Origin of the sequence: Vibrio sp. SNU_ST1 (assembly GCF_030563405.1) — a bacterium.
Lineage (GTDB): Bacteria > Pseudomonadota > Gammaproteobacteria > Enterobacterales > Vibrionaceae > Vibrio.
This window is the reverse complement of the sequence record NZ_CP130748.1, coordinates 922,744-1,384,116: the sequence shown is the minus strand read 5'-3', so window position 1 is coordinate 1,384,116 and position 461,373 is coordinate 922,744. Positions and strand designations below refer to the sequence as shown.

Here is a 461,373-nt window from a genome sequence, read left to right as displayed (position 1 = left end):
ACCATCATTAACGCGCAACCATGCTTGCTGCGATAACCACCAACAGTACTGAGAAGATCTTCTTAATCGTTGGAACCGGTAAATGATTAGTTGCTTTTGCGCCTAGCGGAGCTGTAAACCAAGACGTGCACACAATACCCAGCAGCGCAGGCAAATAAACAAAACCAGCAAAACCGTCGGTTAAAGCAAAGTGGCTGCTGCCTGAACTGATGTAACCTATCGAGCCAAACAACGCGATAACAATGCCACAAGCCGACGCACAACCAATGGCCTTTTTCATATCGACAGAGAAGAACGTCAATAGTGGAACCAGCAATGCTCCACCACCAATGCCTATCATGGCTGACAAACCACCCGTAATGGTTGTAAGAACCGTTAGTACGCCCTTGTTCGGCAGTTTTCGTTCTTTAGGCGTATCGCTTTTGCTGCTTAAGAACATCTTGATCGCAATAAGAACCACACTCACGGCAAACACAATACGAACGACTTTTTCCGGTAAAAGAGCCGCTATAAAGCCACTAATCAATGCACCCAGAGCAACACCCAACATGATCCAAGGTGCCAAATCCCAAGGCACGTTTCCATTTTTGTGGTGAGCAAGCGCAGAAGAAGTCGAGGTAAACAAGATTGATGCCAAGGAGGTCGCAATCGCTGCAACGACCACTTGGTCAGCAGGTAAAACTTCTAAGTGAAGTAAAATACTGCTTAACACAGGTACAATGATAAGCCCCCCGCCAATCCCCAAAAGCCCGGCAAGAAAACCAACACCACTGCCTAATAATGCACAGTATAAAATCAACAACAGCAACTCACTCATTTCGTCCATCTCTTAATTAAATTAATTGTCTTAAATAACGCACTATTAATGTGGTTATATTTCCATCAAGCCAATTAATATAACTGACACCACCTAATATTTTCAAACATAATAGATCATGAATATTCCTCATGTTGAATGTGAAGGAATACCATTGTTAATCATTTGTCGAACCAAGTATAAAAATACCAAGCGATTAACTTAATACCGTATTAATTTTTCATACAGTATTGCCTTCAACTATTAATCCGGTCACAAGCAAAAATAAAAGCAATTTTAATTCTAAAGACCGAGAAAGTCAGACAACAGATTGGGATATCAGATCAACATGAATACAGAATTTAATTTTACAATTAAGAGCATTAGCCTCGACGAGAACTATCAACCTGCGGACAGCACACGTATCACCACCAACTTCGCTAACTTGGCGCGTGGTGACAGCCGCCAAGCAAACTTGCGCAATGCACTGCAGATGATAGACAACAGTTTCAACGCATTAGCACACTGGGACAACCCAAAGGGCGACCGTTACTCTGTAGAGCTTGAAATCATTTCTGTTGATATGGACATTGAAAGCAACGGCGAAGCATTCCCTTCCATTGAAGTGCTGAAAACCAATATTCTAGACCGTAAAACCAACGAGCGTATTGAAGGTATTATCGGAAATAACTTTTCTTCCTATGTTCGAGATTACGACTTTAGCGTACTTCTGTTGGATCATAATAAAGGCCAAGATAAATTCACTATTCCAGAAGGTTTTGGTGATTTACACGGCAAGCTTTTTAAATATTTCGTTAACTCTGAAGCTTACAAAAAGAACTTTAATAAACCACCTGTTATTTGTTTAAGTGTTTCAGATAATAAAACCTATTACCGAACCGAGAACCAACATCCTGTGTTAGGTTTTGAATACCAACCGAATGAGTCTTCTTTGACTGAACAATACTTCAAGAAGATGGGGTTACAAGTTCGTTACTTCATGCCGCCAAACAGTGTTGCACCTCTAGCTTTCTATTTCTTTGGTGATCTACTGAACGATTACTCAAACCTAGAGCTTATCAGCACCATCAGCACCATGGGTACATTCCAAAAAATCTACCGTCCTGAGATTTACAACGCGAATGCGGTTGCAGGTAACTGCTACCAACCAAACTTGAAAAACTTGGACCACTCGCTAACTCAAATCGTGTATGACCGAGAAGAACGAAGCAAATTAGCTATCGAACAAGGTAAATTCGCAGAAGAGACTTTCATTAAGCCATACCAGTCAGTTCTAGAGAACTGGTCTGCCAACTACGCGCTTTAATCGAGCAATTACGCTCTTAAATCACCAAGGATAGGCAGTATTAATTATGAAAACATTATTACCGACTTCAACAGCAGGCAGCTTACCTAAGCCATCTTGGCTAGCACAGCCAGAGACACTTTGGTCTCCATGGAAACTAGAAGGCGACGAATTAACCGACGGCAAACAAGATGCGCTACGTGTCTCTCTTCAAGACCAGCAACAAGCCGGTATTGATATTGTGAGTGACGGCGAACAGACACGTCAGCACTTTGTAACAACCTTCATTGAACACCTGAATGGCGTGGATTTTGAAAAGCGTGAAACAGTTAAAATTCGCGACCGTTACGATGCTAGTGTACCAACAGTTGTTGGCCCTGTTTCTCGTCAAAAATCGGTTTTTGTCGAAGATGCTAAGTTCTTACGCCAGCAAACGGATCAACCAATTAAGTGGGCTCTACCGGGGCCAATGACCATGATAGATACGCTTTACGACGCGCATTACCAAAGCCGTGAAAAGCTAGCATGGGAGTTCGCAAAAATCCTTAACGAAGAAGCAAAAGAGTTAGAAGCTGCTGGTGTTGATATTATTCAGTTCGATGAGCCTGCGTTTAACGTATTTTTTGATGACGTGAATGATTGGGGTATTGCTTGTTTAGAAAGAGCCATTGAAGGGCTTAAGTGTGAAACTGCAGTTCATATTTGTTATGGCTACGGCATCAAAGCGAATACCGATTGGAAAAAGACACTAGGTACCGAGTGGCGCCAGTACGAAGAGGTATTTCCTAAGCTTCAGCAATCGAATATCGATATCATCTCATTAGAGTGTCATAACTCTCATGTACCGGTTGAATTACTTGAGCTCGTTCGAGGCAAGAAAGTCATGGTCGGTGCTATCGATGTCGCAACCAATGCGATTGAAACGCCGGAAGAAGTTGCCGACACTCTACGAGAAACACTGAAGTATGTTGATGCCGATAAGCTCTACCCGTGCACCAACTGCGGCATGGCTCCCCTTCCTCGTGAAATTGCCTCAGCTAAGCTCAATGCGCTAAGCGCTGGCGCAGAGATCGTTCGTAAAGAACTTTCAGAGTAACGGTTTATCTGGTCATCAAAACTAGCTCTCAAAGCCTAAGTCGCACATCAGCGCTTAGGCTTCAATTCAAAGCCCCATAGGGCATGCCTCGACAACGCCAAGCCACTTAAAAATACTTACTCGAAATGTGTTCCTAAAATCAGTTCCATTTCAACGAGTCCTTTCACTTCAGACAACTGAGTAAAACCTTTTGATTGATAAAGCTTAATGGCGGGATTCTCACTGAACACGCGCAACACTAACTGAGCCGATGATTGATTGTTCGCATGTTCAATAACTAGATCCAGACACTTCGAACCAAAGCCTCTACCTTGATATTCAGCTAATATCTGCAAGTCCCTAAGAAACGTTGTATCACTAGTGTAACTGAAGCGGATAACACCAATACGGCTATCCCCTACATAAACTTCATAGTTATCCAGTTCATCCCAGCTGCGTAAAAACTGACGATGACCCCAAGCGATGCCACGAGCCTGATAGTAACTCGCCATATTCGTTTTGGTGATTGATTCAGCGAACTTAGGGTCTGAGGCTTTGACTAACCTTACTTCCATACTCTGTCCTTGTTTTAAATCACACCTGAGTACTGCATTGAAAAATGCCACATATGTTGAATCATTTTAGAAAGGTTAGTTATGTACATTCATGCCAACTGTACTCCATTTGACGCGCTACTTTCGAGGAAAATTGCAGACCGTAATGTACTGATACTAAATGTAAGCTCATATCTATACCTGCAGAAATCCCTCCAGAAGTTGTGAATTTACCTGATGTCACCCATCGTTTATCACTGATCACATTTAAACATGGAAACTGTAACGCTAAGTCAGAAATATCTTCCCAATGAGTAGTGACTGCTAATCCCTCAAGTAAACCAGCTTTAGCCAAAAGAAACGCACCAGTACAAACAGACGCTACTTGCGAGGCTGAACCTGAAACAGAAGCTAACCAATCGAGTACATTTCGTTTGTTCATTTCGTCAGTGTGCACACCACCAACGACCATTAATAAATCGATCTTTGGATGATTGTTTAATGAATAGTCAGCCAATACCTTGAAACCGCCACGAGCTATAACGGGTCCCGCATTTTCGGAGATTAAGAATACATTTAGATCTTCAGCACCTAAACGCTTTGCAGTGCTAAAAACTTCAAATGGGCCAGAGAAGTCGAGAACTTCTATAGATTCCGATGTTCATTGCACCTCCATGTACAACTTCATTGATAGCTAGAATTTACCATAAACATCTTGTTCGGCTAATTCATACAACCCATTAAGGGTTCTTAACTTTACCTATTTTAGTCAGGATGCCTTTGCCCTTCTCATAAACAAGAGATAAACCAAAGTAGACTGAAACCCACAAGACAAAATCAAGAGCGGCTAACTTGATATCAAGTGGATCTGAAAATATGTTATAGGTGTGCCCAAACTTTGCTTCAATTGATTTAACTAAAATCACTGTAGCGATAAAAATCACAATCCTCATGGGTTTCCCTATCTATACGTTTAAACTAAATCGTACACATGCGTGTGGATATTGTTTAAGTTATTCCAAGTATATAATGCGTTTATGGCCCTACATGTCATTGGCTTTTTCTATAAACCAAGTGCCTTTACACGGGCCATTGGTTAAATGCCAACGACCATCAAATCTATTGCTACTGCCATGTGCTGAAAATCGATAATCCCACTGGCGATGCTTGGCATATAAACGTAAGTCTCCACTTTCAGAAACCCAACCTTGTAACGGAGTTCCGTTGTAAGTAAGCCTGAGCGTGGCTTTACCGTCACGAATAGATCCTGTGATGGTGGTACGTTCACACATATTATTACCCGTAGTATTAATACGTCGACCTAGCCACTCACCGTCGAAATCGGTAGAAGGAACAAATTGGGGACCATCAGGAAGTTTAGGAAACGACTCGGAATTATTGGCCCCGAACCATTGCTGTTCACGCCCAACGAGACAGAACACGATAAAGCCAATCGATATTGCTATCACATATCCTTTTTTCATATCGCCTCATCTGATACGAATGGCAACACCACTCTAAAATTAAAAATTAACACAATGAAAAATTGCAGTTTCTAACACCTATCATTGTGCTCCACTCGTTATGATAGGTGTTCTATACCCAACTCTCGTTGTTTACGTTTACTTAAACCACTAGCAACAATACGATAAGACTCAGACAAGTAATACTTTAGGTCATCGTCTAATTGACCGGAAGTCTCAACTTGCTGTATCCATTTCATCCCACGGTTAGCAAAGTACGGAGCCGGTTTATAACCCTCACAATCACTGAGGAAGTCGTAATTTAAGTTGGATGTCTTAAAAGTGAATGCCGCTTTTTTGTCATCACTCCAACCACCAATGGCAAAGACTTTACCACCCACCTTCCAGACATCTGAATTACCCCATTGAACGACATGACTCGTCCCAGTAAATGTCCCGCAAAAATGGTTAAACTCATCGTAATTCATACTCATTTCCTTATGCACACAACATCAAATTAAGTGGCTAACGTCAGTTCTTGTATGTCAATTAGATCGACTTCCCTACCTAATATTCGCTTGTACTCTACTAAATGATGAACTGGGATAACTGGCAACTCGATACCGAGATAGCTTTTAATGACTGACTCTGAAAAATCGATTTCGAGTTGATGCCAAGATCCATCTAGAGCCGACTGTATCTTCGTATTATGAGATAAACCAATTTCAATTTTTTGATCTTGGTAAATCAACTGGAAATACTCGAGATCCCAACCGTATTCTGCATAGTGAATTAACGGCTTAGATATGAATTGCGATACGTGAGCCAAAACCTTATTTGCGTCGAAGTTGTGGATATAAAGGTCTATGTCTGCGATTTCACGACTGCCACCATGTATCGTTGCAGCTAGCCCTCCGACGATTTGATACTCAACACCATCAGCATCCAAGAGTTCTTTGAGCCACTTCAGTGCTACTTTCACTTTTTCACTCATCTAATTCCCTTAGCTGAATTTTCCCTATACCAAAACATCTAATTGAGCAGCAATCATCAGTTATAGATGCCGTGTACGTTTGTTATGCCTCTATTTCAACTTAAATGGCTCTTTGAATATTCAAACAATTTGAAATCGTCTGATTGGTCTGGCTGAACTTCACCGACTTTGATATATCCTAATTTTTCGTAGAAATGGTGGTTTCTGTAGGACTGATAAGGGGTGAACAAAGTCCAGTTTGCGATATGCGAATACTGGTGTTCAATAAGGCTCATGGCTTGAGAGCCAATATGTTTATTTTGATACTGAACATCAATGTAGAAATATCGGATCTCAATACTGCTCTGCTCACCACATTCTACGCAAATTGCCCCAGCATAGTCGCTGTTGTACAGCACTTTATAAAAGTTGCCTTTACTAACCTCAGTTTGGAACCACTCTGTTGATTCTATGTTTGGCGGGAACGCACCATATTTTTCCACATCGTCTGCAAATGCGCTGAGTGCGGACCTCTGCAACTGTTGGATATCGGCAGTGCTGGCAAGTTCAAGTTGGAGGGAGATATCCGGCATAATTATCCTTAATTCATATACTTTCGACCGAGTGCCCATTTATGTAACGCATTGTACCAGCGCAACATTTTCCTTTAGCACATAGATATTATGGAAATATAAACCATTCACACTGCCAATAAAATCGCCAACTTACCAAGATCAAGCATAGCTCTCATGCTTCAGCCTTTGTGCTAGCGAACCAATAAGCTCATTAGCTTTAGACTTAAATACTTCTGGCCAAATAACACTATTCTCGTTTTCAGATTTTAAAGTAAGCGGGACAACCCATAACGTAAGCTTAGGTGGCGATTATTTATCAAAGTCAAAGCTGCACTCAACCGCCTTATCAGAACCATCATGAGCAGGATAAATCAAAAACAGATCCCCTTCTCCCCCTAGGTATTTATTGTCGTAGGCAAACATTTGATACATGTCAGACTGCGATATACCGTAATTAGAAGCGGTTAGGTTAATAAGCTTCCATTTGGTATCTAAAATCACTGTGGTATCTATCATTTCTGGCGTTTCTGGCGACTTAGGAGACTTAGTGAGCATTAAATCAGGGCGAAGTTGGAACTGGCGTTCACCATTTGGTGAACTAAATATTCAGACTTAACTTGCGTGCTAAGAGTAACGCCATCAGCTAAGTTCCTGCGTAATATCGACGCAACATAGCTTTCAAACACAGACTCCATAGGGAAAAGTAAAGACTGCGCATTCGCCGTACTTTTCATGCTAAGAGGTGAAAAGCCTAGTCCTTTACGTTGTAAGTACCGATCTGACTTAGAACTTCACATACCACGCGTTAGGAATCACTTTTGAATAATCTCGACTTACTTTTCTAACAAACGACACTGGTACTCTGCGACACATTTTAGTTCTGCAGAATGTTCAGGGAATCGTTCGTGAAGAAGACACAATGCATCCGTTGGTCTTGGTCTTGGTCTTGGTCTGGCGTAGCGTATGAGTTTTCAACTTAAGTCAGCAACCCGTGTGTTAATCACTGAGTACTAAAGCCTGAACGACTAAAAGAGATAGGTAATATATGCACCGAAAGATTACAGCTTTCAAAGAAAAAATCCTTCAGAAAGCGTCCTTCGGTGCATACAATTTCAAGCGACTGACATAAATGACTAACGTAAATGGCTAACGCAAGAGCCTAACGTAAGCGTCTCAACACAACCTGCTGGTCGAGCTCATTCTGATAGTCCGTGTAATCAAGCCCTTGATCAAATATGTACTCAGTGACAAGAGTACGAATGCATTCAACTAACGTGCTTGCTTGCCAAGGCTTTTCAAAGTAACGGTCGATGCCTGCTGCATTAATCGCATTGATGGTATCGGTATGAGTGGCCTGCCCCGTAAGAAGAATTTTCTTTGTATTCGGAAAGCGGCGGTCATGGAACACTTCAGTGAGTAACTCGACACCCGTTTTCCCTGGCATCACATGATCAGACACGATGACGGTAATGTGTTCGCCTTCTGCGTCAAGTTCATCAATGAGATCAAGCACTTCTTGTGCTGATTCACAATCTTCAATATTCAGCCAGCTCGCCAGCGGCTCTAAATCTTGTACCACTGCGCTCAGTACTTCTCTCTGGTCATCGACACAGATTAAATTAAGCTTCTCCATGTTCACCCTCTATTGGTAACTTGATTCTAAATACAGTTTTAGAAGCATCACTTTTCACAACGATACTTCCGCCATAACCCGCCACAATCCGCTTAACTATTGATAAACCCAAGCCCAATCCAAACGATAAACCACCTTTTTTAGTGGTGAAGTTGGGCTGAAATACCTTTCTACGAGTCACCTCGTCTATCTCAGGGCCGTTATTCGTGATCGTAACTAATATTCTTTTCTTACTTAATCTGGTTTGAATTTCTATTGCAGCATCGTCTGAATTCGACATTGCATCACAAGCATTTTTTACAATATTGACCCAAATCTGAACAAGCTCTGTTTTCGAGCCTTTAAAAGTCGGCAAATCTGCAGGGCTCAATCGCACAGACACTCTACGTAACTCACTTTGTAACAACGATAAGGCATGGTTAATGGAGTCATTAATATCAACCGCTTCTTCGGTGTCAATATCAACTCTGCCAAGTTGTTTAACCGATTTTACGATGCCGACGGTGTGTCTAGATGCCAAACGTAAATCATGTAAATCACAGCCCATCTGCCAAAAACGAATCGCTTCTTCTGGGTTTTTCAGCCAATGCTTTGAAATAACGTCTGTTGCAGATAAAGCGTCAATTGGAATCGCCTTTGCAAGAGAGCGAGCAATGTTTTTGTCTAAACCATATTTTCTTTCAAATTGTCGCCCACGTGTTCGTGCTTCTAACGACGACGTTTTCTGACCATGCATTAACCCAAAATCGAAAAATTGACTGGCTTCTGGATGCACTTCTTCGAGCAGATCCATGATGACCGTTTCAAGTCGGCCAGACTTACTATTTACTACACCAATAGCGTTGTTAAGCTCATGGGCAATCCCTGCAGCCAATTGACCCAAGGTCGTCATTTGCTCAGCAGTATGTAACTTCTCTAGCGCTTTTTGTTTCGCTATCGCTTCTTGTGTTGCACGGCGTTGACGACGCGACAACTCATTGACAATCACAGGTGTGAACTGTGCGGTAAGAGGACCAAACTTACGTTCATCTTCTGCAGGCGTGTCTTTATCGATCCACGCTAACTCAACATCGGTTTTAGCGACAACCGTTGAAGATGCTGTCCAATTACCTGAAAAGAAGCTATGAACGCCTATAAAAGCCCCACTACCCGCGCTAAATACTCGCACTTGCGGTGTATTCGCTTCAGAATAAAACCCTTCCAGTTCTCCACTAAACACATAATACAAACGAGTGTTTAACGCTGATTGTTCAATAATGGTGTTACCGGCACGGCACGTCACCCGACGTTCTGTCTGATTAAAATAACGATCGATAAGTGCTTCTACCTTTTGTTGATACACGTATCGTTATCCTATGTGACCAATTGAATGTAGCACCCACACCATAACAAAACTCAGTAGCACACCAACCACACCCAAAATAATACCGATTCTGGCCATTTGATTACTTTGCACATGACCAGTGGCATGAGCCAACGCATTCGGTGGCGTACTGATTGGCAGCGACATACCTAATGAAGCGGCAAAAGTCACAACCAGAATTAACGTTAACTCACCGCCTAGTGGCGTGAGTGAAGCCATAGACGAACCTAAAGCAGCCATAATTGGCATTAACAAGTTAGCCGTTGCGGTATGGGACATAAAGTTTGCCATTACCAAGCACAAGAACGCCGCTCCGAACAACACCACATAGGGTGAGTAGGTATCAAACGGAATACTGTGTACCACAAGCTTTGCTAAGCCAGTTTTATCGAGAGCTAAACCAAGCGCAATACCTCCTGATACAAGCCACAGTACGTCCCAAGAAATCTTTTTCAGGTCTTCTTTATTGATGATCCCTGTGAGTGAGAACACAGCGACAGGAATCAGGGCGACGGTATAAGAGTTCATGCCATGGCTTGAGCCCATTAACCAAAGAATGATGGTCAGCGCAAAAGTAACGTATACCGCAATGGCTTTGGGCGTTTTAAGGAATTTACCTTTGATGCTTAGCTCGATTTTCTTTTGGTCAGCTTTGTACATAAAGCCTATTAAAAACCACGCTAACGCCATCATAATAACGACAAACGGCACACCAAATGCCATCCATTCACCAAACGTAATTAGGTTGTCGCCAACTAAATATTTAAGTGCGATAGCGTTCGGAGGGGTTCCTATCGGGGTGCCAATGCCACCGATGTTAGCAGCAACAGGAATACAAAGCGCAAACGCTACACGACCGGGGTCTTTCGGACCAAACACAGCCAGTACCGGAGTTAAAATAGATAGCATCATTGCCGTTGTTGCCGTGTTAGACATAAACATCGAAAAGATGCCAGTGATCAACATTAAGCCGAGCATCACAAACTTTGGATCTTGTCCAAATGGCTTCAACAACACGCGAGCTAAGTTTACGTCTAATCGATATTTAGTGGCAGCCATCGCTAAGAAGAAACCACCCAAAAACAGCATGATGATTGGGCTGGCGAATGTCGCCATGATATCGCTGTATTTTAACAGCTCACCAAAATGTTCTTCCCCATGCTCAAACCTTAAAAAGATCAGCCCTTTATCCGACAACATCAACAGTTGCAGAACGATAATAACAACAGACGTCGCGTAAATCGGGATAGGCTCGAACACCCAGCACAATGCCGCTAATAAAAAGATCGCGATAACGCGTTGTTGAATAATCGTAAGGCCTTCAAATGGAAACGCTGATAGCGGCATTACGAGGATAATGAAAGGAATTAAAATAGGGATAATGTATTTAATATAGGGGCGCATAGCACAAAAACTCTTCCCGAGATAACAATTACTTAGAAATTAGATTTACAGTTCTAATTTGGATCCGACAACGAATTATCGAACTCTTATCACTACCTCACTATCGGCTAGATCAATGATTACGTGATCACGATATCCCCTTTTTCGATTCTGTGCGCTACCTCTACGTTTGTATGTCATTTATTGTTGCAATTAAATTCAGGTGAGTGGTTTCTACGTTCCTAGTCATAATCCGTTCCAGTTATTCTAGATACTGTCAGAACAGGTCAGTCACTTAAAGTCACGTCCATAAATTAAGGACCACTTCTGATAAAAGCGCTGAACAAGCTCGTTGGGGGTTGATGGATGCTGGCACTGCTATAAAGTGCCTTTTCCAATAATTGGTCGCTTGTCATGCTTCCTCCGTGAAACTAACGATGAATAGAGATGGTGGTTATGAAACTAGCATCTTTGAGAGATATATCGACTCAAATGGTTCTCTATAAACTCGATATCTGCACGATAAAAGTCATCAAGAGGAATCGCTGAGCGCTCTAGCCAATAGAAAGTTTGCTGTCTTTCTGCGTCGACCACTTTAGGCTCATCATTCTGATCCAAGCGCAAAACTACATAATGAATCTCACCGCCGAAGTTATTGATAGCTTGATGAGTGCCGAGAAGTTGTAAATCTTTAAGACCTGTTTCTTCCCACAACTCTCTAATTGCAGCTTGGCTACCCGACTCACCGGGATCAACTGAACCTCCAGGGAACTCAAATACCATACCTTGGCGAGGTCTAAAACGGTTTTGGATTAAGACTTTCCCTTCTCTTACAACCACGGCCATAGCTATGTTTTTCATGTGGCTTTCCTTGTTACTCTGCAAGCAAAAAATGCCAAGCATTGTGAATCAAGCTAAACTAGCTAAACTACTTGTTAGTGTATTTTAGTAATACCATTTTGGTGTGCTTTTATACTGATTGCCTATACTTATCAAAGCCTCTGCATCTTTGATACTTGTAGTATCCGTAAGACACTTTACGGCTAAAATTACGCAAATAAGGCTAGCTAACGAACAAAGTGCCCAAAGTACCCCATTGATAAGTACGTAATTGGTGTGAAAAATTGTATCTATGTTAAACGAACGATATACATACAACCCAATAAAACCAGCAATCATTGCGAAGAACCAATATAAAATAAGATTTCGAATTGGTCTTATGTACTTTTCCAAACGCCTTTTCTTCAAGCATTGATATTTATCTTCGTAAACCAGTCGACCTTTAGCCGTTTTCAAATACTTGTTTGAGTTTCGGTATAGGTTTATAGCTTTTGTCGGTGCTTCAAAAGCAAGTAAAGCTATTATGGTTTCATAATCAACACGCACCTTGAATTGATTAATAAATAGCTGCTCAGCGATGAGTCTGTTACTAATGTTCTCAGTTCCACTTAACACTTTAGAAAGAGCTTCTAAACTTTGGACTTTGTAAGAACGATTAGAATGCAGTATGTGGTGAAAAAGTTTTATAAGCGGTAAGAAAGCCAGAATTGTATACATGCTAACCACCCACAAAGGAGTCTCCTGCACACCATCAATCATTATCTATATCCCTAGTTAACATAGCTAATTCCCAATTAAGGTATGAGGGAAGCAATACCGATGCCTCCACATATCACCTTAATCACTAAAATCAACGCATAGTAAAAATACCACGCGTGCCGAATCACTCTTAAGTTGTTTGTTAAGTAACATTCAAATTGCGTGCACTGACTAACGTAAGCAAAATTATCTTGTTGACCATAGGCACCATTAGCATAGACTACCCACAATATGAAACTTGGCTCTATATAACATAATGAATACATGCATTGAAGTGCTCTCCTCCGAGCAACTATCGGCAATTTATGCACAGCAAACTTCTGGTTTGATGGCTCAAACTTATTCTTGTGGCATCAACTGGAACGATGGAAAAAACTCTAAAGCATTTGTTAAACGTTTTAGCAAAACACGTACATTAGCTTTAGTAAACGAAATAACAGGTTATATCATCGCCAAACACTGTGGTTTACCTGTCCCGCAACATGCTGGATTAATTAATACTACTCCACAACAATTTGATGATGATACAAACCAGTATGAAAACTGGGCGTTCGTTGTCAGTAGCCTTGATGGTACAACCCCAGGTAGCTTCTACGAAGTTGAAGATATTAAAGAATGTACGACCTTGATGAATTTGGTTGCTGGCTGGGATAAAGTTTCTGATGCAATTGCATTTGATGACTGGGTTGCCAATGAAGACAGACACCTAGGCAATATTATGGTTGCGGGGAAAAACCGAATTTATCTTTTTGACCATAGTAATTTACCTATTACGTTAAATTGGCAAGCTAGCCAATTAGCTCCTAACCACGTAGCAAAAAATGTTTTAACTAACAACCTCTTCGCTTTAAACTGCACACCATTACCAGTAAAGTCGATGGTTGCTCATGCAACGAACGCTCATGAAGAGGTCTACAATAACATTAGGCAAGAACTATGTTATTGGTGGGATGTTTTACTTGCTAAAGACCTTGAAAGACGTGAAGCCCTTGAAACATTTATTGAAACAAGAGCAACTTTAGGTAATGAACGTGTTTGCGAAAGCTTGAGAATGTTGGCATAAATGATGGATACCTTAAACGATATTTTAAATTCCACCACCCGTTTTACAAATGTTTCTGGTAACTGGTACCAGTTTCAGTGGACACCAGATATTTCAACGGGTGAAACACTAAACATAGGTGTAGGATTCAAAGAGCAATCTGGTGAGTTCAGTGTACAAATGCTTGACTATTACGAGCGCATAAATTGTTTTTACGGTAAAGAAATGCAATTTCAGCTTGAGTTAGCATGTAACGTTGCGCGAGAACTGGTTTTTAGAAAAGAACTAAATGACTCACAAAACCTAACCCCACAAATAACATTAAAACGGATTGGTTTTGCCCAAGGAAAAGACGTTGCTGACGTACTGAGCAATTTATACAAGAACACTATCCCATTGGGTAAGAAAGTGCGAAAAGTCGCTACCAATCGATTTTCGTCAACCTCAAGAGATAATGTTTACAATAGCTTAAAGGAAAAGCTCAAAGCTAATTTGGACGTTACATATTCAATGCATGTACCTGAAAACCCATATCAAACGGTTAGTGAAGGAAACGTAATACATAACCTGTTTTTGCCTTATAAGAAAGCAAACGGTACAGCAACGCTTGTATCTACAGCCTATTCAGACGTTCAACGAGTGAAGTGCAATTTGTTTGATGGTTATAGAGACATAGATATTGCCTCTAACCACCTAAAAACCAATGCAAATGCTGTGTTTTTAATGTTACCTGACGACTCACTAAAAAGAGAAACACAGATCGAAATTGAGAACGAATTAGACAAATTCATCTGGCTTCTGAAACCACATAATTTTCATGTCGGTTCGCATGTGGAGATAGATTCGTTAGCTGATGAAATTTCGGAGTGGTGTAACGCCGACGTAGCTTAACACTTTCTGTGCAGCTTGTATCGAGGTACTCTTTACGAGCTGCTACTTAACGCACTACCACGAACCTAAACCATTACTCATATATACAAACCCAACGATGATATTAAGATACCAAGCGTTGGGAATCATTCCTAAATGCTTTGTTATAGCTAAATCGCACCGTGATAAATTTTATTGTCAAATGAAGCTTTATCAAAACGTCTAATGTAATCAATTAATTTAATTATATACTCATCAAACTGCTCAAAGTCTTCACGAACACTAATATCAAGCATGGCTGATTTTTTGATGTAGTAAACTATACGCGCCCATGACTTGAAGTGTTCTTCAGATAAATCAGCAGCCACTGGCAAAAGCGCAGTTAAAGCATCTACATCAACTTGGCAATGATAGATAAAACTATGGCGAAATGAGCTTGGAGTACTTTTCTCACTTGTAAATTCTGACTTTAATCGATTTAGAACAGTTTGATTTTCAGTATGAGAAAGACCATAAAAACTAAACGATTCTGGCATTGATTTAAAATTGGAGAATTCATTTATTATGAAGATTAAAAACTCTCTAAGGCGCTTTTCTTTGGCTATTTTTTGTTTTGATGCTTCCCGCTCTTGCCATTTATTGAAAACCAGTAAAACGACAAAAAGCTCAAAAAACACGCCTGTAAACTCTGGTAATAGGTTATCGGTATAGTGCTCTAGCCCATATTTAACAAAGCCATGAGTCACAAAATACACTAGTACTAACAAACAACACCACATGATGTTTGTTTTGTTTAAATGTTTAGAAACGTTCAAATTGTCTCCGAAATTAATATTTAGCTATAACGAATGACATGGATTCCCCCTACCGAGGGTCTGCCACACTTATGTGGTACTTAATTGCACCGGAGGCACCATGTCTGATTATTCTTATTTCTGCGGTATCGACCTAGCTAAAAACCACTTTAGCCTTCATGCCGTAGACCAAAATGGTAAAGTCTTACTTCATAAGTCAGTAACCCGCTCTAAACTACTGACTACAATAGCAAATATGCCACTCATGCGTATAGGCGTTGAAGCGTGTGGTGGCGCACATTATTGGGCAAGAACACTCAATAAACTCGGTCACGACACCCGCATTATGGCTGTTAAATACGTGGTTCCTTATCGAACTAAAGGGAAGAACGACCTTAATGATGCAGTCGCTATCTGCGAAGCTGTTCAGCGTCCATCGACTCGCTTTGTGCCCATAAAATCCCCCGAGCAACAAGCCATCCTATCGGTACATAGAATAAGAGAGCATTGGGTTCGTGAACGCACCGCGCTTATGAATCGCATGCGTGCCCTGCTTTCTGAATTCGGATTAATCATTCCTGTTGGTCGCTCTTCATTGATGAAACAGGTTCCCTTAATGCTCGAAGACGTAGAAAATGAACTGCCACACCTCGCAAGAACGGTGATAGCCGATGCTTATCACCACCTTGGAGAATTGAATCAACGTATCGCCGATACTGAACAAGTCTTCGACTCTTTTGCTAAGGTCAGCACTAATGTTCAACGAGTGATGAAAGTTCGGGGCATTGGACCGCAAACCGCTACTGCGATACTTGCTTCGATAGGTAACGGCTCTCAATTTGATAAAAGCCGTGATTTCTCTGCTTGGCTAGGACTCGTACCAAAACAATATTCGACGGGAGGAAAGCCACGCTTAGGTCGGATAACCAAACATGGCGATAAATACTTACGAACACTATTAGTTCATGGCGCAAGGACCGTAATTGCCAACCTTGGCGACAAGCAAGATAAGTTAAGTCAGTGGTGCAGAGGCGTTCTGGGACGAAGAGGAATGAACCGAGCAATAGTGGCACTTGCCGCGAAGAACGCACGAATTATATGGTCGCTTTTACACAATCAAACAGAATACGAAAACTATGCTGCTTAAGTAAAAAACTAAGCAGCATAAAGAGTTAAACCCACCGGGTCATTGCAGACGCTAATGATGGAGATAGGTTAAGACCACTTGCGGAGAGCCTGTTAATGCGGCGGACACACTAGATGTCATCTAACGAATAAGGCACCGCAGTCGCGCAAGTCATCAGGGCCACGACGTATGCGAATCGTCGATAAGTAGGCCGAATGTAGAGCGGCAGTCCAAAACCCATCAAAATAAGTTTAGCGGATGTTTGACAACCGGGGGAATCCATGTAGCCGCGTTAAGTAGTGAGCAACGCCGCCACCCTACCAAAAACCTTGCCACCTTAAACACCAAAGCTAACCCAAACTCAAAATGCCGAGCGTTGGGAATCTGTCTTAAACGCTTTGTTATATTTTTGTTTTCAGATAGTCATTAATGACTGAGTTATCACCAAATGCACTTTCATTCTCGCTGATATAGGAATCCAATGCAGTTAATGGAACAAAGATTAGATGTGTCGAAACTGTCATATCGTCAGAATAAGGAGAGATGCTAACAGTAATGTGCTCTAACATCTTGTACTTAATAACATATTTTCTAAACTGACCACTATCAACTTTGGAGGAGAGGCAGTTGAAAAATAAAACCGCTATTTCGTCAGATGAGAGTTGCCCTCGAAGTATTCGCGCATATTTTACTTTATCAACATCAGATAAAGTTGCCTCATCAACAAACTTAAGGATTTGGTATAGGTTTCGGAAATAATGTCCAACAACTTGATTTTCGTTAACCTGAAAGTCATCGTAATTATCAAATGGGTTACTTTCATCAACACTACCATCGATCCAGCGAAGTATAGATCCAAACACATACCTTGAACGTGTAGAGTCTTCATTAGGATTTTTAGATGAGCTTAAGTTTTCAGTCTTAAACTCTAACTCATTCAGAATGTCATTCTGCAGTGAGAGCATATTGAAGAATGTGTTCTCAAACCGCTGAAAATTAAACTGCTCGACTTGCCCCTTTAAAGCCTCAACTGATTTTGAGTGCTCAATACGGCTAAGTTTGAGTTCTTCATTACTTGCATGTAATGCGTCTTTATTTTGCTCAATAGCTGTCTTATTTTGGAATAATGTGTAAGCAATTAGTATCAAGCTGAAGAATGCGAATATTGGGTTTAATATTCCGCCAAAAAAGTCCCCTGTTTGCGCCCATTCTTCTACCGTTTCCCAGTATCCAATACCAAATTTATGTACAAAAGTGGATAAAACAACCGCAGCCAGAAGAGCTGCGATGAACAAAATTAACCTTACAACTTTCATAAGATCTCCATAAAAATATAACAGCTATTAGACAGAGAAATTCTGTACTTAAATGCAGAATTTTTCTATCTAGTTTCTTATACTGCCTATTTTAAGCGACTTACTCCATCCATAACAATGACTTATCGTTCTTAGTTTGTGATTGAGCAAGAAAATGTAGATCTTTTTCTGTCTAACAAGCTCAAATGTAGAAAAGATGAGATCTGTGCTTAGTGGTATTGTTAAAACAAGTTTACTATTGATAATAAAGACAATATTTCACTTCAAAAAACCCGGTTATTTACTAATTTGTAGTTAAGATAAAAAGCAAAAAATATCGAATTTAACTTAGATATTTTTATTATATAAATTAAAACAAAGCGGGTTTTAATAACTTCCGTCGCTTCATACGTTTACGATAAATAATAAAATTAGATTTTATAAAAACAATTTGATCAATAAGCGCTTTTGTAAACTTTGAATTACATACTCTAAAATTTAATCTCTAATAAAAACTTGCCATAAGCCGAAATGCTCTTCCAATCTTGATTCGCAACACATGGCATTAGTGTGTTGCATATAGGCTTCCTATAAAGCCGTTGGGAAGAAGGAGTTTATATTAAAATCAGGAACGACAAATGAACCAACAACGTCAACTAAGCTGGAAAATAGCAGCCATTCTAGGTACGTCTTTCGGCTTTACTGCACACGCTGCAGAAATGGTCAGAATCGATAATGATACACTGCTACAACAAAGCCTCGTCGCGCAGTCGAAGAGTGTTGCCCCACTAGAATTAGGTTTTTCTGAAGTTAAACGGGTGGTATTGCCCAATGGGAAAACAAAAGTCCGCTATCAACAAACTCACCTAGGTTTACCCGTCTTTAATACCTCCGTTGTCGCCACCCTTTCCAAGAACCAACCCACTCAGGTATTTGGCTCAATGGCACAAGGGATCAGTGGTGACCTATCTAGCATCGCGCCAAAACTGAATCAGGAACAAGCGATTGAAGCCGCGATTTCCTCTCACCGTTCGTTTACTGTCGGCAAAAAGTCGATTGAAAATAAAAACGCGAAACTCATGGTGAGATTGGATGAGAACCAAGTCGCCCAAGTGGTGTATCTGGTCGATTTCTTTATCGCGTCCGCAATGCCAGAGCGCCCTTTCTACTTTATTGATGCCACGACTGGCGATGTGCTCCAAAAATGGAATGGGCTAAACCACGCTAAAGCATTAGGTTCTGGCCCAGGAGGCAACCTCAAAACCACTCGATATGAATATGGCAGTGACTTCCCTAGCTTTCCCATCGACAAAACAGGCACGACTTGTACGTTAGAAAATGAATCAGTTAAGACAGTCGATTTGAGGAACGGAACCTCTGGCAGCACAGCCTACAGTTACAACTGTGCCGACGGCACCAACTACACCGATCATAAATACATCAACGGGGCATACTCGCCTCTTAACGATGCGCACTATTTTGGTAATGTCGTATTCGATATGTACAAAGAGTGGATGAACACGTCGCCTTTAACTTTCCAGCTGACGATGCGCGTTCATTACGGTACCGATTATGAAAACGCCTTTTGGAATGGCTCATCCATGACATTTGGGGATGGCAAAAACACCTTTTACCCATTGGTCGATATCAACGTGAGTGCTCACGAGGTTAGCCACGGGTTCACAGAGCAGAACTCCGGCCTTGTGTACCAAAACATGTCGGGCGGTATCAATGAAGCCTTCTCCGATATTGCGGGCGAAGCGGCTGAATACTACTTACGTGGCAGTGTGGATTGGGTGGTCGGTAGCGATATATTTAAATCGGAAGGTGGTTTGCGCTACTTTGATCAACCTTCAAAAGATGGCCGCTCGATTGATCATGCCTCTCAATACTACGACGGTTTGAATGTTCACTTGTCTAGCGGTGTTTATAACCGCGCCTTTTACCTTTTAGCAAACAAATCGGGGTGGAATGTACGTAAGGGCTTTGAAATATTCACGGTCGCAAACCAACTGTATTGGACGGCAAACAGTACCTTTGATGCCGGAGCTTGTGGCGTAGCGAAAGCCGCAGCAGACATGGGCTATATGGTTGCCGATGTTGAAGATGCTTTCAATACCGTCGGCGTAAATGCGAGTTGTGGTGTCACGCCTCCAACTGGCAATATACTGACGAAAGGCACACCGATTGCGAACCTAAGCGGGAATCAATCTTCGGAGAGCTTCTACACGTTCACCGTTGATTCTGCATCCAGCGTGACGGTTTCAATGTCTGGTGGTTCAGGCGATGCCGATCTTTACGTGAAATCAGGCAGCAAGCCAACGACATCGAGTTACGATTGTCGCCCTTATCGTACTGGAAACAACGAACAGTGCAGTGTGAGCGCGCAACCGGGCGTGACTTATCATGTGTTACTGCGCGGATACTCGAACTACTCTGGCCTAACATTGCGTTTAGATTGAGTTAGAGCGAGCCTCTCAAACAAGTTGTAAATCGAGAACTAGCGGTTAACCGCGAAATAAAAACCTACTCACTTTGAGTAGGTTTTTTTATGACACACCTTAGTAGCTAATAATATTGTAAGTTATTTACTGATACGTTTATTAATTTATAAATATCAAGGTTGTCTATGCATTATTTTATAAAAACAGTTTAAATTGAGATCCTGTGCTGCACAACGAAACAAAAATAACTGACTAACTCTTGAACACATTCACGTTACTGATAGGTTAATCCTTATAGGGCAAAAGCTCTATTAATGATAAAAATTAAAATAAGGATTATTTATGAGACCATCTTTTCCTATCAGTATGGTGCTTGCAACGACGGTGGTTGGCTTCCAGTCTTTTGCGCAAAATATTGAGACAACTGAGTCATTAGGTATTGCAGAAAGTAGCGCAGCGCAAAAGCAATCTTTGGCTTTGCAAATCAGCGAGCGTTATTCCAACCTTGAGCTTTCCTTAAAAGAGCAAATCTCAGAAAAGAGTTTGTCCGCGCCAATAGATAAACTGAATTCTTCTCAGCCCTACTCCGCATTCTCAAGCAAGATGCAAAGAGCGGATCTTGGCTATCGTAAGATGAAAGGGATCAACGACTTCAGCGACTCTATATTAGAGATTCGCATGGCTGATGAAGCGATGATCGAAGCTTGGAAGAATGGTGAAAACCCGCTGTTTGCATTTGAACCATCAGGCGATGATTCGAATTGGCAATATATTGAAGCGTATGACGTGTACGGACAGGTTCATGAACTAGATGTGTACCAAATGCCAGACGTTCCTGTATTTGTCATTGATAGTAACGGCGCAGAAGAGCTCAAAGCAGGCCTAATGGCGATGCAGGCAGAGATGCAAAAGCTGGGTACTACAACGCAAATCAATGCCGATAGCGATACCAATGCCGCCGAGAGTAAACCTCAAAAACCGTCTTTGATGAACAGGGCACGTCGCTCGGTGGCCTTGTCGGAACCTGAGCCGTTGAATACCACACAATTAACCAAAATCCGTTTAGCCGTCGACCAAGAACCTTGGATCTCTGGTAAAGCGGAAATCTACGCCATTGTAACGGGCGTCGATTCAAGTCGTTTAGAACCACAAATCGATCTCGTTGATATGCCTTATCTGGACTACGACAAACAGACGTACTACCCAAACCAGACCGTCATCTTCTGGCCTCGCTACCGCTGGGGTGCTGCGGACATGATTTTGATGGAGCAGGATGATGGTACTGACTATAAAGCGTTAGCAAAGCTCTTGGTTCAAGCTGCTGAAGAGATACTCAAGATGATTCCTGATCCAGAAGTTCAGGGGTATGCGATTATCCCTCAGATCACAGGCAAGATTATCGATGTGATTCCTGATGGCGTATTAGTGAATGACGATGACTTCGTAGACGTGTACTACAACTTAATGCAAAACACTCCTTATGTTGATCGCCCGGGTGCTGGCGGTAATGCTGTTGCATCGTTTGCCCCTGTGACTATCTCGCCGACAGAGTAAGTCGTTTCTTATTTAGTTAGGGCTTAATCGCTAGGCCCTAACTCTTCATTATCGAAGGTAAGTCAAACACAAGAAATCTACTCAGAACCTAATTACAGGGAGTAATCAAACACAATGATGTCATCTAACATTTGATGAAACCTTGCCACAGTCGATTTCCCAAATGGAATTCGGCAAAGGCAAAGCGGTGTTCTTCGTGAGATATGTTTGGCGGGAACGCACCGTATTTTTCCACATCGTCTGCAAATGCGCTGAGGGCTCTAGCCAATAGAAAGTTTTCTGTCTTTCTACCTCGACCATTTTAGGCTCATCAATCTGATCCGCACACAAAACTACATAGTGAATCTCTCCACCGAAGTCGTTTAGATCTTGATGAGTGACGAGAAGTTGTAAACCTTTAAGGCCTGTTTCTTCCCACAACTCTCTAGCTGATATTGCACCCCGACTCTCCGGGATAAACTGAACCTCTAGGGAATTCAAAGGCCATACCTAAAGCGTTTTTGGCGAGAACTTTTCCGCCCCTTACAACCACGCCCATTGCAGTATTTTTCAAGTCAGCTTTCCAAAACTTAAACTGCTCCTCTTCAAGCAAGAATGACTTTCGCGGTTGGTTACTTTCAATATTCATCGACCATATCATTCACGAATCCCCCAACAGTGATTAAGAGTTATTTTCAGTACTCATCAGAAATAGTTGTATTACCTCCAATTATCACCCCAATTCATCATTCTGATTTCTATTTTGATTCTCATTTTACCAAACGCCTTCCCCCACAATAAAAACGAAACATAAGCCATTGATTTAAAGTCACATATTGTAAAATCTATAGTTGGTGCAAACCTTGCTGTTGTCTCTATATCAATATGAATGTTTTGTCTTATTAATACGGTAAATTATAAGAATAAGGAGACACCATGAAACAGGTCATACGAATTCCTGAGGGCGGAAAGTTAGCGTTAAACCAACAGGGTGAATGGCGAGCTCTAGCTCAAGGTATTGAACCTGAGATTGGCGATATCGTTTATTCAGAGCAAGACTTTGGGCTACTTTCAAACGTTGAAATTATAACTACAGATAATATTAGAAATCGTCCAAATGACGTTGAAGAAGTGATCAATCTAATTGAACAAGGGTTGGATCCAACTCAACAAAACTCATATGAACCATCTGCCGGTGTAGACGATGCCTCAGCGCCAATGCTGTTAACAACGGTAGATAGAGATAATTTAGAAAGCATTGCTGCAACGCACTTTGAAACCTCTGCTTACGACCGTGATACCACCTCTCAATTGTTTTTTAATCAAAAGGACGACTCCGGTAAAAGCATTAATCTGAGTGCCGTGATTAGTGGTGATGATATCGGTTCAGCAATAGAGGATACGACCACACCTACGCTTACGGATTCCGGGATTCTAGAAATTTCAGATAACAACCCGCGTGACACTAACTTCAACCCAAACAGTGTTGTTACCCCTGCAGGAGCGCTCGGCGCACTCACTATTGATGCTGATGGTAACTGGGTGTACAACGTCGATAATGCCGATGTGCAATATCTCGCGCAAAACGAAACCAAAGTAGAAACCTTCACCGTCGCATCAATCGATGGCACCACCCACGACATCGTGATCACCATTACGGGTGTCAACGACAGTGCCGTCATTTCTGGCGATGCGGGGGGGGCAGTCACTGAAGATAATACCGATCCGGTACTGACGGATTCGGGCGTGCTAACGCTGACGGATGCTGATACAGACGAAGCCAAATTCGACCCTGCTAGTGTTGTTACCCCTGAAGGTGCTCTTGGCTCACTCACTATTGATGCTGATGGCAACTGGGTTTACAGCGTTGATAACGCGGACGTGCAATATCTGGCGCAAGATGAAACTAAGGTGGAAACCTTCACCGTCGCATCAATCGATGGCACCACCCACGACATCGTGATCACCATTACGGGTGTCAACGACAGTGCCGTCATTTCTGGCGATGCGGGGGGTGCAGTCACTGAAGATAATACCGATCCGGTACTGACGGATTCGGGCGTGCTAACGCTGACGGATGCTGATACAGACGAAGCCAAATTCGATCCTGCTAGTGTTGTTCCCCCTGCTGGAGCTCTGGGCGCGCTCACCATCGATGCCGATGGTAACTGGGTTTACAACGTCGATAATGCCGATGTGCAATACCTCGCGCAAAACGAAACCAAAGTAGAAACCTTCACCGTCGCATCAATCGATGGCACCACCCACGACATCGTGATCACCATTACGGGTGTCAACGACAGTGCCGTCATTTCTGGCGATGCGGGGGGTGCAGTCACTGAAGATAATACCGATCCGGTACTGACGGATTCGGGCGTGCTAACGCTGACGGATGCTGATACAGACGAAGCCAAATTCGACCCTGCTAGTGTTGTTACCCCTGAAGGTGCTCTTGGCTCACTCACTATTGATGCTGATGGCAACTGGGTTTACAGCGTTGATAACGCGGACGTGCAATATCTGGCGCAAGATGAAACTAAGGTGGAAACCTTCACCGTCGCATCAATCGATGGCACCACGCACGACATCGTGATCACCATTACGGGTGTCAACGACAGTGCCGTCATTTCTGGCGATGCGGGGGGTGCAGTCACTGAAGATAATACCGATCCGGTACTGACGGATTCGGGCGTGCTAACGCTGACGGATGCTGATACAGACGAAGCCAAATTCGATCCTGCTAGTGTTGTTCCCCCTGCTGGAGCTCTGGGCGCGCTCACCATCGATGCCGATGGTAACTGGGTTTACAACGTCGATAATGCCGATGTGCAATACCTCGCGCAAGACGAAACCAAAATCGAAACCTTCACCGTTGCCTCGGTGGACGGTACGACGCACGACATCGTGATCACCATTACCGGCGTGAACGACAGTGCGGTGATTTCTGGCGATGCAATTGGCGCTGTGACCGAAGATGAGACCGATCCGGTACTGACTGACTCGGGCGTGTTAACCCTCACCGATGCCGATGTCGGTGAAGCCAAGTTCGACCCGACTAGCGTGATGACGCCAGCTGGTGCATTAGGAGCTCTCACCATCGATGCCGATGGCAACTGGGTCTACAACGTCGATAACGCTGACGTGCAATATCTGGCGCAAGACGAAACCAAAATCGAAACCTTCACGGTTGCCTCAGTGGATGGTACGGCGCACGACATCGTGATCACCATTACTGGCGTGAACGACAGTGCAGTGATTTCTGGCGATGCCATTGGCGCTGTGACTGAAGATGAAAGCGATCCAGTACTAACGGATTCAGGCGTGTTAACCCTGACGGATGCCGATACGGGTGAAGCCAAATTCGATCCTGCTAGTGTTGTTACCCCTGCAGGAGCTCTGGGCGCGCTCACCATTGATGCCGATGGTAACTGGGTCTACAACGTCGATAATGCCGATGTGCAGTATCTGGCGCAAGACGAAACCAAAATCGAAACCTTCACGGTTGCCTCAGTGGATGGTACGACGCACGACATCGTGATCACCATTACCGGCGTGAACGACAGTGCAGTGATTTCTGGCGATGCAATTGGTGCAGTCACTGAAGATAATACCGATCCGGTACTGACGGATTCGGGCGTGCTAACCCTCACCGATGCCGACACCGGTGAAGCCAAATTTGACCCGACCAGCGTGGTCACTCCGGCTGGCGCATTGGGCGCTCTTACCATCGATGCGGATGGTAACTGGGTGTACAACGTCGATAACGCGGACGTGCAGTATCTGGCTCAAGACGAAACCAAAATCGAAACCTTCACCGTCGCCTCCGTTGATGGCACGACTCACGACATCGTGATCACCATTACTGGGGTTAACGACAGTGCTGTGATTTCGGGTGATGCAGTGGGCGTAGTCACTGAAGATGATACCGATCCGGTACTGACGGATTCAGGCGTGTTAACGCTGACGGATGCCGACACCGGTGAAGCCAAGTTCGATCCTGCTAGTGTTGTTACCCCTGCAGGAGCACTCGGTGCGCTCACCATCGATGCTGATGGTAACTGGGTTTACAACGTCGATAATGCGGATGTGCAATACCTGGCGCAAGATGAAACCAAAGTCGAAACCTTCACCGTCGCATCAATCGATGGCACGACTCACGATATCGTGATCACCATTACCGGGGTTAACGACAGCGCGGTCATTTCTGGTGATGCCATTGGTGCAGTGACCGAAGATAATACCGACCCGGTACTGACAGACTCTGGCGTGCTAACGCTTACGGATGCCGATACCGGTGAAGCGAAATTCGATCCTGCTAGTGTTATTACCCCTGCAGGAGCGCTCGGCGCGCTCACCATTGATGCCGATGGTAACTGGGTCTACAACGTCGATAACGCTGACGTGCAATATCTGGCGCAAGACGAAACCAAAGTCGAAACCTTTACCGTCGCCTCCGTTGATGGCACGACTCACGATATTGTTATTACCATTACTGGGGTTAACGACAGCGCGGTGATTTCTGGCGATGCAGTCGGTGCCGTAACCGAAGATGAGAGCAATCCCGTGCTCACCGATTCGGGCGAGCTAACGCTGACGGATGCCGACACCGGTGAAGCCAAATTCGACCCTGCTAGTGTTGTTACCCCTGAAGGTGCTCTTGGCTCACTCACTATTGATGCTGATGGCAACTGGGTTTACAGCGTTGATAACGCGGACGTGCAATATCTGGCGCAAGACGAAACCAAAGTAGAAACCTTCACCGTCGCATCAATCGATGGCACCACCCACGACATCGTGATCACCATTACGGGTGTCAACGACAGTGCCGTCATTTCTGGCGATGCGGTGGGTGCAGTCACTGAAGATAATACCGATCCGGTACTGACGGATTCGGGCGTGCTAACGCTGACGGATGCTGATACAGACGAAGCCAAATTCGACCCTGCTAGTGTTGTTACCCCTGCAGGAGCGCTCGGCGCACTCACTATTGATGCCGATGGTAACTGGGTTTACAGCGTCGATAACGCGGACGTGCAGTATCTGGCTCAAGACGAAACCAAAATCGAAACCTTCACCGTCGCATCAATCGATGGCACCACCCACGACATCGTGATCACCATTACCGGCGTGAACGACAGTGCGGTGATTTCTGGCGATGCAATTGGTGCAGTAACTGAAGATGAGAGTGATCCGGTACTGACTGATTCGGGCGTATTAACCCTCACAGATGCCGATACTGACGAAGCCAAGTTAGACCCGACTAGCGTGGTCACTCCGGCTGGCGCATTGGGCGCTCTTACCATCGATGCCGATGGTAACTGGGTGTACAACGTCGATAATGCCGATGTGCAGTACCTTGCTCAAGATGAAACCAAGGTCGAAACCTTCACTGTTGCCTCAGTGGATGGCACGACGCACGACATCGTGATCACCATTACCGGCGTGAACGACAGTGCGGTGATTTCTGGCGATGCGGTGGGCGCCGTGACCGAAGATGAGACCGATCCGGTACTGACTGACTCGGGCGTGTTAACCCTGACTGATGCTGATACTGGTGAAGCCAAATTTGACCCGACCAGCGTGGTCACTCCGGCTGGCGCATTGGGCGCTCTTACCATCGATGCGGATGGTAACTGGGACTACCAAGTCGATAATGCGGACGTGCAATATCTGGCGCAAGACGAAACCAAAGTAGAAACCTTCACCGTTGCCTCGGTGGACGGCACCACTCACGACATCGTTGTTACCATTACTGGTATTAACGACAGTGCGGTGATTTCTGGCGATGCAGTGGGCGCAGTGACCGAAGATGAGACCGATCCGGTACTGACGGATTCGGGCGTATTAACCCTCACCGATGCTGATACCGGTGAAGCCAAATTTGACCCGACCAGCGTGGTCACTCCGGCTGGCGCATTGGGCGCTCTTACCATCGATGCTGATGGTAACTGGGTGTACAACGTCGATAATGCCAATGTGCAATATCTGGCGAAAGACGAAACCAAAGTAGAAACCTTCACCGTTGCATCAATCGATGGCACCACCCACGACATCGTGATCACCATTACCGGCGTGAACGACAGTGCAGTGATTTCTGGCGATGCGGTGGGCGCAGTGACCGAAGATGAGACCGATCCGGTACTGACGGATTCAGGCGTATTAACGCTTACGGATGCCGACACCGGTGAAGCCAACTTCGACCCTGCTAGTGTTGTTACCCCTGCAGGAGCGCTCGGCGCACTCACTATTGATGCTGATGGCAACTGGGTTTACAGCGTTGATAATGCCGATGTGCAATATCTGGCGCAAGACGAAACCAAAGTAGAAACCTTCACCGTCGCCTCCGTTGATGGCACCACGCACGATATCGTGATCACCATTACCGGCGTCAACGACAGTGCAGTGATTTCTGGTGATGCAATTGGTGCAGTCACTGAAGATGAGAGCGATCCGGTACTAACGGATTCGGGCGTGTTAACGCTTACGGATGCCGACACCGGTGAAGCCAAATTCGACCCGGCTAGTGTGATGACCCCTGCGGGTGCTTTGGGCAGTTTAACTATCGACGCCGATGGCAACTGGGTTTACAACGTCGACAATGCCGATGTGCAATATCTGGCGCAAGATGAAACCAAAGTCGAAACCTTCACTGTTGCATCAATCGATGGCACCACCCACGACATCGTGATCACCATTACCGGTATCAACGACAGTGCAGTCATTTCTGGCGATGCCATTGGTGCAGTCACTGAAGATGAGACCGATCCGGTACTGACGGATTCAGGCGTATTAACCCTCACCGATGCTGATACCGGTGAAGCCAAATTTGACCCGGCTAGCGTAGTGACGCCAGCAGGAGCACTCGGTGCGCTCACCATCGATGCCGATGGCAACTGGGATTACCAAGTCGATAATGCCGACGTGCAATATCTGACACAAGACGAAACCAAAGTAGAAACCTTCACCGTCGCATCAATCGATGGCACCACCCACGACATCGTGATCACCATTACCGGCGTGAACGACAGTGCCGTCATTTCTGGCGATGCGGTGGGTGCAGTCACTGAAGATAATACCGATCCGGTACTGACAGACTCTGGCGTGCTAACGCTGACGGATGCTGATACAGGCGAAGCCAAATTCGATCCTGCTAGCGTTGTTACCCCTGCGGGTGCACTGGGCGCGCTCACCATCGACGCCGATGGTAACTGGGTCTACAACGTTGATAACGCGGATGTGCAGTACCTTGCTCAAGACGAAACCAAGGTCGAAAACTTCACCGTCGCCTCCGTTGATGGCACGACTCACGACATCGTGATCACCATTACTGGGGTTAACGACAGTGCAGTCATTTCTGGTGACGCAATCGGCGCAGTCACTGAAGATAATACCGATCCGGTACTGACGGATTCGGGCGTGCTAACGCTAACGGATGCTGATACAGGCGAAGCCAAATTCGACCCTGCTAGTGTTGTTACCCCTGCAGGAGCACTCGGTGCGCTCACCATCGATGCTGATGGTAACTGGGTGTACAACGTCGATAATGCCAATGTGCAATATCTGGCGAAAGACGAAACCAAAGTAGAAACCTTCACCGTTGCATCAATCGATGGCACCACCCACGACATCGTGATCACCATTACCGGCGTGAACGACAGTGCAGTGATTTCTGGCGATGCAATTGGTGCAGTCACTGAAGATGAGACCGATCCGGTACTGACTGACTCGGGCGTGTTAACGCTTACGGATGCCGACACCGGTGAAGCCAAATTCGACCCTGCTAGTGTTGTTACCCCTTCGGGTGCTCTTGGCGTACTCACCATCGATGCCGATGGTAACTGGGTTTACAACGTCGATAACGCTGACGTGCAATACCTTGCTCAAGACGAAACCAAAGTAGAAACCTTCACCGTCGCATCAATCGATGGCACGACGCACGACATCGTGATCACCATTACCGGCGTGAACGACAGTGCGGTGATTTCTGGCGATGCGGTGGGCGCAGTGACCGAAGATGAGACCGATCCGGTACTGACTGATTCGGGCGTATTAACCCTGACTGATGCTGATACTGGTGAAGCCAAATTCGATCCTGCTAGTGTTGTTACCCCTACAGGTGCTCTGGGCGCGCTCACCATTGATGCCGATGGTAACTGGGTTTACAACGTCGATAATGCCGATGTGCAATATCTCGCGCAAGACGAAACCAAGGTCGAAACCTTCACTGTTGCCTCAGTGGATGGCACCACGCACGACATCGTGATCACCATTACCGGCGTGAACGACAGTGCGGTGATTTCTGGCGATGCAATTGGTGCAGTCACTGAAGATGAGACCGATCCGGTACTGACTGACTCGGGCGTGTTAACGCTTACGGATGCCGACACCGGTGAAGCCAAATTCGACCCTGCTAGCGTAGTGACGCCAGCAGGAGCACTCGGTGCGCTCACCATCGATGCCGATGGCAACTGGGATTACCAAGTCGATAATGCCGACGTGCAATATCTCAAAGCCGGAGAAACCAAACAAGAAGTCTTCTCTGTCGCCTCGATTGACGGAACAACTCACGATATTACTGTCACTATTAACGGTATCAATGAAATCCCTGATGCTATGAATGACTCAAAAGTGACGCAAGATCCTCGAATTAGACTCGACGAAGCTCCAGATTACGGAACGATGCAATACAACGTGGATAACCAAGGTTGGCAAGACATGGTGGTGGGTGAAGAATATGATGCCAATGCCCAAGTTCGCTTCGTACCTGATGAAGCAACCATTCAAACCATGACCCGTGATATCAAAGTCGGCAGCTTTGATGCAAATCCCAATACGCCCGAGTTCAACGGCCCGATTTCGACGAGCCACTGGGGTACTGTCTCGGGGAAAACTGCAGTCTTTGAAGAAAATGGCACTACGATCACCACTAAAAGCTCAAGCGGCCCACTTACCGCCTACAACACTTATGGTCACTTAGGCTCTGGGATTGGGGATAATGATAATAGTGGTTTGAGCCAGGGTGAAAAACTATCTATTACTATTGATGGGGAAGATATTAACGAAGTTACCTTCCGTCTCAGTGGCTTAGGTAGTTATTTTGATGAAACCTCGCCAAACGCGACCAAAGTAAAAATTACCGCCTTTGATGAAAATGGCGATCTGATTGATACCCAATCCGGCTATCGCCAGTCTGGTTCTTACGAAGATTACTATTCCTTTACCACCGATCGCCCAGTAAAAACATTTGAGTTAACGACTTCAGGCAGTAACGGTACATATGTGGTGCAAAACATGGTTATTTCGAAAACCTTAGCTGATGCCTTTATACTCACCACCATACAAGCCGATAACTCGGAAACACCCAATCATGTTGCGCTTGATTTAAACTACGACGACGCAAACGTAACGCTTGATATGAGCGACAAAAAACTGATCGATAACGACATTACCAAAGGTGAACTTTACGTCGAAGAGAGCGAGACCCTGATAATTGCAGCATCTGCATTACTTGAAAATGATAGCGATATAGATGGTGGAACACTCTCCATTACATCCGTACAAAATGCAATTGGTGGGACCGTCGTTATTAATGGCTCCGGAGATATCGAGTTTACTGCAAGCTCGGGTTATGTAGGCAAAGCGACCTTTGAGTACACAATTTCAGACACGCAAGGTGGCAGTGATACCGCTACGGTCAATATCAATGTTGGTGCGACAGACAACACTTATTCGTGGTCGAGTGATACGGTGGGAACAGACGATGATCCTGGTAGTGCTGTCATCGATACGTTCGACAGTAGCCAAGACATCATAGATTTGCGTGGTTTTGTCGCTGCAAGCTCAGTTTGGAGCTCAACCGATATCGCTCAGAATGTGCAATTCACCGAAGTGGATGGCAATACGCAAATATCCCTGTTAGACAATAACGATGAGTTAGTTCAATCCATCACTCTAGACGGCATTGCTATCAATGACTTAACAGGAACCAATACGGCGGGAATGTCCGATGCCGAAGTGCTCAGTCATCTTGTTTCGGAAGAGAAGCTCCTTATTTCTGATACCTACGGTCATGAAGGTGATGATGTTCTTAGTGGTACACCCGGTGACGATGTATTTAGAAGCGGCATGGGCAACGACACCTTCCGCATTCTTGATGAAAATGCAGGCAGTAGTGCCAACCCAACAACTGATACCATCATGAATTTCAATGTAAATAATGATGTAATTGATCTATCGGATTTACTTCCTGACTCGCCCACAACACAAGATCTGCTCGACCATATTGATGTAACCATTACCGATGACACCAGCGACCTCACTGACAACCCAAACACTACCCTATCGGTTACAGATGAAAATGGTGGCGTAAGCGAAGTAATACTTAACGATGTGGGGTGGAATAAACTGGGTATTAGTAATACTTCCGCGAGTGAAGAAACAATCATTTTGAAAATGATCGATCAGCTGAGTATTATGAATGTCGATGGCTAACTCAAACTCAACCAATACTCTCGCCATAAAGCGTAGAGATTAGCCATAAAGCCTGTAGAGGAACTGAACTGCCTCCAATAGTTGGACACCAATTATTGGGGGCTTTTGATGTCCAAATATAGCCGAGAGCCAAATTGTATCATTGCTAAACAATGCTTAGGTGGCAAGTGATCTCACTATTTAGCAAAACGATATTCAATTCCTTCGAGACAAATACGATACTGGGTTCACGTCTTTGCCATCCATGGTACTGGTTTATGTTTACCAACTAAACATGTAAACGTGCTTAACAATTCAGAATTCAGATCAGCTTTTCTAACAATATGTCATAGTTGTAAGCCGCTTCGCTGTTAGATATAGCGTTGTTATCGACTTCAAATCGACCGCTACCGACTCAAGTCCTTTACTCCAAACCTTTTCTACTTGGTTGGTGTTAAACTGAATCTGTCTTGCTCAGATTTATGAAGTCTTTTATTTGATCAAGCATGGTTAGACTAACGCTCACTTGATGTTGGGATTCGGGTTGGTGACAAAGCAATACTGACTTATATAATCTCAAATCATATTTAACTTATACCCACTCAGTTGCTCTGGTTAACAACGCCTAAGCGCTTATTTTTATTTACGCGTTCATTTTTTATAGACGCTTTTTTATACGTGCGGGTATCATCGTATGAATTCACGAACATAACAAACACGAAGAGCTCAAAGAGAAATATGGAACAAATTTATTTAGCTGGTGGCTGCTTGTGGGGCGTACAAGAGTTCATCAAATATGTACCCGGAGTCATCAGCACAGAAGCAGGCCGTGCCAATGGCAGCGGCCAGCTAACAGAAAACGGAACAACACAAAGTAATGGCACACAAAGCGATTACGATGGTTACGCAGAGTGTGTGCAAATTGAGTTTGATCCGAGCATCACATCAGTCACGGTTTTGATGGAGCATCTGTTTGAGATCATCGACCCATACAGCGTAAACAAACAAGGGGTTGATGTCGGCGAGAAATACCGCACGGGTGTATACAGCACTAGCGCCCTGCACTTATCAGAAGCTGCGAACTACATTGCATCTCGTGACGACGCAGACCGTATCGCACTCGAGATATTGCCGTTAACTCACTATGTCGCGAGTGATGAGATCCACCAGCATCACCTAAGCCAATATCCTGAGGATCACCACTTGTGCAATATCCCTTGGGATCTGCTGCATAAATATAAATCTTAAGTTGAGTTCTATCGCCAATTTCGCACCGTATTATCGTAGGAACCGTGACTCAGCATCCAAGTACAATTATTCCTATAGTAGCCGCGCTTGATCAGACTCTATAATTACGCACTTTAACTAGTAATCAAGGGTTTGCTGAATTGATAACAAGCCCACCATTAACTTGGGAGAGAATTCATGGCTACATTAAATGAACAATTAGCAAAATTAAAAATCATCCCTGTAATCGCCATCAACCGTGCTGAAGATGCTATTCCTCTAGGAAAAATTCTGGTTGAAAACGGCATGCCATGTGCCGAAATCACACTACGTACTGAATGTGCAATCGAAGCAATTCACATCATGCGCAAAGCGTACCCAAACATGCTTATCGGCTCAGGTACTGTGCTGACTAACGAGCAAGTTGACGCGTCGATCGAAGCGGGCGTTGATTTCATTGTAAGCCCAGGTTTTAACCCACGTACTGTCCAATACTGTATCGACAAAGGTGTCGCTATCGTTCCGGGAGTAAACAACCCGAGCCTAGTTGAACAAGCCATGGAAATGGGGCTTCGCACATTGAAATTCTTCCCTGCCGAACCTTCGGGCGGGACTGCTATGCTTAAAGCACTAACAGCGGTGTACCCTGTCAAATTCATGCCCACTGGCGGTGTAAGTTTGAACAATGTCGATGATTACCTGTCAATCTCATCGGTGCTTGCGTGTGGCGGTACTTGGATGGTTCCAACGAGTCTTATTGATGACGGTAAGTGGGAAGAACTCGGAAAGCTTATTCGTGATGCCGTTGAGTCAGTTACTAACTAATACCAATCGTAAACTAGTACCAATCGTAGTAACTAATTCCAATCATAGTAACTAACTGGTCAACCTCGCTGGTTAAAGCTCATGTTGTTAGACAGCATGGGCTTTTTGTTGTTTTATCGAGGCTGTTAGTTTATCGAGGCTATTGGTTTATCGGGCTCATTCAGCAAGATTTAATAAAAAATAGGCCAGCATTGCTGGCCTATTTCGTTATGGTTTAATTATTCACTTCTAATCACTAGCGCTTATCAATTGAGCGTTAACCGTGAGTCATGACATTTTGCTGCACTAGCGCATCCAGAATATCAGAAGGCATGGTGCCATTTAACGTCAGCTGTGGTGCAAGATCTTCAACCACAATCACTTGCTCTGTAGTGCCTAAGCCATCAGGGTTAATCGTAAGTTCAATATCATCCCCGTCGACCTTCGCGTCAATGTGTTGCAGCAGTGTTGTTATATCTGGTGAGGCACTTTTGAGCTCAGGTAACACTTCTCTTAGATCGAGTTGGTCTCCTTCAGATAGGCTAAAGTCGGTAATCGTATCTTCAACACCATCTTCGATGTTGAACCATACAAACGAATCCATACCGTCGCCACCAGTCAGAATATCGGAACCGCCACCACCAATGAGCGTGTCGTTACCATCGCCGCCAACTAACGTATCGTCACCCGAACCACCTTCCAGACGATCATTTCCAGATCCCGCTGTCAGGTCGATATTGCCAGCCCCTGCCAATAACTGAACATCGTCGGTTTCTGTAGCTAAATCGATATCAACACCGTTAGACACAATGTTCAAGTTGAGGTCTATCGAAGCCGATGTTGCGGTATCGCTGTTATCTAGCTCTTCTGAAACCGCCTCCACTTTGAGTGTGTAGCTTCCCGGCGTTTCAGAAAGCCCGACCACTTTCACAGTGTCAATCGCATCCGCCGTAGCAATCCAAACACCACCACCGACATCAGTCACTGAACCCACATCACTCGTAATTTGAGCACCAACAGGCACATCACTGATGCGTAGCGTTAGCTCTTCCGTAATATCGGTCAAGGCAGCAATAATACCAACCAAAGGAACGCCGCTAGCGCTTACTGACTGGTTAGCGGTGATGTTTCTAACGTAGTTAGACGCAGTATCAATCGACAAGGTCGGCGAATTCGCCACAGATGTCACTGCGATATCATAGATAACAGGTGTGGTTTCTATGACGATACCTGAAGGGTTTCCGCTATCTTTCGCGATGACTTCCAAACCAATGTTATTGGTTGGAGACAAGCTCGCATCCAGATAAACACCCGCAGGGCTAGTCGGTGTGTCAATCAGTGCATTTAGGTCGCTCAAAGTACCTACTAAGATGACCGAACCTGTGTTGTTGCCATTAACCATCACCGTCGTCACTGCCGGAAGTAAAACATTCAATGTACCGTAATCCACTGTCAGCGTGACGGTCATGAGGTCATTAGAAAATGACTCAACATAATCAGGATCACTGACATTGATGCCACTCAGCAGCTGACCCGCGTCTTCATCAATAAGATCAGTGACGCCGTCACCATTGACAACAGGTGTATCGTTAACACCTTGTACCACAACGCTAATTTCCGCGGTATCCGTTAAAAAATCATTTGAGCCATTGGTTGTACCGTTATCTTCTACGGTATAGGTGAATGTAACATCGCCATTGTAATCATCGGCTGCCGTGAATACCCAGTATGGGCCATTAATCGAGTTGTCATCTGCCCCACCAACGTTCTCAAATTTCTGAATTTGCCCCTGACCTTGGTCGATAGCGACCTGAGTAACCGTAATGGCATGTCCCTCAGGGTCTGTCGTCGCTGTAATCAGGTCTTCAGCTTTGATGATTAGCTGACCTTCTTCAAGCATGGTGCCCAAATCAATATCGGTTGCCACGGGTTGGTCGTTCACTTCCGTCACTTTAATAGTGAAGGTAGCTTGATTCGTTTGAGCGGTATTCGGATCACCTGCATCAATCAAACCGTTATTACCACCGTCATCGATCGTAGCATTAATGGTCACTAACCCACCCTGATTGAGATAGTTCTGATCCGGGTCCGGTTTGAACGTAACCTCGCCATTAGTTAGAGCCGCATTTATGTCAGCTTCTTTACCTGTCATGACAAGTGAGCCATCAGCCTGCAATATAAATGTCACACCGTTGGATTGAGAGCTTGGAAGTACAAACTCGCCCTGCGCACCCGGCAGTGTTTGGTCCACTTTCAGCGTCAGTACATACGGGGCATCTGGATTATCAAAGTTAGCGTCGATATCGTAGATACTAAAGTTGTTAATCGCGACCCCATTAGAGTCTTCTGTCGTTTCAAGGTTAGTGACATTGACAAAGGTCGGTTGATCGTTGATAGGATCAATCACTAAATCAACATTGAAACTCGTTGGTGTGCCTAAATACTCCGTGTTATCAGCATCTGTATCCACAGAACGAACGGTAATCTGCAGTGGACCATTAATACCCAAAGCATTACCTGTATCACTATTATGTTCGCCAGAGTTAAATACGATCTTATCTAGCAACTGAGCTGGAACATCTAGAGTCCAAAGCTGTGTAGTTGGATCATAACTACCCAAGGACGTTCCGTCAGGATAGAAGATAGAAGCATCTTGAGGAACACCTGCCACTTCGACTCGAAGGGTTTCGGGTGCATTTTCGGTATACGTTCCGCTTCCTGTGGCCGACAACTCTTTATCTAAAATAGTCGCATTGATTTCTATATCAATATTCTGCCCTTCGTTGCCAGTGACAGTATCCGTCGGGTTAGTATCAACATCGTCACCAACTGGCACCACATGCAGTTTGAAGCTTGGTAAGTTTGCAGCCGCAGTCGGTACGCCAAGTAGCGACTCTTGAGTGAACACTTCAACACCAAACTCAGCAGTACCACTGAAGTTTTTAGGCGGTAAAATAGAAATTTCACTTAAGTCGAATGAAAGCCCAGAAGCTTGAGGCAATTGAACACTCCACTCACCGCCACCGTTGTTTTTCACAGTGTAAGCTGAGCCAGCATCTACACGCATCTGGAAGCCATCAGGTACATCGGTGAACTTAATCGATACAAACTGTTCTGATCCATCAAGGTCAGTCAGTGCAATCGATACAGGTCCTGTACCTGACAAGGAAATAAGTTGGTCTTCGTTACCAGTAATCTCGATTACATCAGGATCACTACCCGGCCCAGAGACAAGTACATCATCGACAACCGGAACAACATCAAAACGAACACTTGTATTAAAGATATCGGAGTCACTTGCCGTGCCTACCGGAGAGGCTGAATCATTGTAGGTTGCGGTATCTGTGACGATACCACTAACATTAACCTGAACTTGGTTAATATCATTTCCAGTTGGGTAGTTTTCTATCGCCCTAAAGAGTACATTATCGAGCGCCCCCGCCGCGATTTCAGCTTGGTTAAACGTTACTGAAGTACCGAGTGATGTGCCCGTATTGTCATAGAATGCCCCTATTGAGGGGTCATCCAATGTCAAGGTAATAGACGAAAACGCTTCTTGACCGCCTTCAACGCCTGAGACTTGATCCGAAATAGTCGAATTGAAGTCGAGTTGAATGTAGGTGTCTTCGTAACCCACCGGATCTTGTCCAGCCTGACCATCGTTATCGACTGGGTTAAAGGCATCATCAAGAGAACCCACGACATTCACCTCAATCGTAGGGTCCGTCTCCGCATCTGGCGCTACTTTGATGACGACTTCGGTAACTAAAGTTTTCTCATCACCAGAGAGCGTATCTTTGGTCACGATTGTTAGTGGTAATCTAAAGTCACCAGAGTAGTCTGCCGGCAAGTTAAGTAACAGCCCTGAGAAATCAGTTGGAACGCCCTGTTCAACGGTTGTTTCGAATACATACTTCCCATTAACAAAATCGACTTCACTGCTTCCCGCTAAACTAATTGGGAAAGTGACTCCTGGGTTAATGGTCACGGAGTCATCAATGATAATGGTCACTTGGTCTACCGAAGCATCTTCTCCAGAGAAAGTGATCAAACTATCTAGAGCAGACCCCAAATCTAGTTGTGTGTCCTCGATAGCGTCGACAACACTGTTTGGTGTCATCGCAATGTCTGCAGCAACCTGTGTACTCCCAGAAACGACTTGAGGGAATGTTAGGGTTACTTGCCCGTCTCTACGAGCCGCTGCAGATGCTTCAACCTCAACACCATCACCTCGGTCAATTACTGTGCTAAAGATGTCCATATTGATATCATTAAGCCCGTTGGCCCCGTTACTTCCTGAAGGAAAAACAAGACCATTCGGAGCACTGATGCTAAACAAGTCCTCATTCGTCACAACCCAACGACCATCGCCTTCATAAGCCGCGCCAATAACGAGTAATTGATTCAATACGTCATCTGACAATGGAGTCTTATTCATGTCATTATTCGTTAATTGAATAACCAGTTGGTCAACTTCCTCAATAGCAGACGATGCATCGGTTTCTTGATATCGAATAACAAATTCATCCGTGGCGGATGGATTGTCGCTGTTGGTTGTAAACTTAAGTACACCAGTAAGAGGATCGGCGGCCACGGTTGCCAAAGAGCCAGTTCCCGCCACGTCGTCGACGATAAGCTGATTATCGATACCGTCATGAGGCTCAACAACGGGCCTTACGATAACATCGATCGTACCTGTAACCGTCGCAGTCACAATACCCTCACCAGGGTTAGAAGAGTCCACATATTCGTGATCACGCTCCTCAACGTCTACCTCTGTAGTCAATGTAAAATCAACGCTAGAGTCAGTTGGCGGAGTCATTTGAATAAAGTTATTCGACAATGCAATTTGGGTAAATTGTTCCGGCGTTTGATTCGCGTCTTTAGGGGTAATAGTTAACGTACCCACACCATCATTCACAACAGTCACATCGCCATTTACGGTGGGTGTGACACCCGGTGGAATACCGGAAATCTTAATTGAAGTGAAGTGCTCATCAGAGTCGATATAGTCAACGCCTTCAGGATGCCAATCGATGTTGATAGCAGTATCTTCGTTCCCGTTTGTGACGTTGTTGTAGATTGCAGAGGTGTCGATGATAGGCTCAACCAATACTCGAATTTCCTGATCAAAAGTCAGAGTGTGGCCGTCGTTTTCAGTTACGATGACTTTACCTTGAATGTGGATATTCTCAGTTGAAGAGTCGACGGGTCTAATTCGAATACCTGAGATTCTACCCACCTCTGTAATATTGGCTTCATATATCGGTTTAGATAAATCAGGGCTTCCACCCGGCCCGGTTTCGTAACCCACAAAGTTAAGATCAATAACCGTACCGTCACCATCCTCGATTATAACGCCATCAGGAATACCCGATAAGATGACCGTTATTGATTCAGAACCATCGTCCGGTAATGGTGTAGTGCCTGTATCAGGCTTTCTCTCACCCGACAATACCGTGAAGTCAAGCAGAGCAAAGCTGTCGCCGTTTTGACTCTCTTGAATCGTAGTTTGAACGCCGCTTGCAGTACCATCTGTAATTGCGGTCCAATCGGTACCATTCGTCCCACCATACGGTGTGTCAGCAACCCCTTTCACTTCAACGTTAACCGTTTTAGTACCGAGTATTTCTACATCGACTTGTTGTGGGTTGGTTGACAGGTTTGCAGTGTCCTTCACTACACCTGTAACATCAAAAGTGAAATCCACATTGCTGTGTTTAGTTGGAACCACCTCAACATTAGCCAAATCGGAATACGCTATTTCGTGGTAATTGGTACCACTGACAATAGGAACTACCGTGGTTGTACCTACAAAGTAAAGCACTGCGCCTTCTGTAATATTACTGATACGAACAAACAGTTCTTCAGAGCCATCCGTATCTACCGATCCTGTCATGGTGATGACTTCATCTAACGTGAATGCATCTTTGTTAGCTAGCGAACCCATGTAATCAGGATCATCTATATTGTCTTCGTTAATCTGAATACGATTAACACTGAACTTTCCAGCATCCGCGTCAGCAGTGACATCAATAATGATGTTTTGCTCTACAGAACGGGCCTCAGTTTTATCATTTGCTCCGCCGTTGGTAGTATCTTCATAAGGATTCAGTGTTTCTTCTGTAACCGCTGTTGCTTTAAATTTAATCTGACCCGAGAAATTATCAATAGGGTTAACCACGGTGGTGTTAATGTCTTCTGCTGCTATTTTATATACACCATCCGCCGTCAGAGTAAGCACATTGCCGTCTTTATCAAGAAGCTCAAACTTCCCGTCGCCTTCGATAACTTCTAACTCATAGGTGATCGTTTCAGTTTGAGTGTTATCTTGTGATTCTGCATTCAGCTGTAATGTGACATTGTCTTCATCTTCATTGACTTGATACTGATAAGTGCTATTGCCATCATCCCAAGTAGCAATATCCGCTACCGCTTCAATCTCGATTTTGAAGCTTGAGTTTACTTTGTGGTCAAGAGTGCCTCCATTATCGATCTCCAATTGATAGCGGATCTCAACGCCATTACTATCTGAACCATAGTTTTGGTCAGGAACGAAATAAAGGTTTTCGATGGTTGCAATGGTTTGTCTTACTTCACTTGGGTTTAAAGCATAGCTTTGTTGCATTTGAGGCGGTCCAAATAATATTTGACCGTTAGTTTCAGGCGTTAACTTGTGATACTCACCACCCTCAAAGTAATAGAACGTGCCTCTATGGTTACTGTTTTTTATAATCAGTTGACCGATAGACTCGCTGTTATCCCTGTCATTCAGGTTAACCTGAAGCGCAACTTGAGCTGGTGCATTAGGCAAGCCACTTTGGTTATCTTGTATGTTCTCAAGAATCGGAGCATCACCTGGGGCGTATGGTATCGTTGAATCTCTACCCGCATCCTCGAAGGTGGTCACTGTCAGTGCGATTCTTGACGAGTTTCGATCTGTGATGGTGATATCTAACGGTGTTTCAGAGGTATCTAAATCGCTATCGGTCGCAATCACGTTAATAGAGAATTTGATTTCATCGCCAACGTGCTCTAAGTAATTATTGGCTCTAAACTCTATCTCACCATTTGAGTTTATTTTCAGTCGACCCAGCTCTCGAGGATCAACAGCGCCATTGATCTGCTCATATACTCGTACCTCTTGAGTACCACTATTTAAATCGAAGTCACTACTGTAAGGCCCACTGTTCCCAGAACGGAAAACAATTCCACTTCCATCAAAGGCCTGAATTTTGCTCAGTTCAGCGCCATCAGCGCCTACATCAGTGGCATCAGCAAACATATCGACTATAGAACCGCGGTAGCCCTGACCTTCAACACGAGCAATCGATTGTGTTGTCACTAATGGAACATCATCAGTAACCGTGATTTTGAGATCAATCGCATTCGATTGGTCTTGGTCAAAATCTTCAGCAACGATTGAGAAATCAAGATCTATCGCGTTCTCGTTTGCACCGTCAGGATGCTTCAGTGGCTTAAATAATTCGAATTGATAGCTGTTATCAGAGGTATCGAAAATAATCTCGAACACCGCTTCATTACTCGTCACCGTTTGAGCAACGTATGTGAATTTTGTGCCGTTTTGTGAAACAGCTAGCCACTCTAAGCTTTCTCCATCGGAGGTTAAACCGGTCAAGACTAAATCTTCATCAACCAGTTCATACTTCACAACGCCATCGGCACCTTCATCGACGGTGAACAGTCCATTGATGATAGTGTCGTCAAATTGATCCGAACCTATACCAGAAAGATCGTCTTCATCGACAACCGTTTCGCCCGTCGGCGGCGTCATTACCGGAACATCATCAATGACTTGAATTGGTAATTGATACTGGTTGGAATCATCGCCATCACCGTCTACCGCCACAACATCAAATGGTATGGTTAGGTTATTTGATCCAGTAGCGTGATTTAGAGGGCCAAGTAAAGTGAATGTGTATGACCCATCGTTACCCAGCGCAAGAGTAAAAATCGGAGTCCCGCTTGTGGTCGCACCTTGGTAGGTGGTTGTGTTCGCAGCCCCTGTGACCTCAGTGATCGAAATCGCTTCGTTGCCTGATGTCAGAGTAGTTTCTAGAGTGGCTACGTTACGCAGTTCGTAAACCTCGACTTGGTCTGCACCTTCTGTGGTCACAAGCGAACCTGTCGCTTGAGCCACAACAGAGCCTAAATCATCTTCATCAACAACAAACGTACTCGCGACTGTTGTATCCGTAATGACGGGTACATCATCAGTAATAGTCACCGTAAGAGCCTTAATTACTGAATCAGTATTGTCTTTGTCAACCGCAATAACTGGCAAGGTAAAGATTTGATCGTTATTGCCCTGTCCTGGCAGGTGCTCTAACTCTTCTAACAATGTGAAGGTATATTGACCAAGCACCAAACTATCAAAAGTGATGGTGAAAATGTCCGTTTGGACACCACCGTTTTCTACGAAGCCAATATAATTGTCGCTGTTTAGAGGATCTTCTTTTAGCTTAACAACCAGACCATCCGATTTTAGGTCCCCAGTTGTGTTGAACTGCGCAGTATCAATACGGAAGTGGTTCACATCATCACTACCAGATGTAAACGTCATTGTTCCGGTTTGAGTGACCGTTATGCTCGGAGAGGTGCCATCAAGCAAGTTTGCTTCAGCCAAGGCGACTGGTGGTATGTTATCAATAACAGGTGGAGCACCATCTGAAATGGTAAGCGTAACGGTCGACGTGACTTCGTCACCATCTTTATCTTCAGACGTGACCGTAATAGTCTTAACAATATCGCCCCCTGAATGGTTGAGGTTGCGATTAGGTTCGAAACGGACATCACCTTCTAGAGTGATATACAGTTTACCTTCAGCAACAGGGAAAACCTGCTCTCCGGTTGTCCCCTGAACTAACGTGTACACGTTGTTATCGTAAGTAAACTGGGTAATCGTTGCCCCATCGGCACTTTGGTTTGGCATCACATCGACAGTACCTGTCGTAACAACACCAGCAGCCAAATCAGCCACCGTTGGTTCAGTAATAGTCAGCGTTTGATTTTGCATGCCTTGAACATCATCGCTGACCGTCACTTTCAATGGCGACATTAATGAATCATCACCATCCCGGTCTACCGCATAAACGGGCAGTTCAAAGCTCAGATCGTTCTTTGCTTGGCCATCAGCATGATCTAATGCTTCAAGTAAAGTAAAGGTGTACTCACCAACCGTGCTAGTAGAGAAGCTAATCGTAAAGACAGGAACTTCAGGGTTGGCTCCATCTTTCACAAAGCCGATGTACGCACCAACCGTGTTTGGATCAGCTTTAAGCTCAACGACCAACCCATTCGATTTGAGTGTGTCGTTGGTATTAAATAAGCTTGGCTCAATGCGGAAACTAGTTACATTGTCGCTTTGATTGGTAAACGAGATCGTCTCGGTTTGACTCACAGGCACGGAGCTTGCTGCCGAGCCATCTATAAGGTTAGATTCGGATAAAGTGACGCTTGGAATGGTGTTGATGATTGGAATATCACCATCGGTGATGGTCAAAGTAACGGTGGATGTCACCGGATCTTTATCAAAGTCACTTGACGTCACTACGATTGTTTTAACGATGTCTTCGTTGTTTGTATGATCTAAATTTCGATTGGGCTCAAAGCGCACTTGACCTTGCAGGGTGATGACTAACGTCCCTTCAGTGAAACCGAACCGCTGCTCACCAGTATCTGTTTGAACCAATGTTCTAAGTTGTCCGTCATAAACGAACTGAGTGATTGTTGCACCATCTGCACTTTGCACTGGCATCACATCGACAGTGCCTGTCGTAACAACACCGGCAGCTAAATCAGCCACCGTTGGCTCTGTAATACTCAGCGTTTGATTTTGCATGCCTTGAACATCATCGCTGACCGTCACTTTCAATGGCGACATCAATGAGTCGTCACCATCACGGTCGACAGCAAACACCGGCAGTTCAAAGCTTAGGTCGTTTTTATTGCCTGCATCAGGATGGTCTAATGCTTCAAGTAGCGTAAAGGTATACTCACCAACCGTGCTAGTAGAGAAGCTAATAGTAAAGACCGGAACTTCTGGGTTGGCTCCATCTTTCACAAAGCCGATGTACGCACCAGTCGTGTTTGGATCAGCCTTAAGCTCAACGACCAACCCATTCGACGTAAGTGTGTCGTTGGTATTAAATAAGCTTGGCTCAATGCGGAAACTAGTCACATTGTCGCTTTGATTGGTAAACGAGATCGTCTCGGTTTGACTCACTGGCACGGAGCTTGCTGCCGAGCCATCTATAAGGTTAGATTCGGATAAAGTGACGCTTGGAATGATGTTGATGATTGGAATATCACCATCGGTGATGGTCAAAGTAACGGTGGATGTCACCGGATCTTTATCAAAGTCACTTGAAGTCACTAATATCGTCTTAACAATATTTTCGTTGTTCGTGTGGTCTAAATTTCGATTGGGTTCAAAGCGTATTTCACCTTCAAGGGTAACGAACAGTTTGCCCTCTGGTACAGTAATAAGCTGCTCTCCCGTTAAGCTCTGATCCAAGGTGTAAACGGTATTATCATACGTGATCTGGGTAATGGTCGCGCCATCTGCACTTTGCACTGGCATCACATCAACCGTGCCTGTCGTAACAACACCGGCAGCTAAATCTGCAACCGTTGGCTCTGTAATACTCAGCGTTTGATTTTGCATGCCTTGAACATCATCGCTGACCGTCACTTTCAATGGAGACATCAGTGAATCGTCACCATCACGATCGACAGCAAACACCGGCAGTTCAAAGCTTAGGTCGTTTTTATTGCCTGCATCAGGATGGTCTAATGCTTCAAGTAGCGTAAAGGTATACTCACCAACCGTGCTAGTAGAGAAGCTAATAGTAAAGACCGGAACCTCTGGGTTGGCTCCATCTTTCACAAAACCTATGTACTGGTTGCTGTTTTGTGGATCGATTCGTAAATCGACGGCTAACCCACCCGATTTAAGCGTGTCGTTGGTGTTGAATTGAGCAGGATCGATACGGAATTTGACTACATCATCACTTTGATTGGTGAACTGAATCGTCTCCGTTTGACTCACAGGGGCGTTGCTTGCTGTTGAGCCATCTGCAAGATTAGATTCAGATAGAGACACGCTTGGAATGGCATTTATGATTGGAATATCGCCATCGGTGATGGTCAAAGTGACGGTGGATGTCACCGGATCTTTATCAAAGTCACTTGAAGTTACTACTATCGTCTTAACGATGTCTTCGTTGTTTGTATGATCTAAATTACGATTGGGCTCAAAGCGTATTTCACCTTCAAGGGTAACGAACAGTTTACCCTCAGGTGCAGTAATAAGCTGCTCTCCCGTTAAGCCCTGATTCAAGGTGTAAACGGTATTATCATACGTGATCTGGGTAATGGTCGCGCCATCTGCACTTTGCACTGGCATCACATCGACAGTGCCTGTCGTAACAACACCGGCAGCTAAGTCTGCAACCGTTGGCTCTGTAATACTCAGCGTTTGATTTTGCATGCCTTGAACATCATCGCTGACCGTCACTTTCAATGGAGACATCAGTGAATCGTCACCGTCACGATCGACAGCAAACACCGGCAGTTCAAAACTTAGGTCGTTTTTATTGCCTGCATCAGGATGGTCTAATGCTTCAAGTAGCGTAAAGGTATACCCACCAACCGTGCTAGTAGAGAAGCTAATAGTAAAGACCGGAATCTCTGGGTTGGCTCCATCTTTCACAAAACCTATGTACTGGTTGCTGTTTTGTGGATCGATTCGTAAGTCGACGGCTAACCCACCCGATTTAAGCGTGTCGTTGGTGTTGAATTGAGCAGGATCGATACGGAATTTGACTACATCATCACTTTGATTGGTGAACTGAATCGTCTCCGTTTGACTCACAGGGGCGTTGCTTGCTGCTGAGCCATCTGCAAGCTTAGATTCTGATAGAGACACGCTTGGAATGGCATTTATGATTGGAATATCGCCATCGGTGATGGTCAAAGTGACGGTGGATGTCACCGGATCTTTATCAAAGTCACTTGAAGTTACTACTATCGTCTTAACGATGTCTTCGTTGTTTGTATGATCTAAATTACGATTGGGCTCAAAGCGTATTTCACCTTCAAGGGTAACGAACAGTTTACCCTCAGGTACAGTAATAAGCTGCTCTCCCGTTAAGCCCTGATTCAAGGTGTAAACGGTATTATCATACGTGATCTGGGTAATGGTCGCGCCATCAGCACTCTGATCAGGCATCACATCAATGGTGGCAGTCGTCACCTTACCAGCAGCCAAATCCGCAACCGTCGGTTCAATAATATTGAGCACACCATCTTTCATGATTTGCACATCATCACCGATGATCATTGTAAGCGGGGAAATTTGCGAACTATCGCCATCGCTATCAACGGCATACACTGGTAGTTCAAAGCTCAGATCGTTATTGTCTAAACCATCCACATGGTCCAGAGCTTCAAACAAAGTAAAGGTATATTCACCTAGTGTGCTTGTAGAGAAGCTAATCGTGAATACTGGGACATCAGGGTTTACCCCGTCGTTAACAAAACCTATATAAGTACCTAAGTTCTGAGGATCTTCCTTGAGTTCAACGACAAGCCCATTCGATTTGAGCGTATCATTAGTATTAAACAAGTTTGGATCAATTCGAAAACTCGCGACATCATCACTACCGGCTGTAAACGTAATCGTTTCAGTGGCGCTAACCGCATTTCCGCTTGGCGAAGATCCATCACCAAGATTCGTTTCAGATAACGTCACTGGTGGAACTAAGTTAATTACCGGATCTTGGCCATCAGTAATACTAAGATCAAGCGTAGAGAAACTCTCGTCTCCATCAGCATCTTCAGCTAAAAAGGCAAATTGTTTTACTATGGTTTCGCTGCTTGAGTGGTTGATATCACGAGCGACTTCAAAACTAAAATCACCATTGAGTGAAATCGTTGCAACCCCTTCTGTAAATGGGAAAGTTTGTCCCGCATCTGGAAGTAAACTTTGGTCTAACTTATATTCAACCCCATCGTAAGACAATGATTGGATTGTCGAACCATCCGCGCCCTCGAAGTTGAATAGATTATAAGAAACAACAGTATCACCCGCCAAAGTCGGTTCATCGACGGAAATGACATTATCGATGAGTTCGACCACATCATCTTTTACACTGATTAAGATCTCAGCAGCTTCTGGTGTATTTGACCCACCAGATAGTGCAGAGCGGTCACCATCCGCGTCAACCGCATAAATGGGCAATACAAAGGTTAGTAACTCACCTTCAGCACCTTGGTGTGAAAGCGATTCGTACAGAGTAAATTCATAATTTCCCAATGATGGACTATCGACTTTAACGTCAAAGACCGTAATTCGAGATCCATTGACCTCAACATAACCTTCATACGTTCTCACACCATTGGTTTGACTAACTAACTCTAATTGAACGGCAGCACCATTAGAAACCAAGGAGCCCGTTGTATTAAATTCAGTCGGTTCAAGTTCATAATGGTCAATAATGTCACTTTCAAAAACACTTGCTGTGATACTGCCAACACCACCTACTGGGGCTGTCTCTTCTTGTGAGCCGCCAACAATGCCTGACTCATCAACATCAATGCCATCAACATTAATAATGAACGGGCTATCGCCATCAGAGATATCTACCTTAATCGTATTCGTTACGACATCCTGGTCAAAATCGGTAACCGTGATCGGTAGAGAGAATGAAAGCGTGTCGGAGCTCACTTCTTCTATTGGTTTAAACTGTTGGAAATTATAGGTGCCATCGGTATCGAGGGAGATTGTGAGAACAACCTCACCTCTCCCTTGAATAGACAGAGTGATCGTTGTTCCGTCATCAGACAGTCTTGCAACCGTATTTTGGTTATCACTGAGCAACCCATCAAACTCTTCTAACGCGCTTGCATCAAAGACTGCAGATTGAAGTTTATCACTTCCAATATTAGAAAAAGTGCCTTCAATAGGTGCACTACTCGTTTCTACATTATTGATATTAACGCTTTCAGCAGACGGATTCGCCCCGTCAAATAAAGTAACCAGCGCATTAATGGGTGATGCTATTGGATTTCCTGCGGAGTCTTCACCTTGAATATCAAAAGCAAAGTTAATTTGATCGCCAGTATAAGAGACCTGCCCACCACCGATAGACGGAACATGATCAATAGATTGAGAAATCGTGGTGGTTAACGAGATATCGATATTATTGCCAACACTAGTAGCATCAATATCGATACGTAATACTTCGTCAGTACCTTGGACACCAACAATGGAATTCGTCACCGAGTCGTAAGTAAACGTGACAACTTGGCCGCTTGATGTAATGTCGTTATTAAGCTCACTTAGGAGTGAAGCAAGGGAGAGTGTGTCTGGGACAAAAGAGTCTGGGTCTAGAGCTAAGCTGCCCGCAATAATCGTTTCTGTGGTCGTAATAGATTGGGGGTAGGTATTGCCAGAAATGGAACCTTCAGTGACTGATTCGCTGATCGATTGACCACCAGCCGAACGGGTGATCGTTCTAAATTCCTCTCGAGTTTCCTCTACCTCTTCTTTCGCAAGCCCTGATGTCTCAAAGAATGTCGAGGGCTGAGTTTGAATATTATTGTATTCAATCGTAACAAAGCCAGCATTTGCAGACCCTAGCCCTTCACCAGCAGCCGTTGCTTCCAAAATTTCAGTCGGATCGGCGCCGCCTAAAATAGCTTCTTGGATTGCCGCAATATCATCGTCAGTAAAGGCTCCGTCGTCAGACTGCTCTAGATCGAAATTGACCTCTCCGGCGATAGGGGCATCAACCCAAGACAATTCCTGATCAATACATCCAACACAATTATCGCCAACCAGAACCTCACCATTTGGAGCACCTAATACAAGTTCTGCATTATTTGCGGTAATGACTATCTCATTTTCACGGATGATATCGCCAACTAGAACTTTTGTTGGGTTGCCGTCAGGTGTTACTACAACCACATCCCCACTTACTGCTTCAACAACCGCAGCTTGGCGCGAAACCTCAATATCCATATATCCCCCGTTATCACAAGCACTCTTATCTAGAGCTGTATAAATTATTTTTGCTAATCATTACAGGCTTTAATCAAATTCATACTTACCCCTCATCAATGGCCAATCTTTTGTTGTGCCTCTTCGAGTTGAAAAGAGATAAGTATTTAACCTGTTTTTTTATAGTTTACTTACTGTTAAGCCTAGTCTTCCCCATAAAAAATGCCATGTCTGTGCTAAGAGACTCCTTTTCACAAATTCACTTATTCTCTATGAGTTTCTAAAACACAAATTAAACGTTAGTAGTGCATTGATTTATATGCACATAAACTCACAGCGATATTGCATCTCTTTAATCCTATAAAGATATACAGGAATAAAGTAGATAAATCATGAGCGAATATAAGACATTGCTTGAGGCAAACGATGCGATGGTAATAAAGCAGAGAGCAGTCCCAAATTTGAGACAGTGTTCAGCACAAAGCGGATGAGAAACCATTTATTAAGCGTATATTTCGCCAGTTTTATATATACCCATCAACATATTAAGGTGCTATGGAGGAACAATAGCCATGACTTATCATTGGATATACACATGTCAAATGGAATACGTTTTAGGACAAAACAATAGATACCAAAAAGCCGCCCGAGTTGAACTCGGGCGGCTTTTAGAAGGTAATGTACCGCAAGATGGTGTTTATCCGTAAAACGAGATTGTCACGTTCAATATGGCTCGCTAACTATTTTATTTTGTTAAGCGATTTGCAGTCCAAACATAAAGCAGCTCAAGTGCGATAGTTGCACCAGCTAGAGCCGTAATTTCGCTTTGGTCATAGGCTGGGGACACTTCTACCACATCCATACCAACCATGTTGATACCCTGCAAACCACGGATGATTTTCAGCACTTTATCTGAATTCAAACCACCACATACTGGCGTGCCAGTACCCGGTGCAAAAGCAGGATCAAGACAGTCGATATCAAACGTCAGATACACTGGCTTATCACCAACAATATCTTTCACTTGAGCAATGATCTCGTCCACACTCATGTCATTGGCTTGCATCGCATTGATGACGTTGAAGCCATGACCTTCTTGTTTGTACTCGGTACGAATGCCGATCTGCACCGAATGTCCTGGCGAGATAAGACCTTCGTTTGGTGCATGGTAGAACATAGTGCCGTGGTCGTAACGGCTGCCTTGGTTGTAGGTGTCAGTATGTGCGTCGAAGTGAATTAACGCCATCTCACCGTACTTCTTACCATACGCTCGTAGTAGAGGCAGTGTAATGAAGTGGTCGCCACCTAAACCTAACAGCGTTTTACCACTGCTTAAAATCGCATCAGCCGCCGCTTCTAAACGTTGAGTCAGATCTTCAGCATCACCGCAATCAAATACAAGGTCGCCAGCATCAATCACCGAGGTATGTTCAAATACATTGAAGTCCCACGGGAATTTCTTACCTTCCCACGCCAAATTTACCGATGCACGACGAATAGCATCAGGTCCCATGCGAGCACCCGGGCGGCCAGATGTCGCCATATCTAGCGGCGCACCTAACACAACCACATCAGCATCGTTATCAATAGGGTTTTGCACCAATGGACGACGCATAAACGTCATCGCATTGGAGTACAGCGAATAATCTGGCTTGGTAAATAGATCGTTCATTAAAAATCCTCAAGATAGGTGTAACCCATCAAGCCTTGCTCTAACTCTTCAAGTACACTTTGCTGCTCTTGCGCTGGTACTTTAGCCGTTACCAATTCTTTGTAGTTCTGACGAATTAGGTCCATATCAATGTGAACGTAACGCATCATGTCTTCTACTGTGTCACCTTCGTTGATGTAGTCAATGTTCGCCTCTCCGCTCTCATCAACATTCACCACGACACTGTGCGTGTCACCAAATAGGTTATGCATATCACCCAAGATTTCTTGGTAAGCCCCTACTAGGAAGAAGCCCATCAAGTATGGTTCATCTGGATTCCACGCAGGCACTGGCAAGGTTGTTTCAATACCTTGACCATCAACATACTGGTCAATCGTACCGTCAGAGTCACAAGTGATGTCCAGCACCACAGCACGACGCTCATCCGCATTGTCTAAACCGCTCAGTGGTAATACAGGGAACACCTGATCAATACCCCAAGCGTCTGGCAATGACTGGAACAGTGAGAAGTTCACAAAGAACTTGTCCGCTAGTCGCTCGCTCAACTCATCCAAGATAGGACGGTGGTAACGGTTCTTAGTGCTCATACGAGTGCTAAGCTCGTAGTTGATACGCAAAGACATCTGCTCTGCCCAAGCACGGTGTTGAAGATTCAGCATACCGGTGGCAAATTGGTTGTGCGCTTCTGCAATATCACTCTGCGTGTCGTTGTAGATCTCGATCAACGCTCGGTCATCATTGCCTGCGTCTAGCTCTAAGAAGTTCTTCCACATGTTGTTTAGCAACATTGGTGCGTCAGCTTCAGGCGCAGCCATATCTTCCGGAGAATAGCTTTCTGTACCAATCACGTTAGTAACAAGCACAGCGTGATGCGCAGTCAACGAACGACCAGATTCAGAAATGATCACAGGTTGTGGCTGATTGTAGAGCTTACAAATATCCCCTACTGTCATCACAATATTACGAGCGTACTCAAGCAAGCCGTAGTTCATTGAGTTTGAAGACTGGCTGCGTGTACCATCGTAATCAACCGCCAAACCACCACCAACATCTAAGTACTTCAATTGAGCACCGATATCGCGCAGTTCACAATAGAAACGAGCCGCTTCGCTTACACCATTTCGCACATCACGAATATTGGCCATTTGTGAGCCAAGATGGAAATGCACTAACTCAAGAGCATCTAGCTGATTTTCTGCTTTTAAACGTTCAATAACGGTAAGCACTTGTGATGCAGACAAACCGAACTTCGACTTCTCGCCACCACTTGCTTGCCATTTACCAGCACCTTGAGAAGCAAGACGAATACGCAAACCTAAACGAGGTTCCACGCCAAGTGCTTTCGCTTCAGAAAGAACAAGATCAAGCTCTGATAGCTTCTCTAGAACGATAAATACTTTATGACCCAGCTTTTCACCAATCAGCGCAAGACGGATGTATTCTCTGTCTTTGTAACCGTTACACACGATCACTGAGCTTGCTTTTTGAGCCAACGCCAATACTGCTAATAGCTCAGGTTTGCTGCCCGCTTCTAAACCCAATTGCTTCTGCTCTAATTGAGCTTGGCTCGCTAAGATCTCATCAACCACTTCTTTCTGTTGGTTAACTTTAATCGGATAAACAAGCAGGTAACGGTTGTCGTACTGATATTCGTCGATCGCTTGGTTAAATGCGTTACAGATATTGTGCACACGTTGATGCACTATTTGAGGAAAACGCACAAGAGCAGGCAAACCAATATTTCTTTGCTCTAACTGTTTTACGATCTTACTTAGTGGGACTTGATGATCCGTTTCGCTCGGCGATACATACACTTCGCCGTTGTCATCAATGCCATAAAAACCTTGGCTCCAGTGCTTTACATTATACTCAGCACGGATGCGTTCCAAATTAACCGAATTTTCCAATTCTAGCGACCTCACACTATAGGGCCATCGACAGAAGATACCTCTTGGGAATAGCGAGGTATAACCCAACAAAAAACGTTCAAAAACGATTTGTTGGCTGCATTAACCGATATAATGAAGAGTGAGTCCAACCATTGATATTTGTTGTTACGATTACGTTTATTTATCGACGATGCGACTTAAAGTGACAGGTAAGGTATTACAAGGTTTTAGGCAAAAAAACAGGCTGAAGCGCATTAGATTTAAAGCACTTTCTAACAAAAAATAAGATGAATAAAATACCAAAGGCACACAAAATTCTTAGCCAACTGGGTGAGATTAAGTCAACGTTGTGACAAATATGAGCACTTCCCAATCTGAATTTTCGCTATCACAAACACTACTTGTATCCCGCGATTCGATACCTACTAATACTTCATTCTTCCTACTAAAACTCGCCCAGTTCAATGTTGTCGCCGCTCAACTATTGAACTTTTCTTGCACATATCTTGTATTCGGTTCGATCTTCTTGTAATTCTAACCGACCAACCAATCGGTCAGCTTCCGAATTTAGGGGATACTATGAGCCATAATCTAGACCTTGAACCAACCACGTCGAACACCAACGACATGGAGCAAATATTCAACCGACAAAAAGATCACTACCGCAGTAATGTTAATCCGGTGCTTGAGCAGAGAAGAAAAGACCTATCGGAATTGAAAGCGTTGCTAATACGCTACCAAGGGCAATTGATTGATGCGGTGTCTGAAGATTATGGCCATCGAGCAAAACACGACAGCTTGATTGCTGATATCACCCCTTCTCTTCACCAGATCAATTACAGCCTGAAGAACCTTAAGAAGTGGTTGAAGCCATCTCGAAGAAAAGCAGGCTTAATGCTGACACCAGCGAAGATCACGGTTCATTATCAGCCAGTGGGTGTTGTCGGTATCATTGTTCCTTGGAATTTCCCGGTGATGCTCTCTTTAGGTCCTCTCATCACGGCGTTTGCGGCCGGTAATACTGCAATGCTCAAGATGTCTGAGTTCACTCCAGCGACTAACCGGGTTTTAAAGGCAATGTTGGCTGAAGGCTTTAGTGAAGATCAAGTCGCGATTATCGAAGGCGAAGCTGACGTTTCCGCGAAATTTAGCCAGCTCCCGTTTGACCATATTCTATTCACAGGGTCGACCTCTGTGGGTAAGCACGTAATGAGAGCAGCAGCCGACAACTTAACACCCGTAACCTTGGAATTAGGCGGCAAATCTCCAACGATTATTGCCCCTGACTTTGATGTGGCTGACGCCGTTGAACGCATCCTATTTGCAAAAAGCCTAAACGCTGGCCAGATTTGTGTCGCGCCCGATTACATCTTATTACCACGAGATAAAGTCGACATCTTCATCACAGCCTATAAGCGTTACTTCAAAAAACTGTATAAAGCAGGTATTGAGAGCAAGGACTTAACCTCTGTAATCAACATGCGCCAGTACAATCGCTTGAAAGGTGTAATTGAAGACGCACAATCGAAAGGTGCGGTTATTCACACCGTGACAGAACAAGCACAAGATGATGTGAACCACAGAATGACGCCGCACCTTCTTACCGAAGTGAATGACGACATGGTCGCAATGCAAGAAGAGTTGTTTGGCCCGGTACTGCCAATCTTACCTTATGATTCAATCGAAGAAGCGATCAACTACATCACAGCAAGAGAACGTCCGCTTGCTCTGTATCTGATGAGTCATGATAAACAGACCCAAGAACAGTTCTTATCGAGTACGCATTCTGGCGGTGTTTGTATTAACGACTCGCTAGTACATGTGGCAGCAGAAGATGCGCCGTTCGGTGGCATCGGCCCTTCAGGCATGGGACACTATCATGGCATTGAAGGCTTCAAGACCTTTAGTCATGCCAAAACCGTTCTAAGTCGAGGAAAAATTAATTTCACCAAGTTAATGCATCCTCCTTACAACAACCCAATCAAAAAACTGATGTTCAAAGTACTCAATAGATGATCACAAAAAGGCAAAAAATCCTAGATGCTGCACTCCTGCTTTTCTCTCAACAAGGGCTAGAGGGCACATCTACAGGACAAATAGCGAAAACAGCAGGCGTAGCAAAAGCGACACTGTTTCATCACTTTGAGAACAAATCTCTACTGATTGATGAACTGTTTCGTGAACTGAAAATAGAGTTATTTTCTACGCTTGACCAGCACACAGAAATCGCTGAACAAGATCGCTACCAAGCCTTTAAGTTCATGTGGTTCACAGGGCTTGAATGGGCGTTAGAAAATCCAGTTGCGATGAAGTTCTTCACCAATGTTCATTTCGATCCAACGACTCAAACTCGAGAAGTGATTGTTTCAAAAATGTTCGCATCGTTAGACGAGATCATTTTGAAAGGACAAGAAACTGGTGAGCTGATGGTGTTAGACATCAACCTTGTTAGGCACTTCATCCACAGCCACTTTTTGATTTGTGCAAACTGGTTAATTGAACAGAATGAGTTACCACCAGAGCAGTCAGCCGAGTACATCAATGATAGCTTTGATATGTGTTGGCGAGCCGTTGGTGGGCAAGCAAAGTAGCTGCCACAGCTTGATAAAGCAGACAAACACCCAGGTAAGTAAGTTAAATTCATTAGGCGAGCACTCTTCTAGAGGCTCGCCTTTCTTGATTGAGACAAGTAAACTACACGCCTCGAACATCTATTCATAAGGCTAAGGTTTGCATACTCTAGAACAACTTAAATCAGGGCAACTTAAAGGGATTAAGCACTTAAAACTGTCAGCAGATCTCACCGATTTTCCATTAGAGATCTTAGAGCTTGCCGATTCTCTAGAGGTTCTAGACCTTTATGGAAACCAGCTATCAAGCTTACCAGACGAGCTATCACAGCTGACTAACCTGCGTATCATCTTCGCGTCGAATAACCTGTTCACGCACCTTCCTGATGTTCTCGGTACTCTTCCTAAGCTCGAAATGGTTGGCTTCAAATCTAACCAAATTAAAACCGTCAGCGAGCAATCTTTACCTGCTCAATTACGTTGGTTGATCCTAACAGACAATGCAATCGAGGTTCTCCCTCACTCACTAGGTGAAAGACCACGCCTGCAAAAGCTCGCATTGGCAGGTAACAAGATTCGTGTTTTACCAGAAAGTATGGAAAACCTATCGAACCTTGAACTGGTTCGTCTGTCTGCAAACCAACTTACTGAATTCCCAGAGTTCCTTATCAAGCTACCAAAACTGGCTTGGTTAGCGTTTGCGGGTAACCCATTTTGCAAACATCCAAGCAGCTTAGATAGCGTGCCTGCCGTAAGCTCGCAATGCTACTCACTCAATCAAGTGCTGGGCCAAGGTGCGTCTGGTGTGATTTCTCATGCTAACTGGTTGAACCGTGACTTTGATTTCCCACAAGAAGTGGCCGTTAAAGTATTCAAAGGTGAAGTGACAAGCGACGGTTACCCACACGATGAACTAGAAGCTTGCTTGCAGGCTGGTTATCATAGCAACCTAGTGAAGTCTATCGCTCAAGTCGATGAGTCAGACTACCTAGCGTTAGTCATGGAACTGATTCCGAGCAACTATTACAACCTAGGTTTGCCCCCTACTCTTGAAAGCTGCACTCGCGATACGTTCAACGAAGGCTTTAAGCTTTCAATTGCTCAGATCAATAGCATTACCGAACAGATGATTGATGTGTTTGAACACCTTCATGCCAATAAGGTTTGTCATGGTGATCTATACGCACACAACACTTTAGTTAACGAGCAAGGTCAGATGATCTTTGGTGACTTCGGAGCGGCGACTATCTACGGTTATCTGACTGAAGAGCAGCAACAAGGCATTCGTAGAATTGAAGCGCGTGCACTGAAGTACTTTATTGAAGACCTATTGACCGTATGTGCAAAACAAGATCAAGGCAGCGAGCTCTATACTCGATTGGCGAACTTCGAAGCTTAATAGCTTAAACTACTCAATCGAATTGAAAACAACAAAGCCAACATCACTGTTGGCTTTTTGCTTTTTGCTTTTTGCTTTTTGCTTTTTGCTTTTTGGAAAGTCGCTAGCTTAATCAAGCTCGATGAAAAGAGTTAGTGCTCAGCTTGCACCAACTTCAGGTACGAATGCAGCTCGCCGTTCTTATACTCAACCGCAGAGTGAATGTTATTATGACTTCCCTTTCTTATTGCTCAAGCGTTATGCACTGTATTGATCAACAAATTCAATTAAAAGCCGGCTACACAAGCTCGTAAGAAACCACATACAGCTGAGAGATACCCGGATAGATATCTTGAATCACGTCTTTGAGTACTTGCAGCGTCATGTTCTCTTGCTGAGCATGGAATTCACCTAAGTCATCAAACAGGATTGGTTCAACACTGATGATCTTAAGGTTACAAAACACACGGCCTTGTTCTAGCGTCGATACTTCCACAACGCTACCTGGCTGGTAGTCGCGTTCAGACTCATCGCGAATAGTAATCGTCTTTTTGCCAGAAAGGATGTCAGTCTCAAAACGTTCGAAGAACGTCATAGTGGTAGGTGTAGTCATTTATCTCAGTCGCTTAACATTAGAGGTTAGGTAGATGTTTATATACCAGAATGCCTGTTCAAGCGAATAAAAATTAGATACTGAATTTTATCTCGTCACTCCCTAGACTGACGAAGGAAGGAATAGGGGATCTCTATCAAGAACCAAATTACAGGCAATAAAAAAGGAGAACCGAAGTTCTCCTTTTCTTAAACCTTTAAGCTAACTCTAAATTATAGAGATGCTTTCGCTTTTTCAACTAGAACAGCAAATGCTGCTTTGTCGAATACTGCGATGTCAGCAAGAATCTTACGGTCGATCTCGATAGATGCTTTCTTAAGGCCATTGATGAAACGGCTGTAAGATAGACCATTTTGACGAGATGCCGCGTTGATACGTGCAATCCAAAGTTGACGGAATTGACGTTTCTTGTTGCGACGGTCACGGTAAGCGTATTGACCAGCTTTGGTAACTGCTTGGAAAGCTACGCGGTAAACACGTGAACGTGCTCCGTAGTAACCTTTAGCTTGTTTTAGAACTTTCTTATGACGTGCACGAGCTTGTACACCACGTTTTACGCGAGGCATTATGCTTCTCCTAAACTAAACGAATTTATAAACTAAAAAGAATTAAGCGTATGGCATCATACGTAGAACTTGAGCAACTTCACATTTAGGAAGGATCGAGTTCGGACGAAGCTGACGCTTGTTCTTAGTAGTACGCTTAGTCAGGATGTGACGTTTACCAGCGTGCTTAAACTTAATACCACCAGCAGTTTTCTGGAAACGCTTAGCAGCACCTTTGTTGGTTTTCATCTTAGGCATGATGAATAACTCCGCATTGTTGAGTTGTTAATAACATAGTAATTAGGGCGAATAAAACCCTACAGCCTAGGACTGCAAGGTTTAATTACTTGTAAAGCCGTTAATTACTTCTTTTTAGGGGCCAACACCATGATCATCTGGCGACCTTCAATTCTCGTTGGGAAAGATTCGACAACTGCAAATTCTTCAGTATCTACTTTCAAACGATTAAGAACGTCAACACCGATTTCTTGGTGAGCCATTTCGCGGCCACGGAAGCGAATTGTTACCTTCACTTTGTTGCCGTCTTCAAGGAAACCAGTCAGGTTGCGTAGTTTTACCTGATAGTCTCCAATATCAGTTCCAGGTCGGAATTTAATTTCCTTGATCTGAACCTGCTTTTGCTTTTTCTTCTGCTCTTTCGCAGCTTTGCTCTTCTCGAAGAGGAACTTACCGTAGTCCATCACACGACAAACTGGCGGCTCGGCGTTAGGGCTGATCTCTACAAGATCCATACCAGCTTCATTTGCAGCTTCCATCGCTTCTGCGATTGTTACTACACCAACAGCTTCGCCGTCTGCGCCAGTTAGACGCACTTCACGAACGCCACGAATGTCACCGTTTAAACGGTGCTGGTTTTGTTTGGCCGGTTGTTGGCCACGTCTTCCGCCTTTAATAGCTATTCCTCCAGATTGAGCTTACGGTTTGAAACCTCGGCTTGGATGTATGAAATAAAGTCATCCACTTTAAATTTACCAAGGTCCTTACCTTTACGTGTACGTACTGCAATTTCGCCGGCTTCCATTTCTTGGTCACCACACACAAGCATGAACGGTACACGTTTCAAAGTATGTTCGCGGATTTTAAAGCCAATCTTCTCATTTCTCAAGTCTGCTTTGACTCTAAATCCACTTTTTTGCAGTTTTTTCGCAATTTCTTGTACATATTCAGACTGTTTGTCTGTAATGCCCATAACAATTGCTTGTTCTGGCGCCAACCACGTCGGGAAGAAGCCAGCGTATTCTTCAATAAGAATACCGATGAAGCGTTCTAGTGAACCTAAAATCGCGCGGTGGATCATAACTGGCGTATGACGCTCGTTATCTTCACCAACGTAAGTTGCACCTAAACGTTCTGGTAATGCAAAATCGAGCTGCACTGTACCACATTGCCATGCACGGTCCAAACAATCATGCAAAGTAAATTCAATCTTAGGTCCGTAGAACGCACCCTCGCCTTCTTGAATCTCGTATGCAATCTCCATCGCCTCAAGCGCTTGCTTAAGATCGGCCTCTGCACGGTCCCACATTTCGTCTGAACCTACACGTTGTTCTGGACGAGTAGATAGCTTAACAACAATGTTTTCGAAACCGAAAGTTGTGTAAGTATCGTAAACCATTTCAATACAAGCTTTCACTTCTTGCTGAACTTGGTCTTCAGTACAGAATACGTGAGCATCATCTTGAGTGAAGCCACGAACACGCATAATGCCGTGAAGTGCGCCAGACGGCTCGTTACGGTGACATGAGCCGAACTCAGCCATACGTAGCGGTAGATCACGGTAAGATTTCAAACCTTGGTTGAAGATTTGAACGTGACCAGGACAGTTCATTGGCTTAATCGCGTATTCACGGTTCTCTGAAGAAGTCGTAAACATCGCTTCAGCGTACTTATCCCAGTGACCAGAACGTTCCCAAAGAACACGGTCCATCATTAATGGGCCTTTTACTTCTTGGTAATCGTACTCAGTCAGCTTCTGACGAATAAATACTTCTAGCTCACGGAAGATAGTCCAACCGTTGTGATGCCAGAACACCATGCCTGGTGCTTCTTGCTGCATGTGGAATAGATCTAAGTGCTTACCGATTTTACGGTGGTCACGCTTAGCCGCTTCTTCTAGGCGCACAAGGTGGGCTTTAAGCGCCTTCTTGTCGTGGAATGCAGTGCCGTAGATACGTTGAAGCATCTTGTTGTCACTGTTACCACGCCAGTAAGCACCCGCTACGTTAAGTAGAGTGAAGTGCTGGCAGAAGCTCATGTTAGGCACGTGTGGACCACGACACATATCGATGTATTCTTCGTGATGGTACAGGCCTGGACGATCGTCTTTAGAAACGTTCTCGTCCAAGATTTCAATCTTGTAAGTCTCGCCGCGAGCTTCGAATGCGTCACGCGCTTCCTGCCAGCTAACTTTCTTCTTAACAACCTGGTACTTGGTCTTCGCTAGCTCTTTCATACGCTTTTCAATCTTTTCAAGATCTTCTTGCGTCAGAGAGTGCTCAAGGTCGATATCGTAGTAAAAGCCGTTATCGATAGTAGGACCGATCGCCATTTTCGCTTCTGGAAAAAGCTGCTTAACCGCATGGCCTAAAAGGTGAGCACAAGAGTGACGAACGATCTCAAGGCCATCAACTTCATCTTTAGCAGTGATGATTTCTAGGCTTGCATCGTTTTCGATAAGATCACAAGCATCAACACGCTCGCCGTCTACACGACCAGCAATAGTTGCTTTCGCAAGACCAGGACCGATTGATAGGGCAACATCTAGAGTTGATACAGGTTTGTCAAATTGACGCTGACTACCGTCAGGAAGAGTAATAATTGGCATTATTTGTCCTTTACAGTGGTGTTGCACACCAAGCAACACATGAAAATGTTTAATATATGTTTTTCAACCAACAAGTATGTTGATCGGAGATATATGCATAATAAAGATACCCACATAGAAGCAAATACAGATGCCCCATTTGTGAGTAGCCGAACATTGTAACGAAATTATATGAAATGACAATGTTAGTCCCACAGCGCCACAAAAACTACATAACCGAAAAGCTTTGTTGCGCAATTTAATGCGCCTTAATGCATAACCTACAATCAGATCAACTACCTCCCGTAGTCTTATGACTAAGCCTCATTACAAGACAATTAACTGGAAGCAATATAACCAATCACTTATTAACCGTGGCTCTCTAACCTTTTGGATTGTTCTAAAAGCGGTAAGTAGTTTGCCGCAAAGTAAACAAAGTGAGTACGGGAGGCCTTAAGTTTTATTGTGAAGGTGAATGAAAAGTCAAAAAACACCGGATGAATGGTAAACGTAGAGTATGGGGGAGGCTGCACATTGCCATCGATAAAATCACCAGTAATTGTTCCTTTGGAATATCAATCTACTAGAATACTTTATTTCGTCCTTGATTTTTTGCTAGATATAGCCGTTCATCTGCTTTTTTGATTATCTGATTAGCAGACAATCTAGCTTTAACAGCAGATACTCCAATACTGACTGTGGCAGAACCATTAAACATACCAAAAGAAATACGATGTTCTTCAATAGATTTCCGTATTAATTCTGCTTTTTTATAACTTTTATTGATGTTAAGATCGCGTAAAATGACTAGGAATTCTTCACCCCCCCAACGGGAGACAATATCAGCATCCCGAGTGTGCTTTTTTAATATAGATGAGACTTGACGAAGGACTTCATCTCCAACATCATGCCCATATTTATCATTAATTGATTTAAAGCAATCAATATCGATTAATAAAACAACGCTATTATCTGATAATAAATCATCAAATCGATCATTTAAAATAATATTCTTATATAAAAAAGTCCTATTAAACAGTTTAGTTAAGGCGTCTACATTCGCTATTTCATCTAAATCTTTATTTGATTTTTTTAAATTTAATATCAACGACTCATTGATATAACAAACAACTAAGCAAACTACACATGTGGCAATTAGTGAAACAATAAATCTTATTGAGAAGTGAAAAGTGTAATCATAATATCTATAAGGAGAAAATAAAAACAAACTGACAAGAACAACAAACAAAAAAGAAAAACATCCCCCCTTCTTTACTGGATTTATAAATATCAAAACAGATAAAAGAGGGTAAACCCAAAACATTCCACTCCCCTTAACCCCACCAGAAATAACTAGTAATAAACAAAGAATTGTAATATTAACACCTAAATAAAAACAAGACTTTTCAATATCATCAGATAATAAATAATAGAAATAGTTAAATAACGTTGAAGCCAACATAGAGAGAACTATTATTGATATTAGTTTATAGTCATTTAAAATAGCATTAACACCCGTAACTAACAAAAATATAGATCCTATAAAGATAAGACTTTTAAATATAATTCTCAACCTGTTGTTATATAGCTCCATCGAACCACCTTCGTAACCATTTCACTTGTAACACCAACGCTATTGTGACTCATTATCAACAAGAATGTAACAAATGATTACAAACGATTACATTTATGTTGATATTGCTTAAATTAGAAAATGTAGATGAGTTAAAAATGCAGGGCGTTATTGATCAAAACAATCTGGATACAAAGCTACTCCGCATATGGCTAATCATTATCTTCTAACTGGCATACTTATGAGGCCTATAACTTTGTGTACGTGAGTGACATTATTTAATCCTATATGTATATACTCAGATCAAACACTAGGATGAGATATGGAGTCTTAATTACACGATGTTTATACATAGATAGGGGGCCCCTACCCTCTTGATTCCTCAATAAGTGGGTGTGGTAATACCATAAATACCAACCATAGTGTTACACATAGAATGATCATAGATCTCTTCATTATTGGGTAAGAGAAATGAAAACTGATGGTTTCCCTTTTGTCCTCGCATCTGTATTGTCGATAGATACCTTCGGATGCTGGAGGGTTTGATCAAGTTGGAGCTTTTATTAGAAATCGATAGGTCGAGTGGAAAGGTAAATTTCGGGATGATGTAAGATCATTTGGGTGTGGTATCAGCATTAGCTCAACATTTTATTGACTCCCCAGATATATATTCTCAAATCAACCACAATGAATATAGGTCGATTAACTTTATCTGCGCTCATGAGAGCTTTACGCTCAATGATCTAGTAAGTTACAGCGATAAACGGCGTTGTTGATCAAATCAGCTTGAAGATCAACGACGCTATATATGACTAGCCGTTAGCTTCTAACAGGCATACCTAGGCCTATGACTTTGTTCATTGCTTTGACATTTGCCAGTGCCTCACCAACTTGAGCGTTATAACATCTCAAGCTCAATTTGCCGCTTGTTAGTCCTTTATATCGGGACATTGCCGTCTCAGATATTGAGCGATAGTGATAACCAGACTCGACTTGCCAATCCACTATAGTCCCATTTCTCAGAGCTGTTACTGCTTCGTTTCTGGGATGGCCGTCTTCCCAAAGTGCTGCATTTTTTCGAGGCGGTATCAACGGCGTACAGCCTTTGTTTCTCAGAGTCTCGTGGCAATTTTTTGTGTCATATGCTCCATCGGCAGATACGGCAGTGACCTCTCTGCGTAGTGGGTCAAGCAACGTCGGTAGCACTTCACCATCGCCTACATTTACAAGGCTGACTTCCGCACTAATAGCTTCGTGAGTATCCACAGCTACAGCTACAGCTAAATGCAGTTTGCGCCATGTTCTGCGTTTTTCTACACCATGCTTTTTCACTTTCCATTCACCCTTACCAAAGACTTTGAGGCCAGTCGAATCAATGGCTATATGGCGAATAGCCCCTATAGACTTATTGCGATATTTGACCTGAACCGTCTTCGAGCGTTTACTAATGCAGGTGTAGTCAGCGGAACATCCAATAGCTCAAAGATGGAGTCGATAAAGCCTTGAAGAGCACGTAATGGCAGAGAGAAGATCCCCTTAATCATTAAGGCAGTTTCAATCGCTGTATCAGAGTACTGGAAGCCTCTCCCCCGCTTGCCATGATGGGTTTTGCATCGCCATACATCAATGGCTAAATCGTCTATCCAGAACGTAACTGAACCACGATTGCAAAGAGCTTTGTTGTACTCCGCCCAGTTAGTTATCTTCTTTTTCGCTTTACCCATATCACCACCGTTCTAACCATCACAAAGGATCAGATCGCAGGACTTGAAAAAGGTTCAACTAATTTAGGCAACAACGCCTAACCGAAATGTCTCTTCTATATAGGTCCTTCTATCGCCCAGACCTAATTTTCAATGATTGATCCTTTTTCTTTATTTATAAAAAAGCCGAACGGTTAAGTTCGGCTTTAGAAATCGCACTATCTTGTCTCTATTAATAGAAAAAGCGGCTACTAACAGAAAGGGAACTACGCACTCATGATTCTTGATACTGCGTTGCGAATGTCTGAGTCAGCCGCATTGGCAGGCAAGCTGAATGAGATGTATTGGTCGCCGCGGAAGCTCATTGAGCGGTCAATTTCTGCTAGACAGTGAACCATTGAACCTTCAACGATGAATGACAGCTCTATCTCTTTATTATTCATGAAACCGCCGCTGCGAAATTCAATCTCTTGGTAACAGCCTGAGCGAGAAGCAAAGCTATTGCCTTTCAAGAAGCCCTTCTCTACATCAGCTTTCACCATTGCCATTCCCGATGCTTCCACACCTTGGATGATTTTAGCGACTGTTGGCAATGGGTGTACGGAGATGAAGTCGCGGTCTTTAGGATCAATCGCGAAGCCGATATCTAGGTTGGTTTCAACCCACACATGACATTGGTTCATTTGTGCATTCAATGCTGTGACCGGCGTTTCATCATTTAGCTTAAGACGAAATGGGACTTGCTTGGTTTCACCCGGTTGAATAACGAAAGGCTCTACAGCTTGAATACGACCCAGTGAAAAGGTTTCGTAACTGGTGCTGTCTTCCGTTTCTACTTTTACTTCTGTATTGAGAACCAAGTTAATCAGGTCGATTTGTTGCTCAACGTCGCCGCCAATAATGTGAACATTGCCAGACAACTCTCCACCTTGGAAAACTTCAATATTATCTAAGACGGTATCAACTTTTGCTGCACCGATGCCCAACGAGGCCTTTAATTTCTTAAACATATTATTTCCCTTTCTAATTATCTGATTTACGAATAGTTATTGCATGACAATTTGCGACACTTGCCTCACAGAATCAAGTAATTTGCCCCATCTATGTTGAATAAGGTCACATTGCCCGAGGAAATGTTGAAATCATGAAAAAATCCGTTACTCTATTTGTATAGTCAAATAAGGTTTCATTATGTCGAAAGCGCCGCTCTACCTTCAGATAAAACAGTTCATAGACGACAATATCACCAGTGGTCACTGGCCAGTGGGTTACCAGATAACCACAGAGCTCGAACTCACCGAGCAGTTCAAAGTGAGTCGAATGACAGTGAATAAAGCCATTCGAGATCTGGTGTCTGAAGGCAAGCTCATTAGGAAGCCAAGACTGGGCACTTTTGTTTGTGAACTAGACGAAAAAGCGCAATCTCCCCTGCTTGATATCAATAACATCGCCCAAGAGATCAAAGACCGTGGCCAAACGTATACTAGCCAAGTTATCAAACACGATAGTATCAAGGCTGATGAAAGCACGGCTACACGGTTAGGTGTGATGATTAACGCAGAAGTGTTCTATAGTGAAATCATACACTTTGCCGACAATACACCGATACAATTGGAAGCGCGTTGGGTGAACTCGCTAGCTGCTCCCAAATACCTAGAGCAAGACTTTTCAACCTCTACACCCAACGAATACCTTTCAAAAAGTTGCCCGTTGAGTGCTATCGAACACACGGTTGAAGCCATTATTCCTGACTCTCAAATAAGAACGTCACTAAAGCTTTCTGAATCAGAGCCTTGCCTACTTTTGAATAGAAGAACATGGAGCAAAGAACGCCTAATCAGCTTTGCATTGCTCTACCATCCTGGCTCTAAGTACAAATTAAGCTCCAAGATACTTCTAGATTAAAGAACATCATCCTGATCGCCGATCACATTTTTGCAACATCAACTTGATTCGGGTCAGCGTTTAGCCTATTTATTTGTATATACATTTAATGTTTAGCAAAGATCTAGGTGATTATGAATTTGATCCTCAAAAACGCACGAGTGGTCTCGATGAGCTCGGGAGCCAATGGTTATCAGCCTTCTTCCCCGCAAGATATCGTTATAGAAAACGGTAAGATCGTGTCCATCTCTTGTTCAAACCACGAGGCACTTGCTTCTGAGTTAGGGCAACCAAGCATTGATGATTCTTTGGATTACGTCACCTATGACTGCAAGAACAAGCTAGTAACACCTGGGTTAATTGATTGCCACACTCACCTCGTATTTGCGGGTAATCGGGCCAATGAATTTGAACAGCGTTTGAATGGTGTGTCTTACACCGACATCGCCAAGCAAGGCGGCGGTATTCTAGCGACAGTCACCGCAACACGTGCAGCGCAAGAGTCTGAACTGGTTGAAATGGCTTTGCCTAGACTCGATGGCCTGCTAAGAAGTGGCGTAACCAGCATCGAAGTAAAATCTGGCTATGGTTTAACGCTTGATGATGAACTCAAGATGTTACGCGCGGCGAAAGCGTTGGAGAATCACCGCCGTATTAAGATCACCACCACTCTCCTTGCTGCCCATGCTGTGCCGCCCGAATACCAAGAGCAGCCGGACAGCTATATTGATCTGGTTTGCCAAGAGATCATCCCTAAAGCGGCTGAACAAGGCCTAGCCGATGCGGTTGACGTGTTCTGCGAATCTATCGGCTTCAACCTTGAACAAACCGAACGTGTATTTTCAGCAGCCAAAGAACATGGGCTCGCGATTAAAGGCCACACCGAACAGCTTTCTAATATGGGTGGCAGCGCGCTTGCAGCAAAATACGGCGCACTCTCTGTTGACCATGTTGAGTACCTTGATGAAACTGGAGTCAAGGCACTGGCGGAATCAGGCACAGTTGCCACCTTATTACCGGGTGCTTTCTATTTCTTGAAAGAGACTCAACAGCCGCCCGTCGCCCTACTTCGTGAACACAACATTCCAATGGCGATAGCGACCGACTTAAACCCCGGCACTTCTCCTTTTGCTGACTTAACACTAATGATGAACATGAGCTGCACTCTGTTTGGTACGACGCCTGAAGAAGCGCTACGCGGTGTAACTTGTCATGCTGCGGCAGCCATTGGCGAGTCACAAACCAAAGGTAAAATTGAAGTGGGTTATGCCGCTGATTTGGCTATCTGGAATATCGAGCACCCTGCCGATCTAAGCTATCAAGTCGGTGTTCCTCATCTGCATAAACGCATTGTTAATGGCGAGGTGTGTCATGACTCAATCTAAATCCAACGGTATTCAAGAGAACGTAAAAACCGTGCATAACTTTATGTGGGCTGGGCGCAATGATCTTGAAGATGGCTCACTCGGCACACGCGTACATCACATTACCAAACAAGTGCAAAGTAGTGATTTAAGCAACGAACTTACTGATGGCGCTATCGCTTTAGTAGGCTTTGCCAGCGATGCAGGTGTGGCAAGAAATAAAGGACGAGTGGGCGCGAAGCAAGCACCCAACCTGATTCGTCAAGCGTTGGCTAATATGGCTTGGCACAGTGACGCTCACATCGCGGACCTTGGTGATATCGAGTGCAATGATGGCCAGCTCGAAGTCAGCCAAAAACAGTGTGCTTCTGTGATTGCCAATGCTCTATCAACTAACAAAGTGATTACCCTTGGCGGTGGTCATGAAGTGGCTTGGGCATCGTTCCAAGGCCTCGCTGAGCACCTAAATAAAATTCAACCAGAGCGCAAACCTAAAATAGGCATCGTTAACTTTGATGCTCACTTTGATCTTCGTGAATTTGAAAGCGACGTCGCCGACGTTAAACCGAGCTCAGGCACGCCTTTTAACCAGATCAGCGATTACTGCCAAACGCATCAATGGCCGTTTCATTACGCTTGTCTTGGCGTTAGCGCGGCCAGTAATACCAAAGCACTGTTCAACAAAGCCGACCAACTGGGCGTTTGGTATGAACACGACCGCAACATGACCCAAGTGAACCAAGTCGCTCAACTGGTTAAGTTGCAAAAATTCATCGCCGAGTGTGATTACCTCTATCTCACCATTGATCTTGATGTTTTCCCCGCAGCCACCGCGCCGGGCGTAAGTGCACCAGCAGCAAGAGGCGTGAGCTATGAAACACTCGCTCCTTTTCTAGAACAGATTTTCAAACACAGTGAAAAACTCATTATCGCGGACATTGCGGAATACAACCCAGACTACGACATCGATGGCCAAACGGCTCGATTAGCGGCACGTTTGTGTTGGGACATAGCCAGTGCAATGGCCAGCGACTAATCCAGCTATACCGATAACTACAACTACAACTACAACTACAACTACAACTACAACTACAACTACAACTACAACGATATAACGTGAAACAGAAGGAATTCCAAAATGACGGAACACCACAACAGTGACCCTCGTCTCGACACGACTCGCGAAATTCGCGCACCTCATGGCACCACTTTGCGCGCTAAATCTTGGTTAACAGAAGCACCACTGCGTATGTTGATGAATAACCTAGACCCTGATGTGGCAGAACATCCACATGCACTGGTTGTGTATGGCGGTATCGGTCGTGCGGCACGTGATTGGAAATGTTATGACAAGATTGTTGAAGTATTAGAACGTTTAGAAGACGACCAAACATTACTTGTTCAATCTGGTAAACCTGTGGGCGTGTTCCCGACTCATAAGAACGCACCTCGCGTACTGATCGCTAACTCTAACCTTGTTCCTCATTGGGCGAACTGGGAGCACTTCAACGAACTCGATAAAGAAGGCTTGATGATGTACGGCCAAATGACAGCAGGCAGCTGGATTTACATTGGCTCTCAAGGCATAGTTCAAGGTACTTACGAAACCTTTGTCGCTATCGCGAAGAAGCACTTCCAAGGTGAAGCGAATGGCAAGTGGGTTCTAACTGGCGGCCTTGGCGGTATGGGCGGCGCTCAGCCTCTTGCTGCAACTATGGCTGGCTTCTCAATGATCGCGGTTGAATGTGACGAATCACGAATCGACTACCGCTTGCGTACTGGCTATGTCGACAAAAAAGCCACCAGCATTGATGAAGCGATGGCAATGATTAAAGAATCAGACACGCCAATTTCTGTTGGCTTACTTGGTAACGCAGCAGACGTATACCCAGAGCTTGTTGAACGTAATATCACGCCAGACGTAGTGACTGACCAAACTTCTGCACACGATCCACTGAACGGCTACTTGCCACAAGGTTGGACGATGGAGAAAGCGGCTCAAGAACGTTTAGTTGATGAAGCTAAGGTGGTGAAAGCCGCTAAGCAATCAATGGCTATTCAAGTACAAGCGATGCTAGATCTACAATACCGTGGTGCTGCGACCGTAGATTACGGTAACAACATTCGCCAAATGGCACTGGAAGAAGGCGTGGAAAACGCATTTGATTTCCCAGGATTTGTTCCTGCTTATATTCGTCCTCTGTTCTGTGAAGGCATCGGTCCATTCCGTTGGGCTGCCCTATCTGGCGACCCAGAAGACATCTACAAAACAGACCAAAAAGTAAAAGAGCTGATTCCAGACAACCCACACCTGCACAACTGGTTAGATATGGCACGTGAACGCATTCAGTTCCAGGGCCTACCAGCTCGTATTTGTTGGGTTGGTTTGAAAGGTCGTGAACGTTTGGGCCAAGCATTCAATGAAATGGTTAAGAATGGCGAACTTAAAGCACCCGTTGTTATCGGTCGTGACCACCTAGATTCAGGCTCAGTAGCAAGCCCGAACCGTGAAACGGAAGGCATGATGGATGGATCAGATGCTGTATCAGATTGGCCTCTATTGAACGCCCTTCTAAATACTGCAGGCGGCGCAACATGGGTTTCTCTGCACCACGGTGGTGGTGTTGGCATGGGCTTCTCACAACACTCAGGTATGGTGATTTGTTGTGACGGCAGTGACGATGCATCACAACGTATTGCTCGCGTACTTCACAACGACCCAGCAACCGGCGTTATGCGTCATGCTGATGCGGGTTACGATATTGCCAAGCAGTGTGCTAAAGAGCAGAAGCTTGATTTACCAATGCTAAACGAAGAACTTCGTCGCCTTTAATGTCTGGAGAAAACATGTTGAATTTATTACTTAAACCAGGACTTCTAGGCCTGCCTGAACTTCGCAAAATTAGCCGTAGCCCTGTGAACTTATCACTCGATCCAGCAGCGATTCCTGATATTGAAGCGAGCATGCACGTTGTCGAACAAGTGATTGCTGAAGATCGCACTGTGTATGGGATCAATACGGGTTTTGGCTTGTTAGCAAATACCAAAATCGCCCCTGAGGATTTAGAAGTACTACAGAAAAGTATCGTGCTTTCTCACGCAGCGGGCATCGGCAAATTCATGTCGGATGAGACTGTACGTTTGATGATGGTGCTGAAGATTAACAGCTTGTCTCGTGGTTACTCGGGTATCCGACTCAAGGTAATCAACGCTCTTATCGATCTAGTAAACGCGCAGGTTTACCCGTGTGTACCACAAAAAGGATCAGTTGGCGCTTCTGGAGACCTCGCTCCTCTTGCACATATGAGTACAGTTCTACTAGGTGAAGGCCAAGCACGCCACAACGGCAAAATCATCACAGGTTTAGAAGCTATGCAGATCGCAGGCTTAGAGCCTATAACGCTAGCACCTAAAGAAGGCTTAGCTCTGTTAAACGGCACACAAGCATCGACAGCATTCGCGTTAGAAGGTCTGTTCGCAGCTGAAGACTTGTTTGCGTCTGCAACCGTGTGTGGTGCGATGTCTGTAGAAGCGGCTCTAGGTAGCCGTCGTCCGTTTGACCCTCGTATACACCGCGTTCGTGGTCACCGAGGCCAGATGGATGCAGCACTTGCTTACCGCCATATGCTTGATCAAAAAAGTGAGATTGGTGAATCACACACTTGCTGTGAAAAGGTTCAAGATCCTTACTCACTGCGTTGTCAGCCTCAAGTAATGGGAGCATGTTTACAGCAAATTCGTAACTCAGCAGAAACTTTAAACATTGAAGCAAATGCTGTATCCGACAACCCACTTGTTTTCGCTGACGATGGCGACATCATTTCAGGTGGTAACTTCCACGCAGAACCTGTCGCAATGGCAGCCGATAACCTTGCATTAGCCATTGCCGAGATCGGTAGCTTGTCAGAGCGTAGAATGGCGTTGTTGATTGATAGCGCGCTAAGCAAACTACCGCCTTTCTTAGTCGATAACGGCGGCGTGAACTCGGGCTTTATGATTGCTCAAGTAACATCAGCAGCATTAGCAAGTGAGAATAAAACCCTGGCTCACCCGGCATCAATAGACAGCCTTCCGACATCAGCAAACCAAGAAGATCACGTATCAATGGCTACCTTTGCCGCTCGTAGACTTAGATACATGGCTGAAAATACCCGTGGGATATTGGCAGTCGAATATTTGGCAGCAGCACAAGGGCTAGACTTCCGCGCTCCGAATCTATCTTCTCCTCGTGTGGAAGAAGCAAAGCAGATTCTGCGTGAGAACGTGAGCTTCTACGATAAAGACCGATATTTTGCACCGGATATTGAACAAGCTAACCTATTACTCAAGTTATCCGTTCATAACCACCTAATGCCAGAAGGTACATTGTCAAGTTTTTAGTACTTTCCGTATACTGGGCTGTACTCTCGTTACAGCCCACTTATCTATAAAAATGAATACACTTATTGATAGGAGTGATACTATCCGAAAAATCATCACTCACCGTCGGAAAGTTCATTACCAATGATAACAAAAAAATCCCCAATCCTACTTACAACAGCCCTTATCAGCACCTTATTCTTAGCCGGCTGTGGATCAGACTCAAGCAATAAAGCACCAACAAAACCAACGACTCCAACGACTCCAACGACTCCAACGACTCCAACGACTCCAACGCTAACGAAAGTCGCGACCTATACCAGCATTAAAAACTGTTCAACAGCAGCTGAAGTGCCAAACTGTGCTTTTGAAGAAGGTATTTACATTCTGCCGATTGGTCCAAACATTACTCAAGTTCAGCAAGATGCCGTAAAACTGCAAGTCGAAAATTTGCTTAAATGGGCTCATGATGATGTGAGAAAACAGTTTAGCCAGAAAAAAATACTCATTGGTATTTCCGAAGAAGAGCCAAATCCATCAACAGCCCACGGTAAGTTCATTATTGCACTTGCACAAAACATCTATGCGAGCAGCCCTAATATCAATGGCTTAGAATTGATTTACACTACAAGATCGGGGATAGATGAAACGCAAAGTACCACGACATATCAAAAACTGCTGCAAATCTTCGATTACTACGTTGATGGTGATAACAATACAGCCGTGGGTGCTGAATTAACCAAAAGCTACGAAGGCTTCAAAACTCTTGTTAATAAGAAGATAGGAACCGGTACACAAGCTCTAGGTTACCTAAAATATAACGAATGTAATTACGGTAACGGACAATTAGGTTCAGATCGTATTGATGGCACTCCAAGTAAATGCCTAGCAAATAATGGTACGAGCATTAACGACGAAGGCGATGATATTTCAAACGGCAAGTTAGACTATACCCACACTATCAAAAAGAACCTCAACCCAGGTGCATTTTTAGGATTAGTGTATGAATACAAAGTAAACCCTGCTAACGGTAAATACCCGAACGAGCTCAAAGACGCAAACCAGCCAAAAGGCTTTACTGCGGTCGGTAAAATTGCAAGTGGTGAAACAACAACAGCTAATTACCCATTTAACTATGCGAACCTTGCTTTTACACCAATGAGTGATTATTTAGATAAGTGGTTCTTCCCTAATAAAAAATAAGCTTATATAAATGAAGGTCTAGATTTTCTAGACCTTAATTATTTCCATCACCAATCCCCCTCTTCACCAGTCTTCCCTTTTTTTAGCCTCCGTAAACTGGATAGACCATTAAAACCAAGTTAGTTAGCTATAATCCCCGCCAGATTTGATGACTAATAGCGATACTATGTTTCTGACACCTTACTTTTCTACTGAAGACAATCAATTTCAATTCACTCGTGAACAAGCTAGCCACTTTGCAAAAAAAGTAGCCGCTGACTTCAACCCAATTCACGATGAAGACAACAAGCGCTTCTGCGTGCCTGGCGATCTTTTGTTTGCAGTACTTCTGCAAAAAGAAGGCATCAGCCAAAAAATGCGTTTTGATTTTTCAGGTATGGTGGGTAACGGTATTGCGCTAAGCGTTGACAACAAATGTGAAAAAGAAAGCTCATTGGTTGACGAGAAAGGCAAAGAGTACCTACACATGTCTTGTGAAGGTGAAAAGAGCCACGATCAAGCGTTCATCGAACACGTAGTAACAAACTACGTTAAGTTCTCTGGTATGAACTTCCCGCACATAATGGTTCCTCTTATGGAAGAACAGCAAATGATGATCAACTGCCAACGTCCTCTTGTGATTTACGAGAGCATGGAAGTTGAATTTACTCGCCTAGACCTATCTCACCCAGAAGTTGAGTTCTCTAGTGCGACTTTTGATGTTGAAGGCAAGCGCGGTATCGTGACACTAAACTTTGATTTCAAAGAAGACGGAGAAGTAGTCGGTAAAGGCGTAAAGCGCATGGTAGCAAGTGGCCTTAAGCCATACGACCAAGCTTCTGTAGACGACCTAGTAAACCGCTTCAACGAACGTAAAGAGATGTTTCTAGCTCAGTTCGCAGCTGCCGCTTAATCAGCATCCTTATTTACACATCTCAATGTAAATAAGCTCTCAAAAGAGATCAATAAAGCCCAGCTTGGTATCACAAGCTGGGCTTTTTTATTTCGATGACTAATTACCCTAAGCTCTAAGCCTGCACTCAAGTCAATACTAAATCCAGCGCCTAACCTTTTGTTTATAGTCAACATACTCTGCACCAAATAGCTGTTCTAGTGCTCGCTCTTCTGGCTTAATTTGGAACTGATTCATGTACATTACGAATACAAAACTGAGTAAAACACTGAACAGGTTTTGGAAAAAGTAACCAAAGCAAAACAATAGTATGAATAGCCCTAGATACATTGGGTTTCGCGTGTAGCCAAAGATTCCACTGTCCACAACTGCAGAAGCGGTGTCGACTTTGATCGGGTTAACGGTGGTTTTCTGTTTTCGAAATTCCAATATACCGGATATTCCAATCACACCACTCAATGCAACTCCGATACCTAACACAACTACTCCATAAGGTAATGCCAGTGTCCCTTGGCTCAACTGCTGAGCGCAGAAGTATGATGCTACGAATACAATAATGAACAGTGCAACGGGTGGTACTTTTAATTCTAGAAATTTCATACTTTTCCTTATTAACATTCCTTTGTTAGTTTAGAAAAAAGCCCAGCAATTGCTGGGCTAAATGTATTAAAGAATTTTTGCTAGCGCTTGTAATGGGTGAGCAAGCTTCTCACCTTCAAAACGCTTCACTTGGCTACGGCAAGAATAACCCGTCACCAAGCAACGATCTTTTGGTAAGTCCTGCATTTGAGGCTTCCAGCTTAAACCGTATATGTCTTTCGACATTTGCAATTTATCAACTTCATGGCCAAAGGTACCCGCCATACCACAACAGCCGACAGGAACGCTGGTAAGTGCAGCGCCAAAGTGTTTGAAGATAGTGCCCCACTCTTTTTCAGCGTTTGGCATCTTGGTCTTCTCGGTACAGTGAGCGAACAAGTACCACATCTCTTCGCTTGCTGAACGCGCTTCAAAGTCACCGAGCGACGGCATTAACCATTCATGTACGGTGAGCACATCAAAGTCGCCACGCTTATCCGCTAAGATCTCGACATACTCATCGCGGTAACAAAGCACTAGTGCAGGGTCGACGCCCACTAAAGGAATACCGATATCAGCGACCATCGACAAGAAATCAGACGTCGATTTAGCCTCACGTGCAAAACGATTTAAGAAACCCTTGATGTGCAGCGCTTTACCATTAGGCTTAAACGGCAACAACACCGGAGTTTTACCAAGCTTTTGAGCCAGAGTGACGAAGTCTTCAACCACCTCGGCATCATAGAAGCTAGTAAACGGATCTTGGACGATCAATACATGCTGTTTCTTCTCTTCAGAAGACAAGCCTTCTAAGTACTGTAAGTCGAAGAGTTGCAGTTCTTTGCTCGCTAGACGATTTTTTAGCGTAGGCACCGACATCAAAGGTGCATCAACATATCCGACCGTTTTAGCCGTTGCGGTTTGTATCCACTTTTGACCCAAGGCAGCGTTCACTACTTTTGGCGCTTTCGCCATCAGCGGCAGCATGGTTTCAATGTTAGCGACTAAATAGTCTTTTGCTGGGCGCTGGTAACGCGAATAGTAGATGTTTAAGAATCGAGAACGGAAACTTGGTACATCAACTTTGATCGGACACTGGCTCGCACACGCTTTACACGCTAAACAACCGTTCATCGCTTCATGAACTTCATGCGAGAAATCGTACTCATGGCGTTTGTTCATCGTGTTACGAACACGTTCCACCATGGTTTTAATCGGAGTATTGTCCTTCAGCGCTTCTTGCTCTAAATCGAGAATATCGACGCCTTGCTCAGTCAATTGACGCAACCATTCTCGAACCAAGCCTGCACGGCCTTTTGGTGAATGACGACGGTCAGCCGTGACTTTCATCGAAGGACACATTGGCGAACTCGTATCGTAGTTGAAACACAAGCCGTTACCATTACATTCCATCGCTTGCTTGAAGCTATCACGGACTTGTACGTCGATCTGGCGATCGTAAAAACCACGCTTGGTATCAGTGACTTTCACCAACTCAGCATCGCTTTCTAACGGCGTACAAATCTTGCCTGGGTTCATCTTGTTGTGCGGGTCGAATGCCGCTTTAACTCGTCTTAATTCGGTAAACAGCTCTTCACCAAAGAAGTCAGGACCATACTCAGAGCGGAAGCCTTTACCGTGTTCACCCCACATCAAGCCGCCGTATTTCGCCACCAGCTTAACCACTTCATCAGAGACTTCATGCATCAATGCTTCTTGCATCGGGTCACACAAATCTAAAGCAGGACGAACGTGTAGTACGCCTGCATCAACGTGACCAAACATGCCGTAGTTCAACTCTTTTGAATCGAGCAGTACTCTAAATTCAGAGATGAAGTCGGCCAAGTTTTCTGGAGGTACACAAGTATCTTCAGCAAAAGCGACCGGCTTAGCTCGGCCTTTCGCCGCACCTAATAGACCCACAGCTTTCTTACGCATGTTGTAGATTCGGCCAATGCTCGCCAAATCACTGCACACTTGGAAGCCAATCACACCCGCTTCTTCAGTTGCTACCATGCTTTCAAGCTGTGCGGTCAGCGCTTGAACTTGTTGTTCAACTTCCGCTTCATCTTGGCCTGCAAACTCAACCATGTTGATGCCAAGCATCTCTTTATTTGGAACATCCATCAGCAAGTCGCTCACGGTGTGCCAAACAATGTCTTGTTTCGCTAGGTTCAATACTCTTGAGTCAACGGTTTCAACAGACAGCGCTTTCGCTTCTACCATAAACGGCGCATTGCGCAGTGCAGAATCGAACGTGTTGTATTTCACGTTAACCAACGTTCGTGCTTTTGGAATCGGCGTTAGGTTGAGCTTTGCTTCAGTGATAAACGCTAATGAGCCTTCCGCACCACATAGAACACGAGTCAGGTCAAAGCTATCGTCTTCTTCGTTTATTGCATTCTTCAGGTCGTAGCCCGTAAGGAATCGATTTAACGGAGGAAATTTGTTGAGGATTTGAGCGCGCTTATCTCGACAAACGGCTTCAGTTACTGCAAGTGCATGGTGAGCAAATTCACCTTCAGCAGGTAAGCCGTGTGATAAATCGGATTCGAGACATGAACCATCTGCGAAGACCACTTGCAGCGACAACACATGATCAGACGTTTTACCGTACTTCAATGACCCTTGGCCCGAAGCATCGGTATTGATCATGCCGCCTAAGGTTGCTCGGTTACTGGTAGAAAGGTCTGGAGAGAAAAAGTAACCATACGGACGCACAGCATCGTTCAATTGGTCTTTAACGATACCTGACTGAACTCTTACCCAGCCTTCTTGCTCGTTTATCTCAAGAACCTTGTTCATATAACGAGACAAGTCAACCACGACACCTTTTGTTAAAGACTGTCCGTTAGTCCCGGTACCACCGCCACGAGGGGAAAAGGTCACGCGTTCGTAAGCAGATTTTGCACCCACTTTACCTATCAACACAACGTCTTGAGTTGTTTTAGGAAGAATGACTGCCTGCGGCAATTGCTGATAGACACTGTTATCAGTCGCCACAGCCAAACGGCTAGAATATTGAGATTCGATGTCGCCAGTAAAGCCCGCTGTTTTTAGTTCATCTAAAAAGCGTACGACAACTGGATCGACATCAGCATTGAGTTGAAGTCTTGGTAACATTTGCTTCCTGCCCCTACTTCGCTGATCCTATCAGCATTGGGTTATCTGAGGTTTTTAATATTTTTCTTTGAATTTCGTCACTTTACTACTATTAAGATCATATAAAAAGGTGATCAAATAAGAATCTCGGTGCAAGAATGGAGAAATAGTCACTTTCGTCTTAATTCAGTAGTAAGATAGTAGATAACTTTTTTACGACATCTCCACGAGCAAATCACAATGAAAAAAAGCAAAACAGTCACAACTGAAGATATTCTTCTTAAGCTATGCCAATCAGTTTCAAGCGTACTCACTTCAGCGACGGCTTCACAGGTGTCCTACTCAGCGATGGTTCAAAAGATCAACAAGACAAGCCTTAAGCCTGATTTTGGTTGTTTCGTCTTGTTCGACGGCGGTTTTTCAGGTCTTGTTGTTATCAATTTTACGTCGAAAGCCGCACTAGAGATCTACACAAATTACATGCGTAACATGGGCATGCCTGAAGACGAGCTCGCTGTACTTCATACTTCAGACGAAGTGGGTGATGTATTGGGTGAGTTGATGAACCAGTTGGTTGGAGATTTCACAAATAAGATCCGTAAAGAACTGCAAACTAACATCACCCAAAACCAACCGAAAATGCTGGCACTAAACAAGCAAGTAAACCTCTCTGTTGATACTAACTTAGATCGCCCACAAGCTCGTCGTGTTACTTTCTCTACTGCCGACAACAACATTTTCTACCTTGAGCTTGCAATGGACAAAACAGAATTCATCCAATTGGAAGAATTTGAAGTTGCTGAAGACGAATGTCCAGATAGCATTCTTGAAGCGACTCAGAAAAAAATGCAAGAACCAAAACAGTCAGAGCAAAGTTCAGTCAACGATTCTGCAGCCGATCTACTCGATGAACTTGGAATCTAGTTTGCGAAAGCTCTAGCACTTCCTAAAAATCGTGCCACTAACGCCATCAATCCTCTTGATGGCGTTTTGTTTTGTCAGTGAGCCGCCGCTTCCTTCCTATATCCTTATCCTTATCCTTATCCTTATCCTTATCCTTATCCTTATCCTTATCCTTATCCTTCACAATAGTTCACCACATTCCTACAAATGACTTTTGACTTTGCTGTTACTCGCCAAAACATGTAAAATGTTGGACTTTTAAAAATTTGCGGTAATGATTAAGTTGTCGATGGATAAGAAAAAAGCCCTAAAGAAAATTGCCAAGTGTCTTGAACTTGGAAATTCTGCGAACGTCAATGAAGCTGCCAATGCGATAAAAATGGCGCATAACTTGATGCTGAAATATGGTCTCGAAAAGGACGATATTGAATTTATCAAGATGGGAAAAACTCAATCCAGTCACCTGTTACCTGCAAATATCAGCTCTACACTGCTGCGTGTTATTCGTGGTATTAACACCAAGTTTGGCGTAGAAGCCGTGTTACTGAATCACAAAGGCCTTAAACGCGTTGAATTCATTGGTGAAGCCGATCGCGCTATCTTCGCGGCTTTTGCGTTCGATATTATTTATCGCGAACTGAATGAGCACACTGGCCAATTCAGAAACAGTTTCGCGGGCTCGGGAACAGGGACACTAGAAGTAACACGTCGCGTAAACTCTTACGTTTCGGGTTGGGTAGAAGGTGCGCTTGAAAAACTACCTGTTATCACCCCAGACGACGAGTCAAACAACAAGATCAATAACTACATTGATAAAGAGTTCCAAAACATCGACCGCGAAACGTTCAAACAACAACTCAGAGAAGCGATGAAAAACCTCACCGCAGACTATGAAGTTGGTTTGAAGAAAGGTCGAAAACTGTCTGTAAATCGACCAGTTGGCGGAACTCAAGCCGTTAAAAAGATAACTAAATCATAGAGCCACTTTACATTACTTCAGCGTATTGATAAAAACCACCGATAGGACTTATTGTTGTCTTTCGTAATTTATGCGTTTGACAAAAGTACATGATGGAGAAATACGTTGAAAAAAATCACACTAGCCCTAGCACTCACTGTTGCTCTAACGGGCTGTCAAGCGACACAACGCCAAAACGCTACAACTGGCGAATCTGAGACTAATTCCGCAACTCAAGGCGCTTTAATTGGTGCAATTGCCGGTGCTGTTGCTGGTGCTGCTACGGGTGACGACTCTAAAGACCGCCGCAAGCGTGCACTCATCGGTGCAGCAGGTGGTGCCGCAGTTGGCGGTGGTATCGGTTACTACTTTGACCAGCAAGAAGCTGCACTTCGTGAAGAACTCATGAACTCTGGCGTTCAAGTAGAGCGCGTTGGTGAGAACCAACTTCTACTTCGCCTAGAGAACGGCATCGGTTTTGCTTCTGGTTCTTACGCTTTAGAATCAAACATTCACAAAACACTTCGCGGCGTTGCGCGCATCTTAGTTGAATACCCAGACACTAGCCTAGTGATCGAAGGTCACACTGACAGCACAGGCAGCGAGTCTTCTAACCAAGTTCTTTCTGAGCGTCGTGCTGAATCGGTTCGTGCATTCTTGATCTCTCAAGACGTTGCTGCAGGCCGTGCCATTGCTCGAGGTAACGGTGAGCGTTACCCTCTATGTGACAACAACACCTCTCAAGGTCGCGCTTGTAACCGTCGCGTAGAAATTCAAATCTTGCCGCTTAAGTAGCACGATTAAAGCCCAGTTCGTCTTTATCTATTGAATTAACCTCTATATAGTTGCTTGTTCAAAATCACACGACTAGTCATATTCATACTGATATACCGACTCTGGGCTTTTTTACGAGACTTATCTATTGTTTATCCTATACAACTTTCTGCCATCATCAATTCTCAGAACTCTATTTTTTTCCCTCATATTTTCCACAATACAGTTCTCTACTACACACTTCGTTCATGCCAAAAGCAACGTTGCATTCTCGATAGAACCTCAAGATCCAGTTTCTCAATACCAACTAGCCCAAGCTTATGAATCAGGTATTGATGTCCCTTTGAGCACCAGCGATGCATTTTATTGGTACTCGCAATCCGCAGAAAACGGCAATGCAAATGCGCAATTTAGGCTGGGGGAATGGTACTTGGCTGGATCAGATGTGGAACAAAGCAATAAGCTTGCGTTGGAATGGTTTATTAAATCAGCGCTACAAGGAAATCAGCGCGCGCCTATCGAAGTCGCAAAGCTCTACGAATCCTCACTTGAGCAAGAGCTCCTAAAACCATTAGATGAAGCACAACTATGGTATGAAGCGGCCTTAAAAAACAATCCAAAAGCCGAAGATGGCTATAACCGCATTCTGGAAGCGCAATTCAACGAGCAACGTGCCAAGCAGATCTCTTCGATTGAGAAGCTCAATGACAACGTCATTGCTGAAAGCAGCACGAATCAGAGGCTATCTAATCCAGAGCGAGCAAGTCACTCCCCTTCTTCTCAGCCCCCTAGAGAGCAGGCAACACGTTCTAACCTAACGTATTCAGACTATCTGATTGGCGCAGCCTTAGCCGTGTTAATTTCAATTGTCAGCATTATCTTGACTCTGGTGATATCAAAAAGAAGACACGCTCTAAAATCTGGTAAATTGGGGCAACAAAAGCAGACACTTGAAGCACAGCTTAGCTCGAAGGACTTCACTATTAAGCAGCAAAAACGTCAGCTGCACACCATGTTCCATGAGTTAAAAAAACAGAAAAGTGACAACAGCCTGAACAATTTACAAGTAGCCTGCGCTCTATTTGGGTATACACCTAGCTCAATTCCGAATCAAAAAAGCATTAAAATTCGATATAAACAGCTATCCAAAATCTACCACCCTGATGGTTACGGATGTGACGAAGAGATGAAACGTTTGAACAATTCGCTAAAAACCATCCTTAAGAGTGTTGCAAAAACGTAAACAACCAAGCAAACTCGATTTCCAAAGTCGCAAAGATATCGATTTTATTAGTACTGCAATCGATCCCCCTCTCAAAAACAGGTAACAAACTATTAACTAATGAGTCTTACTTGTGTCATAATTTGCGCCGAAAATACACCTGACTTAAACAGGTGAGGAGAGAATATGTTCACAATAGAAGGCGTTTGTGATTGGTGCAAAAAGCCAAGCCTAGTTAAAAAGCACGACTACCTAGATGGTAAGTGTCATCATGCATGTCAAGAGTGCAATGATATGGCAACCATTGATGTTCGCCAGTTCAATATTGGTGAAATGGAAATGAGAGCAAAACTCTCCCAAGCGACATTGAGATAAGCAACACCGTTGAAATATAAGAAAGCGCCTAAGGCGCTTTTTTTGTATCTGAGATTTATCTTCTTATCTTCTTATCTTCTTATCTTCTTATCTTCTTATCTTCTATACAGGTATATACAGTACTTTTCTGTCAAAACCACTGTATACACCTGTATAAAGCTCACATTTCTTCAACTTATGAGACAAAACAACAAATTCATTCAAATTTAATTTTTATACCATTTTCAATAACTTAAACAAAAGCAGCATCTATAACCAAGCAAGATCGTCCAATAATCCCTCAAAAAACGCTTGATCTTATAAGCAACAAAAACTACTGTATACACATACAGCATGTATATAAGGACAGCAAAATGATTCCAGCACACGTTAAAGCACAACACTCTAGCCCGCTAACTCACTGCGTATTTACATCCGTCTCTCGTGAAACAAAAAGTTCAAACGAAGAAGCGTTGTTTGCCAAAATGGCGTTGCTGTCCAATCAACATCAGTGGTTACTGTTTACGGCTCAAACACCAAGACCATCGGCTAAACAGCTGCAGCAACATAATGTTTGCTGTGATCGTGTTATTCACATGAAAGCCTCTAATCAAATGACAGAAGTAGAAACCGTCGAGAAAGCCATTCGATCTAAGAATGCGAGCGCGATTGTTGCGAGTGCTTCGATTGATCAATTCAGTCAGCAATACCTAAGAACATTAGGAATGCGCTTTCAGTGTGAAGTCTTCTTTATTGATGCCAATTCAGAGCGTATTCACTAGACCACCTTGCTTAATAACATGTTGGCTCATAAACATAGCCCATAAACATAGCTTAATCTTTTAGCTAACAAACTTAAGTTAACTTGACATCATAGCTCCAAAACACAGTCCAAATATACTCCCTTCCCCTGCCCTACAATTCGCCAATTTTTTAGCAGATTGTTAGGCGGGGGTTTTTATTTAAACAATAGATTTAGCAATCGTTTGCTTTTTCTCTGGAAGCAAATAGTAGATTGGGTATAATGCCCGTCTAATCATGTGCACACCGCACTTCTCTGTATGACGTTTGATAAAAGATAGGAATGTCTAAATGAGCCTTGCTGATCAAGTTCTTGCCGTAAATGATGACCTACCAATCCGTACTGATAAACCTGTCCACAGTGGCAAGGTTCGCTCAGTCTACTGGTTAACTGAAGAAGATAGCCAACGACTAATTAAAGAGAAAGGCTACGATGTAGCACCAGATGCGCCTTTAGCAATCATGGTGATCAGTGACCGTATATCTGCATTTGATTGTATCTGGCGTGGTGAAGGGAATCTAAAAGGTGTTCCAGGTAAGGGAGCCGCTCTGAATGCTATCTCTAACCACTGGTTCAAATTGTTTAAAGACAACGGCCTCGCTGACAGTCATATTCTTGATATCCCTCACCCGTTCGTATGGATTGTACAAAAAGCTCGCCCAGTCATGATCGAAGCAATTTGTCGTCAATACATCACAGGTTCAATGTGGCGTGCATACGCAAACGGCGAACGTGAATTCTGCGGTATCGAGATGCCAGAAGGCCTTGAGAAAGACAAAAAGTTACCTGAGCTACTGATCACGCCTTCTACAAAAGGGATTTTGAAAGGGATTCCTGGTGTTCCAGAAGCTGACGATGTGAACATCACACGTAACAACATCGAAGATAACTTCGCAGCGTTCAACTTTACTCAAGCAAGTGACATTGCGCATTACGAGAAACTGCTAAAAGAAGGCTTCAACGTAATTAGCCAAGCGCTAGCAAAAGTCGATCAAACCTTTGTCGATACGAAATTTGAGTTCGGCTATGTGAACGATGCTCAAGGCAAAGAAAAGCTTATCTACATGGACGAAGTTGGTACTCCAGATTCATCTCGCATTTGGGATACTCAGGAATACAACAACGGCAACATCGTTGAGAATTCAAAAGAAGGCTTCCGTCAGTTCTTGCTTAACTACTTCCCTGATGCCGACATTCTTTTGAATAAAGAACGCATGCCAGAGCGTGAAGCGTTAGCTCGTGACAATGAACTTCCATTGAATTCATTAATGTCTCTGTCACGTACTTATCTTGATATCGCGGCGAAGATTACAGGCGCGGAAATCGTACTGAGTGAGAACCCTAAGCAAGAGATCATCGATATATTGCGTGCCGACTACGGCCTAATCGATTAATCGCGGTTCGATATCGCGTTCTGCCTAAGTACAAGAGCTGCTCAAATACAAGAGCTACTTAAATACAAAAAGGGCCTCATTATTGAGGCCCTTCTTACATGTACGTTTTAATCTTATTTGAGCTAAGCTCTAAGCTCTACTGATAGATTAAAGCTTGATAGTCAACTCTTCTCCAGAATTCTCGGCAATCACCAAATGACTGCGCGATTCAATGTACTCGATCTGCTCTTCTTCAAGAGAATATGGCATAGCAACTTTGAGTTCATTGATCCCCTCTAGCTTGGCTAGCTTGAGTAAGGTAACAATGTTTGACTCATCACTTTTACGCGTCGACATCGATTTCAATGCCATCTGCCATAAACGATCTTCAGGGCTTGCGAGCTCTTTAATGCTATCTCGCCAGACGGTACTGAATACTGGCGCAATCGTGGTTAGTGCTTCCAGAAAAGTCCATTTTTTACTGCATGAGGCGCCAAGAAATGTTGTGTAATCAAACTCTACACGCGTCTCTGTCTGTTTATCCATGATGTCCCCCGACACTTTGACAACACAATATACTCAATATCTATCAACTCTTTCTATATAGCAATAGGATATAGAAGAATAGTCTTTTATGACCTTTTGATTGGTTAAAAAGGCATATAAAAATCAAACTTGTAACAAAATAAGTACTGAAAAAACATATATGCACCTATTTGATTAATATTTTAGAGATAAAACTAATCCATCTATTTGATATCAATTATCCGACTCGCTTTTTTGTACTGAATACGCCAGCCAGACCATGTCGGGAGCTCCCAACGTTTTGGCGATAACTTTCGACTGCCCGATTGATAATGAACGTAAATCAGCTTGCGTGCCGGCAGGTATTCGACTTCGAGTTGCAAGTCGGCAAGGCTCAATGCAAACGGGTACTTTTCCGAAAACTCTGAATAGAGCCAAGTCGGGATACCATCGAATGGAATATCAGCATGGTCGAACATTTCCAATTCGCTCACATCAGTGACACCTAACACTTCAAGCTGCTCTATCAACCATAGCTCAAAGTTAATATTCTCAATTTCTGGTGTGTATTTGGTTTGCTCATCGAGACCGAGTTTCACATACAGCTGCCAATGTTTGATTTGTTGAGTGCGAGCTTCTGCAAAACCGGGAAGTTGAACCCCATTCGATACAAGATCGACGATGGGCTTTAGCGATAGTTGCCCTTCCGCTGCCACGAGCTTAGTCGTGATCGTGCGGCCGGCATACACCAACGCCATCCCAGTATAGACGCCTTCATCATTCACAATCGTTTCACCTTGCTCCCACTCTCCTAGCTCAGCATCAATGATAAGCTCAAGAGGAATGGGGGCCGTGACCGTCGCTAAGGTCAGTGTTTGCTTAACGCCTCTTCCCGGCAAACTATGAGTGTCTAACACCAACATCGCTTGTGCATTGTCAGGGAAACGATTCTGACGGCCGAGTACTACCTCTAACGCTCCATTGGCAAAAGCTTCTTTCCTTCTCAACCTGCGTACAAACACCAGTTCAGGATGCAGATTCACAATGATCTTAAGCAGTTCAATACGCTGTAAACGTGACGAGACTTCTAATTGAGGAAGTTCAAACACCTCACGCATTTGCTTAGCCAGTCCTTGTGCTTCATTCAGTGCCTGTTGGTCTATTTCTAAATGCGGATATTCGCGACCACGCACAATCTGAATTAACAGGCTTAAATCACACCCTTCTTTCTCTTTTTGCGCCAGAGCTTCTAGATGTTCTGCATTGTTTGATAACTGATATAAGCGAGCAGGAACGGACAGCGCCGCTGTGAGATCGACCATCGCCTCTTTTAATGCTTTGGATTTAATTCGAGTAACAATATCGGCATACAAAGCGTCAATCGGCAACGGATACAGCTTTTTGCCATGCTCGGTAATTTGATGGTCGGCGTTAATCGCTTCCATCGTCATTAAGGTTTGAGTCGCACTGTTTAGTGATTTTTCCGGAATAGGATCGAGGAAAGACAAACTCTCAAGCGGAGATCCACAGCACGCCGCGGCCAACATAGGTTCGGTCAGCTCTTCACGCTGCAATTCAGGCGGTGTGACTAACTCTAACGCCGCATGCTCACCATATAGACGCACACAAACACCATCCATCACTCTACCCGCTCGGCCAGCTCGTTGCTTGGCACTGGCTCGTGATATCGATTTAAGCATCAGAGTCGTTCTACCGTTTCGTTGAACGGTGCGTCTTTCTAATCCTGAATCTATCACCACGCCAATGTCAGGAATGGTTAATGAGGTTTCAGCAACGTTAGTTGCAAGAATGACTTTTCTCAGGCCATTACCTTCAGTATTAATATTACGACCCGATAACGCTAAATCTCGCTCTTTATCACTGACTGACGCATGCAATTTAACGACTTGGATATCTGGATTTTTCGCTAAGGCTTGTTCGCATTGCACGATCTCTTTTTTACCCGGCAGAAAAACCAACATGTCACCAGAAGATGCAATCAGTTGGTGATTCACTTCTTCGGCAATGCGTTGCTCTAGGTGTCGAATATCGGGCAATGCTCTTGACTCATTCGCTCGGTGTTCAATAGCAACTTGATAAGTTCGGCCTTCACAACTGATTCGATTCGCATCCAAATAATGAGCAAGGCGCTCACCTTCAATGGTTGCTGAAGTGATCACCAAACGATGACTCGCTTTTTGTTTGAGGATCGCCACCAGCAAATCAATGTCCCAGCGCCTCTCATGAAATTCATCGACTACGATGACATCAAAGCCAGCAAGCCCATCTTCAGATAGCCAACGCAGCGCGATACCGGGCGTCACAAAAACAACGTTAGTTTTCTCGTTGTATTCAGACTCAAGTTTGATCGCATAACCAATTTTGTCACCAAGCTTTTCGCCCGATTGTAGGGCGAGATATTTAGCTAATGAGGTACAAGCTATTCGTCTTGGTTCAACCACAAGCACTCGCCCATGTTGGCAAGCCCAAATTGGTAAGCGCGTTGATTTACCCGACCCGGTTTCCGCTTCTACTACTAGGTGAGAATTAGCGATTTGTTCGTGAAATACGTTTTGATAAGCATCGATGGGAAGTAATGACATAAAAAAGAGGCGTCGCGAAAAAGTGTGAGCAAAGTATAACGAATTATGGTGCTAAAATTCGATAAGTGTGGGACATGGGTAAGAATATCATTTTGTTTGCAAAGATCGGAGGTAAACTATTTACAATTGAATAACTAAACCGTTATCATTTTTCGGTTACCCTTTCTCCCATATTAGGCATCTAATGAACAACGATAAACGCCCTCTATATATCCCTTATGCTGGTCCTGCTCTACTAAGTACCCCTCTTCTAAACAAAGGCAGCGCATTCTCTGCTGAAGAGCGCAGTTCTTTCAACCTTGAAGGCTTGTTACCGGAAACAACCGAAACAATCCAAGAGCAAGTAGGACGTGCATACAAGCAATATTGTAACTTCGAAAGTGATATGGATAAGCATATCTACCTTCGTAACATCCAAGACACTAATGAAACGCTTTTTTATCGTTTAGTTCAAAACCACATTTCTGAAATGATGCCTATCATTTACACGCCAACGGTTGGCGCAGCATGTGAGAACTTCTCAAATATTTACCGTCGTGGCCGTGGTCTGTTTATCTCGTACCCGAACCGCGATCGTATCGATGACCTACTGAACAATGCGACAAACCACAACGTTAAAGTTATCGTGGTTACGGATGGTGAGCGTATTCTTGGTTTGGGAGACCAAGGTATCGGTGGCATGGGTATTCCAATTGGTAAGCTAGCACTTTACACAGCTTGTGGCGGTATCAGCCCAGCTTACATGCTACCAATCGTGCTCGATGTGGGTACAAACAACCCGCAGCGTCTTGCTGACCCAATGTACATGGGCTGGCGTCACCCTCGTATCACGGGTGCTGATTACGATGCATTTGTTGAAGAATTCATCCAAGCCGTTCAACGCCGTTGGCCTGACGCATTAGTTCAGTTCGAAGATTTCGCACAAAAGAACGCAATGCCACTGCTTGAACGTTACAAAGATCGCCTCTGTTGTTTCAACGATGATATCCAAGGTACAGCCGCTGTAACGGTTGGTTCTCTACTTGCAGCATGTAAAGCAGCGAACAGCAAACTGTCAGACCAACGCATCACCTTCCTCGGTGCGGGTTCTGCAGGTTGTGGTATTGCTGAAGCGATCATTGCTCAAATGGTGTCTGAAGGTATCAGCGATGCACAAGCTCGCTCTCAAGTTTACATGGTTGACCGTTGGGGTCTGCTACAGGAAGGCATGCAAAACCTGCTTGATTTCCAACAGCGTCTAGTTCAAACCAACGCGAACACCAAAGATTGGGAAAGCGACGGCACTGGTTTCTCTCTACTAGACGTTGTTCGTCACGCGAAACCTACGGTATTGGTTGGCGTATCTGGTGCGCCGGGTCTGTTCAGCAAAGAAGTCATCAAAGAGATGAACCTGCACTGTGAGCGTCCTATCGTGTTCCCACTGTCAAACCCAACAAGCCGTGTTGAAGCAACACCAAATGATATTATTCGTTGGACTGACGGCCAAGCTCTTGTTGCGACTGGTAGCCCGTTTGAGCCAGTGGTTCACAACGGCACCACTTACCCAATCGCTCAGTGTAATAACAGCTACATCTTCCCAGGTATTGGCCTTGGTGTATTGGCTGTGAATGCTTCACGCATCACTGACGAAATGCTAATGGAATCAAGCCGAGCACTTGCAACCTGTTCTCCACTTGCTATCAATGGCTCAGGTGCTCTACTTCCACCATTGGAAGAGATCCACACCGTATCTAAGAAGATTGCTTTTGCCGTTGGTAAAAAAGCGATTGAGCAAGGTGTTGCTCTAGAGATCACTGAAGAAGCACTACAACAAGCGATTGACCAGCACTTCTGGCAGCCGGTTTACCGTCGCTACAAGCGTACTGCATTCTAATAAAACGTGCTGCGCTCTGAATAAAGGTACTGTACTTGGAATAAAGGTACTGCGCTTGGAATAAAGAGTGTTAACTACTCTTACAAGAGCCTCTGCAACTGCGGGGGCTTTTTTCTTTACACTGTCTTGTCTTTTTAACTGATTTTTCTGATTTTTATTTGGTATTATCGAGCACTCAAAAATTAATGCTCAGTCAAAGGACCATACCGAGAGTGAAATTTGATTCTCACATTTTCCGTAGCCACTTATTAAAAGCTTACAAAAAGCTGCAAGGTTTTCTGTTTGGCGCTTTCCTCGTGTTCTTAGTTGGCAGCGCTGCGGTTATTGCGATCGATTATTGGGTTTCATGGCAAGCAGAAGATCGCATCATCTACGACATTGATGAAGTGCCCGAGCTTGAGGTCGCCGTTGTGCTTGGCACAAGCAAATATTTGGGTAGAACACTCAACGACTATTATAAGCACCGAATCGAAGCGGCAATTGAGCTGTTCGATCGTGAAAAGGTAGATCAATTTCTACTGAGTGGCGATAACGCTCATCGCTCTTACAATGAACCGTGGACGATGAAACGCGACTTGTTAAAAGCGGGCGTCCCCGATGAACGCATCAATCTAGATTATGCGGGGTTCAGAACCCTAGATTCGATTGTTCGCGCCAAAAAGATATTCGATACCGATAACTTCCTGATCATCACTCAGAAATTCCACTGTGAAAGAGCGCTATTTATCGCTAACTCTTACGATATTAATGCGCAGTGTTTGGCGGTTTCAGGACCAACCCACCATTCGGGAACCTCAATACGTTTACGTGAAGTATTTGCACGTACCAAAGCGTTTCTTGACCTGTATATTATTGGTACTACGCCAAAATTCCTTGGCCCTAAAGAGCCTATCCAACCCAGTCCAAAACCAGAATCATTACCGATTCCTAGCCCTATTACTGATCCCAATGTAAATCCTATAGCAGACCCCACAGCAAACCCTACTGAAAATCCGATTGCAACTCCTTCAGTAAGCCCTATTTTAGAACCAACAGAGACCGATGTGTAGAAAACTACACATTTTGAATTTGTTGCCTCACACTTCCCCATTGTTAAGCAAAAACACACCAACACTCCTTTATTAACTTGAGTAACATTCTCCCAACAAAGTCTGACCCTACATCAAGTCTATATACCTCGAAAATAATAAGCACCGCTCAACGAAGTCGTGCACCAATAAAACGAGGATAAAAAAAGGAGCGTCTTATGACGGCACTTGTTACTACACTGAAACACTGGTTGTTTACCCGCAACAGCATGATATTAATTGGTAATTTCACGCTATTTGCAGTTTTGCTCAATTCCCTACCATTCGAAGCGCAAGTGAATACGGGTTTAAGTATTCTCGTGTTCGTTGCCATTCTATGGTTAACAGAAGCTATCCACGTCAGCATCACCGCTTTGCTCGTTCCCCTATTGGCTGTCTTGTTTGGTGTATTCAACACGCCCGCAGCACTGGCTAACTTTTCGAATCCCATCATCTTCTTATTCATGGGCGGATTCGCGTTGGCAGCCGCACTGAACAAGCAAGAGCTGGATAAAGCGATAGCTGACAAAGTATTGCTGATAGCAAAAGGCAGAATGTCGGTCGCCGTGTTCATGTTGTTCGGTGTGAGTGCGGGTTTATCCATGTGGATCTCAAACACCGCCACCACAGCAATGATGCTTCCTCTCGTTCTTGGTATCATGAACAAAGTCGACCAAAGTGAAGACCGCAATACCTACGTGTTCGTGCTACTGGGTATCGCTTACTGTGCTTCAATCGGTGGTATCGCAACTTTAGTTGGTAGCCCACCAAACGCCATTGCTGCCGCAGAAGTTGGCTTAAGCTTCACAGAGTGGATGGCTCTTGGGCTACCTATCTCGATGATCTTACTGCCAATTACGATGATTATTTTGTACGTGATGACTAAGCCAAAACTTGACCACCAATTCGAGCTAGACCATGCACCTGTCGAGTGGACAAACAGCAAGAAAATCACACTGTCTATCTTCCTTTTAACCGTAACGCTTTGGATATTCGGCAAACCAATCAACGCAATGATTGGCGGGTTCTCTAAGTTTGATAGCTTGGTAGCGATTGGCGCAATTGTACTACTTGGCGCTTCTAGAGCCGTGGAATGGAAAGACGTTGAGAAGACAACGGATTGGGGTGTACTTATCCTGTTCGGTGGTGGTATCTGTTTAAGTAACATTCTGAAAGCGACAGGAACAAGCGTATTTTTAGCACACTCACTGAGCGGATTTTTAGAGACGGCAGGTGTACTTCTTACAATTCTAGCCGTGGTAGCCTTCGTGGTATTCCTAACGGAATTTGCAAGTAACACCGCGAGTGCAGCATTGCTTGTCCCTGTATTTGCGACTATTGCTGAAGCGCTGGGTATGTCGCCTGTTATCTTGTCTGCACTCATTGCGGTGGCCGCATCTTGTGCCTTCATGCTGCCTGTTGCAACACCACCGAACGCGATTGTATTTGGTTCGGGCCATATCAAGCAGAGAGAGATGATGCGAATCGGTATGGTTTTGAACCTAGTTTGTATCCTAGTGCTGACTCTGTTCGCTTGGATCTTCTGGTAAGCACTCACACCTTATAGACTGATGTTTATAGACAAGTGTTACAAGTAAGGCTCTACATAAACTGGTTGTAGTTCCCCCGGCTCAACCAGTACAAAATGCCCGCTCAGTGTGAAACTATTACTCAGTTTGAAGCAGTCACTGAGCAGGCATTCAAAAAACAATAAAACGCTTTTCCCTTTTGGTGGCTCCTCGCCACCTTTTTTGTTTCTCTTCATCAATCCACCAGCTCACCCATGATTAAATTGCATTGGGTACTAAGCGCGTCCAACCTAACAACAGCATAGAAGCACACATAACCCAAACGACAGTGGCTAATGAAAGTGTCGATACCAAGTTATAGCGATAACTGAACACATAAACCGCGCCAAGATAAGCTGCGTATGGTACAAGCGAAAACAAGCCAAATAGCGCCGTAGTGCGTAACTCCACCATGGTTTGTTCAGTGCCAACAATGTAGTGAGCAATCAAAGCAAAAGTGGGAAACAACGGCACTAAACCGGCGATGTAAAAGCTCTTACTCTTCGACAACAGCGCAATCAGTAAAACGGCAGCCGCACCAAGCAAACATTTAAAAAACAGTGAGATCATTTCAATACGTTATCCAACAAACCAAGACAGGCTCTAGAGGGTAAACTCATATAGCGCCCATAAAAACGCCACACGTCACATATGCACGCATGGCTTATAAAGTAATCAACACAATTATAAGATTAGTGACTCAAGATCACCTGATTTCGCCCTGAGTGCTTGGCTTGATATAAGGCTTCATCAGCGCGGGCGATCGTCTCTGTCACCCTCTCTTGCTTCATCTCGGCAATGCCGATACTGCAAGTGAGAGAATCCCCATGAATCCAAAGATGTTGGCTAACCAAAAGTCGGATTTTCTCTGCCTTTCTCTGCGCTTCGCCAGCTTCGGTTTCAGGGCAAAAAACAATAAACTCTTCCCCTCCCCAACGTACAAGTTTGTCCGTCGCACTGATAGAACTGCCAACCACCATACTGAATTCACGCAAGATATGATCACCCATCTGGTGTCCGTATTTGTCATTCACACTCTTAAAGTAGTCAATGTCCAGGTAGAGCATACTTAACTTGCCGTGGCCTTGCTTCACCTGTTGCGACTGCATTTTCAACCAATCACGAATCGCGTGTCGGTTAAGTATCCCAGTCAATTCGTCACGATGAGCCCTTTCAGAGAACTCAAAGTTTTGCTCTCTCAATGCCCGATTGACGTTCTTTAAGTGATGATGTCTTTTTTCAGCGATCGCCATACGTTTTCTTGAGCGGTGTAATTCTGAAAGCAGGAACACAGTGCCGGTACCCACCCAGATAAACAGCAAGATCAGGAATAGGCTTTCAGCCGAAATATACGAACCCTCAAACTCAATACTTCGAATAATTATCCGATGGTGACCTAATTTAGCGCCAGAAGCAGTAGCAAACTCAACCATGTTCACATTTGAAAACTCGGGGGCTGAATGCTCTAACGCAATGTCGTTATCCGCTAACCACCACGTCATGACTTGCAAGTTTTTGATCGGGATCTCGATCACGCCACCATCGATTCCTGGAGAGAACTCCATCCCGTTGTACTTGTGTGTGTACTCATCATTAGGAACCGAATAAGCAGGATTGTAATTGCGTAGGTACGTTCTCAGACGACCACTAGAGTCAGCCTTCGCATGGTAATCAATATTGACTCTAAAGGTGTGGTACTGCGAAAGGTCAAGGCCAGTGGTTATATCTGGGTTAATACGAATCGATAGCCCGCAATAAGGCCAAGGATATTCGGACTTTTTAAGCTCACAATCGAGAATATACTGCCCATTTTTATAGGACAATTGGGAGGTACTGACTCCTCTATCAACTTGATCGCTGGTCGCGATAAATTCATATTGTTCAGGAGTAATCGTTGTTATCACACGATTTCCACTTACCTGGTAATACTGCACAATGGCAAGTGTTGCGATAACTAGAAAGATAACAATTTTATGAATCCACTTCACATCTAAGCTTCCGGCTTTTGTTCCCTATAGTTGGGATTTAACGATATAAATTAATCATTAGATTGCATACTAACAATTGACTTAAAAACGTTATATCACACCTTAACGAAATGTCATACTATAATTTAGATGGCGTGTTTCCAGTCAATTATTCACTGCATGAATCAAGTAATATTGCGTATAAATAGAGGTTCTATTTGTTATACTCATCGCATAATCATCGTTAACCGTAGCGACTGCTTACAAGGCGTTCGAGTCGACGAAATAATAATCAAAATACAACGAGTAATGTCATGTCTTTATTAGCAAAAGGAACACTCAAGAAAATGAGTGCTTCCCTTGATGGTGCGGTTACCTACCGTTTACCTGTAGGGGAAGAGTTTGTAGAGCTAAACCCTCTGATTGGTAAAACCATCAACCTTACCCACACTGGTAATATTTTTTGTTGTTCGTGTGGTAAGAAAACCAAGAAAAGCTACTCTCAAGGCCACTGCTTTGTGTGCATGAAAAAGCTAGCAAGCTGCGACATGTGCATCATGAAGCCTGAAACTTGCCACTACGATCAAGGCACTTGTCGTGAGCCTCAATGGGGTGAAGAAAATTGCTTCGTCGATCACTTCGTTTACCTGTCGAACACATCAAGCCTTAAGGTAGGAATCACTCGCCATACTCAGATTCCAACTCGCTGGATTGATCAAGGTGCCACTCAAGGCCTACCTATTTTGAAGGTAAAAACGCGTCAGATTTCTGGTCTTATTGAAGTCGAATTAGCGAAGCACATTGCTGACAAAACCAACTGGCGCACACTGCTTAAAGGTGACGGCGACGATATGGAGTTGGTAGAGAAAGCCAAAGAACTATTGCCATTGGTTGAAGATAAAATCCAAGAGATCAGAGCGAAGTTTGGTGATGATGCTATCGAGGTGCTCAGTGAGAGCATTACTTCATTGAGCTACCCAGTTGAACAGCACCCAGTGAAAATTGTATCGCACAACTTTGATAAGAACCCAGAAGTGACGGGCGTACTTCAAGGCATTAAAGGCCAATACCTTATCTTGGATACTGGTGTGATTAACATCCGTAAATTTGGCTCTTACGAAGTGGAAGTGTCTGCCTAATTTATAGAACTTAAGCGTTTCTCATAGTGCGAAGCGTTCAGTTAATAGCCAAAAACTAAAATGCCCTCAAGTGATGACTTGAGGGCATTTTTTGTTGTCGATTCTATTCGCTTTCGATGACGGTTTTAGGCGTTAAAGCGCGACTACATCTCCGTCTACACAATTCTTGCCATTGGCTTTCGCGCGATAAAGAGATTGGTCGGTTAAATTCACGAGTGCGTCAATAGTGACACCGTCTTCACACGCTCGGCTATCACTGATTCCGATACTCACGCTAGAGTTAAAACGAATTTGTTCACCCACTTTGAACTCGACTTGATTGAACTGTTGGCGAATCTCTTCTGAAACTTCGAGAGCTGTTTCAAGAGACGCATTTGGGATAAATATAATGAACTCTTCACCACCCCAACGGCCTGCTACTCCACCAACTTTCTCGGCATTGCGCTTAGTTATACTAGCCAAAGCACAAATTACCTCATCACCCACCATATGACCATAAGTATCATTGATCGACTTGAAGTCATCGATATCTAGTAGCATACAGACAAGGTAGTTTTTAAAGAACATGTGCTCTCTTAACCATTCATAAATCGCCCTACGATTAAGCAGATCCGTCATTTCATCGTAATTCGCTTGGTGAACCAACTGCTTCTCCAACATCACCTTTTGAGTCACATCTTCGAGTACCACTTGAACGGCCCGCTGACCTTTCCAAGTAATAGCATTATCGTAAATATTAAAAAAGCGATGAACACCGTCAAAGCCAATGTTTTCAACCACGGTACTGGTTCCCGACAGCTCACCCGACACGATCGCTTGATAGTGTTTAGAGATGCCATCAGTATTCTGCTGGGGCACTAAGTCAAGAATCGAATCCAGCGCTAAGACTTGCTCTATGGAAGATCCACCTTGCAGTTTTACCCAGGATTGATTGACCATCAACGGTTTGAAATCTCGATGCACCAAGATGCCCTGCCCTGATTGCATGATCATGTCGTGATACATCTTATCTTGCTCACGCACTGCATTTTGCAGCTGAATCGCAGGGGAAAGATCGATAACCGTGACTTGCAGTGCAGGTCTTCCCTGCCACTCCGTCACATGATCGATAGAAAACACGGTGAACTCTCTGCCATTACGATCAATATTGGTATAGGTGTGAACCTGAGGGTCTCGTTGACCACTGACCGTTTCAAGGTAATTTTGATAGGCTAAAACATGGTACTCTTCTGAGATGAGGTCTAGAAAGCTATCGATATCAGAAAGTAGTTCTTCCGGTGATTGGTATCCATAGATGCGAGCATAGTTAGCGTCAACACTCACTACATTCATATCTTGAATCGTTATTACACCGTACGTGGATTCGAAATTTATTGAAGACATTGCCAACTCCGCATTCTCGCTACACTTCATAAGCCGAAGCATAACAACACATCCTGCCAACGCTTCCACACAATCTATCACGCGTTAGGGACATTAATATGATATCTAGTATATCGTACTGCTTTAGGCTTCTCTACAACTCAATCGTAAGCGTAAGCGTAAGTCATCAAAAGTAGACAAATACCACCTTCTTGTTACGCACGTCAAAAAACACGAAGGATATTGTATAGCTATGTAAGCATTATCTATTCGGTTATTCATTCCAATCGGAAAAATAAGAGACCAAGAAATCAATCGCGAGTCGTGCTCTCTGTGGAAGGAAGCGACGGTTTTGATATACGATCCAACTGCTTGTACCGGCTCCCCAATATTCTTCTAGCACTGGAACGAGCTTCCCATTGGCAAGACCGCCGTTGAAGCTGCTTTTGGGAAGATAAACAATGCCAAGCCCCTCTTCACAAGCTTTAAGTACCGCACTCGAGTTATTGCTTTTCCAACGCCCATGTACTCGAACTGCATTTAACGGTTTTCCATCTTTCTCAAACAACCACTGATCACTGTTGGCAATAATACAGCTGTGTAACTTCAACTGTTCAGGCTGTGTTGGAGAACCGAATTGATCGATATAGTTCTGACTCGCGGCCGCTGCCATAGGGCGATCCACCAGCTTTCTTGCCACCAATCCTGAATCGTCCAATCGACCATAGCGAATCGCGAAATCAATACCATCTTCGATGAAGTTAACCATCTTGGTATTGAAGTTCATCTCGATAGTCAGATCAGGGTGGTCTTTGGAAAATTCCATCAGCGCCGCAGCGACATGATTCTCGGCAAACGCACCCGCCGCACTCACGCGTAAAGTACCGCTAAGCTGAGCTTGTTGAGACGTCACTTGTTCATTCGCCTGTTGCAGCCCGATAACCAGATCTTTGCATTGCTGATAATACGTATGCCCAGACTCAGTCAAACTCACCATACGAGTGGATCGAGCAAGTAAAGCCACACCCACTCTCTCTTCTAACCTCGACACTTGGCGACTGACATGACTGGTACTGCACCCAAGTTGTTTCGCGGCCGCAGAAAAGCCGTGACACTCCGCTACCGCCACAAATTCATTAATACCTTCAAAGCTATCCATACTTCACCTGTTTACATCTAACGAATTCACATCCGACAAACCCTCACTCACTATTGCTATATAGCAATAATGTTTTGTCCATTCGGCATATTATCACTCAAATGGTTTACTACTAGTATTACAGGTAACGAAACAGCGGTATCTAAATTGAAAGCTTTGGTTTTCTAAATAAAAGCCACGACGCTGAAACCAAACAAAAGTGCTCAAAGGAACGAATCATGAAAAAAATACTAATCCCAGTGACTAACCACGCCACACTAGGCGATACAGACCAAGCGAACGGTACTTACGCTCCAGAACTGACTCATGCACTGAAAGAGATCATTGCTGCGGGTTTTGAGTACGACATCGCGTCTATCAAGGGTGGTAAAGGTCCACTGTATGGGACCGATATTGAATGTGATTCAGTAAACGCCGAGATCTTAGCTGACGATGACTTCCAGAACCGCATTAACAACACGATTCCTGTAAGCCAAGTTAACGTAGAAAGCTACGATGCTATCTTCTACCCAGGTGGATTCGGCCTACTTTCTGACTTAGCAACCGACGAGCAATTCGCAACGATTGCCGCTAAACATTATGAAGATGGCGGTGTGATCGCATCAGTATGTCACGGTCCAGCAGCACTGCTTCCGATTGTTCTAAGCAATGGCGAGAAGTTACTGAGCTCTAAATCTGTGACTGGTTTTACACGTGAAGAAGAGATCGACTTTGGCACCATCAACGACATTCCATTCCTATTGGAAGAGTCTCTTGCGCGCAGCGCTGCACGTTTCAACAAGGTTCAACCTTGGCATGAGCTTGTAATTGTTGATGAGCGAGTGATTACTGGCCAAAACCCAACCAGTGCTCACGCAGTAGGTGTAGCTCTCGTTAAGCAGTTATCTTAGTTAAATCACGGACTTTAGCGACTAGCGACTAGCGACTTTAGCTTAGTAGACTTTGCTAAACAGATATAAGTTAATAAAACAAAAAAAGCATACTTCCTACTCAATATTATTGAGAGAAGTATGCTCTTTTCTAATTCTGTGGCTATTAAAGTGCTAGTGGCTTCGCAAGATCCCTTCAAGCACATTAAACAACAAGTCGATCTCTTCAATCGAGTTGTAATGCATACAGCCAATACGCACCACGCCCTGCTCTTCAATACCTAGCTGCTTTACCAGCCCTAATGCGTAGAAGTGACCATTCCACACACAGATATTATGCTCACCCAGCTTCTTAGCGATGAACTCTGGAGAGTAGCTATCAAAGGTAACCGCAAAGGTTGGGGTTCTTAAGTTTGAATCAAACTCGGTTTTCCCGTAAAGCTTTGCTCCTTCAAGATCGGACAAGCGCTTAAGAAAGTACTCACTGAGTTGGCTTTCATGCTTATTATACAATGCGTAACTTTGCTCTAAACGAGAACGCAATGAATCGTCTGGATCACCAAACTGCGCCAAATAATCCACCGCCGCAATCACACCGGCAAGGCCTTCGAAGCTTTGCGTACCTGTCTCAAAACGACCTGGGCCGATATTGGTTGCAGGCTCAACCTTGTAAGGCTTTAAAGTATGTAGCCATTGAGGCGCAACATAAGCAATGCCAACATGAGGGCCGAAGAACTTATAAGCTGAACACGCTAAAAAATCGCAATTCAGTTGCTGAACATCGATCAAGTGATGCGGTGCGTAATGCACGGCATCGACATAAACCTGCGCACCATGCTGATGTGCAAGCTCGATCACTTTTGCCATGTCGACAATCGAGCCCGTCGTATTCGAGGCAAACGTCACCGCGACAAGCTTGGTTTTCTCGTTAAGCAGCGATTCAAAATGTGCCATATCCAAACTGCAATCCGACTCGTCTACACGAACTTGGCGAACAATCGCGCCTTTGTCGTCTGCCGCTTGCTGCCAGCTCGACACGTTTGAGTAATGATCTAGCGCAGTGACGATAACTTCATCGCCCTCTTGCCAATCGCGGCTGATCGCTCGGCTCAATTGGAAGGTCAACGACGTCATGTTTGCACCGAACACAACGTTGCCAGAAGATTCCGCATTAAGCAGTGCTTGCGCCGCTTCTCGCGCTTGCTGCATTAAGCTAGTCGTCTTTTGGCTAGAAAAGTAGTGGCCACCTAGGTTTGAATTGAAATGCCCTAGGTATTCAGTCATTGAAGCTAAAACATTCTCAGGCACCTGAGAACCACCCGGCCCATCAAAGAAAGTGACTGGCTTGCCATTATGATATTGGCCTAACGCACTAAACTGTTGGCGCACATAATTAAGAGTGAAGGACATTGCGCGCATCCTTAGCCGTTAATACAAACACATCCATGTAGCCCATCTCGCCATGGTCTATGGTACGAATCGGTTGTGCATTGTGCCAAAGCTTACTATCAGCAAGCATTGCCACTTCGCCATCGCCTAACACTTTTCTGAAGAACGGTGCTTCGTGGCTATCTTGATAAAGCATCACTTCACCACCAACGATGTTGTGACGAGTAACACCAATGATCGCGATGTGGTCGAAGCCGTCTTGGTGAACACCTTCTGGTGCAACCTGAGTTTCTTCAAAAATAGCGGCAATGCGGATTTGATGGATTTCGATTTCTTGTCCGTCTTCAAGCCCGTTGGTTTCAATAAACAGTTCACACATCTCTTGCATGCCTTCGCTGCTTAGGATTTGTGCTTCAATCGGCTCGAACTGACGAACAACGTCACCTTGAAAGTGATTAATGTCTTCAGACTGAACAAAGTTATGTTTGTCTAGCTCAACGACTTGTCCATTACTGAATTCAACCACTGAGTACCTTCTCAATCGGAACTGGCCATCCGCATGCTCTGTGCTTGGTAGCTTAGAGAATGAAGGTGACAACTCCTTAACTGCATGGTTACTGAGGTGGGTAATATGTAGGGTATTTTCGTGAGCATGTAACATCATCGACTCCTTAATGATTGTTAATTAACTTTCTATATTTAACGTTTTATTTACATAAAGGATACTTGAAGATCTTGCCAAATCAACATTAAACAATCATTTATCCCGTCAGATTTAATAATTCAGACACTAAATCTAACCGAGAAATAAAATGCAGTGTATAACACCAGAATAAAAGATGACCAACTCTTAAAACTAGCACACTCCACTAGCTAGTTATAAATACCTACAATTTAAATAATAACGATATTATTAACTAGAAAGACAAGTTTCATATTGTGTCGGCCCTTTCACTTCAATACGCCAGCCTCCTTGCATGAACTCAGGCACCACGGTTGCCATCATTCATTTCTATGATTTGCACATCGAAATACGATCTACCTATCAGTTGCCAAACTATTGATTATTTACACAACAAACTGAAATTGGTTAATTTATCAGTAAGCCAGAAACCAAACGCCTTTGCTTGCGCGTCTGGAACAGGCCGAGTTCGGGGGGAACTCGGCCGCCCCAAATGGCTTACCGTCTTTTAAGGGAGCGAGTTGATTGTTCTCTCAGCTTCGGAAATGCTTGAATTGGCAATTGAGAAAGGATTTATCTAATGGTTGCTAGCAAGCGAGAGCATTAAGATAGAAACCATCATATTTACTCTTCAAACTTAGAATAAAAATATAACTCAGGACACCCATAAAAAAGAAGAGTGTCGAGAGTTAAAACATTGTTCAAAGCTACATCAAAATACTGAAAACCAATAGTGCTTACATTTTATTAACTAAATCATTCATAGCGGTAACGCAATTTTGAAGATAATCGGCTCTTATAAATACAGCATCTCGCCCCGGCATTGGATAACGAGTCGAAGTCATTCTCGTAAATGGCATTCCGTGAGCAAAAGCTACAACTCCTGTCGTCTGAAAATCTCGAATACTAGCAAACGATTGCTGAGTTTGAGAAAAACTACAAACATCTGGGTGATTAGTTAAAACATTTTCAACCATTTCATCAATTTCAGTTAAAACCGAATGATATGCTGAAGCAGGCCCCATGTACTGAGTTAATCTGTTTTTCGGGAATAAATGAAAGCGTGGAGGTCGTCGACCAGCTGAAATTAGTTGTGTCGCGAAGTTATGCTGTTGGTAAATTGCAGAAGGTAAATTGATACCTTGTACTAAAGCGATAGCATTCTGAACAGCTCTACGTGAAGAATCATCAGCCATTACAGGTAAAATCATTTTATCAGTAGCTGCTAAAGCGATCTGAGTATAGATCGAAAAACTAGGGTTAGTATCAACAAAAACGTGAGTATATTCACCCTCAATTTGGTCCAAAAAGTTATTCAGCCAATCAATGATAGATAGCCATGTATTTGTACCGGGAATTTGAGTGTTAGCAAGAGTTGTCATTGCATTAGCTTGTAATTCAACTAACGCATCACCTGCAACTAAATGAATATTTTCTGAAATGTGTCTATTATAATGAGACGGAAAAGAAATATAGTTATGAACATCGAGCGCTGTAGGCATAGTGTAAGGGGCCGGTAAGCGTTCTTGAAAGTAGCCACCAATACTGCATCTTAAAGCTGGGTTTTGATTTTGTATCTCATTTAAGTTGGTACTTCCATTTCCAATCAACCCCCCAAGAAATAGCTCGGATAAATTTGCTTGAGGGCAAAGGTCTACCACTAGTATGCGAGCATCAGGGTTCCTTTCTGCGTACATTGTTATAGCTTGGAATGCGAGACTAGTTTTACCAGTCCCACCCTTATTGTTCCAAAAAGAATATTTTTGCATATTTAGCCTTACTGACATTTATTAATAATTTAGGAACAGACTACTATCTTAAGTAACTAATAAGAAAGCACTTAATTTGAAAAAAGGTGAGATTTTGATGACGATAACGCTTTAGCATGGACCACCACCACATTTCATTACATAAACATAACCTAATAATGAAATTAGAAGAACGAAATTCCAAGACACTCACGTACAAGTAACAGCTAAAATGTAAATTTTTTACACAATGAAGCTATAGCGTAACTCATCAAGTAAAACGTACATCAGTCCTCCATCTTTACTTCTGACTTTCTAACGACGGCTTTTTAATCATGTGGATTATTTTTCGCGTTCCATAAAACTTTAGTTTGATCAAGTTTTATGGAATAAAAGACGATTAACCATCTGCAAATGCACAAAAAGGCGGCAGCAACAATCGTTGAAGAAGACAGCGCTTTCACCGATCTTCCAGCCACGAAAACGTTTGTCTCCATTAAGTTCTAACGTATAACGATTAATTACACTTCAGCCCTTGTTTAACCTTTTATTGCCTCCATATTTTCCATACAATCCTAAGCGATTATAAATAAAAACAATTTCAATTTCGGAGTCCTCATGAGCGACGTAAAGCACTGTAATTTATTGATTCTTGGTTCTGGCCCTGCTGGCTATACAGCTGCAGTTTACGCTGCTCGTGCAAACCTAAACCCAGTACTGGTTACCGGTATGCAGCAAGGTGGTCAGCTTACAACCACGACAGAAGTGGAAAACTGGCCGGGTGATGCTGAAGGTTTAACGGGCCCTGCTCTAATGGATCGCATGAAAGAGCACGCAGAGCGCTTTGAAACAGAGATCCTGTTCGACCACATTAACGAAGTAGACCTATCTAACCGCCCTTTCCGTCTTAAAGGCGATTCTGGCGAGTACACGTGTGATGCATTGATCATCTCAACGGGTGCATCAGCTAAGTACCTAGGTTTAGATTCTGAAGAAGCATTCAAAGGCCGTGGCGTTTCTGCTTGTGCAACATGTGATGGTTTCTTCTACCGCAACCAGAAAGTTGCAGTTGTAGGTGGTGGTAACACCGCTGTTGAAGAAGCACTGTACCTATCAAACATCGCGTCTGAAGTTCACCTAATTCACCGCCGTGACACTTTCCGCGCTGAAAAGATCCTAGTGAAGCGTTTAATGGACAAAGTAGAGAACGGCAACATTGTTCTTCACACTGACCGCACGCTAGACGAAGTGCTAGGCGACGACATGGGCGTAACGGGCGTTCGTATCAAAGATACTCAGTCTGATAAGACAGAGGACATCGAAGTAATGGGTGCATTCATTGCTATCGGTCACCAACCAAACACTGAAATCTTCAAAGGCCAAGTGGACATGAAAGACGATTACATCATCGTTCAGTCTGGTCTGGAAGGTAACGCGACACAAACAAGCATCCCTGGCGTATTCGCTGCGGGTGACGTAATGGACCACAACTACCGCCAAGCAATCACTTCTGCTGGTACAGGTTGTATGGCTGCACTGGATGCTGAACGCTTCCTAGATGGCCTTAACGATAAGTAAATCTGAGATTGCAGATTTGATTATCGGCGCTCTCGCCTCAGTAGATGCAGGGCGTCATCACATTTTGTTGTAAATCCCTAGAGCCCAGTGGTATATCCACTGGGCTTTCTTTTGTATACTAGCCGCCCTCAACAAATAATAATTATCATTAAGCCTTCATAATGGATAAGAAAAAACAACGCAGCTTGAACAAGTGGCTTAAGCAACAGAGTAAGTTAGCGAAACGCTGGCTTATGATTGCGATTGGCCTTGGCGTACTTTCAAGCGTGTTCTTAATTGCTCAAGCAGCTCTTCTCGCCTCTATTCTTCACCAGCTGATCATCGAAAATGTCGATAAATCTGAACTGGTTGGTCATTTCGCAGGCTTGGCATTATCGGTCGTTGGCCGAGCTGGCTGTACATGGGGACGTGAAATCGCAGGTTATCGCTGTGGTGAACAGATACGGATCTACATCAGGCAACTCATCCTTGATAAGTTACGCGAGTTAGGCCCTGCTTATATCAAAGGCAAACCTGCGGGTACGTGGGCAACGCTGTTACTAGAACAAGTAGAAGACATGCAAGATTTCTTCTCTCGTTACCTGCCTCAAATGTCTCTGTCGGTAATGATTCCATTCATTATTTTGGTTGTGGTGTTCCCAGTTAACTGGGCTGCAGGACTGATCTTCTTACTGACTGCTCCACTGGTGCCGATGTTCATGGCACTTGTTGGTATGAAAGCGGCCGATGCAAACCGTAAAAACTTCAAAGCGCTGCAGCGTCTTTCGGGTCACTTTTACGACCGTTTGCAGTCAATGACGACCATTCGTCTATTTGACCGCACCAACGCTGAAACAGAAGTACTTAAAGGTGCATCTGAAGTGTTCAGAACGCGTACCATGGATGTGTTGAAAATTGCTTTCTTGTCTTCTGCGGTACTTGAGTTCTTCACGTCGATCTCTATCGCGATGACCGCGGTTTACTTTGGTTTCACTTACATCGGTGAACTGAACTTCGGTCACTACGGTGTTGGCATTACTCTATTCGCAGGTTTGTTCATCCTTATCTTGGCGCCAGAGTTTTACCAACCTCTACGTGACTTAGGTACTTTCTACCACGCGAAGCAACAAGCTGTTGGCGCAGCCGAAAGTATTGTCGAGTTCCTAGAAACAGACATCACTAAAGTTAAATCAGGTGACACTCAACTCGATCCGGCTCAAGGCATCAATATTGAAGCTACCGAGCTAAAAGTGTTAAGCCCTGAAGGTACTCAATTAGTTGGTCCTATCTCGTTCGCACTGAACACTCGCCAATCGACTGCGTTAGTTGGCCCAAGTGGTGCGGGTAAAACAAGTTTGATCAACGCCATCCTTGGTTTCATGCCTTATGAAGGAAGCTTGAAAATCAATGGTATTGAACTGCGTGACTTAGACTTGGCATCTTGGCGTAAGACGATCAGCTGGGTTGGCCAAAACCCATTGTTGCTTCACGGCAGCATTCGTGACAACGTCACTCTAGGTAAGCAAGATATCACTGACCAAACTGTTCAAAACGCACTAGAGCAATCTTTTGCTAACGAGTTTGTAAACGAGCATGGTTTGGATTACATGATTTCTGATCGCTCAGGCGGCCTGTCTGTTGGTCAATCTCAGCGTTTGGCTTTGGCTCGCGCAATGATTCAAGACGGCCAATTCTGGTTGCTCGATGAACCGACTGCCAGCCTAGATACTCGCAGTGAGCAGTTGGTGATGAAAGGCATTAATAGCAACATCGAAAGTCGCACTGCCCTGCTTGTGACGCACCAACTGGCTCCTCTTCAATCGGTCGATAACATTCTGGTTATGCGCGATGGTGGTCTTGTTGAACAAGGTCATTACTCTCAGCTTTCGACTGCGGGTGGTTTATTCGAAGAGATGCTAAACGCGAACTTAGCTCAACAAGACAATAAGGGTAATTTAGATGCGTGATTTACTGCCTTACCTGAAACTCTATAAAAAGCATTGGTTTGGCCTATCGCTAGGCATGCTACTGGCTTTTGCTACTCTGTCGGCTTCTATCGGCTTGTTAACGCTATCGGGTTGGTTTATTTCAGCTTCTGCAGTTGCAGGCCTTACGATTGCGCGTGAAACCTTCAACTACATGCTGCCGGGCGGTGGTGTTCGTGGTTTAGCAATGAGCCGTACTGCGGGTCGTTGGGGTGAACGTGTTGTCAGCCACAATGCGACATTCAAACTGTTAACTGATTTACGTATCTTCTTCTTCAAGAAGTTGGCTCCGCTGATCCCAGGTCGTATCTCAAATCTACGTGACGCTGACCTACTTAACCGTTTGGTTGCCGATGTCGACGCCATGGATCACGTGTACTTGCGCTTAGTCAGCCCTGTGACGGTTGGTGTGTTTGGTATCTTCTTCCTGACTCTATTCTTGATGTGGTTTGATACCTCGCTAGGGCTTATCTTAGGCTCTATTCTTCTGATCATGCTGCTGGTTTGGCCTGTCTTGTTCTACAAGCTGGGTAAACGTAACGGTGGTGAGCTAACACAAAACAAAGCAGATCTTCGTATTACCACTCTGGATTGGATTGAAGGCTACAGCGAACTGACTCTGTTCGGTGCTGAAGAACGTTACCGTAATGCGATTCTAGAGACACAACGTAAGCTGATGGCAAACCAGTTTGTGAACGCTAACCTAACCGGTATGGCTTCAGCAGCGCTAATGCTGTTCAACGGTTTAACGCTTGTTCTTATGCTTTGGCTTGCGGCAGATGGCGTGGGCGGTAATGCTCCAGATCCGTTCATCGCGCTAATGGCATTCGCTACTATGGCAAGTTTTGAACTTCTGATGCCTATCGCAGGCGCGTTCCAGCATTTAGGTCAAACTCTGTCTTCAGCTCGTCGCTTGAACGAAGTGATTCTGTCAGAACCTGAAGTTCAGTTCGCTGAAGAGAAGCTAGACATCAACAAGCCGCTTGATATTACGTTCTCAAACGTGACTTTCAACTACCCTGATTCTGAGCGCAGTGTTCTGAACGCTGTTGAGCTAACAATTCCGGCAACGAACAAGGTTGCGATTGTGGGTCAAACGGGTTCAGGTAAATCGACTCTGATTCAGCTTCTGACTCGCTACTGGGATCCTAAAAAGGGCTACATCTCAATCGCGGGTATTGAACTGACGCAGTGGAATGAATCACAGCTTCGTGAATCAATCAGTGTGGTAAGCCAGCGTGTCGACATCTTGAATGGCAGCCTACGCGACAACTTGTTGATTGCGAAACCAGATGCCAACGATGAGCACCTAGCTAACATCCTTAAAGACGTTGGTCTAGAAAAGCTGCTTGAGAATGATGGTCTTGATAGCTGGTTGGGTGACGGTGGTCGTCAACTGTCTGGTGGTGAGAAGCGCCGTATTGGTATTGCACGTGCAATCCTTCATGATGCCCCTATTCTGCTTCTTGATGAGCCGACAGAAGGCTTAGATAAGCAAACCGAGCAGAGCATCATGGCACTGTTTGAGAAGCACTTTGAAGGCAAGACTGTTATCTTCATTACGCACCGTTTGATTGGTCTGGAATCGATGGATTCTATCGTTCTGATTGAACAAGGCGAGATTGTTGAACATGGTTCTCATGAGAAGCTGTTAAGCGAAGCAGGACGTTACTTCCAACTTCGTCAGGCAATCTAGCTTCTCATAAGTTATAAAGAAAACCATTCAAAGCCCGAGTTTATACTCGGGCTTTTTTACACCTTCACTTTTTTTGTACCGTCACTCAAACTAATCTCTTGCCGAATTTGCTTTGCAGCCCTCTGACTAGATCGCTGACTTATCGAAGCGACAGTTAAACAAAGTTCTGTTTGAGCTTCTCTTCTAACGCTTGAACACACAGTTTGATAGCGATAGGTGTATTTGAAGCGAATGGGTTCAACGCATAAACTGTGTTAGTGGGTAGTTGAAAACTTGGCAAGATGTCGACCACTTCATTTGATAGCTGATGAAGGTAGAAGTCTGGAATTACACCAATACCAACGCCAGATTTGATCAAGGCGAGACAACTATGAAAGGAGTTCGTAGTGCAGCTTGCTTGTTGTTGGTAAACAAAATCTTGTTCGTCTTGAGAAGTAAAGTGATGAGATACTTGCTTACCTTGCCATGAGTTAGCAATGTAGGGAATAGCGTCAAGTTCACGAGAACGCATGCTTTCAACGCCACACAACACGTCTTTAAACTCGCCTAAGCGTTTCTGCTTTAAGTTGCTATCACGCGAGCTGCCCACTCGTACTGCGAGATCAATATCGTGTTCCATGAAGTCTAAATGCTGATCGTCGCTTATCAGTTCTGGGTTTAGCTTCGGATATTGCTTCATTAGTTCCGCAATAACAGGCGCAACCAGCAAATCCATCAATGCATTTGGAGCCGTGATTCGAATCCGCCCTTGTGGCTCTTCTAGCTCAGCTTTGGCCATATCCCAAGCCGAGTCAGCAATCACGTTAATGTCTTTGCAACTTAAATAGAAACGCTCACCCATACTGGTCAGAGATTGCCTCCGTGTTGTGCGTTTGAGAAGTGAAGCACCTAGTTCTTGTTCCAGAATTTTGAGGTGCTGACTGACGACGGACTTGGATAACTCAAGCTTTTCAGCCGCAGCTGATACTGAGCCCTGCTCAACGATGTGAGCGAAAATCGACATCTGCTTTAGCTTACTCATCTTATTGTTCTCTTTTTACATACAGTATTTTCTATTATCTCTGTTTTTCAATTTAATTTCCAAGGCTAAACTAAATCCAACTTATCGAGATAACCAAATCAAAGACACAGTGTTTGAAAGAAGACTGTTATGGAGAAAGACAATGTTAGACAACCAAATTTTAGAAGCATGTAAGCAAGGCATTAACGCGTGGCAGAAAGCATTCAACAGCCAAGATGCGAAAGGTTGTGCGAATCAATATGCTGAAAGCTGTGTAATGGAAGCGCGTCCATTTGGTACTTTTGAAGGGCGTGAAGCGATTCAAGCATTTTGGCAAAACATCATCGACCAAGGCTTCAAAGACGTTGATTACACAGACGTTACGTGGGAAGAGCACCCAGAAGGCGGCTACATTTTGACGGCTAGTTGGACAATGAACAAAGCGTTTGGTGTTGTGCATCGTGAGCACTGGGCACTAGAAGCAGATGGTTGCGCTCGTTTAGTCAGCGATGATTTTGAAGTTCAAGGCGAACGTTAGCCTGCTCGCTTTTAAAAGAACAAGCCGCTTTAAAAAATAATGCGATAACAATAATGCGATAACAATAGTTATGTCGCTAGAAAAACAAAGGCCGGTAGTCTGAATCAGACTACCGGCCTTCTCTTCTTTATTACAGCCTTATCACCATGATGTGCATCTACCCTTTGACTCTACACAGTCAGAAAGCACGCTCGTGATACCCACTTTGGTTATCGACTGCTTACGAAAAACAACCGTTATAGTGCCGCTTTCTTCGCTTCTGTAATCCAAGCATCAAACGTATTTCGGTTCGCTTTGATCCAACCGTTTACGTGCGCTTCGATATCAGCCGAGCTGTTCTTACCTTTACTCATCATCATGTTCTGAGCACTTACATCATTGATGTTAAGTTTGATGATTTCAAAAAGCTTCGCCGCAGATGGGTTGTTCTTAGCAAACTCTTTGTTCGCAATAATACGCATCGAATTCATTTCGAAGCCGTAGTTCTTGCCATTAGACAAAGTCGTATCAACATTAGCACGCTCACCTGGTAGTGAAGAGAATGGAACTTCTAACCAAACTACATCTTCGTTAGGAACCAATACACCACTCACCCAATAAGGTGTCCACGTGTAGTAAAGGACTGACTCGCCCTTTTGGTAACGTGAAATTGTATCTGCGATGATCGCTGCATAGTTACCTTGATTATGAGTAACGGTATCGTCCAATTTGAATGCAGAAATTTGGTGTTCGATGACCATCTCACAACCCCAACCTGGGTTACAGCCTGTCAGGTCTGCTTTACCATCACCGTCAGCATCAAACAGCTTAGCGATTTTTGGATCAGTCAATTGACCAATGTTAGTGATGTTGTATTTTTCAGCCGTTTTCTTATCAATAAGGTAACCTTGAGCCGCACCACTTACATATTGGCCTTCACGGTAGAATTTGTCATCGCCACCCGCCATTTTGTATTTGTCAGCGTGTAGTGGGAACCAACCTACTGTTAGGAACGTCGCGTCACCTTTTGCGATAGAAGTGTAAGCTACGTTGTAGTCCACTTCTTGCGTTGATTTCACGTCATAACCAAGCTCTTCTAAAGCACGGTTAACAATCAGTGTTTGGAACGTTTCTTCAGCAACTGAAGATTGAACAGGCTGAACTGATACACCTTCACCCGGCAAGCTTGCAGCCCACACGTTCGTTGATACAGCCAGTGTCGAAACGATGCTAACGGCTAGCTTACTCTTCCATGAATTATTCATTGGTGTTTTTCCTTAGTTGTAGTTCTGATTGTTTACCGCGATTTAAAGCTTTTAGCACAAGGGAAACAGGCCCCATGTGATACCAGCGTAATTTTGTATTACCTGCATTTACCCCAAGAACTTGGGTAATGCGGTCAAGTAGGATTGCAAGAATAACAATGCCTAGGCCACCAACAGCGGCCAATCCCATATCCAGTCGGCCAATACCTCTCAGTACCATTTGACCTAATCCACCTACCGCGATCATTGATGCGATAACCACCATCGATAGCGACAACATCAGTGTTTGGTTCACGCCCGCCATGATGGTTGGCAGTGCCAATGGCAGTTGAATTCGATAAAGCATCTGCTTTTTGCTTGCGCCGAATGAGTGACCTGCTTCGATCAGATCTTCCGGTACTTGCTGAATACCCAAGATAGTCAAACGTACAACAGGAGGAAGTGCGAATATGATCGTCACCACCACACCCGGAACGTTACCGATACCAAACAACATTACGATGGGTACAAGATAAACGAAGGCTGGCGTGGTTTGCATGGCATCGAGAATTGGGCGTACGAATTTAGCCGCGGTATTGCTGCGGGCGAGCCATATCCCCATGGGTAAGCCGATCAGCAGACAGAAGAATACCGATGTCATGACCAGTGAAAGCGTGGTCATCGCTTCAGACCAAGCGCCAATCAAGCCAATAAAAGTCAAAGAAACGGCTGTAGCCAAACCAAGCTTCAGGTTTGAAAACTGCCATGCAACTAAAAACAAGATGATCAACATGAATGGTGCAGGTGTCGACACCAACGCCGTTTCAAATGAACTTAGAATGAAATCGATAGGCACACGGATTGCTTGAAACAATGGACGTCCGTGCTCAACTAACCAATTCAGTCCAGACTCTACCCAAGTGTCGACGGGCAACACTGCATCTGCAAAAGGGTTAAGTGGATCAAAAGGTGTCGTTTCGACTATTTCGCTGCTTAACCAATCTGCTGATGGTGAGGTATCCGCGGCTTGACCCCAAGGATCACTTGCAGACTGAGTAGCGGGAGCAGCTTGCGACCATGGGTCATTATTTGTTTGTTCAGACGACATGATCTACCCCTTATCCAATGTTTGTAACAGTCGCGACTTAGTTACCACGCCAAAGTAATTACCTTGCTCATCCACAACAGGAACGGAGTAAGGCACACCGCCAACAAGGCCAAGTACATCGTTGATTGGTAAATCAGGGTTCAGCGTTAAACCATCATCGAGCTGCGCGCTGACGAGTGATTTGTTCTCTTTATGTGCTTTACGAAGGGAATCAATAGAGACAATGCCGGAGTAACGACTGCTTTTCTCAACAACAATGCCGTATTCACGGTCGTTATCCATCAAGATTTGTAGAGCGGACGCTGGGCCGTCGTGTTCTGATTTTTTAAATACCGCAGCTGGCTTCTTACGAGCAATATCTTTCACAGTAAGAACACTTGCTACATTCACACCGCGGAAGAAAGCTTCGACATAATCGTTCGCTGGGTTGTTAAGAATTTCGTCAGGGGTACCCACTTGAACCACCTCACCGTTTTGCATAATCGCAATACGGTCACCGATTCGCATCGCTTCATCCAAATCATGGGAGATGAAAACAATGGTTCGTTTGTCGTCATTTTGAAGACGAATCAGTTCATCTTGCATTTCAGTTCGAATCAAAGGATCGAGTGCAGAAAATGCTTCGTCCATTAACAGAATATCAGGGTCACATGCTAGAGCTCGAGCCAAACCAACACGCTGCTTCATACCGCCAGACAATTCATCAGGGTAAGATTCTGAATACGGCCCGAGACCGACTCGTTCCAACGCTTCAAATGCTGACTGTTTTCTCTTATCGACTTCAACACCCGCTAGTTCAAGACCAAACGCAGCGTTTTCAATAACTGTCATGTGAGGCATCAATGCGAAGTTTTGGAAAACCATGGAGATGTTGTTGCGACGGACTTCGCGGAGCTCATCTTCTGAGGTGTGGGCAATGTCTTTGCCTCGAAGAAGCACATTACCTTTGGTAGGTTCAATCAAACGGTTAAGAAGGCGTACTAGGGTTGATTTGCCAGATCCTGACAGTCCCATTATTACGAAAATCTCGCCTTCTTGAATGCTAAGAGAAACATCGTTAACGCCGATCGTTAAACCTGTTTCCTCGAAAACTATATCTTTGTTCGCGCCTTCGTTAATCATTGTAAAAGCACGGTCGGTGTCTTCACCAAACACCTTGTACAGTCCCTTAACTTCCAGTATGGGATCCATGTAATCTAATCCTTTCTTAGTTATTTAAACTAATAGTTATTTAAACTCAAAACCGATCATTTAAACTTAAAAACGGTTGTTTAAACCTTAAAATGGTTATTTAAACCCGAAAAACGATTAGCACTCTAAGCAATTAACCCATGCAAATCAAGGGGTGTCGTTCTGTGAAAAACACACAAAACTGTTAAAAGACCACCCAAAACAAAGGTCAACCTTTAAACACATATAACGCAAAATATTGATAATAAAGAAATTTAAATTACAAACAACATCTGCAATATTATGTATTACTTACTGATAGATTATTGAATATTTATTTTACATCAGAACAATTAATAGGCTAAATAGACCAAGAATATGCACAAATAGTTCGTGTACAAATAATTCGAATACAAACCATTTCAGAGAATTTAAACGCAACCAAGACCGGTAAATTAACGCCATTACGAGGCTTGCATTCCTAATGACTTTTACACACATATGAAGGGCTATCTGGATAGAATCCGTCAATTAGGCACAGTCCGGATTGATACCATCATCTCCTACACAGAAGACATAACACCAACTGTGATACTTGCTGCAAACTGTCAAAAGTCGATTATCCAGGCCGTAAGACAACTTGTAGAGTACACATTGCCGATCCATTCTTTATCTAAAGACTGGACACTCTTTCGGACGGATAAAAGGACAGGTATTAGAATGATAAAAATGCTGGTGTGTGACTTTGATGGAACGCTTGATGGCGGCTCGTCTCATGGGGTTGAGCAGTTGTTTAACTACTTAACAAAGCAACCGGATATCCGCTTTATCATCGCGACAGGTAGAACACTGCCCTCAATTCGTGTGGGTTTAGCTTCTGACAACTACCCGAAACCACACACGATTATCAGCGACGTAGGCACGAGAATTCACCACGAACACTCCCAAACACCGGATCACACCTGGCACAATCAATTAGAAGCGTCTTGGAACAAGTCAAAGGTTGAGTCCGCACTTGCCCCGCTCGATTTCATGGGAGAACGCTTAGAAAGCCATCAAGGAGACTACAAGATCACTTTCGAAGGAAAACTCTCAGAGCCTCAACATGAGCTGATCGAATCGAGCTTGGAATTGCACGGATTAGATGTACACCTCACCTACTCTCACGATTGGTACCTCGATATCACGCCTAAGGGTGTCAACAAGGCCACAGCGATTCATCATCTACTTAAACAACATCAGTTAAGCATTGAAGAAGTGTGCGTGGCTGGCGATTCAGCGAACGACACCTCGATGCTAACCATAGATGGCGTAAATTCAATATTGGTCGCGAATCATTACCCTGAGATCGCTCACCTGTCCGATCGAGATAACGTATACACCAGCAGAGCAACGCATGCTGAGGGTGTGTTAGAAGGCCTCAAATACTGGCAAGAGCGTGCTGCGTCGGGTAATTAATACAAGTGTATCAAGCAGATCGCCTCTACTTGATACACTTATTTCCAACTAGGAAGCCAATGATCCTTATCGGTTAGATCGCGCCAGTTAATGTCTTCTTCTCGTTTGGTCATCACCGCTTCTATCAAACAACGAATGACCTCCTCTTCTTCGAATTCGACCTCCGTGATCATAAAGTGCTTTTCTTTCTTTACTGGGCTAACGGCCGTCCATTTACTGCGAAGTAGTTTCTTTGGATTGATTCATTGATTCCCCTATCTGGCTGGGTAGTTGTTACTGTTCGTTAGTACTTTATCTATAATCCTCAAAGAGTTAAAAAGATCATTTCAAGTTAAGAAAGTCTACGGTTCATACCCAGGTAAGTCATAACTAAAATCAATAACACAAATCGTGAACTCGGTATAATAGTTGCCACCAGTTCACAAACAAACTCCTCATGAGCCAAACAGAGTTCCAACAAAAAATAGCGAGCTTTACTTCGATTGAACAAGCGCTTGATTACTTCGAAATTGGCTTTGATAGCAAGTTCATCAACCAAAATCGAATAGAGCTTGTGAAGCGCTTCAATGGTTATCTGATTCTGTCAAAACCCGATGATTGGTTTTCTGGAAGAAGAGCGCTGAAAAACGCGTACTGTAAGGTGCAACGCAGTAAGCTGGATCGCTATACACGTTCTGCCTGTCGTGGATGTACCACTTGTCAGCGCCGCTAGTTAAAAATCAGGCCGCTTAAACATAGATAACAAAGAAATAGATAGTTGAAATAACATCTTATTACGGTTTAGTTAGTGGTTTGCTCGAAAAAAAGTGTGCTAACCTTACGGCAACTCAACTACGAGATAAAAACTACAATGAAAATTTTCAGCAACTTCGAAAGCGGCAACATTCACGTCGTTTCAGCAGATTCACCACAAAACATTCAACTGACTATTCCAGCGGATAACCAAACTGAAATCGCACAATGGTTTCATTTCCGCTTAGAAAGTGAAGCTCAACAAGCTCACCACTTTGAAATCGGCCAATTGGCAACATCTGCCTACCCTGAAGGCTGGAAAGATTATGATGTGGTTGCATCGTATGACCGTGAAGAGTGGTTCCGCATTCCATCTCAATTCGATGGCGATACATTAAGCTTTGATATCATCCCTGAACACGATTCAATGTACTTCGCGTACTTCGCACCGTATTCACACGATCGTCATCAAGATCTCCTGCACAGTGCTCAAACGCACCCTGCTTGTAAGCTAGAAACTCTGGGCCATACGTTAGATAACAACGACATCACTTTGCTAACCATCGGTGAGCCAAGTGCAGAGAAGAAAAACATCTGGGTTATTGGTCGCCAACATCCGGGCGAGACCATGGCTGAATGGCTGATCGAAGGTCTGCTACAACGCTTGCTTGATGAAACAGACACAGTTGGTCGCTCACTTCTAGACAGCGTTGTATTCCGCGTTGTTCCTAACATGAACCCAGACGGCAGCATCCGTGGTCACCTACGCACTAACGGTATTGGCGTTAACCTAAACCGTGAATGGCAGTCACCTTCTATGGAACGCAGCCCTGAGGTTTTCCTTGTTCGCGAGCGTATGCTAGAAACTGGCGTTGACCTTTGTCTAGACATTCACGGTGACGAAGCGATTCCATATAACTTTGTTGCTGGTAGCGAAGGTACGCCTTCATACAATGAGCGTATTGCAAAACTAGAGAATCACTTCAAGCAAGCTCTTTTGACTATCACGCCAGAGTTCCAAGATGAATTTGGTTACGATAAAGACGAACCAGGCAAGGCAAATATGACAGTCGGTACAAACTGGATCGGCGAACAGTTCAAGTGTTTGGCTTACACTGTCGAAATGCCATTTAAAGATCACATCAGCCACGCTGACGAACTGTACGGTTGGTCTCCAGAGCGCAGTGTTGCATTTGGTCACGACATGCTAGCAGCAGTTTGGGCAACAGTAGACGAGCTATAAGACAAAGCAAACTCATTAGTTTGTCTTTAGAAGTAGTTTGTTCATATAGATGACAAAGCCCAGCACTCGTCAAAGTGCTGGGCTTTTTATATCAGATAACTATGAGTCATTTGGGTTTTAGGCGTTTAGATGCTTTGCTTATGCCACTCTGAGATTCGCGAAGAAAACCGGGTACCTTTGCCTAATGTATCGTTGTTCAGCCACCATATCTTTGAAACTCGGGCCTTGTGATAACAGAACGATCACTTCATCACCTTCTTGTCTCAATACAGAACCACGAATATCAATGCTGTTATTACCATGCAACCATAAAGTGCCTGTCATGGAGTAGCCTCGATAGACCGGGATGATGTTACTCATAATCAAGCGCACGCCTTTTTCAGAAACTTCACTGACATGAAAAAGTTCATCTTTGATTCGTATCACCGGGCGCGCCTTTTTGGGATATTTCAGGCGGTAATACTCACGTTTCTGGGTGAATGACTCTTCACTCATCGATGACTTCCTATCTTTGTTTCATGTTTCTGTTTCTTGGTAAAAATGAACAAGCTAACTATCCGTTGTTTTCTGTTTCAAATCTAAGCTCGAAACATACACATTCATCCAATTGATGACTGTCCATTATATCGACTTTACATAGCAATGCTTTAGCCATTTATTAAGAGACTCTAAAATTCTTGAGGATTCAGTAAAAAATGAGAGCTGGATGGAGTATGGTATATGCCCAATTCTTAGCAACACTACCTCAGAGCTGAAACAATGCTAGTTGAATGCTGAAGCCCACAAATAGCACACCACAAACAATGTTCATCATTTGTGAGGTTCGCTTTTGAACCAACAAGCGCTTGAACGTATCCGCCATTAAGATCACAATCAAGAACCACATCGACACTACTGTCGCCTGAATCCCACCAAGCACCAGACTGTCTGTCACAATCATATCTTTTGAAACAAATTGAGGAAATATAGAAAGATAAAACAGGACGATTTTAGGATTCAGTAGATTAGTGAGGAACCCTTTGAAAAATTGATTATATAGCTTACTTCCCGATGCACCGACCACAGAAAGTACGCCCTCTTGAGCACGCATTGCCGCGCAAAAATGGTTATACCCAAGCCAGACAAGATACAAAACCCCAGCCCACTTAAGCCCTTCAAAGGCCATTGGGGTGTTCGACAATAACAAACTTATGCCGTTGGCCGAGATAAAGGCGTGAAAAAAGAAACCACATGACACGCCCAACACGTTCACAAATGCAAATAGCTTCCTTTGAGTTAAGGCTGTACTTAATACCAGCAAAGCGTTAGGGCCTGGAATAATGGCAATAAAAAACACGATAACAATAAACAGCGATATACTGTCCCAACTCATTTAGAACTCATTTCATGAACATTTTTAGGGCGGACATTGTACGTCCATTCAATGCTATTACAATATGATAAACGCTTAATTATCACGTATGGCTAACATACATAATTCACGCATATAATGAGAGTGTTTATCGTGTAACGTTACAAAACTGATTTTCTAACATTTGTAGCCCTGTTAGACTCCACCTCCCTTTTGATACTTGGTTCATTTATGTCATTTGATAACCTAACCCTTAACCCAAAAACCGTCGCAGCCATCCCTTCTCTATTCGATCAACCGACAGAGATACAACAAGCGGTAATTCCTACAATTATTGCGGGGAAAGACGTGCTGGCGTTGGCTCAAACGGGTAGCGGAAAAACGTTGGCATTCGGCTTACCTTTGCTGAACAACATCAAGCATGATGTAAATGAACTGCAAGCGCTTGTTATCGTTCCAACACGAGAACTTGCGTCTCAAGTAGCCAAAGCACTAGAACCCATCGCAACCACACTTGATATCAAAACGGTGATACTGACTGGTGGAGTTGATATCGAGAGTCAACAACAGCAATTGTTAGAAAAGCCACAACTCGTGATCGCAACTCCTGGCCGCCTACATGCTGTTATTCAAGAGAACAAGCTAGATCTAACCCAATGCAAGTCTTTAGTTCTTGATGAGGCAGACCGTTTACTCGACATGGGGTTTTGGCCCGATGTTCAAACCATTATTTCTGCTCTTCCTAAAAAGCATCAAACACTGCTGTTTTCGGCTACGCTTCCAAAAGAGCTGATCAGTCAGACTGAGGCGCTTCTTATTAATCCAGTTAAAGTCACGACACACCAAGAAAACAGCGTGGTCGCGGCTATTGAAGAAACTCTGTACTTAGTGAACAAAGGCAGTAAAGCTCAAGCGCTGATCGCCCTACTCAATCAGCACACATGGTCGCAAGTATTGGTATTTATTGGCGTAAAAGACAATGCAGATGCATTAACCAAGCGATTGAATAAAACCAAAATCAGTGTGAATGCGCTACACGGAAATAAGAGCCAAGAAGAGCGAGAGCAAGCATTAGAGGGTTTCAAAAATGGCAAGACTCGTGTGCTTATCGCCACCGACGTTATGGCTAGAGGCATCCATATTGATCAACTACCTGTCGTAATTAACTTTGATTTGCCATCGCATTCGGCGACTTACGTACACCGAGTTGGTCGCACAGCAAGAGCAGGAAGCACTGGTCGCGCGATCTCTCTGGTTAGCCACAGCGAAACTGACTACCTGAATTCGATTCGTACTCTAACCAATAAACCTCTTGTGCTACAAGCATTAGAAGGTTTCCCTGTTACAGACAAGCCTGCATCTGAAGCAACAGCTCGCAAACGTCCGCCTAAAGACAAAATGGCTAACCGAAGAACCGCAAAAAAGAAGAGTGTTAAGCAATTTAAGAGCAAACCAAGTTCTTCAAAGTAACCACAGAAAATCGATTAGCCCAGTTTGCACTGGGCTTTTTTATGGTTCATCTCATATTAGCAGGACCAAAATACAAACTTACGCCCTCAAACCTCCATAAATATACCAACCTAAATGACACTTTTATGAATTATGATGCCAAGGTATTGATTCTTGGTTGCTCAAAAAAAATACTCTGAAATCACGTTGACGCCCCTATATCTGACAACTAGATTTTTCTATTAGTGTCTAAAAACCAGGAGGTCATTGAAATGAAACGTGCAAGCTCTACATATCGATTACAACTGATTAAGGAAGTGGCTACTCGCCGAGATCGTCAGCGTTCTAATGACCCGATGGCAAACTACATACAAAACCTAATAGACAACAAAGATGACTGTGACACCTCGGTGGAGCGTAACCAGAGATTCAGTGGCAGTCATTTTGATGAACATATTGGTGGTTGGGTTAGCGACCATTGGGGTAGCAAGTAAGCCGACACCTCTAGTCACTGATATAGTCGATAGAACAGCATCGTTAGCTGTAGAATTAATATCTGCATTAACCTATCATCTGCAACAATTCCCTATCCTAGAGTAAGCAGAAAGTGTCTGAGTTAAAAAGAGAAAAAGAAGTGATGGTTGCCTTCCAAGTGATCCCTCGCGTTAAAGAAGGCAACAACTTCGAAGTGGTTGATAAAGCCATTGAAGTTGTGAAAGCTGCCGATGTGCCTTTCCAAGTCGGTGCGATGGAAACCACGATGAAAGGTGAACTCAATCAGCTGCTCGATATCGTTAAAAAAGCGGAGCAAGCTTGCTACGATGCAGGAGCTGTAGAAGTGATCACAAACATTAAAATTCACAGTAAAACCACCGAAGCCGATGATACATTTTGCACGTATCATCGTGGTGTAACGAAAGCGAATCACATGTTTGTTTAGTAACCTGTTTATTTAGCAACCTGTTTATTTAAGAAAGCAGGGGGTTAAGAAAGACTCTGAAGAACCAATGGTGTTATTGAAAAGGCATGTCTGAAAGGTGAGAAAGGATTTCCATTCGTTCTTCTTCTGACATCGAATGCCAATCACGCGGAGCCTCTTCAGGGTCATCTTTCGCCCCGATCGGTTTACGATCCAGTGCTTTGACTGGCTCTTTTTTGAGTTTTACGTTCTTTTTATTCATACCGAAACCACTCCTTCAGGTACAAAGGTACCTACCTTAATATTACACCCCAACCATTATGTAAAGTAATGGTTACCTCTAGGTTAAATAAAATTTCAATACTTCCTCTTTAGCCGAAAAGATCTCTTTGGGGACTTGTATTTCCCTCTTCGTCGACCGACTTACCAACCAAGTTTTTTTGCTTCATTATTTTTCTTCTATAGCGTTGACGACACAGCTTTATGACGTGTAACTGTTCTGACGGCGTCATCGGCATCCAATTAAAGCGCTCCTCCCTTTTACGCATACAGCCATTGCAGTAGCCTTTGTCATCGCTTGAGCAAACCCCAACGCAAGGGCTTGGAACTTGGAAAAACTCTAACTGCTCCACCGCGCCTCCTTACACATTCAAAATTACGCTTACGATCTCAAAAATAAGCGATTAATTTGTCGCCTAGCTCATGAAATCCATACTAAACTATGACCTTATACTGACACATATAGTGTTTTGTAAACTATACTTTGAACCCATCAAGTTACACTTATTCGGTAACTTCGTTCTTTCCTTTGGAGCCTTATAATATGAAGTTTAGTTCAAAAAAATTACTAGCAGTAGCCGCTTTACCTATGATGTTAGCAGCATGCACAACAACAGGTGATAACGCGATGCAAGTAACACCAACCGATCTACAGCACCATAATTGGGAACTTGCTCAAATTGATGGCAAGAACATTGAGAAAAGCGAACACCAAGCGACACCTCGTCTAGAGATCGGCGAAAAGATGACGGCAAACGGCATGGCTGGTTGTAACAACTTCTTCGGTCAAGGCGAACTAAAAGACGGTCAATTCCGCATTAAGCAAATGGGCATGACAATGAAAATGTGTCACGGCTCTGCGATGGAAATCGAACAATCGGTTTCTGCTACTCTAAGCGAGTGGAGCGACGTAACACTAACAAACGATACGCTAGTACTGAAAAACGATGTACACACGCTAACGTACACAATTCGTGACTGGGTAAACTAATTCGTCATCGAAACCAAATGACCCGTCCTGATATGGGTTGACACTTGATTGACTAAAACGCTCGATGTACTTCATCGGGCGTTTTGTATTTTAGAGCTGTGTGAGGCCTATATTCATTATAGATTTTTACTGATTCAGCGACCATTTTCTTTGCTTCATCTAAATCATTAGGCTTATTCAACAGATACTCCATCTTCAATATTCCGTTGACCCTCTCTGCCAACGCATTCTGATAACAGTCATAGCCATCAGTCATTGAGCAAGATACACCATACTGTCGATGCAACTCTTGGTATTCAACAGAGCAGTACTGAACACCTCTATCTGAGTGATGGACAAGCTCACCTGTATTCTTCCGCCCTTTCAGCGCGTTTAAAAAGGCCTGCTTGACCGTGTGAGCTTTCATATCATCACTTATGTGATAGCCCACGATTTTTCTTGAGTAAGCGTCCGTCACTAAACTGAGATAAGTACTACCACGCCGCGTTGCTAGATAAGTAATATCGGCAACCCATAATTGCTCCGGTCCTTCCGGTATTAAGCCTTCTTTGATTCGATTTGGATGGCAGTAAAAGCGATGATTACTGTTTGTGGTTCGATGGTAAGCCCTTCGATTCTGTACTAATAATCGATTCACTCTCAGCAGAGAGAATAAGCGGTCTCGCCCGATTTCAATATCGTTCTGAGCAAGTAAATACTTGATCTTACGAGCCCCTATTCGAGGATGCATCATCCTTTGCTCCTTCACAAAACCGAGCACATATTCATCTTTCTTTGTCTGATGAATTTCTGCAACACAGCGCTTGTAGAAAGCTTGTCGTGTAATACCTATGAAGTGACAAGCTTTAGTAACGGTCAACTTTCTGACCGTTTTTTCCTTAATAACTCGGCCTTGCGCTTCTTTGAAATTCGGACTCCGAAATCTCGATCCATGACTTTTACAACCGCTTCAAAGAACTCAGCTTTGAGCTGAGTTTCTTCTAATTGCTGCTCGAGTTCTTTGATTCGTTGCTCTGGGGTTTGAGTTGAGGAAGAGTTTGACATAGTCGCTCCTAACGCTCTCGATTGTTCTATTCCTTTAGACCAATCTAGTTGACCATGTTTGCGAAGCCAAACTAAAACGGTAGAGCGACCTTGGATCCCATAACGTTCTTGAGCTTGCTTATAAGTCATTTCGCCTTTTTCAACTTGGCTTACGACTGCCAATTTAAAGGCAAGAGAATAATCTCGTTGAGTACGTCTACTTGTTGTTTTCATGACACTCTCCAATTTCATGTTGGAAATGTGTCAACCATATTTAGGACGGTACAAAATATTGATTAAAGGAGCCTGATGGCTCCTTTTTTATTGCTTTCTTACACTCATGACGCCTTCAAAACTGACACGCATCGCTTACTTTTTGTACCAAACCCCAATAAACCTAAAAAATCTATCATTTGAGTGCAATAAATTCATCAGTTCAACGGTCTGTTGCTAGGATGGTAAGAGCCCTTAAGTAATTGATTGAATTTACTGTTGAATTAGAATTTATTTCAGAAACAGATAGAATAACTATTAGGCCGTGTTGATCTTTCGTTAGCCACGAAAGGCCAACACGCCCTAGGGGATTTGAAATTACAATGCTCTTGCCCGTTCACTACCAAATGGAAAAGTTTATGAACAAGATAGTAAGTACGTTAGGAATCATGGCAACCGTTGCATACAGCGCAAGCATTTACGCAGATGAAGCAACATCAACCAGTAGCTGGAACCAAATAGAACAGCAGGCAGAGGGACAAACTGTCTACTTTCACGCTTGGGGCGGAAGCCAAGAAATCAATCGTTACCTACAATGGGCAGGCAAGGAGTTACAAAGTGACTACGGTGTGACCTTAAAACATGTAAAAGTAACCGACATTGCTGAAACGACTACTCGACTACTTGCAGAAAAAGCCGCAGGCAAGAACAGTGAAGGCAGTGTCGATATCGTTTGGATTAATGGTGAGAACTTCCGCTCGATGAAAGACAATGCGCTGTTGTTTGGGCCATTCACTGAGTCACTTCCAAATTGGCAATATGTTGATAAGTCTCTGCCAATTGATGTCGATTTCTCAGAGCCGACAGAAGGTTTAGAGGCACCTTGGGGTGTTGGGCAACTTGTGTTCATACACGACCAAGAGACGCTGCACAATCCGCCACAATCGTTCTCAGAGATGTTGAGCTACGCTCAAGCTTTCCCGAACCGCTTAAGCTACCCTCGCCCACCTGAATTTCATGGCACCAGCTTCATTAAGTCTCTACTGATTGAGCTAACAAACAACAGCCCTGCGCTTGCTCAGCCTGTTTCGGAAGAGGACTTCCAAGAGGTTACCGCACCACTTTGGGCTTACTTAGATAAATTCCATAAAGTGGCATGGCGCGGTGGCAAACAATTCCCAGCAGGCACATCGGAAAGTATCCAACTTTTGGATGATGGTCAGCTCGATTTAGCGATTACCTTTAACCCAAACTCTGTCTATTCAGCACAAGCAAGCGGCCGATTAGCGGAAACCACCAAGGCTTATGCGGTAGAAAGCGGCGCTCTGTCTAACATTCACTTCCTTGCGATTCCTTGGAATGCCAATGCAACCGCTGGCGCTCAGGTAGCCATCAACTTCTTGTTGAGCCCAGAAGCACAATCGCGCAAAGGCGACCTCAATGTTTGGGGTGATCCTTCAGTGTTGAGCAGCAAATACCTGACCGGTAGCGCTAAAAATACCCAGCAATTTAAATCGATTGATGAACCACACCCTAGCTGGCAAAACGCGCTCGAGAAAGAGTGGCTTAAGCGATACGGTAACTAAAATTCATGCTACGCGCTCTATATTTTGTTGTTATAGCTGTGTGCATTATCCCAACCATTCCTGGGGTAGCGGGAGTCGTGGCTTCGTCACTGAGTTTCATCCCGCCCCTAGGTTTAGAGGAACCAACACTCAACGGTTTTAGCCAAGTCTTTCAATGGGAAGGGGCTTGGCACTCTATTGGCTTAAGCCTAGGATCAGCGATCGCAAGCAGCTACATCGCCTGCTTTCTTACCTTTTGCATTCTTCAGGCTTCTTGGGGAAACAAGTTTTGGAGAAAAATTGAGCTAACGCTATCGCCAATGCTTGCCATTCCGCATGTGGCTTTCGCTATCGGCTTTGCTTTTCTGTTTAGCCCTACGGGTCTCGGTGCCAGAGCCGTACATCATTTACTTGGCGAGTCGGCTACGAGTTCTCAATTAGCGCTGCTAGTAAAAGATCCGTATGCGTTTGGCCTGATCATTATGCTCGCACTCAAAGAAGTTCCTTTCTTGTTGCTGATGAGCATTTCGATACTGCAGCAAATCGATGTAGAACGTATCACTAAGGTCAGTGCATCACTCGGTTACAGCCGTGCTCAGATTTGGTGGAAGTGTATTCTCCCACAATGGTTTACCAAGCTTCGCTTCCCTATGTTGGCGGTGCTTGCTTACAGCGTGTCGGTTGTCGATATTGCTCTGATCATTGGCCCAACCAACCCGCCGACCTTTGCCGTTTTGGTATGGCAATGGTTCAACGATCCTGACCTTAACCTATTGCCACGAGCGGCAGCTGGCGCGATCGTTTTATTTGCTTTAGCTTCGTTGATCATCGCCTTAGCACGTTTAATCGAGTGGGCAATTCTTAAGTACTTTCGAACTTGGCAATATTCGGGCAGAACAGGGGCTAACTTGCCGGGGAAAACTGTATTCACAGCTCTTGCAGCTTTGTCACTGATGATCATTCCGTTGATGATTTTCTGGAGTTTTGCGCGGCGTTGGCGTTTCCCTGACCTACTCCCTAGCAGATATAGCATGCGTTTCTGGGAGTTTGAGTGGGATGGCATCATGAGCACTGTTGGGCAAAGCTTATGGATTGGTCTGATTGCCGCTTCCGTTGCTTTATTACTCGCGTTGGTTGCTCACGAATACCGAATAAAATACAAGTGGCAAGTTCCGGGCTTCATTATCGCTATCCCAATGTTGATACCTCAACTCTCGGTATTATTCGGCATGCAAGTCACCACCCTATACATAGGCAGCAACGCCTATGAGTTTTGGGTAATTTGGGCGCATGTTTTCTTTGCTTTCCCGTTTGTGTATCTGTCTTTGGATGGCCCTTGGAAAAGCTTCAATGACGGCCTGATAAAAGCCTCGTTGAGCTTGGGTAAATCACCATTTCAAAGCTGGTATTCCATCAAGCTCCCGATATTACTTCCTGCCGTTGCTTTTGCTTGGGCGGTCGGGATCAGCGTGAGTTTGGCTCAGTACTTACCCACCTTGATGCTCGGCGCGGGCCGTATTAGCACAATCACCACAGAAGCCGTTACCCTTACCAGTGGTTTCGACCGCAGGGTGACTGCAATTTATGCTATCTGGCAAGCCTTATTGCCTCTGTTCTTTTTCTCTTTAGCGATATTGGTCAGCCGACTTCAACTCAGATATCGCCGTCTTACTTTTAAAGGTTTTCTAACGAATGAGTCTGCACCTCAACGACCTCGCCATCCGTAAAACCGATGGAGATACGCTGTTCTCAGCGCTAAACGTAACATTAGAATCTGGCCAAGTACTGGCTTTGATGGGACCGAGTGGCTGCGGAAAGTCGACGTTGTTAGACGCCGTAGCGGGTCACCTTAATGATGAGTTCTCATACTCTGGTACCGTTGTTTTGAACGACATTCAGCTAGACGACCTGCCATCACATCAACGTGAAGTCGGTATTCTATTTCAAGATGACTTACTGTTCCCTCACCTCAAGATATGGGAGAACTTAGCGTTCTCTCTGCCTAATTCAGTTAAGGGTTCGGCTCGTCAACAGCAAGCGATGGCTGCACTAAAAGACATAGAGCTAACTCACTTAGCTGAGTCATTCCCCGATCAAATATCTGGTGGCCAACGTGCAAGAATAAGCTTAACTCGCATGTTGTTAGCAAAGCCTAAGCTAGCCCTGCTTGACGAACCGTTCAGCAAACTAGACCAAGAGTTAAGAGCACAATTTCGTGACTGGGTGTTTGAACAATTGACGAAAGCGAATATCCCGACATTAATGGTGACGCACGACGAAATAGATGTACCTCAAGGGGCGCAAGTACTGTCTTGGCCATGGAGAAGTCATAATGCTGGATAAGTACTCCATCAAGGTCATTAAGTGGCCATTGAACCAATCCGCAAAGTTACTGAATCAATTCGGTATCACTGCTAATCAAACCACTCTATTTGGCTTTCTGATCGGGTGTTTAGCATTTCCAGCGTTGGCATTTCAGCAATACGAATGGGCTTTAGGGTTTATTGTATTCAACAGAGTGTGTGACGGGCTTGATGGGGCATTGGCTCGAATCCAAGGCATCAGTGATGCGGGTGGTTTCCTCGACATCAGCTTAGATTTCCTATTCTACTCGCTGATCCCTTTTGGATTTGTCATAGCCACCCCAGAACACAACGCCATTGCCGGTGCATTTTTGATCTTCTCTTTTATCGGCACAGGCAGCAGCTTTTTAGCGTTTGCGGTTATGGCTGGCAAACGAGGCATTGAAAACCCAGTTTATAAACATAAGTCTCTTTATTACATGTCAGGGCTAACCGAAGGCACAGAAACCATCGCCTGTTTCATCGCGTTCTGTATTTGGCCTCAACACTTTGCGATTATCGCTTACACCTTTGGTGCTGCGTGTTGGCTAACTACGTTCATGCGAATTTATTTTGGGTTTCAGACACTCAAAAATCAAACTGAGTAGCCTATTGCTTATGTGTTAACAGTCCCGACTAGAGGCTGTATTCCTCATAAAAAAGCGCCACTCAAATGAGCGGCGCTTTTTTTCATAACGTATTTCTAAGAATTAGCCATTAAAACCCAAAACACAACTTATGAAGAATCATTTAGTGAGCAATTACTTAATAAACAGTTATTTAATAAGCAGTTGTTTAGTAAGCAAAGCGAGTCTCTTCTTTAAATAAGCTGGCTATAACTTCTTGGTATTGCATAAGGTTAAACGCAGAACTGTCATTGTTGTATTGTTGTTGCCTGTTTGCTAGGTATGGTTGAGAGACTAGCGACGTAACCAACATCTGGTAATAATGAAAATTCGACTCGTTACAGCCATCAACTAAATAAAGGAGATTTTCGAGAGTTTTGTTATAGGTGAAACCGAACTTTGACTCTTTGAGTCGTTGAACATTGTCGTAGTTATACGAGCTACCGCCAAAAGTGAATAATAAAAAGATGTTAGGCGCAGCTTCCCAAAACTCGATAAGTTCAGAAAGTAAGTGTTGTAGTTGTATTCCATCCACTCTCTGATACTTTGAGAACTGGTCTTGAAAGCGACTTGTATGCTCTTCGATGAGCTGATCAAACAATTGTTCTTTGTTATTGAAGTAATAAAGAATCAACGCGGGGCTAACACCCGCAGACTTAGCAATAGATCGAATTGAGACTTTACTATAAGGCTGAGAAATAAATAGCTTTTCTGCTGAGCTCAAGATTTTCGTTCTTTTGTCATTTAGCATCATGATTGTATCCCCTCCTACTTTTTTATATTACCCGCCCATTCTATAACCCAAACCAATAATCTCAATATGCCCACTTTTACATCAAATAAGTAAAATGCATAAAAATATAAAAAATTTGGTTTTTTTAGAATGCCGGACAAAAAACAACCAGCAAGTTCGCCTTTTAAAACAATGAGATAGGATATTAAGGGAAAAGTGTAAGCGGTAAGTAAGAGAGTTTCAGCCAAATGTAAGCCAATGTAAGAATGGCGCCCAATTTGAGCGCCACACGTCAGTCTTTCACTTTACAGCTCAAGCCTTCACTTTAAAGCTCAAGCTTGTGCTATATAGTTCAAGATTAGAGCTTTAGAAGAACCTTAACTGAGCTATCAACTAAAGAGTCATCGATATAAGCAATTTTGTTTGAAGAGCTAGCTACCATGTCTTTCGCTAAGCTTTCTTGACCTACAGCTTTAGGTGGTTGACCTTTACCCGTAAATACTCGCTTTGCCCAGTAAGCTTGAAGCTGTGCTTCTGTCTTCTTTGTAATTGCTTGGTGAAAAGTACCCTTAAGTGGGTGACCGTCTTCCAAGTCTACCGCTTCAATCTGTAGAGACTTTGCTTTACCTAGATACAGTTTTTTAACTGTTGAAGCGTCAAGCTCACTCATTGATGGATTACCAACAACAACCAAACCAGCGAAAGCGTTCATGCTGCTAAGAAGAGCAGCGGCTACCAATGCTTTTTTAAACATAATTCTCTTCCTTAAAATACAGCGTCAACTTTAACTGTGTACAAGATGTTGTCTTCGTTCTTGTATAGTGCGTTAACACCACCATTCGTTGAACCGAAGTTAGTTAGGTAGCTAATATCACCTTTAAGCGCAATATTAGGCATGAAGTCCCAACGAGTACCGATGCTGTAAGTTGTGCGTTGGATATTCATGTTGCTCGCAACCTTTACAGCTGAACCGTAAGCATAAGCCGCTGATAGAGTGGGTTTTTGTTTAAAGTTTGCGCCTGCACGTTTTACTTGGTTGTTACGCTCTGCATCGTCCGTCGTTTCCATGTGCGCTACAGTTACGTAAGGTGTGAATTGGTTAACACGGTACGCAGCGGTAAGGTAAGCAGAATCTACGTCGTGGTAGAAACCCTCAACCGTGGTACGAGTCACTTCTGAAACAAGCGCTAGGTTACCGTTGTCGTATCGACCACCAACGCCGTAAAACTTCGCTTTTTCATCGTTAAACGTTGTATTTAGAAGAGACTTGTTGTTTGTGTTCCAGTTTGTCGTTGAGCTTACCACAGCTTGAGCGTATACCGCACGTAGCGTCCAAGTATCATCTGTCCAGTTGATTACACCACCAGCGATATCATCAAACTGCGTATCAGCATTGTAGCTATGCTTAGACGCTGAAAGCTTTTGTGAACCTACGAACCCTTGGAATGATACTGTGCTGTCGTCTAGTTCAACGTCATAGATGAAATCACCACCAGTAAGTGACGTAAGAACCACAGAACCATAAACTTCACTAGGAACGCGAACGCTTGTTTGAGCGTAACCCACTTCTAGGTAGTCAGAGTACATGAACAGAGGAAGACGTAGCTTACCGCCACGGACTGTCAAATTTGGTGTTACTTTGTGGCTTAGAAATGCCCACTCAACATCCGGTGTCCAGTTTTCTTTCTTGTTACCGCGCGCAACCATTTGCACTACAGCTGAAGTAGAGTCGTTAACTTCAAACTCACCTTGCAAACCAATTAGAGAACCTTCATCAAAGCGTACTTTGTTTTGTGACTTCATGAAACCATGGCTATTGTTACCAAGTTGCATGTTCAAAGACGCAAAACCATTGAAGCTAAATTTATCAGCGACTGAATTTAGTTCTTTTGCTTCAAGAATAGCGACCTTGTTCTCAAGCTCAGCCAATTTTTGCTCATCTGTAGCGTGTGCAGCGAATGAAGTCGCAAGTGCTACCGCTAACGGCAATAAGCGAAAAGAGGAGTTAGTCATTGTTGTTCTCCGTTATACTTTAAATTGTGATGTTGATTTACTCAGCTCTGTAACGATGCCACTCAGTTGGTGACTTAGAGCTTCGAGTTGATCTGTCGACTGAGACACTTGATGAGAGCACTGTCTAAAATCATCCATATGGGTGTGGATTTGTTTTGAAGCACGAGCTTGATGCTCTGTAGTACTTGCAATTTGTTTGTTGAGCTCGGTAATTTCTTCTACCTGGCCACTAATTTCTAATAGATAGTCACCCGCGTTTTGCGCGTCTCCAACCGCCTGTGACGAGCTCGCTAAGCCTTGGTCCATAGCGCCAACAGCAGCGTTCGAGCCAGACTTAAGGTCGACCAACAAGGCATTAATTTCTGTTGCGGATTGTTGAGTATTATTCGCTAACACGCGTACTTCGTCGGAAACAACAGCAAAGCCTCGGCCATGTTCACCAGCTCGCGCAGCTTCAATTGCAGCATTAAGTGCTAACAAATTCGTTTGCTCAGCGACACTTTGTATTGTGTTTAGTATTGAACCAACATTGCTTGCATTCTGATCGAGTTCTTTCAACTTACAGGCCGTATCACGGATGTTTGTCGCAAGCTCTTCAATTTCTTTACTCGTTTTAAGAACCACTTGTGTTCCTGTTTGAGCACTAGAATTGGCTTTTTGAGCTTGAGAATCTGCATGCGATGCAAAGTTAACAACTTGTTCAATGAGGTCGATGATATTATTGACCGCCTCGGTAACCTCTTCGATGTGATCACGTTGAGTGCTATTTAGAGCCAAGGTTTGATTCGACTCGCTACGAATCTTGTCGCTGACAACCTCGAGCTCATGCCCAATGCTTAGCGTACTCGCGATAATACCTTGTAGCTTTTCAATGAATTGATTAAAGCTCTCAACAAGTGTTGATATCTCATCCTTTCCTGCATAGTCGATGCGCACCGTTAAGTCACCATCCCCTGTCGCAATCGCCTTCATCTTTTCTGTCACTAGTAATATTGAGCTAATAACCGATTTGAAGATTGCGTAACCAACAGAAATCACAGAAATTAAAAAGAACACACCTAACCAAATAGATTGATTCGCAGCATCGTTTGCGGCTTTTTCAGAATGCAAGATGGTCTCTACTACCTTCTGACTCGCCGATGAACGTAACGTCTCGCTTAACGCAACTAATGAATCATATTCAGTACTAAGTTGGTTCGCTCTGGAGGTCAGATTCTCGAAAGAATCATTCAGATTAATAAAATCTTCGCTCAGCGCGTATGCAGAATCCGTATATCTTGCTAGTTGTTGTGACAGTTTATTAAAGGCTGTCGCTTGCGAAGATAAAACATCGGCACCACGGCTCGCTTCAACTTGTAGTTCGGAAGAAATTTGGCGTGCAAAATCGAGAGCTTGCTCATCCTCCATAACGACGGCAGCTTCAAACTGTTGCTTCACGTTAGGTAAAAGAGAATATATTTTCGTCGCATGCTCTAGTGCAGGGTAGTAACTTGACTCTAACTGCTTGAGGCGCTGGCTATTATCATTATGAATAAAGACATTTATTGAGATAATGGCAGCTAAGCTAAGAGAAATTATTGAGAGCAGTACAATAAACTGTACTTTAATGTTGATATAGCGAGACAATAGCATAAGTTTTTTTTATTAGCGCTGGTTATAGCTGATGGTAACGTTTGTTCATCTTTAATAGCGAACACATTCACTAAACAAATTTACCATTATGTTCAAAGCCCGCTTATTTAATTTCTTTAATTAAGTTGAGCTCTTTAATTTTTCTGTCCCAGTCTTCTTTCCACTCTAATAGCTTACAAGCAGGCATTGGACGAGCAATAAAGTAGCCCTGAACCAATGTGTCAACATTACTGATTTCACGCATATCCGCCCAAAGAGAATGATCCTCAACCCCTTCTGCCACCGTACTCAGTTCTAATAAGTGAGCCAAGTAGAGAGTAGCGCGAACAATGGCATGGCTTGAACGACTGCTTTGAATGTTTTTCACAAAGTCGATATCCAGTTTCAGTGCTGAAAATGGCAGGTCATCTAATTGCTTGAGTGAAGAGTAACCTGTTCCAAAGTCGTCAATCGCCAGGGGAATACCGCGCATGCATATCCTCGTGGTGGACGCTAAAGCAAGAGCGACACTTTCAACTAAATCAGATTCTGTTAATTCCAATTTTATCTGCTCTGTCTCAAGTTCACCTTGGTCGATCAAAGCGAAGATATAATCAACAATATCACCGTCAATAATATCTTTAGCTGTTAGGTTTATTGCAAATCTCCGCTCTCCGAGAAATGACTTCTCATTGATCGCTTGGTTGATTAAATACTTCATCACCTCTCCCATTTTTCCTGACTCAAGTAACCGAGACAAAAAGAAAAAAGGGCTGAGTACACCATAACGAGGGTGCTGCCATCGAATTAGCGATTCACTTTCTCGCCATTCACCACTATGGATACACACTATCGGTTGGTAATAGAACATAAATTCTTGGTTGCTTACCGCTTTTGCTATCTCTTCATCCGTAATAACGATTTCACTGTTGGGATTAACAGTTGTGACTTCTTTTTTAGAGTTAAGGTTAATTAACTTTGACAGAGACTCTTTTGCTATTGGTTTCTCAAGAACACCAAGTAAATTCAGATTAAACGCTTTACACATCTTTCTTGCGGCATCGAGTACTGTTTTGCTTTCCGCACTAGTGATGATGATATTGCCTTGAAAGTCTGCCTCTGCAAGGCGTTTTAGGAGTTCGATACCATCGATCATCGGCATATTCAGATCACATAAGATCAGATCGACAGAAGAGGTTTCGATAAACTCTAAAGCCTTACATCCACATTCAAAAGGCTGGACATTCTCCATGCCTAAACTCTTTAAAACCATCACCATTACATTCAATTGAAAAGGGTGATCTTCTATCACTACAACATGCTGGTTCATGATAGCTCCTTAACTGGTTTGATTGTTTCTGAACAATAAGTCTTCAATTGGTTCGTCAGCTGTTCGAGGTTATCGTAATGTGCTTGAATACCATCTAAATCACTTAAGGAGACCAATTCCATTGTTTGCAATTGATTGGCAATCTCCTCTGTGCCTACCATTTTTGCAGCTCCCTTCATCTTATGAGCAACCTGTTTAATGGCTTCGAGATCTCGCTGTTCACACGCAGCTTGAAGCAAAGGCATGTCTGCTTGATGGCTCTTGATAAAGTCAGTGATGATCTGCATGACGAGCTCTTGGTCACCAAACAATTCGGTTAAGTTGGCTAGATCAATCGGAGCAGAGCTCGGCTCACTTTTAGGATCCGAGGAACTAATACAAGGCTTATCGACAACAGATTGCACCTTATCAAGATGTTTGATTATGGTGTCGCCAATCACCCTTAATTTGGTTGGTTTTGATAAGAAGTCATCCATACCAATCTCAAAGCACTTATCATTTTCACCTTGCACAGCGTTTGCGGTTAACGCAATGATCGGAAGACGAGGTTGGTTTTGGCTCTGCTCTTTTACTCGGATCTGCCTTGTTAACTCATACCCATCCATCTCTGGCATGTGGCAATCAGTAATTAGCAGCCCATAATCTTCATTGTCTAAGGCAACAAGTGCTTCCTTGCCGTTATCTACCATGTCGGCATGGAAACCTAATTGCTCAATTTGTTGAAGAATAATCTGTTGATTGATTGGGTGATCTTCCGCTATTAAGATAAGTCTTTGATTCTGTTTGGCGGACTCGCGCGACTCAGTACTCAATTTTAGATTATTATTATCTTGGACAACATCTTCCACAAACGCAGGACAGTTGTGTAAACAGTGCATCAACTGTGAAGGCAGCAATGGGTTTGCAGATAGGTTCCAACCCAATTTACAAGGTGCAGGCGAAAGCATTCCTTGCTCGCTGACACAAATAAACTGTACGCTTTCGGCGAACGTATCAATGCTCTGATCTAACTCATGAGGAACAAACACAAAATCAGGCTCAATGGTATCGACCCAGTGTGCGAGATCTTTAGTCGCCTGAACATTCTTTGAGATAACCTTAATACCCCAAGATGTTAGATAGTTCTCCAATTCAGATTGCTGCATGAACGTTTTGGTAAGTAGCGCCACCTTGCCATTCATGTCCGCCCTGTTATTTTCAGCGAGTGTTTTAAGCGGCAGCGTAATAGAGAACGTTGAACCAATGTTGATCTTACTCGTTACGTTAAGACTGCCACCCATTTGTTCAATAAGTTGCTTGGAGATAGTCAAACCAAGGCCTGAACCACCATATTTCCTCGTAGTTCCTTCATCGGCTTGAACAAAAGGTTGGAACAGGTTTCGAATATGCTCTTCACTAATACCGATACCACTGTCAAACACCTCAAAACAAATTTGTTGCTGATCACCTTTCACACTGATTAACTTTGCCGTTAAGCCAACCGTTCCATATTCAGTAAATTTAATGGCGTTACTCAACAAGTTATTCAACACTTGCCCAATACGAATGTCATCCATCAATACCGAATCATTCAACTCAGGGTCTAACCAAAACTTAAACTGTAACCCCTTGGCGTGAGCTTGCCTTGCCTGTAACTGAGTCACTCTAAGAGTCAATGTATCGAGGCTTGCTGGCTGATAATCTAGGGTCAACTTACCCGCTTCAATTTTTGAGAAGTCGAGAATATCGTTAACAATATGCAGTAGATTGTTCGCAGATTGGCTCAGCGTTGTATGGATTTTTTGAACTTCATGACCAACTTCATATTGCTCAGACAATTCCAATAAGCTAACAATCCCCCCCAACGGAGTGCGGATTTCATGACTCATGTTTGCCAAAAATCGAGACTTTGCCTCTGTGGCAGCTATTGCACTTTGTCTTGCTTGTGTTAGCTCTTCTTGCTGTTGTTTCAGTTCCGTAATATCAGTAAGAACAGAGTCCCATTCATAATAATCGCCAAGATCAGAAATCTTGCTCTGCAGATTGAGCCATCGATTTTGATTATCAATATTAACCCCAATATCAAGGCTTAGTTTCCCCTCTTTATTACCGCTACGTACCCTCTTAATTAAGGTTCGACGGTCTTGAGCATTGAGCGGAGCAAAAAAACTTATTGGAGACCGGCGCAGTTGAGCAGGAGTAAGCCCCAACAGCTCTTCTATGCCATTACTGATAAACACGAACTCAATGTCATGAAGACTCCGCTTTGGCTGAATATGTTGTATAACAGCACCATGTAAATTATTGGCCAGTTTCTGCACTCGGTCATCGGCACTTTTAGCTACTTTCTTAGCTTCGTAAAGCTCAGTAAGATCATCAAGAATTGTCACTGAACCTTCGATATTCCCGTTAGAAATATAAGGGCACTTCCAATACGCGTAGTGTTTAATACCTAGCGGCGAAGTCACTTCTTTTTCTAGGCGAGGTAAAACAACCCCGTGATGAATCATTGTGTCTTCATCAGAGTTATTAACGATGGTTCCTTCGATAACATCAAAGCCGGTAAGCTGCTGCGCGGCACTGTTCAGGCTGATTATCTGGTTATCCAAGTTACGCACAACAATAGGGAACGGCATTGCATTCAGCAGCGAACGCTCGAACTCCACTTGATGTTTGAGAGCGGATTCAGTTCGCTTCCGGTCTTCAACTTCACGTCTTAGCTTCCAGCTCCAAGCCATAACAAGCATAATGAGAACCGATGCTACAGAGACCAAAATTGCAGCACCCAAGATAACATCTGCCGTATCCACACCCGATTCATAAGACACATCTAACCAATGCTTCTTGATCTGCTGATACTTGTGATGGGGAATAGCGAACAGTGCTTTATTAATAATATTATTCAGCACTTCTTGGTCAGCTTCGACACTGTAGGTTACTGGAACGTCATTGTCTTTAGACAGCAGGCTTGTTACGCGCAAGTACCCTGAATACTGACCCTGTAATAAAGGAGACGCTAAATAGAGCGAAAGCATCGCTGAATCTATCTCTCCTTTATCCACTGCATTCAGTAAAAGTGATTCCGACTCATATGTCTTAATCGGACAAGCCTCACAATAACGCTTCACAAGCTGTATACCGACACTGTCGTTTATGGTGCCAATAATGGAGCTCTTCGTTAATTCACCGAACACCGCCAATTTACTCGTATCACTTTTACCAACAAGTGCCCATGGCTCAACCATGAAAGGTTTAGAATAGAGGTGATGCTGATCGCCGCTAGCAGAAGGCGTCGCTTTAGTATGAATTACGGGTAGAGTTAACGGGTGAGCTTGGTTGCCCTGTAAATCTAGATCGTTTTCATAAATAAAATTTAATCCCGTGAGTCGGGATATTTCGTCCAATATATCAATTGAAATACCATCGTGCTTGCCTTCACTATTCACAAAAGAGATAGGCTTAGAGTCAGCCGTAGCAGATACATATATGTTCGGATTAAAAAGGAGGAACTGCTGTTCTTTTTCAGTTAATAGCAGCTTATTTTTACTAACGACTAACAGCAAACGTCTTTGTATTTCATTCAGCCATTTCTTACGAATATTAACAAGTTTGCTTGATTGTTCTTGGTTTATAGAGGCATTGATAATCCCCAACAACTTCCTATTTTCAGGAGTGTCAAGCAAGGCAATAACATAATTATTTAACGGTAAGTCATCATGTAAGTTAACAGATAAAAACAACTCATATGGGCTATTCATCAACTTACTGTGTAACAATACCCCATCATCAACAATTGCTAGCGCTTTCTCTCGAGCAACATCAGCAATCGCGGTTTGATAGGATGAATATGACTTAAAAGAAGAAAATGGGAGAAGCGATTTCACAGAAGACGCGTTACTCGAGTCTTCAAAATAAGCGAGGTTTCGTCCCTTCATTAATAAGTGGCTTTCAATAGGCTCACTACTTAGGCTAACCATTCGACTAGATAAGATAGGTTTAGAGTAAATAACACCGCTACTAGAAACATTTTGTTCAGCCGTAATAATGGCATCAACTTGTTCCGTTTTAAGTACGTTGTTTAACTCAGAAGGCGAATGAAAACCGACAAACTCCAAGCCATTCAACTCCCCCCTTGCATAGAAGTTAGTTAATTCTGGCAACAGCCCCGAAACCTCCCCCCCCTCTACAACGACATATGGAGAAAAGCCTGATGTTTGAACTCCGATCGTAATGGAACCACTGGCCTTAACATTAAAGGATACGGAAAAAGCAAGAATAAGTAGAGAAAGTAGATTAAAAGTGCGGAACATGAATAACCTAGAGTTTTATTTATCAATGCACCTTATATCTTATTAACAGTCTCGACTCACTAATTTGCACTGAACAATATATAAGTTTTGTTTAACGCAATCGATTGCCACTCTTTGAGTGCCTGAATTATAAATGAAGTGTAACTAATTGATACAAACATTAATAATCCAATCGGCTACTGGGTTGGTCTCACCGATGTTATATGAGGTTCCATCACTATGATTAAATTTCTACAAATCAGCGCAATTATATTACCCATAGCTTTAATCGGTTGTGGAGGTGATAGCTCTAACAATTCAAAGAAAACGACAACCACTCAAACTCAGAAAGTGACTCCTACTAAAACCAATCTAGATCAAAAACTGAGCACGGTAGATTTGCAATCAAAAAAACTGAGTTCTGAAGGCGTTGATACGATTATGAACTTACCAGTCGGTAAGACGAGTCTATCTATTTCGACACCGACTAAATTCAGTCAAGTTAAACAATAGATATTGAAGGATTAGTATTATGAAAAAAACAGTTTTAGCTTCAACCATTTGTATAAGCTTATTCTCTTCATCTATCGTTAACGCCCACTACAATGGTGCACATGAAGTCGGTGAGAACATGCGTAGTAGCGTAGATGAGATGATTACAACTAAGCTTAAAGCCTCATTTTTTGACTCTGCTGCACTTTACATGGATGCGACAAATGTTAAGCAATTAAAAACGTCCCCAAGTGCGTTGCTGACTTCTTTGACAACCGGTTCCCAAAATACTCAGCTTCCATTAGAAACGAGACAAGAGCTAATCGATGCTTCTCAGGAAGTTGGTTTTGTTGTCGACTACTTAAAGAAAAACCCTAAGACACAAGGTGTCGATAAAGAGGTGATGGATTTTTGTATTGCCGAAAACATAGAGGCAAAAGATTGGCCTGGTATTGATTATGTCGTCGATCAATATGGTTCAGCAAATAGTATTACTACGTTACCCGTCTCTATTATCTATTTTGCTCTTAAAGGCGAATGTCAAGATCCAAGTAACTGGGCAAATAAGTTAACCAAGAACACAACAAAATCAGATTTTGAATCTTCTATCCCATCAGAAATTATTGCTTACAGCTCTAGCGTAGGTAATAGTGGCGGTGAGTTAGTCTACATTCTTGAAAACAGTTATAACTTTAGTGATGATCCTGAAGAACAGTATGAATCTTTTACTTTCTATCAAACATCAAGTGATGACACTCCAGGAACTGGCTTGTTTAGGCGTGCTCAAGTTAAAAAAGACTCCGCTAACGCAGCAGACTCTTTTTCAAAGTACACTAATGTAGTATGTCAAAAGTGTAATAGTGACGACGAGAAATTTAAAGTTGAGAGCCGTGCTGAATTTGGCTATGGCACAGTCTCGGTCGCTTCAAGTGCAGTCGAATCTGGAGGTAAGTTAATCCCTGGTTTTGTGAGTGAAAATTCAACCGAAACCGAATACTTTGTTCAAGTAAACTATGAAGCAAAGACTCCAAACCAAACTACCTCTCTATATATCGATGCTTTCAAATTCGAAGACTCATTGATCCATGGTCGTTATTATCATGATGGGATTAATGGCGTTAAATTCAATGCTGAACAGCTAAAAGCAACAAACTTAGTTGGTGAATTTTCTCTTTCAAAACCGCTATATCAAAGCAACGTCCATTCATCTTTGGAAGTTAAAACAACTCTAACCAATAATTCTTACGCAATACTGAAAAAAAGTGACAGCTCAGAAGTTATTGCCCCTGTCACAGTGACGGACGCAGAAGATGTTCAATTGTTAAATGAAATATCTAAGGTTACTGCAGAAGCTATCAGTTACGACAATAGCGATGTGATTCTTGCTGATTGGAATAAAATATACTAATCAGATCATCGAATACAATTAATCGCAAGACACTGCCTTAATGTCCTGCCCCAAGCCACTCGTTAGAGTGGCTTTTTTTGTACTTCGACTTCCTCTTTCCTAACTAAGTATCTAAGTATCTAAGTATCTAAGTATCTAAGTATCTAAGTATTAAGTTCGAAGGAACAATAAAAATCCGAGAGCCTCACAGCTCTCGGATTTCGTTTTCCGTATTCTAGATTCTAGATTCTAGATTCTAGGCCGACTACAGATCACTGCCATAGATATCAAAAGTGAAATACTTAGCTGCAATCTTGTCGTAGGTACCATTCGCTCTGATCTCTTCAATAGCGGCATTGAACTGTTTCGCCAATTTTGAATCCTGTTTTCTTAGTGCTAACGCCGTCCCCTCACCAATGTAGGCTTTGTCGGTTACCGCTTTACCCTTGAATTCAAAGCCTTCACCTTCTTTCTTGTCTAAGAAAGCCAATGACAGTTGATCTGAGTTACCGAAGGTTAGATCTAGGCGGCCGTTTTGCAGGTCCAGATAAACTTCATCTTGTCCGGTGTAACGCTTAATGTTTACCATATCGCCAAACTTGTCGGTTACGTAGCGATCGTGAATCGTACCTTGCTGAACACCGATGGTTTTGCCTGCTAGACCCGTCTCATCAACACTGAACTCCGCACTTTTGGCAGCAACAAATACAGCTGGCGTTTGGTAATACTTATCCGTGAACAAGATCTTGCGCTTACGCTCTTCAGTAATACGCATCGAAGCCATAATCACATCTGACTTTCTTGCCAACAAACTTGGAATTAGCGAGTCCCAACTTTGTGAAACCCAAGTACAGTCTAGCTTAGCCTGCTCACACAAAGCGTCAGCTATCTCAATATCAAACCCGACAGGCACACCGTCACTGTTTTTATAGTTGAATGGTGGATACGTAAAGTCTGACGCCAAACGGATTTCTTTCGCCTGTACCGTTGTACCAAGTAAAGCGGCCGCACAAGCGAGTCCTAGTATTATCTTTTTCATCATTGCCATCCTAGATATGATCTTTATCGAGTTGAGATTGAGTTTCTATATGTTGATCTTGTTGATGCTGTCGTTTTTGCTGATCTTGTTGAGTCTGCTGTAACTCGGTTTGGTAGCGTGTCAGTGACGTTATCACTTCTAGCATGCTCTCTTGGCCACCAATACTGATTCGAACACAGTTACGCAAAGCAGGTTCATGGTTTTGATTCCTTGTCACAATGCCATCCTTCGCCAATACACTGAACACTTGATGCCCAGGTTTTTGACGCAGCAAAATAAAGTTCGTCGATGAAGGGTAAACAGACTCGATGAAATCAAACTGCGTTAACTCACAAGCAAACCAGTTACGTAGCTCGACCAATTTTAGAGTCGCGTTTTCCATCACTGAAACTCGCTCATCAGACAATGCGTCTAGCACTATTTGAGATGAGCAATCTGGCATTGGATACGGTGGAATTAATTTAGCGACATACTGCATCACATTTTGACTCGCTAAGATAAAGCCACATCGCACCGCAGCCAGTCCAAACGCCTTAGACAAGGTGCGAATCACAACCAAATGCGGATAACGCTCAATAAGGCTCACCGCTGAAGTTTGTGGTTCAAATTCGATATACGCTTCATCCACCACCACTAGACATTTCCCGATTGTCCCTTCCAGCACCTGAATCAAATCCGATTTGGGGATCACATTGCCCGTTGGATTATTTGGTGAGCAAAGAAACACGATATTAGCCAGTTCCGCTTTATTCACGATATCAGCGACGTTAAGACTGAAATCTTCCTGCAATGGAGAGTCCAAGGTATTTATCGCCAATGCATCGGCGCAAAACTCATACATAGCATACGTTGGAGAGCAGATAAGTATATTGTCGCTCGCCGGCTTACAGAATGTTCTGATCAGTAAGTCTATCGCTTCATCTGCACCACGAACCGCAACGGTTGCAGCAGCAGTTCCGCAATACGCTTGATAAGCTTTGGCAATATCTTGCGGTAAAAAATCTGGGTATCGATTGTGGCTTGCTTCTCCTTGAAACAGCGAGCTTTCCAATTCATTGGCGTTTAGCCAGACTCGTCCATCACCACCAATTCTTCTTGCCGATTGATAAGGTATTAATTTTTTTACAGCCTGAGGTACCAAGCTATCGATAAAAGATGTCAAGAAGCTATCCCTTTTACAAAATCACAACGCCTTCACCATTGCCTCTATATTCAAAAAATGCAACCTATACACATATTGAATCACAAATGATGACTAAGTATTTACATTCAAACAGAACACTATTGATAAATGAATCGAAATAATCACATAATAGCCATGATTAAAAATCATAGGTAAAGATATGAATCGCACTCTTCCTTCAACCAAAACCTTGCTCGCGTTCTTGTCGACGGCAAGGCACCTCAACTTTACGCGAGCGGCACATGAGCTCAATGTTACGCAAGGCGCAGTGAGTCGTCAGGTATTGTCGTTTGAAGAAAGCCTTGGCTGTGATCTCTTCTATCGACATGCTCGAGGATTGTCTTTAACGCCGAAAGGCGAAGAACTGGTTCCCCTGATACAAGGAACGATTCATCAACTGCAATCGGCTCTCAATCAAGTCGCAAGTTCTCCCTCTAAGATCAAACTCAACGCTCCCAGCTGTATTACCTCTTGGCTGTTACCTAAATTAATGTCTTTTCAGCAAGCCTATCCTGAGATTGATGTCGAGCTAACGTCCACTATCAAGCACGTTTTTGAACCAAGCTTTGACCCTTTTGATGCCGTCATTACCTATGGCAAGAAGCCTAGCCAACAATCGATTGTTAGCCAACTCTTGTTCAACGAGCAACTGGCGCCCGTCTGCCAAGCGCAAAGCATCAAACCCAGTCACCTTACCAGTGGTACCTCTTCTCTAATCAAGCCACATAAACTCGCTCAATACACTTGGCTACACGCCAACAATGAGCAGAGTGATTGGCGACTTTGGTTAGAACATATTGGAAGTCATGACCTTTCAAGCAAGAAAAACCAGCAATTCGCGACACTCGATCAAGCGATGAACGCCGCGATACAGGGCTTTGGGATTGCGATTGGCGATATCACTCTCGCTAAGCAAGACATCGATTTAGGTAGGTTGGTGAAAGTGAGTGAAGGTAGTGTTTTCTCTGGAAATGGTTACTTCTTACTGCAACCCAAGAATCGTCAAAATACGTCGTTATCAACCTTAGTCGATTGGCTTGTCGATTAGCGGCAATCATCTTTGGTAGGCCCCCACGATAGCTTTAATAGACCGTCATAATGAGAATTTTACCATTCTCAAAATGAAACTATTTTACGCTCGCTGCGTATTTGTATTTTGAGAATAGAACGAACGTTTCTTTAACTAGTTGAAAAGAAGATTAATTAAACTTTTTACGTCACAAATTCTACCCCAATGGATTAAATGGCATTCGAATTGCTTTGTCATAGATAACCCAACCAATATACAGCAGGTTGCATCAGTTTCACTGCAGCTTGTCACGGAGGATAGGCTATGACCTTACAAAGACATACGTATTACGGCTTAATTCACCACGGAATTAAAACTCTGTTGATCGACAGAATTGGTCACTTTACAGAGCGTGAATATCACGAATATCTAGACCTTACGACGGGAAAATCGACATGCTTTGCCATGAGCGAGCAAGAATTGGAAAACACCTTAGATAACCTAAAAAGTGAAGGCTACTTAGAAGATATTAAGAAGTTAATTCCTCGCTACCAAACGTCGTCGATGCGTTGAGCTTCTACCAACTTAAATCTGTTTACTACCCAATTGTCTCGGGCTATTTAGCATCGAGACAATTTTAGTTAGACTGTCGGTAACTCAACTAACCGGATATTCAGTCCACATGAAACAAATTCTTGATTTCATTCCTCTCATTATTTTCTTTGCGCTTTATAAGATGCACGACATCTATACCGCGACCGGTGCTTTGATCATTGCATCTGCAGTTCAAATTATTTTGACGTACTTCATCTACAAGAAAGTAGAAAAAATGCAGATCATCACCTTTCTAATGGTTGCCGTATTTGGTGGCATGACCATATTTTTGCACGATGACAACTTCATTAAATGGAAGGTCACCATCGTTTACACACTGTTTGCTATCGGCCTGACGGTCAGTCACATCATGGGCAAGTCAGCGATTAAAGGTATGTTGGGTAAAGAGATATCACTACCTGACGCGGTATGGGGCAAGATCAACTGGGCATGGACTTTGTTCTTTATTCTATGTGCCGTTCTCAACGTTTACGTTGCTTTCAACCTGCCATTGGATGTGTGGGTCAACTTCAAAGTGTTTGGTCTGCTCATCGCAACCTTCGCGTTTACCTTGTTAACGGGTGTTTATATCTATAAACATTTGCCAAAAGACCAGCATTTACCAGAAGATCAGCTTCAGCAAAGAGGCCAAGAAACACAAAACGATAAGCAACAAGAGCTCTCAGGTAAAAATACCGACGAGAAATAACCCTTAGGGATGAGTCCTCATCCCCTTTTTGATACAATTATTATCAATATGCGATTTAACAGTGGCCAATGATACTCGTGATCATTGGCCACTGATTGTTTGTGTTCGGTGAATACGTTAAAAATATAACCACCGCGAGCCCCACAAACACATCTATTTAAATTTAAAACAATCAATACCATTAAGAGTACAACAATGACTATTCAATCAACTTTGAACCCGATTGGTTCTTTACTTCTTCGCACTTTGGCGATGCCTTCTGATACTAATGCAGCAGGCCAAATATTCGGTGGTTGGATAATGTCTCAGCTTGACCTTGCTGGCGGCATACTGGCGAAAGAGATATCTAACGGTAAGATAGTCACTGTTTCAGTATCAAGTATCGAGTTCAAACAGCCGGTTTCAGTGGGTGATGTTGTGTGTGTTTATGGTGACTGCACTAAGATTGGTCGTAGCTCGATGAATATCGACCTAGAAGTATGGGTTAAGCCTGTACTTGATCACGGTATCGGTGACCGTTACAAGGTGTGTGGCGCAACATTCAACTACGTTGCTGTGGGCGAAAGCGGTAAACCTCGCCCAATCAACAAATAGTACTTTTCACTAAGCTATCCATGTAAGTGGTCTTTAGTTTCAGCAAATGAAATTACTAGGGCGCATTGACCTTTCGAGCTGATTTTTGCAGCGAATTGCTGGGTATTTATACAAGACAGAGGCTTTGATGTGTAGCTAGCCTCCATAAGAAGCCGATAACGTAGTAGAAATAACCAGCAAACGCTGCCCGAAGGGTTCAGCTAAAAGCGTTTTACTCTTTGTTGAGGGAGATTTGCTTAGAATGACTAGGCGACTTCCCCCTCGCCGCGATTAAAACGCTTTTACCTCGAACAAAATTTAACCACAAAAGGTCAACACGCCCTAACGACCATACTGCTCTCTCGCACCATTTCACAATTTCTTATCATTAACTCTTCCAATACCGATTAGTTCGCGTAAATTAGCCAGATAACTAATTTAATCGCTCTAATTCAGTGAAGTAACATAAGGATATCTCAACATGTGGTACGTGATTTTTTCTCAAGACGTCGAAAACTCATTAGAAAAACGCCTAAGTGTTCGCCCACAACATCTAGAACGCCTACAAACACTTCACGATGAAGGCCGACTGTTAACCGCAGGTCCAATGCCAGCAATTGACTCAGATAACCCTGGCGAAGCTGGCTTCACAGGTTCAACTGTGATCGCGGAATTTAACTCTTTGGAAGACGCTCAAGCATGGGCTGACGCTGACCCGTACATTGATGCTGGTGTCTACCAAAATGTAATTGTTAAACCATTCAAAAAAGTATTTTAACGTGAAAAAATGGATTATAAGCTCACTGGCTATTGCCCTACTCGCAGGCTGTAGCTCAACAAGTGAACAAGATAAGCAAAGACAGTTAGAGATGATGGCTCACCACCGTGCGGGCGTATTATCAGCAGGCCTACCCATTGAGTATGGTCCTCTGTCTATCATGCGTGTGCTTGCTAAGAACACCGTTGTCGAAATCATGATGATCTACAACCAAGATGCAAAAGGTGCTAAGCCTTTAAACCAAGTTGTAAACATGAGCGTAAATAGCTACTGCACTAACTCTGAAGTAAGAGCAAACCTCGATATGGGACTGGCTTACAACATCAAGATTCGCAACACTCGCGGACAACTGATGGTTGAAAAGCTGATCAGTAAAGAGACGTGTCAGAGCAGTAACTAGATTCGAAATTAGAAATTCGAACAAGCATAAAACCAGAAGGCCTCGCAAATGCGAGGCCTTTGTTTTATGAAGCAATCAAAACCTTAGACTGAATTATGCCTCAGCTGACTCCCATTCCTTACGTAGTGTCTTCGTCGCCGAAACTAAGTTAGCTAGCGCCGCTTCTGTCTCTGCCCAGTTACGTGTCTTCAGCCCGCAATCAGGGTTTGCCCACAAACGTTCTGCTGGAATTTTTTCTGCCGCTTTCTTAAGTAAATCAACAATCCACTCTTCTGAAGGAATGTTTGGTGAGTGAATGTCATAAACACCCGGTCCAATCGCATTCGGATAATTAAACTCTTCAAACGCTTTCAGTAGTTCCATGTTTGAACGAGAAGTCTCAATGGTAATCACATCCGCATCCAATGCCGCGACTGAGTCAATAATCTCGTTGAACTCGCTGTAACACATGTGGGTATGAATCTGAGTTTCTGGTTTAGCACTCGCCGCTGAAATCTTAAAGGCATCCACAGCCCACTCTAAGTATTCTGCATGGTCACGCTTTTTCAGTGGCAATCCTTCGCGAATTGCAGGCTCATCGATTTGAATAATGTTGATGCCAGCATCTTGCAAATCAGACACCTCATCGCGCAGAGCAAACGCCAATTGGTTAGTGATCTCTTTACGCGTGATATCTTCACGTGGGAATGTCCAACACAAGATAGTAACAGGGCCTGTCAGCATGCCTTTCATCTGCTTAGAAGTCAGTGATTGGGCGTAGGTCGACCATTCTACCGTCATTGGTTTTTCACGCTCGATATCCGCAACCACAATCGCCGGTTTCACGCAACGAGAGCCATAACTTTGTACCCAACCAAACTTAGTCGTTTGGAAGCCTGCTAGGTTTTCTGCAAAGTACTCCACCATGTCATTGCGTTCCGCCTCACCATGCACAAGCACATCCAAATCTAAGGCTTCTTGGCGCTTAACAGCATCAGCAATATGACCTTTCAATGCGGTTGTGTATTCCGCTTCATTCAGTTTGCCAGTTCGGTAAGCACTACGCTGAAGACGAATCTCCCCGGTTTGTGGGAACGAACCAATGGTTGTCGTTGGTAACAAGGGTAAACCCAGCACCTTTGACTGATGCAGTGCACGCTCTACATAGGGTGCACTGCGATCTGCTAACGCTTTGGTAATGGTATTGATACGAGCCTGAACTTGGGGCTTGTTTACATGAGTCGCGCTCTTACGAGCAACAATTGGTTGGCTGTAAGTCTCACACGCCAAAATGGCATTTTGATCGCCGTCTAACGCCGCACCCAACAAGCTCACCTCGGTCACTTTCTGTTTTGCGAAGGCAAACCAACTCTTCACTTCTTCGCTGAGCGTTTTTTCTAACTCCAAATCAACCGGGCTGTGCAGTAACGAGCATGAACTTGCGACCCACAATTTATCTCCTAACTTATCTTTCACAGGTTGCAACAACTCTAGCTGCGCGGCTAAATCAGCTCGCCAAACATTGCGTCCATTGATTGCTCCCGCAGAAAGCACCCAATCTTCAGGTAGCCTATTTACCACTTCATCGAGTTGCTGCGGTGCTGCTGCTAAGTCGACGTGTAAACCGTTGACAGGCAGTTCTACGATTTTATCTAACGTGTCCGTTACCGAATCAAAGTAAGTGGTAAGTAGTAGTTTTACATCGCCTTGAATCACTTGATAAGCCAGTTTGAATGAATCGGCCCACTGTTTTTCAAGCTCAAGCGACAGAATAGGTTCGTCGATTTGCACCCACTCAACACCCAACTTGGCAAGCTTAGCTAAAATCGCTTGATAGGCAGTAAGAAGGCGTGGAAGTAAGGCTAAGCGATCAAAGCCCTCTTCTACTTCTTTACCCAAGTACAAGTAAGACAACGGGCCAAGAAGGACTGGCTTGACCTTATGCCCAGCTTGAATGGCTTCATTCACTTCATCAAACAGTTGAGGCCAACTTACTTCAAAAGAGTCATCTTTGCTGAACTCGGGAACAATGTAGTGATAATTAGTGTTGAACCACTTGGTCATGTCGGAAGCAGCCGAACTGTCTTTAGTGCCGTCATTAGACGTATGCGTACCACCGCAGCAAGTAGACTGAACTTGAGACTGGCCGCGACCGACACGAAATAAAGTATCTAAATCAGGGAAGGCTTTTTCATCTTCAGATCCACCAGCATGACGCTTGGGAACGTGGCCTAGAAGTAGAGTCGTAGTTAGTACATGGTCATACCATGCGAAGTCACCCGCAGTTGCAAAGCTTAGATTCGCCTCAGCTTGTACATTCCAGTTACGATTTCTTAACTCGCTGCCGAGCTGCTTAAGTTCTGATTGGTCAATCTCACCACGCCAGTACTTCTCGAGAGTGAATTTGAGTTCGCGTTTTTCACCGATACGTGGGTAGCCAAGGATATGCGTTGTTGTCGTCATGAGTCTGTTCCTTATTCGATAATTTTAATTTCCGGTCAGACGGTTTAGTTCGTAGTTTTAACTTTCAACTGAGGCGTCTGGATGGCTAAACTATCGCTCTAATCTGAACGATGAACAAGGTCCAAATATTCATCTTGTTTATTAATAATTTTCATCTTTAATAATCTAGCCGCTAATTTATTAAATCCATCTGGACATCCAGACGTTTACAAACGGAAGAAAACACCGTAGGGTGATTATTAAGAAATATTGAACTGGCTTAGGGAATATGAGGAATACTCATGATAGAGCTTAAACACCTTCGAACATTGACCACCTTGAGAGACAGTGGCTCGCTAACGGCAACTGCAACTTCTCTTCATCTGACTCAGTCGGCACTTTCTCACCAATTGAAAGACCTTGAGGCCCGTATTGGCGGTCAGCTCTTTTTGCGTAAAACAAGGCCGGTTAAATTCACCTCGGAAGGCGAAATCTTGTTAAAACTGGCTGATGAGATACAGCCACAAATCGCCAAAGCTGAAAACGAACTCGCAAGCCTAAAAGAAGATGTGAATGGTCGATTGCACATGGCGATCGAGTGTCACTCATGCTTCCAATGGTTAATGCCCGCTTTGAAGGAGTACCAAGTTGCTTGGCCAAGTGTAACCCTTGATTTTTCGTCAGGGTTTGGCTTTGAACCCCTACCCGCACTAATGGCAGGCGAACTCGACTTGGTAATCACATCAGACATTCAGCCTCGCTCTGAGGTTCACTACGAACCACTCTTTGATTTTGAGATGCGTTTGATCACCGCAATCAACTCACCTTTGGCAGAAAAACAGAGCATAGAACCGCAAGATCTTAGCGATATAACCATGCTCTCTTATCCAGTTCAAAAACAGCGTCTCGATGTAGTGAAGCACTTTTTACAACCAGGTGGCGTTGAACCAAAAAAATGGAAACAAGCAGATAACACATTGATGCTGGTGCAAATGGTATCGGCCGGCTTGGGGGTTGCAGCGTTACCAAACTGGGCGATCAGTGAGTTTTCAAGACAAGGCTTGATAGCCAGCAAGCCATTGGGCAAAGGGCTTTCAAGAAGATTGTTTGCAGCGGTAAGAAATTCTGAGAAAGACAAGCGATATCTACAGGCGTTCTTTAGCACAGCAAGACAGCAAAGTAAGAGCCACCTAGACGGCATTGAAGTCGTTTAGAGATTCATTGTTGGGCGAATTTAAACCTACGATGAATTTGATAGGCCAGCGCCAAAAACAAAAAAGTCACAGGTTATCTGTGACTTTTTCTTTTAATTTTAGCGTTAGTACCGAAGATGACGATACTTATTCATTAACGGTACTATTCATTCGCAGTCCCTGCTGATTAATGAGAATTGGTTCATTAACGATAACGGGCTTACTCACGATAGAAAATGCACTAGTTTGCTGTTTATCTTGGATAAGACTTAAACTGGTTAGTCAATGGGTCGTATTGATAGCCCAACATATCAAGCTTGCCCACGACACTTTCTATATCCATTTCATACATACTGATCAGCTCTTCAAAGCTATCGCACTCTAAGCGAAGTTTTTCATTCACGATTCCAAGCAAGATAATGCTATCGAAACCTTTGACGTTGCTTAAATCCATCTCGTACTCCTTACGAACACACCGACTAGAATTAAGTTTAGAACGCTTACCAACGCCATGCTAAAAAACAGGTCACACTTCTTAACGAGCGTACCTGATAAATGAGAGTACGTGATTAATGATCGTACGTAATGAATGAAAGTGCACGACTAAAGCGCCCAAACTGGCGTTAAACCCACAGCAGCCGCCAATAACATCAACAGCGAAATCGTTAGCTGAAGCTTTTCAGGGGCTTTGACGAACAATAGATGCCAACACCACACCACGATAGCTGAGATTAGCAAAGCAAAGCTAAACAGCAGAGTTGAAATCATTGGCTCCAATTGAGCTTCAGACAGAGAGTAAACATTGATGACCGTCGCCAAAACCACCAACATCCCCGTCAGCACACCAACAACAGGCAGAACACGGTGAAAAGCCTGTAAGCGTGTTCTTGCAATCGTCAGTAGTAAATGACCAAACGCAGCCCCCAATAAAACCACGAGTAATAAAGTGGTAATAATACCGACAGTGGTTGCTTGCTCCGTCGCTTGAATAGCAACGTATGACAGTGCTAAACCACAAGCTAAATACATCACCCAAATAGGGCCAGAATCTCGAGTCTTCTTGGTTTGAACTTGAGAATAGAAATAAAAGATCGCGAACACGACAAGAAATGCTTCAATTCTTAATGAGGCAACAGCAAGCCAAAGCACGCCAATTGCAGGCAACATCTTGTGAATGCGGCCACGTTGTCCCGGGCAAATATCCCCTTTCACTAAGATGAGGGTTAAGATCAGTTGGGCTCCTAATAGCATCGGAGCAAATTGTACTAATAACGTTTCGACCATTGTGGATCTACTTCTTCAAACTTATTTTCGCGAATAATATCAAAAACTGATGCGAACACTAATCAAAATCACAAATTAGCGACGTTATTCAAGGCTTCAACTATGCTGATGTATGGCTCTTCTGTCGCCATGTACCGTAAAAATACGAAAGACATCAAAACTAACAGGGGCATGTTCTACTGGCTAGTCTAGTCTCATGCCGCTATAATTCCCGCCTCAAAAATCAGAGGTTGAAATATGTACAGCGATATCACTCCTATTCACGAACACAAAAAATACTGGGCCGAGTGCTACGGAACTGCACCTTTTTTGCCTACCAGTAGAAAGGAGATGGATGCTCTTGGATGGGATAGCTGTGACATTATTATTGTAACTGGTGATGCTTATGTCGATCACCCGAGCTTTGGTATGGCTATCATTGGTCGCCTTCTTGAAGCTCAAGGATTCCGCGTGGGCATTATTGCGCAACCAAAATGGGACAATAAAGATGCCTTCATGAAGCTAGGTAAACCTAACCTATTCTTCGGCATTACAGCGGGTAACATGGACTCCATGATCAACCGCTACACCTCTGATCGCAAATTACGTCACGATGATGCTTACACTCCTAACAATGAAGGGGGTAAGCGTCCTGACCGTGCAACTCTGGTTTACTCTCAACGTTGTCGCGAAGCCTACAAAGGCACGCCAATCGTGCTTGGTGGTATTGAAGCAAGTTTGCGCCGTGTTGCTCACTACGACTACTGGTCAGATAAAGTTCGTCGTTCCGTACTGTTCGATGCGAAAGCAGACATCCTTCTTTTTGGTAATGCAGAGCGCGCGCTAGTTGAAGTGGCACACCGTATTGCTGACGGCGAAGACATGTCTACGCTGACCAATATCCGTGGTACTGCAATTAATATCGCTGCAGCCCCTGAAGGCTTCAAGATCATCGACTCTTCTCGTATCGAAAAGCCGAACAAAGCTTACGTTCCAGTGAATCCATATGAAGTGGAAACTCAATGTGATACCAAGAAGGACGAAGAGCCAAAAGCAGAACCAATCGTCATTCGTCCATCTCGCCACGACTCAAAAACAACCGCTATTCGTATACCTGCGTTTGAAAAGCTGATAAACGACCGTATTTTGTATGCACACGCTAGTCGTATTTTACACCTAGAAACCAACCCACACTCAGGCCGAGCACTCATTCAGCGCCATGGCGACCGTGAGTTATGGGTTAACCAAGCACCGATTCCTCTAACAACGGAAGAGATGGACCACGTATTTGGCCTGTCTTACGCTCGAGTTCCGCACCCAATGTACGGCAAAGCGAAGATCCCAGCATACGACATGATTAAGACATCAATTAACATCATGCGTGGTTGTTTTGGTGGGTGCTCATTCTGCTCGATTACCGAACACGAAGGCCGTATTATTCAAAACCGTTCGAAAGAATCGATTTTGGAAGAGATTGAAGACATCAAAGACAAAGTGCCAGGGTTTACCGGCACAATTTCTGACTTGGGTGGTCCGACAGCCAACATGTATCGCTTAGGTTGTTCGATTCCTAAGGCTGAAGCAACTTGTCGTCGACCTTCATGCGTATTCCCTAAGATTTGTGACAAGTTAAACACCGACCATAAACACACGATCGATTTGTATCGTTCTGCAAGAAAGATCAAGGGCGTTAAGAAGATCATGATCGCTTCTGGTGTTCGTTACGACCTAGCAATTGAATCTCCAGAATACGTTCGTGAGCTTGTAACTCACCACGTAGGTGGTTACTTGAAGATTGCTCCTGAGCATACTGAAAAAGGTCCACTGGATCTGATGATGAAACCAGGCATGGGCACTTATGATCGCTTCAAAGAAATGTTCGAGAAGTACAGCGCTGAAGCTGGCAAGAAACAGTACCTAATTCCTTACTTCATCTCGGCTCACCCGGGCACAGAAGATGAAGATATGCTTAACCTTGCAATGTGGCTGAAAAAGCACAACTACGAGTGTGACCAAGTACAGAACTTCTACCCATCGCCAATGTGTAATGCAACGTCGATGTACTACTCAGAGACCAATCCTCTGAAGCGCGTGAAATATAAGAAACGTGAAGATGTTCCTGTGCCGAAAGGCGATCGTCAACGTCGTCTGCATAAAGCACTACTCCGTTACCATGATCCGGAAAACTGGAAGATCATCCGTGAAGCGCTGATCAGCATGGGTAAAAAGCACCTAATTGGTGACAAAGCAAACTGTCTAGTACCAGAAGAAGATTTTGAAGCTCAGACACCGGCACAGCGTCGTAAGTCTGGTCGTCACGGTTCACAGCGCTTTGCGACTAAACACAGTAAGTCTCAGCCAGGTCTTGGTGGCGAAAGCCCACGCAACCACAAGCCAGGTGGCAATAAACCTAAACCGGGCGGCAAGAAGCCAACGGGTAACCAAGGTAATGCTAACAGCAGCAACAACCAAAACGCTGGTGGTAACAACAATGGTAACGGTCGTAAACTAGCGACTGGCTTCATTAAAAAAGGTCCAGGTGGTCAGCAATCGCAAGGTAATGGCGGTGGAAACAGCAAACCAAACCGTAACAAAGCGAGTAATGGTCAAGGTGGTAAACCTGCGAGTAACGGCAAGAATCGCCAACGCGCAGCACAACGTTAATATAGCGAACCCATTGACTTCGCTATGATAAAAACACAAAGCGCAGCTATTTAGCTGCGCTTTTTTATTTTTGCCAACTCATCAAAAGTCTCACTGACTTGTCTAACGAGTAAACACCCAATACTGGCTAAATAGGTAATTGGTGACCATTCCGACCAGAGTCCCCACTGCCATTGCGATAAAAACAGATCCGATAAATGTAGGAAGTGATTCCGTCATCAGCTTAAAGCACAGCAAATTAGGTACCGCCGATATCGATGCGGTAAACATGAACTTTTGCCACTGAATCAGCTTCTCAGACCAATGACCTCGCCCTTTATATTCAAAAGTCAGTATACGATTACCCAACCACGTCGTCGTTGCAGCAGCAATAAAGGAGCCAATTCGTGCAACCATTAAAGGCAGCCCAACAACATAATGCAGCAATGCAAAAACCAAGCAATCAACAACAAACCAAGCAATCAACAACAAACCCACCAACACCAACTACAGCAAATCGAACCATCTTGTGGTGGGACTGTAGTCTTTGGCTATGTGTTTGAAGCTTGTCATTGAACATTCGTAGCCTTGAGTTAGCGCTGAACATCATTTTCACTTTCAATATGATTCAACGAAAAATTTGGTGTGTTGCTCTGGTTATGGCAGCTGAACAAAGCACGCTTAATCTTGACCGTCGGTTCCAGAATACACGTTAATGCGTTCTCTTTGATCTTAATTTCCACTTCCGCTTTATGGCCGATCAAATAGAATTTATCGATGCCATTTAGTTGCTCGATATCAAGAAGCTTTTTCGCTTGCCCATGACTGTAAAATTGCCCTGAGAATGGTCGTTTACCCACATAAAAACTTGGCGCAGAATCCATAATCTGTTCAAAAATAATACGGTCACTTTTCTCGTTCGCCTTACCTAGGTTCAGGTAAACCATAGCAATCATCAGTAACACAGGTAGCACCAAAGCCACACTCGAAAACCACTTCTTATCTTTTTCCACCACAAGTATAGCAACCAGCATCCCAAGAGCTGGAATCCCCGGCAGTACGTACGCAGGGAGAATATTGCCCGCCATAGTGAAAAGAAGCAGTGGCGAAATCAACCAACAGACAAGGAATGAAAACAACCCACTATTCTCAGCGTTAATTTCCACAATTTTCTTGCGACGAGCGAAAGTTAAAATAGGTAATACAATCGACCACGGCGCAGCAGCCTGAATCCAGAACACCCAGATCATGCCTCTGGTTTCATCATGAGCAGAACCGTATAAATCGCCCTCCCAACCACTCACAACAAAACGCTTAAAGTGTTCGCCTACGATAAAGTAATCAATAAAGCCTGGAGTTGCCATTTCAGCCATAATGTACCAAGGCAAGGCAATCGCCAGCATGACACCTAAACCTGACAACAGTGGAAAGCGTTGCCACAACACTTTAAAAGCCCCAGACAAGCCATGTTGTAATACTAACCAAGGGAAAACTGCGATACCCATGATCACAATCGCAACTGGCCCTTTTGCAAGCAGGCCCAACGCCAAGCCTACAAATCCAACGTAACCCCATATTTTATTGGTTCTCTCACTTCCTTCGGCTTTACAGTCTTCTCCACCGAGCCAACATAAATAAAAGCCCAGCATCGCGATAGTCATGGCTAACGTTAACGCCATGTCGGTCATCACAGCACCCGCGGCGATAGAGAAAATTCCACATGTCGCCAATACAACAGCCGCCACTAAGGCACTTTGCCCCTTGCGCTTCGCCATATACGCGACTAATAGAATCGTCGCGAAACCTGCTAACCAATGCGGAGCACGTACCGCAAACTCACTCAAGCCAAACAACTCAATACCGATAGCGCTCATCCATGTGAACAACGGTGGCTTACCCCAAAAAGGAATACCGTAATCAAACTGAGGGGTTAACCAATTACCAGTTTCTACCATCAAGCGCGCCATTTCTCCATAGCGCGCTTCAGTGGTATCCATTAACGGATAAGTCGCCAAAGATAAGAGCCTTAAAACCAGTGCAAAAGCCAACAAATACCATAGGTGCGTTCTGTTCAGGCTCATGCTGATTCCTCTAATTTAAAATGTGTTTTCAATGCGGGCGTATCGACCACCGATTGGATCAGGTACAAAGGACGATTCTTGGTTTCGATGAAAATACGACCTATGTACTCCCCCATTAAGCCAATACTCAACAGTTGAATGCCGCCAAGAGCAAGTTGCACGACCATCATTGACGGATAACCCATGATTGGTTCACCAAACATCATGGTTTTGAATACGATGAAAACGCCATACACAAAAGCAGTAAGAGCTACTAAACCACCAACGGCCGTCGCAATACGCAATGGTCGGATAGAGAATGATGTGATGCCATCCATCGCCAAGCCAATCAACTTCAAGTAGTTCCACTTGGTTTCACCGCAGAAGCGAGCATCGCGCTTAAACTGAATCGTTGCTTGTCGAAAGCCCGGCCAAGAAAAGATGCCTTTCATGTAACGGTTACGTTCAGGTAGTTGGTTAATATGGTCGACAACCTCTCGGCTTAACAGTCGAAAATCACCCACATTTTCTGGAACATCAATCTTCGCAGCCACATTCATTAGTTTGTAAAAGCTCGCTGCTGAAAACGTCTTAAACCACGTTTCACCATCACGCTGGCTGCGCTGCATATTGACTACATCATAGCCTTCACGCCATTTAGCGATCATTTGCGGGATAAGCTCAGGCGGATCTTGTAAGTCTGCATCTAGCAGAATCACCGCTTGTCCACGGCAATGCTCAAGACCAGCGCTCATCGCTGACTCTTTACCAAAGTTGCGGCTTAAACCAATCACCGAGATTGAGCTATTGATTGAAGTGAATGAACTCACCAAGTCCAAGCTGTTGTCTTTGCTGCCATCGTCAACATAAACAATCTCACTCGTAATCGGTAAGCTATCGAGAACTTTAGTGAGGCGAGAATGAAACACTTCTAACACCTCTTGTTCATCGTAAAACGGTACAATGAGCGATAGTGAGACAGTGGGATTAATCCGTGATGTGGAGATTTTAGGGCGGCTAATATGAAGTTCAGACATAATACGTTCTTCTATTTTTTAATCTGAAGCCAATCTACCCTCCCACAAGTGAAAGTTATGTTATTGACATATTTTTCACGCTCACTCAGGATAATGTTACCGTCTATTTCTGTATGAGAATCAAAATGAAACGAGTTCTATTAGTCGAAGATAACCGTGAAATCGCAGGTGTCTTGTTTGATTATTTTGAGTGTATTGGCATGGAGCTCGACTACGCGGACAATGGTGAACTTGGCTTGCAACTCGCGTTGGAAAACTCATTTGATATCATCATATTGGATCTGATGTTGCCAAGAATGGACGGCCTCACGGTTTGTAATAAACTGCGAGACCAAGGCAACGCGACACCTATTTTGATGCTGACCGCGCTAGATAGCCGCGATGATATGTTGAAAGGGTTTGAGCATGGTGCCGATGACTATCTAACCAAACCTTTTGATTTGGATATTTTGGAAGCCAGAATGAACGCACTAGTTCGTCGTTACCGCGGAAAAGTAGCCTCTTCAAAACTTCAGTTCGGTGAACTCACCATCGACCAAAAAACCCGTAAAGCTTACCGCCAAGACAAGCTTCTTGCGCTAAACCCAACCACTTACACCATACTTGAGATGCTCTGCCAAAACGCACCGGAAGTGGTGACTCGTGAAGATATCTCCTACAAATTATGGGAAGAAGATGAACCCAATAATGATGTGCTGCGCAGTCACATCTATCAATTACGAAATCAACTCGACAAGCCTTTTGACAATCAGATGTTGATTACGGTTCCTAAAATAGGATTCCGCTTGGAGTCATCGAATTGATTTCCAACTTTCTGACAAGCACTAAAACCCTCACCGGCCGCTTAGCTGTTTTCTTTGGGCTAATGGCCGTGATTGTGTCTGCGTTCGTCTATGTGGTTTTTGTTGCCGCGCTCTACATGTCTGAAGATCGAGTCGGTGAAAGACGCATCTTGATTGACCGCAATTACGCCGTCGGATTATTCCAAGCCGGAGAAAGTGGTGAGTTAAGAATTGATGACCTGACCGTCGCCTATAACGATCCGTCATTCGTACCTCCCGAATATTATAAGCTCATTGCAAATAAAGAGAGCTTTCTCGGAGAGATCGGCGAAGAGCCAGAGTCACGAATGGTCTATGTAGGTGAATATTCTGACAAAGGAAAAACCCACCCAATAATCCTACTTTCCGAAATAGACCGTGTTGAATTTGCTATTTCTGAACTTGTGTACGCGACCGCCTTCGTGCTCACGTTACTTTCTATCTTAATTTTTAGTTTTGGTGCTCTGCTCTATCGACTGTCAAAACGACTGATTGAGCCATTCAACTCTTTGTCTGAGCAGCTTGAATCGAATAAGCTCAACCTCAACGAAGAGTTTGGTGTGAGTGATGATGCGGCAGTTGAATTTCGTCAGCTAACAGATCAACTGAATCAGTATCGTCGAGAGATCAACTCCTTGCTCAAGCGTGAACAAGCCTTTGCTCGATACTCCAGCCATGAGTTAAGAACACCACTAACTGTTGCTCGTGGTGCGAATAAATTGCTATTAAGAAGCGAAACAACGGAATTTCAATCTCGTCAGGTCGAACGCATTGATGAAGCCATTATCCAGATGTCAGAAATGGTCGATGCCCTGCTCGGTTTAGTCCGTTATGAAAGAAACAGTGACGATGCACCGCTGCGTTTGTTTAGTCAGCAAGAGTTGGAAGCTATCGTTTCCAAGAATTCATTACAAGCAGATGAGAAGCAAGTCGAGATATCCCTTCACATTCAATCTGAGCCTATAATTCAAGCCACAAGCGCGATAATGAACATGTTGGTCGGAAACTTGTTGAGAAATGCCATTGCAGCGACCAATAGTGGCACTGTCACGGTTACCCTGTCCGAACAGAGTATTGTGATTGAAGACCAAGGCGAAGGCCTTCAGGAACAGTACAACCCAAACGGTCATGGATTAGGTTTATTGATTGTCGACGACTTGTGCCAACGCTTCCATTGGGAGTTTGAGTTGGTCAATCGCAACTCTGGAGGGTGCACTGCAAGAATCGCCTTTCAGACAGATTCCTCCTTATCCACATTAAAGCAAGCAAACTCATAATACGAAGCTCAATACCCGATGAAAACTTGATTTAGTTGGTTTACAGCGCTCGCTAGCTACTAGATACTCAGTAGTCCTTTTTGATTTAAAAATGCTGGCTCTGAGTCAGCATTTTGTCTAAGTGCGATGAAACTAAATAATAGCCCTGTAACTCAGCATCAATACAACGATCACACCTTTTTCTTAAAGCGAGACGATAAGCTTCACTCCCACTTTTGCGGCAATAAAGCCAGAAAGTTCATGAAACTACTCGAAGACGATCACCCAAACACCACCACTCTAATAAGCTATGGGTCCGCTCAAGCTAACTCCTTGTTCTCGCTAGCCGCACTTGCAAAAATCAAAGGCTGGAAGCTTGAGTTTTACGTCGACCACCTTCCTCAATGGCTACAAGAACGTCCAATCGGCAATTACCGTGGCGCTGTAGACCTTGGGGCTAAGGTTATCTCAATCAAAGAAACAGGCTCTGATCTTCATCCACAACAATATATTGAGCAAATAAGACAGCCAGATTCTCATTGCATTGTATTGCCTGAAGGTGGGCGTTCTCAGCTTTCTGAATATGGCGTGAAGCAACTGGCGATGGAAATACTCAGCTGGACGCGCTTCGAAAACAAGCACGATTTCGTGGTTGCACTGCCAGCAGGCACCGGCAGTACTGCTCTCTATCTTCATAAGCATTTAAAAGTGCACAACATTCCGGTGTTAACCTGTGCGTGTGTGGGTGGTAATGAGTACTTAACGCAACAATTCAATGAACTTGGTGAGACCGATCACCCGCAGATTTTAACGTTCAAGGCCAAGCACCACTTTGGTAAGTTGTATCAACAGGATTATCAAACTTGGTTAGATCTACAAGAGCAAACCGACATTGAATTTGACCTGCTCTATGACCCTTTGATGTGGCAATGCTTGGAACAATGGCAACAAGACAACCCAACCAAAACCGTCATCTATATCCATCAAGGCGGCATCTTAGGCAATGAATCGATGTTGCCACGCTATCAGCGTAAGTATCCGGATATGTGTATCAGCAATAGCGACGGGCATTGGTGATCGCCTGTTGTGACTCTCTAGACAAACCTCAGCCACTCGCTAGTTTTACATGTCACTGCCCTCCATTGCAGTGGCTACTTGTATACGCTTCTATCGCCTATTATTAATTTTGAGTCCGTTGCAATTAAAGGTAACGACAAATACTCAAATCATCTACTTTTATGTTGGTATCACAGTTACTCACGACGCTTGCCAAGATCTTTCCAGAGCCACATGCCATTGTCCAACCTAATGTTCCATGGCCCGTATTGGTAAACAGATTCTTAATCGGAGTTTTACCGATAATAGGCGTGCCATCCGGCGTCATTGGCCTTAATCCAGTCCAGTATTCAGCCTTAGAAAAGTCACCCGCTTGTGGGAAAAGATCTTTTATCACCATATCGATCGTGGCTTTGCGTTTTTCAGGGATAAGATAATTAAAACCCGCAAGCTCTGCCGTACCCGCAATACGAATTCGGTCATCAAAACGAGTCATCGCTACTTTGTAGGTTTCATCCATAACAGTCGAGGTTGGTGACTTATCTGCATTCGCAATCGGTAGTGTTAACGAATACCCTTTCACTGGATACACAGGAATAGACAAGTCCACTTGCTTAAGCAAGTCTCGAGAATAACTGCCCGATGCGACCACGTAAGCGTCCGCTTTAAACTCGCCTTGAGTCGTTGTAATACTCTCAATGGTTTGATTCTGATAATTGAGCTTGACCACTTCTGTATCAAACACGAACTGAACACCGAGTTGCTTGGCTTTCTCAGTCAAGGTTAAACAGAACTGATGACAATCACCGGTTTCATCATGAGGTAAGTATAAGCCGCCCACCAGCTTGTCTTTAACGTCCGCTAAACCCGACTCCACTGACAGACACTGGTCAACATCAAACAGCGAGTGCTCGATCCCACTCTCTTTCAACAGCTTCATATCTTGCTGAATAGCATCGAGTTGCTTCTCGCTTCTGAATACTTGCAAGGTGCCTTTCTGCCTGCCCTCATAAGCCAAATCTTCACTGGTTCTTAGATGAGTGAGACACTCTCGACTGAAGTTTGCCACTCTTAACATGCGTGACTTATTCATGGCGTACTTGGCTTCGTTACAGTTGGCCAGCATCTTAGTCGCCCAAGCAACTAATTCCGGAGAAAGTGACGGTTTCACTTTTAGAGGCGCATGCTCTTGGGTAAGCCACTTCATCGCTTTCAATGGGATACCCGGTGCTGCCCATGGTGAAGAATAGCCATAAGAGATTTGCCCTGCATTCGCAAAACTGGTTTCTTTACCACTGCTATCTTGACGATCAATAACTGTGACCGAGTGACCTTCCTTCGCCAGGTACCAAGCACTAGTCAATCCAATAACACCACTGCCAATTACAATAACTTCCATTCTCTTCCCCTAATGCCCGACAAAACCAAAACCTTTCGAACACAGCTGTCAGTCTAAAACTCGTTTCGTTAATAATTTGTAACTTATTCCGCGCATGTTGACTTAACAATAGAGGGGGTGTTGATAAAAACTCAATTCGACTTAAAAACGAATTCGGTAGTTTGGAACTGTGATATTGGCGGTATTTGGACGCTTAGAAGGAGTCGCTAAGTAAATCTACTATTCTTAGATATTGTAAGCGTCATGACTCAAGAAAGTGGCGTTTTCAAGTAAGAAATCTAACAAGGTTTCGGCCTGTAGCGTGAGTGCGCGGCCTTTTAAAGATTGAACCTTAACCGTCGCCTTCGATAGCATCTCCAACTCGGTCGCAACCACTTCAATCTGTCCTGACTTTATCTCATCGATCACCGTGAGCTTAGGCATAAAGGTTACACCCAACCCTGCTGAGACAAAGTTAGTCAGTGCAGTGACCGAATTGGTTTGAAGCTTCGGCTGCAAGGTAAGATGGGAAATTTGTTCGGCCTGCTTTACCAGCCTCCCCATACCGGTCGAGTTATCGATCAAGGCAAGAGACGCTTCTTGAATATCTTGCATTACCACTGGTGCTTCTTTCATCGTAAGGAAGTGCCCCTTCGGAGCAATCAATTCGAGCGGATGGCTACGTTCAACATGTGAGTGCAGTTTAGGGTGCGGTGCAGAAGCATAAGTAATCGCGAAATCGATCTGTTGATCTTCCAACATCTTGACTGCATCCAATGCACCAGCAATCTCAATAGAAAGATTGATATCAGGATAACGAGTCATGAAGGTTTGCATCGGCTTTGACACCAAGTTGGTAATAAACCCTTCACCGATGGCAATACTGACATTACCTCCTTTGAGGTTTTTGAGCTTGGTTAGTCGAGCAAGCACTGCAGCCTCTCCACGAACAATAGAACGGTAGTAATGCAACAGTTCATTACCCGCCTCAGTCAACAGTGATTGTCGGTTGTTGCGCTCCCATACTTTCATTTCCGCTTGCGCTTCGAGCTGTGTCAGCATTCTGCTCATTGCAGCAGGGTCAACATTCATCATCTTGGATGCCTTACGCAATGAGCCATACTTAGACAACGCGTTTAAATACTCAAGAGCGCGGATATTAAAGTGATGCATTCAACTTCCTTTTGATTCGGCTGACACTAGATCAAGCGTCTCACAAATTGGCTGCGAACATGTATCCCATTTTATCAAGAACGTGTTTACACTTACTAACTTGTGCACCGAGTCACTTCAAAGCAGCTAAAGGCTCATGCTCGTTTATTCGACCTACTCTTGATAAACAGATGGAAAGAGCTTAGAGAGCCCTGTTTGAAACCGCTTAACGAAACATTTTCGATGACAGGGCATCTGTGTGATTCTGCTTTCACTTGAGTAATACCAATCACAGTAAACAAGTGGTCATAAATAGCTCAGGAAGACGTGATAACTAGGCAAAGGACTTTGGGCTAGAGATAGAGATAGAGATAGAGATAGAGATAGAGATAGAATATAGGTGCTCTAAAACGAGAAAACCCCAGCATTTCTGCTAGGGTTTTGAATAGTGGTGGAAGGATGGGGATTTGAACCCCAGATACGCTATAAACGTATACTCGCTTTCCAGGCGAGCGCCTTAAGCCACTCAGCCATCCTTCCACAAATTGTGCGTTGAACTTGTCACTCAACGAGGCGCTACTTTATTGATTCTGCTCGCTTTGGTCAAGAGGCATTATCAAAAAAAGTGCCTTTTTCAGTTTGTTCGATTACAAATTAACTCATTAGATCAAAAACAAACCAAATTTCATTCAATCGTTGTACTTACGCTTGTTGCTTTTCTTATGCTTGTTGATAGTAGCCCGGAACTCTAAACCATTTACGGCACATATCTAAGAAATAACCGTACAGCACGCCCATACCACATGAGATAACAGCGTTACTGGTTACAGCCGTAACAATCTGGTCGCTTGAAGCACCAACTGCCAATAAAATACCGGCATACACAGGTGACTGGAATAACACGTACGCCACCAAGTCAGACAAGTTTTTCATCAATGAGCTTTGTGAAAGCTTTGCGCCGTTACGCAAGAACCAATCACGAAAGACTCCATAAGGCCAAGCGATAGCTATGTTTACCGGAATAGATAACGTTCGAGAAGCAAGAGACTGCTCAAACGTCATACCAGAAATAAACACTTCAACGATCATGCCAGAAATAAAACAGAAAACAACCATAGCGAATGTATCCGCAGCTGCGTTTCGAATACAGAATGGACCACGAGACTTCATTGACGACAAACCTAAAATATATCACTACTTAATTAGTGATTTAGCAACACATAAACAAGGCGAGCTCACACCCGGCCAGATAATGTCACTATTAAATCACAAGATAAGCAGTCATAGATTCCAAATTAAAAATGAAGTTGTAAATTAACAACCAAAAACCACTTTAAAAGCAGTTACTTCCACCAGCAAAACCCAAAGCGGTCAAATAATGAGCGATTCACCATTGCATTTCCGTAATTAAACAACAGTTATGCCATAGGAAGACTTACAGTAATCACATTTATGATCTCTTGATCAGGAAGAGAGCCGAGAGAAACCTGCTCTAAGGCTTTATCAACTTGATCTGTGAGTTCTGCATTTTTCATAGGTTCAGCATGAACACGCAATCTCTCTAAGGCTGACTTAATCAGCCCTAAGTTATTATCTTCGAGCGCTACGTACAGTGTGACGAGTAGCTCTTCGGTGTTATCTTTGTTTCGCAGATCAGGTTTAGGTAATGACTCACTTTTATTTTTTGAATCGTGTTTTTCTACGTCCAGGCTATCAATATCATGAGTTTTTACTTCGTGATATTGGTAAAGCTTGTTCGAATAGCGGAACAACGCATCATCCAGTTCACGCTCATCAATTGGCTTGGCAATAATATAATCCACACCCGCACCAAGCATACGTTCGCGGGTCTCTTTAAAGACATCAGCCGTACAACCAAACACCAGTACCGATGATATCTCGCCTATCAAAGCTCGAATCGCAGTAGTTGATTCAACGCCGTCCATCACTGGCATATGATTATCCATCAAGACCAAATCAAAGCGCTCGGCCACCACTGCTTGTATCGCAAGTTCACCATTTTCGACGCACTTACAAGTGAAGCCTTTACTGCTCATGAAGGTTTCAATGATGACGGTATTGGTTCGGTTATCCTCGACAATCAGGACCTTCAAACCAGAGTAATCTAACTTTTTATGCGGTAAGCTCTCTATTTCACCAGGCTGGCAAGGCTTAATCTTCAAGCGAACATCGAAGCTTGTGCCTATCCCTTCTTCACTGGTGACGCTAATACTGCCATCCATCAGCTGAGCAATTTTCTTTACAATCGCTAATCCAAGACCAGTACCGCCAAAGCGTCTTGTCGTCGAAGACTCAGCTTGTTCAAAGGGTTTAAAAATACGTTTTTGTGCTTCTTTAGATATCCCAATTCCGGTGTCGCGAACTCGAATACTAAGGTAGGTGTCACTCCCCTCTACGACTTCTTTAAGGTACACCTCGACAAAGCCTCGAGAGGTAAACTTGACGGCGTTGTTTAACAGGTTAAACAAAATTTGGCGAAGGCGTGCTTTGTCTGAGAAGTACCAACGGCCAGAAGGCACTTCGGAGTACACCTTGAATTGAAGCCCTTTCTCGGAAGACAATGTGTAATAAACACTGTTGATACTGCCAATGATTGAATCAAGCGGGAATCGTGTTTCATCGAGATCTAATCGGCCCTGCTCTATCTTTGAAAAGTCCAAGATCTCATTGAGTAACGTCATCATGTGATCACCCGAGTCATACAGGCTCTTAAGATGCTTCTCTTGCTCAGTACTCAAAGGGGTTTTTAGTAAGATCTGAGCCGTTCCCAATACACCATTCATCGGGGTACGAATTTCGTGTGACAAGGTCGCAAGAAAGGCCGTTTTGGCATTGGTTGATGCTTGAGCTTTAACCTTCTCAGCTTCGAGATAGATGGTTTTTTCATTGAAGGTTTTGATTAAGTGACCGATTTCATCATCACTAGAGTAGTCAACATCAATGATCTCGCCCGCTTTAGAACTATCAACTTGGGCGGCAATCGTTGTGATTGGGCTTATCAAATAGCGGTTCAGTAAGTAATAACCTGCCATGACACACAATAACAACAGCGGCACAATACCGCCTTCAACGCTCATTACCTGACGAAACACTTCGTCTGCTACTCGTGATTTTGAGTTGACGACATCCACTTGCCATCCAAACCCTCCAAATTGGTTACTACTAATATAAATCCCATCAACGAGATTGAAGTTATGAGAAACCAACACTTGGTTGAGTTTGTCTCTTAACGTAATACCAAGGTTGTACTCTTCCGCGTGGTTCTTAATAAAGCCCAGTAACTCTTCAAGCGAGAGATCCACCGTCGCGACACCAGCAAAGGTACCATCGTAATAGTAAGGTGAAGAGGCCGTGATCATTTGAACATGTGTATATGGATCAATATACACATTACTCCATGCAATGATTCCCTGCTCTTTGTTTACTACAGAGGTATACCAGTATTCGTTTTGATAAGGTGTATTTTTGGGGTTGTTATAAGAAGATAGCTGATCAACCTCTCCATCATCAGCTTTGTTGAAAAAATAACTGTTAAGGATTTTATTAGGATTCAATGTATGTGGTTCTGGCCAAATACCGGCGCTGACGATTGTGTCATCGCTCGCCGCCAACATTGACTTAATAAATAGCGGTATGACATCAGCATCGCGGCGTTGTGCCTGAGCGAAACCAACTAAACTATCAACAAAACCTTCAGAATTACTGAGGGGCTCTGTAATCAACTCCGATAACAGTTGTGTACGTAAGTCGAGGTTTTGCTGCAACTTAGCGCGCACAGGTGATTCTACGACGTAATACGTCACACTGCCGACAATGGCGATGAACATTGCGAGGTATACACCAAGCGCTACCATACTTTTTTTCTTAAGAGACGACCGTATTTGCATAATTATCTTGTTATTTTCTTTTCTGTTTAACCTAGTGTTTATCACTAATGACATCAAGCGTTTTTAGATTGAAGCTTGATTGGCGCAAGTTCATTGGTACTATAAGCGCAAATATGTTCCCTTTTACGGTACCTCACTTTGACTTTACAAGATATTCTTGCGCTTCCAGAGTTGGAAGGAAAGCTAATCACAGAACACAAAACCATGGGCTTTGTCACTGCAATGGCAGCCGCTCCAAATGTGTTAACCCCTCATGAATGGCTACCGTTCCTTTGGGGTGGCGAAGAAGTCGCACCTTTTACTGACGGTGAACAGCTGGAAAGCTACATTGAAGTTATCATCGCGCTTTGGAACAAAACCCGCCCAGAACTGATCGAAGGTACTTGGGTATGGCCTGAAGCTTGTCAATTAGATGATGCAGAAGTTGTAAATACAGCAGCTCGCGATTTTTGTGAAGGCTTACTTCAAGGCTGGCAGATAGCCCGTGATGATTGGGAAACACTGATGCCCGAAGACAGCGAAGACAACGCATTGGTCGGCGGCGTGTTGCTTTCACTAAGCATGCTTTACGACCCAGAAACTTCCATTGCTACGCTTGCTGAGCAAGGCATTGAAGGTCTCGAGCAATTTGAAGAGATCTTTAACGCTGTGCCTGTGATGCTTTGCGGGTTAACGCAACGCGGTATCGCATTAGCCGAAGCTCAATAATTTTCCATTATCTCTAAAGCGAGAGATATAAGAGAAATAAGCTACGCTATATCGAACGATAGTAAGAAGGCCTCACAATGGGGCCTTCTTTCGTTTCAGGCGACACTAAATAGACGTCTAAAAGCCTTTCCAATCGAAATGATCAATTCGCTCATCGGCAATGTAAAACAACTTAGTGCCGCTGCTGACAACTTGATCTAACTCCGGATTAAGCTCTATACCACTCCCCGTATCAATCGCGATCAGCGTTGCTTTATACTTCTCTTTAAATACAGAGAAAATAGGCGCGACGGTTACAGGTTCGACATCTTTAGGGTAATACGTCGAATACTGTGTCATACCTCTGGTTGAGCTTAAAAGCTCTTGATGAAGTGCACTTGAACCGGGATCAACCGCAGCTTTAGCCAGCATTTCGGCACCCACTGCCGGAATACATTCAGAGTTTGGGCAATGTTGATGCAATAAATCGCTCAACGCCTCGTCTTTAAAGTAAACCAAAAGGTGGGCTTGAGGGTTTCGGTTCGCACAATAAAGCGCTGCAGATAGTGTTATGTCGTCTTCAGGATTATCAATAAGAATACAGCTAGCTGACTCAATACCCGTTTTCTCCATCTCTTTGCCATCGGTGTAGCTGTTTACCTTAACGAAATTGATCTCACCGGGTAACGGATTTTCGATATCTGAACGCGTACATAATACGATTGGTCGCTTGCCCGTTTCTTCATGTTGCAGCATACGGATGAGATGAATGGTTCTTTGTTCATTCCACCCCAACATCAAAATGTGGTTTTCCACTCTAACTCTCCTTTTACCTAACAAGCCCGCTCGCCAATATTCAACACCTTCTGTTGCCACCTTACCCAGTAAAGCAGCGAAAAGGCTGAGTCCTCCTGGAATAACAAACAGAATAACAATCCATCGACCCACTTCCGTCGTCGGGGACAAATCGCCATAACCAACCGTAGAAGCCGTCACGACTAAATAGTATGCAAATGTAGTAAACGAGTTGGTTAAGTCCGTTTCACCCGCTAAATACAATGTCGACCATGATAAAAACACGTAGCCGAGGAAAGTAAACAGTAGGTTTTTACCATTCAAAACAAAGATATTCGCTTTGACCCAACGTTTGAGTTGTAACCAGATTATCATTAGAGCCTCTAATCCATTTCTCTTAGTTACATGCTAGAAAAAATAAATGATATCAACAAGATGTATCTTAAGAAAAAGGCACATGAGCCCAAAATAATGCCAATAGTCCACATTTAGGTACAAAAAGACTTAGAAATATATACAAACAATTTCTTGGATCAAATCAAGCTTGGCGAGGTTCGCGTACCAATGTATAAACTTTACCTTGCTTAAAAAAGAAATACACACAGAGATTTAGTGCTTCGCCAAACGCCTTTTCTCCGCGTTCACACAGTTGAAAATGTGCCTCGCCTTTATCCATATCGACACTCATTAGCTTCGAGTCGCTGAACTCTAAATAGGTCTTAACATAGGGATAGATGGCTTTAAAAATACTTTCCTTAGCAGAGAACACTAAGGTGACAAACCATTGGATGGGAAGGTGAGTCCTGGCTAAGTGCTTTATTTCTTGAGGGCTAACAAACATAGGCATGAGTGACATAACCTGGTTTTCGTTGATGAGCTCTTCAACATCCAAACCAACAAGGCTCACGTCACTTAATGAACTGACCGTCGCTACCGCTAGATCATCGGTATGAGAAATGCTTCCAATCCAACCCTCGGGCCAAACCGGTGATCGGTGTTCACCGATGGGCAGTTCGAGGCAATCACACCCTTCAATGCGTAATGCGTGCAATGCCGCCCTGCGACCGGCAATAAACTCCGCTTTTCGTTTAGTTACTGCACGCTTCATTTCATTTGGTAACGCGACGTCAAGTTCTTGAAAAAGGCAATCTGTATACCTTTGTCGTTCAAAGTGGTACTGCCAAACCTTAATATTTTGCGAGCCAAAGGTGAGCAATTGCAAACCTGACAAAAAAGTCATACGAGTTACTTCCCCAGAGGCACAATCAATGGAGTATGACTTACAGGATCATCAATAATAACGCTATCTAAGCCAAATACTTGCTTAACGAGTTTGGCGTCAATTAAAGACTTAGGTTCGCCTTGCGCGACAATTTCTCCACCAGCAAATGCAATCAGGTGATCCGCATAACGACAGGCTTGATTCAAATCATGCAGCACGGCAACGATAGTGTGTTTTTTTTCTCTATTGAGGCTACGGAACAACTCCAACAAATCAATCTGGTGTGCGACGTCCAAATAAGTTGTCGGCTCATCAAGTAACACTATCGGTGTCTTTTGTGCTAATACCATGGCGATCCAAACTCGTTGTTTCTGACCTCCTGAAAGTTCATCGACCTGCCTCTCGGCCAAATCGGTGACACCAGTATCTTCCATCGCTTGGAAGACCGCCTCTTGATCATCTAAGCTCCACTGCTTAAACAGTTTTTGATGCGGGTAACGACCTCTTGCCACCAAATCAACGACTCGAATCCCTTCAGGAGCTTGTGAGCTTTGCGGCAGTAACCCTAACTCTCTCGCCAACTCTTTAGCTGGCACCTTTTGAATATTCTGACCATCAAGACAAATTTCACCTTGAGAAGGTTTCAACAAGCGGCACAAGCTTCTCAATAAGGTAGACTTTCCGCATCCGTTGGGTCCGACAATGACCGTAAATTTACCTTCAGGAATATGAAGTTCGAGATTGTCACAAATAACGCGATTCTCGTATGCAAGTTTAAGGTTATTTCCGTTTAGTCGAGACGTAATGTTGGATTTAACCGGTGTCGATAGGCTCATAAACTTCTGATTCATTTAAGTTAAACAATATCCCCTAAGTAACCTGTAGCTATTTGCTTATTTAGCTAATTAGCTGTTTGATTACTTAACTCATTAGCTCTAGCTATTCAGTTACTTAGGAAAGCGCAGCATCAAGAATAGACTTGATGCTGCTCAAGGTTACGCATGGTTTCTTGGACGAGTAATCTACCTACGGTTTTATAACATTGCGGGGTCAACCACGCGGTCTTTGATTGCTTCGAGCAACTGATCACCCTTTGAGCTCAAAGCAAATTCTGCAAACAGAGCTCTTAGTGTGTCACACAGAAGATCAACCTGAGCTTGACTGTAGTTTTCAGTAAGGTAGCTCATCATTACACGTAGCACCTGCTCATCATTGACGGTTTCTTCTAACACTTCGAACTGAAGTCCTAAACCAGATTCGCTTCGATCTGAATCAACCTGCTGGAAGTTGATTTTGTCACCATTAGACAATTCGAAAGCACCACTAAATTTACTTTTAGCATGAAGTTGAATGAAGACTTCAAACATGTGCCCGTCCACATCGGGATCCCCCCCAACCAAACCTTCTTCAATAAGGTCGATAGGAATATCTCCATATGGCATAGAATCATTAATCGTATGTTTCACTTGGGCTACCAGTTCAGCCACCGTACGGACGCGTTCAAAATTCACTAAATGCGCCACTACGGTGGTGAAGTAACCTATCGTGTCGTAATACTCAACGTCTTGTCGGCCCGAAGCCGAGGTTCCTACTATGAGCTTATTGGGTGCACCAACAGCATTTAGTGCCGCAGCAATAGACGCATAGACGACATTGAATAAAGATGCGCTTTGCTGCTTGGCAAGTGCATATAACCCATCCCTTACGTTATCTTCAATTTCAACGATAACCCAACCACCTTTAGGCCCTTGAGGATCCGCTTTCTCTGATAAAGGGTGATTCTTAGGGAATATAGGAGTAGACCAAGGCACATCTTTTAGATTATCCAACCAATAATCGAGGTGCTTCTGATGTGTTCCAGAACCTCTCTGCATACGAGCATACTCGTGCATTGGAAGAGCTTCATGTCTCCATTCCGGTGATTGACCTTGAACGCGCAGTTTATAAGCTAAATTAAGCTCATCCATCATCAAATTCACTGACCATTCATCTTGAACAATATGGTGGAACAAGAAGGACAAGAACTGCTGCCCCGTATCCTTGCAACGGATGAATCTTACTCGAAGAGGGAACTCATTCTCTAAATCAAAGGGATGGATTGCCTCTTGTTTAAGAAACTCATCCCTATCTTCGATTTCACATTCATCTGAAGTCCAAAACCATTTGTAATTGCCGATGTCACTGACATCAACCACTTGTTGGCATGGATTACCATCATGTTCATAAAAATGGCTTCTTAGAGTGGCATGACGAACTAGAATATCGCGGCAAGCTTCCCCAAAAGCCACTTCATCCAATTCATCGAAAAAGCGTAAAACAAACGGCAAGTTAAAAATCGTATTGAGTCCAAATTTGGCGTATTTGGGAATCGCCTTCCACAGAGAATTCTGAGCGAGTGACAATGGAGCAAGCGAAGAACCAACATCGGAAAGAGATGCCGAAGACTCAAGAAACTCGGTACTTTTCGGCACAGCTTGTTCGGCAAGCGATTGAGCCGTCGGGTTGCCAAAAAGATCATTAATGCTGATTTCAATACCATGGTGAGTCAGTAATCGACCAATAACTCGAGTTGCAATCAATGAGTGCCCTCCGAAGTCAAAGAAATCGTCCGTTGCGGTCATCGTATCCGAAGCTAAAGCCTCTTTAAACTCAGCCAAAATGAGTTCGGCAGTAGAATTTATCTCAGAAACGGGACTTGATGCTTCAACTGATGCCGGCATAACCGTGGGATTTATTGGCTTAGCGTGCTTAGCCAGTTCAGTCGCAGTTCGGTAGGTGAATAAGTCTTCAATGCTCACTTCAATCCCATGGTCCTTCAACAAGCGACCAATGACTCGAGTACCAATAAGCGAATGACCACCAAAATCAAAGAAGTCATCGTCTTTGTTCATGCTTTCTATAGAAAGTGCATCTCTAAATTCAGCGAGTATTGTCTTTTCAAAAATTGAAACTGGCTCGGCATTTTCATTCACCAAAGGTGCTGCTTTTACATCCTGCTTTGCCAATGCAGGTTTAGTGACTTTTTGACCATCAATGTACGCAATAAATTGCTCAAATAGAAACGCTCCTAAGTGAGGAGAAACCGTTGCCCCCGTAACTAACTCAAATGACAGGGCACCTTGTCGGTTAATGCCAACCGCAAGAGAGATTTCAAACTTCGGATGAAGCGGTGCAGTCGGTAATTTCACAGCCTCAACATCATCAAGTGACAAATAGTCAGCCGGATCTACAAGCCAAGTCACTAAAGCTGCTGATTGAGAAAACTCTGTTGACTCGATGGTCTGAGACTGAGCAGCGGTTAGCCTCATAGTAAGGTCGCCAACAGCTTGGCCTAAGTCTGAAATTGGCTGCCCTAAACAGAGATAAGTCAAACCAGTCTCAATCATCGCGCCACTAATTTCTCGATTTTTCTGACTGATATCAACCGGCATGAACACATCAAGACTATCGAGATCATTAGACTCGGTGATGTAACGAGCGAACAGCACCGCAGTAGCTGCGAGGATTTCTACTTCGTTCATCGTCCTACCAAGGCGATTCTCGAAGGTCTCTCTTTGAATAGAAGTCGTAAACTTACGTGGTACTGATGCTTGTAAATACGAACAAACATTTTCACTGACACCGGTTTGTACTAAGTCAATATCCTGTGTAGAACGCTTAATCCATGGCAAACAAGATGTCGAAAGAGCTTCAAGCTTTTGAATTGGCGTGAAACCTCCTATCTTTGTGGGCTGCTTTCTCTGCTCTATGGTGCAAAGGCCATGATTATATAAAGCACTCACAACTTCGAATATTTCTTTCCAGCACACTTCACCACTCAAAATTTGGTGAGAAACTACACCTAACACCACATCTTGCTCTGCGCAAATGTAAACCGTAAATTGGATTCCTGACTGAGATTCCAGCGCTATAGGGGTTGATTGATTAGCTTGCAGGTGGGAAATAGCATCTTGAACTGAATCAACAGCTTCAATATTAATCGTCTGAGAAAATTCATTACCGTGAAATTTAACTAAACCTGCATCCTCATCAAATTGATAACAAACATTAAGGGATGGGACGAATTGAGAAAGTTTACTCAACGAAGAAACCAAGCGACCAATGTTGACTTCCCCTGCTAGACGGTAAGCAGCTGAGTATTGAGCAGAATCTTCATGCTGCTGATGGTGCATCCAAACTCGTTCTTCAAAATCTGTCACTGCGTTGCCAAATCCACTCTTTTCCTTCGAGTGATGCGAGTTAAATATCATGTTCCTTTCTCCTGTCTGAAAGAATTCAGAACTGTCCTTTTTGAAGCTAAAGCTGCCTTTAAAGTACAAGTATTCTGGGGGAGGCTCTAAGCTCTACGCTTATTAAAATCAGTGGCTTACTTTATTCCCAATAAAGCTTAATGTAAAGCATTCTCATTTGCGTTGATTGATATATGTGTACCGATGCTTAAAACTGGCGAGATCGGGTCAATAGCCAAATTAAATATATGCCACCAACAATACCCGTCATCCTGCCTATCGGCACGCTTGCTTGAAAAGGCAACCATTGAATTAAAACGTCCGCAGTTAAGACCAACAAAGCGCCCATAAGAGCTGAGGAGAACAAGGATAATGCTCGCGACTTTCTCAATCGACCAACTAATTGAGGAGCAGCAAGGGCAATAAAGGCAATAGGCCCAGCAGCTCCTGTCGCGAATGCGGCTAAGACCACAGCAAAGAAAATCATAGAAAGACGGACTCGCTCTACTCGGATACCCAGCTGAGTTGCGATGTCATCCCCCATCTCTATCATGGCAAGCGCACGCTTTAGCATCATCATAAAAGGGAGGAGGAGAAATACCCCTATAAGTACAGGATAAACATGTGTCCATGTCCTAGCATGCAGTGATCCTGCAAGCCATAGATTAGCCAAAATGGCATTGTCCAAATTACCCTTAACTAACATCAGGCTGTTCAGCGCACTCAAAATGGACCCGATCCCAATACCAGTGAGTATTAAGCGATATCCTCCAACCACTCCTGCTTTTACCGCGAGTAAGTAAACGATAACGGCCGTGATTACTCCGCCGACTATCGCCGCGATTGCAACTTCTATTGCCCCTTGCTCAAACAAAACTATTTGAGCAATTGCACCGGTCGCAGCCCCCGTAGTGAAGCCAATGACATCTGGAGAACCAAGAGCATTTCTTGATACCGATTGAAATACCGCACCAGAAATGCCTAACGCAGCCCCAACAAAGACCGCAGTAAGAACCTTAGGTAGTCTTATGTTAAGAATTATTCGATCTTTTACGCCCCCCTCTCCAACCCCAAGAATGATATCGGCCACTTGAGGCAACGAGATATTAAACTTACCCAATGTCATGGAATAAGTTGCAATAGCGCAAACTGATATCAACAAAATCAAAGCGACAAGTATATGAGACGGTTGATAACAGAAAGAAAACTGACCGAAGCGTACAACACTTCCCGAGCCAGAATTTTGAAGAGTGTAAGGCTCAATCATCATAGGGGAGATATCTTCCAACGTTTCACTAAGAATACAAAGAATGGCCCGCCGATTAGAGCAATCATAATGCCTACACTGATCTCATTGGGATACCCGACGATCCGGCCTAGCACATCGGCGACAACCGCCAGAATGGATGCAATCAGTAAAGAAAAAGGCATCAACCATTTATGATCCGACCCCGCCGCCATCCTTGCAATATGAGGGGCAGTAAGACCAACAAAGCTGATAGGACCAGCCGCCGCAGTAGAGGTCCCCGCTAAAACCACAATAGCAATAGAAGCAAAACACCATATTTTGATCGGGTTAACACCTAAGGCGTGACCAATATCGTCCCCTAACGAGACAGTATCCAAGGCTTTACTTAATGAAAATGCGATTACTAATCCAATGGCTATTAACATGGCAGCCGGGATCAAGACATCGTAACCTCGCCCTTGAAATGACCCCACAGCCCAATGTCTATATTGTTCAAACACCATTTCATTGCTGTTTATTGTGATCATATGAGTCAGTGCAAGCAACACAACTGACAAAGCTGTTCCCGCCAATACAACTCTTACAGGGTTAACCCCTTTATTTACCCCAGCAAGGGCAAACACACCCGCTCCGGAAACAGTCGCCCCAAGTAAACCAAACCACATCACATAGGCCATATCATGGATGCCCAGAAAGGCTATCGCTGAGACTATGGCAACTGTCGCCCCCGCATTGACACCGAGTATCCCAGGGTCTGCTAATGGGTTACGAGTTAAGCCTTGCATGATAACGCCTGCAACACCAAGCGCACCGCCAACAACTAAAGCTAACAAGGTGCGCGGAATTCGAAGATGGACAACCAATAGATGATCACTGTTGGTTGGATCAAAAGAAAAAATCGCATCCAAAGTCACTACCGGCGATATGTAATGCGTGCCGATAAAAAGGCTAAAACACGAGGTAAAAAATAACAACACGAATCCCGCCATCAACCATCGTCGTCGTTGTCCATTTCTTATCTGTTCAAATGCTTCTGCAGGACCAGTAATACTTGTCATCACGGACATCCTTTACCCATTTTCCATTGACATTAGCCATTAACCTGCATTTGTATCTCGTTCAAAAAGCTGAACAATGTCGTTAACGATTTCAGTGGCACTATACATATCGATACGAAATGAATTCTCACCTAGGCCAAAGACTTGTTTATTCTGGACGGATGGAAGGTTGATCAAGATTGGGTCATGCATGAATCGATTAGCGCTGTCGTCACTCGCTTCTAGCAAAAATGTCGTATCGGCTTTAAGTTGAGTCAGCAGTTCAAAGTGGACGCGCATAAAGTCTGATAAAGGCACGGTGTTGTCATGCCATTGACGATTTTGCACTTCCATTTTAAAACCAAGATCAGTGAGCAAGTCCGCATGAACGCCGTCCTCTAAAGCGATAGCATTGGTAGCTCCAGGTCCAAAATACGCCACAATATTTGTTTCGCCTTCGGGTATCTGTAGTTTATTTTTACTCTGGTTAACGAACGACTCAAACTGACTAATTTTTTGTTGGGCTTGTTCTTCTAACCCTGTAGCCTGTCCAAGCCTCAAAGCCAAGTCTTGCCATGATTGTGCGGTGTAATCCAAAATAATGGTTGGTGCTATTTGCTTAAATTCAGCTATTTGATCTCTCGCCGAATCACCACCGCGCCATGCTACAACAATCAAATCAGGTTCATAGATATAGGCAGACTCTAAATCAACGCTGCCGGCAGGCCATGCCTTTTCCACGCTTCTCTGTTCAGCAATATCTGCCCATTGACTAAAAAACTTCCCTTCATAAGTGAGTGCAGTTGCGGCTAAAGGAGCATCAATCGCCAGTAGCGTCCCACTAATCGTCACCGAGGTAGAAAGGATTCGAGTCGGTTTAGATGGGATCACTGTCTGTGAGCCATCCGCATTAACGAAAGTCTTGGGATAAGTATTTTGAGATGTCATTTCGGTTTCTGCAAAAACAGAAGCCGAAGCTGAAATCAAAAAAACAACAATGATTTTAAAAATTATATTGATTCTCATTTACTATTTACACTTTATTTAGTCTGCGTTTAGTGAATTAAATGGTCTTGCTACTGGGAATTTGAGTCTGAATAACTTTTCTGAATTAAGCCATTAAGCCATTAAGCCATTAAGCCATTAAGCCATTAAGCCATTAAGCCATTAAGCCATTAAGCCATTAAGCCATTAAGCCATTAAGCATATGCTAACTATATTCATATAGAACAATCAAGATAAATCCGGTTTTCGCTAGCGGATACATTAGCATAATTTCGTTTTAAGCAATTTATAAGTAAATAACTTAAATAACCCAACTAACGTACATCGCACCGTTAAATCGACATGTAGTAACCTTTGCATTTCGTGACCAACAAAAATTAACTTACCGGGCTAACACGACAACACACCCTCCAATTAAATAAAATAGCCGAACTTTATTCGCTCGGCTTTCTCTGGAAGGTTTATTAAAGTGATTATAAAATCTCGTCGGCAACCTCTTTTGCGTTCCGACATTTAATCAACTTGCGTGTAAACACCTTACGCTCAAACGTTTTACTCAGTTTCTCTGCTACACCTTTTAGGTGAGATGGCTTTAAACCAAGCGACAGAAACGCACTCTCCTCGCTAAAACCTTCTAAATGTTTTCCCGTCACTTGCTCATAAGCTTCGATAATCGACCCAAATTCTGATGTCGTTAACGTCGTTTTAGCGTTGTTCGGTTTCTCATTGTTCTGAGTAACAGAAGCTGAAGCGAGTTGTGGAGAGCTCACCGTCTGAGTCATTGAACGAACCAACTCTTCTCGCGCTTGAATCCGGTCAAACTTTCCATTTCGAGAGAGAGGCAGTTTATCTAATTCAAGTAACTGAGAAGGTACATGGGAGTTTGGTAAGCATTGCTGTGCAAAGTCACGAATAGCAGCAGCATTAGCGACTTGGCCATCCGCCACTTTATAGATCGCACCTAACGCTACGTCTCCATTACGTTCGGTATAGTCGACAATCAAAACTTGCTCAATCAGTGGGCAGCGATTTAACTCTTTCTCAATATCGGGTAACGACACACGGACGCCCCTAACCTTCACATAGCCATTAACCCGACCAGCAAAAATAATGGTGCCATCTTCACGATAATAGCCTAGATCACCGGTTCTAAACGCTCTGACCTCACTACCTAGATCATCAATTATCGTCACAAAATCAGTTTGTGTAAGCTCTCCATCAGCTAAATACCCTGACGCCAGGTTTACTCCTACTGTCATGATCCGACCTGCTACTCCTTGTGGAACATGTTTACCCAATCCATCCATAATAAAGTACTGGTTTGCAGGGAAAGGCCTGCCATAAGGAATAACCGATTTGTCTTCGTCGGTGACAAAGTGCCAGATACTCCATATCGTGGTTTCGGTAGGACCACCAATTGAGACAAGGCGAATATCTTGCTCCAGCGCTCTAAGTTCATCAATCGTTTTAGGTTTAACGTAATCCCCCCCTTGGCAAACTAAGCGTAGAGATTTGAGTTTTTCACCCTGCATACAAGACAACAACATTTCCATCAATGCCGGAACTGACTGCCAAATAGTAATACGGTGCTTCTCAACCAATTGATTCCAACGAATCGCGTCTTTTTCTTCACCAGCCTCTGGTAATACAATGGTTGCCCCGCAAGTAAACGAAGCATAGATATCAAACACAGAGAGATCATGATGGAACGGCGTTACGCACATCAACACATCTTCAGACTTTATTTGCCAAGCTTTACACGTTTCCCCGATGACATTGGAAGTTGCTCTGCTGTTCACTACAACGCATTTAGGTTTACCTGTTGTTCCCGATGTATACAGATAATAAGCACCATGCTCACTTTGACTAAGCACCTCTAAGTCCGTATTGGAGAGTGATGGATAAGTCTGCTCAACAGGTTGCAATAGTGCTTGATAGAGCACTGAATTTTTACGCTGTGACGTTTGGTTAGTTACCACTAAATTGGCATTGCAATTACTCAGTAGGTAATCCAAACGCTCTTCTGGTGATGAAGCATCGATAGGCACCCATATAATCCCTGATAATGAACAGGCAATCGTCATCACTAAATGCTCAGGGCTCTTTGGCAAACAGATGGCCAACACATCACCTTGCTTCAAGCCAAGGTGAGCAATATGCTGCATCACTTTATGGACGTCCTCCCCAAATGCCTTGTAGCTGATATGCCGTTCACCACAAATGACCGCGATATCATCACTCGCCTTTTCCGCAAGATTACGCGCTATCTTGGATAAGAACTTGGAACATTCAAACTCTTTTACATCACAGTTCAATTTATAGTGTTCAAGGTTGAGTACCTTATGTGAAGGGATGTCAAAATCATGGGTCTCACATACGGTCTCAATGTGACGCTCTATCGATTCAAGAATGGAGACAACCACTCGTTTATCTAGTGCGTCAACCGCATAGTCAAAACTCAATACTAGATTTCGCCTTTCATCAAAATTAAGGCGGATATCTAACGCGACTTGAGGGGTTTGGGTGATACCATCAAAGAAGACGAGTTCATCGTCATCGGATAATGCATCCCAAGTTAGACCATTCGTCACTACAACAGGTAAAGCCAATGAACTGGTTCGCGAAGTCATTAACTGACGATTGATATCAACACCAGAAAAGTCGAGATGATCAAGCGCCTCAAACATATCATTTTGCATACCCTGTGCTCGCTCTAGCAAGCTGCCTTCATTCTTTCGGTACTCCAAAATCACGAACGTCGAACCATTACCAAGAGGTTGATCGCTTTGTGGGATCGCTACCGGAAAACCAACTCTCATCTCTTGTTCTGTCGTCCAATACGACATCCCTTCAAGAACAAGAGCAGAGAGTGCTGAGTTCAAAAACAAGCTGTTGGCTGCACTCGCCATCGTTAACTGAGTTAATGCAGTTTTGTCTATAACAATGCTTTCTCGCTGGTAACGCGAAGCCTTTATATGATCCAATCGCTGTTTCCATGGAAGTGAAGGTGGCGCGCACTCTGGGTCAAGCTTACTTTGCCAGAACGACATATCTGCCTCCCTTTTGGCAATATCATGTTCACTATCAAAGTGATTAATCTCAGTGCTGTTAGCACAGAGCTCATGCAACTGCCCGCTATTCTTTTTCAATAATTCAGAAAGAATCAGGGAGTGTGTTCTACCATCAACAATTAATGCATCAAAACTGGTAAAGACAATGGTCTGATAACCGATATCAGAGTCAGGCAATTGAATAACAGAAACACGCCATGGCGACTTCGACAGGTCGTGCATCGTGTGATTACTCACTTGACGAATTTTACCAACTCTCTCTAGCGCTTGCTCAATCGACAAGTGTTGAAAGTCGTGGGAGTCAAAATTCAAAGTCACCTTAGACGACACCTGCTGAACAAGCTTGTTCTCATCGATGTGCATCCGTAACGCATCGTACTTTTTTACCAATGATTCGAGGCGAGACTCAACTAAGCTCGATTCTATTTTCCCTCGGTATTCCCGGAATTCATGCATCGCAGTGCCACCCATAGGGATATGAGTAGAGCGACCGAGTAGGTAAGATTTTTGTAGCTCTGTTAAAGGCTTTGGAGAAGAGGTAACTAAGGGTAACGAAGGACATGCATAACCTAACTGAGCGAGCGTACTTTCCAAAGAGTTATGTATGCTATTAGGTTCGTCAGCTAAAGATTGAACAATCGCAATAAACTTGTTAAACAAGGTATCGACAAAGCCTTTAGGGAACACGTCCATTCGCACATCCCAATTGACAAAAATACCTTCGTACGCAGGCGCGATTTGTGCATCTAATGTAACCTGAGCACCTTGAGAGATTACCCAGTTCATTTTTCCGAAGACTTTTGTGACTGCCTCAGAGAATAAATCATCACCTTCAACATCCATTCCCGATGTAAATACGATAGGCGATGCTTGCACGGTCCCATAGTAACGCGATAAATCTCGCATCACCGTTACACCAGAATAGCTTTCATGGTTGAGTAATTGGTTCAGTTGATTGGCAGTACGACGACAATGATTAAGCGTTGATTCTTGAGCTTTCAAGCTAGCGCTGTAGATCAGCAAGTTCGAGAAATCACCTATCGTTGTCTCTGCATCGTTCGTATAGAAACCGCGGTGGAAAGTCGGCACATTCAATCGAAAATCAGGGCTGTTACAAGAGCTACCTACGGCTTGAGAGAAAAGCGTTAGAAAAAGTTGGGTTAAGGTTAAGTGGTGTTTCTTGGCTAACTCTTCGATCGAAGACCGTTGCTCTTGAGTCAACTGATGTGTGAACCGCTGACTGTGCCCATGCTGACGATCAATATCCCCATTAACATACGGAAACTCAGGTGCTCCAGCGATGTCTGGTAATCGTTGTTGCCACCATGTCTTATCAGACTGTCGTTTAGCTACGAGGTAATTGTCCGCCGCTTGTTTATCTAAATATTCAAAGAACGAATTCTTCTCTTGTGTCTCGTTGCCTTGATGTTCATCGCTATAGAGCTTAGCCAACTCTTCGACTAAGATTCGGAAGCTCTGTGCATCCACAGCAATCATGTCTACGTCGATATGCAAACGGCACTGCACTTTAGAATGACGTGTGATACCGATCTGCGCGGCCTGCCCATTGTCTAAATCCAGTTTCTGGTCAGTAATAGCAGTGCGCTTCTCTATTAAAAAGTCACGGGTAGCCGATGGTGAAAGGTGTTCAATATCATCAATGATAAGTTGATGAATAGAAGATAAAGGAGCGATGGTTTGTTGACCACCAGAAGTAACTTTCATCCGTAACATAGGATGATTGATGTACAACTTCCTCACCGCACTTGCCAATTTTTCTGAGTCGATATTTTCACCATCAAATTCAGCATAAATATGAGCCGCTACGCCTCCCATCGATTGGCCTGTTTGCCTACCGACATAATAAGCAGCCTGTACAGTCGTCAATTCTCTCATCTTCATTTCCACACTCATTCATCCATTTAATGTGCCACGAGGCTTATTAAACTAATGTAATACACCAGCTTAAGAATAAACTCAAACAAAAATGATAAGCGTTATCATTTTTGTTTAATACTGGCTAATATGAGTTGATGTACTGATTGTATTGGGCATGATCTCACTACATCACCCAACAATAAGCTTGACAACACCTAGCTCCTATTTCAATAATCCTCAAAATTAAATGATAATAATTATCATTTATTGAAATTAAATGTTTTCCAAATCATACCTGGACCGCGCATTTGATGAAGCCATAACATCAAGGAACACTTGTTTTAGGAGGAAGGATGCAAGAGTTAGAGAAGCAACTTAATTCAACCACGATAGAGCCACTGCCGAGTGTGATTGATGTAACGAGTGAAATCACTCTAGACGAAAAAAGTGAACGATTTATCCGTGATAAAAGATTCGAAATCACAGAAATTTTAAATGGGAAAGATAACCGTCTGCTCGTTATCATTGGACCTTGCTCCATCCACGACCCAGAGGCTGCTTTAGAGTATGCTCGTAAGTTGGCCGAACTACAGAACAAATATCGCGACCAGCTCTTGATCGTCATGCGAACCTATTTTGAAAAACCACGAACCCGCGTCGGTTGGAAAGGGCTCATTGTCGATCCCGATTTAGACAATAGCCATAAGATGAGCAAGGGGCTGTTTGTCGCAAGAAAATTCTTAAAAGATGTTGTTGATCTAGAGCTTGCAACGGCAACCGAGTTTTTAGACACTACCGTGTACCCATATGTATCTGATTTAATTTGTTGGGGCGCTATTGGAGCAAGAACCACTGAGTCTCAAACACACAGACAAATGGCTTCAGGCATCCCGTGCCCTATTGGGTTTAAGAATGGAACGGATGGCAATGTAACGATCGCGATTGACGCAATTCACGCCGCGAAATCTCCTCACCTAGTTTATGTCTCTGGTTTTGGTAATACACCCATGTCTGCAATGACACATGGCAACCCTAACGGACATATCATTTTACGTGGTGGAAAACAGCCAAACTATACTAACGTACACGTCTGTGATGTAACAAAACAATTAGAATTAAACGGCCTTAACCCCCGAATCATCATTGATTGTAGTCATGGGAACAGTCTGAAAATTGCCAAAAATCAACTCAATGTAGCCCGAAATATTGCAGAGCAAATCATTTCAGGAGAGCAATACATCGCCGGCGTTATGTCTGAAAGCTTCTTAGTCGGAGGGGCGCAAAATATAGATGCGACGCCACTAACCAGAGGTCAATCCATCACTGATGAATGTCTAAACTGGGAAGATACCGTTGCAATTCTCAATGTCTTTGCAAATGCAATGGTAGAGGCAGCTCATAAGAAATTATCGACAGTCGCTTAACCTAAAATTTTATATGGCGCTTGTGCGCCATATAACTCTATAATGTCTAGTTATCGAGCGTTGCACCACCATCAATTCGCAAGTCATGCATAGTGATATGATTAGCTGCATTAGACATCAGAAACAATATCGATTGAGCAATATCTTTGGGTTCAGCAATCTTGTTGAGCGGAATACCTAGACGAAACTGCGTTGCATCACCGGCAATGACCTGCTCCTCACCATAACTCTCATTCCAAAGTTGCAATTGCATTTCTGTGCGTGTAGACCCTGGGCTCACAATATTGCAACGAATCCCCAAAGGCGCGAGTTCAATACCAATGGATTTTACAAACATGTGTAACGCCGACTTAGATGCAGCATAAGCCCCCATATTTGCTCTAGGAGTATTAGCGGCATTCGAACCGACAACAACCATATTCCCCTTCCCCCGAGCTTTCATACACTTAGATACCGCCTGCATTGTGGCTAGAGCACCAAACGAATTGACCATAAATGTGTTTTCTATCTGCTCGAATGACATATCACACAGCGCACCTAAATGAAGAATACCAGCACAACTCACTAAGTGGTCAAACTCACCATACTCTGCTACCCAATGATAAATACTCTGTTTTACTAACTCAGGTTTTGACAGATCCAACGGTTCAACCCAGAGCTGATCTGGATACTTTCTCGCTAGAGATTCAGATTTAGTCGCGAGGAGTTGGCTATCAATATCCGTAGCAAGCACCTTAGCTCCCGAGTCCAACAAACTCTCTAACGTGCTAAAACCAATACCTTTTGCAGCACCCGTTAATAACACTAATTGTCCTTCAAGAAATCTTTCCATATACCTAAACAACCGAATAATAAACAATCAAAATTGCGACTTTTGTATACATTTACATAAAACAAAAATCGAAGAATGTGAGCAGCCTTCAATAATGACGATTTACATCAAATAGAAATCATTATCATTAGCATTTAAATAAATGTAAATGTAATCTTACTGACCAAAATAAGCAACCCGATGAAGTGCATGACAAATGAGTTCCTTTAAGAACATCAATGTAAGTAATTGCACATCGTCATAACGATCTATACACAAAGAGGGACCTGTTATGAAACGTGAAGTCATTGGCTATTCAAAAATGGAAAGTGATCTGCTAGATAAAGAGCTATTGTCATCTCCATTTTTCTTCGCTTCTCCCAGTAATACGATGATGGGTAAAGGTATTGAAAATGAGTTCCACCAGCCTATTGCATTTTCAGAGCTAGCCGAGAAGGCGAACGAAATGCTCCAGGCGGCTAAAAAATCAGAAGCCGATAATCCAGTGCTATTTGGTGTCGTCCCATTTAACGAAGAAAACCCGACTAAATTTATTATCCCAGAGAAGTTATTCATCTCTAGTAGTACAAGATCCTTACACTCAAATCCGCTTTCTTCTGCCGATGCGCACGTCATTTCTTCCCCAAGCGGTAACCATTATAAGCAAGGGGTATCCGACCTTCTTGATATGTTTGCCAACACAGAGCTTTCAAAAGTGGTTCTTTCTCGGGCTATTGAAGTAGAAACAGACGCTGATATTCAGCAGCAAACTTTGCTTCGTAATCTGTTATCAATCAACTCGAAAGGCTATACGTTCGCAGCGAATATCAATGACAACCAAAAGCTAATGGGGGCGAGTCCAGAACTCCTTGTTGCAAAAAAAGGCAGTTATCTCACCTCTAACCCACTCGCAGGATCGCGCCCGCGTTCTGAACTGGACGAACAGAATCAAAGCTCAACAAATTCATTGCTCAATACCAACAAAGATCTGCACGAACATGGTCTAGTTGTAGAAGAAGTTGAGCGTGTGATGAGCAAGTATTGCCACAATCTGTACACACCTATGATTCCATCAGTCATAGAAACAAAAACCATGCTTCATCTCTCCACGGTACTAGAGGGTCAAGTCAATAACCCTCACACTAATGTGTTGGAAGTCGCTGCTGAATTACACCCTACCCCTGCAGTTTGCGGTTATCCGCGACAGAAAGCGTATGAAGCTATCCGAAAATTGGAGCAATTCGACCGAGGGTATTTTACCGGTATGGTTGGTTGGTGTGATTCAAGAGGTAATGGGGAGTGGGTGGTGACGATCCGTTGTGCTGAGGTCCAAAAACGACAAATGAAAGTTTTTGCTGGAGCAGGTATTGTTGATGAATCACATCCACAAAGCGAACTGGATGAAACTGGTGCCAAAATGAACACCATCTTAACGGCAGCAGGTATCCAACTTAAAGATATGTTGACGGCATAGGTAGACTCATAATGTCGAATGAACATATGGATTATACAGATTGGCCAACACCCCAAGCTTCTTTGTATAGAGAGCTAGGTTATTGGCAAGACAGAACTCTTTTCGATCATTTTCAGCACTCAGTTGAGCGGTGTGGTAACAACATGGCTCTTATCTGTGGTGAGCGTCAATTTAGCTATTTACAAGCCGCAGAGAGAGTGTCTCAAATGGCTTCAGGTTTTCAGTCTTTAGGGTTAATGAAGGGCGACAATGTCGTATTACAAATGACAAACGTAGCCGAATTCTATTTCTGCTATTTTGCCTTGTTACAGAAAGGTATTCGACCCGTTTTAGCTCTTCCCGCTCATCGCTTCTCGGAAGTATCTTATTTTTGCCAACACGCCAAAGCCAAAGCTTACATTGTAGATGGGAAACATACTGGCTTTAATTACCAAGCCTTAGCTAAGCAAGTGTTAGATGAAAGTAATGAATTAGAACATATCATCGTTCGCTGTGATGCTACGGACTTGGCAGATCCAAGGTTCACATCGCTTGATGATTTCACGGGGCAACCCGACGATAAACAAGAAGCAGAAGCATCTGAACTGGCATTTTTCCAATTGTCAGGTGGAACAACCGGTACGCCAAAACTGATACCTCGAACCCACAATGACTATGCTTATAGCGTGATTGGCAGTAACACTATCTGTAAGTTTACTGAAAACACTCGCTACTTATGTGCGCTGCCGGTTGCACATAATTTCCCATTAAGTTCACCGGGAGCTTTAGGGGTCTTTTTCGCTGGAGGTACGGTTGTTCTTACGCATGACCCTACCCCAAAATCAGCGTTTAAACTAATTGAAGAGCATAAAATTACCGTATCGGGCTTAGTTCCCCCACTAGCACTGCTGTGGATGGAGCAGGCTCAATCCACTACTCATGATCTTTCAAGCTTAAAATTAGTTCAAGTCGGTGGCGCTAAGTTTAGCCAAACGGCGGCTACAGACCTACCAAACAAGTTAGGTTGTCAGCTTCAACAAGTCTTTGGTATGGCTGAAGGGCTAGTGAACTACACTAGATTGGATGATCCTATGGAAGTTATTGCCTCTACCCAAGGGCGCCCTATTTCACAACATGATCGGATTAAAATCGTGAATGAAGAGGGGGAGTCAGTATCCTGCGGAGAGGAAGGTTTTCTTCTCACTCAAGGTCCTTACACCATTCGCGGCTATTATCAAGCAAAAGAACACAACCGTCTTTCATTCGACCAACAAGGGTTTTATCACACTGGTGACATAGTTAAACAGACTAAGGACGGTAATATCATTGTAACAGGGCGAGATAAAGACCAGATTAACCGAGGGGGGGAAAAGATTGCAGCAGAAGAGGTCGAAAACCACCTAATTCGACACGATGGGGTTCATGATGCCGCTCTCATTGCGATACCTGACGACTACTTAGGAGAACGAAGTTGCGCTGTAATCGTTAAAGTCGAAGGGGCAGACATAAATCCCTTCAAACTAAAATATTTCCTACGTGATTGTGGCTTAGCTGATTACAAAATCCCAGATTTAATCAAATTTGTCGATTCATTGCCCAAGACACCTGTCGGCAAAGTGAATAAGAAACGCCTCCGAGAGGCGTATGCTTAAGCACCCAAAGGTACTAACAAAAACCGATCTCATGAGATCGGTTTTTGTTTTCTAAAACAGGCAAGCTAGTACTCTTCATCCATAACTTCATGGCGTTCATCATGGTATGCTTCTTCATCCTTACCTCGTTTCCAGTAGGGAATCGCATACATATCTTTTCTAGACAGCTTGTACTCTTGTTTAAGCGCTTTACGACACGCAATCACGCTTTCATTTTCACCCGCAATGAAAGCCGAAAGCGAGTGAGATCCATTAGGTGCAATTAAGCCGGAAATGGCTTTGCTCAATAGATATTGATCACTCTTTTCGTCTCTCATTAGCCACTTCAAAACCAGACCTTGCGGATGCTTAATATCATGTTTATCTGCAGCATCCTCTATCTCGATAAATACATAGCCTTGAGTGTCGGAGGGAAGGTTCTCCAAAATAGCACTAATGGCTGGTACTGCTGTTAGGTCTCCCGCAATAATATGCCAATCTGCGGGTTCAATTAATGGCTCAGGCCCAGCAGGACCTACAAGGCCAATTTGGAAACCTTGTTCTGCTTTAATCGCCCACCCACCGCCGGGAGAATCGGTTCCGTGGATCACGAAATCGATATCAAGCTCATTCACATCGGCTCGATACTTTCTGACGGTATAGGCTCGAGGCACAGGTTTATGCTCAGGCCAAATTACAGTTTCACCTTCTCGATAAGGTAACTGCAATATCCCACTCTCCCTATTGGGGAAAAACACTTTTATGTGTGTACCATTTTGATCTTCAGGGAACCCTTTTAAAGAGTCGCCCGTAACAGTCACTCGCAGTAGATGCTTTGAGATCTTCTCCTTACGAACAAAGTCCAACAACATCGGATGTAAACGCACTGGTTGATCGCTCATCAATTTACCTCTTAAGACATTCTATAAATAATTGGCGCTAACTTGCGAGCAATTATGCTGGTACTTCTTCTGCGTGGTTTTTCAGTGTCGCTTCGATTGCTTGCCACCACTCTTGCAATGAAACCGCTTCAATGAGCTGAGCGAATGAGATATTTGCGCCCTGCTTATTCCACTTCTCTACAAGTGTCATCGCTCGCATCGAATCTAGCCCCATGAAGATTAGATTTTCATTCACATCAATCTCTTCATAAGAAACACCTAATGTTTCGGCCACGTCAGACTGCAAAACATTGAGGCTAAGAATACTCTCTTCATTTGGGTTGATTTCCGCTATAGCTTTATCGAGTGTTTTAATGCTTCCCGTTCGGCCTGATATGTAATTGAGAGTGTGGATATGGTCTTCACGCGAAAAATCCGCGATCGCATCACCGATAATAAAGGGCTGTACATCCAACATGAATGCATCCAAAGCAGTCGATAAAATGCCAATGTGACCGTAAATACCAGAGATGATCAGCTGAGTTTTTTGATTGTCTTTCATGTAATCAAGCAATGGGGTTTTCTTAAATGCACTGTAACGCCATTTAACGTACTCAATATCATCGCTTTCTGGAGCGAGCGTTGATACGACAGGAGTATGATCGCCGTTTAGCCCCGGCCCCCAAAAGTCAGTTAACAAGGCTCTATCTTTTGGGTCTTGATTTGCGGGTTGTGCGGTATATACAACCGGGATTCCCGCTTGTTTCGCTACGTGTTTTAACTGCTGAATGTTCGTTAAAATGTCCGCCATAGGTGACGAATCAGCCTCATAGTAGCTCACAAAATACTCTTGCATGTCGTGAATTAAAAGTACCGCTTTACTAGGTTCGATCGTCCAGTTCGTTCTGTTTTTTGGAAACTCATGGTGTTCCGGCAAGTCGTAACTCGCTATTTTCGGTATAGTCATTTGTAATTGTCCTTAATACTCTAATCAGCACTGACGCTCTCTTCTGTCATCTGATCAATTAAATCTTTGGCGCTTAGTAGTCAAAGTGGTGATCCAACAGGTATATGTTTAACCCTCTAATACATACTCAACGGATAAGTTCAAAGCACTCTTATCATGTTGCCGTATTTTCGGGTTCTTCTGCTGAAAGGCCCCTTTCGGTACGCCAATGTTTAATTTGCTGATTAATGTACCAATGGGTGATACTGGAGAATAATGTTTCGACATACTCACTACTCATCCCGGCTTCTTCTGCCCATTTTTTTCGGTCTTCTAGCATTTCAGCGACACGCTCTGGTGCCGGAATACTCTGCTCACTGGGCTTAAATTGTGCGGCGGCTTTGACATACCCTAACCGCTTAGAAAGAATATGAACGATCTCCTTATCAAGGGTATCTATTCCGATTCGTATATCATTGAGACTTTCGCAAACTTCTGGCTTCTTTATAGATGACACGTTGATTTCCTTTAGTCTTTGTTCCCTGTAATGACCCATTGAAGAGTGTAATAGTAGAAGCGCCTTTCTCAGGCTAGACGACAAGTCATCCTTCTAGAGCACTCTCGATTCAATCAATAGGACGTTGTTTATCGACAATATAGAGCTACGGTAGGCAGCTCACGTTAGTTAAACTGGCGTATTAACCCAAGGTTCACCACTTGGACCAAGCACTCGCTTTTTATCAATTTTACCTACCGCTGTTTTGGGCAGATTAGAGACAATGAGCAATTCGTCTGGCTGTTTGAAAGAAGCCATCCCTTGGTCTTTTAGGAAGGTGCGTAGCTCTTGCAAAGTTGGGGAAAGCCCCCTTTTCACGACAGCGACTCCGATCCTTTCGCCTAGATGTTTATCAGGCACCGCAACCACGGCGACCTGTGCAACATTAGGATGCATAAGTAAATGCTCTTCGATTTCATCGGTAGCAATACACTCACCAGCTCGGTTTACGACGTCCTTAATTCTGCCAGTCACAACGATATATCCCCTCTCATCAACAATGGCTCGATCTCCACTTCGGTAGAAACCATCTTGAGTAAATGAGCGTTGGTTGTGTTCCTCTGCACGGTAATACCCTCTTAAGGTGTAGGGACCGCGAGTGAGTAGTTCGCCTTCTTCACCCATTGGAACAGTGCTCCCCTCAGCATTGACTATGCGAACCTCATCCCAGCGACTTACAGGTCGACCTTGTTTCGTCGCAATCAAGGCTTCATCATCCCCTAACCGAGTACAGGCGATCAGGCCTTCTGCCATACCAAAAACTTGTTGGAGTGCGCCGGGAAAGGTTTTTTGTACATCAAGAGCATCAGAATAGGCTAGCTTCGAACCACCGACTTGCATCAGTCTTAGGCTAGATGTATTCGCACTTTCCCACTCTTTAGCCGCATTCCATAGCTGCGCAAGCGCCGGAACCAAAGCTGTCGCCGTCACTTTATTTTTCTCGATAACATCAAAGCAGTAATCAGGGCTGGGGTTGGAACTAAAAATGACACTTCCTCCAACATCAAGCGCTCCTAATAAACCGGGACAACCCAAAGTAAAATTATGCGCGGCAGGTAACACTGCGAGATATACCTCCTCGGACGACAACTCACTTGCTGCTGCACAACTTTGGATGTTGAGACGATAATCGTTATGACTTCTAGGAATGAGCTTAGGCAGTCCCGTCGTTCCACCAGAAACTAAAAACAGAGCAGGATGATTTGGGTTTGGTCGTTCAGGAACGAACTGGCCAATATTACCCAGAGGTAAAGACGGATACTTTCCAGAGTCTCCCACAATATAGATATGGTTAAATGAAAGGGACTCTTCCGACAGTGAGTCAGCTATGTGTAGCGCTCTTCCATCGCTTTCTAAGTTAGAACCGAAATAGGCCCTTGCGCCAGATACTTTCATGAAATGGCGAATTTCAACAATACCATGTGCCGGCAGTGCCAATACCGGAATCAAGCCAGCTCTTTGTAAAGCAAAAAACACTGTTGCGAAATAAATGCTGTTAGACACCTGAAATACGACCCGGTCTCCAGCTTTTAACCCGACCTCTTTTAAACCCGCGGCTATTCTGTCTGCTTTAGACAGCAACTCTTCATAAGTAAGGCTACCCGTCGGATCGGCTACTGCGGGTTTAGTTGGATGCAGAGCAACCCCTTCACTCAAAATTGCCCATAAAGGCGTGTTTAACCATAAGTTGTTCTGTTCAAACTTCGCAGATTGACGAGCTGGTTGGTCAACAAAGCCATATAACAAGCCATCTTGACAAAGCTTCTCCTTGAGCACGGTTTCCATGTCATTCCTTATTGTATGTTGAAGTGCTAAGACCAACGCTTGGAAGTATTAAGATACCCAAATCGATTCAGCACAATTGACGCCTATCAATACATTTAAATGCTAATAATAATCATTTGTATGTAACAATCAAGTGGTGATATTGTGTATAACGAATTTGAGTAAAATATTGGAAGTAGAAGATAAACTTCCGAAAGAAAAAGGAAATTATTTTGTCTAAGCAAGAAGCAAATATTGATCTGGTAGAAATAATCAGTCAGGTATTAAGTGTTCCAGTCGAATCGGTAAAGCCGGACGTTAACCTCATCGAACTCGGTTTGGATTCAATCAGTATGATGCGCCTAACAGGCCAACTAAGAAATGCAGGGATAAACATTAGCTTTGCCCAATTAATGGCGACGCCAACACTCGAATCTTGGCAGACGATCATGGCCTCTACTGAAGCTACTGCCTAAATTAAGGTTCTGACTTCTAGCACCTTAAACATTTTTACAACCGTTTGGGATTAATAAACGCCTTGCTTTGAGCAAGGCGTTTTTATTATATCTAACCGATTAGAAGTACAATTCTACTGAACCACCAATTTGGCGAGGTGCTTGCTTTGTAATATCGTCTCCACCGAAATTGAATGTTTCTTTCTGAGAATCAAACAAGTTTGTAGCGAATAAAGACATACGTCCGTTAGTAAACACATACGCAACTTGTGCATTTGCAACCCAGTAAGCATCAATACTCTGGTTAGCTGAGTTTTCAACGTCACTGAAGTAATCTCCAGTGTAATTCGCATTACCACTCAATTCGAAATTCTCAGCAAACATGTATAAAGCACCGAAGCTCGCCGTCAAAGAAGGGGCACGCGCGAGTTCTTTTGAGCTATTAGCATGATCTTTGTAGCTTGTTTTCAACAAACCAAGTGAAGCCAATAGCTCTAGGTTAGATGTTGTTAACCAACGGCTTCCTAGTTCTGCACCGTAAGTATATGCTTCATCAACATTATCAACTTTCACATCACCTTTTGATGAAGTCTCCAGAACTTGGAAATTATCATAGTCGTTGTAGAAGACGTTAGTTGTTAACTCAAGTTCATTATCTAGCAGACTATGGCGAGTGAAGAATTCATAGTTCCAAACGTATTCGTCTTCATACGTATATGAAGAAAATGCCCACGTTTTGTTATTGAAGCCAACACCGCCACCTCCAGAGTTAAAGCCCTTAGCTGCTCGGATACCCACGGTTTGATCTGATTCAGGCTTATAGGCAACTTCAAGCTTAGGAAGGAATACATTTGATGTTTCATCATAATCTAAACCGAAGCGACCCGGGGCAACATAGCGTTTTTTGCTTTCGCGTTCGAATCGCCCTGCCGCTATAACTTCGATGCTCGGCATCACCAAGTACGTCACTTCAGCGAATGCCGACATAGCACGGTTTTTGCCTTCCATTGGTATAGATGACCCAGTCTGTTCAAATACATCATCATCTTCAGATTTGAAGTAGCGTAAACCAAACAAACCAGAGAGATCTTCGCTAAGGGAATCAAATCGAACCAAAGGCTCTATTTGGAACTCATTACCTTTCGATTTGAAATCCTGCTTTCTGCCTGCAGGATCAGTGATTCGGTCGTAAGTGCGATCGGTGTAGATCAAATTATTTTCGAACACTAACGTATCTGAGATGTCATAAGATACATCCCAAATGCCGCTTGTTGACTGAGTTTCGTAAACAGCTCTATTGATCTTTGTTTGTTGAGATTCAGATTGAGGTCCAACGGTATCCATATGGGCAATCGTCAACGTGGTTTTGAACCCAGGAAGGCCTGCAGGCTCTAGCAAAAACTTACCACGAGCTGTCGTCATTTCAATGCGATTAGGGTCACCGACAGGTTCATAAGCAGTAAGGTCTGCATAACTACTGCGTTTTTGTTGATCAACACTCAATCTGAAGGCCAGTTGATCTTCTAGTATTGGCGCCGAGATAACCGCAGCAGTTTGAGAATAGTCTTGCTGACCAATAGCAGCCTTAACTTTGGTCTCAAAATCGTAAGTCGGATCATTGGATTTTAAAACGATAGCACCCGCAGACGCATTTCGACCTTGAACATAGCTTTGCGGCCCGAGATAAATTTCCGCTTGTTGCATATCCCATAAAGATCGAGGGCCAAACGCAACTTCAGAATAGCTGAGTGAACGTCCATCAATTGAAAGGTTTAACCTTGGCGTAGATCCACCAAAGGCTGCAAGACCACCGAATGAAGGGCCTGAACCATCAACACCACGAATCGATGGTAGATTATTACCCTGACCTGAATCTACAATGTTTGGTGTTAGCTGCAGCAAGTCATCGACCTCAGATGCGCCTGGAGTACTCGCGATACGATCTTCATCATACACATGCACGCTTGAGCCCGTATCATAAATCGAACGTTCTATTTTCTCGCCATACACGGTAACTTCAAAAGTAGTTTTTTCTTCGTTAACGGTAGTTTCATTATTATTGTTTGTCGCTGCAACAGCTTGACCACTGACACAAAGTCCCATGATGATTGCAGATAAAGTGCGTAGTTTGAATTTGCTATTTCCTAGCTCATTCACTGCCGCGGGGCGTAATGCTGTCATTTAAAATTCTCCTTGATTAAGCATTAACTTTAGGTGGACTCACGTAATGGCATTTATAAGGAGAACTAGGGAAGACATTCAAAAGGTTGAAAACGCAACAACTCAAAACGAGTATCAGCTGTACTTCCTTAGCTCCTTATTGACCACTGCTTTAATACATGAGCCAAAATTCCGACTGAAAACCGTCACATTGAACAAACCCTAAAATCACTCAACGAATAAATTGCAAAATGATTTTCCTTTCAATGACCTGACGAATTTTCAACCGTACTTTATCGGTTGCATATTTAAATGTAAAGCATTCTCATTTGATATTGGTAATAATTATCATTTTTATAGATTAGCTTGAATTTGGCATTCTGATTTTTGATGGTTAGAGCACCTAACGAGATGCCCTATTCATGAAGGAGGGTTGAAAAAAATTTAAAAAATAAGACAGCATTAAGCTTATGCAGAGTTAATCTAAGACAGAGTTTAGAGCTTTAGATAGGTACTTTAGTAAATGATTAGCATGCTCAGTTAGTTCATGCAGTTCAAAGAGGCTGCTCTCTGCCTCTATCTTTAAAGACATGTTTTTCGCTTGCCTTGAGCCGCGAAAGGTTACGTTAAACCCGTCCGCAATTCCACCAGCAATAATACGACGTTTCGTTGAGCACCCATGAAATTCTGTCGATTCAAAAGGCAAAATATTAATGAATGGTGAAATAAAATAATGTCCGCCAGATGTGCATTTATTCTCTACTCGATACCGTCCATGGCAATAATTTCCCCTAAGCTCTTTTACCGCCCTTCTGAGATATGTGTCCACCGACTCATCATCGACAACCTCTCCAATATAAGGGATAGTATTGACCATTAATGACGGCAGGTTTGCACAAGGATTACCCATTCTATTCATAAATGGTAGCCACACTGGCAAAGGAAAAGAAGTCTGTTCGTCTGGGCGCCAATGCCTATAAAGATACGCTGTACACAGTAAGGTGAGAATGTCACTCCAACCAATCATTAATTGCTTAGATACAGAGATAAGAGAATCACTAATCGACTCAGGAACATCCCTCTCACAATAAACTGTATCAGATACCGAGATATCGTGGTTACTCAGCGTCAGACTGGCTGAATCAAGATAATTACCCCAATAAGATCGGTCAACATCGAAACGGTCACTGTGCAAATAATCGGTGTTTTCTTTGAGGTAAACCTCGAACGTCTTAAAGCGGTGTGTAGGCTCGGTGTTATTCATTAAACACAGATAAAGCTCCGAACAACGTTGCTCAATTAGACTCATACTGTAACCATCGATTGCAATATGATGAGTTCTCAGATACCAAAGTACTTTCTGTGCTCCAACAACATAGAGCTGTACTTTTGTAATCACATCCTTTTCCAAATCAATGGCCGTTTCGACGTCAGAGCGCAAATATGCATTTACTTGTTCTAGTGCGTTTTCTTCACCGCGTAGATCGATGATCTCCACTGTGGGTTTTACGTCAAAACAAACCATTTGAACTGGATAATGCTGATTTTCCAATCGTCGAAATCTAAGAAGCAAAGCTTCCGCTTCTGAAACAGTCTGATTAATGGCATCGGCTAATTTTTCGAGATCGATAGAGCCTGAAATTTCCAAACAATGGGCTACTGTCGATAAAGGCCTATCTGGATGTTGAACAAATTCGTCCCAATACGCCTCCTGCGCATTAGTCAGTGGATACCAATCTTGGCGAGTCATTATGCTTTTTACCCAATTGATTAAGTTATTAGTAATCCGACGCACCTGCATCAATAACAAGTGCGTTCTATTTATTATTGCCATGTTGCGACAGAAAGCGCTTGATCATTGAACCTACAATATCAGGTGCTTCTTGATATGACGCATGTGCTGTCTGAGGAATGTTGGCAAAACAGCTTCCAGAAATTTTTCCTTTTAAAGCCACTGCCTCATCAAGAGAAAATATAAAATCGTTATCCCCTCTCATAATCAATGTCGGACAGCGAATCTGTTCGACTAAATCACAAGGGTAACCCGATGACGTGTTATCAAACCAAGCCTCTTTAACTGCATCAACCAGCTTAGGAAAATCTGGTTCTGGGTTAGTTGCCTCGTACAAAAAAACGTCCTCCGAGAACCTGTTGCGCCAAAAATCCGGAGTTAAACTGGATAATAGTTTCATAGATGGATCATCAATATTCACTTGCCATTGTGAACCGAGCGTCACCAAGCAAGAAACCCTATTTGGTTCTTGAGCGGCTAAGCGGTAACCTACAATGCCGCCATCACTGAAACCAAATATCGAATATTGCTCAATTCCTAAAGCGTCGAGTACGGAATGAGCATCTTGCTGATACTGGCTGTAACTAAGTCGTAAACACCCTAGCTCCGACTTACCATGTCCACGCAAATCGAGACTTATTAATTGATAATTGTCGAATAAATACTTATGTAACGGCTCTAATTCATGGATTGACCCAAGTCCACCATGAAGCATCAACAGCGGTTCACCAGTAAGATTACCCGATATTTCGTAATATATAGTTGAACCATTGACGTTTATATAACTACTTTCATTTATCATTTTTCTTCCACTTCGAACTCTTTCAATTAATTTAACTGATAATGATAATCTTTTCCATTGATGCTTTTATTGAAATTATATCGGTTGTATATTTGATGTCCCGTACATTGTAGCCAAACTAAAAAAGCCACTTTATGAGTACTATTAAACAGTTATTTGTATTAAACGCTGTCTGTATGACAGCGATGATGTCGATCATTCCAGTGATCGGTCCGATTATTCGCGAAGTTGGTTTAATGGAATGGCATGGTGGCTTGGTGGTCGCTATGTCGGGAATAGCTTGGCTTCTTAGCGCAAAAAAATGGGGGGAGACCAGTGACAAGAAGGGACGAAAAGCCGTATTGCTAGTCGCTACTTTAGGCTATGCGTGCTCTTTTATCCTCATGACGATATGGCTAGATCTATCCCTGAAAACAACCTTTCACTCACTCATCATACTCATAGGAATGATCGTTGCTCGCACATTCGTCGGCCTGTTTTTAGCGGCTATTACTCCTATTAGCACTGCGTTAGTGGCAGATATTACCACGCCCAAAGAGCGACAAAGTGCCATGGCAAGTATTGGGGCAGCAAGTGCAATAGGGCTAGTTGCAGGGCCAGCTTTAGGTGGAATGTTATCTCAATACTCTCTGACACTGCCGTTGTACGTATTGTCAGTATTCCCATTCATCGCCTGGGTTACTATCAAGATCCGCTTACCAGAAACAACCATAATCCACGAGCCTTCCGAGAATACTCTAAGCTTTTTTGACCAACGACTTCGCTTCCCGGCACTCGCTATGTTCGCTTGTATGTTTGCTGTTATAACAGCACAGATCATCATTGGATTTTTAATACTCGACCGCATCCGAGATACATCGGAACAAGCAGCTCAGTTGTCTGGTATCGTTTTGACCATCACTGGAATCACGTTAGGCATCACACAAGCTTTCTTAGCCAAAATGAAAAACAACGTATTACTAAAGAGTTTCATGATGGGTCCAATAATGGCATGTGCTGGCCTCGGTATTGTGTCAGTAGCACACTCAGCTACGCTTCTTATTACAGGCTATATATTTATGGCAATAGGGTTGGGACTCTTGTTTCCTGCGATACAAGCTATCACCGCCAATTCAGTAGATATGAACGAACAAGGTGCAGCCGCAGGTACAATTTCTGCCATCCAAGGGCTATCTTCCATTGTGGGGCCAATCACTGCAACGATACTTTATCAATACAACCAAAGCCTCCCATATTGGGTCGCCGCTTCGCTGATGGCCGGGCTATTTCTGTTCGTACTCATGAATCAATCTAAATTCAATTCTCAATTTGAACACACTGATACGGAAATAGCGTAGAAAAATTAATGTCAGTCACAGTAAGTAAGTGAACATAAATCGCTCAGGAAAAGGGCTTGAGAAGAAGGCAGCTCTTTTCGACAAGAAACTTCGATAAGTCGTTATTCTACAATCAAAATTTCTAACGATGTTATCAAGTGATTTAACAAGCTAGGCTGACCCATTGTTTACTATTATAGGTCTTGCTAATAGTGGTATTTACTCCGATTGGTCATATCTAGTGTAAATTGCAGCAGCTAATGAGACGAGACTAAGGCGAATATTCAGATACAAAAAAACCAGCACTGCGGCTGGTTTTTTTAATGATGATAAAGACTGGATTGTTTATAACATCACGCTATTAGATTAAGCGTTGCCTTTCACTTGAACGTTAAGCTGCTCAGCAAAATCTAGCATGCGGTTCAATGGTATAAGGGACTTCACGCGCAGTTCGTCAGAAACGAAGATCTCGTGTTGCTCACCACCATTCTCAAGCGCATTTTCAATAGCTTCAAGGCCGTTCATTGCCATCCAAGGGCAATGCGCGCAGCTTCGACAAGTTGCACCCGCACCTGCTGTCGGCGCTTCAATCAGCTCTTTTTCAGGAACCAGTTGCTGCATCTTAAAGAAGATACCTTTGTCTGTCGCGACAATCATCTGTGGATGAGGCAGCTCTTTCGCTTTCTTGATCAATTGACTTGTTGAACCAACAGCGTCAGCCAGTTCAACCACGCTTGCTGGTGATTCTGGGTGAACCAAAATAGCCGCTTCTGGGTATACTGATTTCATTTTCTTCAAAGCATCAGCTGAGAACTCGTCATGAACAATACACTCACCTTGCCAAAGCAACATGTCAGCGCCCGTTTGATTTGCGATGTAAGAACCTAGGTGACGGTCTGGGCCCCAAATAATGGGTTTGCCTTCAGCGTCTAGGCTTTCAACGATTTCTAAAGCGATGCTCGACGTAACTACCCAGTCTGCACGAGCCTTAACAGCCGCAGAGGTGTTCGCGTATACAACCACAGTGTGGTCAGGGTGAGCATCACAAAATTCTGTGAATTTGTCGGCAGGACAACCCAGGTCAAGTGAACATTCAGCTTCTAGTGTTGGCATTAGAATACGTTTTTCAGGTGTAAGAATCTTTGCAGACTCCCCCATAAAACGAACACCAGCGATGATCAAAGTGCTTGCCGAATGGCGGTTACCAAACTTAGCCATTTCTAATGAATCGCCAACAAAACCACCAGTTGCTTCAGCTAGAGCCTGAATTTCAGGATCGGTGTAGTAGTGTGCAATTAGAACTGCATCTTTTTCTTGAAGTAGTGTTTTGATGTTTGCGATGTGGGCCTTCTTCTGAACGTCGCTCAGTGGAACCGGCTTAGGCGGAAACGGGTAAACTGTATCGATTTTATCTAGTATATGACTCATTGCTCTTGCTCTACGCAACTTCTTCCGAGAATTAGAGTATTCTACACAGGACAGCGATTGGGATCAAAAAGGATTGGTTTCAAGCGATGACTAACTAATGTTTAAAACGCATAAACAAAGCGATGCGTTGGCATCACAAAGAAGAGAAGTAGACACAAAACGAAAGTGATCAGATATAAAAAAGAGGTACCTGAGCACCCCTATTTTGTTTACAAGTGGGTTTTAGCCACTTTAGCCGAAGCACTGTTTGGGTACTCGGTTACAACTTGCTGGTAATATTTCTTAGCTTGCGTCGCGTTGTTGTTACGCGTAGCTATGTCACCAAGCTTAACCAGAGCATCAGAGCGCTTGTTGGAGTCTTTGTATGACACAACAGCGGCAAAGCTCTTCACAGCTTCCTTATCTTGCTTTTTAGCGAAATAAAGCTGACCTAACCAATAATGGGTGTTAGGCGTGAAAGTAGAGTCTGGGAAGTCTTTTTGAAACTTTTGGAATGCTGCGATCGCACCCGTGTAGTCTCGCTGCTTTAGAATCATATCGACAGCATTCTGATAAGCTGTTTGCTCATCGACATCAGTACTGAACGTACCAGAAGCATCCTTAGAGCCTTCGCTCGCTGCTACTGCTACCGTTGCTGTTCCTGCTGCTTTCACCTCGCCTCTCACACGATCCAGTTCAATGAACAATTCACGTTGGCGCTCGAGCATTTGTTTCATATCGTAGCTGTTTCGCTCCAACTCACCACGAAGCTCACTGATCTCCAGTGCCATGTCGTCGATTTGCTGCTGCATTTGAAGCTGAACGAGATTACGATTTTGAAGCAAGCGCTCTAAACGCTCAATATCTGATTCGTTAGATGCTGATCGAGAGGAAGATGATGAATTTGTTGCGGTGCTATTGAGATCGGATACTGGAGCTGGTGCAGCGAACGTAGTGTTCGCTGCACTTGCCAGTAACGAAAGCAAAATGACTCGCTTTGTGTTACTGAACATGAGGCAATTCCTCAATTATGTAGCCTACTGAAATTAGTAAACTAGTACTGCACGACGGTTTTTAGCGTACACGTCTTCAGATTGACCTAGAAGAAGTGGCTTCTCTTCACCGTAGCTTACGATAGAGATTTGGTCTGCTTGAACACCTAGAGCTTGTAGGTATTTAGCTACAGCTTGTGCACGACGCTCACCAAGTGCGATGTTGTACTCAGGAGTACCGCGCTCATCAGCGTGACCTTCAACAGTAACGTTCATGTCAACGTTCTTAACTAGGTATGCTGCGTGAGCTGCAAGCATTTCTTCGTAGTCGCCAGCGATAGTAGAGTTATCGAATGCGAAGTAGATTGTTTGAGTTTCGCGTAGCGCTTGCTCTTTAAGCTCTTGCTCAGACAGTTGACCGTTAGCGTCAATTGGCGTTACAACAGTTGTATCTACGTTGCCTTCTGAACCTGAAGTTGTTTGGTTGCTTTCTGTGCCAGATGTTGCAGACGTTGCTTCATCAGTTGAGCTACATGCCGTTACTGCCATCACTGGTAGTGCAATCATCAAGCCTTTAAGAACTTTATTAAGTTGCATCTTTTTTTCCTTACGTTATCAAACTTAGTTTCTACAGCGACTAAGTGCTATAGATAGTTAAATGCCACAATAGTTAACACTATCAATAGCTAAAAGAATGTATCAAATAAACTAGAGAAACGGTGACCACGAAGGCGCTCTTACGCGTCCGTTCGTTGCTGGTAATCTAGCCTTAAAACGACCATCGATAGAAACCATCGATAGTACGTTTGTTTTATTGTAAATAGAGCTATAGATAACCATACCTCCATTCGGTGCAATACTTGGAGACTCGTCTAACAATGTTTTTGTTAGCACCTGAACCGCACCGGTTTCCAAATCTTGTTTAGCCAAGTTAAAACCCGAGTTGCTACGATTAACCATAATCAGGAATCGTCCGTCAGGGGTGATCTGGCCACCTAAGTTTTGGCTACCTTGCCAAGTAATACGAGATGTCGAATTATTTGACAAATTTACATTATAAATCTGTGGTTTACCACCACGATCAGATGTGAAAATTAGAGACTTGCCATCTGGGTGCCAGAATGGTTCAGTATTATTAGAACGGCCACGGGTAATTTGAGTCAGCTTACGGCTAGTAAGGTCGAGAGTGTACACCTGAAGGCTACCTGTTTTCGACAATACCAGCGCCAATGTTTTACCATCTGGCGAGAATCTTGGCGCACCATTATGACGAGGGTATGACGTCACTTTCTCGCGCTCACCCGTGTAAATATTCATAATGAATATTTCAGCTTGGCCATTTTGGAAACTCACATACGCAAGCTTCTTGCCGTCTGGCGACCATGCTGGTGACATAAGAGGTTGCTTAGAACGAAGCACTAAACGTTCGTTAAAGCCGTCGTAGTCAGCAACACGAAGCTGATACGGGTATTTGTCTTTGTCGTTCACAACTACGTAAGAGATACGCGTTAGAAATGCCCCTTTCTCACCCGTTAGCTCTTCATACACTAAGTCAGAGATGCGGTGTGCGTACTCTCTCAAGCGTTTACCAGGAACTGTCGCTTTCTTGTTGAACAGCACATGATCTTTAGAAAGTACCAATTGGCCTTCATCACTTAGTGCACGGCTTTGCCCTTTAGTCAGTTGACCACGAACAATGTCGATCAGTTGGTAGTTCACCACATACTGCCCTTCGGCATTTTTAATGATGCTACCCGTTAGCAGTGAATCAACACCTAGGTTAGTCCAAGCATCAAAATTCACCTCTGTTTCGCTGTAAGGCGTTTGAGGCATTTTACTTGTCGCAACTGGGCTGAATTTACCACTGCGTTGCAAGTCAGAAGCGATAACTGCTGATACATCGTGTGGCAATGGTCCTGCGCCTTCCCAACGGAAAGGAACAATAGCGATAGGTCGTGCAGAGTTAATACCGTCTGTAATAACCAGCTCCAGTGCCGCATGGGCAAACTGGCTGCTTGTCGCTATTAAGAAAACAAAACTCAGTAATAGTTTCTTTAACACAAGTTCGTCCTTTTACTCTGGTGATACAGTTAAGTTAATGTCTTTCAGTGATTTTATAATATCAGGGTCTTTAGGTAACGGATAAGATTGCACTTGTGCTACCGCACGCTTCGTTGCCGCACATAAGCGACTGTCACCATCTAAGATACTCAATCTACCCAATATCGCATTAGATCCTGTTGGAATAAGCTTTAGGTTTACTCGACATGAGCGACCTCTGTAGCTGTCTTCTAACAACAAGTTTTGTTGAATGAGTTGGGTATAGATGGCACCATAACGCTGCGCTTCATCACTAATAAATTGTTGTCTAGCTGAAGAGTTTTGAGTCGCTTCAGTTTCAAGCCCAGCAAAAATATCGTTCAATGCCGCTTCTTGCTGTTTACGCTCTTTCTCCGCTCTTGCTGCCGCTTCTTTCTCTTTCGCTATACGTTGTTTCTCAGCACGTTCAGCGGCTTCTTTTTCTTTACGAGCTTTTTCAGCGGCCTCTTTCGCGGCTTTTTCTTTCGCCACGCGTTCTTGTTCAGCTTTAGCAATGGCTGCTTCTTTTGCCTTGCGTTCTTTTTCTGCTTTCACAACCGCGGCTTCTTTCAACTTACGATCAGCTTCTGCTTTAGCGGCTTTCTTTTTCTCTTGTTTTAGGCGAGCCTCTTCAACTTTACGTTGCTTTTCATTTTCAACTCGACGCTTTTCCGCGTCGCGAGCCGCTTTGGCTTCTTTAGCTTGCTTTTCTTTCAGCTTTCGAATGTTCTCTTCTTCAGCTTTACGATTTTTTTCGAGTCGTTCACTTTCACGTCTTAGTTTATCTAAACGCTCTTGCTCTTTTTTGCTCGCCGCTTCTCTTTGTTGACGAATCTGTTGAGCTTGCTGGCGAACCAACTGAGGATCAATCACCACAGCTTGAACCATCTGCCCTGTAGGCTTTGGTTCTGACATGGTGAAATCCGCTCCCCAAATGAGCGCAACGAATAAAACGACGTGCAGCCCAAGAGAAATAAGAAGCGGTGATCTAAAATTATTGGATTTTTTATTATTCGCTTTCATGAATGCTACGGAGCTATTCCCTTATATCCGTTAAAAGGCCAACCTTTGGCACACCTGCACGGCTTAATTCATCAAGTAAGATAACCACTTCAGCGTAAGGCGTTGCAGCATCACCGCCAACCGCCACTGGAGAATTTGGGTTCAGAGACAGTTCCGCCTTCACTCGGACGATAATATCTTCCAGAGACAAGCCTCGCTGAACCTCTTCGTTATTAACGCTCAAACCAAGCTCACCATCTTTGTTCACTTCAACGATAATGAAACTCGCGTTGTCGTCACCCAATAGATCTTGTGCAGATTTGGCAGTTGAAGCTTGAGGCAATTCAACATCTACGCCTTGAGTAACAAACGGCGAAGTCACCATAAAAATGATCAGCAAAACAAGCATAACGTCGATGTAAGGTACAACATTAATCTCAGCTGTCATTTTGCGTTTTTTAGGTTGGTATCCGGCCATCTATTATTCCCTGCCAGCCATCGCTTGACGGTGAAGAATGCTATGGAACTCTTCAGAGAAAGTCGCGTAGTTATGCTCTAGCTTACCAACTCGGCTGCTAAAACGGTTATACGCCATCACAGCTGGAATCGCCGCGAATAGGCCCATTGCTGTCGCGATCAGTGCTTCAGCAATACCAGGAGCAACCATTGCTAATGTCGCTTGCTTCACTTCACCTAATGCGATGAATGAGTGCATGATGCCCCAAACCGTACCAAATAGGCCAATGTATGGGCTGATAGAACCGACGGTCGCCAAAAAAGGTAAGTTAGTTTCCAGTTCATCAACTTCGCGAGCAACCGCAACACGCATTGCACGACCAGTGCCTTCCATTATAAAGTCTGGAGACGCTGCATTTGATTTCCGAAGGCGAGCAAACTCTGTGAATCCGGCGTAGAAAATCTCTTCAGTACCAGAGAGTTCGTCTTTGCGCTTATTACTCTCTTGATATAATTTAGCGAGATCAACACCAGACCAGAACTTATCTTCAAACACGTCAGTTTGTTTAGTAGCTTGAGATAATACTTTGCTTCGTTTGATGATCATCGCCCAAGAAACAACAGACATGCCCATAAGAATTAGCATAACCATCTTAACTAGTAAGCTAGCTTCTAAAATTAGGCCTAAGATTGAGATTTCAGCAGTCACTATTCGTTAGCTCCGTGAGAATAAATGTTGGCATTGCTTTGGGTTTCATTTTTTGATTGTCGATACATGCTACCTTAACCATTGCTTTACACAATGCTTTGCCATCAGGATTTACGATCTCTTGACAGAAGACCAAGGTAGCTCGCTTCAACTCGTAAATATTTGTAATGACTTGTAAAGAATCATCAAGGCGCGCACCTTGAATAAAATCGATGTCCACATGTCGAACTACAAAACTTGTGTTTTGTTCTAACAATACTTGCTGGCAGACACCAATTGAGCGCAACATCTCAGTTCGAGCGCGTTCGAAAAACTTAAGATAGTTTGAATGGTATACAACACCACCTGCATCGGTGTCTTCGTAATACACTGTCACTGGCCACGTAAATGGCTTAGATAATCCCTGCAATTTGATACCACAATTCGAAACGATAAAGATCTCACTATAACCTAACTCCTTATCATTAATAGTATATCGCTGTGAATTTTTTGATTTAAGAGACGAAAAAAAAGGCCATCTGTATAAGATGGCCTCTTTTTGGCTAAAAACCCAACAAGTATAAAGGTTCACGTCGTTATGAACCTAAATCCTTTGCCTTTTATAAAAAGCGCAGCACCGTTAGGTAGAGCAAAATTGTGAGTGAAACGTATGGGCTGAACAGTAGCTGCCACATCCAAGCTCTCGGCTTAAATCCGATACCGTAAACCATGCTTGAACATGCTGCCCAAATGAACATTGGCCCGATGATCGCGTTAAAGCCACCGATGCTTGTCGCATACGCTTCAGGTTCCCACATAACTAAACCTACATGCATGAAACCCAGTACTAGAGATAAAGCTCTTAACAGAGTTTTATCCATTGGTTGATGCAGTTTAGCGATTTGCTCTGCGAGATTACTCACTGTCTTTATCCATCATTTCTGAATGCTCTAACCATAGAGCATTGATGATGCCGAATGCACATGCTAGAAGTACACCCAAAATCCATGCGAAATACCACATAAAATTTCTCCTAAGTTATTTAACTTCTAGCTTAGTAAGCTGAAACGTCGTTATCTTCGATGTGTTTCTTATCTAGACGACCGAACATTTTGTAGTATGTCCACGTTGTGTAGCCAAGAATCACAGGAACCATTACCGCCGCAACTCCAGTCATAAGACCAAGCGTTAGCTCACTTGCTGTTGAATCCCACATAGTCAAACTATGGTTAGGGTTCAGGCTTGATGGCATTACGAATGGGAACATTGCAAAACCAGCCGTTAGAATAACACCAGCGTTAGATAAACTTGAGAACAAGAATGCGAAACCACCACGCTCAAAGCGAGATGCAATCACAGCAAGCAGTGGCATTACTACACCAAGAATCGGTGCAGCCCACATTGCTGGATATGTTTCGAAGTTTGTCATCCAAGCACCAACTTGAAGTGATACTTCTTTATTTAGTGGGTTTGAATCAGCAAACGTATCGATAGTGCTTGTAATTACATAGCCTTCGATAGATTGAACCCAGAAACCACCGATAACGAACAGAGCAATAGCAATTAGGCCAGTAATCTGAGCAACGTTACGTGCGCGGCTGTGCAGTTCTTCTGTTGTCTTCATTTGAAGCCATGTTGCACCTTGCATCACGAACAACATCAGAGCCAACACGCCACATAGCAATGCAAACGGGTTTAGCAAAGCGAAGAACGTACCATGATACTTAGACATCATCAGGTAGTTCAGTTCGAATGGAACACCTTGCAGTAAGTTACCAAATGCTACACCAAAAATGATTGGTGGCACTGTACCACTAAAGCAAAGTGCGTAGTCCCAAGCTTTACGCCATTTTGGCTCTTCAATCTTAGAGCGGTAATCAAGAGCAAGCGGACGTAACCAAAGTGCAGCTAACGTCACGTACATTGCAAAGTAGAAACCAGAAAACGACGTTGCATAAACCAGAGGCCATGCAGCAAACAATGCACCACCCGCAGTGATAAGCCAAACTTGGTTACCATCCCAGTGAGGGGCAATCGTGTTTAGCATAATACGACGTTCAGTGTCGCTCTTACCTATAACAGGCGAAAGAGCAGCAACACCCATGTCAAAGCCGTCAGTTACGGCGAAACCAACCAGTAGAACACCGATCAATACCCACCAGATAAGTCGTAAGCTTTCGTAATCAAACATAATATTCCCTCACTTATACTTCGACTGAACGGCTAACTTTGTCTTCAACAGAGTTATCGTTTTGTTCAAAGTGGTAACGGCCTGTCTTTAAGCTACTTGGACCTTTACGTGCGAATTTCAGCATTAGGTAAACTTCAGCAATCAAGAACACTGTGTACAGTGCAAGAATCGCGAATAGAGAAGTCCAAAGCTGTTCAATAGTCAGTGCTGATGCAGCAACGTTAACCGGCAGGATTTCACCAACCGCCCATGGTTGACGACCAAATTCAGCAACGAACCAACCTGCTTCAATCGCAATCCAAGGTAGTGGGATTGAGAATAGTGCCGCTTTAAGTACCCATGGTTTCTGTTCGATCTTCTGACGACACGTTTGAACAAACGCCGCACCGAATACAAACAGCATGATGAAGCCACAAGCAACCATCAGACGGAACGACCAGAATAGAGGCCAAACTGTTGGGATAGAATCATCCGCAGCCATTTGGATTTGGTCTTCTGTTGCATCTACAACGTCGTCTGTATAGCGCTTAAGAAGCAGTCCGTAACCTAGATCACCTTTTACTTCATCAAATGCCGCTTTGTTCTCTTCTGAACGATCACCACCACGTAGCTTTTCAAGCAACTCATACGCATACATACCGGTACGAATACGATCAACGTGATCGTCGCGTAAGTCACGTAGTCCTGTTACTTCTGTATCAAAAGAACGTGTTGCAATAATACCCATAACGTAAGGGATCTTAATTGCGTAGTCTGTGTGCATGGTTTCTTGGTTTGGAACACCAAATACAGTGAACGCGGCCGGTGCTTCTTCAGTGTGCCATTCAGCTTCAATAGCTGCTAGCTTCACTTTTTGAACTTCACCAAGCTCGTAACCAGATTCATCACCTAGCACGATTACTGACAAGATTGCCGCCATACCGAAAGATGCTGCAATCGCAAAAGATCGACGAGCAAAGGCAAGGTCACGACCTTTAAGAATGTAGTATGAGCTGATACCAAGGATGAACATTGCACCCGTTGTGTAACCAGACGCTACTGTGTGTACGAATTTAACCTGTGCTACTGGGTTTAGTACAACTTCAGCGAAGCTCACCATTTCCATACGCATAGTTTCAAAGTTAAATTCCGCACCCACTGGGTTTTGCATCCAGCCGTTAGCTACCAAGATCCAAAGCGCAGAGAAGTTAGAACCAAGTGCTACTAACCACGTTACCGCTAAGTGTTGACGCTTTGACAATCTGTCCCAACCGAAGAAGAAAAGACCAACAAAAGTAGACTCTAGGAAAAATGCAACAAGCGCTTCGATAGCCAGCGGAGCACCAAAGATGTCGCCAACATAGTGAGAATAGTATGACCAGTTAGTACCGAACTGGAACTCCATGGTTAAGCCTGTCGCTACACCAAGAGCAAAGTTAATACCAAACAATTTACCCCAGAACTTAGTCATGTCCTTGTAAATTTGCTTGCCAGTCATTACATAAACTGACTCCATAATGGCAAGTAGAAATGCCATACCTAAAGTCAGTGGAACAAATAGGAAGTGATACATCGCTGTAAATGCAAATTGCAATCGCGACAGATCAACAACATCAATCATGGTAACTCCTTTGTGTCGGCTGAATGACACTTGTGTGATTATTCACTGCAAAATTCCGTGTTAAAACAATTCGTGAGATTGTTATGACAAGTTAAAATTTGTAGTAAAAACGTACCGTTATAGTTAGATTATTGTTAAGCATGAGCTAATATAGCTGCCGCTAATATTACTGGTAAAATCAGTATGTTTCAAAAGGTTTATAGGAGAACCTTGCGTTGATTTGTATCAATTTTATTCAAGCAAATTAGAGTTATTTTTGAACAGTTATGATTAAAATCACACCAATTATGTCTCTATTAATAGCAGCATATGATACCTGTGACAAAAGTTCAGCACCGCGTCAACATATGAATTACAACCACCCATAAAGTATTAACAAAAAACATGACAGCTTATTTCATTTTTTGTTACTCGATTCAAACATGAAATCAAAGTTTTCATTTTTTAGGGAGCTATTCAGCTTTTTTATCGACTCGCTCAAAGAGTTATTATTCAATAGAAAGCAAAAAATCCCAGCGCTTATGCAACTGGGATCTTTAAAAATGAATAATTTAACGATTAGACGGTTTATCTATTCCGAAGTGTAAATACGCTCGATCGGTCGCGATTCGACCTCTTGGCGTTCTTTGTAAATAACCTTGCTGAATCAAGTAAGGCTCTAACACATCTTCAATAGTATCTCTCTCTTCACCAATCGCTGCAGCCATGTTGTCGATACCAACCGGGCCACCACCAAACTTCTCCATGATCGCAAGCAGAAGTTTTCTGTCCATGTAGTCAAAACCCTTAGCATCAACATCCAACATGTTTAGTGCTTTATCAGCAACCTCTGGGCAAATATGTCCATCGCCTTTCACTTCCGCATAATCACGAACACGACGCAGCAAGCGGTTAGCTATACGCGGTGTACCACGAGCTCGACGAGCAACTTCTAACGCCCCTTGCGATTCCATAGAAAGTCCAAGGCAATCCGCACTACGTTGAACGATGTTTTGTAGGTCTTCAACCTTATAGTACTCAAGACGCTGCGTAATACCAAAGCGGTCACGTAACGGAGACGTGAGCGAGCCAGCTCGAGTCGTTGCGCCTATCAAAGTAAAAGGAGGCAGATCGATCTTGATAGAGCGTGCCGCAGGGCCTTCGCCAATCATGATATCCAGTTGGTAGTCTTCCATTGCTGGATACAACACCTCTTCAACCACTGGGCTAAGACGATGGATCTCATCAATGAATAGAACATCATTTTCTTCGAGGTTGGTCAGCAACGCCGCAAGATCACCCGCTTTCTCTAGAACAGGACCTGAAGTGGTGCGAATATTTACATCCATTTCATTAGCAACAATGTTCGCCAACGTGGTTTTACCCAAGCCTGGTGGACCAAATATCAACAAGTGATCGAGAGCCTCATTACGCAATTGCGCCGCTTTGATGAAAATTTCCATCTGGCCACGAACATGATCCTGACCTTGATAGTCAGCTAGTGCTTTAGGGCGTATTGCACGATCAATGACATCTTCATCTTTGAATACTGGGTTGTCCGGTGCAATAAGGCGATCGGCTTCAATCATAAATTCTGATATTCCTAACTCTGCTATTTGTGACTCTGCGCTTCTTGACTCTGTGTAAAGGCAAAGTGAATGAGTCTATTTTATAGAACAAGTCTATGAGGTATTAAACCATCGATTTCAGTGCTTCGCGAATCAACTGCTCGCTGGTCATGCCATCTTTAGCCACTTGAGAAACCACCTTAGAAGCTTGAGTCGGCTTGTAGCCTAATGCAAGTAGTGCACTTACCGCTTCTTCTTCCGCGTCGTGAACGGTTGGCATAGAGTCAATAGGAGCTGCATCCGTTGCTGGAGTAAACAGGTCACCCGCGCCCCACCCTTTCAGGCGGTCTTTCATTTCAACAACCAGACGTTCTGCGGTTTTCTTACCAACACCCGGCAGTTTAACCAGCGTAGAGATGTCTTCGCGTTCAACGCTCTGAACGAATTGGCTAGCGGTCATGCCTGAAAGAATCCCAAGACCAAGTTTAGGACCAACACCATTCGCTTTAATCACTTCACGGAACAACGCACGCTCTTTAACCGTGTTAAAACCATAAAGTAGCTGAGCATCTTCACGTACCACAAAATGAGTGTAGATAATTGCTTCTTCGCCTACGTTTGGTAACTCATAAAAACAGCTCATTGGCATTTGAACTTCATAACCAACACCACTGACTTCAATCAATAATTCTGGTGGCTGTTTTTCTATTAATGTACCGCGGAGACGTCCGATCACAATTCACTCTCTTGATGGAATTTAATTTGGAGGACAGAATATAAAAGAACTGGATACTTATCCAGTTCTTTGTGTTTTTTGAAGTGAATTATTTAGGCTTGCTTGGCTTAGGAAACCACGCGATTCAGGCTTCTAGAAATCGGTAGGAGGATTAACGGTAGCGCCCTTTTCTCGCACCTGTTGCTTTGCCTGCTAGTGCAACCAAGGTTTTATTGGTGTTGGCGTGAGTGATCGCTACGCCGAGGGCGTCGGCCGCATCGGCTTGTGGTTTGGCTGGTAACTTGAGCATGCTCATCACCATATTTTGAACCATCGACTTATCAGCACCGCCATTACCTGTCACAGCTTGCTTAATTAAACGAGCTGCATATTCATGAACAGGTAAATCCGCATTCACCGCTGCCACTATCGCGCTACCTCGAGCTTGTCCAAGCTTAAGTGCAGAGTCAGCGTTCTTCGACATGAAAACCTGCTCGATCGCAAACACATCAGGTTGGAACTGAGTGATGATTTCGCTCACACCGGCATAAATCTGTTTTAGTCGACCTGGCAGTTCTTTTTCGGAAGTACGAATACAACCACTACCTAAGTAATATAGATGGCGACCATTTTGACGAATCACGCCATAGCCGGTAATGCGAGAGCCAGGGTCAATCCCTAAGATAATAGACATAACTTCAATACTGATTATTTATACATGCTTTTCAGCTTAGTATATCGAACGCAAAAAAAAATGCCCGTCAAATTAACGGGCATTTTCTAATTCAATCACAAATCTTGGCTAATTATTTAAGAGCTCTCTATCAACTAGGATCTCTTCATCAACGAGAAAGATAACAGGCTTACGCTTGCTCTTTCTTCTCTGCCAATTTAACAGCGATTGCTAGCTCTTCTAGTGATGCTGGGTTTGCTAGGCTTGGCGCGTCTGTTAGCAGACATGCTGCAGCTGTTGTTTTCGGGAATGCGATAACATCACGGATGTTCTCTGTACCACAAAGAAGCATAGCTAGACGGTCAAGACCGAATGCTAGGCCCGCGTGTGGTGGCGTACCGTACTTAAGTGCTTCAAGTAGGAAGCCGAACTTCTCTTGTTGCTCTTTAGCTTCAATACCTAGGATACCGAATACTGCCGTTTGCATTTCTGCGCTATGAATACGTACCGAACCGCCGCCTACTTCGTAACCGTTGATTACCATGTCGTATGCATCAGAGTTTGCTGCTGCAGGGTTCGCTTTTAGCTCTTCCGCGTTCACACCTAGTGGTGATGTGAATGGATGGTGCATAGCGTGTAGGTTGCCTTCACCGTCTTCTTCGAACATTGGGAAGTCAATAACCCAAAGTGGAGCCCAAGCTTTCTTGTCAGTTAACTCTAGGTCATCACCTAGCTTGATACGAAGTGCACCCATTGCTTCAGCAACGATGCCCGCTTTGTCTGCGCCGAACAGAATGATATCGCCAGATTCAGCTTGAGTGCGATCTAGAATACCGTTGATTACGTCTTCGCTTAGGAACTTAGCAACTGGAGATTGAATACCTTCCATGCCTGCAGCACGGTCGTTAACCTTCATCCAAGCTAAGCCTTTCGCACCGTAGATGTTTACGTGTTCAGCGTAACCGTCGATTTGCTTACGAGTTAGCTTAGCACCGCCTGGTACACGGATAACCGCTACGCGACCTTTTTCGTCGTTAGCTGGGCCAGAGAATACTTTGAACTCTACGTCTTTAACCAAGTCAGCAACGTCAACTAGTTCTAGTGGGTTACGTAGATCTGGCTTATCAGAACCGAAACGACGAATCGCTTCAGAGAAAGGCATTACTGGGAATTGACCTAGTTCAACATCAAGAAGTTCTTTCCACATATCGTGAACAAGCTTCTCAGTCACGTTACGTACTTCTTGAGAAGTCATGAAAGATGTTTCGATATCGATTTGAGTGAATTCAGGCTGACGGTCAGCACGTAAATCTTCATCACGGAAACATTTAACGATTTGGTAGTAACGGTCAAAACCAGACATCATCAGCAATTGCTTGAACAGCTGAGGAGATTGAGGAAGTGCGTAGAAGCTACCTTTGTGAACACGGCTTGGTACTAGGTAGTCACGAGCACCTTCTGGTGTCGCTTTCGTTAGTACTGGCGTTTCGATGTCTAGGAATAGGTTCTCGTCTAGGAAACGACGAACGAAGCTAGAAGCACGTGCTCGAAGCTTAATACGGTCGCTCATTTCTGGACGACGAAGATCAATGTAACGGTACTTAAGACGCTGCTCTTCAGAGTTCGTTTGGTTGAAGTCTAGTGGAAGCGCTTCTGAACGGTTGATGATCTCTAGACCAGTCGCGTAAAGTTCAACTTCACCAGTAGCCATGTCTTTATTTACTTGGCTGTCCGGACGAACGCGTACTTCACCAGTAAACTTGATACAGAATTCATTACGCAGTTGGTTAGCGATCGGGAAGATATCTTTCATATCTGGATCGACAACAACCTGAACGATGCCTTCACGATCTCGCATATCGATAAAGATAAGACCGCCTAAATCACGGCGACGGTTTACCCAGCCGCACAATTCTACAGTTTGTCCCGCCAGGGACTTGTTCAGGTTACCACAGTAATGGGTACGCATAATGAATTTCCCAATCTCTTAATAATTTACTAATTTCCAAGCTGCCAGTGGTCATTCCACACAACAGAGCAAAGGAACATTTATACGCGGAAACTCGCTTAAAATCGACCTTCCACATTCGAATTTATTGTGTTTTATCTGGCTTTGTTGCTTTTTAGCCCATCAAGTGCGCAAAGATTCATCAAAACCGAAAAAATTGCGATAATTATATCTCGAAAGTACCTTAATCAGCAAAACTCTCGTAAAGTAGATTTTAGGGCGTGATGGATAACGGTGTAATAGATGGATGCTCGTGTAATAACAACAGAAACTTTACCTCTAAGACTTGGGTTAACAATGTGGTCTCATTCTGAGTGGCAAAGTCAGTTCTATGGTAAAGGAACAAAACCTGCTGAGCGCTTAGAAAAATACACCCAAGTTTTTCATACCGTAGAAGGCAACACGACTTTCTATGCGACACCCAGTATCTCAACGGTCAATAACTGGAAAGCCGCGAGTCACGATGATTTTAAGTTTACTTTTAAGCTGCCTAAGTTCATCACCCACCAGCAGCACTTAAAACATTGCCAAGCCGAGCTCAAAGAATTTCTGCTCACCATGTCGCCACTGCATAGGCGCATTGGTCAGTGGACGATTCAATTGCCCCATAGCTTCGAACCCAGCATGCTTCCTGCCCTGCAAAAATTTTGCACCTTGTTTCCAAAAGACATGCAGCTCGGCGTTGAAGTTCGTCACCTTGGTTTCTTTGATAAAGGCGATGCCGAAAAACGTTTCAATCATTGGTTAATAGAAGAAGGGATCAATCGCATCATTATGGATAGTCGCCCCGTTTTCTCTGCACCACCAACCACAGAAGCGGTGATCGATGCGCATCAGAAAAAGCCGCGTGTTCCTGTTCATGCAATTGCGACCGCCAATAACCCGATGATTCGATTTATTGGTCACCCAGACCAAGAACCTAATATTGAGTTTTTTAAACCTTGGTTTGCTAAAATTCCAAACTGGCTAGCCGAAGGAAAACAGCCTTATTTAATGATCCACACACCAGACAATAATCACGCACCTGAACTTGCGATTGCTATCTATAAGCAATTACAGACGCAAGTTGCTGAACACACAAAGTTAATCTTGCCTAATTTGGCGGAGTTTCCTGCGAAAAAAGGCGACCATCAAATCTCGATGTTTTGATAGTAAACAACCACTAACACGCGTTCACTTTCATCAATCTCAGTTTTCGTGACACAAGCGATTTTTTTACGTAAAATACGTCCCCTTTTATTTGGCACGAATTCTGTGCCGATTACGCTGACTGTCGAGAGAGAATGCAATGAGCAACAAAGACAATATCTTTTCCGCTCCCATTGATAAAATTGGTGATTTCACCTTTGATGCAAGGGTTGCTGAAGTATTCCCAGATATGATTCAACGCTCGGTTCCTGGATATAGCAATATCATCTCTGCTATTGGCATGTTAGCTGAACGCTTCGTAAAACCGCACTCAAACATCTACGACTTGGGTTGCTCTCTTGGTGCTGCGACACTTTCTATGCGTCGTCACATTCAGCAAGAAGGCTGCACGATTTTCGCTATCGATAATTCAAAAGCCATGGTTGAACGCTGTAAGCTGCATGTAAACGCCTACCGAAGCGATACGCCAGTCGAAGTCATCGAAGCTGATATCCGTGAAATTGAGATTAAAGACGCTTCAGTTGTTGTGTTGAACTTCACCTTACAGTTCTTATCACCAGACGACCGCTACGCTCTGCTTAAAAAGATCCATGCTGGATTACGTCCAGGCGGTATTTTGATTCTGTCAGAAAAATTTGTGTTTGAAGATGAAAGTTCAAATGAACTGCTTATCGATCTGCACCATGATTTCAAGCGTGCAAACGGATACAGCGAGCTTGAAGTCAGCCAGAAACGCAGTGCTATCGAAAATGTGATGCGTCCAGATTCTATTCCAGTTCACAAACAGCGCTTTGAAAAGATTGGCTTCTCAAGTAGCGAAGTGTGGTTCCAATGCTTCAACTTCGGTTCGATGTTCGCGATTAAATAGCGCACATACCCAGTCAGCTCGTACTAAAACGTCATCCTCAAGAGCGAGGAACGAGCGAGTTGGGGATCTCTATCAAGTACGATAAACCGAGATTCCCTATCATGTTCGTCCCTCACTGTAGGGAATGACAAATTTAATTTCTATTTTAGGGTTTATTGGACCCAATTTAACTCAGTGAAAAACTATGTTTAACTTTGCCAATTTTTATCAACTCATTGCCCAAGACACTCGCCTTCAACCGTGGCTTAATGTTCTTCCTCAACAGCTGACGGATTGGCAAAATGCAGAACACGGCGACTTCGACCGTTGGTTACGTGCACTAAACAAGATTCCACAAGGTGTGCCTGACCAAGTTGATCTGAAAAACTCAGTGACGATTGGCAGCTCTACACCGTTCCACACGGGTGAACTTAAAAAATTAGAAAGCTTACTGAAGACTTTCCACCCTTGGAGAAAGGGCCCTTACACAGTTCACGACATTCATATCGATACAGAATGGCGCAGTGACTGGAAATGGGACCGTGTGCTTCCACATATCTCTCCATTGAAAAACCGTTCGGTTCTCGATGTAGGTTGTGGCAACGGCTACCACATGTGGCGCATGCTAGGTGAAGGCGCTCGCTTAACGGTGGGTATCGACCCTTCTCACTTATTCTTGGTTCAGTTTGAAGCCATTCGTAAATTGATGGGCGACGACCAACGCGCTCACCTTTTACCTTTAGGTATTGAACAGCTGCCAAAACTGGAAGCTTACGACACTGTATTCAGCATGGGCGTGCTTTACCACCGCCGTTCACCGCTTGATCATTTGATTCAACTAAAAGACCAATTGGTATCTGGTGGCGAACTGGTACTTGAAACATTAGTGATTGAAGGTGACGAAAACGCTGTTCTTGTGCCTGTGGACCGCTACGCGCAAATGAGAAACGTGTACTTCTTCCCATCTGCACGCGCACTGAAACGCTGGCTTGAACAGGTTGGCTTTGAAGACGTGCGTATCGTTGATGAAAATGTCACAACGATTGGCGAACAACGCACAACAGAATGGATGACACACAACTCTCTGCCGGATTACTTAGACCCTAATGATCCAAGTAAAACAGTAGAAGGTCACCCAGCACCAAGGCGGGCGATTCTAGTCGCGACAAAACCTTAAGCTCTGTTACAGAAAACCATAAGTTCTGTCGTCATACAACCACCGTTATTTATATGTGGAAATTTTGATAAAAAAGAGAATTGATTGTATAAAATTTGCGCTCATGTTTAATAAGTGAGCGCCCTTAAGTGACAATAATTTTCGTAGCGCTCACATTGCGATTCAATATGACCAGACTCTTACAATAGGATGCTTCACGCATCCTTTTTTGTGGGATAAACTTCTAAATAGTCTGAACTATTCTCTAATTTCCAAAGGTTTTTATATGTTTAAGCGATTATCGCCTATCGTGGCGGTTGGTTTGCTCTCTGGTTGCACCCTCACGAGCGGTGCTACCTACCATCAAGAAACTCTCGACGCTATTTCCCGCTCAGAGACAAACATCGCAAACAAGGTTCAAAATCTTGAACTGCAGCTAAGTAATCAAAGTGATTATATTGAAAGCTTGGAAGACGAAATTATCACTCTTTCTAGTCAATTAGATGTACACCTGACCAGTATGGAACACAGGGTCATTGAAGAGCTAAAAGAAGCCGAGCCTGTTGCCGTTGCAGCCGCTCCTATCGCCCCTACGTCACAGCCGACTATTCTAGGCGGTATTGAAAAAGTATCGATCGACTCTATCAAACAAAGCTTCGATGCTCGTGTTGATACTGGCGCAACCACCTCTTCTTTAAATGCTGTCGACATCAAAGAATTCGAACGCAACGGTAAAGATTGGGTTAAGTTCCATTTAGCAGATAAAGCACAAGCAAAAGAAGACCAAAAATGGATCGAAGCGCCCGTTGTTCGTTATGTGAAAATCCGTCAATCTACGAATGAACAAACAGAACGTCGAGCTGTGATCGAATTATGGGTAAAAGTGGGGAAAATCCATGAAAAAGCGCAATTTACATTGGCGGATCGCTCTCAAATGAGTCACCCTGTATTACTAGGGCGCGAATTTATCAAAGACATAGCGCTAGTAGATGTAAGTAAAAAGTACGTACAAACGGAAGTTAAATAACAATAGTAGGGTAAGCTATGACGTCAAGAATTCCATTTTATATCTCCATTTTCCTGCTCATCGTGGCAGGTATAACCCTGAGTATGTTCAGACATACGACTTACGGCGTACCTTGGACTCCGGGGGAAACTAGACAAGTTTGGGACGTTGAAGCTCGTATCGAGTTCAATGCAGTGGGAAAAGAAGCAAAAGTTTCATTAGCAGCTCCTCATACTCAGTCTAATTACACCCTTATTGGCGAGTCAGCTTCGTCACCTGGTTACGGCATCTCTTACCTGAACACTGAGTCAGGTCGCCGTGCAGAATGGTCTATTCGTCACGCTGACGGCCCTCAGACCATCTATTACAAGACTCAATTTCTTGTCGACAACCAAGCAAAAGTTGATGCTATCCCACCAGAAGGTGAAATCACGCAGCCTAGCTTTGATGGCCCTGAAGAAGCGGCTGCATCTGCATTGATTGACCGAGCAACTAAACGCTCAGCAGACAACATCACTTTCACGCGTGAACTGATCAAAACGCTTAATGATCCAGACAGCCAAAACTCAGCGCTGATTCTGAATAACATGAGCAAAGTTGAAGCGACACATAAGCTACTTTCAGCAGCAAACATCCACAATAAAGTCGTTGGCGTAATCGAGCTAGAAGATGGACGTCGTCGTCAATCAATCCAACAAATGAACCAGATTTGGGATAACGACCAATGGGTTCTGTTCTCTCCTGAATCTAGCGAGCAGCAAGTTCAACCAAACCTGCTAATTTGGGATGAATCAAATGTATCTCTATTAGACGTTGTTGGCGGTCAGAACAGTAAAGTTCACTTCTCTATGATTGCTCAGGAAGTTACTCCAACTGAAGCAACCAACAGTAAAGTATCAGCTGATCAGCTGTTAAACCTTTCCATTCATAGTCTGCCGCTAGAAGAGCAAGCGATGTTTAAAACCATCATGCTGATTCCTATCGGTGCTCTGATTGTTGTGTTCCTACGTGTCATCATCGGTCTGAAAACGTCTGGTACGTTCATGCCCGTTCTGATTGCCGTGGCATTCGTTCAAACACAGTTGATAACGGGTATTGTTGGTTTCCTACTGATTGTTGGTACTGGTCTTGTAATACGAAGTTACTTATCCAAACTCAACCTATTGCTCGTGGCCAGGATATCCGCCGTAATTATTACAGTAATTATGATTATCTCGATATTTACCGTAGTCGCATTTAAAATCGGACTTACAGAAGGCCTATCAATTACGTTCTTCCCAATGATTATCTTGTCTTGGACTATCGAACGTATGTCTATCCTTTGGGAAGAAGAAGGCGCAAAAGAAGTTGTACTTCAAGGTGGCGGCTCTCTATTTACCGCGGTGCTTGTTTACTTAGGTATGACTAACCCATTCATTCAGCACTTAACGTTTAACTTTATTGGTTTACAGCTTGTTATCCTAGCGACCATCTTGCTACTAGGTAACTACACAGGCTACCGTCTAACCGAACTTCGTCGTTTTAAACCGCTAGCGGAGGACTAAGTTATGTTTGATCAATTTACTTCACCATTTAAGTTAAAAGACAAAGGCATAATGGGAATGAACAAGCGCAACCATAGTTACATTGGTCGCTACAATGATCGTTCCAAGTATCCGCTCGTTGATGACAAGCTTAAGACTAAAATCATTGCTGAACAGGCTGGTGCCACCGTGCCAAAGCTTATTGGCGTTATTGGTCATCAAGCTGAAGTAAAAACAATCCATAAAATGGTTAAAGAGTGGCCAGGGTTTGTAATCAAGCCTGCTCAAGGTAGTGGCGGTAAAGGCATCCTTGTTGTGATTTCACATAAAGATGGGGTTTATACCAAACCATCCGGTTCGACAATCAATGAAGAAGATGTAGAGCGCCATATCAGTAACGCGCTCGCGGGTCTCTTCTCTCTGGGTGGCAAGAACGATGTGGCCGTAGTTGAAAACCTCATCAAGTTTGACGAGTGCTTTGAAGGCTTTAGTTACGAGGGTGTACCAGACGTACGAATCATCGTATTCAAAGGCTACCCAGTGATGGCGATGATGCGCTTGTCCACTTCAGATTCTGATGGTAAAGCTAACTTGCACCAAGGTGCTGTTGGTGTAGGTATCGATATCGCAACAGGTAAAGCGGTTCGAGCCGTTCAGTTCGATCAACCAGTCACCCACCACCCAGATACAGGTAAAGAGCTCGCATTGCTGCAAGTTCCTCACTGGGAAAAGCTATTGACTCTAGCGTCAAGTGCATGGGAAATGACAGGCTTAGGCTATATGGGTACTGACATGGTATTAGACCAAGAAGAAGGACCAATGGTACTAGAACTTAACGCACGTCCTGGTTTAGCTATACAAATTGCGAACGGCGCGGGGCTACTTCCTAGGCTGCACCATATTGAAAACCTTGGCACACCAGCGGAATATCCAAAACCTGCCGAGCGTGTTGCTTACGCCGCAAAGCAGTTCGGACATAACTAGTCAAAATTTTGTCACACGATTTTTAGAGCAAAATTTGGGGTGTTTGGGGCTATCTTCCCTTACCCCCCCACCCTTCCTATACGCTCACTCCAGCAACACATTCACGCCAAATATAGATAAAAAGCCACCTATTTGTGTAATTTTCACCTAGAAAGAACAAAAGAACACACAATAAAATTCAATTAAAATCCGTTAAATTTGTGTAGTTACTCTATTCATTGTAAATCCTAAGCATAAATATTCACTATCCCGATTTGTAACGACTTTCCCTTACAAAACGACTAGAAAATAAATTGTAACCCTATGTTAGCATAACGATAATTTAGTCAATAAAATTAGTCACAACTGTTAAGGAAACACTCTAATGACCGTCAAAAATAAGATTATGCTAACAATTAGTGGCCTAATCTGTTTAACGATTTTAGTTATATCTACGATTGGATATTTTGAATTTAAATCCGCTACCACGGATGACTATCGCCATAATTTATCGACAAAATCTTTCCTTGTAGCCAAAGCCGTTGAAGGAAAAATGGAAGCGTACTTCGGCGCTTTGGAAAGCATTTCAACCAGTATCCATACTGATAGATCCGGTAACATCATGATCAACCCGATGCTGTTGAAAATGATGACGAAAAGTAAAGAATCTCTCGGTGTACTTAATATTTACATCGGTCTTCCTGACGGCAAAACTTACGACGTTAAAAACCAAGGTATCATTCCCAATTTTAATGCTAAGCAAAAACAGCGTGAGTGGTTCAATCTTGGTTTTTCAGGTGCAAAGCGTTCAGTAACCAACCCTTACCTAGCGACAACAGGGCATTTAACGATGTCAGTTGTGATCCCTTTTAAAGCCAGAGGCGAAACGAAAGCAGTTATTGGCCTTAGTCTTAAGATGAGTGATATTACAGACTACATAAACGAGCTATCTGAAGTGCCAAACTTATTTGTCTCTCGCCAAGATGGTTTCCTTGTTGCTGCTAGCTATGAAGACTTTATCGGTAAAAATATCTACGAGCTTCGACCATCCTATCGTGAACACGGTAGTAAGATGACCAGTGAGCACTCTTACGTTGTTCCAGATAAAGGTCACTTTTATGTCGTTTCGTCTAAAATTGAGTCATTAGGTTGGAATATTTGGGCTTGGGCAAGTTGGGACGACATTGAAGCACCTTCAAATGCCATGGTGAAAATCAATACCATCGTTGGTCTGATTTTCGCGGTTCTGGCAACCGGAATAACATTCTTGTTAGTCACCCGATTGATGTATCGCCCTATTGGTGGAGAGCCACAATACATAGAAGCACTTGTTAGCCGAATTTCGGCAGGAGACCTAACTAACATCCCTAAGTTAACTGGTAATGAAACGGGGATCTACCGTTCGACTCTTGAAATGGCAGGAAACCTACAAGGTATAATTGGTAATATTGAGAAATCTTCAAACTCTCTCTCATCGCAGTCTTCTTCTCTTGAGACGTCCTCAAATCAGTTGAGCACTTCATCAGAAGAGCAAATGATGCAACTAGAACAAGTTGCAACTGCGATGAATGAAATGACGGCAACCGTAGCAGAAGTGGCTCAAAATGCGATGCAAGCATCATCATCATCCAATGAGGCCAGCCTATCATCTCAGTCCGGTCTTGAGACCGTGGGTGATATGAACCAACAAATCAGCTTACTTGTAACGAATATTGAGCAGGTTCAAGAGTCTATTCTTGGGGTAGAAAAAGAAACTCAAAATGTAGGTAGCATACTAGATGTTATCCGAGGTATTGCAGAACAAACAAACTTGCTTGCTTTAAACGCAGCAATTGAAGCAGCTCGAGCTGGTGAGCAAGGTCGTGGCTTCGCCGTCGTAGCTGACGAAGTACGTAACCTTGCCAACAAGACACAAGAAAGCACAAATGAAATACAAACCATGATTTCATCTCTTCAAAACCAAGCGAAACAATCTGTTGAGCTAATGGTTGAAAACGCAGAGACAGCTAAAGCTACCCGTGAAAAGTCAGATCAAGCGAGTGAAATGCTTAATACCATTCAGCATGAGATCGGCAACATTCAAGACATGAACAACCAGATTGCTGCAGCAGCAGAAGAGCAATCGCAAGTGGCCGTTGAAATCAATGAGAATGTAGTGAATGTAAATGACTTAGCGCGAGCGACTGTCGATGATGTTCAGCAAAATGTACAAACAGCGCAAAATGTTAATACTGTTTCGGATGAACTGCATCAAACGATAAAGATGTTTAAGATCTAATCTTAGATAAGCGATACGTTAAGAGCTGAAGTAGCAGAACCAACGGCTTGAACAAAATATAGCGTAAGTAAAAACCGCCTTCTCTTCTGAGAAAGCGGTTTTTTTATATGGTAATAAATTTTGGCTGAGTTATACCAATCACAGTAAGTAAGTGATCAAACATAGCGTAGGAAAAAAGCTTGAGAACAAGGCAGAATTTTTCGATAAGTAGTTATTCTACAATCAAAAATTCTAACGAAGTTATCGAGGTTTTTAACAAGCTAGGGTGACCAGTTATTTACTACGATTGGTATTAAACCAACAGAGAATTAGCGAACACCTCACCCTCACCCTCACCCTCACCCTCACCCTCACCCTCACCCTCACCCAAAGAATAGCGAGTGCAGCGAAGCATCCAAACAAAAAAAGCCCCGAAGTATGTACTTCGAGGCGATTGAGATTTACGGTATGACAATTAGGGCGCTAAGGTGCTTCGATAAGCTCTTGAACTGGAGATACCGATTTGTTTTGAGCAAAACCTCGTAGACCAACAACGTGCACATGTTCGTGATCTTTGAAGACCTTACGAACCAGTTTGTAGGTGGTACCTTTCTCTGGACTAATGTTCTCTGGCGCTGCAATCAGAAGTTGCATCCCTAAGCGGTCACACAGTTCAAACAGCGTAGAGATTGACTTCGAATCCAGACGAGCTGCTTCATCAAGGAACAACAAACGACATGGAACGATGTCTTTACTACGCAGTCGACGAGACTCCTCTTCCCAACTCTGAATAACCATCAATAGAATTGACTGACCAGTACCGATCGCCTCACCCGTAGACAGGGCACCCGACTCTGCTTGTAACCAACCATCTGAACCACGGTTAACTTCGACACTCAACTCTAGGTAGTTACGGTAATCCAGTAACTCTTCACCCAAAACTTGTGGAGAACGTTGACCCATATCGATATGTGGGTTGACACGTTGGAACAGCTTCGCCATTGCTTCCGAGAAGGTAAAGCGCGTTGATTCAAACAAGTCTTTGTGTTGCTCTTGCTGAGTCGCTAAGCCTGATAGCAAAATCTCATGGCTTTCACGGATCTTAACGTTCAGACGTACGCCCTTAACCTGACCAAAGTAGATATTAGACAGACCTTGGTTTAGCATTCGAATACGGTTCTGCTCGCGCTGAATCGTTTTCTTGATAATGCTTGCTACCGAATCAGAGCTGATCGCGAGGCGATTTTCACGCTGCGTCAGTTCTTCTGTTAGTCGAGCCAGCTCAACTTCCATCTCTTCGATTGCTTCAACCGGGTCATCCGTATGAATGATGTCTTGGCGAATACGCTCACGAAGGTGCTGGTAAACCGCAATATAGAACAATACTTTACGCTCTGGATGCGCATTGTCTTCAGAGAGACGCAGCGAATCACGCAGGTCGTCATTGTCGGCCACAGCCAAACGCAGTGCACCTAGTGATTTATCCGACATTGAGCGAAGCTCGCCCGCCGTTAGGTAAGCCAGTTCACGCTTATGTAGACGACGTTCAACATCATTCTCACGAGCTAAGCGAAGTACTGAACACCAGCCGGCTTTTGCTGCAACAACGAAGGTACGAAGCTCTGTGTACTCTTTCTGAACTTTCTTAAGACGCTTAGCCAGCGCTTTCATCTCAAGTTCAGTTGAGGTAATCGTGCGTTCGTATTCACTCTTACGGCTACGAGAAGTATGCAAACGCTCTTGAAGCTCGTCACGACGACGAACCGCGCGCTCTTCAGCACCTTCATCAGCATTAACACCGAACTCTTGAAGCTCTTGTTTGAATTCCTGAACGGTCTCTTGCTTCGCTTGATGTGAGCTCTTCAGTGCCGCCAATACTTGGTTGTACTGGTTCATCTGTTCGCGAGCGTGTTTCAAGCCATCACGGCCTTTCGCTCGTGCTTGTTCTGCTTGAACCAACTTCGCTTTCAGTTGTTCGCTCAGTTCGCTGCTCTTGTTAAGCAGGTCAACAGAATCTGCGTAAGCAAAGTAGTGACGACGTTCGATTAAGTCAGAAAGAGCAAACACTTTACCTTTGAGAGCTTGTAACGCACTGTCCGCCTGACGATACTCGGCTTCCAAAGCTTCGAATTGCTCTGGGTCAGCATCGAGTGCAGAAACGATTTGCTCTAATGAAGTAAGCGCTTTGCCATGAGTGTTCAAGTAAGACTTCGCTTCGCTTAAACGTTCTAATTGTGCTTCTAGTTCAGCGAGACGCTCAGCTAATGTTTCGTCTTCAAGAATACGAACCATAGGCGCGAGTTTGTCCAGTGCACCAAGTGCCTGCTTGCTTTGTAGAAGCTGACTACGTTGTTGTTGCTCTTTAGAGTCAAGCTCAGCCAGAGAACGAACAATTTGATTACGCTTATCACGAATAGCAGCCAGTGCTTGTTCTGGATCTGCGTTAAACGCGACGTGCAGATGTTTCGCAACAAAGCTGTTGAATGCTTGGTATAGGCGATTCAGTTTCTGAGAGTCAAACGCAGCTTTAGCGTGGTTTTCTACCACAACGTCACGCTCTTCACGCAATTTCTCTAGGCGTTGCTCACGAGCCGCACGGCCAAACAATGGAATCTCAGGGAAGCGCGAGTAACGCATTTGACGATCATTCAACTGAACACAGACCGCACCTTCAAGCTCATCGGCATTGAATGAGCTATCATCAAACGCATCTACATCGCCTTCTAGGATATAAAGGTCTTCTGGACAATCATCAAGATCCACCAGCTTCTCTTTAATACCATCAAGATCAGAAACCACAATTGCGTGACGAGCTGGGCCGTACATCGCACTAAAGTACGGCGCATCACCAATCGTGATGTCATCGTAGATCTCAGAAAGCAGTACGCCACCAAGCGTATCCGCTAGGCCTTTCAGGCGAGGATCGTTAGAACCACCTGGAGAAGCTAAACGCTCAATCTCTTGCTCAAGTTCAGCTCGGCGCGTAGCCAACTGATCTTTTGCTACCGCTTGAGATTTCTCGTCTTCAAGCACTTGCTGCATTTGAGTCATCACCGCTTGGCTATCTTCTAGCTCAACGTCGGTTTGCTCTCTTAATGCTTCAAGCGCATCGTTTGCCGTGATCCACGCTGGAGCAATAGACTCAAGTTTTTGAATCTCTTGGTCTTGGTTTTGTTGCACACGACGTTGCTCACTCTTCGCTTCACGCAGCTCTTCTTGAGCATACTCAAGAGACTCGATCTGCATTGCATGGCGTTCACGTTCTTCATCGAAAACCGCTTCGTCAGTCAGTGAGATGTTGTGTTGCTTTTGGTATTCAGTCGCAAGCTCTTTTGCTTGACGCTGCTGCGCCACATCACGAGCCATGTCGCGATGCTGAGCACGCCACTGCTGTTCGTTTTCAACAACGTGTTTTGCGTTACGGCCTTTTTCTAAAGCTTGCTTAGCACTGTTAGACGCTTCTTTACGCTCAACATCACCAACGATGCTTTTAACAAGAGCTAGCGCTTTGTCGAACTGCGCAGACGCAGCAGAAGACATGTCTAGCTTATGTTTAGTAGACAGTAGCGTTTGAGTACTTGATTCTTCTTGTGCTTTTAGCTCAGAAACCAGAGTTAATGCGCTTTCTGCCGTAATAGACTCATCACCAAGTAGCTGCTTAGTTTTCTCTAATGCTTGAACCGCTTGCTGGTATTGAAGCGCACGAGTCTGCTGAACATCCAACGCTTGTTGGTAGTCAGCAAGCTGAGTTTTCAGGCTATCCACTTCTTCTTCAGTTATGGTTGCCTGTTCTTCAGCAAGAAGTACTCGCTCTTGAGCTTCTTCAACCACCATCATCTGCTCTTCTAGACGCTCATTAAGCTCTTCTAGATCTTCGCTGTAGCGAGCAATTTTCTCTTGCTGGCGAAGTGCTGTTTGAACCAATTGAAGATGATCCGACGCCGCTTGATAGTCTTGCTCTAGTGCCGATTCTTGATCGACCAACAGCTCAAGCTCTTCTTGAACGCGGTTCAACAAGTTGTTTTGATCAAGCAAGGTCTCGCGAGAACCGAACAGTTCGCCACGGAACTTCATTGTTTGATCAAGCTTGTTACGACGATCGTTGGCATGGCGCATGTAATCTGCTGCCACGTAGTTCGTAGATTCAGTGATCAAGTGCTTGAACAGGTCACGATCCGACTGAGTCGTTTTGATCGCTTCTAGCGTCATGCGGTTTTCACGCAGTGCTGATTCCATATCTTGGAATGCTTTCTTCACACCGCCATTTTGCGGCAGAAGGTAATCACGTAGAGAACGTGTAATTGCACTTGAGATACCGCCGTAAAGTGATGCTTCAATCAAACGGTAGAACTTAGAACGGTCGCTGCTGTTACGCAATTTCTTCGGTACCACACCGTATTCAAACATTTGCGAGTGGTAATCAACAATCGAAGAGAAGGCTTTAAAATGCGCGCCTTCGTATTGTGCAACCGCCGCTTTCACGTCGTTCAATTGACATACACGAGCGTGGCTGTCTGAAACGTTCTGAATCAATACATCCGTCGGCTTCACATGGCTGGGAAGCCCTTGGATAACGAACGGTTTGATGTCGACTTTCTTATCACGACCCGCAACTTGCTGCAGTTTTACCGCAAACAATAGGCGTTGATTACGAGAATTCACAACATCTAGCGCGGCGTAACATGCGCCAGGTTGAAGCTTACCGTAAAGACCTTTGTCGCGTGATGATTGTGAGCTACCCGCTTCCGTTGTGTTACGGAAATGCAGAAGGCTTTGGTCAGGAATAAGTGCAGTGATGAATGCCGCCATTGTGGTCGACTTACCCGCACCGTTACCGCCAGAAAGCGTTGTAACCAATCCATCGATATCAAAAGTACGTGCAAAGAAACCGTTCCAGTTGACCATGGTTAATGATTGATACTTACCTCTTTCAATCATGCTTCACCTTCTACTTTTGTTTGTTCGCCATCGTTTGACTCAAGGTCAAAGTCAGCTTGATCGTTAAAAATGTCTTGTTGACCGTTTTCGTCCACGTTTAGTTCTACTTCTGATACGGCTTCCGTTTGCTCTTCATTCAACAAGCTACCTTGGTTAGGTTCTTGAGTATGAACAACAGCTTCACCATCACGAATAAGTCGTAATTGCGCTTCTTTCATATCATCGCCAACACGAACATCCGCACCAAAACGGAACACCGCTTCGCTGATGCGGAATTTACCTGTTTCACCAATCACGATCAGCATGCCGATACGACGTAAACGGCGTAAAGAAGTACGTACTTTTTCAAACAGCTTTTCTTTATCTAAGTCAGAACCAGACGCACGGTTGGTTGCTAGCTTCATGAGTTTTTTCTCATCCGCTAACGACATCAGTTCATCAAACAACTCTTGATTGGTGAAGATGCCTTCATGGGCCAAACGCTCTGGGCTTAGGTATAAGAAACACAATACTTTACCAACTAGCATGTCGAGCTCAGACAACACACTACGCCCAATTAAAGACGTAGAACGCGGACGCAAATAAAAGAAACCTTCAGGCGCTTTTACCAGTTCCGTATTGTAGCGTTGATAAAAATGCTGAAGCTCAACTTCAAAATCAGAAAGCAACGCATGGTTATCGAGGTCTTCTGTTGAAACATGCTTGCCTGAACGCAACATGCTATCTAGCGCAGGAAACAATGGGTTCGCTATCGCTTTTACCAGTTTCTCTGGCATGTAATCATCAGTACTTGTTAATGACATTTGCTTGTACCTTTGCACCGAAATCGTTGATTGCCTGCCAATCTGGCTGAATAGCCTGATAGTCAGACTCTGAGTAACCTAAGCGAACGGCTTGGTCGACAACAATTCTGGCTAAATCAAAATGGTGTGTGCGAGGGTGCGCTGCGAGGTAATCACGCAGCACAAGGCCAAGATCAATCGGCGCACCTTGCTGTTTGTGAGCTTTCAACATATCTGCGATTCGTTCTGAAAGTAGATCGTTCACTTGCTCAAATTCTTCGTATTCTACGTCGATTGGGGCTTGCCCCATCACTTCGTCATCACGGAGCACAAGTGCTTCATCACGAAGATCCGTGAGTTTTTCTGCGTCTGCGTAGGTCAATAACCAAGGCGCATCAAAGTAGTCAGTGACTGACTGACGCAAGCGTTGGCTAAAGGCACGGTTTTTATCCATATCTATCGCGGTACGGATAAATTTATGCACGTGGCGATCGTAGCCGATCCACAAATCAATCGCTTGTTGGCCCCAACTGGTGATTCGGTCTAGCTTCATTTGCAAACCAAATAGGGTTTCACCTACAAACTCGAGCTCATCGTCACCATAAACAATTTCTTGAATATCAAGAATCTGGGTTTGCAGTTCATCACCCGCCGCTTGCAAGGTGTCTTGCAACTCTTTTAGCGTGGCTGAGGTTTCCGATAGCAAAGACTCACAGTTGTTGATTGCTTCTCGCCAATCTTTATTTAAAAGATCCGCAATTTGCTGTTTGACGGTTTGTTGCTGTTCATCCATAACCCGTTGGTTAAGATCTATTTGATCAAAAATTTCGCCAACAGAATACTTGAGCACGCCGTACACATTCCTTCTCCAATGCCCCGGAGTTCCACCTTTCTGGGCGGCTTCAATGGCTTTTGCCATCTCATCGGCAACCATAGAAAGCTGGATAGACAGTTTTAATTTAGAAAACTGGCGGTGACGTAAGTAATAATCTGAGATACCAATCGCCAATGGCGATAAGCGATAAATGCTTGCACCATCTGTGATTTCGCTTGTAAAGCGGCTAATTAACTTCTGTTTCACCAACTCATTGATAGCGTTGTTGGCACGAAACGCGGACGCTTCGCCAGTATCTTCAAACAGTCGAGTGACAATAGTGAATGCATCGTGCAGTTCACCCTCGCCCAACTCTTCATCGAACCTTTCATTGCTTAGGACGGCGATAGCAATCAAAAATGCTAAGCGCTCTGGTGGCAAGTTTAATGAAAAATCATGCTGCTTGACCCAGCCCACCAACTCATCAATTGGCTGCTCTTCGGCAGTTTGAGTCATTTCACTCATTGTGGTTCCTGTTACTGTTGTTCGTCATATCGAACGTATTAGATATGACGCCTATTTCTTTATGACGCGGGCTTCTTACGTTTGCATAGCGCATGTTGTGGCTTCTTTTACCACATTCACCGCTGTTATTGCGCAGGTTTTTGAGCCCAAACGTGAATATAACGGCCTAGCGACAGATATGGCTCTTGGCGACATAGCTGTTTCTCTAGTTCCAACACATCTTCAAATTGGTAATCGCCCATGTACTCCATATTACCTATGTAGTCACTGAAAGAGCGAATGCCTGATTTACCACAGATATTTAGACCAGCGTCTTCTATCCATTGATAAACCTCTTCCGGCTTCAAGCCTTTTTGCGGTTGCAGCTTAAACCTTTTTCGATGTGGCATCCCATTCAATACATGAGGAATGTTGCCACAAATCACATTTTTCAGGACTAAACCATGGTGGTTGTAAAACATTATCGAGGCAATGCCACCGGGTTTTACTTGTTCCAGCAATAAATCAAGTGCCTGTTTAGGGTCTGCTAACCATTCCATTACGGCATGAAACATCACAAAATCGACTTTTCCATCGAGATGCTCTGCCACTTTTTGTACCGGAGAATGAATAAAACGATACTGCTCGAGTAAACCCGCTTCTGTGATGCTTTCTTCCGCTAGCTTCAACATTTCAGAAGAGAGATCGCACAGAGAAACGTTGTGCCCTAGTGTCGCAATTTTTTGCGACATCTGTGCAAGTCCACCGCCAGCATCAAGCACATGCAGCGGCGAAACGGATTGCTCAAACTTGCTCAAAGCTTGCTCTAAATCTTCCCATACGATGCACTGACGGATCTCTCCTTTGTCAGAGCCGTAAATGTTTTTTGCAAATTTGTGGGCAATATCGTCGAAATTACGGTCTTCAGTCACGGCTACTTGAGTTATTATGTCCTATCGTGCCTGCTATTCTGTCACAGGAATTTCAGGAATAAAGAGGCGATGTCTCTTTTTACTACTAAGTGATGTTTTTTCGGACTATTCGGATATGTTTGAGCTGAAAAAAGTAGTGTCTTCGTTACTGATGCCACTGCCAGCAATGTTAATTCTCGCTTTTCTGGGTTTAGCCCTAGTGATGTTTACTGCAAAAAGGAAGACAGGTTGCCTAATTACCCTTTCAGCCCTCTGTGGTATTTTCCTAATCGCTTTCCAGCCTGTTTCTAGTCAACTTTTAATGCCAATGGAAAGGCAACACACCGCTTTTTTACCTATCGATGATACCGTCGATTACATTATGGTTCTTGGAAGTGGTCACGTTGTTGATGACCAAATTCCACCAACATCAGAACTTAGCCGCACCGGTCTGATGCGCTTAAGTGAAGGGATTCGTATCTTACGTCTTTACCCTGGAGCTAAACTCATTTTGTCTGGCTATGGCGCAGGCACTGAAGTGAGCAACGCAAAAATGATGGCTAAAGTAGCGCTAGCACTCGGCGTGGCAAAACCCGATATCATTCTGCTTGAAACCGCGAAAGATACGTGGGAAGAAGCTCGTCAAGCCGCTGCATTCGTTAAGAACAAAAGAATGGTATTAGTCACTTCAGCGAGCCATATGACTCGAGCACTGAACGAGTTCAACGCTGCTGGCATGAAACCATTACCCGCACCAACTAATTACCTTGCACAAGAAGGCATTGTTGAACCATGGAATAAGTATATGCCTAAGGCTATCTATCTCGAGCAGACTGAGCGCTATTGGCATGAGACGATGGGATTAGTTTGGCAAAGCTTGCGAGATTGGCTAGACACAAGTAATGACCCTGTCGAGAGCAGTACTCAGATGATAAACAATTAAAAAATTCAGTAACAAAAAACCGAGGCATCATTGATGTCTCGGTTTTTTTACGTTCAAATATCGTTACTGAAATCAGCTTTCCACGGAAAATTAGTCACCAGCAAACATGTAACCTTCACCGTGAACCGTCACAAAAATTTGTGGGTTCTTAGGGTCAAACTCCATTTTTGCACGCATACGACGAATTAACACGTCGATAGTGCGGTCATTCGGCGCGTCTACTCGATGGCTGATCATATTCAAAATACGTTCACGGCTTAATACTTGGTTAGGGTAAGAAGAGAGTGCAACCAATAGTTCATATTCAGCTTTGGTCAATTTCACCGGCTCGCTGTTCTTGCTTAGCGCACGGCGAGGTATATCAAACGTCCATTCACCAAAACGAACCACAGATTCGTCTTCTGTTTGTTCTACCGCAACCGCTGCAGTTTTACGAGCAGCCGAAATACGCCACAAGAGGTTTTTAACTCGAACCAACAACTCGCGAAGTTCGAAGGGTTTAGTAACGTAATCGTCTGCGCCCATTTCAAGGCCAACGATCTTGTCAATGCTATCCGTGCGCCCAGTAACTAAAATTATTCCAATGTCTGATTGACTGCGTAATTCGCGAGTTAGCATCAATCCATCTTCGCCTGGCAAGTTGATGTCTAACATAATGAGGTCAACGTTATTTTCTTCTAACATTTTTCTCATTTGAGCCCCGCTTTCAGCTTCGCTCACTGTGTAACCTTCATTCTGGAAATATCCAACCAGTTTACTGCGGGTTACCACATCATCTTCTACGACTAATACGTGATAGCTCATCTACACCACTTTTCTTATTTAATAGTTTCAGTGACCATTCTATTCATAACTCGTAACAATTCTAGTACTACAGAAGATAAAAGCCAGAAACATGATTTTTTTTTGATACAAGACAATCTTAAACCTTGCTATTTGTCGCCCATCGCAATTCAATATAGGCATTACTACTAACGAGTAACTTTGCGTTTCGCAAATAACCTTGTTATTCAGCCTTGGTGTGCCTATACACAAATCACTCAACGATGCTAGGTATACACACACCACAAGACTAAATCAGGATCTAAGAAATGAAAGATACGAAAGCATTCAACGAACAACGAGCAGAAATATACTGGTGGCTATCAAGCTTGTTCGCTAAAGAGCTCACTCAAGAAGAACTCGATCACTACCACTCTGTTGAAATTCGTTCTTTCCTAACTGGTTTAGGCGAAAATGAAACACTAAAGCCGGCGATTGATAGCTTAGTGGATGCGCTAAACCGTCTACAAACACGTGAAGATGCTCAATTAGAATTGTCTGCTGACTTCTGTGACTTATTCTTAAAGACTGATAAACATGGCGCACTTCCTTACGCTTCTATGTATATCGGCCAGACAGGCCTTTTGAACGATAAGCCAGCAAAAGATATGGAAGAGATCATGGCTAAACACAACTTAGTGGTTAACCAAGACCTAAAAGAGCCCGCTGACCACATTGCTATCGAACTTGATTTCCTAGGTAATCTAATCATTCGTTCGAACGAAACGGATCTTGAAGAGGAACTAGAGAAATCCTTCACTGTTCAACAGCAATTTATCGAACAGCAACTGCTTACTTGGGTACCAAAGTTCAACGTTAAATGTCATGACATTGACACATTCGGTTTCTACGCTTCAGTCTCATCCCTGCTATTGGCATTCTGCAAATTAGACACTCAATACCTAGCTGGCGAATAAGCTTTTTTTGACGACTCGATAAATAAATTCAATAGAATTGTGACCATTCACCCGGATTTCTGGGTGAATTTTATTGCGAGTAATTTCTAGTCAGTCTAAAATTGTGACCGCAAACGATAAAATATGAAACATTCACGAAATGCTACACTTATTGAAGTTCAGAGCATTTCGGTGTTAAGACAAGCCGCTCAATAGCGGTTTTTTGTTTTTTAGCACTTTAGTACCCAAAGAGCCCTACAAATTTAAGCTCTTAGTTAGGTAGCTTAACGGCTACTTCATTCCGTACTTTGGGAAAGTAGCTTCTAATAGGATAAAAACATGGCCACTATAAAAGATGTCGCACGCTTAGCCGGCGTATCAACAACAACCGTTTCTCACGTAATCAACAAAACTCGCTTTGTTGCTGAAGCGACTCAAGAAAAAGTTAATAAAGCCGTAGACGAACTTAACTATGCGCCAAGTGCCGTTGCTCGTAGTTTGAAGTGCAATACAACACGCACTATCGGCATGTTAGTGACTCAATCAACTAACCTCTTCTTCTCTGAAGTTATTGATGGTGTTGAAAGCTACTGTTACCGTCAAGGTTACACTTTGATCCTGTGTAATACGGGCGGTATCTACGAAAAGCAACGTGACTACATTCGAATGCTTGCAGAGAAACGTGTAGATGGCATCTTAGTTATGTGTTCTGACCTAACTGAAGAACTAAGAGAGATGTTAGACCGTCACGCGGACATCCCTAAAGTTATCATGGACTGGGGTCCTGAGAGCTCTCAAGCTGATAAGATCATCGATAACTCTGAAGAAGGTGGCTACCTAGCAACCAAATACCTCATTGAGCGCGGTCACTCCAAGATTGCATGTTTAAGTGGCCACTTAGACAAAGCAGCATGTGTTGAACGCATCTCAGGTTACAAGCGCGCACTCAATGAAGCTAAGATTACTGCCGATGAAAATATGATCATCGAAGGCAACTTTGAGTGTGACACCGCTGTGATTGCTGCTGACCAAATCATTGAGATGGAAGATCGCCCTACCGCAGTATTCTGTTTTAACGACACAATGGCATTAGGACTGATGAGCCGATTGCAAGAAAAAGGTATTCGTATTCCTGAAGATATCTCAGTGATCGGTTACGACAACATAGAATTAGCTGAATACTTCTCTCCACCGTTAACGACGGTTCACCAACCTAAGCGCCGTGTTGGTAAAAATGCATTCGAAATACTACTAGAGCGTATTAAAGACAAAGACCACGAAAAACGCGTCTTCGAAATGCACCCTGAAATTGTTGAGCGAAGTACAGTTAAAACGTTAAATTAATTGATGTAATGAGTTTAGTTTAATCAAGCGCACCTTTAGGTGCGTTTTTTTTTTCAACAAACAAAATGCACTTACATGCATATCTCGAAGATCATTAATTGAAGCAATGTCACATTTTAAAATAAGAAGTGTGAGCCTAATTCAACAAAAACTTTATTCTAACAACCCAGTCACGCACAGGGCAAACCACTTGAAAAAGTGGGACGCAAAGCTTCCGGCCTAAACCACTCGTTGGTATGGTAGCGGGGTTACCGATGGCAAAATGCAGTAACTGCTAATACTTTAGTAATTTACAGCCTATTGACAATTTAATTGCAACATTTTGCTAATCTCTCGGACCTGCTTATTTGGTGGCGTAGTTCAAATACACCGAGATAAATAACATGGATAAACCGATACTAAAGGACTCAATGAAATTATTTGAGCCCCTAGGAAAAATTAAGTCACGCTCAATGTTTGGTGGATTCGGGCTTTTTGCTGATGACACAATGTTTGCCCTGGTTGTGAATGACCAGTTGCATATACGAGCTGACAAATGCACAACGCAACAATTCGAACAACAAGGATTTCAACCGTACGTCTACAAAAAACGTGGTTTTCCTGTCGTTACTAAATATTTCGCTTTACCTGAAGGCTTATGGCAAGACCAAGAGAAAATCTTGCAGCTTGCGACTACGTCTCTAGGTTTTGCTAAAGAAGAGAAAGCTGAACAATCTTCTGCTAAACCAACTCGACTCAAAGATCTGCCTAACCTTCGACTCGCTACCGAGCGGATGCTGAAAAAGGCAGGGATCGATTCTGTAGAACGTTTATATGAATCTGGCTCTGTAAACGCATTTAACGCCATCAAAGAATCGCATGCGTCTTCTGTCAGTATTGAACTTTTATGGGCGCTAGAAGGCGCGATCAATGGTACACATTGGTCTGTTATACCGCAGCAACGTCGTGAAGAGCTTATCAATCACGTCAATTAACATTGTCAGTGCAAACTATCTAGATAACTAAGCCGCATTCCTGCGGCTTTTTTTATATCTGGTGAAAGTTATTCTATGCTTTGCCTGTCTATCTATACTAATCGTATACATTGAAAAACTAATGGTATGCATTGAAAATTTAGAGGAAATATCAATGAGTAAAAAAATGATATTAGGTATTGTGTTGGTCATAACCATCGTCTTGTTAGGCGTCAATTTCGGCCAATACTTAACGCTTGAAAATGCGAAAACCCAACAAGCTGTTTTGAATGACTACATCGAGAGCAATTTCATTGCCGCCGCCGCTATCTACTTTGTCGCGTATGTCATGATTACGGCTTTCTCAATTCCTGGCGCCGCGGTTGTTACGCTACTAGGGGCTGCGCTATTTGGCTTCTGGAACAGTTTACTGCTAGTCTCTTTCGCAAGTGCCATTGGTGCAACGCTTGCGTTTCTAAGTAGCCGCTACCTGTTACGAGACTGGATCCAAACAAAGTTTGGTGACAAGTTAGCAACTATTAACAAGGGTGTAGAAAAAGACGGGGCATTTTACTTATTCTCACTTCGTTTGATTCCTGTTTTCCCGTTTTTCCTTATCAATCTATTGATGGGTCTAACACCGATGTCGGTAAGTCGTTACTACATTACGAGTCAAATCGGGATGCTACCGGGTACGGCTGTTTTCTTGAATGCCGGAACTCAACTCGCAGAAATTGATTCCCTTTCAGGCATCGTGTCTCCCTCAGTACTGTTGTCATTTGCCTTACTGGGTGTATTCCCAATTATTGCTAAATGGTTGATGAATAAATTTCGCTCAGCACCTGTCGCTGAGTAACGAAAATAACTAAATAGCTAAATAGCTAAATAACTAAATAGCTAACGCATGCAACCAAATAAGGTTCTATTTCAATGAAAATCTTCAGTGCATCGAATCCGACAGAAGCTCATATCATCTGTGGCTTGTTAGAAAGTGAGAATATTGCGTGTGAAGTCCGTGGTGAGGGTTTGTTTGGTTTAAAGGGTGAAATCCCATTTACCGAAGATACAGACCCTTACGTATGGTTATATGAGGCAGAACTCGCTAGTAAAGCCCGCACGATCGTCAATGACTACCAAAAACAGCAAGATTCAATCATCTATGAAGAGTGGCGTTGTGGTGAGTGTCATGAAATCAATGAAGCACAATTCGGGTCTTGTTGGCAGTGCGGCGCTGCTTCACCTGAATAGCAGAGCTTCAGTTATTACAGACACGATTCGATCAATACCTCCTCCAAATAAAAACGGGAAGCTAAATTAGCTTCCCGTTTTTATTTTAATTCTATTGAATCATCTGCTTTGATAATCAACCTAGAGAATCACTGGATTTGCTTTTGGATAAAAGCGATAGATTGTTGATTGAATTCTTCAGGATTTTCTACATTACATACATGCCCACAGTTGGCAATTTCTACCAACTCGCTCGACTCGTGCGCTTCGACCATTTCTTTAACAGGCTTGATGAACATGTAATCGCGCTCGCCCATCAAATACAAAGTCGGAATCGGCAACTCTCTGTCTTTAAAATATTTCATCAATGGGTTTACATCAGCCGTGAGGATAAACCAGCGCTTGAACTCTTTTTGGCACAGCTTTTTCGCTTCGCGGATAAACAGGTGACGTGATTCTTTTTGACTTTTTTGCGGCATCACAACATAAGCAAACAGGCTGTATAGCCACATATAAGGAATGATGTGCTTACTCAGGTTTCCTAATTTGATTAAGACTTGAGATCGAGTGTTGAGTTTAGTGACGGCACCACCAAGCACCATCGAACGTACTCTGCTTGCCGCCAATTCAGCCACATTACGAACGATAATTGTACCCAAAGACATACCCACAAAGTGTGCGGATCGGATTTTGAGATGATCTAACACTTTAAGAATATCGAGCGTTACCGATTTGAACGTATAACGGTTCGAAATCAGATCTTTAAGTATGTTGTCTGATTTACCGTGCCCTCTCAAGTCAATGAGAAGCAAGTTGAAATGCTGTTTATACGCTTTGATCTGCTTAAACCAAATGGAGGAACTGCCCCCTGCGCCATGCACAAACACAACCCACTCATCGCTCGTAGGGTGAGTAAATGTTTTATGAAATAATAAACTCTCAGACATACCTATCGCTTAATTTATTTATGGAGCTGAGCCTCATCACAAGGCGATGACTAAGGATATCACGCAATTAAGAATTTTAAGTGATAATAGTGTCAAACCCAACACTAGTCATGTGAATACCTGACCACCTTTTCTACCTGACTAAAATGAGTTTGCAAGCTTTGTCTTTGGAAACGTGATGTGATCTGACCAGAAAACAAAAAGGCACTCTATCAGCAGAGCGCCTTCTTTTATTATGAACGGTTGTTATTCAACAATTGAATTTTAAAGCTAAGTCAACAAGTTAAAATGCAGAATGGTACATCGCAAGATATTCTTCTGCCGCATCTTCCCAACTAAAGTCTTGTTGCATCGCGTAAAGTTGAACGCGTTTAATTTCTGCTGGATTTTGAGCATAAAGTAGTAATGAACGATGCAATACCGCTAGCAATGCTTGCGGTGTAGGCTCCTCAAAAGCAAAGCCAGTCGCGACCTCTGGATCCTCATCGTAATCATTCACGCTGTCTTTTAAACCTCCCACAGAACGAACAATCGGTAAAGTACCGTAAGCCATGCTGTAGATTTGGTTCAAGCCACAAGGCTCAAATTCAGAAGGCATCAAGAAAAAGTCAGAGCCCGCTTCAACCAAGTGCGCTAGTTCATTATTGTAGGCTTCGACGAATGAGAACTTGTCTGAATGAAGTGCTGATAGCTCTTTCAATTGACTAGCCAAAACCGGATCGCCAGTACCAACAATCACGATCTGCAATTCGTTTTTCAAGAACTGCTCGATGATAGGCAGTAAGTAATGAACGCCTTTTTGGTTGGTCAGACGACAAACCATGCCATAAACCGCACAATCGGTAACGGGTAAACCAACATCTTGTTGCAGTTTTTGCTTACAAGCAGACTTCCCACGAGTCATGCTGTGTTTCGTTGCTTTGAATTTACGAGGAAGGAAAGCGTCTGTTTCCGGGTTCCAAGCTCCATAATCACAACCATTGAGAATGCCCAATAAGTCTGCCGAACGATGTTGGAACTCTGCTGCCATGCCATGGCTACCTAACTCCGTTTTCAGCTCTTCTGCATACGTTGGGCTTACTGCATTGACCTTATCAGCACACATCACCCCTGCTTTTAGCATAGTGACATGAGTGTCGCTTACAGATGCCTCAGGCACATTGTAACTGTGCATCTCTGGCAAACATTGCAGTTCATCGTATGCGAACACCCCTTTGAAAACCGCATTGTGAACCGAGAGAACACTGCGTGTATTTTCAAAAAAATCGTGTCGTTGATAACGTGATTTAAGCAAGAAAGGCACAAAACCTGTGTGCCAGTCATTTGCATGAATGATATCAGGTTGGAACGCGAGCTTAGGAAGCATATCGAGACAAGCCGTACTGAAGAACGAGAAGCGCTCTCCGTTATCAGCATACGCTTGATTGTTCTCTGCGTACATTTCAGGACGGTCGAAATACTTGGCACATTCAATAGCGAAGATTTGAACACCTTCGACACTCAACTTTTTGACTTGATAAGCAGTATGAGGCCAATGATCGAGCTCGGTCGACAAAATCACGTCAGCTGATTCAATGTTTGGAATGTTTCTATAAGCAGGGATGGTCACTCGAACATCTTGTTCGAGTGTTTGTAACGCTTTTGGCAGTGCCTTGGCTACATCAGCCAAGCCACCACTTTTAATCAAGCCTTCAACTTCAGACGCTACAAAAAGTACCGAGAGAGTCTTAGTAACCAACTCGAGCTCCTTTAGGAATAACTACTACACCATCGTCAGAGACATGGTAATGCTTTTTATCTTCTTTCAGATTTACGCCAATCTGTGTTCCAGGTGCGATATCTGCATCTTTATCGACGATGACACGACGAAGTACGCAACCTTCACCCACTTTCACGTCGCCGAGTAAGATACTCTCACTAATATCACACGCTGATGCGATATTACTACGGAAACCCAATACACACTTCTCAATGCGAGAACCACGTACGTAGCTACCATTGCACACTAAGCTATCGATGATCTGAACACGGCCGTTTGCCGAATCAGTAAACGTAGCCGGCGGTAGTGGCGGATAGTATGTATGTAGTGGCCACTTGCGGTTGTATAGCGAGAATGGCGCATCTTTCTCAAGAAGATCCATATGAGCTTGCCAGTACGCGTCAATCGTACCTACATCGCGCCAATAAACTTCTTCTTTCTCACCAGTAATACGGTTAGTACTGAAGTCATATACAAACACATCACCACGCGGAACCATGTTTGGAATAATGTCTTTTCCGAAATCATGTGTCGAGTCTTCTTTGTCTGCATCTTCAACAAGTTCGGCGAACAATTCGCTAGCTTCAAATACGTAGTTACCCATAGACACCAGCGCTGACTCTGGGTCACCTGGAATTGGTTTCGGGTTAGCTGGTTTCTCTTCAAAACCAATCATACGTCCTTCAGCATCCACTTCGATAACGCCGAATTCAGACGCTTCAGCAAGCGGCATACGCAATGCTGAAACGGTTAAAGCCGCTTTCTTCTCTTTATGGAAATCAAGCATCTGCTTAATGTCCATTTTGTAAATATGATCTGATCCAAAAATACAAACTTGATCAGGTTCTTCCAGTTGCATGAAGCGAAGGTTCTGATAAATAGCATCTGCAGTACCTTCATACCAACGCTTACCTGTACGCATTTGCGCAGGAATAGGGTCGATAAAACGGTCTGTTATGCCACTGATATTCCATCCCTTTTTCATGTGATGAAACAGGGATTGTGACTTAAACTGCGTTAACACGTAGATCTTCATTAGATCAGCATTAACGAAGTTGTTCAGAGCGAAATCAATTAAGCGGTAGCTACCACCGAAAGGAACCGAGGGTTTGCTGCGGGATTCTGTTAAAGGTCTTAAGCGAGAACCTTCACCACCAGCAAGAATCATTCCCAATACACCAGCCATTTTATTCTCCATATATTTATAGCTTGTCGATGTTAGTACTCTAAGAGGTATCTTCCTCTGGGGGATGAGCACCAACACTTATTTCGGTACTTAACGAATATCCATTCACATGCAGTGAAAATATCCTAAGCCAAACGTTGTTAAGTGTGCACTATTGTTTGCACTTGGTTTTATATACGTTATCGACTTTCCGGCCGATTTCAATTTTTAATACGCCATTCTGTGTTATGTAAGCCGATTGCTTTCCTAAGACTTAAAGCAGCTCACACTACACCGTTTTTATGAAACATTTAGTTAACACCTAGAACACATGAGGTATACAACTAAAACCTGACCTGTGACTTACAATATTTTAATTAAGTTACAATCACGTTAAAGTTGCATAATTAAAGATTATTATCCATTCCATTTATTTCACGGCCTGAATTTAATAGCTGAACACAGGTAAGGCTGACGATCGAGAGACAGCATAATTAGTCATATTTAGATCAAAAAAAAGCAGCCTAATGGCTGCTTTTTCATCAATAAAATGCCAACCCATATCAGATCGGGTCACATATTCAGTTACTTCTCTTTAGGCTTTTTACGCTTATCCGTAACTTCCCACTTACCGTCGATGTACAAAGCGGTCCAACCTGAAGGTTTACCGTCCACTTCGGTACGAACGTAGTTTTCTTTTGTCTTACGACTAAAACGAACCACTGTCGGCTTGCCATCAGGGTCAGCAACAGGTGCTGATGCCAGATACTGGAATTTAGGTGAAATACGGTCTTTAAAACGAACCAGCTCTTCCACTAATGGTGCACGTGTCTCACGTGATTTAGGGAAATTACTCGCGGCCATAAACAAACCAGAAGCCCCATCACGAAGTACGAAGTATGCATCTGAATTTTCACATGGAAGTTCAGGGAAGTGCACTGGGTCTTCTTTCGGCGGCGCTACTTCGCCATTTTTCAGAATCTTACGAGTGTTCTTACAATCTTCACTCGTACAGTCCATGTATTTACCGAAACGACCATTCTTCAGAACCATGTCAGAACTACATTTGTCACACTCAACAAGCGGACCATCATAGCCTTTCACTTTAAATTCGCCGTGTTCAACCACATAACCTTCACAATTAGGGTTGTTACCACACACGTGCATCTTACGCTTATCATCGATCAGATAAGCATCCATTGCCGTTTCACAAATCGGACAACGCTTTTTCGCTCGAAGGGCTGCGGTTTCAACGTCTTCTTCAAGAACGTTGATAATACCGTCTTCATCACCAAGGTTAATGGTTGTCTTACAACGCTCTTTTGGTGGAAGTGCATAACCAGAACAACCTAGGAATACGCCAGTCGAAGCTGTACGAATACCCATTTTACGGCTACAAGTTGGACACTCAATATCGGTTTCAACGATATGATTTGGCTTCATGCCACCAGCGTCTTCATCTAAATCGGCTTTTTCCAAATCGCCAGTAAAGTCTTCGAAGAAGTTATCTAGCACGCCTTTCCAGCTTGCTTCGCCTTCTGCAATTTGGTCTAACTTCTGTTCCATACGAGCCGTAAAGTCATAGTTCATTAGATCATTGAAACTACCATCTAGACGGTCAGTAACAATTTCACCCATTTTCTCAGCATAGAAACGACGCTGTTCAACTTTTACATAACCACGGTCTTGAATCGTAGAGATGATTGATGCGTACGTTGAAGGGCGACCAATACCACGCTTCTCAAGTTCTTTAACTAGCGCAGCTTCAGTAAAGCGGGCCGGCGGCTTAGTGAAGTGCTGTTTAGGGTCTAATGCGATTAGGTCTAGCTTTTCACCAACCTGCACAGCAGGAAGAATCGTATCTTCATTTTTACCCATTGGACGTTGAACGCGAGTCCAACCATCAAATTTAAGAATACGACCTTTCGCTTTTAACGTGTACTCATCAGCTTTAACGCTTACCGTTGTTGAATCGTATTGCGCAGGTGTCATTTGACATGCAACAAATTGATTCCAAATCAGCGAGTAAAGCTTGTGTGCGTCTGCGTCTACGCCGTTTAGGTCTTCAGACTTAACATCGACACTTGAAGGACGAATCGCTTCGTGAGCCTCTTGTGCGCCCTCTTTGCTGCCGTATACAAGCGCCTTCGGTGGAAGGTATTGTGCGCCAAACTCAGAACCAATGTATTCACGTGCGGCTTCTACAGCTTCTGAACTCAAGTTGGTTGAGTCAGTACGCATATAAGTGATGTAACCCGCTTCATACAAACGTTGAGCCAACATCATGGTTTTCTTTACGCCGTAACCAAGACGTGTGCTCGCCGCTTGTTGCAGAGTCGACGTGATGTAAGGTGCAGACGGCTTACTCTTTGTTGGGCGGTCTTCACGTTTACATACTTCGTATTGCGCTTTTTCTAAAACGCTTACTGCAGCTTGTGTTTGCGCTTCATTATCAGGTTTAAACGCAACACCGTCTTTTTGAGCGACTTGCAGTCTGAAATCTGTTTTGTCTGCAGTTTTGGTATCAGCATGCACATCCCAGAACTCTTCAGGGATAAAAGCGTTGATCTCGCGCTCACGTTCAACCAGTAGTTTTACTGCTACAGATTGAACACGGCCAGCGGATAGGCCTCGTGCTACTTTTTTCCAAAGCAGTGGTGACACCATAAAGCCAACAACACGGTCCATAAAACGTCGTGCTTGTTGTGCGTTTACGCCGTCGATATTTAGCTCACCTGGAGTTTCGAAAGCTTGTTGAATAGCATTTTTAGTGATTTCGTTAAAAACCACTCGTTTGTATCGCGTTTCATCACCACCGATGATCTCACGAAGGTGCCATGCGATAGCTTCTCCTTCGCGGTCCAAATCGGTTGCGAGATAAACATGGTCTGCGTTCTCAGCCAGTTTTTGCAATTCAGCAACGACTTTTTCTTTACCCGGTAAGATTTGGTAATTAGCTTCCCACTCTTGATAAGGGTTTATACCCATCTTTTTAATAAGAGCTTTGCGATCTTTTTCTTTCTTGATACGAGCTTTATCTTCTGGGCTCATACCCTTGGTTGAAACTGCAGCAGCCTTTTGACCAGTACTTTGACCCGCCGTTGGTAAATCACGAACGTGACCTACACTCGACTTAACGACAAAGTCTTTGCCAAGATATTTATTGATAGTTTTAGCCTTGGCTGGCGACTCCACTATAACGAGCGATTTACCCATATTGACTCTAACGTCCTTAATCACGATGCTTCAGCACCAACAATTTTACTTGTGGGCTTTTACGCATGATATTCTAAATTCATTGCTTCTTTTTTTACTATTGTGCGAGATTACTAGAAGATCAACCGCTTTTTTCAAAATTGGATCTGATCGCTCGACAATTCGACGACTCATAGAGAAAAGAGCCACAATATAAAGAAGCTATAAAGTACTCACTAAGAATACTTGCAAGAGCCTATTCATCAGGCATTACGTCTAAACGCGCTCATACTAAGCTTGTCGGCGAATCTAACGCGAGCCCCATTCAATTATTTTTGTCATAAATCACAAAATAAATTGTGGATGTTTGAAAAGACTCTCTTAATCGGTTGTGAAATCATTGAATTTCTAGTTCGACACCATAAACTCAACGTTATATTCAGTTATCAGAGATAAACTCATGACAAAGAAAGTAATAGCAGAATTTGATTTACTGCTTATCGCAAACCAAATTATCCAATCACATGATGACTACATTGAAGGCATGCGCGCAAACAGCGTAGTAGAAAAAGACGATGTACTCATTTTCAAAGGTGAATACTTCTTAGACAACAATGGAATGCCGACAGAAAATACAACCGCGGTATTTAACATGTTTAAGTACTTGGCGCATCACCTTTCGAAAGAATTTACAATTCAGCAATAATTAAAAAGCTTGCCATCTAGGCAAGCTTTTTTGTTCCTGGACCTTTATATACTTATCATTTTTATAGACTTAGTATTTTTATAGGCTCAGCATTTTCAGCTTATCGAAGTAGTCAGGGAATGTCTTTGATGTACAACCTGGATCATTGATCGTCACCGGAGTGTCACTCAAAGCAACCAACGAGAAACACATCGCCATGCGGTGATCATCGTAAGTATCAATCGCCGCGTGTGTCAGTTCAGCCACAGGGTTAACAATGATGTAGTCTTCACCCTCTTCCACCTCAGCGCCCACTTTACGTAGTTCTGTTGCCATTGCCGCTAAGCGATCCGTCTCTTTCACACGCCAGTTGTAAACATTGCGGATTGCGGTTGTTCCTTTAGCAAACAGAGCCGTTGTCGCAATTGTCATCGCCGCATCTGGAATATGGTTATAGTCCATATCAATGCCTTTTAGCTCACCACAACGAGAGATAACGTAGTCATCACCCCATTCGATTTCAGCACCCATTTTCTCAAGTGCATCAGCGAATTGGATATCACCTTGGATACTGTTTTTGCCAATACCTGTCACTTTAATCTCACCACCTTTGATAGCAGCGGCTGCAAGGAAATATGACGCTGATGACGCATCACCTTCAACCAAGAAATCACCGGGTGCTATATAAGATTGCCCAGTTGGAATCACAAATTCTTGGTAGTCATTGTTGATAACATCCACACCAAATTGCTTCATGATATGCAGCGTAATATCGATGTAAGGCTTAGAAACCAATTCACCTTCGATTTTGATGGTCACTTCGCCTTCAGCTAAAGGTGCAGCCATCAAAAATGCCGTCAAGAATTGACTAGAGATAGAACCATCGATAGAAACCGTACCGCTCTTCAGACCGGTACCTGTGATCTTCAATGGTGGATAGTTTTCGTTTTCTAAGTATTCGACGTTGGCGCCGGCCTCTTGCAGTGCAGTCACTAAGTGACCAATTGGGCGCTCTTTCATACGTGGCTCACCAGTAAGAACGTATTCACCGCGACCTAAACAAAGTGCAGCCGCCAATGGACGCATTGCTGTACCCGCGTTACCTAAGAAAAGTTCTAGGGCTTTGTCACTTGAGAATGCACCACCAACACCTGTCACTTCACAAACTGTTTTGTCTGCAGACAACTGATAATCAACACCTAACTGTGTTAATGCATTCAACATATGACGAATGTCATCACTGTCTAGTAAGTTTGTTAGGCGAGTTGTTCCCGTTGAAAGTGCAGCCAAAAGAAGCGCACGATTAGAAACACTTTTTGAGCCAGGTAGGTTAACTTCCCCACTCACTTTCTGAATTGGTTGTAACGTAAGGCTTTCCATTAGTTCTTATAGTCCTTGTACCACCCGAAGTCACTGGCGCGTATTTATTTTCGGATGATGAATAATTCTTCGTACTTGCAGACTAACGAACTTTTCCAACGAACTCCAGAGCTAATCCCCTCGATAAAGGCGATTAATTAGCCAACCAAACACATTTATATACTAGTACACTAGATCAACTCGAACGCCATCTGAAAAATAGAGAATCCGCACATCATCACCTCTATTGAACAACATCGAATTGTCAACGTCTTGAATGATGTTAACCAGATTGTCATCCTTGGTTTTAACCAATAATTCAACGAGTTTATATTCCACCCGATATTGCGTATTACCGCGATTACGAGCGATCCCCGCCCCCGCTACAGCACCAACCGCCGTTGCGACTTCTTTACCTGTGCCGCCACCAAACTGATTACCAACCAAACCACCAATTGCCGCACCCAACAAGGTTTCCCAACCATTCGCTTTCGACTCTACGATCTCCTGTTGGGTAATGTACCTGACCGTATCAACCTCACCGTAAACGACCTCATTCACTGGTCTGGCTTGGTTTCTGTCGTAAGCTGCATTTGCCAACATGGGCAAAACAAGTAAAATCCAAAGCAACTTCTTCATGGTAAAACTCCTAAAGACCTATTGGTCAGTGATTAATCTGTAATGCGGTACTTATGACTATATACCTAACCGAACTTGATACTACTAGTATAGAGTTTCCTTCGCCCTTCGACGCGCTTGATGAACCCAACGGTCTACTCGCATTCGGGGGTGATTTGTCACCGATGCGAATTTTGAACGCTTATAGCCAAGGTATATTTCCATGGTATGGCCCAGGAGAGCCTATACTTTGGTGGAGCCCTGCACCACGAGCGGTATTTAATCCTAAGACATTCGAACCATCAAAAAGTCTTAAAAAATTTCAACGAAAACAGAATTACCGTGTCAGCATCAACCAAGCGACGGACAGAGTAATTGGTTATTGCTCTTCACTGAGACCCGAAGAGGAAACTTGGTTAAACAATGACATGCAAGCAGCCTACCGTGAACTCGCTTCATTAGGGTTCTGCCACTCAGTTGAGGTTTGGCAAGGTGACGAGCTGATTGGCGGGCTTTATGGGTTACAAAGAGGCCAAGTCTTTTGCGGCGAGTCGATGTTCAGCCTGAAGACCAATGCCTCTAAAATTGCACTATGGTACTTTTGTGAGCACTTTACACTATTCGGCGGACAACTCATTGATTGCCAAGTCATGAACCCACACTTGGAATCCTTGGGCGCTATCGAGGTTGATAGGGATGAATTCCTAAGTTCTCTTCAATTACTCAAAGAAACGTCCGTTAACGATGCATGTTTCAAAAAACAATGGCTAAAGGAAATGCCTTAATGAATCCAGATTTACAACAAATCAGAATTGGATTAACAGACAATCACGCTTGCAGTTACTTACCCCATCTCGAAGAAAGAGTGGCAGTCACGCTTGATGAACACATGCACACAGCAGATAACTATGAAGTCCTGCTTGCGAATGGATTTCGCCGCAGTGGAACAACCATTTATAAACCACATTGCGATAATTGCTCATCGTGCCAAGCGATTCGACTTTCGATTCCCGAGGTCCAGTTTTCCAAGAGCCAACGACGAATACTCAACAAGGCCAAAGCACTGCGTTGGGAGCTGAAAGATGAAATGGATGACAACTGGTTTGACTTGTATAGCCGCTATATAACCGCTCGCCACCGTTCGGGAACCATGTATCCACCGAAGAAAGAAGAGTTTCTGCGTTTCTCTAAAAATGAATGGCTTGCTACAAAGTTCATGCACATCTATGATGAGGGGCAGTTAGTCGGCATTGCCGTTACAGACATCATGCCTCACTGTACGAGCGCGTTTTATACCTTCTTCGACCCTGATATCGACATTTCTATGGGAACTCTTGGCGTTCTATTCCAGATCCAACATGCCCAGAAAGAACAAAAACAATGGTTATATTTGGGTTATCAAATCGATGAATGCCCTGCGATGAACTATAAAGTACGATTTCAACGTCATCAAAGGCTAGTAAATCAGCGGTGGCAAGGGTAGAATACGCGACAACTTTACATATTTTGATTTTAACGGCACAATCAAGCCGTTGAAAACCGCCAAATTTCGAAAGAGGATTAGATGGCTAAAGAAGACGTAATCGAGATGCAAGGCACTGTCCTTGATACTCTACCAAACACAATGTTCCGTGTTGAGCTTGAAAACGGTCACGTAGTGACAGCACACATCTCTGGTAAAATGCGTAAGAACTACATCCGTATTCTTACTGGTGATAAAGTAACTGTTGAGATGACTCCATACGACCTTTCTAAAGGCCGCATCGTCTTCCGTGCTCGTTAATTTTTAATTACCGAATACGATAAGAAGCGGAGCTCTCAAGGCTCCGTTTTTTATCGCCTGAACTTTTTCCCCACTCCAGCAACGCCAACCTAGCATCTAGCATCTAGCATCTAGCATCTAGCATCTAGCAAGCATAAAAAAACGCACAACCGAAGTCATGCGTTTAGTATCGTGATTAACTGTACTCAGTGCTCTTTATAAGCCGTTAGTGTTTAAGAACTATGCCTAATGCATAACCTCTTCTTTCGCACCAACATAGATGAAATCCAGTTCGTCTTTTTTCAGAGATACTTTAACCGTACCGCCGTCAACCAAACTTCCGAACAGCAACTCATTAGCAAGAGGTTTTTTAAGCTTCTCTTGAATCACACGTCCCATCGGACGAGCGCCCATGGTCTTGTCATAGCCTCTTTCAGCTAACCAATGACGAGCATCCTCAGAAACCTCTAAAGATACACCACGAGCGTCCAGTTGGACCTGAAGCTCAACAATGAACTTATCAACAACTTGACTTATCACACTTGGATCAAGGCTGTTGAACCAGATGATGTTATCAAGACGGTTACGGAACTCAGGAGTAAATACCTTCTTGATTTCACCCATCGCATCTGGCGCATGATCTTGTTGGATCAAACCGATCGATTTCTTCTCGGTTTCTGCGACACCAGCGTTGGTCGTCATCACTAGGATCACATTGCGGAAATCTGCTTTGCGACCGTTGTTGTCCGTCAAAGTACCGTTATCCATCACTTGTAATAACAAGTTAAAGATATCTGGGTGTGCCTTCTCGATCTCATCAAGTAGCACAACAGAGTGTGGGTTCTTGATAACAGCATCGGTTAGCAGACCACCTTGATCATAACCAACATAACCAGGAGGCGCACCGATCAAGCGGCTTACCGAGTGACGCTCACCGTACTCAGACATATCAAAGCGCAGAAGCTCAATACCCATCAATTTAGACAGTTGAACAGTCACCTCTGTTTTACCGACACCAGTAGGGCCAGCAAACAAAAATGAACCAACAGGTTTATTGTCTGCACCCAACCCTGCACGAGTTAGCTTGATCGCTTCGCTCAATACATCGATCGCTGGGTCTTGTCCAAATACCAACATTTTCATGCGGTCATCCAGTTTCTGCAGCGTATCTTTGTCTGAAGATGATACTGACTTTTCAGGAATACGAGCCATTTTCGCAACCATCGACTCGATATCAGCCACGCTCACTGTCTTCTTACGACGACTTGCTGGCGCCAAACGACTACGAGCACCCGCTTCATCAATAACGTCAATCGCCTTATCTGGAAGGTGACGTTCATTAATATACTTAGCAGACAGCTCTACAGCGGCACGTAACGCTTTGTTGGTGTAACGTACTTCGTGGTGAGCTTCGTATTTTGGCTTCAAGCCAATCAGAATCTTGGTTGTATCATCTAGCGATGGTTCAACAATATCGATTTTCTGGAAGCGACGAGATAAAGCACGCTCCTTCTCAAAAATACTGCTGTACTCTTGGTAAGTGGTTGAGCCAATACAACGTAATTTACCGCTGCTTAATAGTGGTTTAATTAGGTTTGCCGCATCCACCTGGCCACCCGATGCTGCACCCGCACCAATAATGGTATGGATCTCATCGATGAACAGGATGGCGTCTTCTTCTTTCTCTAGTTGCTTCAGAATCGCTTTAAAGCGCTTCTCAAAATCACCACGATATTTCGTTCCCGCAAGCAGTGAACCAATATCCAAAGAGTAAATCACGCTGCTCTGAATAATTTCAGGTACTTGGCCTTCAACGATGCGCCATGCAAGCCCTTCAGCGATAGCAGTTTTACCTACACCCGCCTCTCCCACTAATAGAGGGTTGTTCTTACGACGACGACACAGAACTTGAACAGTACGTTCTAGTTCTTTGTCACGACCGATTAGTGGGTCAATGTTACCTTGCTTTGCTACCTCGTTAAGGTTGGTTGCAAAGTTTTCTAGACGGTCTTCTGAGTTAGCTTCTTCGGCATTCTCTGCACCACCAAATGAATCAGGAGATGAACCACTATCGCCTTCACTACTGCCTTTGGTAATACCGTGTGAAATAAAGTTCACTATGTCTAAGCGACTAATGTCGTTTTTCTTAAGAAGATACGCCGCGTGAGATTCTTGCTCACTAAAAATAGCCACAAGTACATTTGCACCGGTTACTTCGCTGCGACCTGAAGATTGAACATGAAAAACAGCGCGCTGAAGTACTCGTTGAAAACTCAGCGTGGGCTGGGTTTCACGAGTCTCGTCGCTTTCAGGGATGAGTGGCGTCGTTTGGTCGATAAAAATATCGAGCTCATTGCGAAGAGCATCGAGATCAGCCTGACAAGCTTGGAGCGCTTCCTTGGCCGCATCATTTTCTAATAATGCTAGTAGGAGGTGTTCGACAGTCATGAATTCATGTCGCTTGTCTCGCGCACGAGAAAATGCGCCATTTAAACTCGTCTCTAATTCTTTATTTAGCATAAGTACCTCCTAAGGGAACAACAGTGTTGTTCGAGCAATTTACACTTGCTCCATTGTACATAGTAGCGGATGCTCATTTTCCTTTGAGTACATCGTTACCTGCGCTACCTTTGTTTCCGCTATTTCAGCACTGTATGTGCCGCAAATAGCTTTACCTTCATAATGAACCTTGAGCATCACTTCCGTTGCTTTTTCGATATCTAGTGAGAAAAGTCGCTCTAGGATCTCGATTACAAAGTCCATGGGCGTGTAGTCATCGTTATGTAATACAACGTTATACATTGCCGGTGGCTTTACTTTCGTTCTCTCTTTCTCCAGTAAATCTGAGCCTGGAGATGCCCATTCAAAGTTTCTGCTCATATTAGCTTTGCTAAGGGTTATTTTTCGGAAGTCGTGAATGTTTAGTTAACTCAAATTTACCACATTCACGCATTACGGTGTACTAAGAAACTGCACCAAGAAACAGTACCAAAAAATATTCCTCTATACTGAGCCTAATCCACCATTTCCATCGCTGCAAATAAAAGATCTCGATTAACAGGATTAACATATGTGATTGATTAAAAAGACACCACAACTATTGATGGTGACGATAAGATCGTCGTTAAGTTACTATTTAGTTAATAGTATGCAGTCAATCTCGAATGTGATTTGTTATTAAAATTGATCATTTTTATACCAATTTGCTATTGACTGTACTCAATCATTAGCTACATTGGAGCTAAAAGGTTTTTCTGATACAACTTCGTAACACGATTCTAAACCTAGTAATAAGCGTTAAAAATTTATAATAAGGAATAATTACGCAGGGTAGCGTTAATTTCCGTAAGCAATGTATGAGATTCAAGCTATCAGCTGAAATTGTTTAGTTGATAGGAATAATATCAATCGAACTTACATTGATTTGATATAACAACGTTAGTAACAAAATGCATGAGGGATGTATAGCATGGCTACAGGTACAGTAAAATGGTTTAACAATGCCAAAGGGTTTGGCTTTATTTGTCCAGAAGGTGAAGATGGCGATATTTTCGCGCACTACTCCACAATACAAATGGAAGGTTATCGAACCTTAAAGGCAGGTCAACAGGTCGATTATGAAGTAGAAAGTGGACCTAAAGGCTCCCATGCTAGCTCCGTTGTTCCTGTAGAAGGCAGCGCCGTAAAATAGGCGATTGCCAAACATGTAGATCTCTATCAGTCTTAATTGACGACTGTCAGGTAAGCAGAACATTGAAACCGCTCATTTCATACCTGTAATACAGGCTTAAATGGGCGGTTTTTCGATCTGAGAGATAAAAGCTATTCACAGTACAATTTGCCCGAGAGATCCCTTTAGCTAGGTCTAGGAAGCATTATGAATAAAAAAAGACGCTTTAACGTTATCGTTAAAGCGTCTTTCGTTTTGACTTTATCTGTGACTTAACTTCCAGACCAAGCAACTCGTTAGTAAATCATGTTCATGACTTACTAACGATGAGTCCAATCACTATGCGTCAATAAATGCGTTTAGCGTTGAGCTTGGGCGCATTAGTGATGAAACCAATGCATCATCAAGTAGGTAATAACCACCTAAGTCGCCAGCTGGACCTTGAGCGTTATTCAGCTCAGCAACAATAGCTTCTTCACTTTCAGCCAATTGAGTTGCAACACCTGCGAACTCAGCAGCAAGGTCAGCATCAACCGTTTGCTCAGCCAGCGCTTTCGCCCAGTATGCTGCAAGGTAGTAGTGGCTACCACGGTTATCAAGCTCACCCACTCGACGTGAAGGAGACTTGTTGTTATCTAGGAATTCACCCGTCGCTTTATCAAGCGCGTCAGCGAGAACTTGTGCCTTAGCATTCCCCGTAACTACGCTTAGGTGCTCTAGAGATGCCGCTAGTGCCAAGAACTCACCAAGAGAGTCCCAACGCAGGTGGTTTTCTTTCTCTACTTGTTGAACGTGCTTAGGCGCAGAACCGCCAGCACCTGTTTCAAACAGGCCGCCACCGTTCATAAGTGGAACAATCGATAGCATTTTAGCTGACGTACCAAGCTCTAGGATTGGGAACAAATCAGTTAGGTAATCACGTAATACGTTACCTGTAACCGAAATCGTATCTAGACCTTCTTTGATACGAACCAGTGAGTACTGAGTTGCTTCTAAAGGAGCAAGGATCTTAATTTCAAGACCATCGGTATCATATTCAGGAAGGTAAGCTTCAACTTTCTTAATAAGCTGAGCATCATGCGCACGAGACGCGTCTAGCCAGAATACTGCAGGAACACCCGAAGCACGAGCACGAGTTACCGCTAGCTTAACCCAGTCTTGAATTGGTGCATCTTTAACCTGACACATACGGAAGATATCGCCTTCCTCTACGTCTTGCTCAAGCAGTACTGCACCTGAAGCATCAACCACTTGAACCTGACCAGCAGCTTCAAGGATAAAAGTCTTATCGTGAGAACCGTACTCTTCAGCTTTTTGAGCCATCAAGCCAACGTTTGGTACACTACCCATTGTTGTTGGATCGAAAGCACCATTCTCTTTGCAGAAATCAATAACTGCTTGGTAGATGCTTGCGTAGCTGCGATCAGGGATCATAGCTTTGGTATCTTTTTGCTTACCTTCTGGATCCCACATTTGACCAGAAGAACGTAGCATTGCAGGCATAGATGCATCAACAATGATGTCGCTTGGAACGTGTAGGTTAGTAATGCCGCGATCCGAATCAACCATCGCTAGTGGTGGTTGAGTCTCGTATACCGCTTGTAGGTCAGCTTCAATCGCTTCTTTCTGCTCTTGAGGAAGCGCTGCAATCTTCGCGTAGACATCACCGATGCCGTTATTTACATCAACGCCAAGCTCTTCAAACAGTTGACCGTGCTTAGCGAATACGTCTTTGTAGTAAACCTTAACCGCATGACCAAAGATCACTGGGTCAGATACTTTCATCATCGTCGCTTTCATGTGAAGAGAAAGCAATACGCCTTGCTCTTTAGCCGATGCGATCTCTTTCTCGAAGAATGCAACCAAAGCGGCCTTGTTCATCACTGACGCATCAATGATCTCTTTATCTTGCAATGCAAAAGCTGGCTTCAGAGTTTTCTTCGCACCATCTTTGCCAACGAATTCAATGCTAACTTCTGTAGCACCTTCAATTGTTACTGATTTTTCGCTGCCGAAGAAGTCTTTGTCGTCCATACTTGAAACGTGCGACTTAGAATCTGCAGACCATGCACCCATTGAGTGTGGGTTTTTCTTCGCGTAGTTCTTAACAGAAAGTGGAGCTCGGCGATCCGAGTTACCTTCACGTAGCACAGGGTTTACTGCACTGCCTTTTATTTTATCGTAAGTTGCTTTAACGGCTTTCTCTTCGTCAGTGTTTGCTTCTTCTGGGTAATTAGGAAGTGCGTAACCTTTTGACTGAAGTTCTTTGATTGTTGCTTGAAGTTGAGGTACAGATGCAGAGATGTTTGGAAGCTTGATGATGTTCGCTTCTGGTGTCTTAGCCAATTCACCTAGTTCAGCTAATGCATCACCAATACGTTGCTCTACGTTCAAGTAATCAGGGAAGTTGGCAATAATGCGCCCTGCAAGTGAAATGTCGCGAGTATCAACGTTAATACCAGAAGAAGCCGTAAAAGATTGAATGATAGGCAGCAGAGAGTAAGTTGCTAGCGCCGGAGCTTCGTCAGTAATGGTATAGATGATCGTTGGTTTTTCAGTAGGCATGAAATTTCCCTATAGTTCTTACAAGCTCACTTAAAGCAGTGAGAGTGTTATAAATTGACCAGTAAGCCACTCTAAGAGTGAAAACTGCTTACTCGATAGTCGTACTCTATCTTATTTTTCATGCAATCTTGACGACAGCATGAGCCAAATCCGTGAGTGCATTGTTTTAATAAAAGAGCCAGTTATAATAAAACACGAAGGTATAATTAAACAAATCAGGCTTAAGAGTCCATCAACTTGTTCTATTTTGTGTCTTTTAGGCGCGCAAATGATAGCTCAATTCCGTTTCCGTGAAAACTTTTCAGCACACTTCGTTTACATTTTTGCAAGGTAGTTAACATGTCTACTCGCTCACGCAGCGCATCTCGTTCAGACAAACCGGCTCGTTCTGGTACCACATTAAAACAAAGCGGTAATAGACAGAATCAACACAGTGGTAAAAATGACACTGGCAGTTCACACAAAAAACCGTACTCCAGCAAACACCGATATAAAGGTAAACCTACCCACGCAAAGCCTAAGGTAGCCCCCGAAGATCGCAAAGTGATTCTATTCAACAAGCCTTTTGATACGCTCAGCCAGTTCACTGATGGCGAAGGTAGAAAAACGCTAGCGGATTTTATTCCAGTAAAAGATGTTTATGCTGCTGGCCGCTTAGATCGCGATAGTGAAGGTTTATTGGTCTTGACCAATGATGGCATCTTTCAAGCTAAGTTGACTCAGCCGAACTCAAAATCACCCAAGACTTATTGGGTACAGGTTGAAGGTGCACCTTCTGAGAAAGATCTAGATAAACTGAGAAAAGGTGTGGAACTAAAAGATGGCATGACATTGCCTGCAGAAGTACAAGTGATGCAAGAACCTGAGATTTGGAACAGAACACCGCCAGTGCGCTTCAGAGCGGCGATACCAACAACATGGTTAGCTATTACCATCATCGAAGGACGTAACCGTCAGGTAAGACGAATGACGGCAAACATAGGCTTCCCTACCCTGCGTCTAATCCGCTACTCAATGGGCAATATGGACGTGGGTCAGCTTCAGCCAGGTGAATGGAAAGAAGTTTGAAACCAACGACGAAATAACCAAATAAAATGGCCGCTGATTCAGCGGCCATTTTTATATGCAACGGGCAAATTCCAGATACAAAAAAGCCAGTCGTAAGACTGGCTTTTATCAACGTTTAACAATTACTAATTAAGTAACTATTAGAAGCTGTAGAACATTGCAGCAAATACTGCAGTCTCGTTACCTTGATCAGCAGACTTTGTGTCAAGGTCACGTAGGATATCGATACCCATGTCAACACGGTCGTTAAGAGTGTACATAGCAGCGATGTTTACGCGAGACATATCAACATCGGCTTTACCAGCAAGTTGGAAGTCAGTTTCAACAGCGTTGTAGCCTGCAGCAAGTTTTAGAGCTTCAGTTACTGCGTAAGAACCTGATAGGTAGTAACCAGTGTCCGTAGAACCTGTTTTAGCTTTAGTCTCGTTATCGTTAACCCAGAAGTTTGCACCTAGAGATGCTGCACCTAGAGTTACGTTACCAGATAGAGAGATAACTTCTTGGTCTTCTTTACCAGCTTCACGAGTTTCGTAACCAGCGTAAACTTTGTAAGTCTCTTGCTCTACACCGAAGTAGCCGTTGTAGCCAGTTTCAGCTTTTTCACGGTTATCATCAGTTTCAAAAGTAGAGATACCGTATGCAAATGCAGATGCCTTACCTTCAAACTTGATTACGTTGAATGCGTCAGAAGTGTCGCCTGCAGAAGAACCGAACTCGTAAGTGTTGTCGCCAGCGCCATCAACTTTATCAAGTGCAGTATCATTTTCCCAACCGAAAGATACTAGACCGAAATCAGTTTCGTAACCTAACCATGCTTTATCTAGGTCAGTTGCAGGGCCAGATTGAATGTTTTTCTTAGCTTCATCTGTGCTGTAGTTTAGCTCTAGATCAACTTCTACGTAACCACGTAGACGGTTGTTTTGGTAGATAGTCGCAACTGTTACTGCAGTAGCCCAATCATCGTAAAGAGCTTTAGTTTTTGTATCGTAGTAACCACCAAGACCGATTGCACCAGAAACTGAGAACTGGTCTTTGTGCATTGGGTCAAACTCAAAATTTGGCTTAGAGTTTTGAGTATCAACGTTTGCGAATGCAGAAGTAGAAGCTGCTGCTACTACTAGAGCTAATAGAGTCTTTTTCATAATAAATCCACTGCCTTTTCTAAGAATGGGAGATCCTTGCCCGGTTCCCTTTTATTTTTTATGACTGGTCATTACTACTCTTTGGTAGTTAATCACCGCCACTAAATTTCGTGGTCTAGATTGCAAAAGATTATCCTGCGTGTCAAATAAACTAAAAACAAACCTAAAAAAAACAAAAACACATAAAAATCATAGGTTTACATTTTTTTTCATCATTTTACGAGCAACTTACCCTTAATTTTCAAGGGAAATATAATAGCCCAAATAAAGAACAAGTCAGTACAACACTCCGCAATAATGGGTTAAAAGCTTAATTCACAGAATATAACACCTGCATCGTGCGGTTTTTTAATATATATATTTCGCAACATAAATAAAATCGTTAAGTTCCTGAAGGTTCAGTTTTTTTTTGTGAACGAGATCTACCTTTGATTCAAAAGCAAGCTGTTTTGCGGTAAATGTACCGACTAGTGATATGTGCTACTATCCTCGCTCCGTTACGTAGGTCACAGTATGCTAACTACTAAAATTCAAAATTCTATACGCACCAGTTATCAAAACCTCCAAGATCAGTTGGATAACTTTGTACCTCGACGTGCTCAAAATTACCTTGTTGCAGAAATAGCCAAGACACTTTGTGGTCAATACCACAAAAGTAATCGCATGATTGTTGCTGAAGCAGGTACCGGGATCGGGAAATCACTGGCTTATTTGATGGCAACAATTCCTGTTGCGGTACTCAACAATCGGAAAATCGTCATTTCAACAGCAACGGTTGCGCTACAAGAACAACTCGTCAATAAAGATCTCCCCCTATATAGAAGACTTACTGATAGAGAGTTTTCTTTCATTCTTGCAAAAGGTAGGCAGCGTTATTGTTGTACAGAGAAGTTAGCCGCTGCGTGTGGGGTTGATGGCGGTCAAATGGCCATGTTCGAATCCAAACCAAAAAAGAAAGACATCGAACAACTGCAAACCATGTACCGTAGTTTGACTCAAGGTAAATGGGATGGCGACCGTGATTCTTGGCCAAAACCTATCGACAACATGATTTGGCAGATGATCGTCAGTGATAAGCACAGCTGTAACAACAGTATGCCTACACACAGAGACTGCCCTTTCCAGAAAGCGCGCTCAGAGCTAGATAAAGCGGACGTGATTATCGCCAATCACAGTTTAGTGATGGCTGATGCGGACCTAGGCGGCGGTGTGATACTGCCAGAACCAGAAAATAGCATCTATATATTTGATGAAGCTCACCACTTGCCACATGTAGCAAGAGATCACTCCTCTGCGGCCGCAAGCTTAAAAGGTGCGGCCTCTTGGTTAGAGCGTTTGAATCAATCGATCACTAAGCTTTCGGGGCTAGCAGACGAGAAACGTGTTCATCGATTTAGAAATGAGTTGCAAGACTCGGTACAACAACTGATCCCGACCCTGACTCAAATGAGTAAACAGTTTGACGCTAGCCACTTTGAAGATGGCTTGTATCGCTTCGAGCATGGCGACTTACCTGAATGGTTAGAAAGCGAATCGAAAGATCTCAAGCAATTAACGCAAAAGGCGAGCCAAGCCGTTGCGAAAATTGCAGACTTGATTGCAGAACGAGTCAAAGATGGAGAGCTTTCAACAAAGCTTGCAGAGCCTGCGCTTGCAGAGATTGGCTTCTATATACAAAGAACAGAAAACCTTGCTCAAGTTTGGCGATTAATGGCTGAACCTAAGAGAGAAAAAGGGGCGCCTTTGGCTCGTTGGCTTGAATTAAGCAAAGAAAGCGAGGGGGACTTTGTTGTTAATGTCTCACCATTAGAAGTCGGTTGGCAACTGGACCAACAGATTTGGAGTCGTTGTGTTGGTGCAGTGTTAGTATCTGCGACCATGAGGGCGCTCAACTCTTTCAGCTTTTTTTGTCATCAATCAGGTATCAGCCAAAAAGCAGAAGATGGTGTACAATTTCTTGCTTTGGCATCGCCGTTTGATTACCAGAACCAAGCTGAGCTGGTTATTCCTGCAATGAAGTATGAACCGCAAGCACCTCAGTTTACTGAATATCTTATTGAAATATTGCCTAAGGTAATAGAAGACAACAAAGCCAATCTCGTTCTATTCTCTTCTTATTGGCAAATGAACCAAGTGGCCGAGGCTTTGGCAACAGATTTCGTTAAAAAGTCGTGGGCATTACAGGTTCAGGGTGATACTTCACGAACTGAAATTCTAAAAAAACATAAAAAGCTCATTGACCAAGGTAAAACCAGCGTTCTTTTTGGAACGGGTAGCTTTTCTGAGGGTCTCGATCTACCGGGCGAGCTGCTTGAAAACCTCGTTATTACCAAGATTCCTTTTGGGGTTCCGACCTCTCCTGTAGAGCGAGCACATTCAGAATATATTGAATCTCGTGGCGGTAATCCTTTTATGCAGATTACTGTTCCCGAAGCGAGTAAAAAGCTTATTCAATCGGTGGGTAGATTGCTGCGTAAGGAACGAGATTCTGGTAAAGTCACGATCCTTGATAGACGCATAGTCACGAAGCGATACGGAAAGTCCCTACTCGATTCACTACCGCCTTTTAAAAGAACAATAAAATACTAATTTTCCTACCCTCGAGGTAGTAATGGGCCTGCCATCGCTAGGCCCTTGCATTCACAACCCAACATGACTAATCCCTCGATTTTTCATGTGGCTGCCCGAACAGCCGATAACGAGAACACTAGCTATTTATGGAAATGATTGAGCCAACCATGTTGGTCATACTTGCCTTGGTTGCATTTGCTGCAGGCTTTATTGATGCTGTCGCCGGTGGCGGAGGGATGTTAACTGTCCCAGCTTTATTATCGCTTGGTTTACCACCACACATTGCACTCGGCACTAATAAGCTGGCCGCAACGTTCGCCTCATCAACAGCCGCTTTTACTTACTATCGCAAGAAGCTGTTCAAACCTGAATGTTGGGTCAATGCATTCATATCTACTTTAATAGGTGCAACAATCGGCACCCTGACCGTCGATGCCATAAGCACAGAGTGGTTAGAGAAGGTATTACCGCTAGTCATTCTTGCAGCAGCGGTCTATACCATTTTTCATAAGACTCCAGACGTGAGCCATAATGTGTCTCCTAAACCATGCCCAGTACTTAAGAGAAAGCAAAAGTACCAAGGATTCATTCTCGGCTTTTATGATGGTGTTGCAGGCCCCGGAACCGGCGCTTTTTGGACTGTGAGCTCGATGGCGCTTTATCGCCTAAATATCTTACTTGCTTCTGGTTTGTCTAAAGCAATGAACTTCACCAGCAACTTCACCTCTTTGGTGACCTTCGCGATTCTTGGTCATATTGATTGGGTTCTTGGCTTAACTATGGGTCTTTGTTTGATGGCTGGAGCATTTGTTGGGGCACATTCTGCTATTCGTTTCGGTGCTACATTTATACGACCTGTTTTTGTTACTGTTGTAAGCGTACTTGCGATTAAGCTGGCTTACGAAGCTTGGTTTGTAACCTTATAGCCCAGTAGGCAGTCGCCCAAGGTAAGTAAAATGAATCATTTCTCTAAATTAAAAAGCGTCATTGATACCTTAATTGGCCATTGCTCTCAGGTTGATAAATCTCGAGGGGCTTATCATCAAGCGTTGTTTGATAGAACCTTGTTTAAGTGCAGCTCTTCTATTTTACTGCCCTACGCACTCGAAGCTCAGGCAACGTACCGCACCATATTGCGAGAGCAGGCCAATAATCAGCTCACGGCATCTCGCGCGACCTACCTGACTGAAAAGCTAACCAATCAAATAGCAGCTGTCCAAAGAGAGTTAGCCAATCATGATTTAAGGTTAGATCGAAAAAGTAAGTCAGGGAAAAACCTTAACGACCTATATAACGAACTCGCTCAGCATCAAGATTGGCAAAAGCGATTGGTCGATTTAGTACGAATACGCAAGTTAGCGTTTGAATCTGCGCCTCGCCACAGCAAGAAAAAAGCGGACGAGGTTTGGCAATTAGCAAAAGAACGATTAGAACGCTGCGAAGACTCCATGAAAAATATTGAAAGACTGATCAACTTAGAGAACCCTAAGCGAAATGAGCACTGATAACCCATCATCACCACTGGATAACGCCCCAGAAGAAGTTAAGTTAGCTGTCGACCTGATCTATCTGCTCGAAAGCAACGAAATCGATCCAAAAGTTGCGTTAGAAGCAATTAAGATTGTCCAACAAGATTTACAAGCCAAACTAGCATCTAGCATCTAGCATCTAGCATCTAGCATCTAGCATAAAAACATACAGGATTCACATGTACCAACTTAGCTTTTCTATGCCCGAGTTTCTTGAAAACTACTGGCATAAAAAACCAACCATCTTGAAAGGTGGCTTCCAAAACTTCATCGACCCAATTTCGCCAGAAGAACTTGCTGGTTTATCGATGGAAGAAGAAGTGGATTCTCGCTTTGTCTCTAACCTCGACAACCAATGGACTGCAGAACATGGTCCATTCTCAGAAGAGAAATTTGGCGAACTCACTGAAACACATTGGCAATTGATCGTTCAAGCAGCTAACCACTGGCATCAAGGAGCCAATCAGCTGACTGAAGCGTTCCAAGCGTTACCAAACTGGTTATTCGACGATCTAATGATCTGCTATTCAGCCCCAGAAGGTGGCGTTGGCCCCCATATTGATCAATACGATGTATTCATCATTCAAGGCCAAGGTAAACGCCAGTGGAAAGTCGGCGCGAAAGATGTTGGCCAATACAAAGAGACCGTTCAAGCTTCTGCACTTCGTCAAATTGAAGGTTTTGACCCGATCATTGATGAAACTTTAGAGCCAGGCGATATCCTTTATATCCCACCAGGTTTCCCGCATGAAGGGAACACGTTAGAGCCGTCAATGAGCTACTCTATTGGCTACCGCTCCCCTAAAGAGCAAGAGCTGATCAGCAACTTTGCCGACTTTGTACTTGCTCATGATATGGGTGACGTTCACCTGCATAATCCAGAGTTCAAAACGCAAGAAGGCTACGGCAAAATTCGTTCATCGGATTTAAGCAATCTCACTGACATGTTGAAATCTGCACTAGAGCAACCTGAAACCATCAGTGAATTCATGGGTTGTCTGCTAAGCCAATCACGCCACCAGTTAGATATCGTCGCTCCTGAGCCATTATGGACAGAAGAAGAGATCGCCCAGCACTTAGAGTCAGAAGGCGAGATCTGTCGAGTATCGGGGTTAAAAGCGCTTTACCATGAGAATGAAAGCAACACAGCTTACATCAATGGGGAAGTCGTTAAAGTTGAACTGGCTGATTCGTCGCTACTAAACGTACTGTGTGATGATTCGGTAATTAACTCAACAACTAATCTTTCTCCTTCAGGTGTAACAGTCGTGACAGAATTAGTGAATAAAGGTTACTGGTTTATCGAAGACTAACTTCGTTCATCGGTTTCGCGGATATCGCCAAGCCCTAAAGCGTTAGAGCCCAAGAAAATAAAAAGGACAAATGAAGATTTCATTTGTCCTTTTTTCTATTCAAACGTTTAATAAATTTAGATCACTAAACCGTGAACAACTAGACCGACCTTGAATGACTAAACCTTGAACTGCTAGACCTTGAATTGATTCACCAATTTCTGCTGCTGTTGGGACAGTTGGTCAATTTCGCTGCCCACTTGTTCAGAAGCTGCGGCTTGATCCAAGATCTTCGCACTCAAATCACGGATATTAACGACACTTTGGTTCACTTCACCGGAAACCGATTGTTGCTCTTCTGCCGCTCTCACGATCTGGTTGTTCATATCACTGATCGCTTCTATAGAAGTAAAGATCGAACCCAGATCTTCGACCGCTTTTTGAACATGTGATGCCGTGTCGTTAGCGAGAATATTACCTTCTTGTATCGCTTCAACGACATCTTGAGTGCCCGCGTGGACCTTGTCGATCACAGCTCTGATTTCACCAACCGATGACTGTGTACGACTTGCGAGGTTTCTTACCTCATCAGCAACGACGGCAAAACCTCGACCTTGCTCACCAGCACGAGCCGCTTCAATCGCGGCATTCAATGCCAGTAAGTTGGTTTGCTCAGAGATCCCTTCAATCACACTTAAGATCTCTGTAATGTTTCCGTTATTCTTGGCTAGCTCTTCAACAATAGGCACAGCGCTCGACATACGATCCACCAGCTTTCTCATTTCACCGGCAGAAAGTTCAATAACCTGTTGGCCTTGCTGAGCAGAACGATTCGCTTCACAAGCGGCATCAACGGCTATTTCAGCATTTTGTACCACTAAGCCCGAAGTCTGAGTCATCTCTTCTGCCGCGGTCGCCACAAGATCCACTTCTTTAAACTGAGACTCACTACTTTCGCGAGTACTTGATGCAGAGGCCTTCGCTTGGCTTGTCGTGCTCGCCACTTGCTCTGTGGTCTGAATCACCTCTTTAATCGTGTGTTGAAGCTTATCTAAGAACAGGTTAAACCCTTGTGACAACTGACCAATTTCATCTTGAGATTTCACTTCCAAGCGTTGCGTTAAATCACCTTCACCAGAAGCAATATCGTTCAGTCTCTCAACCACCTGTCGAATAGGTTTAACAATGGACAGAGAAGCAAAAGCGATGATCGCTAGACCGAAAAGAATAAAGCTAATACCCGCAATCACTTCAGTCTTAATACCCTCACTTAGCTTAGTACTAATAATGGCATCCAATTGGTTCGCGTCAGCAACCACACTCTCTCTTGGAATCTCAAACAGCACACCCCAAGTTTGATTGGCTGCGCCAACCGGTGCAAATGCGAGTAACCACTCACCATTCTCACTCCACTGAGTCGTAACTTCACCACCGAAGATAAAGTCAGTCATTAGATCGCTACTTGTATTGTTACTTTGAAAACTCGAACCAAGCGCAATGCTTTGGTCATCAGAGGCGATAACTGAACCGTCTAAACTAACAACGTAAACCGCACCGGCACCATTAAACAAACTTTGATCTGATTGAGTTACAACATCGGTTAAACCATCTAGCCTTAGGTCGATGCCCAAGAAACCAATCGCCATACCATCAACTAAAATAGGCACCGAAATTGAAGACGTAAGCAGTTCTTGACCACCGCTACTCACGACTCTTGGCGTACTAATACACGTTTGTCCAGATGACAAAGGACAGAAAAAGCGTTCGCTATTACTGTCATCACTCAATGTTGATTCTGATAGCACATTCGGCAGAACATTCTCGCCATTATCTGCGACCTTCCAATAAGGAGCAAAACGCCCCCTTTCGTTAGAGCCAACATATTCAGCATCGACATAATTATCATCTTCTGCATCAAGTAAATCGGGCTTGAAGACTAGGTAAGCCCCTTGAATAGAATCAAAGTTCAAAACGGAACGACGAACCATTTCATCTAACGCAGTACGAAGCTCTTCACTTGGGGTAAAGTTTTCGTCTGCGTTGTTCTTTAGAAACTGGGCACTAGAAGCCAACATTTCTGCTCGATAAATAGCTTCATCGACATAACGTTGAGTTTCTTGAGCATTAAGCTGAGAAACGGATGCCAACAACTGTTGAGTTTTGTTAATCACCGATTCTGAACTTTGAGATTTTATGACCTGTTGATTGCTCGTCGCGTTGTAGATCGAGAAACCAATGAGAGACAGTGACGTAATGATTAAACAACAACCTGCTAAGAGAGTTATTTTCCACTGTACTGATAGAGAGCGCATTTAATATCCTTATTTAAGCCAAAAGACTTCCATAACCGTAACCATCACATTGGTAACAAACTGCTATGCACAATGTGAATGAGTTAGACGAATAGCTTAGCGGATAATTACAGCACAAATTACGTGCATATAAAACGAAAGTTTATAGAAATGTTAATAAATCGTGTGCTTTGTCTGTTATTGCTTTGATTTCAAGAGCTTTCAGCTTGTCAGACTTAGGCTTCTTTGTGCCTACGCTTCCGGTCATTAATAACGCAAATTGATTCATAGTAATGGCAACATTTCAAGGAAGCCGATGACTCCTTTTTATTTTATAACCTCAGCAGATTCGGATTAGTTTTTATAATCCAATCTATAGATTTTTATCTTGATCAACGTCACACTTTTTGGTTGCTAAGTAGGCGTTCAATCTCTAATATCTCGCGCCTAGATTCCCTATTTACTTTACTTGTTTGGCTCTCCTTAATGGAACGCCAAGGCTTTTTACGTCCTAATTTTTGGAGAAATACGCAAATGTCCGCCTCGTTTCCATTAGCGAAACTTACCTTTTTAATCGCTATCCTGACTGCCGTGGGTCAAATGACTCAAACGATGTACGTGCCTTCTATCGGTCATATGGCGGGTGAGTTCTTGGTTTCAGCATCCTCGCTTCAAGCTGTGATGGCGTGCTACCTGATCCCTTATGGTCTGTCGCAATTTGCATACGGTCCACTTTCTGATCGCCTAGGTCGCAAACCAATCATCGTTGTCGGTTTGATCATCTACATCATCGGTACTTTGGTGGCACTGTTTGCTCACGAATATGAATGGTTCTTAGCAGGTAGCTTTATACAAGGTTTGGGCATCGGTTGTGGTGGTGCGATGTCTCGTACATTGACTCGCGACTGTTTTGAAGGCGCAGAACTGCACCGCGCAAACAGCTTAATTAGCATGTGTGTGATTTTCTCACCATTGATGGCTCCTGTATTAGGTGGGTACTTAACAGAAGCTTTCGGTTGGCGTTCTAGCTACTTGTTCCTGGCGCTGTTTGGTATCGCAGTGGTGATCACCATGATGACGAGCATGATGGAAACTCTGCCAAAAGAACGACGCAAACATGAATCGGTTGCCAACAGCTACAAATTCGTTCTATCTGACAAACGTTTCCAAGGTTTCTTATTAGTATTGGTCGCAACATTTGCAGGCGTAGCGGTATTTGAAGCTGCGGCAGGTGTATTGCTTGGCGGGGTACTTGGCTTGCCAGCAACCACAGTAAGCTTGTTGTTTGTATTACCCATTCCAGGTTACTTAGTCGGTGCAGGCCTATCCAGTTACATCGCACAACGTAGCAGTGAGCGCCGCGCTCTGAATGTTGGACTAGTTGCTATCTTGGTAGGGTCTACCGTGGTGTTGATACCAGGTCTATTTGGTCAAACAACAGCATTAACTTTGATTGGCGGCGCAACCATTTACTTCTTGGGCGCTGGTATCTTATTTCCGGCGGCAACAACAGGAGCGCTTTCGCCATTCCCGTACCACGCTGGTACTGGAGGTGCGATTTTGGGTGGGATGCAAAACCTAGGTGCTGGCATCGCAACACTATTAGCCTCATTCTTCCCAGCTCAAGACCAACTGCCACTCGGTTGCTTGATGATTGCAATGTCATTCATCGCCATGCTTGGTTTACGTTGGGTTAATCGTAAACCTGATCATTCAAACGAAATGCCATTGGCTATCTAAAGTAAATCTACCCCAACCCAAACAACTAAGAGGGACATACTGAAAAGTGTGCCCCTTTTTTACACATTTATTCCCACCACTCTCACGTATCAGTAATTTCATCTAACATTGCTTTGATTTTTTGAAAACAATAACAGACACTTACGATGAAAGTGCCTATCCAGAATCCAATTATAAATAACATCACTGGAAGAACCCAAGCTCAGATTACAAAGGATGTTGGCAACAAAACAAGTAAGGTGCACTCTAAGGATATACAGATGCGTTTCGCTTTAACCACATTAGCCGTATCGGCCGCACTTGTCGCCGGTTGCAGCAATCAAGGAATAACAACCATGGACCACAACTCTCCATCGCAACTCGTCGCACAGCAAACCCAAGCACCCGTTACTAAGAAAGTCCCTCATACAATGACGATTCATGGTGATACCCGAATCGATAATTATTACTGGATGCGTGATGATGAGCGCCAAGACCCAGAGATCTTGCACCACCTCGAGCAAGAGAATCAGTACGCAGAAACCGTACTGAAACATACGGAAGCATTACAAGAACAGTTATTTGAAGAGATCAAAGGGCGAATCGCAAAAGACGACCATTCGGTACCGGTTCGCAAAGGCAACTACTACTATTCGAATGAAGTCACAGGTGACAACGAATACCCAGTTCACTTGCGTGAAAATGACTTTTTAGGTAAAGACAAGCAAGTCATCTTAGATGTTAACGAACTAGCAAAAGACCATGAGTTTTTCAGCATAGGTGGCTTAACGATCAGCCCAAGCGAAAACTTGTTGGCCTATGGCGAAGACACGCTGAGCCGCCGTATTTACACCATCAAGATTAAAGACCTCACGACAGGTGAATACCTAAAAGATGAAATTGAAGGTGCTTCGAGCGCTATTGCATGGCAAAACGACAACCAAGCCTTTTACTACATCAAAAAAGATCCACAAACATTACTTGGTTATCAAGTTTACCGCCACGTTTTGGGCACACCTCAGACAAGCGATGAGTTAATCTACGAAGAAACCGACAGCACTTACTACACCTCTTTGAGCAAAAGCAAAGATGGTGAACAGGTCTACATTTGGCACTCGAGTACAGAAACCAGCGGTGTTTCAGTCATAGATGCCAACAACCCAAACGCTAAAGCTGAAGCTTTCTACCCACGAGAAACGGGTATCGAGTACAGCATCGCTAAGCTAGGTGATTGGTATTACATTTTCACCAACTACCAAGCAGTCAACTTCCGTTTAATGAAAGTCACAGCCGAAGAGATGCATGACCGCTCTAAATGGGTCGATGTCATTCCTGCTGACGAGAATACCCAGCTTGTTGACTTCGAGCTGTTTGATGACCATCTGGTTTACGAGCAACGTGCAAATGGCTTGTCTACAGTCAGAGTTCGTCAACTCTCCACGAGCAAAGAGTTCCCACTCGAATTTAACGACACCGCTTTTGCTGCTTACCTAACGAGTAACTATGAATTAGATAACTCAAAAGTTCGCGTCTATTACAGCAGCTTAACCACACCAGGTACTTACTATGATTTCGACCTAAGTTCAGGAGAGTCCGAAGTCATGAAACAAACACCTGTATTGGGTGATTTCGAAGCGGATAACTACCAATCAGAGCGAATCATGGTAACGGCTCGCGATGGTAAGCAAGTACCTGTGTCTTTGGTATATCGCAAAGACTTATTCAAGAAAGACGGCACTAATCCTATCTACCAATACGGCTATGGCTCTTACGGCCACACCATTGAACCAACCTTTGGCTCGGCTCGTCTGAGCTTACTTGATCGCGGATTCGTTTATGCGATTGCACATATTCGAGGTTCAGAGATGCTTGGGCGCCCTTGGTATGAGGACGGAAAAAAGCTAACCAAGCAAAACACGTTCAACGACTTTATCGATGTAACCAAAGGGCTGGTTGAAGAAGGCTACGGCGCACAAGATAAAGTGTTCGCCGTTGGTGGTTCTGCTGGCGGCCTATTGATGGGTGCAATCATCAACCAAGCACCAGAACTGTACCGTGGCATAGGAGCACATGTTCCGTTTGTCGACGTTGTCACAACCATGCTTGATGAATCGATTCCTCTCACCACTAACGAGTATGACGAATGGGGCAACCCGAACGATAAAACCTATTACGATTACATGCTAGGTTACTCACCATATGACAATGTGAAGGCACAAAGCTACCCGAACATGTTGGTAACAACAGGCCTACATGACTCACAAGTACAATACTTTGAACCCATGAAGTGGGTGGCGAAGCTGCGTGAGATGAAAACAGACAACAACGTGCTGCTGTTCAAAACCGATATGGAAGCAGGTCACGGCGGGGCTTCCGGTCGATTTAAACGATTAAAAGAAGACGCACTTGAATACGCGTTCTTTTTAGACCAGCTAAAGACTCAGTAGATTCTGCGAAAAAGTGAGTCTTCACACCATTTTGTCGCCATTTAGGGGCGACAAAATGGCGACAGAAATTATTAAGCATGCTTAAATACGATTAATCATGAAATCCACCAAATCAAAAAGCCCTTGAAAAGCAAGCAATCACAAGGGTTTACGAGAGGTATAAAAACAAATGAAAGTAATTAGCTTCAACATCAATGGCCTTAGAGCCCGTCTTCATCAGCTTCAGGCTATTATCGATAAGCACCAACCTGATGTGATTGGTCTACAAGAGATCAAAGTGCACGATGAAGCCTTCCCACTAGCCGATGTTGAAGCTATGGGTTACAAGGTTTACTTCCACGGTCAAAAGGCGCACTACGGTGTGGCTATGCTGTGTAAGCAAGAGCCAATTTCGGTACAGAAAGGCTTTCCTACAGACAATGAAGATCATCAAAAGCGTATGATCATGGCGACGTTTGAAGATGAAAACGGTGAGAAGGTCACTGTGCTAAATGGTTACTTCCCTCAAGGGGACAACATTAAGCATGAAACCAAATACCCGTACAAGCGTCAGTTCTACAAGGACTTAATGACGTACCTGAACGATTACCATAACAAAGATGAACAAGTGATCGTAATGGGCGACATTAATATCAGCCCTACCGATATTGATATCGGTATTGGTGAACCTAATGCGAAACGTTGGTTGAAAACCGGTAAATGTTCTTTCCAACCAGAAGAGCGGGAATGGTTGAAAACATTGATGGATTGGGGCTTTGTGGATAGCTTCCGTTTGCTGCACCCTGAAGTGAACGATCAATACTCGTGGTTTGATTACCGCTCAAAAGGTTTCGTGGACAACCGCGGCCTACGCATTGATGTAGTACTTGCGACTCAGAAGCTTGCTGATAAGTGTACTGAAGCGGGCATCGACTACGAGCTACGCGGCATTGAAAAACCGTCAGATCATGCTCCGATTTGGTCAACGTTTAAGTAATCATTTTTAGGTAACCAAACTTAGCCATATCGAGTAGCACGCAAACTATGCTCACTAGGCTAACCAGAAGTGAATAACGAAAGAGAGGAGATAATATCTCCTCTCTTTTTTATTCGCTACTCTTATCCAGCGTATGGCTAGTTAAGCGGCCAAGCGGTCGTGCCGTCAACGTCTAACGGCGTCTTAGCAAATTCATCTAAGCAATAGCCTTGATTAGACGATGCAAAATATGTCAAAGGCATGTTACTTAGGCTAAGCGCTGTGACTTGTTGCTTCGCTTTATCACTGAAACTGAATCCCCACATATCTAAGTATTGCGTCATATTCCTTTCTGCAACGTAGCTTAATGCGATAAGTAACCAGTCATTGTTGCTGATGCCTTCGGCTTCTTGTTGGGTGTAATCTGAAAAGCCAATCGAGCCTTTACCGTTATTCCAAAGAGTATCACTGGCTTTCAAGCGATTAAACTCGCGTTCAATCAAGTGTAAACGCCCTAGTAAATGCCAACCTGAATTCAATACACCTTGCTGCTCCGTTAGCATCATCATTTGAATGAAAACACGAGCGCCCCAGCTCCAACCAGTTTGATTCTGAGCCGCCATAAAAGCGTTTGGATCTGGCTGAGTTCGGCTCTGTTGTAACAGTTGATACTGCCCTTTAAAGTCTAAGCTTTGGCAAGACGATACCTTTGCCGTGTCTTTGTAATACTTTGATTTACTAAAATACGAATAGTAGTTGGTTGTTGAGTGGCCTTCCCATCCAGCGAATCTAAAACGCCCTCTTTCCAACCCATGACCAAGCTCGTGCAAATCACCATGCCCTAGAGGATGAAAAGACCAATAAGCATCGTAAGGGTTCCCTGAACAACCATAACCACAAGTCGCTTGATCGGCATTCATGTGCTTCACAATATCAATGTTCGCAATTTCCCAACCCTTTGCCTCTCCGTATTGATGAATTTCAGCAATTTCATCAATTCCCGGCCCTTTGAAACCCGCAAGTGCATGAGGAAGGTTGTGTACGTAACGCTCAGTAGCAAGAGCCATATCATGCGGCTGTACCCAATCAGAGGCTCCGATAGACTCTTTCATCTTGTCTAGCTTAGAGTGAACTTCAAATCCGGGAGTCACCAACTCAGCCCAATCAAACTTTCCTTCTTCAAGCTGCGCGACAAAGCTATCGTTGTCCGCTTTACTTCGCCAAACAGGGTGTTGGGCAACATTTTCAAAACGCAGCTCAACATCGATATCGTTGGTATCAAAATGAACTTGTAATGTCCCGCCATAGGCAGAGGTCAGGTATATCGTTTCCCCATGTTTTACGGGGTAAGTTACCGAAGTCAAAAACTTCGGCCTTGCATAGCCGTCTTTACCCGAAAACTCATGAGTCGCACCGCTACGTAGTGTGTTGAGGGCAATAGACGTTGCCACTTTGTTATTATCTAATCGTGTCACTTTGATCGTCTTACCCGGTAAAGCATATACACCCGCCGCACGGAAATTTCTCTTTGACTCTAAAGTAATATTCTTGGTGATGAGAGGGACATTCTTAAAGTTCTTGGTGCTGAAATTCCCTAAACTCGGCTGTGCTGCATTATGTTGTCGAGTGTTGTATGTCGCGTAATCACTGTAATACGATCGAAGAAAGTCGATTCTATCTGTTACGTCTTTACCCATTGGGTACTTAACGTTTTGTCGGTAATGATCAGCAAGTAGCAATAACAGCTTTTCATATTCGTAGTTCGTGGATGCAAAGAGATCAATTTTCTTGCTATCAAGCGTCGTTAGGTGTGAACGAATACTGTTCGCGGCCTTATAGAACTCTCCATCCATATTGGACTCATCTGGGCAAGATTTGTCATCACATAAATTCAAGTCAACAGTGAAACTATCGTGTTTCAGGCGCTGTAAAAGTGCTTGTTGTTTGACGATATTATCTGGCATGCGATCAATCAGTTGTGTTGAATCCCAATTTGATAGCCCTAGCTTGCGCCAATAATTATCACCAACATACGTCATATGCATTTCTGCAAATAACGCGTTGCCTAATTTCGTCATACCGCCATCAAGATGCAAGTACAGCACGGGAATCTTTTTGTTGAACGCTAAACGTAACCCCGTCATTACATCGTCAATTTCGTCACCATCATTTAACTTTTGAGACAAAATCAATAAATCAGGGTTGTTTTTTTCAATACATTGGCTCAATTTGCTGCCGTCACAGGCGTTGTCATCATTGATAACCATCGAAGGATTGATGTTGCTCGTTAGCCAGTTTCGCGTTGCTTTGTCATCAGGAAAATAATAAGACTGATCCATCTGAGCCAAGACAACATTCTTAGGTGAACTTGTGCCTGATGCCCAACCCACCAAGTTTTTCAACCACACTTCCATTTCTGTGTTGACTGAATCCGTTGAACGTTGCTTAGTTCGAAATGGGTTACTTGCTAACGCAGCGTAACGACTACCGCTCGATGTATAACCTGCAATACCAATCGCAAGCTCTTGGTCAGTATATCCACTCTGCATCGCTTTATTGGTTTGCAGGATGACATCGTTGAAGCCGTAAGTTGGTAAGATTATCGCGGCATCGTGTGTTGGATCCCAATGAAGATCGCGCAGCGGCGTACCGTCTGAATTTTTAGACAGAGACTGTTTAATTTGACTGTAATCGGATTTGTATTGGGCAACGAGCGCTTGGCTGGCGTCAATAAACTCATTGGCATTAGATACAAGGGATGCATCTCCGGATTCAAGCGCTTTTTGTACCGCCGTTTTACTCGGAGGTTGAGCAGAATCACTAGAACCACCACATGCAGAAAGTAGTAGAGACGACGGCAAAATTAGACACAAAGATAAGATGTTTTTTTTCATTGTTATACGACACTCAAAAAAATTGGAGCAAGTGTATCTATGGGTTTAATGAAGTCAATTGATTCGACTAATGGGTTCGTAATTTATGGAGTGAATTTAACAAATACCACTTAAACTTATTGGTACCCGAACAATTGAATTGAAATTAAAAACGGCGCTACAAGAGCGCCGTTTATCTAAGAAAATCTGTATCGTAGAGTTAACTTAAAGGCCTTAGGTAAGCAAGGAAACGCTTCTCTGCGAATTTGAAAATCGCAATGATGATAAACGTTAGTGCCATGTAGAACAGCCCTGCAGTTAAGAATGACTCGAATGGAGCGTAGTAGCGTGAGTTAACCAAACGTGCTGCACCGGTTAAGTCCATAATCGTTACGATACCGGCTACCGCTGAGCCATGAAGCATGAAGATAACTTCATTACTGTATGCGGGTAATGCGCGACGTAAAGCACTTGGCAAAATGATACGACGGTAAGTCTTTGGTGTACTCATACCATACGCTTTTGCAGCTTCAACCTCTCCTTTTGGTAAACCGTTGATGGCACCACGAATGATCTCTGCCGTATAAGCTGATGTGTTTAGGATGAATGCCACTAAAGCACAGAACCATGCGTTTTCCCATAGGGTATCTTTCACAGGGAAGAATTGGTCCATACCGTAGTAAATCAGATACAACTGCACCAGTAACGGTGTACCACGGAAGAAATAGATGAACGACCAAGCCGGCGCGTTAATCAGCATATTGGGGCTGTTGCGAGCAATAGCGAGTGGTATGGCTACACATAAGCCAATGATCAAAGCAACGCAAACCATCCAAGCCGTTGTCCATAAACCACTAACGTAAATCGGCAGGCTTTCAATAATCAATGAAAAGTCCATAACTACCTCGCGTGGATACTGAATTTACGTTCAACCAGCTTAAGTAAGCCCGTCGAAACACTGGTAAAGAATAGGAAGATAAGTGCAACCGTCATATAAAAGGTAAATGGCATTTTAGTTGAACCCGCCGCCAATGCGCTTACACGTACCATATCTTCTAAACCGATAATGGATACCAGAGCGGTCGTTTTAAGCAATACCAACCAGTTGTTGCCGAAACCCGGTAAGGCATGACGAATCATTTGCGGAAGCAGGATACGACGGAACGCTAATACAGGGCCCATACCATAGGCCTTTGCCGCTTCCATTTCGCCGCTATCAACAGCCATGATGGCGCCACGGAATGTTTCAGCCATATAGGCACCAAAGATGAAGCCAATGGTTAAAACACCTGCAATAAACGGACTGACATCAATATAATCTGGTAAGTAAGCGGTCCATTCGTGGTTAGGATCACTCGACGTGAACCACTCGTTGAGCCACTCATTGATGGAATACAAACTGTTATTTAAAAGGATTTGTCCACCAAAGAAAATCAGCATCATCAATACGAGGTCAGGAATGCCTCGAATGACGGTTGTGTAGAGGGTTGCAATAGCACGAGCCCAACGATAAGGCGCGAGTTTTGCTAAGGCACCTAGCATACCAAGAACCATAGCTAAAATTAGCGACAGTAAGGCAACTTCGATTGTAAGCGCCGCCCCTTTCAGGATCGAAGCTTCATATCCTTGTAAATCAAACATAATGAATTCCAACAGAACTGCGAAAAAGTTGGTAAGACAGGGAGAGGTGAGCCTCTCCCTTAAGAAGTGATGCTAAAGATTACTTACCGTATACGTCGTAGTTGAAGTATTTAGCAGCGATATCTTGGTAGATGCCTTTTTCACGTAGTGAAAGGATTGCAGCATCTAATTGCTTAGTCAGATCTTTGTCTTGCTTACGTAGAGCAATACCAAAACCTTCACCGAACCACTTAGGATCAGTTAGTGATGGACCAACAAACTCGTAGTCTTCACCACCCGCTTTGTTTAGTACGCCTTCTTCTAACGCAGATGCATCACCCAGAACAGCAGCAACACGGCCGTTAGCTAGATCAAGGTAAGCTTCGTCGAATGAACCGTAACGAACGATTTCTACTGTGTCGCCGTAGTTATCTGTTAGGTACTTGTCGTGAGTTGTTGCACGTTGAACGGCAATTTTTTGACCACTGAGATCATCAAAGTTAAGGCCTGCACCTTTTTTAGCGATGAACTTATTTGGGATAAGTGCGTATTTACCAGTAAAGTCGATTTTTTTCTTACGTTCTTCTGTAATCGACATTGCCGCGATGATCGCATCATATTTACGAGCAAGCAGAGAAGGAATAATACCATCCCAATCTTGTGCAACGATCTTACACTTCACCTGCATTTCAGTACAAAGCGCGTTAGCCATATCGACATCGAAGCCTTTCAGCGAACCGTCAGCTTCTGTCCAGCTAAATGGAGGGTAAGCACCTTCAATACCGAAACGTACTGTTTTCCATTCTTTTGCTTGAGCTACGCCCGTTGCAGCAGTTGCAGCAAGTGCCGCGACTAATAACCACTTTTTCATATCCCTACTCCTGTGATTTAGGTTTTTATGTTTTGCTAATTTTAATATTGTGTTTGTTGTTACTTATTAACTTACTTATTGTGTTTCATTGTTAACGCTGTCGCCATTTACCTTAGCAACAGCATTTCAATTCTGATTAGTAAATCGATGAGATAAATTGTTGTAATCGCTCAGATTCAGGCTCAGTAAACAGTTTAGCTGGATCGCCCTGTTCTTCCACCAAGCCTTGATGTAAGAACATCACATGATTTGATACGTCACGAGCAAAAGCCATTTCATGTGTTACCACAAGCATGGTTCTTCCTTCTTCTGCTAGATCGCGCATTACACCAAGTACTTCCCCTACTAACTCAGGATCAAGTGCCGATGTTGGTTCATCAAATAGCATTACTTCAGGATCAACCGCTAACGCTCTTGCAATCGCAGCACGCTGTTGCTGTCCGCCAGATAAATGACCCGGGTAGTAATCTTTGCGTTCATATAGTCCTACTTTCTTCAGTAGCAGCTCAGCATTTTCAATCGCTTGTGCTTTAGGTACACCTAAGACGTGAACAGGCGCTTCGATAACATTTTCGAGAACGGTCAGATGAGACCACAGGTTGAAACCCTGAAAAACCATCGCCAGACGAGAACGGATTCGCTGTACTTGTTTTTCATTGGCAGGAACAGAAACACCTTGGCGGTTGTTTTTCATTTGAATTAATTCGCCATTAACCCAAATCTCGCCAGCGGTAGGTGTCTCTAAAAGGTTGATACATCTAAGGAAAGTACTTTTACCCGATCCTGAAGATCCGATAATCGAAACCACATCGCCTTTATGCGCAGAAAGTGAAATTCCCTTTAAAACTTCATTTTGACCAAACGTTTTGTGTAAATCCTTTATGTCCAGCGCTGGTACATCTTTCATGCGCTTTCTCTCCCAAGTTTGTGAAAATGCAAGGTACTCCGACCTTTTCATGCGATACAAACTAGCACCACACGAAACAACATGCAACAAATTATTAACCTAATAATTGAGAATAAATAGCGATTAACTCTGACTTATTATGCAATGAATAGCGTTTTAGTCTCAATTTAATGAATGAAATGTATCAACAAGCTGTAATTGCGACTCTGACATTGTTTAAATAAAGTTAATCAAAATGAGATTCTCGTAGCTTGATGCCTCACAAGAAAAACACGTTTTGTGAACTTAAAAACTGCGCTGCCGACAAAGTCTAACACCCGCAGTAGTACACCAAACTCACTCTACGAGAACGTTATTTGAAGGCCATTGAGTGGTTGAAACTTCATCGGCAACTAAGAGACCAGTTACTAATAGTGAAACCACTCAGTAAGTAAGAGGTATCCGGCTGATGCTATGTAAAGCAAGACATGAAGAAGATAGCTAACGTCAATTTGTGAAAACTAATTACACAATTCATCAACGGTACGTTAATGAATCGCTTCGTTTTGTAGCTTTCTTTCACATAAACTCATAAAGTGATCAAGATCAATCACCCTAAAGGGTAAGCTTGTTAGACTCAGCAGCAAAGAATAAGGCATTAAAAATGCCAAACATTTCTTTTAACTTAGCTGCATAAAGCACATCAAAATCGTGCAACATAATATTAATAAGTTATAACTAAGAAATAACGCAATTACGCGAAATTTTATAATTCAATTTTAGAATTACTAACATAAAAATATGAGGAATCTATGTCAGACGTTGTGAATAATGCGAACTCTGAAGTAGAAGAGAAAAGCTATAAAGAGCTACACCGCCCTGCTTCTGAATTTGAGAGCCGCTCAGATTACTTAGATCACGAACTTCAAATCATGAAGCCTCGTCGTTTTGGCCTAAACCTTCCAGGCCGTGATTTCCGTTTTGAACTTGAAGATCTTGTTCCTGCACTTGCTGGTACCATCGGTATCATCGCGATGTACTCTGCAGTAATGATGTCTTGGGCTGATGGCCTAACTCAAGCTTGGGATCACGTAAACCTAGGTAAAGACTTCGCGATTGAAGTTGCTCGTGTAGAAATGCTGATTCCTGCACTGCTGTTCTGTATCCTTGCTTCTGGTTTCTTCAACCCTAAAGCAAACCTTGCCGGTAACCACGGCCCAATGATTCCTCTTATTGGTACCATCGCTCTCGCTGGTGCTCACCCTCTTGCATTGGCAATCCTTATCGGTGTCTTCGGTCTAATCCTAAGTTTCCTAAAAGGCGGCTCCAAGCTGGTTAACCTGACTTCGGAAGGTACCGCTGGTGGCTTGCTCATTTTCTTAGGCCTAACAGGTACCATGAGCCAAATTAACTCGATTCAAGCATGGGCGGTTGGTCTTCAATCTTCTACGGTTGAAGCGGGTAGCATGGGTTACGTTGGTTTAATCGTTCTTGCTATTACTATTGCTATCTATGCTTTCTTAGCAAAAGTGAACAAGCGTTGGTTAGCTATCCCAGTTTGTGCATTCACAGGCCTTGCTATTGCATTAGCATTGGGTGCTGGTTTCGATATCGTGTTCGAAACTGAAATGGGTATTCCAAATCTAAATCCAGTTTACTGGTGGGGTTCTACTTCTGAAGGTTGGATGCTTGGCTTGCCAAACGTTGAACACTTCATTGCATCGCTACCATTTGCAATTCTTGCAGTAGCTATGTGGTCTCCTGACTTCCTAGGTCACCGTATCTTCCAAGAACTTAACTACCCTAAGAAATCTGAAAAAGTACTTATGGACGTAGATGACACAATGACTATGTGTTCAATTCGCCAAATGGTGGGTACTGCAGTTGGTGGTGGTAACATCACATCTTCTTGGGGTACTTACATGATCCCAGCTGCAATCGCGAAACGTCCAATTCCTGGCGGCGCAATCTTGCTTGGTTCTCTATGTATTATTGTTGCGATTCTTGGTTTCCCAATGGACGTTGCAGTATGGCCACCAGTGATGCGTGTAGCGCTACTTGTAGGTGTATCTCTGCCTCTACTTGAAGCGGGTATGCAAATGGTTAAGGATTCAAAAGATTCTCAAGCAGCTGGTATCTGTATCTTCGGCTCAGCGGTTGTTAACCCAGTACTAGCATGGGCACTGACTATGCTTCTTGATAACAACGGTCTAATTGGTGATAAAGAGCGTGCGAAGCGTCTATCATTTGTAGACAAGATTGTTATCCCAGTTGGCGTTTTAGTTATCTGTCTAGTAGCAATGCTTGCAGTTGGTATGCTAGAAAGTCAATATGGCCTAAAAGCTTGGCTATAATGGTTCTTACTATACAAAAGTAGTATTGGGATTAAAAAAAAGTTTGGGTGGCAACCCCTGTCACTCAAATTTTTTCAACTTTTTTTGGTATTTATTGATTTAGTTTAAGGTTTGCAGGAATTTTTTAGCGTAGTCTTGAATACATAGAGTAAAGACAACATATAAAAGGTAGTGACAATATATATAACCATATGAATCTAATATGCTCATATATATTGTTATTAATAAGAGTGTACTACCCTTTCGAGGGGCGCTGGCTCAACAGTGTTAATGTACGTATTTTTTCTACTAAAAAGGTAGGTATGTCATGGCAGAGCAATTTGCTAAAGCTTGGGAAGATTTTGCTGCAGGTGAGTGGCAAAGCGAAGTAAACGTTCGTGATTTCATTCAAAAGAACTACACGCCGTATGAAGGCGACGAGTCTTTCCTAGTTTCTGAGGGTACTGAAGCAACTAACAAGCTTTGGTCTTCGGTAATGGAAGGTATCAAACAGGAAAACGCAACTAAAGCACCTGTAGATTTCGATACTTCTGTTATCTCTACCATTACTGCTCACGATGCAGGTTACATTGAGAAAGATCTTGAGACTATCGTTGGTCTACAAACTGAGAAGCCACTAAAACGTGCAATCATCCCTAACGGTGGTGTACGTATGGTTGAAGGTTCTTGTAAAGCATACGGTGAAACTCTTGACCCAATGGTTTCAAAAATCTACTCAGAATACCGCAAAACACACAATGCTGGCGTTTTCGATATCTACACTCCTGATATCCTAAAATGTCGTAAGTCTGGTGTTCTGACTGGTCTTCCTGATGCTTACGGCCGTGGTCGTATCATTGGTGACTACCGTCGTGTTGCACTTTACGGTATCAACTTCCTAATGAAAGACAAAGCTGCTCAATTCGCTTCTTTACAAGAGCGTTTCGAGAACGGCGAAGATCTTGCTGCAACAATGCAATTGCGTGAAGAGATCTCTGAGCAACATCGTGCTCTAGGTCAAATCAAGCAAATGGCTGAGAAATACGGTTTCGATATCTCTGAGCCAGCTCAAACTGCTCAAGAAGCTATTCAGTGGACTTACTTCGGCTACCTAGCTGCTGTTAAATCTCAAAACGGTGCTGCAATGTCTCTAGGTCGTACTTCGACTTTCCTAGACATCTACATCGAGCGTGATATCGCTGCTGGCAAAATCACAGAAGACCAAGCACAAGAGATGATCGACCACTTCGTAATGAAGCTGCGTATGGTTCGTTTCCTACGTACTCCTGAGTACGATGAACTATTCTCTGGCGACCCAATCTGGGCTACAGAGTCTATGGGTGGTATGGGTGTTGATGGTCGTACGCTAGTAACGCGTTCGAACTTCCGTTTCCTTAACTCTCTATACACTATGGGTCCTTCTCCAGAGCCAAACATCACTGTTCTTTGGTCTGAACAACTACCTGACGGCTTCAAGCGTTTCTGTGCGAAGGTATCTATCGATACTTCTTCTATCCAGTACGAAAATGATGACCTAATGCGTCCTGACCTTGGTTCTGATGATTACGCAATCGCTTGTTGTGTATCACCAATGATCGTTGGTAAGCAAATGCAGTTCTTCGGCGCTCGTGCTAACCTTGCAAAAACTATGCTTTACGCAATCAACGGCGGCGTTGATGAGAAGCTTAAAATGCAAGTTGGCCCTGTTGGCGACAAGATCACTGACGAAGTACTTAACTACGATGACGTAATGGGTCGCCTAGACACATTCATGGATTGGTTAGCTAAGCAATACGTAACAGCTCTAAACAGCATTCACTTCATGCACGACAAGTACAGCTACGAAGCGTCTCTAATGGCTCTTCATGACCGTGACGTTCGTCGTACTATGGCTTGTGGTATCGCTGGTCTATCTGTTGCCGCTGACTCACTGTCTGCAATCAAATTCGCGACTGTTAAACCAATCCGCGACGAAGATGGCATTGCAACTGACTTCGAAATCGAAGGCGATTACCCTAAATACGGTAACAACGACTCTCGTGTAGATGATATCGCTTGTGAACTAGTTTCTACGTTCATGAACAAGATCCGTAAGCTTAAGACTTACCGTGATTCAATCCCTACACAGTCAGTTCTTACTATCACGTCTAACGTGGTATACGGTAAGAAAACAGGTAACACTCCAGACGGTCGTCGTGCTGGTGCTCCTTTCGCTCCAGGTGCTAACCCAATGCACGGTCGTGATGAGAAAGGCGCTGTAGCTTCACTAACGTCTGTAGGTAAACTACCGTTTGCTGATGCTCAAGATGGTATCTCTTACACTTTCTCTATCGTGCCAAACGCGCTAGGTAAAGAAGAAGATAGCCAACGAGCTAACCTTGCAGGCCTAATGGATGGTTACTTCCACCACGAAGCTGGCATTGAAGGTGGTCAACACCTGAACGTGAACGTTCTTAACCGCGAAACTCTTGAAGACGCAGTTAAGCACCCTGAGAAATACCCTCAGCTAACGATTCGTGTTTCTGGTTACGCTGTACGCTTTAACTCTCTGACTACAGAGCAACAAGCTGACGTAATCGCACGTACATTTACTGAGTCTCTATAAGCTCACGCTCAATAGACAGTAAAACTATTAGCCTCGCCAATGTGCGGGGCTTTTTTATATCTACCCTAAATCTCATCAATACCCCCTCCCCTAAGAAAGATTAGATTGGCCACAAAAAGCGCACCCGCATTCACTTTTTTTCTACAAACCCACTCAAACTACGGTACTATTTCTGTTCATCATTTTTGAGTAACCGCAACATGAAATACCTCCGTTGTTTATCACTGATTCTCCTTTCTTGTTCATCACTGGCATCTGAACGCTCTACGTTAACTTTTGCGTTAGACAACGATGGTATATTTGGTGTCGACCAAGACTATACCAACGGTTTATTTCTGGGTTACACATCATCAAGTATTACGCCATACGATTGGGTAAAACCATTAAGTCTTTCTTTCTGGGGCGCAAGCTCTATGGATAAGTGGGAAATCACCATTGGTCACAAGATGTATACGCCTTCTGACATTGAATTAGAAAAGCCATCAGCCAATGATCGTCCATACGCAGGTTACCTACATACAGAATTCAACTACATCAGCTTGAACCCACAACAAGCCCAGCGTTTTAACGTCACGTTTGGTACTACAGGCGAGCGCGCTCTTTCCGAAGACGCGCAAAAGCTAGTTCATTCAATCACTAAATCAGACGAACCTATGGGTTGGAAGTATCAAGTTGATGATGAGTACGCTGGTAGCATTGGTTACTTAAGTCATTTCAACCTAATGCGTCATCAAGCATTAGCGAATACTGACTTCGAGATATCTAACGTATCAGAGATCAACGTTGGTAATTTTAGAAGCGACATTTCTACTGGATTTATGTTCCGTTGGGGTACTGACTTGGGCGGCAACTTTGGCGCAGCGAACATCAGCACAGAAAACCCATTCAAAGCAGGCATGATAGGCGCATCAAACACAGGTTGGTTTACTTACGCTGGCCTTGAAGGGCGTTACCGATTTAATGACCTGACTGTCGAAGGGGATCGCTCCGGTGTTAATGATTACTCAAAGAAAAATGACCAAGATCCCGCGATCTACGATGTGACCTTAGAGAACATTCAAGCAACAGCTGTACTGGGTGTTGCTTGGTATAATCAATACGTTGGTGCATCTTTCGCTCTTACAGCAAAAACACCCGATTACAAAGAAGCAACAAAGTCAGTGTACGGTACAGGTGGCATCACTATGTTTGCTTTCTTCTAGCCATAAAAAAGGCTTTCACCGCCTGCTTTTCAAGTTAAATAAAGGCCGTCATTTTCACAGGTGATTGCCTTTATTTTTAAAGACCTAGTTACCATTTGACCCTATTTTATGTACCGTTTTTGTAATAAAATAAACGGTATAAATTCCTCTACGAGAATAGCTCATGTCTACAACTGGTCGCATTCACTCATTCGAATCTTGTGGTACTGTCGATGGCCCAGGTATCCGCTTTATTGTGTTTCTTCAAGGCTGCTTAATGCGTTGTATGTACTGCCATAATCGCGATACATGGGATCTTCATGACGGAAAGGAAGTAACGGTCGAAGAAATCATCAACGAAGCAAAATCATACCGTCATTTTATGAAAGCCTCTGGTGGTGGTATCACCTGTTCTGGTGGTGAAGCGATGCTACAACCTGAGTTTGTTCGTGACTTTTTCCGCGCCGCGCAAGCTGAAGGCATCCATACTTGTCTTGATACTAATGGCTATATTCGTAAACACACTGAAGTGGTCGATGAAGTACTGGAAGCCTCTGATCTAGTAATGCTCGATCTTAAACATATGCGAGATGAAATTCACCACGATTTTATTGGTGTATCAAACCGACGTACTCTGGATTTTGCACGCTACCTACACAAAATAGGTAAAAAGACGTGGATTCGTTATGTGATTGTTCCTGGCTACACAGATACACCTGAAGATGCTCACCTTTTAGGTGAATTCATCAAAGACATGGATAATATCGAGAAAGTAGAACTGCTTCCGTATCACAAGCTTGGTGCTCATAAGTGGGAAGCATTAGGACACGACTATCCTCTTGAAGGTACAAACCCGCCAAGCAAAGAAAAAATGGATGAGATTGTTGCTATTCTTAACCAGTACCATTCAAACGTAAAATACTAATACTGGTTAAAGTCCGATTACTGATTAGTAGTACTCATACTGACCACGTTTAACCTCCATTTCAAACGCCTCAATTTCGGTTGGGGCGTTTTCTTTTATGGTTATACCAATCGTAGTAAATAATTAGTCATCCTAGCTGGTTAAAACGCTCAATAACTGCGTTAGAAATTTTGATTGTAGAATAACCACTTATCGAAACTTTCTGCCTTGTTCTCAGCCTTTTTCCTGCGCTATTTATGATCACTTACTTACTGTGATTGGTATTAAAATAATCCTTTCACTTTTCTTTACAACTTTTGTTTATCAATTCAAAAAATCCTATTAAATCCGTGTTGAGATCATGTTTCCACTCTTAGGAATGCTGTTACTCTTACTGCAACAAAAGAATATAACATTTAGTTTTTTAGTGAGGTTTCTCCCATGGAAATGACCAATGCTCAGCGTCTAATTCTATCAAATCAATACTACCTTATGTCTCAAATGGACCCTGAGAACTCGGCTAAATACCAACGTCTACAAACGATTGTAGAACGTGGTTACGAACTCCAAATGCGTGAGCTTAACAAAGAATTTGGTTGTTTAACTGAAGCAGAATGTCGCGAAATTATCGACATTATGGAGATGTACCATGCCATGCAAGAGTCGAATAAAATGCTTGCAGATCAAGAGCGTGCGGAAGTCGACCAACGTCGTCTACAATTCCTAGGTTTCGATATCGCTTCTGAAGCGCAAATCGTACATTACGTGCGTTTCCTTGCTGACTCAGAAGGTCTTTACCCTCAGTTCGACAAAGCTGATCACCACTTCAATAGCCAAATGCCAATGCTAGAAAAATACCGTCGCATGCTAACAACATGGCGTAACTGCCCTCGTCAATACCATCTATGTGCAACAGAGCTATCTCAAATATTTAGTGCTTAATCGTTATGTAAGCGACACAAAATTTCAGCGATAAAAAAGGGTTACTCATCATGAGTAACCCTTTTTTACTTTTCGTATATAACGAGAAAATAAAAGCACCTAGAAGACGTATGCTACGCCAACATTCGCTGCCATATTAATACCGCTTTCAAGTATTGGGCTGTTTTCAATATCACCTTCAAGGTTGGTATATCGAACACCGCCGGTGACTCGAACATTTGGAGTAACATGTAAGTAACCACCTAAGCCGATAAAATATTGGCCATCCCAGTCGGCATCAAATTCATCTAAATTGGTTTTCGCCGCTTCCGATGAACTCACACCATATAAGTGATTGTTCAAACGCTTACTGTTATACGAGTAACCAATAGAAGGTGTAATCGCCCAGCCGTTACGACGAATTGGTAGACGCCATGCGGCTTCTGCATAGATGCCATTATGTCTAAAGCCCAAGTCAGAGCCCGCTGTCGCTTCAAACATACCGACCAATGTAATCACTTGATAGCTTACACCTCCTAACACCGACGCTTTACGCTCGTCTAACTTCTGGATATCAGCATTATCAGAGTCACTTGGTTTTAATGTTCTTGGATCATAAACCGCTCTAAACACAATATTCTGGGGTGAACCTGCAGGTAGCAAGCGATAACCCGCACTGAATCCACGCATGAAAAAATGCTCACCTTCATAACCAATCATGGGGATCACCGTGCGATTTGACGGGGTATCTTTATAGACAGCAGGAGAATAAGAGGCAGCAACGCCCAGTGACCACTGCGATATTTTTGCATGTGTTGCTGTCGAAGCCAGTAATACAGCACTGATAGCTACTATTTTTAACCCGTGATTCTTCACTACATCTACCTATTTATTGAGCAAATTTTGATAACCTCACGCATTATATGGTACTTCATACTAAAAAATCAATAGGGCTCAGTTATACATCTAATACACATAAATCTAGTGTGAGTATTGTTAAGCGACCTAAAATCACAAAACAAACGGTTAGATCCGCTCGAATGTAAAATAATTCGATTCTACACGCCTCAAGTTGCCTATTGCGCTCGTCACGTTTTTCACACGCAAAATTGTAAATAAATACATAATTGTTAAGCAAAATTGTCGAAGCGGGTCTAACCTTAAAATGTAGGGAGAGCCTATTTTTCAATCGCTCGTCAGTTTTGACTGGTTAACAAGGGGAATGTGACTATGAGTATTTTTGACCACTATCAATCACGTTATGAAGCAGCCAAGGAAGAAGAGCTGACATTGCAAGAGTTCTTAGGGCTGTGTAAAGACGATAAAAGTGCTTACGCGAATGCTGCCGAGCGCTTGTTACTAGCCATTGGCGAACCGGAGGTCATTGACACCGCTCAAGACCCCCATCTAAGTCGTATTTTCTCGAACCGTGTCATATCGCGTTACAGCGAGTTTAAAGATTTCTATGGCATGGAAGATGCGATTGAACAGATTGTTTCTTACCTAAAACACGCTGCACAAGGTTTAGAAGAACGTAAACAAATCCTTTACCTACTTGGCCCTGTGGGCGGTGGTAAATCTTCCCTTGCTGAAAAACTCAAAGCCCTGATGCAGAAACTGCCAATCTATGTATTGTCTGCTGACGGTGAACGAAGTCCGGTAAATGATCACCCCTTCTGTCTATTCGATGTAAACGAAGACGGCGATCTTTTGAAGCAAGAGTACGGAATAGAGAAACGCTACATACGCTCTATCATGTCACCTTGGGCAGCGAAACGTCTGCACGATTTTGGCGGTGATATTTCCAAATTCAAAGTCATCAAATTGCGCCCTTCGATTCTCGACCAAGTTGCGATTGCGAAGACAGAGCCTGGTGATGAGAACAACCAAGATATCTCGTCTCTGGTTGGTAAAGTCGATATTCGTAAACTTGAACACTTCTCTCAAGATGATCCTGATGCCTACAGCTACTCTGGTGCACTGTGTAAAGCAAACCAAGGTGTGATGGAGTTCGTAGAGATGTTCAAGGCGCCAATCAAAGTCTTACACCCACTTCTAACAGCAACGCAAGAAGGTAACTTCAACGGTACCGAAGGGCTTTCTGCACTGCCATTTGACGGCATGATTCTGGCTCACTCAAACGAATCCGAGTGGCAGACCTTCCGTAACAACAAAAACAACGAAGCCTTCCTCGACCGTGTGTACATTGTAAAAGTCCCTTACTGTCTGCGCGTCTCTGAAGAAGTTAAGATCTATCAAAAACTGCTTGAGCACAGTGAACTATCCAAAGCCCCTTGTTCGCCAAGCACTCTCGATCTGCTATCGCAATTCAGCATCCTATCGAGACTGAAAGAGCCTGAAAACTCTTCTCTGTTCTCAAAAATGCGAGTTTACGATGGTGAGACTTTAAAAGACACCGATCCAAAAGCGAAGAGTTACCAAGAGTACCGAGATTATGCGGGTGTTGACGAAGGCATGTCTGGGCTATCAACGCGTTTCGCCTTTAAGATCCTGTCTCGTGTGTTTAACTTCGACCAAGCCGAAGTAGCCGCAAACCCAGTGCACCTGTTCTATGTGATTGAACAGCAAATCGAACGTGAGCAGTTCCCTCAAGAGACCGCTGAGAAGTACCTTGAGTTCTTGAAAGGATACTTAGTGCCACGCTACGTTGAGTTCATCGGTAAAGAGATTCAAACAGCTTACCTAGAGTCTTACTCTGAGTACGGTCAGAATATCTTCGACCGCTATGTGACTTACGCTGATTTCTGGATTCAAGACCAAGAGTACCGCGATCCAGAAACAGGCCAGCTATTTGACCGAGCTTCTCTGAATGGTGAACTAGAGAAAATCGAGAAAACAGCCGGTATCAGTAACCCTAAAGACTTCCGAAATGAGATTGTGAACTTTGTACTTCGTGCCAAAGCCAACAATAACGGTCAAAACCCAGTTTGGACAAGCTACGAGAAACTGCGCACTGTGATTGAGAAGAAAATGTTCTCCAACACAGAAGAGCTACTTCCTGTTATTTCGTTCAATGCTAAGACCTCAACGGATGATCAGAAAAAACACGACGACTTCGTTGCTCGTATGATGGAAAAAGGCTACACCGAGAAACAAGTGAGACTGCTATCCGAGTGGTACCTAAGAGTTCGTAAATCCTCATAACCAAACTGTATTGAGCTGTTCAAATGGGCAGCTCGTACAAACCAATAACTTTATACCCTAACGAACGAATAGCTTTAGTAAACCAATAACTCTTGTACCCGAATAAAAAGTAGGATCGCGACATCAGCTGAGAGGGAGTTCTTATGGCACAATTTATCGATCGGAGGCTCAATGGCAAGAATAAGAGTGCTGTGAATAGACAGCGTTTCTTACGACGTCATAAAGAGCAAATCAAAGAATCTGTGGCCGATGCAGTCAACCGACGCTCAATCACCAATACTGAAACCGGTGAAGACGTCACTATTCCCCATAAAGACATCAAAGAGCCAAGCTTTCACCAAGGTCAAGGCGGCGTAAGAGAACGCGTTCACCCTGGTAATGACCAGTTCATCACGGGCGATAAAATTGAACGTCCTAAAGGTGGCGGTCAAGGTGGTGGCGCAGGCCAGGGTGACGCAAGCCCTGATGGCGAAGGCCAAGATGAATTCACTTTCCAAATTTCAAAAGATGAATATCTTGATATTCTCTTTGAAGATTTAGCTCTTCCTAATCTAGAGAAGAATCAGGTCAACAAAATCACCGAATGGAAGACACATCGCTCTGGTTATCAAAGCGCGGGGATTCCTTCCAACATCGCTATCGTTCGTTCACTGCAGCAATCTCTGGCTCGTAGAACCGCGATGACAGCAGGTAAAAAGCGCGAGCTTAACCTACTGATGGAGCAGCTTGACCAAGTTAAAATGACGGAACCAGCACAACCCTTTGAAGAAAGCCGTTTAAAAGAAGAGATTGCCGAGTTACGTAAAAAAATTGAAAGCGTGCCATTTATTGACACCTTCGACCTGCGTTTTAAAAACTACGAGAAGCGCCCTATTCCATCTAGCCAAGCCGTTATGTTCTGCCTAATGGATGTATCTGGCTCAATGGATCAAGCCACCAAAGACATTGCGAAGCGCTTTTATGTCCTTCTGTATCTGTTCCTAAACCGCACCTACGAAAACGTCGATGTTGTGTTTATTCGTCACCATACTCAGGCTAAAGAAGTCGACGAACATGAGTTTTTCTATTCACAAGAAACCGGTGGCACCATCGTTTCCAGTGCACTGAAACTGATGAAGGAAATTGTCGCAGACCGTTATCCTGCTAATGAGTGGAACATCTATGCAGCACAAGCCTCTGATGGAGATAACTGGGCTGATGACTCCCCTCGCTGTAAAGAGCTGCTGGTCAATACGCTATTGCCGATTTGCCAATATTACTCCTACATCGAGATTACGCGCCGTTCACACCAAACACTTTGGCACGAGTACGAGAAGCTAGAAGCGAGCTTCGATAACTTCGCCATGAAGAACATTAAAACGGTGGATGATATTTTTCCTGTGTTTAGAGAACTGTTCCAAAAAGAGACAGCGTAAGGGGGCTAGCCATGACAGCGAAATCAAACGTTGCAGAGAAATCAAACATTGCCGATAGAGACAAAGCGACACAGACGAGAAACGACAAGATGCTGCCTGACGGTCCAGATTGGACATTCAACCTCTTGGAACAATATCACGTAGAAATCAAGCGTGTGGCGCAGCATTACCGTTTAGATACTTACCAGAACCAAATTGAAGTGATTACTTCTGAGCAGATGATGGATGCTTACTCGAGCATCGGTATGCCGATCAATTACAATCACTGGTCATTTGGCAAAAAATTTATTCAAACCGAGCAAAACTACAAGCATGGTCAGATGGGATTGGCGTACGAAATCGTGATCAATTCAGATCCTTGTATCGCATACCTGATGGAAGAAAACACGGTCACGATGCAGGCGCTCGTAATGGCTCATGCTTGTTACGGCCATAACTCTTTCTTTAAGGGCAACTACCTGTTCCAAACCTGGACCGATGCCAGTTCCATCATCGATTACCTATTATTCGCTAAAAAATACATTACCGACTGTGAAGAAAAATACGGTGTTGCCGAAGTCGAACAACTTCTCGACTCTTGTCATGCCCTCATGAATTACGGCGTAGATAGATACAAGCGCCCAGAGAAGATTTCAATCGCAGAAGAAACCGCAAGGCAGGAAGAGCGGGAAGCTTACCTGCAATCTCAAGTCAATGAGCTGTGGAGAACTGTGCCTAAAAATCAAGACAAGGAAAAAGAGACCAAAATCCGCTTTCCTAGCGAACCTCAAGAAAACATTCTCTACTTTATCGAGAAGAACGCACCACTACTTGAACCTTGGCAGCGTGAGTGTGTTCGCATTGTTCGTAAGGTGAGTCAATACTTCTATCCTCAGAAACAAACTCAAGTAATGAATGAGGGCTGGGCAACCTTCTGGCATTACACTATTCTTAACCACCTTTACGACGAAGGCTTGGTGAGTGACAAGTTCATATTAGAATTCCTACACAGCCACACCAGCGTGGTCGCACAACCCGCCTACAATAGCCCTTATTTCAGCGGGATAAACCCTTATGCGCTTGGCTTTGCGATGTTTAGAGACATCCGACGCATCTGTGAAGACCCCACCGATGAAGACAAAGAGTGGTTCCCTGAATTAGCCGGAAGTAATTGGTTAGAAGCGGTGCACTTTGCCATGCACAATTTCAAAGATGAAAGCTTTATCAGCCAATACCTTTCACCAAAAATCATTCGAGACTTTAAACTGTTTTCTGTGCTCGACGACGACCGAAAAAACACCATTGAGATAAGCGCTATTCACGACGATCCGGGCTATCGCTTAATTCGTGAAAAGCTTGCGGCGCAATACAATCTAAGCAACCTTGAACCGAATATTCAGGTGTTTAATGTCGATGTTCGTGGTGATCGCTCGATGACACTGCAGTATGTGCCTCACGGCCGTATCCCGCTTGATAAAGGCTACGACGAAGTGATGAAACATCTCTATCGCTTATGGGGCTTTGATGTGATTTTGGAAGAGATCAAAGACACAGGTCATCGAGAGATTCTGACCACTTGTCCAAAACGCAATGATTATGGAGCCAAGATTTAATACCAATCATCGTAAGTAATTGATTGGTATAAAACTCCGCTCCCCCTACAACATAGTGGTCAAACCCGCTCGGAAGTGGAGCAATAAAAAAGCGCATAAGTCTGATGACTTATGCGCTTTCTTTTTAAGGCTCGAACGTCTTCAATAGACGCTAGGCACGAAACCTAGTACTCAATAAGCTTAAACAATCGGCTTTTGGCCGCGTTCAATCAGCTTCATCAGCACGCTGTCTGCAGATTTACCTGCCACGCCCGCTAGTTTGTCTGACAGCTTTTTCTTCTGTACGTAGTGAATCGCTAGAACCGTCTTGTCCTTACATGCCGCTACGACTAAATCATCTGAAGTACTGATCTCATCCACCAGCCCAAGCTCATGTGCTTGTGTACCAAACCAGTGTTCACCCGTTGCTACTTTTTCAAGATCGAGTGCTGGACGATGGTCACGAATGAAGTCTTTGAATAGGCCATGTGTCTCTTCGAGCTCTTCTTTAAACTTCTCGCGTGCTTTATCGCTGTTCTCACCAAACATAGTAAGTGTGCGTTTGTACTCACCCGCCGTTAGCTGTTCGAACTCAATGTCATGCTTTTTAAGCAATTTATTGAAGTTTGGCAGTTGAGCAATAACACCAATAGAGCCAACAATAGCAAAAGGTGCAGATACAATTTTGTCCGCGATACATGCCATCATGTAACCACCACTCGCGGCTACTTTGTCTACCGAGATAGTCAGGGGTAAGCCTGCTGCTTTGATACGGTCGAGTTGAGAAGACGCCAAACCATAGCCGTGAACCATGCCTCCGCCAGACTCAAGCTTAAGCAATACTTCATCACCTTCACGAGCCACAGCCAACACCGCCGTTACCTCTTCACGTAGAGAAGCCACTTCTTTCGCATCAATGCTGCCATTAAAATCGAGAACGAATAAGTGTGGTTCACGCTTGCTATCAAGCTCACCCTCTTTCGCTGCTTTTTTCACTTCTTTGCCACGTGATTTTACTTTTTCTTTTTCCGCTTTCTTTTCTGCTTTATCACGGGCTTTGATGAAAGCATCATCGTGTAGATGGTGCTCTAATTGTTCAATCGTCTGTTTATGGTGCTCAGATAGGTTCGTGATTTCCAGCTCACCTTTAATCGCGCTTGATTTTCCACCCACCGATTTAGCAATCACTAAAATTGCAATGATGGCGATTACAACGGTCGCAATCTTGGCTAAAAACAAGCCGTAGTCCAACAAAAATTCCAATGTCATATCCCCTAATGTATGAATTAGTGTATTGTAACCATCTTGTCACGATTACCAAGAATTTCTCATCATTCCTGCGTTTATCTGTGTAATTAAACACCAATGGAATGACGAACATAATAAAAGAAAGAAGGATAAGCACAGTGGATTACCCAATCTCTACAGATGCCCTCAAAGATAAAGTAATTTTGGTTACAGGTGCCGGTGCTGGCATTGGTCGCCAAGCCGCGCTAAGTTTCGCTCAACATGGTGCAACTGTTATTCTGTTAGGCCGCAATGTCAAAAACCTTGAATTAATTTACGATGAAATCGAAAGCGCTGGTTACCCACAGCCTGCGATTATCCCATTGGATTTAAAAGGTGCGACAAAACAGAACTACATCGACATGGCTGAAACCATTGAATCACAGTTCGGTCGTTTAGATGGTCTACTGCATAACGCAGGTGTGCTTGGCACGTTAAGTCCATTCGATCAAATCGATGAAGAAACGTTTGATGGCGTCATGCAAATCAACGTTAAGGCTGAATTTCTAATGACTCAAGCATTACTGCCCGTCATTAAGAAAGCGGAAGCGGGTCGTATCGTATTTACCTCTTCAACGGTTGGTCACTCTGGCCGTGCATTCTGGGGCACTTACGCAATTTCTAAGTTTGCTACCGAAGGTATGATGCAAATCCTAGCGGACGAGCTTGAAGACACTAACATCCGTGTTAACGCAATCAATCCGGGCGGCACTCAAACACGCATGCGTGCAAAAGCGTATCCAGGTGAAGATGCGAACAAGTTAAAAACGCCACTCGACATCATCCCTCTGTACCTACACTTAATGAACCCAAGTGTGACAGACATTAATGGCCAATGTATCGATGCTCAACCTAAGTAACTGATATCATTAACCAACAGTAAAAAGTCGCTTCCATAGCGGCTTTTTTTGTATCTAAATCAACCATCTAATACTGATACCAATCGTAGTAAATAACTGGCCATCCTAGCTTGTTAAAACACTCGATAACGTCGTTAGAAATTTTGATTGTAGAATAACTACTTATCGAAGCTTCTTATCGAAAAGAGCGGCCTTGTTCTCAAGCATTTTTCCTGCGCTATTTATGATCACTTACTGTGATTGGTATTATTCACCTGATTTTCATCATTTTGCTTTGCATCTTTTTCATTGTTAAATATACTGTATAAATATACAGGTATTTAATTATGCATGAACTCATAAAAAACTTACAAGACCGCCAGCTAATCTGGAAAGGGTTACAATCAACAACGCTAGGAAATACCACTTCAACAGGCTATCCGCAATTGGATAAACAGCTTGATGGTGGCTTTCCGACACACGGTGTTATTGAAGTTGAATCACAGCAAGGGATAGGCGAGCTTCGCCTGCTTACGCCCTATTTAGCTCAGCAAAACTCACAGAAGCTGGCCATATTCATTAACCCGCCAGGGAAGATCTGTGCCGAGTTTTTTAGCAGCCAAGGGATTGAGCTCGATAACATCTTGGTGATTGAGCCTCAACGCGATCTCGATGCATTGTGGGCTGCTGAACAATGCCTCAAGAGTGGTGCTTGTCATTCTGTATTGTTATGGGGAGCCGATCTCGAAATCCACCAAACCAAACGCCTACAAGCCGCAAGTGAAACGGGCAAGTGCCTGCAATTTCACTTTAAAGCCACCAGCCATAATCAATTATCCCTGCCCGTTTCTTTAAGCATGAAGCTCTCTTCTCACGCGCAGGGGTTAAAGGTTGAGGTGACTAAGAGAAAAGGCAGTTGGTCGTATGGCAGCTTTATTCTCGATATGACTCACAATTGGCCATTACTCACAGAAAAAGTCATCAAAGTCATCGATGAAAACAGCTCAATTCACGCGTTGTCTGGTAACACGGTGCTGGCTTTCCCTATTGCGAAGCAAGGCTAACGTATGCTGTGGTTGTATCTGCATTTCTCATCCCTACAATTGGACACCTTGTTTAACTCTAATGAATTGGGTTCGAACGAAGATTCACGCAATCAGCCTCTTATCATCGTCGATGAGAAAGATCATCGTGTGCTGCAAGCTAACCAAGCCGCGTTGCAATCGGGTATTACACTCGGCATGGGGCTCGGGTCTGCAGCAGCTTTGTGTCACAACTTACACGTCCACCCTTACAGTATTGAGCTAGAAAAAAGTAAGCTTAAAGAGATTGCTCAATGGGCGTATCTAGTCACATCCGACATGGCGTTACTGCCACCGAATGGTTTGTTGATTAAAGCTTCTAATATGCTGTCGCTTTACGATGGGCTAGATAACTACTGGCATGAACTCAAAAGCCATTTAGAAACGCTCAATATCCAGTTCAGCTTTGCTACAGGTTATTCCCCGCTTTCTGCAATCCTTTTAGGCAAACAATCCATCAACCAAGCGACGAACAATGTTGAGCAGATGAAAGCTTGGGTTAACCAACAAGCACTGAGTTCAAGCGAACTTCCTGCTAAACAAGTTGAGCGCCTGAATCGTGTTGGTATCAATGTCGTTGAAGACTTATTAAAGCTGCCTTTGCAAGATGTCGCGCGCCGCTTTGATATCGACTTGGTGAACTATGTTGGTCGTCTTAATGGGCAGTTCAAGCACCCGATTGATTTCTATCACCCACCAGAGAGTTTCCAACAATATTTGGAGCTGCTATTTGATATTGAAAACATCCTGTTCATCGAAAAGCCTTTGCTGAAATTGTTGAATCAGCTCGAGTGTTTTTTGAGGTTACGCGACCGAGTGGCTTTCGAGTTAACGCTGACTTTGCACCTAAGAGATAAAGACGACCATCCTGTCTCTTTTTATTCCGCGCAGGGCGATTACCTTGCAAGTAAATGGGCGAACCTTACCCATCTGACCTTAGAGTCACTCAAGATCACAGCACCAGTTCAAGGGCTGACCCTCAGCTTGATTCGTCATGGGGAACCCCAAATGGCCTACCATGATCTTTTTGATGGTAATACAGGAACACTTGCCGCGTTAGATTTGCTCTCATTACTGCAAGCAAAGCTTGGGCAAGCCTGTATTCAAACACCGAAAATACAGCATGATCCAAGGCCAGAAAAGGCCAATCAGTATTCGCTCCCAACACTGAGTAAGTCTGTGGCAAAAAAGCAAACGTCCCCAGAGGTCATGCAACAAACTGCGACAACTCCCAACATCAGCCAACAACGACTCCGACCGAGTATTCTACTGCCCGAGCCCGAAGCCTTAACCGAGAGCGTCACTTTATCTCAAGGCCCTGAGCGCATTGTTTCTGGATGGTGGGATGGCGAGAAAATCATTCGTGACTACTTTATTGCTCACAGTGAAAACGGTCGATGGTTATGGATCTTTAGAACACCCGATAAACAGTGGTTCTTGCACGGTTTGTTCAGCTAGTCAGTTTAGTAAGTCGTTCTTGCAACTTGCTTCATTTAAACGCCCTTTTCAATCATATTCATCCGCAATGGTTAAGTGAGATTACGTTATGTCTCAGCAATACTCAGAGCTATTTTGCCAAAGTAATTACTCCTTTCTAGAGGGAGCTTCGCATGCGGAAGAGCTTGTTTTACAGGCCGACTTCTTACGTTACAAAGCACTCGCGGTTACTGATGAGTGCTCAGTCGCGGGCATCGTTAAGGTTCACTCAGCAATCAAGCAACATAAACTGTCGCTCAAGCAAATTGTCGGAAGCATGTTTTGGTTAAATGAAGAGTGCCAAGTTGTCTTGTTATGTCCGAATAGAAAGGCCTATGCCGAGCTGTGTCGTATTATTACCAATGCGAGACGTCGTAGTAGCAAAGGACATTATCAGCTCTCTGAGTGGGATATCATGTCGGCTAAACACTGCTTCATTCTTTGGTTTCCTCAACAGAAAAATGAAGACGCGCACTGGGGGCAATGGCTCTCCCAGCACCATTCAGGTCGGCTTTGGATCGGCTTACAACGACACCTAAAGCAAACCGACCAGCAATACACAGATTACTGCGTTGAGCTGTCACAACATCACCAACTGCCGATTACAGCTTGTGGTGGCGTGCTGATGCACAATGCGAACCGCTTACCCTTACAGCACTCACTCACTGCAATAAAGTACCAACAGCCCATTACCGAAGTGGGCAGTCACTTACTCGCTAATGCCGAGCGCTGTTTACGGAGTATCAATAAGCTCTCTCATATATTCAAAACTGAGTGGCTAGAAGAGAGCAATCGTATCGCTGAGCTGTGTGAATTTGATTTAGATAGCTTGCGATACGAATACCCCAGTGAACTGATTCCTCAAGGTGAGACACCCATGAGCTATCTACGCATGTTAGTCGAGAAAGGAAAACGAACTCGCTTCCCGCAAGGCGTGCCTAATGACATTCAACAAATCATAGATAAAGAACTGGGGCTGATTGGCGAGCTCGACTACCCTTTCTTTTTTCTCACCATTCACGACATCGTCATGTTTGCGAAAAGCCAAGGCATTCTTTATCAAGGTCGAGGATCAGCGGCTAATTCCGTTGTTTGTTACTGCTTAGAAATCACCTCTGTCGACCCAAGACAAATCTCAGTGCTGTTTGAGCGCTTCATCAGTAAAGAGCGTGATGAGCCGCCTGATATTGATGTCGACTTTGAACACGAACGCCGTGAAGAAGTCATCCAATACATCTACAAAAAATACGGTAGAGAACGGGCTGCGCTTGCTGCTACGGTCATTTCTTATCGCTTTAAAAGTGCGGTTAGAGATGTCGGTAAAGCATTGGGGCTACAAGAAACTCAACTTGATTACTTCATTAAAAACACTAATCGCAGAGATAAAAGCTTAGGTTGGCAAGCACAATTAACCCAATTAGGACTGCAACCTGACTCTTTAAAGGGTCAGCAGTTTATCCATTTGGTGAATGAAATCATCGGCTTTCCACGCCACCTGTCTCAGCACGTTGGTGGCTTTGTGATCTCTTCTGGCCCTTTGTATGAATTGGTTCCCGTCGAGAATGCCGCTATGCACGAACGAACCATAATTCAATGGGATAAGGATGACCTTGAAACCTTGGGGCTGCTTAAAGTCGATGTGCTTGCACTGGGTATGCTCTCTGCGATTCGTAAATGTTTCGACCTAATCAAACGCATTCACGGGCGATCACTGACCATTGCTGAGATCACTCGCCTTAAGGACGATCCTCAGGTTTACGGCATGATTCAGCGAGCAGATACGGTCGGGATATTCCAAATTGAGTCACGTGCGCAAATGAGCATGCTGCCAAGGCTTAAGCCGAATACTTATTACGACTTGGTGATTCAAATCGCTATCGTTCGTCCAGGTCCTATTCAGGGCGATATGGTGCATCCGTTTCTCAAGCGTCGAGATGGCATTGAGCCAATCAATTATCCATCTAAAGACGTGGAATCTGTACTGTCGCGCACCTTGGGTGTACCGATATTCCAAGAGCAAGTGATTAAACTCGCGATGGTGGCTGCAGGATTCACAGGTGGAGAGGCGGATCAGCTCAGACGTGCGATGGCCGATTGGAAAAAAAATGGCAACGTCTTTAAGTTTAAAAACAAGCTCATCGAAGGCATGCAAAAACGCGGTTATGAGACAGAGTTTGCCGAACAGATCTTTAAACAGATATGCGGTTTTGGTGAATACGGTTTTCCTGAAAGCCACTCCGCTTCGTTTGCGGTGCTAGCCTATTGCTCAGCTTGGTTGAAATGCTACTACCCAGAATGCTTCTATGCTTCCTTGCTCAATAGCCAACCTATGGGGTTTTATAGCCCATCACAGTTGGTACAAGACGCACAACGACACAATGTGGTAGTTCTTCCGGTATGTGTGAACGCCTCACAAGACAGCCACATAGTCGTTGAACATCAGAATGGTTTAGCGATTCGCTTAGGGCTGCGACAAATCAAAGGATTCAGCGAACATGGGATTCAAAGTGTGCTCGCCAATCGTCCACAATCCGGTTATCGCCATCCTAGCCAGGTGAAACAGTTATCGATGAATAAGAAAGATATCGAGCTACTGGCATCGGCCAATGCGCTACATAACGTATCGGGAGACCGCTTCCAGACTCGCTGGGCGATCATGGACTCCGCTTCTGATTTACCTCTGTTTAGCCAAATCTATGACGATGCTGGGGATGGACATGACGAACATGCACTGCACAAACCCAATGAGATGCAAGATCTACTCGAAGACTTCACCAGTGTCGGAATTTCATTGAATAAGCACCCAATCACTTTGCTAGAAGAAGCTAACCGACTTGGTCGGTTCACCCATATGAAAGACTTGAAACAACAAAGACACAAATCTATGGTCACGGTTGTTGGATTGGTCACAGGCAAGCAATCGCCCGGAACCGCGGCAGGTGTTACCTTTGTCACATTAGAGGATAACACGGGCAATATTAATGTCGTGGTATGGGGAGCAACCGCGCGCGCTCAACAGCAAGCTTATCTGACAGCCAAAGCGTTAAAAGTACAAGGAATATTAGAAAAGGAAGGCGAAGTTGTGCATGTTATAGCGGGTAAACTCATCGATATTACCGATGAAATTATTGGTTTGAACACCAAATCCCGAGATTTTCATTAACGAATCAAGTTGCCCTCCAAGAAACGCTAGAAACGAAAAAGGGAAGCATCCGCTTCCCTTAAATTCAAGTTGTTGAGTTATACCTCAACGTCCGCTTCCGTACGTCTTTTCTTAAATTCCCTATACAGTAATAAGCTCAAAGTCATGACGACTTTAGACGTTAACCATATCATTCAGAGGAACTACCTTAGATTGTGCGTGAAAAGTTACGTTAGTAGTTGAGCATATTTTGTTAAAAAACATGCAACATCAAATAATAGCAAACGTTTTCGCCAAGGTCATTCGAAACAAACCGTACAGCTGCATCAATTATAAAATCTGACGCATTCGCTCTTGAGTCACTTCAACTAAGAGGTCTGGTTGGAATTTAGAAATAAAGCGATTACACCCTACTTTCTCAACCATGGCTTCATTGAAACTACCACTTAATGAAGTATTTAGCGTAATAAACAAGTCATGCATTCGAGGATCAGTTCGAACTTCATGAGTCAGTTTGTAGCCATCCATTTCTGGCATTTCGGCATCGGTGATCATCAATAATATTTCTTGATTGATGTCTTTACCTTCATCACACCACTTCTTAAGTAAAGTCAGTGCTTCTAAGCCGTCACAACATTCAATAATGTTCAAACCAAGTTGCGACAAGGTGCCTTTGATCTGGTTGCGTGCTGTTGAAGAATCATCCACGATAAGCACATTACGGCCAACCATTTCATTCGCTAACTGCTGATCTAGAACACCGTCAGAAATCGACACATCGTAGTCGATGATCTCCGCTAACACCTTTTCAACATCGATGATCTCAACGATTTTGTGCTGCTCTTCTTCTTGGATATGCGTGATAGCAGTTAAGTAATTTGCTCGACCCGTAGTCTTTGGTGGTGGTTGGATTTCTGTCCATGTCGTATTCACGATATTGCGAACTTGTCCAACCAAGAAGCCTTGTACGGTTCGGTTGTATTCGGTAATGATCAAGTTGTTTTCTTGAGTCTCATCACGTGATGGTGGGAAACCAATCGCACTGCGTAAGTCAATCACAGGTACAGATTCACCACGTAAAGAAGCAACACCCGTAATGTGATGGTGAGAGCCTGGCAAGCGAGTGAGTACAGGCACTTTTAAGACTTCTTTAACTTTAAATACGTTAATCGCAAATAGTTGGCGACTATTTAAGCTGAATAACAAGAGTTCCAGACGGTTTTCACCGACGAGTTTAGTTCTCTGATCAACAGAATTTAAAACGCCAGACATACAACACCTTAGTGACAAATAATAACTGTGGCTACAATAGCCTAAATCGATAGGTTAAAGCAAAGTGCAAATACACAGATGCTTAAACTAAGTACAACAAATGTTGTTATACATAGTTTAAGTGCATGGAAAGGGTTCAAGGAAGGATAAAAACGATAAAAAAGGATTAGCCTTCAATCACTTTCATTAACAATTGGCCATCATATAAAGCTTGTTTAACAAGCGCAGCACCTGGCATGGTTGCTTGTTTATAGAATCGAGATTCCACCAGCTCTAAATCTTGATGGTAAACCGATAAACTCTGCTCTTCGATACACTTTTGAATCGCAGGATACAACACGCTTTTAGCCTGGTTGATAACACCACCTATCAAGATTTTCTCAGGATTGAAAAGATTGATCACAATCGCTATCGCGGCACCTAAGTAACGACCTAACTGTTCAATCACTTCAACAGCCAGTGGATCACCATCAGCAGCAGCAGCGCAGATCTGTTCAATTGTGACATCTTCAAACGCCGTTAGTGATGATGCTTCACCATTGCCCAGTCGTTCTTTGACTTGCTCACGGAGAGCCTGTGAACTAGCAACCGTTTCTAAACAGCCTCGATTACCACAATGACAAAGCTTGCCTTGTTTATCGATCTGAATATGACCCAGCTCACCGATGTTGCCGTGGCGACCTTGCAAAACTCGGCCGTCGAGAATGATCCCAGCGCCTACACCGTGGTGAATCGAGATAAGAACGGAATTATCATTATCTTGAGAGTGACCAAACAGCTTCTCTGCTAATGCCCACGCTCGGGTATCATTGGCAATAAAGACAGGTAGACCTGTTTCTTTGTAGATCTCAGGACCCAACGCTAAATTTTTAACGTTGTAGTGTGGCATCTGCAACACAATTCCCTGCTCAGAGTTTACAAGCCCCGGTAGCGTAACCGCAATACTTGTTACCCTATCGAGTTGCTCGGCATAAGTTTGGAAAAACTCATCAATTTCATGCAGAAGACGCGCAAGTACATCGTCTTGGTCACGTTCATGAATATCAATCTTGGTATCGATAAGAACATCGCCGCCCAATTCATGAAGCGCGATAGTGAGATACCCACGACCAAGACGCATCGACAGAAACTGCCAACCTTCATTATTGGTTTGCAGACCGACAGCAGGACGCCCACGAGTCGTGGCTTCTTGAACCGTCGTTTCGTGAATAAGGTGAGCTTCAATGAGTTCACGGGTAATTTTAGTAATACTCGCCGGGGCCAACTCACTTTGCTTGGACAGATCGATACGAGAAATAGGACCTTTAAGGTCAATTAGTTTATATACACGACCAGCATTGACCTGTTTGATATGATCAATATGGCCCGGTTGAGCCATGTACATTTTACGCTCCAGAAATCATCAACACGGTAATTTTTTTACTTTGCGAAGTAATTGTGAAGTCACTTGGTATATCGCCGTGACCCGTATCACGTATATACATGAATCTTTGTGTATCTAGTCAAATAGTTCGAGAAAAATTAGTACCTACATCGATAAATTGAGACTTAATTTTCTTAATGAAACATCGTTATTGAGCCCTGAATTCAATAATTAGATACAAATAAAGAAATATCCTCATAGCTCCCAATAAATAATCAATTAATGCATATACTTAATTCAGTCTTTTAAAAGATTACTTGGCCTCACTCTAGGAGTATTCATGACAGCCGAATTAAGAAAAACGAAAATCGTCACAACGCTAGGTCCTTCTACTGATAAAGGTAACGTGCTTGAAGAGATCATCAAAGCCGGTGCCAATGTCGTCCGTATGAACTTCTCTCACGGCACTAGCGACGACCATATACAACGTGCAGAAAATGTCCGAGCAATAGCCAAAAGACTTGGTACTCAGATCGCTATTCTCGGTGACTTACAAGGTCCCAAGATTCGAGTGTCAACATTCAAAGATGGCAAAATCCAACTTGCCGTTGGTGACCAATTTACTCTCGACAGTAGCCTAGGTTTAGGCGAAGGCAACCAACAAGCGGTCGGCCTTGATTATAAAGAATTACCTAACGACGTTTCAGCTAACGACATCCTATTGCTCGACGATGGTCGTGTTCAGCTAAAAGTAACCGAAGTGGAAGGTTGTCGCGTGCATACCAAAGTCATTATTGGCGGCCCTCTCTCGAATAATAAAGGCATAAACAAGAAAGGCGGCGGCCTTTCCGCAGAAGCCCTGACAGAAAAAGACAAGCGCGACATCGTCACCGCCGCACAAATCAAAGTGGATTACCTCGCGGTGTCTTTTCCACGCAACGGCGAAGACATGCACTACGCTCGTCAGCTCGCACGAGAAGCAGGTTTAGAAGCTCACCTTGTAGCAAAAGTAGAGCGAGCTGAGACGGTAGCCACTATTGAGAACATGGATGACATCATAATGGCCTCAGATGTGGTCATGGTGGCTCGTGGTGACCTCGGAGTCGAAATTGGCGACCCTGAGTTGGTCGGAGTACAAAAACAGCTTATACGCCGTGCTAGAGCGCTTAACCGAACGGTGATCACCGCAACCCAAATGATGGAGTCGATGATTTCAGCGCCAATGCCAACCCGTGCCGAAGTCATGGACGTTGCCAATGCGGTGCTTGATGGAACAGATGCGGTCATGCTTTCAGGTGAAACAGCTGCAGGTGATTACCCGGTCGAAACCGTAAAATCGATGGCTGAAGTATGTATTGGTGCTGAGAAAATGGCGGGAATTAACAACCAATCCAATTACCGAATTGATCGCACCTTTGTGACCGCAGAAGAAACCGTTTCGATGGCGACTATCTACTCGGCAAACCATATGGAAGGCATTAAAGGCGTAGTCACTCTCACTGAGTCAGGCCGCACTGCACTGATGATGTCTCGCCTAAGTGCTGACATGCCTATCTACGCGCTGTCTCGTAACGAAGGAACACTTAATCGCTGCACCTTGTACCGAGGTGTGACACCTATCTACTTCGAGACAGAAGCCAAAGACAGTTTTGACATTGCCCTATCTACGCTCACCTGCCTAAAAGAGCAAGAACATCTTAAGTTTGGCGATCTCGTTATCGTCACTCAAGGCGACATTATGGATGTGGCGGGATCAACCAACTGTATGAGAATCTTGCCTGTCACCTAATGTTTGCCCGTAAGGCGAAACGATTTGCCTAATCTCAAGACAAAAAAGGGTTATCGAACCAAGTTCAATAACCCTTTTTCATTTCAGAACACGACTCACTAACGATCAGCTTAACAGCACGATCAGCTCACAGCATGCTAATTCATCAACTTCAAATATTACTCATCAACCTCAAGCATTACTTCTCAGCAGCAATGGTTACCAACTGTGGCATGTGTGAACTGCGGGCATTTTTCGTAGAGGTATAAGTTTCAACAAATCGGTAACCGGCCTCTAAGCCCAATTCGTAATCGTGCAGTAAATCTTCTTTGTTGCTCATTAATGAACTTGATTTCAGCGGTTTACTTGGGGCAATTTGCACGACAAACGCATCATCTGGTGGGGAGTTCAAAAAATCCTGGGTCAATGAGTAAGTTTGGTAATGCACCATCAGCATATCCGCTAAGCCGGAATCAAACTTATCACCAATTAAATGACTTAATCTATAGATGTCATCCGCCCCGAATAACCATCGACCACCATTAAGCAAATCCAAATGTGATCTATCACGCTTCTGTTCTTTTGAGCTGAGGATTTGTTGTTGAAAGAACGAGCTCCAATCGGTTTTCCACTGTTCCACTTTTTGTTGCCAATGACCTTGAACACTATCAAAAGATTCGCGGAACCATTCCAGTTCTTCGGCTGATATTGGTTTGGGTGTTTTTGGGCCCGTACTGTTAGCTTGAACCTCGACCTCTTCCTCTAACGCTGGCTCAGTTCGGATTACAACAATGGAACGAGCTTGTCTACGCCACGCCTCTTGAACGGGGATACATGCTGATACACCACCATCCACATAAGCATTGTCGCCAATAAAGATTTCATCACTGTATAAGCGAGGGATCGCACAGGTTGCAATCATCACTTTGTACCAATCTTCACCCAATACTGGGAAGTAGTGATCTCGTAAGTCTTTAGAATCCGTGACGGCTGCATAGAAATGGCGATCGCCTAACGTTTGTCGTCCTAAATCCAAATCAAGCTTGTATGGGTAAGCCATGATTTGTTCTAAGGCCCATTCCAATCCAAGGTTCTTTCTGTGTCGTATATAAGAAAAGAGATTGAAGAATTCAGGTGACGTTGTAAGGTCGAGAAGGAAAGAACGGCCAAGGCCTTTATCGCGGCACAGATAAGCACACAAATTAAGGGCACCGGCAGAGGTACCAAAAAACTCGTCGAAGGGATCAAAATTAGAAAGAAGAAAGGCATCCAGCACTCCAGAAGTGAAAATACTTCTCTGTCCGCCACCTTGGGCGACCAGTGCTGTTTTTCCAGCAATAAACTTAGCGTAATAGTCTAAGTCTATTGCTGTATCAATATTGGTTATAATCCCACTATTCATTATTCCCTGAGTATAAAAACCCAGCCTCGCAATAGATGGTATTAACTACCAATTGCAATAAAGCCAAATGAGAGAATGATTGCGTAGATGACAACCGTTATTTGTAGGGCATTTTTCAGATTATGGTCCATAGACACCTCTGGCTTATTATTAATTTGTCGAGTCTCTACTTAAGTATTATCAGGTGTGTGATGTATCTTCAAGAATCGTCGAAATTAGTCGCACAATATTGATGTAACCATCACAATTAGTAAGTGTATGGATAAGGATATACTCATGAATAACAAAGTAAATATGATGGCACTGATAGCGCTTCTCTCTGTTTCGAGCGTGTATGCTTCACCGGAGATCATCATTACCCCAATGGTGGGCTATACTGGCGGCGGTAGTGTCGAAGACCAGGACGGTAAAACCTATGACATGAAAGGGGCTGAAAACTACACCTTTGCGATTGAAACGCCACTTGAGAAAGGACGCATCGGCTTTTTCTATTCTAATCAAAGCTCTGAATTAGAAACGCTCAACCTAAGCTCCTCCATCCAATACCTGCACTTTCAAAGTAGCATTTACTACCCAGCTTCTTCTGTGTTGTCTGGTTATTTGGGATTAGGCCTTGGTGCTTCTTACGTCGATGTAGACTGGGCAAAAGATAAGTATGGGTTCTCAACCTCTATCTTTGGTGGTTTAGAGTACAAATTTAGTGACCGATTAGCGTTAAACACACAACTACGTTGGCTAGGTACCGTTGTCGATAACGACACCTCCGGTGTTTGTAACATCCCAAGCAACGGGCAAGAGTGCATCATCCGCTTTGATACCGACTGGATGAACCAATTCCAAGCCAATGTCGGACTGAGTTTTACTTTCTAAATATCGATGACCATAAGCACCTCATACCAATAGAACCCCAAAATGGTTGGGCAGTTCAACTATAGAGTGTATGAATTTCAGTCATACGCTCTATTTTTCAATAAAGTCATATAACCCAATAAAACCGAAAAATTCAGATATATAAACCAACCAGCAAACCCCAAACCAATTCATACCTCTAAAACAACCATCATTTAACATCTTAAACACCATAACCCCACAGTTATTAAACATACCTAATCTATTGCTTTAACCATTCCAACTAGGTAGGCTCATTATCACGCATCAGCTGAATATTTCAGGTTATGCAAACACACATCAAACAATTAAGAATTATCCGCTGAGTTCTCCAAGCGCTAACAACATAATAATCTAAACTTTTGCTTAATCACGGAAGATAAAGTAAACAGTCAAACCGTTTGCCTGTTTTAACTATCACCTCCTTACCAAGCACAGCGTGACGAGAAGCTTCATACCTCAGGGAAGTTGTAAAGGAGTTAAATATGAAGCGAGAACAGTGGGGATCCCGAGCAGGATTTATCCTTGCCGCAGTAGGATCTGCTATTGGTTTAGGAAACATTTGGCGTTTTCCATACATGGCTTATGAAAATGGCGGCGGCGCTTTTTTCATTCCATATCTATTTGCCATGCTTACGGCTGGTATTCCGTTTATGATCCTAGAGTTCAGTATGGGTCAAAAGTATCGTGGTTCTGCACCTGCAACCTTAGCGCGAATCAACTCAAAATTTGAGTGGCTTGGTTGGTTCCAAGTGGGTGTAGCGGCTGTCATCGCGGTCTACTATGTTGCCGTTATCGGTTGGGCAATTTCATACTTCGGTATGTCATTCAATCAAAGCTGGGGAACAGACACTAACGCGTTCTTCTTCAGTGAATATCTAGCTCTAGGTGATAACTCACCGACGAACCTAGGTAGCATCCAATGGGGAATCGCTGGAGCAATGTTACTTGCTTGGGCAATCACTTATGCTGCTATCGTTGGTGGTGTTAAAGCAGGTATCGAGCGTGCGTCTAAAGTAATGATGCCAGTGTTGTTCATAATGGTGATTTTACTTATCGGCCGCATGGTTTTCCTACCGGGTGCTTTAAACGGTATAAATTACATGTTCGAACCTGATTTCAGCAAGATCTGGGACGTAAAAGTATGGGCTGCTGCTTATGGACAAATCTTCTTCACGCTAAGTATCGGTTTTGCGATCATGCTAGCTTACTCAAGCTATTTGCCAGAAAAATCAGATATCACGAACAACGCGTTCATGACGGTTCTTATCAACTGTGGTTTCTCAATTCTTGCGGGTATTATGATTTTCTCTGTTCTTGGCTACATGGCTCAAGAACAAGGTAAACCATTAACTGAAGTAGTATCAGCAGGCGTTGGCCTTGCGTTTGTTACGCTACCTGCAGCGATTAATTTACTTCCAGCACCGTATATTCTGGGTCCACTATTCTTCTTTGCACTTGTTGTGGCAGGTTTAAGCTCTCATATCTCAATTATGGAAGCGGTAACATCTGCAATTATGGACAAGCTGAACTGGAGCCGTAAAAAAGCAGCAAGTATTGTTATTGGCGTTGGTGTTGTGGTGTCTATGGCATTTGCAACTAACGGCGGCCTACTTCTACTAGACCTAGTCGATCACTTCGCTAACAACGTCGGCATCATGGTAGGCGGATTCATTGAAATCCTTCTAATGGCATGGCTACTAAACAAAGTTAGCGATGTACGTGCGTACGTCAATGAGATTTCAGATTTCTCTATAGGCGTATGGTTTAACGTATGTTTACGCTTCGTCACTCCAATTATGCTTGCAATCATTCTTGCAACGAAACTAAGCGCATTGTTTACAGACGGTTACGGTGGCTACGACCTGACTCTTGGTTGGGCAATGATCGCAGGATTACTAGCGATTGGCATTATTATAAATATGACAAGTAAGAAGGAAGCATAATCATGACAACTAGTGCGATTATTATGATGGTTCTTGGTCTTGGTATCACTTGGGGTGGTGCTGCCATTTGCATAAAGCGTGCAATGGACAAACAGAAATAACCTTATTTAAACCATTCAAAAATGCCAGCTACTAAGCTGGCATTTTTTTTGCTCATCACCTAAAACCTGTAGGTGATACCCAGTGCACCACCCACTTGTAATTCAACACCTTTATACATGTCGAGCTCAGGGTGAACTTGCGCGTACGCATTCCAACCTTCGTAGAAATTCACTTTAACACCTAAAGGCAAACGTAAGCCAAAATCATCATTCCACTCAGCCCAAGCACCCGCACCGACATACCAACTCAACGGAGCTTCAGTCTCAAACTGACCACGCTTCAAAATGTAGTCAAATGCAGCACCGTCGTTGCCAATCGTGGCACGGTATTTCTGATCAAATTCGACAACGACACTCAGGTCTTGGTCAATGGCTAATCCAACTTCCAAATCTGGTGCTTCAGAAGCATGCACAAACGCGGCTCCGCTGCAGCACATAAGGCCGATCAAATAACGATGTTTCATAATATTCTCAGACTGTTTTTAAAAATGGTAGTGTACTGGGTTCACAAAGATAGGTGTCATCGCTAGGTAAAAGCGAACTGGCGCTCAAGGTTCGGAATCGGTCTTCAACACATAGAGTTGAGTAGAACTAGTTGAGTAAGAGGAGCTTATACCAATCACAGTAAGTAAGTGATCAAACATAGCGTAGGAAAAAAGCTTGAGAACAAGGCAGAATTTTTCGATAAGTAGTTATTCTACAATCAAAAATTCTAACGAAGTTATCGAGGTTTTTAACAAGCTAGGGTGACCAGTTATTTACTACGATTGGTATTAAGCGTGAGGACATTTTGCATATTGCAGAAAACAAAAAAGGAGGCCACAAGGCCTCCTTTCAATTTATTGAATCAGCGAATTAACCGTTGTTACGGATCCACTCATCCATGTCTGTCTTAAGGTTGTCAGACTTAGTACCGAAGATAGCTTGTACGCCACCAGCAACTACTACAACACCTGCAGCGCCTAGTTTCTTCAGTTTGTCTTGGTCAACAACTGCTGTATCAGCAACTGCTACACGTAGACGAGTAATACAAGCGTCAAGACCAGTGATGTTCGCTTTGCCACCGAATGCAGCAACTAACTCACTAGCAAGCTCTGTACCAGTTGCAACGATTTCGTCTTCTGACTCGTCTTCGCGACCTGGAGTTTTAAGGTCAAGTGCTTTAATCACAGTGCGGAATACGATGTAGTAAATTGCAGCGTAAGCAACACCACATACAACCATTAGGCCCATCTTAGACGCGTTGCCAGATAAAACTAGGAAGTCGATTAGACCGTGTGAGAAAGATGTACCGTGTACAAAACCTAGAGTGTTCGCAAGAACGTATGCAGAACCAGCTAGTAGAGCGTGGATTGCGTACAGTACAGGAGCAACGAATAGGAAAGAGAATTCGATTGGTTCAGTGATACCCGTTAGGAATGAAGTCAACGCAGCAGAAGCCATGATGCCCATTACTTTAGCGCGGTTTTCAGGTTTAGCTGAATGTGCAATCGCGATTGCAGCAGCAGGTAGACCGAACATCTTGAACATGTAACCACCAGCTAGCTGACCGAAGCCATTGCCCGCTGCACGAGATGCGTCATCAGCAACTAGGTAACAAGTAAGAACACCGTTTTGAGTTTCACCAGCAGCGTTTACACAAGTACCAGCTTCGAAGAAGAAAGGTACGTTCCAAACGTGGTGAAGACCAAATGGAATCAAAGAACGCTCAACGATACCGTAGATACCAAACGCCACTTGTGGGTTTTGGTGAGCAGCCCAATCAGAGAACGCAGAGATAGCGCCGCCAACTGGTGGCCATACTACAGATAGTAGGATTGCTAGACCAATCGCAGAGAAACCTGTGATGATTGGCACAGCACGCTTACCAGCGAAGAAGCCAAGGTACTCTGGTAGTTGAATACGGAAGAAACGGTTGAATGCCCAAGCAGCAACACCACCGACTAGGATACCACCTAGTACACCAGTGTCGATTTTATCAACGCCCATTACACTTGCCATTACGCCTAGTGTAGCAGTCATGATGCCGTAACCAACGATAGCAGCTAGACCAGCTACACCGTCGTTATTTGTAAAGCCAAGTGCTACACCTACTGCGAACAGCAGTGCCATTTGACCGAATACTGAACCACCCGCTTGTTCCATTAAGTTTGAAACGATTTCTGGAATGAAAGGAAGATCTGCTGCACCGACACCTAGCAAAATACCCGCAACTGGTAAAACTGATACTGGTAGCATCAGAGACTTACCAACTTTCTGCAGGCTAGCAAAAAGGTTCTTAAACATGTTTATGCTCCTGATAAAGATAAAATAATTATATGGGTCCTAACGGCACACCCCCGTAGCCTATATGTTAGCACCCAGTGAAAATGTAACCATGTATTGCATTATATTTTCTGCCGCTAAATATATATTGATGGGGAACTAACTTTCTAGTCACTTACGAAATTTAGTTTCAAAACACGTCTTGGATCACATGTCAAATATAGAAATGCAATGCTTTACAAGCCACTAAGCGCCTGAAAAATAAATAAATTATAATGACCCCCTATTATTTCACTGAGTAAATAAAATAGAGGGCAATGTTATTTTTAGTAACAAAATTACAAATGTTGTAATTCACGCTCTCAAGTTCAACATATTCCGTAAACATTAAAAAAAAACGCATTTTTGGTGATCAAAAACACAAAAAGGGAGCTTTCGCTCCCTTTTGTTTGTTTAGTTAGATTTCTATCGCAAAAAAAGTTTTTGGTAATTTTTGGTCGTTTGTTCAGCAACTTCTTTCATTGATACCCCTTTTAACTGGGCGATATAAGCCGCAACTTCGACTACATATGCAGGCTGATTCTCTTTACCACGATATGGAATTGGCGCCAAATATGGCGAATCCGTTTCGATCAGCAACCTATCTAGAGGTAGGTTTTTCACAACGTCTTTAAGTTCTGTGGCTTGTTTAAAGGTCACAATACCTGAGATCGAGATATAGAAACCTAATTCCATTGCCGCTTCAGCGAACGCTTGATCTTCAGTAAAGCAGTGAATCACACCACCACACTTCTCTGCTCCGCCGTCGCGTAAAATAGCTAACGTATCTTCACGCGCGTTACGCGTGTGGATGATCAAAGGTTTATTAAGCTCAACAGCCAACTCAACGTGCTGCTTGAACCTGAGCTGTTGTAGCTCTGCAGTCTCTGGTTGGTAATGATAATCTAGGCCAGTTTCACCAATCGCCACTACTTTCGGGTTGCTCGCATACTCACGCATTCTTTCTAAACAGAAGTCGCTCTCTACGTCGAGAGGGTGAACGCCACACGAAGCCTTAACGTTATTAAACGGCGAGATCATCTCAAGCATGTTTTCAAACGAATCCAGCGTCACACCGACAGAAAGCAGTTGGTCTACGTTGGCTGCCTTCGCCTTATTAACCACGTCTTCTACGCTGGTGTGTAAATCTTGGTAATCCAGTTTATCTAAATGACAATGGGAATCTACGAACATGTTTCCTCGCAAGTGGCTATCAGCCAATTCATTATGAGTAGCTCCGTATTGAGCCCAGGGTGGTGCTTTAACTGCTCAATCAATATCAGCAGTTTATTCGATGCTGCATAAGCACTTTGATAAGACATCACCTCACACAGTGCTTTCGCACTCGGAATGATAGCCTGATTCGCTAAACCAAAATGCACCTTTTGTACATCTGACAATAAATGCCAAAGCCAGCTAAGTTGAATCAAAGGGTCTTTGCTGAGCTCTGTAGAGAACTTCAGTATGTCGGGTTGAGTGCCTTTTATCACATTGACAAAGCCATCGAGCACTTTTGTTGAAGCTTCAACGCCACCTTGATCAAACATTGCTTTCGCTTTCAGAGGTGCGTTGTCGTTCAATGTCAGTATGTACTGAGGAACCGTTTTACCAACTTCTCCATTTAACCATGCCGATCCTGCATCCAATTGTGGGCACACCACATTAAATTGCTGGCAACGGCTAAGAATAGTTGGCATTAAGCGATTACTGTTGCGCGTCGAAAGGATGAAAATACAATTACTCGCAGGTTCTTCCAGTGTTTTCAAAAGCGCATTAGACGCCGATTCATTCATCGCTTCAGCCGGACTCAGCAAAATGACACGCAAGCCACCCAACTGTGACGATTGTTGAGCCCAGCGGTTACTCGCACGCACTTGGTCAACGGTAATCGATTTACCTTCTTTCTCAGGTTCGATCACATGGAAATCCGGGTGACTCCCCGACTTCATCAGTTCACAACTGTGGCAAAATCCGCACGCTTCACTTTCGTAATTAACACACATCAGTGCCGACGTAAGCTGACTAACCAGCGCTTCCACGCCAAGCCCTTCAGGCGCATTAACGATCACAGAGTTAGGAAAACGTTCTGCATCGAGACTTTTTTTCCACTCACTCCATACAGGTGTGAGCCAAGAATAAACTTCAGCCATGACTACCTACTGTTTATTGAGCCAAGCACTGAGCGCGACTTTAATATCAGCGGCTACTTGCTCAATTTCTTGCTGCGCATTAATCACGAGTACAGAATCGTCTTGCCCTGCAATTTCTAAGTAACGCTCACGCGTGCGATCGAAAAATGAGATGTCCATCTTTTCAATTCTATCAAGCTCACCACGACCTCTAGCACGCTCTAGCCCGACTCTAGGGTCTAGGTCCAAATATAGTGTTAAATCTGGCTTAAAGCCGCCTAGCGTAGTTGCTTTCAGTGATTCCATAGTGCTACGAGCGATCTGACGACCACCACCTTGGTATGCTTGAGAAGACATATCATGGCGATCACCCAATACCCATTTACCGCTGTCTAATGCGGGCTTGATGACGTTTTCGACCAATTGAACGCGTGCTGCGTACATCAGCAGTAGTTCCGTCATATCTTGAAGCTTCTCGCCTTCGTGCTCTTCTTTAACCAATGAGCGCATCTTTTCAGCCAAGACAGTGCCACCCGGTTCACGAGTATTAACGATATCTTTAACACCCGATGCTTTTAATGTCTCGACGATGGCATTGATTGCTGTACTTTTACCAGCACCTTCAAGGCCTTCAACTACGATAAATTTCGACTGATTCATAATTCTTTCTTTATTTGTTTTTTCTTAATTGCTTTAAGTAAGCTCGTACTGCACGGTTATGCTCAGTCAAACTCTTTGAAAATACGTGACCGCCCGTTCCACTCGCAACAAAATACAGATAGTTGCTCTTCTCTGGATTCAGAGCCGCGTTGATAGACGCTTTACCCGCCATCGCGATCGGTGTTGGCGGTAAACCGCTCATTGTATAGGTGTTGTACGGCGTTGGTGTGCGTAGATCTTTCTTACGAATATTGCCCTTGTAGCTATCGCCCATGCCGTAGATAACCGTTGGATCAGTTTGCAGACGCATACGCTTGTTCAAGCGGTTAACGAATACAGAAGACACACGCTCACGCTCAGAAGCGACAGCAGTCTCTTTCTCGATAATAGACGCAAGAATTAGAGCTTCATACGGTGATTTAAGAGGCAGCTTACCGGCTCTATTTTCCCACTCGTCATTGACCACGTTCATTAGATCGCGATGTGCGCGTTTCAACAAATCTAAATCCGTTGTGCCGTAGGTATAGTGGTATGTTTCCGCTAAGAAAAGGCCTTCTAGTTTTTCATTTTCGATACCAAGCTTTTGTGCGATCTCTTTTTCAGACACACCGTCCAACGTCTGCTGAATGAATTCGTTGTCTTTTAGCTGAATAAGCCACTCATCAAAACGACTGCCCTCTACGAAGGTAATGGTAAATTGGTGCTCTTTCCCTTCGACCAGCACTTGTAGCGCTTGCTCAAGGGTTAAACCCGGCTCAAGCAGGAATGTACCCGCTTTTACGTCTACAAGCTCAGGATGTAACTTACGGATTAATTTCTCGTAAGGAGAAGCCTCAAACAGCCCTTCATTAATCAACTGTGCGAGAACGCGGTTAAAGCTGCTGCCTGAAGCAACAGTAACAACTTGTGGTTTTTCTAATTGAATAACTTGTTTCAGGTTATCTTGCGCTTGGTTGTAAACATAAAAACCAGCAGCCGCGGCTGCGATTAGGCACAAAATAATAAAAATAAATAACTTTTTGATCACGAGTTTAGTTGTCCTTGAAGGCTACGAGTAACGGTTCCAATGTTGAATTGGGTATCACTAATACGGGTAACTGGGGCAACCCCTAAAATGGAGTTGGTTATGAAGATTTCATCAGCTCGCATTAGCTGAGATAGGCTGTAGTCACTAATTGTAACGGAAAGTTCAGCCTGATTCAGCGCGGTTAACACTTGCTTACGCATAACCCCGGCGACGCCACTTTGCGTCAGTTGAGGTGTGTGAATCATCTGCCCTTTTCGCCAAAACAGATTAGCCATGGTGGTTTCAATCACATTACCTGATATATCCAGAACCACACCATCCACTTTACCGGCCTGATCCATTTCATCTTTCATCAAGATCTGCTCAAGGCGATTATTGTGCTTATGCCCAGCTAATAATGGGCTCAAGCCCAGTGCTTGTTGGCAGATACCAAGTTCAACACCGGAGTCTTGCCACGCGGAATAATGATTTGGGTAATCAAATGTGCTGATGGTTATCGTTGGCTTGGCGATATTCTTAGTACTGTAGCCACGACCGCCGGCCCCACGGCTAACGTGCAGCTTGATCCCTGATTTTTCATTACGAGGCTTGTTTCTACCTTGAAGATTCGTTGAGCCATCAAGGCTCTTTGTACCAGGAATCGCATTGTGTTGGATATGTTCAAGTGCATTATCGAGCCAAAGGTTAACCGTATTCCAATCAAGCTCGGAAATGCGTAACGCTTTAAGGCAATCATCGACACGACGCTGATGATCGTGAAAATATTGAATCTGGCCATCTTGAACGAGCATGGTAGTAAAACAGCCGTCTCCATACTGAAACGAGCGATCTAAGATATCGACAGTTTGCTGACTTTCTCCATCAACCCAAAACATGTTTTTCCCCATAAAAAGAAACGGCTCAATGCTAAAGCATCGAGCCGTTTAAAAACAGTTCTAATTATGACTATCTACGATGTTTGACTCTTATATAAGATGATTAAATCTTTTTGAAGATCAAACAGCCGTTAGTACCACCGAAGCCGAATGAGTTACATGCAGCATATTCCATACCGCTAACTTTACGCGCGGTGTGAGGTACTAAGTCAATATCTAAGCCTTCTTCAGGATCATCTAAGTTGATTGTTGGTGGAACAATTTGATCAATTAGAGACATCGCTGTGATGATAGCTTCAGCAGAACCCGCAGCACCTAGAAGGTGGCCTGTCATTGACTTCGTAGAAGAAACCAAGACTTGCTTGCTGCCTGCTTCGCCAAGAGCACGCTTGATGCCCTTCACTTCCGCTACGTCACCTGCTGGAGTCGAAGTACCGTGTGCGTTAACATAACCGATTTGTTCACCAGTAATGCCAGCATCACGCATAGCCGCTTCCATTGCTAGTGCGCCACCAGAACCATCTTCACTTGGAGATGTCATGTGGTAAGCGTCACCCGACATACCGAAGCCAACTAGCTCACAATAAATCTTAGCGCCACGAGCTTTAGCATGTTCATACTCTTCAAGAACCATCATGCCTGCACCGTCACCAAGAACGAAGCCGTCACGGCCTTTGTCCCATGGACGAGAAGCTTTTTGAGGCTCATCGTTACGAGTAGACAGTGCTTTAGCCGCACCAAAACCGCCCATACCTAGTGGTGTCGATGCTTTTTCAGCACCACCCGCTAGCATTGCGTCAGCATCGCCGTATGCAATCATACGAGCTGCGTGGCCAATGTTATGTAGGCCAGTCGTACATGCTGTAGAGATCGCGATGTTTGGACCGCGTAGGCCACGCATGATAGACATGTGACCTGCAATCATATTCACGATCGTCGACGGTACGAAGAACGGGCTGATTTTACGAGGGCCTTTTTCAGTTAGAGCCTTGTGACCGGCTTCGATCAAACCAAGACCACCAATACCAGAACCGATAGCAACGCCTACACGAGGAGCGTTTTCTTCAGTAATAATTAGGGCTGAATCATCTAAAGCTTGAATACCTGCTGCGACGCCGTACTGGATGAACAAGTCCATCTTACGAGCATCTTTTTTAGTCATATACTCTTCGCAGTTAAAGTCTTTAACTAGACCTGCAAAACGAGTTGAGAAATTGGTTGCATCAAAATGATCGATATTAACGATACCACTTTGACCAGCTAGCAGGGCTTTCCAAGAAGATTCTACAGTGTTGCCTACCGGCGACAACATACCCATGCCAGTGACAACTACACGACGCTTGGACACGATATTACACTCCGGGGATTGAGGTGATTTAAGATGAGGATAGATGAGTTAGATAAAACACAGGCGGTCGAGGTGACCGCCTGGGAGAGATTATTACTGAGCGCTAGTTACGTAATCGATAGCAGCTTGAACAGTAGTAATTTTCTCAGCTTCGTCATCTGGAATCTCAGTGTCGAATTCTTCTTCTAGAGCCATTACTAGCTCAACTGTGTCTAGAGAATCTGCACCTAGGTCATCAACGAAAGAAGCTTCGTTTTTAACTTCAGCTTCGTCTACACCTAGCTGTTCAACAATGATTTTCTTTACGCGTTCTTCGAGGTTGCTCATTTTTTCTTTTCCTTTACAGAGTTCGCTTTATGCGATGTTTTCCGTAGTTTATTCAATCTATTGAAAGTTGCAAGGTCAACTTTTCTGGTCAAACCACAATTTTCACGATTTTAACCGAAATTACGTATGATCTTGACTTAAATCATGCACAAATGTTGCACATAATTTACACCATGTACATACCGCCATTGACGTGAAGTGTTTCACCTGTGATATAAGCTGCCGCAGGTGACGCCAAAAATACCACAGCTTCAGCGATTTCGCGAGGATCACCTAATCGACCTGCTGGTACATTCGCCAAAGTTACTGCACGTTGGTCATCATTTAGCGCTTTAGTCATGTCAGTTTCTATGAAACCAGGTGCTACAGTGTTCACTGTAATACCACGAGACGCAACTTCACGAGCCATTGATTTAGTAAAACCAATTACGCCTGCTTTTGCAGCTGCGTAGTTAGCTTGACCAGCGTTACCCATAGTACCGACTACAGAACCAACGTTTACGATACGTCCTTGACGCTTCTTCATCATGCCACGCAATACAGCTTTAGACATGCGGAAGATAGGCGTTAGGTTAGTATCGATGATGTCATTCCATTCATCGTCTTTCATACGCATAAGTAGGTTATCACGAGTGATACCTGCGTTGTTAACCAGAATGTCAATCGCACCGAATTCATCGTTGATGGTTTTCAGTGTAGCTGCAATTGAGTCAACATCCGTTACATTAAGAGCAAGACCTTTACCGTTCTCACCTAGGTACTCACTGATTGCAGCAGCGCCGCCTTCAGACGTAGCAGTACCGATAACTTTAGCACCACGCTCAACTAAAAGTTCAGCGATTGCACGACCGATACCACGGCTTGCGCCTGTAACTAGTGCAACTTTGCCTTCTAAATTCATCATAACTTCTCTATTAAGTGTTTATTTACTTAGCAGCTTCTAATGATGCAGTGTCATTAACTGCAGCAGCTGTCATAGTTTTTACGATTCGTTTTGTTAGACCGGTAAGAACTTTACCTGGACCTAATTCTAGTAGCTTCTCTACGCCTTGCTCATTCATCGCTTGTACACCTTCAGTCCAACGAACTGGGCTGTACAGCTGGCGAACAAGTGCGCTTTTGATTTTTGCCGGGTCTGTTTCAGCAATAACATCAACGTTATTGATAACAGGCAGTGCCGGCGTGTTGAACTCTAGAGCTTCTAGAGCAACCGCTAGCTTGTCTGCTGCAGGCTTCATAAGGGCACAGTGAGACGGCACAGATACTGGTAAAGGAAGAGCACGTTTAGCGCCCGCTTCTTTACATAATGCACCCGCGCGCTCTACTGCTGCTTTGTTACCCGCGATAACAACTTGGCCAGGTGAATTGAAGTTAACTGGAGACACAACTTCGTCTTGTGCCGCTTCTTCACATGCTTTAGCAATCGCTTCATCATCTAGACCGATGATTGCGTACATTGCACCAACGCCCGCAGGAACCGCTTCTTGCATCAGTTGACCACGTAGCTCAACTAGCTTGATCGCTTCTTTGAAGTCGATAACGCCAGCACATACAAGTGCAGAGTATTCACCTAGGCTGTGACCTGCTAGATTTGCAGGTTGCTCTAGACCAAGCTCTTGCCATACACGCCAGATTGCAACAGACGCTGTTAGTAGAGCCGGTTGAGTACGGAAAGTTTCATTTAGATTTTCTACTGGACCATCTTGAACCAATGCCCATAGATCGTAACCAAGTGCTTCTGAAGCTTCAGCAAATGTCTTTTTAACAACATCATACTGTTCGCCTAGGTCAGCAAGCATACCGATAGCTTGAGAGCCTTGGCCTGGGAATACGATAGCAAATTTGCTCATTGTAATTTTCCTTTAAGCAAAGCAAAAAATTGAATAAGGCACATAAGTTATGTGCCTTGTTTGTTGATTATCGCTTGGGGTTAGAATTTAACTAACGCAGAACCCCAAGTGAAGCCGCCGCCAAACGCTTCAAGTAGAAGCGTTTGACCACGTTTAATTCGCCCGTCGCGAACAGCCTCATCAAGGGCCGTTGGTACGGTAGCTGCCGACGTATTGCCGTGCTTATCAAGAGTAATCACAACTTGATCAAGCGACATAGTCAGCTTTTTAGCGGTTGCCGAGATAATACGGTAGTTCGCTTGATGTGGAACTAACCAATCAAGCTCTGACTTATCCATATTGTTCGCCGCTAATGTGTCTTTAACTAGCTTAGAAAGCTGAGTTACCGCCACTTTAAATACTTCGTTGCCCGCCATGTGCAACCATTTATCTGCATCACCGCCACGCTCTGGAACTTCTAGGCTTAGAAGCTCACCATATTTACCATCAGAGTAAATGTGAGTAGACAAAATACCTGGCTCTTCGCTTGCGCCAACAACTACCGCACCTGCAGCATCACCAAATAAGATGATAGTAGAGCGGTCAGTCGGATCACAGGTTTTTGACAGTGCATCCGCACCGATTACCAAAACGTTCTTACACATGCCAGTCTTGATGTGTTGATCAGCAACAGAGAGTGCGTAGACAAAACCAGAACACGCCGCAGCCAAATCAAACGCAGGGCAACCTTTGATACCAAGCTTGCCTTGTACCTGACATGCCGAAGACGGAAATGTGTGGCTACTGCTGGTTGTCGCAACGATGATTAAATCAATATCTTCTTTGTCGATACCTGCCATTTCAATGGCATTCTCAGCAGCGTAAAACGCCATATCCGCAACGGTTTCGTTTTCCGCTGAAATACGACGCTCTTTAATACCTGTTCTAGCAACGATCCACTCATCGCTAGTCTCTACCATTTTCTCTAAGTCTGCGTTAGTACGCACCTGAGATGGCAAGTAGCTGCCAGTACCTAAAATTTTGCTATACATGAAGACTAATAATGCCTCTCGAGTAAAACCGCTTCCAAACGATCGCTAATGCGACTGGGGACTTGTCGTTTGACCTCGTGTACTGCCTCACCAATCGCGTTGACGACTGCAGACACATCAGCACTTCCATGGCTTTTAATGACAATGCCGCGCAATCCTAACAAACTTGCGCCGTTATACTGGTCGGGGTTCAAGGTTTTTAATTCAGTAAATAGCTCAGAAAACAACATTCTGGCAATCCAACCCTTTATTGTTGAAGCCATAATGCGCGTTTTTAGCTTATCAATAAAGAGCTGAGCCGTACCTTCACACGTTTTTAAGCAGACATTGCCCACAAAACCATCACATACGACGACATCAGCAGCATCTTGAAGTAATTGATTACCTTCTATATAACCTATGAAGTTCACAGACTGAGTATTCGACAACATTTCAGAGCATCGTTTTACAAGGTCATTGCCTTTGATTTCTTCAGCGCCGATATTCAAGATAGCGACACGAGGCGCGCGACCTAAATGTTGTTCTGCTAATGCACTGCCCATTACGGCAAACTGAAACAGTGAATCCGCGTCACTAGAAACGTTCGCCCCTAAGTCAAGCATCCATGTGCGGTTGCCAGAAGCGGTAGGCAAAGCTGAAACCAATGCAGGCCTATCAATACCAGGAAGAAGTTTGAGTCGGAAACGAGATAACGCCATCAGTGCGCCGGTGTTGCCACCACTCACACAAGCATCAGCTTGTGACTCGGCAACCAGATCGATAGCAGCACGCATAGAGCTCCCCTGACTGTTGCGTAGGGCCAGTGAAGGTTTTTCAGAATTGGAAATAACTCGATCACAATGCTGGATACTCAAACGAGAATCAGGCATTCGACCTAATGAAGATAATTGAGATGTGATCGCGTTTCGATCACCTATTAGAATGACTTTTAGCTCTGGGAAATACGACAGTGCCTGCACGGCGGCAGGCACTGTAACACGAGGACCGAAGTCCCCGCCCATTGCATCAAGCGCAACGGTTAGATTTTGCAAAGGTCAACCTTACTTGTTGATAACCTTTTTGCCGCGGTAGAAACCTTCGGCAGTCACGTTGTGACGTAGGTGAGTTTCACCTGAAGTTGCGTCTACAGAAAGTGCAGCTGTAGTTAGCGCATCGTGTGAACGACGCATGCCACGCATTGAACGTGATTTCTTGCTCTTTTGTACGGCCATTGACCCTACTCCTATGTAAATTCTTAAAGATACTTACTAATAAGTTACTTCTTTAAGTTTTTTAAAACATCAAATGGATTCGGCTTTTTATCTTCCTCAATTTCTTCAGGAAGTTCACCAAACACCAAGTTATTTGAGTTAACGCTACATTTCGCATCGTCGTGCATTGCTATTTGTGGCAATCCAAGGATGAACTCGTCTTCAACTAATTGAATCAGGTCTAACTCACCGTACTCGTTCAGATCTACCAAATCGTACTCTTCCGGTGCTTCCTCTTCACTTTTCTCGCTGTAAACAGGAGTATAAGTAAATTGGACATCGCACTCATGTGCGAAAACCTCATTACAACGTTGACACTCTAAATCGACTTCGACGTTAGCTTTACCAGAGATAACGACTAATCGTTGTTCATCAAGCCCAAATGACATTGAGACTTGCGCGTCACGTTTTACGCCTTCAGTTGTTTCGGTTAAACGCTTTAAAAGACTGACTTGAATGATACCATCCATATCGAGTCGTTTTTGAGCCGTTCTTGCCGGATCAACTGTACGCGGTATTTTTTCCTTTTGCATAGGGCGCGAATCTTATCTTCCAAATCGTGTTTAGTCAAAGGAAATGGCAAAAAAAATGTACTTTCCTACCTTTCCTGTTCAGAGCATTATGAATAGCAGGCTAAGTTACGTTATCCTGAACTAAATGCTTACACGAATTGTAAATTAAAATGAGAAATTACCAACTAGTTTTAGCTTCTACATCTCCATTTAGGCAAGAGATCCTCAAAAAACTACAGTTAGACTTTGTCACAGCGAAGCCTGACTGCGATGAAACGCCACTTCCAGAAGAGACTCCTCAACAATTGGTAATGCGTCTTGCTGAGACCAAAGCCAAGTCTTGTGCTGTCGAACAACCAAGCCTAGTGATTGGTTCCGATCAAGTATGTGTGATTGACGAAGAAATCATTGGCAAACCTCATACTCGTGAAAAAGCGATTGAGCAGTTGTCTCGTCAAAGTGGTAAGAGCATCACTTTCTATACTGGGATAACGGTATGGAACAGCGAGACCAGTAAAGCTGACACGCGTCTCGACACCTTTGTTGTGCATTTCCGTGATTTAACTGAGCAACAGATCATTTCTTATGTTGAGAAAGAGCAGCCTTATTACTGCGCAGGCAGTTTTATGTGCGAAGGATTAGGCATTGCGTTATTTAAGAAAATGGAAGGGAAAGACCCGAATACCTTGATCGGCTTACCGCTGATCGATCTGGTCGATATGTTAGAAGCGCAAGGAATGAATGTGCTGTAGGAAATAGCGGCTAAAGATAAGATTCCCTACTCCTTCCTTCGTCAGTCTCAGGAATGACGAAGATAGCTACATTACCCAATCGCTAATGATGTAGAACCTGACTTTAAAAAATCGTCATCCTCAAGAGCGAGGAACGAACGAGTTGGGGATCTTCTACAACATATGAAAACAAAAAAGTTGACGATATTCGTCAACCTTTATCATTTGCAGGTAGCTAATACTAAATCCTGAAAGAATTATCTCTTTCGTATCTCGTATCTCGTATCTCGTATCTTCTTAAAGCTTACGCAAACCAGTTAAGGCTCTCTCTAGCCTTTTTTCCATCGGCGCAGAGATATCCATTTTCTCTTCACTGCCTGGATGCATGAACTTGATGTTAGCTGCATGTAAGAACAGACGATTAAGGCCAACCTTTCCTGTGTAAGCATCGAAACGACGATCACCGTAACGATCATCCCAAGCAATTGGGTGACCAGTATACTGAGCGTGCACACGAATTTGGTGTGTACGGCCTGTAATTGGGCTAGCTTGAATCAACGTCGCCTCTTGGAATTTCTCTAAAACCTTAAAGCGGGTTTCAGAAGCTTTACCATTAGGGTTCACTCGAACAATGCTATTCACTTCATTTTTTAACAAAGGTGCGTTGACGACTTTACAGCTGTTCTTCCATTCGCCCATCACTAAAGCGAAATAGTATTTTTGAACCGTTTTTTCACGGAACTGTGCTTGAAGGTGTCTTAGCGCCGAGCGCTTCTTAGCAACAAGCAAAATGCCAGACGTATCTCTATCAATACGGTGCACTAACTCAAGAAAACGAGCATCAGGGCGAAGAGCACGCAATGCTTCAATCGCGCCAAACTTCAAGCCGCTGCCACCATGAACCGCAGTACCTGATGGTTTATTGAGAATCAGCATGTGATCATCTTCATAGATGATGCACTGTTCCAATTCCGAAACCTTATTGAGTTTCGTGCTCGGTACGTTCTCTTCCGTTTTCTCTTCAATAGTAACGGGAGGGATACGTACTAAGTCGCCAGCTTTTAGTTTGTACTCAGCCTTGATACGTTTCTTGTTAACGCGGACTTCGCCTTTACGCACGATTCGGTAAATCATGCTTTTCGGGATGTTTTTTAATTGGTTGCGTAAGAAGTTATCAATACGCTGACCAGCCATATCTTCGTCAATGTCGACAAATTGGACTTGGGTTCTAATTTCGCTCATTGGGTTATTGTATCACTGTCACTTTTGATAATTGAGATTTTCTTAACCCTATTCTGAACTTATTTATCTAAAATCCCTGCGACTCTATCCCTAAAAGGTCATTGAAGTTCTATATTTCTTTGATTCTTCGAACAAAAAAGCACCAAGCTTCCCCCAAATTAAAATATCAATTGATAAATTATTTATAGACAGTGAGTTAGAGCTATCAAAACCCAAACAAAAACTGTTTTTTTTACCGCATTACGACAAAGCAGATTGCTGTGTTTACCGACCACTGCTATAGTTCACAGCTGCTATCAATGGATTGACTGATATTTAAACAGCTAACCATTCATAAGCAAGTAAATGAGTAGATGACTCAGATTAGACAGTGCTGCAATCGGCGTAAGACACGGTCAACTGAGTTCCTTATCGCTCTACTCACGTACACTCATGTTGAGTATTCACCGCCACATCGCGGATCATAGGCTAACTCCCTATGATGACTGACGTGCCCCAGAGCATCCCTCTCCAGCCGGGAGGCTGCACCGATAAAGCCATGGGATCTGGCACCATGAGAAACGAACTAAAGCGATAAGACCAATGATGAAAATAAGAAAAGACAATGAGAATTTCTAAATGAAAAGAATGTTAATTAACGCAACTCAAAAAGAAGAGTTGCGTGTCGCTTTGGTTGATGGCCAGCGACTGTTCGATCTAGATATCGAAAGTCCAGGTCACGAATCAAAGAAAGCGAATATCTACAAAGGACGTATTACCCGTATTGAACCAAGCCTAGAAGCGGCATTTGTTGATTACGGCGCAGAACGTCACGGTTTCCTCCCTCTTAAAGAAATTGCCCGCGAATACTTCCCTGAAGGTTATACATACCAAGGCCGTCCTAGCATTAAAGAAGTGCTAAGAGAAGGACAAGAAGTAATCGTACAAGTTGAGAAAGAAGAACGTGGTAGCAAAGGCGCTGCACTGACAACTTTCATCTCTTTAGCGGGTAGTTACTTAGTTCTTATGCCTAATAACCCTCGTGCTGGCGGTATTTCTCGTCGTATCGAAGGTGATGAACGCACTCAACTGAAAGCAGCATTAAGCACTCTTGAGCTTCCTCAAGGTATGGGCTTAATCGTGCGTACAGCGGGTGTAGGCAAAAGTGCAGAAGAGCTAGAGTGGGACTTGAACGTTCTATTGAATCACTGGGGCGCTATCAAGCAAGCTTCTGATTCAAATGCAGCTCCTTTCCTTATTCACCAAGAAAGTAACGTTATCGTTCGTGCGATTCGTGACTATCTACGTCGTGATATTGGCGAGATTCTAATCGACAGCAATACTATTTTTGAACGTGCACAAGCGCACATTCAATTAATACGCCCAGATTTCATGAATCGCGTTAAGAAATACGATGGTGAAGTACCACTATTCAGCCATTACCAGATTGAAAGCCAGATCGAATCTGCTTTCCAACGTGAAGTTCGTCTTCCATCTGGTGGTTCTATCGTAATCGACCCAACAGAAGCTCTGACTTCTATCGATATCAACTCTGCTCGTGCAACAAAGGGCGGCGATATCGAAGAAACAGCACTTAACACTAACCTAGAAGCAGCCGATGAAATTGCACGTCAATTACGTCTACGTGACCTAGGTGGTCTTGTTGTTATCGACTTTATCGATATGACTCCGGTTCGCCACCAACGCGAAGTAGAAAGCCGTCTACGTGATGCTGTTCGTTTAGATCGCGCACGTGTTCAGATTGGTCGTATTTCTCGCTTTGGTCTTCTAGAGATGTCTCGTCAACGTTTGAGTCCATCACTAGCAGAAGCAAGCCACCACATTTGTCCTCGTTGTACAGGTACTGGTGTTGTTCGTGATAACGAATCTCTAGCACTATCTGTTCTACGTCTGATCGAAGAAGAAGCTCTAAAAGACAACACTGCGCAAGTTCTTGCTGTAGTCCCTGTTCCTATCGCTTCTTACCTATTGAACGAAAAACGTCGCTCAGTAAACCACATCGAGAAGAACCAAGAAGTTAAGATCACTGTAGTTCCTAACTCTGACATGGAAACACCGCACTTTGAGGTTATCCGTGTTCGTGAAGGTGAAGAGTTCGACCTACTGTCTTACTTGCTGCCTACCAAGCTAGAAGCTCTAAAAGAAGCAGAAAGCAAAGAGCCTGCAGAGCAGACTATTCGTCCTAAGAAGATCGAAGAGCCAGCTCTTAAAGGCTTCGCAGCTCCTGCTCAATCAGCACCGACTCCAGCTCCAGCACCTAAAGCTGTAGAAGAGAAGAAAGCTGAATCAGCAGCGACTCAAGAACCAGGTTTAGTTGGTCGTTTCTTCAAAGCTATTGGTAGCTTCTTATTTGGCTCTTCAACTCAAGAAGAGAAAAAAGAAGAAGAGAAGCAAGAAGAAAAACCTAAGAACAATCGCAACAACGGCAACCGTCAACGCCGTGATCGTAACGATAACCGTCGTCGTAACCAACGTGGTGACCGTGGCGAACAACGTGGTGAGCGTAGTGATAATCGTAACGAAAACCGCGACAACAAACGCCGTCGTAAGCCAGTTCGTGATGAGAAGCCTGAAGAGCAGAAAGAAACAGCTCCACAGCAAAATCGTCAGCCTCGTAAGCCTAAGCAAGATCGTCGCAATAAGCCACGTGATGAGCAGAAGCAACGCGAAGAGCTAGCTCCATCTAAATTAGCAGAAGAAGGTCTACAGCTAGCGGCAGAAGCTCAAGCTGATAAACTAGAAGCGCCTAAGGCTAAGCCAGAAGCGAAAGCAGCTAAGATTAAAGAGCGTCGTCAGCGTCGTAAACTGAACAAGCAAGTTCGTATTAAAGACCAAAAAGCTGAAGCTGCAGAAAACTCGTCAAATGAGTCTGCTGTTGTTAAAGAGCAGTCTATTGCGAAAGAACAATCAGTAGCTCAAGAGCAAAAAGTTGCGGAACAAGTAGAAGCAACTCAAGCAAACGCTGATGAACAAACAGAACAGGAAGAGCCGAAGCAACGTCGTAACCGCCGTTCACCACGTCACCTACGTGCAAGTGGTCAACGTCGTCGTCGCGGTCGTGATCGTCGCCCTAACCCATTCCGCCTGCGTAAAGGTGGTGTAGCTTCTCCAGAGATGGCTATGGGTAAAGTGATGCCTCGCTTCATTCCAAAACCTCACCATAATCAGGCAAAACCTGAAGTGGCTGAAGTTGAAGTAGCAGTTGAAACTCAAGTTGCTGTACAAGAGCAAAACGTAGCTCAAGAGACGGCACCGCAAAGTAACACTGCTATGGCAGGCGGCTTTGCATGTCCTGAACTTGCGATGGGTAAAGTCATTATCCGTCGTGAAGAAGCTGTTATTGCTGAAACAGTGGCAATTGAAGCTCCTGCTGTCGCTGAAGAAGCACCAGTGGTCGTTGAAACTGCGAAAGTTGAAGCGCCTGTTGTAGCAGAAGCTGTGCAAGTAGAAGCAACACCAGTTGTTGAAGCTGAAGCACCTAAAGCTGAAAGTGCAAAAGTAGAAGAAGCTCCTGTGGTAAAAGCAGAAGCTCCTAAAGCGGCACCAAAGGCAGCTGTTGCTAAAAAACAAGCAGGCTCACCAATGACTAAAGCTCCTGGTCCTCAAGAGATCAAAGAGATTCAAGTTGTTGCGGCTCCATTCCGTACTGAGCGTTTTGTATCGAAAGGTGCAGGTAGCCAAGCAGCGTCAAATAAAGCCGGCGCAGGCATGACTAAACCTCAATACTAGTGAGCTTCGCAGAGTAATCTGCAGAGAACTATCTAAGGGCGACTTATTCATAAGTCGCCCTTTTTTATATCCACAGCTCCGATTAGTTATAATAGATATATTACTCAAAATAGGGTTCAACCTTGAACTTAATCACATTTTTGGGTAGCATTCGCGCACTTATCTTTTCGACACTTAGCTATTGCCGCTCTTTTCCATCACTGTTTGGCTACGCAATACACTCGTGTCGGTAAATCCATTTTTAGCATAGCTGAGCAAACATGTTCGAATTCCCACAATTTTCAAAGCACTCTGTAAAAAATGACGTGCTTTCAGGTCTTACAGTAGCCCTAGCTCTGGTACCTGAAGCCGTAGCATTCGCCTTCGTTGCAGGCGTTGACCCAATGGTTGGTCTTTACGCAGCATTCATCGTAGGTTTAATCACTTCTGTCTTCGGCGGTCGTCCAGGTATGATTTCTGGTGCAACTGGCGCAATGGCTGTTGTAATGGTGAGCCTAGTAGCAACTCACGGCGTTCAATACCTCTTTGCGGCAGTTATGCTAGCCGGCCTTCTGCAAATTGCAGCGGGTGTATTCAAGCTAGGTAAATTCATCCGTATCGTTCCGCACCCAGTAATGATTGGTTTCGTGAACGGTTTAGCGATCGTTATCTTCTTAGCGCAGCTTGGACAATTTAAAGCACCAGACGTAACAGGTGCGCTAACTTGGTTACCAAGCGGTCAAATGACACTGATGTTAGGTCTTGTAGCACTGACTATGGCTATCATCCACTTCCTACCTAAACTAACAACAGCGGTACCATCGTCATTGGTTGCTATTGTTACGGTAACGGCTTTGGTTGTTGGCCTTGATCTAGAAACTCGTACTGTTGTTGATTTCTTACGCACTATGTCTGGTGACGAAGCAGCAACACTAGCGGGCTCTCTACCAACATTCTCTATTCCAGCAGTACCGTTTAGCCTAGAAACGCTATACATCATCCTGCCTTACGCAGTGATTCTTGCAGCGATTGGTCTAATCGAATCACTACTAACGCTAACCGTACTAGACGAAATGACAAACACTCGTGGCCAATCTAACCGTGAATGTGTCGGTCAAGGTATGGCTAACGTAACGTGTTCTGTATTCGGTGCGATGGGTGGTTGTGCGATGATCGGTCAATCGATGATCAACGTAAACTCAGGCGGTCGTGGTCGTCTTTCAGGTATCGTAGCGGCAGTTGCACTACTGATGTTCATCCTGTTTGGCTCTGCACTGATTGAAATGATTCCTCTAGCAGCACTTGTGGGCGTAATGTTCATGGTTGTTATCGGTACGTTTGAATGGGCAACCTTCAAGCTTGCGCGTCGCGTTCCTAAGCAAGACTTCTTCGTTATCGTCCTTGTAACTGTAGTTACAGTACTAACAGACCTTGCGGTAGCAGTTGGTGTGGGTGTTGTTGCGTCTGCACTAATGTTTGCATGGCAACATGCTAAACACATCTACGCAGACACATCAGTAAACGCTGAGGGCTCTAAAGAGTACAAAGTTAACGGTCCAATCTTCTTTGGTTCAACCGCTAACTTCCTTGAGTTGTTTGACTCATACAACGATCCACAAGATGTTATCGTTGATTTCGCAAACTCACGCGTTACTGACCACTCTGCTATTGAAGCGATCGACACGATTGCTGACCGTTACGCGGCATTAGGTAAAACACTTCACCTTCGCCACCTAAGCCAAGACTGTGTTGCTATGCTGCACAAAGCTGGCAGCTTAGTTGAAGCGAACGTTGCAGAAGACCCAATCTACAAAGTAATGTCTAAGTAAGCTTAGTCATTACTTAAAGCTAGATTTAGAAAGGCCGGCATTGAATGTCGGCCTTTTTTATATCGATGAACCTTAATACTTTATCGCCCAACCAAGAACACAGCCTCTACACTATATTGAACGCAGTATCGCTTCGCTCGACTCTTCGATTAAATCCAACACTAATTCAAAGCCATTCCCCTCACCATAATAAGGATCGGGAATTTCTTGATATTGTGACTCTCCAAAACTCAAAAATAACGCGATCTTGTATTGGAGGTGAACTGGACACTGGCTCATTAAGTCACCTAAATTCGCCTTGTCTGCCGCGAGTATCAGGTCAAACTCTTCGAAGTCATTATCTACCACTTTACGAGAAGTAATCCCTTTAAAGCTGTAGCCTCGCTTCTCTCCTGCTGACTTGGAACGAGAGTCTGGCGGGTTGCCTTGATGAAAACCAATCGTCCCTGCAGAATCGACAATAACATCCATTTCTAGCTGATTAGCCTTCTTCCTTAATACCGCTTCACCTGTTGGCGAGCGACAAATATTACCCATACAAACCACGAGTATCTTTTTCATCCGTAATCACCTGTTCTTCCGATGGTTTTTGCTATCGTTAAGTTAGGCTATGATAGGCGCAATCACAACTTAAAAGGATTTGTTATGTCGACTGAAGACAACAAAGAACAACGTCATAAAGCAAGACAACAGAAAGTAAAAGAACAAGTCGATGCACGTGTTGCAGCCGCGCAAGAAGTGAAAGGACTATTATTGGTTATTACTGGCAACGGTAAAGGAAAATCGACATCAGGTTTCGGTACGATTACACGTGCCGTCGGTCACGGTAAGAAATGTGCCGTTGCTCAGTTTGTAAAGGGAACTTGGGATAACGGTGAAAAGAACGTTCTTCAAAAACTCGATGTAGAGTTCCAAGTGATGGGTACAGGCTTTACTTGGGAAACTCAAAATAAGGCGAAAGATATTGAAGCCGCACAGCGCGTATGGAAAGAGTGCCAACGCATGCTAGCTGATGAGTCGATTGATGTAATTCTGTTTGATGAGCTGACGTACATGGTGAGCTATGGCTACATTGAACTGGATGAAGTGGTAGAAGCTCTGAATAACCGTCCTAAAATGCAATCAGTGATCATCACAGGCCGTGGAGCACACCGCACTTTAACGGACATGGCCGATACCGTGTCTGAAGTTCGTAACGTTAAACACGCTTTCGAATCCGGTGTAAAAGCTCTGCAAGGCGTTGACTGGTAATCGCATTCAACCAGAGATCCCCGACTCGGTCATTCTTCCCTCTCGAGGATGACGACCACTAGACTGTCACGCCCTTGAACAAGGCACTAATACCTATCGTCATTCCCTAATGCGAGGGACGAGCTTCATAGGGAATCTCTCTTGGGTATTATCAGCATCCAAACAAAAGCGCCATTCCTCGTAATAAGGAATGGCGCTTTTTATATGCTATTTATTTAAAATAGCGATTAGTTAAACAAGCCTTTGAGTAAACCATTGACTGCATCTCTAGTTTTCTCATCTTTGATCTTGTCACCGTATTTTTCTTCAAGTTTCTTAATACCACGATCAATCTCTTTTTCAGCTTTCTGTTTCAACACACCATCAAAAACAAGCCCAAATTTCGGGTCAGCCCACTGGCCGGTTACCTTAATTGGAATCGTCACATCTTTGAGATCATCAATGCTCTTACCACCCTGGCCTTCAAGCGAGCCAACAATTGACGTGCGAACCAGGAAGTCGACCGTTTCATTGATGAAGTTTGCTTTACCTTGACCTGTCACGCGTAAAAGAGGTGACTGTGCCGATAAGTCATTCGTTGAAACCCAACCTTTATCAACCTTGAGTGTTGCTTTCATTGCACTAAAATCTGTCTTTTGAGACTCGTCTTTGCTTTCGACTTTCTCGCCTTTGATCTTAGCGTAGTTTTCTCGAATCAGTTGCGCGATGTTGATGCCATTAACCGCACCATCTTCAAAGTTAATCGCAATAGTACCAACCAAGTTCTTCTTGATTCCTGTTGGCGTCAAACTCTTACCTTTAACGTTAACATCGATATTACCGGTACCTTCCAGCGTATCGTTGTTCGCTACGTCAACCAGTAACGGTTGTACTTTTACGCCTTTAATCTTTTTCTTAGCCGTGTAAGTCGCAGGCGTCTTGCGTGCATCTAATCGTGCTGTTGCCGAGATAGAGCCTTGGTAAAGATTCGAGGTAAACGATGTCAGATCTGCGATACCACGGTTAACTGAGAACGCAGTTTTCACGTTCTGCATTTTTGCGTTGTTCGCCTTAAACTTATCGATTGTGATATTACCTTTCACATCGAGCGTTTTCAGAGCTGACAGATCAGGTTCTACTTCTTTCGCAGGAGCCGAGTTATCTGAACTTGAAGTCGAGCTACCTGAGCTTGACGTCGAAGAAGCTGCAGTGTTTGAAGTTGAGCCACCAGCTGAACCAGAAGGTTTAGTGCTCGCGGTTTCTGCTGTATTACCTAGGCCTAAGAACTCATCTAAATCGATGTTCGGACTATGAAGAGAAAAACGAACCTTTGGTATTTCAGATAAAGTGATGTCCGCTTTACCGTCTAGTGCGATAGCGTTAGCTTGCAGCTTCTCTAGCACAAAGCTCAAGTGATTCTTAGTTAGATCAAAGCTTAAGTCAGACAGCATATCCACTTTCATTGGTGATTGAGGAAGCGTTTCACCTTTGAATGTTGAGTCTAGTGTTAACTTGTTCAGTGTAACTTTTGAGATCGCGCTATCGACAGTTAAGTCACCGCCACCTTTAAGAGCAAGGTCAAGACCAGCAGCATTACCAATCACCGCATAAGTCAGTTGGTTAACCTTATCGAACTCAAACGTATTTAAGCCAATCTTCGCTGACTCGATCGACGTTGCTGAATCATTGAACTTCGCATTAAGGTCAATATTTCGTAATGCGTAGCTTGCAAATCCTTCCGCTAATTGGAATTCAGCACTGCCATTTGCAGAGAACTTCTGTTGGTTGTTTTCACCAGAAGCCGCAAACGTCGCGGTCGTCCATGTATCAACGGCAAACTCAGATAAGTTCAAAGACACATCGTATAGTTTAGTGAATGAACCTGCTTGCTTGTCGTCCATCTCAAACAATGCGTTTGAGACAGTTACACCTGCAAGATTGATCGTCCAGCCAGATGTGTCTGTAGAAGTTTGCTCTTGAGGCGCTGGTGTTGCTTCAGAACTTGTATCCGCTGCAGGTTCAGACTCCTTAGGAGCTGACGCTTGTGTGAGCGCATCGATGTTCTTGCGACCATCTTTAAGCGTTTCTAAATAAAATTCTGCACCATCTAGAGTGATGTTGCCAATCTCTAGTTGGTTGCTAAATAGCGGAGTAACCGAAACATCAACGCCAACCGTATCAACCTTAAACAGGTTTGGTTGGGTGAACCCTTCAGGGTTACGTAATTCAGTTTGACCAAGTTCGAAGCCAATAGATGGGAAGAATTGCCAACTGATATCACCCTCGATCACGAGCTCTAGGCCTGTGTGTTTTTGGGCTTGTTCGACAATTAATGGCTTAAACTGGTTGGGATTCACTAACAGCACTAGTGCCAGAATTGCTGCAACGACAACAAACACTGGTACAGCTATGAAAATGAGTAGTTTCTTCATCCGCATATTCCTTGCTTAGATTCCAAAAGAAAGTGGCACTATAAAAGTGCCACTGATTCGGTAAAAAATAAAGCTAAGTGAGTCACTTAGGCAAAATTTTATTTGATTAAGACTTCAACAACTTCGCAATATGCGCTTTTAGCACATCAATCGCAATACGGTTTTTACCACCACGAGGAACGATGATGTCTGCATGTTGTTTTGAAGGCTCGATAAACTGCATGAACATTGGGCGTACTGTTTCTTGGTATTGTTTAAGTACCGTATCCATTGTTCGACCACGCTCTTCAACATCACGCTTAACACGACGTAGTAGACAGATGTCCAACGGTGTATCCATAAATACGCTTGCGTGCATTAGTGTACGAAGACGCGGGTCTGTCAGAAGCAGAATACCTTCTAAAATGATCACTTTCTTAGGAGTAAGTGTAGTCGTTTCAGAAGTGCGTGTGTGCTCTGTGTAGCTGTATTCAGGAACTTCTACGGCATTGCCACTCATTAGCTGCTGTAGATGTTCGCATAAAAGGTCATGATCTAGTGCATTTGGGTGGTCGTAGTTAGTTTTAACTCGCTCTTCCATACTCAAGTGACTTTGGTCGCTGTAATAGCAATCTTCCGTGATAACACCAATTTGATGGTCGCCTACTTTTTCGCGCAGCTCATTATAAATCGTACTCGCAATCAGGCTTTTTCCTGAAGCTGAAGCGCCAGCGATACCTACGATGACACATTGATTATTATCAGACATTAATTTGCACCCGATATGGTTTGGTGGTGGGAAGAGATAAACCGCCTGATTATAGGGGCTAAAGCATATAGATTCTAGTCGCGATGTTAGCTAATTGCAGTCAAATTGATGATCTCAATACATTTACTTAAAACAATCGTTTGCTTTCAAATAACTTAAATACAACTATGTGCACAAGCCCTATTGCTATCCACTTAATCCAACCGTTGTTTATCTCACCCAAACATGATTTACACGGCTTTGTGATCAGTCAGTGCTATTCAACCAAGGAAAAGTTAATCGCTTCTGGTCTCGCCTTACCCGTCCAGAACATCTTCGCAGCCACGTTCTCAGCAAGCTCTAAGTAGTGACGTGTATGTTCACTATCTGGACGACGAATCACCGTCGGAAAACCTGCATCGATATCTTCTCTCACATCAATATGCAGTGGGATCTGTGCCAAAATATCGAGGTAAAACTCTTCAGACATGGCTTCCGCGCCACCAGCGCCAAAGATATGCTCTTTCTCGCCACAGTGGCTACAGATATGGTAGCTCATGTTTTCCACTAAGCCTGCCACTGGCACGCTCACTTTATCAAACATCGCCACACCTTTACGCGCATCCGCTAATGCTAAATCTTGAGGGGTGGTCACCACAACCGCGCCCGTCACTGGGATCTGCTGCGAAAGCGTTAGCTGAATATCACCCGTACCCGGTGGCATGTCGATAACAAGGTAATCCAGTTCTGGCCATACGGTTTCATTCACAAGCTGACCTAATGCTTTCGCCGCCATTGGACCACGCCAGATAGCTGCATCATCTTTTGATACAAGGTAACCGATAGAATGAGTAAAAATGCCATGCGCCTCGATTGGCATCATCCATTTGTTATTCTGTACTTCTGGTTTTGCGTCTAGCTGACCAAGCATCATAGGCACTGATGGACCGTAGATATCCGCATCCAACAAGCCCACTTTTGAGCCTGACTTAGATAACGCTAGCGCAAGGTTTACTGAAGTTGTGGATTTACCCACCCCTCCCTTTGCCGACGTCACGGCGATAATGTTCTTAACGCCCTTCAAAGGTGTCGCGACTGTTGTTTCTAGCGAAGACGGCTTCACTTTTACTTCAAACTGAAAAGCGCTAACAAGTTGCTGTTCAATCTGGGAGTGGATCCACTGTTCCAGTTCAATCGCGAGCTGATTAGCAGCAAAGGGTAAAGTAATAACGAATGACCCACGAGGATCAACCGATACAATATTTTGGTGTAGCGCCCACTCAGGTATGAGGATTGGTGACTCGAACTCATTCAACCATGAACAGAAATCTTGCTTAGAAGTAAAGTTACGCATTGGGGCTCCTTTTTTTATTTATGCTATCACCCACGAGATGAAGACTGAACCCCTAAAAAACTAGGGGAATCCTTTGTCTGATAACTTGGCGTATCACACGTTATAAAGTAGTATTACCTCTCAAAATTTATACCTATCAAAAAAGCGAATTATTAAGTATGGCAACTGATCCAAGACAACTTTTGGTAACTTGTGCGCTTCCGTACGCTAACGGCTCTATTCACCTTGGTCATATGCTTGAGCATATCCAAGCTGATATCTGGGTTCGATACCAGCGTCTACGTGGCAACACTGTAAACTTCATCTGTGCTGACGATGCTCACGGCACGCCAATTATGCTTAAAGCTCAACAGATGGGTATCACGCCAGAAGAGATGATCGCTGCTGTTAGTGAAGAGCACCAAAAAGACTTCGCTGGCTTTGATATCAGCTTTGATAACTACCACAGCACACATAGCGAAGAGAACCGTGAACTGGCTTCTCACATCTATCTAGAACTTAAAAAGAACGGCTTCATTTCTAGCCGTACTATTTCTCAGCTTTTCGATCCTGAGAAAGAGATGTTCCTACCAGACCGCTTCGTAAAAGGTGCTTGCCCTAAGTGTAAGTCAGAAGACCAGTATGGTGATAACTGTGATAACTGTGGTGAGACATACAGCCCAACTGAGCTAATTAACCCAAAATCAGCGGTTTCTGGCGCAACTCCAGTAATGAAAGACTCTGAGCACTTCTTCTTCGACCTACCTCAGTTCGAAAGCATGCTTAAAGAGTGGACTCGCTCTGGCTCTCTACAGAATGAAACTGCAAACAAAATGCAGGAATGGTTCGAGTCTGGCCTGCAACAGTGGGATATCTCACGTGATGCACCTTACTTCGGCTTCGAAATCCCAGGCGAGAAAAACAAATTTTTCTACGTATGGCTAGACGCTCCTGTTGGCTACATGGCTTCTTTCAAGAACCTATGTGACAAGCGTGACGACCTAAACTTTGACGAATACTGGAAGAAAGACAGCACAACTGAGCTTTACCACTTCATCGGTAAAGACATCGTTTACTTCCACAGCCTATTCTGGCCTGCAATGCTAGAAGGCGCGGGTTTCCGTAAGCCAAACAACGTATTCGTACACGGCTACGTAACGGTGAATGGTGCGAAGATGTCTAAGTCGAAAGGCACATTCATCAAAGCAAGTACGTACTTAAACCACCTAGACCCTGAGTGTCTACGCTACTACTACGCTGCGAAACTAAACAGCCGTATCGATGACCTTGACCTTAACCTTGAAGACTTCACTCAACGTGTAAACGCCGACGTAGTAAACAAGATTGTTAACCTAGCATCTCGTAACGCTGGCTTCATCACTAAACGTTTTGAAGGCAAGCTGGCTACTGAGTTTGCTGAACCTGAGCTTTACAACGAATTCGTTGCTGCTGCTGAGCGTATCGGTCAGCTATACGAAACTCGTGAATTTAGCCGTGCTATCCGTGAAGTTACAGCACTAGCTGATAAGGCTAACCAATACATCGATGAAAAAGCACCTTGGGTACTTGCAAAAGAAGAAGGTAAAGAGAAAGAGCTGCAAGAAGTTTCTTCTGTGGGTATTAACCTATTCCGCGTATTAATGGCTTACCTGAAACCAGTTATGCCAGAGCTAGCGGCTCGCACTGAGGCTTTCCTAAATGAAGAGCTAACGTGGGAAGGTGTTGCTACTCCGCTGACGGATCACGAAATCACTAAGTTCAAAGCGCTGTTTAGCCGCATTGATCCGAAGAAAGTGGAAGCAATGATCGAGTCTTCTAAAGAAGATGCAGCCGCAGAAGCCGCTGCGAAAGAAAAAGCAGAAGCTGAAAAAGAGCAAGCAAGCCAAACTGAGCTAGACAAAGAGCCAATCGCAGACGAGATTGAATTCGATGCCTTTGCAGCAGTCGATATGCGTATTGCTCGTATTATCTCATGTGAAGAAGTACCAAAAGCGAACAAACTGCTGAAGTTCCAACTGGACATCGGTGGTGAAACTCGCCAAGTATTCTCTGGTATCAAGTCAGCGTACAAACCTGAAGAGTTAGAAGGCAAACTAACTGTCATGGTAGCAAACCTTAAACCTCGTAAGATGAAGTTTGGTATGTCTGAAGGCATGATCCTAGCTGCTGGCCCTGGTGGCAGTGACTTGTGGATCCTTGAACCACACGAAGGTGCTCAACCTGGTATGCGTGTAATGTAATTCTGGCTTCAGTCAGATAACAAGCACTCATAGCGAAATCCCTAATGCACTTTTAACTTGAATGAGTTGATAAGCATTGGGGATTTTTTATATCTACCGAAAATAAGCGTTCTCTGTTAGAGTCGCCGTCAACTATGCTATGTAGAGTAGAAATGGGTTTGCCGACAATAACGGGCTAACCAACACCTCTTTACTCTTCAAACCCTTTTTAGGAATCCCCAGTGACTAACAACGAAATCTTGCGTCGTATTCAACACGCGCTAAACCTTAAAAATGCACAGATCATTAAAGCTATCGAGCAAGCTGACGTGACCGTTGCTCATGACCAAGTGATTAATTGGCTAAAAGACGATAACGACAAGTCATGCTCTAAGATGAAAGATAAAGAGTTGGCGGTATTCCTAAATGGTTTTATCAACCTTAAACGTGGCAAAAAAGAAGGTGTTCAGCCTAAACCTGAAGTTGCTCTGACTAACAACATGATTTTCATGAAGCTGCGTATTGCGTTGAACATGAAAGCAGAAGATGTATTAGATATATTAGAAGTGGTAGGCATCAGCCTAAGTAAATACGAGATTGGTGCCTACTTCCGTAAGCCAGAGAACAAGAACTACAAAGTGTGTGAAGACCAATTACTTTGTGATTACTTAAATGGCGTTCAGTTCACTAACCGCCCAGACTCAGAAGAGTTTGCAGGGTAAGTTACGACTCATAAGTAAGTTATTACACACAGGTAACTTACTGCCTATTGGTAAGCTGTTACCAACTAACGATAAATAAAAAGCGGCGAGATAATCAAATTATCTCGCCGCTTTTTTGTTTTCTTTACGTCGTTTACTTAATAAGTAAACCAACCGTACTTTAATGAAAAGACTTAGCTGTCGTCTTCAGTAAAGTTTGTTGGCAACGTTGTTTTCATCTCGTTCCAAATCTGTGCGCTTGCGATACCGTAGTTACGAATCACAAGTGGCAAATTCTCACGCTCGCCACTTTCACAAATAACAAACAAGTTTTTGTAGAACTCCATGGCTAAACGACGAGCTTCCGGATTAGAGAAGTAATAGCTACCAACACGGTCGTACAATTTACGAACACCATTGAAGATCAGGCCATAAATTTGATTACCTGAATGGAAAGCTAATCGTTGGAAAAGCATGTAATCATAGAAATTAAAAGTTTTAGCAATTAAGATCGTTTGACGCTTCGCTTCATCTTTTTCTACATCTTCTTTCACTGATTGTTTGATTTTGTCAGCGTACGGAGAAGACTCTAGGAATTCATCCCATGTAGGTGCCGCAAGTAAAGCTTCACAAGATTCAATCACGTTAGTAATCGTACGCTCTGAAGCCTCTTTATTTGCTTTGAATGCATAACGCATAAAGATAGGGCTGATGTTAGTACGAGCAGCAAGCAGGTCTTCTACCATTTTGCTTGCGTTATCAACGTCCAACGTCATTAATGTATCAAGAATATGAAGACCTGACGTTTCCATAAACTGATTAACTTTAGTTGGCTTACCGTGTTGAATTGTCAACCAACCATCACGAGCAAGACGCTGAAGTACTTCACGAAGCGTAGTACGTGTAACACCAATCAACTCAGAAAGCTCACGCTCTGCGGGCAAGATAGAACCTGGAGCGAAACGGCCATTCCAAATACTTTCAATGATATACTTTTCTGCAAATCCTGCCGGGCTCTTTGCCTTAATGACCATCTACACTTCAATCCAATTTAATTATTTTGTTCTAATTTACTCATCATACCACTAGTTAACACCCTGCGGAAATACCCCCAAAAAATTTTACTCACTCAAAACCCAAGTAGAGTTAAAACTCTAAAGTTCAGCACACGTTTGCACTCGAGGTTTGGATAGCAAGCGACTACAAACCATCATTTAAACAAAACATTAACACAACAAATTCTTTTTAAAATCAATGAGATTGGTCATATTTTTAAATCTATTAATTTGCAATATTAAGTTGTAATAATCATATATAAGCCGTCGTTATTCTGTAAATTTTAATCATTTCGCTGAAATATTGATTCTAGTCGGTTTTTATCACATTTTAAGTGGTATGCTTGCGCTACTTTGATCGCGTTTCTCAACAAAAAAGAGGTATTTTTAGTGCTACAGGGGTTTTCCTGTTGACTAAATGTTATCTAAGAGTAGAGTTGCGCTCAAAAATAAGCAGTGCTTGAGTTTCTAAGGGAGTGACTTGGCAAGACCACAGAACATTACATGGAATGTAGTTTTTCTAAGTCACTGTTAGTTATAGGTTTTAACTAAATCTACAACTCGATTCTCAAAATGTTGTATTGCTTGTCTATTCATAATCAACATAAAAGAGTATTAACATGCCGATGTCTCTCGGAAACGCTTTTATCAAAAACTTCCTTGGTAAAGCTCCTGATTGGTATAAACTTGCCATCATTTCCTTTTTAATCATCAACCCGTTTGTTTTTTTCCTAGTAGACCCATTTGTTGCGGGCTGGCTATTAGTGGTTGAGTTTATTTTCACTTTAGCTATGGCTCTAAAATGCTACCCTCTCCAACCGGGTGGTTTATTGGCAATTCAAGCCGTCGCCATTGGCATGACTAAACCAGAAATGGTTTATCATGAGCTACAAGCAAACCTTCCAGTATTACTCTTACTAGTATTTATGGTTGCTGGCATCTACTTCATGAAAGAACTACTTCTGTTCATTTTTACGAAGATCCTGCTCGGTATCCAATCCAAAATTCTACTCTCTGTCGCTTTCTGTGTCGCCGCAGCATTCTTGTCTGCCTTCCTAGATGCGCTGACAGTAATCGCCGTAGTCATTAGCGTTGCGGTGGGCTTCTACTCTATCTACCACAAGGTTGCATCAGGTAAAGGCACAACGTCTGCACACGATCATACTCATGATGAAGAGATCTCTGAGCTAACTCGTGATGACCTAGAAAATTACCGCGCATTCCTACGTTCACTGCTTATGCACGCCGGTGTTGGTACTGCTCTAGGTGGTGTAATGACCATGGTAGGTGAACCGCAAAACTTAGTGATTGCTAAGCAAGCGGGCTGGGAGTTCGGTGAATTTATCATCCGCATGCTGCCAGTAACACTGCCTGTTTTCTTCTGCGGTATTCTGACTTGTGCACTTGTAGAAAAATTCAAAGTGTTTGGCTACGGTGCAGAGCTGCCAAATAATGTTCGCCAAATCTTAGTTGAATTTGACAACAAAGAACGCGCAAACCGCACCAAGCAAGACGTTGCAAAGCTATGGGTTCAAAGTGCAATCGCAGTTTGGCTTATTGTTGGTCTTGCGCTTCACGTCGCTGAAGTCGGTTTGATTGGCCTTTCAGTGATCATCTTAGCTACAGCGTTTACAGGTGTAATTGAAGAACACTCGATGGGTAAAGCCTTTGAAGAAGCACTGCCATTTACTGCACTTCTTGCCGTCTTTTTCGCGGTTGTTGCTGTAATCATCGACCAGGCTCTATTTAAGCCAGTAATCGATGCTGTACTTCACGTTGAAGATAAAGGCGCACAGCTCGCACTCTTCTACGTAGCCAACGGTATCTTGTCGATGGTTTCAGACAACGTATTCGTCGGTACGGTTTACATCAACGAAGTAAAAACAGCTCTGGTAGAAGGCATCATTACTCGCGACCAATTTGATCTGCTTGCTGTTGCTATCAACACAGGTACCAACCTACCTTCTGTTGCTACGCCAAACGGCCAAGCTGCATTCCTATTCCTATTAACGTCAGCACTTGCTCCGTTAATTCGACTGTCTTACGGCCGCATGGTAATCATGGCTTTGCCATATACTATCGTGTTAGCACTTGTTGGCCTTGCTGGTATTGTGTTCTTCGTAGAACCGATGACAGCATGGTTCTATGATGCAGGCTGGATCATTCACCGCACGGGTGAAGTGGTAGCTCCTGTTATCTCCGGTGGTCACTAACCCGGGTTTCTATAGCTAAACACAATAGATACATCTAACTAATCAAAAATATTAGTTGATTAGGAAACTTATCCAAGATAAAAAGCTCTGAGTAATCAGGGCTTTTTTATTTTATTGACAGGATTAAATTCGTGAACTTTTTTGCAATGCTCAAAGACTTCTCTAAGGGACGTTTATCTTGGCTTTTACTGCTGGCTTTTATTATCTTTTTTGAGGCATGTGCTCTTTTCTTTCAGCACGTGATGATGCTTGGCCCTTGCGTAATGTGTATCTACGAGCGCGTTGCTATGCTCGCTATCGGCATCGCAGCAATGATTGGTGCTATTGCCCCGCAGAATCCGATATCACGTTGGCTAGGTCTAGTTGGTTGGGGGTTAGGCGCGTATAAAGGGTTGATGCTTGCTTTGGAGCACGTTGACTACCAGTTTAACCCGTCTCCTTTCGCTACCTGCGACCTGTTTGTGACCTTCCCTAGCTGGGCCCCTCTAAACCAATGGGCGCCGTGGATGTTTGAGGCCTACGGCGACTGCAGCAAGGTAGTATGGCAGTTCTTAGAACTTTCAATGCCTCAATGGCTAGTGATTATCTTCGCGGGTAACCTGGTTGCTTTCGGTTTTGTAGTGATCTCTCAATTCGTTAAATCGAAGAATGACTAACAATTAGCTCATCATGTTAAGAAACGAAAAAGTCGACCACGAGGTCGACTTTTTTATTGCTTAAGCTTTTATCACTTAAAGAGAATCTAATGCTCATTCAAGCTTAATCTATCAACAAATCTCGATTAGCTGTTTTTACCGCAACATTGCTTGAATTTCTTGCCACTTTCACACGGACATAGATCGTTTCGACCAATGTCTTTAAATGGGTTCACGCTTTGTGACTTATTACCCAACATGGCTTCATCTGCCGCAAGTGCCACTTCAGAAATCATCAAATCAATCTGACCAACCAAGTCTGCAAGCGATGGCGGATTTTTAAGCCCTGCAGCGATCATTTGCTGTTGAGTTTGTTCTTCATCAATCGCTAGCATCAAGGTTGTTAGGAGCGCTTGCAACATACGCAGAGTGCCGTCCGCAACTGTCACGTTCTGCCACTGCTCTTCCACTGTTGGCCAAACCATCATAAAGCCTTCAGAAAAATCGGCGAATTGTTCGTTAAAATTACCTTCAGCCAGTACGTCTGTCAGTAAATATTCATTGCGCTGAATCAGGTTGTGCTGACGATTGATCTGCTCTGTCACCGTTGTTACAAGCTCTTTACCCGCTTCAGGCGCAACAATAGCGAGCCATTCCTCTGGATCTAATGGCTTGGTGGCTAAGTTAGAGGCAAGAATTGCGCCTTCCATAAACTGCGGAGTAATGTCAGTGATTGATTCAGGTAGGCTTAATAATTGATATGTCATGAAAGCTCTGGATATTGGGGCATTTTCGACATTATAACGCCATACTCCCTGAGTTGTCGCTATTTAGCGATAAACCATCATCAAGTAGGGTAACGCACACTAAGACAGGAAAACCATACTCATAGTGACAATCCTATAAGCAAACCGTACAATCACGCCTCTAATTTTTCGGCCCACTCAGTTTCGGTAAAGCAACATGCGAGTAATACTTGGCCCTATGGAGGGCGTTCTAGACCATCTAATGCGTGAAATTCTCACAGAGATCAATGATTACGATCTCTGTGTGACGGAATTTGTGCGCGTAGTTGATCAACTTCTTCCTCCGCATGTTTTTCACCGTATTTGCCCTGAATTGCATCAAGGCTCTCAGACCATGGCTGGTGTTCCAATCCATCTCCAGCTTCTAGGACAACACCCAAATTGGATGGCCGAGAATGCTTTTCAAGCTGCTAGTTTAGGCGCTAAAGGCATTGATCTTAATTTTGGTTGCCCTGCAAAAGCGGTAAACAAAAGTAATGGTGGTGCGTCACTGCTAAAAGAACCAGAACTCATCTATCAAGTGGTGAAGTCTTGTCGAGATGCGGTGCCAGCACACATTCCTGTATCCGCAAAAATTCGATTAGGTTGGGAACACCCGGAAGAGTGCTTTGAAATTGTCAACGCTATCGAACAAGCAAAGGCAGACGAACTCACTGTGCATGCAAGAACCAAAGTTGGCGGCTATAAAGCCAGCGAAATTAAATGGGATTACATCAATCAAATAAGAGAAAAAACGTCTCTACCTTTGATTGCTAATGGGGAAATTTGGAACTATCAAGATGGTCAAGATTGCATAGAAGCCACTGGCGTCGATTCATTGATGGTCTGCCGTGGCGCTTTCAACATTCCAAATCTTGGCAACGTCGTTAAGCACAACCACCAAAAAATGCCGTGGAATAAAGTCATCGAACTTTTGCTACGCTATTCAGAGTTTCAAATAAAAGGGGACAAAGGCATGTACTACCCCAACAGGGTGAAACAGTGGTTTGTTTATCTAAGTAAAGGCTACCCTGAAGCAAACGAACTATTTAAAGAAATTCGTACTTTCAAGAAAGCGCCACCTATTGTAGAGCGCCTTCAGCGTTATCAAGAGGAACATCGCCAAACTGTGTGAGTTAGTTCCCCTTATTCTCTAGCATAGAAGTTCAATAGCGTGGTTAAAATACGATGCGGTCTTTACCTGTCGTCTTAGCCACGTACAACTTTTCATCCGCGTGTTTGAATATCTCTTCAAAGCTTAGGTTGTTATGCTCAGCTTCAGTAATACAAACACCACCAGAGACAGTAAAACCATTAGGTACAATGTTAGCTGAGTTCGCACAGACAGCATTTTTAACACGCTCTAATGTCCTGATTAACGTTTCACGATCATCACCTTTTAGATAAACGACAAACTCTTCACCACCAAACCTTGCTGCGACATCACTACTTCGAATGCTATTACTTATCTGACGGGACATGTAGCGAATAACATCATCCCCTTTGTCATGCCCAAAGGTATCATTAATAAACTTGAAATTATCAATGTCAAATACAGTCAAGGCGAATAACTGGTCATGCTCTACACTGCGCCAAAAAGCTTCCAGTCCCCTGCGATTTAGCAGCCCGGTCATCGGGTCTTTAGCTGCTAGCTCTTTGAAATAACCGCGTTCAATATTGGAATTTACGTAGAAAAAAAGCGTTACAGAGAATAAATATACAATGATGGCGACAATCAGACTGTCTTTCTCATAGACAAAAAAGTGCTCCACTTCTTTGGCAAAATCTAATTCGTAATACATCGCGTGATGAGAAGCGACCCCTTCCAGTTTTATCGCGTGATAGAAAGTAGCGCTATCAACCGGATTAACCAAAGTGGTATCAATAATATCGATTCTACCGGCTAAGTGCTCATTCGAATTAGCAAGCAGTTTACTTGCGTCAATCTCAACAGAAAGCATTCCTTGATGTGTCCCGTTATGAAAGACAGGAATCGTCATGCTTATCATACGGTCAAGAGAGTCAAATCGATACGCAGGACCCGTTAAAGTCAATTGTTCTGGATTGTTGGCGGTTCTTTGCCAATACGGACGGCTTTTTATAGTCGAGAGTAGTTCTTTCCCTAGATCTTTAGCAAAGTCTTCTGGCGAAGAGATCACATAACCACGAGTATCTATAAAGTGCACGCCGTTGTGGTATTCATCAAGCTGGGACAAAAATGAAAGAATTGGTGCGAGAGCAATTTTTTCTGACGCACTTTTATAGCTATCACTGGTTTCATTACAAAGGGATTCTTGACCAACCAACATATAGTCGATATCGACAGAGGGGATATCTGCGGTTTTTCCGTCAGCAAGAAGTAATACGTCAATGGGCCAAATTCGGCAAAGACCATCAACCACTTGCTTATTGTGATCAAGGAAAAGAGGGTTTCCTGATTTGTAGTAATTAGAGAAGCTGTAGTCTAGAGCGGTAACAATTTTGGTCGTTCGTTTAAACACTTCTTCAATACGCTGAAATTCACTGCTGATGTCTTTTTCAACCGCATCAAAATGATTTTTTCCTATCAGCCCAAGTAACATGGTCGCGATCACAGCGGGAAAGCCGAAGACAAAGGTAAGGCTAAAGTGCCTATTTACTTTCATAGAATGTGCTCTTAGCGCTCAATTATTTTCATTAGTCCCATTAATATTATGACATTAATCGACAGTCCTCTCGATGTAAAATAATGTAAATTGATATTAACGATTCGCCTGACGGGGAAATAACTACTTAAAAATGAATAAAGTAGATCGCAGCTAATGGTGAGAGTCGACTAATGTTGTTCATTGCGATGGTTTAAATCCCTGTTAACAAAATGACTTACCAAGCATTGTTTTTTTGATGTTAATACCAATCAACGGCTGACTATGGCACGATCAACCACAGACTTAGGTAGAGTCAAACCAAGCTCACGAGCAGCATCCAAATTCACAACCAGTTGTGAACTCTGTGCAGTTTTGACACTCAGCTTCCCCGGTTTTTGTCCGTTCAGAATAGCAGCCACATAATCGGCAGTTTGCACCCCAACGTCATAGTAATCTAGACCTAACCCAGCTATTGCTCCCTTGCCCACGTAAGACGTTGCTCCTGCAACCACGGGTGTGCCAGCTTGGTTTGCAGCATTTATAAGTCCTTCGATACCGCTTGCCACCGTGTTATCAGTTAGCGCGTAGATAACATCAGATTTCTTAGCCACGGAGGCTGTTTTTTCTTCTACATCATCGACGGTCAGCACTTTTTCAGTATGCAAAGTAAAGCCAAAGTCTCGTGTTGCCTGCTTTAACAGCCCTACTAAAGCAACAGCATTTGCCTCTGCTGGGTTATAAACCACACCGACTGAATCTGCATTAGGGAGTAGCTCTTTAATAAGAGATACATGTTGGGAAATGGGTGATAAGTCAGAAAGGCCCGTAACATTTCGTCCCGGCTGTTCCAATTGTTTAACAAGTCTTGCGCCGATAGGGTCTGTTACCGCGGTGAACACAATCGGGATCGTTCGAGTCGCTGAAACCAACGCTTGCGAGGTCGGTGTCGCAATCCCAACTAATACATGAGGGTTCTCACTAACTAACTCTCTGGCTATTTTTGCTGCCTGAACGGGATTGCCGCCAGCCATTTCATAAGAGAACTCTAAATTTTTACCCGGTTCGTAACCTTTGGCTCTCAATCCTTCAAGAAGTCCTAGACGTGTTGCATTCAAATCTGGATGGTCAACAATTTGTGACACCGAAACTTTGGCAACGTTCGCCATTACATTACTTGTCCATAGCAACAACAGACAACTTACGACCGCTGCCAATACCTTTTTTACAGAACTCATTATCGCTCCCTGAATCAAGCTCTATTCGTTATTGCTCGATCAAAGAGAACAACATCACTATTGACATTATTACCAGTAACCTTTGATGACTTGAAGTTATATTTAACAAAAACACAACAAGACTCGAAAAATGCGTGAAATAGCGAGAGGCAGAATTTGAAGGGTAGGAAACTACATGAGTAGCAAGAGAAAAAAGGAATGAGGGGAGCGAGATGAATAAAAACGAAGCGAAAATATTAAAGTCAAACCTGAGAACAAACCATCAATGAGGAATAGTTGTTCTCAGGCAAGAGGAGAGTTGAAACTCATTAGAACCAACGTTCCATTGAGGATTTATCTAGCTGACGAAATGCGCGATTTAAAATGATCGCCAATTCTTTATAACGAGGACGCGACTTCATTGGCTCTAACGCAAAACCCGTTTCAGTGATCTTCTCATGAAGTTCGCGATACCACGAGACTAGCGCAGGTGGAAGTTGTGTGTTTGAGCGATTACCTAACCACCACATGCCTTGAAGCGGTAAGCTGATTGCAAACAAAGCCATGACCACAGCTTGTGGCATCGCTTGATAATTATTAAAGACCATTTGTGTAAGAACACTAATAGCAGCTATCGCTGGCATCACTTTCACGCCAAAACGCGTCGCTTTGATAATGCGCTGTTCAGGGAAGATCGAGTTTAACTCTTTGCGGACGGGCCAGAGCTCCATGTACTTTTGGCCATCTTTTAAACTGCTAGCTAAACCAACTCTATTACTCATATGAGTCTCCCGTTAAAAAAAAGTTGAAACCATCAACTAAAAACACAAAAAATTGACGAAAAATAATATTCTTTCAAATTTTTTTGTTATATTTGCACAATATCGCTATTATTTGCAGACCTCAATCTCATTGTTGCCCTTATTTACAATTTAAGCAACTTTGAGAAGACTTCTGCAAGGAATGCACAAGCCTCTTTTTGATAAAGAGTGCTTTCACTTTATACGGAAATTAACGTTTTTTTGACCAAGGTTAGTACGCAAGCCCATGTGCTTCGACTATTCTTGAGATTAATTTTCATCCTTAACTGATTTCGATCAGAAAAATAAACAGGTAGTCATTAATGTCTAAGCTAGTTTTAGTTTTAAACTGTGGTAGTTCTTCTCTTAAATTCGCTGTTGTTGATGCAGAATCAGGTGCAGAGCACCTAACTGGTCTTGCTGAGTGTCTAGGTCTTCCAGAAGCTCGTATGAAATGGAAACTTGATGGCAAGCATGAAGCACAACTAGGCGCGGGCGCAGCTCACGTAGAAGCACTATCTTTCATGGTAGAAACTATTCTTGCTTCTAAGCCTGAGCTTAAAGCTAACCTTGGCGCTATCGGTCACCGTATCGTACACGGTGGCGAGCAGTTCACTTCTTCTGCGCTTATCACTGATGAAGTTCTTAAGGGTATTCAAGACGCTGCGACTTTTGCACCTCTTCACAACCCTGCTCACCTTATCGGTATCGAAGCAGCTAAAAAGAACTTCCCTGGTCTACAAAACGTTGCTGTATTTGACACTGCGTTCCACCAAACAATGCCTTCTGAGTCTTACCTATACGCTCTACCGTACAACCTGTACAAAGAGCACGGCATCCGTCGTTACGGCATGCACGGTACTTCTCACCTATTCATCACTCGTGAAGTTGCAGGCCTACTAAACAAGCCAGTTGAAGAAGTTAACATCATCAACTGTCACCTAGGTAACGGCGCTTCTGTATGTGCAATCAAGAACGGTCAATCTGTAGATACTTCTATGGGTCTTACTCCTCTTGAAGGTCTTGTAATGGGTACACGTTGTGGTGACCTAGATCCTGCGATCATCTTCCACCTACACGACGCTCTTGGTTACTCTGTTGAAGAAATCAACAACATGCTAACTAAAGAATCTGGTCTTGCTGGTCTAACTGAAGTGACTTCTGACTGTCGTTTCGTTGAAGACAACTACGGCGAGAAAGAAGAAGCAACTCGTGCAATGGACGTGTTCTGTCACCGTCTAGCTAAGTACGTTGCTGGTTACACTGCAACTCTAGAAGGTCGTCTAGACGCAATCACTTTCACTGGCGGCATCGGCGAGAACTCTGGCCCAATTCGTGAAATGGTTCTTAACCGCCTAGGCATCTTCGGCATCGAAGTTGACGGTGAAGCTAACCTTAAAGCTCGTTTCGGCGGCGAAGGTACTATCACTACAGCTAACAGCCGTATCCCTGCAATGGTTATCTCTACTAACGAAGAGCTAGTAATTGCTGAAGACACTGCGAAACTAGCAGGTCTTTAATTGATTTTCCTGACTAGCTTCACTCGAAGCTAGTCAGTTTTTCATATCAAGAAAATGGGGCTCAACTTCTATTCCTACCCCAATATGTTTATCGGTGGGAATAGCGGTTGAGCTTTTTTATTTCCAATAGTCAAAGGTGTTCGTCAATGTCACGTACTATTATGCTTATCCCTACAAGCGCTGGTGTTGGTCTTACTAGTGTTAGCATGGGTGTTCTTCGCGCTATGGAGCGTAAGGGCGTAAGTGTTTCTTTCTACAAGCCAATCGCTCAACCTCGTAGCGGTGGTAACCAACCAGATCTAACCTCTACTATCATCAGCGCAAACAGCGACATTAAGATTGGTGAACCAATCGCAATGACAAAAGCTGAAGCTTTGATCGGTAGCGAGAAAACGGATGAGCTTCTTGAATCTGTTGTTGAGCAATACAACAAAATCAACAAAGACGCTGAAGTAACGCTAATCGAAGGCCTAGTCCCTACTCGCAAGCACCCGTTTGCAAACCAAGTGAACGCAGAAATCGCAAAAACGCTTGGTGCAGAGATCGTATTCGTTGCGACTCCTGGTACTGACAACCCTACGCAACTTAAAGAGCGTATTGAAGTTGCCTGTTCTAACTTCGGCGGTACTAAGAACAAAAATATCAAAGGCGTAATCATCAACAAGCTTAACGCTCCTGTTGATGAAGCTGGTCGTACTCGCCCTGACCTATCTGAAATCTTCGATGATGCAGACAGCGCTCAACAAGCGAACCTTGAAGTAATGCAAATCTTCAACTCTAGTCCTATCCGTGTTCTTGGCTGTGTGCCATGGAGCATCGACCTAATCGCAACTCGTGCGGTTGATATGGCTAAACACCTTAACGCTGAAATCGTTAATGAAGGTGAAATCTCGACTCGTCGTATTAAGAGCATCACTTTCTGTGCACGTTCTCTACCGCACATGATTGAGCACTTCAAGCCAGGTTCATTGCTAGTAACTTCTGCAGACCGCCCTGACGTTATCGTTGCTGCGGCTCTTGCTGCGAAAAACGGTGTTGAAATTGGCGCAATCCTACTGACTGGCGGTTACGACATTCCAGAAAGCATTGCTAACCTTTGTGCACCAGCATTCGCTTCAGGTCTACCGATCTTCAAAGCTCAAGGTAACACTTGGCAGACGTCTCTTAACCTACAGAGCTTCAACCTAGAAGTTCCTGCAGACGATAAAGAGCGTATCGAGTTCGTTAACGATCACGTTGCAAGCCACATTGATGGCCCTTGGATTGATTCTCTATCTGAAGGTACTCAAGGCATCCGTCGTCTAAGCCCACCAGCATTCCGTTACCAGTTAACTGAATTTGCTCGTAAAGCGGCTAAGCGCATCGTTCTTCCTGAAGGTGATGAGCCACGTACAGTGAAAGCTGCAGCTATCTGTGCTGAGCGCGGTATCGCAACGTGTGTACTTCTTGGTAACCCTGAAGAAATCCGTCGCGTTGCTGCACAACAAGGTGTTGAGCTTGGCGCTGGCGTTGAGATCATCGATTCTGCATCAGTTCGCGAAAACTACGTAGCTCGTCTAGTAGAACTTCGTGGCGCTAAAGGTATGACTGAAGTTGTTGCTCGTGAGAAGCTAGATGATTCAGTATTCCTAGGTACTATGATGCTTGAAGCGGGTGAAGTTGACGGTCTAGTATCTGGTGCTGTTCACACAACAGCAAACACAATCGTTCCTCCGTTCCAGATCATCAAGACTGCTCCTGATGCTTCTATCGTATCTTCAATCTTCTTCATGCTTCTGCCTGATCAAGTGCTTGTATACGGTGACTGTGCGATCAACCCAGATCCAACAGCGGAACAGCTTGCTGAAATCGCTATCCAATCTGCAGATTCTGCTGCGGCATTCGGTATCGACCCACGCGTTGCTATGATCTCTTACTCTACTGGTGAATCTGGTAAAGGTGCAGACGTAGATAAAGTGCGTGAAGCAACCAAACTTGCTCAAGCGAAACGTCCTGATCTTGTGATCGATGGTCCTCTTCAGTACGACGCTGCAATCATGGAAAACGTAGCCGCTTCTAAAGCACCTAACTCTCCAGTTGCAGGTAAAGCGACAGTATTCGTATTCCCAGACCTAAACACGGGTAACACGACTTACAAAGCTGTACAGCGTTCAGCAGACCTAGTATCTATCGGTCCAATGCTTCAAGGTATGCGCAAGCCAGTAAATGACTTGTCTCGTGGCGCTCTAGTAGACGACATCGTTTACACAGTAGCTCTAACGGCTATCCAAGCTGACCAAGCAGCTCAAGCTGAAGAAAAAGTAATTAACTAATTACATTTTCTCGTTTTTTAATGCTTTAAAAGTATCAAAGCCTATGCAATTTGCATGGGCTTTTTGTCATCGAAAATTGGTCAAAATGACAAACCTCGCTCTATTCGTACGCCAACCAATAACTGTATTGTCACTTTTAGCTAAACCACTGATTTATCAAGTTGTCTTTTTCTTTCCCTTCTATTATTAACCTACCGTACGTTTATCTGAAAAGTGCGATCTTTGACGTTTTTATTCTTCGCAATGATGATTTGTTTTGTTATATTATTTTACATAATAAATAAACTTCTTTGTATTTCATAACACTATGACGTCAGATACTCGGCTGATCACGTTGATCAAATGGCTCCCAGTTAGCTTTATCGCACTTTTTTCACTCGTACTAATTTCTTCATTTTTGTATAACTCACACCTATCAAATCAAAAACAACTACTTAGAGCTGAACAATTGTTTAAGGACCAACACAAACAATTGCTAAAAAGCCAAGTAGACGTAGCAAAAAGCCAAGTTCTCTATTTAAAATCAACCACTGAATCAGAGCTGAAAGCAGTCGTAAAAGAACGACTAGAAGAAGCTCATCGAATATCAACTCGTCTTTACGAAGACAACAGTTCGCAGCCAAGAGAAGTCATCGAATCGGTCATAAAAAGTGCATTAAAAGACATTCGCTTCAATAGCGACCGTGGTTACCTTTTTATTGTTGATCGCCAATCTAAAGGCATCATGCACCCATTTTGGCCCCACCTCGAAGGTCAAGATCTTTCCACACTCAAAGACACAAGAGGCACAGCTATTGTTACTGAAATGGTTAAACTGTCGCTTGAAAAAGAGACTAGCTTTTACAGATGGTGGTTTCACAAACCGGGTGACAATCAAGCAGAGTACGAAAAAATTGGGTACTCTATCTATTTTGAACCATTAGACTGGGTGATAAGTTCAGGTGATTATGTCGTTGACGTTGAAAATGATTTAAAAAAGCAATCACTCAATTGGCTTAATAGCCTTAAGCTTCCTGATTCTGACCAGTTGTTCGTGATCGACAAAAAAGGCGTTTTCCTAGCTCATGAGTCACCGGAATTAGTCGGAACAAAGCATCCTACATTTCAATCTTTTATCTTGAATGAGGACATCATAGAAGCAAACCATGAAGGCTTTGTAACTCTCGGAATAAAATCCAACAACAGCCAGTCCTCTAGCACTCTGAACTATATAACGAAAATTCCCGATTGGGACTGGTTTATCGTAGGTAGTGCCTATACCCAAGCCATTAACCAATATTCAGTCACTCATAAACGACTTACAGAAGAGTCGTTAAAACGCGATACCATCGAGCTCGTCATATACAGTGGTGCAGGTTTCGTTACCCTACTGATTCTTAGTTTCTATACCAGTAATGCTATTGCACGTCGCTTTACTACTTTCCAAGGCCAAATAAGGCGTGACTTCCATAAATTGGAGCAAAATCGTAAAGAGTTATCTTACTTAGCTCATCATGACTCACTCACCGGTCTTTACAACCGAACTGCATTAAAAGAGAGCTTTGCGGTCATACAAGAAAGAAACATACAAAATACGACTAAAATCGCCGTACTTTTTATCGACCTAGATGATTTTAAAAATATTAACGACGCTCATGGTCATGGCTATGGGGATCAACTGCTCAAAAATATTGCTCAAACTCTACAACATTTAACTGAGCCGAATGAAATGTATTTCCGTTTTGGCGGAGATGAGTTTATTGCGATTATAGACAATCTACCGACAGCTGAATCTTTGACACCAATTCTCAGCAAGATTAAGCAGGCAATCGAACGCTCTTACAATATCAAAGGGGAAAGCCTATCGATTAAGACAAGCATCGGCGTATCGTTATCCCCCGATCATGCTGACAATATCGAAATGTTAATCTCTAAAGCTGATATGGCACTCTATTTCGCGAAACGTACAAGCAAAGGTATTATTCAACTATTTAACGAGTCTATTTCTGATGATATTCACAGTAAACTCGAGATTGAGAATGCACTTAATTCAGCTTTAAATAACGAAGAGCTGTACGTTCACTATCAGCCTCAAGTCGACGTACATTCAGGTGTAGTGTTAGGAGTAGAAGCTCTATGTCGCTGGCAAAACAAAAAGTTAGGATTCATTCCACCTGATGTGTTCATCAGCATGGCAGAAAAAACTAGCCTCATTAATGACATTACGTTCTTTGTCGCTGAAACTAGCATGCGCCGAATTAGCACTATCAACCGTGAACTTGGGCTATCCCTATCTTTGTCTATCAATCTATCTCCAGCCGTATTTACTCAGCGTAATTTAGTTGAACGCTTCTCAGAGCTTGCAGCTAAATATGCAATGGCACCAGAAAAAATCAAAATTGAGATTACAGAAAGTGTTCTCGTTGAAGATCTGCAAGCTGTGACGCAGGTAATGAACAGCTTCCAAGCACTGGGAATGCAAGTTTCCATCGACGATTTCGGTACGGGTTACTCATCATTAAGCTATATTGCCTCACTTCCTATCAATGAGATCAAGATTGATAAATCATTCATAGATACTATTGATACCGATGCAAGGCAATTTGCACTGGTTGAAGCGATTACCTCTCTAGCAAGTATTTTCAATTTCGAATTGGTTGTGGAAGGTATTGAGACTAAAGAACAGCTCAAGCACATTCAGCAATTATACTGCAGCGCAGTTCAAGGCTACTACTACTCTCGTCCGGTAAGCGCGTCAGACCTTATTGAGTATCTAGAGCTACAAAATCAAAGAGAAACTATCGAAGTGTAAATCGCTCTCAAGCCTGACGCTGTGTTCCGGTAAGTTAAATTAAATAACTTCTTTCATGGGGGGAGTCTAAATCCAGTTCAGGCCCTTTAGGCACCACATGCGTCGGGTTGATACCAGTGTGACTATAATAGTAGTGACGCTTGATATGGTAAAAATCGGTCGTCTCTTTGATGCCTTCGATCTGGTAGAGCTCTTTTAAGTAACCCTGAATATGGACGTAGTCTGTAATTCGCTGCTTGTTACACTTAAAGTGACCAACATACACCGCATCAAACCGAACCAGAGTGGTAAACAAGCGCCAATCTGCCTCTGTAATCTCGTTACCCGCTAAATAACGGTGATCACTAAGGTGAGCGTCAACTTTGTCTAAGGCTTCAAATAACGCGTCATACGCTTCTTCATAGGCCTCTTGTGTTGTTGCAAAACCGGTACGATAAACGCCGTTATTAATGTTCGGATAGATATAGTCGTTCCATTCATCAATCTTGCTTGCCAGTTCCCACGGATAGTAATCATCCGTGTTGCCTGTCAGTTCGTTAAACTCTGAGTTAAACATACGGATAATCTCAGACGACTCGTTACTCACAATGGTGTTAGTCTTTTTATCCCACAACACAGGCACCGTCACTCTACCCGAGTAGTCAGGTTTGGCTTGAGTATAGATTTGGTGCATGCGGGTGTGGCCAAACAGAGGTTCAGGTAAGCCCATTTGCCAGCCTTCACTCATCATATCGGGGCAAACGACTGTCACGTCAATGTGATCGGTTAGATCTTTAAGCTCGCGAAAGATCAGCGTGCGATGCGCCCAAGGACAAGCTAACGATACGTATAAGTGATAACGGCCGCTTTCTGGCTCAAATTGCGCACCAGGTTTATTCTCTACCCAGTTACGAAAACCCGCATCTTCACGAACGAACTTACCACCGCTTTCTTTGGTGTCATACCACACATCGTGCCAAACACCTTCAACTAACTTGCCCATATCCAAACCTCTGTCATCCAAACTTTTCTCTAGTATAAAAAAAGCCAACTTTTTCAAAACTAGAAGAAGTTGGCTTAGTTGTTCGAATTATTTGATGAAGCTTATTTAATATGGAGCCTTAGGTACAAAAAAAGCGCAACTCATAAACAAGTTGCGCTTAAGCCTGTCACAGGCTGAACCGTTTTAAATAGGCTCTAGACTTGTACGTGCAAGCAAGATACTGCGTGTACGTCATCGCCTTGAATGGTTGGCTTAGTTTGCGCACAAGCCTCTGTTGCTTGTGGGCAACGAGTACGGAACACACAACCTGATGGCGGATTGATTGGCGATGGTAAATCACCTTCCAACATCTGAATCGTTTTGCTGCGCTCTAAGCGTGGGTCTGGAATCGGAACTGCAGACATCAATGCTTTGGTATACGGGTGCTTAGGGTCAGAAAACAAGGCATCTGATTCACCTAGCTCAACAGCATTACCTAAGTACATCACCAATACACGGTCAGAGATGTGTTTCACCACCGACAAATCGTGCGCGATGAATACCAAAGACAAACCTAGTTCTTTCTGTAGCTCTTTCAGAAGGTTAACTACTTGAGCTTGGATAGATACATCGAGTGCAGAAACAGGTTCATCACAGATGATCATCTTAGGTTTCAAAATAAGCGCACGTGCAATACCAATACGCTGACACTGACCACCAGAGAATTCATGGGGGTAACGGTTGATTACGTTTGGTAGTAGACCAACCTTTGCCATCATCTCTTTAACTCTATCCTTCACTTCCTGTTTAGAAAGTTCAGGGAAGAAAGTCTCTAGAGGCTCAGCAATAATGTCACCAACAGACATACGCGGGTTGAGTGATGCTAGCGGATCTTGGAAGATCATCTGAATCTCTTTACGAGTCTCACGACGTTTCACTTCTTGCATCTTAGTCAGGTCCTGACCTAACCACATCACTTGACCTTCAGTCGCTTCAACCAAACCGATAATTGCGCGTGCAAAAGTCGACTTACCACAACCAGACTCACCGACCACACCTAGCGTTTCGCCTTCGTAAAGGTGAACATCAACACCATCAACCGCTTTAAGGTTTGATGGTTTCGCCCAAGGCCAAGCAGACTTAGCCGCAATGCTAAAGTGAACTTTTAGGTCTTTAATATCTAATAGTAATTCTTTACTCATTTTGTCCAAGTCTCCCAGTCTGAAAAACAAGCACGCTGACGGTCTTTAGCAAATGGCTGTAGAATCGGTGCTTCTTGCTTACAACGGTCCATTACACGGTGACAACGGTCTTGGTAAGGACAACCTGTTGGTAGGCGAAGTAAGTTAGGTGGGTTACCTGGAATCGTCGGTAGAATTTCACCTTCGGTATCCAAACGAGGAATCGCTTTAAGCAGGCCTTCCGCATAAGGGTGGCTTGGCTCGTAGAAGATTTCATCAACCGTGCCATATTCCATTGTACGACCTGCGTACATCACAAGTACTTTGTCACACGAACCAGCAACCACACCCAAGTCATGGGTGATCATGATGATTGCCGTATTGAACTCATCTTTAAGTTCGTTCAGCAATTCCATGATTTGCGCTTGAATGGTTACATCCAGTGCCGTTGTCGGCTCATCAGCGATAAGCAATTTAGGGCGACACAGTAGTGCCATTGCGATCATCACACGTTGACGCATACCGCCAGAAAACTCATGTGGGTACATGGTAATACGTTTACGAGCTTCAGGAATTTTCACCGCTTCAAGCATACGTACTGATTCTTCGAACGCTTCCGCTTTGCCCATGCCTTTATGCAGCATAAGCACTTCCATCAGCTGATCACATACTTTCATGTAAGGATTCAGTGATGTCATTGGATCTTGGAAGATCATCGCGATCTGTTCAGCGCGTACTTTGTTCAGCTCTTTTTCAGGCAGGTTAAGAATTTCATTGCCTTCAAACTTTGCGCTACCTGAGATGATGCCGTTCTTCGCCAGCAGTCCCATCAGTGCAAATACCGTTTGAGATTTACCCGAACCCGACTCACCAACAATGCCCAGCGTTTCGCCTTGGTTAAGTGAGAAGTTCAGATCGTTTACTGCGGTTACGATACCATCTTGCGTGGTAAATTCGACGCGCAGATCTTTGACATCTAATAAGCTCATCATTGCTTCCTTAATCTTTTATAGCTTTTGTATTTTTATTTGCTATTAATTCTTATCTGTCTTTTGGATCAAGCGCATCACGCAGACCATCACCTACATAGTTAAAGCAGAACAGCGTAACTACCATGAATGCCGCTGGGAATGCCAGTTGCCAAATAGCAACTTCCATTGTTTGCGAACCTTCTTGTAACAGTGCGCCCCAACTTGTCATAGGCTCTTGAACACCAAGACCAAGGAAAGATAAGAATGATTCAGTAAGGATCATGCTTGGAATAAGTAGCGTCGAGTAAACCGCAACAATACCCAATACGTTCGGTACAATATGACGTGTAATGATCTTCCATTTACTTACACCACATACGTGAGCAGCCTCGATGAATTCTTTACTACGTAGACTCAACGTTTGACCACGTACGATTCGTGCCATATCGAGCCAAGCAATCGCACCGATAGCAACAAAGATAAGTACAATATTACGACCAAAGAATGTTACTAGTACGATCACAAGGAACATGAATGGTACTGCGTACAAGATCTCTAGGATACGCATCATCACTCGGTCAGTACGACCGCCAATGAAACCGGAAGCTGCACCATAAAGCGTACCAATCAGTACCGCTACAAATGCGCCCATCACACCAACCATAAGAGAAATACGGCCGCCGATCATTGTACGAACGTATAAGTCACGACCTAAACTGTCGGTACCAAACCAGTGATCCGCATTTGGACCAACGTGCATTGCGTACCAATCAGTATCATCGTAAGCATGCTGCGCCAACATAGGTAAGAAGATTACCGATAGCACCATGATAATTAGAATGAACAGACTGATCATTGCCGCTTTGTTGCGCATAAAACGAATACGCGCATCCTGCCACAAACTACGACCTTCAATTTCCAAATTCTCAGAGAATTTTTCGATCGCTTCTAAGTTTTCTTTTTTCTTCAACATAACCATGCGTCCCTGCTAGTAGCGAATTTTCGGGTCAATAAGCGCTAGTAAAATATCAACGATAGCGTTGAACAAGATGAATAGGAAACCAATCAAAATGGTTACACCCATTACTAACGAATAATCACGGTTAAACGCGGCGTTAACAAACAGCTTACCGATACCCGGTAGGCCGAAGATGGTTTCAACAACAACTGAACCTGTGATGATACCTACGAACGCAGGCCCCATGTATGAAACAACAGGTAGCATTGCTGGCTTAAGCGCATGTTTAAGAACGATATAACGGTAACTTAGACCTTTAGCACGAGCAGTACGGATAAAGTTACTGTTTAGAGTTTCAATCATGCTACCGCGAGTGATACGAGCAAAGGTAGCTACATATAGAAGAGACATCGCAATAACAGGTAGCACGATGTACGCGAAGGTGCCGCCATGCCAACCACCTGCTGGGAATATATTCCAGTGCAGGGAGAAAAGGTAAATAAGCGCTGGTGCCAACACGAAGGATGGCATCACCACTCCGAGCATGGCTGTCGACATTATGGTGTAGTCAACCCAGGTATTGTGTTTCAACGCGGCTATAGTACCGACGGTGACCCCCATAATTAACGTAAAGATAAAGGCAACGAAGCCTACCTTCGCAGATACTGGAAGTGCTACAGCAATCAGCTCATTTACTGTGTAATCTTGATATTTGAAAGATGGACCAAAATCACCCTGAAGGATGTTGGTTAAGTACGTGGTGTACTGTTCAAATACTGGTTTATCTAAGCCGTATTTAGCTTCGATGTTAGCCATAACTTCTGGCGGTAATGGACGCTCGCTTGAAAACGGGTTACCCGGTGCGAAACGCATGAGAAAGAAAGATATAGTGATCAACACCAACATCGTTGGAATTGCTTCAAATATCCTTTTCATAATGAATTTAAGCATAAACTCACTCTTTCAGTCTGTGACAATTAAAATTAGAAAGACGCTACATGCGCGTATTACGCATGTAGTGTCTGTATCGTTATAGTTATATTAACTTTTTAGAATCGAAGCTTATTGAGCCTTGATGTATAAGTCTTTCGAGAAGATCTTATCTTCCGCGTTATTAGTAGGGAAGCCACCAACGTGCGGATTTAGTAGACGTGATTTCACGTATTGATAGATAGGTGCGATAGGCATATCGTTAGCCATTAGCGCCTCAGCTTCAAGGTAAAGTGCTTTACGCTCTTCTTCTGAAGTCGAGTTTAGTGCTTTATCAATAATTTGATCGTAAGCCGCGCTGTCGTAGTGAACACCACCAGTAGTGTTGTTACTCTTCATTAGCGTTAGGAATGACGACGCTTCATTGTAGTCACCACACCAACCAGCACGAGCTACTTCGAAGTCACCAGAATCTTTAGAAGATAGGTAAGTTTTCCACTCTTGGTTTTCAAGTGTAACTTTAAGACCCAGTGTTTTCTTCCACATAGAACCTAGTGCTACAGCAATCTTCTTGTGGTTTTCAGAAGTGTTGTAAAGTAGGTTGAAGTTTAGTGGATTGTCTTTGCCGTAACCCGCTTCTTCAAGAAGACGTGCCGCTTCTACGTTACGCTCTTTTTGAGACATTGTACCGTACTGAGGAAGCTCAGGATCGAAGCCCGCTGTGATTTCAGGCGTCAGGAAATATGCTGGTTTTTGACCTTGCGCTAAGATAGCGCCAGTCACGATGTCACGGTCAATTGCGTAAGAGATAGCCTTACGTACGCGAACGTCATCAAATGGAGCTTTCTTCGTGTTGAAGATGTAGTAGTAAGTACACAAGTTACCGGCTACAGATACGTCTTCTGCGTGCTCTTTCTTAAGACGCTTGAAGTGCTCAGTTGGAAGTTCATTTGTGAAGTCGATTTCACCAGATAGGAAACGGTTCATTTCCGCAACTTGGTTTTCGATTGGTAGGAAGGTTACTTTATTTAGAACAGTTTTGTCGTTGTTCCAGTATTGGTCGTTACGCTTTAGAACTAGACGTTCGTTAACAACCCACTTATCAACAGAAAATGCGCCGTTACCTACGAAGTTACCAGGCTTAGTCCATTGGTCACCGAATTTTTCAACAGTTGCCTTGTGTACTGGCTTCACTGTTGTGTGGCCCATCATCATTACGAAGTATGGTACCGCTGTTTCTAATTCAACAACAAGCGTGTTTGCATCTACAGCTTTAACGCCTAGCTCACTCTTGTCTTTCTTACCCGCTACGATGTCTTTCGCATTCACCATCTTGGTATATTCCATGTACCAAGCGTATGGAGAAGCAGTGGCAGGATCAACTGCACGTTTCCAGCTGTAAACGAAATCTTCAGCTGTTACAGGATCGCCATTAGACCATTTTGCATCTTTGCGTAGATGGAAAGTGAATGTTTTATTGTCTGTCGTTTCCCAGCTTTCAGCAACACCAGGGATAGTATTACCTTCGCCATCTTGGTTCACTAGACCTTCTAGAAGATCACGAATTACGTGAGATTCTGGTACACCTTGAGATTTGTGTGGGTCGATAGTCGCAACTTCAGTACCGTTACCGCGAACAAGTTCCTGAACTTTTGCTAGTTCTGTACCTGCTGGAACTTCAGCAGCGATAGAAAGAGTAGAAGTGGCAGCCACTGCCAAACCAGCACCTAGAAGAAGGGCCTGAGTGATTTTATTCTTGTACATTTAATAAACTCCAAGTTTTTCGTATTGCATCCATGACTTCTTTGCAAAGTTCACTGAACGGCAGTGATTTAGATTTATTTAGCTTAAAATATAAGCATAAAAATCTAAAACCTTACAAAGATTGAGGCACACACTATCAACCATTGAAGTAATTTGCCATAAACAAGTCGCAAAAAATCGGATAATTCTCCGAAATATTCAAGGTATCAGTGTAAATATCTAATAAAATCCTAATGAATAGTGATTTACACATAGGGATTTATTAAATAACAGCCTTTAGTGTTGATGTATCTGTGTTGATACTTTTTTTTAGCATCTTATGCTAGAACACCTTTAATAAGTTAACATTAATGCCACATCAAATCTAAGTGCACATCACATATCCCCTAAATAGACTGTACTATTTGTGAGGGTTATCACCTTATACAAAACAGCATAATGCACTGCACCAAAGCGGGTGCAGGGCGGCACCAATACAGAAAAAACAAGTCAAAGAATTTATATGCATCTTGAATGACTAATCATTTAATAAATACCATGTTTTTTATAAATGACTTTGTAGCACGCACAAAAAAACCGACGTTCAACGTCGGCTTTGTTACCTAGGTCCTAACCTGAAATGCGTTATCACATTAAGGACGAAACATTATGTGGGATAATTTACTTTTCCCAGCGCTCTGCAGCTTTGGTATCTGAATCGCGAGAATCAACCCAACGAGTCGCTTCTGTCGTTCTTTCCTTTTTCCAAAACGGCGCTCTGGTTTTGAGGAAGTCCATAACAAACTCACACGCTTCGAAGGCAGCCCCTCGGTGCGCACTAGATACACCAACGTAAACAATCTGGTCACCGATATCTAAATCACCAACACGGTGAATCACTCGCATCTTCTGAATAGGCCAGCGCGCTTCAGCTTGATCACAGATCTCGCTCAGCGACTTCTCTGTCATACCCGGATAGTGCTCTAGAGACAAACCAATCACGTTGTCGCCAAGGTTCATGTCGCGAACTTTACCAACAAACGTCACTACCGCTCCTGCTGCTGTGCCTTGAGCTAGATAATCGTATTCGTCACCCACAGAAAAATCTTCTGCAGTAACTACTACTCTTGGATCAATAACTCGAGAGTCGTTCATGGCTAACCTCCAGTAACAGGTGGGAAGAAAGCCACTTCATCGCCGTCTTTCACTTCAGTCGTCAAAGGTACGATTGATTGGTTAAGCGCAGCCAGAAGTTTGCCCTCTTCCAATGCGATATCCCATTTGCCTTCTTGTGTTACAAGGTGGCTGCGAATCGCTTCAATAGTATTGAATTGTGCATCGACTTCTAGGCTATCGACACCGACAAGTTCACGAGTTTGAGCAAAGAACAGTACAGTAATCATGATTCCACCTTGAAGTGACCAGATTTACCACCCATCTTCTCTAACAGGCGTACATTTTCGATAACAATGTCTTTTTGAACAGCTTTACACATATCGTAAATCGTCAGTGCAGCAACGGAAGCAGCCGTAAGCGCTTCCATCTCAACGCCCGTCTTACCCGCAAGTTTACAAACAGATTCAATGCGAACCTTGTTTTCAGACTCGATAGCTTCTAGCTGCACTTCTACTTTAGTTAGTAGTAGAGGGTGGCACAGTGGAATCAAGTCCCACGTTTTCTTAGCCGCTTGGATGCCAGCAATACGCGCTGTTGCGAAAACATCACCTTTATGGTGACTACCAGAAACAATCAGATCTAGTGTTTCTGCTGACATTTGAACGAATGCTTCTGCTCTCGCTTCGCGTACTGTTTCCGCTTTAGCCGATACATCGACCATGTTCGCTTCGCCAGAGGCGTTAATGTGTGTAAATTGGCTCATATTCAAACCACCTTATACAGAAAGGTGTGGCATGAAGTTACAAGGACGGTGGCTAGCATCCATCTGTTGCTTGATGATCTTAGTCCAACCTGTTCGGCACGCACCTGTAGAACCAGGCATTGCAAAAATAACCGTGTGGTTCGCAAAACCCGCGATTGCACGAGATTGAATCGTCGAAGTACCAATCTCTTCGTAAGACACTTGGCGGAAGAGCTCACCAAAGCCTTCTACTTCTTTGTCGAACAGTGGCTTAAGTGCTTCTGGGGTGCTGTCACGTGATGTGAAGCCTGTGCCGCCAGTGATCATGATAGCTTGTACGCTTTCATCAGCAATCCACTTAGATACGATCGCACGGATCTTGTACATATCATCAATAACGATTTGCTTATCAACTACGTTGTGGCCAGCTTCTTTAGCGTGCTCAGCTAGGTAACCACCTGACGTGTCGTTTTCTTCTGTACGAGTATCTGAAACGGTTAGTACTGCGATATTTGCTGCTTGAAATTTGCTTTCTGCGTGACCCATTTGCTCACCTATATAAATTTTCAATGATTAGACTGATTCGCTCAGCCTAAATAAGCTGAGCGATAAAATGCTTTAGAGTGTATAGCGGGTTAACCGCCGATTGACGCCAAGTTTGGAGTCATGCCGCTGTTGCCATCATGTAAAAAGTGGCTAACGGACTTGGTTTGAAGCTGAGCCTGAATTCGGTCAATGAGCGCTTGCTCTTGTTGTTCTTCTTGAATCAAGTCTCTCAGTTCAACACCGTGGTCGCCAAACAGACATAAATGAAGTTTACCGGTCGCAGAAACGCGTAGTCGGTTACAACTCTCACAAAAGTCTTTCTCGTAAGGCATGATCAAACCAATTTCACCCTTGTAGTCAGGGTGGACAAATACCTGCGCAGGGCCATCATTAACGGCTTTGATTTTTAGCAGCCAACCATTAGCAATAAGTTGGTTGCGAATCGCAACGCCAGACACATGGTGTTTATCGAACAACTCATCCATCTCGCCGGTTTTCATCAGCTCGATAAAACGTAATTGAATAGGTTTATCTTTGATCCAATTAAGGAAGGCTGGTAATTCCTGACTGTTGAGGTCTTTCATTAATACGACGTTGACTTTGACTTGTTCAAAGCCAACCTCAAACGCTTTATCAATACCTCGCATAACCTCAGTAAACTTGTTCTCACCAGTGATCTGATGGAACATGCGCGAATCTAAACTATCCACACTGACGTTTATATGAGTTAAACCAGCATCACGCCATTGCTCTACTTGTTTCTCCATGCGGTAACCATTGGTTGTAGTGGCTACTTTTTCAATGCCTGGAGTAGAAGCAACGGTATGTATGATTTCAGGAAAGTCTTTACGCAGACTCGGCTCTCCGCCTGTAATGCGGATCTTTGAGGTACCACAATCTGCAAACGCTTTAACAACGCGTTTGATCTCGGGAACACTTAAAAAAGACGAGTTTTTTTGCCCTGACGGTTTATAACCATCTGGCAAGCAGTAAGTACATTTAAAGTTACAGACGTCTGTAACCGACAAGCGCAAGTAATAAAACTTGCGATGGAATCTATCTTCGAATTGTTGCGCCACGGAACACCTTTCCAAACACGGGAGGCATAATCATTTCCAATTAAGCCCTTGTGACAACATGTCACTGGCTCTTGATGCGTATCGGTACAGCAAATACCACTGTGCGACTTAGCATGCGAGAGCTCGGAGTTATGGCAACTGCTCGTTATATTCACACGCGCAGTAGCTGAGTAATAAAATACTTAATATTTGTACGTGAATCTAGCTTTGATGACAAAAAACGAGTCACATCAGCAAAAAAATTGTATCAAACCCTCAAAATAACTCTTGTTGAGTATCTGACGAGAAGCATTTAACCTAAATTATAGTTGGTAATAATCTAACAAGAACAAAAAATGAATATTTACTCTTCAAAGAAAGTTGTCGCAATTGGTGGAGGTCACGGCTTAGGTCGTATGCTTGCGGCATTAAAAGACTTTGGTAGCAACGCGACAGGCATTGTTGCAACCACAGATAACGGTGGTTCCACCGGAAGAATTCGAGATTGCCAAGGTGGCATCGCTTGGGGTGATACTCGTAACTGTATCAACCAACTAATCACCGAGCCTTCGATCAGTTCGATGATGTTCGAATACCGCTTTCGCGGTCAAGGTGAACTCGATGGTCACAACCTCGGTAACCTGATGCTTACTGCGCTAGACAACCTTTCTGTTCGCCCATTGGAAGCGATCAACCTAATTCGTAACATGCTTAAGGTCGATGTGAATATTGTGCCAATGACGGAACATCCTTCCGATCTCACCGCTTTGTCAATGGACGGCCGTTGGGTAACTGGCGAAACCAACGTTGATGACATGACAGAAAAGCTGCGCATGATGGACTTGTCCCCAGAAGTGCCAGCGACCAGAGAGGCCGTTGCAGCTGTCGAACAAGCAGACTGTATCGTGCTTGGTCCGGGAAGTTTTCTAACCAGTGTTATGCCGCCCCTTCTACTGCCAGAGATTGGTAAAGCGATCGCAGATAATACTAAAGCCAAGGTTATCTTCGTTGAAAACCTGTCGCCAGAGCATGGACCTGCAGGGAAAATGACGCTACAAGAGCAATTGGAGTGGTGCGAACGTACCTGCAAGGCGAGAAAGATCGACATTGTATTGGGTAACGCGCCCCATCCGGAACTTAAAGGGCTATGGAATTGCGTGACTACTGACCTTGCCTCTCCAAATAGAGATTGGAGACACGACCGCGTAAAACTCCAACAAGCAATAAGGGATCAGTTAGTTTAGGCGATTTTCTAAATCTATTTACCAAACAAAAAAGGAGCACGATGCTCCTTTTTAAGTTTATTGATGACTGACCACTTTAGTGCTTTAAAGCTCTGTCATTAACTGTTGGTACTCTTGGTAGGTGGACAATAAAATGTCCTGCATACCTTGAAAGTCGACCTCTGTCATTGGCAGCGCTTGTTTCACTTTTGCATCTAGGCTAATCGCAAAACTGCACAAAGAGTCCGCACCAAAGCTCGCAGCACTACTCTTAAGTGCATGGCTAATATCCGCTAAATACTTAGATGTGTCTGACTCTTTATTTAGCTCTAAATGTTCGTAGTATCCCTTCAGTTCACCTAAAAATATTTCCAGTAACACTGGGACATTCTCTTGCCCTATTTCACCGGCTAGTTCATCAACTTTTTGCTGATTTAGTATTATCATCATTGCTCTTTTCTTATTATTTGGTGATTACTGCTTCGCATTCCATGTTTGCAATTTACGGTATATCGTCGATGGGCTGACATCCAAGAAACCTGCCGCACGAGGAACGTTACCGTCACACGCTTTGATGGCCTGTTCGATAGCCGTTTTCTCAGTGATCCACAATGGGAAAATATCTTTTACCGTGATGTCTTCGTTCTGCTTCTCTTTTAAACGGAGACTGTTTTCAATTGGTTGGTTCAATGGCGGTGGAAGCATATTGAGAGTAATCTCTTTACCATTATTCAGTACCACTACATTTCGCAACACATTTTGTAACTGACGAACGTTCCCCGGCCACTCATATTGATTAAAGCGATCGAGTACTTCTTCAGCAAAACGTACGAACGCCTTGCCCTCCTCGACCGACATATAGCCGAGTAGAGAATACGCAATTTCGATGACATCTTCACCACGCTCACGCAATGGCGGTAAGTGCAGTGGAATCACATATAAACGGTAGTATAAATCTTCTCTAAAGCGACCTTCTTGAACTTCTTTCCAAGGGTCGCGGTTGGTTGCACATACGAAACGAACATCCACACTCTTCATCTTCGAAGAGCCCACTTTTTGGAAAGTACCAGTTTGGATAAAGCGCAGCAGCTTAGTCTGTAGCTCTAAGTCCATTTCGCACAGTTCATCGAGGAACAGGGTTCCACCATCTGCAAGCTCAGCAGCGCCTTGACGGTCGGTTGCAGCACCCGTAAAGGCCCCTTTAACATGACCAAACAGTTCACTCTCAATCAAGTCTTTAGGAATCGCTGCACAGTTGATCGCGATAAATGGCTTATCACCACGCTTACTCGCAGCGTGAATGGCTTCAGCACATACCTCTTTACCGGTACCACTTTCACCAGTGATGAAAATACTGGCCTTACTGGATGCGGCAGAATCGATCGTTCGGTAAACCTGCTGCATGGTTTGACTACTACCAATAAAGCCTTGATAGTTCTGATTTCCTGGATGTTCCGAGCTATTTTTAAGTTTAGTGGCTTTGCGGATCGCGTTGTTCACCGTAATGCGGAGTCGGTCGGCTTCACACGGCTTGATAAGGAAATCTTGGGAACCATGTCGCATGGCTTCTACTGCGGTATCAATCGAGCCGTGAGCGGTCATGAAGATAACGGGAACTTCCGGATATTTTTGTTTTACAGCAAACAGTACATCCATCCCCGTCATGTCGGGCAGGCGTAGATCTAATAAAATGAGGTCTGGGATTCGATGGTTCAAACTCTCGATTGCATCGCGGCCTGTGCCGACAATGTTAATATCAATTTCGAGCGGTGTAAGATACGATCGATATAACGCTGCTACCGACGCGGTATCTTCTACCATTAACAAATACTTCGATTTGTTATCTAACGTTTTTGATTGCATATCCTAGCCATTTATAATTTGCATTTCTTATTATAATCGCATTCCGCTTTGCATTATGCAAATTAACCACACTATTTATACTGTGTTCGTTTGCTTGCTTCAAACAATCAATGTGTTATCTATGTGGCACGAACGATGCAGTTATCTAAATGACCTTCGGGTCACCTAGCCAACTGACGTTGTTAGTGGACTTTGTGTCCACAAACGTAAGCCAGTAGAACATTTACTACTGGCTGTTTTTTGTCTGAAGCATTCTCAATTCTTATTGTTATTGTTATTGTTATGGGTATAAACGCCTTAAGTAAGATGTGAAGTTAGCTATTAGAAATAAACTGCTTTCTCAATTGTTCTATTTCATCACGCTTCTGTGCCGCCAATTCAAATTCCAAGTTCTGAGCATGTTGATACATTGCCGCTTCCAGTTTACTGATCTCTTTATCAAGCTGCTGTGGTGTAAGCACTGCATAGTTTTCAGAAGGTTCTGCCACCTTAGATAGTGGAACTTGCTTAGATTGTCGCTGTTGTTTCGACTTGGTCAAGTCACCCAACTCCATAATGTCTTTGATATTACGTTTAAGCGCTTGCGGCGTGATACCTTGCTCTTCATTGTAGGCCTGCTGTTTCTCTCTACGGCGGTCGGTTTCATCAATCGCCTTTCTCATCGACTTAGTAATCGAGTCACCATATAGAATTGCTCGACCTTCCAAATTACGAGCTGCACGGCCAATGGTCTGTATCAAAGAACGCTCAGAACGTAAGAAGCCCTCTTTATCAGCATCAAGAATCGCCACCAGCGATACTTCCGGCATATCCAAACCTTCTCGAAGTAAGTTAATGCCCACTAACACGTCAAACTCGCCCAAACGTAGGTCTCTGATAATTTCTACGCGTTCAACGGTATCGATATCAGAGTGTAAGTAACGAACTTTAACGCCATGCTCACTCAGGTATTCAGTTAAGTCCTCTGCCATTCGCTTAGTTAGCGTCGTGACAAGTACACGCTCTTCTTTCACTGAACGTATTCTGATTTCAGACAATATGTCATCAACCTGAGTCGCGACAGGCCTTACTTCGATAATTGGGTCTAACAAACCAGTAGGACGCACCACTTGATCAGCAATCTCACCGTCTGATTTTTCGATTTCGTAATTGCCTGGCGTTGCCGACACAAAAATCGTTTGCGGAGCTATAGACTCAAATTCTTCAAACTTCATTGGACGGTTATCCAATGCCGAAGGCAGACGGAAACCAAATTCAACCAAGGTTTCTTTACGCGAGCGGTCACCTTTATACATGGCACCAATTTGCGGCACGGTAACGTGTGATTCATCGATGATCAGCAGACCATCATTAGGTAAGTAATCAAATAAGGTTGGTGGTGCTTCACCTTCATTACGTCCACTCAAATAACGAGAGTAGTTTTCAATACCCGAACAGAATCCGAGCTCTGTCATCATCTCTATATCGAACTGAGTTCTTTGGGAAATACGTTGCTCTTCAAGAAGTTTGTTGTTGTCTTTTAGATATTGGGTTCTATCACGCAGTTCATCCTTGATGTTCTCAATCGCCTCAAGAATTTTCTCTCTTGGAGTCACATAGTGAGTTTTTGGATAAACCGTAAAGCGCGGCAAGTCTCTTTGCTTAACTGCACCAGTTAGTGGGTCAAAGATACTAATACAATCGACTTCGTCATCGAACATCTCAATTCTAACCGCATCTTGATCAGATTCAGCCGGGAAAACATCAATCACTTCACCACGCACGCGGAATTGACCTCGTTCAAATGCGACGTCGTTTCTTGAATATTGTAGCTCCGCCAAACGGCGCAAAATATCACGCTGATCCATAACCTCACCACGACTCAAGTGAAGCATCATTTTCAAATACGACTTAGGATCACCCAGACCATAGATAGCCGATACAGAAGCCACAATGATGGCGTCTTTTCGCTCTAATAAGGCCTTGGTCGCCGAAAGTCTCATCTGTTCGATATGAGCATTTACAGACGCATCTTTCTCTATAAACGTATCCGTAGTTGGAACGTAAGCTTCCGGTTGATAGTAATCGTAGTAAGAAACAAAATACTCAACGGCATTATTTGGAAAGAATGACTTCATCTCACCATAAAGTTGAGCTGCCAGAGTCTTATTAGGCGCTAACAATATTGCAGGTCTTTGAGATTGGGAAATGACGTTAGCAAGGGTAAATGTTTTACCAGAGCCCGTTACCCCTAATAGAGTTTGATGCGCCAAACCAGAATCTAGTCCATCTAGTAATTTGGTAATCGCCGTCGGCTGGTCACCGGACGGACTGTAGTCCGATACCAAGTCAAAGAGTTTACTCATAGGTCGCCATTTCCATACTGTTTATTTAATCAGGTCATTGTCACTCTAGGAGGAGTGTCGTTGCAACTATTATCTAGAGAAATGCATCTTAAGATTAGATATCAGTTATAGCTTTTATTTTTGGAACTTGGTATTATCCGTGCCCCTGCAAGATCTCTTCAGCTAAATCACTCGATTTTTAATCCACTACTTTTCCCCAAAAAATCTAAAAATAGCACTTGTTTTACTGTTTATTTTATAATCTTAAAAAGTTATACAATCGTGACATTTCGATATAAAACTTTTAAATACATCATGTTACCGCAGATTTTAACATTTTCAGATTTATCCCAATTATTGTTGTTAAAGTTTCACGCACATACTTATCCACAATTTTGGTGGATAACTAAAGCAAAGCTAAATCTGATAAGGCGTTCAAGAAAGTAAAGTTTTTTATCTTATTTTTTTCTGCTATTTTTTATTGACAGAAAATAGGAGTCTTATTAGAATTCGCGTCGCTAACAAGCAATTCCCCTTTAGTTCAGTTGGTAGAACGGCGGACTGTTAATCCGTATGTCGCAAGTTCAAGTCTTGCAAGGGGAGCCAAATTCAGGAAAAAGCTCAATCGAAAGATTGGGCTTTTTTCGTATATAACTGCGACTAACTTGCTCCAAGTTAATGTCACACCCGAATCGTCGGACCGTGCTACCCGCGCGAGTCCGAGTCTCGACAAAGGGGCCGAATTTAAAGAAGCCGCATCACTCGATGCGGCTTTTTGCGTTTTAACCTGCTCACTTTCCTAAAAGCCCTCTAAGCAACCGAGCAACAGCATTGAGTGAGCAACAATCAATAGACTCAAAAAATCACTATTTACTTCAACCAATTTCTACCTTTTTGCCGAAGACAAAATTGAAATCAATGAGTACTCAAATGATCAGACAAAGATCATTGTGATATACCGCTGCACACTCACACCATCAAAATCTATGTCTATACTTACTGCAGCTTTGGTAATCAATCGATTACCTGATGTTTTTTTCACCAAGTGTCTAAATCCCTAGTGATCCTTGGTTGTTATTAGGTGAGCAAAACAGGATAATATCGGGATCGGAATCTCAAGAATTAATCCATTATGACCGAATACCTTTTGTTGTTGGTTGGCACAGTGCTAGTCAATAACTTTGTGCTAGTGAAGTTTTTAGGGCTATGTCCATTTATGGGCGTCTCCAAGAAGTTGGAGACTGCGATTGGCATGGGCCTCGCGACGACTTTCGTTCTGACGTTAGCGTCGGTATCTGCATACCTAGTAGAAACCTACATCCTTACCCCTCTGGGTATTGAATACCTGCGTACCATGAGTTTCATCTTGGTTATTGCGGTGGTTGTTCAATTTACGGAAATGGTCGTTCACAAAACCAGCCCTACCCTTTATCGCCTATTGGGTATCTTTCTGCCTCTTATCACCACCAACTGTGCGGTGTTAGGTGTGGCACTTCTGAACATCAATGAAAACCACAACTTCATTCAGTCGATCATCTATGGTTTCGGCGCAGCGGTTGGTTTCTCTCTTGTATTGATCCTATTTGCTGCAATGCGTGAACGTATTGCGGTTGCTGATGTTCCAATGCCATTCAAAGGCGCATCGATTGCGATGATCACAGCAGGTCTAATGTCTCTGGCATTTATGGGCTTTACTGGGTTGGTGAAATAAGCATGAGTACCATCTTAATTGCAATCATTGCACTCGCCGCTTTAGCCGCTATTTTTGGCGCTATTTTGGGCTTTGCTTCTATCCGCTTTAAAGTGGAAGCTGATCCGATCGTTGATCAAATCGATACCATTTTACCGCAAACTCAATGTGGCCAGTGTGGCTACCCTGGTTGTCGCCCATACGCGGAGGCGATCGCGAATGGAGATAAGATCAACAAGTGTCCTCCAGGCGGCCAAGCAACCATTGAGAAACTCGCAGACTTAATGGGCGTAGAAGTTGAAGACTCCGCTCATGACCTAGATAACAAAGTAAAAACCGTTGCCTTCATTCATGAAGATATGTGTATCGGCTGTACCAAGTGTATTCAAGCCTGTCCTGTTGACGCCATTGTTGGTGGCACCAAGGCACTGCACACCGTGATCAAAGATGAATGTACAGGCTGTGATCTATGTGTTGCGCCTTGCCCAACCGACTGTATCGAAATGATTCCAGTGGCAACAACGACTGAAAATTGGAAATGGCAGATGAACATCATTCCTGTTACTGATATCACTAACCAAGCAACTGATGCGACCGCATCAGAGCCTAAGGCATAGGGTTAGTATGATCTCTTTAATTGAACAAATTCGCACGGGCTCTATTTGGAACTTCCCGGGCGGCGTGCACCCTGCTGAAAACAAAAAACAGTCCAATACCACTGACATCGTTCATGCAAGGCTTCCTGAGGAAATCGTTCTTCCTGTAAAACAGCACATCGGTAAGCCAGGTAACTTATTGGTTGCTGCTGGCGACACTGTGTTAAAAGGCCAACAGCTGACAGCCTTAGACACAGGTTTTACTTTACCAGTACACGCACCAACATCGGGTGTGGTTACCGCTATTGAACCAAGAACCACAGCTCACCCTTCGGGCTTGAGCGAAATGTGCGTGGTTATTAAACCTGATGGCCGAGACGCTTGGGTTGAAAAACACCCGGTTGAAGATTTTTCTACAAAGACATCCGACGAACTGCTTGATGTAATTCGTCAAGCTGGTATCTCAGGCATGGGTGGCGCAGGCTTCCCTACCGCCAAAAAGCTTCAGTCAGGCTTAGGTCGTACCGACATTTTGATCGTCAATGCGGCGGAATGTGAACCTTACATCACCTCAGATGACAAGTTGCTGCAAGAGCATGCCGAAGAAGTATTAAAAGGCATCGAAGTGGTTGAACACATCCTTCAACCAAAGCTGACCGTTATCGGCATTGAAGACAACAAACCAGGTGCGATAAAAGCACTTGAGATTGCGGCGAAAGACAAAGATATCGTCATTCGTGTGATCCCAACTAAGTATCCTTCTGGTGGTGAAAAACAACTTATCAAGATCCTCACCAACAAAGAGGTTCCAGCTGGCGGCATCCCTGCAGACATTGGTGTATTAGTTCAAAACGTTGGCTCTCTCTACTCAATTAAGAGAGCAGTAATCGACGGTGAACCCGTGGTTAACCGTGTGGTGACTTTAACCGGAAAAACCTTTAAGCAACCTCGTAACGTTTGGGCACTATTAGGTACACCAGTACACGAGTTACTAGAAGAGTTTGGCTACAAAGCGGATAAAAAACTGCCACGTTTGATTTTAGGTGGCCCGATGATGGGCTTTACCTTGCCGCATGCCAATGTGCCAATCACTAAAACGTCAAACTGTATTTTAGCGCCAACGCGTCGAGAGATCTCACCAAGCACCTACGAGATGGAATGTATTCGTTGCAGCGCGTGTGCTGAAGCTTGCCCTGCGTCTCTACTTCCTCAACAACTGCAATGGCATGCCAAAGCCAACGAGTTGGATAAGTGTGAAGAGCTGAATATTAAAGACTGTATTGAATGTGGTGCTTGTGCGTTTGTCTGCCCAAGTGAGATCCCTCTTGTTCAGTACTATCGCCAAGCGAAAGCCGAAATCAAAACAAGAAAAGACGAAGCGACAGCTGCAGAGCGCGCCAAGATTCGTTTCGAAGAGAAAAACGCTCGTATGGAGCGTGACAAAGCAGAACGTGAAAACCGCTTTAAGAAAGCAGCTGACAACCGTCGTAAAGATATGAAGTCTGCGGATGGTGATGATGCGATTGCAGCTGCGATTGCTCGCGTTAAAGCGCAAAAAGCCGCGGCAGACCAAGCTCCTAATGCGGAACCAACGGTGAAACCTGCGGTTGCTGCTGCGATTGCCAAGGCAAAAGCAAAACAAGCTGCGGCTCAGAAATCGGATAGCGCTGAACCAGACAATTCTGAAATGTCGAAACTGCGTGAAGAACGTAAACGACAAGCTCGAGAGCGCAAGGCACAACAAGCAGCAGCTGATACTCCTGCAGAAAGCTCAGGTGATACTAAGAAAGACGCAGTTGCTGCGGCAATCGCTCGTGCTAAAGCGAAGAAAGCTCAACAAGCAGAATCAGCTTCTGATGCTCCGACTGAAAGTACTGGCGATGCTAAGAAAGATGCGGTCGCTGCGGCCATTGCTCGCGCTAAAGCGAAGAAAGCTCAGCAAGCGGAATCGGCTTCTGACGCTCCAGTTGCAAGTACTGGCGACGCTAAGAAAGATGCTGTTGCTGCGGCAATCGCTCGAGCTAAAGCCAAGAAAGCACAGCAAATAGAATCAGCTTCTGAAGCTCCGGTTGAAAAATCAGGTGACACTAAGAAAGATGCCGTCGCCGCAGCTATTGCTCGTGCTAAAGCGAAGAAAGCTCAGCAGGCGGAATCAGTGCCTGACGCTCCAGTTGCAAGTACTGGCGACGCTAAGAAAGATGCTGTTGCTTCAGCTATCGCTCGCGCTAAAGCCAAGAAGGCTCAAGAAGCAGAATCTTCTACTCAAACAGAAAGCGAAGCTCCAGATGAAGGCTCTGGTGATGCCAAAAAAGATGCAGTCGCTGCGGCTATTGCTCGCGCTAAAGCGAAGAAAGCACAGCAAGCTAAGCAGGTCGAAGCGGAAGAAATCGCTCCTGAAATTGAAGTGGTAGCTGAAATTCAATCAGAACCCGTCGATCCTAAAAAAGCAGCCGTTGCCGCGGCAATCGCTCGTGCTAAAGCCAAAAAGGCTCAAGAAGCAGAATCTTCTACTCAAACAGAAAGCGAAGCTCCAGATGAAAGCTCTGGTGATGCCAAAAAAGATGCAGTCGCTGCGGCTATTGCTCGCGCTAAAGCGAAGAAAGCACAGCAAGCTAAGCAGGTCGAAGCGGAAGAAATCGCTCCTGAAATTGAAGTGGTAGCTGAAATTCAATCAGAACCCGTCGATCCTAAAAAAGCAGCCGTTGCCGCGGCTATCGCTCGTGCTAAAGCAAGAAAAGCACAACAAGCGAAACAGGAAGAGTCGGCAGAAGCGCCTGAATCTGTTGTTGAACCTGTAGTTAAAGTAAAGGCTGAAACTCAACAAGAACCAGTCGATCCTAAAAAAGCAGCAGTTGCTGCCGCAATTGCTCGTGCTAAAGCAAGAAAGACGCAGCAAGAGCAAGACAAAAAGAATAATGAGGAGAAAGAGTAGTGGCCTTCTTTATCGCCAGCTCACCGCACGCGCACAGTCGTAGAAGCACCCCTGATCTCATGAAATGGGTCGCTATTTGTGCATTGCCAGGTCTACTAGCTCAAACCTACTTCTTCGGATGGGGTACGCTCATCCAGTTAGTATTTGCTATTGCACTTGCAGTTACCTTTGAAGCAGCCGTTATGTTGCTAAGAAAACGTCCGCCTGTTATGGCGCTTCGTGATTACAGCGCTGTTGTGACCGCTTGGCTGTTAAGTGTCGCGATTCCTCCGCACTCACCATGGTGGATTCTCGTCATAGGTATGTTCTTCGCTATTGTCATTGCAAAGCATCTATACGGTGGCCTTGGGCAAAACCCATTTAATCCTGCAATGGTGGCTTACGTTGTTTTGCTGATCTCATTCCCAGTTCAGATGACTAGCTGGAATGCTCCTACTAACTTAACGGCTGAAGCAACGAGCTTTGTTGACTCCCTCTTGATGGTCTTTACTGGTTTCAATAATGAAGGCTTGTCTCTACAACAAGCTCGTCTTGGTATTGATGGTACCACTATGGCGACGCCACTCGATGCCTTCAAAACCGCACTAACGGCAGGCAACACAGCTTCTGAAGCTCTGTCTCAACCTCAATTTAGCTGGTTAGCTGGCGTGGGTTGGGAATGGGTAAACCTTGCTTACCTTGTTGGCGGCTTGGTGCTTATCAAACAACGCGTGATTCAATGGCATATCCCTGTAGCATTTCTGGGTAGCTTGACCCTATTTAGCCTAGTGTTCTTGATGTTCACTCCCGGTGAAACCGCATCACCGACCATTCATCTACTGTCTGGCGCAACCATGCTTGGTGCATTCTTCATTGCAACCGATCCGGTTTCGGCTTCGACGACAGTAAAGGGTCGCTTAGTATTTGGTGCTCTAATTGGCGCGTTGGTGTTTATTATCCGCAGTTGGGGTGGTTTCCCTGATGGCGTGGCGTTTGCTGTATTGTTAGCCAACATGTGTGTTCCACTGATTGACTACTACACCAAACCTCGTACATACGGTCACTAAGGAGCGGATGCCATGCTAAATGCAATTAAGAAAAACGGCCTTGTACTCGCGATCTTTGCGTGTGCTTCAACAGGTTTGGTCGCGGTAACGCACTACCTGACCAAAGATCAGATCAAACAGCAAGAACAGGCTCAACTACTGTCTGTTCTTAACCAAGTGATCCCGCACGATCTTCACGACAATGAACTCTTTTCAGCCTGTACTCTGGTTCAAGCCGAAGAGCTGGGTACTGAACAAGCGATGCCAGCTTACATTGCTAAACTCAATGGTGAGCCAAGCGCGATTGCGATCGAAGCGATTGCACCCGATGGCTACAACGGCGCGATTAAGGTCATTGTTGGGATGAAAATCGACGGTACCATTTTAGGTACTCGTGTTCTTTCCCACCAAGAAACGCCGGGATTGGGTGATAAGATTGATCTTCGTGTTAGTGATTGGATTCTCTCATTTGCCGGCAAGCAAGTGACGGATTCTAATCTTGACCGTTGGAAAGTTCGTAAAGACGGTGGTGACTTCGATCAGTTCACTGGCGCAACCATTACACCAAGAGCTGTCGTTAAGTCAGTGAAGCAAGCGGTACAGTACGTTAACCAAAACAACCAAGCATTGCTTGCTCAACCTCTAAATTGTGGTGGTGAATAATGAGTGACCATAAAACACTAATCAAAAATGGCATGTGGGCCAACAACCCAGCCCTAGTACAACTCCTTGGCTTATGTCCGCTGTTGGCTGTCTCTTCGACTGTGACTAACGCTCTTGGATTAGGTATCGCGACCTTGCTTGTATTAGTCGGTTCGAACGTGTCTGTTTCTCTGGTTCGAAACCATGTGCCAAAAGAAGTGCGTATTCCAGTATTCGTGATGATCATTGCTTCACTGGTAACCTGTGTTCAACTTCTGATGAACGCTTACGCGTATGGGCTTTACCTCTCTTTGGGTATCTTCATCCCATTGATCGTAACCAACTGTATCATCATTGGCCGAGCTGAAGCCTTCGCGTCTAAAAACGAAGTTTTGCCTGCTGCTCAAGATGGTTTTTGGATGGGTCTTGGCATGACGTCAGTATTGGTTGTATTGGGTGCGATGCGTGAGGTTATTGGTAACGGAACCCTATTTGATGGTGCAGACCTGCTCCTTGGTGATTGGGCTTCGATGTTACGAATCCAGATATTCCAATTTGATAACAGCTTCTTGTTAGCCCTGCTTCCACCAGGTGCCTTCATTGGTGTTGGTTTCTTGATTGCTTTGAAAAACATCATCGACAACCAAGCTAAAGCTAGACAGCCCAAACAAGAAAAACCAGCCATTGAACGCGCTCGCGTTACCAATGCCTGATAAGTTACAGTAGCTTAAACCCTGCTGAGTAGCTCAACCGCTCAGCAGGTAATCAGAATAACCAAGTACACATAATAATGACGCTCATAAGAGCGCGTAACCGATGATAAAGCCTGAACCATTGCGGAACTTGTTATTTTAAACGAGTAAGTTTGAAAGAACTTCGCCGGAACTCAAGCCCTAACTATTTGAAAGTAATGTCGCTATGAACAATGTAAAACGAGTAGAAATACTTGAGCGTTTGAGAGAAAACAATCCAAATCCAGAAACTGAGCTTAACTGGAACAGCCCTTTCGAGTTGCTGATCGCCGTGCTCTTATCTGCGCAGGCAACCGATGTCAGCGTAAACAAAGCCACTGATAAGCTTTACCCTGTGGCTAATACTCCACAGGCTATTTTCGACCTAGGTGTCGACGGCCTAAAAGAGTACATCAAGACCATTGGCCTATTTAACTCAAAAGCAGAAAACACCATTAAGACGTGTCGTATGCTGCTTGACCTACATAATGGTGAAGTACCGGAAGATCGCGCTGCATTAGAAGCCCTTCCAGGCGTTGGCCGCAAAACTGCAAATGTAGTGTTAAATACCGCATTCGGTTGGCCAACCATTGCCGTTGATACTCACATCTATCGCGTATCAAACCGCACTAAGCTAGCGATGGGTAAAACCGTCGACGATGTTGAAGCCAAGCTACTTAAAGTTATCCCAAAAGAATTCAAACTGGATGTCCACCATTGGCTCATTCTTCATGGACGTTACACCTGTATCGCGCGTAAACCGCGCTGTGGCAGCTGTATCATTGAAGACTTGTGTGAGTTCAAGGAAAAAACCGACGTCTAGGCTAGCTCTAAGCTAAGAAGCTAAGAAGCTAAGAAGCTAAGAAGCTAAGAAGCTAAACAATGCCGCATTTTTCTAGCGGCATAAAACAGAATTACAAAAACGTATACATAATTAAAGCTAGGAGCAAATCATGTCAAACGGTCGTATTTTACACACTATGCTACGCGTGGGTGATCTAGATAAATCTATCGAGTTCTACACAAAAGTAATGGGCATGCAGTTATTACGTAAGAACGAAAACAAAGAGTACGAATACACACTGGCTTTCGTTGGCTTTGGCGACGAATCTCAAGGCGCTGTGATTGAGCTAACGTACAACTGGGGCACGACTGAATATGACCTTGGTTCTGCTTTTGGCCACGTTGCTATCGGTGTCGATGATATCTACACAACATGTGACGCAATTAAAGCGGCTGGCGGTAACGTAACGCGAGAAGCGGGTCCGGTTAAAGGCGGTTCAACTCATATCGCATTCGTAAAAGACCCTGATGGCTACATGATTGAGCTGATTCAGAACAAACAAGCAAGTGCAGGTCTAGAGGGTTAACCCTTCGTAGCCTCTGCAATATTTGGCTATGGAATAAACACTATAAGCGAGCATAAAGCTCGCTTTTTTTGTAGCTCTATTAATAATCGATATTCTTTACTAATTATTACAACATTCTCACTGATGAAACTTTACATGATAATAATTATCATTTAAATTAAGTCCCCTATTGATTAGTGAGGTAACACAATGATTAGCGAATGGGAAAAACACACGTTACTTGCCGATACGGCATTGCAGCTCGACGATCCTGTACAAAGTATTCTTCACTATCAGCAAGCATTGAGTTTAAGCGAAAAAATTACTGAACGTACCGATATCCAAGCGGACGAGCGCTTACTTATCTCTGTGATTTCTTGCCACAACCTCGCTCAGTTTTGGCGATGGGCTGGCGATACTGAATATGAACTCAAATATCTCCAATTGGCTTCAGAAAAAGTGCTGACACTGATCCCGCAATGTCCCAATACGCAATGTTCAAGCTTCATTGACTCAATTGGTTGCTGTAAAAAAGCCCTTATCGATTTCATGAAACGCCATCCCAACCCTAAAATTGCTTCTATGGTGGAAAAGATCGATACAGCGACCAACTGTGAAATGATCGCCCGCTTCCGCTTGAACTAAACGAGTTACGCAAATACAACAGCTCCGAATTTCAAATACAAAAAGCCCGTCTTCAAGACGGGCTTTTTTGATTTCAAAACAAGTAATTATTCAGCTTAAACCTGTGTGCGACCTAAAGAGATAACAACACGTCGGTTTTTGTCTTTACCAATTGGCGAGTTGTTATCAGCAATTGGACGACGCTTACCATAACCTTGTACTTGAATACGGTCTTCTGGCAAGCCTAGAGATTTAAAGTACTCTCTTAATGATTCCGCTCTGCGCTCTGAGAGATTCTGGCTAATACCTTTGCTATCGACGGAGTCGGTGTACGTGGCCACCAGCACCAGATCAATGTCTTGGTTATAGCGAACATAGTCAGCTATCTGACTTAACCTTTTACGTGATGATTTGTTCAACTGATCGCTGTTACGATCGTAATGCAAAATCGTGAAAGAGATATCTTCGAAGCTGTAAGGCAATAAGTTGGCGATACAGTCACTGAACACATTGTACTTCTCTTGGAATAATACCGATGATAGTGCAACTTCGATTCGCTGATCTCGACTCTGCCACTCTCGATAGCTGAATGTCGGGTAACGCCCTTTCTCCAACTCACTCAAAATACCCCAAGCGGTTTGACCACCAACATAGCCATCAAATTGTTGGAAGAACTTAATGGTCGTCATGCGATCAGCACTTTCGCCCGGACGCCAAGCTGGCGGCATAGAGATCAAGCTTACATTGCGTGTCGCACCCATTGGGCGACGCATTTTAAGCTCAAAATCCAAAATGATTTTTTTACTCGCGCGAGATGAAAACTCAGCATCACCAAAGTTGGGGATAGGGTGAACCAAGCGACATTCTAGTGGCGTGTTAGCCACCATCTCCCACGTCGACTGTAGAGGAGATGCTCCGTAACGCTTTTCTTGTGCCAATACCGATGACGACATAAGTAGCGAAAATAGCATGGAACCTGTTATGAGTTGTTTCTTCATAAAGTGGAGTATCTCTTAAGCAATTCGTTTAACAATGCAGCCAATTGCCGCATTTTTCCGTCACGTTTGAATATGCAATTATCAAGCCGAAATAGGTCAGCTAATTTATGATTTATTGCCCTTCCCTAGTTTTTATCACTGCTATTATCTGCAATAATGCTGCCTTAATCACACATATTTGGGCTAACATGACTGTAGAAAACGAAGCTCTGACCCTTAAAAAACGCTTTCGTGGCTATTTCCCAGTGGTCATCGACGTGGAAACCGCAGGGTTTAACGCTGAAACCGATGCATTATTAGAAATCTGTGCCATTACACTAAGAATGGATGAGAACGGAGATCTGCACCCTGCATCAACGCTTCATTTTCACATTGAGCCTTTTGAAGGCGCAAATATAGAGCAGGCAGCATTAGACTTTAACGGAATTAAAGACCCATTTAGCCCATTACGTGGTGCTGTGTCGGAACAAGAAGCCCTTAAAGAAATCTACAAGCTTGTGAGAAAGGAACAAAAAGCTTCAGATTGCAGTCGCGCAATCATGGTCGCTCACAATGCTACGTTCGATTTAAACTTCGTTAATGCAGCAAGTGAGCGTTGTAAGCTTAAACGCGTCCCTTTTCATCCATTTGCAACTTTTGACACTGCAGCCCTTAGTGGTCTTGCCTACGGTCAAACCGTTTTGGCTAAAGCTTGCCGCACTGCGGGGATGGAATTTGACAACAAAGAAGCACACTCTGCTTTGTATGATACGCAAAAAACCACAGAGTTATTTTGCGGCATAGTAAACAAATGGAAAGCCCTAGGTGGTTGGCCTCTTGCTGACGAAGAATAAAAAATAGAGTCGGTAAACGTTCACTCGTATTGCCTTCATAAAAAACACAACATCCCGAGAATAATATGAATCCTGTTGTAATTTCAGTTTGCATCATGCTTATTTTAGCTTTGATGCGCGTAAACGTTGTCGTGGCTCTCACGTTCAGCGCAATTATCGGTGGCGTAGCCTCTGGTATGAGTGTGAACGATGCTGTAGCAGCTTTCGAAAGTGGATTAGGTGGCGGTGCAACTATCGCACTTAGCTACGCAATGCTTGGCACCTTTGCTGTTGCTATCTCTCGTTCTGGTATCACAGATCTACTTGCTCAAAGCGTCATTAAGCGCATTCACGGCAAAGAGAACAGTGCGGCATCTAATGGTCTAAAATACGGCATCCTTGCGTCTTTGATCTTAGTGACCATGTCTTCGCAAAACGTGATTCCTGTGCATATCGCCTTCATCCCAATTTTAATCCCACCTCTATTAGGCGTATTCGCAAAAATGAACCTAGACCGTCGTCTGGTTGCGTGTGTACTTACTTTTGGTCTAATTACTCCTTATATGGTTCTACCTATCGGTTTTGGTGGCATCTTCCTAAACAACATCCTGCTTAAGAACCTTCACGACAACGGTCTTGAAAACGTAGTAGCAAGCCAAGTACCAATGGCAATGTTATTACCGGCTGCAGGCATGATCTTTGGCCTGCTTACGGCAGTATTCTTTACTTACCGTAAGCCACGTCAATACAAAGAAACGTCTCATACTGTTGTTTCAACCGAAGTGAAAGAGATCAACAAGAAGCACATCCTAGTGGCTGCTGCGGGTATTGTTGCTGCACTAACGGTTCAACTATCGACAGGTTCTATGATCATCGGTGCTTTGGCTGGTTTCATGGTATTCACCTTCGGTGGTGTAATCGCTTGGAAAGAGACACACGATGTCTTCACTAAGGGCGTTCACATGATGGCAATGATCGGTTTCATCATGATTGCAGCGGCAGGTTTTGCAGCGGTAATGAAGCAAACGGGTGGCGTTGAGTCTCTAGTTGAAGCGCTTTCAACAAGCATCGGCGACAACAAGCCTCTAGCAGCACTGCTTATGCTCATCGTTGGTCTATTGGTAACAATGGGTATCGGCTCTTCGTTCTCTACGATTCCAATCCTTGCGACTATCTACGTTCCTCTAGCGGCAGCATTTGGTTTCTCACCAATGGCGACAATCGCACTAGTGGGTACAGCGGCAGCGCTAGGTGATGCGGGTTCTCCGGCTTCTGACTCAACCTTAGGTCCAACATCGGGTCTTAATGCTGATGGTCAACACGAGCACGTATGGGAAACCGTAGTACCGACGTTCCTACACTACAACATCCCACTGATCGTATTCGGTTGGATTGCAGCTATGGTTCTGTAGTTAAAGAGTCCTACGCTAACTTTTATAAAGACCGCCTAGTGCGGTCTTAGTCTCTTTCCCCTCTTAATTCCTTTCCTTTTCGACAAGCTCACCTTCTGAACCAATATCACTCTCTATACATTATTCCGTACGTATTGGTATGCAACTTATGGCTATTCATTGAATTCACTCCTACACTTAAGTGTTTAATAAATAAGCCGCTAATTCATAGACGACAAAGTGGCAAGGCTCAATACGTCAGAAGGCTACTATATGGATATACTCGCCCGATCGCGCTACCTCATCGTTGATGACAGCAGCGTCATTCAAAGTGCTACCCGTGCACTACTTATCAAGTTAGGCGTGCCTAACAACAATGTGATTAGCGCATCCAATGCACAAAACGCGATTGAGGCTTGTCGTGCACATCGATTCGACATCTTATTAATTGACCACGATTTAGGCTCAGGAAGCAATGGCTTGCAGTTGCTTGAGTTCTTGCAGCAAAAAGAATTAATCAGGCCACAAACGATCGTCTTTATCGTCACTGGCAATGACAGCCAAGATACCTTCTTTGGCTATGCTAACTTAGAACCCGATGGTTACTTGATTAAGCCAATACGTGCAGATGACATCATAAAAAGAGTCACATCCGCACTCTCTCGGCAGCAATACTTTTCGACATTAGAGCAGGCCTTTTTAAAGAATGGCCTCAATGCGGTAAAGCCACTCTTTGGCAAAGCCCCTGACCTGTCGACACTGAAAGATGCCATTATTTATATGGCGAATATTCTGATAAAAAACCAACAACTCGATGACGCACAAGCCATGTTGAATGGGCTTTTGCAGCTCCATGATTACCTGCCCGCTAAAGTTAAGCTCATTGAAATACATATCCTCAAGCAGCACTATCACGACGCACTCCGTCAAATCGATGGCCTAATAGAAAGCAACCCTCGCAATATCAAGCTTCAGCAACTTAAGGTCAAGATCTGTCTCAATACAAGTGATTTCGAATCCGCGAGCGAACTGATTGACCAAGTACTCACCGTGAACAGCAGTAATATTGAGTTAACCAACACCATGGTCTGGCTGCAGTTGCTAGATAAAAATGTCACACAAGCGACCCAACATCTCAAATATCTCGCACAACTCATTCCTCACTCAATTTGGGATTCTACAGGTAAGCGAGCACTCATCTTATGGGCGGATAGTTTGGCGCTCACCCACGAAGAACTAACACTTTGGAAACCTGAAGCGACTTGGCAGAGGCTTTCTCACTCTGAAAAGTCTTACGCATTGAGCAAGCCGCTTCTAAAGCTTTGTCGTACCTTACAACTGATTCAACTCGATCAACATGATGTTGCGACAGAGTGCATTGAGAGTATTTCGATAAACGAGTTTTCAGGCAATGATGTCGACGCGTTCTTCTTGTTGGCACTGTGTTATCAAGCCTTAGGATTACAAGACAAAGTCGTTCAAATAAAGCGCCAAATTGACGTTCATTTAAATGCGGATCACACGAACCTTGCTCTACTTCAACGTATGGCATTGCAGCAAGCTGGTAATTTTTCACTCCCCACACTAACTAAAGCCCCTTTGGCTGCCGTTAGTTAAGCATGGCGATACTCTAAATCAGTAAGCAAACGACAGGATGTCTTTATGCAAAACAGCGCTTCAAAAACGAAAACATGGTGTGTAGCCTTTTTATTGAGTTGTCTTTCACTGTTAATGTGGCCACTGCTCACCTTTGCCGAAAACACCCCACCAGGGAACACATCACCCACTAGCTCCTTAGCAAGCAACACAGAGAACTCATCAAATGATCAAGTCATATTGCGGGTTGGTCTGCCTTCGTACGACATGGTTCCCTACAGCTATCAACATAAGACTCCCTCAGGCAACACTGTTTCTGAAGGGCTACTCATCAGTATGTTGGATCAGGTAGCGGTAAATGCAGGTTTCCAATATCAGATTAAGTTGTATTCAACATTTAGTGATGTACTGAGTGCATTCGAAAGAGGTGAATTAGATCTGCTAGTCGGCGTCTCTTCGACCAAGGAGCGCCATAATTACATGACTTTTAGTGAGCCGATGTTTTCCATAAGACGAGCGGTGATTACCCAAAATAGAAAAATAAACGATTTAGGTGCGTTGGCAACCGCCAACCTAGCATTGGAGAAAGGGTTTGCGCTCAATGATCTTCTTCCTAGCCTGCTTCCTGATAGTCAAATTACAACATTAGACAGTACGCAAGCGGCTTTCACGGCAATTCAGGAGGATAGCGTGGATGCGTACATTGGCGATGCGCTTGCACTTTCTGCGTTATTACGAGAACAGCCTCGAGACTCACTAACATTATCTGTGCTTCCTGACCTTCCCGCAGATCACTTGCATTTCGCCGTCAAAAAAGGAAAGCACAGATTGCTTAGCCGAATCAATTTCGCTTTACAGGACATTAAGGAAGAATCACTACAATCTATTTATAATCAATGGCTTGCTCCATCGCAACATTCGATGCTGCTGAACTATGGAACATTGAATTTAACCCAAGATGAAAAGAACTGGCTCGACAGCAACCCTTCCATCCCCGTAGGCACACACTCCAATTGGTACCCTTACGACTTTACCAATGAGCAACAGCAACACTCAGGCTTATCTGCTGACATCTTAAACCTAATAAGTAATGTGCTTGGCGTGTCATTCGAAAGTACCACTTACCTAACACCAGAAGCGGCCGAGGTCGCGTTCAATAATGGTGAGACAATGGTGCTAACCAACATCACACCAACCACAGATAAAGCCCGATACATGGACTTCACTCAAGCTTACAGTTTTGAACCCTGGGTGTTATTGAGTCGCTCTGATCGCTTCGGCAACTTTGCGCCAAGTGGCACCGAAGCTGTTGGTGTGATTGAAAATTCTGGAGGTTCAACGGTTCTACCTTCTCTCTGCCTGACTTGCCTAGCCGTCCCTTACATCAATCACGTCAGCGCTTTCCAAGCATTACAGAAAGACGACATCAGTTTCGCGCTTGCTTCACTTCATCATGCTGCACCTTTATTGCATCAAGACTATGTAGGGCAATTCAAAATCACTGGCACCATTAATGAGCAAAACAGCGCGCCACTAGCTCTCGCAGTGAACTTCCGCCATCCCATGCTGTTGAGTATTCTCAACAAAACCATTGGAGCACTGCCTGCCAATGAATTAGAACGCTTGGAAAACAAATGGTTAACCTATGAATACCAAGAAGGCTTATCACCACGCGAAGTCGCTAAATGGTCGGTGATCATCGGGCTTGGGATCTTTGTGGTCATTTTCGTGATCGTATTTTGGAACCGAAAAATGGCGGCTGAAATCGAGCAGCGAAAGATCGCCGAGCAGAGAGCAAAAGCAGCAGAAGCCCACTTGCAAACGCTGGCCGACAACATTGATGGGGTCGTGCTTAAACATATTCAAACGCACCCTCGACAGCCTTTAGATATCCGTTTTAGCTTTGTCAGTGCAGGTGTAAGCGATATGTTCGGCTTATCCGTGGATAGCGTAAAAGAGCACCCTCAACGTCTGTTTGATCTGATCGCAGAGGATGACTTGCCCCTGTTTGAAACCAGTATGCTCGAAGCTATTGAAACCGGGCATTGGGAAAATGAACAGCGAATGCAGTTAGAATCAGGTCAAACTAAATGGGTGAAATTTAATAGCCAAGTATCGAACAGCAAAACCATTGAGTGGAATACGGTGATAACAGACATCACCCTACTAAAAAAACAACAGCAAGCTTTAGACAACGCACGCCAAAAAGCAGAAAGTGCAACGGCTGCAAAGTCACAATTCTTAGCGACCATTAGCCACGAGGTTCGCACCCCGATTAGTGGGATCTTAGGGCTGTTGGAATTAATGCAGGAACATCAGCTGAGTGAAGAGTTACTGAACTTACACGGTGGATTGAATCAGTCGGCTCGGAACTTACTGCACATCGTTAATGACGTACTCGATTACTCCAAGATTGAAGCCGGAAAATTGGATCTTAACCCGACCGAAATTGAGCTTGGCAAAGTACTCGCCCGTATCGTGCAACCGCAATCCATTCATGCACAGCAAAAAGGCTTAGCCTTCCACTATTGGCAAGACCCAAACCTCGCTCAGTGGCTGTTTGCAGACGATATACGACTCCATCAGATTCTAAACAATTTCCTTAATAATGCGATTAAGTTCACCGAACATGGCACTATTTCATTGCATATTGATGTGATTGAACAGAACGAACATCAGCAGAAAGTTAGCCTCACGGTTTCCGATACGGGCATCGGCATCCCGAAAGACAGACAACAAAGCTTATTCCAACCTTTTGAACAAGTCGACAAAACCACTAGCCGCCGTTTTGGTGGCACAGGGCTTGGACTGTCTATCGCTTTGAAATTGATAGAACAGATGGATGGCAACATAGAACTGTCGAGTGAAGAAGGAAAAGGCAGCCACTTTACGGTTACCGTTACCCTCCCAACTTGTACCCCTGAACATGCACTAAGCAACGCTTTGGCTCTACGACAAACGCTGATTTTCCCTTCTGAGTGTGAGAACCCTGTTGAGCTAGATGTCGGTAATCACTCAAACGAGGTATACGTTGTTGGCTACGTTCTGCAACAAGAAGAGCTGTGTCGATATCTGAAACACTTCGATCTTGAACCAAAAGTTTTGCACATTAATCAAAAGCACCTACTCAAAGAGATGGTCGTCAAACATCAGCCCAAACACATCTTTGTCGCGATGTCGGTTTGGCAACAACTGGCGATTAGCGATGCTTGGATTCAGCAGCATACGGGTTCAACACGCTTCACCGTAATCAACCAAAACCCAATGCTCTCACCAGAGCCTTTAGGTAACTCTTGGTGCTTGTCGGTAAATCCGCTGCTGCCCGATAACCTTGTTCATGTTTTAACGAAACCCGTCAGTCACAACAATCTACTCTCATCATTAGACAACGAAACCAAAGCGCCTATCGCCATCGAGACTCGCGAACAAGCCGAGCGTAATGGCCGACTGATTCTTGTTGCGGAAGACCACCCGATCAATCAGCAAGTCATCGCCAAGCAGCTTGAGAGTATTGGTGTCCACGCTGATATTTTCGATAACGGAGTGCTAGCGCTGAATGCTTTAAAAAATAAACGTTATGGTTTGCTTCTCACCGATTGCCATATGCCGGAGATGGACGGTTACACGCTTGCCTCAAGCATTCGTCAGATAGAACAACGCAATGAAGAACTAAATCAAGAAACTCAAAAGTTACCTATCGTCGCGTTGACGGCGAATGCGGTTCAGGGTGAAGATGCCAACTGTTATGCACACGGCATGGATGATTTCCTAGTTAAACCTGTTTCCATTAAGCAAATGAAGCTGACCATTGAAAAATGGCTACCCGCAATCCACGATTTAGATCCGACGCTTGAAACCGATATTTCTGATGCAGAAAAGCCAGACTCGCAAAATCAGGACACAAGCTCTTCGTCAAACGCTTTACCTGCAGCTCAAGAAACCAATGAGTTTTCGATGCTGTTCCAAGGCATTGAACAGAGCTTTGCGGAATCGGCAGAAAATAACAATTCAAAGACAATCGAAGATATTAACACCGCTGTCCCTCAAAATTCACTCAAAGAGACCAATAATCCCATCATCGACTACGCCGCGCTCTACGATCTATTTGAAGATCATGATGTGGTGATGACCTTACTCGACGAGTTTGCCGCAAGTTTTATTGCAGATAATGAACAGATAAAAGCGCAGTGGGCTAATAAGGAATATAAGGGACTAAAAACCACATCACACCGACTCAAAGGTGCCGCTAAAATGGTGGCATGTGACGCGATTGCTTCTCCGCTCGCAATCATTGAAGCACAAGCAAACGGCCTGGTAACCGAAGCCACAGACTTAGATCAAGTCGAATCAACAATTGAAGCATCAATCTCGGAAGCAACTAACACATTCGAACGGTTTACAGAGGAGATAAACCAACTACGTCAGACAAAAAAAAAGGCTTACTCTTATGAGTAAGCCTTAGAGGTTATTGCGTCAATACAGACAGCTCTCGCTGGATTATGCAGCGGGAGCGTTATTCACTAGAATTTCGCGAATAGACTTAAGTGTCGCTTCAGTTGAATGGTAATCCAATTCAACTTCACTAAAGATACCGTTTACCTCAAGCATTAAGGTTGGGTAAGAATGCACACCCATCGCTTCTTTAAAACCTAACTGGTCATCTAACTCGCTTTCCAATAGCTTACTAGAAAGGTCATTTTCAAACTGTTGTACATTCATCCCTAGCTCTTGGGCTAACTGCAAATGCGTTTCTTGGCTATGAGGCAGCATCGCACGAAGGTAATAAGCGTGTTGGATCGCTTCAAGCATTGCTTCGTAGTGATCTTGAAAACCAGCAGCGATCACTGCACGACACGCAGGGTAAGTGCTGCGAACTGGTTGGCATTCAGTCCAAAACTCATGATTAAATTCCGTACCCAGCTTAGCTTCAATCTGCTTCCAAATCGCTTGAAGCTTGCCTTTCATCTCTTCTGACATCGGCTCTTCAGAATCCGGAGCCAAACCACCGACTACGTAGCTAAACTCAATGCTCGCTGGCAATTGTTGTTTTAATAACTCAAGCGTTGGCTTGTAGCCCCAACACCAGCTGCACATTGGATCATGCACATAATGAAGTTTTACGTTCATTGTTCATTCCTTATCCAGTCTTTGTTGAACCATTCAAACTAAAAAGGAGCCTAATTAAGGCCCCTTCCATTCAATATTTAAGCACCAAGGCCTAAAGCTTACTCAGCGTCGTCGCCAGCTACTTTAGCAGCGGCTTCTTTAACGATTGGCTGAAGCTCACCCTTTTGGAACATCTCAAGAATGATATCACAACCACCGATTAGCTCACCTTCAACCCAAAGTTGTGGGAACGTTGGCCATTGTGCGTAAGCTGGAAGCTCTGCACGGATATCAGGGTTTTGTAGGATATCTACGTAAGCAAATTTTTCACCACATGCCATTAGCGCTTGAGACGCTTGAGAAGAGAAACCACAGCTAGGTAGCTTAGGAGAACCTTTCATGTACAGTAGAATAGTGTTTTCTTCAATTTGCTGTTTGATTTTATCGATAGTTTCCATTGCTTCCTCGTTAATGGATTACGGCTTTCATTGCCTTTATTCTACCCCAAACCAAAAGAATAAAAACCATATAAAAAAAGAGGTTAACCAGTTAAGCTAACAATTCACACAAAAGTGATGAATTAAGCTTTTAATAAAGTAAAAACTTGCTAAACTATATCGCAAGTCAGCAAATTGACCGTGGTTGGCAATATAGCGAGCCATGAATAATAATATCACTGGAAGCAATCGAAAGAGTTAACTCTTTCATATCAATGGAGAATTGAGCAATGGCATTTGAACTACCGGCTCTTCCTTACGCGAAAGACGCGCTAGAACCACACATCTCAGCAGAAACGCTAGATTTCCACCACGGTAAGCACCACAACACTTACGTTGTTAAGCTAAACGGTCTTATCCCAGGTACTGAGTTTGAAGGCAAAACACTAGAAGAAATCGTTAAGACTTCTACTGGTGGTGTTTTCAATAACGCTGCTCAAATCTGGAACCACACGTTCTACTGGCACTGTCTTGCTCCTAAAGCAGGCGGCGAACCAACAGGCGCTGTTGCAGAAGCGATCAACGCTGCATTCGGTTCTTTCGAAGAATTCAAAGCGAAATTCACTGATTCAGCAATCAACAACTTCGGTTCTTCTTGGACTTGGTTAGTTAAGAAAGCTGACGGTTCTCTAGACATCGTTAACACCTCTAACGCTGCGACTCCTCTAACAGAAGAAGGTGTTACTCCACTTCTAACTGTTGACCTATGGGAACACGCTTACTACATCGATTTCCGCAATGTTCGTCCTGACTACATGGCAGCATTCTGGAACCTAGTAAACTGGTCTTTCGTAGAAGAGAACCTAGCTAAGTAATTATTACTTACGCTGCGCTATTTATAGCGAGTTATCTATTGAAAGCTCATGCCTCGGCGTGAGCTTTTTTGTATCTGTCGTATTCTAATCAATGAGAACATTGCGAAACGAACTAGCAGATCGAGCCGACTTTTCAACCTATTCTTACCTTTCTCAATCGCCCTACATAAATTCGTTATTTGGCTGTAATTAAACTCTAAAGTTTGCCAACGCCATGCCGTTAAAGGTGTATCCAATGAGAGGCAGCATGCAAATACATACTTTAGACAAAGCAGGAATCATCAACGAACTGAAGTTCGGCATCGGGATCAGCCAAGCGGTTGAGCAAGGTCGCCGTGCAGATTTTGCGTTGCTGTTATCTATGTTTTCTAATGATGTTCGCGACTGTACTCCCATCGACACTATTGACGTCACTGAAACGACTGAAGCTCGCCTACGTAAGCAATTTGGCGTAGCAGAACCACAACAACTGCGTTCAAACCAATCGTCGTATGAAATTTCAGCGCAACAATCGAATCACTTTCATCAAGCTAGCCTTGCCAGCGCCAAGCTAAGCCACTACTTGAAGCCTGAAGCACTTGCTTTCATGCCTGAAGATACAGCCGACTTCCCCGAAGAGGTTTACCAAAACTTTTCTGGTCATGACAGGCGTAAACTGGCAAGTAAACAGTTACCTGATTTACCAAATGCGACACTCTACAACGAGCTGTCGACAGCTCAACGTCAGTATCAGATTCAGGCGCAAGTATAGCCGCTGCCTAGCATTCCTCTTTCTCGCTCAATATTCACGACTACTCTTTGTCCGATCTCGCTTTTTGAATGATTGATGTAGGCAATATGAACCATCACCTTTGGTCATCATCAAAACCTGAGATGTCGGTTAACACTTGAAGTTACTGCAAAATGTGACCTGCCACAAAGTTCATAAAAAGTTATCAATGGGTACACCTTAGTTTGAGCCAATTCACACCCGCTGTATGAAATTTAACCCATCCTTATCCAACATGGACGATTTGCTTAGGTACTGGGATGGAAATAAAAAGCTCAATTATATTGGTAACATCTGCCGGCTCGCGATTGGGAGGAACGATTGCGAACCACTTTGTTAACCTTGGAGCCACTGTCATCCTTTGTGATAAAGACGCAAAAGCACTTCAGGCGACATATTTACAATGCTCCCGATTTTCAGACTCAGTTTATCACTACACGCTCAAAGGGAATGACAACCAAGCCATTCTCAGCGTGTTTGATTTTATTCAAGCCACCTTCAACACTACGCCTGATGTGCTAGTCAATAATTGGATAAGCTCCCCGATGCCTAGTCTAATTGGCGATCAGCCTGTCAGTAGCTTTATCAATGATCTCTCAGCTATGGCATCGACCCTTTTCGCATTTGGGCAAATCAGTGCAGAGAGGTTACGTGAACAGGATAAAGAAGGCGTGATTGTGAATGTAATATCTCATGATGACTTTCATGATGTATCCGGCTTAGAGAGCGCAAACTCCATGATTACCGGCTTTACCCATAGCTGGGCGAAAGAACTGACTCCATTTGGTATTCGAGTCGGCGGTGTTGTCCCCGCCGTTCATAACTCCGATGGTAAGCTCAACGGATGTCACTGGGCGCAACTACAAGATGAACTGACCAGAACAACGGAATACATCGTCTCTAATGATTACTTTAGTGGGCGAGTTGTGGCTGCTGAAGTCTAGTTCTCCCCAGCTCTAAATACATTTGGCTAAACGAACTATCCAAACATAAAAAAAGCCCCAGTCTCTCGACTGGGGCTTTCATCTTTTCCCGATAGATAAGTAACGTGCTAGCGAAAACTTATCTCAAAACTGATACTTACTTATTAGGCTTCAGCTTTTTCTTTTTTAGCTTTTGGTGCAGTTTTTACTTCAGCTGGCTTTTGGTCAGCTTTCTTCAAAATTACTGTTGTGCCTTCGAAAGTTTCACCTTCAACGTATGCTTTACCGAAGTAAGACGTTGTTAAAACTTCTTTAAGCTCAGTGATTAGAGGGTAACGTGGGTTAGCACCTGTACACTGGTCATCGAACGCTTCAACAGCTAGCTCGTCTAATTTAGCGATGAAATCAGACTCGTTAACACCCGCAGCTTGGATAGACAGTGGAATGTCTAGGTCAACTTTAAGCTCTTCTAACCAAGTCAGTAGACGTTCAATCTTCTGAGCAGTGCGGTCACTAGCTTGGCTTAGGCCTAGGTGGTCAGCAACTTCAGCGTAACGACGACGTGCTTGTGGGCGGTCGTACTGAGAGAATGCAGTCTGCTTAGTTGGGTTATCGTTCGCGTTGTAACGTACAACGTTTGAGATAAGTAGTGCGTTTGCAAGACCGTGTGGTAGGTGGAACTCAGCACCAATTTTGTGAGCCATTGAGTGACATACACCTAGGAATGCGTTCGCAAAGGCAATACCAGCAATCGTTGCAGCGTTGTGTACTTTCTCACGAGCGATTGGGTCTGCTGAACCGTTTTTGTAACTTGATGGTAGGTATTCTTTAAGCATCTTAAGAGCTTGTAGAGCTTGACCATCTGAGTATTCGTTCGCAAGAACTGATACGTAAGCTTCAAGAGCGTGAGTTACTGCATCGTAACCACCGAACGCTGTTAGAGACTTAGGCATGTTCATTACTAGGTTAGCATCAACAACAGCCATGTTTGGCGTGATTTCGTAATCCGCTAGTGGGTACTTAGCACCTGTTTTGTCGTCAGTAACAACCGCGAATGGCGTAACTTCTGAACCCGTACCTGAAGTAGTAGTGATACATACAAGCTCAGCTTTTTTACCCATTTTAGGGAACTTGTAGATACGTTTACGGATATCCATAAAGCGCATTGCTAGTTCTTCGAAGTGGGTTTCTGGGTGCTCGTACATAACCCACATGATCTTAGCAGCATCCATTGGAGAACCGCCACCTAGAGCAAGGATTACGTCAGGTTGGAAGCTCTTCATTGCTTCAGCGCCTTTCTCAACCACAGACAATGTTGGATCAGCTTCTACATCGAAGAATACTTGAACTTCAATACCTTGCGCTTTCAGAATTTGTACTACATCGTCTGCGTAACCGTTGTTGAATAGGAAACGGTCCGTTACTAGGAATGCGCGTTTCTTACCTTCTAGGTCGCTCATAGCGATTGGAAGGCTGCCACGACGGAAGTAGATAGACTTAGGTAGTTTGTGCCACAACATGTTTTCAGCTCGCTTCGCTACAGTTTTCTTGTTGATAAGGTGCTTAGGACCTACGTTCTCAGAGATAGAGTTACCACCCCATGAACCACAACCTAGAGTTAGAGAAGGTGCAACGTTGAAGTTGTAAAGGTCACCGATACCACCGTGAGTAGTCGGGATGTTGATCAGGATACGAGCCGTCTTCATCTTGTCACCAAAGTAACGGATGCGGTCTGCGTTTACGTCTTGGTTAGTGTAAAGACCAGATGTGTGACCGATACCACCGATTTCAACCATAGTTACTGCTTGAGCAACAGCGTCTTCGAAATCGTCAGCGCGGAATAGACCTAGAGTTGGAGACAGTTTCTCGTGAGCAAATTCGTCATCGTAAGAAACTTTACCAAGGCCTTCACCTACAAGTACTTTTGTATCAGCAGGAACTTTAACACCTGCCATTTCAGCGATTGCTGGAGCAGGCTGACCTACGATTTTAGCGTTTAGGTTGCCGTCAATAAGAAGAACTTTACGAACTTTATCTGCGTCAGCTTTAGATAAAACGTGAGCTTTGTGAGAAGCAAAACGCTCTTTAACTTCGTCATATACTTCGCTAACTACGATTGCAGCTTGCTCAGAAGCACATACAACACCGTTATCGAATGTTTTAGACATAAGGATAGATGCTACTGCACGTTTGATGTCAGCTGTTTCATCGATAACTACAGGAACGTTACCAGCACCAACACCGATAGCAGGCTTACCAGAAGAGTATGCTGCTTTAACCATGCCTGGACCACCAGTAGCAAGGATAAGTGCGATACCGTCGTGCTTCATCAGCGCGTTAGAAAGCTCTACAGATGGTTGGTCGATCCAACCGATGATGTCTTTTGGCGCACCCGCTGCTACAGCTGCGTCTAGAACAAGCTTCGCTGCGTCATTAGTTGAGTTCTTTGCACGTGGGTGTGGCGAGAAGATGATGCCGTTACGTGTTTTAAGAGAGATTAGAGATTTGAAGATTGCTGTAGAAGTTGGGTTCGTTGTTGGAACGATACCACAGATGATACCTACAGGCTCAGCGATAGTCATTGTGCCTAGGCTGTCATCTTCTTCTAAGATGCCACATGTTTTTTCGTCTTTGTATTTGTTGTAGATAAATTCAGATGCAAAGTGGTTTTTGATAACCTTATCTTCAACAATACCCATTCCAGATTCAGCAACTGCTTGTTGTGCTAATGGGATACGAGCGTGGTTAGCAGCAAGAGAAGCTGCGCGGAAGATTGCGTCTACTTTCTCTTGAGAGAATGTTGCAAACTCTTCTTGTGCTGCTTTAACGCGTGCTACTAGAGCATCAAGTTCCGCTAAGTTAGTTACAGGCATGGTGGATCTCCTAAAATAATAAATATTAAAAACTTTTTATTAATTTCGCTGCTTGCTTTTAACCTCTAACAACAACGTTCTTAGTAAATTGCTTTCAGGACTGAGTATATTATTTCACAGTATGAAAAAAATTGACCCAGATCAGTTACCCAAAAAGAATTAACCAAAAAGTAGTAAGGCAATCACAAAAATAGACTTAAGGTTATGATTTACATAGATTAAAATCACACCTCTCATCAGTTCAAAAAACAAGCAAACAGATAAGTTTTTTCTACATAGCGTAATAAACTGTAAAAAAGTTTCATTTTTAGTCCGTTAAATTACATGTATACAGCTATATTCGTGCTACTGAGAGTATATCCATACCGTTGCACGGGCTAGATTTTGACATAATTTTTATTAAATTCGTGCGACAGTTAACAGTTACTCGATAATAAATTACAAAGTGAAACATTAACAACCAACTTGCAACAAGGCCGACACAAAAGCGATATTCAATTAGTTTTTCTAAAAATAATCCCCTATTTCAGGTTAGTTTTTTTCATTCGTGCAAATCCAATTTGTCCCTTACATTACGCGCTCAGACTATTCACCGAATCAAACCTTCAACCTTAAAATTCGCTAACTGGAGATCGCTCTCATGCAAGGCTTAGAACTCGCTATTTTTATGCAATTCTTCCTTGGGCTTGTTGCTGCCGTAAACCCAATCGGCATCATGCCTGTTTTTGTTTCTCTTACTGCACATATGCCGCCAGAAGAGAGGAACAGGACAGCCTTACAAGCCAACATTGCTGTTGCCATTATCCTGATTGTGTCGCTTGTCGCGGGGCAAATGCTGCTTGATATGTTTAGCATCTCGCTGGATTCATTTCGTGTTGCGGGTGGTTTGCTATTATTGAGCATCGCATTTTCGATGATGAGCGGTAAGCTCGGTGAAGATAAGCAGAATAAACAAGAGAAATCTGAATACATCAGCAAGGAGCAAATCGGTGTTGTTCCTCTTGCTATGCCGTTAATGGCGGGCCCCGGGGCAATCAGCTCGACTATTGTTTACGGATCTCGTTACCCTGCAGCCATTGATACTGTGGGAATTGGCATTAGCATTATCGCGTTTGCAACCTGCTCTTGGCTTCTGTTCCGTTCAGCGCCGGTTATCGTTCGCTTTTTAGGTCAAACGGGTATCAACGTGATCACGCGTATCATGGGCTTGATTCTTGGCGCATTGGGCATCGAGTTCATCGCCAATGGCCTACGTAATTTGTTCCCAGGTTTAGCATAACGTTTAACGGTAATCCGGTTGCTCTATAAAGGGCAACAATATTGCAATATAGATGAGGCGAGTAAAGCAATTGGGCTTTCACTCGCCTCGTTATTATGAAGCTTGTATAATGACTGTTAATGCATTTAACAAAAGATGAATCTCTCCTTATGTCACGCAAGCCACTCAAGCATCATTTGTACGTCATTATCTTTGGTACTCACACGCCAGCTGGACGTGCATTTGATATTTCTCTGATCGTTGCAATCTTGGCTTCGCTATTGGTTCTTATCTTAGAGTCCATCCCTAATGTCATGAGCGAATGGTCACAGCAGCTGCGTTATATTGAATACACTTTTACTGCTCTCTTCACTCTTGAGTATTTGTTAAGGCTCTATTGTTCTCCGAAACCAAAATCTTATGCCACCAGCTTTTATGGTGTCGTGGACCTATTGGCGATTCTTCCGACCTACCTAGCGATCATCTTCCCAGGTGCTTCATTTATGGGTGTGGTGAGACTGCTGCGTGTGATGCGTATCTTCCGAATCTTAAAACTGGTTCGCTACCTGCAAGATTCAAATATTCTGTTACGTTCACTGTTAATGGCAAGACGAAAGATACTGATCTTTTTCAGCACCGTGGGCATCTTAGTTGTTATCTTCGGCGCGCTTATCTTTGTTATTGAAGGGCCAGAAAACGGCTTCACAAGCATTCCCCACAGTATTTATTGGGCAATAGTGACCATTACTACGGTTGGCTACGGTGACATGATCCCTCAAACCGCGTTAGGTAAGGCGATCGCTTCGCTTACCATGCTATTGGGTTACTCTATTTTAGCAGTACCTACAGGGATTATTACTGCAGAGCTCAGCAATGAGATGAACTCGCACAAAGAGTTGGTAAAATGTCCAAACTGTAACCGCGCCGGCCATGATTCGGATGCTATGTATTGCAAACACTGTGCGAGTGAATTGGCAGATCCTGATAAGCGAGTGGTGGTTGAAGATTAAGACACAATCAACAAAATGCACAAAGAATAAAAATATTTGAGATTTAAACACTAAAGCGCGAAGAAACTAAAAAGGGTTGACGTTTATCGTCAACCTTTTTTCGATTTTCAGCTGATAGAGACCAATCTCAGATATCCGATTACGCTCCCTCATCGCTTTCGAGAATGACGCCTTTAATTTCAATCGCTTTATTCGTCATCATCAAGAGCGAGGAACAAGCGAGTTGGGAATCCCCCCCCTCTAACCACATGGGATTCTTTTTTAAACATCATTGTTAAAGAAAGCATTCAAGAAGATGAAAATCAACACCTCCATCCCACCTGTCACTCCAAGTCGAAACGCGCTGATAACTTAAAGGATAAGAGCTAATAACTCATTCCCTTAAACAATAAAATCGGTAGCTAAAATCCGGTTATCTCAAGAAGAAAACATATCCTTACAAAGGTGCATTTGAAATACTTGTTTTGGGGTAATATAAGATATATATTAAATACATCTTATAAATCAAGTGAGACTCACAATGAAAGAATTCATCCTAACTCATAAGAAAGCCTCCAGTTTTTCAGAGCGTATTGCTTATCGTATTACGCAGATTCTTAAATTTACACTAAACATTTTTTATGGGAAAAAATACGCAAAGCGCGCTGTTATCTTAGAAACTATTGCAGCAGTACCAGGAATGGTCGCAGGTATGTTTAATCATCTTAAAGCGCTACGTCGTATGAAAGATGATCAAGGTTGGATTAGAGAGTTATTAGATGAAGCAGAAAACGAACGTATGCACTTGATGATTTTTTTAGATATAGCAAAACCAAGTTGGGTTGAGCGCTTTCTAGTTTTAGCAGGGCAAGGAACCTTTATTGTTGTATATAGCATTATTTACCTTCTCTCTTCTAAAATTGCCCATCGCGTCGTAGGGTATTTTGAGGAAGAAGCATGTAAAAGTTATACAGAATACTTAGAAAAAATTGACTGTGGTGAAGTTGAAAATGTTGCAGCGCCACGAATCGCGATTGATTATTACCAGCTTCCGGAAGACTCCTTACTTCGAGATGTCATATTGCGAGTACGTGAAGATGAAGCTAAGCATCGAGACAAAAATCACGGCTTTGCAGACGCTTATCAACAAAAAGATCTTCCAGAACATCAACTGTAAACAATGAATACTTGAGGCGAAAATTATGACTACGATTCCTAGCAATTTTGTAAATTATAAATCTACTTCGACGTTCACTAAAAATAATGTACCAAAAATGTTTATCCATCGACATAACACTAGAGCAGGGGTTTACGGAAAGATTTGTGTACTAAAAGGAACATTAAAGTTTTTTGGTTTTGCAGACTCAAAGGGAGAGGTGGAGAGTGAGATTCTGATAAATGCAGGAGAACACACAATAAGCCCACCTCAATACTGGCACAAAGTGGAATTTTTAACAGATGACTGTGAATTCCAAGTTAGATTTTATGCTGATGAAGATAGTACTATCGCAAAAGAGCATCTCAGCGAACGTGATAGCTAAGCTATAACTGCTGATGGTGACATTGAACTGAAATGCACCGCTTATAAAACATAGCATCCTGATAAACACGTGGTAGTTTAAGGTGGAGCTCAAACGCGAGAAACTAAAAGGGTTGACGTTTTATCGTCAACCCTTTTTCGATTTTCAGCTGATAGAAACAGGACCCAGATTCCCGCTCACCCTTCTGCGTCGCTTTCGGAAATGACGCCGTTTAGATTTAGATAAAAAGCCGTCATCCTCAAGAGCGAGGGACGAGCGAGTTGGGGGATCTCGTCCTAGTAATATTTCAACACGAAGAACTGAAAGAAGCAGGAAGCGTTACTTAACAAGCTTTCCGTGATCAAAAAAGCCGATGCACTAACTATTGGGGTCAGTTCAAACATCGGCTTTTGGCTCTCAACTCGAATATAGAGTACTTTCTATTACGCCTTCTCAGCAAGGATAATGCGTAAAGTGCGGCGTAGTGGTTCTGCAGCACCCCAAAGTAGTTGGTCACCAACAGTGAATGCGTTTAGGAAGTCGTTACCCATCGACATCTTACGCAGACGACCGACTGGTACAGACATTGTGCCTGTTACTTTCGCTGGTGTTAGCTCCTGCGCCGTGATGTCTCGGTCATTAGGAATCACTTTAACCCAATCATTGTGCGTCGCGATGATCTCTTCGATCTCGTCCATAGGCACGTCTTGCTTAAGCTTAATCGTTAGTGCTTGAGCGTGACAACGCATTGCACCGATTCGTACACAAGTGCCATCAATTGGGATTGGCTGACCATCTAGGCCAAGAATCTTGTTCGCTTCAACGCCGGCTTTCCACTCTTCTTTGCTTTGACCGTTTTCACGCTTCACATCGATCCAAGGAATCAGTGAGCCCGCAAGAGGAGCACCAAACTGATCGGTTGGAAATGAAGATGAACGAATGGTTTCAGCAACTTTTTTGTCAATATCAAGAATTGAACTCGAAGGGTTCGCTAACTCAGAACTTACGCTATCGTTGATCACGCCCATTTGTGAGATCAGTTCACGCATGTTCTTAGCGCCCGCACCTGAAGCGGCTTGGTAAGTCATGGCACTCATCCACTCAACCATGCCTTTCTCGTATAGACCACCCAAAGCCATAAGCATTAGGCTCACAGTACAGTTACCGCCAACGAAAGTGTTAGTACCACCGTGGATGCCTTGTTGGATTTGAGCCAAGTTAACAGGATCAAGAGTAATGATTGAATCCGCGTCCATACGTAAGGTAGAAGCCGCATCAATCCAGTAGCCTTTCCAACCTGCTTGACGCAGTGCTGGGTATACTTTTGAGGTGTAGTCTCCGCCTTGACAGGTAATCACCGCATCAAGCTGTTTTAGGCTATCAATATCAAAAGCGTCTTGAAGTAGACCCGCATCTTTACCACCCAAAACAGGGGCAGGAATACCAATCTGAGACGTACTGTAATAAACAGGTTCAATCAAGTCGAAATCTTTCTCTTCAACCATACGTTGCATCAATACAGAACCAACCATACCGCGCCAACCAACTAGACCTACTCTCATCGCTCACTCTCCATGTATAAATTAAAAATTGCTCTCCCCCATCTATAAGTTTTTCAGAAACAGAACTCAAGTGCTTTTTGTCAAAAAGTGTAACTTTTTCGTTTCTTTTAAGTGAACGCAATGAATAGCGCAGTTATCCCTATCTCGACATTTAATATCCACCTCATTGATAAAACGCCCATTATCCTCAAATTCAAACATTTGCATCGCCAAAACAGCTTAATCACACTCGTGTCACAAACAGTAAATCCCTCTTTTTAATCAATACTATCCAGAATAATACTTCACAAAACGAAAACAACGCGCGACAAGTTTCAACATGTAACAACCATGAATTTAACAACATTTCAGATAATGAAACCATGATTAACTGCGTTAACAGTCAAATATCACAACTTGGGCGTATTTTTTCGATATAATAAACTAATTACTGTAGTGTCCGTTTTGCACCACACACCATAACGAAGCACTATAAATGCTCGAAATCACAAGAGGCTTTTATGAAGCAGAGTAAAACTCGCCTACCGAACCTATTGCAGGTATTCATCGCGTTAGGATTATTTCTATCCCTTGCTTTTTCCTTTACAGCAAAGCTTGACCTTCCTATTCAACTTGCCCTGTATATTGGTTGGTTCATTATCATGGTTCTCGGTATTCGCCTTGGCCACGAATACAAAGACTTAGAAAAAGCGGCACTCAAAGGAATATCCAATGGCTTAGGCGCGGTTTTAATACTTTTAGCCGTTGGCGCTCTTGTTGGTACATGGATCTCAGGCGGGATCGTACCTACTATCATTTACTATGGTCTGAAAGCTATCCACCCTTCTATCTTCCTTTTAGCGACCATGATTATCTGTTCTCTAACTGCGTTGGCTACTGGTACTTCTTGGGGAGCTGCAGGTACAGCAGGTATTGCGATGATGGGTATTGGCCAAGGCCTAGGTGTTCCTGCACCAATTACTGCAGGTGCTGTACTGTCAGGCTGTTACTTCGGCGACAAGATGTCTCCACTTTCTGATTCAGTGATATTGGCTTCTTCAATGTCTGGTGTTGAAGTGGTTGAACACATCAAGGGCATGCTTCCAGTTGCGTTAATCAGCTACGTGATTACTGGCATCATGTTTACTGCGTTTGGTTTCCACTACGCAGGTAACGTCGATATGAGCCAAGTAGATTCTGTCATCAAAGCAATGGAAGTTCAGTTCTACATCACACCTTACTCATTTGTCCCAGTACTGATCGTGCTTGGTCTGTTGGCTTTCCGCATGCCTTCATTCCCGGTAATCAGCTTCGGTTCTCTGCTAGGTATTATCTGGGCAGTCATGATCCAAGATATCGATTTCTTAACGGCATTCAATACTGCTTGGGCACCGTTCTCTATTTCATCTGGCGTAGAGTTTATTGACTCGATTCTTAACCGTGGTGGCATGTCTTCAATGCTTGGTTCGGTAGCAGTGATTGTGTTTGGTTTAGGTTTTGGTGGCTTACTGGATAAAGTGGGCGTACTAGAGACGATTGCTAAGGTGTTCGAGCGCCGAGTAAATAGCGCAGGTTCTCTAGCAACAAGCACGATCGGCACGGCCTTCATGGGTAACGTATTCGGTTCTGCAATGTACGTATCGTTAATCCTAACGCCAAAAATCTGTGCGAAAAACTACGACCGTTTAGGTTATCAACGTAAAAATCTATCTCGTAACGCTGAGTTCGGTGGCACGTTAACTTCAGGCATGGTTCCTTGGAGCGACAACGGCATCTACATGGCGAGTATTCTTGGTGTCGCAACGCTCTCTTACGCTCCGTTCATGTGGTTGAGCTTCATCTGCATCCTCGTGACTATCGTAACGTCTTACATGGGTTGGTTCGTTGATAAATGTGAACCAACAGCACCAGCGCTTGAATCTGAAGAAGTGGCTGAGCTGAGCAAGCAACAAGCTTAAGCTAATGCTTTAGTGCGTAAGCACAAAAATGTTGATGATATAAATGCAAAAAGAGCGCCCAGGGCGCTCTTTTCTTATCTGCTGATTTGTCTATTTGTTCATTTATGTATGGTTCGCTTGCCCAACCAATAACCTATGCCTAGGGGTGCAAAGAACACCACCAAAATAAACAGGATGAAGTAAATAATCACACCTTTGATTAACTCCATCAGTTTATCAATTGCGAGTACCACTACCTCTTGAGAGACGCGATCAAGATCTTGTGTAAACAGTTCCCTTTCAGAAGTCACAATGCCTGCAATTTCAATACGCTCTTTCGTAATCATCGCGACCAGAGCTTCTCTCTCTCGTGTCACCATTTTTTCTAACGCCACACGTTCTTCAGTGAGCATCTCCAATTTTTGATCTGTCTTATCACTCAGGTCGTTGAGTAAAGGCTGCATTTCTGTCGACATAATAGAAGCCAATGTTTGCATGTACTCAGGGTTATTCTCAATGAAGTCCTGCATGCTTGCTGATGTTTGACGAAGGCTTTCCAGCGTCATCGATAGATTTTCACCCGTTAGCGAGCTATTCATCGCCACCAACTCGGCTTTCCACGTCATCAATTTCGGCGTTTGGTCAGCCATTAGGCTTAAGCGGTCTGATGCATCGCCCATCGCCTCCGGCATGGTACCTAGGCTTTGAACGATTCGAGATTCGTCTTTACCAAGGTAACTTAGCCATTCACGGTAAGCGGGTGTGCTTCTGAAGGTAAGATCTTTAAAAGGATTGCTCGCGGCAAACTCTGCGACGAACGCTTTGCTGTTCTTGAAATCACTCGAGCTCAATACACCCTTTGCCAGTTTCTCTGCTTCATGGTCAAGAGAACGAGCAGTCTCTACCGCATCATCCGTCACGAACAGATCCGCGCCATCGCCTTGGCTATAAAACTGATTCATTTGGGCTGTGAAAACCCATGAGTCAATTAATGCTGACATTGGGGAAGTTTGGTACGCCGCTTGTTGTAAGCCCTGCTCTGCATGGATCTTCCAAAGCAACACATAAGATTGATGTAAGGTATCATCAGCAGGGTAAGATAGCGCAATGAGATCGGCCGAGTCTTCTACTCGTGTAAAAAACATCTTGGCGTATTCACGCGTCATGATCCGAGCCTGTAACTCTTGCTGAGTAAGAGGCGTCGTTTGACTATCTAGCTTAACTTCCAAGATAGAACAACCACTTAGCACAATGCTAAGCACCAACACTATCCAATTTCGACTCGAAACTCGTGACATATAAACCTCTGACAAAGACTAAGGGCGCGGATTGTATGAGCGCTTCGTCAGAGTATTGTCAAAAAACCTGTAAAAGTTAACGTTGGGTATTTAAATAGTCATGAGCAGAATCTACAGAGGCTTTTATCGCCATCTCTAGTTCGGCTAAATCGTGCTCGCTAATGGCTCTGGACTGCTTCATTGTCATTTCAATAGTCGCTGCAATGATCGCTAGCCGAGACGCTTTAATGCTGCCAGCCACACCTTTTAAGCTGTGCACAATGCGAGCAGCAGAGGTTTCATCCTTGGTGAGCAGAGATTTGAATCTGGTGTAGTCATCTGCGTGATCTTCGACAAAGACCCCTAGCAACAATTCAACAGACTCGGTATCGCCATCGAGAGTCTCTAGCATCTCTTCAATATCAATCGCTGGCTTTGAATCCGTCACACTGGCAATGTGCTTCTCTGGCTCTTGCACCTGTTCTGGTGTTCGCTGAGTTGGGGGTTGCTGAATAGAGTTTTGCTGAACCGGAACTTGTGGAATAGGTTCTTGTGAAGTCGGTTCTTGTGAAATAGCTTGCGGGCTTGTCGCACAAACACTCTGCTGAGCTTGGATATCAGAATGTTGACTCGCTGGCGTAATATCTAATACTGATGGGGGGTGACTTGGTGGCGTCACCGCGGAAGAAGCAATATCGCTGTGAGAAGGCGTATTGTTACGAGAAGACGTATCTTTGCTGGAAGTAGAGAGAGCATCTTCCTGATTTGAATCGATGACTGGTTCCGGTCTAAGTTCTATCCTTGCTTCTTTAATGAATTTGGAAGGTCTAACGCTCCACAACACTAACGCAATCATTGCCATTAAGCTTAAACCTAGCATGACCAATAATAAGGTGTACTGACGCCCATGGAACTCATCTTCAAGTTTAATGATCTGGTCGTTTACTGAATTCTTCTTGATTTTATCGACTAAATAATTGAGCTGAGCGTAATCACTCAACAATGCTGAAGCATCAGCCAGTAATTGTTGGAGTGCATCTTGCTCTTCGGTCTTTAATGAATAAGACTTTTCAAGAATGGAATCAAAGGCGCGATAAGTCGCTGATGAACTTTGGTTATCGGAATACATCGCTTCAAAAACGACGACACCAAATTCGTTGAGTAGCGGTTTTAACTTAGGGGAAAGTTCACTATCTGTGCGCAACACTTTGATGTTATCGACGATATCTTGCACCTGACTTTCTATCGGAATGAATTCATCAAATTTTTCTAAAAATTGATCGGCAACGTAAAGCAGTTGGTTCACATCAGGGCGAAACAAGGCGTGTTGGAAATCAGATTCAATCTGCAGTCGGATCGAATAAACCAACTGAGCATCGAGTGCTAGATCATTAATACGAGAGACTCGCAGCGGCTCAGAGAAATAAAGCGATTGCCTCAGTTCATTAACACGAATACCGAGCTCTTCAATTTGAGCGAGCGAGTGAGAGTAAGAACGGCTTAGATTAAGGAGAGCCAGTGAAGGAAGTAGCCACAGAGCCAAGAGTGCAACCAAAAAAGTTGCTGGTCTTTTAAAGCGATTGGGCTTTATTACTGATTGTTCCATCGATATTCCTTGTTCATGCGAACTCTAAACCATTATGTTGCTAAACATAAACAAGCGACAACAACCTGCTGTCGCTTACTACCTAATAACTTCGGACTATGACTTATTGCGAGTCAGTTGATCACGTAAGTTCGGTGGCGTCCCTTTAATGGTTAGCGTGTCTGTCTCTGGATCATAGAAGATACGCTCACCTAAAAGCAGACTATCAAAACTAACATTCAAACCGCCACCAGCACCAACAAATTTTGTTAGTTTACGCATAGTTGCGCGGTCTGCTGGGAAGCTGTCTTCTAACTCGTAGCCTTGCTCACTAGTATAGTCAAAGAAGCTTGTACCATCAGTGCTTGCTGGCAATTCTCCAGAAAGTTCACGAACTTGAACTTCATCACCCGCTTTAAGCTGTTCGTTACAGTAATCCGCAACTTGTTTTTTATAGCTGATCGCTTCTTCTTTCTCTAACTTAGAGTCAGAAACAAAGTCTTCTACCGCTTGCATCAATACTTGGTTTTGCTGCTTAGCATCCAAGCCTACTTCTGCTTGAAGGAAGTCTAAGAAGAAGTCAGCGACTTTACGACCAACGCGCCCTTTAATATAAGTAAGGTAACGGTTTGACTCTTTGTCTGTGTCGTATGTTGAAAGATCAAGGCGCGCAACAATATCCATCTTCGAGATATCAAGGTAATCCGTCGCACTAATATCTAGCCCTTCGGTCACTTTCAAACTTTGATTAGAAGGCAGTAGCCCAATGAAAAGGTAGTCTGTCGCCAGTGATTGATATTCAGCCAGTACCAAAGTGCCTTCATCAGCAAAAGGATACTTTGAAAGCTCATCTTTTAGACGTAGCGCACTTTTTTGAGAGAAATCATAAAAACTTTGTTCTCCAGCTCGAAATTCATGCAACGACTGCTGGAATTCGCTGTCGGATTTGAAAGAACCAAATCCTTTACCTGCTTTTGAATTAAAAACTCGGTGAAGTTCAGCGACTAGGTTTTCAGATGCAGTATCGTTTTCTAGAGATTCAGCACGATAGTTAACAATCAGCTCTTCCTGATCGTTCTTGCTTAGCTGGTGTAAAATTACGTTGGAAAGGTGAAGGCTCATAGTGAAAATATTACCGTTCAGGTTTCAGTTGTTGTGCATAGTAGGTTATCATAAGCCGCTTTTACTATCATTATTAGAGTCCTTATGCCGATTATATCTAAATACACAGATGATCAAGTTGAAAAAATCCTAGCTGAAGTAGGTGCTGTACTGACTAAGCACAAAGCTTCACCTGAGCTTTCATTGATGATCGCTGGAAATATCGCAACCAATGTCTTAAATCAGAACGTTGCTGCTTCACAACGCAAAGGAATTGCTGAAAAATTTGCCGAAGCTTTAATTTCTTCTCTTGAAGATAAAAAGTCTCACTAAGTTTGATTGACGGAAAAAGAATTATAAATGGTAGACAGCGCAAACTCATATAGCGATCGTGTATCTCGACTGGTAGGTTGGGGCCACTGGTTTGCATTTTTCAACATCATTGCTGCGATGTTGATTGGTACTCGTTATATTACTCAATCTGCTTGGCCAGAAACCCTATTGGGTCAATTCTATTTGGCTGCATCATGGGTTGGTCATTTTGGATTTTTGGTGTTCGCGCTCTATCTATTAGTGCTGTTCCCACTCACTTTTATTCTTCCGTCGAGGAAGTTATTACGTTTGGTTGCCGTTATCTTCGCAACCATAGGTTTAACTGTCCTACTGATTGATACTCAAACGTATCAAAATATAAACCTCCACCTGACACCTGTCGTGTGGGAGGTTTTATTCAGTGGAGAGGAGTCTGCACTCACTTCTGATTTGCAGCACCTCTTCATTGTAATGCCACTAATCTTCTTATTGCAGCTAGGCCTGTCTGAGTGGGTTTGGCGTAAGCAACGTAAACTGTCTCATAAACACATTGGCCGTCCTATTACTGCCGTCTTCTTCTTGTGTTTCATCAGCAGCCACTTGACCTACATGTGGGCTGATGCGTATTTCTACAACCCAATTACAAGCCAGAAAGCGAATTTCCCACTGTCTTACCCTATGACAGCAAAAAGCTTTATGGAAAAGCATGGTCTATTAGACCGTGAAGAGTATTTACAGCGTTTAGAAGCGAACCAAGAGAACGTAAACTTAGTTAGCTACCCGCTAGAAAAAATTCAATACAACCGCCGCAGTGCTGATCTTAATATTCTACTTGTGAGTGTGAATAATCTTCGCGCTGATGCACTCAATAGCACTGCGATGCCAAGCAGCTATGCCTATGCACAACAATCGATCAACTTCACCAATCACTACAGTTCAAGTAACGACATGTTTGGTATTTTCGGATTGTTCTATGGCCTTCCTAGCAGCTACGCAAGCAGCATCAAAGCACAAGGTTCGAGCGCAGTACTGCTCGATGTGCTAGATCATCACAATTATACACTTGCCGCTTTTAGCGGTGATGACTTTGACGACGCCCTTTACCCGGAAGTCATCTTCCGAGGCCGTGATGTACTCCCAGAGCAAGCAACAGACGATGACCAAAGCGCAATACAAGCTTGGTCTGAATGGGTTCAATCACCACAAGCAAAAAGCCCTTGGTTTAACTTTATTGAACTAACAACGCTCGATAACTTCTCTAGTTACGAAACAGATGTAACGTTGACTACCGCTGAACGTTTTACTGCAGACTACCAAAAATCGACTCAAGCGGCTGATGTTCAGTTGGCGAAAATCTTCGCAGAGTTGGATCGCTTAGATATTCAAGAGAACACTGTGGTTATCGTTACCTCTAACCACGGTACTGAATTTAACGAGACGAAAACCAACAGTTGGGGCGCAAACTCCAATTACAGTCGCTACCAACTACAAGTGCCTCTGTTCATCAAATGGCCAGGTAAGTCAGCATCTGAATATACTCACCGTTCTAGTCACCTAGATGTGTCAGTCACGCTAATGCAAGAGCTATTAGGTGTATCTTCGAACCCTACAGATTTCAGTAGTGGACGTAGCCTGTTTGATGAGCGTAGAAGAAAATGGATTCTTGCAGGAGACTCACGTGAACTTGCTCTTGTTACTGACCAACAAACGACGGTGTTAGATAAGTTTGGTAACTACAAATTGTACGATCAGAATTACAAACGTCTGAAAGATGTAAGCCCTCGCTTGCCAGTGTTGATGCAAGGCCTTACTGAGTTACAACGGTTCTATACCAAAAATGACTAAATGATCATCAAAAAGAAAAGGGAAGCCAATGGCTTCCCTTTTTTATTGCCGTGAATGATTAGAAAACAAGCAACAAAACAAAATTATGAAAATTAAGGGTTTACAAGATCCTCTGCCCCTTATATTATTCACGCCACTGGAGGGATGGCTGAGTGGTCGAAAGCACCGGTCTTGAAAACCGGCAACCGTTAATAGCGGTTCTAGGGTTCAAATCCCTATCCCTCCACCACATTTAAGAAAGCCGCTGAGAAATCAGCGGCTTTTTTGCATCTAGCGTAAAGTTAATCGAATCTAAGAGTCAGTTAGTCAACAAGTCAAAGTCCTTAATTATCGGAATCTGATTTAAGCCTGTTTCTCACGGCAACTTCAAGCCTATTACCGCTCTGTTGTATTTAAACATATGGCATAGGTACCTGACTCATTCCTCTTATAACCCATCGAAATTCGACGTCACTGTTGCAACAAAACATCCCTGCCAATAAACATGTAGACCTACGCCACCAATGCATAATACCAATCGTAGTAAATAACTGGTCACCCTAGCTTGCTAAAACGCTCGATAACTGCGTTAGAATTTTTGATTGTAGAATAACTACTTATCGAAAAATTCTGCCTTGTTCTCAAGCCTTTTCCCTACGCTAATTTTGATCACTTACTTACTGTGATTGGTATAACCAAGTAACTTGAAGAATTGGGGTATGTTTATTGGAATAGTGTCCCAGGTTTCTTCAGGTTCTCATTGTGAATACATAACGATAAAAAAATCCAGAGGCTTCATCGAAGTCTCTGGATTTTTAAATTTGGCTTGAGTGCAGATCTAATTAAGCGTTTTCTTGCTTAGTCTCTTGCTGCTCTGCCTGTTTTTTTTGTTCAGCTTCATTTGCTTTTTCTTCGTGGTTTGAACCACCACATCCGCCACAACAGCTCATAATTATGCTCTCTTTGATTGTATTTAAGTAACTCATTAAGGTCATAATATTAAAGATGCATTTTAAATGCAACTTTAATATTAGCCAAATTGGCTGCTTGGTGTTTTGAGGTATTTAAGCCCTTGGTTTTATTAAAATTGGTAAGTACAACACAACGAAGCAACTGTACGCGACAACCCACAGGGCACTGGATAAGGTGATGATAGAGACAATATTATCTATAAGGTATCCACCAAACACTCGAACAATAAAGGCAAAAACAATGGCGATTAACGCCGCAGTCATTATTTTACCAATCGCAATAGTTCGACCGGTATGCCCTAAAGACACACGTGAGATCATTGATAAGATCATCACTCCCATTCCACCAACGGTTAAGGCATGAATCGCTTGTGATTGTGTGACCAATGGCGAAATGATCGAAGCACCATATAAGACCAACCCTAACGAAATTGCCCAATAGCTTAAGTGTAAAGACCACACAAGAGGGGTCTTAAGAGCTACCCATATTTTCCACCTCACTGCCCTAACCGCATTTGCCAAGCCACTGACAATAAACACGGTAGCAACGATATCTTGTGGAACTGGAACTATCTTGAAGCTCAACACAACGGCGAAAATAGTGCTCACAATACTCAGTTTTTCAAGCCATGGTAATGCAGGGGTTCGTGGTGTCTGTGTGCCATTCGCGGTAAACATAGGAAAGACTCGTCCACCCATAATGCACATTACTAGAGTCACCAACAGCACCATACTTGTGCTAGCTTGTGAAATTAAGATTGGCTGCTGAAATAGAACACCATAGTGCATCGCCGCATTGGCAAAAGTCATTAGCAGCAAAATGGGAACGAACAATAGATTTCGCCAAAGTTTCACACTGACAATATTGTGAGCAAGATAAATGACAGCGATAGGCAAAAACAGTAAATCGAGCCCAGCCACCAACCAAGGGCTAAACAGATTAGGTAGGAACATGGCTATTCTCGCACACAGCCAGATAGCCAGAAGTATCATTAACCCGCGTCCGTTAATACTACGGACACCCGTCCAGTTTTGTACGGCCGTTAGTAAAAAACCAACCACGACAGTGGCTGCAAAGCCAAATAACATTTCATGAATATGCCACCACATTGCTCCGCCATAAACATTCAGAGTTGCGCTACCATTCCAAAACGCGGCCCAACCAACTAGAGCTGCAATGCTAAAAAGTGATGCAAACAAAAAAAACGGTCGAAACGCGAGCTCAAAAAATGCCGTCATTGAAACGCCATTGTTAGGGGATTGATTTAAATCTTTCATCATCGTAAACCTAGTGAGTAAACAAAACTTGCTTACTTAAATAACGTCAACCGCCAAAAGTTGCCCTAGTTTGTAACTGTGCCCTTCGCCGAGGAGATCTTGCAAGCTATAAGCGTCTAAGCATTTGAAAAAACACTCTTGAGCTTCAGCAAAGATTGTTTTCAATTGGCAATTTGGTGTAATAACACACCTATTATCCTCGCCAAAACACTCAACCAAGTTACGCTTGTCTTCTAACTCTCGAACTAACGTACCTATGTTGATCTGACTTGGATGGCAACTGAGTTTCAAACCACCATTTTTGCCTCTTGTGGCGATCAAGTGCCCTTTGAGGTTGAGTTGCTGAACGATCTTCATTAAATGGTTTTTAGAAATGCCATAACTGTTAGCAATGTCGCCAATGGTGCTAAGAGATTGGTTGTTGATCGCTAAATAGATCAGAACGCGTAGGGAATAATCAGTGTAACGTGTGATATGCATGTTGGGATATTTCACTCTATAAGATGTATTTATTATGAATCTTATAGACAATAAAGGCAAGTTAACCTAATGAGGAATGGTGGCTACACACCAATAAACTAAGGCCCCGATATTAATTACGTTGCCCACAACTGTTGTATTAGATCCTTTCTCCATCTTCCTTTCTCAAACGAGATCTAATCCTCTAAGTCGAAGCGATCAGAAGCGTTTTTCGATATATTTTCACTCTGACAATATAAAAACACACAAACTTGTTCATAAAAAAAGCAGTCAGTTGATAAGGGTATTTACAAGCGAATCACACCCCTATATTATTCGCGGCACTGGAGGGATGGCTGAGTGGTCGAAAGCACCGGTCTTGAAAACCGGCAACCGTTAATAGCGGTTCTAGGGTTCAAATCCCTATCCCTCCACCACATTAAAGAAAGCCGCTGAGAAATCAGCGGCTTTTTTGTATCTGGAGATCACACAAGCTCACCACTCAACTGCTGACAGTAAATGCGGCCTTCAATAACTGCATGTGAATCGGCACCAAATCTTGATGTTGAGTGCGGTACCCACCACCGACTACACATGCCATCGGAATAGACTCTGATTCCGCTAATTCAATCATCAAACAGTCGCGCTCAAATATCCCTTGTGTCGAGACATTCAAATAACCCAGTTCATCGTCTTGATGGATATCGATCCCCGCATCATAAATAATCAGATCAGGTTGATGGTGTGCGATCGCCAGCTTAGTGACTTGTTCAAAACAACGCAAAAACTCCTCATCTTTAGTTTCACGGCTTAACGGCACATCTAAATCAGACAGTGGTTTTCGTGCAGGAAAATTTTTGTCGCAGTGAAACGACAAAGTAATAATGTCGTCATTCTCTTTGCAAAGAGTCGCTGTGCCATCGCCATGGTGAACATCACTATCGACGATCAACACTTTATCGATATGTTCAAAGGTCAGCGCATGCTTAGCCGCCAAAACCAGATCATTCAACAAACAAAAGCCGCTACCAAAATCATGGTGTGCGTGATGATAACCACCACTCAAATGAATCGCTAAACCACTCTCTACTGCCATTTCAGCGGCCAAGCAGGTTCCACCACTTGAATAGAGTGTTCTTTCTATAAGCTGTTCGCTCCACGGAAAACCGATACGTCTCATTTTTGCTGCAGGCAAATTTCCAGAAACCAGCAAATCGACATATTCACCATCGTGCACCTGCTTTACTTGTTCTATCGAAACAGGCATTGGCTGGAACATTTCGAATGCATTACCCCATTGTGGATCGCTATCCATTAGCGCCTCAACAGCACTGTGTAACAACTGATATTTGTTGATTGGGTAGCGATGACCTTGTGGTAAAGGTAACTGCGAATAGATTGGGTGGTAAATTAAAGGAATCATAATCAAGTAAATTGCGTATCTTTCTCAAAATCATAACAGTCTCAGACTTGGCGACAACCCTAATTAATGATAATAGTTATCATTACCTTTAATTAATTCCTGAGGCAACAATGAAAAACGTAATACTCATCTGTGGTGTGATCTGTGGCTCGATGGCTGCAGTAATGATTTTTGTAGGAATGTTAATGGCCAGTTGGTGGACCGTTGATTTTCTCGTGTTAAGCCATCAAACTTAACTAATTGAACTGAAAAGGGATCACCATGAGCGTTATTTTTATTACTGGAGCGAACCGCGGCATTGGCTTAAGTCTGACTCAACAATACTTGAAAGGTAATCACAAGGTGTACGCAACTTACCGTGACGTCTCTTCAGCAACAGAACTGCTCTCACTCGCAGAGCACAGTAGCAACCTGACCTGCATTCAATTAGAAATAACCGATTATCAAGTAGTAGAACAACTCCCCTCGCAAATAGAGTCGATTGATATCTTGATCAACAACGCTGGCTACTATGGCCCTAAAGGTTACGGTCTGGGTAATACCGATGTCGAAGAGTGGCGTCGTGTTTTCGAAACCAACACCATCGCTCCTCTCAAGCTCATTGAATCCTTACTGCCTCTGCTAGCAAAAAGCCCAATAAAAAAGATCGCGTGCCTTTCATCTAGAGTCGGGAGCATGTCTGAAAACACATCAGGCGGAGGCTACATCTATCGTTCCTCTAAAGCGGCTCTGAACTCAGTTGTGAAGAGTTTAAGCAACGACTTGACCGATAATGGCTTTACGGTATTAGCTCTGCATCCAGGCTGGGTACAGACCGAAATGGGCGGACCTAATGCTCTTATTGATACAGAGACTTCGGCTCAAGGCCTTGTGACTGTAATAGAGTCATCGAATACTGAAGTGAGTGGTCACTTCTTTAATTTCGATGGTAGCGAAATAGACTGGTAGCCGTCACATGGTTCGTCGCGTGATCTCAAGCTTACTCGTACGTTCAACACTGTTGTGTCTAACAATGGTGCTCACTGGATGTTTCGATGACAGCCCACTGAACTATTTCGACGACTATCAGACCAAAATCGCCAACGTGCAAGATGCTGACGAGATACAACAAGACTGGGAGCTCGAAAGCTTACCGAGAAAGCGAGAACTGTTTATTGAAGTTCCTTCGCTCTCTATCGGGCTCATAGACAGTTATCAACTTCGGCAATGTGGATTATTCAACCTGATTGCAGAAAGAAACTCTGTACTTGGGAAAGTCGCCGACGAGTTCAGAAATTACGATTATCAAGTCGCTTTACTGGAAGGTGTTGGTCATTGTTTATCTAATAACGAATTAGAACCAGAGATCGTAGAATTACTCAGAGAAATCGAGCAACAGAAACTCGCACAATTTCCACTGCACCAATGGAATCTCATCTATGCCAGTGAAGCTATGCAGTCGCAAATGCGTGGTAGCCAGTGGTTACGTGCTGATATTGGCGATCAAGTTCGACAGACAAGTGACGCGCTAGAGCACATAAATCAAGCGTTAAACACACCGCTCGTTTCCGGCAAGACTACTGAGGTTCAAGAAGGATTAGAGAAGAGTTCGACGCTTGGGGATTTGTACTACTCACTATCTAGTGCTTCGGCAGAGCTTGATACCATCACCCAGCAGCTGACTACTTTTGACGCCAACATCATCTGTGGGAAGCAACGAGACACGACTAAGTTTCGCTATCTCAACAATGTGTTCGAACAACAGTATATTGACAAGGTTCAGCCTTACATGGCCCAATTGGATGGCTACTATCAGCACCTAGCCCCCCAACTTGCTATGTTTGACGCACAGCCTGAGCTACACAGTTATTACTTTCCCATCAAAGATGCGCATCAAGCCTTTCGATCATCCACTCGCCGCCATGTCGACTATTGGCAACAGCTGTTTAAGCGCTGCGGACGCAAGGTCGGACGTTAATTCCAGTATCGCCAATAAACAGCGGTTTGTTCTCAGTACCTAGCTTTTAGTGCCCTTCTTAGCATACGTCCCTTTCTTGGTATACGTACCTTTGTTGGCATAAGACTTCGCACCACCGCCTTTACGACGTTTAAAAGCCGGTCTTTCGACTTTAGGAAGATGACGCAAAGATTCAGGGACTTCACCCGTTTTGACCTTGCCCATCAAGCCGTCGATCTTGCTTTCTAATTCTTGCATGAAGGGCTGATACGCTTGGTTTCATTCAGCCATACCTTGTAACTGATGCTCCCAGTGAGCGGTCATATCTGACAGTTTAAATCCTTAGATAAGGAATTAAACTCTCATTTCATATAACCTTGAAAACTCATTTTCACATCCTTTTACAGCATTATAGAGAACAAACATAAAATATTTATTTTTACTCTTGTTAGCATCCATAATGTTATAGGCATCTAATGGAACTCGGTCTTTGTAATTATGGTGAGTCACGATACTCCATTCATCATTATATGATATAATATCAACATGATATCTTTTCATATCATCAATATAGCTTTGTCTCAATTTATTAAGGTCAAAACTCTTTATAAAAAGATATGATTCTAATTCCTCATCAATATTTTTACTTACATTATCCATAATAAAAGATGATATTGATTTTTCTATAATACCTGTTTGCTTGTCTACATTATAGAAACAAGCATAAGACATGCCATTCAATAATTCTTCAAATTTTTCTTCAAAAATAACTCCTCGATTTTGAGTTACAGTAACAAAGTCGATTAAAACGAATTCTCTCATATTGGTTAGTTCGCAACTACCAAAAGGGATCGCCTTTTTTTCTGAAAAAACAATAGGAAATAACTTTTCATTAAAATTAAGAGGAAATGATTCAATTACTGAAATAATATAATTCTTATTGAATATATAATCTTTCAAGCTATTCCTTAAAACACCTATTAATTTTTTCAATACGCTCGATTTTAATTTTTCAAATTCAAAAAAGTCATCGCTAACTAGATGATCTCGAGTAAGGCTTAAAGGGAACGTTCCATTGTTATCAAATACACAAATTTCCAATGATCTAATTTCTATTTTATCAAGACCATATGAAAGTAATATATATGGGGTTTTTTCACCTTGAATAATTATTCCATTGCAATATAAATGAGGAAAACCTCCATTCAATCGCCAATAGAGACCATCTAAGCTAGTATCAACCACCTCATTCCAATCAGAAGAAAGAGAGTTTTTTGATATGATTTTATCATTATGAAATACTTCCGAACGTATCCCATCCAACTGATTAACAACGACTTCTGGTGTATCCAAATAATACCACCATGAGGAAAATGGCTCACTATCTTTAGATATCCAGTGTCGAAATCTCCTATTATTTAAATGCAATCCACTACAAATATCATCTAATTTTTCTTTATTAGTATGAACTATTATAGTAGTACCAACATCGTAATTGTCTTTAAAAATTAATTCGATTTCATTTGAATCTAAACTATAAGAAAAGTTAATAGACTTGGCATTGTTACAATCATGTTTTTTTGTCTGAATTTCAATTTTGTCTCCAATCAGAAATCCGGCTAACATTCCAATTCCGAACTTTCCAGTTCTTGGAACAAGCACACCATCATCTGAGCAAAAATCAGATTTCCAACTTTCAGATGTTCTGTATGAGGAACCAATTTTTAGGAAGTAGTCTTTGATTACTTCAACATCCATCCCTGTCCCTTCATCTTTAATAACAAGAGTATTATTTTCGTAATTAAGAGTAATGCTAACCTTATAAGGAACAGATTTATCATTAGCTTGGTGACCTTCGTCTAGACAATAACGTTCATTGCAGGCATCTATAGCGTTTTGCAATAGCTCACGTAACCCTACTCGAGGATAATTCCCATATAGAGGTTTAATCAGAAGTGGAAATAGTTTTTGATCATCAGCTATGATTGACAATATCTCAGGGTGATAAGATTTATAGTTTTTTTCCACATAATCTCGAGCATCGTCTATGTTAGATCTAACTCTACGAAAAATAACGCCAAACCGGTTAATTAGTTGGTAGCGACTGTAAACTTCACCATTTACAGCCCAAAATTCATCTAATTCACTTTGAAGCCCTTTTAATAGATGTTTAACACCGCCAAGTGTTTTAGCGTCTTCAGGATAAGCTTCTACAAATAATAATTCATCGTCCGGGTGCATTGTATTAGTGGAAATAATAGATAGATGTTTTTTCCATTCATTTACAGACACTGGGCTACAGAAAGCAATCGTATCGAATAGAATTTTTGGCGTGCGATCTGATTTGAATTGTAAGTAATCCGCAATTCTTAAAATACCCATTAGAAATGTAGGGTGAGTATTCCTATACTCTCTTTTTCTCGAATCCAACAAATCTACTACTTGCCTTAAACTATGGTTATGACTTCTTGCAACCAGACCAGATAGTTCATTTAAATACTTAAATGAACTATCGAATATCTCGTAAGGCCCAGATTTCGACGGAATACCATGAGTAGCAATAATTTGAGCAATACAAGCATGATATTGTCTAACAAAATCTCCAATTAATATTTTTTGATGGTCACTAAAAGACTCTGTATTTATTGAAGGTAACTCAACAGGAATATCCTTACCAAAAAACTTGATAAAGTCTGTTTCATCAAACTTTTTAACATCAACGCAAAACTTCTTCCACCGTGACAGCCAATCATCCTCACGAGTAAAGCCAAGAACTACACCATTGTATACATCGTTGCTGATAAGATCCCACAACCCAGCTTTGTTGATATGCATTGCGCAATCATGAAGTAAAGCGGCCGAGGAAATTACATATATATCTTCAGGTGTCAGTAATTCGAATGATTCCTTAGTAACAATCTCTTCCATTGTATTAAGAACATTTTGAATATGCTCGGTCCCATGATCTGTATATTCAGGAAAAAACTCGGTTTGATTAGTTCCTATCCAGTCAGAAAACTTATCGATAAGGGTCAACAGCGCACCATTTATAGCACTATTTTGTTCTACAATATTTTTAAATTTTCGAGGTAAACTCAGTTTCATTATAAATTACACCATAGACATGAAAACACTTTAAGCCTTACGTGGCTTTTATTCAGATTGTGTAAAGCTTCGCTAGCTCTTGACGATAACTCGTCAGGGACGATTAAATACCTTTAAACATTTCAGTGATCACTGTATCTTATCTTACCAGTCAGATTATGCAAAGATCTTGCTCAATGATATACTTGATATTCATATAGTTAGCTAAGGAAAAAAATGCTAGAAGATCTCACAAAAGAACTTGTCGTAGAGCGGTATAAATTTATCCAAGACAAGCAAAAACACCTTGATAGCCAAATTAATTCAAACGTTAGCTTGTTAGTAAAAATAGTTATTGGTATTTTTTCTTTAGTTTTTGCTGTATTCAGTACGCACCTTAAACAACCGGATGTAATTTCATTACCAATCGCCACCCTGGTGCTTAAACTGTCTCTTATTTTTATCTTTGCTACTTCTAGTATTTTATTATTGATAACAGTATCAAATATATTCTCATGGTTTGGTTATAGAAAAGATGAAGTTAAATTGTTAAACAAATTTGGAGGAAGTTTCCAAAGAGAGAATCCGAAACTTTCTAATTTTCTAGTCTGGCAAGAAACATGGTTTGTTTTCACTTTATTGTTAATAATTATAATTGCTACTTTTTCTTTGGCTGAGATATCCTTTTTAATTAGTAGATTAATCTCATAGATTATGGATATAAACAAGGTCGTATAAGGCTAATTCAGAATTAGCTCAAACATGTTAAATACTGAAATGAGCCATTTCAGTTCTGTGATCGATTAATGGCCCCTATAAATACAAAGGCTTTTGATTTTTAAGCCAATCAACTTTTAGCGCCTTTCTTAGCATAGGTACCTTTCTTGGCATAAGACTTCGCACCACCACCTTTGCGGCGTTTAAAGGCAGGTCTTTCGACTTTAGGAAGATGACGCAGAGACTCAGGGACTTCACCCGTTTTTACCTTGCCCATCAAGCCGTCGATCTTACTTTCTAATTCTTGCATGAAGGGTTGATACGCTTGGTTTCGTTCAGCCATACCTTGCAGCTGATGTTCCCAATGTGCCGTCATGTCTGGAAAGGTAGAATCCTCAGGTAGAGCATGAATCAAGCCTCTGCCTGCAGGACTACTATGAATACTCTTGCCTTGGCGCGTTAGCAGCTGCCTTTTAAATAGAGTATCGAGAATACCCGCACGAGTCGCCTCTGTTCCAAGACCATCGGTCTCTTTCAAAATAGCTTTGAGGTCTTTATTTGCCACAAAGCGTGCAATACCCGTCATCGCTTGTAGCAAGGTCGCTTCGGTAAAGTGTTTTGGTGGCTCGGTTTTCTTATCGCCAATAACGCCTTCGCGACACGTTAGCACCGTTCCTTTATCCAATGGAGGAACCGTATCTGTGCCATCGCCTTTCTCTTCTGTGTCCGTTTTACCCATCAACACCTTCCAACCTGGATTAATAAGTTGGCGCCCTTTTGCGATGAACACGCCACCAGCGATATCAAACACAAGCTTGGCATCGGCAAAAATAGCAGGTGGGTAGAACTGCATTAGATACTGGCGAGCGATTTGCTGATAGATTTTCATCTCGTTGGCAGACAGGCCGTTCACCGATGATTTTTTCGGAGTAGGAATTATCGCGTGGTGAGCATCGACCTTGCTGTCGTTCCATGCTTTGGATTTAAGAGAAAGATCCGCGCCTTGCGCACCACTTTGCAGCTCTTTCGCATTATTAGCGATAGCATCCACGACCGACTCTCTTTGTGAGTAGTGATCTTTAGGTAAGTAACGGCTATCAGAACGTGGGTAAGTGATGAGTTTGTGTTTCTCGTACAACGACTGACACGTATCTAACACCTGTTGAGCGCTCATGCCAAAACGCTTAGACGCATCAATCTGCAAAGCTGACAGCGAGTAAGGCAGTGGCGCCGCTTGCTTGCTTTGCTTTTGCTCAGATTCCGTCACGGTTGCAGGTTGATTCGCAATTCGCTGAGCCACGTTCTCAACCAACTTGCGATTGAGCACGCGGCCTTCTTCATCTTGCCATGGTTTACATGCTTCGCTTGGTTTCCAACGCGCGCGAATATCAAAGCTCTGGCCGTTATTTTGATAAGGGATCAGCGCATGCAGAGTGAAGTAATCTTTAGGAATGAAGTTTTCGATCTCTTCATCACGTCTCACCACCAAACCAAGTACAGGGGTTTGTACTCGTCCTACCGACAATACGCCTTGGTAGCCCGCCTTTTGACCAAGCAAGGTGTAAGCTCGGGTCATGTTCATGCCATACAGCCAATCGGCTCTAGAGCGTGCTAAAGCCGAAATAGAAAGTGGAATAAAATCGCGGTTACTGCGCATTTGAGAGAGCGCACGCTTTACCGCTGGCAAGTTCAAATCGCTGATCAGCAACCTGTCCATCGACTCTTTCTTGGCCTTGGATACCTTGCAGTAGTCGATCACTTCATCAACCAGCAACTGTCCTTCTCTATCTGGGTCTCCTGCATGGACAATTTGGGTCGCGTCCTTCAATAGCTTTCGGATCACCGTGAGCTGCTTGCTTGAAGTCTTACGCGGTCTCAACTGCCATTGCTCTGGAACAATAGGAAGATCGGCTAAGTTCCACTTCTTATAGCGGTCGTCATAGGCGTCTGGCTCAACCTGCTCCAATAAGTGTCCAATACACCAAGTCACCACATCCCCATTGCCACATTTGATAAACCCTTGGTCTTTCTTCTGTGGATTCGGTAGTGCAGCGGCGATCGCGCGGCCGAGGCTTGGTTTTTCAGCAATAATAAGGCGAGACATGTTTTTCCAGATGCTACAAACAATTAGAGCCACATTATCTAATGTGGCTCCTAGAAATCAAGGAAAACTGGTTGTTTATACAGTTAGCATTCCACTATTCAAGCTTCAGCTTTCTTTACAAGAACTCGACGAACTTTGAGAAGTCACGTTCTGGCGCTTTCATTGGCGTACAGCCCGGCGTGCCTAAATACAGGAAGCCAACAATTTCATCGTCGCCTTCTAGGCCGAAAGCTTGGTGCACTTCAGGGTGGAACATCCATTTACCTGAACGCCAAAAACCTTGGAAGCCTTGTGCAACTGCGGCCATTTGCATTGCTTGCGCAGCGCAACCCGCAGACAGATGTTGTTCGAACGCAGGCACTTTTTCGTGCTCAGTTACCTTGGCGATGATAGTGATCACCATTGGAGCTCGGAACGGCGCTTTTTTAACTTTCTCAATGACCACTTCTTCACTTTCGTCAGCTTGTGCCGCACGAACCAAAATATCAGAGAGCTTCTGTAACCCTGAGCCTTGTGCGATAACAAAGCGCCACGGTGTCAATGCTCCATGGTCTGGAGCTCGTAAACCCGCTTTGATGATGTTTTCTAACGCCACACCTTCGGGTGCCGGATCAGAGAGTTTTGCGATTGAGCGTCTGTTGAGCAATAGATCCAAAGCATCCATTTGAAGTCCTTACTAATTTTTATTGTTTATATGATTGAACTGTAGCACAGAATACAAACGATAATAAATCTCAACGGCTGTCCAATTGACACAATAGTTCAAACAATACAGGAAACAATAAAGGCTCCTAAATCTATGACTTAGGAGCCTTATTTACAAGTTTCGTTCAAGTTTATGAACGGGTGTATTCTGTTTGTTGTTAGAGCTTAATCGCTAACTCAACACCTTGACGAATCGCGCGTACTGCATCCAATTCACCCGCATAATCAGCACCGCCTATCACGTGCAGTTTGCCACCAAACTCTTGCCACATGTCTTCGAATGGACGAACTGAAACCTGCCCCGCACACACGATAACGGAATCGGCATCGAGGACCTGATCTTTCTTACCCACACTGATATGTAGACCTTGGTCGTCAATCTTGTTGTAGCTCACGCCACCAAGTAAGTTCACACCACGCTTTTCTAATGTACGTTTATGGATCCAACCTGTGGTTTTACCCGGCCCTTTACCGACACGCCCCGCTTTACGCTGCATCACCCAAACTGTTTTATCACTGAACGAATCAGGGTAAGGATAAAGCCCACCCGGATGTTCCATGTTCTTATCAATGCCCCACTCATGCAGCCAGTCGTCCAAGCTGTGAGAAGTCGGCTCTGTCAACATGGTTGCCACATCAATACCAATACCACCAGCACCAACAATCGCAACCTTTTCGCCGACTGGTGTCTTTTCACGAATCAAGGTTTGATAATCAACCACATTCTCGTGATCGATGCCTTCAATATTCAGCTTTCTTGGCTCTACACCTGCCGCCATCACAACTTCATCGTACTTCAGCAGCATCTCAAACGTTGCTTCAGTATCCAGTTTCAGGTTCACGCCCGATGCATCGATTTGGTTGGCAAAGTAACGGATCGTTTCTCTAAATTCTTCTTTGCCTGGGATCTGCATTGCCAGTCTAAACTGACCGCCGATACGGTCATTTTTCTCTATCAGATCAACCTTATGCCCACGCTGTGCCAACGTTGTTGCACAAGCTAAACCTGCTGGCCCAGCACCGACGACGGCAATGGTTTTGGTTGCTTGAGCTGGTTGCACAACAATTTCAGTTTCGTAACAAGCGCGAGGGTTCACCAAGCAGCTCGCTCGTTTGCCTTTGAATACGTTATCAAGACACGCTTGGTTGCAACCGATACAGGTGTTAATGAACTGCGCTTGGTCTTGAGCGGCTTTATTAACAAAGTCAGGGTCTGCCAAGAATGGACGAGCCATTGATACCATGTCGGCCTGTCCTGAACTGAGGATACGTTCGGCCTCTTCTGGCGTGTTGATTCTGTTACATGTCACCACTGGGATCGACACATAAGGCTTCACCTTTTCCGTCACCCAAGAGAACGCGCCTCTTGGAACTTGTGTCGCGATAGTCGGGACACGAGCTTCATGCCAACCAATACCGGTATTAATAATGGTCACGCCCGCTTCTTCTAGCTTCTGAGCCAAAAGTACAACATCTTCGAATGTGCTGCCTTGCTCAACCAAATCCAGCATCGATAAGCGGAAAATAATGATGAAATCTTTACCCACCGCTTCGCGAATTGATTTAACGATCTCTAGCGGGAAACGCATACGCTTCTCATAAGAACCGCCCCATTCGTCATAACGCATGTTGGTGCGCTTACAGATGAATTGGTTAATCAAGTAGCCTTCTGAGCCCATAATCTCAATACCGTCATAGCCAGCAACCTGAGCTAGTTCAGCACTGTTGGCAAAAGCACCGATGGTCTTTTTAATTTGACGAGGGCTCATCTCACTCGGTGCAAACTTAGCGATTGGCGCTTTGATGCCCGAAGCACTTTGCGCGAATGGATGCATTGCATAACGGCCAGCATGTAGCAACTGAAGGGCAATTTTACCGCCATGCTTATGCACGGCCTCGGTAACAACTTGGTGAGCTTTTGCGTGCTTAACTTTACTGAACTCAGCACTAAATGGGGTCAATCTGCCACGTAAATTAGGAGAGAAACCACCGGTAACAATAAGGCCAACGCCTCCTTTTGCTCGCTCTTCATAAAACGCGGCAAGCTTGTGGAGGCCTTCTTTATTTTCTTCTAAACCCGTGTGCATTGATCCCATCAATACACGGTTACGTAACTGAGTAAATCCAAGATCGAGTGGTTCGAGTAAATGTGGGTACATGGCAGACATCACTTCTATTATTATATCCTTGTGGTCTGACCACAATATAACTCAACCACCAAAAGTTCAAACAACCGTTTACATTTTTGTAACACCGATCATAGTGCAGAGCGTATTAGTCGTTCAAAAGTCCTAGGGGCTGTTGACCTTTCGAGCTGGGTTTTGCAGCATCTTGTGGGAAATTTATACAAGGAAGAGGCTTTGACGTGTAGCAGGCCTACATGAAAAGCCGATAACGCAGTAGAAATGAACCACAAGGGCTGCCCGAAGGGTTCGGCTAAAATCGTTTTATGCTTTGTTGAAGAATATTTGCTTAGAATGACTAGGCTACATACTCTTCGCCGCGCCTAAAACTATTTTATCTCGAACAAAACTTAACCACGAAAGGTCAAAAGCCCCTATTCTGTCTACACTTAATGAGAATATATATCGATTAACAATTGTTGGTGTAGTTTGAGTTTGGGAATTATCGTAGGATATTAAGCAGTTCATATTATTGAGATTAATGGTACTACAGCTTGTTAAAGCGACGTAATCTCACTGCGGAGACAGAATGAAAAAAATATTCAAATTTATAGGCATGATCTTTAAAGGGATTTGGAAGCTCATCACGTTTGTGCGTCTTGCACTGGTTAACCTAGTCTTTTTACTCAGTATCGCCATCATCTACTTTGTATACTTCCACTCAGACACAGCTCTGCCGACAGTTCCACAGGAATCAGCTTTAGTACTGAACCTGTCTGGTCCTATCGTAGAACAAAGTCGCTATATCAACCCGATGGATTCGGTCACGGGTTCACTGCTTGGCAAAGACCTTCCAAAAGAGAACGTCCTTTTTGATATTGTTGAAACGATTCGCTATGCCAAAGACGATGATAAGGTTACTGGTATTGTTTTAGCACTCAAAGAACTGCCAGAAACCAATCTAACCAAGCTTCGCTACATTGCTAAAGCACTCAACGAGTTCAAAGCAACTGGCAAACCAATTTATGCGGTGGGTGACTTTTATAACCAAAGCCAATACTACCTAGCCAGCTACGCAACTAAAGTCTTCTTATCGCCAGACGGCGGCGTGCTGCTTAAAGGCTACAGTGCCTATTCGCTTTACTACAAAACGTTATTAGAGAAGCTAGACGTCAACACTCACGTGTTCCGTGTTGGTACCTATAAGTCAGCTATCGAGCCTTTCATTCGTGACGACATGTCAGATGCAGCGAAAGAGTCAGCTTCTCGTTGGTTAGGTCAACTGTGGGGTGCATACGTTGATGACGTAAGCAACAACCGCCAGATCGATGCTAAAACCTTGAACCCAAGCATGGACACTTTCTTAAAAGACCTTGAGTCGGTTGATGGCGATATCGCAAAACTGGCAGAGAAGCTTGGTTTAGTTGACGAACTAGCAACTCGCCAGCAAGTACGACTAGAGCTTGCTGACGTATTCGGCAGTGATGGTCAAGACAGCTATAACGCGTTTGGTTACTACGAGTACCGTACAACTATGCTTCCTGACCTAACAAGTGAATCGCACGATGTTGCTGTAATTGTTGCTAGCGGAGCAATTATGGATGGTATGCAGCCACGTGGCACCGTTGGTGGTGATACCACAGCAGCACTACTTCGCCAAGCGCGCAACGACGACAAAGTAAAAGCTGTTGTACTTCGTGTAGACAGCCCAGGTGGTAGCGCATTTGCTTCAGAAGTGATTCGCAATGAAATAGAAGCGATCAAGCAAGCGGGCAAGCCGGTTGTTGTATCTATGTCTAGCCTTGCCGCTTCGGGTGGTTACTGGATCTCGATGGGTGCGGACAAGATCTTGGCTCAACCAACGACCTTAACTGGTTCGATTGGTATCTTTAGTGTTATCACAACCTTCGAAAAAGGGTTGAACGATATTGGTGTTTACACTGATGGAGTTGGTACGTCACCTTTCTCTGGTCTTGGTATTACGACTGGGCTTAGCGACGGCGCGAAAGATGCGTTCCAAATGGGCATTGAAAATGGTTACCGCCGATTCATCAGCCTAGTTGGAGAAAATCGCGGCTTGGAAGTCGATGCTGTCGACAAGATCGCTCAAGGCCGAGTATGGACAGGTCAAGATGCAATCCAAAAAGGTCTAGTCGATGAAATTGGTGATTTTGATGATGCGATTGCAGCAGCGGCTTCACTTGCAGAGCTTGAAACCTACAACATCTACTGGGTAGAAGAACCACTTTCAACGACTGAACAATTTATTCAAGAATTTATGAATCAAGTTCAGATGTCGATAGGCTTAGATATTCAATCAATGATTCCAAGCAGTTTACAACCTGTTACTCAGCAGTTAGCTCAAGATAGCCAGCTGTTAGGCAACTTTAACGACCCACAAGGCCGATACGCTTTTTGCTTAAACTGCCAAGTTCAATAAATTAAGCTCAACGCTTTGTTATCAAGAGGCGCCTCTGTGTGAGGCGCCTCTTTTTATTGCATGATAATTCGCTATAATCGCCCCCCTGTTCCCTATATCACACTAAGTATTAATCGCCATGGAAAGAAAACACATCTATATCGCGTATACCGGCGGCACAATTGGCATGCAGAAGTCTTTGGACCACGGCTATGTCCCTGTCGCAGGTTTTATGGATAAGCAGCTAACTGGCATGCCTGAATTCCATCGCCCAGAAATGCCTGAGTACACCATTCATGAATACTCTCCATTGATGGACTCTTCAGATATGACGCCACTTGATTGGCAGACTATCGCTGATGATATTCGCGCGAACTACGATAAGTACGATGGTTTCGTTATCCTGCACGGTACAGACACTATGGCTTACACCGCCTCAGCTCTGTCATTCATGTTAGAAAACCTCGGCAAACCTGTGATTGTTACGGGCTCTCAGATCCCATTGGCAGAGTTACGTTCAGACGGACAAGCAAACCTGTTAAATGCTCTGCACATTGCGGCGAACTACCCGATCAACGAAGTGACACTGTTCTTCAACAACAAGTTGATGCGCGGTAACCGCAGCACAAAATCACACGCAGATGGCTTCAATGCGTTTACCTCTCCAAACCTAACTCCATTGCTAGAAGCGGGTATCAATATCCAGATCAGCAATAACGTTAAGGTAAACGAACAACCTGAAGGTGCTTTTAAGGTTCATAACATTACTCCACAACCCATCGGTGTAATTACAATGTACCCAGGAATCTCGCATGAGGTGATTCGCAACACGCTACTACAGCCTGTAAATGCAATGATTCTGCTTACTTTTGGTGTTGGTAACGCACCGCAAAATCAAGAACTACTTCAACACTTAAAAGATGCCTCAGAACGAGGTGTGATTGTAGTGAACCTAACCCAGTGTTTGGCAGGCAAAGTCAACATGGGTGGTTACGCGACGGGTTGTGCACTAGCAGAATCGGGCGTTATCAGTGGTTACGATATGACACCAGAAGCGGCACTGGCGAAATTACATTATCTATTGAGCCAAGATTTAAGCTACGAAGAAGTGAAGGCTCAAATGCAACAAGTGTTACGCGGTGAGATGAGCTTATAAGCTAATCCAGCGATTCGTTTAGCCGAGGGCTTACCGTTAATCAAGCCCCTCACGTAAACCTGAACTAAATCGTATTATTGTTTATAAATAAACAGCTTAACAGTAAAAAAGGGGTGGCATAGTGCCACCCCTTTGTTGTAATTTAAGTCTAATGATTAGGATTAACTCTAACAATATCTTCTTGGTCGGACTTAAACTGCTTCTTTAGTTCAGACTTTGATTTAAAGCTAATTTCTCCGCCGGCTGCAATTGTCATATGTTGAGCTTCAGAGTTATGTTTCGATTGATACAACATAACCGCCTGCATACACGAGTCGCGCTGTTCTTTAGAGAGTGCCGTACCTTCTGGCCATTTCCCCGTTTCAACTGCGTAGTTTAAACGTTCGTAGACCTCGGGGGTCATTGCGCTAAGAAGTTGTTCTGCATCCATGGTAAGGCCTTAGTTTTAACAATTTTCACCAGAAAATAACCCGTATCAGAATTGAGTCAAGAACCTGACTGAAAATAAGTGTATTTGATCACAAGTGAAGGAATATGAAAATTATGAAATGGTTGGTACTAAGCCTATTGCCTTTCACTCTGGTTGGGTGCTTTGACGGGAACAAAAATACCGCTCAATTGTGCGAAAGCAACCCGTGGCTTCAGTGTGAAAAATTAAATATGAACGACGGACAGTGCCGTGTCACACGTACCGACCTCGTCTGGCATCGATTTGAAGCAAAAGAAACCCCCAGCGATACCAATAAGATTAAAGAATTCGAATTAGTCTCTGCTTACAAAAAGTGTCTAGAGCTTGCTGCACAGATCGAAACGATTGATCAATCCAAACTTCAAGAACGTCGCTTCACCTCCTTAATGAATAGTATCGAAGAGTCTGAACGTATTGTTGATGAACTCTCGCGATCAAATACCCCGGAAACGCTTTATTTTATGTGGTCACAAACTGGGGATACCAACGCAAGACGCAGTTTCCTGCAGTTAGAAGGGACAGAAGCATTAAACACAGCAGAGATGCAATATGCGCTAGCCACTTTTTATACCACCCGTGACCATGAAAAGACGCTTAAGCTACTCAACAATGCGTTAACGCTTTCTAATGGTTCGAAGGTCAACACCGAGATCTTCAAATCGATGGCGAGTATCAACCACAGCCTTGGTCATATGGAAAAAGCATACGTCTGGGCAATGGTTGCCAAAAACTTTGATGTGCCTATTGCTTCGGAAGCAGAACTTACCGTGTTGTACCGTTTCGATGAGTCAACATACGAACAACTGAATCAAGACGCGGACAATATAGTAGAAGCTATTGAAGATGAGGTTTACAGCTCTTCAATCGTCCCTCGTTACTGATCGCACTGTTCTCGTTTTCTAGTCCAAACGTTCTATTCATGAGCTTTCAAAAAAAACAGCTACCATCATGGTAGCTGTTTTTGTTTGTACTAAGGCTAATTCTGAAATCTTGAGCCTTTCAGCATTCCTAAATCAACAAATACGCCTGTAAGGATTAGACAATTGTGACAAGTTATTTGGTAGTTTCGTCATTTTTGTTGAAAATTAACGACACAGAATTAACACAGAACCGTTCACCAGTTGTCTTCGGACCGTCAGGAAAAACGTGACCTAAATGGCTATCACAAGCGGTACAACGGATCTCTACACGCTTCATTCCGTGACTTAGATCTTCTATATAGCGTACTGCTTCATCATTCACTGGGGCATCAAAGCTTGGCCAACCGCACCCTGAATCATATTTGTTATCCGACAGAAACAAAGGGCTTTCACAGCATGTGCAGCTATAGACACCCGTCTTATGGTTGTGCAGTAACTTACCGCTATATGGGGCTTCGGTACCACGTTGACGACACACAGAAAATTCATCCTCCGTTAGGCGTTCACGCCAGTATTCATCAGGCTTTATCATATTTCCTCCCTTTTGAATCACGTTAATATCTCTCCACATTATCAGTTATTATATTTACTTTTTTCTATAAAGGCTTGCATATGAGTTGTTTTGTAGCACATACTTTCTCACCAGGAAACATTGTACATATACACTCATAAGTGAATCATCATTTAGAGGTATTTTACCCAACTGGAAGGGTACAGAGCCACTCGCAATGGTCAATTTTCAACCACTTACACCCAATTGTTAAGAAAAGCGTCGCTTTTTTTTGACATTAAACAAGTTAAGTCGGATTATCTATTGCAGATGTATACTGGATTCTGTAATTTTACTACCAGTTATCTTTAATCAGAAATTAAGTTGTGGAGCAACTACAATGACTATCAAAGTAGGTATTAACGGTTTTGGCCGTATCGGCCGTTTCGTATTCCGCGCAGCTCAAGAGCGTGCAGACATCGAAGTAGTAGGTATTAACGATCTAATCGACGTAGAGTACATGGCATACATGCTTAAGTACGACTCAACTCACGGCCGTTTCAACGGTACTGTTGAAGTTGAAGGCGGTAACCTAATCGTTAACGGTAAAACTGTACGTGTTACAGCTGAGCGTAACCCAGAAGACCTTAAGTGGGATGCTATCGAAGTAGACGTAGTTGCTGAAGCAACTGGTCTTTTCCTAACTGACGAGACTGCTCGTAAGCACATCACAGCTGGCGCTAAGAAAGTAGTTCTTACTGGTCCTTCTAAAGATGCAACTCCAATGTTCGTAATGGGCGTTAACCAAGCATCTTACGCTGGTCAAGACATCGTTTCTAACGCTTCTTGTACTACTAACTGTCTTGCACCTATCGCTAAAGTACTTAACGATAAGTGGGGCATTGAGTCTGGTCTTATGACTACAGTTCACGCTACTACAGCAACTCAAAAAACTGTAGATGGCCCTTCTGCTAAAGACTGGCGCGGTGGCCGTGGTGCTTCTCAAAACATCATCCCATCTTCAACTGGTGCTGCTAAAGCTGTAGGCGTTGTTCTTCCAGAACTAAACGGCCTTCTAACTGGTATGGCTTTCCGTGTACCAACTGCTAACGTATCTGTAGTTGACCTAACTGTTAACCTAAAAGAAGCTGCATCTTACGAAGAAATTTGTGCTGCAATGAAAGAAGCTTCTGAAGGCGAAATGGCTGGCGTTCTTGGTTACACAGAAGACCAAGTAGTATCACAAGATTTCATCGGTGAAGTTCAAACTTCAGTATTCGATGCTAAAGCTGGTGTTGCTCTAACTGACAAATTCGTTAAAGTTGTATCTTGGTACGACAACGAAATCGGTTACTCAAACAAAGTTCTAGACCTAATCGCTCACATCTCTAAGTAATTTCTTTTTAGAAATAGCTTTAGATAAGCATTAGCGAAGACTGTTTTGAGCAGACTTTGAAAAAGGCGACCTTAGTGTCGCCTTTTTAATACCTGCTATCTTTTTACCGCGTCTATCTAACAAGATTAGCCCAAACACAAAATTCAATTCTAATACTGACTCTGCTTATTAATCATGAAAAAACAAGCATCACTCTAGTCAGCATTTGAATTCAATTTCCTTAGAAGGATCATGTAATGGATTTATCTACTCTACCTGCACTGGCGGTACTTTCTGACAATGTCACTATCGTTGAACACGAAGGTGTAAAACTGGTTCGCGTTATCCACGATAAAGCAAACGCAGCGATTTCACTGTTTGGCGGCCATGTGGTGTCATTCCAACCGCAAGGTCAAGAAGACCTGATTTGGATGAGCCAACAAGCTAAATTCGACGGAAAAACAGCCTTGCGAGGTGGTATCCCTGTATGTTGGCCTTGGTTTGGTCGCATTGCAGCACCAGCACATGGTTTTGCACGTTCAAGCGAATGGCAATTGGTTGAGCACCGTGAAAGCGAAGCTGGCGTGATTATTAGCTTAGGTCTGAAGCCAAGCGAAGAGACGCTAGCAGTATGGCCTCATCAGTTCGATGCACGTTTGAATGTTGAGATCGGCGAGCAGCTAAAAGTGACCTTAGATGTGAAGAACACTGATTCACAGCCATGGACTTTCTCTGGCGCGCTACACACTTACCTCAACGTTGGCGATATTCGCAACACAACCACAACGGGTATGGGTGCTGAGTACATTGATAGCCTACAAGGTGGCAAGATCTGCCAAGGTGGCTCTGAACTGGTACTGACCGACACGATTGACCGTGTTTACACACAGCCAGAAGCTCAGATTCTTGTTGCCGACAAAAAGTTGGATCGTACACTAACGGTTGAAAACCACGGTCATAACTCTGCAGTACTGTGGAACCCGTGGGCTGAAGGCGCTGCAGGTATGGGCGACATGCAAGACGACGGTTACCTAACAATGCTATGTGTTGAATCAACACTGCACGCACCAAGCCTAGAAGCAGGAAAAACGCTACAGCCTGGCGAAAACCACCTGCTGATTACGGTTCTCGCTTCAAAATAAGCTTAAAGCTAGGCTAATTGGAAACGAAAATGCAGCCATGAGCTGCATTTTTATTGCCCCTAACCCTCTCTATCTCCATCTCTATTCCCATGACTAGTTTGTAATTTAACGCAGACAAAGTTTACCTACTCAGATTCAAATACATTCCAAATTACATTTCATATCTCATACGCCATAATTTATAAATATAACTATCAATTCATTAATTCTTATCAATTACTGCCTATGAATAAGTTCTTATTATAGGAGGCTCAATAACAAACTTATCTAAAACCACTTAACAACACCTCAATGAAGACAGGATAATGAATTCATGTTCGAGAAATACAAAAATCAAAGTGTTGGCTTCCAACTTAAGTTGGTCATTTTGCTGTGCTTACTTATCGCCTTTGGCTCTATCGCAACGCTCGTGTATCGCAATGCCTCACAAGTATTATTAGACAACACGTTAAGGGAACACCAATCCAAAGTAGAAGCGATGGCCAAAACCATATCTGGCCAATTCGATGCCTACCTGCATACCGCCAAAGTTTTAGAATCCACCTTTCGTAACGGTTATCTAGCAGGTGTTTATGTTGAGAATTACGACGTTGAGTTCAACGGTCATTCCATTCCTAACATGACTCAATATGGTGAGAGCCTAATCAACGACACTAAACTCGTTGATAGCTTTACTCGTGACACCGGCGCTGTAGCAACCCTATTTGCCCCATTTGGCGATGACTTTATTCGCGTGTCTACTTCTCTTAAAAAACCGTCAGGGGAACGTGTTGTTGCCACAACGTTAGGCAAGGATCATCCTGGCTATAACAAACTCAAAAATGGCCAAGCTTATTACGCGCAAGTGAAGCTTTTCGACCAACGCTACATTACCTACTACGCACCTTTAATGAATGCACAAGGCAAAGTTAACGGTGTCTCTTTCATTGGTCTACCCGTAGAAGAGGCGACACAAAACCTGTTTGAGTCATTGCGTTCTGTTTCATGGGGCGATACTGGCTATACCATCATCGTTGACAATGAAGAAGAGCATCAAGGCCAGTACTTACTGCACCCTACCAATGCTGGAGGTGATAAATCTATTGTGGATGTTGCTGACTACGACGGTAACAAACCTTTCTATCAGCTCTTTGAGCAGCCATCCGGCTTGATTCTCTACCCTTTTGAGTATCAAGGAACAGTAGGCGAAAAATACCTCGTCTATACCGAAGTCCCGGGGTGGAATTGGAAACTACTTGGCGGCACATTTATTAATGAAGTCACTAAAGGCAGTGACGAACTGCTGAAACTTATCGCGATAATCGCGACCTTGATTGCCGCCGCTACCATCGTCGTGTTAACGCTCGTATTGAACCGTACCTTGACGCCGTTAACGACTTTAAACGAATACATGATGCGCTTAGGAAAAGGCGAAGTCAGCTTACATATTCCAAACAACGGCAAACAGACTAAGAATGAAATCAGCAACCTAAATACCGGCGTTGCGAATATGGCTGCTCAATTGAATACACTCGTTGGAGAAATTCGTACGACCAGTGATCAAGTACAAAACAGCTCTAGCAGTGTGTCACAGGATGCTAGCCACAATCTGAGCCAATCTGACCGCCAACAAGCACAGGTAGAGCAAGTCGTTACCGCAATTGAAGAGATGGCTACCTCGGCAGAATCTGTAGCACAGCAAGTGAATAGCATTGCTGAAAATGTTCGCCTTGCAAATGAAGACAGCCAGAAAGGTTTAGAAGTCGTTGAAGGTGTGTGTATTGATGTTGCCCAGCTAAATGATCAATTAGACAAATCAGCATCGGCCATCGAGCAAGTGAGTTCTGATAGCGAAAGCATTCAAACCGTCACCAAAATGATTGATGACATCGCAGAACAAACCAACTTACTTGCGTTGAACGCAGCAATAGAAGCAGCGCGTGCAGGTGATCAAGGTCGTGGTTTTGCCGTGGTCGCTGACGAAGTAAGAACATTGGCTCATCGTACACAAACGTCAGTACAAGACGTAGTGAGCATCATCGAGAAGTTGAAATCTTCAACTAACAATGCAGTGAACCTGATGACACAAAGCCAATCGAATGCCAACCAAGTACTTGATAAAGCGCAAGAAGCAGGCACTGCCCTAGAGTCGATTGCCTCTCAAGTTGAATCTATTGCTTCTCAAGCTGAAACCATAGCTGCGACATCAGAAGAGCAAGCTCAGGTTTCTCAAGAAATAGCAGCAAACGCGCATGCGATCAGCGATTTGAACCAGCAAAGCCGTGAAACCAGTGCTAAGACTTCTCACAGTGCTGATGAACTTCAAAAACAAGCTGAGTCGTTAAAGAACCAAGTTAACTTCTTTAGCTAGAAGCCGAGTTCGCTGTTTCTATCAGTGACTTGCTCATAACCAATAGAGCCAACCATACGTTGGCTCTATCTCTTACTGACTGCCTCTGTCATTCACTAGTTGCCGTTAACCAAGACAGCTGCGTTTATTCTAGCGCCCCACTATGCTTCCTGTTAAAATTTTGGACTTGAAATTTCTACCTCGAGTTCGCAATGACTTACCAATGCCCTTTGTGTCACCAACCTTTATCTCAAAACGATCGTACGTTTAAGTGTGAAAAGAACCATCAGTTCGACCTAGCGAAAGAAGGCTATGTTAATTTGATGCCAGCGCACCACAAACGCTCAAAAGATCCAGGTGACAACAAAGAGATGATGCAAGCTCGCCGCCGCTTCCTTGAAGGCAACCACTACGATCCAATGCGTCAAGCCGTTGTTGGTTTATGCGCTAGCTATCTGCCAGCAACCGCCCCTAGCCTATTAGATATCGGTTGTGGTGAAGGTTATTACACCAATGAAATTGCGGTAAACCTTCAAGAAAAGAATGGTGCGACTTTTGGCCTAGACATTTCTAAGATTGCTATCAAATACGCAGCTAAACGCTACCCTGCTGTCGACTTCTCAGTCGCTTCAAGCCATCGCCTGCCCTTTTCGGAAAACAGCTTAGACGGTATTCTACGCATTTACGCGCCTTGCAAGGCTGAAGAACTGCAGCGCACCATCAAAGACAATGGCGTGGTGATCACCGTGACCCCTGCTAGCCGACATCTGTATCAGCTGCGTGATGCAATTTATGATGGTGTTCGCTTGCACGACGAAGATCCAGAAATGATTGAAGGTTTTATTCTTGAGCATCAAGAGCAACTAAACTATATGATGGAACTATCGGGGTCAGACGCATTCGACCTGCTACAGATGACGCCGTTTGCTTGGAAAGCGAGTGAAGAGTTTAAACAACAACTCATTAATGCTGAGCAATTCAACTGTGAAGCGGACTTTATGCTACGAGTGTACCGCAAAAAACTTTAATTGATATTGATTATCGTTTGCATTGAAATCTCATCTTGCCTCCTTTAGTATGCGTGTTCTTCAAGGAGGCATTTCATGCAACGTATTATTCTTATCGGATTAGCGACCCTGCTTACAGCTTGTGCTAATCAACCTTCAAACAGCACTTCTCAAAAAGTAGCTAACACGCAAACGGATACCGTTTCCACATTCTATGACTACCAGTTTGCTTCTCCACAAGGCGAAACGCTTTCTCTCGATGCATTACCTAAACAACTGATTGACGCTGATGTGGTTCTTATAGGCGAATGGCACACTCACTCGGCAATCCATCGCTTCCAAACCGATTTCTTAAAAGCGCGTCGCAACGCCACATCAAACATCACGCTTTCAATGGAACAATTCACTCGAGAACATCAAGACACATTAAACCAATATCTCAATGATGAAATTGGCGAACAAATTCTTATGTCTCAAGCGGCTGCTTGGCCAAACTACGAAAGTGATTATCGCGCGTTAGTTGAATTCGCTAAAACCAATGACGTCGATATCATTGCGGCAAACGCACCAAAGTCATTCGTACAGTGTATTGGCCGTAAGGGATTAGCCTATCTAGATCAGCTAACGACGGAACAACGTCAATGGATTGCTTCAGAAGTGGATACTGGCGATAGCCTTTACAAAGAAAAATTCATGGCTTCGATGCATCACGGTACCCCAGAGCAAACAGAAAAGCAGTTTGCCGCTCAAGTAACATGGGATGAAACCATGGCGGAGTCGATTGTCGGTTACCTAACATCAAACCCAAATCAGCAAGTGATTCATATTGCTGGCAAGTTCCATACAGAAGATGGTTTAGGCACAGCTGCATCGATTCTACGTCGCAATCCAGAACTGAAAATTGCCATCATCAGCCCGGTTGAAGATGTCTCATCAGATAGCAGTAACTACCAACTAAAAGTGCTTTCTCCACCCGCTCGCTTTGTTAAAAAAGAGAACAGAATGAAGGCATACAAACACCTATCTAAGCGCGGCGCGAGCCTAGAGTGCGACTAAACCATTCTTATCCATTCTTATCCATTCTTATCCATTCTTATAAGAGAACGAAACGATGGGCTATCTACATAACTAGCCCATCGACAGAACTTCATTGGCTCCTATCATTCACTCTAACTCTATATAACATTCAAATTCCTTATCGGCACAAGATTTGCTTAATAACTAGACGGTTTGACTAAGCAGACGAAAAAACAATGTGCGAATAAAAAACATCACCACGGTGATTAAATGCACAAGTTTTTCACACCTCTGCCGATACTATATTTAAGGATAGGTAAGGAGATCGATATGACACCAGTAGGAACGAGTAATACTCAGCTGTATTCACCTGCGAAAATGAACGCACAGAATAAAAGCACCGAGGCTGAAAAGCCTGCTCCACTCAAGGTGGAACAAAATACCGTTAAGCTTTCTGATGAAGGAAAAGCGCTATTATCTGCTCTTAAACAAATCGATAAAGAATCCAAAAAATTCGAAGCGGAAAACGCAACCGTTACCGATAAAGTTGAATCGTTCGCTCACGGCGCATTAGGCATGGACCACCCAGACAAGGTTGAAGAAGAGGATGATGGCTCTTATTCAGCGGGGCAATTCTTGTCCGCGGCACTTACCGTAGGTGGCATCCTTATCGCTTTAGTCTAACTTTTTGCTTTAACCTAATTTCGCTTTAGCCTAACTTTACAGCTCTGCTTCTCTATTCTTTCATTACCTACCTTTTATTGAATAGAAGCAATTTATCGTCACGACAACAGACCTGATTTGGTCTAAAAAACGAGTTCATTCCATAATTCCGCTCTCATTTTAATGGAATAATACTCGTGAAAAACACTTTTGAGCTTATTGATAAGCCTACCTTCTTTGGTGCTATTGCACTCCTACTCACGATAGTTTTCCCGCTAATTTTGTTCCCAGCACAGGGCGCAGACTGGATTGCGGTTGCGAAAACATTCATGACGGATCAACTTGGATTTCTATATCTTGCTCTAGGCCTCGCTGCTTGTGCCTTCATGGTTTACGTAGTGTTCAGTGACATGGGACAAATTAAACTGGGTGAAGCTGATGAAGAACCTGAGTTCAAAACTGCATCATGGGCAGCAATGCTTTTCTGTGGTGGTATCGGCGCAAGTATCTTGTACTGGGGCTGCATTGAGTGGGCTTACTACTACCAATCACCTCCTTTCCAACTAGAACCCGGAAGTGAAGAAGCGGTTCGTTGGGCGGCAACTTATGGTTTGTTCCACTGGGGACCAATCGCTTGGTCTATCTACCTGATCCCAGCGATTCCTATCGCTTACTTCTTTTATGTGCGTAAACAGCCTGTTCTAAAGATCTCTAGTGCGTTAATGCCTGTTCTTGGTGAACACCGCAGTAAAGGCGTACCTGGAAAAATCGTCGATATCCTATTTATTTTCGGTCTATTAGGCGGCGCTGCGACAACACTAGGTTTAGCAGCACCTCTTATCACTGAAGGCCTGAATCACCTATTCGGCCTACCTAAAAATAACCTTACGCAAGCAATGGTACTTTTAGTTTGTACGGCAATTTTTGCTTACTCTTCTTATGCTGGTTTGGAAAAAGGCATCAAGATCCTGAGTAACATAAATTTCTGGGGTGCAATGGGTCTACTGACTTTCGTTCTGATTGCTGGCCCGACGATCTTCATGCTAGAAACAGGCCTAGACTCGATTGGTCGCCTATTGTCTAACTTCTTCGTGATGGCAACGTGGGCTGAGCCATTCGGTGGTTACGGTACCTTTGAGAACACTCACTTCCCACAAGACTGGACCATTTTCTACTGGGCGTGGTGGTTAGTATTTGCACCAAGTATGGGTCTGTTTGTTGCGCGTATTTCTCGCGGTAGAACCATCAAACAAATGGTGTCAGGTTCAATCTTCTTTGGTTCTCTAGGTTGTTTCCTATTCTTCATGATTTTAGGTAACTACGGCCTATCACTACAACTTTCTGGTGAGCTGGATGTAGTAGCGATTTTGAATGCAGAAGGCGCAACCAAAGCTATCTTCTCGATGCTTGCGCAACTGCCAATGAGTACGCTGGTTATCGCGGTATTTACGCTGCTGTGTATTATTTTCACTGCAACGACATTTGACTCAATCTCATACATCCTAGCGTCTGTTGTGCAAAACAACGTGACCGAAGAGCCAATGCGTTGGAACCGTATGTTCTGGGCATTCACACTGTCGTTCTTGCCAACGATTCTGATGTTCTTGGGTGGTCTAAGTACGCTACAAACGGCAGCAATAGTTGGTGGCTTACCGCTACTGGTGATCTCTGTGATGCTGATGATTTCAGCGGTTCGTGCAACGAGCCTCGACCTACGCCATCAAGATGCGTACATCGAGCCAACGATCAACATCGAAGAACTACCAGATATGGACCCTTGGTCTGCAGAAGGTATGGCGCTGGCTCAATTTGAGAAAGAAAAAGATGCTGCGCAAGAGGCCGCAGAACTTGAGCGAGTTGCCTACACAGAACTTGCCGCAGTGAAAAAAGAAATTCGCGCTTATGTGTTAGAACAAGGTTCACAAATGGAAACTCACGAGTTACCAGAGAACCTACAACAAGCACTTGAGCAGGCCGAGAGTAATCTTAGTGCCGCACAAGCGAAAAAAATCGAGTTATCTGAGCAAGCTCAGAATGCTCGTATCACGTTCAACCAGGTGGTTGCAGACTTACCGCTTGCTTGACATTAGCCATGACGCAGTCCATTGATTTGGACCCTCCTAAATACGACAAAGGCTCACAGAAATGTGAGCCTTTTTTTATACTTCTCAGAAAATTGGAGTCATTGCTCAATTTCACATTGATGAAATAAATATGAAACGACTTTGACACAAATCGATGTTCTAATCATCCCGCTTATATAAAAAGGGATAACCAATGAAGCACATTATAAAACCAATCATTGCCGCAGTGGCAACCTCAACACTTTCATTCAACGTACTTTCAGCAGAAATAAAAAACGTCATTCTGATGATTGGCGATGGAATGGGACCTCAACAAGTTGGCCTGTTAGAAACTTACGCAAACCAAGCACCAAACTCGATCTATAAAGGGAACAAAACCGCCCTTTATCAACTTGCTCAAGAAGGGGTTATTGGTTCATCCCTGACTCACCCAGAAGATGCAATCGTGGTCGATTCAGCTTGTTCAGCCACCATGCTTGCAACGGGTATCTACAGTGGTTCAGAAGTGATTGGCATTGATTCTCAGGGCAATCATGTTGAGACGGTTCTTGAGAAAGCTAAAAAGGCAGGTAAAGCAACAGGACTCGTGTCCGATACGCGCTTAACTCACGCCACACCTGCTGCATTCGCTGCTCACCAACCTCACCGTTCTTTAGAAAACCAAATTGCTAACGACATGTTAGAAACAGGTGTTGATGTAATGCTTTCGGGAGGATTACGTCACTGGATCCCTAAATCGACCAATGATAAAGGTGAAACCTATAAGCAACTTGAGAAGCTGACTCAAGGTGATGTTTACCTCAAATCGAAGCGTAAAGACGACCGTAACCTGCTGACTGAAGCACAAAAAGACGGCTACCAACTGGCGTTTAATCGCAACATGCTAGACGACGCTAAGGGCGATAAACTACTTGGCCTATTCGCCTACTCAGGCATGGACGACGGCATCGCTTACAGCAACAAGAAAAAAAGTGGCGAACATACTCAACCAAGTTTGAAAGAGATGACACAAAAAGCGCTCAACATCCTATCCAAAGATGAAGATGGCTTTTTCCTAATGGTCGAGGGTGGCCAAATCGACTGGGCGGGACACAGTAACGATGCCGGCACCATGCTGCATGAACTGCTCAAGTTTGATGAAGCGATCCAAACTGTGTATGAATGGGCAAAAGATCGTGAAGACACGATCGTGATAGTGACCGCAGACCACGAAACAGGCTCTTTTGGCTTCAGCTACTCTTCTAACGACCTACCAAAACCACAGAAACGTTCTGGTAAAGCCTTCGCCGACCGCGACTATGCACCTAACTTTAACTTTGGCGCATTCGATATTCTTGATGGTTTATATAATCAGAAGCAAAGCTACTACGGCATGATCAGTGAATTTCAGAAGCTGGATAAAGCGCAGCAAACACCTGAAAAACTGGCTGAGATCGTCAACAAAAGCAGTGAGTTCCCTATTACAGCTGAACAAGCGAAAAATGTATTAGCAAGTAAGCCGAACCCATACCGATTGGCTCAGCACAAATACTTGTCGGCAGAAGAAGTGCCTGCTATCAACGATTTCGATGCATTCTTCCCTTATAACGACCGTGGCAACTTGCTTGCTCGCGAACAAGCAACAGGTCAAAACATCGTTTGGGGTACAGGTACACACACTCACACACCAGTGAACGTGTTTGCTTGGGGCCCTGCTGAGAAAATACTGCCCGTTTCAAAAATCATGCACCACTCAGAGCTAGGTGAGTACATTAAACAACAAGTAAACTAGCCTGAATCTTTTTTACTCGTTTTACTTAGCGCCCTTAGGGGCGTTTTTTGTTTTAATTTTTAAGCCTTTAAACTAACTAAGTAAGTTTAGGCGACGCCAAATAGCAAAACAGCCGCTCAGAGCGGCTGTTTTTAGAATAACTAGCGATTCGGGTGATTCAGGATGTGGTCTTCCCAATCGACAACATCAATTTCGTATACCACTTTATTACGAACGCTTTCACCGGCCGCATGCATCTCTGATTTAGAACCTGTAATCAATGGGTGCCACTCAGGAATCGGCTTGGATTCTGATAACAGTCGGTAAGCACAAGTGTCTGGCAGCCAGTGAAACTCATCGATTTTGTCACGAGTCAGCTTCAAACACTCTTCACCTGAAGTGAATCGGTTCGGGTAATCTTTACACGAACATGTTTTGTCGTTTAACCAGCTACACGCCACATTGGTGTAGTAAACTTCATCGCTATCTTCATCCATTAGTTTATGTAGGCAACACTTACCACAACCGTCACACAGTGATTCCCACTCGTTCTCGGTCATTTGCTCTAGTGTCTTTTCTTGCCAAAATGGAATCGTCATAGGATTACTTCTTACTCTTTTACTGGGGTGCGTGTTATACCGCTAGCCGAATATAAGTTCAAGGATAAAATCAAGCTGACTCTCTTTCACTATGCGGTCGAACTTTCTAAGTCAGTGAGTATTTGGATTGCTTCACTTGTCGTCGTCCCACACACCCAACTTTCTGCTTTAAAGTCGAAGCAGACCTGAGGCCTCTCTTTTTTACCAAATAATTTACATAAGTTATCAATCGTAAGCTGCTTGCAACGCTCACCAGACTTCTTTCCGTGAGGATGAAGAGGGAATGAAGATGTAATACTAGGTGCGGTACAACAAGCACCACAATGAAGACGGCATTCCATAATTGGACCTTAAATAGAATCAAAGGGAAAGAAAAGGGAGCGATTCTATCCTAAAAATGAAATTTACCTAAGTGAAGTTATTTAATATGTACAAAAAAAGCACCTTATAAAAGGTGCTTTCAATTCATCATAGATAGAATCTACTTTAAAATATCATGTGGCTTTGAAGATGAAAATTGGGGCGTCATCTCCGCCAAGGCCGCTTTATAGCGAGTCGATGACAATAAGTCTTTAGCATCTTTCACTGTAAATTTAGCTTTCTGCCCTTCATCAACAATAGGCCCAAGCGCCATAATATGTTGAGCGCTCGCCTTTAGCTGCGGAGAAGTAACAGAAACTGTTTTGTTATTCCCATCTTTAAACGAAGAAATCACTTTCTTTGTGTAGCCAGGATCAACTTGGTCACAGTTTGTGATTGGTGGATGAGTCACTGTCCCCGTTGATGACACAACTTTAACGACTGGTTTTCCTTCTGCTATCGCTTTGATTTGGCAATACGTCGGGCTTTCACCTATCAAGTTGTTTGTATTATTGAACATATACATAGTCCAGTCACCTGCACCACTTCCTTGATCAGCTTTGTCGACATCAACGCGAGTCCAACTATCTACCGCACCACTAAAGTCTTTTTTGACGACTAAATTTTGTGTGTCCGAAACGGCGTAAACTTTTTTACCTCCAATTTCGTATTGACCCACGTAATCTTGGTTAAACCAGTTAAACCAACCTTTCGAATCAATATGCCTTCCACGGTAAGGGCCATTAAACTGGTGAAGACTTGAAAATTTAGTCTTCGTTATATGGACAGATTTACCGGTAGAGTCGAGATCTGTGACTTCATCTGTAATAAAAAACGGCTGTTCAGTAAAGCTAATTGATGTGTTCGGAGAAACACCTTTCGATGATGAGATATTGTAATCTCGGTAAGCGATTACATCGTAAGTATCAATATCCGTACTATTGATTGATGCCTTACCTTTTACAACCTTAACCGCTTCACCAATCCATTTTCCACCATGTTTATTAAAGTAGCCTAAACGAACCGTTTCATTACCTGAGGTCGCATCAACCTTATAAGTTAGGGTTTGAAAATAGCCTTGGCTGAATGAACGGAAGAATCGCAGTTCATCGCCTTTCTTCGCTAGTGCTAATGAAGCCTTTTCATACTTGTCCGCTGCACACTGTTCTCCGTTCTCCGCACTATATGCCAGAACAGTACCATTGCTATTGATGCGGCAAACATATTGACCAGATAAGGCTTTAGAGTTAATTCGGCTGAGCAAAGCAGTCGCGTCACTACTGCTTACGGAACTGTTTGTCGAGAATTCACCCAATACAGTATTAAAAGGAACCAGTTGAGCTTGTGAAGCTGCAGGCAGTTTAGCTACAGCATAGTCTAGGGCTATAAAGTCTACTTTTGCTTTTTGTAAACTTCCTGCCGCATAATTTACCAATTCACGAGCTTGAAAATAACCTTCTAGATTTGGCGACGCATAGACAGAAGTACCAAGAGTGGCAAGGATAATACCTATAGATAATTTCTTCAAAACTTGACTCCTACTACTTCGTTTTAAAATTGCTTGGAGACTCAAATCCTTTACCATCAACGGATAGGAATTTGTAGCCTTTCAATGTTTGAATATCGGCATCACTTACGCCTAAGTCCGTATTCAGTTTCTGAGCGCTAGAACCACCACTAGTAGCAGCGCTACCGCCACCGCCGTCACCACCTCCGCATGCAGTGAGTAATAATGTCGTTACTACTAAAATCGCTAACTTTTTCATGAATCGCAGGCTCCAATAAGAATTAATAATATCTTCAACCAGTTTTATTTATTGAACAACACAATAGATCGCACTTTAGTCAGTTTCTGGGGTTTGTCGTTAAACAGTTATGGCATTTCGTTTAAAAATCACAGCAATCTCTGTCGGGCTATTTGCTACCCCAAACACTCCCTTTCTGTCGCTTATATGCCCAAGATTTCACAAAATTGCGAAATCTAAACTATCTTGTTGATATTGGTACAGATTAATAAGGATCGTTATGAATAGGTATATCGCAGAAATGTTTGGTACGTTTTGGTTGGTATTGGGGGGGTGTGGTAGTGCCGTCTTAGCCGCTGCTTTCCCTGATGTGGGGATTGGATTGCTCGGAGTCTCTCTTGCCTTTGGTTTAACCGTGCTCACCATGGCTTTCGCTATTGGTCACATATCCGGTTGCCACCTCAACCCAGCGGTCACTATCGGCCTTTGGAGTGGCGGACGCTTTGATGCCAAAGATGTCGCACCTTATATTATTGCCCAAGTGATTGGCGGTATTATCGCAGGTGGCGTGTTATTTGTGATTGCTTCAGGCCAAGCTGGCTTTGATGCAGCTGCCTCTGGCTTTGCTTCCAATGGTTATGATGAACACTCACCGGGCGGTTACTCGCTCACTGCGGCTCTCGTTTGTGAAGTGGTCATGACCATGGTGTTCCTATTCGTGATCATGGGCGCGACTGATTCGAAAGCACCTGCTGGATTTGCACCTATCGCAATTGGTCTCTGTTTGACCTTGATTCACCTTATCAGTATCCCTGTGACTAACACTTCAGTGAACCCTGCTCGAAGTACTGGCGTAGCTGTGTTTGTGGGTGATTGGGCTGTTTCTCAGTTATGGCTATTCTGGGTTGCACCTATTATTGGTGCCGTGATTGGCGCAATGATATACAAAGCGGTGAGAGGTTCAGATTAAGCTCAGAGAAATGTTTTGGAATAGAAACCTTTGAGAACCATAAAAGAAAAAGCCGCTTGGTGATGGTTCACCAAGCGGCTTTTTTAGATTTTATGACGACCGAGTAACGAGTGTGAAAGCGTGGTGCCATCCACCAGCTCGAGCTCACCACCAACAGGAACACCATGAGCGATACGGCTAGCGTTCACTTCATGGGCATTACATAGCTCAGCAATGTAATGTGCTGTCGCCTCCCCTTCTACTGTCGGGTTAGTCGCTAAAATAACTTCAGTGATATCACCACGACGTAAGCGGTAATCCAAGACATCGAGACCGATGTCACTTGGACCAATACCATCAAGTGGTGAAAGATGCCCCATAAGCACAAAGTAACGACCGGAATATTGACCCGTTGCTTCAATGGCTGCGATGTCTGCTGGGCTCTCTACTACACAAATTTGACCGTTATCCTGACGTTTAGGATTGGTACAAATGTGGCAGGTCTCTTCTTCGGTAAAAGTACGGCACTCATTACAATGACCTATTTCTGTCATTGCTTGGCTAAGAGCTTCAGCCAACTGCAGGCCGCCTTTTCTATCGCGCTGTAACAAATGAAAGGCCATACGCTGTGCCGACTTGGGACCAACCCCAGGTAGACAACGTAAGGCCTCCATCAAATGCTCCAGCATATGACTGGTACGCATATATAACCGTTCTGATTTTCAAGTAATGGCCAGTTCAACACAAGCTACTACGAGAATTAACCTTTAAGAATAAGTTACTTAGAAAGGCATCTTCATACCTGGTGGAAGTTGCATTCCGCCAGTTACGCCAGCCATTTTCTCTTTTTGAGTTTCTTCAACGCGACGAGCCGCATCGTTGAAAGCAGCAGCGATAAGATCTTCAAGCATCTCTTTATCGTCTTCCATTAGGCTTTCATCGATATCAACACGGCGAACGCTGTGGCTACCAGTGATCGTTACTTTTACAAGGCCAGCACCTGACTCACCTGTAACTTCCATATTTGCGATTTCTTCTTGAAGCTTTTGCATGCGCTCTTGCATTTGCTGGGCTTGCTTCATCATGTTGCCCATACCGCCTTTACCAAACATGTTAATACTCTCTGGTCTAATTGGTTTATTAAAATTAATTAAGCTATACGTGCTTAAATGGGGGTTAAAACAGTGTGATTCAACCCCTCGGTGTTCAGTTCTCAGATTTGCTTATCTGGGATGATACGCCGGTCACTAAACGTGAAAAAGTTCTAGATAGGACGAACGCTGTCTCTGTCGAGTTCAGCTGCAAAACGTCTTTCAATGAACTGTACGTTGGCATCGTTTTCTAAAGCGGTAAACGCATCTTTCAACTTACCTTGATACAATCTTTCTCGCAGTTCTAGTGGCGTTTCTCCACCATCGCCGATTTCAACACTCAAATGACACTCTTCTCCTAACACGGTATTGAGCGACTGTAATAGTTCGCTCTGTGCGCGATCCGTATTCAAGTGAGCTTGGCTCGCTCTTAACGTTAAAGTGATTGATGTGTCGTTTTTAGCAAACACTGAGTTCAATGCTAACTGTTCAACAAGCTTGGCTGTCTCTAGCTTTTGAATCGTGGCGGACCATTCATCTTGAGCAATCGACTCTTGAAGCAATTTATCGACCATTTCTGGTGTCTTAATATGCTCTAACGCACGCTTGATCTGAGTAGGTGTAAGCTCTTTGCTCACCTCTTTCACTACAGGTTTAGACGGTTTCCAGCGATAAGGTTCATTATCATTGGTTACCTTTTCAGTAGAAGAGGCTGATAAAGAAGCTGGCGACACCCGCTCAGAACCACCGTGTTGCTGAGCAACTCGGTCAAGAACTGAAGTTTTAGCTGGTGTCGCTTTAGCCTTTTTTGGCGTTGAGCCTTTGTTATCTGTTGCCGCGCTGCCTCTGCGTTGAGAGCGCAATTGGTGGCGTAAACCACTCACCGGCGAAGTTGCACGCGCTGGTTGCTCTTGCGAAACAGGAGGAGCAGAAGGCGCAGCGCTTGGCTGTTGAACCGGACTCTGGCTCTGATAATTCGTTTGTTGCTGCTGAGGCTGATCTGCACCGTAGCTTGGACGCTCATCATAAGCAGGTGGTACATCATACTGGCTGTGCGGGTAATCCTGTTCTGGATAACCTTGGTTGCCTGTGTGATCAACGTAACCTTGAGAATCTGAATATTGGCTCTGATCCTGCGGCGGTTGTTGTTGTGCCGACTGTTGCGGTATAGCTTGCTGCTGAGGCGCCTGTTGTTGCATCGGAACTGGCTGTTGCACCTGAGCAGGCTGTCTCGGAGCTGGCGTAGCTTGACTTACTGGCTGAGCAACACTCTGAACCTGGTTCTGAACCGGATTCTGAGCTGCAGGCGCGGGGCTTGTCGACTGAGTCGAGATTGCCGTAGCAACAGTTTGCTCAGCAGGCCTAAATGCCAACATACGCAGAACCACCATCTCAATACCAACACGAGCGGTTGGCGATAATGGCAAGTCTTGACGACCTTTTAGCACTATCTGGTAGTAGAGTTGGATGTCTTGAGGGCTTAACGTTTTGCTCAGCAGTTCCAGCCTTTCAGCATCAGGCTGGGCCTTGTCTAAAGTAGACGGCAGAGCTTGATACATCGCCAAACGGTGTAATTGAGTCGCAAGTTGACTCAGCAATCCATCCCACTCAACGCCATTTTCAGCAAGAGCTTGAATACAAGCCATCGCTTGCTGAGGCTGTTTACTGCTAATGGCTTCAAGTAGATGAATCGCTTGGTCTGTATCCAGCGTTCCAAGCATATGAGCAACAGTGTCTGTTAAGACATTACCGTTACCTAATGCGATAGCTTGGTCACTCAGGCTTAGCGCATCACGCATACTGCCATCAGCAGCATGAGCAATCATCCCAAGCGCACGAGATTCAGACGTCACATTTTCTTGTTCAAGAATATGATCGAGCTGCTCGTGGATATTATCGACGCTGATCGGCTTAAGGTGGAACTGCAAACAACGCGACAAGATAGTCACTGGAAGCTTCTGTGGATCCGTTGTTGCAAGCAAGAACTTCACATACTCAGGCGGCTCTTCTAAGGTCTTTAGAAGCGCATTAAAACTGTGCCTAGACAGCATGTGTACTTCATCGATTAGGTAAACCTTGAAGCGACCACGTGCAGGCTTGTACTGAACATTGTCCAGAAGCTCGCGGGTATCCTCTACTTTTGTGCGTGATGCCGCATCAATCTCAAGTAGGTCAACAAAACGACCTTCATCGATCTCTTTACAGGTTGCACATTCACCACAAGGGGTTGAGGTAATGCCTGTTTCACAGTTGAGACCCTTAGCAAACAAACGGCCGATGGTCGTTTTACCGACACCTCGTGTACCGCTGAATAGGTAAGCGTGATGCAACCTATTTTGGCTAAGGGCATTCTCTAATGCTGTTAAAACATGGGCTTGACCAACCACTTCTTTGAATTTGGTTGGTCGCCATTTTCGCGCTAACGCAAGATAGCTCATGAATAATTCCGAAAAGGATTAGTGACCGTCGAATTCGCAGATGCTAAACACTTCTAGACCTAAGCCTTGTAAGCGCTTGTCACCACCGATTTCTGGAAGGTTAATAACAAATGCAGCGTGTTCTACCACACCACCAAGCTGACGAATCAGCTTCGTTGTCGCTTCAATCGTACCGCCTGTTGCTAACAAGTCATCAACCATCAGCACTTTATCGCCTTCAACGATAGCATCGGTATGAATTTCTAGCGTATCAGTGCCGTACTCAAGCTCATAAGATTGTGCCACAGTTTGACGAGGCAACTTGCCCGGCTTACGAACAGGGATAAAGCCGACACCTAACTCAAGAGCAAGAGGCGCACCAAATAGGAAACCACGAGCTTCAGTACCAACGATCTTAGTAAAGCCCATGCCCTTGTATGTGTCTACCAACAGATCGATTGTCGCTTTGTAAGCGGCAGGATCTTCCATCAAGCTTGTTACGTCACGGAACAAAATACCCGCTTTAGGGTAATCAGGAATGCTTTTGATGCTTGCTTTGATCAGAGAGATTTTTTCTGTGTTCATAATCTTATGCACTTCATTAGGCCGCTTTCCAAACTCTCGTTAACGAATCAAACATCAACGCTCGGAATTAAGGAAAGGTACGATTGGTATTCTTTGCAACGAGAGTCATAACTCGAATTGCTGAAATAATAAACGCCCGCTACACAAGCAGGCACACTGGCTTAATGGTAGTGATTTTCTTTGCTGTCAGCAACTAACTCATGGGTTGGAAGTCGCATAAACCATGTGAGAAGAATAACAAGTACACAAATTAGGAAAACCTTGACCCAAATGATCGGGGCAAAGTAGATCGATAACGCAAAACTCAGCAAGATAAAGAACACGCCACGCGTTTTAACTTGCTTGGTAACGGCACCGTGTTGATACCAATTGTTCAATAAGGGACCGAGCTTTTTATGCTCATGCATCCATTTATGTACCTTGGGGTTGCTTCGCATGAAACATGCACTGGCAAGAAGGAGAAAAGGAGTTGTTGGCAGAACGGGTAAAACAATCCCTAGAACTGCAAGAATTATACAAAGGCCACCAGCAATATTGAGGCTTAAAACTCGAACGCTAATTGTGGCCTCCTTGAGTTAGCTATCACCAATCGGCGATGGTAGCTTAACTAGAATGTTGCGTAACCATTGAATACTCGGATCAACGTAAGGGTTGCTGGTAGTAATGGAATCGCTAAAAATGCGGCTAAAAATCCTAAAAAATAGAATACATTAAACGGGTCTTGAAAGTCTTTGTTATCTGCCATGATTGCTTCTTGTTTTTGTTAGTAAAGGTAAGTGTCTGGCGAACCAAACCCGCTTTGCTAAATCGACATTTAACAAAAAAGCATAGCCACACCATTTGCGCAACTATACCTTAATCAATTATTCACAAAAACCGAGGAAATATAGGGTTAATCGGTGGACCCTTGGTGTATGTCTAAACTAAAACTGGCCGATCCAAGCAGGCTCAATGATAACTGGCCGCCTTGTTCAATCGGAAGATCCCGTGTAATGAAGTTCTTCTTACAGTTCTCACCCAAGCGCTCGCCCGCCGCAATATGTTGATTCAACTCGCCATTCGACCATTGTCCATCTAGACCCGCAGGTAAAATAGAGATAGTTCCCACAGCAAGGTCAGCAACACCAAACAAAGCATTAACTGGGGTTGAACATTTAGAGCAACGAAGCCCCTTCTCCAAAATCTCCGCAATATCTTTGAGATCAACGTTAAAATCTTTTCGATTTCTTATGTAATCGTGGAATAACGCTCTTACCAACAATGTGGTCGCTGAGCCACCGTTATCAGAAGATGACGAATCGACGAGGTAGAAAGCAAACTGCCCATTCATCATCCACGCATAATCAAACACAAGTGGCATCATCTCTGTTGATTGTAGTAAGCGGTAACTACAACGCCATGAGCCTTGTCGCGTGTCTTTCTCAGGAAGCAGCGCGTGCAATAAGTCTCTTGCCGCACTAGGGTTATCTTGCAAGTGATTTAGGTGCCAATGCAGTTCTTGGTCTTCAGGGATCTCTCCTCCGTCATCAACGCAGAACCATTGGCTTGAAAAATCTCGTAGGTCTGAAATGTTATCGAACGAATCGGTTAATGTATTCGCAATCGCACTGCCTAAATGACCGTGATCCTCCAGAGGTTTGACTAAAAAGTCTTTGATACCAAATCGTAATGCTTTCGCCACATCTGACATATCATCCGTACCAGACACAACAATCATAGGCAGTGACGGATACTCTAAACTGAGCTCTTCTACAAGCTCGATGCCATCCAGAATTGGCATTGATAAGTCACACACAATTAAATCTGGCGCAGAATCTCTAAGCTTTTGCAGAGCGTCCAGCCCATTTTCAGCCTCAACCACTTTATAACCAATCTTGTCTAAATACGCGCTGGTTATCCGGCGAAAAATAGGATCATCATCAACCAACATAATGCATTTTTGATTGAGAGCTTCCTGAGCCGAGGTCATAACTGGCTGACTGTGAGTTTTGTACATAATCTCTAACCTCACAAAACTAAGTCGAATTATTATTGTTATCTGTTCCAAGAACTAATATAAAACTTAGTAACAAATTGCTAAATACACAAATACGTACTCTTTACTGGAAATTCGTGACAAGGGTTGGAATACTGGTAAATAGTGCAACGAATTGACGTAACGCAAACATTGATCTCACTATTACGTATAAATTAGATGAGATTGTAAACAAATGTGTCTGGATTTATGAAATTAGATGATTTAAACCTCTTTCGACTTGTCGTTGAAAATGGGAGCTACACCGCAACATCACGCAAGACTATGATTCCGGTTGCGACCATTACACGACGCATCCAAGCCTTAGAAGATTCACTAAACCTAAGACTTCTCAATAGACACGCGCGTAAACTCTCTTTAACAGAGGCAGGCGAACGTTTCTTCAACGAATGCTCTCCTTTACTGCAACGTCTCTCTTCTACTGCAGAAGAGCTAACTGACGAGTGCAAAGGTGCTTCCGGTAAAATTCGTATTACGGCACCCTCAAACCTGACCCAACGCATGATGATGCCAATGTTCAGCGACTTTATGACTCAATACCCTGATATTAATATTGAGCTGATGATGAACAACCAAGCCGATCAGCTTGATCCAACTGAGTGGGACGTAATTTTCAGAGTCGGCCCACAACGTGATTCAAGCCTAATCGCAAGAAAGATCAGTGAAGTAAAAGACATTCTTATCGCAAGCCCTGACTACTTAGCGAAGAACCCGGCACCAAGCCATGCTGAAGAGTTAGCAAACCACTCGCTACTCAAAGGCTACCCGCTGATTAAGTGGCAACTAAGTAATTCCAATGAAGAGACGGTAGTGAATAGCGAGCAAGGCCGATTCAACGCGAATGCGCTCAATGTAGTAAAGCAGGCCTGTGCTGAAGGCCTAGGTATCACCCTAATGCCTGACGTCATGATCCGCGAATACATTGAAGATGGCAGCTTTGTCCAAGTTTTAGAGGACTGGAGTGCTAACCCTCGAGATATTTACATGCTTTATAACCACAAAGACCACCTGCCAGAGAAAGTTAGATTGTTTATCGATTTTGTGATCGCATACCACATTCACTAAGATTCAATCCCTTTCTCAGCAAACAAAAAAAACCAGAGTCGATGCTCTGGTTTTTTATTACTCATTATTATGAGTACGCTAAGCGCCTTCGTTATGTAGCTCTAAGTTAGCCAAATCTTGTTGGATCTCACGCTCAATCTTTGAATCGTCATTACGTAAAGAATCTAGGAAATCTAGGTACGCTTGGTCGATATCGCCCGTTACATACTCACCGTTGAATACGGATGTATCAAAACGAGAGATGTCTTGATTACCCATACCCACTGCAGAGATTAAGTCTGGTAACGTTTGGAAGATCAACGCGTCTGCACCAATCTGCTTACAAATCGTTTCGTTATCACGACCATGAGCAATTAACTCAGTCGCGCTCGGCATATCAATGCCGTAAACGTTCGGGAAGCGAACCTCCGGAGCGGCAGAAACCATGAATACTTTGTTTGCACCAGAATCACGAGCCATCTCAATGATCTGCTCTGATGTTGTACCGCGAACGATAGAGTCATCAACCAGTAGAACGTTCTTACCTTTAAACTCAGAACGAATCGCGTTGAGTTTACGGCGAACCGACTTCTTACGCTGTTGCTGACCAGGCATGATAAACGTACGACCAACGTAGCGATTCTTCACAAAACCTTGACGATATGGTTTGTCAATCGCTTGAGCAATTCGTAGCGCAATATCGTTCGACGTTTCAGGAATTGGAATTACCACGTCAATGTCTAGGTCTGCGTACTCTTCTTTAATACGCTTACCTAACATCTCACCCATCTCAACGCGCGCGCTGTAAACCGAAATTTTGTCGATGAATGAATCAGGACGAGCAAAATAAACAAACTCAAAGATACATGGGTTTAACTGAGGGTTATCTGCGCATTGTTTAGTGAATAGCTCACCATCGAATGTTGCGTAAATAGCTTCACCAGGGGCAACATCGCGCATAAAATCAAAACCAACAGCGTCTAACGCTACCGATTCAGACGCGACCATATACTCTGTTTTACCGTTAATTTCACGCTTACCAAGACATAATGGGCGAATACCATGTGGGTCACGGAATGCGATCATGCCATGGCCGATGATCATCGCTGTCACTGCGTAAGCACCACGAATAGTACGGTGCACGTTTGCAACTGCGCGGAAAACATCATCTGAAGTCACATTACCTTTAACGGTATCGATCTCATGAGCTAATACGTTCAGTAGAACTTCAGAGTCAGAGGTTGTGTTGACATGACGGCGGTCTTTTTCGAACAACTTCTCACGAACTTCACTTGCATTCGTTAGGTTACCGTTGTGCGCCAACGTGATGCCAAATGGAGAGTTTACGTAGAAAGGTTGAGCTTCAGAAGCACTCGAACTTCCCGCTGTAGGATAACGAACATGACCAATACCCACGTTACCTTGAAGGCGCTGCATGTGTTTTGCTTCAAAAACATCTTTAACTAAACCGTTCGCCTTACGCAGACGGAAACGATTGCTTTCTATGGTACAAATACCAGCGGCATCTTGGCCACGATGCTGCAATACCGTTAAAGCGTCATAAATAGACTGGTTTACAGGTGTTGAACCCACGATTCCAACAATACCACACATGTCCTAATCCTCGATTTTCGACATTAACTGGCGCTAAAGCGCGCCAGATAAGAAACTAGATGTTGCTTGTAAATGCTCGAAGAACGGCGCAATGATTCGGCTAAACTCCGGAACCAATTGCGAATTCTTCCACCACTCAGAACTTGGGAATGCAGTAAACGCATCCATGAAAAACAACACAGCCGAAACAATCAAAACACCACGTAGACCGCCAAAGACGACACCGAGGATTCTGTCTGTACCCGACAGGCCTGTTTTCTGAACTAGTTGACCGATGACATAGTTAACTAAGGCACCAACAACTAACGTTGCAACAAACAATGCTGCTATCGCAGTTCCGTTTCGAAACATCTCATCTTCGATATTGGTGAAGTACATGGCTAATTTAGCATAGTACTGGCTAGCAATAAAAAATGCTCCAAACCAAATAACAAGTGACAACGCTTCTTTAGCGAAACCGCGAACTAAACTGATCACGGCAGAGAAGCCGATCACGCCTAAAATGACAAAATCTAACCAATTCATGAATTCTTCATCTTAAGTTGGCGCGCATTTTAACAGAAAAAATGCTGACGCAAACGTTTTCTTATGGATTTAACGGTTTAAATTTGAGCAACTGGCCTTTTGAACCCGTAATTTTTTCTAATTCCTTAATTTGTCGCTCAAGTTTGGATTTAGACACATCCGGGCCAATAATTACTCGCGTAAAAGTTTTTTCTTGCTTGGTGTGAGCTTGGTAACCACGCTTCTGTAAATCCTTAACAACGTTTTTTGCATTGTCAGCATTCTTTAAAGCCATCAATTGAATGATCCAAGCACTATCTTGGTATTCATTTTTTTCTGGTACCGGCTTAACCACCACTGCCACTTTGTCTGCTTCTTTTTCAGAACCCGACGCCGTTTGCGAACCTGAATTATCATCAACACCGCTTTCAACCACTCGCTCAACCGGAGAGTCCGGTAGCGCTATCTGATCTTCAACAGGATCGAGTACTTCAAACACTTCAACATTACTATCAAGCTCAGGCTTAATCGGAATGCTTGCAAACTCTTCTTTATAGTGGAGCTTCTTACCATCTAGCACATCGGGTAATACAATCACGCCAATGGCCACTAAAATGATGGTACCGACTAATCGGCTTTGGAATTTACTTGCCATTTAGTTTCCTTTTTTCTGCCAATGCTCCAACACTTCACCCACGGTATGGAAAGAACCGACAACCAACACAACATCGTCATCTATAACAGAAGCTAAAGCCGCTTCAAACGCTACAACAGGGTTTGAATACTGCTCTACACCTTCAGGTAAGCTTTGACACAATTCAGCGGCTGTTGCGGCTCGTGGGCCGTTCAGCGAAGCTGGGTACCAATGTGTTGTTATTGGTGCTAATACTTCCAATGTCGCGGGGATATCTTTGTCATGAAGCATGGCGACTACAACGTGTAAATTTTTGCCTGCATACTTCTTCGCGACTTGCTGCGCAAAGTACTCAGCAGAATGCGGATTGTGTGCTACATCAAGCACAATCACTGGTTGTTCGCTAATTTGCTGCATACGCCCAGGAAGCTGCGCATTCTTCATGCCGTTAACAACGTTCACATCACTAATGCTTAGTTCTGAAGTACCTAATGCCATCAGTGCGGTGGCTGCGTTCGGCAGCGGTAAGCTTGGGATAGGTAGCGATTCTAATTGGAATGCACCACTGCGCCAGTTCCAAGTATCACCATCTACATCATAGGTGTATTGAATCCCTACTTGGTAGAACTCAGCGTTAATATCATCAGCGTGTGCCGCAACCGTAGCTGGTGGCTTGGGTTGACCACAGATAGCTGGTTTACCGCTACGATAAATGCCCGCTTTCTCAAAACCGATCACATTTATGTCATCACCTAGCCAGTCAACATGGTCGACAGCCAAACTAGTAATCACAGAAACGTCATGCTCAACGATATTGGTCGCGTCTAAACGTCCGCCTAGACCCACTTCTAACAATACAACATCAACCGCGTCGGTTTGAAAAGCACGTAACGCTGCTAAAGTGCCATATTCAAAAAAGCTAAGGCTGATTTCACCACGTTCTTTCTCAATGAAATCGAAAGACTGAACCATCTTTTGATCAGACAGATCTTTGCCATTGATACGAACACGTTCGTTATAGCGAATTAAGTGAGGGGAGCTGTAGACACCAACAGAGTAACCAGCATCCAATAGAATAGCTTCCATGAGTGCACATGTTGAGCCCTTGCCGTTGGTTCCAGCAACAGTAATAACATGTTGAGCAGGTTTGGTGAGGTTTGCCTTAGAGGCGACCGCTTGAACTCGGTCTAAACCAAGATCAATAGCGCTTGTGTGGATGTTTGATAAATAATCAAGCCACATCTCCAAAGAGGATGTGGCTTGAGGAATAGGTTGTTGACTCATCTAACTCATAACCATAATTAAGTAGGTTTGTTAGAAGGTACTTTACCCTTTTTCTGGCGCTTCTGGTACTTCATAAGCAGCTTCATTCGGTGAATCGTTCACAGAAACTACTAATGGTGAAGGCTGATTGGTCATTTTAGCAACAAGGCTAGCTACGCGCTGACGCATCTCACGACGGTCAACGATCATGTCGATAGCACCGTGGTCTAGCAGGAACTCGCTGCGTTGGAAACCTTCAGGAAGGTCTTCACGTACCGTTTGTTCGATTACACGACGTCCAGCAAAACCGATAAGCGCTTTTGGTTCACCAATATTGATATCGCCAAGCATTGCTAAACTTGCAGAAACGCCACCCATTGTTGGATCAGTCATGACTGAAACAAACGGAAGGCCTTTCGCAGATAAACGCTCTAGTGCAGCACTGGTTTTTGCCATTTGCATGAGAGACATCAATGCCTCTTGCATACGAGCACCACCACTTGCAGAGAAACAAACTAAACCACAGTTGTTCTCAATAGCAGCATCTACCGCTTTCACAAAACGAGCACCAACAACAGAACCCATTGAGCCGCCCATAAATGAGAACTCAAACGCACACGCGACGATAGGTAAACCAAGCAGTTCGCCTTTCATTGCAACTAATGCGTCTGTTTCACCACTGTTCTTTTGAGCAACAGAGATACGTTCTTTGTAACGCTTAGAATCTTTAAACTTCAGCTTGTCTTGTGGCTCAAGATCAGTACCTAGTTCAACACGATCACCTTTGTCTAGGAATGTATCCAGACGGCGACGTGCTTTCATACGCATGTGATGGTCACATTTTGGACATACTTCTAGGTTACGCTCTAGTTCAGCATGGTAAAGAACCTGCTCACAAGAAGTACATTTAGTCCAAACACCCTCAGGGATTGACGCTTTACGAGATGTTACGATGTTGCTTTTTTCTAAAATCTTTTCAAGCCAACTCATGGAAGACCTTTTTGTTTCGATTCCTCCGCTTGATTGCGAAAGAAATAAATTTGGGAATTATGCCGGGAATTAAAGCACATAAAACAGCGACTGTAGATAAAAAACTGGTTGTACCTATTTTCCGTGACTATTTTACGCACGAAACCGTAATATTTTTTGAACCTAAGTCTCACATTTAGTTCAAATTATCCGGCAAAAATAGAGGACCAATAGGCTCTCTAGGTAGTCCAAAATGTTCAGGATAATCAACATCTACTAGGTATAAGCCTTCCGCTTTCGCTGTCGCGCCTGCCACTTTTCGGTCTTTAGCCTCTAAAAGCCACTGAATCCACTCTGGTTTTTGATCACCTTTACCTACCGCAATTAGGCTACCAGTAATATTCCTCACCATATGGTGAACAAACGCATTCGCTTTAATATCGATCACTATGTAATGCCCATGCCGAGTCACGTTTAAGTGAATCATGTTTCTCCATGGGCTACGAGATTGACAATGTGTTGCCCTGAACGAAGTAAAGTCATTCTCACCAAGTAAGTACTGACCCGCTTCATGCATCTTTTTCTCATCAAGGTGACCATGGTAATGGCTCACACCTGAATTCAAAATGCCAGGACGTAAAGCATGGTTAAAGATAATGTAGCGATAACGGCGTGCTGTTGCAGAAAAACGAGCATGAAAATCCTCATTCACTTCCGTTGCCCAACGAACGGCAATATCCTTTGGCATGTTGGCATTTGCGCCCATTGTCCACGCAACCATTTTGCGATCGACATTAGTTTCAAAGTGAACGACTTGTCCCGTACCGTGAACACCGGCATCTGTGCGACCAGCACACATAACTTCTACAGGGTGATTCGCGACAACTGAAAGAGCCTTTTCCAATTCTTCTTGGACACTTTTCACGTCTCGTTGGCGCTGCCAACCAAAGTAGTGGGTACCGTTATATTCAATACCTAAAGCAATTTTCATGTTCTTGTTCTCTTTGAAAATGGGCGAGAAGTATATACGGAAATGAGTGCTAGCCCAAATAGGATGGGGCTAAAACTTCAATAAACATTCACTACCGCCTAGACGGTGGTTTTAGCAAGCCAAATAAAAATAGACGCTAACTGTATCGCCCTAAAATAGAGGGTAGCCAACGCTACCCTTTATAATTTTTTGAGTTTATCGACCGTTTAACGTATCGATAAGATTCTTTGCCTCTCGACGAATATCATCACTGCCGTCAACGATAGCCTCTTCTAGAAGCTTAATTGCACCTTGCGAGTCACTCATCTCGATGTAGATTTTAGCCAAATCGAGCTTACCAGCGGCTTCTGCGTTGCTGTCGACATCATAATTACCAATGTCACCGATAACGTCTGGGAATTCATTTAGGCCCACATCTAGCTTCAACTCTTCGTCATCTGGACTAATCGCGTCTTCGCCTTCTTGCTCAACTTGAGCCATCAGCTCATCAATCGTCATGTATTGCTTATCACGACCTTTGTCTGACTCGGTTAGGTTGTCTTGTTGAGCCCAATTCTCTTGTTTGATTTTTGGTTCAGCTTGTTGATCTGCCGACGCCCAAATCTCCTGTTGATCATCAGGCACATCATTATGCATGCTCGATTTCTGCTCAGGAGCTAGGTTGAAGCCTTTCCAGTCTTCGCCGCCAACCTCAAGCATGGCGTCAATATCGAGCCCGGCACTATCAATCGATGTAGCATCCAGTGGCTTGTCGAACATACTGTCGACAGAGTCTTGAACATCTTCAGAAAGTAATTCAGCCAATGCTGTCTCATCAAAATCCTCAAAACCTTCTAACAGACCGTCTTGAACTATTGTAGGCACTGAGCTTAAGTCAGAAGGTGCTGGACTTAATTCTGATCGTGCTGAGTTTAATCCTGACGTCGAATCGGGTGATTCGTCAGGTTGTGTGAAACTAGCCAAATCAGACTCTTCTGCACCAGAGAAGCCTTCTGCGTCAGAGAAACCTTCTGTATCCGAGAAATCATCACCATGACTAAAACTCTGCGGGTTTGAAAATAAGTCATGCAGCGCATCTTGTTCTTCACCCTGTGGGCTGAAAGAAGTCAGTGGCGTTGGTTTCTCAGCAAACGCATCGGAGATGGCTTCGTCTTCACCGTATTCCGGCAAATCCAACTCATCGAGCTCTACGCCTTGCTCTTCCGCTACAGGCTCAGCACTGCTTTGTTCGATGTCATCTAAGACAGAGTCGGCTTTTGCGCTCTCTTCATCGTATTCAGGCAGGTCAAGGTCATCGAACTCAAACTTTTCGGACTCAGGCGCAAGATCTTGCTCTAACTGCGCTTCGTCCGGTTCGCTAACCACTTCCGCCAACGCTTCTTCTTCGCCAAACTCTGGAAGCTCTAAATCATCAAACGAGAACTCATCTTCGCCTTCTTGCCCTAGAGCGTCAGCTTGTTTCGGAGCTTCAACTTGAGATGCCGTTTCAGCTTGAGACTCGACTTCGGCTTGTGGCTCAGATGTTGATTCTGATTCAGTGTCAAACTGAGGCTCAACAGCAGGCAATACTGGTTCTGATGTTACTTCAGCATCCGTTTCCGCTAGTGCATCTTCTTCACCAAACTCTGGAAGCTCAAAGTCATCAAACGAGAACTCTTCTTCGCCTTCTTGTTCTAGAACTTCAGCTTGCGGTGCCGATTCTGCTTGAGTTTCAGTGTCTAGTTGAGAATCAACAGTAGGACCAACTGGTTCTGGTATTACTTCAACATCAGCTTCTGCCAATGCGTCTTCTTCATTAAACTCAGGAAGTTCGAAGTCATCAAACGAGAACTCGTCTTCGCCTTCTTGCTCTACCGCTTCAGCTTGTTCCGTTGCTTCTACTTGAGGTTCGGTTTCAACTTGTTGTGCAGCTTCAACTTGTGGTTCATGGTCTAACTGAGGTTCAGTATCTAACTGAGACTCAACAGCAGGAACCACAGGCTCTTCCGCTACTTCATCAACTTGTGCCAATGTTTCTTGTTGAGCCGTGTCATCTTCAATCAGCCAATCATCGTCTTCTGGCACACCGAATTCATTTGGAACGATCTCTGGCATATGTGCAGCACGAACTGGCTCTGGCTCTGGCTCTGGCTCTGGCTCTGGCTCTGGCTCTGGCTCTGGCTCTGGCTCTGGCTCTGGCAAGGATTCAACGATATCTTCAAACTGATCGCTACCTTGGATTTTCGGTTCAAAGTCAAAATCAGAGGCAACGTTCGCAGGCGACTCTACATCGTCTATGGCTTCGGCTAACCAGTCTTCAACCGTCTCTTCATCATCTTCAGAGACATCATTTAAAGACGATGGCGATACTTGCTCTTCGAAACTAGCAGCGATGTCTTCACGCTGTTCTTGGACGTCGGCTTCTTTCGGCTCTGGTTCTGCTTCTTGTTGTACAGTTTCTTCTTGAACTCGCTCTTCAAAAACTGGTTTGTCAAAATCAGAATTTTCAGAGAGCAGTGAGTCAATATCCAGTTCATCATCTTCAACCGATGATGCGGTTTCTTCCGCTGATACTATTTCTTCCGCTGACACTTCGTTGCTGTCTGAAAGAGACGCTTGCTCTGGTTCAACCGTATTTTCAATTAATGACTCAATAGGCTCTTCTGTCGCTGGCAATAAATCATTGTCATCAGAAGTCATTAACTCATCAATCAATGCTTCGTCTGTTGTTTCTAGCGAGTCATCAAGTAAAGCATCTGTTGCCGGTGCGACACCGAACAAATCATCGATAAAGTCATCACGATTAAAGGCTTCACCATTTTCTGGCTTAACGTCAGCACTGTCTTGAATCATTTCCGAATCTAACGATTCATCACTAACGACTTCAGGTTGTGGTGTTTCACTAATGTCCGATGCTTGCTCAGGCTCAACTTCAGGTGTTTCTGAGGTTAACGGAGTAAGCTCGACCTCTGAATCCTTTTCAGACTCATCGCTGGCGTTGTCAAAACCAAAGGCTTCGTCTAACTCTTTATCAAACGCCTTCTCTTCAGGTTCAAGCTCGTCTTCAATACCACTTGTCAGTAGATCATCAAATGGATCTAAGGATTCTGAATCTTGTTCATCGGTTTCACCTACTGATAGATCATTACCTAGCAGTTCATCTAACGTCTCGTCACCTTCGATGGTAAGTTGAGCATCATTGGCGTCATCGTCTAGAAAATCATCTAGTAGGTCTGTGCTCTCGGCATCGAGTTCAAAGTCATCATCAGAATCATCAATCAACTCATCCAAGGTTTCAGTACTGTCTTCTGAAATATCTAGCTCATCATCGGTCGACAAGCCTGAGAGTTCTTCGAGTTCAGATAATGAGTCAAAACCTAGAGGATCACTCTCGGACTCATCATCCGATTCATCTTCCAACATATCATCTAGGAGATCTGTTGAATTACTGAGATCAACATCATCCCCTGTCAATTGCTCATCGAGCAGATCGACACTGCCTTGAGTTTCTTCACTTTCGGCTGGCAGATCAAACTGAGAAAGGATGTTATCGATATCATCATCAGACGCCAAAGCGCTGTTTAGATTCTCAGCAACCTCGTCATCATTATCGAGATTTAGAGGCTCATTGACTTGATCGTTCTGAGCCGCAACCTGAGCGAAGATGTCATCAATATCATCTTCTACACTAGGAGCCGAAGGTTGTGACGTCTGCTGCTCCGAGATCAACGAATCGATATCAAATTCATCGTTGCTCACATCCTCAGGTGTAGTATCGCTCTGTTGTTCAGAGATAAGCGCATCAATGTCAAAATCATCGGTTGCTGATGTGTCGGTATTAGAAATCGAATCACTTTGCTCTTCTGAGATTAAAGCATCAATATCAAAGCCGTCATCATCTTCATCATCAAGCGCAAATAGATCGTCTAATAGAGATTGGTCTAGTTCGTTAGAGCCTAGATCTTCAGTCTCAGATTCCTGTGATAGTAGCGATTCAATATCTTCATTCGACATTGAGTTATCATCTGAAAGATCAAAGTCGGCCTCATCAGAACCGAGTTCGCTTTCTGATGTTTTATCGAGTGCGCGCTCCATCTCTTCAAGACCAAGCGCCTTTTCATCGCCATTGACACTAATGCCGTTGCTGCTGTCTAACTCCAGATCATCGAAGTTAGTGTCTAAATCACCATTTTCGCCAATACTCGCAAATGGGTCATCATCGTCATCATCGAGATTAAAATCGAGATCAGAATCATCTAGACCTGCAAATACATCTTCTTCAGGCGATGCTTGGTCATCAAATAACTTATCAGCATCATCTTCATTGCCAAATTGTTCATCGTCTAAAGACAACTCATTATCAAAGTCGTCCATCTCGTCGCCTAAAGCGACAGGCGCGACGCTACTTACATCTGACTGAATTGATTGGTCTTGTGTCGGCTGCTGCTCGTCATTTTTAGAACGGCGCCCCAACAAGATCACGATGATAAGACCAAGTAGAAGGCCTGGAATAACCGCAAGAGCAGTAACTAACCAACCATTTGATAACAATTGATCCATGGCACTTGGAGCCATTTTTGCAATCTCAGCGTTCTTTCTACGCTCTTCATCAAGCAGCTTCTCCACTTCGCTACGAATGCGGTCTTCATCACTAAGTTCTGTTTTTAGCTCATCTACTTCCAATTGAACATTCGACAACATCAGACGAAGTTGATGGTTTTTCTCTTCAAGTGACAATAGCTCAGTTTCTGAAAGCTCTAGCTGTTTCTCTAGCTTGTTCATCTCTCGGGTTGGAGTCGATTGAGCTGGAGATGATTGAGTTGGAGACAATGGCTTTTTAGCGGTTTCTGCAGCGCTTACTTGCTTTGCAGGAACAGCATTGTTTGAGCTTGCATCAGGGCGGCTTGACGCTTGCGCTGTTTTTGGCTTTGACACTGCGGGTTTAGTCACAGGAGCATCGAGCTTAGCAAGGTGCGCATTCATGATGTTAACGGCTTGCTGCGTCGAGCTTGCACGCGCTTGCTCTAAAGAAGGCACACGTAAATTACTGGCAGGCAGCAGGCTGTGGATATTCTGGTTTTCAAACGCTTGCGGGTTTAAACGATAAATAGCCAACAAAGTTTGCTGAACTGAAACGGAATTATCAGGGCGTAACTTTGAGGCAATTGACCACAATGTTTCCGACCCCAGGGTTGGGCCATAAAAACGAGAAGGCCCAACACGATTCAATTGTGCTCTTTGAAGAGGTTCGGAAAACGTAGGCGCTGATTGTATCTGGCCATTAGGCCCTACAACTCGAATGGAATCTGCACGAACAACGGAAATCTGAGTCGCCATGAGAATGGCAAAAGGCATTAACCACGGCTTGAAAAATTGAAACATAAAAGGCTCAGCTAGGTGCTTAAATTCAAATAAATTGATGAACTGTTAAATATATCGGATAAACGACGTAAAGCTATAGAGATGAAAACAAAAAATGTGTTGCAGCGACAATATTCGCAGCAATTTCACACAATTTGACTAACAATATTTTCAATCGATTAAAAAAGCCCCACTAATAGAGTGAGGCTTGTTTATCAAAGCAGTGAAGCTTAGAAGTAATCGCGAATCAGAACTTCAGCGATTTGAACTGCGTTTGTTGCTGCGCCTTTACGAACGTTATCAGCAACCACCCACATGTTCACACCGCTGTGATGGCTGATGTCGTTACGAATACGACCAACCATTACGTGGTCTTTACCACCTGCATCACGAACCTGAGTTGGGAAATCTAAAGCTTGGAAAACTTCAACACCTTCCGTGTTCTCTAAAAGCTGAACAACTTGCTCAGCACCGATTGGCGCGCGAGTTTCAATGTGTAGAGATTCAGCGTGACCATAGAACACAGGAACACGAACACAAGTCGGATTAACCGTGATTGATGAATCAGCAAAGATCTTCTGAGTTTCCCAAACCATCTTCATCTCTTCACGGGTGTAGCCGTTCTCTGTAAATTCATCGATTTGAGGAATACAGTTGAACGCGATCTGCTGTGAGAACGCTGACTTGTCAGCTGGCATACCGTTAAGAAGCTTAGCCGTCTGACCTGCTAGCTCATCGATACCTGGCTTACCTGCACCAGACACAGATTGGTAAGTTGAAACGTTAATACGCTCAAGGCCCACTTCATCGTGAATTGGTTTTAGTGCCACTACCATTTGGATAGTCGAGCAGTTAGGGTTCGCGATGATGTTACGGTTACGGAACTCAGCAATTGCTTCAGGGTTCACTTCAGGCACAACCAGAGGAACATCGTATTCATAACGGAAACGTGATGTGTTATCGATAACAACCACACCTTCGTCAGCGGCGATTGGAGCCCAACGCTCTGAAAGATCGCTACCTGCAGAGAAAAACGCAATATGTACTTGAGACCAATCGAAGTCTTCTACGTTTTGTACTTGTATTGTTTTGCCGTTAAAACGGGAAGTTTTGCCTTCACTACGTTCACTTGCTAGTAAGTGCATTTCACCGACAGGGAATTTACGCTCTTTAAGTACTTCAAGAATGGTTTCACCAACCGCACCAGTCGCACCTAAAATAGCAATATTAAATTCTTGGCTCATTGTTTCTCTCTTTTATAAAGTTGGCTTTACCATAAAACCGAGTTTAGATAACGGCGTTAAATTACAAGATTCGTCGCCCGTTAACTCGACTGCACTGTACTCTCTGCGGTCCCAATATTCTTTACGCATCTTGTCAAAAGAACCCGGCGTAGAGATATTGCGACGGAATAAGGCGTCGTCTTTGCGCACATCATAGATCAACTGAGTCAAATTGTGCAGTGTTGCTTCATCCCAAGCTCTATCTAATTTCATTTGAGGCACTGGCGCTGTCGACAGAAGGTCGCTTGCATAAGCACGTTGTTCCGTACCTAAAAACTCACAATAACTGTTGAAGATCATCGTGGTACCACGTGCTTTACCCTCTAAACCGTAGCCCGCTACGTGAGGCGTTGCGAAAGCAAGCAGCGGAAGTAATTCCATGTCAACTTCAGGTTCAAACTCAAACACATCCAGAACCGCAGTAAAACCGTCAACTTTTTGCAAGCGAGCTTTTAGCGCTTGGTTATCAACCACAGGACCACGAGCCGCATTAATCAGAATTTGGTCAGCACGTAAATTGTTCAGTACTTGCTCATTGATCAAATGATGCGTTGGGAACTCACCTGTCTTAGTGATTGGCGTATGCAGAGTGATGACGTCTGACTGCTCAAGCAGAGTATCTAGCTCAGTAAATTCGCGAGTATCACCCTCTTGCTGTTTTAGAGGATCGTTCAGCAAAACTTTGATACCGATGCCCTCTAGGCACTTCGCTAAGTAGCTGCCAACTTGGCCACAGCCGATAATACCAACCGTTTTATCAAAAACAGAGAAGCCTTGCTGCTGTGCAAGAACCATCATCGCACTGAACGCGTACTCAGCCACACCCACCTTGTTACAGCCTGGGGCTGCAGTAAAGAAAATGCCACGCTCTTTCATCAATTCTTGGTCAACGTGATCCATACCAGCCGTCGCAGTACCGACAAACTTCAGCTTATTGGCTTTGCTGATTAATGACTCGTTTACTTTGGTAACAGAGCGAATCATCAATGCGTCTACGTCAACTAGGTCGTCAGCTGTTAATGTGCGACCAGACTTCATTGTCACTTCCCCTAGCTGGCTAAAAAGCGCTTCAGCGTAAGGCATATTTTCGTCGATTAAGATTTTCATTTGGCGAGTACTTTTGTTGGGGTCTATCGACCTAAATGTGAATTGAAATGATTGTGCAAAATTCCACACACGGTGTCGAGTAGCAATTGGAATACATTATAAATAAAGGGTTGAATCGCCAAGTCTGCACAAGCAAAAGCAGTAATAAGAACGACTACCTGAAATGAGAAAACTAAAGTCAGAAGACTAAAACGAAAAATGCCCGATTGAATAAACAATCGGGCAAACATCCAGAACAAAAGGATCCTATCTCGCTCTCCAGGAGACAGAGTCTTGCGTCTGTTCAACCAGTACTAACCAAAGCCAGTACTGATCAAGCTCTGGAAACCTTTCAATTTCTAAACTCAAATTTAAAAAACGATTTTCTAAAGCGAAGCTTACAAAGCTAGGGTTTAAAAACACGTTTGAAAATCTATGTTTAAAAAGCTTTGTTCTGTTGGTCAGGGTTAATGAGCGACCTGTGCGTGTTGAATCAGCACTCACATCACCCACTAACGATTAACCTTTTATTAATTTAACCTTAGCTTCAATTAGCCTTGGTATTTTTTGATTACTAGCGTTGCGTTCGTACCGCCGAAACCAAAGCTGTTAGACATAACCGTTGTTAGCTCTTGTTCACGAGCTTCGGTTACGATGTCTAGGCCTTCGCCCGCTTCGTCTAAGTTTGCAACGTTGATGCTTGGTGCGATAAAGCCATTATCAAGCATTAGTGTTGAGTAAATTGCTTCGTGTACACCAGCTGCACCTAGAGCGTGACCTGTCATCGCTTTAGTTGCTGAGATTGCTGGGCTGTTGCCGCCAAAGACTTCTTGGATTGCGCCAAGTTCTTTAACGTCACCAACAGGAGTTGAAGTACCGTGAGTGTTCACGTAGTCAACGCCATCAACGTTTTGCATTGCCATCTTCATACAACGAACCGCGCCTTCACCAGAAGGAGCAACCATGTCGTAGCCATCTGAAGTTGCGCCGTAACCTACGATCTCGCCATAGATTTTCGCACCACGAGCAACAGCGTGCTCAAGCTCTTCGATAACTAACATACCGCCGCCACCAGAGATAACGAAACCGTCACGGTCAGCATCGTAAGTACGAGAAGCCAATTCTGGCGTGTCGTTGTACTTAGTAGAAAGTGCGCCCATTGCGTCGAACATCATAGTCAGAGACCAATCCAGTTCTTCACCGCCACCAGCGAATACTACGTCTTGCTTACCAAGTTGGATAAGCTCCATTGCGTGACCGATACAGTGCGCAGATGTTGCACATGCAGAACTCATAGAGTAGTTCACACCACGGATTTTGAAAGGTGTTGCTAGACAAGCAGAAACCGTAGAAGCCATTGTACGTGGAACCATGTATGGGCCAACGCGCTTCACGCCTTTTTCACGGATGATGTCTACTGCGTTTACTTGGTTTAGAGATGAAGCACCACCAGAACCCGCTACGATACCCGTGCGGTCATTAGATACTTGATCTTCAGTTAAACCAGAGTCAGCAATTGCTTGCTCCATTGAAAGATAAGCGAATGCCGCTGCATCACCCATAAAGCGCATTTTTTTGCGATCGATATGGTCAGCAGGGTTCATTTTTAGGTTACCCCATACTTGAGAGCGCAAGCCATTTTCCTTGAACTGCTCTGAAGCGGTAATACCTGATTTAC

At 43.7% G+C, this 461,373-nt stretch carries 361 protein-coding genes, 4 tRNA genes, 7 pseudogenes and 2 riboswitches (1 of these 374 only partly in view); of the genes and pseudogenes, 166 read left to right on the top strand and 206 right to left on the bottom strand.

Annotated elements, in window-relative coordinates; translation table 11 throughout:
- Nucleotides 1-7: 7 nt before the first annotated feature.
- The gene (locus Q5H80_RS06050; protein ID WP_304569230.1) at nt 8-817 is read right to left on the bottom strand and encodes a sulfite exporter TauE/SafE family protein; all 810 of its coding nucleotides are present in this window, start codon (nt 815-817) and stop codon (nt 8-10) included.
- A gap of 328 nt (nt 818-1,145) precedes the next feature.
- Here Q5H80_RS06050 and Q5H80_RS06045 point away from each other — a divergent pair, with 328 nt between their 5' ends.
- Both Q5H80_RS06045 and Q5H80_RS06040 read left to right on the top strand, forming a co-directional pair.
- The gene (locus tag Q5H80_RS06045; protein WP_304569229.1) at nt 1,146-2,123 is read left to right on the top strand and encodes a DUF1852 domain-containing protein; all 978 of its coding nucleotides are present in this window, start codon (nt 1,146-1,148) and stop codon (nt 2,121-2,123) included.
- 46 nt (nt 2,124-2,169) lie between these two features.
- Nucleotides 2,170-3,198 (top strand): methionine synthase, encoded by a 1,029-nt coding sequence (locus Q5H80_RS06040; RefSeq protein WP_304569228.1) that lies wholly within the window; start codon nt 2,170-2,172, stop codon nt 3,196-3,198.
- A gap of 116 nt (nt 3,199-3,314) precedes the next feature.
- On the opposite strand, the gene Q5H80_RS06035 is transcribed toward Q5H80_RS06040, so the two are convergent.
- The 13 genes and pseudogenes from Q5H80_RS06035 to Q5H80_RS05975 all read right to left on the bottom strand — a co-directional run bounded on the left by Q5H80_RS06035 (nt 3,315) and on the right by Q5H80_RS05975 (nt 12,720).
- Nucleotides 3,315-3,752: an N-acetyltransferase gene (locus Q5H80_RS06035; protein ID WP_304569227.1), complete on the bottom strand. Its 438-nt coding sequence runs from the start codon at nt 3,750-3,752 to the stop codon at nt 3,315-3,317.
- Nucleotides 3,753-3,831: 79 nt separating this feature from the next.
- On the bottom strand, nt 3,832-4,380 hold the full coding sequence (locus tag Q5H80_RS06030) for a DJ-1/PfpI family protein (RefSeq protein WP_369809716.1): 549 nt from the start codon (nt 4,378-4,380) through the stop codon (nt 3,832-3,834).
- Nucleotides 4,381-4,471: 91 nt separating this feature from the next.
- Nucleotides 4,472-4,684 carry a hypothetical protein gene (locus Q5H80_RS06025; protein ID WP_304569226.1) on the bottom strand — a complete coding sequence of 71 codons (213 nt, stop codon included), beginning with the start codon at nt 4,682-4,684 and terminating at the stop codon, nt 4,472-4,474.
- A gap of 90 nt (nt 4,685-4,774) precedes the next feature.
- Nucleotides 4,775-5,215, bottom strand: a complete 441-nt coding sequence (locus Q5H80_RS06020) for a hypothetical protein (RefSeq protein WP_304569225.1) — start codon at nt 5,213-5,215, stop codon at nt 4,775-4,777.
- Nucleotides 5,216-5,313: 98 nt separating this feature from the next.
- The gene (locus tag Q5H80_RS06015) at nt 5,314-5,682 is read right to left on the bottom strand and encodes an MmcQ/YjbR family DNA-binding protein (protein WP_304569224.1); all 369 of its coding nucleotides are present in this window, start codon (nt 5,680-5,682) and stop codon (nt 5,314-5,316) included.
- A gap of 29 nt (nt 5,683-5,711) precedes the next feature.
- The gene (locus Q5H80_RS06010) at nt 5,712-6,188 is read right to left on the bottom strand and encodes a MazG-related protein (protein ID WP_304569223.1); all 477 of its coding nucleotides are present in this window, start codon (nt 6,186-6,188) and stop codon (nt 5,712-5,714) included.
- Nucleotides 6,189-6,283: 95 nt separating this feature from the next.
- Nucleotides 6,284-6,760, bottom strand: a complete 477-nt coding sequence (locus Q5H80_RS06005; RefSeq protein ID WP_102582973.1) for a GNAT family N-acetyltransferase — start codon at nt 6,758-6,760, stop codon at nt 6,284-6,286.
- A 291-nt stretch (nt 6,761-7,051) separates the two neighbouring features.
- Nucleotides 7,052-7,437, bottom strand: a pseudogene (locus Q5H80_RS06000) (hypothetical protein).
- Between the two features lie 464 nt (nt 7,438-7,901).
- Nucleotides 7,902-8,375: a response regulator gene (locus tag Q5H80_RS05995; protein WP_304569222.1), complete on the bottom strand. Its 474-nt coding sequence runs from the start codon at nt 8,373-8,375 to the stop codon at nt 7,902-7,904.
- Nucleotides 8,362-9,717 carry an ATP-binding protein gene (locus tag Q5H80_RS05990; RefSeq protein WP_304569221.1) on the bottom strand — a complete coding sequence of 452 codons (1,356 nt, stop codon included), beginning with the start codon at nt 9,715-9,717 and terminating at the stop codon, nt 8,362-8,364. Before Q5H80_RS05990 ends, Q5H80_RS05995 begins: the two co-directional genes overlap by 14 nt.
- A gap of 6 nt (nt 9,718-9,723) precedes the next feature.
- On the bottom strand, nt 9,724-11,142 hold the full coding sequence (locus Q5H80_RS05985) for an SLC13 family permease (protein ID WP_304569220.1): 1,419 nt from the start codon (nt 11,140-11,142) through the stop codon (nt 9,724-9,726).
- A 441-nt stretch (nt 11,143-11,583) separates the two neighbouring features.
- Nucleotides 11,584-11,982 carry an NUDIX hydrolase gene (locus Q5H80_RS05980; protein WP_304569219.1) on the bottom strand — a complete coding sequence of 133 codons (399 nt, stop codon included), beginning with the start codon at nt 11,980-11,982 and terminating at the stop codon, nt 11,584-11,586.
- Between the two features lie 84 nt (nt 11,983-12,066).
- Complete coding sequence (locus Q5H80_RS05975) at nt 12,067-12,720, bottom strand: hypothetical protein (protein WP_304569218.1); 654 nt, start codon at nt 12,718-12,720, stop codon at nt 12,067-12,069.
- Nucleotides 12,721-12,976: 256 nt separating this feature from the next.
- Between Q5H80_RS05975 and Q5H80_RS05965 the strand changes: the two genes are divergently transcribed.
- A complete protein-coding gene (locus tag Q5H80_RS05965) occupies nt 12,977-13,783 on the top strand; it encodes a HipA family kinase (protein WP_304569217.1) in 807 nt (268 codons plus the stop codon).
- On the top strand, nt 13,784-14,653 hold the full coding sequence (locus Q5H80_RS05960; RefSeq protein WP_304569216.1) for a hypothetical protein: 870 nt from the start codon (nt 13,784-13,786) through the stop codon (nt 14,651-14,653). It abuts the gene before it with no gap.
- 149 nt (nt 14,654-14,802) lie between these two features.
- Here Q5H80_RS05960 and Q5H80_RS05955 read toward each other — a convergent pair whose 3' ends face one another.
- On the bottom strand, nt 14,803-15,447 hold the full coding sequence (locus Q5H80_RS05955) for a hypothetical protein (protein ID WP_102279961.1): 645 nt from the start codon (nt 15,445-15,447) through the stop codon (nt 14,803-14,805).
- Between the two features lie 100 nt (nt 15,448-15,547).
- Between Q5H80_RS05955 and Q5H80_RS05950 the strand changes: the two genes are divergently transcribed.
- Entirely contained in the window at nt 15,548-16,573 is a 1,026-nt protein-coding gene (locus Q5H80_RS05950) for an IS110 family transposase (protein ID WP_304569215.1), read from the top strand.
- Between the two features lie 380 nt (nt 16,574-16,953).
- Here Q5H80_RS05950 and Q5H80_RS05945 read toward each other — a convergent pair whose 3' ends face one another.
- A complete protein-coding gene (locus Q5H80_RS05945) occupies nt 16,954-17,868 on the bottom strand; it encodes a putative phage abortive infection protein (RefSeq protein WP_304569214.1) in 915 nt (304 codons plus the stop codon).
- A gap of 617 nt (nt 17,869-18,485) precedes the next feature.
- Here Q5H80_RS05945 and Q5H80_RS05940 point away from each other — a divergent pair.
- Both Q5H80_RS05940 and Q5H80_RS05935 read left to right on the top strand, forming a co-directional pair.
- Nucleotides 18,486-20,309 (top strand): M4 family metallopeptidase, encoded by a 1,824-nt coding sequence (locus tag Q5H80_RS05940; RefSeq protein ID WP_304569213.1) that lies wholly within the window; start codon nt 18,486-18,488, stop codon nt 20,307-20,309.
- Between the two features lie 324 nt (nt 20,310-20,633).
- On the top strand, nt 20,634-21,845 hold the full coding sequence (locus Q5H80_RS05935) for a DUF3103 domain-containing protein (protein ID WP_304569212.1): 1,212 nt from the start codon (nt 20,634-20,636) through the stop codon (nt 21,843-21,845).
- A gap of 424 nt (nt 21,846-22,269) precedes the next feature.
- Here the strand turns inward: Q5H80_RS05935 and Q5H80_RS05930 are convergent, their stop codons facing one another.
- Complete coding sequence (locus tag Q5H80_RS05930) at nt 22,270-22,473, bottom strand: hypothetical protein (protein WP_304569211.1); 204 nt, start codon at nt 22,471-22,473, stop codon at nt 22,270-22,272.
- A 287-nt stretch (nt 22,474-22,760) separates the two neighbouring features.
- Here Q5H80_RS05930 and Q5H80_RS05925 point away from each other — a divergent pair, with 287 nt between their 5' ends.
- The gene (locus Q5H80_RS05925; RefSeq protein WP_304569210.1) at nt 22,761-32,315 is read left to right on the top strand and encodes a VCBS domain-containing protein; all 9,555 of its coding nucleotides are present in this window, start codon (nt 22,761-22,763) and stop codon (nt 32,313-32,315) included.
- 108 nt (nt 32,316-32,423) lie between these two features.
- Nucleotides 32,424-32,591 (top strand): annotated as a pseudogene (locus Q5H80_RS21135) (helix-turn-helix domain-containing protein); the annotation flags it as partial.
- A gap of 31 nt (nt 32,592-32,622) precedes the next feature.
- On the opposite strand, the pseudogene Q5H80_RS05920 reads toward Q5H80_RS21135, so the two are convergent.
- Nucleotides 32,623-32,768 (bottom strand): annotated as a pseudogene (locus tag Q5H80_RS05920) (kinase); the annotation flags it as partial.
- A 264-nt stretch (nt 32,769-33,032) separates the two neighbouring features.
- Here Q5H80_RS05920 and Q5H80_RS05915 point away from each other — a divergent pair.
- Nucleotides 33,033-33,542: a peptide-methionine (S)-S-oxide reductase gene (locus tag Q5H80_RS05915; protein ID WP_304569209.1), complete on the top strand. Its 510-nt coding sequence runs from the start codon at nt 33,033-33,035 to the stop codon at nt 33,540-33,542.
- A gap of 177 nt (nt 33,543-33,719) precedes the next feature.
- Nucleotides 33,720-34,346, top strand: a complete 627-nt coding sequence (locus tag Q5H80_RS05910) for a bifunctional 4-hydroxy-2-oxoglutarate aldolase/2-dehydro-3-deoxy-phosphogluconate aldolase (protein ID WP_304569208.1) — start codon at nt 33,720-33,722, stop codon at nt 34,344-34,346.
- A 256-nt stretch (nt 34,347-34,602) separates the two neighbouring features.
- Here Q5H80_RS05910 and Q5H80_RS05905 read toward each other — a convergent pair whose 3' ends face one another.
- The 3 genes from Q5H80_RS05905 to speA all read right to left on the bottom strand — a co-directional run bounded on the left by Q5H80_RS05905 (nt 34,603) and on the right by speA (nt 52,911).
- The gene (locus tag Q5H80_RS05905) at nt 34,603-49,371 is read right to left on the bottom strand and encodes a retention module-containing protein (RefSeq protein WP_304569207.1); all 14,769 of its coding nucleotides are present in this window, start codon (nt 49,369-49,371) and stop codon (nt 34,603-34,605) included.
- 724 nt (nt 49,372-50,095) lie between these two features.
- Nucleotides 50,096-51,022, bottom strand: a complete 927-nt coding sequence (speB, locus tag Q5H80_RS05900) for an agmatinase (protein WP_304569206.1) — start codon at nt 51,020-51,022, stop codon at nt 50,096-50,098.
- Entirely contained in the window at nt 51,022-52,911 is a 1,890-nt protein-coding gene (speA, locus tag Q5H80_RS05895) for an arginine decarboxylase (protein WP_304569385.1), read from the bottom strand. Before speA ends, speB begins: the two co-directional genes overlap by 1 nt.
- A 579-nt stretch (nt 52,912-53,490) precedes the next feature.
- On the opposite strand from speA, the gene Q5H80_RS05890 reads away from it, so the two are divergent.
- The 3 genes from Q5H80_RS05890 to Q5H80_RS05880 all read left to right on the top strand — a co-directional run bounded on the left by Q5H80_RS05890 (nt 53,491) and on the right by Q5H80_RS05880 (nt 56,880).
- Complete coding sequence (locus tag Q5H80_RS05890) at nt 53,491-54,927, top strand: coniferyl aldehyde dehydrogenase (RefSeq protein ID WP_304569205.1); 1,437 nt, start codon at nt 53,491-53,493, stop codon at nt 54,925-54,927.
- Complete coding sequence (locus Q5H80_RS05885; protein WP_304569204.1) at nt 54,924-55,502, top strand: TetR/AcrR family transcriptional regulator; 579 nt, start codon at nt 54,924-54,926, stop codon at nt 55,500-55,502. The genes Q5H80_RS05890 and Q5H80_RS05885 overlap by 4 nt, the downstream gene beginning before the upstream one ends.
- 139 nt (nt 55,503-55,641) lie before the next feature.
- Entirely contained in the window at nt 55,642-56,880 is a 1,239-nt protein-coding gene (locus Q5H80_RS05880) for a leucine-rich repeat-containing protein kinase family protein (protein ID WP_304569203.1), read from the top strand.
- 277 nt (nt 56,881-57,157) lie between these two features.
- Here Q5H80_RS05880 and yqfB read toward each other — a convergent pair whose 3' ends face one another.
- The 5 genes from yqfB to thrS all read right to left on the bottom strand — a co-directional run bounded on the left by yqfB (nt 57,158) and on the right by thrS (nt 60,862).
- Nucleotides 57,158-57,472, bottom strand: coding sequence for a N(4)-acetylcytidine aminohydrolase (gene yqfB, locus Q5H80_RS05875; RefSeq protein ID WP_304569202.1), 315 nt, complete (start codon nt 57,470-57,472; stop codon nt 57,158-57,160).
- Between the two features lie 212 nt (nt 57,473-57,684).
- Nucleotides 57,685-58,038 (bottom strand): 50S ribosomal protein L20, encoded by a 354-nt coding sequence (gene rplT / locus Q5H80_RS05870; RefSeq protein WP_004733517.1) that lies wholly within the window; start codon nt 58,036-58,038, stop codon nt 57,685-57,687.
- 42 nt (nt 58,039-58,080) lie between these two features.
- Nucleotides 58,081-58,275 carry a 50S ribosomal protein L35 gene (gene rpmI, locus Q5H80_RS05865; protein ID WP_004738430.1) on the bottom strand — a complete coding sequence of 65 codons (195 nt, stop codon included), beginning with the start codon at nt 58,273-58,275 and terminating at the stop codon, nt 58,081-58,083.
- Nucleotides 58,276-58,379: 104 nt separating this feature from the next.
- Nucleotides 58,380-58,868: a translation initiation factor IF-3 gene (gene infC, locus Q5H80_RS05860; protein ID WP_369809715.1), complete on the bottom strand. Its 489-nt coding sequence runs from the start codon at nt 58,866-58,868 to the stop codon at nt 58,380-58,382.
- Between the two features lie 65 nt (nt 58,869-58,933).
- Nucleotides 58,934-60,862, bottom strand: a complete 1,929-nt coding sequence (gene thrS, locus Q5H80_RS05855; protein WP_304569201.1) for a threonine--tRNA ligase — start codon at nt 60,860-60,862, stop codon at nt 58,934-58,936.
- A 425-nt stretch (nt 60,863-61,287) separates the two neighbouring features.
- On the opposite strand from thrS, the pseudogene Q5H80_RS21130 reads away from it, so the two are divergent.
- A pseudogene (locus tag Q5H80_RS21130) lies at nt 61,288-61,386 on the top strand (IS5/IS1182 family transposase); the annotation flags it as partial.
- A 38-nt stretch (nt 61,387-61,424) separates the two neighbouring features.
- On the opposite strand, the gene Q5H80_RS05845 reads toward Q5H80_RS21130, so the two are convergent.
- The 3 genes and pseudogenes from Q5H80_RS05845 to Q5H80_RS05835 form a co-directional block, all read right to left on the bottom strand.
- Nucleotides 61,425-62,435 carry a GGDEF domain-containing protein gene (locus Q5H80_RS05845; protein WP_304569200.1) on the bottom strand — a complete coding sequence of 337 codons (1,011 nt, stop codon included), beginning with the start codon at nt 62,433-62,435 and terminating at the stop codon, nt 61,425-61,427.
- Between the two features lie 798 nt (nt 62,436-63,233).
- Nucleotides 63,234-64,138 (bottom strand): annotated as a pseudogene (locus Q5H80_RS05840) (IS5 family transposase).
- A gap of 245 nt (nt 64,139-64,383) precedes the next feature.
- On the bottom strand, nt 64,384-65,127 hold the full coding sequence (locus Q5H80_RS05835) for a sporulation protein (RefSeq protein ID WP_304569199.1): 744 nt from the start codon (nt 65,125-65,127) through the stop codon (nt 64,384-64,386).
- A 181-nt stretch (nt 65,128-65,308) separates the two neighbouring features.
- On the opposite strand from Q5H80_RS05835, the gene hutC reads away from it, so the two are divergent.
- From hutC to Q5H80_RS05800, 7 genes are all read left to right on the top strand, one after another.
- Entirely contained in the window at nt 65,309-66,022 is a 714-nt protein-coding gene (hutC, locus tag Q5H80_RS05830; RefSeq protein ID WP_304569198.1) for a histidine utilization repressor, read from the top strand.
- 113 nt (nt 66,023-66,135) lie between these two features.
- Nucleotides 66,136-67,386, top strand: coding sequence for an imidazolonepropionase (gene hutI, locus Q5H80_RS05825; protein WP_304569197.1), 1,251 nt, complete (start codon nt 66,136-66,138; stop codon nt 67,384-67,386).
- On the top strand, nt 67,373-68,401 hold the full coding sequence (gene hutG, locus Q5H80_RS05820) for a formimidoylglutamase (RefSeq protein WP_304569196.1): 1,029 nt from the start codon (nt 67,373-67,375) through the stop codon (nt 68,399-68,401). The genes hutI and hutG overlap by 14 nt, the downstream gene beginning before the upstream one ends.
- Nucleotides 68,402-68,503: 102 nt before the next feature.
- A complete protein-coding gene (gene hutU / locus Q5H80_RS05815; protein ID WP_304569195.1) occupies nt 68,504-70,198 on the top strand; it encodes a urocanate hydratase in 1,695 nt (564 codons plus the stop codon).
- A 14-nt stretch (nt 70,199-70,212) separates the two neighbouring features.
- Nucleotides 70,213-71,745 carry a histidine ammonia-lyase gene (gene hutH / locus Q5H80_RS05810; RefSeq protein ID WP_304569194.1) on the top strand — a complete coding sequence of 511 codons (1,533 nt, stop codon included), beginning with the start codon at nt 70,213-70,215 and terminating at the stop codon, nt 71,743-71,745.
- A 123-nt stretch (nt 71,746-71,868) separates the two neighbouring features.
- Nucleotides 71,869-72,927, top strand: a complete 1,059-nt coding sequence (locus tag Q5H80_RS05805) for a histidine ammonia-lyase (protein ID WP_304569193.1) — start codon at nt 71,869-71,871, stop codon at nt 72,925-72,927.
- A 166-nt stretch (nt 72,928-73,093) separates the two neighbouring features.
- Entirely contained in the window at nt 73,094-73,819 is a 726-nt protein-coding gene (locus Q5H80_RS05800) for a DUF3581 domain-containing protein (protein ID WP_304569192.1), read from the top strand.
- A 138-nt stretch (nt 73,820-73,957) separates the two neighbouring features.
- On the opposite strand, the gene Q5H80_RS05795 is transcribed toward Q5H80_RS05800, so the two are convergent.
- Together Q5H80_RS05795 and Q5H80_RS05790 are read right to left on the bottom strand one after the other, a co-directional pair.
- Nucleotides 73,958-74,419: an isoprenylcysteine carboxylmethyltransferase family protein gene (locus tag Q5H80_RS05795; RefSeq protein WP_304569191.1), complete on the bottom strand. Its 462-nt coding sequence runs from the start codon at nt 74,417-74,419 to the stop codon at nt 73,958-73,960.
- Nucleotides 74,420-74,485: 66 nt separating this feature from the next.
- A complete protein-coding gene (locus Q5H80_RS05790; RefSeq protein ID WP_304569190.1) occupies nt 74,486-77,521 on the bottom strand; it encodes an FAD-binding and (Fe-S)-binding domain-containing protein in 3,036 nt (1,011 codons plus the stop codon).
- 219 nt (nt 77,522-77,740) lie between these two features.
- Between Q5H80_RS05790 and Q5H80_RS05785 the strand changes: the two genes are divergently transcribed.
- From Q5H80_RS05785 to Q5H80_RS05755, 7 genes are all read left to right on the top strand, one after another.
- A complete protein-coding gene (locus Q5H80_RS05785; protein ID WP_304569189.1) occupies nt 77,741-78,424 on the top strand; it encodes a DUF3334 family protein in 684 nt (227 codons plus the stop codon).
- A 268-nt stretch (nt 78,425-78,692) separates the two neighbouring features.
- Complete coding sequence (locus Q5H80_RS05780) at nt 78,693-79,382, top strand: DUF2786 domain-containing protein (protein WP_009846484.1); 690 nt, start codon at nt 78,693-78,695, stop codon at nt 79,380-79,382.
- Nucleotides 79,383-79,487: 105 nt separating this feature from the next.
- Nucleotides 79,488-80,156, top strand: a complete 669-nt coding sequence (locus Q5H80_RS05775) for an OmpA family protein (protein WP_304569188.1) — start codon at nt 79,488-79,490, stop codon at nt 80,154-80,156.
- A gap of 127 nt (nt 80,157-80,283) precedes the next feature.
- A complete protein-coding gene (locus Q5H80_RS05770; protein WP_304569187.1) occupies nt 80,284-81,378 on the top strand; it encodes a tetratricopeptide repeat protein in 1,095 nt (364 codons plus the stop codon).
- A 165-nt stretch (nt 81,379-81,543) separates the two neighbouring features.
- Complete coding sequence (locus Q5H80_RS05765) at nt 81,544-81,732, top strand: hypothetical protein (RefSeq protein ID WP_048659540.1); 189 nt, start codon at nt 81,544-81,546, stop codon at nt 81,730-81,732.
- 353 nt (nt 81,733-82,085) lie between these two features.
- Entirely contained in the window at nt 82,086-82,493 is a 408-nt protein-coding gene (locus Q5H80_RS05760; protein ID WP_304569186.1) for a SulA-like leucine-rich domain-containing protein, read from the top strand.
- 310 nt (nt 82,494-82,803) lie between these two features.
- Nucleotides 82,804-83,907, top strand: a complete 1,104-nt coding sequence (locus Q5H80_RS05755) for a phosphoribosylaminoimidazolesuccinocarboxamide synthase (RefSeq protein WP_304569185.1) — start codon at nt 82,804-82,806, stop codon at nt 83,905-83,907.
- Between the two features lie 147 nt (nt 83,908-84,054).
- Here the strand turns inward: Q5H80_RS05755 and Q5H80_RS05750 are convergent, their stop codons facing one another.
- The gene (locus tag Q5H80_RS05750) at nt 84,055-84,432 is read right to left on the bottom strand and encodes a transporter (RefSeq protein WP_304569184.1); all 378 of its coding nucleotides are present in this window, start codon (nt 84,430-84,432) and stop codon (nt 84,055-84,057) included.
- 203 nt (nt 84,433-84,635) lie between these two features.
- Nucleotides 84,636-87,014, bottom strand: coding sequence for a helicase-related protein (locus Q5H80_RS05745; RefSeq protein ID WP_304569183.1), 2,379 nt, complete (start codon nt 87,012-87,014; stop codon nt 84,636-84,638).
- A gap of 184 nt (nt 87,015-87,198) precedes the next feature.
- Between Q5H80_RS05745 and Q5H80_RS05740 the strand changes: the two genes are divergently transcribed.
- The 3 genes from Q5H80_RS05740 to Q5H80_RS05730 all read left to right on the top strand — a co-directional run bounded on the left by Q5H80_RS05740 (nt 87,199) and on the right by Q5H80_RS05730 (nt 91,504).
- Nucleotides 87,199-88,887 (top strand): NAD-dependent malic enzyme, encoded by a 1,689-nt coding sequence (locus Q5H80_RS05740; RefSeq protein ID WP_012603704.1) that lies wholly within the window; start codon nt 87,199-87,201, stop codon nt 88,885-88,887.
- A gap of 212 nt (nt 88,888-89,099) precedes the next feature.
- A complete protein-coding gene (locus Q5H80_RS05735; RefSeq protein ID WP_304569182.1) occupies nt 89,100-89,936 on the top strand; it encodes a vancomycin high temperature exclusion protein in 837 nt (278 codons plus the stop codon).
- 197 nt (nt 89,937-90,133) lie between these two features.
- Nucleotides 90,134-91,504 carry a DASS family sodium-coupled anion symporter gene (locus Q5H80_RS05730; protein WP_304569181.1) on the top strand — a complete coding sequence of 457 codons (1,371 nt, stop codon included), beginning with the start codon at nt 90,134-90,136 and terminating at the stop codon, nt 91,502-91,504.
- 237 nt (nt 91,505-91,741) lie between these two features.
- Here the strand turns inward: Q5H80_RS05730 and Q5H80_RS05725 are convergent, their stop codons facing one another.
- Complete coding sequence (locus Q5H80_RS05725; RefSeq protein WP_192888895.1) at nt 91,742-92,092, bottom strand: GlpM family protein; 351 nt, start codon at nt 92,090-92,092, stop codon at nt 91,742-91,744.
- A gap of 122 nt (nt 92,093-92,214) precedes the next feature.
- A complete protein-coding gene (locus Q5H80_RS05720) occupies nt 92,215-93,510 on the bottom strand; it encodes a GGDEF domain-containing protein (protein ID WP_304569180.1) in 1,296 nt (431 codons plus the stop codon).
- Between the two features lie 293 nt (nt 93,511-93,803).
- Here Q5H80_RS05720 and Q5H80_RS05715 point away from each other — a divergent pair, with 293 nt between their 5' ends.
- A complete protein-coding gene (locus Q5H80_RS05715; protein ID WP_012603698.1) occupies nt 93,804-94,628 on the top strand; it encodes a DUF2797 domain-containing protein in 825 nt (274 codons plus the stop codon).
- 132 nt (nt 94,629-94,760) lie between these two features.
- On the opposite strand, the gene Q5H80_RS05710 is transcribed toward Q5H80_RS05715, so the two are convergent.
- Nucleotides 94,761-96,011 carry a diguanylate cyclase gene (locus Q5H80_RS05710; protein ID WP_369809708.1) on the bottom strand — a complete coding sequence of 417 codons (1,251 nt, stop codon included), beginning with the start codon at nt 96,009-96,011 and terminating at the stop codon, nt 94,761-94,763.
- 253 nt (nt 96,012-96,264) lie between these two features.
- Nucleotides 96,265-97,149: a LysR family transcriptional regulator gene (locus tag Q5H80_RS05705; protein ID WP_304569178.1), complete on the bottom strand. Its 885-nt coding sequence runs from the start codon at nt 97,147-97,149 to the stop codon at nt 96,265-96,267.
- Between the two features lie 218 nt (nt 97,150-97,367).
- Here Q5H80_RS05705 and Q5H80_RS05700 point away from each other — a divergent pair, with 218 nt between their 5' ends.
- Complete coding sequence (locus Q5H80_RS05700; RefSeq protein ID WP_304569177.1) at nt 97,368-98,039, top strand: type 1 glutamine amidotransferase domain-containing protein; 672 nt, start codon at nt 97,368-97,370, stop codon at nt 98,037-98,039.
- A gap of 153 nt (nt 98,040-98,192) precedes the next feature.
- Here Q5H80_RS05700 and Q5H80_RS05695 read toward each other — a convergent pair whose 3' ends face one another.
- From Q5H80_RS05695 to Q5H80_RS05685, 3 genes are all read right to left on the bottom strand, one after another.
- The gene (locus Q5H80_RS05695; RefSeq protein WP_304569176.1) at nt 98,193-99,428 is read right to left on the bottom strand and encodes a cysteine desulfurase-like protein; all 1,236 of its coding nucleotides are present in this window, start codon (nt 99,426-99,428) and stop codon (nt 98,193-98,195) included.
- Nucleotides 99,412-100,068, bottom strand: coding sequence for a 2OG-Fe dioxygenase family protein (locus Q5H80_RS05690; protein WP_048607150.1), 657 nt, complete (start codon nt 100,066-100,068; stop codon nt 99,412-99,414). Before Q5H80_RS05690 ends, Q5H80_RS05695 begins: the two co-directional genes overlap by 17 nt.
- A gap of 758 nt (nt 100,069-100,826) precedes the next feature.
- The gene (locus tag Q5H80_RS05685; protein ID WP_304569175.1) at nt 100,827-101,858 is read right to left on the bottom strand and encodes a ParA family protein; all 1,032 of its coding nucleotides are present in this window, start codon (nt 101,856-101,858) and stop codon (nt 100,827-100,829) included.
- Between the two features lie 597 nt (nt 101,859-102,455).
- On the opposite strand from Q5H80_RS05685, the gene trxB reads away from it, so the two are divergent.
- The 3 genes from trxB (at nt 102,456) to cydC (ending at nt 107,075) form a co-directional block, all read left to right on the top strand.
- The gene (gene trxB, locus Q5H80_RS05680; RefSeq protein ID WP_060982451.1) at nt 102,456-103,415 is read left to right on the top strand and encodes a thioredoxin-disulfide reductase; all 960 of its coding nucleotides are present in this window, start codon (nt 102,456-102,458) and stop codon (nt 103,413-103,415) included.
- A gap of 161 nt (nt 103,416-103,576) precedes the next feature.
- The gene (cydD, locus tag Q5H80_RS05675; RefSeq protein WP_304569174.1) at nt 103,577-105,361 is read left to right on the top strand and encodes a cysteine/glutathione ABC transporter permease/ATP-binding protein CydD; all 1,785 of its coding nucleotides are present in this window, start codon (nt 103,577-103,579) and stop codon (nt 105,359-105,361) included.
- Entirely contained in the window at nt 105,354-107,075 is a 1,722-nt protein-coding gene (gene cydC, locus Q5H80_RS05670) for a cysteine/glutathione ABC transporter ATP-binding protein/permease CydC (protein ID WP_304569173.1), read from the top strand. Before cydD ends, cydC begins: the two co-directional genes overlap by 8 nt.
- A 154-nt stretch (nt 107,076-107,229) precedes the next feature.
- Here cydC and Q5H80_RS05665 read toward each other — a convergent pair whose 3' ends face one another.
- Entirely contained in the window at nt 107,230-108,096 is an 867-nt protein-coding gene (locus Q5H80_RS05665; protein ID WP_304569172.1) for a LysR family transcriptional regulator, read from the bottom strand.
- 142 nt (nt 108,097-108,238) lie between these two features.
- Between Q5H80_RS05665 and Q5H80_RS05660 the strand changes: the two genes are divergently transcribed.
- Nucleotides 108,239-108,613: a nuclear transport factor 2 family protein gene (locus Q5H80_RS05660; RefSeq protein ID WP_304569171.1), complete on the top strand. Its 375-nt coding sequence runs from the start codon at nt 108,239-108,241 to the stop codon at nt 108,611-108,613.
- Between the two features lie 236 nt (nt 108,614-108,849).
- On the opposite strand, the gene proX is transcribed toward Q5H80_RS05660, so the two are convergent.
- Genes proX through proV form a run of 3 tightly spaced genes read right to left on the bottom strand, consistent with a single transcriptional unit; the run spans nt 108,850 to nt 112,135 of the window.
- Entirely contained in the window at nt 108,850-109,857 is a 1,008-nt protein-coding gene (proX, locus tag Q5H80_RS05655; RefSeq protein ID WP_269334876.1) for a glycine betaine/L-proline ABC transporter substrate-binding protein ProX, read from the bottom strand.
- Complete coding sequence (gene proW, locus Q5H80_RS05650) at nt 109,850-110,944, bottom strand: glycine betaine/L-proline ABC transporter permease ProW (protein WP_304569170.1); 1,095 nt, start codon at nt 110,942-110,944, stop codon at nt 109,850-109,852. Before proW ends, proX begins: the two co-directional genes overlap by 8 nt.
- 3 nt (nt 110,945-110,947) lie before the next feature.
- Nucleotides 110,948-112,135 carry a glycine betaine/L-proline ABC transporter ATP-binding protein ProV gene (gene proV / locus Q5H80_RS05645; protein ID WP_304569169.1) on the bottom strand — a complete coding sequence of 396 codons (1,188 nt, stop codon included), beginning with the start codon at nt 112,133-112,135 and terminating at the stop codon, nt 110,948-110,950.
- Between the two features lie 699 nt (nt 112,136-112,834).
- On the opposite strand from proV, the gene Q5H80_RS05640 reads away from it, so the two are divergent.
- Complete coding sequence (locus tag Q5H80_RS05640; RefSeq protein WP_304569168.1) at nt 112,835-113,572, top strand: HAD-IIB family hydrolase; 738 nt, start codon at nt 112,835-112,837, stop codon at nt 113,570-113,572.
- A 38-nt stretch (nt 113,573-113,610) separates the two neighbouring features.
- Here Q5H80_RS05640 and Q5H80_RS05635 read toward each other — a convergent pair whose 3' ends face one another.
- On the bottom strand, nt 113,611-113,814 hold the full coding sequence (locus Q5H80_RS05635) for a TIGR02450 family Trp-rich protein (RefSeq protein ID WP_304569382.1): 204 nt from the start codon (nt 113,812-113,814) through the stop codon (nt 113,611-113,613).
- Nucleotides 113,815-114,008: 194 nt separating this feature from the next.
- On the opposite strand from Q5H80_RS05635, the gene Q5H80_RS05630 reads away from it, so the two are divergent.
- Both Q5H80_RS05630 and Q5H80_RS05625 read left to right on the top strand, forming a co-directional pair.
- Nucleotides 114,009-114,284, top strand: a complete 276-nt coding sequence (locus tag Q5H80_RS05630) for a nitrogenase-stabilizing/protective protein NifW (protein ID WP_304569167.1) — start codon at nt 114,009-114,011, stop codon at nt 114,282-114,284.
- A gap of 138 nt (nt 114,285-114,422) precedes the next feature.
- Complete coding sequence (locus Q5H80_RS05625; RefSeq protein ID WP_304569166.1) at nt 114,423-115,547, top strand: M14-type cytosolic carboxypeptidase; 1,125 nt, start codon at nt 114,423-114,425, stop codon at nt 115,545-115,547.
- 138 nt (nt 115,548-115,685) lie between these two features.
- Here Q5H80_RS05625 and Q5H80_RS05620 read toward each other — a convergent pair whose 3' ends face one another.
- Entirely contained in the window at nt 115,686-116,042 is a 357-nt protein-coding gene (locus Q5H80_RS05620) for a PilZ domain-containing protein (RefSeq protein ID WP_304569165.1), read from the bottom strand.
- A gap of 250 nt (nt 116,043-116,292) precedes the next feature.
- Nucleotides 116,293-116,919 (bottom strand): LysE family translocator, encoded by a 627-nt coding sequence (locus Q5H80_RS05615; RefSeq protein ID WP_304569164.1) that lies wholly within the window; start codon nt 116,917-116,919, stop codon nt 116,293-116,295.
- A gap of 210 nt (nt 116,920-117,129) precedes the next feature.
- Between Q5H80_RS05615 and Q5H80_RS05610 the strand changes: the two genes are divergently transcribed.
- From Q5H80_RS05610 to Q5H80_RS05600, 3 genes are all read left to right on the top strand, one after another.
- Nucleotides 117,130-118,368: a DEAD/DEAH box helicase gene (locus Q5H80_RS05610; protein WP_304569163.1), complete on the top strand. Its 1,239-nt coding sequence runs from the start codon at nt 117,130-117,132 to the stop codon at nt 118,366-118,368.
- 251 nt (nt 118,369-118,619) lie between these two features.
- On the top strand, nt 118,620-118,841 hold the full coding sequence (locus Q5H80_RS05605; protein ID WP_009846448.1) for a hypothetical protein: 222 nt from the start codon (nt 118,620-118,622) through the stop codon (nt 118,839-118,841).
- Between the two features lie 143 nt (nt 118,842-118,984).
- Nucleotides 118,985-119,287 (top strand): thiamine-binding protein, encoded by a 303-nt coding sequence (locus tag Q5H80_RS05600; protein WP_017065764.1) that lies wholly within the window; start codon nt 118,985-118,987, stop codon nt 119,285-119,287.
- Nucleotides 119,288-119,360: 73 nt separating this feature from the next.
- Here the strand turns inward: Q5H80_RS05600 and Q5H80_RS05595 are convergent, their stop codons facing one another.
- Both Q5H80_RS05595 and Q5H80_RS05590 read right to left on the bottom strand, forming a co-directional pair.
- Complete coding sequence (locus Q5H80_RS05595; protein ID WP_165886743.1) at nt 119,361-119,528, bottom strand: hypothetical protein; 168 nt, start codon at nt 119,526-119,528, stop codon at nt 119,361-119,363.
- A gap of 109 nt (nt 119,529-119,637) precedes the next feature.
- Complete coding sequence (locus tag Q5H80_RS05590; protein WP_304569162.1) at nt 119,638-119,898, bottom strand: DUF1289 domain-containing protein; 261 nt, start codon at nt 119,896-119,898, stop codon at nt 119,638-119,640.
- A gap of 191 nt (nt 119,899-120,089) precedes the next feature.
- Here Q5H80_RS05590 and Q5H80_RS05585 point away from each other — a divergent pair, with 191 nt between their 5' ends.
- The gene (locus Q5H80_RS05585) at nt 120,090-120,536 is read left to right on the top strand and encodes an META domain-containing protein (protein ID WP_009846444.1); all 447 of its coding nucleotides are present in this window, start codon (nt 120,090-120,092) and stop codon (nt 120,534-120,536) included.
- Nucleotides 120,537-120,588: 52 nt separating this feature from the next.
- Here the strand turns inward: Q5H80_RS05585 and Q5H80_RS05580 are convergent.
- Nucleotides 120,589-121,793 (bottom strand): IS3-like element ISVisp4 family transposase gene (locus Q5H80_RS05580; protein ID WP_304566376.1). Its coding sequence is split into 2 segments (ribosomal slippage): nt 120,589-121,406 and nt 121,406-121,793, totalling 1,206 coding nucleotides; the frame shifts between segments, so codons are not numbered across the junction.
- Between the two features lie 398 nt (nt 121,794-122,191).
- Here Q5H80_RS05580 and Q5H80_RS05575 point away from each other — a divergent pair.
- The 4 genes from Q5H80_RS05575 to Q5H80_RS05560 are packed head-to-tail and all read left to right on the top strand — an operon-like array spanning nt 122,192 to nt 126,287.
- On the top strand, nt 122,192-123,358 hold the full coding sequence (locus tag Q5H80_RS05575; protein WP_304569161.1) for an ABC transporter substrate-binding protein: 1,167 nt from the start codon (nt 122,192-122,194) through the stop codon (nt 123,356-123,358).
- Between the two features lie 5 nt (nt 123,359-123,363).
- Nucleotides 123,364-125,064 (top strand): ABC transporter permease, encoded by a 1,701-nt coding sequence (locus Q5H80_RS05570; protein ID WP_304569160.1) that lies wholly within the window; start codon nt 123,364-123,366, stop codon nt 125,062-125,064.
- A complete protein-coding gene (locus tag Q5H80_RS05565; protein WP_304569159.1) occupies nt 125,030-125,680 on the top strand; it encodes an ATP-binding cassette domain-containing protein in 651 nt (216 codons plus the stop codon). Before Q5H80_RS05570 ends, Q5H80_RS05565 begins: the two co-directional genes overlap by 35 nt.
- Nucleotides 125,670-126,287 (top strand): CDP-alcohol phosphatidyltransferase family protein, encoded by a 618-nt coding sequence (locus Q5H80_RS05560; RefSeq protein WP_304569158.1) that lies wholly within the window; start codon nt 125,670-125,672, stop codon nt 126,285-126,287. Before Q5H80_RS05565 ends, Q5H80_RS05560 begins: the two co-directional genes overlap by 11 nt.
- A 187-nt stretch (nt 126,288-126,474) precedes the next feature.
- On the opposite strand, the gene Q5H80_RS05555 is transcribed toward Q5H80_RS05560, so the two are convergent.
- From Q5H80_RS05555 to Q5H80_RS05530, 6 genes are all read right to left on the bottom strand, one after another.
- Nucleotides 126,475-127,059: a TetR/AcrR family transcriptional regulator gene (locus Q5H80_RS05555; RefSeq protein WP_304569157.1), complete on the bottom strand. Its 585-nt coding sequence runs from the start codon at nt 127,057-127,059 to the stop codon at nt 126,475-126,477.
- A 337-nt stretch (nt 127,060-127,396) separates the two neighbouring features.
- Complete coding sequence (locus Q5H80_RS05550) at nt 127,397-127,792, bottom strand: phosphate ABC transporter substrate-binding protein (protein WP_017104256.1); 396 nt, start codon at nt 127,790-127,792, stop codon at nt 127,397-127,399.
- An 11-nt stretch (nt 127,793-127,803) separates the two neighbouring features.
- On the bottom strand, nt 127,804-129,051 hold the full coding sequence (locus Q5H80_RS05545) for a hypothetical protein (RefSeq protein ID WP_304569156.1): 1,248 nt from the start codon (nt 129,049-129,051) through the stop codon (nt 127,804-127,806).
- Nucleotides 129,052-129,063: 12 nt separating this feature from the next.
- Nucleotides 129,064-130,683 carry a methyl-accepting chemotaxis protein gene (locus tag Q5H80_RS05540; protein WP_304569155.1) on the bottom strand — a complete coding sequence of 540 codons (1,620 nt, stop codon included), beginning with the start codon at nt 130,681-130,683 and terminating at the stop codon, nt 129,064-129,066.
- A 103-nt stretch (nt 130,684-130,786) separates the two neighbouring features.
- Nucleotides 130,787-131,992 (bottom strand): EAL domain-containing protein, encoded by a 1,206-nt coding sequence (locus Q5H80_RS05535; RefSeq protein ID WP_304569154.1) that lies wholly within the window; start codon nt 131,990-131,992, stop codon nt 130,787-130,789.
- A complete protein-coding gene (locus Q5H80_RS05530; RefSeq protein WP_304569153.1) occupies nt 131,989-136,281 on the bottom strand; it encodes a transporter substrate-binding domain-containing protein in 4,293 nt (1,430 codons plus the stop codon). Before Q5H80_RS05530 ends, Q5H80_RS05535 begins: the two co-directional genes overlap by 4 nt.
- A 219-nt stretch (nt 136,282-136,500) precedes the next feature.
- Here Q5H80_RS05530 and Q5H80_RS05525 point away from each other — a divergent pair, with 219 nt between their 5' ends.
- Together Q5H80_RS05525 and Q5H80_RS05520 are read left to right on the top strand one after the other, a co-directional pair.
- Complete coding sequence (locus tag Q5H80_RS05525) at nt 136,501-136,773, top strand: hypothetical protein (RefSeq protein ID WP_304569152.1); 273 nt, start codon at nt 136,501-136,503, stop codon at nt 136,771-136,773.
- A gap of 19 nt (nt 136,774-136,792) precedes the next feature.
- Nucleotides 136,793-138,160 carry a hypothetical protein gene (locus Q5H80_RS05520; RefSeq protein ID WP_304569151.1) on the top strand — a complete coding sequence of 456 codons (1,368 nt, stop codon included), beginning with the start codon at nt 136,793-136,795 and terminating at the stop codon, nt 138,158-138,160.
- A 244-nt stretch (nt 138,161-138,404) separates the two neighbouring features.
- On the opposite strand, the gene Q5H80_RS05515 is transcribed toward Q5H80_RS05520, so the two are convergent.
- Both Q5H80_RS05515 and hisC read right to left on the bottom strand, forming a co-directional pair.
- Nucleotides 138,405-139,178 (bottom strand): ABC transporter substrate-binding protein, encoded by a 774-nt coding sequence (locus Q5H80_RS05515; RefSeq protein WP_304569381.1) that lies wholly within the window; start codon nt 139,176-139,178, stop codon nt 138,405-138,407.
- Between the two features lie 10 nt (nt 139,179-139,188).
- A complete protein-coding gene (gene hisC / locus Q5H80_RS05510; protein WP_304569150.1) occupies nt 139,189-140,340 on the bottom strand; it encodes a histidinol-phosphate transaminase in 1,152 nt (383 codons plus the stop codon).
- Between the two features lie 181 nt (nt 140,341-140,521).
- Between hisC and Q5H80_RS05505 the strand changes: the two genes are divergently transcribed.
- From Q5H80_RS05505 to Q5H80_RS05480, 6 genes are all read left to right on the top strand, one after another.
- Entirely contained in the window at nt 140,522-141,409 is an 888-nt protein-coding gene (locus Q5H80_RS05505; RefSeq protein WP_304569149.1) for a LysR substrate-binding domain-containing protein, read from the top strand.
- 285 nt (nt 141,410-141,694) lie between these two features.
- Nucleotides 141,695-141,943 carry a hypothetical protein gene (locus tag Q5H80_RS05500; protein ID WP_192888972.1) on the top strand — a complete coding sequence of 83 codons (249 nt, stop codon included), beginning with the start codon at nt 141,695-141,697 and terminating at the stop codon, nt 141,941-141,943.
- A gap of 109 nt (nt 141,944-142,052) precedes the next feature.
- Nucleotides 142,053-142,673 carry a septation protein A gene (locus tag Q5H80_RS05495; RefSeq protein ID WP_304569148.1) on the top strand — a complete coding sequence of 207 codons (621 nt, stop codon included), beginning with the start codon at nt 142,053-142,055 and terminating at the stop codon, nt 142,671-142,673.
- A gap of 195 nt (nt 142,674-142,868) precedes the next feature.
- Nucleotides 142,869-143,267, top strand: a complete 399-nt coding sequence (gene yciA / locus Q5H80_RS05490) for an acyl-CoA thioester hydrolase YciA (protein WP_304569147.1) — start codon at nt 142,869-142,871, stop codon at nt 143,265-143,267.
- Between the two features lie 460 nt (nt 143,268-143,727).
- The gene (locus Q5H80_RS05485) at nt 143,728-144,024 is read left to right on the top strand and encodes a YciI family protein (RefSeq protein ID WP_004741234.1); all 297 of its coding nucleotides are present in this window, start codon (nt 143,728-143,730) and stop codon (nt 144,022-144,024) included.
- 1 nt (nt 144,025) lies between these two features.
- Entirely contained in the window at nt 144,026-144,424 is a 399-nt protein-coding gene (locus Q5H80_RS05480; protein ID WP_304569146.1) for a GspS/AspS pilotin family protein, read from the top strand.
- 93 nt (nt 144,425-144,517) lie between these two features.
- On the opposite strand, the gene metE is transcribed toward Q5H80_RS05480, so the two are convergent.
- On the bottom strand, nt 144,518-146,866 hold the full coding sequence (metE, locus tag Q5H80_RS05475; protein ID WP_304569145.1) for a 5-methyltetrahydropteroyltriglutamate--homocysteine S-methyltransferase: 2,349 nt from the start codon (nt 146,864-146,866) through the stop codon (nt 144,518-144,520).
- 281 nt (nt 146,867-147,147) lie between these two features.
- Between metE and Q5H80_RS05470 the strand changes: the two genes are divergently transcribed.
- A complete protein-coding gene (locus Q5H80_RS05470; RefSeq protein ID WP_304569144.1) occupies nt 147,148-148,059 on the top strand; it encodes a LysR substrate-binding domain-containing protein in 912 nt (303 codons plus the stop codon).
- Nucleotides 148,060-148,291: 232 nt separating this feature from the next.
- Here the strand turns inward: Q5H80_RS05470 and Q5H80_RS05465 are convergent, their stop codons facing one another.
- Together Q5H80_RS05465 and Q5H80_RS05460 are read right to left on the bottom strand one after the other, a co-directional pair.
- A complete protein-coding gene (locus tag Q5H80_RS05465) occupies nt 148,292-148,492 on the bottom strand; it encodes a DUF4250 domain-containing protein (RefSeq protein WP_004736508.1) in 201 nt (66 codons plus the stop codon).
- A gap of 149 nt (nt 148,493-148,641) precedes the next feature.
- Nucleotides 148,642-149,322 carry a hypothetical protein gene (locus Q5H80_RS05460; protein ID WP_304569143.1) on the bottom strand — a complete coding sequence of 227 codons (681 nt, stop codon included), beginning with the start codon at nt 149,320-149,322 and terminating at the stop codon, nt 148,642-148,644.
- 330 nt (nt 149,323-149,652) lie between these two features.
- Here Q5H80_RS05460 and Q5H80_RS05455 point away from each other — a divergent pair, with 330 nt between their 5' ends.
- The gene (locus tag Q5H80_RS05455; RefSeq protein ID WP_304569380.1) at nt 149,653-151,965 is read left to right on the top strand and encodes a YgiQ family radical SAM protein; all 2,313 of its coding nucleotides are present in this window, start codon (nt 149,653-149,655) and stop codon (nt 151,963-151,965) included.
- Nucleotides 151,966-152,067: 102 nt separating this feature from the next.
- Here the strand turns inward: Q5H80_RS05455 and Q5H80_RS05450 are convergent.
- From Q5H80_RS05450 to Q5H80_RS05440, 3 genes and pseudogenes are all read right to left on the bottom strand, one after another.
- Nucleotides 152,068-152,551: pseudogene (locus Q5H80_RS05450) on the bottom strand (GtrA family protein).
- A complete protein-coding gene (locus Q5H80_RS05445) occupies nt 152,538-154,025 on the bottom strand; it encodes a glycosyltransferase family 39 protein (protein WP_304569142.1) in 1,488 nt (495 codons plus the stop codon). Before Q5H80_RS05445 ends, Q5H80_RS05450 begins: the two are co-directional and overlap by 14 nt.
- The gene (locus Q5H80_RS05440; RefSeq protein WP_304569141.1) at nt 154,022-155,041 is read right to left on the bottom strand and encodes a glycosyltransferase family 2 protein; all 1,020 of its coding nucleotides are present in this window, start codon (nt 155,039-155,041) and stop codon (nt 154,022-154,024) included. The genes Q5H80_RS05445 and Q5H80_RS05440 overlap by 4 nt, the downstream gene beginning before the upstream one ends.
- 125 nt (nt 155,042-155,166) lie before the next feature.
- On the opposite strand from Q5H80_RS05440, the gene Q5H80_RS05435 reads away from it, so the two are divergent.
- The 3 genes from Q5H80_RS05435 to Q5H80_RS05425 all read left to right on the top strand — a co-directional run bounded on the left by Q5H80_RS05435 (nt 155,167) and on the right by Q5H80_RS05425 (nt 158,195).
- Nucleotides 155,167-155,844, top strand: coding sequence for a response regulator transcription factor (locus tag Q5H80_RS05435; protein WP_304569140.1), 678 nt, complete (start codon nt 155,167-155,169; stop codon nt 155,842-155,844).
- A complete protein-coding gene (locus Q5H80_RS05430; protein WP_304569139.1) occupies nt 155,841-157,139 on the top strand; it encodes a HAMP domain-containing sensor histidine kinase in 1,299 nt (432 codons plus the stop codon). Before Q5H80_RS05435 ends, Q5H80_RS05430 begins: the two co-directional genes overlap by 4 nt.
- Before the next feature lie 126 nt (nt 157,140-157,265).
- Nucleotides 157,266-158,195, top strand: a complete 930-nt coding sequence (locus Q5H80_RS05425; protein WP_304569138.1) for a pyridoxal-phosphate dependent enzyme — start codon at nt 157,266-157,268, stop codon at nt 158,193-158,195.
- A 124-nt stretch (nt 158,196-158,319) separates the two neighbouring features.
- Here the strand turns inward: Q5H80_RS05425 and Q5H80_RS05420 are convergent, their stop codons facing one another.
- The 5 genes from Q5H80_RS05420 to Q5H80_RS05400 form a co-directional block, all read right to left on the bottom strand.
- On the bottom strand, nt 158,320-159,573 hold the full coding sequence (locus Q5H80_RS05420; protein WP_304569137.1) for a D-amino acid dehydrogenase: 1,254 nt from the start codon (nt 159,571-159,573) through the stop codon (nt 158,320-158,322).
- 225 nt (nt 159,574-159,798) lie between these two features.
- The gene (locus Q5H80_RS05415; RefSeq protein ID WP_304569136.1) at nt 159,799-160,725 is read right to left on the bottom strand and encodes a LysR family transcriptional regulator; all 927 of its coding nucleotides are present in this window, start codon (nt 160,723-160,725) and stop codon (nt 159,799-159,801) included.
- Nucleotides 160,726-161,153: 428 nt separating this feature from the next.
- A tRNA-Ser gene (locus Q5H80_RS05410) sits at nt 161,154-161,244 on the bottom strand.
- A gap of 180 nt (nt 161,245-161,424) precedes the next feature.
- Nucleotides 161,425-161,874 (bottom strand): L-alanine exporter AlaE, encoded by a 450-nt coding sequence (locus tag Q5H80_RS05405; RefSeq protein ID WP_009846408.1) that lies wholly within the window; start codon nt 161,872-161,874, stop codon nt 161,425-161,427.
- 248 nt (nt 161,875-162,122) lie between these two features.
- Complete coding sequence (locus Q5H80_RS05400) at nt 162,123-164,579, bottom strand: hybrid sensor histidine kinase/response regulator (RefSeq protein WP_304569379.1); 2,457 nt, start codon at nt 164,577-164,579, stop codon at nt 162,123-162,125.
- Nucleotides 164,580-164,750: 171 nt separating this feature from the next.
- Here Q5H80_RS05400 and Q5H80_RS05395 point away from each other — a divergent pair, with 171 nt between their 5' ends.
- Nucleotides 164,751-165,320 (top strand): UPF0149 family protein, encoded by a 570-nt coding sequence (locus tag Q5H80_RS05395; protein WP_009846406.1) that lies wholly within the window; start codon nt 164,751-164,753, stop codon nt 165,318-165,320.
- Between the two features lie 117 nt (nt 165,321-165,437).
- On the opposite strand, the gene Q5H80_RS05390 is transcribed toward Q5H80_RS05395, so the two are convergent.
- The 8 genes from Q5H80_RS05390 to Q5H80_RS05355 form a co-directional block, all read right to left on the bottom strand.
- Nucleotides 165,438-166,469: a potassium channel family protein gene (locus Q5H80_RS05390; RefSeq protein WP_304569135.1), complete on the bottom strand. Its 1,032-nt coding sequence runs from the start codon at nt 166,467-166,469 to the stop codon at nt 165,438-165,440.
- Between the two features lie 163 nt (nt 166,470-166,632).
- A complete protein-coding gene (locus Q5H80_RS05385; protein WP_304569134.1) occupies nt 166,633-167,334 on the bottom strand; it encodes a 4'-phosphopantetheinyl transferase in 702 nt (233 codons plus the stop codon).
- A 5-nt stretch (nt 167,335-167,339) separates the two neighbouring features.
- Nucleotides 167,340-168,152 carry an ABC transporter ATP-binding protein gene (locus Q5H80_RS05380; protein ID WP_304569378.1) on the bottom strand — a complete coding sequence of 271 codons (813 nt, stop codon included), beginning with the start codon at nt 168,150-168,152 and terminating at the stop codon, nt 167,340-167,342.
- A gap of 198 nt (nt 168,153-168,350) precedes the next feature.
- Nucleotides 168,351-171,566: a condensation domain-containing protein gene (locus Q5H80_RS05375; RefSeq protein WP_304569133.1), complete on the bottom strand. Its 3,216-nt coding sequence runs from the start codon at nt 171,564-171,566 to the stop codon at nt 168,351-168,353.
- Nucleotides 171,567-171,753: 187 nt separating this feature from the next.
- Nucleotides 171,754-172,815: an iron chelate uptake ABC transporter family permease subunit gene (locus Q5H80_RS05370; protein ID WP_009846401.1), complete on the bottom strand. Its 1,062-nt coding sequence runs from the start codon at nt 172,813-172,815 to the stop codon at nt 171,754-171,756.
- A complete protein-coding gene (locus tag Q5H80_RS05365; protein WP_009846400.1) occupies nt 172,812-173,852 on the bottom strand; it encodes an iron ABC transporter permease in 1,041 nt (346 codons plus the stop codon). Before Q5H80_RS05365 ends, Q5H80_RS05370 begins: the two co-directional genes overlap by 4 nt.
- Before the next feature lie 39 nt (nt 173,853-173,891).
- Complete coding sequence (fepB, locus tag Q5H80_RS05360; RefSeq protein WP_009846399.1) at nt 173,892-174,857, bottom strand: Fe2+-enterobactin ABC transporter substrate-binding protein; 966 nt, start codon at nt 174,855-174,857, stop codon at nt 173,892-173,894.
- Between the two features lie 452 nt (nt 174,858-175,309).
- A complete protein-coding gene (locus Q5H80_RS05355; RefSeq protein WP_369809707.1) occupies nt 175,310-179,803 on the bottom strand; it encodes an amino acid adenylation domain-containing protein in 4,494 nt (1,497 codons plus the stop codon).
- A 335-nt stretch (nt 179,804-180,138) separates the two neighbouring features.
- On the opposite strand from Q5H80_RS05355, the gene Q5H80_RS05350 reads away from it, so the two are divergent.
- Nucleotides 180,139-181,209 (top strand): 3-deoxy-7-phosphoheptulonate synthase, encoded by a 1,071-nt coding sequence (locus Q5H80_RS05350; protein WP_304569131.1) that lies wholly within the window; start codon nt 180,139-180,141, stop codon nt 181,207-181,209.
- A gap of 46 nt (nt 181,210-181,255) precedes the next feature.
- Here the strand turns inward: Q5H80_RS05350 and Q5H80_RS05345 are convergent, their stop codons facing one another.
- On the bottom strand, nt 181,256-182,041 hold the full coding sequence (locus Q5H80_RS05345) for a 2,3-dihydro-2,3-dihydroxybenzoate dehydrogenase (protein ID WP_135443364.1): 786 nt from the start codon (nt 182,039-182,041) through the stop codon (nt 181,256-181,258).
- A 271-nt stretch (nt 182,042-182,312) separates the two neighbouring features.
- Between Q5H80_RS05345 and Q5H80_RS05340 the strand changes: the two genes are divergently transcribed.
- Together Q5H80_RS05340 and Q5H80_RS05335 are read left to right on the top strand one after the other, a co-directional pair.
- Nucleotides 182,313-183,494 (top strand): isochorismate synthase, encoded by a 1,182-nt coding sequence (locus Q5H80_RS05340; RefSeq protein WP_304569130.1) that lies wholly within the window; start codon nt 182,313-182,315, stop codon nt 183,492-183,494.
- An 11-nt stretch (nt 183,495-183,505) separates the two neighbouring features.
- Nucleotides 183,506-185,125 carry a (2,3-dihydroxybenzoyl)adenylate synthase gene (locus tag Q5H80_RS05335; protein WP_304569129.1) on the top strand — a complete coding sequence of 540 codons (1,620 nt, stop codon included), beginning with the start codon at nt 183,506-183,508 and terminating at the stop codon, nt 185,123-185,125.
- Nucleotides 185,126-185,190: 65 nt separating this feature from the next.
- Here the strand turns inward: Q5H80_RS05335 and Q5H80_RS05330 are convergent, their stop codons facing one another.
- The 4 genes from Q5H80_RS05330 to Q5H80_RS05315 form a co-directional block, all read right to left on the bottom strand.
- Entirely contained in the window at nt 185,191-186,006 is an 816-nt protein-coding gene (locus tag Q5H80_RS05330; protein ID WP_108149799.1) for a siderophore-interacting protein, read from the bottom strand.
- Nucleotides 186,007-186,058: 52 nt separating this feature from the next.
- Nucleotides 186,059-186,952 carry an isochorismatase family protein gene (locus Q5H80_RS05325; protein ID WP_304569128.1) on the bottom strand — a complete coding sequence of 298 codons (894 nt, stop codon included), beginning with the start codon at nt 186,950-186,952 and terminating at the stop codon, nt 186,059-186,061.
- Between the two features lie 154 nt (nt 186,953-187,106).
- Entirely contained in the window at nt 187,107-187,448 is a 342-nt protein-coding gene (locus Q5H80_RS05320) for an isochorismate lyase (RefSeq protein ID WP_029223919.1), read from the bottom strand.
- Between the two features lie 168 nt (nt 187,449-187,616).
- On the bottom strand, nt 187,617-189,272 hold the full coding sequence (locus Q5H80_RS05315) for a (2,3-dihydroxybenzoyl)adenylate synthase (RefSeq protein ID WP_304569127.1): 1,656 nt from the start codon (nt 189,270-189,272) through the stop codon (nt 187,617-187,619).
- 212 nt (nt 189,273-189,484) lie between these two features.
- Between Q5H80_RS05315 and Q5H80_RS05310 the strand changes: the two genes are divergently transcribed.
- The gene (locus Q5H80_RS05310) at nt 189,485-189,727 is read left to right on the top strand and encodes a phosphopantetheine-binding protein (RefSeq protein WP_167851806.1); all 243 of its coding nucleotides are present in this window, start codon (nt 189,485-189,487) and stop codon (nt 189,725-189,727) included.
- Between the two features lie 99 nt (nt 189,728-189,826).
- Here Q5H80_RS05310 and Q5H80_RS05305 read toward each other — a convergent pair whose 3' ends face one another.
- The 3 genes from Q5H80_RS05305 to Q5H80_RS05295 all read right to left on the bottom strand — a co-directional run bounded on the left by Q5H80_RS05305 (nt 189,827) and on the right by Q5H80_RS05295 (nt 194,460).
- Nucleotides 189,827-191,887, bottom strand: coding sequence for a TonB-dependent receptor (locus Q5H80_RS05305; RefSeq protein WP_304569126.1), 2,061 nt, complete (start codon nt 191,885-191,887; stop codon nt 189,827-189,829).
- 457 nt (nt 191,888-192,344) lie between these two features.
- Nucleotides 192,345-193,616, bottom strand: coding sequence for a condensation domain-containing protein (locus Q5H80_RS05300; RefSeq protein WP_304569125.1), 1,272 nt, complete (start codon nt 193,614-193,616; stop codon nt 192,345-192,347).
- Nucleotides 193,617-193,683: 67 nt separating this feature from the next.
- Nucleotides 193,684-194,460 carry an alpha/beta fold hydrolase gene (locus Q5H80_RS05295; protein WP_304569124.1) on the bottom strand — a complete coding sequence of 259 codons (777 nt, stop codon included), beginning with the start codon at nt 194,458-194,460 and terminating at the stop codon, nt 193,684-193,686.
- A gap of 134 nt (nt 194,461-194,594) precedes the next feature.
- Here Q5H80_RS05295 and Q5H80_RS05290 point away from each other — a divergent pair, with 134 nt between their 5' ends.
- Nucleotides 194,595-195,797 carry an MFS transporter gene (locus tag Q5H80_RS05290; protein ID WP_304569123.1) on the top strand — a complete coding sequence of 401 codons (1,203 nt, stop codon included), beginning with the start codon at nt 194,595-194,597 and terminating at the stop codon, nt 195,795-195,797.
- A gap of 345 nt (nt 195,798-196,142) precedes the next feature.
- On the opposite strand, the gene nadA is transcribed toward Q5H80_RS05290, so the two are convergent.
- The 16 genes from nadA to aspS all read right to left on the bottom strand — a co-directional run bounded on the left by nadA (nt 196,143) and on the right by aspS (nt 211,095).
- Nucleotides 196,143-197,204, bottom strand: a complete 1,062-nt coding sequence (nadA, locus tag Q5H80_RS05285) for a quinolinate synthase NadA (protein ID WP_304569122.1) — start codon at nt 197,202-197,204, stop codon at nt 196,143-196,145.
- 209 nt (nt 197,205-197,413) lie between these two features.
- Nucleotides 197,414-198,196: a tol-pal system protein YbgF gene (gene ybgF / locus Q5H80_RS05280; protein ID WP_304569121.1), complete on the bottom strand. Its 783-nt coding sequence runs from the start codon at nt 198,194-198,196 to the stop codon at nt 197,414-197,416.
- 33 nt (nt 198,197-198,229) lie between these two features.
- Nucleotides 198,230-198,772 (bottom strand): peptidoglycan-associated lipoprotein Pal, encoded by a 543-nt coding sequence (gene pal / locus Q5H80_RS05275; protein WP_009846381.1) that lies wholly within the window; start codon nt 198,770-198,772, stop codon nt 198,230-198,232.
- Between the two features lie 111 nt (nt 198,773-198,883).
- Complete coding sequence (tolB, locus tag Q5H80_RS05270; protein ID WP_304569120.1) at nt 198,884-200,236, bottom strand: Tol-Pal system beta propeller repeat protein TolB; 1,353 nt, start codon at nt 200,234-200,236, stop codon at nt 198,884-198,886.
- 12 nt (nt 200,237-200,248) lie between these two features.
- Nucleotides 200,249-201,277 (bottom strand): cell envelope integrity protein TolA, encoded by a 1,029-nt coding sequence (gene tolA / locus Q5H80_RS05265; protein WP_304569119.1) that lies wholly within the window; start codon nt 201,275-201,277, stop codon nt 200,249-200,251.
- 13 nt (nt 201,278-201,290) lie between these two features.
- Complete coding sequence (tolR, locus tag Q5H80_RS05260; protein ID WP_009846378.1) at nt 201,291-201,734, bottom strand: protein TolR; 444 nt, start codon at nt 201,732-201,734, stop codon at nt 201,291-201,293.
- A 3-nt stretch (nt 201,735-201,737) separates the two neighbouring features.
- Complete coding sequence (gene tolQ, locus Q5H80_RS05255) at nt 201,738-202,421, bottom strand: protein TolQ (protein WP_009846377.1); 684 nt, start codon at nt 202,419-202,421, stop codon at nt 201,738-201,740.
- On the bottom strand, nt 202,411-202,830 hold the full coding sequence (gene ybgC, locus Q5H80_RS05250; protein ID WP_304569118.1) for a tol-pal system-associated acyl-CoA thioesterase: 420 nt from the start codon (nt 202,828-202,830) through the stop codon (nt 202,411-202,413). The genes tolQ and ybgC overlap by 11 nt, the downstream gene beginning before the upstream one ends.
- A gap of 190 nt (nt 202,831-203,020) precedes the next feature.
- On the bottom strand, nt 203,021-203,323 hold the full coding sequence (gene ybgE, locus Q5H80_RS05245) for a cyd operon protein YbgE (RefSeq protein ID WP_304569117.1): 303 nt from the start codon (nt 203,321-203,323) through the stop codon (nt 203,021-203,023).
- Nucleotides 203,316-203,423, bottom strand: coding sequence for a cytochrome bd-I oxidase subunit CydX (gene cydX / locus Q5H80_RS05240; RefSeq protein ID WP_000270284.1), 108 nt, complete (start codon nt 203,421-203,423; stop codon nt 203,316-203,318). Before cydX ends, ybgE begins: the two co-directional genes overlap by 8 nt.
- A 31-nt stretch (nt 203,424-203,454) precedes the next feature.
- Nucleotides 203,455-204,591 carry a cytochrome d ubiquinol oxidase subunit II gene (gene cydB, locus Q5H80_RS05235; RefSeq protein WP_009846374.1) on the bottom strand — a complete coding sequence of 379 codons (1,137 nt, stop codon included), beginning with the start codon at nt 204,589-204,591 and terminating at the stop codon, nt 203,455-203,457.
- 13 nt (nt 204,592-204,604) lie between these two features.
- The gene (cydA, locus tag Q5H80_RS05230) at nt 204,605-206,191 is read right to left on the bottom strand and encodes a cytochrome ubiquinol oxidase subunit I (protein ID WP_009846373.1); all 1,587 of its coding nucleotides are present in this window, start codon (nt 206,189-206,191) and stop codon (nt 204,605-204,607) included.
- A gap of 551 nt (nt 206,192-206,742) precedes the next feature.
- On the bottom strand, nt 206,743-207,759 hold the full coding sequence (gene ruvB, locus Q5H80_RS05225; protein ID WP_304569116.1) for a Holliday junction branch migration DNA helicase RuvB: 1,017 nt from the start codon (nt 207,757-207,759) through the stop codon (nt 206,743-206,745).
- A 103-nt stretch (nt 207,760-207,862) separates the two neighbouring features.
- A complete protein-coding gene (gene ruvA / locus Q5H80_RS05220; protein WP_017062079.1) occupies nt 207,863-208,474 on the bottom strand; it encodes a Holliday junction branch migration protein RuvA in 612 nt (203 codons plus the stop codon).
- 151 nt (nt 208,475-208,625) lie between these two features.
- Nucleotides 208,626-209,147 (bottom strand): crossover junction endodeoxyribonuclease RuvC, encoded by a 522-nt coding sequence (ruvC, locus tag Q5H80_RS05215; protein WP_009846369.1) that lies wholly within the window; start codon nt 209,145-209,147, stop codon nt 208,626-208,628.
- A 169-nt stretch (nt 209,148-209,316) separates the two neighbouring features.
- Nucleotides 209,317-211,095, bottom strand: a complete 1,779-nt coding sequence (gene aspS, locus Q5H80_RS05210; RefSeq protein ID WP_304569115.1) for an aspartate--tRNA ligase — start codon at nt 211,093-211,095, stop codon at nt 209,317-209,319.
- Between the two features lie 282 nt (nt 211,096-211,377).
- On the opposite strand from aspS, the gene Q5H80_RS05205 reads away from it, so the two are divergent.
- From Q5H80_RS05205 to Q5H80_RS05175, 7 genes are all read left to right on the top strand, one after another.
- Nucleotides 211,378-212,283, top strand: coding sequence for a DUF72 domain-containing protein (locus Q5H80_RS05205; protein ID WP_304569114.1), 906 nt, complete (start codon nt 211,378-211,380; stop codon nt 212,281-212,283).
- 139 nt (nt 212,284-212,422) lie between these two features.
- Nucleotides 212,423-213,151, top strand: coding sequence for a carboxy-S-adenosyl-L-methionine synthase CmoA (cmoA, locus tag Q5H80_RS05200; RefSeq protein ID WP_304569113.1), 729 nt, complete (start codon nt 212,423-212,425; stop codon nt 213,149-213,151).
- Nucleotides 213,152-213,335: 184 nt separating this feature from the next.
- Nucleotides 213,336-214,307 carry a tRNA 5-methoxyuridine(34)/uridine 5-oxyacetic acid(34) synthase CmoB gene (gene cmoB, locus Q5H80_RS05195; protein WP_009846365.1) on the top strand — a complete coding sequence of 324 codons (972 nt, stop codon included), beginning with the start codon at nt 213,336-213,338 and terminating at the stop codon, nt 214,305-214,307.
- A 265-nt stretch (nt 214,308-214,572) separates the two neighbouring features.
- A complete protein-coding gene (locus tag Q5H80_RS05190) occupies nt 214,573-215,313 on the top strand; it encodes an ATP-dependent zinc protease (RefSeq protein WP_304569112.1) in 741 nt (246 codons plus the stop codon).
- Between the two features lie 17 nt (nt 215,314-215,330).
- Entirely contained in the window at nt 215,331-216,836 is a 1,506-nt protein-coding gene (locus Q5H80_RS05185) for an inactive transglutaminase family protein (RefSeq protein WP_304569111.1), read from the top strand.
- Nucleotides 216,837-216,839: 3 nt separating this feature from the next.
- Entirely contained in the window at nt 216,840-217,799 is a 960-nt protein-coding gene (locus Q5H80_RS05180) for an alpha-L-glutamate ligase-like protein (RefSeq protein WP_304569110.1), read from the top strand.
- A 364-nt stretch (nt 217,800-218,163) separates the two neighbouring features.
- The gene (locus Q5H80_RS05175) at nt 218,164-220,056 is read left to right on the top strand and encodes a methyl-accepting chemotaxis protein (RefSeq protein WP_304569109.1); all 1,893 of its coding nucleotides are present in this window, start codon (nt 218,164-218,166) and stop codon (nt 220,054-220,056) included.
- A 462-nt stretch (nt 220,057-220,518) separates the two neighbouring features.
- On the opposite strand, the gene mukB is transcribed toward Q5H80_RS05175, so the two are convergent.
- From mukB to cmoM, 4 genes are all read right to left on the bottom strand, one after another.
- The gene (gene mukB, locus Q5H80_RS05170) at nt 220,519-224,973 is read right to left on the bottom strand and encodes a chromosome partition protein MukB (RefSeq protein WP_304569108.1); all 4,455 of its coding nucleotides are present in this window, start codon (nt 224,971-224,973) and stop codon (nt 220,519-220,521) included.
- Nucleotides 224,970-225,776 (bottom strand): chromosome partition protein MukE, encoded by an 807-nt coding sequence (mukE, locus tag Q5H80_RS05165; RefSeq protein WP_135383949.1) that lies wholly within the window; start codon nt 225,774-225,776, stop codon nt 224,970-224,972. Before mukE ends, mukB begins: the two co-directional genes overlap by 4 nt.
- Nucleotides 225,757-227,094 carry a chromosome partition protein MukF gene (mukF, locus tag Q5H80_RS05160; RefSeq protein WP_009846358.1) on the bottom strand — a complete coding sequence of 446 codons (1,338 nt, stop codon included), beginning with the start codon at nt 227,092-227,094 and terminating at the stop codon, nt 225,757-225,759. Before mukF ends, mukE begins: the two co-directional genes overlap by 20 nt.
- A 125-nt stretch (nt 227,095-227,219) precedes the next feature.
- Nucleotides 227,220-228,005, bottom strand: a complete 786-nt coding sequence (cmoM, locus tag Q5H80_RS05155) for a tRNA uridine 5-oxyacetic acid(34) methyltransferase CmoM (RefSeq protein ID WP_304569107.1) — start codon at nt 228,003-228,005, stop codon at nt 227,220-227,222.
- Between the two features lie 115 nt (nt 228,006-228,120).
- On the opposite strand from cmoM, the gene elyC reads away from it, so the two are divergent.
- Entirely contained in the window at nt 228,121-228,927 is an 807-nt protein-coding gene (elyC, locus tag Q5H80_RS05150) for an envelope biogenesis factor ElyC (RefSeq protein WP_304569106.1), read from the top strand.
- Nucleotides 228,928-229,017: 90 nt separating this feature from the next.
- Here elyC and torR read toward each other — a convergent pair whose 3' ends face one another.
- On the bottom strand, nt 229,018-229,731 hold the full coding sequence (gene torR / locus Q5H80_RS05145) for a two-component system response regulator TorR (RefSeq protein ID WP_009846355.1): 714 nt from the start codon (nt 229,729-229,731) through the stop codon (nt 229,018-229,020).
- Between the two features lie 287 nt (nt 229,732-230,018).
- Between torR and torD the strand changes: the two genes are divergently transcribed.
- The 5 genes from torD to Q5H80_RS05120 all read left to right on the top strand — a co-directional run bounded on the left by torD (nt 230,019) and on the right by Q5H80_RS05120 (nt 234,190).
- A complete protein-coding gene (gene torD / locus Q5H80_RS05140) occupies nt 230,019-230,666 on the top strand; it encodes a molecular chaperone TorD (RefSeq protein WP_304569105.1) in 648 nt (215 codons plus the stop codon).
- A gap of 318 nt (nt 230,667-230,984) precedes the next feature.
- Nucleotides 230,985-231,989, top strand: coding sequence for an HTH-type transcriptional repressor PurR (gene purR / locus Q5H80_RS05135; RefSeq protein ID WP_009846353.1), 1,005 nt, complete (start codon nt 230,985-230,987; stop codon nt 231,987-231,989).
- A 170-nt stretch (nt 231,990-232,159) separates the two neighbouring features.
- Nucleotides 232,160-232,245, top strand: a riboswitch (cyclic di-GMP riboswitch).
- Nucleotides 232,246-232,372: 127 nt separating this feature from the next.
- Nucleotides 232,373-232,963, top strand: coding sequence for a TfoX/Sxy family DNA transformation protein (locus Q5H80_RS05130; protein ID WP_009846352.1), 591 nt, complete (start codon nt 232,373-232,375; stop codon nt 232,961-232,963).
- A gap of 154 nt (nt 232,964-233,117) precedes the next feature.
- Nucleotides 233,118-233,798 (top strand): TVP38/TMEM64 family protein, encoded by a 681-nt coding sequence (locus tag Q5H80_RS05125; protein WP_304569104.1) that lies wholly within the window; start codon nt 233,118-233,120, stop codon nt 233,796-233,798.
- A 74-nt stretch (nt 233,799-233,872) separates the two neighbouring features.
- Nucleotides 233,873-234,190 (top strand): DUF2007 domain-containing protein, encoded by a 318-nt coding sequence (locus Q5H80_RS05120; RefSeq protein ID WP_304569103.1) that lies wholly within the window; start codon nt 233,873-233,875, stop codon nt 234,188-234,190.
- A 128-nt stretch (nt 234,191-234,318) separates the two neighbouring features.
- On the opposite strand, the gene Q5H80_RS05115 is transcribed toward Q5H80_RS05120, so the two are convergent.
- From Q5H80_RS05115 to topA, 4 genes are all read right to left on the bottom strand, one after another.
- Nucleotides 234,319-235,116, bottom strand: a complete 798-nt coding sequence (locus Q5H80_RS05115) for an alpha/beta fold hydrolase (protein WP_009846349.1) — start codon at nt 235,114-235,116, stop codon at nt 234,319-234,321.
- Between the two features lie 283 nt (nt 235,117-235,399).
- Nucleotides 235,400-236,854, bottom strand: a complete 1,455-nt coding sequence (gene glgA, locus Q5H80_RS05110; RefSeq protein WP_304569102.1) for a glycogen synthase GlgA — start codon at nt 236,852-236,854, stop codon at nt 235,400-235,402.
- Nucleotides 236,844-238,061 carry a glucose-1-phosphate adenylyltransferase gene (gene glgC, locus Q5H80_RS05105; RefSeq protein WP_304569101.1) on the bottom strand — a complete coding sequence of 406 codons (1,218 nt, stop codon included), beginning with the start codon at nt 238,059-238,061 and terminating at the stop codon, nt 236,844-236,846. The genes glgA and glgC overlap by 11 nt, the downstream gene beginning before the upstream one ends.
- Nucleotides 238,062-238,625: 564 nt before the next feature.
- On the bottom strand, nt 238,626-241,256 hold the full coding sequence (topA, locus tag Q5H80_RS05100; RefSeq protein ID WP_304569100.1) for a type I DNA topoisomerase: 2,631 nt from the start codon (nt 241,254-241,256) through the stop codon (nt 238,626-238,628).
- A gap of 439 nt (nt 241,257-241,695) precedes the next feature.
- On the opposite strand from topA, the gene Q5H80_RS05095 reads away from it, so the two are divergent.
- Entirely contained in the window at nt 241,696-241,941 is a 246-nt protein-coding gene (locus tag Q5H80_RS05095; protein ID WP_009846345.1) for a YciN family protein, read from the top strand.
- A gap of 78 nt (nt 241,942-242,019) precedes the next feature.
- Here the strand turns inward: Q5H80_RS05095 and aroA are convergent, their stop codons facing one another.
- Both aroA and Q5H80_RS05085 read right to left on the bottom strand, forming a co-directional pair.
- Nucleotides 242,020-243,300: a 3-phosphoshikimate 1-carboxyvinyltransferase gene (gene aroA, locus Q5H80_RS05090; RefSeq protein WP_017097711.1), complete on the bottom strand. Its 1,281-nt coding sequence runs from the start codon at nt 243,298-243,300 to the stop codon at nt 242,020-242,022.
- A gap of 162 nt (nt 243,301-243,462) precedes the next feature.
- On the bottom strand, nt 243,463-243,918 hold the full coding sequence (locus Q5H80_RS05085) for a glycine zipper 2TM domain-containing protein (protein WP_304569099.1): 456 nt from the start codon (nt 243,916-243,918) through the stop codon (nt 243,463-243,465).
- Between the two features lie 53 nt (nt 243,919-243,971).
- Here Q5H80_RS05085 and aat point away from each other — a divergent pair, with 53 nt between their 5' ends.
- The 3 genes from aat to infA all read left to right on the top strand — a co-directional run bounded on the left by aat (nt 243,972) and on the right by infA (nt 245,680).
- A complete protein-coding gene (gene aat, locus Q5H80_RS05080) occupies nt 243,972-244,682 on the top strand; it encodes a leucyl/phenylalanyl-tRNA--protein transferase (RefSeq protein WP_304569098.1) in 711 nt (236 codons plus the stop codon).
- A complete protein-coding gene (locus Q5H80_RS05075) occupies nt 244,682-245,380 on the top strand; it encodes an arginyltransferase (RefSeq protein ID WP_304569097.1) in 699 nt (232 codons plus the stop codon). The genes aat and Q5H80_RS05075 overlap by 1 nt, the downstream gene beginning before the upstream one ends.
- Before the next feature lie 81 nt (nt 245,381-245,461).
- Complete coding sequence (gene infA, locus Q5H80_RS05070) at nt 245,462-245,680, top strand: translation initiation factor IF-1 (RefSeq protein WP_001040192.1); 219 nt, start codon at nt 245,462-245,464, stop codon at nt 245,678-245,680.
- 225 nt (nt 245,681-245,905) lie between these two features.
- Here infA and clpA read toward each other — a convergent pair whose 3' ends face one another.
- Complete coding sequence (gene clpA, locus Q5H80_RS05065; RefSeq protein ID WP_304569042.1) at nt 245,906-248,179, bottom strand: ATP-dependent Clp protease ATP-binding subunit ClpA; 2,274 nt, start codon at nt 248,177-248,179, stop codon at nt 245,906-245,908.
- Nucleotides 248,180-248,218: 39 nt separating this feature from the next.
- The gene (gene clpS, locus Q5H80_RS05060; protein WP_304569041.1) at nt 248,219-248,539 is read right to left on the bottom strand and encodes an ATP-dependent Clp protease adapter ClpS; all 321 of its coding nucleotides are present in this window, start codon (nt 248,537-248,539) and stop codon (nt 248,219-248,221) included.
- A 589-nt stretch (nt 248,540-249,128) separates the two neighbouring features.
- Here clpS and cspD point away from each other — a divergent pair.
- Nucleotides 249,129-249,350, top strand: coding sequence for a cold shock domain-containing protein CspD (gene cspD / locus Q5H80_RS05055; protein WP_009846336.1), 222 nt, complete (start codon nt 249,129-249,131; stop codon nt 249,348-249,350).
- 318 nt (nt 249,351-249,668) lie between these two features.
- On the opposite strand, the gene Q5H80_RS05050 is transcribed toward cspD, so the two are convergent.
- Nucleotides 249,669-251,894, bottom strand: coding sequence for an NADP-dependent isocitrate dehydrogenase (locus Q5H80_RS05050; protein ID WP_304569040.1), 2,226 nt, complete (start codon nt 251,892-251,894; stop codon nt 249,669-249,671).
- Nucleotides 251,895-252,233: 339 nt separating this feature from the next.
- Here Q5H80_RS05050 and Q5H80_RS05045 point away from each other — a divergent pair, with 339 nt between their 5' ends.
- Nucleotides 252,234-252,962: a pseudouridine synthase gene (locus tag Q5H80_RS05045; protein WP_304569039.1), complete on the top strand. Its 729-nt coding sequence runs from the start codon at nt 252,234-252,236 to the stop codon at nt 252,960-252,962.
- 140 nt (nt 252,963-253,102) lie between these two features.
- Here Q5H80_RS05045 and Q5H80_RS05040 read toward each other — a convergent pair whose 3' ends face one another.
- Nucleotides 253,103-254,104 carry a porin gene (locus Q5H80_RS05040; protein ID WP_304569038.1) on the bottom strand — a complete coding sequence of 334 codons (1,002 nt, stop codon included), beginning with the start codon at nt 254,102-254,104 and terminating at the stop codon, nt 253,103-253,105.
- 513 nt (nt 254,105-254,617) lie between these two features.
- On the opposite strand from Q5H80_RS05040, the gene dinG reads away from it, so the two are divergent.
- The 5 genes from dinG to Q5H80_RS05015 all read left to right on the top strand — a co-directional run bounded on the left by dinG (nt 254,618) and on the right by Q5H80_RS05015 (nt 259,517).
- Entirely contained in the window at nt 254,618-256,693 is a 2,076-nt protein-coding gene (gene dinG, locus Q5H80_RS05035; protein ID WP_304569037.1) for an ATP-dependent DNA helicase DinG, read from the top strand.
- Nucleotides 256,694-256,821: 128 nt separating this feature from the next.
- Nucleotides 256,822-257,601 (top strand): TSUP family transporter, encoded by a 780-nt coding sequence (locus Q5H80_RS05030; protein ID WP_009846330.1) that lies wholly within the window; start codon nt 256,822-256,824, stop codon nt 257,599-257,601.
- Between the two features lie 30 nt (nt 257,602-257,631).
- Nucleotides 257,632-258,180: a primosomal replication protein gene (locus tag Q5H80_RS05025; protein ID WP_304569036.1), complete on the top strand. Its 549-nt coding sequence runs from the start codon at nt 257,632-257,634 to the stop codon at nt 258,178-258,180.
- Nucleotides 258,170-258,340, top strand: a complete 171-nt coding sequence (gene rsmS / locus Q5H80_RS05020; RefSeq protein WP_086049099.1) for a pleiotropic regulatory protein RsmS — start codon at nt 258,170-258,172, stop codon at nt 258,338-258,340. The genes Q5H80_RS05025 and rsmS overlap by 11 nt, the downstream gene beginning before the upstream one ends.
- Before the next feature lie 43 nt (nt 258,341-258,383).
- Entirely contained in the window at nt 258,384-259,517 is a 1,134-nt protein-coding gene (locus Q5H80_RS05015) for a cupin domain-containing protein (RefSeq protein ID WP_304569035.1), read from the top strand.
- Nucleotides 259,518-259,690: 173 nt separating this feature from the next.
- Here Q5H80_RS05015 and Q5H80_RS05010 read toward each other — a convergent pair whose 3' ends face one another.
- Nucleotides 259,691-261,808, bottom strand: a complete 2,118-nt coding sequence (locus Q5H80_RS05010; protein WP_304569034.1) for a methyl-accepting chemotaxis protein — start codon at nt 261,806-261,808, stop codon at nt 259,691-259,693.
- Nucleotides 261,809-262,321: 513 nt separating this feature from the next.
- Here Q5H80_RS05010 and emrD point away from each other — a divergent pair.
- From emrD to xthA, 3 genes are all read left to right on the top strand, one after another.
- Nucleotides 262,322-263,527 carry a multidrug efflux MFS transporter EmrD gene (gene emrD / locus Q5H80_RS05005; RefSeq protein ID WP_065678765.1) on the top strand — a complete coding sequence of 402 codons (1,206 nt, stop codon included), beginning with the start codon at nt 262,322-262,324 and terminating at the stop codon, nt 263,525-263,527.
- Nucleotides 263,528-263,862: 335 nt separating this feature from the next.
- Complete coding sequence (locus Q5H80_RS05000) at nt 263,863-265,953, top strand: S9 family peptidase (RefSeq protein ID WP_304569377.1); 2,091 nt, start codon at nt 263,863-263,865, stop codon at nt 265,951-265,953.
- 169 nt (nt 265,954-266,122) lie between these two features.
- Nucleotides 266,123-266,929, top strand: coding sequence for an exodeoxyribonuclease III (gene xthA / locus Q5H80_RS04995; RefSeq protein WP_017102068.1), 807 nt, complete (start codon nt 266,123-266,125; stop codon nt 266,927-266,929).
- Nucleotides 266,930-267,066: 137 nt separating this feature from the next.
- Here the strand turns inward: xthA and Q5H80_RS04990 are convergent, their stop codons facing one another.
- The 5 genes from Q5H80_RS04990 to Q5H80_RS04970 all read right to left on the bottom strand — a co-directional run bounded on the left by Q5H80_RS04990 (nt 267,067) and on the right by Q5H80_RS04970 (nt 273,179).
- Nucleotides 267,067-269,802 (bottom strand): ImpA family metalloprotease, encoded by a 2,736-nt coding sequence (locus tag Q5H80_RS04990; RefSeq protein WP_304569033.1) that lies wholly within the window; start codon nt 269,800-269,802, stop codon nt 267,067-267,069.
- A gap of 199 nt (nt 269,803-270,001) precedes the next feature.
- Nucleotides 270,002-270,679, bottom strand: a complete 678-nt coding sequence (locus Q5H80_RS04985; RefSeq protein WP_304569032.1) for an ABC transporter permease — start codon at nt 270,677-270,679, stop codon at nt 270,002-270,004.
- Between the two features lie 2 nt (nt 270,680-270,681).
- On the bottom strand, nt 270,682-271,422 hold the full coding sequence (locus tag Q5H80_RS04980; protein ID WP_304569031.1) for an ABC transporter permease: 741 nt from the start codon (nt 271,420-271,422) through the stop codon (nt 270,682-270,684).
- A gap of 79 nt (nt 271,423-271,501) precedes the next feature.
- The gene (locus tag Q5H80_RS04975; protein ID WP_009846319.1) at nt 271,502-272,272 is read right to left on the bottom strand and encodes an ABC transporter substrate-binding protein; all 771 of its coding nucleotides are present in this window, start codon (nt 272,270-272,272) and stop codon (nt 271,502-271,504) included.
- Between the two features lie 136 nt (nt 272,273-272,408).
- Nucleotides 272,409-273,179: an ABC transporter ATP-binding protein gene (locus Q5H80_RS04970; protein WP_004736532.1), complete on the bottom strand. Its 771-nt coding sequence runs from the start codon at nt 273,177-273,179 to the stop codon at nt 272,409-272,411.
- Between the two features lie 791 nt (nt 273,180-273,970).
- On the opposite strand from Q5H80_RS04970, the gene Q5H80_RS04965 reads away from it, so the two are divergent.
- From Q5H80_RS04965 to Q5H80_RS04945, 5 genes are all read left to right on the top strand, one after another.
- Nucleotides 273,971-275,512 (top strand): DUF3360 family protein, encoded by a 1,542-nt coding sequence (locus tag Q5H80_RS04965; protein WP_304569030.1) that lies wholly within the window; start codon nt 273,971-273,973, stop codon nt 275,510-275,512.
- 307 nt (nt 275,513-275,819) lie between these two features.
- Nucleotides 275,820-278,096 carry a formate C-acetyltransferase gene (gene pflB, locus Q5H80_RS04960; RefSeq protein ID WP_012603590.1) on the top strand — a complete coding sequence of 759 codons (2,277 nt, stop codon included), beginning with the start codon at nt 275,820-275,822 and terminating at the stop codon, nt 278,094-278,096.
- Between the two features lie 200 nt (nt 278,097-278,296).
- Nucleotides 278,297-279,298, top strand: coding sequence for a lipid A deacylase LpxR family protein (locus Q5H80_RS04955; protein WP_304569029.1), 1,002 nt, complete (start codon nt 278,297-278,299; stop codon nt 279,296-279,298).
- Between the two features lie 163 nt (nt 279,299-279,461).
- A complete protein-coding gene (gene pflA / locus Q5H80_RS04950) occupies nt 279,462-280,202 on the top strand; it encodes a pyruvate formate lyase 1-activating protein (protein WP_304569028.1) in 741 nt (246 codons plus the stop codon).
- A 420-nt stretch (nt 280,203-280,622) separates the two neighbouring features.
- Nucleotides 280,623-281,123, top strand: a complete 501-nt coding sequence (locus Q5H80_RS04945; protein ID WP_304569027.1) for a YfbU family protein — start codon at nt 280,623-280,625, stop codon at nt 281,121-281,123.
- Between the two features lie 99 nt (nt 281,124-281,222).
- Here Q5H80_RS04945 and Q5H80_RS04940 read toward each other — a convergent pair whose 3' ends face one another.
- Complete coding sequence (locus tag Q5H80_RS04940) at nt 281,223-281,978, bottom strand: MipA/OmpV family protein (RefSeq protein WP_304569026.1); 756 nt, start codon at nt 281,976-281,978, stop codon at nt 281,223-281,225.
- A gap of 354 nt (nt 281,979-282,332) precedes the next feature.
- Here Q5H80_RS04940 and Q5H80_RS04935 point away from each other — a divergent pair, with 354 nt between their 5' ends.
- The 3 genes from Q5H80_RS04935 (at nt 282,333) to Q5H80_RS04925 (ending at nt 287,274) form a co-directional block, all read left to right on the top strand.
- Nucleotides 282,333-284,267 carry a PrkA family serine protein kinase gene (locus tag Q5H80_RS04935; RefSeq protein ID WP_076679038.1) on the top strand — a complete coding sequence of 645 codons (1,935 nt, stop codon included), beginning with the start codon at nt 282,333-282,335 and terminating at the stop codon, nt 284,265-284,267.
- A gap of 143 nt (nt 284,268-284,410) precedes the next feature.
- Nucleotides 284,411-285,682 (top strand): YeaH/YhbH family protein, encoded by a 1,272-nt coding sequence (locus Q5H80_RS04930; protein WP_304569025.1) that lies wholly within the window; start codon nt 284,411-284,413, stop codon nt 285,680-285,682.
- Nucleotides 285,683-285,693: 11 nt separating this feature from the next.
- Entirely contained in the window at nt 285,694-287,274 is a 1,581-nt protein-coding gene (locus tag Q5H80_RS04925) for a SpoVR family protein (protein ID WP_304569024.1), read from the top strand.
- A gap of 180 nt (nt 287,275-287,454) precedes the next feature.
- Here the strand turns inward: Q5H80_RS04925 and sohB are convergent, their stop codons facing one another.
- A complete protein-coding gene (gene sohB, locus Q5H80_RS04920) occupies nt 287,455-288,516 on the bottom strand; it encodes a protease SohB (protein WP_009849001.1) in 1,062 nt (353 codons plus the stop codon).
- A 143-nt stretch (nt 288,517-288,659) separates the two neighbouring features.
- Between sohB and Q5H80_RS04915 the strand changes: the two genes are divergently transcribed.
- From Q5H80_RS04915 to Q5H80_RS04900, 4 genes are all read left to right on the top strand, one after another.
- Complete coding sequence (locus tag Q5H80_RS04915) at nt 288,660-289,400, top strand: YciK family oxidoreductase (RefSeq protein WP_041472760.1); 741 nt, start codon at nt 288,660-288,662, stop codon at nt 289,398-289,400.
- Between the two features lie 326 nt (nt 289,401-289,726).
- Nucleotides 289,727-290,443 (top strand): translesion DNA synthesis-associated protein ImuA, encoded by a 717-nt coding sequence (gene imuA / locus Q5H80_RS04910; RefSeq protein ID WP_304569023.1) that lies wholly within the window; start codon nt 289,727-289,729, stop codon nt 290,441-290,443.
- Between the two features lie 3 nt (nt 290,444-290,446).
- The gene (locus Q5H80_RS04905) at nt 290,447-291,919 is read left to right on the top strand and encodes a DNA polymerase Y family protein (RefSeq protein WP_304569022.1); all 1,473 of its coding nucleotides are present in this window, start codon (nt 290,447-290,449) and stop codon (nt 291,917-291,919) included.
- Between the two features lie 88 nt (nt 291,920-292,007).
- A complete protein-coding gene (locus tag Q5H80_RS04900; RefSeq protein ID WP_304569021.1) occupies nt 292,008-295,100 on the top strand; it encodes an error-prone DNA polymerase in 3,093 nt (1,030 codons plus the stop codon).
- Between the two features lie 309 nt (nt 295,101-295,409).
- On the opposite strand, the gene Q5H80_RS04895 is transcribed toward Q5H80_RS04900, so the two are convergent.
- Together Q5H80_RS04895 and Q5H80_RS04890 are read right to left on the bottom strand one after the other, a co-directional pair.
- The gene (locus tag Q5H80_RS04895; RefSeq protein ID WP_009848992.1) at nt 295,410-296,351 is read right to left on the bottom strand and encodes a chemotaxis protein CheV; all 942 of its coding nucleotides are present in this window, start codon (nt 296,349-296,351) and stop codon (nt 295,410-295,412) included.
- Between the two features lie 166 nt (nt 296,352-296,517).
- Nucleotides 296,518-297,735, bottom strand: coding sequence for an ROK family protein (locus Q5H80_RS04890; RefSeq protein WP_304569020.1), 1,218 nt, complete (start codon nt 297,733-297,735; stop codon nt 296,518-296,520).
- 319 nt (nt 297,736-298,054) lie between these two features.
- On the opposite strand from Q5H80_RS04890, the gene pyk reads away from it, so the two are divergent.
- On the top strand, nt 298,055-299,503 hold the full coding sequence (gene pyk, locus Q5H80_RS04885; RefSeq protein WP_304569019.1) for a pyruvate kinase: 1,449 nt from the start codon (nt 298,055-298,057) through the stop codon (nt 299,501-299,503).
- 178 nt (nt 299,504-299,681) lie between these two features.
- Here pyk and Q5H80_RS04880 read toward each other — a convergent pair whose 3' ends face one another.
- Both Q5H80_RS04880 and Q5H80_RS21125 read right to left on the bottom strand, forming a co-directional pair.
- A complete protein-coding gene (locus Q5H80_RS04880; RefSeq protein WP_304569018.1) occupies nt 299,682-300,884 on the bottom strand; it encodes a patatin family protein in 1,203 nt (400 codons plus the stop codon).
- Between the two features lie 41 nt (nt 300,885-300,925).
- Nucleotides 300,926-301,015 carry a YnhF family membrane protein gene (locus Q5H80_RS21125; protein WP_102248935.1) on the bottom strand — a complete coding sequence of 30 codons (90 nt, stop codon included), beginning with the start codon at nt 301,013-301,015 and terminating at the stop codon, nt 300,926-300,928.
- 145 nt (nt 301,016-301,160) lie between these two features.
- On the opposite strand from Q5H80_RS21125, the gene Q5H80_RS04875 reads away from it, so the two are divergent.
- From Q5H80_RS04875 to Q5H80_RS04865, 3 genes are all read left to right on the top strand, one after another.
- Nucleotides 301,161-301,754, top strand: coding sequence for a porin family protein (locus Q5H80_RS04875; RefSeq protein ID WP_304569017.1), 594 nt, complete (start codon nt 301,161-301,163; stop codon nt 301,752-301,754).
- Nucleotides 301,755-302,257: 503 nt separating this feature from the next.
- Complete coding sequence (locus tag Q5H80_RS04870) at nt 302,258-303,718, top strand: sodium-dependent transporter (RefSeq protein ID WP_304569016.1); 1,461 nt, start codon at nt 302,258-302,260, stop codon at nt 303,716-303,718.
- 2 nt (nt 303,719-303,720) lie between these two features.
- Nucleotides 303,721-303,819: a methionine/alanine import family NSS transporter small subunit gene (locus tag Q5H80_RS04865; RefSeq protein WP_009848986.1), complete on the top strand. Its 99-nt coding sequence runs from the start codon at nt 303,721-303,723 to the stop codon at nt 303,817-303,819.
- Nucleotides 303,820-303,878: 59 nt separating this feature from the next.
- Here Q5H80_RS04865 and Q5H80_RS04860 read toward each other — a convergent pair whose 3' ends face one another.
- The 15 genes from Q5H80_RS04860 to yceD form a co-directional block, all read right to left on the bottom strand.
- Nucleotides 303,879-304,283 (bottom strand): hypothetical protein, encoded by a 405-nt coding sequence (locus Q5H80_RS04860; protein WP_304569015.1) that lies wholly within the window; start codon nt 304,281-304,283, stop codon nt 303,879-303,881.
- Nucleotides 304,284-304,674: 391 nt separating this feature from the next.
- A complete protein-coding gene (gene ptsG, locus Q5H80_RS04855) occupies nt 304,675-306,105 on the bottom strand; it encodes a PTS glucose transporter subunit IIBC (RefSeq protein WP_304569014.1) in 1,431 nt (476 codons plus the stop codon).
- A 444-nt stretch (nt 306,106-306,549) separates the two neighbouring features.
- The gene (locus tag Q5H80_RS04850; RefSeq protein WP_304569013.1) at nt 306,550-307,317 is read right to left on the bottom strand and encodes a TatD family hydrolase; all 768 of its coding nucleotides are present in this window, start codon (nt 307,315-307,317) and stop codon (nt 306,550-306,552) included.
- On the bottom strand, nt 307,308-308,273 hold the full coding sequence (locus tag Q5H80_RS04845) for a DNA polymerase III subunit delta' (RefSeq protein WP_304569012.1): 966 nt from the start codon (nt 308,271-308,273) through the stop codon (nt 307,308-307,310). The genes Q5H80_RS04850 and Q5H80_RS04845 overlap by 10 nt, the downstream gene beginning before the upstream one ends.
- A gap of 6 nt (nt 308,274-308,279) precedes the next feature.
- Nucleotides 308,280-308,912 carry a dTMP kinase gene (tmk, locus tag Q5H80_RS04840; RefSeq protein ID WP_065677964.1) on the bottom strand — a complete coding sequence of 211 codons (633 nt, stop codon included), beginning with the start codon at nt 308,910-308,912 and terminating at the stop codon, nt 308,280-308,282.
- 10 nt (nt 308,913-308,922) lie between these two features.
- Nucleotides 308,923-309,939 (bottom strand): endolytic transglycosylase MltG, encoded by a 1,017-nt coding sequence (gene mltG, locus Q5H80_RS04835; protein WP_304569011.1) that lies wholly within the window; start codon nt 309,937-309,939, stop codon nt 308,923-308,925.
- Nucleotides 309,936-310,814, bottom strand: a complete 879-nt coding sequence (pabC, locus tag Q5H80_RS04830) for an aminodeoxychorismate lyase (RefSeq protein ID WP_304569010.1) — start codon at nt 310,812-310,814, stop codon at nt 309,936-309,938. The genes mltG and pabC overlap by 4 nt, the downstream gene beginning before the upstream one ends.
- A gap of 103 nt (nt 310,815-310,917) precedes the next feature.
- Complete coding sequence (gene fabF, locus Q5H80_RS04825; RefSeq protein ID WP_102577025.1) at nt 310,918-312,162, bottom strand: beta-ketoacyl-ACP synthase II; 1,245 nt, start codon at nt 312,160-312,162, stop codon at nt 310,918-310,920.
- Between the two features lie 93 nt (nt 312,163-312,255).
- A complete protein-coding gene (gene acpP, locus Q5H80_RS04820) occupies nt 312,256-312,489 on the bottom strand; it encodes an acyl carrier protein (RefSeq protein WP_012603569.1) in 234 nt (77 codons plus the stop codon).
- Between the two features lie 166 nt (nt 312,490-312,655).
- Nucleotides 312,656-313,390 (bottom strand): 3-oxoacyl-ACP reductase FabG, encoded by a 735-nt coding sequence (gene fabG, locus Q5H80_RS04815; RefSeq protein ID WP_029222897.1) that lies wholly within the window; start codon nt 313,388-313,390, stop codon nt 312,656-312,658.
- Nucleotides 313,391-313,415: 25 nt separating this feature from the next.
- The gene (gene fabD / locus Q5H80_RS04810; protein ID WP_012603567.1) at nt 313,416-314,339 is read right to left on the bottom strand and encodes an ACP S-malonyltransferase; all 924 of its coding nucleotides are present in this window, start codon (nt 314,337-314,339) and stop codon (nt 313,416-313,418) included.
- 80 nt (nt 314,340-314,419) lie between these two features.
- Nucleotides 314,420-315,370, bottom strand: a complete 951-nt coding sequence (locus Q5H80_RS04805; protein ID WP_010437276.1) for a beta-ketoacyl-ACP synthase III — start codon at nt 315,368-315,370, stop codon at nt 314,420-314,422.
- Nucleotides 315,371-315,375: 5 nt separating this feature from the next.
- A complete protein-coding gene (plsX, locus tag Q5H80_RS04800) occupies nt 315,376-316,401 on the bottom strand; it encodes a phosphate acyltransferase PlsX (RefSeq protein WP_304569009.1) in 1,026 nt (341 codons plus the stop codon).
- Nucleotides 316,402-316,410: 9 nt separating this feature from the next.
- A complete protein-coding gene (gene rpmF / locus Q5H80_RS04795; protein ID WP_004737376.1) occupies nt 316,411-316,581 on the bottom strand; it encodes a 50S ribosomal protein L32 in 171 nt (56 codons plus the stop codon).
- A 44-nt stretch (nt 316,582-316,625) separates the two neighbouring features.
- Nucleotides 316,626-317,153: a 23S rRNA accumulation protein YceD gene (gene yceD / locus Q5H80_RS04790; protein WP_004733994.1), complete on the bottom strand. Its 528-nt coding sequence runs from the start codon at nt 317,151-317,153 to the stop codon at nt 316,626-316,628.
- A 149-nt stretch (nt 317,154-317,302) separates the two neighbouring features.
- Between yceD and Q5H80_RS04785 the strand changes: the two genes are divergently transcribed.
- Nucleotides 317,303-317,884 carry a nucleoside triphosphate pyrophosphatase gene (locus Q5H80_RS04785; protein ID WP_304569008.1) on the top strand — a complete coding sequence of 194 codons (582 nt, stop codon included), beginning with the start codon at nt 317,303-317,305 and terminating at the stop codon, nt 317,882-317,884.
- Nucleotides 317,885-318,160: 276 nt separating this feature from the next.
- Here Q5H80_RS04785 and rluC read toward each other — a convergent pair whose 3' ends face one another.
- The gene (gene rluC, locus Q5H80_RS04780) at nt 318,161-319,105 is read right to left on the bottom strand and encodes a 23S rRNA pseudouridine(955/2504/2580) synthase RluC (RefSeq protein WP_304569007.1); all 945 of its coding nucleotides are present in this window, start codon (nt 319,103-319,105) and stop codon (nt 318,161-318,163) included.
- A 618-nt stretch (nt 319,106-319,723) separates the two neighbouring features.
- Between rluC and rne the strand changes: the two genes are divergently transcribed.
- The gene (rne, locus tag Q5H80_RS04775; RefSeq protein ID WP_304569006.1) at nt 319,724-322,834 is read left to right on the top strand and encodes a ribonuclease E; all 3,111 of its coding nucleotides are present in this window, start codon (nt 319,724-319,726) and stop codon (nt 322,832-322,834) included.
- A 260-nt stretch (nt 322,835-323,094) separates the two neighbouring features.
- The gene (locus tag Q5H80_RS04770) at nt 323,095-324,642 is read left to right on the top strand and encodes a SulP family inorganic anion transporter (protein ID WP_009848614.1); all 1,548 of its coding nucleotides are present in this window, start codon (nt 323,095-323,097) and stop codon (nt 324,640-324,642) included.
- 111 nt (nt 324,643-324,753) lie between these two features.
- Here Q5H80_RS04770 and Q5H80_RS04765 read toward each other — a convergent pair whose 3' ends face one another.
- Entirely contained in the window at nt 324,754-325,203 is a 450-nt protein-coding gene (locus Q5H80_RS04765; RefSeq protein ID WP_304569005.1) for a low molecular weight protein-tyrosine-phosphatase, read from the bottom strand.
- Nucleotides 325,204-325,287: 84 nt separating this feature from the next.
- Here Q5H80_RS04765 and cobO point away from each other — a divergent pair, with 84 nt between their 5' ends.
- Nucleotides 325,288-325,893, top strand: coding sequence for a cob(I)yrinic acid a,c-diamide adenosyltransferase (gene cobO, locus Q5H80_RS04760; protein WP_029224060.1), 606 nt, complete (start codon nt 325,288-325,290; stop codon nt 325,891-325,893).
- A 227-nt stretch (nt 325,894-326,120) separates the two neighbouring features.
- Here cobO and Q5H80_RS04755 read toward each other — a convergent pair whose 3' ends face one another.
- The 3 genes from Q5H80_RS04755 to apbC all read right to left on the bottom strand — a co-directional run bounded on the left by Q5H80_RS04755 (nt 326,121) and on the right by apbC (nt 330,385).
- Complete coding sequence (locus Q5H80_RS04755) at nt 326,121-328,304, bottom strand: AsmA family protein (protein ID WP_304569004.1); 2,184 nt, start codon at nt 328,302-328,304, stop codon at nt 326,121-326,123.
- Between the two features lie 106 nt (nt 328,305-328,410).
- Nucleotides 328,411-329,052, bottom strand: a complete 642-nt coding sequence (gene udk / locus Q5H80_RS04750; RefSeq protein WP_304569003.1) for a uridine kinase — start codon at nt 329,050-329,052, stop codon at nt 328,411-328,413.
- A gap of 256 nt (nt 329,053-329,308) precedes the next feature.
- On the bottom strand, nt 329,309-330,385 hold the full coding sequence (apbC, locus tag Q5H80_RS04745; RefSeq protein WP_304569002.1) for an iron-sulfur cluster carrier protein ApbC: 1,077 nt from the start codon (nt 330,383-330,385) through the stop codon (nt 329,309-329,311).
- Nucleotides 330,386-330,543: 158 nt separating this feature from the next.
- On the opposite strand from apbC, the gene metG reads away from it, so the two are divergent.
- Both metG and Q5H80_RS04735 read left to right on the top strand, forming a co-directional pair.
- Complete coding sequence (metG, locus tag Q5H80_RS04740; protein ID WP_304569001.1) at nt 330,544-332,604, top strand: methionine--tRNA ligase; 2,061 nt, start codon at nt 330,544-330,546, stop codon at nt 332,602-332,604.
- A gap of 221 nt (nt 332,605-332,825) precedes the next feature.
- Nucleotides 332,826-333,305, top strand: a complete 480-nt coding sequence (locus Q5H80_RS04735; RefSeq protein WP_304569000.1) for a DUF1456 family protein — start codon at nt 332,826-332,828, stop codon at nt 333,303-333,305.
- A gap of 173 nt (nt 333,306-333,478) precedes the next feature.
- Here Q5H80_RS04735 and fadR read toward each other — a convergent pair whose 3' ends face one another.
- Entirely contained in the window at nt 333,479-334,318 is an 840-nt protein-coding gene (fadR, locus tag Q5H80_RS04730; RefSeq protein ID WP_304568999.1) for a fatty acid metabolism transcriptional regulator FadR, read from the bottom strand.
- 641 nt (nt 334,319-334,959) lie between these two features.
- Here fadR and nhaB point away from each other — a divergent pair.
- Both nhaB and dsbB read left to right on the top strand, forming a co-directional pair.
- A complete protein-coding gene (gene nhaB, locus Q5H80_RS04725) occupies nt 334,960-336,552 on the top strand; it encodes a Na(+)/H(+) antiporter NhaB (protein ID WP_304568998.1) in 1,593 nt (530 codons plus the stop codon).
- 131 nt (nt 336,553-336,683) lie between these two features.
- On the top strand, nt 336,684-337,208 hold the full coding sequence (dsbB, locus tag Q5H80_RS04720) for a disulfide bond formation protein DsbB (protein WP_304568997.1): 525 nt from the start codon (nt 336,684-336,686) through the stop codon (nt 337,206-337,208).
- Between the two features lie 125 nt (nt 337,209-337,333).
- Here dsbB and Q5H80_RS04715 read toward each other — a convergent pair whose 3' ends face one another.
- Nucleotides 337,334-337,954 (bottom strand): SEC-C metal-binding domain-containing protein, encoded by a 621-nt coding sequence (locus Q5H80_RS04715; RefSeq protein WP_304568996.1) that lies wholly within the window; start codon nt 337,952-337,954, stop codon nt 337,334-337,336.
- A gap of 196 nt (nt 337,955-338,150) precedes the next feature.
- Here Q5H80_RS04715 and dusC point away from each other — a divergent pair, with 196 nt between their 5' ends.
- Nucleotides 338,151-339,107, top strand: coding sequence for a tRNA dihydrouridine(16) synthase DusC (dusC, locus tag Q5H80_RS04710; RefSeq protein WP_304568995.1), 957 nt, complete (start codon nt 338,151-338,153; stop codon nt 339,105-339,107).
- A 43-nt stretch (nt 339,108-339,150) separates the two neighbouring features.
- Here dusC and Q5H80_RS04705 read toward each other — a convergent pair whose 3' ends face one another.
- The 3 genes from Q5H80_RS04705 to yfbV form a co-directional block, all read right to left on the bottom strand.
- Nucleotides 339,151-340,617 carry a sensor domain-containing diguanylate cyclase gene (locus tag Q5H80_RS04705; RefSeq protein ID WP_304568994.1) on the bottom strand — a complete coding sequence of 489 codons (1,467 nt, stop codon included), beginning with the start codon at nt 340,615-340,617 and terminating at the stop codon, nt 339,151-339,153.
- Between the two features lie 251 nt (nt 340,618-340,868).
- On the bottom strand, nt 340,869-341,834 hold the full coding sequence (locus Q5H80_RS04700; protein ID WP_304568993.1) for an ABC transporter substrate-binding protein: 966 nt from the start codon (nt 341,832-341,834) through the stop codon (nt 340,869-340,871).
- 308 nt (nt 341,835-342,142) lie between these two features.
- Nucleotides 342,143-342,595 (bottom strand): terminus macrodomain insulation protein YfbV, encoded by a 453-nt coding sequence (yfbV, locus tag Q5H80_RS04695; RefSeq protein WP_304568992.1) that lies wholly within the window; start codon nt 342,593-342,595, stop codon nt 342,143-342,145.
- Between the two features lie 341 nt (nt 342,596-342,936).
- Between yfbV and Q5H80_RS04690 the strand changes: the two genes are divergently transcribed.
- The 3 genes from Q5H80_RS04690 (at nt 342,937) to Q5H80_RS04680 (ending at nt 349,236) form a co-directional block, all read left to right on the top strand.
- Complete coding sequence (locus tag Q5H80_RS04690; RefSeq protein ID WP_304568991.1) at nt 342,937-344,133, top strand: acetate kinase; 1,197 nt, start codon at nt 342,937-342,939, stop codon at nt 344,131-344,133.
- A 146-nt stretch (nt 344,134-344,279) separates the two neighbouring features.
- Nucleotides 344,280-346,445 carry a phosphate acetyltransferase gene (pta, locus tag Q5H80_RS04685; RefSeq protein WP_029222899.1) on the top strand — a complete coding sequence of 722 codons (2,166 nt, stop codon included), beginning with the start codon at nt 344,280-344,282 and terminating at the stop codon, nt 346,443-346,445.
- 448 nt (nt 346,446-346,893) lie between these two features.
- Nucleotides 346,894-349,236 (top strand): cache domain-containing protein, encoded by a 2,343-nt coding sequence (locus tag Q5H80_RS04680; protein ID WP_304568990.1) that lies wholly within the window; start codon nt 346,894-346,896, stop codon nt 349,234-349,236.
- Nucleotides 349,237-349,270: 34 nt separating this feature from the next.
- On the opposite strand, the gene Q5H80_RS04675 is transcribed toward Q5H80_RS04680, so the two are convergent.
- From Q5H80_RS04675 to moaA, 11 genes are all read right to left on the bottom strand, one after another.
- Nucleotides 349,271-350,218 carry a glutathione S-transferase family protein gene (locus Q5H80_RS04675; RefSeq protein ID WP_304568989.1) on the bottom strand — a complete coding sequence of 316 codons (948 nt, stop codon included), beginning with the start codon at nt 350,216-350,218 and terminating at the stop codon, nt 349,271-349,273.
- 194 nt (nt 350,219-350,412) lie between these two features.
- Nucleotides 350,413-351,399, bottom strand: coding sequence for a murein tripeptide/oligopeptide ABC transporter ATP binding protein OppF (gene oppF / locus Q5H80_RS04670; RefSeq protein WP_017062172.1), 987 nt, complete (start codon nt 351,397-351,399; stop codon nt 350,413-350,415).
- A complete protein-coding gene (locus Q5H80_RS04665; RefSeq protein ID WP_009848635.1) occupies nt 351,396-352,367 on the bottom strand; it encodes an ABC transporter ATP-binding protein in 972 nt (323 codons plus the stop codon). Before Q5H80_RS04665 ends, oppF begins: the two co-directional genes overlap by 4 nt.
- 52 nt (nt 352,368-352,419) lie before the next feature.
- Complete coding sequence (oppC, locus tag Q5H80_RS04660) at nt 352,420-353,322, bottom strand: oligopeptide ABC transporter permease OppC (RefSeq protein ID WP_009848636.1); 903 nt, start codon at nt 353,320-353,322, stop codon at nt 352,420-352,422.
- A gap of 15 nt (nt 353,323-353,337) precedes the next feature.
- Nucleotides 353,338-354,258 (bottom strand): oligopeptide ABC transporter permease OppB, encoded by a 921-nt coding sequence (gene oppB / locus Q5H80_RS04655; protein ID WP_012603542.1) that lies wholly within the window; start codon nt 354,256-354,258, stop codon nt 353,338-353,340.
- A gap of 111 nt (nt 354,259-354,369) precedes the next feature.
- Nucleotides 354,370-356,001, bottom strand: a complete 1,632-nt coding sequence (locus tag Q5H80_RS04650; protein ID WP_009848638.1) for an ABC transporter substrate-binding protein — start codon at nt 355,999-356,001, stop codon at nt 354,370-354,372.
- A 660-nt stretch (nt 356,002-356,661) separates the two neighbouring features.
- Entirely contained in the window at nt 356,662-357,135 is a 474-nt protein-coding gene (gene moaE / locus Q5H80_RS04645) for a molybdopterin synthase catalytic subunit MoaE (RefSeq protein WP_304568988.1), read from the bottom strand.
- Nucleotides 357,136-357,137: 2 nt separating this feature from the next.
- The gene (gene moaD, locus Q5H80_RS04640) at nt 357,138-357,383 is read right to left on the bottom strand and encodes a molybdopterin synthase sulfur carrier subunit (protein ID WP_009848640.1); all 246 of its coding nucleotides are present in this window, start codon (nt 357,381-357,383) and stop codon (nt 357,138-357,140) included.
- Nucleotides 357,380-357,859, bottom strand: coding sequence for a cyclic pyranopterin monophosphate synthase MoaC (gene moaC / locus Q5H80_RS04635; protein WP_304568987.1), 480 nt, complete (start codon nt 357,857-357,859; stop codon nt 357,380-357,382). The genes moaD and moaC overlap by 4 nt, the downstream gene beginning before the upstream one ends.
- A 12-nt stretch (nt 357,860-357,871) precedes the next feature.
- Entirely contained in the window at nt 357,872-358,384 is a 513-nt protein-coding gene (gene moaB, locus Q5H80_RS04630) for a molybdenum cofactor biosynthesis protein B (protein WP_004734027.1), read from the bottom strand.
- 89 nt (nt 358,385-358,473) lie between these two features.
- Nucleotides 358,474-359,463, bottom strand: coding sequence for a GTP 3',8-cyclase MoaA (moaA, locus tag Q5H80_RS04625; RefSeq protein WP_304568986.1), 990 nt, complete (start codon nt 359,461-359,463; stop codon nt 358,474-358,476).
- Nucleotides 359,452-359,604, bottom strand: a riboswitch (molybdenum cofactor riboswitch). Its footprint overlaps the gene before it by 12 nt.
- 194 nt (nt 359,605-359,798) lie before the next feature.
- On the opposite strand from moaA, the gene Q5H80_RS04620 reads away from it, so the two are divergent.
- Complete coding sequence (locus tag Q5H80_RS04620) at nt 359,799-360,686, top strand: YvcK family protein (RefSeq protein ID WP_304568985.1); 888 nt, start codon at nt 359,799-359,801, stop codon at nt 360,684-360,686.
- An 84-nt stretch (nt 360,687-360,770) separates the two neighbouring features.
- Here Q5H80_RS04620 and luxU read toward each other — a convergent pair whose 3' ends face one another.
- From luxU to uvrB, 3 genes are all read right to left on the bottom strand, one after another.
- Nucleotides 360,771-361,115, bottom strand: coding sequence for a quorum-sensing phosphorelay protein LuxU (gene luxU, locus Q5H80_RS04615; RefSeq protein ID WP_009848644.1), 345 nt, complete (start codon nt 361,113-361,115; stop codon nt 360,771-360,773).
- A gap of 24 nt (nt 361,116-361,139) precedes the next feature.
- Nucleotides 361,140-362,528 carry a quorum-sensing sigma-54 dependent transcriptional regulator LuxO gene (luxO, locus tag Q5H80_RS04610; RefSeq protein ID WP_009848645.1) on the bottom strand — a complete coding sequence of 463 codons (1,389 nt, stop codon included), beginning with the start codon at nt 362,526-362,528 and terminating at the stop codon, nt 361,140-361,142.
- Nucleotides 362,529-362,842: 314 nt separating this feature from the next.
- Nucleotides 362,843-364,873 (bottom strand): excinuclease ABC subunit UvrB, encoded by a 2,031-nt coding sequence (gene uvrB / locus Q5H80_RS04605; RefSeq protein ID WP_304568984.1) that lies wholly within the window; start codon nt 364,871-364,873, stop codon nt 362,843-362,845.
- A 509-nt stretch (nt 364,874-365,382) separates the two neighbouring features.
- Here uvrB and Q5H80_RS04600 point away from each other — a divergent pair.
- The 10 genes from Q5H80_RS04600 (at nt 365,383) to Q5H80_RS04555 (ending at nt 374,462) form a co-directional block, all read left to right on the top strand.
- Nucleotides 365,383-365,458 (top strand) — tRNA-Asn (locus Q5H80_RS04600).
- A gap of 526 nt (nt 365,459-365,984) precedes the next feature.
- A complete protein-coding gene (rsxA, locus tag Q5H80_RS04595) occupies nt 365,985-366,563 on the top strand; it encodes an electron transport complex subunit RsxA (RefSeq protein ID WP_004734039.1) in 579 nt (192 codons plus the stop codon).
- A 2-nt stretch (nt 366,564-366,565) separates the two neighbouring features.
- A complete protein-coding gene (gene rsxB / locus Q5H80_RS04590; RefSeq protein WP_009848647.1) occupies nt 366,566-367,159 on the top strand; it encodes an electron transport complex subunit RsxB in 594 nt (197 codons plus the stop codon).
- Nucleotides 367,160-367,166: 7 nt separating this feature from the next.
- Nucleotides 367,167-370,070, top strand: a complete 2,904-nt coding sequence (rsxC, locus tag Q5H80_RS04585) for an electron transport complex subunit RsxC (protein WP_304568983.1) — start codon at nt 367,167-367,169, stop codon at nt 370,068-370,070.
- Nucleotides 370,070-371,116, top strand: a complete 1,047-nt coding sequence (rsxD, locus tag Q5H80_RS04580) for an electron transport complex subunit RsxD (protein WP_304568982.1) — start codon at nt 370,070-370,072, stop codon at nt 371,114-371,116. The genes rsxC and rsxD overlap by 1 nt, the downstream gene beginning before the upstream one ends.
- 12 nt (nt 371,117-371,128) lie before the next feature.
- On the top strand, nt 371,129-371,758 hold the full coding sequence (gene rsxG, locus Q5H80_RS04575) for an electron transport complex subunit RsxG (RefSeq protein ID WP_017098008.1): 630 nt from the start codon (nt 371,129-371,131) through the stop codon (nt 371,756-371,758).
- Nucleotides 371,758-372,450 carry an electron transport complex subunit E gene (locus tag Q5H80_RS04570; RefSeq protein ID WP_304568981.1) on the top strand — a complete coding sequence of 231 codons (693 nt, stop codon included), beginning with the start codon at nt 371,758-371,760 and terminating at the stop codon, nt 372,448-372,450. The genes rsxG and Q5H80_RS04570 overlap by 1 nt, the downstream gene beginning before the upstream one ends.
- Nucleotides 372,451-372,655: 205 nt before the next feature.
- Nucleotides 372,656-373,291, top strand: a complete 636-nt coding sequence (nth, locus tag Q5H80_RS04565; protein WP_017099962.1) for an endonuclease III — start codon at nt 372,656-372,658, stop codon at nt 373,289-373,291.
- A 130-nt stretch (nt 373,292-373,421) separates the two neighbouring features.
- Nucleotides 373,422-373,838 (top strand): lactoylglutathione lyase, encoded by a 417-nt coding sequence (gloA, locus tag Q5H80_RS04560; protein WP_019822356.1) that lies wholly within the window; start codon nt 373,422-373,424, stop codon nt 373,836-373,838.
- 189 nt (nt 373,839-374,027) lie between these two features.
- Nucleotides 374,028-374,462, top strand: a complete 435-nt coding sequence (locus tag Q5H80_RS04555) for a DUF2753 domain-containing protein (protein WP_012603530.1) — start codon at nt 374,028-374,030, stop codon at nt 374,460-374,462.
- 95 nt (nt 374,463-374,557) lie between these two features.
- On the opposite strand, the gene Q5H80_RS04550 is transcribed toward Q5H80_RS04555, so the two are convergent.
- Entirely contained in the window at nt 374,558-375,439 is an 882-nt protein-coding gene (locus Q5H80_RS04550; protein WP_304568980.1) for an OmpA family protein, read from the bottom strand.
- A gap of 188 nt (nt 375,440-375,627) precedes the next feature.
- Between Q5H80_RS04550 and rnt the strand changes: the two genes are divergently transcribed.
- From rnt to Q5H80_RS04530, 4 genes are all read left to right on the top strand, one after another.
- The gene (gene rnt, locus Q5H80_RS04545) at nt 375,628-376,272 is read left to right on the top strand and encodes a ribonuclease T (protein WP_304569376.1); all 645 of its coding nucleotides are present in this window, start codon (nt 375,628-375,630) and stop codon (nt 376,270-376,272) included.
- A 65-nt stretch (nt 376,273-376,337) separates the two neighbouring features.
- Nucleotides 376,338-377,663 carry a Na+/H+ antiporter family protein gene (locus Q5H80_RS04540; RefSeq protein ID WP_304568979.1) on the top strand — a complete coding sequence of 442 codons (1,326 nt, stop codon included), beginning with the start codon at nt 376,338-376,340 and terminating at the stop codon, nt 377,661-377,663.
- A 252-nt stretch (nt 377,664-377,915) separates the two neighbouring features.
- Complete coding sequence (locus tag Q5H80_RS04535; protein ID WP_304568978.1) at nt 377,916-379,259, top strand: response regulator; 1,344 nt, start codon at nt 377,916-377,918, stop codon at nt 379,257-379,259.
- 45 nt (nt 379,260-379,304) lie between these two features.
- Nucleotides 379,305-383,693 carry a transporter substrate-binding domain-containing protein gene (locus tag Q5H80_RS04530; RefSeq protein ID WP_304568977.1) on the top strand — a complete coding sequence of 1,463 codons (4,389 nt, stop codon included), beginning with the start codon at nt 379,305-379,307 and terminating at the stop codon, nt 383,691-383,693.
- Between the two features lie 42 nt (nt 383,694-383,735).
- Here the strand turns inward: Q5H80_RS04530 and Q5H80_RS04525 are convergent, their stop codons facing one another.
- Entirely contained in the window at nt 383,736-384,365 is a 630-nt protein-coding gene (locus Q5H80_RS04525) for a DsbA family protein (RefSeq protein WP_012603524.1), read from the bottom strand.
- Nucleotides 384,366-384,463: 98 nt separating this feature from the next.
- Nucleotides 384,464-384,802: a Grx4 family monothiol glutaredoxin gene (locus Q5H80_RS04520; protein WP_009848715.1), complete on the bottom strand. Its 339-nt coding sequence runs from the start codon at nt 384,800-384,802 to the stop codon at nt 384,464-384,466.
- A 269-nt stretch (nt 384,803-385,071) separates the two neighbouring features.
- On the opposite strand from Q5H80_RS04520, the gene sodB reads away from it, so the two are divergent.
- From sodB to Q5H80_RS04505, 3 genes are all read left to right on the top strand, one after another.
- Nucleotides 385,072-385,656 (top strand): superoxide dismutase [Fe], encoded by a 585-nt coding sequence (gene sodB / locus Q5H80_RS04515; RefSeq protein ID WP_004734050.1) that lies wholly within the window; start codon nt 385,072-385,074, stop codon nt 385,654-385,656.
- Nucleotides 385,657-385,903: 247 nt separating this feature from the next.
- Nucleotides 385,904-386,407 carry a VC2046/SO_2500 family protein gene (locus tag Q5H80_RS04510; protein ID WP_304568976.1) on the top strand — a complete coding sequence of 168 codons (504 nt, stop codon included), beginning with the start codon at nt 385,904-385,906 and terminating at the stop codon, nt 386,405-386,407.
- Between the two features lie 278 nt (nt 386,408-386,685).
- Entirely contained in the window at nt 386,686-387,369 is a 684-nt protein-coding gene (locus Q5H80_RS04505; protein WP_304568975.1) for an SDR family oxidoreductase, read from the top strand.
- Nucleotides 387,370-387,512: 143 nt separating this feature from the next.
- Here the strand turns inward: Q5H80_RS04505 and adhE are convergent, their stop codons facing one another.
- On the bottom strand, nt 387,513-390,221 hold the full coding sequence (gene adhE / locus Q5H80_RS04500; RefSeq protein ID WP_304568974.1) for a bifunctional acetaldehyde-CoA/alcohol dehydrogenase: 2,709 nt from the start codon (nt 390,219-390,221) through the stop codon (nt 387,513-387,515).
- Between the two features lie 640 nt (nt 390,222-390,861).
- On the opposite strand from adhE, the gene Q5H80_RS04495 reads away from it, so the two are divergent.
- The 4 genes from Q5H80_RS04495 to Q5H80_RS04480 all read left to right on the top strand — a co-directional run bounded on the left by Q5H80_RS04495 (nt 390,862) and on the right by Q5H80_RS04480 (nt 394,009).
- The gene (locus Q5H80_RS04495; RefSeq protein ID WP_304568973.1) at nt 390,862-391,500 is read left to right on the top strand and encodes a YchE family NAAT transporter; all 639 of its coding nucleotides are present in this window, start codon (nt 390,862-390,864) and stop codon (nt 391,498-391,500) included.
- A gap of 149 nt (nt 391,501-391,649) precedes the next feature.
- Entirely contained in the window at nt 391,650-392,489 is an 840-nt protein-coding gene (locus Q5H80_RS04490; RefSeq protein ID WP_304569375.1) for an ion transporter, read from the top strand.
- Nucleotides 392,490-393,009: 520 nt separating this feature from the next.
- Complete coding sequence (locus Q5H80_RS04485) at nt 393,010-393,645, top strand: alternative oxidase (protein WP_304568972.1); 636 nt, start codon at nt 393,010-393,012, stop codon at nt 393,643-393,645.
- 25 nt (nt 393,646-393,670) lie between these two features.
- Complete coding sequence (locus tag Q5H80_RS04480; RefSeq protein ID WP_304568971.1) at nt 393,671-394,009, top strand: DUF1971 domain-containing protein; 339 nt, start codon at nt 393,671-393,673, stop codon at nt 394,007-394,009.
- A 422-nt stretch (nt 394,010-394,431) separates the two neighbouring features.
- Here Q5H80_RS04480 and asd read toward each other — a convergent pair whose 3' ends face one another.
- Nucleotides 394,432-395,550, bottom strand: coding sequence for an aspartate-semialdehyde dehydrogenase (asd, locus tag Q5H80_RS04475; protein ID WP_304568970.1), 1,119 nt, complete (start codon nt 395,548-395,550; stop codon nt 394,432-394,434).
- A 500-nt stretch (nt 395,551-396,050) separates the two neighbouring features.
- Between asd and nhaC the strand changes: the two genes are divergently transcribed.
- Nucleotides 396,051-397,487, top strand: coding sequence for a Na+/H+ antiporter NhaC (gene nhaC / locus Q5H80_RS04470; protein ID WP_304568969.1), 1,437 nt, complete (start codon nt 396,051-396,053; stop codon nt 397,485-397,487).
- A 98-nt stretch (nt 397,488-397,585) separates the two neighbouring features.
- Here the strand turns inward: nhaC and Q5H80_RS04465 are convergent, their stop codons facing one another.
- From Q5H80_RS04465 to yejK, 3 genes are all read right to left on the bottom strand, one after another.
- Nucleotides 397,586-398,764: a chemotaxis protein gene (locus Q5H80_RS04465; RefSeq protein WP_304568968.1), complete on the bottom strand. Its 1,179-nt coding sequence runs from the start codon at nt 398,762-398,764 to the stop codon at nt 397,586-397,588.
- A gap of 76 nt (nt 398,765-398,840) precedes the next feature.
- Nucleotides 398,841-400,349: an Hpt domain-containing protein gene (locus tag Q5H80_RS04460; protein ID WP_304568967.1), complete on the bottom strand. Its 1,509-nt coding sequence runs from the start codon at nt 400,347-400,349 to the stop codon at nt 398,841-398,843.
- Nucleotides 400,350-400,445: 96 nt separating this feature from the next.
- Complete coding sequence (yejK, locus tag Q5H80_RS04455; RefSeq protein WP_009848690.1) at nt 400,446-401,450, bottom strand: nucleoid-associated protein YejK; 1,005 nt, start codon at nt 401,448-401,450, stop codon at nt 400,446-400,448.
- Between the two features lie 84 nt (nt 401,451-401,534).
- Here yejK and Q5H80_RS04450 point away from each other — a divergent pair, with 84 nt between their 5' ends.
- The 3 genes from Q5H80_RS04450 to Q5H80_RS04440 all read left to right on the top strand — a co-directional run bounded on the left by Q5H80_RS04450 (nt 401,535) and on the right by Q5H80_RS04440 (nt 403,815).
- Complete coding sequence (locus Q5H80_RS04450; protein ID WP_004734063.1) at nt 401,535-401,762, top strand: YejL family protein; 228 nt, start codon at nt 401,535-401,537, stop codon at nt 401,760-401,762.
- Nucleotides 401,763-401,789: 27 nt separating this feature from the next.
- Entirely contained in the window at nt 401,790-403,586 is a 1,797-nt protein-coding gene (locus Q5H80_RS04445) for a DUF3413 domain-containing protein (protein ID WP_304568966.1), read from the top strand.
- Nucleotides 403,587-403,724: 138 nt separating this feature from the next.
- A tRNA-Ser gene (locus Q5H80_RS04440) sits at nt 403,725-403,815 on the top strand.
- 814 nt (nt 403,816-404,629) lie between these two features.
- Here the strand turns inward: Q5H80_RS04440 and Q5H80_RS04435 are convergent.
- Together Q5H80_RS04435 and Q5H80_RS04430 are read right to left on the bottom strand one after the other, a co-directional pair.
- Entirely contained in the window at nt 404,630-405,814 is a 1,185-nt protein-coding gene (locus Q5H80_RS04435) for an NnrS family protein (protein WP_369809714.1), read from the bottom strand.
- 36 nt (nt 405,815-405,850) lie between these two features.
- Entirely contained in the window at nt 405,851-406,294 is a 444-nt protein-coding gene (locus Q5H80_RS04430; protein WP_304568964.1) for an Rrf2 family transcriptional regulator, read from the bottom strand.
- A gap of 325 nt (nt 406,295-406,619) precedes the next feature.
- On the opposite strand from Q5H80_RS04430, the gene Q5H80_RS04425 reads away from it, so the two are divergent.
- A tRNA-Ser gene (locus tag Q5H80_RS04425) sits at nt 406,620-406,710 on the top strand.
- Between the two features lie 65 nt (nt 406,711-406,775).
- Here the strand turns inward: Q5H80_RS04425 and Q5H80_RS04420 are convergent.
- Nucleotides 406,776-407,696: a histone deacetylase gene (locus tag Q5H80_RS04420; protein WP_304568963.1), complete on the bottom strand. Its 921-nt coding sequence runs from the start codon at nt 407,694-407,696 to the stop codon at nt 406,776-406,778.
- Between the two features lie 261 nt (nt 407,697-407,957).
- Between Q5H80_RS04420 and Q5H80_RS04415 the strand changes: the two genes are divergently transcribed.
- Both Q5H80_RS04415 and Q5H80_RS04410 read left to right on the top strand, forming a co-directional pair.
- Entirely contained in the window at nt 407,958-408,644 is a 687-nt protein-coding gene (locus Q5H80_RS04415) for an SDR family oxidoreductase (RefSeq protein WP_304568962.1), read from the top strand.
- A 7-nt stretch (nt 408,645-408,651) separates the two neighbouring features.
- The gene (locus Q5H80_RS04410) at nt 408,652-409,653 is read left to right on the top strand and encodes a DUF3080 domain-containing protein (RefSeq protein WP_304568961.1); all 1,002 of its coding nucleotides are present in this window, start codon (nt 408,652-408,654) and stop codon (nt 409,651-409,653) included.
- A gap of 39 nt (nt 409,654-409,692) precedes the next feature.
- Here Q5H80_RS04410 and Q5H80_RS04405 read toward each other — a convergent pair.
- Nucleotides 409,693-409,959, bottom strand: a pseudogene (locus tag Q5H80_RS04405) (DNA topoisomerase III); the annotation flags it as partial.
- Between the two features lie 27 nt (nt 409,960-409,986).
- A complete protein-coding gene (locus Q5H80_RS04400; protein WP_304568960.1) occupies nt 409,987-412,737 on the bottom strand; it encodes an ATP-binding protein in 2,751 nt (916 codons plus the stop codon).
- 216 nt (nt 412,738-412,953) lie between these two features.
- On the opposite strand from Q5H80_RS04400, the gene Q5H80_RS04395 reads away from it, so the two are divergent.
- Nucleotides 412,954-413,427, top strand: a complete 474-nt coding sequence (locus Q5H80_RS04395; protein ID WP_304568959.1) for a hypothetical protein — start codon at nt 412,954-412,956, stop codon at nt 413,425-413,427.
- Nucleotides 413,428-413,563: 136 nt separating this feature from the next.
- Here Q5H80_RS04395 and Q5H80_RS04390 read toward each other — a convergent pair whose 3' ends face one another.
- From Q5H80_RS04390 to Q5H80_RS04380, 3 genes are all read right to left on the bottom strand, one after another.
- Entirely contained in the window at nt 413,564-415,537 is a 1,974-nt protein-coding gene (locus tag Q5H80_RS04390) for a DNA topoisomerase III (protein WP_304568958.1), read from the bottom strand.
- Nucleotides 415,538-415,652: 115 nt separating this feature from the next.
- Nucleotides 415,653-416,201, bottom strand: coding sequence for an NAD(P)H nitroreductase (locus Q5H80_RS04385; protein ID WP_304568957.1), 549 nt, complete (start codon nt 416,199-416,201; stop codon nt 415,653-415,655).
- Between the two features lie 199 nt (nt 416,202-416,400).
- A complete protein-coding gene (locus tag Q5H80_RS04380) occupies nt 416,401-418,410 on the bottom strand; it encodes an NADPH-dependent 2,4-dienoyl-CoA reductase (RefSeq protein ID WP_304568956.1) in 2,010 nt (669 codons plus the stop codon).
- A 544-nt stretch (nt 418,411-418,954) separates the two neighbouring features.
- Here Q5H80_RS04380 and sppA point away from each other — a divergent pair.
- On the top strand, nt 418,955-420,805 hold the full coding sequence (gene sppA, locus Q5H80_RS04375) for a signal peptide peptidase SppA (protein ID WP_304568955.1): 1,851 nt from the start codon (nt 418,955-418,957) through the stop codon (nt 420,803-420,805).
- A gap of 118 nt (nt 420,806-420,923) precedes the next feature.
- Nucleotides 420,924-421,940 carry an asparaginase gene (gene ansA / locus Q5H80_RS04370; protein WP_304568954.1) on the top strand — a complete coding sequence of 339 codons (1,017 nt, stop codon included), beginning with the start codon at nt 420,924-420,926 and terminating at the stop codon, nt 421,938-421,940.
- A gap of 148 nt (nt 421,941-422,088) precedes the next feature.
- Here the strand turns inward: ansA and Q5H80_RS04365 are convergent, their stop codons facing one another.
- Nucleotides 422,089-422,370, bottom strand: a complete 282-nt coding sequence (locus Q5H80_RS04365) for a YeaC family protein (RefSeq protein ID WP_009848655.1) — start codon at nt 422,368-422,370, stop codon at nt 422,089-422,091.
- A gap of 113 nt (nt 422,371-422,483) precedes the next feature.
- On the opposite strand from Q5H80_RS04365, the gene Q5H80_RS04360 reads away from it, so the two are divergent.
- Nucleotides 422,484-423,290 (top strand): DUF2989 domain-containing protein, encoded by an 807-nt coding sequence (locus Q5H80_RS04360; RefSeq protein WP_304569374.1) that lies wholly within the window; start codon nt 422,484-422,486, stop codon nt 423,288-423,290.
- 172 nt (nt 423,291-423,462) lie between these two features.
- Here the strand turns inward: Q5H80_RS04360 and msrB are convergent, their stop codons facing one another.
- Nucleotides 423,463-423,861 carry a peptide-methionine (R)-S-oxide reductase MsrB gene (msrB, locus tag Q5H80_RS04355; RefSeq protein ID WP_304568953.1) on the bottom strand — a complete coding sequence of 133 codons (399 nt, stop codon included), beginning with the start codon at nt 423,859-423,861 and terminating at the stop codon, nt 423,463-423,465.
- Nucleotides 423,862-424,219: 358 nt separating this feature from the next.
- Between msrB and gap the strand changes: the two genes are divergently transcribed.
- The 8 genes from gap to Q5H80_RS04315 all read left to right on the top strand — a co-directional run bounded on the left by gap (nt 424,220) and on the right by Q5H80_RS04315 (nt 435,207).
- Complete coding sequence (gap, locus tag Q5H80_RS04350) at nt 424,220-425,215, top strand: type I glyceraldehyde-3-phosphate dehydrogenase (protein ID WP_009848658.1); 996 nt, start codon at nt 424,220-424,222, stop codon at nt 425,213-425,215.
- A 236-nt stretch (nt 425,216-425,451) separates the two neighbouring features.
- Nucleotides 425,452-426,336: a D-hexose-6-phosphate mutarotase gene (locus tag Q5H80_RS04345; protein WP_304568952.1), complete on the top strand. Its 885-nt coding sequence runs from the start codon at nt 425,452-425,454 to the stop codon at nt 426,334-426,336.
- A 313-nt stretch (nt 426,337-426,649) separates the two neighbouring features.
- Complete coding sequence (locus Q5H80_RS04340; protein ID WP_304568951.1) at nt 426,650-428,686, top strand: methyl-accepting chemotaxis protein; 2,037 nt, start codon at nt 426,650-426,652, stop codon at nt 428,684-428,686.
- A gap of 191 nt (nt 428,687-428,877) precedes the next feature.
- A complete protein-coding gene (gene rlmA, locus Q5H80_RS04335) occupies nt 428,878-429,693 on the top strand; it encodes a 23S rRNA (guanine(745)-N(1))-methyltransferase (protein WP_304568950.1) in 816 nt (271 codons plus the stop codon).
- Between the two features lie 75 nt (nt 429,694-429,768).
- On the top strand, nt 429,769-430,728 hold the full coding sequence (locus tag Q5H80_RS04330; RefSeq protein ID WP_304568949.1) for a ChaN family lipoprotein: 960 nt from the start codon (nt 429,769-429,771) through the stop codon (nt 430,726-430,728).
- Between the two features lie 291 nt (nt 430,729-431,019).
- Nucleotides 431,020-431,373 (top strand): hypothetical protein, encoded by a 354-nt coding sequence (locus Q5H80_RS04325; RefSeq protein WP_009848664.1) that lies wholly within the window; start codon nt 431,020-431,022, stop codon nt 431,371-431,373.
- Nucleotides 431,374-431,549: 176 nt separating this feature from the next.
- Complete coding sequence (locus tag Q5H80_RS04320; RefSeq protein ID WP_065678625.1) at nt 431,550-433,436, top strand: BCCT family transporter; 1,887 nt, start codon at nt 431,550-431,552, stop codon at nt 433,434-433,436.
- Between the two features lie 193 nt (nt 433,437-433,629).
- Nucleotides 433,630-435,207, top strand: coding sequence for an alkaline phosphatase (locus Q5H80_RS04315; RefSeq protein WP_304568948.1), 1,578 nt, complete (start codon nt 433,630-433,632; stop codon nt 435,205-435,207).
- A gap of 140 nt (nt 435,208-435,347) precedes the next feature.
- On the opposite strand, the gene Q5H80_RS04310 is transcribed toward Q5H80_RS04315, so the two are convergent.
- The 4 genes from Q5H80_RS04310 to Q5H80_RS04295 all read right to left on the bottom strand — a co-directional run bounded on the left by Q5H80_RS04310 (nt 435,348) and on the right by Q5H80_RS04295 (nt 437,911).
- Nucleotides 435,348-435,785 (bottom strand): YcgN family cysteine cluster protein, encoded by a 438-nt coding sequence (locus Q5H80_RS04310; RefSeq protein WP_009848667.1) that lies wholly within the window; start codon nt 435,783-435,785, stop codon nt 435,348-435,350.
- An 89-nt stretch (nt 435,786-435,874) separates the two neighbouring features.
- Entirely contained in the window at nt 435,875-436,126 is a 252-nt protein-coding gene (locus tag Q5H80_RS04305) for a YkgJ family cysteine cluster protein (RefSeq protein ID WP_304568947.1), read from the bottom strand.
- A gap of 140 nt (nt 436,127-436,266) precedes the next feature.
- The gene (locus Q5H80_RS04300; protein WP_304568946.1) at nt 436,267-437,673 is read right to left on the bottom strand and encodes a porin; all 1,407 of its coding nucleotides are present in this window, start codon (nt 437,671-437,673) and stop codon (nt 436,267-436,269) included.
- 13 nt (nt 437,674-437,686) lie between these two features.
- On the bottom strand, nt 437,687-437,911 hold the full coding sequence (locus Q5H80_RS04295; RefSeq protein ID WP_304568945.1) for a hypothetical protein: 225 nt from the start codon (nt 437,909-437,911) through the stop codon (nt 437,687-437,689).
- 259 nt (nt 437,912-438,170) lie between these two features.
- Here Q5H80_RS04295 and aqpZ point away from each other — a divergent pair, with 259 nt between their 5' ends.
- The gene (aqpZ, locus tag Q5H80_RS04290; protein ID WP_123304729.1) at nt 438,171-438,860 is read left to right on the top strand and encodes an aquaporin Z; all 690 of its coding nucleotides are present in this window, start codon (nt 438,171-438,173) and stop codon (nt 438,858-438,860) included.
- An 83-nt stretch (nt 438,861-438,943) separates the two neighbouring features.
- Here aqpZ and recR read toward each other — a convergent pair whose 3' ends face one another.
- The 7 genes from recR to Q5H80_RS04255 all read right to left on the bottom strand — a co-directional run bounded on the left by recR (nt 438,944) and on the right by Q5H80_RS04255 (nt 444,928).
- Complete coding sequence (gene recR / locus Q5H80_RS04285) at nt 438,944-439,543, bottom strand: recombination mediator RecR (RefSeq protein WP_004734155.1); 600 nt, start codon at nt 439,541-439,543, stop codon at nt 438,944-438,946.
- A 78-nt stretch (nt 439,544-439,621) separates the two neighbouring features.
- On the bottom strand, nt 439,622-439,951 hold the full coding sequence (locus Q5H80_RS04280; protein ID WP_009848672.1) for a YbaB/EbfC family nucleoid-associated protein: 330 nt from the start codon (nt 439,949-439,951) through the stop codon (nt 439,622-439,624).
- A 152-nt stretch (nt 439,952-440,103) separates the two neighbouring features.
- Entirely contained in the window at nt 440,104-442,368 is a 2,265-nt protein-coding gene (gene dnaX, locus Q5H80_RS04275; RefSeq protein ID WP_304568944.1) for a DNA polymerase III subunit gamma/tau, read from the bottom strand.
- Nucleotides 442,369-442,386: 18 nt separating this feature from the next.
- The gene (gene apt / locus Q5H80_RS04270) at nt 442,387-442,932 is read right to left on the bottom strand and encodes an adenine phosphoribosyltransferase (RefSeq protein WP_004734171.1); all 546 of its coding nucleotides are present in this window, start codon (nt 442,930-442,932) and stop codon (nt 442,387-442,389) included.
- A gap of 161 nt (nt 442,933-443,093) precedes the next feature.
- Nucleotides 443,094-443,465 (bottom strand): YbaN family protein, encoded by a 372-nt coding sequence (locus tag Q5H80_RS04265; RefSeq protein ID WP_304569373.1) that lies wholly within the window; start codon nt 443,463-443,465, stop codon nt 443,094-443,096.
- 74 nt (nt 443,466-443,539) lie between these two features.
- A complete protein-coding gene (locus Q5H80_RS04260; protein ID WP_004734169.1) occupies nt 443,540-443,677 on the bottom strand; it encodes a hypothetical protein in 138 nt (45 codons plus the stop codon).
- Between the two features lie 147 nt (nt 443,678-443,824).
- The gene (locus Q5H80_RS04255) at nt 443,825-444,928 is read right to left on the bottom strand and encodes a response regulator (RefSeq protein ID WP_304568943.1); all 1,104 of its coding nucleotides are present in this window, start codon (nt 444,926-444,928) and stop codon (nt 443,825-443,827) included.
- 228 nt (nt 444,929-445,156) lie between these two features.
- Between Q5H80_RS04255 and Q5H80_RS04250 the strand changes: the two genes are divergently transcribed.
- Complete coding sequence (locus Q5H80_RS04250) at nt 445,157-446,032, top strand: LysR family transcriptional regulator (protein ID WP_304568942.1); 876 nt, start codon at nt 445,157-445,159, stop codon at nt 446,030-446,032.
- 78 nt (nt 446,033-446,110) lie between these two features.
- Here the strand turns inward: Q5H80_RS04250 and purF are convergent, their stop codons facing one another.
- From purF to fabB, 10 genes are all read right to left on the bottom strand, one after another.
- Nucleotides 446,111-447,625: an amidophosphoribosyltransferase gene (purF, locus tag Q5H80_RS04245; protein WP_269334968.1), complete on the bottom strand. Its 1,515-nt coding sequence runs from the start codon at nt 447,623-447,625 to the stop codon at nt 446,111-446,113.
- A gap of 33 nt (nt 447,626-447,658) precedes the next feature.
- Nucleotides 447,659-448,150 carry a CvpA family protein gene (locus tag Q5H80_RS04240; protein WP_009848678.1) on the bottom strand — a complete coding sequence of 164 codons (492 nt, stop codon included), beginning with the start codon at nt 448,148-448,150 and terminating at the stop codon, nt 447,659-447,661.
- Between the two features lie 61 nt (nt 448,151-448,211).
- Nucleotides 448,212-448,784, bottom strand: coding sequence for an SPOR domain-containing protein (locus tag Q5H80_RS04235; protein ID WP_304568941.1), 573 nt, complete (start codon nt 448,782-448,784; stop codon nt 448,212-448,214).
- The gene (gene folC / locus Q5H80_RS04230; RefSeq protein WP_304568940.1) at nt 448,785-450,047 is read right to left on the bottom strand and encodes a bifunctional tetrahydrofolate synthase/dihydrofolate synthase; all 1,263 of its coding nucleotides are present in this window, start codon (nt 450,045-450,047) and stop codon (nt 448,785-448,787) included.
- A 42-nt stretch (nt 450,048-450,089) separates the two neighbouring features.
- Nucleotides 450,090-451,016 (bottom strand): acetyl-CoA carboxylase, carboxyltransferase subunit beta, encoded by a 927-nt coding sequence (gene accD / locus Q5H80_RS04225; RefSeq protein WP_102249273.1) that lies wholly within the window; start codon nt 451,014-451,016, stop codon nt 450,090-450,092.
- A 175-nt stretch (nt 451,017-451,191) separates the two neighbouring features.
- A complete protein-coding gene (gene truA, locus Q5H80_RS04220) occupies nt 451,192-451,986 on the bottom strand; it encodes a tRNA pseudouridine(38-40) synthase TruA (RefSeq protein ID WP_009848683.1) in 795 nt (264 codons plus the stop codon).
- A gap of 195 nt (nt 451,987-452,181) precedes the next feature.
- Nucleotides 452,182-457,347, bottom strand: coding sequence for a FimV/HubP family polar landmark protein (locus Q5H80_RS04215; RefSeq protein ID WP_304568939.1), 5,166 nt, complete (start codon nt 457,345-457,347; stop codon nt 452,182-452,184).
- Nucleotides 457,348-457,556: 209 nt separating this feature from the next.
- Nucleotides 457,557-458,570 carry an aspartate-semialdehyde dehydrogenase gene (locus Q5H80_RS04210; protein ID WP_304568938.1) on the bottom strand — a complete coding sequence of 338 codons (1,014 nt, stop codon included), beginning with the start codon at nt 458,568-458,570 and terminating at the stop codon, nt 457,557-457,559.
- A gap of 12 nt (nt 458,571-458,582) precedes the next feature.
- Complete coding sequence (locus Q5H80_RS04205) at nt 458,583-459,716, bottom strand: 4-phosphoerythronate dehydrogenase (RefSeq protein WP_304568937.1); 1,134 nt, start codon at nt 459,714-459,716, stop codon at nt 458,583-458,585.
- 530 nt (nt 459,717-460,246) lie between these two features.
- Nucleotides 460,247-461,373: the 3' portion of a beta-ketoacyl-ACP synthase I gene (gene fabB, locus Q5H80_RS04200; RefSeq protein WP_009848735.1), read on the bottom strand. Its footprint extends 85 nt past the window's final position; 1,127 of the gene's 1,212 nt are visible here — the last part of the coding sequence; the start codon falls outside the window, past its right edge; the stop codon is at nt 460,247-460,249.

Coding starts and splice junctions, on each gene's coding strand:
- Q5H80_RS06050 (WP_304569230.1), bottom strand. CDS start 817: ATGAGTGAGTTGCTGTTGTTGATTTTATACTGTGCATTATTAGGCAGT.
- Q5H80_RS06045 (WP_304569229.1), top strand. CDS start 1,146: ATGAATACAGAATTTAATTTTACAATTAAGAGCATTAGCCTCGACGAG.
- Q5H80_RS06040 (WP_304569228.1), top strand. CDS start 2,170: ATGAAAACATTATTACCGACTTCAACAGCAGGCAGCTTACCTAAGCCA.
- Q5H80_RS06035 (WP_304569227.1), bottom strand. CDS start 3,752: ATGGAAGTAAGGTTAGTCAAAGCCTCAGACCCTAAGTTCGCTGAATCA.
- Q5H80_RS06025 (WP_304569226.1), bottom strand. CDS start 4,684: ATGAGGATTGTGATTTTTATCGCTACAGTGATTTTAGTTAAATCAATT.
- Q5H80_RS06020 (WP_304569225.1), bottom strand. CDS start 5,215: ATGAAAAAAGGATATGTGATAGCAATATCGATTGGCTTTATCGTGTTC.
- Q5H80_RS06015 (WP_304569224.1), bottom strand. CDS start 5,682: ATGAATTACGATGAGTTTAACCATTTTTGCGGGACATTTACTGGGACG.
- Q5H80_RS06010 (WP_304569223.1), bottom strand. CDS start 6,188: ATGAGTGAAAAAGTGAAAGTAGCACTGAAGTGGCTCAAAGAACTCTTG.
- Q5H80_RS06005 (WP_102582973.1), bottom strand. CDS start 6,760: ATGCCGGATATCTCCCTCCAACTTGAACTTGCCAGCACTGCCGATATC.
- Q5H80_RS05995 (WP_304569222.1), bottom strand. CDS start 8,375: ATGGAGAAGCTTAATTTAATCTGTGTCGATGACCAGAGAGAAGTACTG.
- Q5H80_RS05985 (WP_304569220.1), bottom strand. CDS start 11,142: ATGCGCCCCTATATTAAATACATTATCCCTATTTTAATTCCTTTCATT.
- Q5H80_RS05980 (WP_304569219.1), bottom strand. CDS start 11,982: ATGAAAAACATAGCTATGGCCGTGGTTGTAAGAGAAGGGAAAGTCTTA.
- Q5H80_RS05975 (WP_304569218.1), bottom strand. CDS start 12,720: ATGATTGATGGTGTGCAGGAGACTCCTTTGTGGGTGGTTAGCATGTAT.
- Q5H80_RS05965 (WP_304569217.1), top strand. CDS start 12,977: ATGAATACATGCATTGAAGTGCTCTCCTCCGAGCAACTATCGGCAATT.
- Q5H80_RS05960 (WP_304569216.1), top strand. CDS start 13,784: ATGATGGATACCTTAAACGATATTTTAAATTCCACCACCCGTTTTACA.
- Q5H80_RS05950 (WP_304569215.1), top strand. CDS start 15,548: ATGTCTGATTATTCTTATTTCTGCGGTATCGACCTAGCTAAAAACCAC.
- Q5H80_RS05945 (WP_304569214.1), bottom strand. CDS start 17,868: ATGAAAGTTGTAAGGTTAATTTTGTTCATCGCAGCTCTTCTGGCTGCG.
- Q5H80_RS05940 (WP_304569213.1), top strand. CDS start 18,486: ATGAACCAACAACGTCAACTAAGCTGGAAAATAGCAGCCATTCTAGGT.
- Q5H80_RS05935 (WP_304569212.1), top strand. CDS start 20,634: ATGAGACCATCTTTTCCTATCAGTATGGTGCTTGCAACGACGGTGGTT.
- Q5H80_RS05930 (WP_304569211.1), bottom strand. CDS start 22,473: ATGAATATTGAAAGTAACCAACCGCGAAAGTCATTCTTGCTTGAAGAG.
- Q5H80_RS05925 (WP_304569210.1), top strand. CDS start 22,761: ATGAAACAGGTCATACGAATTCCTGAGGGCGGAAAGTTAGCGTTAAAC.
- Q5H80_RS05915 (WP_304569209.1), top strand. CDS start 33,033: ATGGAACAAATTTATTTAGCTGGTGGCTGCTTGTGGGGCGTACAAGAG.
- Q5H80_RS05910 (WP_304569208.1), top strand. CDS start 33,720: ATGGCTACATTAAATGAACAATTAGCAAAATTAAAAATCATCCCTGTA.
- Q5H80_RS05905 (WP_304569207.1), bottom strand. CDS start 49,371: ATGGATATTGAGGTTTCGCGCCAAGCTGCGGTTGTTGAAGCAGTAAGT.
- speB (WP_304569206.1), bottom strand. CDS start 51,022: ATGAACGATCTATTTACCAAGCCAGATTATTCGCTGTACTCCAATGCG.
- Q5H80_RS05890 (WP_304569205.1), top strand. CDS start 53,491: ATGAGCCATAATCTAGACCTTGAACCAACCACGTCGAACACCAACGAC.
- Q5H80_RS05885 (WP_304569204.1), top strand. CDS start 54,924: ATGATCACAAAAAGGCAAAAAATCCTAGATGCTGCACTCCTGCTTTTC.
- yqfB (WP_304569202.1), bottom strand. CDS start 57,472: ATGACTACACCTACCACTATGACGTTCTTCGAACGTTTTGAGACTGAC.
- rplT (WP_004733517.1), bottom strand. CDS start 58,038: ATGCCTCGCGTAAAACGTGGTGTACAAGCTCGTGCACGTCATAAGAAA.
- rpmI (WP_004738430.1), bottom strand. CDS start 58,275: ATGCCTAAGATGAAAACCAACAAAGGTGCTGCTAAGCGTTTCCAGAAA.
- thrS (WP_304569201.1), bottom strand. CDS start 60,862: ATGCCAATTATTACTCTTCCTGACGGTAGTCAGCGTCAATTTGACAAA.
- Q5H80_RS05845 (WP_304569200.1), bottom strand. CDS start 62,435: ATGGAGCTATATAACAACAGGTTGAGAATTATATTTAAAAGTCTTATC.
- Q5H80_RS05835 (WP_304569199.1), bottom strand. CDS start 65,127: ATGTTTAAGAAATTAAAGGCCTCGTTGGGCATCGGTGCAGCAAAAGTT.
- hutC (WP_304569198.1), top strand. CDS start 65,309: ATGTCGAAAGCGCCGCTCTACCTTCAGATAAAACAGTTCATAGACGAC.
- hutI (WP_304569197.1), top strand. CDS start 66,136: ATGAATTTGATCCTCAAAAACGCACGAGTGGTCTCGATGAGCTCGGGA.
- hutG (WP_304569196.1), top strand. CDS start 67,373: ATGACTCAATCTAAATCCAACGGTATTCAAGAGAACGTAAAAACCGTG.
- hutU (WP_304569195.1), top strand. CDS start 68,504: ATGACGGAACACCACAACAGTGACCCTCGTCTCGACACGACTCGCGAA.
- hutH (WP_304569194.1), top strand. CDS start 70,213: ATGTTGAATTTATTACTTAAACCAGGACTTCTAGGCCTGCCTGAACTT.
- Q5H80_RS05805 (WP_304569193.1), top strand. CDS start 71,869: ATGATAACAAAAAAATCCCCAATCCTACTTACAACAGCCCTTATCAGC.
- Q5H80_RS05800 (WP_304569192.1), top strand. CDS start 73,094: ATGTTTCTGACACCTTACTTTTCTACTGAAGACAATCAATTTCAATTC.
- Q5H80_RS05795 (WP_304569191.1), bottom strand. CDS start 74,419: ATGAAATTTCTAGAATTAAAAGTACCACCCGTTGCACTGTTCATTATT.
- Q5H80_RS05790 (WP_304569190.1), bottom strand. CDS start 77,521: ATGTTACCAAGACTTCAACTCAATGCTGATGTCGATCCAGTTGTCGTA.
- Q5H80_RS05785 (WP_304569189.1), top strand. CDS start 77,741: ATGAAAAAAAGCAAAACAGTCACAACTGAAGATATTCTTCTTAAGCTA.
- Q5H80_RS05780 (WP_009846484.1), top strand. CDS start 78,693: ATGGATAAGAAAAAAGCCCTAAAGAAAATTGCCAAGTGTCTTGAACTT.
- Q5H80_RS05765 (WP_048659540.1), top strand. CDS start 81,544: ATGTTCACAATAGAAGGCGTTTGTGATTGGTGCAAAAAGCCAAGCCTA.
- Q5H80_RS05760 (WP_304569186.1), top strand. CDS start 82,086: ATGATTCCAGCACACGTTAAAGCACAACACTCTAGCCCGCTAACTCAC.
- Q5H80_RS05755 (WP_304569185.1), top strand. CDS start 82,804: ATGAGCCTTGCTGATCAAGTTCTTGCCGTAAATGATGACCTACCAATC.
- Q5H80_RS05750 (WP_304569184.1), bottom strand. CDS start 84,432: ATGGATAAACAGACAGAGACGCGTGTAGAGTTTGATTACACAACATTT.
- Q5H80_RS05745 (WP_304569183.1), bottom strand. CDS start 87,014: ATGTCATTACTTCCCATCGATGCTTATCAAAACGTATTTCACGAACAA.
- Q5H80_RS05740 (WP_012603704.1), top strand. CDS start 87,199: ATGAACAACGATAAACGCCCTCTATATATCCCTTATGCTGGTCCTGCT.
- Q5H80_RS05730 (WP_304569181.1), top strand. CDS start 90,134: ATGACGGCACTTGTTACTACACTGAAACACTGGTTGTTTACCCGCAAC.
- Q5H80_RS05725 (WP_192888895.1), bottom strand. CDS start 92,092: ATGATCTCACTGTTTTTTAAATGTTTGCTTGGTGCGGCTGCCGTTTTA.
- Q5H80_RS05715 (WP_012603698.1), top strand. CDS start 93,804: ATGTCTTTATTAGCAAAAGGAACACTCAAGAAAATGAGTGCTTCCCTT.
- Q5H80_RS05710 (WP_369809708.1), bottom strand. CDS start 96,011: ATGTCTTCAATAAATTTCGAATCCACGTACGGTGTAATAACGATTCAA.
- Q5H80_RS05705 (WP_304569178.1), bottom strand. CDS start 97,149: ATGGATAGCTTTGAAGGTATTAATGAATTTGTGGCGGTAGCGGAGTGT.
- Q5H80_RS05700 (WP_304569177.1), top strand. CDS start 97,368: ATGAAAAAAATACTAATCCCAGTGACTAACCACGCCACACTAGGCGAT.
- Q5H80_RS05695 (WP_304569176.1), bottom strand. CDS start 99,428: ATGTCCTTCACTCTTAATTATGTGCGCCAACAGTTTAGTGCGTTAGGC.
- Q5H80_RS05690 (WP_048607150.1), bottom strand. CDS start 100,068: ATGTTACATGCTCACGAAAATACCCTACATATTACCCACCTCAGTAAC.
- Q5H80_RS05685 (WP_304569175.1), bottom strand. CDS start 101,858: ATGCAAAAATATTCTTTTTGGAACAATAAGGGTGGGACTGGTAAAACT.
- trxB (WP_060982451.1), top strand. CDS start 102,456: ATGAGCGACGTAAAGCACTGTAATTTATTGATTCTTGGTTCTGGCCCT.
- cydD (WP_304569174.1), top strand. CDS start 103,577: ATGGATAAGAAAAAACAACGCAGCTTGAACAAGTGGCTTAAGCAACAG.
- cydC (WP_304569173.1), top strand. CDS start 105,354: ATGCGTGATTTACTGCCTTACCTGAAACTCTATAAAAAGCATTGGTTT.
- Q5H80_RS05665 (WP_304569172.1), bottom strand. CDS start 108,096: ATGAGTAAGCTAAAGCAGATGTCGATTTTCGCTCACATCGTTGAGCAG.
- Q5H80_RS05660 (WP_304569171.1), top strand. CDS start 108,239: ATGTTAGACAACCAAATTTTAGAAGCATGTAAGCAAGGCATTAACGCG.
- proX (WP_269334876.1), bottom strand. CDS start 109,857: ATGAATAATTCATGGAAGAGTAAGCTAGCCGTTAGCATCGTTTCGACA.
- proW (WP_304569170.1), bottom strand. CDS start 110,944: ATGTCGTCTGAACAAACAAATAATGACCCATGGTCGCAAGCTGCTCCC.
- proV (WP_304569169.1), bottom strand. CDS start 112,135: ATGGATCCCATACTGGAAGTTAAGGGACTGTACAAGGTGTTTGGTGAA.
- Q5H80_RS05640 (WP_304569168.1), top strand. CDS start 112,835: ATGATAAAAATGCTGGTGTGTGACTTTGATGGAACGCTTGATGGCGGC.
- Q5H80_RS05630 (WP_304569167.1), top strand. CDS start 114,009: ATGAGCCAAACAGAGTTCCAACAAAAAATAGCGAGCTTTACTTCGATT.
- Q5H80_RS05625 (WP_304569166.1), top strand. CDS start 114,423: ATGAAAATTTTCAGCAACTTCGAAAGCGGCAACATTCACGTCGTTTCA.
- Q5H80_RS05620 (WP_304569165.1), bottom strand. CDS start 116,042: ATGAGTGAAGAGTCATTCACCCAGAAACGTGAGTATTACCGCCTGAAA.
- Q5H80_RS05615 (WP_304569164.1), bottom strand. CDS start 116,919: ATGAGTTGGGACAGTATATCGCTGTTTATTGTTATCGTGTTTTTTATT.
- Q5H80_RS05610 (WP_304569163.1), top strand. CDS start 117,130: ATGTCATTTGATAACCTAACCCTTAACCCAAAAACCGTCGCAGCCATC.
- Q5H80_RS05605 (WP_009846448.1), top strand. CDS start 118,620: ATGAAACGTGCAAGCTCTACATATCGATTACAACTGATTAAGGAAGTG.
- Q5H80_RS05600 (WP_017065764.1), top strand. CDS start 118,985: ATGGTTGCCTTCCAAGTGATCCCTCGCGTTAAAGAAGGCAACAACTTC.
- Q5H80_RS05595 (WP_165886743.1), bottom strand. CDS start 119,528: ATGAATAAAAAGAACGTAAAACTCAAAAAAGAGCCAGTCAAAGCACTG.
- Q5H80_RS05585 (WP_009846444.1), top strand. CDS start 120,090: ATGAAGTTTAGTTCAAAAAAATTACTAGCAGTAGCCGCTTTACCTATG.
- Q5H80_RS05575 (WP_304569161.1), top strand. CDS start 122,192: ATGAACAAGATAGTAAGTACGTTAGGAATCATGGCAACCGTTGCATAC.
- Q5H80_RS05570 (WP_304569160.1), top strand. CDS start 123,364: ATGCTACGCGCTCTATATTTTGTTGTTATAGCTGTGTGCATTATCCCA.
- Q5H80_RS05565 (WP_304569159.1), top strand. CDS start 125,030: ATGAGTCTGCACCTCAACGACCTCGCCATCCGTAAAACCGATGGAGAT.
- Q5H80_RS05560 (WP_304569158.1), top strand. CDS start 125,670: ATGCTGGATAAGTACTCCATCAAGGTCATTAAGTGGCCATTGAACCAA.
- Q5H80_RS05555 (WP_304569157.1), bottom strand. CDS start 127,059: ATGATGCTAAATGACAAAAGAACGAAAATCTTGAGCTCAGCAGAAAAG.
- Q5H80_RS05550 (WP_017104256.1), bottom strand. CDS start 127,792: ATGTTTAAAAAAGCATTGGTAGCCGCTGCTCTTCTTAGCAGCATGAAC.
- Q5H80_RS05545 (WP_304569156.1), bottom strand. CDS start 129,051: ATGACTAACTCCTCTTTTCGCTTATTGCCGTTAGCGGTAGCACTTGCG.
- Q5H80_RS05540 (WP_304569155.1), bottom strand. CDS start 130,683: ATGCTATTGTCTCGCTATATCAACATTAAAGTACAGTTTATTGTACTG.
- Q5H80_RS05535 (WP_304569154.1), bottom strand. CDS start 131,992: ATGAACCAGCATGTTGTAGTGATAGAAGATCACCCTTTTCAATTGAAT.
- Q5H80_RS05530 (WP_304569153.1), bottom strand. CDS start 136,281: ATGTTCCGCACTTTTAATCTACTTTCTCTACTTATTCTTGCTTTTTCC.
- Q5H80_RS05525 (WP_304569152.1), top strand. CDS start 136,501: ATGATTAAATTTCTACAAATCAGCGCAATTATATTACCCATAGCTTTA.
- Q5H80_RS05520 (WP_304569151.1), top strand. CDS start 136,793: ATGAAAAAAACAGTTTTAGCTTCAACCATTTGTATAAGCTTATTCTCT.
- Q5H80_RS05515 (WP_304569381.1), bottom strand. CDS start 139,178: ATGAAAAAGATAATACTAGGACTCGCTTGTGCGGCCGCTTTACTTGGT.
- Q5H80_RS05505 (WP_304569149.1), top strand. CDS start 140,522: ATGAATCGCACTCTTCCTTCAACCAAAACCTTGCTCGCGTTCTTGTCG.
- Q5H80_RS05500 (WP_192888972.1), top strand. CDS start 141,695: ATGACCTTACAAAGACATACGTATTACGGCTTAATTCACCACGGAATT.
- Q5H80_RS05495 (WP_304569148.1), top strand. CDS start 142,053: ATGAAACAAATTCTTGATTTCATTCCTCTCATTATTTTCTTTGCGCTT.
- yciA (WP_304569147.1), top strand. CDS start 142,869: ATGACTATTCAATCAACTTTGAACCCGATTGGTTCTTTACTTCTTCGC.
- Q5H80_RS05485 (WP_004741234.1), top strand. CDS start 143,728: ATGTGGTACGTGATTTTTTCTCAAGACGTCGAAAACTCATTAGAAAAA.
- metE (WP_304569145.1), bottom strand. CDS start 146,866: ATGACGACAACAACGCATATCCTTGGCTACCCACGTATCGGTGAAAAA.
- Q5H80_RS05470 (WP_304569144.1), top strand. CDS start 147,148: ATGATAGAGCTTAAACACCTTCGAACATTGACCACCTTGAGAGACAGT.
- Q5H80_RS05465 (WP_004736508.1), bottom strand. CDS start 148,492: ATGGATTTAAGCAACGTCAAAGGTTTCGATAGCATTATCTTGCTTGGA.
- Q5H80_RS05460 (WP_304569143.1), bottom strand. CDS start 149,322: ATGGTCGAAACGTTATTAGTACAATTTGCTCCGATGCTATTAGGAGCC.
- Q5H80_RS05455 (WP_304569380.1), top strand. CDS start 149,653: ATGGATGCTCTTGGATGGGATAGCTGTGACATTATTATTGTAACTGGT.
- Q5H80_RS05445 (WP_304569142.1), bottom strand. CDS start 154,025: ATGAGCCTGAACAGAACGCACCTATGGTATTTGTTGGCTTTTGCACTG.
- Q5H80_RS05440 (WP_304569141.1), bottom strand. CDS start 155,041: ATGTCTGAACTTCATATTAGCCGCCCTAAAATCTCCACATCACGGATT.
- Q5H80_RS05435 (WP_304569140.1), top strand. CDS start 155,167: ATGAAACGAGTTCTATTAGTCGAAGATAACCGTGAAATCGCAGGTGTC.
- Q5H80_RS05425 (WP_304569138.1), top strand. CDS start 157,266: ATGAAACTAAATAATAGCCCTGTAACTCAGCATCAATACAACGATCAC.
- Q5H80_RS05420 (WP_304569137.1), bottom strand. CDS start 159,573: ATGGAAGTTATTGTAATTGGCAGTGGTGTTATTGGATTGACTAGTGCT.
- Q5H80_RS05415 (WP_304569136.1), bottom strand. CDS start 160,725: ATGCATCACTTTAATATCCGCGCTCTTGAGTATTTAAACGCGTTGTCT.
- Q5H80_RS05405 (WP_009846408.1), bottom strand. CDS start 161,874: ATGAAGTCTCGTGGTCCATTCTGTATTCGAAACGCAGCTGCGGATACA.
- Q5H80_RS05400 (WP_304569379.1), bottom strand. CDS start 164,579: ATGGTAGCGCTTGGTGTATACCTCGCAATGTTCATCGCCATTGTCGGC.
- Q5H80_RS05390 (WP_304569135.1), bottom strand. CDS start 166,469: ATGATAATCTGGTTACAACTCAAACGTTGGGTCAAAGCGAATATCTTT.
- Q5H80_RS05385 (WP_304569134.1), bottom strand. CDS start 167,334: ATGACTTTTTTGTCAGGTTTGCAATTGCTCACCTTTGGCTCGCAAAAT.
- Q5H80_RS05380 (WP_304569378.1), bottom strand. CDS start 168,152: ATGAGCCTATCGACACCGGTTAAATCCAACATTACGTCTCGACTAAAC.
- Q5H80_RS05375 (WP_304569133.1), bottom strand. CDS start 171,566: ATGATATTTAACTCGCATCACTCGAAGGAAAAGAGTGGATTTGGCAAC.
- Q5H80_RS05370 (WP_009846401.1), bottom strand. CDS start 172,815: ATGATGATTGAGCCTTACACTCTTCAAAATTCTGGCTCGGGAAGTGTT.
- Q5H80_RS05365 (WP_009846400.1), bottom strand. CDS start 173,852: ATGACAAGTATTACTGGTCCTGCAGAAGCATTTGAACAGATAAGAAAT.
- fepB (WP_009846399.1), bottom strand. CDS start 174,857: ATGAGAATCAATATAATTTTTAAAATCATTGTTGTTTTTTTGATTTCA.
- Q5H80_RS05355 (WP_369809707.1), bottom strand. CDS start 179,803: ATGAGAGAATTGACGACTGTACAGGCTGCTTATTATGTCGGTAGGCAA.
- Q5H80_RS05350 (WP_304569131.1), top strand. CDS start 180,139: ATGCAAGAGTTAGAGAAGCAACTTAATTCAACCACGATAGAGCCACTG.
- Q5H80_RS05345 (WP_135443364.1), bottom strand. CDS start 182,041: ATGGAAAGATTTCTTGAAGGACAATTAGTGTTATTAACGGGTGCTGCA.
- Q5H80_RS05340 (WP_304569130.1), top strand. CDS start 182,313: ATGAAACGTGAAGTCATTGGCTATTCAAAAATGGAAAGTGATCTGCTA.
- Q5H80_RS05335 (WP_304569129.1), top strand. CDS start 183,506: ATGTCGAATGAACATATGGATTATACAGATTGGCCAACACCCCAAGCT.
- Q5H80_RS05330 (WP_108149799.1), bottom strand. CDS start 186,006: ATGAGCGATCAACCAGTGCGTTTACATCCGATGTTGTTGGACTTTGTT.
- Q5H80_RS05325 (WP_304569128.1), bottom strand. CDS start 186,952: ATGACTATACCGAAAATAGCGAGTTACGACTTGCCGGAACACCATGAG.
- Q5H80_RS05315 (WP_304569127.1), bottom strand. CDS start 189,272: ATGGAAACCGTGCTCAAGGAGAAGCTTTGTCAAGATGGCTTGTTATAT.
- Q5H80_RS05305 (WP_304569126.1), bottom strand. CDS start 191,887: ATGACAGCATTACGCCCCGCGGCAGTGAATGAGCTAGGAAATAGCAAA.
- Q5H80_RS05300 (WP_304569125.1), bottom strand. CDS start 193,616: ATGACTCGCCAAGATTGGTATCCACTGACTAATGCGCAGGAGGCGTAT.
- Q5H80_RS05295 (WP_304569124.1), bottom strand. CDS start 194,460: ATGATAAATGAAAGTAGTTATATAAACGTCAATGGTTCAACTATATAT.
- Q5H80_RS05290 (WP_304569123.1), top strand. CDS start 194,595: ATGAGTACTATTAAACAGTTATTTGTATTAAACGCTGTCTGTATGACA.
- nadA (WP_304569122.1), bottom strand. CDS start 197,204: ATGAGTCATATACTAGATAAAATCGATACAGTTTACCCGTTTCCGCCT.
- ybgF (WP_304569121.1), bottom strand. CDS start 198,196: ATGTTCAGTAACACAAAGCGAGTCATTTTGCTTTCGTTACTGGCAAGT.
- pal (WP_009846381.1), bottom strand. CDS start 198,772: ATGCAACTTAATAAAGTTCTTAAAGGCTTGATGATTGCACTACCAGTG.
- tolA (WP_304569119.1), bottom strand. CDS start 201,277: ATGAAAGCGAATAATAAAAAATCCAATAATTTTAGATCACCGCTTCTT.
- tolR (WP_009846378.1), bottom strand. CDS start 201,734: ATGGCCGGATACCAACCTAAAAAACGCAAAATGACAGCTGAGATTAAT.
- cydX (WP_000270284.1), bottom strand. CDS start 203,423: ATGTGGTATTTCGCATGGATTTTGGGTGTACTTCTAGCATGTGCATTC.
- cydB (WP_009846374.1), bottom strand. CDS start 204,591: ATGTTTGATTACGAAAGCTTACGACTTATCTGGTGGGTATTGATCGGT.
- cydA (WP_009846373.1), bottom strand. CDS start 206,191: ATGATTGATGTTGTTGATCTGTCGCGATTGCAATTTGCATTTACAGCG.
- ruvB (WP_304569116.1), bottom strand. CDS start 207,759: ATGATTGAAGCCGATCGCCTTATTGCACCGGACAACCCAGTATTCAAA.
- ruvC (WP_009846369.1), bottom strand. CDS start 209,147: ATGTCTATTATCTTAGGGATTGACCCTGGCTCTCGCATTACCGGCTAT.
- aspS (WP_304569115.1), bottom strand. CDS start 211,095: ATGCGTACCCATTACTGTGGTAACCTGAACAAGTCCCTGGCGGGACAA.
- Q5H80_RS05205 (WP_304569114.1), top strand. CDS start 211,378: ATGGATGCTCGTGTAATAACAACAGAAACTTTACCTCTAAGACTTGGG.
- cmoA (WP_304569113.1), top strand. CDS start 212,423: ATGAGCAACAAAGACAATATCTTTTCCGCTCCCATTGATAAAATTGGT.
- cmoB (WP_009846365.1), top strand. CDS start 213,336: ATGTTTAACTTTGCCAATTTTTATCAACTCATTGCCCAAGACACTCGC.
- Q5H80_RS05190 (WP_304569112.1), top strand. CDS start 214,573: ATGTTTAAGCGATTATCGCCTATCGTGGCGGTTGGTTTGCTCTCTGGT.
- Q5H80_RS05185 (WP_304569111.1), top strand. CDS start 215,331: ATGACGTCAAGAATTCCATTTTATATCTCCATTTTCCTGCTCATCGTG.
- Q5H80_RS05180 (WP_304569110.1), top strand. CDS start 216,840: ATGTTTGATCAATTTACTTCACCATTTAAGTTAAAAGACAAAGGCATA.
- Q5H80_RS05175 (WP_304569109.1), top strand. CDS start 218,164: ATGACCGTCAAAAATAAGATTATGCTAACAATTAGTGGCCTAATCTGT.
- mukB (WP_304569108.1), bottom strand. CDS start 224,973: ATGATTGAAAGAGGTAAGTATCAATCATTAACCATGGTCAACTGGAAC.
- mukE (WP_135383949.1), bottom strand. CDS start 225,776: ATGTCATTAACAAGTACTGATGATTACATGCCAGAGAAACTGGTAAAA.
- mukF (WP_009846358.1), bottom strand. CDS start 227,094: ATGAGTGAAATGACTCAAACTGCCGAAGAGCAGCCAATTGATGAGTTG.
- elyC (WP_304569106.1), top strand. CDS start 228,121: ATGTTTGAGCTGAAAAAAGTAGTGTCTTCGTTACTGATGCCACTGCCA.
- torR (WP_009846355.1), bottom strand. CDS start 229,731: ATGAGCTATCACGTATTAGTCGTAGAAGATGATGTGGTAACCCGCAGT.
- torD (WP_304569105.1), top strand. CDS start 230,019: ATGAAAGATACGAAAGCATTCAACGAACAACGAGCAGAAATATACTGG.
- purR (WP_009846353.1), top strand. CDS start 230,985: ATGGCCACTATAAAAGATGTCGCACGCTTAGCCGGCGTATCAACAACA.
- Q5H80_RS05130 (WP_009846352.1), top strand. CDS start 232,373: ATGGATAAACCGATACTAAAGGACTCAATGAAATTATTTGAGCCCCTA.
- Q5H80_RS05125 (WP_304569104.1), top strand. CDS start 233,118: ATGAGTAAAAAAATGATATTAGGTATTGTGTTGGTCATAACCATCGTC.
- Q5H80_RS05120 (WP_304569103.1), top strand. CDS start 233,873: ATGAAAATCTTCAGTGCATCGAATCCGACAGAAGCTCATATCATCTGT.
- Q5H80_RS05115 (WP_009846349.1), bottom strand. CDS start 235,116: ATGTCTGAGAGTTTATTATTTCATAAAACATTTACTCACCCTACGAGC.
- glgC (WP_304569101.1), bottom strand. CDS start 238,061: ATGGCTGGTGTATTGGGAATGATTCTTGCTGGTGGTGAAGGTTCTCGC.
- topA (WP_304569100.1), bottom strand. CDS start 241,256: ATGGGTAAATCGCTCGTTATAGTGGAGTCGCCAGCCAAGGCTAAAACT.
- Q5H80_RS05095 (WP_009846345.1), top strand. CDS start 241,696: ATGACAAAGAAAGTAATAGCAGAATTTGATTTACTGCTTATCGCAAAC.
- aroA (WP_017097711.1), bottom strand. CDS start 243,300: ATGGAAAGCCTTACGTTACAACCAATTCAGAAAGTGAGTGGGGAAGTT.
- Q5H80_RS05085 (WP_304569099.1), bottom strand. CDS start 243,918: ATGAAGAAGTTGCTTTGGATTTTACTTGTTTTGCCCATGTTGGCAAAT.
- aat (WP_304569098.1), top strand. CDS start 243,972: ATGACTATATACCTAACCGAACTTGATACTACTAGTATAGAGTTTCCT.
- Q5H80_RS05075 (WP_304569097.1), top strand. CDS start 244,682: ATGAATCCAGATTTACAACAAATCAGAATTGGATTAACAGACAATCAC.
- infA (WP_001040192.1), top strand. CDS start 245,462: ATGGCTAAAGAAGACGTAATCGAGATGCAAGGCACTGTCCTTGATACT.
- clpA (WP_304569042.1), bottom strand. CDS start 248,179: ATGCTAAATAAAGAATTAGAGACGAGTTTAAATGGCGCATTTTCTCGT.
- clpS (WP_304569041.1), bottom strand. CDS start 248,539: ATGAGCAGAAACTTTGAATGGGCATCTCCAGGCTCAGATTTACTGGAG.
- cspD (WP_009846336.1), top strand. CDS start 249,129: ATGGCTACAGGTACAGTAAAATGGTTTAACAATGCCAAAGGGTTTGGC.
- Q5H80_RS05050 (WP_304569040.1), bottom strand. CDS start 251,894: ATGCCTACTGAAAAACCAACGATCATCTATACCATTACTGACGAAGCT.
- Q5H80_RS05045 (WP_304569039.1), top strand. CDS start 252,234: ATGTCTACTCGCTCACGCAGCGCATCTCGTTCAGACAAACCGGCTCGT.
- Q5H80_RS05040 (WP_304569038.1), bottom strand. CDS start 254,104: ATGAAAAAGACTCTATTAGCTCTAGTAGTAGCAGCAGCTTCTACTTCT.
- dinG (WP_304569037.1), top strand. CDS start 254,618: ATGCTAACTACTAAAATTCAAAATTCTATACGCACCAGTTATCAAAAC.
- Q5H80_RS05030 (WP_009846330.1), top strand. CDS start 256,822: ATGGAAATGATTGAGCCAACCATGTTGGTCATACTTGCCTTGGTTGCA.
- Q5H80_RS05025 (WP_304569036.1), top strand. CDS start 257,632: ATGAATCATTTCTCTAAATTAAAAAGCGTCATTGATACCTTAATTGGC.
- rsmS (WP_086049099.1), top strand. CDS start 258,170: ATGAGCACTGATAACCCATCATCACCACTGGATAACGCCCCAGAAGAA.
- Q5H80_RS05015 (WP_304569035.1), top strand. CDS start 258,384: ATGTACCAACTTAGCTTTTCTATGCCCGAGTTTCTTGAAAACTACTGG.
- Q5H80_RS05010 (WP_304569034.1), bottom strand. CDS start 261,808: ATGCGCTCTCTATCAGTACAGTGGAAAATAACTCTCTTAGCAGGTTGT.
- emrD (WP_065678765.1), top strand. CDS start 262,322: ATGTCCGCCTCGTTTCCATTAGCGAAACTTACCTTTTTAATCGCTATC.
- Q5H80_RS05000 (WP_304569377.1), top strand. CDS start 263,863: ATGGACCACAACTCTCCATCGCAACTCGTCGCACAGCAAACCCAAGCA.
- xthA (WP_017102068.1), top strand. CDS start 266,123: ATGAAAGTAATTAGCTTCAACATCAATGGCCTTAGAGCCCGTCTTCAT.
- Q5H80_RS04990 (WP_304569033.1), bottom strand. CDS start 269,802: ATGAAAAAAAACATCTTATCTTTGTGTCTAATTTTGCCGTCGTCTCTA.
- Q5H80_RS04985 (WP_304569032.1), bottom strand. CDS start 270,679: ATGGACTTTTCATTGATTATTGAAAGCCTGCCGATTTACGTTAGTGGT.
- Q5H80_RS04980 (WP_304569031.1), bottom strand. CDS start 271,422: ATGTTTGATTTACAAGGATATGAAGCTTCGATCCTGAAAGGGGCGGCG.
- Q5H80_RS04975 (WP_009846319.1), bottom strand. CDS start 272,272: ATGAAAAAGTGGTTATTAGTCGCGGCACTTGCTGCAACTGCTGCAACG.
- Q5H80_RS04970 (WP_004736532.1), bottom strand. CDS start 273,179: ATGAAAGATGTACCAGCGCTGGACATAAAGGATTTACACAAAACGTTT.
- Q5H80_RS04965 (WP_304569030.1), top strand. CDS start 273,971: ATGTCAGACGTTGTGAATAATGCGAACTCTGAAGTAGAAGAGAAAAGC.
- pflB (WP_012603590.1), top strand. CDS start 275,820: ATGGCAGAGCAATTTGCTAAAGCTTGGGAAGATTTTGCTGCAGGTGAG.
- Q5H80_RS04955 (WP_304569029.1), top strand. CDS start 278,297: ATGAAATACCTCCGTTGTTTATCACTGATTCTCCTTTCTTGTTCATCA.
- pflA (WP_304569028.1), top strand. CDS start 279,462: ATGTCTACAACTGGTCGCATTCACTCATTCGAATCTTGTGGTACTGTC.
- Q5H80_RS04945 (WP_304569027.1), top strand. CDS start 280,623: ATGGAAATGACCAATGCTCAGCGTCTAATTCTATCAAATCAATACTAC.
- Q5H80_RS04935 (WP_076679038.1), top strand. CDS start 282,333: ATGAGTATTTTTGACCACTATCAATCACGTTATGAAGCAGCCAAGGAA.
- Q5H80_RS04930 (WP_304569025.1), top strand. CDS start 284,411: ATGGCACAATTTATCGATCGGAGGCTCAATGGCAAGAATAAGAGTGCT.
- Q5H80_RS04925 (WP_304569024.1), top strand. CDS start 285,694: ATGACAGCGAAATCAAACGTTGCAGAGAAATCAAACATTGCCGATAGA.
- imuA (WP_304569023.1), top strand. CDS start 289,727: ATGCATGAACTCATAAAAAACTTACAAGACCGCCAGCTAATCTGGAAA.
- Q5H80_RS04905 (WP_304569022.1), top strand. CDS start 290,447: ATGCTGTGGTTGTATCTGCATTTCTCATCCCTACAATTGGACACCTTG.
- Q5H80_RS04900 (WP_304569021.1), top strand. CDS start 292,008: ATGTCTCAGCAATACTCAGAGCTATTTTGCCAAAGTAATTACTCCTTT.
- Q5H80_RS04895 (WP_009848992.1), bottom strand. CDS start 296,351: ATGTCTGGCGTTTTAAATTCTGTTGATCAGAGAACTAAACTCGTCGGT.
- Q5H80_RS04890 (WP_304569020.1), bottom strand. CDS start 297,735: ATGTACATGGCTCAACCGGGCCATATTGATCATATCAAACAGGTCAAT.
- pyk (WP_304569019.1), top strand. CDS start 298,055: ATGACAGCCGAATTAAGAAAAACGAAAATCGTCACAACGCTAGGTCCT.
- Q5H80_RS04880 (WP_304569018.1), bottom strand. CDS start 300,884: ATGAATAGTGGGATTATAACCAATATTGATACAGCAATAGACTTAGAC.
- Q5H80_RS21125 (WP_102248935.1), bottom strand. CDS start 301,015: ATGGACCATAATCTGAAAAATGCCCTACAAATAACGGTTGTCATCTAC.
- Q5H80_RS04875 (WP_304569017.1), top strand. CDS start 301,161: ATGAATAACAAAGTAAATATGATGGCACTGATAGCGCTTCTCTCTGTT.
- Q5H80_RS04870 (WP_304569016.1), top strand. CDS start 302,258: ATGAAGCGAGAACAGTGGGGATCCCGAGCAGGATTTATCCTTGCCGCA.
- Q5H80_RS04865 (WP_009848986.1), top strand. CDS start 303,721: ATGACAACTAGTGCGATTATTATGATGGTTCTTGGTCTTGGTATCACT.
- Q5H80_RS04860 (WP_304569015.1), bottom strand. CDS start 304,283: ATGAAACATCGTTATTTGATCGGCCTTATGTGCTGCAGCGGAGCCGCG.
- ptsG (WP_304569014.1), bottom strand. CDS start 306,105: ATGTTTAAGAACCTTTTTGCTAGCCTGCAGAAAGTTGGTAAGTCTCTG.
- Q5H80_RS04850 (WP_304569013.1), bottom strand. CDS start 307,317: ATGTTCGTAGATTCCCATTGTCATTTAGATAAACTGGATTACCAAGAT.
- Q5H80_RS04845 (WP_304569012.1), bottom strand. CDS start 308,273: ATGGCTGAAGTTTATTCTTGGCTCACACCTGTATGGAGTGAGTGGAAA.
- tmk (WP_065677964.1), bottom strand. CDS start 308,912: ATGAATCAGTCGAAATTTATCGTAGTTGAAGGCCTTGAAGGTGCTGGT.
- pabC (WP_304569010.1), bottom strand. CDS start 310,814: ATGTTTTGGGTTGATGGAGAAAGTCAGCAAACTGTCGATATCTTAGAT.
- acpP (WP_012603569.1), bottom strand. CDS start 312,489: ATGAGCAACCTCGAAGAACGCGTAAAGAAAATCATTGTTGAACAGCTA.
- fabG (WP_029222897.1), bottom strand. CDS start 313,390: ATGAATTTAGAAGGCAAAGTTGCACTAGTTACAGGCGCAAGCCGTGGT.
- fabD (WP_012603567.1), bottom strand. CDS start 314,339: ATGAGCAAATTTGCTATCGTATTCCCAGGCCAAGGCTCTCAAGCTATC.
- Q5H80_RS04805 (WP_010437276.1), bottom strand. CDS start 315,370: ATGTATAGCAAAATTTTAGGTACTGGCAGCTACTTGCCATCTCAGGTG.
- rpmF (WP_004737376.1), bottom strand. CDS start 316,581: ATGGCCGTACAAAAGAGCAAGAAATCACGTTCAATGCGTGGCATGCGT.
- yceD (WP_004733994.1), bottom strand. CDS start 317,153: ATGCAAAAGGAAAAAATACCGCGTACAGTTGATCCGGCAAGAACGGCT.
- Q5H80_RS04785 (WP_304569008.1), top strand. CDS start 317,303: ATGAGAAATTACCAACTAGTTTTAGCTTCTACATCTCCATTTAGGCAA.
- rluC (WP_304569007.1), bottom strand. CDS start 319,105: ATGAGCGAAATTAGAACCCAAGTCCAATTTGTCGACATTGACGAAGAT.
- rne (WP_304569006.1), top strand. CDS start 319,724: ATGAAAAGAATGTTAATTAACGCAACTCAAAAAGAAGAGTTGCGTGTC.
- Q5H80_RS04770 (WP_009848614.1), top strand. CDS start 323,095: ATGTTCGAATTCCCACAATTTTCAAAGCACTCTGTAAAAAATGACGTG.
- Q5H80_RS04765 (WP_304569005.1), bottom strand. CDS start 325,203: ATGAAAAAGATACTCGTGGTTTGTATGGGTAATATTTGTCGCTCGCCA.
- cobO (WP_029224060.1), top strand. CDS start 325,288: ATGTCGACTGAAGACAACAAAGAACAACGTCATAAAGCAAGACAACAG.
- Q5H80_RS04755 (WP_304569004.1), bottom strand. CDS start 328,304: ATGAAGAAACTACTCATTTTCATAGCTGTACCAGTGTTTGTTGTCGTT.
- udk (WP_304569003.1), bottom strand. CDS start 329,052: ATGTCTGATAATAATCAATGTGTCATCGTAGGTATCGCTGGCGCTTCA.
- apbC (WP_304569002.1), bottom strand. CDS start 330,385: ATGCGTAACTTTACTTCTAAGCAAGATTTCTGTTCATGGTTGAATGAG.
- metG (WP_304569001.1), top strand. CDS start 330,544: ATGGCAACTGATCCAAGACAACTTTTGGTAACTTGTGCGCTTCCGTAC.
- fadR (WP_304568999.1), bottom strand. CDS start 334,318: ATGGTCATTAAGGCAAAGAGCCCGGCAGGATTTGCAGAAAAGTATATC.
- nhaB (WP_304568998.1), top strand. CDS start 334,960: ATGCCGATGTCTCTCGGAAACGCTTTTATCAAAAACTTCCTTGGTAAA.
- Q5H80_RS04715 (WP_304568996.1), bottom strand. CDS start 337,954: ATGACATATCAATTATTAAGCCTACCTGAATCAATCACTGACATTACT.
- dusC (WP_304568995.1), top strand. CDS start 338,151: ATGCGAGTAATACTTGGCCCTATGGAGGGCGTTCTAGACCATCTAATG.
- Q5H80_RS04705 (WP_304568994.1), bottom strand. CDS start 340,617: ATGAAAGTAAATAGGCACTTTAGCCTTACCTTTGTCTTCGGCTTTCCC.
- Q5H80_RS04700 (WP_304568993.1), bottom strand. CDS start 341,834: ATGAGTTCTGTAAAAAAGGTATTGGCAGCGGTCGTAAGTTGTCTGTTG.
- yfbV (WP_304568992.1), bottom strand. CDS start 342,595: ATGAGTAATAGAGTTGGTTTAGCTAGCAGTTTAAAAGATGGCCAAAAG.
- Q5H80_RS04690 (WP_304568991.1), top strand. CDS start 342,937: ATGTCTAAGCTAGTTTTAGTTTTAAACTGTGGTAGTTCTTCTCTTAAA.
- pta (WP_029222899.1), top strand. CDS start 344,280: ATGTCACGTACTATTATGCTTATCCCTACAAGCGCTGGTGTTGGTCTT.
- Q5H80_RS04675 (WP_304568989.1), bottom strand. CDS start 350,218: ATGGGCAAGTTAGTTGAAGGTGTTTGGCACGATGTGTGGTATGACACC.
- oppF (WP_017062172.1), bottom strand. CDS start 351,399: ATGAGTAAAGAATTACTATTAGATATTAAAGACCTAAAAGTTCACTTT.
- Q5H80_RS04665 (WP_009848635.1), bottom strand. CDS start 352,367: ATGAGCTTATTAGATGTCAAAGATCTGCGCGTCGAATTTACCACGCAA.
- oppC (WP_009848636.1), bottom strand. CDS start 353,322: ATGTTGAAGAAAAAAGAAAACTTAGAAGCGATCGAAAAATTCTCTGAG.
- oppB (WP_012603542.1), bottom strand. CDS start 354,258: ATGCTTAAATTCATTATGAAAAGGATATTTGAAGCAATTCCAACGATG.
- Q5H80_RS04650 (WP_009848638.1), bottom strand. CDS start 356,001: ATGTACAAGAATAAAATCACTCAGGCCCTTCTTCTAGGTGCTGGTTTG.
- moaE (WP_304568988.1), bottom strand. CDS start 357,135: ATGAACGACTCTCGAGTTATTGATCCAAGAGTAGTAGTTACTGCAGAA.
- moaD (WP_009848640.1), bottom strand. CDS start 357,383: ATGATTACTGTACTGTTCTTTGCTCAAACTCGTGAACTTGTCGGTGTC.
- moaC (WP_304568987.1), bottom strand. CDS start 357,859: ATGAGCCAATTTACACACATTAACGCCTCTGGCGAAGCGAACATGGTC.
- moaB (WP_004734027.1), bottom strand. CDS start 358,384: ATGGGTCACGCAGAAAGCAAATTTCAAGCAGCAAATATCGCAGTACTA.
- Q5H80_RS04620 (WP_304568985.1), top strand. CDS start 359,799: ATGAATATTTACTCTTCAAAGAAAGTTGTCGCAATTGGTGGAGGTCAC.
- luxU (WP_009848644.1), bottom strand. CDS start 361,115: ATGATGATAATACTAAATCAGCAAAAAGTTGATGAACTAGCCGGTGAA.
- luxO (WP_009848645.1), bottom strand. CDS start 362,528: ATGCAATCAAAAACGTTAGATAACAAATCGAAGTATTTGTTAATGGTA.
- uvrB (WP_304568984.1), bottom strand. CDS start 364,873: ATGAGTAAACTCTTTGACTTGGTATCGGACTACAGTCCGTCCGGTGAC.
- rsxA (WP_004734039.1), top strand. CDS start 365,985: ATGACCGAATACCTTTTGTTGTTGGTTGGCACAGTGCTAGTCAATAAC.
- rsxB (WP_009848647.1), top strand. CDS start 366,566: ATGAGTACCATCTTAATTGCAATCATTGCACTCGCCGCTTTAGCCGCT.
- rsxC (WP_304568983.1), top strand. CDS start 367,167: ATGATCTCTTTAATTGAACAAATTCGCACGGGCTCTATTTGGAACTTC.
- rsxG (WP_017098008.1), top strand. CDS start 371,129: ATGCTAAATGCAATTAAGAAAAACGGCCTTGTACTCGCGATCTTTGCG.
- Q5H80_RS04570 (WP_304568981.1), top strand. CDS start 371,758: ATGAGTGACCATAAAACACTAATCAAAAATGGCATGTGGGCCAACAAC.
- nth (WP_017099962.1), top strand. CDS start 372,656: ATGAACAATGTAAAACGAGTAGAAATACTTGAGCGTTTGAGAGAAAAC.
- gloA (WP_019822356.1), top strand. CDS start 373,422: ATGTCAAACGGTCGTATTTTACACACTATGCTACGCGTGGGTGATCTA.
- Q5H80_RS04555 (WP_012603530.1), top strand. CDS start 374,028: ATGATTAGCGAATGGGAAAAACACACGTTACTTGCCGATACGGCATTG.
- Q5H80_RS04550 (WP_304568980.1), bottom strand. CDS start 375,439: ATGAAGAAACAACTCATAACAGGTTCCATGCTATTTTCGCTACTTATG.
- rnt (WP_304569376.1), top strand. CDS start 375,628: ATGACTGTAGAAAACGAAGCTCTGACCCTTAAAAAACGCTTTCGTGGC.
- Q5H80_RS04540 (WP_304568979.1), top strand. CDS start 376,338: ATGAATCCTGTTGTAATTTCAGTTTGCATCATGCTTATTTTAGCTTTG.
- Q5H80_RS04535 (WP_304568978.1), top strand. CDS start 377,916: ATGGATATACTCGCCCGATCGCGCTACCTCATCGTTGATGACAGCAGC.
- Q5H80_RS04530 (WP_304568977.1), top strand. CDS start 379,305: ATGCAAAACAGCGCTTCAAAAACGAAAACATGGTGTGTAGCCTTTTTA.
- Q5H80_RS04525 (WP_012603524.1), bottom strand. CDS start 384,365: ATGAACGTAAAACTTCATTATGTGCATGATCCAATGTGCAGCTGGTGT.
- Q5H80_RS04520 (WP_009848715.1), bottom strand. CDS start 384,802: ATGGAAACTATCGATAAAATCAAACAGCAAATTGAAGAAAACACTATT.
- sodB (WP_004734050.1), top strand. CDS start 385,072: ATGGCATTTGAACTACCGGCTCTTCCTTACGCGAAAGACGCGCTAGAA.
- Q5H80_RS04510 (WP_304568976.1), top strand. CDS start 385,904: ATGCAAATACATACTTTAGACAAAGCAGGAATCATCAACGAACTGAAG.
- Q5H80_RS04505 (WP_304568975.1), top strand. CDS start 386,686: ATGGAAATAAAAAGCTCAATTATATTGGTAACATCTGCCGGCTCGCGA.
- adhE (WP_304568974.1), bottom strand. CDS start 390,221: ATGCCTGTAACTAACTTAGCGGAACTTGATGCTCTAGTAGCACGCGTT.
- Q5H80_RS04495 (WP_304568973.1), top strand. CDS start 390,862: ATGCAAGGCTTAGAACTCGCTATTTTTATGCAATTCTTCCTTGGGCTT.
- Q5H80_RS04490 (WP_304569375.1), top strand. CDS start 391,650: ATGTCACGCAAGCCACTCAAGCATCATTTGTACGTCATTATCTTTGGT.
- Q5H80_RS04485 (WP_304568972.1), top strand. CDS start 393,010: ATGAAAGAATTCATCCTAACTCATAAGAAAGCCTCCAGTTTTTCAGAG.
- Q5H80_RS04480 (WP_304568971.1), top strand. CDS start 393,671: ATGACTACGATTCCTAGCAATTTTGTAAATTATAAATCTACTTCGACG.
- asd (WP_304568970.1), bottom strand. CDS start 395,550: ATGAGAGTAGGTCTAGTTGGTTGGCGCGGTATGGTTGGTTCTGTATTG.
- nhaC (WP_304568969.1), top strand. CDS start 396,051: ATGAAGCAGAGTAAAACTCGCCTACCGAACCTATTGCAGGTATTCATC.
- Q5H80_RS04465 (WP_304568968.1), bottom strand. CDS start 398,764: ATGTCACGAGTTTCGAGTCGAAATTGGATAGTGTTGGTGCTTAGCATT.
- Q5H80_RS04460 (WP_304568967.1), bottom strand. CDS start 400,349: ATGGAACAATCAGTAATAAAGCCCAATCGCTTTAAAAGACCAGCAACT.
- yejK (WP_009848690.1), bottom strand. CDS start 401,450: ATGAGCCTTCACCTTTCCAACGTAATTTTACACCAGCTAAGCAAGAAC.
- Q5H80_RS04450 (WP_004734063.1), top strand. CDS start 401,535: ATGCCGATTATATCTAAATACACAGATGATCAAGTTGAAAAAATCCTA.
- Q5H80_RS04445 (WP_304568966.1), top strand. CDS start 401,790: ATGGTAGACAGCGCAAACTCATATAGCGATCGTGTATCTCGACTGGTA.
- Q5H80_RS04435 (WP_369809714.1), bottom strand. CDS start 405,814: ATGAAAGATTTAAATCAATCCCCTAACAATGGCGTTTCAATGACGGCA.
- Q5H80_RS04430 (WP_304568964.1), bottom strand. CDS start 406,294: ATGCATATCACACGTTACACTGATTATTCCCTACGCGTTCTGATCTAT.
- Q5H80_RS04420 (WP_304568963.1), bottom strand. CDS start 407,696: ATGATTCCTTTAATTTACCACCCAATCTATTCGCAGTTACCTTTACCA.
- Q5H80_RS04415 (WP_304568962.1), top strand. CDS start 407,958: ATGAGCGTTATTTTTATTACTGGAGCGAACCGCGGCATTGGCTTAAGT.
- Q5H80_RS04410 (WP_304568961.1), top strand. CDS start 408,652: ATGGTTCGTCGCGTGATCTCAAGCTTACTCGTACGTTCAACACTGTTG.
- Q5H80_RS04400 (WP_304568960.1), bottom strand. CDS start 412,737: ATGAAACTGAGTTTACCTCGAAAATTTAAAAATATTGTAGAACAAAAT.
- Q5H80_RS04395 (WP_304568959.1), top strand. CDS start 412,954: ATGCTAGAAGATCTCACAAAAGAACTTGTCGTAGAGCGGTATAAATTT.
- Q5H80_RS04390 (WP_304568958.1), bottom strand. CDS start 415,537: ATGTCTCGCCTTATTATTGCTGAAAAACCAAGCCTCGGCCGCGCGATC.
- Q5H80_RS04385 (WP_304568957.1), bottom strand. CDS start 416,201: ATGGATGCTTTGGATCTATTGCTCAACAGACGCTCAATCGCAAAACTC.
- Q5H80_RS04380 (WP_304568956.1), bottom strand. CDS start 418,410: ATGTCTGCCATGTACCCACATTTACTCGAACCACTCGATCTTGGATTT.
- sppA (WP_304568955.1), top strand. CDS start 418,955: ATGAAAAAAATATTCAAATTTATAGGCATGATCTTTAAAGGGATTTGG.
- ansA (WP_304568954.1), top strand. CDS start 420,924: ATGGAAAGAAAACACATCTATATCGCGTATACCGGCGGCACAATTGGC.
- Q5H80_RS04365 (WP_009848655.1), bottom strand. CDS start 422,370: ATGGATGCAGAACAACTTCTTAGCGCAATGACCCCCGAGGTCTACGAA.
- Q5H80_RS04360 (WP_304569374.1), top strand. CDS start 422,484: ATGAAATGGTTGGTACTAAGCCTATTGCCTTTCACTCTGGTTGGGTGC.
- msrB (WP_304568953.1), bottom strand. CDS start 423,861: ATGATAAAGCCTGATGAATACTGGCGTGAACGCCTAACGGAGGATGAA.
- gap (WP_009848658.1), top strand. CDS start 424,220: ATGACTATCAAAGTAGGTATTAACGGTTTTGGCCGTATCGGCCGTTTC.
- Q5H80_RS04345 (WP_304568952.1), top strand. CDS start 425,452: ATGGATTTATCTACTCTACCTGCACTGGCGGTACTTTCTGACAATGTC.
- Q5H80_RS04340 (WP_304568951.1), top strand. CDS start 426,650: ATGTTCGAGAAATACAAAAATCAAAGTGTTGGCTTCCAACTTAAGTTG.
- rlmA (WP_304568950.1), top strand. CDS start 428,878: ATGACTTACCAATGCCCTTTGTGTCACCAACCTTTATCTCAAAACGAT.
- Q5H80_RS04330 (WP_304568949.1), top strand. CDS start 429,769: ATGCAACGTATTATTCTTATCGGATTAGCGACCCTGCTTACAGCTTGT.
- Q5H80_RS04325 (WP_009848664.1), top strand. CDS start 431,020: ATGACACCAGTAGGAACGAGTAATACTCAGCTGTATTCACCTGCGAAA.
- Q5H80_RS04315 (WP_304568948.1), top strand. CDS start 433,630: ATGAAGCACATTATAAAACCAATCATTGCCGCAGTGGCAACCTCAACA.
- Q5H80_RS04310 (WP_009848667.1), bottom strand. CDS start 435,785: ATGACGATTCCATTTTGGCAAGAAAAGACACTAGAGCAAATGACCGAG.
- Q5H80_RS04305 (WP_304568947.1), bottom strand. CDS start 436,126: ATGGAATGCCGTCTTCATTGTGGTGCTTGTTGTACCGCACCTAGTATT.
- Q5H80_RS04295 (WP_304568945.1), bottom strand. CDS start 437,911: ATGAAAAAGTTAGCGATTTTAGTAGTAACGACATTATTACTCACTGCA.
- aqpZ (WP_123304729.1), top strand. CDS start 438,171: ATGAATAGGTATATCGCAGAAATGTTTGGTACGTTTTGGTTGGTATTG.
- recR (WP_004734155.1), bottom strand. CDS start 439,543: ATGCGTACCAGTCATATGCTGGAGCATTTGATGGAGGCCTTACGTTGT.
- Q5H80_RS04280 (WP_009848672.1), bottom strand. CDS start 439,951: ATGTTTGGTAAAGGCGGTATGGGCAACATGATGAAGCAAGCCCAGCAA.
- dnaX (WP_304568944.1), bottom strand. CDS start 442,368: ATGAGCTATCTTGCGTTAGCGCGAAAATGGCGACCAACCAAATTCAAA.
- apt (WP_004734171.1), bottom strand. CDS start 442,932: ATGAACACAGAAAAAATCTCTCTGATCAAAGCAAGCATCAAAAGCATT.
- Q5H80_RS04260 (WP_004734169.1), bottom strand. CDS start 443,677: ATGGCAGATAACAAAGACTTTCAAGACCCGTTTAATGTATTCTATTTT.
- Q5H80_RS04255 (WP_304568943.1), bottom strand. CDS start 444,928: ATGTACAAAACTCACAGTCAGCCAGTTATGACCTCGGCTCAGGAAGCT.
- Q5H80_RS04250 (WP_304568942.1), top strand. CDS start 445,157: ATGAAATTAGATGATTTAAACCTCTTTCGACTTGTCGTTGAAAATGGG.
- purF (WP_269334968.1), bottom strand. CDS start 447,625: ATGTGTGGTATTGTTGGAATCGTGGGTTCAACACCTGTAAACCAGTCT.
- Q5H80_RS04240 (WP_009848678.1), bottom strand. CDS start 448,150: ATGAATTGGTTAGATTTTGTCATTTTAGGCGTGATCGGCTTCTCTGCC.
- Q5H80_RS04235 (WP_304568941.1), bottom strand. CDS start 448,784: ATGGCAAGTAAATTCCAAAGCCGATTAGTCGGTACCATCATTTTAGTG.
- folC (WP_304568940.1), bottom strand. CDS start 450,047: ATGAGTCAACAACCTATTCCTCAAGCCACATCCTCTTTGGAGATGTGG.
- accD (WP_102249273.1), bottom strand. CDS start 451,016: ATGAGTTGGCTTGAAAAGATTTTAGAAAAAAGCAACATCGTAACATCT.
- truA (WP_009848683.1), bottom strand. CDS start 451,986: ATGAAAATTGCTTTAGGTATTGAATATAACGGTACCCACTACTTTGGT.
- Q5H80_RS04215 (WP_304568939.1), bottom strand. CDS start 457,347: ATGTTTCAATTTTTCAAGCCGTGGTTAATGCCTTTTGCCATTCTCATG.
- Q5H80_RS04210 (WP_304568938.1), bottom strand. CDS start 458,570: ATGAGCCAAGAATTTAATATTGCTATTTTAGGTGCGACTGGTGCGGTT.
- Q5H80_RS04205 (WP_304568937.1), bottom strand. CDS start 459,716: ATGAAAATCTTAATCGACGAAAATATGCCTTACGCTGAAGCGCTTTTT.